Origin of the sequence: Hyphococcus aureus, from assembly GCF_042643165.1 — a bacterium.
Taxonomy (GTDB): domain Bacteria; phylum Pseudomonadota; class Alphaproteobacteria; order Caulobacterales; family Parvularculaceae; genus Hyphococcus; species Hyphococcus aureus.
In genome coordinates this window covers 225,708-683,713 of record NZ_JBHRSH010000001.1, presented here as the reverse complement: position 1 = coordinate 683,713, position 458,006 = coordinate 225,708, and the positions used below count along the sequence as shown (strand labels likewise).

Annotated in this window: 412 protein-coding genes, 5 tRNA genes, 3 pseudogenes and 1 riboswitch (2 of these 421 cut by a window edge); of the genes and pseudogenes, 269 read left to right on the top strand and 151 right to left on the bottom strand. The window is 57.0% G+C overall.

All coding sequences use genetic code 11. The annotated features are described in order from the left end of the window. Positions 1-520: the 5' portion of a hypothetical protein gene (locus tag ACFOOP_RS03150; RefSeq protein ID WP_379879409.1), read on the bottom strand. Its footprint begins 233 nt before the window's first position; the window shows 520 of its 753 coding nt (coding positions 1-520); its start codon is at positions 518-520; the stop codon falls past the left edge of the window. Between the two features lie 81 nt (positions 521-601). Next, entirely contained in the window at positions 602-1,627 is a 1,026-nt protein-coding gene (locus tag ACFOOP_RS03145; RefSeq protein WP_379879408.1) for an aspartate-semialdehyde dehydrogenase, read from the bottom strand. Between the two features lie 182 nt (positions 1,628-1,809). On the opposite strand from ACFOOP_RS03145, the gene ACFOOP_RS03140 reads away from it, so the two are divergent. Next, on the top strand, positions 1,810-3,078 hold the full coding sequence (locus tag ACFOOP_RS03140) for an MgtC/SapB family protein (protein ID WP_379879407.1): 1,269 nt from the start codon (positions 1,810-1,812) through the stop codon (positions 3,076-3,078). Here the strand turns inward: ACFOOP_RS03140 and ACFOOP_RS03135 are convergent. After that, positions 3,075-3,932 (bottom strand): LD-carboxypeptidase, encoded by an 858-nt coding sequence (locus tag ACFOOP_RS03135; RefSeq protein WP_379879406.1) that lies wholly within the window; start codon positions 3,930-3,932, stop codon positions 3,075-3,077. The two genes, ACFOOP_RS03140 and ACFOOP_RS03135, sit on opposite strands and share 4 nt — an antisense overlap. Positions 3,933-4,026: 94 nt before the next feature. Between ACFOOP_RS03135 and ACFOOP_RS03130 the strand changes: the two genes are divergently transcribed. Then, positions 4,027-5,418, top strand: a complete 1,392-nt coding sequence (locus tag ACFOOP_RS03130) for a UDP-N-acetylmuramate--L-alanine ligase (RefSeq protein WP_379881492.1) — start codon at positions 4,027-4,029, stop codon at positions 5,416-5,418. Here the strand turns inward: ACFOOP_RS03130 and ACFOOP_RS03125 are convergent. Together ACFOOP_RS03125 and ACFOOP_RS03120 are read right to left on the bottom strand one after the other, a co-directional pair. Continuing rightward, positions 5,415-5,714: a putative quinol monooxygenase gene (locus ACFOOP_RS03125; RefSeq protein ID WP_379879405.1), complete on the bottom strand. Its 300-nt coding sequence runs from the start codon at positions 5,712-5,714 to the stop codon at positions 5,415-5,417. The genes ACFOOP_RS03130 and ACFOOP_RS03125 overlap by 4 nt on opposite strands. 4 nt (positions 5,715-5,718) lie before the next feature. Beyond that, complete coding sequence (locus tag ACFOOP_RS03120) at positions 5,719-6,024, bottom strand: putative quinol monooxygenase (RefSeq protein ID WP_379879404.1); 306 nt, start codon at positions 6,022-6,024, stop codon at positions 5,719-5,721. A 171-nt stretch (positions 6,025-6,195) separates the two neighbouring features. Here ACFOOP_RS03120 and ACFOOP_RS03115 point away from each other — a divergent pair, with 171 nt between their 5' ends. The 7 genes from ACFOOP_RS03115 to ACFOOP_RS03085 all read left to right on the top strand — a co-directional run bounded on the left by ACFOOP_RS03115 (position 6,196) and on the right by ACFOOP_RS03085 (position 12,280). After that, positions 6,196-6,846: an OmpW/AlkL family protein gene (locus ACFOOP_RS03115; RefSeq protein ID WP_379879403.1), complete on the top strand. Its 651-nt coding sequence runs from the start codon at positions 6,196-6,198 to the stop codon at positions 6,844-6,846. Positions 6,847-6,961: 115 nt separating this feature from the next. Next, entirely contained in the window at positions 6,962-7,639 is a 678-nt protein-coding gene (locus ACFOOP_RS03110; protein WP_379879402.1) for a GNAT family N-acetyltransferase, read from the top strand. Positions 7,640-7,718: 79 nt separating this feature from the next. Next, positions 7,719-8,912, top strand: coding sequence for an ADP-forming succinate--CoA ligase subunit beta (gene sucC, locus ACFOOP_RS03105; protein WP_379879401.1), 1,194 nt, complete (start codon positions 7,719-7,721; stop codon positions 8,910-8,912). Between the two features lie 2 nt (positions 8,913-8,914). After that, positions 8,915-9,601 carry a Shedu anti-phage system protein SduA domain-containing protein gene (locus ACFOOP_RS03100; protein WP_379879400.1) on the top strand — a complete coding sequence of 229 codons (687 nt, stop codon included), beginning with the start codon at positions 8,915-8,917 and terminating at the stop codon, positions 9,599-9,601. 583 nt (positions 9,602-10,184) lie between these two features. Continuing rightward, positions 10,185-10,628, top strand: coding sequence for an acyl-CoA thioesterase (locus ACFOOP_RS03095; RefSeq protein WP_379879399.1), 444 nt, complete (start codon positions 10,185-10,187; stop codon positions 10,626-10,628). After that, positions 10,628-11,425 (top strand): class I SAM-dependent methyltransferase, encoded by a 798-nt coding sequence (locus ACFOOP_RS03090; protein WP_379879398.1) that lies wholly within the window; start codon positions 10,628-10,630, stop codon positions 11,423-11,425. The genes ACFOOP_RS03095 and ACFOOP_RS03090 overlap by 1 nt, the downstream gene beginning before the upstream one ends. Further along, positions 11,426-12,280, top strand: a complete 855-nt coding sequence (locus tag ACFOOP_RS03085; RefSeq protein ID WP_379879397.1) for a 23S rRNA (adenine(2030)-N(6))-methyltransferase RlmJ — start codon at positions 11,426-11,428, stop codon at positions 12,278-12,280. A 37-nt stretch (positions 12,281-12,317) separates the two neighbouring features. Here ACFOOP_RS03085 and ACFOOP_RS03080 read toward each other — a convergent pair whose 3' ends face one another. Beyond that, entirely contained in the window at positions 12,318-12,683 is a 366-nt protein-coding gene (locus ACFOOP_RS03080) for a PRC-barrel domain-containing protein (RefSeq protein ID WP_379879396.1), read from the bottom strand. A 102-nt stretch (positions 12,684-12,785) separates the two neighbouring features. Between ACFOOP_RS03080 and ACFOOP_RS03075 the strand changes: the two genes are divergently transcribed. After that, positions 12,786-13,151 (top strand): cupin domain-containing protein, encoded by a 366-nt coding sequence (locus tag ACFOOP_RS03075; protein ID WP_379879395.1) that lies wholly within the window; start codon positions 12,786-12,788, stop codon positions 13,149-13,151. Between the two features lie 149 nt (positions 13,152-13,300). Here ACFOOP_RS03075 and ACFOOP_RS03070 read toward each other — a convergent pair whose 3' ends face one another. Beyond that, positions 13,301-14,116, bottom strand: a complete 816-nt coding sequence (locus ACFOOP_RS03070) for a DUF1206 domain-containing protein (RefSeq protein WP_379879394.1) — start codon at positions 14,114-14,116, stop codon at positions 13,301-13,303. A gap of 142 nt (positions 14,117-14,258) precedes the next feature. Here ACFOOP_RS03070 and sucD point away from each other — a divergent pair, with 142 nt between their 5' ends. The 10 genes from sucD to ACFOOP_RS03020 all read left to right on the top strand — a co-directional run bounded on the left by sucD (position 14,259) and on the right by ACFOOP_RS03020 (position 25,986). Further along, entirely contained in the window at positions 14,259-15,158 is a 900-nt protein-coding gene (gene sucD, locus ACFOOP_RS03065; protein ID WP_379879393.1) for a succinate--CoA ligase subunit alpha, read from the top strand. A 104-nt stretch (positions 15,159-15,262) separates the two neighbouring features. Continuing rightward, the gene (locus ACFOOP_RS03060; RefSeq protein ID WP_379879392.1) at positions 15,263-18,229 is read left to right on the top strand and encodes a 2-oxoglutarate dehydrogenase E1 component; all 2,967 of its coding nucleotides are present in this window, start codon (positions 15,263-15,265) and stop codon (positions 18,227-18,229) included. A gap of 43 nt (positions 18,230-18,272) precedes the next feature. Then, positions 18,273-19,799, top strand: a complete 1,527-nt coding sequence (odhB, locus tag ACFOOP_RS03055) for a 2-oxoglutarate dehydrogenase complex dihydrolipoyllysine-residue succinyltransferase (protein WP_379879391.1) — start codon at positions 18,273-18,275, stop codon at positions 19,797-19,799. 2 nt (positions 19,800-19,801) lie between these two features. After that, entirely contained in the window at positions 19,802-20,401 is a 600-nt protein-coding gene (locus ACFOOP_RS03050; protein WP_379879390.1) for a hypothetical protein, read from the top strand. A gap of 4 nt (positions 20,402-20,405) precedes the next feature. Next, positions 20,406-21,812: a dihydrolipoyl dehydrogenase gene (gene lpdA, locus ACFOOP_RS03045; RefSeq protein WP_379879389.1), complete on the top strand. Its 1,407-nt coding sequence runs from the start codon at positions 20,406-20,408 to the stop codon at positions 21,810-21,812. Positions 21,813-21,854: 42 nt separating this feature from the next. Next, the gene (locus tag ACFOOP_RS03040) at positions 21,855-22,460 is read left to right on the top strand and encodes an exopolysaccharide biosynthesis protein (protein WP_379879388.1); all 606 of its coding nucleotides are present in this window, start codon (positions 21,855-21,857) and stop codon (positions 22,458-22,460) included. Positions 22,461-22,513: 53 nt separating this feature from the next. Beyond that, the gene (locus ACFOOP_RS03035) at positions 22,514-22,765 is read left to right on the top strand and encodes a CBU_0592 family membrane protein (protein ID WP_379879387.1); all 252 of its coding nucleotides are present in this window, start codon (positions 22,514-22,516) and stop codon (positions 22,763-22,765) included. A 49-nt stretch (positions 22,766-22,814) separates the two neighbouring features. Further along, complete coding sequence (locus ACFOOP_RS03030) at positions 22,815-23,300, top strand: GlcG/HbpS family heme-binding protein (RefSeq protein ID WP_379879386.1); 486 nt, start codon at positions 22,815-22,817, stop codon at positions 23,298-23,300. A 235-nt stretch (positions 23,301-23,535) separates the two neighbouring features. Beyond that, the gene (locus ACFOOP_RS03025) at positions 23,536-25,362 is read left to right on the top strand and encodes a peptide MFS transporter (protein WP_379879385.1); all 1,827 of its coding nucleotides are present in this window, start codon (positions 23,536-23,538) and stop codon (positions 25,360-25,362) included. Positions 25,363-25,440: 78 nt separating this feature from the next. After that, the gene (locus ACFOOP_RS03020; protein ID WP_379879384.1) at positions 25,441-25,986 is read left to right on the top strand and encodes a cob(I)yrinic acid a,c-diamide adenosyltransferase; all 546 of its coding nucleotides are present in this window, start codon (positions 25,441-25,443) and stop codon (positions 25,984-25,986) included. Here the strand turns inward: ACFOOP_RS03020 and ACFOOP_RS03015 are convergent. The 6 genes from ACFOOP_RS03015 to ACFOOP_RS02990 form a co-directional block, all read right to left on the bottom strand. Continuing rightward, a complete protein-coding gene (locus tag ACFOOP_RS03015) occupies positions 25,983-26,759 on the bottom strand; it encodes an ABC transporter ATP-binding protein (RefSeq protein WP_379879383.1) in 777 nt (258 codons plus the stop codon). The genes ACFOOP_RS03020 and ACFOOP_RS03015 overlap by 4 nt on opposite strands. Next, a complete protein-coding gene (locus tag ACFOOP_RS03010) occupies positions 26,756-27,757 on the bottom strand; it encodes a FecCD family ABC transporter permease (protein ID WP_379879382.1) in 1,002 nt (333 codons plus the stop codon). Before ACFOOP_RS03010 ends, ACFOOP_RS03015 begins: the two co-directional genes overlap by 4 nt. After that, on the bottom strand, positions 27,754-28,548 hold the full coding sequence (locus ACFOOP_RS03005) for an ABC transporter substrate-binding protein (RefSeq protein WP_379879381.1): 795 nt from the start codon (positions 28,546-28,548) through the stop codon (positions 27,754-27,756). The genes ACFOOP_RS03010 and ACFOOP_RS03005 overlap by 4 nt, the downstream gene beginning before the upstream one ends. Before the next feature lie 17 nt (positions 28,549-28,565). Next, entirely contained in the window at positions 28,566-30,425 is a 1,860-nt protein-coding gene (locus ACFOOP_RS03000; protein ID WP_379879380.1) for a TonB-dependent receptor plug domain-containing protein, read from the bottom strand. A 70-nt stretch (positions 30,426-30,495) separates the two neighbouring features. Then, positions 30,496-30,682, bottom strand: a riboswitch (cobalamin riboswitch). Between the two features lie 55 nt (positions 30,683-30,737). Beyond that, entirely contained in the window at positions 30,738-30,866 is a 129-nt protein-coding gene (locus tag ACFOOP_RS02995) for a hypothetical protein (RefSeq protein ID WP_379879379.1), read from the bottom strand. A gap of 188 nt (positions 30,867-31,054) precedes the next feature. Then, positions 31,055-32,416, bottom strand: coding sequence for a M28 family peptidase (locus ACFOOP_RS02990; protein ID WP_379879378.1), 1,362 nt, complete (start codon positions 32,414-32,416; stop codon positions 31,055-31,057). 254 nt (positions 32,417-32,670) lie between these two features. On the opposite strand from ACFOOP_RS02990, the gene ACFOOP_RS02985 reads away from it, so the two are divergent. After that, complete coding sequence (locus tag ACFOOP_RS02985; protein ID WP_379879377.1) at positions 32,671-33,825, top strand: OmpA family protein; 1,155 nt, start codon at positions 32,671-32,673, stop codon at positions 33,823-33,825. 87 nt (positions 33,826-33,912) lie between these two features. On the opposite strand, the gene ACFOOP_RS02980 is transcribed toward ACFOOP_RS02985, so the two are convergent. Beyond that, a complete protein-coding gene (locus tag ACFOOP_RS02980; RefSeq protein WP_379879376.1) occupies positions 33,913-34,536 on the bottom strand; it encodes a TetR/AcrR family transcriptional regulator in 624 nt (207 codons plus the stop codon). A gap of 183 nt (positions 34,537-34,719) precedes the next feature. Between ACFOOP_RS02980 and ACFOOP_RS02975 the strand changes: the two genes are divergently transcribed. Then, positions 34,720-36,663, top strand: coding sequence for a transglycosylase domain-containing protein (locus ACFOOP_RS02975; RefSeq protein WP_379879375.1), 1,944 nt, complete (start codon positions 34,720-34,722; stop codon positions 36,661-36,663). Here ACFOOP_RS02975 and ACFOOP_RS02970 read toward each other — a convergent pair. Further along, complete coding sequence (locus tag ACFOOP_RS02970) at positions 36,648-37,400, bottom strand: M48 family metallopeptidase (protein ID WP_379879374.1); 753 nt, start codon at positions 37,398-37,400, stop codon at positions 36,648-36,650. The two genes, ACFOOP_RS02975 and ACFOOP_RS02970, sit on opposite strands and share 16 nt — an antisense overlap. A gap of 118 nt (positions 37,401-37,518) precedes the next feature. Here ACFOOP_RS02970 and mutS point away from each other — a divergent pair, with 118 nt between their 5' ends. The 5 genes from mutS (at position 37,519) to trpS (ending at position 46,463) form a co-directional block, all read left to right on the top strand. Next, the gene (mutS, locus tag ACFOOP_RS02965; protein ID WP_379879373.1) at positions 37,519-40,188 is read left to right on the top strand and encodes a DNA mismatch repair protein MutS; all 2,670 of its coding nucleotides are present in this window, start codon (positions 37,519-37,521) and stop codon (positions 40,186-40,188) included. Between the two features lie 72 nt (positions 40,189-40,260). Continuing rightward, positions 40,261-40,935 (top strand): SEL1-like repeat protein, encoded by a 675-nt coding sequence (locus ACFOOP_RS02960; RefSeq protein ID WP_379879372.1) that lies wholly within the window; start codon positions 40,261-40,263, stop codon positions 40,933-40,935. A gap of 109 nt (positions 40,936-41,044) precedes the next feature. Further along, positions 41,045-43,765 (top strand): [protein-PII] uridylyltransferase, encoded by a 2,721-nt coding sequence (gene glnD / locus ACFOOP_RS02955; protein WP_379879371.1) that lies wholly within the window; start codon positions 41,045-41,047, stop codon positions 43,763-43,765. Positions 43,766-43,802: 37 nt separating this feature from the next. Continuing rightward, the gene (gene murJ, locus ACFOOP_RS02950; RefSeq protein WP_379879370.1) at positions 43,803-45,398 is read left to right on the top strand and encodes a murein biosynthesis integral membrane protein MurJ; all 1,596 of its coding nucleotides are present in this window, start codon (positions 43,803-43,805) and stop codon (positions 45,396-45,398) included. A gap of 36 nt (positions 45,399-45,434) precedes the next feature. Continuing rightward, the gene (gene trpS, locus ACFOOP_RS02945) at positions 45,435-46,463 is read left to right on the top strand and encodes a tryptophan--tRNA ligase (RefSeq protein ID WP_379879369.1); all 1,029 of its coding nucleotides are present in this window, start codon (positions 45,435-45,437) and stop codon (positions 46,461-46,463) included. On the opposite strand, the gene ACFOOP_RS02940 is transcribed toward trpS, so the two are convergent. Beyond that, the gene (locus ACFOOP_RS02940) at positions 46,460-47,728 is read right to left on the bottom strand and encodes a peptidase MATCAP family protein (protein ID WP_379879368.1); all 1,269 of its coding nucleotides are present in this window, start codon (positions 47,726-47,728) and stop codon (positions 46,460-46,462) included. The two genes, trpS and ACFOOP_RS02940, sit on opposite strands and share 4 nt — an antisense overlap. A 113-nt stretch (positions 47,729-47,841) precedes the next feature. Between ACFOOP_RS02940 and ACFOOP_RS02935 the strand changes: the two genes are divergently transcribed. The 3 genes from ACFOOP_RS02935 (at position 47,842) to ACFOOP_RS02925 (ending at position 50,061) form a co-directional block, all read left to right on the top strand. Continuing rightward, complete coding sequence (locus tag ACFOOP_RS02935; protein ID WP_379879367.1) at positions 47,842-48,420, top strand: RNA polymerase sigma factor; 579 nt, start codon at positions 47,842-47,844, stop codon at positions 48,418-48,420. Further along, the gene (locus tag ACFOOP_RS02930; RefSeq protein WP_379879366.1) at positions 48,413-48,787 is read left to right on the top strand and encodes a DUF6768 family protein; all 375 of its coding nucleotides are present in this window, start codon (positions 48,413-48,415) and stop codon (positions 48,785-48,787) included. Before ACFOOP_RS02935 ends, ACFOOP_RS02930 begins: the two co-directional genes overlap by 8 nt. Before the next feature lie 74 nt (positions 48,788-48,861). Next, the gene (locus tag ACFOOP_RS02925) at positions 48,862-50,061 is read left to right on the top strand and encodes an endonuclease/exonuclease/phosphatase family protein (protein WP_379881490.1); all 1,200 of its coding nucleotides are present in this window, start codon (positions 48,862-48,864) and stop codon (positions 50,059-50,061) included. 7 nt (positions 50,062-50,068) lie between these two features. On the opposite strand, the gene ACFOOP_RS02920 is transcribed toward ACFOOP_RS02925, so the two are convergent. Then, positions 50,069-50,965 (bottom strand): isoaspartyl peptidase/L-asparaginase family protein, encoded by an 897-nt coding sequence (locus ACFOOP_RS02920; protein ID WP_379879365.1) that lies wholly within the window; start codon positions 50,963-50,965, stop codon positions 50,069-50,071. Positions 50,966-51,069: 104 nt separating this feature from the next. Here ACFOOP_RS02920 and gpmA point away from each other — a divergent pair, with 104 nt between their 5' ends. Further along, the gene (gene gpmA / locus ACFOOP_RS02915; RefSeq protein WP_379879364.1) at positions 51,070-51,786 is read left to right on the top strand and encodes a 2,3-diphosphoglycerate-dependent phosphoglycerate mutase; all 717 of its coding nucleotides are present in this window, start codon (positions 51,070-51,072) and stop codon (positions 51,784-51,786) included. A 9-nt stretch (positions 51,787-51,795) separates the two neighbouring features. On the opposite strand, the gene ACFOOP_RS02910 is transcribed toward gpmA, so the two are convergent. Beyond that, complete coding sequence (locus ACFOOP_RS02910) at positions 51,796-52,122, bottom strand: cell division protein ZapA (protein ID WP_379879363.1); 327 nt, start codon at positions 52,120-52,122, stop codon at positions 51,796-51,798. Positions 52,123-52,143: 21 nt separating this feature from the next. After that, positions 52,144-52,377: a hypothetical protein gene (locus tag ACFOOP_RS02905; RefSeq protein WP_379879362.1), complete on the bottom strand. Its 234-nt coding sequence runs from the start codon at positions 52,375-52,377 to the stop codon at positions 52,144-52,146. Positions 52,378-52,539: 162 nt separating this feature from the next. On the opposite strand from ACFOOP_RS02905, the gene tkt reads away from it, so the two are divergent. From tkt to ACFOOP_RS02875, 6 genes are read left to right on the top strand one after another with little or no spacing between them, the layout of a single operon-like run. Beyond that, positions 52,540-54,525 carry a transketolase gene (tkt, locus tag ACFOOP_RS02900; protein WP_379879361.1) on the top strand — a complete coding sequence of 662 codons (1,986 nt, stop codon included), beginning with the start codon at positions 52,540-52,542 and terminating at the stop codon, positions 54,523-54,525. Between the two features lie 11 nt (positions 54,526-54,536). Next, positions 54,537-55,544 (top strand): type I glyceraldehyde-3-phosphate dehydrogenase, encoded by a 1,008-nt coding sequence (gene gap / locus ACFOOP_RS02895; RefSeq protein ID WP_379879360.1) that lies wholly within the window; start codon positions 54,537-54,539, stop codon positions 55,542-55,544. Positions 55,545-55,604: 60 nt separating this feature from the next. Continuing rightward, positions 55,605-56,057 carry a hypothetical protein gene (locus ACFOOP_RS02890; protein WP_379879359.1) on the top strand — a complete coding sequence of 151 codons (453 nt, stop codon included), beginning with the start codon at positions 55,605-55,607 and terminating at the stop codon, positions 56,055-56,057. An 8-nt stretch (positions 56,058-56,065) separates the two neighbouring features. Then, positions 56,066-57,259: a phosphoglycerate kinase gene (locus tag ACFOOP_RS02885; RefSeq protein ID WP_379879358.1), complete on the top strand. Its 1,194-nt coding sequence runs from the start codon at positions 56,066-56,068 to the stop codon at positions 57,257-57,259. Between the two features lie 10 nt (positions 57,260-57,269). After that, positions 57,270-57,743, top strand: a complete 474-nt coding sequence (locus ACFOOP_RS02880; RefSeq protein WP_379879357.1) for a hypothetical protein — start codon at positions 57,270-57,272, stop codon at positions 57,741-57,743. 30 nt (positions 57,744-57,773) lie between these two features. Continuing rightward, on the top strand, positions 57,774-58,667 hold the full coding sequence (locus tag ACFOOP_RS02875) for a fructose bisphosphate aldolase (protein ID WP_379879356.1): 894 nt from the start codon (positions 57,774-57,776) through the stop codon (positions 58,665-58,667). Between the two features lie 22 nt (positions 58,668-58,689). On the opposite strand, the gene ACFOOP_RS02870 is transcribed toward ACFOOP_RS02875, so the two are convergent. From ACFOOP_RS02870 to ACFOOP_RS02855, 4 genes are all read right to left on the bottom strand, one after another. After that, positions 58,690-59,922, bottom strand: coding sequence for a tetratricopeptide repeat protein (locus tag ACFOOP_RS02870; RefSeq protein ID WP_379879355.1), 1,233 nt, complete (start codon positions 59,920-59,922; stop codon positions 58,690-58,692). Between the two features lie 83 nt (positions 59,923-60,005). Beyond that, positions 60,006-60,869 (bottom strand): sulfurtransferase, encoded by an 864-nt coding sequence (locus ACFOOP_RS02865; RefSeq protein WP_379879354.1) that lies wholly within the window; start codon positions 60,867-60,869, stop codon positions 60,006-60,008. Positions 60,870-60,974: 105 nt separating this feature from the next. Continuing rightward, complete coding sequence (locus ACFOOP_RS02860; protein WP_379879353.1) at positions 60,975-61,703, bottom strand: Bax inhibitor-1/YccA family protein; 729 nt, start codon at positions 61,701-61,703, stop codon at positions 60,975-60,977. 176 nt (positions 61,704-61,879) lie between these two features. After that, a complete protein-coding gene (locus ACFOOP_RS02855; protein WP_379879352.1) occupies positions 61,880-63,364 on the bottom strand; it encodes an RsmB/NOP family class I SAM-dependent RNA methyltransferase in 1,485 nt (494 codons plus the stop codon). A 144-nt stretch (positions 63,365-63,508) separates the two neighbouring features. On the opposite strand from ACFOOP_RS02855, the gene ACFOOP_RS02850 reads away from it, so the two are divergent. The 3 genes from ACFOOP_RS02850 to ACFOOP_RS02840 all read left to right on the top strand — a co-directional run bounded on the left by ACFOOP_RS02850 (position 63,509) and on the right by ACFOOP_RS02840 (position 65,517). Continuing rightward, the gene (locus tag ACFOOP_RS02850) at positions 63,509-64,234 is read left to right on the top strand and encodes a YbjN domain-containing protein (protein ID WP_379879351.1); all 726 of its coding nucleotides are present in this window, start codon (positions 63,509-63,511) and stop codon (positions 64,232-64,234) included. 156 nt (positions 64,235-64,390) lie between these two features. Then, positions 64,391-64,939, top strand: coding sequence for a TadE/TadG family type IV pilus assembly protein (locus tag ACFOOP_RS02845; protein WP_379879350.1), 549 nt, complete (start codon positions 64,391-64,393; stop codon positions 64,937-64,939). Further along, positions 64,936-65,517 (top strand): TadE/TadG family type IV pilus assembly protein, encoded by a 582-nt coding sequence (locus ACFOOP_RS02840; RefSeq protein WP_379879349.1) that lies wholly within the window; start codon positions 64,936-64,938, stop codon positions 65,515-65,517. Before ACFOOP_RS02845 ends, ACFOOP_RS02840 begins: the two co-directional genes overlap by 4 nt. 20 nt (positions 65,518-65,537) lie before the next feature. Here ACFOOP_RS02840 and ACFOOP_RS02835 read toward each other — a convergent pair. Beyond that, a tRNA-Ala gene (locus ACFOOP_RS02835) sits at positions 65,538-65,613 on the bottom strand. Positions 65,614-65,833: 220 nt separating this feature from the next. Further along, on the bottom strand, positions 65,834-66,271 hold the full coding sequence (locus ACFOOP_RS02830; RefSeq protein ID WP_379879348.1) for a TIGR02300 family protein: 438 nt from the start codon (positions 66,269-66,271) through the stop codon (positions 65,834-65,836). Positions 66,272-66,385: 114 nt separating this feature from the next. On the opposite strand from ACFOOP_RS02830, the gene aroA reads away from it, so the two are divergent. The 4 genes from aroA to rpsA all read left to right on the top strand — a co-directional run bounded on the left by aroA (position 66,386) and on the right by rpsA (position 71,058). Next, entirely contained in the window at positions 66,386-67,759 is a 1,374-nt protein-coding gene (gene aroA / locus ACFOOP_RS02825) for a 3-phosphoshikimate 1-carboxyvinyltransferase (protein WP_379879347.1), read from the top strand. 47 nt (positions 67,760-67,806) lie between these two features. Next, a complete protein-coding gene (locus ACFOOP_RS02820; RefSeq protein ID WP_379879346.1) occupies positions 67,807-68,457 on the top strand; it encodes an immunity protein Imm33 domain-containing protein in 651 nt (216 codons plus the stop codon). Positions 68,458-68,535: 78 nt separating this feature from the next. Continuing rightward, positions 68,536-69,180 (top strand): (d)CMP kinase, encoded by a 645-nt coding sequence (cmk, locus tag ACFOOP_RS02815; protein ID WP_379881488.1) that lies wholly within the window; start codon positions 68,536-68,538, stop codon positions 69,178-69,180. 174 nt (positions 69,181-69,354) lie between these two features. Next, on the top strand, positions 69,355-71,058 hold the full coding sequence (gene rpsA, locus ACFOOP_RS02810) for a 30S ribosomal protein S1 (RefSeq protein ID WP_379879345.1): 1,704 nt from the start codon (positions 69,355-69,357) through the stop codon (positions 71,056-71,058). Positions 71,059-71,126: 68 nt separating this feature from the next. On the opposite strand, the gene ACFOOP_RS02805 is transcribed toward rpsA, so the two are convergent. Next, on the bottom strand, positions 71,127-72,374 hold the full coding sequence (locus ACFOOP_RS02805) for a hypothetical protein (protein WP_379879344.1): 1,248 nt from the start codon (positions 72,372-72,374) through the stop codon (positions 71,127-71,129). A gap of 193 nt (positions 72,375-72,567) precedes the next feature. On the opposite strand from ACFOOP_RS02805, the gene mutM reads away from it, so the two are divergent. The 6 genes from mutM to gyrB all read left to right on the top strand — a co-directional run bounded on the left by mutM (position 72,568) and on the right by gyrB (position 80,898). After that, positions 72,568-73,428, top strand: coding sequence for a bifunctional DNA-formamidopyrimidine glycosylase/DNA-(apurinic or apyrimidinic site) lyase (gene mutM / locus ACFOOP_RS02800; protein ID WP_379879343.1), 861 nt, complete (start codon positions 72,568-72,570; stop codon positions 73,426-73,428). Between the two features lie 128 nt (positions 73,429-73,556). Next, the gene (gene rpsT / locus ACFOOP_RS02795; RefSeq protein ID WP_379879342.1) at positions 73,557-73,823 is read left to right on the top strand and encodes a 30S ribosomal protein S20; all 267 of its coding nucleotides are present in this window, start codon (positions 73,557-73,559) and stop codon (positions 73,821-73,823) included. Positions 73,824-74,456: 633 nt separating this feature from the next. Further along, complete coding sequence (locus ACFOOP_RS02790) at positions 74,457-75,884, top strand: DnaA ATPase domain-containing protein (protein ID WP_379879341.1); 1,428 nt, start codon at positions 74,457-74,459, stop codon at positions 75,882-75,884. Positions 75,885-76,159: 275 nt separating this feature from the next. After that, a complete protein-coding gene (dnaN, locus tag ACFOOP_RS02785; protein ID WP_379879340.1) occupies positions 76,160-77,278 on the top strand; it encodes a DNA polymerase III subunit beta in 1,119 nt (372 codons plus the stop codon). Between the two features lie 2 nt (positions 77,279-77,280). Then, complete coding sequence (gene recF / locus ACFOOP_RS02780; RefSeq protein WP_379879339.1) at positions 77,281-78,468, top strand: DNA replication/repair protein RecF; 1,188 nt, start codon at positions 77,281-77,283, stop codon at positions 78,466-78,468. A gap of 18 nt (positions 78,469-78,486) precedes the next feature. After that, complete coding sequence (gene gyrB, locus ACFOOP_RS02775) at positions 78,487-80,898, top strand: DNA topoisomerase (ATP-hydrolyzing) subunit B (RefSeq protein ID WP_379879338.1); 2,412 nt, start codon at positions 78,487-78,489, stop codon at positions 80,896-80,898. Between the two features lie 9 nt (positions 80,899-80,907). Here the strand turns inward: gyrB and ACFOOP_RS02770 are convergent, their stop codons facing one another. Next, positions 80,908-81,927, bottom strand: coding sequence for a TraB/GumN family protein (locus tag ACFOOP_RS02770; protein WP_379879337.1), 1,020 nt, complete (start codon positions 81,925-81,927; stop codon positions 80,908-80,910). 451 nt (positions 81,928-82,378) lie between these two features. On the opposite strand from ACFOOP_RS02770, the gene ACFOOP_RS02765 reads away from it, so the two are divergent. Both ACFOOP_RS02765 and ACFOOP_RS02760 read left to right on the top strand, forming a co-directional pair. Next, positions 82,379-82,455: transfer RNA gene (locus ACFOOP_RS02765), tRNA-Arg, on the top strand. A gap of 32 nt (positions 82,456-82,487) precedes the next feature. Further along, positions 82,488-83,753 carry a Swt1 family HEPN domain-containing protein gene (locus tag ACFOOP_RS02760; RefSeq protein ID WP_379879336.1) on the top strand — a complete coding sequence of 422 codons (1,266 nt, stop codon included), beginning with the start codon at positions 82,488-82,490 and terminating at the stop codon, positions 83,751-83,753. A 17-nt stretch (positions 83,754-83,770) separates the two neighbouring features. Here the strand turns inward: ACFOOP_RS02760 and ACFOOP_RS02755 are convergent, their stop codons facing one another. The 3 genes from ACFOOP_RS02755 to ACFOOP_RS02745 all read right to left on the bottom strand — a co-directional run bounded on the left by ACFOOP_RS02755 (position 83,771) and on the right by ACFOOP_RS02745 (position 87,339). Further along, positions 83,771-84,862 carry a UvrD-helicase domain-containing protein gene (locus ACFOOP_RS02755; RefSeq protein ID WP_379879335.1) on the bottom strand — a complete coding sequence of 364 codons (1,092 nt, stop codon included), beginning with the start codon at positions 84,860-84,862 and terminating at the stop codon, positions 83,771-83,773. Next, positions 84,849-86,552: an ATP-dependent nuclease gene (locus ACFOOP_RS02750; RefSeq protein WP_379879334.1), complete on the bottom strand. Its 1,704-nt coding sequence runs from the start codon at positions 86,550-86,552 to the stop codon at positions 84,849-84,851. Before ACFOOP_RS02750 ends, ACFOOP_RS02755 begins: the two co-directional genes overlap by 14 nt. A gap of 70 nt (positions 86,553-86,622) precedes the next feature. Further along, positions 86,623-87,339 (bottom strand): hypothetical protein, encoded by a 717-nt coding sequence (locus ACFOOP_RS02745; protein WP_379879333.1) that lies wholly within the window; start codon positions 87,337-87,339, stop codon positions 86,623-86,625. Between the two features lie 224 nt (positions 87,340-87,563). On the opposite strand from ACFOOP_RS02745, the gene ACFOOP_RS02740 reads away from it, so the two are divergent. Genes ACFOOP_RS02740 through ACFOOP_RS02725 form a run of 4 tightly spaced genes read left to right on the top strand, consistent with a single transcriptional unit; the run spans position 87,564 to position 90,374 of the window. Beyond that, positions 87,564-88,427, top strand: coding sequence for a hypothetical protein (locus ACFOOP_RS02740; protein WP_379879332.1), 864 nt, complete (start codon positions 87,564-87,566; stop codon positions 88,425-88,427). A gap of 14 nt (positions 88,428-88,441) precedes the next feature. Beyond that, on the top strand, positions 88,442-89,194 hold the full coding sequence (locus tag ACFOOP_RS02735; protein ID WP_379879331.1) for a hypothetical protein: 753 nt from the start codon (positions 88,442-88,444) through the stop codon (positions 89,192-89,194). A 44-nt stretch (positions 89,195-89,238) separates the two neighbouring features. Continuing rightward, positions 89,239-89,805, top strand: coding sequence for a hypothetical protein (locus ACFOOP_RS02730; protein WP_379879330.1), 567 nt, complete (start codon positions 89,239-89,241; stop codon positions 89,803-89,805). A gap of 29 nt (positions 89,806-89,834) precedes the next feature. Next, entirely contained in the window at positions 89,835-90,374 is a 540-nt protein-coding gene (locus ACFOOP_RS02725; protein ID WP_379879329.1) for a protein-tyrosine phosphatase family protein, read from the top strand. 6 nt (positions 90,375-90,380) lie between these two features. On the opposite strand, the gene ACFOOP_RS02720 is transcribed toward ACFOOP_RS02725, so the two are convergent. After that, positions 90,381-91,634 (bottom strand): Shedu immune nuclease family protein, encoded by a 1,254-nt coding sequence (locus tag ACFOOP_RS02720; protein WP_379879328.1) that lies wholly within the window; start codon positions 91,632-91,634, stop codon positions 90,381-90,383. Positions 91,635-92,209: 575 nt separating this feature from the next. Between ACFOOP_RS02720 and ACFOOP_RS02715 the strand changes: the two genes are divergently transcribed. Beyond that, positions 92,210-93,934, top strand: coding sequence for an ATP-binding cassette domain-containing protein (locus ACFOOP_RS02715; protein WP_379879327.1), 1,725 nt, complete (start codon positions 92,210-92,212; stop codon positions 93,932-93,934). A gap of 257 nt (positions 93,935-94,191) precedes the next feature. On the opposite strand, the gene ACFOOP_RS02710 is transcribed toward ACFOOP_RS02715, so the two are convergent. Then, positions 94,192-95,070, bottom strand: coding sequence for a BrxR family helix-turn-helix transcriptional regulator (locus tag ACFOOP_RS02710; RefSeq protein WP_379879326.1), 879 nt, complete (start codon positions 95,068-95,070; stop codon positions 94,192-94,194). Positions 95,071-95,213: 143 nt separating this feature from the next. Here ACFOOP_RS02710 and ACFOOP_RS02705 point away from each other — a divergent pair, with 143 nt between their 5' ends. Genes ACFOOP_RS02705 through ACFOOP_RS02695 form a run of 3 tightly spaced genes read left to right on the top strand, consistent with a single transcriptional unit; the run spans position 95,214 to position 97,973 of the window. Then, the gene (locus ACFOOP_RS02705) at positions 95,214-96,470 is read left to right on the top strand and encodes a nucleotidyltransferase domain-containing protein (RefSeq protein WP_379879325.1); all 1,257 of its coding nucleotides are present in this window, start codon (positions 95,214-95,216) and stop codon (positions 96,468-96,470) included. Continuing rightward, positions 96,454-96,930 carry a type II CBASS E2 protein gene (locus ACFOOP_RS02700; protein ID WP_379879324.1) on the top strand — a complete coding sequence of 159 codons (477 nt, stop codon included), beginning with the start codon at positions 96,454-96,456 and terminating at the stop codon, positions 96,928-96,930. Before ACFOOP_RS02705 ends, ACFOOP_RS02700 begins: the two co-directional genes overlap by 17 nt. Then, positions 96,927-97,973, top strand: coding sequence for a CBASS cGAMP-activated phospholipase (locus tag ACFOOP_RS02695; RefSeq protein ID WP_379879323.1), 1,047 nt, complete (start codon positions 96,927-96,929; stop codon positions 97,971-97,973). The genes ACFOOP_RS02700 and ACFOOP_RS02695 overlap by 4 nt, the downstream gene beginning before the upstream one ends. A 105-nt stretch (positions 97,974-98,078) precedes the next feature. Here ACFOOP_RS02695 and ACFOOP_RS02690 read toward each other — a convergent pair whose 3' ends face one another. The 3 genes from ACFOOP_RS02690 to ACFOOP_RS02680 form a co-directional block, all read right to left on the bottom strand. Further along, positions 98,079-98,390, bottom strand: coding sequence for a helix-turn-helix domain-containing protein (locus ACFOOP_RS02690; protein WP_379879322.1), 312 nt, complete (start codon positions 98,388-98,390; stop codon positions 98,079-98,081). Next, entirely contained in the window at positions 98,371-98,574 is a 204-nt protein-coding gene (locus ACFOOP_RS02685) for a helix-turn-helix domain-containing protein (protein WP_379879321.1), read from the bottom strand. The genes ACFOOP_RS02690 and ACFOOP_RS02685 overlap by 20 nt, the downstream gene beginning before the upstream one ends. A gap of 93 nt (positions 98,575-98,667) precedes the next feature. Continuing rightward, positions 98,668-98,883, bottom strand: a complete 216-nt coding sequence (locus tag ACFOOP_RS02680) for a helix-turn-helix domain-containing protein (protein ID WP_379879320.1) — start codon at positions 98,881-98,883, stop codon at positions 98,668-98,670. Positions 98,884-98,974: 91 nt separating this feature from the next. Between ACFOOP_RS02680 and ACFOOP_RS02675 the strand changes: the two genes are divergently transcribed. The 5 genes from ACFOOP_RS02675 (at position 98,975) to ACFOOP_RS02655 (ending at position 106,099) form a co-directional block, all read left to right on the top strand. Beyond that, the gene (locus tag ACFOOP_RS02675) at positions 98,975-99,532 is read left to right on the top strand and encodes a helix-turn-helix transcriptional regulator (RefSeq protein ID WP_379879319.1); all 558 of its coding nucleotides are present in this window, start codon (positions 98,975-98,977) and stop codon (positions 99,530-99,532) included. A 27-nt stretch (positions 99,533-99,559) separates the two neighbouring features. Continuing rightward, the gene (locus ACFOOP_RS02670) at positions 99,560-100,162 is read left to right on the top strand and encodes an RNA polymerase sigma factor (protein WP_379879318.1); all 603 of its coding nucleotides are present in this window, start codon (positions 99,560-99,562) and stop codon (positions 100,160-100,162) included. Then, positions 100,137-101,150 (top strand): FecR family protein, encoded by a 1,014-nt coding sequence (locus tag ACFOOP_RS02665; RefSeq protein WP_379879317.1) that lies wholly within the window; start codon positions 100,137-100,139, stop codon positions 101,148-101,150. The genes ACFOOP_RS02670 and ACFOOP_RS02665 overlap by 26 nt, the downstream gene beginning before the upstream one ends. 173 nt (positions 101,151-101,323) lie before the next feature. Next, positions 101,324-103,981: a TonB-dependent receptor domain-containing protein gene (locus tag ACFOOP_RS02660; protein ID WP_379879316.1), complete on the top strand. Its 2,658-nt coding sequence runs from the start codon at positions 101,324-101,326 to the stop codon at positions 103,979-103,981. Between the two features lie 120 nt (positions 103,982-104,101). Then, positions 104,102-106,099, top strand: coding sequence for an Atxe2 family lasso peptide isopeptidase (locus tag ACFOOP_RS02655; protein WP_379879315.1), 1,998 nt, complete (start codon positions 104,102-104,104; stop codon positions 106,097-106,099). Here ACFOOP_RS02655 and ACFOOP_RS02650 read toward each other — a convergent pair. The 4 genes from ACFOOP_RS02650 to ACFOOP_RS02635 form a co-directional block, all read right to left on the bottom strand. Further along, positions 106,088-107,758 carry an asparagine synthase-related protein gene (locus tag ACFOOP_RS02650; RefSeq protein WP_379879314.1) on the bottom strand — a complete coding sequence of 557 codons (1,671 nt, stop codon included), beginning with the start codon at positions 107,756-107,758 and terminating at the stop codon, positions 106,088-106,090. The two genes, ACFOOP_RS02655 and ACFOOP_RS02650, sit on opposite strands and share 12 nt — an antisense overlap. A gap of 62 nt (positions 107,759-107,820) precedes the next feature. After that, on the bottom strand, positions 107,821-108,477 hold the full coding sequence (locus tag ACFOOP_RS02645; protein ID WP_379879313.1) for a lasso peptide biosynthesis B2 protein: 657 nt from the start codon (positions 108,475-108,477) through the stop codon (positions 107,821-107,823). A 62-nt stretch (positions 108,478-108,539) separates the two neighbouring features. Further along, a complete protein-coding gene (locus ACFOOP_RS02640) occupies positions 108,540-108,677 on the bottom strand; it encodes a benenodin family lasso peptide (RefSeq protein WP_379879312.1) in 138 nt (45 codons plus the stop codon). Positions 108,678-108,849: 172 nt separating this feature from the next. Further along, on the bottom strand, positions 108,850-109,482 hold the full coding sequence (locus tag ACFOOP_RS02635; RefSeq protein ID WP_379879311.1) for a GntR family transcriptional regulator: 633 nt from the start codon (positions 109,480-109,482) through the stop codon (positions 108,850-108,852). Positions 109,483-109,816: 334 nt separating this feature from the next. Between ACFOOP_RS02635 and ACFOOP_RS02630 the strand changes: the two genes are divergently transcribed. The 31 genes and pseudogenes from ACFOOP_RS02630 to ACFOOP_RS02480 all read left to right on the top strand — a co-directional run bounded on the left by ACFOOP_RS02630 (position 109,817) and on the right by ACFOOP_RS02480 (position 137,466). Then, positions 109,817-110,593 carry a helix-turn-helix transcriptional regulator gene (locus ACFOOP_RS02630; protein ID WP_379879310.1) on the top strand — a complete coding sequence of 259 codons (777 nt, stop codon included), beginning with the start codon at positions 109,817-109,819 and terminating at the stop codon, positions 110,591-110,593. Positions 110,594-110,672: 79 nt separating this feature from the next. Then, entirely contained in the window at positions 110,673-111,290 is a 618-nt protein-coding gene (locus ACFOOP_RS02625; RefSeq protein WP_379879309.1) for an acyl-homoserine-lactone synthase, read from the top strand. 18 nt (positions 111,291-111,308) lie between these two features. Next, on the top strand, positions 111,309-112,265 hold the full coding sequence (locus tag ACFOOP_RS02620; RefSeq protein ID WP_379879308.1) for a phytanoyl-CoA dioxygenase family protein: 957 nt from the start codon (positions 111,309-111,311) through the stop codon (positions 112,263-112,265). After that, positions 112,234-113,130, top strand: coding sequence for a helix-turn-helix domain-containing protein (locus ACFOOP_RS02615; protein WP_379879307.1), 897 nt, complete (start codon positions 112,234-112,236; stop codon positions 113,128-113,130). Before ACFOOP_RS02620 ends, ACFOOP_RS02615 begins: the two co-directional genes overlap by 32 nt. A gap of 47 nt (positions 113,131-113,177) precedes the next feature. Then, positions 113,178-113,666 carry an isochorismatase family protein gene (locus tag ACFOOP_RS02610; RefSeq protein WP_379879306.1) on the top strand — a complete coding sequence of 163 codons (489 nt, stop codon included), beginning with the start codon at positions 113,178-113,180 and terminating at the stop codon, positions 113,664-113,666. A gap of 350 nt (positions 113,667-114,016) precedes the next feature. Then, positions 114,017-114,580, top strand: coding sequence for an antirestriction protein ArdA (locus ACFOOP_RS02605; protein WP_379879305.1), 564 nt, complete (start codon positions 114,017-114,019; stop codon positions 114,578-114,580). 5 nt (positions 114,581-114,585) lie between these two features. Beyond that, positions 114,586-115,062, top strand: a complete 477-nt coding sequence (locus tag ACFOOP_RS02600; protein WP_379879304.1) for a hypothetical protein — start codon at positions 114,586-114,588, stop codon at positions 115,060-115,062. Positions 115,063-115,109: 47 nt separating this feature from the next. Then, entirely contained in the window at positions 115,110-116,864 is a 1,755-nt protein-coding gene (locus ACFOOP_RS02595) for a ParB/RepB/Spo0J family partition protein (protein WP_379879303.1), read from the top strand. A 486-nt stretch (positions 116,865-117,350) separates the two neighbouring features. Further along, positions 117,351-117,671, top strand: coding sequence for a DUF736 domain-containing protein (locus ACFOOP_RS02590; protein ID WP_379879302.1), 321 nt, complete (start codon positions 117,351-117,353; stop codon positions 117,669-117,671). Positions 117,672-117,868: 197 nt separating this feature from the next. Further along, positions 117,869-118,672 carry a DUF2285 domain-containing protein gene (locus ACFOOP_RS02585; protein WP_379879301.1) on the top strand — a complete coding sequence of 268 codons (804 nt, stop codon included), beginning with the start codon at positions 117,869-117,871 and terminating at the stop codon, positions 118,670-118,672. A gap of 96 nt (positions 118,673-118,768) precedes the next feature. Then, positions 118,769-119,008, top strand: coding sequence for a helix-turn-helix transcriptional regulator (locus ACFOOP_RS02580; RefSeq protein WP_379879300.1), 240 nt, complete (start codon positions 118,769-118,771; stop codon positions 119,006-119,008). Further along, entirely contained in the window at positions 119,005-119,502 is a 498-nt protein-coding gene (locus tag ACFOOP_RS02575) for a S26 family signal peptidase (protein ID WP_379879299.1), read from the top strand. The genes ACFOOP_RS02580 and ACFOOP_RS02575 overlap by 4 nt, the downstream gene beginning before the upstream one ends. A 224-nt stretch (positions 119,503-119,726) precedes the next feature. Continuing rightward, complete coding sequence (locus ACFOOP_RS02570; RefSeq protein ID WP_379879298.1) at positions 119,727-121,658, top strand: DUF3363 domain-containing protein; 1,932 nt, start codon at positions 119,727-119,729, stop codon at positions 121,656-121,658. Between the two features lie 84 nt (positions 121,659-121,742). Next, the gene (locus ACFOOP_RS02565; RefSeq protein WP_379879297.1) at positions 121,743-123,737 is read left to right on the top strand and encodes a conjugal transfer protein TraG; all 1,995 of its coding nucleotides are present in this window, start codon (positions 121,743-121,745) and stop codon (positions 123,735-123,737) included. 2 nt (positions 123,738-123,739) lie between these two features. Continuing rightward, positions 123,740-124,177 carry a ribbon-helix-helix domain-containing protein gene (locus tag ACFOOP_RS02560; protein ID WP_379879296.1) on the top strand — a complete coding sequence of 146 codons (438 nt, stop codon included), beginning with the start codon at positions 123,740-123,742 and terminating at the stop codon, positions 124,175-124,177. Positions 124,178-124,330: 153 nt separating this feature from the next. Then, positions 124,331-124,669, top strand: a complete 339-nt coding sequence (locus ACFOOP_RS02555) for a helix-turn-helix domain-containing protein (RefSeq protein ID WP_379879295.1) — start codon at positions 124,331-124,333, stop codon at positions 124,667-124,669. Beyond that, entirely contained in the window at positions 124,666-125,964 is a 1,299-nt protein-coding gene (locus tag ACFOOP_RS02550; protein WP_379879294.1) for a type II toxin-antitoxin system HipA family toxin, read from the top strand. The genes ACFOOP_RS02555 and ACFOOP_RS02550 overlap by 4 nt, the downstream gene beginning before the upstream one ends. 130 nt (positions 125,965-126,094) lie before the next feature. Next, positions 126,095-127,099, top strand: a complete 1,005-nt coding sequence (gene trbB, locus ACFOOP_RS02545) for a P-type conjugative transfer ATPase TrbB (RefSeq protein ID WP_379879293.1) — start codon at positions 126,095-126,097, stop codon at positions 127,097-127,099. Next, a pseudogene (locus tag ACFOOP_RS02540) lies at positions 127,086-127,367 on the top strand (TrbC/VirB2 family type IV secretion system protein); the annotation flags it as partial. The gene trbB and the pseudogene ACFOOP_RS02540, both read left to right, overlap by 14 nt. A 60-nt stretch (positions 127,368-127,427) precedes the next feature. Continuing rightward, positions 127,428-127,679 carry a VirB3 family type IV secretion system protein gene (locus ACFOOP_RS02535; protein WP_379879292.1) on the top strand — a complete coding sequence of 84 codons (252 nt, stop codon included), beginning with the start codon at positions 127,428-127,430 and terminating at the stop codon, positions 127,677-127,679. After that, positions 127,673-130,120, top strand: coding sequence for a conjugal transfer protein TrbE (gene trbE / locus ACFOOP_RS02530; RefSeq protein ID WP_379879291.1), 2,448 nt, complete (start codon positions 127,673-127,675; stop codon positions 130,118-130,120). Before ACFOOP_RS02535 ends, trbE begins: the two co-directional genes overlap by 7 nt. 10 nt (positions 130,121-130,130) lie before the next feature. After that, positions 130,131-130,865: a P-type conjugative transfer protein TrbJ gene (gene trbJ, locus ACFOOP_RS02525; protein ID WP_379879290.1), complete on the top strand. Its 735-nt coding sequence runs from the start codon at positions 130,131-130,133 to the stop codon at positions 130,863-130,865. Between the two features lie 2 nt (positions 130,866-130,867). After that, positions 130,868-132,196, top strand: a complete 1,329-nt coding sequence (gene trbL, locus ACFOOP_RS02520) for a P-type conjugative transfer protein TrbL (protein WP_379879289.1) — start codon at positions 130,868-130,870, stop codon at positions 132,194-132,196. Then, positions 132,196-132,894, top strand: a complete 699-nt coding sequence (gene trbF / locus ACFOOP_RS02515) for a conjugal transfer protein TrbF (RefSeq protein WP_379879288.1) — start codon at positions 132,196-132,198, stop codon at positions 132,892-132,894. The genes trbL and trbF overlap by 1 nt, the downstream gene beginning before the upstream one ends. Then, on the top strand, positions 132,891-133,868 hold the full coding sequence (gene trbG, locus ACFOOP_RS02510) for a P-type conjugative transfer protein TrbG (protein WP_379879287.1): 978 nt from the start codon (positions 132,891-132,893) through the stop codon (positions 133,866-133,868). The genes trbF and trbG overlap by 4 nt, the downstream gene beginning before the upstream one ends. Further along, the gene (locus tag ACFOOP_RS02505; RefSeq protein ID WP_379879286.1) at positions 133,861-135,108 is read left to right on the top strand and encodes a TraB/TrbI/VirB10 family type IV secretion system protein; all 1,248 of its coding nucleotides are present in this window, start codon (positions 133,861-133,863) and stop codon (positions 135,106-135,108) included. The genes trbG and ACFOOP_RS02505 overlap by 8 nt, the downstream gene beginning before the upstream one ends. After that, positions 135,108-135,341 carry a DUF2274 domain-containing protein gene (locus tag ACFOOP_RS02500; RefSeq protein ID WP_379879285.1) on the top strand — a complete coding sequence of 78 codons (234 nt, stop codon included), beginning with the start codon at positions 135,108-135,110 and terminating at the stop codon, positions 135,339-135,341. Before ACFOOP_RS02505 ends, ACFOOP_RS02500 begins: the two co-directional genes overlap by 1 nt. A gap of 3 nt (positions 135,342-135,344) precedes the next feature. Next, the gene (locus ACFOOP_RS02495; RefSeq protein WP_379879284.1) at positions 135,345-135,668 is read left to right on the top strand and encodes a DUF736 domain-containing protein; all 324 of its coding nucleotides are present in this window, start codon (positions 135,345-135,347) and stop codon (positions 135,666-135,668) included. Positions 135,669-135,756: 88 nt separating this feature from the next. Further along, a complete protein-coding gene (locus ACFOOP_RS02490; RefSeq protein WP_379879283.1) occupies positions 135,757-136,380 on the top strand; it encodes a type IV toxin-antitoxin system AbiEi family antitoxin domain-containing protein in 624 nt (207 codons plus the stop codon). Then, positions 136,373-137,236 (top strand): nucleotidyl transferase AbiEii/AbiGii toxin family protein, encoded by an 864-nt coding sequence (locus ACFOOP_RS02485; RefSeq protein ID WP_379879282.1) that lies wholly within the window; start codon positions 136,373-136,375, stop codon positions 137,234-137,236. Before ACFOOP_RS02490 ends, ACFOOP_RS02485 begins: the two co-directional genes overlap by 8 nt. 74 nt (positions 137,237-137,310) lie before the next feature. Next, positions 137,311-137,466, top strand: a complete 156-nt coding sequence (locus tag ACFOOP_RS02480; protein WP_379879281.1) for a hypothetical protein — start codon at positions 137,311-137,313, stop codon at positions 137,464-137,466. Positions 137,467-137,855: 389 nt separating this feature from the next. Here the strand turns inward: ACFOOP_RS02480 and ACFOOP_RS02475 are convergent, their stop codons facing one another. Together ACFOOP_RS02475 and ACFOOP_RS02470 are read right to left on the bottom strand one after the other, a co-directional pair. Beyond that, positions 137,856-138,482 (bottom strand): TetR/AcrR family transcriptional regulator, encoded by a 627-nt coding sequence (locus ACFOOP_RS02475; protein ID WP_379879280.1) that lies wholly within the window; start codon positions 138,480-138,482, stop codon positions 137,856-137,858. Positions 138,483-138,556: 74 nt separating this feature from the next. Next, positions 138,557-139,006 (bottom strand): annotated as a pseudogene (locus ACFOOP_RS02470) (integrase core domain-containing protein); the annotation flags it as partial. A gap of 355 nt (positions 139,007-139,361) precedes the next feature. Between ACFOOP_RS02470 and ACFOOP_RS02465 the strand changes: the two are divergent. From ACFOOP_RS02465 to ACFOOP_RS02450, 4 genes are all read left to right on the top strand, one after another. After that, positions 139,362-141,710, top strand: a complete 2,349-nt coding sequence (locus ACFOOP_RS02465; RefSeq protein ID WP_379879279.1) for a TonB-dependent receptor — start codon at positions 139,362-139,364, stop codon at positions 141,708-141,710. A gap of 116 nt (positions 141,711-141,826) precedes the next feature. Next, positions 141,827-142,744 (top strand): catechol 2,3-dioxygenase, encoded by a 918-nt coding sequence (locus tag ACFOOP_RS02460; protein ID WP_379879278.1) that lies wholly within the window; start codon positions 141,827-141,829, stop codon positions 142,742-142,744. 87 nt (positions 142,745-142,831) lie between these two features. After that, positions 142,832-143,194, top strand: coding sequence for a bifunctional 3-phenylpropionate/cinnamic acid dioxygenase ferredoxin subunit (locus ACFOOP_RS02455; RefSeq protein WP_379879277.1), 363 nt, complete (start codon positions 142,832-142,834; stop codon positions 143,192-143,194). A gap of 90 nt (positions 143,195-143,284) precedes the next feature. Then, entirely contained in the window at positions 143,285-143,596 is a 312-nt protein-coding gene (locus ACFOOP_RS02450) for a 2Fe-2S iron-sulfur cluster-binding protein (protein ID WP_379879276.1), read from the top strand. On the opposite strand, the gene ACFOOP_RS02445 is transcribed toward ACFOOP_RS02450, so the two are convergent. Continuing rightward, positions 143,593-145,242 carry an AMP-binding protein gene (locus ACFOOP_RS02445; protein WP_379879275.1) on the bottom strand — a complete coding sequence of 550 codons (1,650 nt, stop codon included), beginning with the start codon at positions 145,240-145,242 and terminating at the stop codon, positions 143,593-143,595. The two genes, ACFOOP_RS02450 and ACFOOP_RS02445, sit on opposite strands and share 4 nt — an antisense overlap. A gap of 287 nt (positions 145,243-145,529) precedes the next feature. Between ACFOOP_RS02445 and ACFOOP_RS02440 the strand changes: the two genes are divergently transcribed. From ACFOOP_RS02440 to ACFOOP_RS02365, 16 genes are all read left to right on the top strand, one after another. Beyond that, on the top strand, positions 145,530-146,717 hold the full coding sequence (locus ACFOOP_RS02440) for an aromatic ring-hydroxylating oxygenase subunit alpha (RefSeq protein ID WP_379879274.1): 1,188 nt from the start codon (positions 145,530-145,532) through the stop codon (positions 146,715-146,717). 52 nt (positions 146,718-146,769) lie between these two features. After that, positions 146,770-147,258 carry an aromatic-ring-hydroxylating dioxygenase subunit beta gene (locus tag ACFOOP_RS02435; protein WP_379879273.1) on the top strand — a complete coding sequence of 163 codons (489 nt, stop codon included), beginning with the start codon at positions 146,770-146,772 and terminating at the stop codon, positions 147,256-147,258. A gap of 313 nt (positions 147,259-147,571) precedes the next feature. After that, on the top strand, positions 147,572-148,471 hold the full coding sequence (locus ACFOOP_RS02430) for a thiolase family protein (RefSeq protein ID WP_379879272.1): 900 nt from the start codon (positions 147,572-147,574) through the stop codon (positions 148,469-148,471). Next, positions 148,362-148,868, top strand: coding sequence for a Zn-ribbon domain-containing OB-fold protein (locus ACFOOP_RS02425; protein ID WP_379879271.1), 507 nt, complete (start codon positions 148,362-148,364; stop codon positions 148,866-148,868). Before ACFOOP_RS02430 ends, ACFOOP_RS02425 begins: the two co-directional genes overlap by 110 nt. After that, positions 148,840-150,573: a class I adenylate-forming enzyme family protein gene (locus ACFOOP_RS02420; RefSeq protein WP_379879270.1), complete on the top strand. Its 1,734-nt coding sequence runs from the start codon at positions 148,840-148,842 to the stop codon at positions 150,571-150,573. Before ACFOOP_RS02425 ends, ACFOOP_RS02420 begins: the two co-directional genes overlap by 29 nt. Before the next feature lie 33 nt (positions 150,574-150,606). Beyond that, positions 150,607-151,056, top strand: coding sequence for a GlcG/HbpS family heme-binding protein (locus ACFOOP_RS02415; RefSeq protein WP_379879269.1), 450 nt, complete (start codon positions 150,607-150,609; stop codon positions 151,054-151,056). Positions 151,057-151,081: 25 nt separating this feature from the next. Next, complete coding sequence (locus tag ACFOOP_RS02410; protein WP_379879268.1) at positions 151,082-152,551, top strand: 2-hydroxymuconic semialdehyde dehydrogenase; 1,470 nt, start codon at positions 151,082-151,084, stop codon at positions 152,549-152,551. A gap of 13 nt (positions 152,552-152,564) precedes the next feature. Further along, positions 152,565-153,347, top strand: a complete 783-nt coding sequence (locus ACFOOP_RS02405) for a 2-keto-4-pentenoate hydratase (protein ID WP_379879267.1) — start codon at positions 152,565-152,567, stop codon at positions 153,345-153,347. Positions 153,348-153,364: 17 nt separating this feature from the next. Beyond that, complete coding sequence (locus ACFOOP_RS02400; protein ID WP_379879266.1) at positions 153,365-154,306, top strand: acetaldehyde dehydrogenase (acetylating); 942 nt, start codon at positions 153,365-153,367, stop codon at positions 154,304-154,306. A 5-nt stretch (positions 154,307-154,311) separates the two neighbouring features. Then, a complete protein-coding gene (dmpG, locus tag ACFOOP_RS02395) occupies positions 154,312-155,355 on the top strand; it encodes a 4-hydroxy-2-oxovalerate aldolase (RefSeq protein ID WP_379881486.1) in 1,044 nt (347 codons plus the stop codon). Further along, positions 155,356-156,126: a 2-keto-4-pentenoate hydratase gene (locus tag ACFOOP_RS02390; RefSeq protein ID WP_379879265.1), complete on the top strand. Its 771-nt coding sequence runs from the start codon at positions 155,356-155,358 to the stop codon at positions 156,124-156,126. A 5-nt stretch (positions 156,127-156,131) separates the two neighbouring features. Next, positions 156,132-156,350, top strand: coding sequence for a tautomerase family protein (locus tag ACFOOP_RS02385; protein WP_379879264.1), 219 nt, complete (start codon positions 156,132-156,134; stop codon positions 156,348-156,350). Between the two features lie 4 nt (positions 156,351-156,354). After that, positions 156,355-157,179 carry an alpha/beta fold hydrolase gene (locus tag ACFOOP_RS02380; protein ID WP_379879263.1) on the top strand — a complete coding sequence of 275 codons (825 nt, stop codon included), beginning with the start codon at positions 156,355-156,357 and terminating at the stop codon, positions 157,177-157,179. A 213-nt stretch (positions 157,180-157,392) separates the two neighbouring features. Then, a complete protein-coding gene (locus ACFOOP_RS02375; RefSeq protein ID WP_379879262.1) occupies positions 157,393-158,514 on the top strand; it encodes a bifunctional 2-methylcitrate synthase/citrate synthase in 1,122 nt (373 codons plus the stop codon). Between the two features lie 84 nt (positions 158,515-158,598). Beyond that, positions 158,599-159,843: an NAD(P)/FAD-dependent oxidoreductase gene (locus tag ACFOOP_RS02370; protein WP_379879261.1), complete on the top strand. Its 1,245-nt coding sequence runs from the start codon at positions 158,599-158,601 to the stop codon at positions 159,841-159,843. An 87-nt stretch (positions 159,844-159,930) separates the two neighbouring features. Next, positions 159,931-161,100, top strand: a complete 1,170-nt coding sequence (locus ACFOOP_RS02365; RefSeq protein WP_379879260.1) for a CaiB/BaiF CoA transferase family protein — start codon at positions 159,931-159,933, stop codon at positions 161,098-161,100. Positions 161,101-161,138: 38 nt separating this feature from the next. Here the strand turns inward: ACFOOP_RS02365 and ACFOOP_RS02360 are convergent, their stop codons facing one another. Then, positions 161,139-162,299, bottom strand: coding sequence for an acyl-CoA dehydrogenase family protein (locus ACFOOP_RS02360; protein WP_379879259.1), 1,161 nt, complete (start codon positions 162,297-162,299; stop codon positions 161,139-161,141). A 58-nt stretch (positions 162,300-162,357) separates the two neighbouring features. Beyond that, a complete protein-coding gene (locus tag ACFOOP_RS02355) occupies positions 162,358-163,992 on the bottom strand; it encodes a class I adenylate-forming enzyme family protein (RefSeq protein WP_379879258.1) in 1,635 nt (544 codons plus the stop codon). A gap of 273 nt (positions 163,993-164,265) precedes the next feature. Here ACFOOP_RS02355 and ACFOOP_RS02350 point away from each other — a divergent pair, with 273 nt between their 5' ends. The 6 genes from ACFOOP_RS02350 to ACFOOP_RS02325 all read left to right on the top strand — a co-directional run bounded on the left by ACFOOP_RS02350 (position 164,266) and on the right by ACFOOP_RS02325 (position 171,178). Next, positions 164,266-166,524, top strand: coding sequence for a TonB-dependent receptor (locus tag ACFOOP_RS02350; RefSeq protein ID WP_379879257.1), 2,259 nt, complete (start codon positions 164,266-164,268; stop codon positions 166,522-166,524). A gap of 81 nt (positions 166,525-166,605) precedes the next feature. Next, entirely contained in the window at positions 166,606-167,523 is a 918-nt protein-coding gene (locus ACFOOP_RS02345; protein WP_379879256.1) for an SDR family oxidoreductase, read from the top strand. 15 nt (positions 167,524-167,538) lie between these two features. Continuing rightward, positions 167,539-167,985: a MaoC family dehydratase N-terminal domain-containing protein gene (locus ACFOOP_RS02340; RefSeq protein ID WP_379879255.1), complete on the top strand. Its 447-nt coding sequence runs from the start codon at positions 167,539-167,541 to the stop codon at positions 167,983-167,985. 17 nt (positions 167,986-168,002) lie between these two features. Further along, the gene (locus ACFOOP_RS02335) at positions 168,003-168,440 is read left to right on the top strand and encodes a MaoC/PaaZ C-terminal domain-containing protein (RefSeq protein ID WP_379879254.1); all 438 of its coding nucleotides are present in this window, start codon (positions 168,003-168,005) and stop codon (positions 168,438-168,440) included. A 42-nt stretch (positions 168,441-168,482) separates the two neighbouring features. Further along, positions 168,483-169,976, top strand: coding sequence for a 3-oxoacyl-[acyl-carrier-protein] synthase III C-terminal domain-containing protein (locus tag ACFOOP_RS02330; protein WP_379879253.1), 1,494 nt, complete (start codon positions 168,483-168,485; stop codon positions 169,974-169,976). Beyond that, on the top strand, positions 169,973-171,178 hold the full coding sequence (locus ACFOOP_RS02325; protein WP_379879252.1) for an acetyl-CoA acetyltransferase: 1,206 nt from the start codon (positions 169,973-169,975) through the stop codon (positions 171,176-171,178). Before ACFOOP_RS02330 ends, ACFOOP_RS02325 begins: the two co-directional genes overlap by 4 nt. A 114-nt stretch (positions 171,179-171,292) precedes the next feature. Here the strand turns inward: ACFOOP_RS02325 and ACFOOP_RS02320 are convergent, their stop codons facing one another. From ACFOOP_RS02320 to ACFOOP_RS02300, 5 genes are all read right to left on the bottom strand, one after another. Beyond that, a complete protein-coding gene (locus ACFOOP_RS02320; RefSeq protein WP_379879251.1) occupies positions 171,293-172,207 on the bottom strand; it encodes an alpha/beta fold hydrolase in 915 nt (304 codons plus the stop codon). 132 nt (positions 172,208-172,339) lie between these two features. After that, positions 172,340-173,908: a class I adenylate-forming enzyme family protein gene (locus ACFOOP_RS02315; protein WP_379879250.1), complete on the bottom strand. Its 1,569-nt coding sequence runs from the start codon at positions 173,906-173,908 to the stop codon at positions 172,340-172,342. A 91-nt stretch (positions 173,909-173,999) separates the two neighbouring features. Then, positions 174,000-176,291, bottom strand: a complete 2,292-nt coding sequence (locus ACFOOP_RS02310; protein WP_379879249.1) for a TonB-dependent receptor — start codon at positions 176,289-176,291, stop codon at positions 174,000-174,002. A gap of 268 nt (positions 176,292-176,559) precedes the next feature. Then, a complete protein-coding gene (locus ACFOOP_RS02305; RefSeq protein ID WP_379879248.1) occupies positions 176,560-177,327 on the bottom strand; it encodes an SDR family NAD(P)-dependent oxidoreductase in 768 nt (255 codons plus the stop codon). Next, positions 177,328-178,365 carry a LysR family transcriptional regulator gene (locus ACFOOP_RS02300; protein ID WP_379879247.1) on the bottom strand — a complete coding sequence of 346 codons (1,038 nt, stop codon included), beginning with the start codon at positions 178,363-178,365 and terminating at the stop codon, positions 177,328-177,330. A gap of 216 nt (positions 178,366-178,581) precedes the next feature. On the opposite strand from ACFOOP_RS02300, the gene ACFOOP_RS02295 reads away from it, so the two are divergent. From ACFOOP_RS02295 to ACFOOP_RS02265, 7 genes are all read left to right on the top strand, one after another. Next, positions 178,582-179,844, top strand: coding sequence for an aromatic ring-hydroxylating oxygenase subunit alpha (locus ACFOOP_RS02295; RefSeq protein WP_379879246.1), 1,263 nt, complete (start codon positions 178,582-178,584; stop codon positions 179,842-179,844). Between the two features lie 58 nt (positions 179,845-179,902). Continuing rightward, a complete protein-coding gene (locus ACFOOP_RS02290; protein WP_379879245.1) occupies positions 179,903-180,391 on the top strand; it encodes an aromatic-ring-hydroxylating dioxygenase subunit beta in 489 nt (162 codons plus the stop codon). A gap of 56 nt (positions 180,392-180,447) precedes the next feature. After that, a complete protein-coding gene (locus ACFOOP_RS02285) occupies positions 180,448-181,635 on the top strand; it encodes a thiolase family protein (protein ID WP_379879244.1) in 1,188 nt (395 codons plus the stop codon). Next, a complete protein-coding gene (locus ACFOOP_RS02280) occupies positions 181,632-182,045 on the top strand; it encodes a Zn-ribbon domain-containing OB-fold protein (protein WP_379879243.1) in 414 nt (137 codons plus the stop codon). The genes ACFOOP_RS02285 and ACFOOP_RS02280 overlap by 4 nt, the downstream gene beginning before the upstream one ends. A 1-nt stretch (position 182,046) precedes the next feature. Further along, positions 182,047-182,967, top strand: coding sequence for a catechol 2,3-dioxygenase (locus tag ACFOOP_RS02275; RefSeq protein ID WP_379879242.1), 921 nt, complete (start codon positions 182,047-182,049; stop codon positions 182,965-182,967). Between the two features lie 15 nt (positions 182,968-182,982). Then, entirely contained in the window at positions 182,983-183,360 is a 378-nt protein-coding gene (locus ACFOOP_RS02270) for a 2Fe-2S iron-sulfur cluster-binding protein (RefSeq protein WP_379879241.1), read from the top strand. 106 nt (positions 183,361-183,466) lie between these two features. Continuing rightward, complete coding sequence (locus tag ACFOOP_RS02265) at positions 183,467-183,793, top strand: non-heme iron oxygenase ferredoxin subunit (protein WP_379879240.1); 327 nt, start codon at positions 183,467-183,469, stop codon at positions 183,791-183,793. A 166-nt stretch (positions 183,794-183,959) separates the two neighbouring features. Here ACFOOP_RS02265 and ACFOOP_RS02260 read toward each other — a convergent pair whose 3' ends face one another. From ACFOOP_RS02260 to ACFOOP_RS02245, 4 genes are all read right to left on the bottom strand, one after another. Continuing rightward, positions 183,960-184,577 (bottom strand): hypothetical protein, encoded by a 618-nt coding sequence (locus ACFOOP_RS02260; protein ID WP_379879239.1) that lies wholly within the window; start codon positions 184,575-184,577, stop codon positions 183,960-183,962. A 376-nt stretch (positions 184,578-184,953) separates the two neighbouring features. Beyond that, the gene (locus ACFOOP_RS02255) at positions 184,954-185,340 is read right to left on the bottom strand and encodes a PaaI family thioesterase (protein WP_379879238.1); all 387 of its coding nucleotides are present in this window, start codon (positions 185,338-185,340) and stop codon (positions 184,954-184,956) included. Further along, positions 185,337-185,846, bottom strand: coding sequence for a PaaI family thioesterase (locus tag ACFOOP_RS02250; protein WP_379879237.1), 510 nt, complete (start codon positions 185,844-185,846; stop codon positions 185,337-185,339). Before ACFOOP_RS02250 ends, ACFOOP_RS02255 begins: the two co-directional genes overlap by 4 nt. Next, positions 185,843-186,385: a MarR family winged helix-turn-helix transcriptional regulator gene (locus ACFOOP_RS02245; protein WP_379879236.1), complete on the bottom strand. Its 543-nt coding sequence runs from the start codon at positions 186,383-186,385 to the stop codon at positions 185,843-185,845. The genes ACFOOP_RS02250 and ACFOOP_RS02245 overlap by 4 nt, the downstream gene beginning before the upstream one ends. 87 nt (positions 186,386-186,472) lie before the next feature. Between ACFOOP_RS02245 and ACFOOP_RS02240 the strand changes: the two genes are divergently transcribed. The 5 genes from ACFOOP_RS02240 to ACFOOP_RS02220 are packed head-to-tail and all read left to right on the top strand — an operon-like array spanning position 186,473 to position 193,795. Then, positions 186,473-187,618: an efflux RND transporter periplasmic adaptor subunit gene (locus tag ACFOOP_RS02240; RefSeq protein ID WP_379879235.1), complete on the top strand. Its 1,146-nt coding sequence runs from the start codon at positions 186,473-186,475 to the stop codon at positions 187,616-187,618. Next, positions 187,618-190,731: an efflux RND transporter permease subunit gene (locus tag ACFOOP_RS02235; RefSeq protein ID WP_379879234.1), complete on the top strand. Its 3,114-nt coding sequence runs from the start codon at positions 187,618-187,620 to the stop codon at positions 190,729-190,731. Before ACFOOP_RS02240 ends, ACFOOP_RS02235 begins: the two co-directional genes overlap by 1 nt. Further along, positions 190,721-192,028, top strand: coding sequence for a hypothetical protein (locus ACFOOP_RS02230; RefSeq protein WP_379879233.1), 1,308 nt, complete (start codon positions 190,721-190,723; stop codon positions 192,026-192,028). The genes ACFOOP_RS02235 and ACFOOP_RS02230 overlap by 11 nt, the downstream gene beginning before the upstream one ends. Position 192,029: 1 nt before the next feature. Continuing rightward, complete coding sequence (locus ACFOOP_RS02225) at positions 192,030-193,379, top strand: TolC family outer membrane protein (protein ID WP_379879232.1); 1,350 nt, start codon at positions 192,030-192,032, stop codon at positions 193,377-193,379. A gap of 56 nt (positions 193,380-193,435) precedes the next feature. After that, the gene (locus tag ACFOOP_RS02220; protein WP_379879231.1) at positions 193,436-193,795 is read left to right on the top strand and encodes a lipid A-modifier LpxR family protein; all 360 of its coding nucleotides are present in this window, start codon (positions 193,436-193,438) and stop codon (positions 193,793-193,795) included. On the opposite strand, the pseudogene ACFOOP_RS02215 reads toward ACFOOP_RS02220, so the two are convergent. The 6 genes and pseudogenes from ACFOOP_RS02215 to ACFOOP_RS02190 form a co-directional block, all read right to left on the bottom strand. Next, positions 193,730-194,419: pseudogene (locus ACFOOP_RS02215) on the bottom strand (helix-turn-helix domain-containing protein); the annotation flags it as partial. The gene ACFOOP_RS02220 and the pseudogene ACFOOP_RS02215 sit on opposite strands and share 66 nt — an antisense overlap. Before the next feature lie 270 nt (positions 194,420-194,689). Beyond that, on the bottom strand, positions 194,690-195,940 hold the full coding sequence (locus tag ACFOOP_RS02210; protein ID WP_379879230.1) for a tyrosine-type recombinase/integrase: 1,251 nt from the start codon (positions 195,938-195,940) through the stop codon (positions 194,690-194,692). Positions 195,941-196,407: 467 nt separating this feature from the next. Next, positions 196,408-196,611 carry a cold-shock protein gene (locus ACFOOP_RS02205; RefSeq protein WP_379879229.1) on the bottom strand — a complete coding sequence of 68 codons (204 nt, stop codon included), beginning with the start codon at positions 196,609-196,611 and terminating at the stop codon, positions 196,408-196,410. 257 nt (positions 196,612-196,868) lie between these two features. Beyond that, a complete protein-coding gene (locus tag ACFOOP_RS02200) occupies positions 196,869-197,753 on the bottom strand; it encodes a right-handed parallel beta-helix repeat-containing protein (protein WP_379879228.1) in 885 nt (294 codons plus the stop codon). Between the two features lie 56 nt (positions 197,754-197,809). Further along, positions 197,810-198,472: a DsbA family oxidoreductase gene (locus ACFOOP_RS02195; RefSeq protein WP_379879227.1), complete on the bottom strand. Its 663-nt coding sequence runs from the start codon at positions 198,470-198,472 to the stop codon at positions 197,810-197,812. Then, on the bottom strand, positions 198,469-199,224 hold the full coding sequence (locus ACFOOP_RS02190; RefSeq protein WP_379879226.1) for an enoyl-CoA hydratase/isomerase family protein: 756 nt from the start codon (positions 199,222-199,224) through the stop codon (positions 198,469-198,471). Before ACFOOP_RS02190 ends, ACFOOP_RS02195 begins: the two co-directional genes overlap by 4 nt. Positions 199,225-199,311: 87 nt before the next feature. Here ACFOOP_RS02190 and ACFOOP_RS02185 point away from each other — a divergent pair, with 87 nt between their 5' ends. Both ACFOOP_RS02185 and ACFOOP_RS02180 read left to right on the top strand, forming a co-directional pair. Then, on the top strand, positions 199,312-199,848 hold the full coding sequence (locus tag ACFOOP_RS02185) for a DsrE family protein (protein WP_379879225.1): 537 nt from the start codon (positions 199,312-199,314) through the stop codon (positions 199,846-199,848). 9 nt (positions 199,849-199,857) lie between these two features. After that, positions 199,858-200,337 carry a hypothetical protein gene (locus tag ACFOOP_RS02180; RefSeq protein ID WP_379879224.1) on the top strand — a complete coding sequence of 160 codons (480 nt, stop codon included), beginning with the start codon at positions 199,858-199,860 and terminating at the stop codon, positions 200,335-200,337. Here the strand turns inward: ACFOOP_RS02180 and ACFOOP_RS02175 are convergent. From ACFOOP_RS02175 to pdxR, 5 genes are all read right to left on the bottom strand, one after another. After that, on the bottom strand, positions 200,334-201,416 hold the full coding sequence (locus ACFOOP_RS02175; protein ID WP_379879223.1) for a DUF2855 family protein: 1,083 nt from the start codon (positions 201,414-201,416) through the stop codon (positions 200,334-200,336). The genes ACFOOP_RS02180 and ACFOOP_RS02175 overlap by 4 nt on opposite strands. Positions 201,417-201,784: 368 nt before the next feature. Next, a complete protein-coding gene (locus tag ACFOOP_RS02170; RefSeq protein ID WP_379879222.1) occupies positions 201,785-202,336 on the bottom strand; it encodes a GNAT family N-acetyltransferase in 552 nt (183 codons plus the stop codon). 96 nt (positions 202,337-202,432) lie between these two features. Then, positions 202,433-202,699 (bottom strand): 50S ribosomal protein L27, encoded by a 267-nt coding sequence (gene rpmA, locus ACFOOP_RS02165; protein ID WP_379879221.1) that lies wholly within the window; start codon positions 202,697-202,699, stop codon positions 202,433-202,435. A gap of 9 nt (positions 202,700-202,708) precedes the next feature. Further along, positions 202,709-203,305 carry a 50S ribosomal protein L21 gene (rplU, locus tag ACFOOP_RS02160; protein WP_379879220.1) on the bottom strand — a complete coding sequence of 199 codons (597 nt, stop codon included), beginning with the start codon at positions 203,303-203,305 and terminating at the stop codon, positions 202,709-202,711. Positions 203,306-203,524: 219 nt separating this feature from the next. Beyond that, positions 203,525-205,021, bottom strand: coding sequence for a MocR-like pyridoxine biosynthesis transcription factor PdxR (gene pdxR / locus ACFOOP_RS02155; protein WP_379879219.1), 1,497 nt, complete (start codon positions 205,019-205,021; stop codon positions 203,525-203,527). A gap of 519 nt (positions 205,022-205,540) precedes the next feature. Here pdxR and ACFOOP_RS02150 point away from each other — a divergent pair. After that, positions 205,541-208,552 carry a TonB-dependent receptor domain-containing protein gene (locus ACFOOP_RS02150; protein WP_379879218.1) on the top strand — a complete coding sequence of 1,004 codons (3,012 nt, stop codon included), beginning with the start codon at positions 205,541-205,543 and terminating at the stop codon, positions 208,550-208,552. A 414-nt stretch (positions 208,553-208,966) separates the two neighbouring features. Then, positions 208,967-209,482, top strand: coding sequence for an RNA polymerase sigma factor (locus ACFOOP_RS02145; RefSeq protein ID WP_379879217.1), 516 nt, complete (start codon positions 208,967-208,969; stop codon positions 209,480-209,482). 239 nt (positions 209,483-209,721) lie between these two features. On the opposite strand, the gene ACFOOP_RS02140 is transcribed toward ACFOOP_RS02145, so the two are convergent. The 5 genes from ACFOOP_RS02140 to ACFOOP_RS02120 all read right to left on the bottom strand — a co-directional run bounded on the left by ACFOOP_RS02140 (position 209,722) and on the right by ACFOOP_RS02120 (position 212,488). Next, positions 209,722-209,811 (bottom strand) — tRNA-Ser (locus ACFOOP_RS02140). A 192-nt stretch (positions 209,812-210,003) separates the two neighbouring features. Then, a complete protein-coding gene (locus ACFOOP_RS02135; protein ID WP_379879216.1) occupies positions 210,004-210,582 on the bottom strand; it encodes a thymidine kinase in 579 nt (192 codons plus the stop codon). Between the two features lie 3 nt (positions 210,583-210,585). After that, positions 210,586-211,470, bottom strand: a complete 885-nt coding sequence (gene dapF / locus ACFOOP_RS02130; protein ID WP_379879215.1) for a diaminopimelate epimerase — start codon at positions 211,468-211,470, stop codon at positions 210,586-210,588. Further along, the gene (locus tag ACFOOP_RS02125; protein ID WP_491062254.1) at positions 211,388-212,188 is read right to left on the bottom strand and encodes a glycosyltransferase family 2 protein; all 801 of its coding nucleotides are present in this window, start codon (positions 212,186-212,188) and stop codon (positions 211,388-211,390) included. Before ACFOOP_RS02125 ends, dapF begins: the two co-directional genes overlap by 83 nt. Before the next feature lie 75 nt (positions 212,189-212,263). Continuing rightward, positions 212,264-212,488 (bottom strand): hypothetical protein, encoded by a 225-nt coding sequence (locus ACFOOP_RS02120; protein ID WP_379879214.1) that lies wholly within the window; start codon positions 212,486-212,488, stop codon positions 212,264-212,266. A 155-nt stretch (positions 212,489-212,643) separates the two neighbouring features. Here ACFOOP_RS02120 and ACFOOP_RS02115 point away from each other — a divergent pair, with 155 nt between their 5' ends. Further along, positions 212,644-213,627, top strand: coding sequence for a hypothetical protein (locus ACFOOP_RS02115; protein WP_379879213.1), 984 nt, complete (start codon positions 212,644-212,646; stop codon positions 213,625-213,627). A 190-nt stretch (positions 213,628-213,817) separates the two neighbouring features. Beyond that, positions 213,818-214,027, top strand: a complete 210-nt coding sequence (locus ACFOOP_RS02110) for a hypothetical protein (RefSeq protein ID WP_379879212.1) — start codon at positions 213,818-213,820, stop codon at positions 214,025-214,027. Here the strand turns inward: ACFOOP_RS02110 and ACFOOP_RS02105 are convergent. Continuing rightward, positions 214,002-214,253 carry a helix-turn-helix domain-containing protein gene (locus tag ACFOOP_RS02105; protein ID WP_379879211.1) on the bottom strand — a complete coding sequence of 84 codons (252 nt, stop codon included), beginning with the start codon at positions 214,251-214,253 and terminating at the stop codon, positions 214,002-214,004. The two genes, ACFOOP_RS02110 and ACFOOP_RS02105, sit on opposite strands and share 26 nt — an antisense overlap. 115 nt (positions 214,254-214,368) lie before the next feature. On the opposite strand from ACFOOP_RS02105, the gene ACFOOP_RS02100 reads away from it, so the two are divergent. Further along, positions 214,369-215,352: an IS1595 family transposase gene (locus ACFOOP_RS02100; RefSeq protein WP_379879210.1), complete on the top strand. Its 984-nt coding sequence runs from the start codon at positions 214,369-214,371 to the stop codon at positions 215,350-215,352. 157 nt (positions 215,353-215,509) lie between these two features. Here the strand turns inward: ACFOOP_RS02100 and ACFOOP_RS02095 are convergent, their stop codons facing one another. After that, on the bottom strand, positions 215,510-215,950 hold the full coding sequence (locus ACFOOP_RS02095) for a hypothetical protein (RefSeq protein WP_379879209.1): 441 nt from the start codon (positions 215,948-215,950) through the stop codon (positions 215,510-215,512). A 134-nt stretch (positions 215,951-216,084) separates the two neighbouring features. Between ACFOOP_RS02095 and ACFOOP_RS02090 the strand changes: the two genes are divergently transcribed. After that, a complete protein-coding gene (locus ACFOOP_RS02090) occupies positions 216,085-216,519 on the top strand; it encodes a hypothetical protein (protein ID WP_379879208.1) in 435 nt (144 codons plus the stop codon). Further along, positions 216,504-216,659, top strand: a complete 156-nt coding sequence (locus tag ACFOOP_RS02085; protein ID WP_379879207.1) for a hypothetical protein — start codon at positions 216,504-216,506, stop codon at positions 216,657-216,659. Before ACFOOP_RS02090 ends, ACFOOP_RS02085 begins: the two co-directional genes overlap by 16 nt. Before the next feature lie 372 nt (positions 216,660-217,031). On the opposite strand, the gene ACFOOP_RS02080 is transcribed toward ACFOOP_RS02085, so the two are convergent. Further along, a complete protein-coding gene (locus ACFOOP_RS02080) occupies positions 217,032-218,009 on the bottom strand; it encodes an IS1595 family transposase (RefSeq protein WP_379879206.1) in 978 nt (325 codons plus the stop codon). Positions 218,010-218,183: 174 nt separating this feature from the next. Between ACFOOP_RS02080 and ACFOOP_RS02075 the strand changes: the two genes are divergently transcribed. Together ACFOOP_RS02075 and ACFOOP_RS02070 are read left to right on the top strand one after the other, a co-directional pair. Further along, positions 218,184-218,354 (top strand): DUF6471 domain-containing protein, encoded by a 171-nt coding sequence (locus tag ACFOOP_RS02075; protein ID WP_379881482.1) that lies wholly within the window; start codon positions 218,184-218,186, stop codon positions 218,352-218,354. After that, on the top strand, positions 218,312-219,286 hold the full coding sequence (locus ACFOOP_RS02070) for a hypothetical protein (RefSeq protein WP_379879205.1): 975 nt from the start codon (positions 218,312-218,314) through the stop codon (positions 219,284-219,286). The genes ACFOOP_RS02075 and ACFOOP_RS02070 overlap by 43 nt, the downstream gene beginning before the upstream one ends. Before the next feature lie 25 nt (positions 219,287-219,311). Here the strand turns inward: ACFOOP_RS02070 and ACFOOP_RS02065 are convergent, their stop codons facing one another. The 3 genes from ACFOOP_RS02065 to acnA all read right to left on the bottom strand — a co-directional run bounded on the left by ACFOOP_RS02065 (position 219,312) and on the right by acnA (position 223,817). After that, positions 219,312-220,214 (bottom strand): glycosyltransferase, encoded by a 903-nt coding sequence (locus ACFOOP_RS02065; RefSeq protein ID WP_379879204.1) that lies wholly within the window; start codon positions 220,212-220,214, stop codon positions 219,312-219,314. Further along, the gene (locus ACFOOP_RS02060) at positions 220,211-221,014 is read right to left on the bottom strand and encodes a hypothetical protein (RefSeq protein ID WP_379879203.1); all 804 of its coding nucleotides are present in this window, start codon (positions 221,012-221,014) and stop codon (positions 220,211-220,213) included. Before ACFOOP_RS02060 ends, ACFOOP_RS02065 begins: the two co-directional genes overlap by 4 nt. Before the next feature lie 127 nt (positions 221,015-221,141). Beyond that, the gene (gene acnA / locus ACFOOP_RS02055; protein ID WP_379879202.1) at positions 221,142-223,817 is read right to left on the bottom strand and encodes an aconitate hydratase AcnA; all 2,676 of its coding nucleotides are present in this window, start codon (positions 223,815-223,817) and stop codon (positions 221,142-221,144) included. Between the two features lie 189 nt (positions 223,818-224,006). On the opposite strand from acnA, the gene ACFOOP_RS02050 reads away from it, so the two are divergent. Next, positions 224,007-224,528: an invasion associated locus B family protein gene (locus ACFOOP_RS02050; RefSeq protein WP_379879201.1), complete on the top strand. Its 522-nt coding sequence runs from the start codon at positions 224,007-224,009 to the stop codon at positions 224,526-224,528. Between the two features lie 19 nt (positions 224,529-224,547). Here the strand turns inward: ACFOOP_RS02050 and gor are convergent, their stop codons facing one another. The 4 genes from gor to glmU form a co-directional block, all read right to left on the bottom strand. After that, a complete protein-coding gene (gene gor, locus ACFOOP_RS02045) occupies positions 224,548-225,933 on the bottom strand; it encodes a glutathione-disulfide reductase (RefSeq protein ID WP_379879200.1) in 1,386 nt (461 codons plus the stop codon). Then, the gene (locus tag ACFOOP_RS02040) at positions 225,930-226,460 is read right to left on the bottom strand and encodes a hypothetical protein (RefSeq protein ID WP_379879199.1); all 531 of its coding nucleotides are present in this window, start codon (positions 226,458-226,460) and stop codon (positions 225,930-225,932) included. The genes gor and ACFOOP_RS02040 overlap by 4 nt, the downstream gene beginning before the upstream one ends. A gap of 93 nt (positions 226,461-226,553) precedes the next feature. Next, positions 226,554-227,252: a ribose-5-phosphate isomerase RpiA gene (gene rpiA / locus ACFOOP_RS02035; protein ID WP_379879198.1), complete on the bottom strand. Its 699-nt coding sequence runs from the start codon at positions 227,250-227,252 to the stop codon at positions 226,554-226,556. 6 nt (positions 227,253-227,258) lie between these two features. Further along, positions 227,259-228,608, bottom strand: coding sequence for a bifunctional UDP-N-acetylglucosamine diphosphorylase/glucosamine-1-phosphate N-acetyltransferase GlmU (glmU, locus tag ACFOOP_RS02030; protein WP_379879197.1), 1,350 nt, complete (start codon positions 228,606-228,608; stop codon positions 227,259-227,261). 102 nt (positions 228,609-228,710) lie between these two features. Here glmU and ACFOOP_RS02025 point away from each other — a divergent pair, with 102 nt between their 5' ends. After that, entirely contained in the window at positions 228,711-229,412 is a 702-nt protein-coding gene (locus ACFOOP_RS02025; protein WP_379879196.1) for an HAD-IA family hydrolase, read from the top strand. Here the strand turns inward: ACFOOP_RS02025 and ACFOOP_RS02020 are convergent. Beyond that, the gene (locus ACFOOP_RS02020) at positions 229,409-229,609 is read right to left on the bottom strand and encodes a hypothetical protein (RefSeq protein ID WP_379879195.1); all 201 of its coding nucleotides are present in this window, start codon (positions 229,607-229,609) and stop codon (positions 229,409-229,411) included. The genes ACFOOP_RS02025 and ACFOOP_RS02020 overlap by 4 nt on opposite strands. A 230-nt stretch (positions 229,610-229,839) precedes the next feature. On the opposite strand from ACFOOP_RS02020, the gene ACFOOP_RS02015 reads away from it, so the two are divergent. Beyond that, positions 229,840-230,508: a helix-turn-helix domain-containing protein gene (locus ACFOOP_RS02015; protein ID WP_379879194.1), complete on the top strand. Its 669-nt coding sequence runs from the start codon at positions 229,840-229,842 to the stop codon at positions 230,506-230,508. A 16-nt stretch (positions 230,509-230,524) separates the two neighbouring features. On the opposite strand, the gene ACFOOP_RS02010 is transcribed toward ACFOOP_RS02015, so the two are convergent. Continuing rightward, the gene (locus ACFOOP_RS02010; protein WP_379879193.1) at positions 230,525-233,302 is read right to left on the bottom strand and encodes a hybrid sensor histidine kinase/response regulator; all 2,778 of its coding nucleotides are present in this window, start codon (positions 233,300-233,302) and stop codon (positions 230,525-230,527) included. 158 nt (positions 233,303-233,460) lie between these two features. On the opposite strand from ACFOOP_RS02010, the gene ACFOOP_RS02005 reads away from it, so the two are divergent. From ACFOOP_RS02005 to ACFOOP_RS01995, 3 genes are all read left to right on the top strand, one after another. Beyond that, positions 233,461-234,651 carry an ATP-binding response regulator gene (locus ACFOOP_RS02005; RefSeq protein ID WP_379879192.1) on the top strand — a complete coding sequence of 397 codons (1,191 nt, stop codon included), beginning with the start codon at positions 233,461-233,463 and terminating at the stop codon, positions 234,649-234,651. Between the two features lie 64 nt (positions 234,652-234,715). After that, a tRNA-Val gene (locus ACFOOP_RS02000) sits at positions 234,716-234,790 on the top strand. 201 nt (positions 234,791-234,991) lie between these two features. After that, positions 234,992-235,237 carry a hypothetical protein gene (locus tag ACFOOP_RS01995; RefSeq protein ID WP_379879191.1) on the top strand — a complete coding sequence of 82 codons (246 nt, stop codon included), beginning with the start codon at positions 234,992-234,994 and terminating at the stop codon, positions 235,235-235,237. A 482-nt stretch (positions 235,238-235,719) separates the two neighbouring features. On the opposite strand, the gene ACFOOP_RS01990 is transcribed toward ACFOOP_RS01995, so the two are convergent. Then, complete coding sequence (locus ACFOOP_RS01990; protein WP_379879190.1) at positions 235,720-236,082, bottom strand: response regulator transcription factor; 363 nt, start codon at positions 236,080-236,082, stop codon at positions 235,720-235,722. A gap of 218 nt (positions 236,083-236,300) precedes the next feature. On the opposite strand from ACFOOP_RS01990, the gene ACFOOP_RS01985 reads away from it, so the two are divergent. Further along, complete coding sequence (locus ACFOOP_RS01985; RefSeq protein WP_379879189.1) at positions 236,301-237,221, top strand: TauD/TfdA dioxygenase family protein; 921 nt, start codon at positions 236,301-236,303, stop codon at positions 237,219-237,221. On the opposite strand, the gene ACFOOP_RS01980 is transcribed toward ACFOOP_RS01985, so the two are convergent. Continuing rightward, entirely contained in the window at positions 237,222-238,133 is a 912-nt protein-coding gene (locus tag ACFOOP_RS01980) for a ketopantoate reductase family protein (protein ID WP_379879188.1), read from the bottom strand. A gap of 160 nt (positions 238,134-238,293) precedes the next feature. Here ACFOOP_RS01980 and ACFOOP_RS01975 point away from each other — a divergent pair, with 160 nt between their 5' ends. The 3 genes from ACFOOP_RS01975 to ACFOOP_RS01965 are packed head-to-tail and all read left to right on the top strand — an operon-like array spanning position 238,294 to position 240,559. Further along, positions 238,294-239,688, top strand: coding sequence for a spinster family MFS transporter (locus ACFOOP_RS01975; protein ID WP_379879186.1), 1,395 nt, complete (start codon positions 238,294-238,296; stop codon positions 239,686-239,688). A 48-nt stretch (positions 239,689-239,736) separates the two neighbouring features. Beyond that, on the top strand, positions 239,737-240,147 hold the full coding sequence (locus tag ACFOOP_RS01970; RefSeq protein WP_379879185.1) for a nuclear transport factor 2 family protein: 411 nt from the start codon (positions 239,737-239,739) through the stop codon (positions 240,145-240,147). Between the two features lies 1 nt (position 240,148). Next, the gene (locus ACFOOP_RS01965) at positions 240,149-240,559 is read left to right on the top strand and encodes a nuclear transport factor 2 family protein (RefSeq protein ID WP_379879183.1); all 411 of its coding nucleotides are present in this window, start codon (positions 240,149-240,151) and stop codon (positions 240,557-240,559) included. 14 nt (positions 240,560-240,573) lie between these two features. On the opposite strand, the gene ACFOOP_RS01960 is transcribed toward ACFOOP_RS01965, so the two are convergent. The 4 genes from ACFOOP_RS01960 to ACFOOP_RS01945 form a co-directional block, all read right to left on the bottom strand. After that, the gene (locus ACFOOP_RS01960) at positions 240,574-241,431 is read right to left on the bottom strand and encodes an alpha/beta hydrolase (RefSeq protein ID WP_379879181.1); all 858 of its coding nucleotides are present in this window, start codon (positions 241,429-241,431) and stop codon (positions 240,574-240,576) included. Positions 241,432-241,472: 41 nt separating this feature from the next. Then, a complete protein-coding gene (locus ACFOOP_RS01955) occupies positions 241,473-241,994 on the bottom strand; it encodes a nuclear transport factor 2 family protein (protein ID WP_379879179.1) in 522 nt (173 codons plus the stop codon). Beyond that, entirely contained in the window at positions 241,991-243,436 is a 1,446-nt protein-coding gene (locus ACFOOP_RS01950) for a carotenoid oxygenase family protein (RefSeq protein ID WP_379879177.1), read from the bottom strand. Before ACFOOP_RS01950 ends, ACFOOP_RS01955 begins: the two co-directional genes overlap by 4 nt. A gap of 195 nt (positions 243,437-243,631) precedes the next feature. After that, positions 243,632-244,156, bottom strand: coding sequence for a MarR family winged helix-turn-helix transcriptional regulator (locus ACFOOP_RS01945; protein ID WP_379879175.1), 525 nt, complete (start codon positions 244,154-244,156; stop codon positions 243,632-243,634). Positions 244,157-244,332: 176 nt separating this feature from the next. Between ACFOOP_RS01945 and ACFOOP_RS01940 the strand changes: the two genes are divergently transcribed. The 6 genes from ACFOOP_RS01940 to ACFOOP_RS01915 all read left to right on the top strand — a co-directional run bounded on the left by ACFOOP_RS01940 (position 244,333) and on the right by ACFOOP_RS01915 (position 252,779). Then, positions 244,333-247,200 (top strand): TonB-dependent receptor plug domain-containing protein, encoded by a 2,868-nt coding sequence (locus ACFOOP_RS01940; RefSeq protein ID WP_379879174.1) that lies wholly within the window; start codon positions 244,333-244,335, stop codon positions 247,198-247,200. Positions 247,201-247,253: 53 nt separating this feature from the next. Then, positions 247,254-247,745: a DUF3237 family protein gene (locus tag ACFOOP_RS01935; protein WP_379879172.1), complete on the top strand. Its 492-nt coding sequence runs from the start codon at positions 247,254-247,256 to the stop codon at positions 247,743-247,745. Between the two features lie 2 nt (positions 247,746-247,747). Continuing rightward, complete coding sequence (locus tag ACFOOP_RS01930) at positions 247,748-249,421, top strand: CocE/NonD family hydrolase (protein WP_379879170.1); 1,674 nt, start codon at positions 247,748-247,750, stop codon at positions 249,419-249,421. Next, entirely contained in the window at positions 249,418-249,897 is a 480-nt protein-coding gene (locus ACFOOP_RS01925; RefSeq protein WP_379879168.1) for a DUF3237 domain-containing protein, read from the top strand. Before ACFOOP_RS01930 ends, ACFOOP_RS01925 begins: the two co-directional genes overlap by 4 nt. Positions 249,898-249,986: 89 nt before the next feature. After that, positions 249,987-251,546, top strand: a complete 1,560-nt coding sequence (mdlC, locus tag ACFOOP_RS01920) for a benzoylformate decarboxylase (protein WP_379879166.1) — start codon at positions 249,987-249,989, stop codon at positions 251,544-251,546. A gap of 87 nt (positions 251,547-251,633) precedes the next feature. Next, positions 251,634-252,779, top strand: a complete 1,146-nt coding sequence (locus ACFOOP_RS01915) for an alpha/beta hydrolase fold domain-containing protein (protein WP_379879164.1) — start codon at positions 251,634-251,636, stop codon at positions 252,777-252,779. A gap of 314 nt (positions 252,780-253,093) precedes the next feature. On the opposite strand, the gene ACFOOP_RS01910 is transcribed toward ACFOOP_RS01915, so the two are convergent. After that, positions 253,094-253,294 carry a hypothetical protein gene (locus tag ACFOOP_RS01910; protein ID WP_379879162.1) on the bottom strand — a complete coding sequence of 67 codons (201 nt, stop codon included), beginning with the start codon at positions 253,292-253,294 and terminating at the stop codon, positions 253,094-253,096. Between the two features lie 466 nt (positions 253,295-253,760). Beyond that, a complete protein-coding gene (locus tag ACFOOP_RS01905; protein WP_379879160.1) occupies positions 253,761-255,050 on the bottom strand; it encodes a spinster family MFS transporter in 1,290 nt (429 codons plus the stop codon). A gap of 87 nt (positions 255,051-255,137) precedes the next feature. Here ACFOOP_RS01905 and ACFOOP_RS01900 point away from each other — a divergent pair, with 87 nt between their 5' ends. The 3 genes from ACFOOP_RS01900 to ACFOOP_RS01890 all read left to right on the top strand — a co-directional run bounded on the left by ACFOOP_RS01900 (position 255,138) and on the right by ACFOOP_RS01890 (position 260,994). Next, positions 255,138-256,085 carry a LysR family transcriptional regulator gene (locus tag ACFOOP_RS01900; protein WP_379879158.1) on the top strand — a complete coding sequence of 316 codons (948 nt, stop codon included), beginning with the start codon at positions 255,138-255,140 and terminating at the stop codon, positions 256,083-256,085. Between the two features lie 121 nt (positions 256,086-256,206). Continuing rightward, positions 256,207-258,675, top strand: coding sequence for a pyruvate formate lyase family protein (locus ACFOOP_RS01895; RefSeq protein ID WP_379879156.1), 2,469 nt, complete (start codon positions 256,207-256,209; stop codon positions 258,673-258,675). 72 nt (positions 258,676-258,747) lie between these two features. Next, positions 258,748-260,994, top strand: coding sequence for a TonB-dependent receptor (locus tag ACFOOP_RS01890; RefSeq protein ID WP_379879154.1), 2,247 nt, complete (start codon positions 258,748-258,750; stop codon positions 260,992-260,994). 712 nt (positions 260,995-261,706) lie between these two features. On the opposite strand, the gene ACFOOP_RS01885 is transcribed toward ACFOOP_RS01890, so the two are convergent. From ACFOOP_RS01885 to ACFOOP_RS01860, 6 genes are all read right to left on the bottom strand, one after another. Then, positions 261,707-262,432 (bottom strand): CPBP family intramembrane glutamic endopeptidase, encoded by a 726-nt coding sequence (locus tag ACFOOP_RS01885; protein WP_379879153.1) that lies wholly within the window; start codon positions 262,430-262,432, stop codon positions 261,707-261,709. 81 nt (positions 262,433-262,513) lie between these two features. After that, complete coding sequence (locus ACFOOP_RS01880; RefSeq protein WP_379879151.1) at positions 262,514-263,359, bottom strand: CPBP family intramembrane glutamic endopeptidase; 846 nt, start codon at positions 263,357-263,359, stop codon at positions 262,514-262,516. Between the two features lies 1 nt (position 263,360). After that, complete coding sequence (locus tag ACFOOP_RS01875; RefSeq protein ID WP_379879149.1) at positions 263,361-263,840, bottom strand: MarR family winged helix-turn-helix transcriptional regulator; 480 nt, start codon at positions 263,838-263,840, stop codon at positions 263,361-263,363. A 602-nt stretch (positions 263,841-264,442) separates the two neighbouring features. After that, on the bottom strand, positions 264,443-266,056 hold the full coding sequence (locus ACFOOP_RS01870) for an FAD-binding oxidoreductase (protein ID WP_379879147.1): 1,614 nt from the start codon (positions 266,054-266,056) through the stop codon (positions 264,443-264,445). Positions 266,057-266,098: 42 nt separating this feature from the next. Further along, the gene (locus tag ACFOOP_RS01865) at positions 266,099-266,938 is read right to left on the bottom strand and encodes a hypothetical protein (RefSeq protein ID WP_379879146.1); all 840 of its coding nucleotides are present in this window, start codon (positions 266,936-266,938) and stop codon (positions 266,099-266,101) included. A 54-nt stretch (positions 266,939-266,992) separates the two neighbouring features. Further along, positions 266,993-267,688, bottom strand: a complete 696-nt coding sequence (locus ACFOOP_RS01860; RefSeq protein WP_379879144.1) for a hypothetical protein — start codon at positions 267,686-267,688, stop codon at positions 266,993-266,995. A 192-nt stretch (positions 267,689-267,880) separates the two neighbouring features. Here ACFOOP_RS01860 and ACFOOP_RS01855 point away from each other — a divergent pair, with 192 nt between their 5' ends. Next, on the top strand, positions 267,881-268,540 hold the full coding sequence (locus ACFOOP_RS01855) for a GntR family transcriptional regulator (RefSeq protein WP_379879143.1): 660 nt from the start codon (positions 267,881-267,883) through the stop codon (positions 268,538-268,540). Here ACFOOP_RS01855 and ACFOOP_RS01850 read toward each other — a convergent pair. From ACFOOP_RS01850 to ACFOOP_RS01835, 4 genes are all read right to left on the bottom strand, one after another. Next, positions 268,537-269,901 carry an ester cyclase gene (locus ACFOOP_RS01850; protein ID WP_379879141.1) on the bottom strand — a complete coding sequence of 455 codons (1,365 nt, stop codon included), beginning with the start codon at positions 269,899-269,901 and terminating at the stop codon, positions 268,537-268,539. The genes ACFOOP_RS01855 and ACFOOP_RS01850 overlap by 4 nt on opposite strands. Before the next feature lie 45 nt (positions 269,902-269,946). Then, positions 269,947-270,630 (bottom strand): GntR family transcriptional regulator, encoded by a 684-nt coding sequence (locus ACFOOP_RS01845; protein ID WP_379879139.1) that lies wholly within the window; start codon positions 270,628-270,630, stop codon positions 269,947-269,949. A gap of 168 nt (positions 270,631-270,798) precedes the next feature. Next, complete coding sequence (locus ACFOOP_RS01840) at positions 270,799-273,111, bottom strand: TonB-dependent receptor (protein WP_379879137.1); 2,313 nt, start codon at positions 273,109-273,111, stop codon at positions 270,799-270,801. 127 nt (positions 273,112-273,238) lie between these two features. Further along, entirely contained in the window at positions 273,239-274,147 is a 909-nt protein-coding gene (locus ACFOOP_RS01835; RefSeq protein ID WP_379879135.1) for an AraC family transcriptional regulator, read from the bottom strand. Positions 274,148-274,243: 96 nt separating this feature from the next. Here ACFOOP_RS01835 and ACFOOP_RS01830 point away from each other — a divergent pair, with 96 nt between their 5' ends. The 10 genes from ACFOOP_RS01830 (at position 274,244) to ACFOOP_RS01785 (ending at position 285,593) form a co-directional block, all read left to right on the top strand. Continuing rightward, a complete protein-coding gene (locus tag ACFOOP_RS01830; protein WP_379879133.1) occupies positions 274,244-274,663 on the top strand; it encodes a GlcG/HbpS family heme-binding protein in 420 nt (139 codons plus the stop codon). After that, positions 274,660-275,661, top strand: a complete 1,002-nt coding sequence (locus ACFOOP_RS01825) for a Rieske 2Fe-2S domain-containing protein (RefSeq protein ID WP_379879132.1) — start codon at positions 274,660-274,662, stop codon at positions 275,659-275,661. The genes ACFOOP_RS01830 and ACFOOP_RS01825 overlap by 4 nt, the downstream gene beginning before the upstream one ends. Positions 275,662-275,756: 95 nt before the next feature. Further along, the gene (locus ACFOOP_RS01820) at positions 275,757-277,208 is read left to right on the top strand and encodes a sulfatase family protein (RefSeq protein WP_379879130.1); all 1,452 of its coding nucleotides are present in this window, start codon (positions 275,757-275,759) and stop codon (positions 277,206-277,208) included. 33 nt (positions 277,209-277,241) lie between these two features. Then, the gene (locus ACFOOP_RS01815; RefSeq protein WP_379879128.1) at positions 277,242-278,453 is read left to right on the top strand and encodes a cytochrome P450; all 1,212 of its coding nucleotides are present in this window, start codon (positions 277,242-277,244) and stop codon (positions 278,451-278,453) included. 308 nt (positions 278,454-278,761) lie between these two features. Beyond that, entirely contained in the window at positions 278,762-279,427 is a 666-nt protein-coding gene (locus ACFOOP_RS01810; RefSeq protein ID WP_379879126.1) for a hypothetical protein, read from the top strand. A gap of 63 nt (positions 279,428-279,490) precedes the next feature. Beyond that, positions 279,491-281,185, top strand: a complete 1,695-nt coding sequence (locus tag ACFOOP_RS01805) for a LamG domain-containing protein (RefSeq protein WP_379879124.1) — start codon at positions 279,491-279,493, stop codon at positions 281,183-281,185. Positions 281,186-281,315: 130 nt separating this feature from the next. Continuing rightward, entirely contained in the window at positions 281,316-282,908 is a 1,593-nt protein-coding gene (locus tag ACFOOP_RS01800; protein WP_379879123.1) for a peptidoglycan-binding domain-containing protein, read from the top strand. 69 nt (positions 282,909-282,977) lie between these two features. Next, positions 282,978-283,634, top strand: a complete 657-nt coding sequence (locus tag ACFOOP_RS01795) for a DUF3558 domain-containing protein (RefSeq protein WP_379879121.1) — start codon at positions 282,978-282,980, stop codon at positions 283,632-283,634. A gap of 206 nt (positions 283,635-283,840) precedes the next feature. Then, positions 283,841-284,887 (top strand): hypothetical protein, encoded by a 1,047-nt coding sequence (locus ACFOOP_RS01790; protein WP_379879119.1) that lies wholly within the window; start codon positions 283,841-283,843, stop codon positions 284,885-284,887. A gap of 46 nt (positions 284,888-284,933) precedes the next feature. After that, positions 284,934-285,593, top strand: a complete 660-nt coding sequence (locus ACFOOP_RS01785; protein WP_379879117.1) for a hypothetical protein — start codon at positions 284,934-284,936, stop codon at positions 285,591-285,593. A 12-nt stretch (positions 285,594-285,605) separates the two neighbouring features. Here the strand turns inward: ACFOOP_RS01785 and ACFOOP_RS01780 are convergent, their stop codons facing one another. Further along, entirely contained in the window at positions 285,606-288,227 is a 2,622-nt protein-coding gene (locus ACFOOP_RS01780) for a helix-turn-helix transcriptional regulator (protein WP_379879115.1), read from the bottom strand. Positions 288,228-288,618: 391 nt separating this feature from the next. Next, entirely contained in the window at positions 288,619-289,764 is a 1,146-nt protein-coding gene (locus ACFOOP_RS01775; RefSeq protein ID WP_379879113.1) for a pyridoxal phosphate-dependent aminotransferase, read from the bottom strand. A gap of 1,043 nt (positions 289,765-290,807) precedes the next feature. Between ACFOOP_RS01775 and ACFOOP_RS01770 the strand changes: the two genes are divergently transcribed. The 5 genes from ACFOOP_RS01770 (at position 290,808) to ACFOOP_RS01750 (ending at position 299,681) form a co-directional block, all read left to right on the top strand. Further along, positions 290,808-291,812 (top strand): sulfite exporter TauE/SafE family protein, encoded by a 1,005-nt coding sequence (locus ACFOOP_RS01770; RefSeq protein WP_379879111.1) that lies wholly within the window; start codon positions 290,808-290,810, stop codon positions 291,810-291,812. A 43-nt stretch (positions 291,813-291,855) separates the two neighbouring features. After that, on the top strand, positions 291,856-293,031 hold the full coding sequence (locus tag ACFOOP_RS01765) for a pyridoxal phosphate-dependent aminotransferase (protein ID WP_379879110.1): 1,176 nt from the start codon (positions 291,856-291,858) through the stop codon (positions 293,029-293,031). A gap of 399 nt (positions 293,032-293,430) precedes the next feature. Next, the gene (locus tag ACFOOP_RS01760; protein WP_379879108.1) at positions 293,431-295,986 is read left to right on the top strand and encodes a TonB-dependent receptor plug domain-containing protein; all 2,556 of its coding nucleotides are present in this window, start codon (positions 293,431-293,433) and stop codon (positions 295,984-295,986) included. A 438-nt stretch (positions 295,987-296,424) separates the two neighbouring features. Further along, positions 296,425-299,112 (top strand): TonB-dependent receptor, encoded by a 2,688-nt coding sequence (locus ACFOOP_RS01755; RefSeq protein ID WP_379879106.1) that lies wholly within the window; start codon positions 296,425-296,427, stop codon positions 299,110-299,112. Between the two features lie 173 nt (positions 299,113-299,285). Further along, a complete protein-coding gene (locus ACFOOP_RS01750) occupies positions 299,286-299,681 on the top strand; it encodes a hypothetical protein (RefSeq protein ID WP_379879105.1) in 396 nt (131 codons plus the stop codon). A gap of 245 nt (positions 299,682-299,926) precedes the next feature. Here the strand turns inward: ACFOOP_RS01750 and ACFOOP_RS01745 are convergent, their stop codons facing one another. Continuing rightward, positions 299,927-300,283, bottom strand: coding sequence for a DUF423 domain-containing protein (locus tag ACFOOP_RS01745; RefSeq protein ID WP_379879104.1), 357 nt, complete (start codon positions 300,281-300,283; stop codon positions 299,927-299,929). Further along, entirely contained in the window at positions 300,280-300,870 is a 591-nt protein-coding gene (locus tag ACFOOP_RS01740) for a Tll0287-like domain-containing protein (RefSeq protein WP_379879103.1), read from the bottom strand. Before ACFOOP_RS01740 ends, ACFOOP_RS01745 begins: the two co-directional genes overlap by 4 nt. 373 nt (positions 300,871-301,243) lie before the next feature. On the opposite strand from ACFOOP_RS01740, the gene ACFOOP_RS01735 reads away from it, so the two are divergent. The 3 genes from ACFOOP_RS01735 (at position 301,244) to ACFOOP_RS01725 (ending at position 303,071) form a co-directional block, all read left to right on the top strand. Next, the gene (locus tag ACFOOP_RS01735; RefSeq protein ID WP_379879102.1) at positions 301,244-301,681 is read left to right on the top strand and encodes an FKBP-type peptidyl-prolyl cis-trans isomerase; all 438 of its coding nucleotides are present in this window, start codon (positions 301,244-301,246) and stop codon (positions 301,679-301,681) included. A gap of 612 nt (positions 301,682-302,293) precedes the next feature. Next, positions 302,294-302,581: a GIY-YIG nuclease family protein gene (locus ACFOOP_RS01730; RefSeq protein ID WP_379879101.1), complete on the top strand. Its 288-nt coding sequence runs from the start codon at positions 302,294-302,296 to the stop codon at positions 302,579-302,581. A gap of 403 nt (positions 302,582-302,984) precedes the next feature. Next, the gene (locus tag ACFOOP_RS01725) at positions 302,985-303,071 is read left to right on the top strand and encodes an SEC-C metal-binding domain-containing protein (RefSeq protein WP_379881481.1); all 87 of its coding nucleotides are present in this window, start codon (positions 302,985-302,987) and stop codon (positions 303,069-303,071) included. 253 nt (positions 303,072-303,324) lie between these two features. Here ACFOOP_RS01725 and ACFOOP_RS01720 read toward each other — a convergent pair whose 3' ends face one another. From ACFOOP_RS01720 to ACFOOP_RS01710, 3 genes are all read right to left on the bottom strand, one after another. Then, positions 303,325-304,320, bottom strand: coding sequence for a DUF2806 domain-containing protein (locus ACFOOP_RS01720; RefSeq protein WP_379879100.1), 996 nt, complete (start codon positions 304,318-304,320; stop codon positions 303,325-303,327). Positions 304,321-304,326: 6 nt separating this feature from the next. After that, the gene (locus ACFOOP_RS01715) at positions 304,327-306,300 is read right to left on the bottom strand and encodes a ribonucleoside-diphosphate reductase subunit alpha (protein ID WP_379879099.1); all 1,974 of its coding nucleotides are present in this window, start codon (positions 306,298-306,300) and stop codon (positions 304,327-304,329) included. Between the two features lie 241 nt (positions 306,301-306,541). Next, complete coding sequence (locus ACFOOP_RS01710; RefSeq protein ID WP_379879098.1) at positions 306,542-307,987, bottom strand: hypothetical protein; 1,446 nt, start codon at positions 307,985-307,987, stop codon at positions 306,542-306,544. A 166-nt stretch (positions 307,988-308,153) separates the two neighbouring features. Here ACFOOP_RS01710 and ACFOOP_RS01705 point away from each other — a divergent pair, with 166 nt between their 5' ends. Then, on the top strand, positions 308,154-308,942 hold the full coding sequence (locus ACFOOP_RS01705; protein ID WP_379879097.1) for an acyl-CoA thioesterase: 789 nt from the start codon (positions 308,154-308,156) through the stop codon (positions 308,940-308,942). Between the two features lie 15 nt (positions 308,943-308,957). Here ACFOOP_RS01705 and ACFOOP_RS01700 read toward each other — a convergent pair whose 3' ends face one another. Then, positions 308,958-309,140 carry a hypothetical protein gene (locus tag ACFOOP_RS01700; protein WP_379879096.1) on the bottom strand — a complete coding sequence of 61 codons (183 nt, stop codon included), beginning with the start codon at positions 309,138-309,140 and terminating at the stop codon, positions 308,958-308,960. Next, positions 309,137-310,948: an ABC-F family ATP-binding cassette domain-containing protein gene (locus tag ACFOOP_RS01695; RefSeq protein WP_379879094.1), complete on the bottom strand. Its 1,812-nt coding sequence runs from the start codon at positions 310,946-310,948 to the stop codon at positions 309,137-309,139. The genes ACFOOP_RS01700 and ACFOOP_RS01695 overlap by 4 nt, the downstream gene beginning before the upstream one ends. 144 nt (positions 310,949-311,092) lie before the next feature. Here ACFOOP_RS01695 and ACFOOP_RS01690 point away from each other — a divergent pair, with 144 nt between their 5' ends. The 3 genes from ACFOOP_RS01690 (at position 311,093) to ACFOOP_RS01680 (ending at position 312,603) form a co-directional block, all read left to right on the top strand. Further along, on the top strand, positions 311,093-311,653 hold the full coding sequence (locus ACFOOP_RS01690; protein ID WP_379879092.1) for a helix-turn-helix domain-containing protein: 561 nt from the start codon (positions 311,093-311,095) through the stop codon (positions 311,651-311,653). A gap of 222 nt (positions 311,654-311,875) precedes the next feature. Beyond that, positions 311,876-312,190 carry a hypothetical protein gene (locus ACFOOP_RS01685; protein WP_379879090.1) on the top strand — a complete coding sequence of 105 codons (315 nt, stop codon included), beginning with the start codon at positions 311,876-311,878 and terminating at the stop codon, positions 312,188-312,190. A 38-nt stretch (positions 312,191-312,228) separates the two neighbouring features. After that, positions 312,229-312,603, top strand: a complete 375-nt coding sequence (locus ACFOOP_RS01680) for a hypothetical protein (RefSeq protein ID WP_379879088.1) — start codon at positions 312,229-312,231, stop codon at positions 312,601-312,603. A 2-nt stretch (positions 312,604-312,605) separates the two neighbouring features. Here the strand turns inward: ACFOOP_RS01680 and ACFOOP_RS01675 are convergent, their stop codons facing one another. From ACFOOP_RS01675 to ACFOOP_RS01660, 4 genes are all read right to left on the bottom strand, one after another. Continuing rightward, the gene (locus tag ACFOOP_RS01675; protein WP_379879086.1) at positions 312,606-313,538 is read right to left on the bottom strand and encodes a fatty acid desaturase; all 933 of its coding nucleotides are present in this window, start codon (positions 313,536-313,538) and stop codon (positions 312,606-312,608) included. Between the two features lie 72 nt (positions 313,539-313,610). Continuing rightward, on the bottom strand, positions 313,611-314,549 hold the full coding sequence (locus ACFOOP_RS01670) for an alpha/beta hydrolase fold domain-containing protein (RefSeq protein WP_379879084.1): 939 nt from the start codon (positions 314,547-314,549) through the stop codon (positions 313,611-313,613). 180 nt (positions 314,550-314,729) lie between these two features. Further along, positions 314,730-315,788: a 1,9-bis(guanidino)-5-aza-nonane synthase gene (locus ACFOOP_RS01665; protein ID WP_379879082.1), complete on the bottom strand. Its 1,059-nt coding sequence runs from the start codon at positions 315,786-315,788 to the stop codon at positions 314,730-314,732. A 171-nt stretch (positions 315,789-315,959) separates the two neighbouring features. Next, on the bottom strand, positions 315,960-317,159 hold the full coding sequence (locus tag ACFOOP_RS01660; RefSeq protein WP_379879080.1) for a type III PLP-dependent enzyme: 1,200 nt from the start codon (positions 317,157-317,159) through the stop codon (positions 315,960-315,962). 293 nt (positions 317,160-317,452) lie between these two features. Between ACFOOP_RS01660 and ACFOOP_RS01655 the strand changes: the two genes are divergently transcribed. Continuing rightward, a complete protein-coding gene (locus ACFOOP_RS01655; RefSeq protein ID WP_379879078.1) occupies positions 317,453-317,722 on the top strand; it encodes an usg protein in 270 nt (89 codons plus the stop codon). Here ACFOOP_RS01655 and ACFOOP_RS01650 read toward each other — a convergent pair. Further along, positions 317,719-318,831, bottom strand: a complete 1,113-nt coding sequence (locus tag ACFOOP_RS01650; RefSeq protein ID WP_379879076.1) for a dipeptidase — start codon at positions 318,829-318,831, stop codon at positions 317,719-317,721. The genes ACFOOP_RS01655 and ACFOOP_RS01650 overlap by 4 nt on opposite strands. 80 nt (positions 318,832-318,911) lie before the next feature. Here ACFOOP_RS01650 and ACFOOP_RS01645 point away from each other — a divergent pair, with 80 nt between their 5' ends. Next, complete coding sequence (locus ACFOOP_RS01645; RefSeq protein ID WP_379879074.1) at positions 318,912-319,397, top strand: MarR family winged helix-turn-helix transcriptional regulator; 486 nt, start codon at positions 318,912-318,914, stop codon at positions 319,395-319,397. Positions 319,398-319,421: 24 nt separating this feature from the next. Here the strand turns inward: ACFOOP_RS01645 and ACFOOP_RS01640 are convergent, their stop codons facing one another. Continuing rightward, the gene (locus ACFOOP_RS01640; protein WP_379879072.1) at positions 319,422-320,198 is read right to left on the bottom strand and encodes an aminoglycoside 6-adenylyltransferase; all 777 of its coding nucleotides are present in this window, start codon (positions 320,196-320,198) and stop codon (positions 319,422-319,424) included. A 119-nt stretch (positions 320,199-320,317) separates the two neighbouring features. Here ACFOOP_RS01640 and ACFOOP_RS01635 point away from each other — a divergent pair, with 119 nt between their 5' ends. From ACFOOP_RS01635 to ACFOOP_RS01590, 10 genes are all read left to right on the top strand, one after another. Continuing rightward, complete coding sequence (locus ACFOOP_RS01635) at positions 320,318-320,932, top strand: CDP-alcohol phosphatidyltransferase family protein (RefSeq protein ID WP_379879070.1); 615 nt, start codon at positions 320,318-320,320, stop codon at positions 320,930-320,932. Next, positions 320,919-321,875, top strand: coding sequence for a phosphatidate cytidylyltransferase (locus ACFOOP_RS01630; RefSeq protein WP_379879068.1), 957 nt, complete (start codon positions 320,919-320,921; stop codon positions 321,873-321,875). The genes ACFOOP_RS01635 and ACFOOP_RS01630 overlap by 14 nt, the downstream gene beginning before the upstream one ends. A gap of 85 nt (positions 321,876-321,960) precedes the next feature. Then, entirely contained in the window at positions 321,961-322,494 is a 534-nt protein-coding gene (locus tag ACFOOP_RS01625; RefSeq protein WP_379879066.1) for a hypothetical protein, read from the top strand. 19 nt (positions 322,495-322,513) lie between these two features. Further along, positions 322,514-323,149 carry a lysophospholipid acyltransferase family protein gene (locus ACFOOP_RS01620; protein WP_379879064.1) on the top strand — a complete coding sequence of 212 codons (636 nt, stop codon included), beginning with the start codon at positions 322,514-322,516 and terminating at the stop codon, positions 323,147-323,149. Beyond that, a complete protein-coding gene (locus tag ACFOOP_RS01615; protein ID WP_379879062.1) occupies positions 323,140-323,703 on the top strand; it encodes a hypothetical protein in 564 nt (187 codons plus the stop codon). Before ACFOOP_RS01620 ends, ACFOOP_RS01615 begins: the two co-directional genes overlap by 10 nt. Positions 323,704-323,829: 126 nt before the next feature. Beyond that, positions 323,830-324,816, top strand: coding sequence for an FKBP-type peptidyl-prolyl cis-trans isomerase (locus ACFOOP_RS01610; protein WP_379879060.1), 987 nt, complete (start codon positions 323,830-323,832; stop codon positions 324,814-324,816). A 145-nt stretch (positions 324,817-324,961) separates the two neighbouring features. Beyond that, positions 324,962-325,399, top strand: a complete 438-nt coding sequence (locus ACFOOP_RS01605) for a hypothetical protein (RefSeq protein ID WP_379879058.1) — start codon at positions 324,962-324,964, stop codon at positions 325,397-325,399. A gap of 64 nt (positions 325,400-325,463) precedes the next feature. Next, positions 325,464-326,621, top strand: coding sequence for an acetylornithine deacetylase (gene argE, locus ACFOOP_RS01600; protein WP_379879056.1), 1,158 nt, complete (start codon positions 325,464-325,466; stop codon positions 326,619-326,621). A gap of 24 nt (positions 326,622-326,645) precedes the next feature. After that, entirely contained in the window at positions 326,646-327,035 is a 390-nt protein-coding gene (locus ACFOOP_RS01595; RefSeq protein WP_379879054.1) for an MAPEG family protein, read from the top strand. Positions 327,036-327,174: 139 nt separating this feature from the next. Further along, positions 327,175-328,527, top strand: coding sequence for a class I SAM-dependent methyltransferase (locus ACFOOP_RS01590; RefSeq protein ID WP_379879052.1), 1,353 nt, complete (start codon positions 327,175-327,177; stop codon positions 328,525-328,527). On the opposite strand, the gene ACFOOP_RS01585 is transcribed toward ACFOOP_RS01590, so the two are convergent. Continuing rightward, a complete protein-coding gene (locus ACFOOP_RS01585) occupies positions 328,524-329,285 on the bottom strand; it encodes a metallophosphoesterase family protein (RefSeq protein WP_379879050.1) in 762 nt (253 codons plus the stop codon). The genes ACFOOP_RS01590 and ACFOOP_RS01585 overlap by 4 nt on opposite strands. A gap of 160 nt (positions 329,286-329,445) precedes the next feature. Between ACFOOP_RS01585 and galE the strand changes: the two genes are divergently transcribed. From galE to kdsB, 3 genes are read left to right on the top strand one after another with little or no spacing between them, the layout of a single operon-like run. Beyond that, positions 329,446-330,456 carry a UDP-glucose 4-epimerase GalE gene (gene galE, locus ACFOOP_RS01580; RefSeq protein ID WP_379879048.1) on the top strand — a complete coding sequence of 337 codons (1,011 nt, stop codon included), beginning with the start codon at positions 329,446-329,448 and terminating at the stop codon, positions 330,454-330,456. Then, a complete protein-coding gene (locus ACFOOP_RS01575; RefSeq protein WP_379879046.1) occupies positions 330,453-330,869 on the top strand; it encodes a VanZ family protein in 417 nt (138 codons plus the stop codon). Before galE ends, ACFOOP_RS01575 begins: the two co-directional genes overlap by 4 nt. Then, entirely contained in the window at positions 330,866-331,639 is a 774-nt protein-coding gene (gene kdsB, locus ACFOOP_RS01570; protein WP_379879044.1) for a 3-deoxy-manno-octulosonate cytidylyltransferase, read from the top strand. Before ACFOOP_RS01575 ends, kdsB begins: the two co-directional genes overlap by 4 nt. A gap of 318 nt (positions 331,640-331,957) precedes the next feature. Here kdsB and ACFOOP_RS01565 read toward each other — a convergent pair whose 3' ends face one another. After that, positions 331,958-332,806, bottom strand: coding sequence for an Lnb N-terminal periplasmic domain-containing protein (locus tag ACFOOP_RS01565; RefSeq protein WP_379879042.1), 849 nt, complete (start codon positions 332,804-332,806; stop codon positions 331,958-331,960). A 131-nt stretch (positions 332,807-332,937) separates the two neighbouring features. Here ACFOOP_RS01565 and ACFOOP_RS01560 point away from each other — a divergent pair, with 131 nt between their 5' ends. After that, a complete protein-coding gene (locus ACFOOP_RS01560) occupies positions 332,938-333,741 on the top strand; it encodes a TerC family protein (protein ID WP_379879040.1) in 804 nt (267 codons plus the stop codon). A gap of 38 nt (positions 333,742-333,779) precedes the next feature. On the opposite strand, the gene ACFOOP_RS01555 is transcribed toward ACFOOP_RS01560, so the two are convergent. Next, positions 333,780-334,052, bottom strand: a complete 273-nt coding sequence (locus ACFOOP_RS01555; RefSeq protein WP_379879038.1) for a hypothetical protein — start codon at positions 334,050-334,052, stop codon at positions 333,780-333,782. A gap of 175 nt (positions 334,053-334,227) precedes the next feature. Here ACFOOP_RS01555 and ACFOOP_RS01550 point away from each other — a divergent pair. Continuing rightward, positions 334,228-334,317, top strand: a tRNA-Ser gene (locus tag ACFOOP_RS01550). Between the two features lie 185 nt (positions 334,318-334,502). On the opposite strand, the gene ACFOOP_RS01545 is transcribed toward ACFOOP_RS01550, so the two are convergent. The 8 genes from ACFOOP_RS01545 to ACFOOP_RS01510 form a co-directional block, all read right to left on the bottom strand. Further along, a complete protein-coding gene (locus ACFOOP_RS01545; protein ID WP_379879036.1) occupies positions 334,503-336,044 on the bottom strand; it encodes a recombinase family protein in 1,542 nt (513 codons plus the stop codon). After that, positions 336,041-336,478 (bottom strand): DUF2924 domain-containing protein, encoded by a 438-nt coding sequence (locus tag ACFOOP_RS01540; RefSeq protein WP_379879034.1) that lies wholly within the window; start codon positions 336,476-336,478, stop codon positions 336,041-336,043. Before ACFOOP_RS01540 ends, ACFOOP_RS01545 begins: the two co-directional genes overlap by 4 nt. Positions 336,479-336,664: 186 nt before the next feature. Next, positions 336,665-337,009: a DUF3489 domain-containing protein gene (locus tag ACFOOP_RS01535; RefSeq protein ID WP_379879032.1), complete on the bottom strand. Its 345-nt coding sequence runs from the start codon at positions 337,007-337,009 to the stop codon at positions 336,665-336,667. Positions 337,010-337,394: 385 nt separating this feature from the next. Further along, complete coding sequence (locus ACFOOP_RS01530; RefSeq protein WP_379879030.1) at positions 337,395-337,877, bottom strand: DUF5681 domain-containing protein; 483 nt, start codon at positions 337,875-337,877, stop codon at positions 337,395-337,397. 5 nt (positions 337,878-337,882) lie between these two features. After that, complete coding sequence (locus ACFOOP_RS01525; RefSeq protein ID WP_379879028.1) at positions 337,883-339,193, bottom strand: site-specific DNA-methyltransferase; 1,311 nt, start codon at positions 339,191-339,193, stop codon at positions 337,883-337,885. Continuing rightward, positions 339,184-339,474: a hypothetical protein gene (locus ACFOOP_RS01520; protein WP_379879026.1), complete on the bottom strand. Its 291-nt coding sequence runs from the start codon at positions 339,472-339,474 to the stop codon at positions 339,184-339,186. Before ACFOOP_RS01520 ends, ACFOOP_RS01525 begins: the two co-directional genes overlap by 10 nt. 73 nt (positions 339,475-339,547) lie before the next feature. Then, positions 339,548-340,000 (bottom strand): hypothetical protein, encoded by a 453-nt coding sequence (locus tag ACFOOP_RS01515; protein ID WP_379879024.1) that lies wholly within the window; start codon positions 339,998-340,000, stop codon positions 339,548-339,550. A 175-nt stretch (positions 340,001-340,175) separates the two neighbouring features. Continuing rightward, positions 340,176-340,421, bottom strand: coding sequence for a helix-turn-helix domain-containing protein (locus tag ACFOOP_RS01510; protein WP_379879022.1), 246 nt, complete (start codon positions 340,419-340,421; stop codon positions 340,176-340,178). A 93-nt stretch (positions 340,422-340,514) separates the two neighbouring features. On the opposite strand from ACFOOP_RS01510, the gene ACFOOP_RS01505 reads away from it, so the two are divergent. Further along, positions 340,515-340,979, top strand: coding sequence for a hypothetical protein (locus tag ACFOOP_RS01505; protein WP_379879020.1), 465 nt, complete (start codon positions 340,515-340,517; stop codon positions 340,977-340,979). A gap of 181 nt (positions 340,980-341,160) precedes the next feature. On the opposite strand, the gene ACFOOP_RS01500 is transcribed toward ACFOOP_RS01505, so the two are convergent. Further along, on the bottom strand, positions 341,161-341,964 hold the full coding sequence (locus ACFOOP_RS01500; RefSeq protein ID WP_379879018.1) for a BrxR family transcriptional regulator: 804 nt from the start codon (positions 341,962-341,964) through the stop codon (positions 341,161-341,163). A gap of 74 nt (positions 341,965-342,038) precedes the next feature. Between ACFOOP_RS01500 and ACFOOP_RS01495 the strand changes: the two genes are divergently transcribed. Together ACFOOP_RS01495 and ACFOOP_RS01490 are read left to right on the top strand one after the other, a co-directional pair. Further along, positions 342,039-343,181, top strand: a complete 1,143-nt coding sequence (locus tag ACFOOP_RS01495) for an exonuclease SbcCD subunit D (protein WP_379879016.1) — start codon at positions 342,039-342,041, stop codon at positions 343,179-343,181. Next, positions 343,076-346,249 (top strand): AAA family ATPase, encoded by a 3,174-nt coding sequence (locus tag ACFOOP_RS01490; protein ID WP_379879014.1) that lies wholly within the window; start codon positions 343,076-343,078, stop codon positions 346,247-346,249. Before ACFOOP_RS01495 ends, ACFOOP_RS01490 begins: the two co-directional genes overlap by 106 nt. 721 nt (positions 346,250-346,970) lie before the next feature. On the opposite strand, the gene ACFOOP_RS01485 is transcribed toward ACFOOP_RS01490, so the two are convergent. Next, on the bottom strand, positions 346,971-348,404 hold the full coding sequence (locus ACFOOP_RS01485; protein WP_379879012.1) for an IS1182 family transposase: 1,434 nt from the start codon (positions 348,402-348,404) through the stop codon (positions 346,971-346,973). Positions 348,405-348,725: 321 nt separating this feature from the next. Between ACFOOP_RS01485 and ACFOOP_RS01480 the strand changes: the two genes are divergently transcribed. Then, complete coding sequence (locus ACFOOP_RS01480) at positions 348,726-349,733, top strand: DUF7064 domain-containing protein (RefSeq protein WP_379879010.1); 1,008 nt, start codon at positions 348,726-348,728, stop codon at positions 349,731-349,733. A gap of 15 nt (positions 349,734-349,748) precedes the next feature. Beyond that, positions 349,749-351,056: a phosphotransferase family protein gene (locus tag ACFOOP_RS01475; protein ID WP_379879008.1), complete on the top strand. Its 1,308-nt coding sequence runs from the start codon at positions 349,749-349,751 to the stop codon at positions 351,054-351,056. 26 nt (positions 351,057-351,082) lie between these two features. On the opposite strand, the gene ACFOOP_RS01470 is transcribed toward ACFOOP_RS01475, so the two are convergent. Both ACFOOP_RS01470 and ACFOOP_RS01465 read right to left on the bottom strand, forming a co-directional pair. Then, positions 351,083-351,934 carry an HpcH/HpaI aldolase/citrate lyase family protein gene (locus ACFOOP_RS01470; protein WP_379879006.1) on the bottom strand — a complete coding sequence of 284 codons (852 nt, stop codon included), beginning with the start codon at positions 351,932-351,934 and terminating at the stop codon, positions 351,083-351,085. Between the two features lie 3 nt (positions 351,935-351,937). Next, positions 351,938-352,780, bottom strand: coding sequence for an HTD2 family dehydratase (locus ACFOOP_RS01465; RefSeq protein WP_379879004.1), 843 nt, complete (start codon positions 352,778-352,780; stop codon positions 351,938-351,940). Between the two features lie 181 nt (positions 352,781-352,961). Between ACFOOP_RS01465 and ACFOOP_RS01460 the strand changes: the two genes are divergently transcribed. The 8 genes from ACFOOP_RS01460 (at position 352,962) to ACFOOP_RS01425 (ending at position 361,226) form a co-directional block, all read left to right on the top strand. Then, positions 352,962-353,597: a TetR/AcrR family transcriptional regulator gene (locus tag ACFOOP_RS01460; protein ID WP_379879002.1), complete on the top strand. Its 636-nt coding sequence runs from the start codon at positions 352,962-352,964 to the stop codon at positions 353,595-353,597. Between the two features lie 123 nt (positions 353,598-353,720). Further along, positions 353,721-354,857: an acyl-CoA dehydrogenase family protein gene (locus ACFOOP_RS01455; protein WP_379879000.1), complete on the top strand. Its 1,137-nt coding sequence runs from the start codon at positions 353,721-353,723 to the stop codon at positions 354,855-354,857. Positions 354,858-354,986: 129 nt separating this feature from the next. Next, positions 354,987-355,469 (top strand): 2,4'-dihydroxyacetophenone dioxygenase family protein, encoded by a 483-nt coding sequence (locus ACFOOP_RS01450; RefSeq protein ID WP_379878998.1) that lies wholly within the window; start codon positions 354,987-354,989, stop codon positions 355,467-355,469. A 96-nt stretch (positions 355,470-355,565) separates the two neighbouring features. Then, positions 355,566-357,458, top strand: coding sequence for a thiamine pyrophosphate-binding protein (locus tag ACFOOP_RS01445; protein ID WP_379878996.1), 1,893 nt, complete (start codon positions 355,566-355,568; stop codon positions 357,456-357,458). A 2-nt stretch (positions 357,459-357,460) separates the two neighbouring features. After that, on the top strand, positions 357,461-358,675 hold the full coding sequence (locus ACFOOP_RS01440) for a CaiB/BaiF CoA transferase family protein (protein ID WP_379878994.1): 1,215 nt from the start codon (positions 357,461-357,463) through the stop codon (positions 358,673-358,675). A gap of 47 nt (positions 358,676-358,722) precedes the next feature. Further along, positions 358,723-359,508: a citryl-CoA lyase gene (locus ACFOOP_RS01435; RefSeq protein ID WP_379878992.1), complete on the top strand. Its 786-nt coding sequence runs from the start codon at positions 358,723-358,725 to the stop codon at positions 359,506-359,508. After that, positions 359,501-360,292 carry a 2-(1,2-epoxy-1,2-dihydrophenyl)acetyl-CoA isomerase PaaG gene (paaG, locus tag ACFOOP_RS01430; RefSeq protein WP_379878990.1) on the top strand — a complete coding sequence of 264 codons (792 nt, stop codon included), beginning with the start codon at positions 359,501-359,503 and terminating at the stop codon, positions 360,290-360,292. The genes ACFOOP_RS01435 and paaG overlap by 8 nt, the downstream gene beginning before the upstream one ends. 16 nt (positions 360,293-360,308) lie before the next feature. Further along, positions 360,309-361,226 (top strand): SDR family NAD(P)-dependent oxidoreductase, encoded by a 918-nt coding sequence (locus ACFOOP_RS01425; RefSeq protein ID WP_379878988.1) that lies wholly within the window; start codon positions 360,309-360,311, stop codon positions 361,224-361,226. A gap of 9 nt (positions 361,227-361,235) precedes the next feature. Here ACFOOP_RS01425 and ACFOOP_RS01420 read toward each other — a convergent pair whose 3' ends face one another. Beyond that, the gene (locus ACFOOP_RS01420) at positions 361,236-362,009 is read right to left on the bottom strand and encodes an SDR family NAD(P)-dependent oxidoreductase (protein ID WP_379878986.1); all 774 of its coding nucleotides are present in this window, start codon (positions 362,007-362,009) and stop codon (positions 361,236-361,238) included. Between the two features lie 259 nt (positions 362,010-362,268). Between ACFOOP_RS01420 and ACFOOP_RS01415 the strand changes: the two genes are divergently transcribed. The 13 genes from ACFOOP_RS01415 to ACFOOP_RS01355 all read left to right on the top strand — a co-directional run bounded on the left by ACFOOP_RS01415 (position 362,269) and on the right by ACFOOP_RS01355 (position 376,511). Beyond that, entirely contained in the window at positions 362,269-363,843 is a 1,575-nt protein-coding gene (locus ACFOOP_RS01415) for a phytoene desaturase family protein (RefSeq protein ID WP_379878984.1), read from the top strand. A gap of 9 nt (positions 363,844-363,852) precedes the next feature. After that, positions 363,853-364,110: a hypothetical protein gene (locus tag ACFOOP_RS01410; protein WP_379878982.1), complete on the top strand. Its 258-nt coding sequence runs from the start codon at positions 363,853-363,855 to the stop codon at positions 364,108-364,110. A 157-nt stretch (positions 364,111-364,267) separates the two neighbouring features. Next, on the top strand, positions 364,268-365,044 hold the full coding sequence (locus ACFOOP_RS01405) for an SDR family NAD(P)-dependent oxidoreductase (RefSeq protein ID WP_379878980.1): 777 nt from the start codon (positions 364,268-364,270) through the stop codon (positions 365,042-365,044). Between the two features lie 48 nt (positions 365,045-365,092). Continuing rightward, positions 365,093-366,466: an aromatic ring-hydroxylating oxygenase subunit alpha gene (locus ACFOOP_RS01400; protein WP_379878978.1), complete on the top strand. Its 1,374-nt coding sequence runs from the start codon at positions 365,093-365,095 to the stop codon at positions 366,464-366,466. A 24-nt stretch (positions 366,467-366,490) separates the two neighbouring features. Next, the gene (locus ACFOOP_RS01395; RefSeq protein ID WP_379878976.1) at positions 366,491-367,696 is read left to right on the top strand and encodes an acyl-CoA dehydrogenase family protein; all 1,206 of its coding nucleotides are present in this window, start codon (positions 366,491-366,493) and stop codon (positions 367,694-367,696) included. A gap of 148 nt (positions 367,697-367,844) precedes the next feature. Next, entirely contained in the window at positions 367,845-368,129 is a 285-nt protein-coding gene (locus ACFOOP_RS01390) for a Zn-ribbon domain-containing OB-fold protein (RefSeq protein ID WP_379878974.1), read from the top strand. After that, positions 368,126-369,277, top strand: coding sequence for a thiolase family protein (locus tag ACFOOP_RS01385; protein WP_379878972.1), 1,152 nt, complete (start codon positions 368,126-368,128; stop codon positions 369,275-369,277). Before ACFOOP_RS01390 ends, ACFOOP_RS01385 begins: the two co-directional genes overlap by 4 nt. Before the next feature lie 3 nt (positions 369,278-369,280). Further along, positions 369,281-370,828, top strand: coding sequence for an AMP-binding protein (locus ACFOOP_RS01380; RefSeq protein WP_379878970.1), 1,548 nt, complete (start codon positions 369,281-369,283; stop codon positions 370,826-370,828). A gap of 9 nt (positions 370,829-370,837) precedes the next feature. Next, entirely contained in the window at positions 370,838-371,695 is an 858-nt protein-coding gene (locus tag ACFOOP_RS01375; RefSeq protein WP_379878968.1) for a MaoC/PaaZ C-terminal domain-containing protein, read from the top strand. 48 nt (positions 371,696-371,743) lie between these two features. After that, positions 371,744-372,901 carry an acyl-CoA dehydrogenase family protein gene (locus tag ACFOOP_RS01370; RefSeq protein ID WP_379878966.1) on the top strand — a complete coding sequence of 386 codons (1,158 nt, stop codon included), beginning with the start codon at positions 371,744-371,746 and terminating at the stop codon, positions 372,899-372,901. A gap of 14 nt (positions 372,902-372,915) precedes the next feature. Next, positions 372,916-374,112, top strand: a complete 1,197-nt coding sequence (locus ACFOOP_RS01365) for an acetyl-CoA C-acetyltransferase (protein WP_379878964.1) — start codon at positions 372,916-372,918, stop codon at positions 374,110-374,112. Positions 374,113-374,267: 155 nt separating this feature from the next. Beyond that, on the top strand, positions 374,268-375,350 hold the full coding sequence (locus ACFOOP_RS01360; RefSeq protein WP_379878962.1) for an acetyl-CoA hydrolase/transferase family protein: 1,083 nt from the start codon (positions 374,268-374,270) through the stop codon (positions 375,348-375,350). Positions 375,351-375,374: 24 nt separating this feature from the next. Further along, complete coding sequence (locus tag ACFOOP_RS01355; RefSeq protein WP_379878960.1) at positions 375,375-376,511, top strand: acyl-CoA dehydrogenase family protein; 1,137 nt, start codon at positions 375,375-375,377, stop codon at positions 376,509-376,511. Here ACFOOP_RS01355 and ACFOOP_RS01350 read toward each other — a convergent pair. From ACFOOP_RS01350 to ACFOOP_RS01330, 5 genes are read right to left on the bottom strand one after another with little or no spacing between them, the layout of a single operon-like run. After that, entirely contained in the window at positions 376,493-376,774 is a 282-nt protein-coding gene (locus ACFOOP_RS01350; RefSeq protein WP_379878958.1) for a cytochrome C oxidase subunit IV family protein, read from the bottom strand. The genes ACFOOP_RS01355 and ACFOOP_RS01350 overlap by 19 nt on opposite strands. A gap of 4 nt (positions 376,775-376,778) precedes the next feature. After that, positions 376,779-377,354 carry a cytochrome c oxidase subunit 3 gene (locus ACFOOP_RS01345; protein WP_379878956.1) on the bottom strand — a complete coding sequence of 192 codons (576 nt, stop codon included), beginning with the start codon at positions 377,352-377,354 and terminating at the stop codon, positions 376,779-376,781. A gap of 9 nt (positions 377,355-377,363) precedes the next feature. After that, positions 377,364-378,101 (bottom strand): hypothetical protein, encoded by a 738-nt coding sequence (locus ACFOOP_RS01340; protein ID WP_379878954.1) that lies wholly within the window; start codon positions 378,099-378,101, stop codon positions 377,364-377,366. 34 nt (positions 378,102-378,135) lie between these two features. Next, positions 378,136-378,681 carry a nuclear transport factor 2 family protein gene (locus ACFOOP_RS01335; protein WP_379878952.1) on the bottom strand — a complete coding sequence of 182 codons (546 nt, stop codon included), beginning with the start codon at positions 378,679-378,681 and terminating at the stop codon, positions 378,136-378,138. A gap of 38 nt (positions 378,682-378,719) precedes the next feature. Further along, positions 378,720-379,868, bottom strand: a complete 1,149-nt coding sequence (locus ACFOOP_RS01330; RefSeq protein WP_379878950.1) for a sulfotransferase family protein — start codon at positions 379,866-379,868, stop codon at positions 378,720-378,722. Positions 379,869-379,996: 128 nt separating this feature from the next. Between ACFOOP_RS01330 and ACFOOP_RS01325 the strand changes: the two genes are divergently transcribed. Continuing rightward, positions 379,997-380,917 carry an SDR family NAD(P)-dependent oxidoreductase gene (locus ACFOOP_RS01325; protein WP_379878948.1) on the top strand — a complete coding sequence of 307 codons (921 nt, stop codon included), beginning with the start codon at positions 379,997-379,999 and terminating at the stop codon, positions 380,915-380,917. 96 nt (positions 380,918-381,013) lie between these two features. Here the strand turns inward: ACFOOP_RS01325 and ACFOOP_RS01320 are convergent, their stop codons facing one another. Next, positions 381,014-383,314 carry a TonB-dependent receptor gene (locus ACFOOP_RS01320; RefSeq protein WP_379878947.1) on the bottom strand — a complete coding sequence of 767 codons (2,301 nt, stop codon included), beginning with the start codon at positions 383,312-383,314 and terminating at the stop codon, positions 381,014-381,016. 262 nt (positions 383,315-383,576) lie between these two features. Between ACFOOP_RS01320 and ACFOOP_RS01315 the strand changes: the two genes are divergently transcribed. Next, positions 383,577-384,101 carry a nuclear transport factor 2 family protein gene (locus ACFOOP_RS01315; protein ID WP_379878945.1) on the top strand — a complete coding sequence of 175 codons (525 nt, stop codon included), beginning with the start codon at positions 383,577-383,579 and terminating at the stop codon, positions 384,099-384,101. Positions 384,102-384,202: 101 nt separating this feature from the next. Here ACFOOP_RS01315 and ACFOOP_RS01310 read toward each other — a convergent pair whose 3' ends face one another. Beyond that, positions 384,203-384,379: a hypothetical protein gene (locus ACFOOP_RS01310; RefSeq protein ID WP_379878943.1), complete on the bottom strand. Its 177-nt coding sequence runs from the start codon at positions 384,377-384,379 to the stop codon at positions 384,203-384,205. Here ACFOOP_RS01310 and ACFOOP_RS01305 point away from each other — a divergent pair. Continuing rightward, on the top strand, positions 384,378-385,556 hold the full coding sequence (locus ACFOOP_RS01305; protein ID WP_379878941.1) for a hypothetical protein: 1,179 nt from the start codon (positions 384,378-384,380) through the stop codon (positions 385,554-385,556). The genes ACFOOP_RS01310 and ACFOOP_RS01305 overlap by 2 nt on opposite strands. A gap of 24 nt (positions 385,557-385,580) precedes the next feature. Next, positions 385,581-387,716, top strand: a complete 2,136-nt coding sequence (locus ACFOOP_RS01300) for a molybdopterin-containing oxidoreductase family protein (RefSeq protein WP_379878939.1) — start codon at positions 385,581-385,583, stop codon at positions 387,714-387,716. An 8-nt stretch (positions 387,717-387,724) separates the two neighbouring features. Here ACFOOP_RS01300 and ACFOOP_RS01295 read toward each other — a convergent pair whose 3' ends face one another. Continuing rightward, on the bottom strand, positions 387,725-388,813 hold the full coding sequence (locus tag ACFOOP_RS01295; RefSeq protein WP_379878937.1) for a glycoside hydrolase family 172 protein: 1,089 nt from the start codon (positions 388,811-388,813) through the stop codon (positions 387,725-387,727). 169 nt (positions 388,814-388,982) lie between these two features. On the opposite strand from ACFOOP_RS01295, the gene ACFOOP_RS01290 reads away from it, so the two are divergent. From ACFOOP_RS01290 to ACFOOP_RS01265, 6 genes are all read left to right on the top strand, one after another. Continuing rightward, a complete protein-coding gene (locus ACFOOP_RS01290) occupies positions 388,983-390,035 on the top strand; it encodes a LacI family DNA-binding transcriptional regulator (protein WP_379878935.1) in 1,053 nt (350 codons plus the stop codon). A 94-nt stretch (positions 390,036-390,129) separates the two neighbouring features. After that, positions 390,130-391,650: a fucose isomerase gene (locus ACFOOP_RS01285; RefSeq protein ID WP_379878933.1), complete on the top strand. Its 1,521-nt coding sequence runs from the start codon at positions 390,130-390,132 to the stop codon at positions 391,648-391,650. A gap of 20 nt (positions 391,651-391,670) precedes the next feature. Then, complete coding sequence (locus ACFOOP_RS01280; protein WP_379878931.1) at positions 391,671-393,293, top strand: ribulokinase; 1,623 nt, start codon at positions 391,671-391,673, stop codon at positions 393,291-393,293. 123 nt (positions 393,294-393,416) lie between these two features. Beyond that, positions 393,417-396,137: a DUF2961 domain-containing protein gene (locus tag ACFOOP_RS01275; protein ID WP_379878929.1), complete on the top strand. Its 2,721-nt coding sequence runs from the start codon at positions 393,417-393,419 to the stop codon at positions 396,135-396,137. An 883-nt stretch (positions 396,138-397,020) separates the two neighbouring features. Continuing rightward, on the top strand, positions 397,021-397,152 hold the full coding sequence (locus ACFOOP_RS01270) for a hypothetical protein (RefSeq protein WP_379878927.1): 132 nt from the start codon (positions 397,021-397,023) through the stop codon (positions 397,150-397,152). Beyond that, a complete protein-coding gene (locus ACFOOP_RS01265; protein WP_379878925.1) occupies positions 397,149-398,045 on the top strand; it encodes a TauD/TfdA dioxygenase family protein in 897 nt (298 codons plus the stop codon). Before ACFOOP_RS01270 ends, ACFOOP_RS01265 begins: the two co-directional genes overlap by 4 nt. Here the strand turns inward: ACFOOP_RS01265 and ACFOOP_RS01260 are convergent. After that, entirely contained in the window at positions 398,042-398,254 is a 213-nt protein-coding gene (locus ACFOOP_RS01260; protein WP_379878923.1) for a hypothetical protein, read from the bottom strand. The genes ACFOOP_RS01265 and ACFOOP_RS01260 overlap by 4 nt on opposite strands. 270 nt (positions 398,255-398,524) lie before the next feature. Between ACFOOP_RS01260 and ACFOOP_RS01255 the strand changes: the two genes are divergently transcribed. Next, entirely contained in the window at positions 398,525-400,054 is a 1,530-nt protein-coding gene (locus ACFOOP_RS01255; protein ID WP_379878921.1) for an alpha/beta hydrolase domain-containing protein, read from the top strand. A 36-nt stretch (positions 400,055-400,090) separates the two neighbouring features. Here the strand turns inward: ACFOOP_RS01255 and ACFOOP_RS01250 are convergent, their stop codons facing one another. Further along, complete coding sequence (locus tag ACFOOP_RS01250; protein ID WP_379878919.1) at positions 400,091-400,969, bottom strand: LysR family transcriptional regulator; 879 nt, start codon at positions 400,967-400,969, stop codon at positions 400,091-400,093. 423 nt (positions 400,970-401,392) lie between these two features. Here ACFOOP_RS01250 and ACFOOP_RS01245 point away from each other — a divergent pair, with 423 nt between their 5' ends. The 13 genes from ACFOOP_RS01245 to ACFOOP_RS01185 all read left to right on the top strand — a co-directional run bounded on the left by ACFOOP_RS01245 (position 401,393) and on the right by ACFOOP_RS01185 (position 420,198). Continuing rightward, positions 401,393-403,729 (top strand): TonB-dependent receptor, encoded by a 2,337-nt coding sequence (locus ACFOOP_RS01245; RefSeq protein WP_379878917.1) that lies wholly within the window; start codon positions 401,393-401,395, stop codon positions 403,727-403,729. A gap of 202 nt (positions 403,730-403,931) precedes the next feature. Then, positions 403,932-404,630, top strand: coding sequence for a nuclear transport factor 2 family protein (locus tag ACFOOP_RS01240; RefSeq protein ID WP_379878915.1), 699 nt, complete (start codon positions 403,932-403,934; stop codon positions 404,628-404,630). 98 nt (positions 404,631-404,728) lie between these two features. Further along, positions 404,729-406,042: a spinster family MFS transporter gene (locus ACFOOP_RS01235; protein ID WP_379878913.1), complete on the top strand. Its 1,314-nt coding sequence runs from the start codon at positions 404,729-404,731 to the stop codon at positions 406,040-406,042. A gap of 64 nt (positions 406,043-406,106) precedes the next feature. After that, positions 406,107-406,733, top strand: coding sequence for a hypothetical protein (locus ACFOOP_RS01230; RefSeq protein ID WP_379878911.1), 627 nt, complete (start codon positions 406,107-406,109; stop codon positions 406,731-406,733). A gap of 30 nt (positions 406,734-406,763) precedes the next feature. Beyond that, complete coding sequence (locus ACFOOP_RS01225) at positions 406,764-408,413, top strand: FAD-binding oxidoreductase (RefSeq protein ID WP_379878909.1); 1,650 nt, start codon at positions 406,764-406,766, stop codon at positions 408,411-408,413. Continuing rightward, the gene (locus tag ACFOOP_RS01220; RefSeq protein WP_379878907.1) at positions 408,410-408,817 is read left to right on the top strand and encodes a c-type cytochrome; all 408 of its coding nucleotides are present in this window, start codon (positions 408,410-408,412) and stop codon (positions 408,815-408,817) included. Before ACFOOP_RS01225 ends, ACFOOP_RS01220 begins: the two co-directional genes overlap by 4 nt. Positions 408,818-408,864: 47 nt before the next feature. Further along, a complete protein-coding gene (locus ACFOOP_RS01215; RefSeq protein ID WP_379878905.1) occupies positions 408,865-409,305 on the top strand; it encodes a RidA family protein in 441 nt (146 codons plus the stop codon). 75 nt (positions 409,306-409,380) lie between these two features. After that, positions 409,381-410,733, top strand: coding sequence for an MFS transporter (locus ACFOOP_RS01210; protein WP_379878903.1), 1,353 nt, complete (start codon positions 409,381-409,383; stop codon positions 410,731-410,733). A 21-nt stretch (positions 410,734-410,754) separates the two neighbouring features. Continuing rightward, a complete protein-coding gene (locus tag ACFOOP_RS01205) occupies positions 410,755-412,230 on the top strand; it encodes a lignostilbene-alpha,beta-dioxygenase (RefSeq protein ID WP_379878901.1) in 1,476 nt (491 codons plus the stop codon). Positions 412,231-412,513: 283 nt separating this feature from the next. Beyond that, on the top strand, positions 412,514-413,113 hold the full coding sequence (locus ACFOOP_RS01200; RefSeq protein WP_379878899.1) for an RNA polymerase sigma factor: 600 nt from the start codon (positions 412,514-412,516) through the stop codon (positions 413,111-413,113). Continuing rightward, the gene (locus ACFOOP_RS01195) at positions 413,106-414,179 is read left to right on the top strand and encodes a FecR family protein (RefSeq protein ID WP_379878897.1); all 1,074 of its coding nucleotides are present in this window, start codon (positions 413,106-413,108) and stop codon (positions 414,177-414,179) included. The genes ACFOOP_RS01200 and ACFOOP_RS01195 overlap by 8 nt, the downstream gene beginning before the upstream one ends. Before the next feature lie 269 nt (positions 414,180-414,448). Further along, the gene (locus tag ACFOOP_RS01190) at positions 414,449-417,622 is read left to right on the top strand and encodes a TonB-dependent receptor (RefSeq protein ID WP_379878895.1); all 3,174 of its coding nucleotides are present in this window, start codon (positions 414,449-414,451) and stop codon (positions 417,620-417,622) included. A gap of 92 nt (positions 417,623-417,714) precedes the next feature. Continuing rightward, positions 417,715-420,198: a S9 family peptidase gene (locus tag ACFOOP_RS01185; protein ID WP_379878893.1), complete on the top strand. Its 2,484-nt coding sequence runs from the start codon at positions 417,715-417,717 to the stop codon at positions 420,196-420,198. Positions 420,199-420,287: 89 nt separating this feature from the next. Here ACFOOP_RS01185 and ACFOOP_RS01180 read toward each other — a convergent pair whose 3' ends face one another. Then, a complete protein-coding gene (locus ACFOOP_RS01180) occupies positions 420,288-421,031 on the bottom strand; it encodes a creatininase family protein (RefSeq protein ID WP_379878891.1) in 744 nt (247 codons plus the stop codon). 417 nt (positions 421,032-421,448) lie between these two features. Between ACFOOP_RS01180 and ACFOOP_RS01175 the strand changes: the two genes are divergently transcribed. Both ACFOOP_RS01175 and ACFOOP_RS01170 read left to right on the top strand, forming a co-directional pair. After that, positions 421,449-424,208: a M14 family metallopeptidase gene (locus tag ACFOOP_RS01175; protein ID WP_379878889.1), complete on the top strand. Its 2,760-nt coding sequence runs from the start codon at positions 421,449-421,451 to the stop codon at positions 424,206-424,208. 550 nt (positions 424,209-424,758) lie between these two features. Continuing rightward, the gene (locus tag ACFOOP_RS01170; RefSeq protein WP_379878887.1) at positions 424,759-425,244 is read left to right on the top strand and encodes a hypothetical protein; all 486 of its coding nucleotides are present in this window, start codon (positions 424,759-424,761) and stop codon (positions 425,242-425,244) included. Between the two features lie 267 nt (positions 425,245-425,511). Here the strand turns inward: ACFOOP_RS01170 and ACFOOP_RS01165 are convergent, their stop codons facing one another. From ACFOOP_RS01165 to ACFOOP_RS01155, 3 genes are all read right to left on the bottom strand, one after another. Then, entirely contained in the window at positions 425,512-427,128 is a 1,617-nt protein-coding gene (locus tag ACFOOP_RS01165) for a hypothetical protein (protein WP_379878885.1), read from the bottom strand. 40 nt (positions 427,129-427,168) lie between these two features. Continuing rightward, positions 427,169-428,515: a sensor histidine kinase gene (locus tag ACFOOP_RS01160; RefSeq protein ID WP_379878883.1), complete on the bottom strand. Its 1,347-nt coding sequence runs from the start codon at positions 428,513-428,515 to the stop codon at positions 427,169-427,171. Between the two features lie 64 nt (positions 428,516-428,579). Next, positions 428,580-429,323 carry a response regulator transcription factor gene (locus ACFOOP_RS01155; protein WP_379878881.1) on the bottom strand — a complete coding sequence of 248 codons (744 nt, stop codon included), beginning with the start codon at positions 429,321-429,323 and terminating at the stop codon, positions 428,580-428,582. A 112-nt stretch (positions 429,324-429,435) separates the two neighbouring features. Here ACFOOP_RS01155 and ACFOOP_RS01150 point away from each other — a divergent pair, with 112 nt between their 5' ends. From ACFOOP_RS01150 to ACFOOP_RS01140, 3 genes are all read left to right on the top strand, one after another. Continuing rightward, complete coding sequence (locus tag ACFOOP_RS01150; RefSeq protein WP_379878879.1) at positions 429,436-430,143, top strand: hypothetical protein; 708 nt, start codon at positions 429,436-429,438, stop codon at positions 430,141-430,143. A gap of 176 nt (positions 430,144-430,319) precedes the next feature. After that, on the top strand, positions 430,320-431,636 hold the full coding sequence (locus tag ACFOOP_RS01145) for a hypothetical protein (RefSeq protein WP_379878877.1): 1,317 nt from the start codon (positions 430,320-430,322) through the stop codon (positions 431,634-431,636). A gap of 136 nt (positions 431,637-431,772) precedes the next feature. Continuing rightward, complete coding sequence (locus ACFOOP_RS01140; RefSeq protein WP_379878875.1) at positions 431,773-433,779, top strand: hypothetical protein; 2,007 nt, start codon at positions 431,773-431,775, stop codon at positions 433,777-433,779. A gap of 97 nt (positions 433,780-433,876) precedes the next feature. Here the strand turns inward: ACFOOP_RS01140 and ACFOOP_RS01135 are convergent, their stop codons facing one another. Then, the gene (locus ACFOOP_RS01135; protein WP_379878873.1) at positions 433,877-435,736 is read right to left on the bottom strand and encodes a class II glutamine amidotransferase; all 1,860 of its coding nucleotides are present in this window, start codon (positions 435,734-435,736) and stop codon (positions 433,877-433,879) included. 120 nt (positions 435,737-435,856) lie between these two features. Here ACFOOP_RS01135 and ACFOOP_RS01130 point away from each other — a divergent pair, with 120 nt between their 5' ends. The 9 genes from ACFOOP_RS01130 to ACFOOP_RS01090 all read left to right on the top strand — a co-directional run bounded on the left by ACFOOP_RS01130 (position 435,857) and on the right by ACFOOP_RS01090 (position 450,328). After that, a complete protein-coding gene (locus ACFOOP_RS01130) occupies positions 435,857-439,126 on the top strand; it encodes a transglutaminase family protein (protein ID WP_379878871.1) in 3,270 nt (1,089 codons plus the stop codon). A gap of 197 nt (positions 439,127-439,323) precedes the next feature. Beyond that, a complete protein-coding gene (locus ACFOOP_RS01125) occupies positions 439,324-440,697 on the top strand; it encodes a KamA family radical SAM protein (protein WP_379878869.1) in 1,374 nt (457 codons plus the stop codon). Positions 440,698-440,707: 10 nt separating this feature from the next. Continuing rightward, on the top strand, positions 440,708-441,730 hold the full coding sequence (locus ACFOOP_RS01120; protein ID WP_379878867.1) for a D-alanine--D-alanine ligase family protein: 1,023 nt from the start codon (positions 440,708-440,710) through the stop codon (positions 441,728-441,730). Positions 441,731-441,736: 6 nt separating this feature from the next. Beyond that, positions 441,737-442,708: a D-alanine--D-alanine ligase family protein gene (locus ACFOOP_RS01115; RefSeq protein ID WP_379878865.1), complete on the top strand. Its 972-nt coding sequence runs from the start codon at positions 441,737-441,739 to the stop codon at positions 442,706-442,708. Further along, entirely contained in the window at positions 442,708-444,972 is a 2,265-nt protein-coding gene (locus tag ACFOOP_RS01110; RefSeq protein WP_379878864.1) for a GNAT family N-acetyltransferase, read from the top strand. Before ACFOOP_RS01115 ends, ACFOOP_RS01110 begins: the two co-directional genes overlap by 1 nt. Continuing rightward, positions 444,962-445,402 carry an SET domain-containing protein-lysine N-methyltransferase gene (locus tag ACFOOP_RS01105; RefSeq protein WP_379878862.1) on the top strand — a complete coding sequence of 147 codons (441 nt, stop codon included), beginning with the start codon at positions 444,962-444,964 and terminating at the stop codon, positions 445,400-445,402. Before ACFOOP_RS01110 ends, ACFOOP_RS01105 begins: the two co-directional genes overlap by 11 nt. A 350-nt stretch (positions 445,403-445,752) precedes the next feature. Continuing rightward, positions 445,753-447,036, top strand: a complete 1,284-nt coding sequence (locus ACFOOP_RS01100; RefSeq protein ID WP_379878860.1) for an efflux RND transporter periplasmic adaptor subunit — start codon at positions 445,753-445,755, stop codon at positions 447,034-447,036. Positions 447,037-447,049: 13 nt separating this feature from the next. Then, a complete protein-coding gene (locus tag ACFOOP_RS01095) occupies positions 447,050-448,981 on the top strand; it encodes a MacB family efflux pump subunit (RefSeq protein ID WP_379878858.1) in 1,932 nt (643 codons plus the stop codon). Positions 448,982-448,984: 3 nt separating this feature from the next. Next, on the top strand, positions 448,985-450,328 hold the full coding sequence (locus ACFOOP_RS01090; protein WP_379878857.1) for an efflux transporter outer membrane subunit: 1,344 nt from the start codon (positions 448,985-448,987) through the stop codon (positions 450,326-450,328). Positions 450,329-450,430: 102 nt separating this feature from the next. Here the strand turns inward: ACFOOP_RS01090 and ACFOOP_RS01085 are convergent, their stop codons facing one another. From ACFOOP_RS01085 to ACFOOP_RS01065, 5 genes are read right to left on the bottom strand one after another with little or no spacing between them, the layout of a single operon-like run. Beyond that, a complete protein-coding gene (locus ACFOOP_RS01085; RefSeq protein WP_379878855.1) occupies positions 450,431-451,705 on the bottom strand; it encodes an NAD(P)/FAD-dependent oxidoreductase in 1,275 nt (424 codons plus the stop codon). Between the two features lie 41 nt (positions 451,706-451,746). Further along, the gene (locus ACFOOP_RS01080) at positions 451,747-453,207 is read right to left on the bottom strand and encodes a DUF1302 domain-containing protein (protein ID WP_379878853.1); all 1,461 of its coding nucleotides are present in this window, start codon (positions 453,205-453,207) and stop codon (positions 451,747-451,749) included. 18 nt (positions 453,208-453,225) lie between these two features. Next, entirely contained in the window at positions 453,226-454,017 is a 792-nt protein-coding gene (locus ACFOOP_RS01075) for an outer membrane lipoprotein-sorting protein (protein ID WP_379878851.1), read from the bottom strand. Beyond that, positions 454,017-456,656, bottom strand: a complete 2,640-nt coding sequence (locus ACFOOP_RS01070) for an efflux RND transporter permease subunit (protein WP_379878849.1) — start codon at positions 456,654-456,656, stop codon at positions 454,017-454,019. The genes ACFOOP_RS01075 and ACFOOP_RS01070 overlap by 1 nt, the downstream gene beginning before the upstream one ends. A 55-nt stretch (positions 456,657-456,711) precedes the next feature. Beyond that, a complete protein-coding gene (locus tag ACFOOP_RS01065) occupies positions 456,712-456,915 on the bottom strand; it encodes a YgaP family membrane protein (protein WP_379878847.1) in 204 nt (67 codons plus the stop codon). 113 nt (positions 456,916-457,028) lie between these two features. On the opposite strand from ACFOOP_RS01065, the gene ACFOOP_RS01060 reads away from it, so the two are divergent. Then, on the top strand, positions 457,029-457,325 hold the full coding sequence (locus ACFOOP_RS01060; protein WP_379878845.1) for an ArsR/SmtB family transcription factor: 297 nt from the start codon (positions 457,029-457,031) through the stop codon (positions 457,323-457,325). A gap of 72 nt (positions 457,326-457,397) precedes the next feature. Here ACFOOP_RS01060 and ACFOOP_RS01055 read toward each other — a convergent pair whose 3' ends face one another. Then, a protein-coding gene (locus ACFOOP_RS01055; RefSeq protein WP_379878843.1) for a sensor histidine kinase crosses the window boundary here: on the bottom strand, positions 457,398-458,006 show its 3' end. Its footprint extends 1,392 nt past the window's final position; only the last 609 of its 2,001 coding nucleotides appear in the window; its start codon lies beyond the right edge, outside the window; the stop codon is at positions 457,398-457,400.

Here is a 458,006-nt window from a genome sequence, read left to right as displayed (position 1 = left end):
CAAGGGGGAGATATTTGGAAATCCCGGTCTGCTCTGAAAGCGTAAAGGCGCCGAGCCGCGCCTGAAGTTTTCCGTTCTCAACATAGGGGATGAGGGTGACGTCCACCGTGCCGGTTTCCTGCGCCATGCGCCCCGGCGTTCCTTTGCCGTTCCAGCCGCAGGACCAGTATTCGATCTCCAGATAAATGGCGAAGCGGATGGCGTTGTCCGGAAAGCTGATGCGCGGTTCGCCGGACTTCCAGCGCTCGCCGCAATCATTGCGCCTGTTGGCGATCCAGTTTTTCAGATCGTTCTCGGTTTCAACGACGAATTTGGTGACGTCGGTGACGAGCGCAAGCTGCGTCTTGCCGCTGGACGTTCTCTGGTGAAACTCGATATCCGCGACGACCGGCCGCCCGCCGAGATTGACCTGGGTGGGGGCGTCGTAAATTTTGTCATAGCCCGCCGGCGCCTGCGCGGAAGCGGGGGTGACGAGGGCGCTGAAGACCAGCAGCGTCAGAAAATGAAAAAGGCTTCGCATCAGCGAAGCCTAGATCATCGGGCGTTTAAACGAAAGCGCCCGCAAAATAGCTGGACGGGCGTTCGCTCGTCCACAAAGGAGTTAAGCCGCCTGTTTCAGGATGCCGCGATTGAGCACGAGCTCGGCGATCTGCACCGCATTGAGCGCCGCGCCTTTGCGCAGATTGTCCGATACGCACCAGAAGGCGAGACCATTGTCCACGGTTGGGTCGACGCGGATGCGCGACACGAAGGTGGCGAAGTCGCCGACGCATTCAACCGGCGTTACATATCCGCCGTCTTCGCGCTTGTCGACGACGAGGAGCCCCGGCGACTCGCGAAGAATTTCCCGCGCTTCGTCATCCGTGATCGGGCGTTCGAATTCAACATTCACCGATTCCGCGTGGCCGACAAAAACCGGCACCCGCACGCAGGTCGCCGTGAGCTTGATCTTCTTGTCGAGGATCTTTTTCGTTTCCGCGACCATCTTCCATTCCTCTTTGGTGAAGCCGTCTTCCATGAAGACGTCGATATGAGGAATGACGTTGAACGCAATCTGCTTGGTGAATTTCGACGGCGTCGGATTGTCGTTGACGAAAATGCCTTTCGTCTGATTGAACAGCTCGTCCATCGCTTCCCGGCCGGCGCCCGATGTCGACTGATAGGTCGACACGACGACGCGCTTGATCGTCGCTGCGTCATGAAGGGGCTTCAGCGCGACGACGAGTTGCGCTGTCGAACAGTTCGGGTTGGCGATGATGTTTTTCTTGCGCGCGCCTGCGACATCGTCGGCGTTCACCTCCGGCACGATCAGCGGCACATCCGGGTCCATGCGGAAATGGGACGAGTTGTCGATGACAATGGCGCCGGCTTTCGCGATTTTCGGCGCCCATTCTTTTGCAACGGAGCCGCCCGCCGCCATCAGCACGATATCAACCTTCGAGAAATCGAATGTTTCAAGGTCGCGGCATTTCAACGTTCGGTCGCCATAGGACACTTCGCGGCCAATCGACTTGCGCGAAGCGAGGGCGAAGACTTCCTTCGCCGGGAACAGGCGTTCTTCAAGGATGGCCAGCATTTCCTGGCCGACATTGCCGGTGGCGCCGACAACCGCGACGTTGACTTCCATTTTGGATACTCCAGTTAACGGGCCGCGACAAACGATGCTGAGCCGATAATGTCAACCCAGCCTTGCGGCCGGGCGCTTTTGCGCCGGAATGGGCGGGATTTCCAGAGAAAAAATGTCAATACAGGATCAGTCAGGCTATAAGACGTGTTCCTTGCCGACGGACTTCCTCTTCAGGAGTTTTCATGCCCGATTTCGCCAGCGATCCCATGGCCGCCGATCTGGTTCATCTGGCGGTGGCGCTGGCGATCGGTTTCCTCATCGGTTTTGAGCGGGAGCACACGCACCGGGCCGAGGCGCGCGAGCACAGTTTCGCCGGCGCGCGGACCTTCACCCTGACGGCGCTTGCCGGCGCCGTTTCGGGCCTGGCGGATCCCGGTCTTATTCTTCCCGTCGCCACGTTGCTTGCCGTCGCCGTTTTGACAGCCGTCGCTTATTGGGCGACGGCGCGCGATAAGCCGGGCGCCGGCGGCACCACGGAGATTGCGCTGTTCGTGACGTTCATTCTCGGGCTTGCGGCGGTCCGGGGGCATGTTCTGGCGGCGGCGGTCGGGGGCGTGTCCACGGCGATCATTCTCTCCATCAAGGAGAGCGTGCAGCGTTGGGCGTCGGCGCTAACGGAAAACGAGCTTTATGCGGCGCTGCGATTTCTCGCTATCTCCATCATTATCCTGCCGGTCCTGCCGAACGAGGCGTTCGGGCCATATGATGCGCTCAATCTGCGCGACATCTGGCTGATGGTTGTCTTTATCAGCGGGCTTTCCTTCCTCGGCTATTGGCTGATCAAACTCGCGGGCTCCGGGCGCGGCGTGTTGCTCACGGGGTTTGTGGGCGGGCTCGCCTCGTCCACGGCGACGACGCTGTCGCTATCGCGTTTTACGAAAAGCGGGGTTGAACCGCGCGAGCTTGCCGCCGGGATCGTCGCCGCCAATGTCATGATGCTGATCCGGATCGGCCTTCTCGTCGCCGCGCTCGCGCGGGAGGTTCTTGTGGCGCTGGCGCCGGGGCTTGCCGCGGCCGCGCTGGTTGGGGCGGGAGCCATGTTATGGTTGCGCAGGGGCGATAATCACGCCGGGGAACAGAAGAGCATGCTTGCGCTCGGCAACCCGATGGAAATCAAACCGGCGCTGGTGTTTGCGGCGCTGCTCGCCATTATTTCCGTCGCGGCGAGTTTTGGGGCTGAGCGGTTCGGCCAGTCGGGCCTGATGGTGGTGGCGTTGATCTCGGGACTCGCGGATGTGGATGCGATTACGCTGATTGCGGGCCGTCAGGCGGCATCCGGTTCTATCGCCATGAATGCGGCGGCGCTTGCCGTGATGATCGCAGCGGCGTCGAATATTGTTCTGAAAGCCGGCATGGCGTGGGTCATTGGCGGCGGGGCGCTTGGCCTGCGGGTGGCGGCTATCTTTGCAGCGATGATCGCCGCGGGCGCGTTCGCGCTCGTCGTATTCTAGGCGCTGACAAAGGCGCCGAACGGCACGATCTTGTTTTGCGCGTCATGGCCGATATCGGCGCGGCCGAGATAGGGAACGCCGGCGCGCTCGCACCAATATTGAACGATCTCTTCTTCGCTCGCGCCGAACGGCCTGTCATTTTCCGGCACGTCGCTGAGGCGTCCGAGCATGATCCCGGCGGCGTTCTGAATGCTTCGGTCGTCCATGATTGAGAACATCGCGCGGTCGGTGGCGTAGAGATATTCGCCCACATCCTCCAGCATCACGATATGTCCGGTGAGATCGGGCGCCCAGCTTGTGCCCGCGAGATGGGCGAATACGGTGATGTTGAACGCGACGCAGGGCTTGCCCGTTTTCACGGTCGGCTCCATGCCCGATGTGTCGCCATGGACGAGATAAGAAAGCGAGCGCGCGATCGCGTCTTGGCCGCCCTCGCGATTGAGGTCGGTCGGAATCGGGCCGTGAACCTGTCGCCCGATTTTTTTCTTGTAGAGGCGCGCCAGCAGGAACCCGTTATCGGAATAGCCGAAATAGGTTTTCCGCCGCGCATGATCGTTCAGCTTGCCGAACAACTCGTCATCAAGACGGCAGGCGCCGTAACCGCCGCGCCCGAACCAGACGGCGCTGTATTTCGGGTCGTTCGCGGCTTCCAGAAAGGCGGCGCTGCGCTCGGCGTCGGCTCCCGCGAAATGCCCGGCGGAAGCATAACATTGTTCATGAAAATGAAGATTTACCCCGTCGCCAAAGCGCGCCGCCGCGATGTCTGCGGTTTTCTCCGCAAGCTCGCGCGTGATCGGGCCGCCGGGGCACACGATGGCGATTTGACAGGGGTGTGTGTGTTTGGTCTCAGTCATTTCAGGGTGATAGCCTAGCAGGAGGGCGTAAATCAGGCCCTAACCATTTTAGTGACGCACTATAAACAGATTTCGCCTATAGCCTCTTCTCGTGATGACAGACAAAAAAGACTATTTCTTCTGCGGGATTGGCGGGTCAGGCATGCTGCCGCTCGCCATGATCGTCAATGCGCGCGGGGCCCATGTGGAGGGCTCGGACCGGGCCCTCGATCAGGGCCGGACCGGCGCGAAATTTGATTATTTGCGGAGCCTCGGGATTGCGCTTCATTCGCAGGATGGCTCCGGCGTCACCCGGCCTTCCCAGATTCTCGTCGCTTCGGCGGCGGTGGAGGACACGGTTCCCGATGTCGTCGCCGCGAAAGAAGCGGGCGCGGCGCGGCTGTCGCGGGCGCAATTGCTGGCGCAGCTTTTCAACGAGTCTGAGCGCCCCATCGGCGTCGCCGGCACCAGCGGCAAGTCTACGACGACGGGCATGATCGGCTGGATTTTGCATCACGCCGGCAAGTCTCCAACAGTGATGAACGGCGCCGTGATGAAAAATTTCGTCAAACCCGATGCGCTGTTCGCCAGCGCGCTGGTGGGCGAAGGCGAGGCGTTTGTTTCCGAGGTCGATGAGAGCGACGGTTCTATCGCCATGTTCCATCCGAAAGTCGCGGTGCTGAACAATATCTCCCTCGATCACAAGTCGATGGAAGAGTTGAGGTCGCTGTTCGGCGGGTTCATCGCAGATGCAGAGGTCGCTGTCCTCAATCTTGATAATGAAGAGACGGCGCGGCTTGCTGCGGCGCGTCCGGAAAAACGGCTAACCTATTCGTTGATCGATCCGCGCGCCAACCTTTTCGCGGAGCATATCAAACCTGAGCCTTTTGGCGTTTCCTTCGAGGTGGCGCGCAGCGATGGCGCGCGCGCGCCCGTCTCGCTGAAAATGCCGGGACGCCACAATGTGTCCAATGCGCTGGCGGCGATCGCGGCCTGCGGCGCCTGCGGCGTTTCTCTGGACGACGCCGCAACGGCGCTGGGTGGCTTCGAAGGGGTGCGGCGGCGTCTTGAATATGTTGGCGAGGCGGGCGGCGTCAGCGTCATTGATGATTTCGGTCACAACCCTGACAAGATCACCGCGAGCCTCAAAACTCTGCATGAATTTCCGGGGCGTTTGCTCGTTATGTTCCAGCCCCATGGCTTCGGACCGTTGCGGCTGATGAAGGACGAGTTCATTTCAACCTTCGCGGAGCAGTTGTCGGAGCAGGACATTTTGTTGATGCCGGAGCCGGTTTATTTCGGCGGCACGGTGGATCGCTCGGTTTCCAGCAAAGATATTGCGGCGGGAATTAACGCCGCCGGCCGCAAGGCGGAAGCGCTGGCGACCCGCGATGATTGCGGCGCCGCGCTGTTGAAGCTCGCGGAATCTGGCGACAGGATTGTCATCATGGGCGCGCGCGACGACACATTGTCGGTTTTTGCGGCGGATCTTTTGAAGCAGCTCTAAACGGCTTTCATCGTCTCCGCTTCGGCGGCGACGAGATTGCGCGAAACGAGACCCGCGCCGGTGAGCGCCGCACGCCAGGCTTTGAGATGCGGCGTTTCAAAATGAGCATCCAGCGCGGCCCAGCTTTCCCATTTTTCCAGCACCAGAAACGCATTCGGATCGCCGAGATCGGGCCCATAGGCATATTCAAGGCAGCCGCTTTCGTCGCGGCTGGCGGCGACCATTGTCTTCATGGCGGGAAGCAACCCGTTGAGCGCGCCGTCTTTCACAACAACCCGGCCCGTAACGACGATCATGACCTCAGCCCATCAAATTGCGTTCTTCGCCGGCTTCGATGAACCGAATCGATTGGCCAATGACGCCAACCTCGCCGAGCTTCGCCATCCAGGCGCCCATATGCGGCTGCGTGGTGTGCGCATGAAGCGCGTCCCAGCTTTCCCAGTATTCTAGAACGACAAGAGTGTCGGGCTCCGTCACGTCCGCGCCATAAGAGTAATCGATGCATCCCGCTTCTGCGCGGGTGGCGGCGATAACCGTCTCCATATCCTGTTGAACTTTCTGAAGCCCGCCGGATTTCAGTTTAGCCTTGCCGGAAACGATGATCATCCTTGTCCTCCATCTACGTAGTTTTGCGTATTATGCGGAGCTATCGCCGCCGGGTCGATAAGTATGAACACTTGGTTGCGACAATCTGTGCAGTCACTCCTGACGCAGATCAATTTTTTTTGGAATGCGAAGCGCAATGTCCCGACGAAGTTAATCAAGAGGGGCATTCAAATGCGCACTACTCTCCTTTCCGCCGCCGCTATTCTTTCCGTCATGACGGTTCCCGCCGCCGCTGAGCAGGGCGACTTACTCGTTCGCCTGCGCGGCATCATGGTCGCCCCCAATGAAGATTCGGGACCTGTCCTTCCGACCTTCCCGACCGCCACCGTTTCCGTTGACGACGCCATCGTGCCGGAACTCGATTTCACTTATTTCTTCACGGACAATATCGGCGCCGAGTTGATCCTTGCGACGAGCCCCCATGATGTTTCCGGCGAGGGCGCGCTGGCCGGTCTTGGCGAGATCGCTGACGCCATGGTGCTGCCGCCGACATTGACGCTGCAATATCATTTTATGCCGGACGCCGCCTTCCGTCCCTATGTGGGCGTCGGCGTCAACTGGACGATCTTCTATTCCGAAGACGCAAAAACATCGCTCACGGACGCGATCGGGCCGACAAGCGTTTCCATGGATGACAGTTTCGGTTGGGCGGCGCAGGTCGGGTTCGATATTCCGATCTCCGATCGTGTCTTCCTCAACGCCGACGTCAAATATATCGACATTGACACAACGGCGACGCTGACCACCGGCGCGCTGGTCAATACGGTCGATGTCGACATTGATCCGTTTGTGTTCGGCATTGGCGTCGGCATGCGTTTCTAACCTGAATTTTCGATCCCTCCACTCTCGGGCCGTTCCTTCATTGCGAGGGCGGCCCGTTTTTCTTGCTTGATTTTGCGCGGCCTTTGTTTTCAATCCCCACCAAGGGAGTTGAGCATTGAGCGATCTGTCCAACTGGAAAATGTGCGCGGCGCCGGATTTAAAAACGGTCCGGGGACGGTTTGTGTCGGTGGAGCCGGCGCAGTTTCCTGGTTGCGCAAAAGACCTTTTTTCCGTCATCGGCGGGTTGGCCAATGACGATTTGTGGACCTACATTCCCATTGGTCCGTTTGAAGATGCGGAACAGTTCAGCGCAGTGATGGCGTATGTCATAGCGCAGCAGAACTGGAGGACACATCTTTTCCGCGACGCCCGAACCGGCGCGCCTCTCGGCATGGCGAGCTATATGCGCATCCGGCCCGAAGCGGGCTCTGCGGAGGTCGGCAGCGTGGTTTTCTCAAAACAGCTTCAACGCACGCCCGCCGCGACCGAGGCCATGTATCTCATGGTGCGCCATCTCTTCGACGATCTCGGCTATCGCCGTTATGAATGGAAATGCAACAACGCCAATGAAGCCTCGAAACGCGCGGCGATCCGGCTCGGCTTTTCCTTTGAGGGCGTCTTCCGACAGGATCAGGTGGTCAAGGGCGCGAACCGCGACACCGCCTGGTATTCGATCATCGACGGGGAGTGGCCACGGGTGAAGGCGGCGTTCGAGGCCTGGCTTGCGCCGGAGAATTTCGATGAGGCCGGTCGCCAGCGCCGGTCTCTCTTGGAAATTCGGGACGCCCTCTAGGCTCCCTTGTTGTTTTGCGGAACGGCGCGGTTATAAAGCCCGTGACCTTGCAAACTGTCCCAACGGAGCCCGCGATCCCATGAACATCCACGAATATCAGGCGAAACAAGTCCTTAAGTCCTATGGCGCGCCGGTGTCCGAGGGCCGGGTCGTGACCGATGCGAGCCAGGCCGAAGCCGCCGCGAAGGAGCTCCCCGGGCCGCTTTACGTGGTGAAAGCCCAGATTCACGCCGGCGGGCGCGGCAAGGGCAAGTTCAAGGAAGCCTCCGCAGGTGAGGCTGGCGGCGTGCGTCTCGCCAAATCCCCGGCGGAAGCCGCGACCTTCACAAAGGAAATGCTCGGCGCGACGCTGGTGACGAAACAGACCGGCGAGGCGGGCAAGCAGGTCAACACGATCTATATCGAAAACGGCTCTGACATTGAAACCGAGCTTTATCTTTCCGCGCTGGTCGATCGCGGCACGGGCCGCATCGCCTTCATCGCCTCCACCGAAGGCGGCATGAATATCGAGGAAGTGGCCGAGGAAACGCCGGAGAAAATCGTCACGGTGCGGATCGATCCGGCGACCGGCTGCATGCCCCATCACGGGCGGCGCATCGCGCAGGCGCTGGGTCTTTCCGGCGCGGCGGCGAAACAATGCGGCAAGCTGATCCCGATCCTCTATAAAGCCTTCACCGAAAAAGACATGTCGATGCTGGAGATCAATCCGCTGATCGTCACCAAGGGCGGCGACCTTCTGGTGCTCGACGCCAAGATGGGCTTCGACCCCAACGCGCTGTTCCGTCATGAAGACATTCTGGCGCTTCGCGACGAGACCGAAGAAGACCCGATGGAATTGAAAGCATCGGAATTCGACCTTTCCTATGTGAAGCTCGACGGCAATATCGGCTGCATGGTCAACGGCGCCGGTCTCGCCATGTCGACCATGGACATCATCAAGCATTATGGCGCCGAGCCTGCGAACTTCCTCGATGTGGGCGGCGGCGCGACGAAAGAAAAAGTCACCGAAGCCTTCAAGATCATCACCACCGATCCCGGCGTCAAAGGCATTCTCGTCAATATTTTTGGCGGCATCATGAAATGCGACATCATCGCCGAAGGCATTGTCGCGGCGGTGAAGGAAGTCGGCCTGGAAGATCCGCTGGTCGTGCGCCTTGAAGGCACAAATGTGGAGAAGGGCAAAGAAATCCTCGCCAATTCCGGCCTGAAGATTACGCCTGCGGATGATCTGGAAGATGCAGCGAAAAAGGTGGTTGCGGCCGTTCAGGGGTAGGTATGATCATATCTGACCAGTTTTATGAAGAATGGGACGAATGTAATATTTGGGATCCTGGGGTTAATGATCCAACGCTAGATGATCTTTTAGACCTTTTAAAACTGGTAGACGAGGCACCTGACGAACGACCAATACAAAAGCTTTTGGAGGCTCGGCCTAGGTTGTGGTTAGGAACTCAACGGACCGGCCACGGGACTTGGGTATTTCCTCAGAAGCGATTAGGTAGCGAATTTATCCCGGACTTTCTCATTGCAAGCGGAAGTTCTGGGGGGCTCTTCTGGGAATTGGTTGAGATTGAAAGTCCAACCGCAACACCGTTTCTCAAAAATGGAGAGCAAAGCGCTAAACTGCGCACCGCGGTATCGCAAATAGAAGACTGGCGAAACTGGCTTACTAACAACATAACTTACGCCCGGAATCCGAAAAAGCTAGACGGCCTTGGCTTGGAGAGCATTCATCCTCGAAGCAGCGGAAAAATAATAATTGGTCGAAGAACAAACTTTCCTAACAAGTACAATACTGTTCGACAAAGTCTATGGCACGATAAGCACATAACTGTAATGAGTTATGATCGCTTTTTGGAGCAGATTGCATTTGGGATTTTCCGGGGCCAAACGCGAGATGAAATGACGGCAATCATCCATAACTTGCGTCAGAAAAAGTTTGACGAAAAATTTAGCCTGTAGCGAGTTTCAAGTTGTCAGGAATTTCCATCCTTACCCCATCCCGTCGATTGGGGCAGGGGCATCAATAGATGTCGAGAGCGGGAAATTTTTTGCGTAAACTTTTCTGCGACTCGCCACGGCTAGACCGTGGCGCCCAGAATAATTGCGCTGATTGGAGTGTGGACCCCCCACGCTTAAAGCGTGGGGAGGCGCCGTCACATTTGTGGCAAAAAACGCACCCCAACCACGCGAAAAACTCTCTCGACAGGCGAAAAAGGCCTGTTTTTTGAGGTTTGGTGCAAACTTATCCACGGGTTCGGGGGCGGGGGTATATTTCACATCGCATCGCAGTCCGCGTTCCCACGCGGAGATCGGTGAGGGCTGGCGCTTCGTTCATTAGCGCCACAGCGTCCGGATCGGGGCCGGGAACAGGCAAGCCGTGAACAAGTGAAATCTGGAGATCGAAGATGATGAGCAGGAAATGTCAAATGGCGCCAGACTCAGCTGCAGGCCAGAAAACATGCGGGGTAAAAATGGCGCAAGGGGGCGCCGCGCGGCGCACGCGCCGCTTTACAAAAGACGAGGCTGAGGCCAACAAAACATCATGAGCGAAAAAGCATCCTTCACCCTCCTTCATCCCCTTCGCGTGCGCTGGGCCGAATGCGACGCGCAAGGCATCGTCTTCAATGTGAATTATTTTCTCTATTTCGACGTGGCGATGACGGAGTGGCTGCGCGCCCTTGGGCTTCAGGGCGACAAGACGCTTGAATTCTACACCGTGCATGCAGAGGCGGATTACAAGGGTTCGGCCCGCTTCGACGAGATGATCGAGGTAGGCGTGCGCTGCGCGAAGATGGGGCGCACCTCCATGACATTGGAGGCGGCGATTTTTCGTGATGATGATCTGCTGACGCAGGGCAAGCTCATCTATGTGCATGCGGAGCCGAAGACGCAGGAGAAAACACCGTTGCCCGATGATTTCATTGCGCGGGTTCTGGCTTTTGAAAACACCGCGCCGGAGATGACCGCATCAGGGCGCGCGGGCTGATGTCGGCCCTGAAAAACGCCCTGCGCAACGCGCTATACCGCATGGGGCTGATCCAGCTTTATTTTCGCGCGGTTGAATGGCGGTTGTCGCGCGGGCGCGAGGCGCCGCCGGCGACGGATGACCATGGCGTTCCCATACCGCCCTTGAACCTGATGGCGCTCACGGTCGCTTACGCCGACTGGAAAGCCTTCCTGAAAACGGGGGAGGCGACCTCGAGGGCGCTTGAGAGCCATGCCGCTGCGGCGGGGCTTCCTTTGAGCGGCGCGAAACGCATTCTTGATTTCGGCTGCGGCGCCGGCCGCGTCATTCGTCATTTGCCGCGCATGACCGAGGCTGAACTGTTCGGTGTTGATTATAATGACTCCTTGTTGAGCTGGTGCGCCGCAAATTTGCCAGGGCGATATTTGCGCAACGGTCTGACGCCGCCGCTCGATTTTGCGGACGGGTCTTTCGACATTGTCTATGCGCTGTCGGTGTTCACTCATCTGCGCAAAGCGACGCAGCGCGACTGGCTCACCGAATATGCGCGGGTGATCCGTCCCGGCGGGCTGGCGCTGTTGAGTTTTCACGAGGAGACCCAGCCGGGATTCCCCGACACGGACATCGCACGCAAGGCGATCAGCGAACGCGGCTATTATGTTTTGAACGACATGGCCGAGGGGTCGAACCTGATTTCAACGTTCCAGACCCGCGCGCATCTGGAAGGGCTCGCCTCCGACGCTTTCGAGATTGCGCGGATTGTTCCCCGTTCGGAAAGCGGCGTCGGTCAGTCTCTGGCCGTCCTGCGCAGGCGATAGATGAATTACCGTCACGCTTATCACGCTGGCAATCACGCTGATGTTCTTAAGCACATAGTGCTGGCGCGCGTCATTGAGCATCTGAAACAAAAAGACGCGCCGTTCCGGTTTTACGACGCCCATGGCGGGATCGGTTCATATGATCTCGGCGGCGTTGAAGCGGAAAAGACTTTCGAGTGGCGCGACGGCGTGGGGCGTCTCTTTTCCATGGACGGCGCGCCTTTACCGTTCTCCGAAGAGGTTGAGAACCTGATTGCGCCCTGGCGCAACTGCGTCGCCGCCGTGAATGAAGCAGGCGCGTTGAAACGCTATCCCGGCTCGCCGGAGATCGTGCGGCTCCTGCTGCGCCCTGTCGATCGCTTGCGGTTGAATGAACTGCATCCCGTTGATTATGAAACTTTGCTGGCGGCCTATGCGCCAGACCGGCGAACGGCGGTGAGCCGGCTTGATGCGCTGATGTTTGTCAAAAGCCAGTTGCCCCCGCCAGAGCGGCGAGGGCTGATCCTCGTCGATCCGCCTTATGAAAAAACCAATGAGGGCGAGCACGCGCTGCGGATGCTCACCGAAGGGTTGAGACGATTTGCGACCGGCGTCTTTCTGTTGTGGTTTCCGGTGACAGGCGACGGGCTCGACCGCCGCATCCTAGATGCTGTCCGGGCCACGCCGACGAAACATCTCTGGGTCACTTTAAATGTTCGAAAGCCCCGGCCCGATGGCGGTCTCGCGGGATCAGGGGTCGTGGTGATCAATCCGCCCTGGAAGCTGGGGGATGATCTTGAAATCCTCATGCCGGCGCTCGCCGAAAGGCTGTCGCAGGGTGAGCCGCGCTTTGAAATAAAATTCGCAGCGCCCTGATCGGGCGCTGCGCAATTTTCGTGTCCGGCGTTTGGGGTCAGACCCAGTAACGCTCCGCCTTGTAATAATCATAAGCGGCGTCACGGAAACCGAGGTCGTCATTTTCGGTCAGCTCATGCAGGGAATCGCAAGGCGCCTGTTCAAGCTGTTCCTTGGTGTAAGGGACGATATAGCCGCCCTTTTGTTTTTGATAATCGAGGCTCGCCCAGGGGATCGGATGATATTTTTCACCGATGCCGAGAAAGCCGCCAAAGCCCACGACGCCGAACATGATGTTGTTCGTCGTCTTGTCGAGCATGACGTCTTCGATTTCACCGATCTGGTCGCCTGCCGTATTATAAACAGGCGTGCCGATGACGCGCGAGGCGCGAATGGCGGTTGTATGTCCTGCTGCTGTCGGCATAGTAATTCTCCTTTTTGTCGATGACGTTTAGGCAACAGGCGGCAGGCGAATTCGTTCCGCAGCGGCGCTATGCTTTCATGTCTCACTATGCCGGAGGTTCTCTTGCAGAAAATCAATATTCCCCGCGCGTTCGATCGCATTGACGAGCAATGGTCGCCGCATATCGCCGCCCGCGTGAACGGGCAGGAAGTGCGCCTCGCCAAGATCGAGGGCGCCTTTGAATGGCACCATCATGACGGTATTGACGAAGCCTTCTTCGTCGTGAAGGGCGCTTTCACCATGCGCTTTCGTGATCGCGATGTGGAAATGGCGGAGGGCGACTTCATCACGGTGCCGGCGGGTGTGGAGCATATGCCAGTCGCTGAAGAGGAATGCTGGATCATGCTGATTGAAAACGCCGGGACGGTGAATACGGGCGAGCACGTCTCCAAACGCACGAAAACGGACCTGCCGGACCTCGGCGCCTGAATGAAAAAAGCCGCGCGGGAAGGCCGCGCGGCTTAAGTCGGAGGGGCTTCAAAGCAAGTAAGCTTTCAGCGCGGCCTATCTGGCGACTAAATGTTGCGCGCGCGAGACTGTTCCATGACAATTTCGTGGCGATTGCTCCACACGCTTTTTTATGAGACCGGCTCGGGGAGGTCGGACCGGGTAATGGTGAGGGGTACGCGATAGACGGCGAGGACAAAGCAATAGAGGGCGAAGGCGACCATGCCGGCCCCGGCGAGCCCCAAGAGAGTGCGTCCGAAAGGCTGTGTTTCCAAAAGCGCCAGGGCTTCGCCCAGCCCGACGGCGCGGTCAGGATTGGTGGTCCAGCCCGCATAGGTCACCATCCCGCCAATGATCAAAAGCACCATCCCGTGGGCCGCGAGGCCGAACCTGACCAAAGGCGCAAGCCACCTGGTGACATCCGTCTCGCGCAAATCGTCGCGATATGTCCGCGCGCCGGATTTGAAGAAAAAATAGAGGCCGACGCCGATAGCGATCAGGCCCGCCAGCGCCACCGCCCATCGCCCGAACGGGGCGCCCATGACCGCCGCGCTCCAGTTGGCGGCTGAATTCTCTTCGGCCTTGAAGCCGCGGATCATGATGGTGACGGCTGTGGCGCCCAAAAAGAGATGCGCCGCGCCGGAGAAAACTTTTGTCATCCGCGAGCCGGCCCCGCGGGCGTGGTCGCCTTCATTTTCCAGATCAAGCGCTGCATCGGTGAAACGCCACAGGGCGAAAGCGAAAAACCCGAGCGCCACCCCGCCGACCAGGACGACGCCAAAGGGCTGTCTTGAGAGATAATTGAGCGCCCCGGTGGAGCCTTCCGCCTCACCGCCATTCACGGCGGCGAACACCGCCAGCATGCCGATTGTCAGATAAACGAAGCCACGGGCGCCATATCCCGCCCTCATGGCGCCTTCGAGCATCGCGTTCTTGTTTTCATGCATTGGGTTGTGCCTGCCCGGAATGTGCGGAAACGGGCTATCGAGCGCTAAAGTTCCGTAGAAAAGGCGGCGGCGGCCATTGCGGCGCAGCGGGGCCTTGGTTAGTAGAGGCTCACTTCCTTCCGCCTCAAGAGAATCTTCTCAAATGTCCATTTTAATCGACAAGAACACCAAGGTCATCTGTCAGGGCCTGACCGGAAAGACCGGCACGTTCCATACTGAACAGGCGATCGCCTACGGCACCAAGATGGTCGGCGGCGTCACGCCCGGCAAAGGCGGTTCGGTCTGGGAGGCGGGCGAGCCTGCGAAAGGCAAGACCCTGCCGGTGTTCGACACCGTCGCCGAGGCGCGTGAGAAAACCGGGGCGGACGCCACCGTGATCTATGTCCCGCCCCCCTTCGCAGCGGATTCGATCCTCGAGGCGATCGACGCCGAGATCCCGCTCGCCATTTGTATCACCGAGGGCATTCCGGTTCTCGATATGGTCAAGGTCAAGCGGGCGCTTGATGGTTCAAAGACCCGGCTCGTGGGACCGAATTGCCCCGGCGTCATTACGCCAGATGAATGCAAGATCGGGATCATGCCCGGCCATATTCACCGTAAGGGCCATGTTGGCGTCATTTCCCGCTCCGGCACACTCACCTATGAGGCGGTTCATCAGACCACCATGGCCGGCCTGGGGCAGTCGACCTGCGTCGGGATCGGCGGCGATCCGGTCAAAGGCACCGATTTCATCGAAATACTCGACATGTTCCTTCACGATGACGAGACCCATTCCATAATCATGATCGGCGAAATCGGCGGGTCGGCGGAAGCTGATGCGGCCAAGTTTCTGGCGTCCCACAAGACCAAAAAGCCCACGGTCGGCTTTATCGCCGGCGTCACGGCGCCGCCGGGACGGCGCATGGGACATGCCGGGGCGCTGGTTTCCGGCGCAGACGACACAGCGGCGGCCAAGATCGAGGCCATGAAATCGGCCGGCATCGCGGTTTCTCCGACCCCGGCGGCCATGGGGCGCACCCTTCTTGAAATTCTCAAAAAATAAAGAGTTTTATCGTTAAGAGATCGCTCCAATGGTGATTGAATCGCTCGAAAGTTGGCGTATCTAGGGGAGCTATCGTCAAGACGGCGTAATGACGGACTGAAGTAATGGCCAAAGACGGGGAAGCTCCCGCACGATCAGCTGAAAGCAAGCTGGACATCGAAACGGTTCTCTCGGGATCGAATGCGCAATATCTTGAAGCGCAATATGCCCGCTATGCGGCTGATCCGTCCTCTGTCAGTGAAGACTGGCGGGCGTTTTTCGAAAGAGAAACAGACGCTTCGCCGGCTTTTGAGGGCCCGAGCTGGTCGCGCAAGGACTGGCCGCCCAAGGTCAATGGCGAGCTGACGGCCGCACTCGACGGCGACTGGTCGGCGCTGGAGCCGAAGCTCAAAGCCAAAATCGAAAAAAGCGCGGGCGCCACGCCGGTCATCGAACAGGCTGGCGGCGTTCTGCAGGCGACCAAGGATTCCTTAAGGGCGCTGATGCTGATCCGCGCCTATCGCATTCGCGGACATCTGATTGCCGATCTTGATCCTCTCGGGCTGTCGACGCCGACCGTTCATCCCGAACTCGATCCCAAAAGCCTCGGATTCACCGAAGAGGACATGGACCGCCCGATCTTCATTGATCATGTGCTGGGCCTTGAAACGGCGAGCCTGCGGCAGATCCTCGACATTCTGCAGCGGACCTATTGCGGCACATTCGCTGTCGAGTTCATGCACATTACCGATCCGGATCAGAAAGCCTGGCTGCAACAGCGCATTGAAGGGCCGGACAAGGACATCAACTTCACCAAAGAAGGCAAGCGCGCCATCTATAACAAGCTGGTGGAGGCGGAAGGCTTCGAGAACTTCCTGAACACCAAATACACAGGGACTAAGCGTTTTGGTCTCGATGGCGGCGAGTCGATGGTTCCAGCGCTGGAGCAGATCATCAAGCGCGGCGGCGCCTTGGGCGTTCAGGAAATCGTCATCGGCATGCCCCATCGCGGGCGGTTGAATGTGCTCGCGGCGGTGATGGGCAAACCCTACCATCACATCTTCCACGAATTTCAGGGCGGCTCGGTGACGCCGGACGATGTCGGCGGGTCAGGGGACGTAAAATACCACCTCGGCGCCTCTTCGGATCGCGCCTTTGACGGCAACAAGGTGCACCTGTCACTCACGGCGAACCCGTCCCATCTTGAGGCGGTGAACCCGGTCGTTCTCGGCAAGGCGCGCTCGAAACAGGACCGTATCGAAGCGCCCGATCTCGACCAGCCCCGCACCCATGTTTTGCCGCTGCTTCTCCATGGCGATGCGGCCTTCGCCGGTCAGGGCATTATCGCGGAATGTTTCGGTTTTTCCGGTCTTCGCGGCTATCGCGCCGGCGGCACGATCCATTTCATTGTCAACAATCAGATCGGTTTTACGACCAGCCCTAAATTCTCGCGTTCTTCGCCATATCCGTCCGACGTGGCGAAGATGGTTGAGGCGCCGATTTTCCATGTCAACGGCGACGATCCGGAAGCCGTGACCTATGCGGCGAAAGTCGCGACGGAATTCCGCCAGAAATTCGGCTCTGACGTTGTCATCGACATGTTCTGTTATCGCCGCTTTGGTCACAATGAAGGCGACGAGCCGAGCTTCACCCAGCCGAAAATGTACAAAAAGATCCGTACACAAAAGACGACACAGGCAATCTATGCCGACCGTCTGGTCGCAGAGGGCGTGCTCAGCGCTGAGCAGACCGAGGCGGAGCAGGCGAAATTCCGCGAGTTCCTTGACGCAGAATTCGCGGCCGCTGAAGCGTTCAAGCCCAACAAGGCTGATTGGCTCGACGGACAGTGGTCGGGCTTTGTGCCGCCGGTCGATGACGATCGTCGCGGCGACACGGCGATTGGCGTTGATGAGCTGAAGCAGATCGGCGCCGCGCTGACGCATTATCCGAAAACCTTCAACATCCACAAAACCCTGGCGCGCATTCTCGATCAGAAAAAGAAAATGTTCGATACGGGTGAAGGGATCGACTGGGCGACGGCGGAAGCGCTCGCTTTCGGGTCGCTCCTGCGCGAAGGATTCGGCGTTCGGTTGTCGGGACAGGATTCCCGACGCGGCACGTTCTCCCAGCGCCACGCCGTCTTCATCGATCAGGAAACCGAAAAAACCTATACGCCGTTGCGTCATCTTAATGGCGGTGAGGCGACATTCGAGGTTCATGACTCAAACCTCTCCGAATTTGCGGTGATGGGTTTTGAATATGGCTACTCGCTCGCTAACCCGAAATTCCTTGTTCTGTGGGAAGGTCAATTCGGCGACTTCGCCAATGGCGCGCAGACAATTATCGACCAGTTCATTTCATCGGGTGAGCGCAAATGGCTGCGTATGTGCGGCCTCGTTCTGTTGTTGCCGCATGGCTATGAAGGCCAGGGCCCGGAACATTCTTCCGCGCGCCTCGAACGCTTCCTTCAGCTTTGCGCCCAGGATAATATGCAGGTCGCCAACTGCACGACGCCGGCGAACTATTTCCATATCCTGCGCCGCCAGATGCGCCGCAATTTCCGCAAGCCGCTCGTTCTGATGACGCCGAAGTCGCTGCTGCGTCACAAGAAATGCGTGTCCACGCTGGAAGAGATGGGCCCCGGCTCTTCTTTCCACCGGGTGCTGTGGGATGACGCTGAGTATCGTCCCGGCTCGACTGTGAAGCTTGTTTCCGACAGCAAAATCAAACGCGTCGTCATGTGTGCCGGCAAGGTCTATTATGATCTTCTCGAAGAGCGCGAAAAGCGCGGCGTCGACAATGTCTATCTGCTGCGTGTTGAGCAGTTCTATCCATTCCCGGCCATGTCGATCATCAATGAGTTGCAGCGTTTCCGGAACGCCGAGATGGTCTGGTGCCAGGAAGAGCCGAAAAATATGGGCTCCTGGTTCTTTATGGACCCCAATCTCGAATGGGCGCTGGGCCAGATTGACGCCAAGCACAAGCGCCCGCGTTATGTGGGCCGGGCCGCGGCGGCGTCGCCCGCGACCGGTCTGATGAGCCGGCACAAGCAGGAACTTGCAGAATTTCTGGACGAGGCCCTGACCGTTTAAGGCGCTGACCGTCTAAGCGGCCATCGTCATTGGAGAAAAATAAATGACTACCGAAATCCGCGTGCCCACCCTCGGCGAAAGCGTCACAGAGGCGACGATTGCAAGGTGGATGAAGAAAGAAGGCGAGGCGGTTGCTGTCGATGAGCCGCTTGTAGAGCTTGAGACCGATAAAGTGTCGGTAGAGGTTCCCGCGCCTGCTGCTGGCGTGTTGTCTTCGATCGCTGCGCAGGAAGGCGACACGGTGGAAGTTGATGCGCTTCTTGGCTCCATTGAAGCCGAGGGGAAGGCTTCAGCTCCGGCCAAGAAAGCGGAAACGAAAGCGCCTGCGCCGAAAAAGGCAGCAGCGGCTTCGGGCAAAGAGATTGAAGTCACTGTGCCGGCGTCGGGTGAGTCCGTCACCGAAGCCGATATTGGCGAATGGTTCAAAAAGGTCGGCGACACCGTTGAACTCGACGAGCCGCTGGTCAGTCTGGAGACGGACAAGGCGGCGATGGACGTGCCGTCGCCTGCTTCCGGTGTTCTGAAAGACATCCGCGCGCAGGAAGGCGATACGGTGGAAGTCGGCGCTGTGATCGCCGTCATCGCTGAAGGCGCGAGCGCAGGCAAATCCAATGGCGCCGCGACGAACGGCGTCAATGATCCCTCGCCGCGCGAAGTCGCTGCGTCCGGCGAAAGCGTTATGGAGGGCGCCCGCCCGCGTCCGTCGGCTGAATTGTCGCCAGCGCCGCGCCGCGTCGTAGCGGAACGCGGACTTGATCCGTCATCTATCGAGGGCACCGGCAAGGGCGGACGCATCACCAAGGGCGATGCGTTGAAAGCCGACGTAAAACCCGCGCAGGCAAAAGCGCCCAGCGCACCGAAAGATTTGGGCCCGCGCGAAGAGCGGGTGAAAATGTCCCGCCTGCGCCAGACCATCGCGCGGCGTCTGAAAGAGGCGCAGGACACAGCGGCGATGCTGACCACTTTCAACGACGTCGACATGACGGCGGTGATGGAGCTCAGAGGTCAGTACAAAGAGCTGTTCGAAAAGAAACATGGCATCAAGCTCGGTTTCATGTCGTTTTTCGCGAAAGCCTGCGTCCATGCGCTGAAGGAAGTGCCGGACGTCAACGCCGAGATCGACGGAACCGACATCATCTACAAAAACCATTACGATATTGGCATTGCGGTGGGCACGGATAAAGGTCTTGTCGTGCCCGTCATTCGCGATGCGGACATGAAGAGCATGGCGGAGATCGAGCTCGAAATCGCTGATTTCGGCCGTCGCGCCCGTTCCGGCGATCTGAAGATCGAAGAGATGCAGGGCGGCACTTTCACCATCACCAATGGCGGCATTTACGGCTCGCTTCTCTCGACGCCGATCCTGAACCAGCCGCAATCGGGTATCCTCGGGATGCACAGGATTGAGCAGCGTCCCATCGCGCGCAATGGCGAAGTCGTTATCCGCCCGATGATGTATCTAGCCATGTCCTATGATCACCGCATCGTCGACGGCAAAGGCGCCGTCACTTTCCTTGTGCGCGTGAAGGAAAATCTAGAAGACCCGCAGCGCCTGCTGCTTGATCTTTAGTCGTGGCTTTCAGGATTGAATCGGTTGTCAGCGGCTTGGCGCTGTTCTCTTGTTTCGGATGCGCCGAGCAGAGTGACGCTGGCTATCCCTTGCTGGACGGCGCCTGCGATGAATATGCCGACCTAGGCGTCCAAACCGTTTCGTTTTCTCAAGATATGACGCTTTTTGTTTTCCAGGATCAGCGTTATGTCTGGCTGTGCGCGTCGCTGCCGCCGGAAAGCTTTGGTGCTGTTGATCTTGTGGTCGACTCTCCCGGTCTTGAAGCACCCCGCAATCTCCATGTCTCGGCCCAACTGGGAGAATGGGCGGCGGAGGATGAAGATGGCGCGCCCGAGACCGCTGAAAGTGATCGTTGGTGGCAGATTACGGGCTGGTCCGCGAACGCCGTTCGCTTCAACGGTTATCAGGGCGAAGGCGATACGCACCGCGCCAAGTTTATCCCTTCCGAGGCGCGTGAGTTTCAACTGAGCAAGGCGCATTTCGGCCGCGGCCCCTGGGGTTTGAGATTCGAGTTCGGCCTGATCAAATCGCCGAATGGTGATTTTGAATCCGTGATTTTTCCGGAAGACGCAGCCTCCCCATTTATCATTGAAGCGGAATGAACTTATGACCGATCAATATGACGTCGTGATCATCGGCGCCGGCCCCGGCGGCTATAATGCGGCGATCCGCGCCGGACAGCTGGGCCTCAAGACCGCGATCATCGAAAAGCGCGACAATAAAAAGCTCGGCGGCACCTGCCTCAATGTCGGCTGTATCCCGTCAAAGGCGCTGCTTCACGCTTCGCAGCTTTACGAAATTGCCGAAAAGGATTTCGCGAGCCTCGGCATCGAAACCGGCGGGCTGAAGCTCGATCTGAAACAGATGCTGAAACAGAAAGACGATGCGGTCGAGGGGCTGACCAAAGGCGTCGAATTTCTGATGAAGAAAAACAAGGCCGACGTTTATTTTGGATCGGGTGAAATCCTGTCCGCGACCCGCGTTCTCGTCTCTGGCGCTGACGGCGACAAAAAGCTCGAAACCAAAAATATCATCATCGCAACGGGCTCGGAGGTGACCCCGCTGCCGGGTGTCGAAATTGACGAAAAACAGATTGTCTCGTCCACGGGCGCGCTTGATCTCGCCAAAGTGCCCGATCACCTCGTGGTAATTGGCGGCGGCGTTATCGGGCTGGAGCTCGGTTCGGTCTGGCGGCGTCTCGGCTCTAAGGTGACGGTTGTCGAGTTCCTCGACAAAATTCTGCCGCCGATGGACGATGAAGTCTCGAAACAGTTTCAGCGCATCCTTAAAAAACAAGGCATGGAGTTCAAGCTCGGCGCCAAAGTCACGGGCGCGAAGACGACGAAGTCCGGCGTTCAACTCACCGTCGAACCCGCTAAAGGCGGCGAAGCGGAAACCGTGGACTGCGATGCAGTGCTGGTCGCCATCGGCCGCCGCCCCTATACGCAAGGGCTTGGCCTTGAAACCGTTGGCGTCAAAACCGACAAGCGCGGTTTTATCGAAACCGATCATTTTAAAACCAATGTTCCCGGCATCTGGGCGCTTGGCGATGCGATCCATGGACCGATGCTCGCTCACAAGGCGGAAGAAGACGGAACCGCCTGCATCGAACTGATCGCCGGCAAGGCGGGGCATGTGAATTATGATCTCGTGCCGAATGTCGTTTACACCTATCCCGAGGTCGCCTCGGTCGGCAAAACCGAAGAGCAGCTGAAAGACGCGGGCGTCAACTACAAAACCGGCAAGTTCCCCTTCGCCGCCAATTCGCGCGCGAAAACCAATCACGAGACGGATGGTTTTGTGAAAGTGCTGGCGGATGCGCAAACCGATAAGGTGCTCGGCGTGCATATTGTCGGCGTCGAAGCGGGCGAGCTCATCGCTGAAGCTGTCGCCGTCATGGAGTTTGGCGGCGCGTCGGAAGACATCGCCCGCACCTGTCACGCTCACCCCACCCGGTCCGAGGCTGTTCGTCAGGCCGCCATGGGTGTCGAAGGCTGGACGATGCAAGCCTAGGCGCTTGCCGGAACGGCTCGGTTCCGCCAGTGTTGGCCTGTCATGTCTGTATCCCGGCAATCCAATTCTGTGGCGGATGGCGACGCACCGCTTGAATCAATCGTAGACGACGCCATCGCGCAGTCGGAAAATGGGCGCGTCAGTTTGCGCGCTCTTCTCAGGGCCTGGGACGACCGCAGCTATGGCCCGTTATTTATTGTGCTCGGTTTTGTCGGCGGTACGCCGTTGGCGGTGATTCCGGGCGCCGCGGCGGTGGTCGGCGTCGTCATCGCCATCCTCGCGCTGCAAATGGCGCTTGGGCTTAATCATCCATGGTTGCCTGACATCGCGTTGAAGCAATCCATCTCCGAGGAAAAGCTCCGTGAGGTGCGCCGTAAAATGGATAAGCCGCTGCGTTTTATCGATCATCTGATTACGGAGCGCTGGACCTGGGCCGCCGGTGAGGCGATGCGGCGCGCTGCAGCGATTTTCGTGACGGCGCTTGGGATATTGATGATCCCTTTCGATGCGGTTCCCTTTGCTGTGGCGGCGCCAGCCTGGACAATTGTCCTCTTTGGCGTTGCAATCACCGCCCGTGACGGCCTTGTGATGAGCCTCGCGCTTGCTGGTTGTCTCGCCGTCGGATTCATCGCTGTGCGCGCTTTTTGATGCGGCTCATAAACAACCTCGACATCCGGGCGGAATAATCTAAACAGTGCGGGATGCAATTGGCGCTTCCTGATTTTGTCGGCTTTGCCGGCGTCAGCCTTGTGGTGGGCACCTATTTCCTTTCGCAAGTGGGCCGTATGGATGTGCGCCAGCCTCTATATCCCGCGCTGAACGGCATTGGCGCTTTGCTTATTCTCTTTTCGCTCTCGCACACCTTCAACGCCGCATCTTTTGTAATTGAGATGTTTTGGCTCTTGATTTCCGGAGTCGGCCTTGCGCGCGCGTTGTTTTTCAAATCAAAATGAAGGCGGGAATTGTGCGCTCTGTTTGTTGCGTCAATGAGAGGGGACATTCATGAAAAGATTATTTCTGTCCGCAATGGCGGCGGCTGCGACGCTTACGGGAATTTCGGCGGCGCAGGAAACGCGCCCGGCGCTTACCTCCGCTTCCGCCAAGGCGATTGTCGCCGGCTGTGAAGCCTACGCCCTTGAAAAGGGATGGAAGCTGAACATCACCGTGCTCGATCAGGGCCGCAATCTCATGGCCTTTCTACGCATGGATGACGCTCTTCTGGGCACAATCGAGATTTCCCAGTGGAAAGCGAACGCCAGCGCCTCCTTTGCTGGGCCGACCAAAGGGTCCGCAGAGCGCGCCAAGGAATTTCCGGCTCTCGCGGCGGCGCCCAACATCGCTATCTTTGAGGGCGGCGAGGCGATCTTCAGCAAGGACGGCGTTCCTCTTGGCGGTGTCGGCGTCTCGGGCGCTGCGGGATCGGAAGATGCGGAATGCGCCCGCGCCGGAATCGCCAAAGCGGGTCTTCGCCACGACCGGCCGGAGTAAATCCGGCTCTCCCGCTAAGAACCTGTACGAAACGCGAACTCGGGACACAATCTTGTGACAGATTGCGCCAGCAACGCCCCTTGGGCTTCGCCATTCATGGCAAAATCTGTCTAAGCTCTGGATTTGACGGCGCTTTCCAGCCTACAGTGCGCGCCAATTGCGCGCCCGGAAGGCGCGTCCAAGGGGCGAATATCCAGCGGGCGGTTTAAAATGGCGGCCGCAAGAGGGAGCTAATATGAGCGAAGCGATAACGATTCCAGCGGGTGAAAAGACGATCTTTGGTCACCCCCGTGGTCTTTATATTTTGTTTTTCACGGAGATGTGGGAGCGCTTTTCCTATTACGGGATGCGTGGTCTTCTCATTCTTTATCTCACCCAGCATTTCCTGTTTTCAGATGAACGATCTGCGGTCATGTACGGCGCCTATACGGCGCTGGTTTATGTCATGACGATCATCGGCGGCTCGCTCGCCGACCGTTATTTGGGGCAGCGCAAGGCAGTGACCTATGGCGCTATCTTGCTAGTTATGGGGCACGGCCTCATGGCGTTTGAAGGGAGTGGCTCGAAAGAGATACTTACCTATCAAGGGCAAGACTACCAAATCACGCTTGAGGGGCGTGGCGGAGACGCCGATCAGATCATCATTGCGGAAACGGGTACATCAAAGATTTCCTTCAATGACGGCGCCACGGAGATGATTATTGACAATCCGGCGGCGGTTGGCCTTCCGGTAACGATTGCAAGGGCGGAGTACACGACGAGAGTTGAGCAGGAAGAGCTGTTCGTCAACATTCTCTATCTCGCGTTGGCTCTTATCATCGCCGGTGTTGGTTTTTTGAAAGCAAATATCTCTACCATCGTTGGCGCCCTTTATGGGTTAGGCGACACAAGACGAGATTCAGGCTTCACGATATTTTATATGGGCATCAATCTTGGCTCGTTGTTATCGTCACTCACTGTTGGCATTATTGGCATTCGTTACGGTTGGAACTGGGGTTTTGGCCTTGCAGGTGTCGGCATGCTTGCTGGTCTGCTCACCTTTCTCGTGTTCCAGCCTTGGCTTGAGGGTCGTGCGGATCCGCCAAGCGCTGAGAAATTAAAAGAGAAATTTATCGGTCCGATTAATGTCGAGTGGGCGTGTTACCTCGCTGGTGTTGGCATCATCGTTTTTGCGATGGGTACCGTTATGAATGCCCATTTGGTGCCGGAATGGTTTGTCGGCATTCTGGGGGTCTTGGTTTTTCTATTTCTTGTTGGTTACGCCATTACCAAATTGGCGGGCGAAGAACGCGATCGGATGCTGGCGGCGATTTACTTTATCCTTGCGCAAATTCCATTTTGGGCGTTGTTTGAGCAAGCTGGTTCGTCTCTGACTCTGTTTACCGCAAGATTTGTTGACCGGAACATATTTGGTTGGAATGTTGAAACGCCAGTTTTTCAGGCGCTAAATGCAGGTTTCATAGTGCTCTTCGCGCCGCTCTTTGCGTGGATGTGGGTCGCGCTATCCAAACGAAAATTGGAACCGTCTGCTCCGGTGAAATTCGCGTTTGGTGTTTTCTTGGCGGGGCTTGGTTTCTTGTCGCTAGTCGGCGGCATCTCAGCTTCAGGCGCTGGGGCAGGTTTAACCGCCGTGTATTTTATCTTCCTCATCTATTGGATACACACCATGGGTGAGTTGATGCTGTCGCCGGTTGGCTTGTCACAGGTAACTAAACTTGCCCCTGCACGCGCCGTGGGTATGAGCATGGGGGCCTGGTTTTTGTATTCGGGTCTATCGAATTATCTTGCCGGCGTGATCGCACGAACGACAGGAGCAGAAACCATTGGCGGTCAGCTGACAGATGTAGCTGCGGCGAAGGCGGGCTATGCTGAGGTTTACACAAATGTGGCTTATGTCGCGATGGGCGTTGGAGTTGTCATGTTGCTGATTTCTCCGATTATCAAGAAACTCATGCATCTCGATACCATGAAAGGCGACCCTGCCCATGCGCTTGCTGGCGAGTCGCAGCTTGGTCAGCCAGGAGCTGGCGGCACGCATCCACCTGAAAAAGTCGGGGCTTAGTGGCTCCAGAAAGCACATACTAAGTTGAAGCGCCCGGCGGTTTTCCCGCCGGGCGTTTTTTGTAGTAGGATTATTTTTATGTCTGATCGCCTAACGAAAATCGTCACACGCGGCGGCGACAAGGGGGAAACCTCTCTCGCCGACGGAACGCGGCTCGCCAAGGACGACGCGCGCATTGCGCTGATTGGCGATGTGGACGAACTCAATTCCTGGCTCGGCGTTGTCATCGCCCATGGCGCTGAGGGTGTGCTGAGCGAAACGCTCTCTCATGCGCAGCACGATTTATTCGATCTCGGCGGCGCGCTGTCGTTTCCGGGCGCGCCCATGCTTTCCGATGCGCATGTAGCGCGGCTCGATGCGGCGGCGACGCTGTTGAATGAAAACCTGCCGCCTTTGAAAGAGTTCATCCTGCCCGGCGGCGCCAAGGAGATCGCTTTTTGTCATGTGGCGCGCACAGTATGCCGCCGCGCAGAACGGGCGATGGCCGCCTTTCACCGATCAGCGCCGGAGGCGGCGCATGCGCTGCAATATCTTAACCGGCTTTCGGACATTCTTTTCATCGCGGCCCGCGTCGAGGCGCGCAGGCTCGGGGTTGATGAAGTCTATTGGCGCAAGGAGCGCTAACCGGACAGCGGATCGAGATGGATCCTTAAAGTCCCGTTCACGCTTCCGATTTTGGCGGTCACGGCGAACACATCACGCAGCGCCGCAGGGGTGATCACGTCCGCAGGCGCCCCGTCAGCGACAATGCGGCCTTTGTTCAGGATAACTATTCGGGTGCAGTACCGCGCCGCAAGCGGCACTTCATGTAACGCGGCGATGACGGCGCGGCCTTCATCGGCTTTGGCGCGCAGGAGCTTCATGACACTGAGCTGGTGTGCAGGATCAAGCGCGGCGACGGGTTCATCGGCGAGGATGACTGGCGTTTGCCCGGCCAGAAGGCGCGCCAGATGCACACGGGCAAGCTCTCCGCCGGATAATGTATGGGCCAGCCTGTCTGCAAAATCTGCGGCCACGGCTTCCTCCAGCGCTTGCGTCACTGCGGCGATATCCCCTGCATTGTCGCGTTGCGCGGCGCCCCAGGCGAAACGTCCAAGCGTCACAATCTCCCGCGCGGTCATCGCCCAGGCGATCTCGCGCGCTTGCGGCAGCCAGGCCAGGCGGCGCGCGCGTTCCGACTGAGAAAGCGTATTTGTAAGAACGCCATTGATGAAGTTGCTTCCGGCGGATGGTCTTTGAAGCCCGGCGGCGATGCGCAGCAGAGTCGACTTTCCGGCGCCATTGGGGCCGATGAGGCCGATGAATTCTCCGGCGCTGATGCGCAGCGATGTGTTCTCGAGAATGACGCGTTCGCCAACCCGGTAAGTGATGTTTTCAAGGGAGAGAAGCGCTGTCATGACGTCATTCTCCGGCTTGAGGCGGCGACCCAGATGAACGCAGGCGCGCCGACAAGCGCTGCGGCGACGCCAAGTTTTAACTCCTGATCGAAGGGCAAGACGCGAATGAAAATATCAGCGCTCGCCAGCATGATCCCGCCAAGCAAGGCGCTCGGGATCAGTATCCGCGCAGGGTTCTGTCCGGCGATGGCGCGGGCGAGATGCGGCGCGACAATTCCAACAAAGCCGATCGCGCCGGCGACGGACACGCTTGCGCCAACAAGCAGCGCCGCGCCAGTAATCACGAGTGCGCGGGCGCGGATGAGGTTCGCGCCGAGGCTGGCCGCGGTTTCCTCCCCCAATGTCAGCACCGCCAGTCCGGGCGCCGAGAAAAGAACAAGCGCAAAACCCAGACCGGCGAAAGGCGCCGCCAGCGCGAGGTCGTCAAAACTTCGATTGGCGACTGTGCCGAACAGCCAGTTGACGAGATCGGAGAGGGCGAAGGGGTTCGGCGCGAGATTCATCGCAAGAGATATAAGCGCGCCGCAAAAGGATGACAGGCCGACACCGATCAGAATGAGCCGCGCCGTGGAAACGCGTCCCGCGCCAAGCGCATAAAGAATCACTGTGGCGGCGAGGGCAAATAAAATGGCTGCGATCGGCGTCGCCCAGAAAGCAATCGCTGCGAGGTTGAAATAGATCGCCATAATGGCGCCAAGCGCCGCGGCGGCGGAAACGCCAAGAACGCCGGGGTCGGCGAGGGGATTTCTCAACAGACCCTGCAATCCCGCGCCGGCCGCACCCAGACAGGCGCCGGCGAGCCATGCGGCGAACGCTCGGGGCAATCGAATGTCGCGGATGATGACGGAGACCGCATCATCGCCGTCAAACAGGCCGCTGAAAATTTTCGCTGGGGGAATTGAGACGGGGCCAATGAATAGCGACAAAAGAATAATCATCGCGCTTAAAGCGACGAGACCGGCGATGATGCGCGAGATATGTTGCGGATGGCCAGTCATGGATGCGCCGCCCCTTCCGCAATGGCTTCGGCCGCGTCAACGGAGAACCATGCGGCGCAGCTGATGATGTCCGAGCCGAGGCTGACTGTCGGTGTTTTCTGAAAAAGCTTTCTAAGCGCGGGGTGGCGCGCCGCGGACCAGTGATTGATGCGTTCGTCGGCCGCGTTAAAAAATCCTGTAATCATCAGCTCGGGCGGGTCCAACAGCACCGCTTCAGCGGGGAGGGCCGGCCAGTAGGACTGACCGGCTTGCGCCGCGATATTGATGACGCCGGCGGCGTTCATCATGGCGTTGATCATGGTGTGGGCGCCAGCGGTGACGCCGCCCGGCGTAACATAAAGCGCCTTTGTCTTTGCGTGCGTCTCAGGCGGCTTTAGCGCATCGAGCCTGCGTTCCATTTCCGCAATCAGCGCCGCGCCTTTTTCGGGTTGGTCCAACGCCCCAGCGGCTATGCGAATGTTTTCCTTCACGCCGTCAAAATCTTCCGGATAGCTAAGACTCACAACGATGGCGCCGAAGCGGGAAAAGTTGCGCTCGGCCTCAACGCCGCCGCCCCATTGACGCAGAATAATGTCCGGTTCAAGCGGCGCTGCTTCTTCGAGAGAGGGCCGGATTTTTTTATAGGGCGCTGCCTCCTCCCGCATATAGGAATAATCCTTGTCGGCGCCGCGGGAGACGGCCGTGATTTGCGACGGATCGGCGAGTTTCAGGAGATATTGATCTGAGCAATAGTCCAGCGAAACGGCGCGTGGCTTTGCTATCGCTGCAAGGGGCGAAAGAAACAGTAACACTGCGAATACAAAAACCCTCACAGGTGGGCTCGCAATCCGGCGAAGGCCGAAAGGCCAGGCTCGCCATAACCGGAAACATCCTGATAGTCCGCATCCGACGCGTTCTCAATCCGGCCGTAAATTTCAAACTGGTCGTTGATGTCATAGGCGGCGCGCAGATCAACCCGCACAAAGCTGTCATTGGCCGACGGCGTATCGTTCTCGCGTCCGTTGACGTGAAGACTTGCCGAGAATTTCAATCGCTCAACGGGTGTTATATTCAGGGTCGCCGTTCCCTTATGCTTCGGTACGCGTAAAAGTTGCGCGCTTGTGTTTTTGTTGATGGCGTCGGTAAAGCTGTAGGTCAGATCAACCGTCAGAGTTGGCGTCAATGCATAGCCGCCTTCAAGCTCTGCGCCGCGGGCGCGGGTTGAGGCTATGTTGAAATAGCCATTGCCGGCAAAGTCGAAGTCGATCTGGTCTTTAACCTGCGTATGAAAGAGCGTGAGGCTGAAGCGTCCTTTTCCATCTCCGCCGAATTTAGAGTCAAACCCAGCGTCAAAACCGTTTGCGCGTTCTGGTCGCAGATCCGGATTGGGAAGAATGCCGAACTGGTCATAGGTGAGCTCAAAAAGGCTTGGCGCACGAAAGCCCTGACCCCAACTGGCGCGCAGGCGCATGTCATTGTCGAGACGCCAGACGGCGGAGAGCCGCGCGGTTGTCGCGCCGTCGAAATTGGAAAATTCATCGCGCCTGAGGCCGGCGGAAAAAGTAACGCTTTCCGTGGGTTTTATTTCGCTCACCAGAAATGCGGCGCCTGCGGTTGCGGTTTCGTCAACGCCATCTGTCCGCGCGGTTGTCTCCTCCCACTTTCCGCCGCCGATCAGGCGAAGACGATCGCTGAGTTTAACAACGCCGACATAGTCTGCGGTCAGGCGTTCTCCACTGGCGGAAAATGTTTCGACGTCCTGATCCTTATTCGTCCTGTCCGTGCGGGCGTAGGAAAGGCTGAACACGCCATCAAAACCCTGAAAGTCCTGTATGAGCTTTCCGGCAACAAGATGTGACTTTGTTGTTTCCGTATCGTTTGTGTCGGCAAAGGAAAACAGCGGCGGCGGGAAGCCGTCGATCTCGGTTTTGGCGCGCCCCACGCGAATGACGGCTTCGGTTCGCCAGTAATCTGACAAAACGGCGCCGCCGGAAAACGCTGCTTCGCCATTTTTGTAGCCATCGGTCTCAGCGCCGCCCGCGGCGCGCGATATCCCATCTGTGGTGACGCCGTCTACGGTCAGGCGGCCATAGGCCTTGTCAGTCGCGCCGCCCACGGCAACGCCTCCGCGTACGCTGCCGCGCGAGCCGCCCTCAATAAAAGCATCGACGCCATTCTCTTTTTTAGTTTCGATTGCGATAACGCCGCCAATAGCGTCCGCCCCATAGAGTAAGCTTTGGGGCCCGCGCAGAATTTCGATCCGGTCAATGCTGTCGGCGCCGAGATTGGCGAAGTTGAATCCGCCCTGGGGCGCGGCCGGATCATTTGCGATAACGCCGTCAATGATGACGAGGGTTTGGCCGCTGGCGGCGCCGCGCAGCCGTATTGTCGATGCGGCCCCCGCGCCGCCATTGCGCGCCAGGGAAACGCCCGCGGCGTCCTTCAACGCGTCTGCGACGAAGGCATATTGCTGTGTACGGATCATATCCGCCGTGATGACGGAAACGGCGGAGCCAGTGTCGGCGAGGGATGTGGGCGTGCGCAAGGCGGAGACAATGATTTCGTCATCACGTTCAGTCTGCGCCAGTGCGGCGCCCGGCGCGCTGGCGGCGATCACAGCTATTAGTGTGAGGCGAGGCAGTGAGATTTTGAATAAGGGCGGCTTGGCCGCCCATGGGCCTGTCGTCATGACGTTTCCTTTCGTTTCAAAAGGTCGTCATGACGGACAAAGCCGCTCGTTCCGGCTGGTCCCGGCCGGGCGAGAGACGACAGTGACGGCAGGTCTCCTGACTCACGGATCTCCAGCGCGTCGCCGCCTTCCCGAATGATTTATCCGGTGGCGTTTGGCGGGCGCCTCACCGCTTACAGTTGCGGGCACAGCCGCGGATTTTCACCGCGTTCCCTATTCTCTCCCGTTAAGGGAGCACCGTCATGTTGGGTAAATAGAACACGCCCTGAAGCAGCACAAGCCATGCCTTGTGAGCTTCAGGGCGTGCAAAGATTATTCTGTGATTGTTTCCTGCTTGGAAACTTCCACCATCGGCACGTCATAGAGATCGAAATAATCGACGATAGACGCAATGCCGACAGCCGCCAGCACCAGAAGAATAAGCCAGAGTAAAGCTTTCATGTTGGTCACCCCACGTTTGATTGGTTTCCCCGCAGCGGAGCCTAAACGAACGGTAACTATATTTCTACAGGAAAGATCATGTGTGATTTGCGCAGCGCGTGCGCTTTATGCATCATTCCCAAATAGGTTGTGCAATCTGTGCAGAACCCTTGTGCACGCTTGCGTTTGTGCGTGTGCGAAGAATCCCCTTATTCGCCGAAAGCGCCAGCCGGGCCGGGAAAGACCACAGGGCTTTCTGCGCCATCCGTCGCCACAGACGAGACGCCGAAAAAGTAATTGTCGATCACGATATTCTCAAGCGTGAACTCGGATACGTCTCCGACATCAATACTGTTGGTCCATTGCGGTGCGTCTGTCAGCCGCCAATGGATGCGATACCCAGCGAGATTGCGTGCAGCGCGTCCGGACGGTTTGCGCCATTTCAGCGTTGTCGAGGGTTGAACCGCGCCTTCAATTTCCACTCCGGCGGGGAAAGGCGGAGCCGACGCCATCGCCGCGAGCGCAATGACATTCAGCGACGTGAGCTTGCGGGCGTAATCGAAATTGACGCCTGACAGAACGTCGCCATAGGCGACGCCATTTTCACTGCGAAGGTCTTGATGCTGGCGCATGTAGTTTTCGTGCGTCTCCATGATTCTGACGCCCGGCATGCCGGCCTCGTTGAAGGGGCGGTGATGGCCGCCTCTTGAAAACCGGTCCAGGCGGTAGACCATCATGACGTCGAGATTCGGAACAAATTTATCCGCAAGCTGATCAATATAACGGGCGAGATTGCGGGAGGCGGAATCGACCTCGCCGCCGGTGAAACGCCTGATTCTGGCTTCTTCCGGGGTTTCTACGGCGCGCACGCCTTCGGAAAAAACCCGGGCGGTGGAATTGTCGATGACGCCGTCAACGCCCTCAATATTGCCGATCATGTCGTTGTTGAGAACCGCCTTGATGCGCCAGCCCTGCTCGCCGGCATATTTAGCGAGAATCTTGCCGCCGAAGAGCCCCTGCTCCTCACCGGAAAGACCGGCGTAGACAATCGTGCCGGCGAATTTCCGGTTCGATAGGACGCGCGCCGCCTCAAGAACGCCGGCCATGCCCGACGCATTGTCATTGGCGCCCGGGCTGTCCGATGTTCCGTCAAGCGGGTCGCTCACTCTGGAGTCGATATCCCCGCTCATCATGACAATCCTGTCTGGATCGAGCGCGCCGCGCTGGATGGCGATCACGTTCACCACTTCGGTGCGGTCGGGAATGCGCGGCTCGCCCTCAACAAAATCGCTCACATAGATGACCTCAAGGCAGCCGCCACAGGCCCTCGAAATGGCCTCGAACTCCGATTTTATCCATCGCCGGGCGGCGCCGATCCCGCGGGTTTCGGATTGTGTGTCCGATAGGGTGTGCCGGGTGCCGAAACCGGCGAGCCGGGTGATGTCGGCTTCAATTCGCGCGGCCGAGACGTCTTGCTGGACCTCGTGGAGGAGGGTGGCGTTTTTTCCTTCCGCAACAGCCAAGGGGCTGGAAATCAAGAATAAAAAAGCAGCGAGAAACGGGCGCGACATAATGGCCTTTCTTCGTTTTAAGGGCTGGAAAGCGACATCATGGTGCAACCTTTCCGGGCGCGAAGTGTCTGGAGGTTGCCCGGGGCGATGCGTTGATGCAACATCGTTAATGGGATATGAGGGGTTTGACGCAAATTCGATGACTCCAGACTATATTTCGTTGTGCAAAGGCGCTACGGAAAGTTGAAATTCACCGGAAGCCGCCCGTGTCCTTATGGTCTGGCGGCCTGTCTATGGTCCACCTGAGGAGGGGAATGATGAAACTCAAGACGACTTTGCTCGCGGCGGCGGCGGCTCTGGCAGTTGCGCCTGCTGCTCAGGCTTACGAAGGCCTTTACGGCGCGATCGGCGCTGGCCTGAATTACATGGGCGACCAGGATGTCACCAATGACCAGCCAGGCGGCGGCGGGGCGTATGCCTTCGATTCAAGCGCTGACTATGACAACGGCATTGGCGTTTACGCAGCGATCGGTAAGGCTTGGGGCGGCAACTACCGCACAGAGCTTGAATTTTCTTATCGCGACAATAGCATTGATGCGATCAATCCGGACGGCGCCGGTTTCTCTGGCTGGCCGGCTGGCACGATTTCCGGCTCCACCACCACGAAAGCGCTGATGGTGAATTTCCTCTATGACTTCAACACGGGTTCTTCCGTCGCGACGCCTTATGTCGGCTTCGGCGGCGGTATCGCTCATATCGACCATGACATTGTTGGCGCAAACGCCGCCGGTGTTCCGTTGCCGGGCGGCATCGCCTATGGCGCATCGAACTTCCAGCCGGCCTTCCAGGGTATTGCGGGTCTCGCATTCAACCTCGCTGAAGGTCTCGCGCTTGACTTCTCTTACCGCTACTTCCGCACCGGCAAGGGCGAGTATGACGGCACGCTGATCGGCGTTCCTGCAGAGTTCGAAACCTCAAACAAGGCGCATAGCCTGTTTGCTGGTCTGCGCTGGAACTTTGGCGCGGCTGCAGCGCCTGCGGTTGAGTACAAGGATTGCTGGGATGGTTCCAGCGTTCCGGTTTCAGCTTCCTGCCCGCCGCAAGTTGTGGAGAGCCAGGCCGCTGATCTCGACCCGATCAACTTCACGGTCTATTTCGACTACGACAAGTCGAACCTGACGCCGCAAGCCTCGACCCTCGTTCAGGAAGCCGCTGCGCGCGCTCTTGAAAACGACATCGAGACAGTCGTCGTTGCAGGCAACACCGATACTTCCGGTAGTTCCGCTTACAACCAGGCGCTTTCCGAACGTCGCGCTCGCGCGGTGCGTGATGGCCTGATCGCTAACGGCGTTCCGGCTGACAGCATTCGCCTCGAAGCGTTTGGTGAGACGAACCCTGCCAAGCCGACGCCTGATGGCGTGCGTGAGCCGCTCAACCGTCGTGCGGATGTTGTGATTTCGTTCGAGTAAGGACGAAATCACGACTGCATATTCGAAACCGGCGCAGCAAAGCTGCGCCGGTTTTGTTTTGTCTTGGTTTCAGGCGGCGGGTTGAACTCAGTCAGCGCCGTAAATTTTCGTGAAGGCGATGACGCCGCGTTCAATCTGCTGATCGATGGCGGTCTCAAGATCTTTCGGCGCCTCGCCAAGCAACACTCGCGTGTATAAGGGCTCGGTGAGCAAGGCGCCGAGTTGCCAGATCGCTTTTTCGGGATCGTCGATCTTGAAGGCTCCGCGGGCGGCGAGACGCGCAAGGATCGGCGCGCATCTCTTCACCATCCACTCCGCGCTATGTTCAAGGTAGGTTTTCCCGATGGCTGGATTCCGGCCCGCTTCGAAAGTGGCGATCCGGCGCAGGGAAAGCGTTTCCGGCCGCAAGACACCCTGAAGGAACTGGCGGCCCAGGGCGCGGATCAGCGCCGCAGGCGGCAAGCTGGCTTCGATGTCGTCCACATTGACAGGAAGAAGGTCCTTGCAGCTTTCCGCAATGGCGGCGCCGAACAGCTCTTCCTTGGAGCGAAACCGATTATAGACCGTACGTTTCGAAACGCCGGCCGTCAGCGCGATCTGGTCCATGCTCGCAGAATCGAAGCCGCGCGTCAGAAAAGTCTTTCTAGCAGCCTCCACAATCGCTTCAGTTTTTTCATCGAGCGTCGCGTCCGCCGTCGCCGCTTCTGACATGCTGATCCCTTTTCACCCCTGTTATCTCTTTTGCTGGGCGCTGAGAGCGGCGCCCGGCGGTCCTGTTTCCGCCGGACCGCGATAGGGCAGTATGGCGCAAATCAGGTGTAGACGGAACATCTGAGGGCGCATCCATAGGCGCGTTTACCTGTCGTTAACCACAAGATTCGATGGATGAGGCCTATGGCGGCCCGAAAGCGCAAGAAATCGACGAAACGCAAGCCCGCTGCAAAGCGGGGCGGGGGAGCCTATGCGCGGCGCCGGCGCACAGGCGCGTCCCGCCGCAAACGGAAACGCGCCGCCAACCGGTTTGAACCTTTCGCGCGCGCCGCAACAGAGCTTGGCGTTTTCGCCTTCACAGCGCTGATCGGGCTGGCTGCGCTTTTCGCCTATTTCGCCAGTGATCTTCCGGATACAGCGGGCCTGTGGCGCGAAGGCGGCGGGCCTCGGGTGACGCTCCTCGCTGCAGATGGGGCGCCCATCATGTTGCAGGGCGTCGCGCAGGGCGCGCCATTACGTCTATCGCAATTGCCCGATCATGTGCCGGAAGCCGTGATGGCGGTCGAAGACCGGAATTTTTATCACCACTTCGGCGCTAATCCGGTCTCAATTATTCGTGCCCTGATCGTTAATGCAAATGAAGGCGCGGTGCGGCAAGGTGGTTCAACGATAACCCAACAGCTTGCGAAGAATGTCTTTCTTTCAAGCGACCAGACGATGAAGCGTAAGATTCAGGAATTGATGCTGGCTTTCTGGCTGGAGCAGAAATTCACAAAAGACGAAATTCTCACGCTTTATCTCAATCGGGTTTATTTTGGCGCCGGCGCCTATGGCGTAGACGCAGCCAGTTACCGCTATTTTGGAAAATCCGCGCGTTATGTGTCGGTCGGCGAAGCTGCCGTGCTTGCCGGGCTCTTGAAAGCGCCATCACGCTATTCGCCCACATCCAATCCGGAAGACTCAGGAAAGCGCGGCCGTCTGGTGATTGAGCAAATGGTGTCCGCCAGGTTTCTTTCGCGGGCGGAAGCTGATGCGGCGATCGCGGCGCCAGTGCTCCTTGCCGCGCCGCGATTTGAGGCCGCGCCGTATTTTGTCGATCACGCCTTGAAGCAAGTGCGTGCGCTGACGGCGGATGTTGACGCTGATTTCATCGTTCGCACCACCTTCGATCCAAGAGTGCAGGCGGCGGCGGAAACCGGCCTGATCGCAGGGATGGCGATGGCGGGCGAAAATCTCGGTGGTGTTGAGGCTGCGGCGATCATTATCGACTCAGAAGGCGCAGTGCGCGGCATGATCGGCGGCCGCGATTACGCCAAAAGCCAGTATAACCGGGCGACCCAGGCGAAGCGTCAACCAGGCTCGGCGTTCAAGCCTTTTGTTTACCTTGCGGGGCTGATGCGCGGCGAAACGCCGGACTCGCAAGTGCTCGATGCGCCGATTGAGATCGGCGCCTATACGCCCGGCAATTACAAAGACAAATATTATGGCGAGGTTAGCTTGCGCGAAGCCTTGGCGCGCTCGTTGAACAGCGCCGCTTTGCGTGTGCAGGAGCGGACGGGGCGCGCTTTTGTGCGCGAAACCGCACGCCGTATGGGCTGGGCGGGCGCGCTTACATCCGGTCCATCGTTGGCGCTCGGTGTCGATGCGGTGTCGCCGCTGGAGCTTGCCGTCGCCTATGCGCCATTCGCCAATGGCGGCTTCAGAGTGGAGCCCCATGTTATTGAGCGCATCGAAACTGTAGATGGTGATCTGGTGTATCAGCGCAAAGGATCAATCGTCGAGGAAGCCGCGCCTGCGAGCGCCATTGCCGAAACGAACGACATGATGGCGAGCGTTGTGGCATGGGGGACGGGCCGGGCGGCCGGCATTCCCGGCTATCGCGTCGCCGGCAAAACCGGCACGTCGCAGGAGAGCCGAGACGCCTGGTTTGCGGGTCATGCCGGCGGCCTTGTCGGAGTCGTCTGGATTGGCCGCGACGACAATAAGCCCATGGATAATATTACTGGCGGTCACGCGCCTGCCGTCATCTGGCGAGAGATTTTTTCACGGGCGCTGCCGCCGCCGACTTATGCGCCGCAGCGGGACGATGTCGATCCGATTGCGGCGATCCTTCATGCGGGTGGGTGATCTGGAGCAGGCTGCGAGGCGACGCCATAAGCATAAAGCCCCGGGCCGTTGGCGTTGAGCCAGTCTGCGGCGCGGCGAGGGTCGGCGCCAAGACCGCGTACAACGCGCCAGAATGCGGGGGAATGATCCATATGGATCAAATGCGCGCATTCATGCGCAGCGACGTAATCAAGTATGTCCGCCGGCGTTAAAATCAGCCGCCAGCAAAATGATATGTCGCCGTCCGATGAGCATGATCCCCAGCGCGTTTTCGTGTCGCGTATACGCAAGGCGCGGCGCGTTTTACCCAGCTCGGCGCAATGCCGATCGACGCTTTCGGTCAGCTTCAGACGCGCCTGGCGTTTCAGCCAGTCACAGACGCGGCGGTTCAGGTGTTCGGGTCTGCCGCCAATACGGATCACCGGCATCACGTCATTGTCGATGCGCGGGCCGCCGCGTAATTTCTCGTCGTGAAGAATGATGTGGTCGATGCCTTCATACGGCACTTTCATGCCGTTTTTGAACGGCCTTGCGCGTAAGTTGTCGGTCAGCTGACTGGCGATCCAGTCGATTCGTTCATGTGCGAATCGAATCGCTTCCGGCACTGCGCGCTTGGACGGCGCCGTCACATGAATTTCCCCAGCCACCGGATCGACCTTCAAAATCAGCCGCTTGGCGCGGCGGTTGACGCGCGTGATCAACGGTGTCGCACGCGCGCCGATATTGATTTCGGTTCGGGTGATATGATTAATCGTCATAAGGGGGTACGCTCTCACAAACCTCTATCCTTGCCGGTTTCGCCGAAAGATCAATTCGTTTTGCGATGCGGGCGATATTTATTTTATTACGCGCCAGGAAACGGCGAAGACTGGACTCATGAACGCCCCGCAACCAACGCCCATGATGATGCAATATCTCGCTATCAAGGAACAGGCGGGTGATGCGCTTTTATTTTATCGAATGGGCGATTTTTACGAGCTTTTTTTTGACGACGCTGTTGCGGCGTCGGCGGCGCTTGATATTGCGCTGACGAAACGCGGGCAGCATGCCGGTGAAGGCATACCCATGTGCGGTGTGCCGTTTCACGCTTATGAAGGCTATCTCGCAAAGCTGATCCGCGCCGGTTTCAAGGTCGCCATTTGTGAACAAATGGAAAGTCCGGAAGATGCGAAAAAGCGCGGCTCAAAATCTGTCGTGAAACGCAAAATTGTCCGCACGGTCACGCCGGGTACGATTATCGAAGATTCCTTGCTTGATTCCCGGTCGAATAATTTTCTCGCCGCGCTGGCGTTGTTGCGCGACGGCGCCGAGGCGGCGATCGCCTGGGTTGATGTTTCCACCGGCGAGTTGTCCGTGCGTGAAACGAGCCTCGACAATCTGGCTGCAGACCTTGCTGCCGTGGCGCCAAAAGAGCTGGTGGCGCCCGATCTTGAAGAAGGTCATGCGTGGAGAGAGATTTTGTCCGCGCGCGAACGCGCCATGACAATTACACGGCAGGCGGCGCATCTGTTCGATTCCGCCAGCGGGCAAAGGCGTATCATGGAGACCTACAATGTGGGATCTCTCGATGGTTTTGGTGAGTTTTCACGGGCTGAATGCGGCGCCCTTGGCGCGCTTTTGAATTACGTGACGCTGACACAGGCGGGCCGGCTTCCCTCGCTCAATCCGCCGCGTCGGGCGGCCTTATCTGAAACCATGGTGATCGACGCGGCGACGCGTGTTTCGCTTGAGTTGTTGCAAACGCAGAACGGCGCGAGAAAAGGCTCTTTGTTGTGGGCGGTCGACCGGACAGTGACGGGCGCCGGCGCCCGTTTGCTGGCGTCACGCATTTCATCGCCGCTGACGGATATTGCTGCGATCGGCGCCAGGCATGATGCGGTCAGCTATTTCGATGCTGAGCGGGACGTGGCTGAGGATGTGCGCAAAAGGCTGAAAGAAACGCCGGATGCAGCGCGTGCGCTGTCACGGCTTTCCGCCGAACGCGGTGGTCCGCGTGACCTCGCCGCCTTGCGCGACGCACTGATACGCGCGCAGGACATTGCAGGCCTGCTACCGGTCGATAACGCCGCCTTGCCGGATGCGCTGCGTATCGCCGCCAGCACACTTGAAAACAGAAAAGGTGAGGGGTTCTCCGCGCTCATCACCATGTTGCGTGAGGCGCTGAGCGAAGACTTACCCATGCTCGCCCGTGACGGCGGCTTTATCGCCAAAGGCTATGACGCGGGTCTCGATTCAGTACGGCTGTTGCGCGATGAATCCCGCCGCGTGATCGCAGGTCTTGAATCGAAATATCGCGAGCTTGCGGGGCTCAAAACGCTCAAGATCAAACACAATAATGTCCTTGGGTATTTTGTGGAGACTCCGCCGTCGCAAGGCGACAAGCTGATGGCGGCACCCTTGAGCGAAACATTTATCCATCGCCAGACATTGGCGAGCGCTGTTCGGTTCACCACTGGCGAGCTTGCTGATCTCGACGCCAAGATTTCGCGTGCGCGCGACGAAGCGCTGGCGCGCGAATTGGATCTGTTTGAAAAGTTATGCGCGGCAGTTACGGCGCGGCGCCAGGATATCGCCGCCGCCGCAGCAGCGCTGGCTGAAATTGATGTCGCATCGGGCGGAGCCATCCTCGCGCTGGAGCAGCGTTATGTCCGCCCCAAAATGGACGATAGCCTCGCTTTCGACATTCTGGGTGGGCGCCATCCGGTGGTTGAGCGCGTCAGCGGCGACGCCTTCATCGCCAATGACTGCAAGCTGGGCGATCCTGAAGAGGCGCGGCTATGGCTTGTCACAGGCCCGAATATGGCGGGTAAGTCGACATTCCTGCGCCAGAATGCGTTGATCGCCATCCTTGCCCAGGCGGGGCTGTACGTTCCTGCAAGTGAAGCGCAAATCGGCGTTGTCGATCGCGTCTTCTCCCGCGTCGGCGCTTCCGACGATCTGGCGGGCGGGCGTTCAACTTTCATGGTTGAGATGGTTGAGACGGCGGCGATCCTTAATCAGGCGACGGATCGTTCTCTGGTCGTGCTGGATGAGATCGGGCGCGGCACTTCAACCTTTGACGGAATGTCCATCGCCTGGGCCGCGGTTGAACATTTGCATGACGTCAATCGCTGCCGCGGTCTTTTCGCAACCCACTATCATGAGCTGACGGCGCTCGCGGAAAAACTCACTCGCCTCCACAATGTTTCCATGAAGGTGCGCGAATGGAAAGGCGATGTCGTGTTTTTGCATGAGGTCGCATCAGGGCCAGCGGATCGGTCTTACGGCGTTGCGGTTGCGCGGCTCGCCGGACTGCCGCCAAAGGCGGTGAAGCGCGCTGAGGCGGTTTTGAAAATGCTCGAAGAGCGTGGTCAAAGCCGCGGCGCCATGTCGGAACTGCCGCTCTTTGCGGCTGCGCCGGTAGCGCCCCGGGATGATACACAGAGCGAAGCGTGTCATGAAACTGTCATTCAAAACGCACTCAATGCGCTTGATCCTGACGCCATGACGCCGCGCGAGGCGCTCGAATCGCTTTACCGGTTGAAATCCATTTTGGATGAGTTATAGGGCGCACAGATTACGCGCTCGTGACTGCCAGAGTTGGGTTTAGGCAAGGGCGAAAACGGCAAGGCCTGACACATGACATTCCGCTTCAAGCTCATCGTCGCGGCGTTCTGCTCGCTCCTCGCCGTGAGCGGCGCTGTGGCGCAATCATCCGTATCCACCGTAAATCAAGGCGTCGCCGCCTATCGCGCCGGCGATGCTTCATCTGCCTGGACATTTCTGGACGGAGCGGCGTCGCAAGGCGACATCAAGGCGAAGCGGTATCTCGCCTATATCATCTTCGACGGCGATGCGCCTGCTGAGGCGGGCCTCGGCCTTTACGATGCGGTTGCGCTTCTAAAAGAGGCGGCGATCGCTGGCGATTACACGTCGCTCATCCGTCTTGAAGATCTGCGCCGCCAGCAGCTTGCTCACAGCCCCAGCCTGGACGATATGGTGGAGGTTGAAATCTCGCGCGCCAAGGCGGGCGATCCGGTGGCGGCCTGGCGTCTGGCCGAACGGTTTGAAACTGGCGACGGGGTCGCGGCGTCGGCGTCCGATGAGGCGAAATGGCTGGAAGTGGCGGCGGGAGCGGAAGCCGCCCGTTTCCCCAAAGCCCCGGAGGCGGCCTACCGCCTTTGCATGCTGAATGCTCTGGATGGTGAGATGCAAAATCCAGAGGCGGCGCGGGGCTGGTGCGCCCGGGCGGCTGAAAACGGCCATGCCGGCGCGACCGTGGTCTTGAGACGGCTGGCGCAGCTACAGGACTGAACAGCTTCGTTTTTTCTGGCAGGCGGCAAAGGCGCACAGTTGAAATTGCCGGGACGGCGCGCGACAATGCGCGCGTAGCTACATCCCGCATCTCCTTGTTCGCAATCTTGTGACCAAACCTCCAACGCCATCAGGCGATACATCCTTTCTCTTCAGTGAAACGCTGGATGAGCAGATCGCTGCGGCAATGACCGCCGAGCGTGCGGGTCAGGCCCATGGGGCGACAGGCAAGGTCCTCAAGCACGCCTTTGTGGAGCTTCGGCGCCAGACTATGCGAGACGTTGTGCGCGGCGACAGAATCGCCTCGCGGCTTTCGCGCGGGGTCGACAACATCATCCGGACTCTGTTTCTGCAGTCGAAGGAAGGCATCGGCAAGGAGATCGCCGTTTGCGCTGTCGGCGGTTATGGCCGGTCTGAACTTGCGCCTTATTCGGATATTGACCTCTTGTTTTTACACCGCCCCCAGGCGGAGCAGACCCTGCGGGATACATTGAACCGCCTGCTCTATCCGCTTTGGGATTCTGGCGTAAAGCTCGGATATGCCGCGCACACACCCGCAAGCGCGCTGGATTTCGCCAAGAGCGACATGGTCGCCAGAACCGCTTATCTGGATGCGCGGTTCTTGTGCGGCGCCAAGGATGTCTATGACGAGTTTCATGAGTCGTTCGACAAGCTTCGCCGAAGGACCGTTCCGGAATTCGTCGCCGCCAAACTTGAAGAACAAAGCGAGCGGCAGGCGAAGTTTTTCGAGACGCGATATCTGGTCGAGCCTGATGTGAAGGAAGGCAAAGGCGGTTTGCGCGATTTGCAGACAATTCGTTGGATTTACCGATACGCCTATGGGGACATTCTGAACGACAATGCGACCGCGGAAAAAATTGTCGGCAAGGCGGAGCGCCAGGCAATTATCAAGGCGAAGCGGTTCTTGTGGTCTGTGCGCGCCCATTTGCACGAGCTTCGCGGGCGCGCAGATGAAAAGCTGACATTTGACGTGCAGCCTGAAATCGCCAGACGTCTAGGTTATGCGGACCGGTCCAATATGACGGCGGCCGAACGCTTGATGAGACATTATTTCGTCAATGCGGTGGAGGTGGGGCGCCTGACCCGGATTTTGTGCACCCGGCTTGAAGAAGAACGCACCATGCGCCTGCCGCGGCTTCCAAAGTTGCTGCCGAAAGCGTTGCAGACGGACGAGGCGCCGGGAAGACCGAATTTGCGCATCAAGAATGGCCGGCTTGATTTTGAAAGCCCGGCGAAGGCGCGCCGCCAGCCGCGCGATCTGTTTCGGCTCTTTCGCGCCTTTGGCAAACAACCGAGAATCGATTTCCACCCCGACGCCCTCGCCTTGGTCGCCAGTGAAGTGCCAAGCGTTACGCTCGAAGTGCGGCGCGACCCGACAATCGCGAAATTATTTGCAGGCATTTTGACCGAAAGTGAAGATCCGGCGCGGGTCTTGCGGATCATGACGGAGACAGGCCTTCTCGGAAAATACATACCGGCTTTCGGTTCGATTGTGGGGCGTATCGATTACGGGCTTTACCGGCGGTTTACCCTCGATGAGCATGTGTTGCGATGTGTCGGGTTGTTAACGCAGATTCATCGCGGCGAAGTGGAGGAAGACCATCCGATCGCAACGCATATTGTCCGCAATGCCGATAATCCGCTGCTTTATTATTACGGTGTTTTGCTGCACGAAGCGCGCTGGTCATTGAAAGAGCCGTCGGTGGATGCTTGCGAAAAGCTTGTCATCCGGGTCACCAGGCGTCTCGGTCTCTCGCCGGACGAGGCGGCGCTTGCCGGCTGGGCGGCGGCGCGTCACTTGATGCTTGTGCGCACGGCGGAGCGCCGCAACCTTACTGAAGCGCATGCGATTTCCGCCTTTGCGCAATCGGTAGGTTCGCGCGCGCGTCTCGATTTGATGCTGGTGCTGTCGGTCTGTCATTTGCGCGTAGTCGGCCTTCAGTCCTGGGATGAGATGACGCGCCGGCGCCTCTCCGAACTTTATGACGCAACGGCGCTCTGGTTCGAACATGGTGAGGCTGCGCTTGAGAAGAAGCTGGCTGATCGGGCGATCTTGGTTCGCCGGGAGGCGGAGGCGCGTCTGACGGGCTGGAGCGCAGCCGAGAAGGACGCATTTTTGAACCGTCTTGATGACTCGATGATGCGCTCTCTTGATCCCGATATCATTGTGCGGTTTGCGACGCTGGCGCGCGCTGCGGAAAAAGACGCCGCCAATAGCGCCGTTGTCGTGACGCCGCGTGACGGCGATCTTGAAGCGATCGCCTATACCGATGACCGCGCAGGCCTTCTTGCTGATCTGGCAGGCGCTGTCGCGTCGACAGGCATGAGCCTTCGCACCGTGCAGGCGCTCACGACGAGCGACGGCAAGGCGATCGACATTTTCATCATCCAGTCGCCAGATGGAATTCCCGTCGAAGATATGGAGCAGGCGCGGCGCCTCCATGAGGCGCTGTTGACCGCTGCCTCCGCACACCCCGAAAAGCCGCCAGAGCTTCGCCGGCGCATCGGCGATCGCCGCGCCATCTTTTCCGTACCGCCAAGCGTGCGGATTGAGGCCGAGGCTTCAGAAGAGGCGACGGTCGTTGAAGCTGAAGGGCTTGACCGGCCGGGGCTCCTTTTCGAATTGACGCAAGCGCTCGCCCGGGAAGGCGCGACCATCACTTCCGCCCATATTTCGACCTATGGCGAGCGCGCTGTAGACGCATTTTATCTCCAGAACCGGGAAGGCGGGAAGCTTAATGACCGGTCTGCGCTCGCCCGCATTAAAAAGAGCCTTGGCGCGGTGCTGGCGGCTGGTTCTGAGGCGTGAACCGGTCTACTGCGGCGGTTCATTTCGGCGATATTCCATGAGCGGCAATATTTTCAAATCCCTAGCGACGGTCAGCGGCATGACCATGGCGAGCCGCGTGCTCGGTTTTGTTCGCCAGATCTTCATGGCCGGCATCATCGGGGCGGGCGGCAATCCTGTGGCTGACGCCTTCTGGGCGGCGTTCCGCTTGCCCAACATGTTCCGGCGCCTTTTCGCGGAAGGCGCCTTTCATGCAGCCTTCATTCCGATGTTTCAGGGGCGGCGCACCGATGGCGGGGAAGAAGAAGCCAAACTCTTCGCAGAAGAAGTTCTTTCAGGACTGATTTTCATACTGACGATTTTAACAGCCCTGGTGGAAATCGCGGCGCCGGCGTTTGTATTTCTTCTTGCCTCAGGCTTTGAAGGTGATCCGGAAAAATTCACTCTGACGACATTTTATACGCGCATCATGTTTCCCTATCTGATGATGATGTCGCTGGTCGGGCTTTATAGCGGCATTCTGAACTCTCTCGGCCGTTTTGCAGCGGCTGCGGCGGCGCCGATTGCGCTCAATGTTTTCATGATTGGCGCATTGCTGCTCTATGCTGATGCGGACACCCATGTCTCGGGGGAGGCCGTGGCGTGGGGCGTTTCTTTGGGCGGCGTGGCGCAGTTGGCGTTGCTTATCTTTGGCGCATGGCGGCAAGGGTATCTTTTACGTCTTCGCGTGCCGCGCCTGACGCCGCGATTGAAACGACTTTTCGCGCTTGGCGCGCCCGGTTTTATCAGCGCCGGCGCCGTACAGATCAATCTGATCGTCGGCACCAATATCGCCAGTCAGGAGCCGGGCGCCGTTTCATGGCTGATGAACGCGGACCAGCTTTATCAGTTGCCGCTGGCGGTCATCGGCATCGCCCTTGGCGTTGTCCTGTTGCCCATGCTGTCCGCGCGGGTAAAGGCGGGCGATGAAAAAGGCGCCGCGCGTGCGCTCAATCGCTCCCTTGAGCTTGCCGCGCTGCTCGCGCTTCCCGCAGCGATAGCTTTCATCATTCTGGGCGAGGCAATTTGCGATGCGCTGTTCCGCGGGCTTGCCGGCGATGCGCTCTCTTTGTTCGGCGTCGCGCGATCCGCCTTTACGCCTGAAGATGTGCGGAAAACCGGGCTCGCGCTTGCAATCTTTGGGGCGGGCCTGCCGGCCTTTGTGTGGCTCAAGATTTTTACGCCCGCCTTTTTCGCCCGCGAAGACACCAAAACGCCGATGTATTACGCGCTATTGTCGATCGCTGTGAATACCGCCCTTTCCCTCGCCTTGTTTCCTTTCTTCGGCTTCCTCGCAGTCGCTTTCGCCACATCCTTCGCGGCATGGTTGCAGGTCGCGTTGCTGGCTTTGCGGCTCTATCGCCAGCATCTCTTCCGCCCGAGCGCGGAACTCATGGGCCGTTTCATGCGCATTCTTGTCGCTGTTGCGGGGCTCGGCGCTTTCCTCTGGCTTTGCCTGCCGCAGACCAGCGCGCTCTCCGCCTATCTGTGGGACCGCGAGTGGCTTGTCGTCATGGGACTTTCCGCCGCCGGGCTCGTTCTGTACGGGGTTCTCACCTATGCGCTTGGCGCCGTGCGCCTCGCCGACTACAAGACGGGCCCCAGCGGGAAATAATCCCGCATTTTTGTAAGAACTCCGAAAGAGCCTACGATGAGCGGTTATCAGGGTCCCATGCGCGTTTTGTCCGGCATTCAAACATCCGGCGAGATGCATCTCGGCAATTATCTCGGCGCGATCCGGAAATTCGTCGCGCTTCAGCACGAATATGATTGCTATTATTTTCTCGCCGATCTGCATGCGATCACCGTCTGGCAGGAGCCGGAACAGCTTCGCCGCCAGATCAGACATATCGCGGCGTCCTATTTGGCGGCAGGGATTGACCCGAAAATCGCGACCGTTTTTCCCCAATCAATGGTGCGCGCGCATGCTGAGCTCGCCTGGATTTTGAATTGCATCGCGCGGCTCGGCTGGCTCGACCGCATGACCCAGTTCAAGGATAAGGCAGGCAAAAACGCCGAGCGTTCCTCGGTGGGCCTTTACACTTATCCGGTTTTGCAGGCGGCGGATATTCTTGTTTACAAGGCGACGCATGTGCCTGTGGGCGAGGACCAGAAGCAGCATCTTGAATTGTCGCGCGACATCGCCGGGAAGTTCAATCACGACTTTAAACAGCCGGATTTTTTCCCGCTGCCTGAACCGCTGATCAAGGGTAAATTCGGAGACGCTGGCGCGCGCATCATGTCGCTGAAAGACGGCGCCAAGAAGATGTCAAAATCTGACCCATCGGAGAACGCCTGCATTTTTCTTCGAGACGATGCGGATGCGATTTCGAAAAAAATCAAGAAAGCGAAATCTGACGCAGATGTTTTGCCTTCCGAGCCGAAAGGTCTTGAGGGCCGTGCGGAAGCCGCAAATCTCGTGGGCATTTACGCAGCGCTTTCCGGCAAGACGTCAGCGGAGGTCCTGTCTGAATTCGCCGGACAGGGTTTCGGCGCCTTCAAGCCTGCGCTTGCTGACCTCGTCGTTGATAAGATCGCGCCTATTGGCGATGAGTTGCGCCGGCTCGAAAGCGATCCAGCACATCTTGACGCCATCTTGAGCGCCGGCGCCGAGAAGGCTGCGGTCATTGCTGATCAGACCGTCAGGGAAGTGAAAGAAATCTTCGGATTTCTTGTCTAGTTCTGAAAGAGCGTTTCGTAACGTGCGTTGACGCTTTTCAGGTCGATGCCGTTAAGGAAGGTCGAATAAGCGAGATAGGAGAGGAGCCAGCGCAGATCCGTCGCCCAGGGCGGCAAATAGCGTGGCTCTTCCAAAAGGCCTTCTTCGCGCAGAAATTTCATCGCGGCGAGATCGTCGAGATCGATCTTTCCTGAAAACAACAGCCGGATATAGCCCGCGTCGCCAGCCCGCACAGCGGTGCGCAGATAGTTGTGCACTTCCAGAAGCCCTTGAAGATAAATTGAGTCTTTTGTGAACGGACCGCCGCCATTGACGAGGCCGCCGCGCACGACCCGCCGCGCGCTTTCAAAGGCTTCAAAGGGCGCGTCCTTTTCACTGCGTTCCCGGAAGAATTGATAGAGCTGGATAAAGTCGGCGCCCTCGGCTGACATGTTGATGGCGATGACGCGGTCGGCGAGGCGTTTGAACCGGCGCGGGTCGAGGGCGCCGGAAATAAACTCCGCAAAAACGGCGAGTCCTTCCTGTGTGCGCGCATTGCCCGGATATGCTTCGCCAAGAATCGGAAAATGCGGCTGGGACGCGCCGTTAAGGCCGGTCGCGATATGGACCAGCGCTTCATGTTGTAAAAGCTGTTGTTCGTCGAGATCGGAAAATGAAGCGTCTTCGCGCAATTTAATGTAATCGCGTCCCGCCGCCGCTTTCGCTGAGACATTCCGCGTGATTTCAATGCGTGGCGCCGCGTCGCCGAAATAGTGCGGCAGCGCGTCGTCGAGTCTTTTCTTCAGCGCATGGGCTGACAATTGCGCCGGCGGCTCCATACGGTCTGCGGGCGCATCGAATTCGCTTAGCAGCGTATCGAGCCGCTGCGCCAGATCGAGCGCCGTCGTCTTGCCGTCTGCGACGGGGGATGTGGGGCCGCCATAGAGAGCGCGTGAATGGCCATGAAACATTGGCGTGCCGACGACGCTGAGAAGGAGAGCGGTTTCTTCAGTGATGTCGGCGAAGCGTGTCAGCCATTTATGGGCCTCGCTCGACCCGTCGATCATCGCGCGCGCGCGCAGTACGAGCTCTAGCGAGGGTGTCGGATCAACCGCGGGATATTCCGGTTTTGGCGGCTCTTTCTCACCGTTCTTGAAAAACGCATCGGCATGGGTGCGGTCCCAGTTCAGAGTGCGCAGGACCGGCAGGCGCTTTTCCGCTTCTTCCAGAAAAGCGGCCGCCTGTTTCAGCTTTTCAAGTTCGGTTGGGGAAAGCGCTGCAGCCATGAGATCCAGAAAAAATCAGCAATTCTGATATGTTAGGGGCTTTCGGCGGAGAATTGAACCAATTTGCGCTGAGGCGCGACTTGAAGTCCAAAGAACGAAAAAAGGCAGGGCCCATGTCCCGTCCGCCAACCTCCCGCCAAAAGGCGCGCATCTTTGATGAATATCTCGCCGCGGCGGCGCGCGCCGGCGACCGCGCCGCTTTCACGCGGCTGGCGGAGCGCTGGCAGCCGAAATTGCTGGCGCACGCCTTCCGCCTGCTCGGTGAAGGAGAGGCGGCGCGCGATATTGTCCAGGAGGCCTGGGCCGATATCGTGCGGGGGCTGTCGCGCCTTGACGATGCGCGCGCGTTCCCGGCTTGGGCCTATCGGATCGTAACGCGGCGCGCGGCGGACCAAATTCGCAAACGCCAGCGCGAGCGCAAGCTGAGCGCGGCCTATGCGTCAGAGGTGAAATCTATGCCGCAAGTTGAGCTGGCGGCGGAGATGAGCGCCGATACGGCGCCGTTGCGCGCCGCCATGGCGATCCTGCCAGCGGAGCAACGCGCGGCGATCGCGCTTTTTTATACGGAGGATTTCAGCGTCGCAGAAATTGCGGCGGCGTTGAATGTGCCGGCGGGCACAGTGAAAACCCGCCTGATGCATGCGCGGCGCAAATTGCGCGCGGCGATGGAAGGAGGCGAAAGCCATGGATGATCTGGATCGGAAAATTGAAGAAGCCCTGAATGCGGAAGATCTTGCGCTTCTGGGCGGTTTCGAAGAGCAGGGCCTGTTTGGTCAGGTCTTCGGGATTTACACCGGTAAGCTGGGCGGTCTTGCGCTTTTTGCAACCCTCATCACTTTCGTTCTGTTCATAGGAGCGGTGTATTGCGGTTGGAAGTTTTTCGGCGCGGCCGCAGCGATTGACGCCGCGCGCTGGGGCGCCGGGGCAGTCATGCTGATGGTGATGGTCGGATTTTTGAAAATCTGGTTCTGGATGCGGATGGAGACAAACCGCATCCTGCGCGAGGTGAAGCGGCTTGAATTGCAAATTGCGCGCGGGCAGGGCACACATTCAGCCTGACAACGACGTGATCGGAGGCGAGCGTGAGATTTTTGACAATGATCATGGCGCTCGCCTGGCTGTCGGGATGCGCAATGGATATTTCTCCCGAACCTCGCGTGACGGAAACAAGCGTGCGCTTTGCTGCGTTCAACGCCTATCTGAATCGGCCGCAAGAAGGCGCGCTGATTGCGGATTTGAAAAGCCCGGACACGATCCAGGGACAAAAAGTGGCGGAGATCATTCAGCGTATTGCGCCGGACATCCTCCTGCTCAGTGAGTTCGATTACGATGAAAACGGTGACGCGCTGAGATTGTTTCAGGAAAGCTATCTCGCTCATGGCCACAATGGCGCCGCGCCTGTGATTTATCCTTACACTTACATTGCGCCGTCCAATACGGGGCTTGCTTCGGGCCGCGACCTTGATCGCGACGGCGTCGCAACAATGGAGCCGGGCTCGCGGGCCTATGGCGGCGACGCTTATGGCTATGGCGAATTTCCCGGCCAATACGCCTTTGTGCTGCTGTCGAAATATCCCATCGATGCGACGGGCGCACGTACATTTCAGACCTTCTTATGGAAAGACATGCCCGGCGCATTGCTGCCTGATGATCCCGCGACCAATGAACCGGCAGACTGGTACGGCGCCGATGCGCTGAAGGCTTTCCGGCTCTCTTCCAAGAACCATTGGGATGTTCCCGTCATTATAAATGGCGAGCGCGTGCATGTTCTCGCCAGCCATCCAACGCCGCCGAGCTTCGATGGCGAGGAAGACCGCAACGGCAAACGCAATCATGACGAAATCCGTTTCTGGGCGGATTATATCGCCGGTGATCCGGACGGGTATATTTATGACGACAAGGGCGCACGCGGCGGCCTGCCGAAAGGCGAACGCTTTGTCATCATGGGTGACCTCAACGCCGATCCTCATGACGCGGGCGCGGTTCCGGGCGCTATCGGACAATTGCTGACGTCGCCTCTGGTGTCGGACGCGCCTTTTCCGACAAGCGCCGGCGGCGCGGCGCAGGCGAAGCTTCAGGGCGGCGCTAACGTCTCACATCAGGGCGACCCCGCCGAAGACACCGCCGACTTCGGCGACGATCCCGAAACCGGGGTCGGCAACCTTCATCTCGACTATGTGCTGTTTTCGAAAACGGGCCTGCGCGAAAACAATTCCGGCGTTTTCTGGCCGGCGCCGGATGAGCCTCATTATGACCTTGTGGGGTCGGGATTTCCGGTTGAAAGCTCCGACCACCGTCTCGTCTGGCGCGACCTCCAGATAGTGAGAGATTGAGCGCCGCCTAAAACGTTGCGGAAAAGAGCTCCTGACTTGGACCGAATCCGGCGCGCTTCATGCCGTCGGAATTCCAGGCGAAGGCGATGTCTCCTTCGCGCGAAACGGCGATGACGCCGCCATCTCCGCCAAGCCGCGCGACATCCTTGATGAGGCCCGCCGCCGCTGTCTGTAGATCGGAGCCCTGATAGCGCACGCGGCTCGCCACATCCTGCGCGCCGCCGGCGAGAATAAAATACTCACCAAGCCCTGTGCAGGACGCGCCTACAAATTCATCGGCCCAGGTGCCCGATCCGATCAGCGGCGTGTCCCCGACGCGGCCCTCAAGCTTTCCGAAAACGCCGCCGGTCGAGGTCGCCGCCGCGATGCGCCCCTCGGCGTCGAGGGCGACAGCGCCGACGGTGCCGTGGCCAAGCTCGGCCTGTGTCATCTCTTCCGGTTCGACGCCTACGGGCACGACGTAATAGCTTTCCGGGTTGTCGATGAATTCGAGATGGTGCTTGTAACAGAAATTTTCCGCGCCGCGGCCGACGAGCATGACATGGGGCGTTAAATCCATAACCGCGCGCGCCGCTTTCACAGGCGATTTCAAATGTTTCACCGCCGCCACTGAACCCGCCTTGCGCGCGAGGCTCCCGGACTCGCTCACCATGATGGAGGCGTCGAGTTCGGCGTAACCGGCGCGGTTCGGCGCCGCGCCTTTACCGGCGATATAAAGGCCGGACGTTTCCATTTCTACGACCAGCGCTTCGACCACGTCGACCGCGGCTGCGCCGTCGCTGAGCATGGCTTCGCCGCGCCGGGCGAGGTCCAGAAGGTGTGTCTCCGCCTTGGAATAATCGCGGCCCTTGCGCGCGCCAGCGCCGCCATGGAGGGCGAGGGCGATACTTGCTTTTTTTGACATTGGGGCTCTCCTTTTGGGCGCCATGCTACGCCCTCCCGTCAAGGCTAGCCAATAAGCCTTTGAGCTTTTAAGAGGGCGCGGCGCATAGTTTTGAGGAGAATGTGATGGCCCGCCTTGCCCTGATCCGCCACGGACAAAGTCAGTGGAACCTGGAAAACCGGTTCACCGGCTGGGTCGATGTGGATCTGACGGACCGCGGCCGCGCCGAAGCGAAGAAGGCCGGTGATCTGCTCAAGGCAAGCGGCGTTGAATTTTCCGCCTGTTTCACTTCGGTTCAAAAGCGCGCCATCCGCACGCTCTGGATCGCCCTTGATGACATGGACCGGATGTGGTTGCCGGTGACGCGCGCCTGGCAGTTGAACGAGCGCCACTATGGCGGACTTACCGGGCTCAACAAGGCGGAGACGGCGGAAAAACATGGCGAGGAGCAGGTCAAAATCTGGCGGCGCTCTTATGACATTCCGCCGCCGCCTCTGGAAAAGGGGAGCGAATTCGATCTCTCAAACGATCCGCGTTACAAGCTTTATGGCTGCAAGGTTCCGGCGACGGAGTCGCTGAAACTGACGCTTGATCGCGTTCAGCCCTATTTCGAAAAGGAAATCGCGCCGCGCCTCAAAGCCGGCGAATCGCTGATGATCGCCGCGCATGGCAACTCACTGCGCGCGCTCGTAAAAATTCTTTTCAATGTGTCAGATGATGAAATCGTTCATGTCGAAATCCCGACCGGCAATCCCTTGCTGCTCGATCTAGACGGTGGATTGAAGCCGACATCGGCGAAATATCTTGATGAAGAACGTGCAACCAAATTGCCCACGCTCTAATCAAAAAATTTAGCTGTTGAGCTTCGCCGTGATGTCGCTCACGCGTTTTGCGGCGGCCTCAATAGCGCGGCTGGCGCCGCCAAGCGTGTCGGCGTCGAGCGCGACGCCGGCGTCTTCCAGATCAAGGGCGCGTTCGCGCGCCTCGAACAGTTCGTCGCAAATGGTCAGCGCCGCCAGAAGCATCAGCCGGGTCTCGCTGATATCCGGCAGGTCAGCCGACATGGCCGAGACGCGCTTGTTGAGAAACGCGGCTGATTTTTGCAAACGGTCTTCCTGCCCTGTCTCGCAGGTGACCCGGTATTCCCGGCCATGGACCTTGATTTCAACCTGACTCATGAGTCGTCGTCCCTTTCTGGCCTATTCCGGCTTTTTTCTGTCGTCTTCGGCGAGGATCAGCTTGAGGTCGGTGATCGCGGCGGCGACCCCCTTGGAGGCGCTGTCGGTCTGTTTGCGGGCGGCCATGGCTTGGCGCCGGGCGGCCTCGACCGCCTCATCGTTCGCCGCCGCCTCGTCGAGCCGGGAATCCAGCCGCGATTCGAGGGCCTCAATCGCCTCGGCGAGGCTCTGGACCGCTTTTTCGAGCACCGTCATCTTTGAGATTCTTCCAATTTGTCCGCTGAGGGGAGGGGTCAATTTGGCCTTCGGCGCCGATTCTGTCCAGCCGCAACTGTGCGAGCCTTGACCCCCGCACGCGCGCGATGCAAGAAGCCCCGAAACAATCCGGATTTTCAGGACAAAATGGGGGCTTCCCGCATGACCGGCGTCGGCCCGAAACGGGCAAATTTTCCACAGATGGCGAACGCCATTCGCGTTCTTGCCATGGATGCGGTCGAGGCGGCGAAATCCGGCCATCCGGGCATGCCCATGGGCATGGCCGATGTTGCGACGACCCTTTTTGCGGAGCATCTGAAATTCGACGCTTCCGCGCCGGACTGGCCTGACCGGGACCGGTTCATCCTGTCCGCCGGCCATGGCTCCATGCTGATTTACGCGCTCGGCTATCTCCTCGGCTATGGCGGGATGAGCCTCGATCAGCTCAAGAATTTCCGCCAGATGGGGTCCAAGACCGCCGGGCACCCGGAATATGGTCATGCGCCCGCAGTAGAGACGACCACCGGCCCGCTGGGGCAGGGCCTCGCCAATGCGGTGGGCATGGCGATTGCGGAAGCGCATTTGAATGCGCGGTTCGGCGATGGCGCCGTCGATCACCGCACCTATGTGATCGCTGGCGATGGCTGCCTCATGGAAGGGATCAGCCAGGAGGCGATCTCTCTCGCCGGCCATTTGAAACTCCGCAAGCTGACGGTTTTGTGGGACGACAACAATATCTCCATCGACGGCCCGATTTCGCTTTCGGATTCAACCGATCAGCTGGCGCGCTTTGCGGCGAGCGGCTGGGCGACATGCCGTGTGGACGGTCACGATCCGGCGGCGATTTCCGCCGCGATTGAAAAAGCGAAATCCTCCGATCAGCCAACCCTGATCGCCTGCCGCACCACAATCGGCTATGGCGCGCCGACAAAGGCCGGAACCTCTGCGACTCATGGCGCGCCTTTAGGGGCGGAAGAAATCGCCGGAACGCGCAAGGCGCTCGACTGGCCTTATGCGCCGTTTGAAATTCCTAAAGACGTTCTTTCAAGCTGGCGTGACGCTGGTCTTCGCGGCGGTGACGCCCGGGCCGCATGGGAAAAACGCATCAGCGCCGACAAGAACTGCGATGCATTCAAAACCGCCATGGCGGGCGATTATGCGGGCGTTCTGACCAAAGCGATTGCAGAGTACAAAAAATCTCTCGTTGAGGCGCCGCAAAAACTTGCGACCCGCAAGGCGTCGGAGCTGGCGCTTGGCGTCATCAATGATGTCATCAAGGAAACCGTTGGTGGCTCGGCCGATCTGACGGGATCGAACAACACCAAAACAAAAAACCAGGACCCGCTATCCGCTGAAAATTACGCGGGCCGTTATGTCTATTATGGCATTCGCGAGCACGCTATGGCGGCGGCGATGAACGGCATGGCGCTGCATGGCGGCGTCGTTCCCTATAGCGGCACCTTTCTTGTCTTTACGGACTATTGCCGTCCTGCCATCCGCCTGTCAGCGCTGATGGGCTTGCGCGTTGTCTATGTGATGACGCACGATTCCATCGGCCTCGGCGAAGACGGCCCGACGCACCAGCCGGTCGAACATCTCGCGGCGCTGCGGGCGATCCCGAACTTGAATGTCTATCGTCCCTGTGATGGCGTTGAGACGGCTGAGTGCTGGGAGCTGTCGCTGAAAACCATTGCAACGCCTTCGGTGATTGCGTTGACCCGGCAAGGGCTGGCGCAGGCGCGCCTTAAACAATCCGACGAAAACCTTTGCGCCAAAGGCGCCTATGTCGTCGCCGGCAAGAACGCCGACGATGTAACGCTGATCGCATCAGGCTCAGAAGTTTCGCTGGCGCTTGAAGCGCGTGAAGCGCTGGCGAAGGACGGGATCAAGGCGCGGGTTGTGTCCGCCCCCTGTTTTGAGCTCTTCGCCTCGCAGTCGGAAACCTACCGTAAAGAGGTTTTGGGAAAGGGCCCTCGTATAGGCATTGAAGCGGCGGTTCGGCAGGGGTGGGATTTGTTCCTGCGCCGCAAGGACAGCTTTGTGGGCATGACAGGTTTCGGCGCATCGGCGCCGGCGGATGAATTGTTTGAACATTTCGGAATCACGCCTGCGGCGGTCGCGGCGGAAGCGAAACGGTTGATTGGTTAGGAGAAAAAATCATGGCGCTCAAAATTGCAATTAACGGCTTTGGACGGATCGGCCGCCTCGCGCTTCGCTCGATCGTCGAGACCGGGCGCAAGGGCGTGGATATTGTCGCGATCAACGATCTGGGTCCGGTGGAAACGAACGGGCATCTGGTTCAGTACGACTCAGTCCACGGTAAATTTCCCCATGAAGTGAAAGTTCGCAACGACACCATCGATGTGGGCCTTGGGCCGATCAAGGTGTTCGCTGAGCGCGATCCGTCGAAACTCCCTTGGGGCGAGCTCGGCGTCGATATCGTTTATGAGTGCACCGGCATTTTCACGGCGCGCGAAAAAGCTGCGCTGCATCTTGAAGCAGGTGCGAAACGCGTGCTCGTCTCCGCACCGGCGTCAGGCGCTGACAAAACCATCGTTTTCGGCGTCAATCACGGCACGTTGACCGGCCAGGACCATGTTGTCTCCAACGCGTCCTGCACCACCAACTGCCTCGCGCCGGTCGCGAAAGTGCTGAATGATGCGGTGGGCATCGAGCGCGGTTACATGACGACGATCCACTCCTATACGGGTGATCAGCCGACGCTCGATACGATGCACAAGGATCTTTATCGCGCCCGCGCGGCGGCGATGAACATGATCCCGACCTCGACGGGCGCAGCGAAGGCTGTTGGTCTTGTTCTCCCTGATCTCAACGGCAAGCTTGACGGATCTTCGATCCGCGTCCCGACGGCGAATGTCTCGGTTGTCGATCTCGTCTTCACGCCGAAAAAAGACACGACGGTGGAAGAGGTCAACAACGCCATCATCGAAGCGGCGAACGGCAAGCTGCGCGGCGTCCTTGGTTATACGGACAAGCCGCTCGTCTCGTCGGATTTCAACCATGATCCGCATTCCTCGACCTTCGCGCTCAACCAGACGCAGATTCTGGAAGGCAAGCTTGTGCGCATCCTCACCTGGTATGACAATGAGTGGGGCTTCTCCACGCGCATGACAGATACTGCGCTCGAAATGGCGCGTCATATTTAGGAAACGAAACTCATGCGGCGGTGTTACCTTTGGTCACGCCGCCGCTAGGTGCAAACACAAATGACGTCCGGATTTCGTCTCTTCATCCTTGTTCTGTGCAGCCTCTCGGCCGCCTGCAATCGTCAGGTTTCCGTTGAAGAGCCCGCGGTGCCGGAGCGTGTGAAGACAGAAACGGGCGAAATTCCAAATACCCTGCCGCCTCTCTTTATCGGCATCTGGGCCGCGGATCCTGCATGGTGCGATCATGGCGAGGGGGAGCCCGGCCCGATCGAGTTCACATCGGACCGCTTCCTTGGCTATGAAAACAGCTGTGACATCGCCTCGGCAGTAGAAGGCACCGATGGCGGCTGGCGTCTTAATCTGCGCTGCGCGGCTGAAGGGGAACTGGCCGAAGAAACAATGGATGTCGATATTGACGGTGACATATTGCGTATTGCCCGCAATGATGGCGACCTGATCGAGTTCACACGTTGCGAAGCGCAGGAACAAGTCGAAGACCAGGCGAAAGAATAGGGATTCAGATGGCGCGATACCGAACGATTGACGATCTGGATGTGGCTGGAAAGCGCGTTCTTGTGCGCGTTGATTTCAATGTGCCGATGAAAGACGGCGCCATTACGGACGCCACCCGGATCGAGCGCGCTTTGCCGACCATTCAGGAGCTTTCCAAAAAAGGAGCCAAGGTTCTCCTTCTCTCCCATTTCGGACGTCCCAAGGGTAAAGCTGATCCTGAAATGTCGTTGAAGCCGGTGGCGAAAGCGCTGGAGAAATTTCTCGGCGGTCCGGTTGAGTTCGCTGAGGACTGTATCGGCGATGCGGCAAAGAAAACCGTCAAACGAATGCTCGATGGCGATGTGGCGGTGTTTGAAAACACCCGCTTTCACGCCGGCGAGGAAAAGAACGATCCGGAATTTGCAAAAGCGCTCGCCGAAAATGGCGATGTTTATGTGAACGACGCCTTCTCGGCCGCGCACCGCGCCCACGCCTCCACCGAGGGGGTTGCGCATCTGCTGCCGTCTGCGGCGGGTCGCGCCATGGAGCGCGAACTTGACTATCTCAAAGCCGCCTTGTCGGCGCCTGTGCGGCCGATGATGGCGGTTGTCGGCGGCGCCAAGGTCTCAACCAAGATTGAGCTTCTGGTGAACCTCGTTGGAAAAGCGGACATCCTCGCTGTCGGCGGCGGCATGGCGAACACATTTTTGTTCGCGAAAGGAATTTCCGTCGGGAAATCGCTTTGCGAGCCAGACCTCGCCGACACGGCGCGTGAGATTATGACACAGGCGTCGGCGAAAGGGTGCGAAATCATCCTGCCCGTCGATGTGGTCGTCGCCAAGGAGTTCAAGGAAGGCGCCGATCGCGAGGTCAAGGCCGCCGACGCCGTCGGCGCTGACGATATGATCCTCGATCTCGGACCCGATACGGTGAACCTGATCGCTGAAAAAATTGAAGCCGCCAAGACGTTGGTCTGGAACGGGCCCCTTGGCGCTTTTGAGATAAAGCCGTTCGATACGGCGACTGTGGAGGCGGCGCGCTACGCCGCCAAGCGCGTGAAAGACGACGGCCTTGTCGCCGTCGCAGGCGGGGGGGATACGGTCGCAGCGCTCAGCGCGGCCGGCGTGGAAGATGATTTCACTTATGTTTCAACGGCGGGCGGCGCGTTCCTAGAATGGCTTGAGGGCAAAACGCTGCCGGGTGTGGCGGCGCTGGAAGGCTAAGGAATAGACAATGCCCGAGGGGAGACAGGCAGAGGGAGGACAAAATGGTTCGCCTCGGATTTTGTTTCCAAGCGTTCGTTCCTATGCATCGGCAAAATCAACCTCCCGACAAGGAAGTTATGCAGCCGCGTGGGGAGCATTATCAGCGGTTTTTACACTTGTGATGGTTCAGTTTTATGGCGAGCAAACTGTTATCGGAGAAAATTTTCGAAATCAGGATCTGGTGCTCTATCTAAAAGTATTTGAGGCGATACGTGCAGCTCTTTTCATGCTTCTTAGCTTTTTGATATGGCGCCGTGCTTCATTTGTGTCGGCACTGTTATCTTTCTTGCTGATCTTGGCTGAGGTTGTCGTTCGAATTGTTGATTTGGATATCAACGCATTTTCTTGGATTTGGGGTTGGGCACTGCTCGGGGCTTTCAATGGCGTCCGTGGTGCGAGGACTCTGCAGAAACCGGACCTGCTTTCGTCGAGCGCTGGTTGAAGATTTAGGAATTACGAAAAAGAGGATGTTATGACGCAAACGAAAATGGCCGATCAGGCCGCCAATAAAGACGGGTTTATCGCCGCCCTCGATCAGTCCGGCGGATCGACGCCGAAAGCGCTCAAGCTCTATGGGGTTGATGAGAGCGAATATTCCAATGACGAGGAAATGTTCGGCCTCATTCACCAGATGCGCGCGCGGATCATCAAGTCGCCGGCCTTCACAGGCGACAAGGTCATGGGCGCGATCCTGTTTGAACGCACCATGGATGGCGACATCGATGGCGTGCCGACCGCGCAATATCTCTGGGAGAAGCGCGGCGTTGTTCCGTTCCTGAAGGTTGATAAGGGCCTTGCTGATGAAAAAGACGGCGTGAAGCTGATGAAGCCGATGCCTGAACTTGATGCGCTATTGGAACGCGCCGTTAAAAAAGGCGTCTTCGGCACGAAGATGCGTTCGGTGATCGACGCGGCGAACCCGGCAGGCATTGCGGCGATCGTCGCCCAGCAATTCGAAATCGGAAACCAGATTCTTTCCCATGGCCTGGTGCCGATCATCGAGCCGGAAGTGACGATTTCGATTGCGGATAAAGCGGAGGCCGAAGACATCCTGCTCGCGGAGATCAAAAAGAATCTCGACATAGTTCCTTCGGGGAAACAGGTCATGCTGAAGCTGACGCTGCCCACCAAGGCCAACCTTTATAAGCCTCTTATTGACGATCCACGCGTCATGCGTGTCGTTGCGCTTTCAGGCGGATATTCGCGCGATGAAGCGAATGCGAAGCTGGCGCAAAACACCGGCATGATCGCCAGTTTTTCGCGGGCGCTGACCGAAGGCCTTTCCGCCAAGCAAAGTGATGCGGAATTTGACGCCAAGCTTGCTGAGGCGATCGACAGTATCTTCGAGGCTTCTCGCGCAGGCTAGCCTCGCGGTTCTCGAGCTCAATTTAAGCTTCAAAAGCCCCGGTCTCGCGCCGGGGTTTTTTCATGCAGGCTTCAAGCGTTTCGACAAAGACATGCCGCTGGGCGTGGCTGCCGCCGATGCGGTGGAGAGCGGGTATGGCGAGCGAAATTTTTTCAAGCGCCGTTTCATGATCATCGCGCAAATAGGCGACAAGGCCTTCTGCAACGGGTACGCAGATATCCCCCCAGACGCCGGTTATGTCGTCTTCCGCTTTCCTGCGCAGCGTGACGAGGAAGTCGTCTGCTTCATGGGGTTCGCCTGCGCGGGCGAGCGCATAAAGATAGTGCAGGTCATGGAAGGGAAAGAGATGATCGCCCGCGCGCTTGCGCGCTTCCGCCACAACCGGCGCCCAGCGTTCGCCAGTGTCGACGCCCCGAAGGTCGAGCCGCCACAGCATCGAGACGGCGCCGATCTGCTCTTGCGGAAATTCCGGCCATGCGCCCCAGAGGCGTCTGTCAAACAGGGCCAGCGCTTCGGTTTCCTGACCGAGAGCCAGGTGAAACAGCGCGCTATGCCAGTAATTATGGTCGCGGATGAAGACGCCCTTATGCTCCCATGTGTGGGCGCACCGATCGAGCCAGCGCGCGCCTTCGCGGGCGCGGTGCTGGGTTTCCATGACATGCGCAACCGCGTGATGCGCCCAAGCGTCATCAATAGCGATTTCGGACGCGCGCATGCCCTCGTCTTCGGCTTCGCCCAGGCGGTGATTTTGCTCCAGCGCAAAGGCTGTCATGCCATGAGCGTAAGGCGCGTTTTCATGGGCGATGCGCGCGCGCTCGCCGAAACGAAGCAAGGCGCCGGCGTCGCCGAGATTAAAGGCGTGATACTGGCCCCATTTTATGGCGCACAGATCGGCGGGCCAGCGCACAGTGAGCTCGTCAAATGCTTCGAGAGCGGCGGTGAAATTTTGCTGATGCCATGCAGAGACGGCGGCGCAGAAGAGTTTTTCGCGTTCGTTTGCGTCCGCCTGTTTTTGGTTCATGCGTGCGAGATAAGGCGCCGCCGCGACCCATCCATCGGCGGCTTCAAACGCCATATGCAGCGCAGCGGCGTGCGCGTTTAAAAGCGGGGCGTCGGGATTTTCATCCGCTGCTGCGAAAAGACAGCGCAGCTCCGGCCCATAGCTTAAAAACTCGCCCACATAGCGGTCATAAGTTTTTGCCGCTGCGGCGTCGGCGTTGGTGATGGCCAACTCGAAACAATCAAAACTCTGCATAACCACCTTTTACGGGCGCTGCCTTACGCCGGCAAATCGCGATCGATGACATTAAGCTCAGCCGGTCTCACTTTTGCGACAGTCTATCCCGTTTCCATGGGGGCGTCGGGGTCGGCGGTCCACTCTGCCAGCGATCCGTCATAAACGGCGACATCGTCAAACCCCAGCAGGGTTAGCGCCAGCGCGTTGGAACAGGCGGCGACGCCCCCGCCGCAATAGGTGATTGCGGGCCGATCAAGGCTGACGCCGGCTTTTTGGAAATGCGCCAGAAGCGCGTCCTTGTTCTTATAGGCGCCGTTTGCAGGATCGATCAGGGCGTTGGCCGGCGCATTGACGCTGTTCGCAATACGTCCGGGTCTTGGCATGACTTGCTTTTCGCCGGTGAATTCTTCCGGCGACAGGGAATGAATGAGTGTTTTGGCGTTACCACTTGTCGCCGTCAGCACATCCTCTTTTGCCACGATCCGTTGCGGCTGATGGTTGGGCGTGAAACACGCGGGTCTGATGGCGGGCGTGTCAGTCGAGACCGGGCGGTCTTCCGCTGTCCATTTCATCCAGCCGCCATCGAGGACAGCGGCCTTGTCAAAGCCATGGGTTTTCAGGCTCCACCAGACCCGCGCCGCCCAAGTGTGGTTGCCGCGATCATAGACAACGACGCTGGTGCCATCACCGACCCCAAGGGTTTCCATCGCCTCTTTGATCGCTTGCGATTTCGGCATCATCAGCGGCCGGGGATCGTCCTTGTCGGCGAGGGTTTCAAGGACGTTGCAAAACACCGCGCCCGGAATATGGCCCTTGGCGTAGGCCTCCTTGCCGGGAGCAAAGGCGTAGGACCCGTCGGCTGTCGCTTCCTGAACCGTCGTGCAGTCGAGAATGACGAGGTCCGGCGCGCCAAGATTGTCGGCGAGCCAGTCACTGGAAACGAGCGGCGTCGGCAAAGTTGTCATTCGGGCGTCTCCTGTTTTGTACGATCTTCCGGCTTTGGCGTGCGCCTGTAAAGAAAAAGCCCCGCCATTGGCGGGGCTTTGCTGTTTCCGGGATGTTTCCTCGGCCTAGTCGCGCATGATCCCGAGAATATTGAGGATGTGCACAAAGAGTGTGACGAAGGAGCCATAGAGCGCGAAGGCGCCGAAAATCGCCGTGCGTTCATTCATGGCGCTGCCTTCGCGGTAAAGCGATTTGATCATTTGTGTCTCGTAGGCCGTGACGCCTGAGAAGACGAGGACGACGAGACTGGAAGTGATCAGACTCATCATGCCGCTTTTGAAGATCAGGGCGTTGACGACGATCGCGATGACCAAGCCAATGCTCGCCATAAAAAAGAACTGGGCGAAACCGGAAAGGTCGCGTTTTGTCGTATAGCCATAGAGGCTCACTGCGCCAAAGACGGACGCTGTGATGAAGAAAGCCTTGTAAATCTCAACCGCGGCGCCTTGCTGTTGAAACATGAACAGCATGGGCGCAATCATCGCGCCCCAGAGCGCGGCGTATAGCCAGAACATGCCATGAGCGGCGACTTTGGATCCGCTCATCATCACTCGGGGCGCAAACCAGCCGATGCCGAGAATCCCGATAAAGCCGACCCATTTCAGGGGCGTGGTCATGATCTGGATCATAAGGGCAGGATTGGACGCCATGAGCATGGCGATGAGACCAGTGCCGGCGACGCCGAGCGCCATATAGTTGTAAACGCCGAGCATGTACTGGCGCAGGCCCTGATCGATGGCGACGCCTCCGGTATGCGGGACGGCGCTGCCGAATTGTCTGCGAGAGTCGTTCATGTGACGTTGATCCTTTCGTTTCATCGATTCCGTCGGGTTTTTCGCCCAGCGGAGTTCAGGGCGTAATATCGGGGGCCTTGGGGCCGCGATCAAGAGGCGCCAGGTCCGATTTCGGTCGATTTTGGCGCTTCTGCGCGGCGCTTAAATGTTTAATTTTTAACGATTTATCCGGCCGTTCAGCCATTCCAGCGGAACCGGGCGGCGAAGAAGCCGTCCATGCCGCCCTTTTCCCCGAGCATTGAGGGCAGGGTTCTGAGGTCGCCGTCGCGGGTGACAGCCTTCTCATAGCCGCCGATTTCGTCCGCCATGATCGCGATGCGCTCAAGATTTTCATGGCGCGCCAGCGCCGCTTTCGCCTGGGCCTCGCCTTCTTCGCGCTGGAGCGAGCACACGCAATAGACGAGAAGCCCGCCGGGCTTGAGGAGGTTTCTCAGCGCATGGTCGATCATCTTGCCTTGTAGCTCGGCAAGGGCGGTGAGGGCGGTTTCGCCTTTCGACCATGGAATGTCCGGATGGCGCCTGATGGTCCCGGTCGCCGTGCAGGGAGCGTCGAGCAGGATCATGTCGGCCTTTTCCTGCGGCTTGAAGCGCAGGGCGTCATCCTCGACAATATTGGCGGTGAGTTTCGTGCGCAGAAGATTTTCGCTGACGCGCTCCATGCGGGCGGGAGATTTATCGACAGCGGTCACCGTGGCTCCGGCCGCCGCGAGTTGCAGTGTCTTGCCGCCGGGAGCGGCGCAAAGGTCGAAAACACTCTTGCCTGCGACATCGCCCAGGAGCCGGACCGGCAGGCTCGCTGCGATATCCTGCACCCACCAGGCGCCGTCCTCAAATCCCGGCAGCGCCGTAACATCGCTCACTTTCGTAAGGCGCAGCGTCGCCGGAGAAAGGAGTGCTGCATCTTGTCCGGCTTCGGTCAGGCGTGCGGCCCAGTCCTCGAGATTCTCGGAAGGCTTGAAGGTGAGATCAAGCGGCGGCGTGCCGCGATGGGCTTCAACGATGGCCTTGGCTCCGTGGGGGCCATAGCTGCGCTCCCACGCGCGCCACATCCATGACGGCGTGTCGGTGCGTGCGGGTATTTTCTGAAAGGCTTCAACGCCTGCGGCTGAGATTTTGCGCGAGATGGCGTTGATGAGCGAGGCGTAGCCGGCGGTTTCTCCGCGCTCATTGGCGAGCTCAACCGAGGTGGCGACGGCTGCGTGCGCCGGAGTTTCGAGGATCAAGAGCTGCGCGGCGGCGATGCGCAGAATATCCATGACGCGCGCGGATTTTTTCGGCAGGGGCCGGTCTAACCAGGTTCCGAGCAAGTGATCGATAGCGCCGCGACGGCGCAATGTGACGGTGGCCAGAAGCCGGGCGAAGCCGCGGTCAGGGCCTTCGAGATGTTCAAAGGGCCGCGTCCTGGCGATAGCGTCGTCAAGCGTCGCGCCTTCATTGACGCGGTCTAGAATTTCCAGCACGGCGCGGCGCGCTTCGACCCCGGGCATGGTCGAAAGCGGGCGCGCTCGGGCGCCGGCCTCGCCTTTGTCCGGACGTCCGTCATCGGAGCGGTCATCATCATCGCGACGGCGTTTAGGACGCGCCTTGTCAAATGGCCTGTCGGGCTTGCCGCGACGGGCGTCGTCGCGTTTTTTCGGTCCTGAAAACGGTCTTTTTTCCATAAGAGCCCGCGTAAACCACGCCTAGGACGGAAAGTCACCCGAAATCAGTGGGAAAACACGCATCTGGCCGTCCGGGCTCTTTTCGCCTAAGGTTAAGGCTTGCCGGGGAGGGCCGGCGCGAGTTTTTACAGGGGAAGAGGGGTCATGAAAAAGATTACCGCTATTTTGGGCGCTGCGGCGATGGCGATGACGGTCGGCGTTTCCAGCGCGTCGGCGCAAAACGAGATGGGCGCTTCCGGGTCGGGTCTTTCCAATCCGGAAACGGTGGTTCGCAAATTCAGCGTTCAGACGGTCGGGCCGGTCCTTAATGAGCTCGGCATGCCGTGGCAGGTGCGCCAGCTCGACAATGGCGCTCAATATATTCATGCGGCCAGCGGCTCCATGCAGTTCATTCTGTTTTTCACGGTATGCAACGGCGCAGAATGCTCCGGTATGCAGGCGGTGACGTTTTTCTCGGACGCCAACGCCAACCCGCAGACGGTGCAGGCGTTCAATGTGCGCTATCCGTTCGGAACCGCAGGCATCGATCAAAACGGCGCCGCTTATGTGAGCCGTTACGATATCGCCGATTACGGCATTCCGCGGGGCAACATCGCGTCTTCGGTGATTAACTTCCTCGGGCTCGCCGAAATGTTCGTCGGAGAGCTTGCCAATGCGCACCAGACGGTGAGCCTTGAAGGCTATGCGGACGATCTTTCCTCGTCTTCGCTTAATCGTCAGGGGCTTAGCCATTTCACTGGCGTTGACACCGCCATGTCGATGCAGGCTGATGAGCATCGCGAGGGTTTCGAACAGGGCGCGGAAATGATCCGCCTGCTCCTCAAGGATGAAACTGCGCCGCGCAACAAAATCCAGAACAAGCTCGACTAACAGCATTTTTTGCTGTGTGAGAAAGCGCCCATCAGGGGCGCTTTTTCTTTTTGTTAAGCATGTTTCCTGATCCTTCTTTAACGGCGTCGCCTTATTCCTTAACGATAGATTGCGGGCGCTATCCGTGCGTCCGGCGTTATATGTTTCGGGCGGGAAATGCCTTTAAGAACGGCAAGAGCGTGGGTCGCAAACCGTAAGGGGTCGACGGCGGTGGAATTCGCCATCGTTGCGCCTATCTTGCTTGCGCTTATTTTCTCTATCTTCGAAGCGGGCTGGTATTTCTTTGTCACAACGTCGGTGCAGCAGGCGGGCGCCAACGCTGCGCGACTGATCCGAACGGGGCAGGCGCAAAGCGGCGATATGTCGGCGGACGCGTTTTTCGACGAGGTCTGCCGTGTTGTCAGTGCGTTTGGCGATTGTGAAGACAAGCTGACCATCGACATTTCGAAATTTTCCAACTTTGCAGCGCTCGCAGACGATCTGTCCGAGCCGGTATGCCGGGACAGGGATGATCCGACAATTGCCGGCGCTCAGTATTCAACCGGCGACTTTGGGCAACAGCGCGATATTATCCGTGTGCGCATCTGTTTTCTTTACGAGCCAATCAATCCCGGGCTTGGGCTCAATCTTGCGCAAACCGCGCATGGCGAGCGAAAAATCGTCTCTGTTTCTATCTTCCGTAACGAACCGTTTTCAGGATCATGATGTTGCGGTTGAAACATATCTTCGCGGGCTTCCTTCGGCGTTGGCGCGCCTGCCGTTCCGGCATTGCAGCGACGGAGTTCGCGTTTGTCGCGCCAGTCTTGATTCTGCTCTTTTTCGGCGTTGTCGAAAGCGCTGACGCGCTGGCGCGCAGCCGGCAAGTTGCGCTCGCCGTCAACACGCTCGCTGATCTGGCGTCACAGGAAAAAAACCTTTTGACCTCTGACGCTGACGATCTTTTCAACGGGGTCGCCCAGATCGTCGATGACAGCGGCGCGCCCATGGATATTCGCCTTGTCAGCGTCATCATTGACCCTGACGGCGATCCGATTGTGCATTGGAGCCGCGACAATAAAGGCGGCGAGCCCTATGTGGAGGGGGCCGCGTTCAGCGCGCTTCCGACAGCTACGCTGATTGATCCTGGCGCGTCCATTCTTGTTGCGGAAATCTCCTACACCTACAGTTCGGCGATTTCGAAGATGGTCATCCCGCCCATCAATTTCGAAAACTCAGCGTCACGCTGGCCGCGCCGCTCCATGCGCGTGCAGCTTTGCACGAGTTCTTCAAACTGCACATCTTGAGGGCGATGTTATCAAAGAGATGGTGGAGCTAGTCGGAATCGAACCGACGACCTCTTGCATGCCATGCAAGCGCTCTCCCAACTGAGCTATAGCCCCGATGCCATGTTGAGCGCGATTGGGGCGCGCTCCTCGGTGTTGCGCTCCCTTTTCCGGGCGCGCGGGCAGCGGAACCTAGCGACGCCGTTCCGCTGATGCAAGACGATTTTTCGACGTTTACTGACGCATTTTCAGGCGAAGCGGGGTCCGGTTCGCGTCAAGAATGCGCCAGTGCAAGAATTCAGAGCCGGTTGGCTTCGTACGCAAACCTCAAATGGCTCTAGTCGTTGTCGTCACCGGCTTTTTTGACCATGCCGGTCACATCGTCATCGTCATCGTCGTCGAGCAGGCTGTCATTGCTCTCTTCGTCGTCATCGTCGTCGAGATCGACGTCGATATCCGCGATGCCAGCCAGTTCATCATCATCATCGTCGTCCTCATCATCCTTGTCCTCATCGAGGGCCGGGCGGCGATTGGATTTGGGGGCGCGTTTTTCTTTCTCGGCGTTTTCGAGCGTGGTTTCTTTCTCGGTGGTCTTCGCGGCTTCGGTCGTCTTGTCCCCTTCATCCTCCTTGCGGGCGCGGCGCGGCTTTAACAGCGCTTCGGGGGTGAATTCATGGTCGCATTTGGGGCAATGCGCAGGATCTTTATTGAGGTCGTAAAAGCGTGCGCCGCATTCGGGGCAATCGCGCTTAATGCCGAGTTCTGGTTTCGTCATGGGGTGGGGCCGTCCGTAAGGAAATCTGTGATTAAAGCGGACCTGTTGCCACGGGCGGGAGCGGCTGTCAAAAGGATTGCGCCCGATCAGGGCCTTCAAGGAGAGCTGAGCTTCATGAATGCGACGAAGGCGCGGGCGCGGCGCGGCGCCTCTATCGGGCGGGCTGACGCCCGCCGATCAGGGCCGATGGTCGGCGTAGCGGCTGCGCCAGGCGACAAATCCATTTCCCACCGGGCCCTGATCCTTGGCGCTCTGGCGAAGGGAGAGACCCGTATTTCGGGTCTTCTAGAGGCTGATGACGTGTTGCGCAGTGCGGCGGCCATGCGGGAGCTTGGCGCTGAAATCGAGCGCGATCGAGGTCCGGACGGGACAGTCTGGCGGGTTGAAGGGGCGACCTGGACGGCGCCGGAAAGGCCGCTCTATCTTGGAAATTCAGGGACTGGCGTGCGGCTGATCATGGGCGCTGCTGCCGGGGCCCATGTGGCGGCGTCATTCGATGGCGATGTTTCCTTAAGGGCGCGGCCCATGGGACGCATACTCGAACCTCTGCGTATGATGGGCGTCGAGGCGGCGGATCGCGAGGGCCGCCTGCCTGTGACCATGGATGTGTGCGAGGACCTTAAGGCGATCAATGTGAAACTGGCGACACCCTCCGCGCAAGTGAAGTCGGCAATCCTGCTGGCGGCGCTGGGCGCGGACGGCGTCACGCGCGTTCATGAGCCGGAACTCTGCCGCGATCACACCGAGCGGATGCTGGCGGCGTTCGGGGCGTCGCTGTCCATGACGCCGGATGGCGAAGGCGGGCGTTTTATCGAAATCGCCGGCGGACAAGGGCTTCGCGCCTGCCATGTGGCGGTGCCGGGCGATCCATCGTCGGCGGCGTTTCCTCTGGCGGCGGCGCTGATCACAGAAGGCTCGGTCGTGACGTTGAAAGGCGTTCTCATCAACCCTCTTCGCATCGGGTTTTATGAGACGCTGAAAGAGATGGGCGCAGACATCACGTTTGAGAATGAGCGCGAAGAAAATGGCGAACCGGTGGCAGATATTCGCGCGCGCTATTCACTGCTTCATGGCGTCGAGGTTCCGGCGGCTCGTGCGCCTTCGATGATTGATGAATATCCGATCCTCGCCATTGTCGCAGCGCATGCTCATGGCGAAACCATGATGCGCGGGCTTGGCGAGTTGCGCGTCAAGGAAAGCGATCGCATTGCATGTGTTGAAGCCGGATTGGCGGCGATTGGCGGCGATGTTGCGAGCGGGCCAGACTGGCTGCGGGTGCGCGGCAAGGGTCCGGGAACGAAAGGCGGCTTGAAGGGTGGAGCGCTGATTAAGACCCATCATGATCACCGCATCGCCATGAGCTTTCTGGTGGCGGGGCTGGCAAGTGAGAAAACCGTGGAAATTGATGACGCCTCGATGATCGCGACGAGTTTTCCGGAATTTTTTGATCTCATGATGTCGCTTGGCGGGGATTTGGGTCCAGTTTAGGCCAAAGCCGATAGCTAGCCGATTTTTAAAGATGCCATACGAGGAACATGGAAAAAAGCGCGTTCACTCTCGACGATCCACGGCCGACGCAGGCAGCCGCGCCTTATACGTTCTTTCTTCCCGATACGCGGCGCGTGGAAGCAGTTGGTCCGGGTGATCATGTAAAACTTATTTTCATCCCTACAGCGGATGGAACGAAATACGGCGCTGAGCGGATGTGGGTAGAAGTTGTCTCTGTTGATGGGCCTGCATTTCGAGGGAAGCTGGACAATGCGCCAGATGATATTCCTGGCCTTTCCCTGGGCGATCCTGTCGAATTCAATTCGTGGCATATCATCGATGTGGAATTCGCCGATGAAGACAAAGACCGGCAGCTCATATTTCCGAGACGGACTTATTATGACCGGTGCCTGGTTGATCGCTGTGTCTTAAACGGCGAAGCCAAAGTCCATTATGTCTATCGCGAAGCTCCCGATCTCGCGAAAGATGACGACAAGCACCAAGATAGCGGTTGGCGGATACGCGGCGACTGGCGAGGCTTATCGGATGAAGAAGTCGACGCACGAGAATGCGATTATGTCGCTCTCGGCACCGTGCTCAATCAAGATGATAGCTGGGTACACTTGATCGATCAGACTGAAGGGTCCGCCTTCATTCGAGATAGGAATAAGGATCAGTTTGTTCCCGAGAGCAAATGAGCACGTTTCGGCCTTGCCATGGGCGGGGCCTTCAGCATAAGTGACCTCCCGATGACTGACGCATCCGGGACTTCCCCTATTGTGATCGCGCTCGACGGGCCCGCCGCTTCCGGCAAGGGGACGCTGGCGCGCCTGATTTCCGACCATTACAGTTTCGCCTATCTCGATACGGGCACGCTTTATCGCGGCGTCGCCTGGCTGGTTCTGAAGGAAGGCGGCGATCCGGCCGATCCGGCATTGGCGGCGGCGGCGGCGCAAGGCTACGCCATCGAGAAAATCGCCGGCGCCGATATCCGCACCAAGGAAGTGGGCGCCGCAGCGAGCGTTGTTGCGGCCAACACGGCGGTCAGGGCGGCGCTTCTCGACTTCCAGCGGCGCTTTTCTGAGAAGCCGCCAAAAGGGGCCAAGGGGGCTGTTCTTGACGGCCGCGACATCGGCACCGTGGTCTGTCCGGACGCGACGGTGAAATTCTTCGTTACGGCGAGCCCAGAAGTGCGCGCCCACCGGCGCTGGCTGGAGCTGGTTCCGGCCCGCCCGGGGCTCGAAGAAGCCGAGATATATCAGGACCTTCTGGAGCGTGACGCCCGGGACGCCGCCCGCGACGACGCGCCCATGGCGGCGGCGGACGACGCGGAGTTGCTAGACACGACTCATTTGTCTATAGACGCGGCCTTCGCGGCGGCGCGCCGCGTGATTGACGGCGTTTTCCGGCGCTGCGGCTGAGGTTCAGCCGTCCGCCGATCCAAATCTGAAAACGTGTTTTTGTGTCCGTCTATCCGGAATTTGCGCCGTCATAACTTTAACTCGGCTCATTTGTCCGGCGGGGCCAACCTTCCGGAAAGACCGCCGGATCAACCGGTAGGCACTTAAAGCTGAAACCTGGAGACTGTCACACTCGTGTCTGAAACCCTTAACCCGACCCGCGACGATTTCGCGGAAATGCTTGAAGCTTCCCTTGTTGGCCGTCAGGATTTTGAAGAAACGGTCGTACAAGGCAAAATCACCGCCATCGAAAAAGACGTTGCTGTCATTGATGTTGGTTTGAAAACCGAGGGCCGTGTCCCTCTCAAAGAATTCTCCCAGCCTGGAAAGCCCGCGGATCTAAATGTCGGTGACACCGTCGAAGTCTTCGTCGAGCGCGTTGAAAACGCCAATGGCGAAGCGGTGATCAGCCGCGAAAAAGCGCGCCGCGAGGAAGCCTGGTACCGTCTCGAAAAAACCTTCGAAAAGAACGAACGCGTCGACGGCGAAATTTTCAACCGCGTCAAAGGCGGCTTCACCGTCGATCTCGGCGGCGCAGTTGCGTTCCTTCCTGGTTCACAGGTCGATATCCGCCCCGTGCGCGACGCCGGCCCGCTGATGAACATGCCGCAGCCTTTCCGCATTTTGAAAATGGACAAGCGCCGCGGCAATATCGTTGTTTCGCGCCGCGCCATTCTTGAAGAAGATCGCGCCGAACAGCGTCAGGAAGTCGTCAAAGAACTGAACGAGGGCGATGAGCGCGAAGGCGTCGTGAAGAACATCACCGAATATGGCGCGTTCGTCGAACTCGCGCCGGGTGTCGATGGTCTTCTCCATGTCACAGACATGTCCTGGTCGCGCGTCAATCATCCGTCTGAAGTGCTCGGCGTCAACGACACCGTTCGCGTCAAGATCATCAAGATCAACCCGGAAACGCACCGTATTTCACTCGGCATCAAGCAGCTTTCGCCTGATCCGTGGGAAGGCGTGGCGGCGAAATATCCGGTGGGCGCCAAGTTCAGCGGCAAAGTCACCAACATCACTGATTACGGCGCATTTGTTGAACTGGAAGACGGCATCGAAGGCCTCGTCCACGTTTCTGAAATGAGCTGGGTGAAGAAGAACGTCCATCCGGGCAAAATTGTTTCCACTTCTCAGCAAGTGGAAGTAATGGTCCTCGAAGTCGACGAACAAAAACGCCGTATTTCGCTCGGCCTGAAACAGTGCGCCGACAATCCGTGGGAGCGCTTCGCAGAAGAGCACCCGATCGGCTCCATGATCGAAGGCGAGATCAAGAACATCACCGAGTTCGGTCTGTTCGTCGGTCTCAACGAAGAGATGGACGGCATGGTCCACCTCTCCGATCTCGACTGGAACCGTCAGGGCGAAGACGCGATCAAGGATTATGAAAAAGGCCAGGTCATTCAGGCCAAAGTTCTTGATGTCGATCCCGACAAGGAACGTATCTCTCTTGGCGTCAAACAGGTCGGCTCCGACCCGATGGACGCGATTGGCGATATTTCCCGCGGCTCTGACGTCACCTGCACGGTCACCGCGATCGAAAGCGGCGGCATCGAAGTTCAGATTGGCGCCGAAGAAGGCCCGAAAGCCTTTATCCGCAAATCGGATCTGTCGAAAGATCGCTCCGAACAGCGGCCTGAGCGCTTCGCCGTCGGCGACAAGATTGATGCGCGCGTAACGTCAATCGACTCCAAGACGCGCCGTATCAACGTGTCCATCAAGGCGCGTGAAGTGGCGGAAGAAAAAGATGCTGTGGAACAGTTCGGGTCCGCGGACTCTGGCGCTTCCCTCGGCGATATTCTCGGCGCCGCCCTGAAAGGCGCCAACAAAGACGACTAACGCAAGTTTATTCGCGTTTACGTCCAACGCCCTCGCGCAACCGCGAGGGCGTTTTTTTTATCCTGCTTTTACCAGCTTATCTCGTCGCAATTGGTTTCTTCATCCTCGACGGTTGTCCAGCCATGCACATATTCGATCGGCGTCAGCTCAGCGCCAGCGGAGCCGCCATTGATAACGGTGGCGCCGCTGGCGCCGCCGTCCTTGCCGAAATGCGCGCCTGCGCCCCAACCAGCTGCAAGCACCGTCGCCATCGCCTGGACGCCATTGCTCTTGCCATTGACCAGATCAAAGTCGCCATTCCATTCGCCGATCTCGACTGTTCCGCTGAAACCAGCGCTCAGCCCGCCGGTGGCGACATGGGTTTTGATGGCGCGGCATTCATATGCTGAGGCATTGGAGTTGAATGGCTGGCCGGGGCCGCCTCGCGCTTTCATGGCCCAACCGGAAGAATAGCCATAGCCGACGATGATCGATCCGGATCCGCCCGTCATTAGCGTGACCACCATCACGTCGTCATTTTCCAGATAGCGTTTCATCATGTCGCGGCGAGCCTGATCATCTGCGCCGATGAAGATTCCATCGAGCGTGTCTTGCACGGTGTTATCGCCAGACGACGGCAATTCGCCGGGTGGCGGGTTTTCGGACACCGTGGCAAGCGCTTGTGTAAGGCGCGTTTGCCGGCGGCCAATGTCTGCCTTGTTCTGCTCATAGCGTTGCAGGGTTTTTTCGCGTGCGCCCGGCTCTTCCGGTTGGCATTTCTGAGTCAGCAAGTTGATTTCAAGGCCATCCTTGCAAGCCGGCCCCTTGTCGATAATCCGGCAGATCCTTTGCCCCTTGCCCCCACAGGCGACGCAGCGGTCATCGACCTCACGCAGCCCCTGTTCACAAGGAGCGCCCTGTTCCATCTTCGGGCAGGCTTTCTGATTGTCTTTGCCGCAGGGTCTGCAGTAATCGCCGAATTTTCCAAGTCCCTTGCCGCAGCGGCGTCCCGGTTGCAGCCAGCTACAGGCGATCTGGTCTTTTCCACCGCAACGCACACATTTTCCGTTGTGTTTTTCGAGGCCTTTCTCGCATTGCGGGCCCTTTGTCATGGCCGGGCATGATCGCTGGCCCGCCCGGCCGCAGGGCGTACATTTGTCATTGATATCCCCGAGGCCCGGATTACAGACCGGTCCGCTGTGCCAGATGGGGCAGGGTTTTTGCCCTTTGCCGCCGCAGCTTTTTGCTTCCGCCGGGGCGCTACCGAGCGCCAGAAAAAAGACCGACATTAGAAGCGTTGCGACAAAAATTTGCAGATATGTGGTTGGCCTCGCCATTATTGATCGTCTCCCCGTTAATCGCCGGCTGCGCCGCTACTGTCCTGGGCGGCGAGAAAAGCCTTTTTCTGTCAGTGTGATCCGAAATCGCGGTAAGGGGGTTTGGTCTTGAAGTCATACTGTTTTTGGGAGTTTGCGGGGTAGAGCACTTTTCCATTGCCGATTTTTTCAGGATCGGCTTCAAACACCTGCAATGCCCGAGCTTCCCGAAGTTGAAACGGTTCGCCGCGGCCTCCAGCCGGTGATGGAGGGCGCTGTCTTTACGCGAGTGGAGACGCGTCGGCCGGATCTGCGGTTTCCCCTTCCTGAGAATTTCGCCGGCAGTCTCCAAGGCCACAAGGTCGAGAGCCTTGATCGCAGGGGCAAATATCTGATCGCGCACCTGTCGTCTGGCGAGAACCTGATCATGCATCTGGGCATGTCCGGGCGGTTCACTATTGAGGAAACGGGGAAGTCCCGTCCGGGCGGGTTTGCTCTCGCGCAAGAATGTGATCCCAAACACGATCATGTGGTTTTTGAGATGGCGGGGCGAACGACCGCCCGGATCACCTATAACGACCCGCGTCGTTTCGGGTTTATGGATATCGCCCCGCCGGACGGGCTGGAAACCAGCCGTCATTTCGCGGGGATGGGGCCGGAGCCGCTTGGCAACGGCTTTTCGGCTCAGGCGCTGAAAGAGGCGCTCACGGGCAAGACAGCCCCGATCAAGGCGGCTCTCCTCGATCAGCGGGTCGTGGCGGGGCTTGGCAATATCTATGTCTGCGAGGCGCTCTACAGGGCTGGCGTGTCCCCCAGGCGCAAGGCGGCGTCCGTCGCAGGAAAGCGCTCTGACCGGCTCTATGGCGAAATAATAGCTGTTTTGAGGGAGGCGATCGAGGCGGGCGGCTCCAGCCTGCGGGACTTTGCGTCTACGGATGGGGCGCTCGGCTATTTTCAGCACCGTTTTGATGTCTATGATCGGGAAGGCGAGAATTGTCGCCGTTGTGACAAACCTGTGAGCCGCATTGTTCAGGGCGGGCGGTCGACCTTTTTCTGCGCCGCCTGTCAGCGTTAATATTAGCGAAAAATAAGGCTCAATCCGCTGTTGACGCCCCTAGCCCCGGGGTCTATAGACCGCCGCTCGCGCCGCCATTGAGATGGTGAGGGCGCATAAAGTTTGACCTCCAGATTGAGTGACGGAACATGGCTAATACATCGTCCGCGAAGAAAATGGTTCGCAAGATTGAGCGGCGCACCGCAGTGAATAAAGCACGCCGTTCGCGTGTGCGCACCTTCCTGCGTAAAGTGGAGGAAGCGATTACCTCTGGCGATAAAGCTGCTGCGGAAACTGCGTTTAAAAATGCCCAACCCGAACTGCACCGCGCAGTGAGCAAAGGCATCTTTCATTCTAAGACAGTTGCACGCAAACTTTCGCGTCTCTCGTCGCGCATTAAATCGCTCGCTGCGTAACCGATTATCATCTTTTTCAATTTTGTTTTCGTAACGCGTTCGTAAAATCTTGCGAACGCGTTTTTGTTTTTTCTAATGTAAATTTTGCGGTTTCGCGCACGACTTGCGTCACGCATTGATTGCGCGTTCTCTTTTGATGTAGGGTTCTTGGCGTAACGATTTGTTTTTACTGTAAGCGTGATTTTTGTTGATGTTTTGCAATAAAGTTAGCGTAAAAAAAACGACATAAAAAACACCGTACGGGCGAATCAACGCTTGACGCTCATCCTTAAGATTAACTACACTAGGTTTAGTCAATTTATGACGCGTGCGGACGAATTTCCGCGCCACCAGTTACAGTTTGTTCGGTGTTTTTTGGTCGGCCGTTTTCTCTCTCTCAGCAACGGCCGCCGCGTAGGCACGCTTTTGACTTTAAAAGTCGGGGACATAAAAATGAAAAGCGGCGACTCTCTTCCATTCATATTCATTGACAATAAGATTATGGACGCCGCGGGTCTTCTCAGTTAACCCGACATAGCTGTCGGCCCTTTGGCCGGCTTTCTGACAACAATCGTTAAATCGAAAACTTTGCGCGGGGCGGGGGTGGCCTGTGCAATGGGGGAATTTGACCTTAAATTTCGGGCGGCTTCAAAAATGGACAACGAAAAAGAAATGACCGGGCGGGACAATCAGTCAGAGTTGTTTAAGCGTTATCACGCGGCTTTGCGCGTGCGTGTTGGCGATGCGAAATATGTATCCTGGTTCAAGGATCTTGGACTGGAAGACTACAGCGAAGATTGCGTTACCTTGTCTACCGGGTCCGAGGCGAAGCGCGACATGCTGGATCACCGGTTCTTTCCGGTGCTTGAAGAAACATGGCGTAAGGAGGTCGGCCCTTTTCAAAAGATGCGCCTGACGGTGCTTAAGAGCAAACTCAGCGAGCACGCTGCGCGCATCAATGCGCAGGAAGATCAGCGCGCTGCTGCGGTGGAGGCGACGCCGCTGGCGAAAGCGCGCCAGAAAGACGGAAAAGAGGCGCCGACTTTCGAAGGGCTTGCGACCGCGCTTGATCCTCGGCGCACATTCGAGGCATTTGCTGTTCACGCCTCAAATCGCATCGCTTGGGCGGCTGCACAGGAAGCGTTGTCAGAAGGGCGCGCGCGCGAGCTCATCTATTTTTACGGACCTTCCGGTGTCGGCAAAACGCACTTGCTTCAATCAATTGCGCATGCATGGTCGCAAGATCAAAGCCGTGGCGAAGCGGGCTACGTAACCTACAACAATCTTTCAAACGCCTGCGTTAGCGCGGTCTGGTCGAATTCGACCGCTGCGCTTCACAAGGCGCTGTTGTCTTTCGGTTTTCTCGGCTTTGACGACATTCATTTCTTGAACGGAAAAAATCGCACACAGGAGGAGTTACTTATCGTGATCGACGCAGCGCTCGACAGCGGCAAACAGGTAGTCATTGCAGGCGAGCTTCCGCCCGCGAAATTGGCGGAGGCGGGCCTTAATCAGCGTCTGGCTGACCGTCTCGCCGGCGGCATTTGCGCCCCGATCCACCCTGGCGACGAGACTTTGCGTCTCGCTGTTTTGCAAAAACGTGTCGAGCAAAGCCCGGCAGCATGCCGGATTTCCGATGAGGCGCTCGCTTATATCGCTCGCACCTTCACCCAGTCGACGCGGGAAACCATTGGCGCCCTTAATCAGCTCCTTTTGATGTATGGATCCGAAGAGATTGTGGTCGATCTCGATGAGGCGAAATCTGTCCTCAAATCGCGTCTGGATGACCGCCGCCGCGCCGCTACGATTGATGACGCGATCGCCGCCGGAGCTGAGGCTTTCGGCCTGAAGCTTGAGGATATGACAGGCCGGTCCCAGCCTCAGCGGATTGTTCGCGCCCGTCACGCCGTCGTCTGGTGCGCCCGTGAAGTGCTCAAGGAGTCCTTTCCCCGCATCGGCAAGGCCCTGAAACGCGATCACACAACGGTTATGTCATCCTATCGCCGCGCTCAGGCGCTGATCGAGCGCGACAAGGCGTTTCAGGACGGTGTGAAGCGGATTCGCGAGGCGCTTGAGGGTTGATTTCCGGGCTGGAATTCCGGCCTGAAAAAGCGCTTGAAAACAGTCCTTTGGAAAGACCGCGCCGGCGTGTGAAATGCACGCCGGCGCTAGCTTTTCAGGGGCTGTTTCGGCTATACTGATCAAGGGTTTTTCGCCTTTCGATTCGCTGTTTTGCGTCCTGTTCCGGTGACGCTGAAACGCCGGGGCGGAGGACCTTCCGAACGGCGTTCCCGGGTCTATTTCGCCGATGGGTATTTCCGGCCGTCTGGCAGCATTTTCGAGAGAGCATTCCGCATATGAAAGTTACGATTGAACGGTCGGCCCTGTCCAAGGCGCTGGGGCATGTGCAAAGCGTTGTGGAGCGGCGGAACACGATCCCGATCCTCTCCAATGTGCTTCTGCAGGCGCAGGGCGGCGCGCTCACGCTGACGGCGACGGATCTCGATATCGAAATTTCCGAAGAGGCGCCGGCGGATGTCGCCGGCAAGGGCGCGACCACAGTGTCGGCGCTGACGCTGTTTGAAATCGTCAAGCGCCTGCCGGACGGGGCGCAGGTGCGGCTTGAGCTCGCTTCCGATGAGGGCCGCCTTCAGGTGTCGTCGGGGCGTTCGCAATTTGCGCTGGCCGTTCTGCCGGAAGACGATTTCCCGAGCCTCTCGACGAACGATCTCGAAACGCGGTTCTCCATGCCGACGGCTGATCTGCGCCGCCTGCTCGGCAAGGCGCGTTTCGCCATGTCGCAGGAGGAAACCCGGTATTATCTCAACGGCGTTTACTTGCATGCGCATAATGATGGCGATGCGCCGGCTCTACGCGCAGCGGCGACGGACGGTCACCGTCTTGCGCGCATCGATGCGCCCTTGCCTGACGGCGCCGCGTCGATGCCCGGCGTCATCGTGCCGCGCAAGGCGATCGCCGAGCTTGGACGGCTTCTGGAAGACGCCGAAGAAAATGTTGAGATCGCTGTGTCGCCGGCGAAAATCCGGTTTGGTTTTGGCGCAGGCTATCTCACCTCAAAACTGATTGATGGATCGTTTCCTGATTACGAGCGTGTCATTCCAAAGGGCAACAACAATGTCATGCGGGTTGAGACCAAAGACTTTTCGCAGGCTGTCGATCGTGTTTCGACGGTTTCCGCGGATCGCACACGTTCTGTGAAGCTCGCGCTCGAAGCCGACCGGCTGCGCCTCACGGTTAACAATCCGGAAGCGGGTTCGGCCCTCGAGGAACTGTCTGTCGATTATGGCGGCGATCCGCTGGAGATTGGCTTTAATGCGCGCTACCTCCTTGATGTGGCGCAACAGGTCGATGGCGAAACGGCGACATTCAAGCTTGCCGATCCGTCCTCGCCGACGGTCATTCTCGATGAAGAGGACGAGCGCGCGCTTTACGTCCTGATGCCGCTAAGGGTCTGATCTTGAGCGAAGCGGTCGCCAGAAAATGGGATAGCGAAACGCAGGATGCTGCTGCGGTGAAACGCGCGCGCATCACGCGGCTGACGGTGACGAATTTCCGTTCCTACCCGCGCGCCGAAATTTCTTTTGACGGTCGGCCGGCTGCGATCTCTGGCGCGAATGGCGCCGGCAAGACCAACATTCTTGAGGCGATTTCGCTGATCGGGCCGGGCCGCGGCGTGCGTGGCGCGCGTCTCGACGAATTGCCGCGCATCGACGGCGATGGCGGCTGGGCGGTATCTGCGCGCGTTGATGACGGCGAAGACGAACGGCGTTTCGGCGTCGGCGCCGCCTCAGCCAATCCCGCGCGGCGCATCTGCCGTATTGATGACCGCGACGCCTCGGGACCGGGCGCCTTTGCAGAGCATTTGCGGTTCATGTGGCTGACGCCGGCGCAGGACCGGTTGTTCATGGAAGGCGCGGGCGACCGGCGTAAATTCCTTGACCGCATGACGCTCGCTCATGATCCGGCGCATGGCCGCCGTTCGACCGCTTATGAGCAGGCGATGCGCCAGCGTCAAAGACTGCTGGAGGATGGCGGCCGCGATGAGGACTGGCTCTCCGCCGTGGAAAGCCAGATGGCGGACGCGGGAACAGCGATCGCTGCGGCGCGCCGCGCCATGGTGTCACGGCTTGAGGCCGCCGAGGTGACGTCCGAGGACAACGTGTTCCCCGACGCCGATCTCGCCCTTGAAGGCGATCTTGAAAAAGCGCTGCAATCGGAAGGTCGCGACGCGGTGGAGCGCGACTTCGCAGAGACCTTGCGTGCGCGCAGGCGCCGCGACGCCGAGGCGGGGCGTGCGCTCACCGGTCCTCACCGCAGCGATTTGCTGGTCACTCATCGCGCCAAGGGACGGCCCGCGCGGCTTTGCTCCACAGGGGAGCAAAAAGCGCTTCTCATCGGCCTTGTTCTCGCCAATGCGCGCGCGCTGAGCCTTTCGGACCCGAGCGCGCCGCTGATACTTTTGCTCGATGAAATCGCCGCCCATCTCGATGAGGGAAGGCGCGCAGCGCTGTTTTCAATTCTCGACGACCTTGGCTTCCAGGCGTTTATGACGGGGACAGACCGGTCCCTGTTCGAAGCCTGGGGCTCGCGCGCCCAGCATTTCGATGTGTCGGATGGCGCGGTTCATGAAACCCAATTGACGTAAAAAAGAAAGAAAAGACCCATGGCGAACAACGCCGCGCCGAATGAAGAATACGGCGCCCAGTCCATCAAAGTGCTCAAAGGTCTCGACGCTGTGCGCAAGCGTCCGGGCATGTATATCGGCGACACTGATGACGGATCGGGCCTTCACCACATGGTCTATGAGGTGGTCGACAACGCGATCGATGAGGCGCTTGCGGGCTATTGCGATACGGTTGAGGTGATCCTCAATGAAAACGGGTCCGTCACCGTAACGGATAATGGTCGCGGCATACCAACCGACATCCACGAGGAAGAAGGCGTTTCCGCCGCGCAGGTCATCATGACCCAGCTTCATGCGGGCGGAAAGTTCGACCAGAATTCATACAAAGTGTCGGGCGGTCTGCACGGCGTTGGCGTGTCGGTGGTGAATGCGCTGTCGGAATATCTCGATCTGCGCATTCGCCGCAACGGCAAAGAACATTTCATGCGATTCAAGATGGGTGAACCCGAAGGCGATCTGGAAGTTGTCGGCGATGCGATCAAAACCGGCACCGAAGTCACCTTCATGCCGTCAGAGACCATTTTCACCGGCATCGAGTTCGATTTCGATACGCTTGAACATCGCCTTCGCGAATTGGCGTTTCTGAATTCCGGCGTTTCCATCAGGCTCATTGACAAGCGTCATGTGGAAACCCGCACCGAGGAGATGATGTATGAGGGCGGGCTTGAGGCTTTTGTGCGTTATCTCGACAACGCCAAATCGCCACTGATCTCAGCGCCGATTTCTTTCATTTCTGAAAAAGACGGGCTCGCCGTTGAAGTCGCAATGTGGTGGAACGACAGCTATCACGAAAAGGTTTTGTGCTTCACCAACAACATTCCGCAGCGCGATGGCGGCACGCATTTGGCGGGCTTTCGCGCAGCATTGACCCGCATCATCAACAACTATTCGCAAAGCTCCGGTATTGCGAAGCGGGAAAAAGTGACGGTCACGGGCGACGATGCGCGTGAAGGGCTGACATGTGTTCTCTCGGTGAAAGTGCCTGACCCGAAATTTTCCTCGCAGACGAAAGACAAGCTGGTGTCATCGGAAGTGCGCCCGGTTGTAGAGAGCGCGGTGAACGAAAAGCTCAGCGAGTGGTTTGAGGAAAATCCCGCTGAGGCGAAGCGCGTTGTCCAGAAAATCGCCGAAGCAGCCGCAGCGCGCGAGGCCGCCCGCAAGGCGCGCGAACTGACGCGCCGGAAATCAGCGCTTGATGTGGCCTCCCTGCCGGGCAAGCTCGCCGACTGTCAGGAGCGCGATCCGGCCAAGTCCGAACTTTTCATCGTCGAGGGCGATTCCGCTGGCGGCTCCGCCAAACAGGCTCGCAATCGCGAAAATCAGGCGGTGCTGCCCTTGCGCGGCAAGATTTTGAACGTCGAGCGTGCGCGCTTTGACAAGATGCTTGGCAGTCAGGAAATCGGAACGCTGATCACCGCGCTCGGCACGGGCATTGGCCGCGACGATTTCAATCCGGACAAGCTGCGCTACCACAAAATCGTCATCATGACCGACGCCGACGTCGACGGCGCGCATATCCGAACGCTTCTGCTCACCTTCTTCTTCCGGCAAATGCCGGAACTGATCCGGCGCGGGCATTTGTTCATCGCCCAGCCGCCGCTTTACAAGGTCGCACGCGGCAAGTCGGAGCAATATCTTCTCGACGACAAGTCGCTGAACGATCACCTCTTTGCAGAAGGCATCGTCGAAGCGTCGCTCGTGCTTGAAAATGGCGAAGCGATCGCCGGGCCGGATCTTGCGGAGCTGGTGGCGCGCGCGCGCAAAGTGCGCGAGGCAATCGACGAGTTTCCGCAGCGCTTCAATCGCGATCTCATCGTGCAGGCGGCGCTTGCGCGCGCCTTGTCAGAGGCGCCCGACGGGCCGGAAGCGCAGACGCTGGCGGACAAGATTGCGACGCGCCTCGACATGGTGGCGGACGAGTTTGAACGCGGCTGGAAAGGCGCCCCGGACGGCGAAGGCGGCTATGTGTTCGAACGCGAACTGCGCGGTGTCAAGGAGACCCACGTGCTTCCCCGCGATCTTCTTCTTTCCGCTGACGCCAAGAAAGTGCAGACCGGCATGGACGGACTTGCAGACGCCTTCGACAAGCCCGCGACATGGGCCCGCAAGGAACAGCGGCTGCGGGTGACGGGCCCCAACAGTCTCCTCCGCGCGGTGCGCGCCGCCGGTGAGGCAGGCGTCAAAATGCAGCGTTATAAGGGGCTGGGCGAAATGAACCCGGAACAGCTCTGGGAAACGACGCTGGATGAAAATGCGCGGGTCTTGTTGCAGGTGAAGGTGAAGGAGGCGGATGACGCCGACGACATTTTCTCGCGCCTGATGGGCGACATTGTCGAGCCGCGCCGGGAGTTCATTCAGGAGAACGCCCTCTCGGCGGCGCTTGACGTTTAAAAGCGCCGTCTATTCATCGGGTTCATTATCGTTTGCGGCGTCGGGTATGGTTTCGGCCGCCGTTTCGCTAACGCCATAACGCGATACTTCATAGCCTTTGGCCTCAAGGAGCGCAGGGACGGAAAATTCGCCGCCCACAAGATGCGCGGCGCCGACCGCGACCATCGCCTTGCCGCTATGTTCTCTCAGCTCAGCGTCGAGCGTTTCCGCCCAGGCGGCGTTTCGGTCGGCGATGAGAACATTAAACGCTGCAGGCACTTTCTCGCGCATTTCTTCGTTCAGGCTTGTGTCCACATAGGTGGTGTCTCCCGCCGCCCATGCTTCCACCAGATCGTTCATGCTGTCTCTTTCATCATCCCAATTGCGGATAGTGATGACGAGCATGTCGCGTTCGGTTTTGGGGTCGAGCTGCGTGAAAAAGCCGATTTGCTCTGACATGGTTTCGAAATAGCGGATGTCTTTTCCCATAATTTTCGCTTCGCTGACCAGCGCGCGATCAACGCCAGATCCGGGGTCAAAGCCCTGGCTGTTAAGCAGCTGCAGGGTCAGCGCCAGAAAAGCATTCCATGGACGGAGCGGATCAATCTGGGCAAAGCTCAACTGCAGTTCCTGGGAAATTTCCCTCAGCTTATTCGCGTCACTGATCCCCAGCATTGATGAGAGTTTGACACCGGGAGGGTTGGCGCCTTCCATTCTGATGAGGTTGCCAACTTCCGCGAGGTCGGTTGCATCATCCGGATTGGCCTCGAAATATATGATGTCGGCGCTTTCAAAAGCCGACGTGACAGCGGGATTTCGCCACTCAAGCGATGGCGGCAGGAAGTGGATGGTGCCGAGGAGAATAAACTCGGAATCCTCGTCGGCGACGCGCCACATGGCCGGGGTTGCGATTTTCGCTGCGCCTGCGTCAGGCGCCGCCTGTGCGGGCTCTGGCTCCGGCGGCAAGGGCTGGGGCTGAGCGAGGGCGTGAGCGCTGGAGAACACGATGAAGGCAGAGAGAGCAATCGCCGCCGTCTTGAAATGGTTCATAAAACTCGCCTTTTCGTTTCGCCAGCGCCGTTGTTGCGAGACGCCGACCCTATCTCGCATCTGGATCATAGCCTATCAAGGGGGCGAAATCAGGGCGCCGCCTTATGGTCCGGGCCGCTTGCCCAAGAAGCCCCAATCGCGTACATCCCGGGTCCTCAAAGCGGGTCCCTTAGCTCAGCTGGATAGAGCGCTGCCCTCCGAAGGATGCAACAACAGACTTTTTGAAGACGAAAAACAGAGTGAAATTAGCTAGTTAGAAAAAGCGATCTGAGAGTCGGCAGGCCCGTGTCAGCACCATCTCAGCACCGCCGAATAGTAAGGGATTTAAAGCGTTCGCAAAGCTTCGAATTCCATCAGCGCCACCGCTCCGTCTTGCTGTTGCAAAAGGGCTTGCAAATGCGGCGAAGTGTTGTGCAGAAGAAAGATCAAAACGGACCGATCGTTTCGTTCCGATCCCGTAGCTCAGGTGGATAGAGCGCCAGATTCCGAATCTGGAGGCCGCAGGTTCGAGTCCTGCCGGGATCGCCATTAGCGCAGAGCGTCCGATTCCGACGAGGATAATGATGTCGCGCGAAGACCCATTTGCTAGGGCGCAACGTCTGGCTGAACTGGCCAACGGCCCACTCGAAAAGCTGCGGAAACACCAGGAGCTGCTCGAGCGCATGGCGGGCTATCCCTCGCCCGCCGTCGAGCGATTGCTTGCAAATCATGAGCGGATGGAGCGACTTCTTAGTTCAGCGCAGCCGGGTGTCGAATTTCTCCGCCGCTGGCAAGAAAACGATCCGCAACAATTCATCCGGCGCGAGTTGGAGCTGGCAAACAGCGCCTCCGCCTTGATTAGAGCCGCCGAAACCGCATTGGCGAAACCATCGCCAATCGAGGAGGCAGGCCGTCTCGCGAAACAGCTTGAAATCGCTACTGGAGCATCTGCGGCAGCTCGCTTCTTTGAGCAGAATTCTCTTGCGCGGATGGCTGAAACCATTGCGCGTCAGGTTGATCCTTTCAAAAATGCTATCGAACGCCATCAGCTTTGGGCTGACCGGCTGGAAGTCCAGATGCGCGGTGTGACGACTCCTTGGGTCAGGCCGGAGATCGCCGCGCTCTCCATTGAAGGATTTGCGGTCGTATCCCGGCTGAACACAGCCGTTCGATATAAAACTCCGTTCGACGAGGAGGCATCGGAAGTAATCGATGATGACCTCGGCGATCCGATCGTAATCGACGATGCCGCCGAGCCGGAAGCTAGGGACGCCGCGCACATTGAAGCGGGCATGCATCCCGGAATGCTTGCTTTCGCTCCTCCCGCGGTCGGCGAAATTCTGATTCAAACAGGGTTTAGCCTAAAAGCCGAATACGCGCCCCTACCTGCCACCACGGACGGCAGCGACCCTGGACTTTTGTTCCATCCTGGACACAACGCGTTGATGACTTCTGTTGAGCAACATCTGAGGAAGCTCATTTCCGTGACGATGTCTAATCAATATGGAGAAGACTGGATTGAAAAACGGGTTGACACAAAAATGGTCGCTGATTGGAAACAGCGCCGCGAGGAAGCAGTCGCTAAAGGCGAACCCCCACTGGAATTGCTGCAATACTCTTATTTGATGGACCTGAAAGACATCATCATTCGCCGGGATCACTGGCGGGACGTATTTAAGGCGGTGTTTGACAGCAAAGAGCATTTTTCGGTTTCGATGGAGCGGTTGCACCCCATTCGCTTGCCGCTGTCGCATGGCCGCCCCATCGGGACTGGACAGCAGTTTCATCTGGTTTCGGAGGCAAGCCGCATTCTTGGAGCGATGGGAATCGATGTCTTCAAAAAGTAATGAACCGTTGACCTCGCCTAATTGCCATTGACATCAAAGACAGGAAGCAATGCAGGGGCAAGGCGGTCGGGAACAACATAGGCCGCGCTCTGTCTGGCGCGCGTGACGGCAACATAGAGTTTCGCAAGTTCCTTGCCTGCGTCTTTGAGGTCGCCTGTCGCAAGATATTTTAGCAACGGGCCATGCGGAAAAATCAGAGTCCGCTCAAATGTCATGCCCTTGACGGCGCCGTAATTCATCGCATTTGCGGGCGCGTTCTTGGTCCGCCGGTCGTATTGTAACGGCTGGGGACTAAACCTCTCGCAATAAGCATCGACGTCGCTTTGCCTCACCGCAAAAACGCCGTCATGGCCGGTGACACTCTTGTTGAGGGATTCCGTATTCTTGAAATCCGGGTGGAACTTGTCTGCGAAATCGCAAATTTCCTGAACGCAGCGATGTGAATGCGCTTGGTGTTCGATCTGAAGTAGGCCGGCTTTTTCCCATTCTTCAAACTTTTTAACAATATTGACGCCGACATACGCCTTGTTTTTCGGGCTGTCATTGGTCGTATATGTCGCCTGCCGACAATCGCCAATCATCGTTATTCTTAGCCCAGATTTCAGAAGCATCTCGACAAGTTCCAGATCATAGCCGGACAAGTCTTGTGCTTCGTCGATATAAAGATGGTCAATGATGGCCCGATACCGATCAATCGGTAGGCCCTTAGTCTTGTCGACAAGCTCGCAGGCAAAATCTGTAACTTTGTCGAGTCGAAGTCGGTCCTGTTTGTCACCTGAAAAGAAATACTGCCCGACATTGGTCTTCTTCACTCCCCACGCGGTTCGTCCCCTTTGAAAATTTATCGTCGAAACGCGTTTTGGATGAAGATGCGCTTGGTAAGGTCTCACGAAATGCTGCAAAACGAACGTGTACCAGGTGCTTATTCGCACATGGGGAGGAATCGATTTGAACAGGTAGTAGGCTTTATCGGAAAGTTCGGCGCGCCCGTTGAGCGTGTAAGTAATGAGTTCCGATCTGCAATCCTGCGCTTTGCATGCTTCATCAACGATCGATGTTGTCTTTCCGGACCCTGCGGACGCCAGGATGACCCGGTTATCTGATGGCATGTTGAATGTATTCCGGGATTTCAAGCGGGTCGGCGTGTTCAAACAGTTTGAGGGCGACATCCGTCTTATTTGCTGTCATGTGCTCCTCCAACGCACCAGCGTCCGGAAATTCTTCGCCCAACATTGTATTCAGCTTTTGCAGCCCATTTGCTTTGATTAGCTGAGGTTCCAGCGTTCGCGCGTCATTATCACCGTCAATGCAGACTACAATGTTGTCGTTTCCGACATAGTCCTCGAAAAGAGCAGTTTTCCCAGCAGCGTCTCCGTCATTGTCCCGCACAACGCAAACGTCGAGATTGAGGCGTAAGGCGATATCCAGAAATCTCTTAAAGGAAGTTCCAACCGAAATGACTTCTACTCCGGCTTGAAGCGGAAGCACGCCGTGTTTTTGTTGAAAACCCTTTTGTACGACGAGTTCATCCGAGGGGCCTTCTACCAGTATTGTCCGAACCGCGAGCATCATTCTCAAAGTGTCATGCCCCGGGAGGCGTTTGAAATATGATTTCGTATCAGCCGGTAAATCGTCAAGCGTCACGCCGGTGGCGCCGTCGAACATAATGACATTATCGACGCCCAGTTTGTTTAGAACGAAGCTGCTATGCGTGCTCACAATGAGCTGCTTTCCTTCGCAAGAGTCCGAAAGGTGTTTAACAAGCCGTCCTAGATTTCCGTGAGAGAGATGGTTTTCGGGTTCTTCCATTAGGAATATGTCGCATCCGCCTGCGGCGGCCATTGCGAGCTTGATCTTGATCGAGTTCTGCTCCCCTTTGCCCACAAGCGTTAGCGGAATATCGTCAAGATGGGGGAGAACTCCCGTTTCCCAACTCGCTCTAGTCGTCGTATCCATTGCGACAGATAGGGTTTTGTCGGTCACAACGCCGGTTTGAGCTGCAAGACTTTCGTTAATTGCCTGAATTCGATCATCGCTTTGAAATTCATCGCGCATCGAGCGATATGACAGGGCGAGATGCACCTGTTCCGGCTTGCTCAAGTAGTTTCTGAGAGTTTCTACGACATACTTGTTCGCCGCATAGGTGTTTGAGATCGCGCTGGGATCAATTAGCGTGGACTTCATCGGCACAGCTTGCGGCGTTAGCGTCGGCCCCCAGGCGAAACTTCGCCATTCGATTTTGTAATACTCGACCGGGATGTCATTAAGCGCGTCAGCGTCTTCGACATAGGAGGCGTATTCCTCGGCGAAATTCTCCTCATCCAGTTTGATTTGCAGCGCGAGACCGTGTGCCTGGTCGTCCTGCTGTGAATTGTTCACGCCCCTGAAGTCGGCCACGTTAGGGGAGGCCGCAAAATAAAGCTCGATTTCGATCATCGGGGGAGGCGTCGGCGCTCCAGCCTTATGGGAAGCGATAAATTCTGCGACCGCAGGGCGGTTAAATAGAAAAGGGTGAAGTTCATATGCGGCGGGCCTCCTATTTAACTGACACCGCAGTGCGAGATTCATCGCCTCCAATATTGTGGATTTACCTGACTCATTGTCGCCGACGATGATGTTTGTTCCAGGTTTAAACCTAACATCGGTGTTTCTGAGGGCCCGGTAATTCTTGATGATTACACGCTCTATCGCCATCTCGAACTCCGTTTTCTCTTGGGTATGGGCGCTATTAAAGGTGCAGCGAGACCAGTCCTCAAGTAAACCCAAAAATCGGGCAAAAACCAGCGTCAGGAGGCCCATACTGCGTGCGCCGACACGGCGAAACGGCAGGATCGCTTGCCTCGGGAATGGTCATCCTCACGACCGCGGATCATGCGGCGTGTTGATCTTCATGCATCAATATATTTCGAGCAGTAGGGCCATCCCTGAACGCCGCACGGCTTTTTGACGAAATATTGAGATAACCGCTCATCGAATCCCATGAAGTCGGACGAATATCAAATTCCTCATAGATTGCGGCTGCAATGAAAACGCCGTTGCATACATAATCGCCAAGTTCAGTCCGCAACAAATGCTTGCGAGAAACATTCTCCGCCGTATGTTTCAGGTTATATGTTGTAAAATTCCGATTGAGCGTCTTACGCCGTTCGGCGTGCTGCAAAAATAAGAGCGCCAGTTCGAATTGATCGCAGAATGCGTCGTCATAAAATTCGGCGCGTGCGCGTGAAAATTCACTTGTGTATTTTGGACCGGCGCCACCATACCTGTCCGGTAGATGGTAACCGTGCGTCGTCAGCCGATCATTTAAGTCGAGCACGGATTTAAGCATGACGCGCACTGTTGCGCGTGAAAATTGCCTGCGATCCGCCACATATCCATGAAGTTCCGAGTAGGCGATGAAGTCATCTTCGCTCAACGCGCATGTTTGCCTGGATGAACTGACTGCGCTTAGTAGCGTCGAATAGGATTTGAAACCAAGTCCTCGCGCCATCGCCTCCATGCGCACAGAAGCTTTCAGACCGGGAAAAGCAGCGCGCAAATAGCGCTTATAGTTCGGGAGATCGGAGTTACGGAGACGCACCTTCATAGCCTTGCTCCTTATTTGCGTAAGCTGCCGGTCGCCATTTAAGCCGCAGCAATGCAAAACAAAGCTGGCTAAGGTGTTGGATAGAAAAGCAGAATGAAGCCGTTTAACTTGGCGACAGGTTTGGTGCTTCAAGCCATGTCTGATTGATTCCTAGGATTTGGCGACTATGTCAAGGCGATTCGCGAGCGGGTTAAATGAGGTTCTGCGCAGACCGGCGAGTATTCATGTTTGAGTTTGAAGAAATGGACGCCGTAAGGTTTGAGCCGGAAACGCTGGCGCAACTCCATCGCGTGCTTAAAGCGCATCCTGATTTGGCGAACGCAGTAGGCGGTCTTCATACTTTTTCGTTTGTCATCGACGCCAATAAAGTCTTTCGCGATCTCTTGGCGCGATATCGCGCCTGGGGAGATCAGACGCTCACCGAGAGTCTCATAGCCGCTGGTGTAATTGAGGCGCATTTTCCCGCCTTCGGCGTTCAAGAAATTGAATCTGACGCACTCGATCGATTTGCTAGAAAGCATGCGCCGGCGAAAGCTCTCAGAGAACAATGGGAGTGTTATCGATCCAGCCTGATCATGGACGAACGGTTTTGTTCTCCCGTCGAAAACCACCCGACAATCCGCGATCCAAAAGATGCGCCATATTACGATCTTATGGTGGCTGTAAACGCTATCGGCGTCTTAACAGAGGATAAGGACTTTGATGTCATCGGCTTGCGTAAGTTGAGTGGTCAAGCCCTGACGCCGGCGAAACAGTACGCCAGCGCCATGCAGGATATCCTCAGCATCCGTATTGGCGTGGCAGGCGCCGGTGCGATCTCGATTGCTGGCCTGGTCGAAGGCGTCGCGTTGCTCGCACGCAGTTGGTCCGCAGCACCGGATACGGTCAAGCTATTGATTTTTGCCGCAATTGCTTTCGCTGCGGTCCATTCGCCCACCCGTCAAGGGATCGTCGCCCAAACCCGGAAACTGCTTGAAATTCTGGCGCCCTTATCGGCATTCGCCGCCGAACAAATCGAGAAGGATCAAGCGCTCAAAGCGAGTGCCGAAAACTTGCGACTTGCCCTTGAAAATCGGCGGGACGGATAGGGATTGAAACGCGTATGGCGATGACTGAGGCCATTCAAAATGACATTGAGAAAACTCACAGAGAAGGAGGCACGTCTCTTTTTCTCCGGCATCTCGTGTTTCAGATAGTGGATGAAGCGGCGCGGGCGTTCTACAAGGACGACTACGCAATGAAGTGTCAACAAACTGCAGGCGCTGTGAAGAGCCTTCTTGACAGGCTCGAGATAGAATCAACGCTAATCGTCGGTGCGACATGCTTCGCCAAAGTGGGCCTCGATGGTGAACTTAAAGGCTGGACCGGATTTTTCGGCGACGAATATCATGTCTGGTTGCAGACTGAGTTTCACGAAATTGTCGATCTTTCGATCTCACAACTCTATCGCCATCCGCGTACGCGGATTTCTGAAGTGCCGGTTCCCGCTATCTGGTGGGACCAGCGAACTGGTTGCCCGCCCCTTTTTTCCTACCTAATTGATCATGCAATCGATCGCGTCGAATTCGATGACCCTGTTGAACAAGAAAAATACGAGACTTTTGTGAAGGCAGTTGAGGAGCGCTTCGATAAGACGCTCGCATGCGCCAGTACAAATGATGTGGGCTTCTCTAAGCTGCTGACGTGTCTCGATCAACTAAACCGGTGGACCGAAGAAAACAGGCCTTGGCCGACGGGCGCGCTTAAAATCCTGGATCTTCCAGACCACCTTCCGGCTTGGATGAGAGATCGGCAAACGGAGATCGAACGGGCCCTAAATGCCGGCAAAGCCCCCAAGAGCCGCCTGTTAACGTGAACGAGATTGGGGAAATGACGAGGTTAGTTTCCCAGAATCGCCTCATGGCTTTGAATATGACAAACCAGCTCAATCTGAAGATCGGTCTCACTGAAGAAGAAGGCGCGGTGTTGGCGGAGGTCAAACTGGACCCGCGGGCGGTCAAACACGGGGAGCCTGCTCGTCAGAACGGCGCAAAAGTGGCGGACTTGGCCGAGATGCTTCTGGCGCGGGGCGCCATTCCGGAAATTCGATACGCAGTTTTCGCTGATGATGAGTGCGCCATCGGCCGCGGCCCCTCTCCGCTGACGATTTTTCGCCGTAAAAACTCGTCAAGGAGAGACGTGCTGGAGCACCCGCATTTTCTAAAATGGCTCCGATATTTCATATTTGGTCCCAATCTGCCGCCGACCTTTCTTGCTGCGTTTCACGCCAAAATCGAGGAGCTCGGAGACATTACGTCCGGTGATTATGAAACATTGCGGCACTTCATTCGCCCACTCGTAAAACGATTTGATCTGATAAAGTCTGAAACGGATGAAGTTTTCAAAGCGGCCCTTGAATTTGGTCTAGAACTTGACCTCGCGGACACGCTAAGGCGAGAGGCGCGAAAGGTCGCCAAAGACTATTAGGCCCAAACGGCTTTGATTTCGAGCGGACTATGATCGAAGTATATGAACGCATTTATGTGGCAGGCGACAACGCATGCCCAACTTCAGGAGCGGGTGGGGGCTTCGAGCCTCATGGCCGAGAATTACTAGCGCAACATCGCGATAATTGGGGCATCGTTCACGCCTGCAAATCGCCCTGTCACCAAGGCGCCGTCGGATACAAGGGGAATCTCGACAGTTCCCACCCGAGTTATCTTGTCCTTCAATCCGGGAACAATCTTTATCTCAATATGATCGATCCGCCGGTTCCGATGTTCAAGCCCGCGCTGTTTACTGAAGCCATGCGGTTCGCAATGGAAAATTGGAATACAGGAAGGGCCGTGCTCTTTCATTGCAACCAGGGTCTATCTCGGGCGCCGAGCCTTGCGCTCCTTTTTCTCGCGAAAGTGCGGCGCGTCATCAGCGATGAATCTTTTGACGCGGCAAGGCGGGATTTTGAAAGGCTTTATGAATTTTATGCGCCGGGGAAAGGGATTGCGACTTATCTCACGGAAAACTGGAATGATATCGGCGTTGGAGACAGCGATTAAGAAGGCCTATCCTATTTCCGCCTTTCTGTCGGTGAGCGAAGCTATCGTATTGTTCAGGCGGCGCAAGAGATCATCGTAAGTGAGGATGTCCATCATATTGGCGTATTTGCGCTTGATGACTTCCAGATCGAACATTTGATCCGGCGTCAAGGCCTCGCTGTGCTTTGTGGAGCGGTCCCGCCCCAGAATAATGATCGCTTTCGGATTAGTGATGCGAAGCTGCAATCCTTTTGGCAATTTTTTTGCTTGCCTTTTGGTCAGATGACGCTCGCCCTCGACGCCCCATTTCGACAAATGGAACAGGTATTTCTCCGCCTGCATGATGCTGCCGGATAATTCCCGGGTCGGCAAATTATTGTCGCGATAGCGTGTTTTCGCTAACACGGAATTGTCGAATGGTTTCTTTATCTCGATGACATCGATATTGCCGCCGGCGTCGACCAGGCAAAGATCGATAAACCGCTTTTTTATTTTGTCAGGCGATGAATAAAAATCCGATATCTGAACGTTCTGCAGCACAGCGACATATTTGGGAAGCAGCAACAGGATCACTTTCGTAATCATCTCTTGCCAATCCCGTTCGGAATAGGCTTCCGCCTTCTTTAGCCAGGCCGAAATTGTATCACGTAGATAGACATATTTGTCGATTTCCGCCTGCAAGAGCGATTCCTGCCGGAGCGGTTTCTTGCTGACCGACGATTTTCGCTTGCTGAGATAGGCTTCATACTTCTCCCGCGCATCACTCATCCCATCGAAGAATTCGCCGACGATCGCTTCTACGCGCGCGGCTGCATAACGATTGAGTTCGCCAGTATTAGGAAACCGGCCGAGCAATTCCCGGAAGGCGTCCAGCGGGATCGCGCCGTCGCGGTCGCCGCCAACGATGATATCGCCTCCATTTCGTTTTACCTTCGCGATGCGTTTGAAGATGCCGATATTGCGCTCGGCAACGAAAAGCTTGCGTTCGAGGGGTATTCCTTTGTCGGCGATCAGAACGTCAGCTTCCATATCCAGAATGCGTCCTGCGATACGGAAATATCCTTCTTTTCGTTTGGCGAAGCGAAACCGGAATACACCGCCTTCCAAGTCACCGAATTCGTCTTCCTTCGGCCTGGAAATGAGATCGCTGTCTCTAAAGGTGAAGGCGCGGCTTATCCTCACCTGATGATGTGTTTTCAGCTCCCGCAAAACCCACCACGCGTCGTTTTCGGGCGTATAGTCGAGGGCGACATCGGTTTGTTGTATGTCGAATTCAATCATCGCCCGTTCCAGTCATCCCCAATCTAAAAACCAAACAGCGTTACGTCCCATCCGACGCTGCTTTGGTCGGCGGCGCAATCAAAGTGATGTCATCAATATTCTACTTTTACGCTAGGGTTGCGAAGTTCCATAACGCTGTCTTCAATCCTGCACCTTTGTAATACATACTAAGACCTCGTTGAGGTAGGCTTCGATAATACTCAACTCTACCTCAAGGATCCGCAGGTCTGGCGGAATTTTATTCACAATCCGGAATGCCTTGTCCAAGGTCGCGTTGCGGGATGTCTTTCTTGATTTCGAAGAATTCTTATGAGGAGGTACGTTTTTCGCGCGCCGCATTGAGCTTTTATCTCCTGAATTCTTATCTGTTATAACCAACACCCATAGCTATCTCTCGATATTTGAATGGCGTCAGCAAAATGATGCCGCTACCAGTTAGGTAATCATGAGGCCGACCTCGACTGTGGTCTGGTCTCACTACCCCTGCGGACCACCGGTCGAATCTGGAAGCGTGCTGGGAAATGTTATTTGATACTTGACGCGCAGCAGCCCGGGGAGGCGGAAATAGCGATCGTGTGACGAGCTTTGGAGTGATCCGGCGTCTTGTCGCGATGATCGGCCGGCCGTCGCTAAGCGCGCGCCGGGATGCAGCCTCAGCGATCGCCATCGAACTCGCAAATGTTGCACTCGGCGTGTCGGCGCCCGTGCTCTTGAAGCTCGCGGTGGACGCGCTGACCGCCGGAACCGGGCCACTCGGCCTGATCGTGCTTTACGTCGCGGGATTCGTCATCGCCTGGACCGCAACCAATGCAATGACAGCGCTGAAATATACTTTCACCATAAGGATCATTGACAAGCTTGCGCGCCGCATCGCGCTCGATACTGTGCGGGCGCAGCTTCCGACCCTTGCCCGAAAGCGTGAGGGCGACAGCGCGCGCCTTCAGGGAGTTCTGGAGCGGCTGCCCTTCAGCCTTCAGATCGTGATCGACGGCCTCTTGTGGCGCATGGCGCCGCTCATCGCCCAAACCTTGATCAGCCTCGCCATCGTCGGCGCACTCGCGCCGCCCTCCTATGTTGCGATGATGGGCGCCGCGCTCGGCCTCTATATCATCGCAACGGGGCATGGCGCGGGCCGCTTTCAGGAGGCCGCGCGCACCGCCCATGAAGCGGCCGCCTGCCAGGCGCAAACGGTCGGCGACATTCTCAGAAACGCGCGGCGGGTCGTCTTCAACGGCAATCTCGCAGCAGAGCGCGATAGGATCGACGAGGCGCTCGTCGCGCGGCGCGCCGCAAACGAGGCCGTGTCGCAGCTCATCGCGGCGACAGCGACGTTCCAATCAGCCGTCCTCGCTGCGGGCTTGAGCGTGCTGCTCATTCTCGGCACCGCCGATGTTTCCGCCGGACGGCTCACCGTTGGCGATTTCGTCCTTCTCCAAGCTTATGCGTTTCGCCTGGCGTTGCCGCTCGGCGGTTTCGGTTACGTCATACGTCAGGCCGGCGTCTCCATCGCCAATATCAGCGAGGCGCTCGAACTCGGTGGCGGCATTCCCGACAAGCATCTACTCCCTGCGTCAGAGCGTGCAGGTCCTGCGGCGATAGAGCTCGACGACATCGGATTCCGGTACGGCGAAGAATGGGTGCTGCGCGATGCGTCCGCGTACATTGCGCCGGGCGCCTTCGTCGTAATGGTCGGGCCGAACGGCTCGGGCAAATCGACCCTCGCGCAGATCATCGCGGGGATTATCGCTCCGGAGGAGGGCGCCGTTTCGATCGATGGCCGGCCGTTGCGCGAAATTGAGCCGGATGAACGCCATTGGCTCGTGCTCTACGCACCGCAAAGCATCGGTCTCTTCAACCGCACCCTTCGCGAAAACGCGCTCTATCCGCCGACTCAGGTCGCCGAGGCCGAACTTGCCTCCTTGTTGGACGAGTGGCGCTTTTACGAATCCGGCCGGCCCATCGATCTTGACCTCGCCGTCGGCGAACAAGGGGCGCGTCTCTCTGGGGGCCAGATGCAGAAGCTGGAACTGGCAAGGCTTGCTGGCGTTTCGGCGCCCGTTGTTATTCTGGATGAAACAACCTCGGCGCTCGATCGGACAAGCGAAGCGCGTGCGATACGTACGTTAAAGGAGCGCTATCGAGACCGCACGACACTTATTCTCATTACGCACAGAGTTGCGCTGGCGCCGGAGGCGGACGTCGTGTTGTTTCTGGAAAATGGCGGGCTTGAAGCGGGGCGGCATGAGACGCTGCTGCGGGAGTGTCCGGGATATGAAAGGTTTTGCAGCTTGGGTGCTTGAGCGGTCCGACGGCGCGTTTTCGGCGTCGGAAGGTTCCCGCGTCTGGACCACCCTCAGCGCCAGAAATTAGACGTCCGCCTGTAACCGGGAGGGGCCGAGACGTGAACGTGAGAAGAGCGAATGCGGCTACGGCGACAAATTGTTAATATCGACGTGGGGCCGGATGGCGGCAATGCGCGCAAAAGCGGACGTTGCGAACGGCTCACTGAGCCCCGGCAAGCAAACGAACACGATTTCGAAGGCCGTTGGCAAGAAAGTCACGTCACGCTGCCGGAAAGCGCTGCGTCATAGTCTTTCCGGTTCTTGACGATCAGTGGCGTTTCTTTCGGGCGGTCGTGTTTTGCGCTGACATCGAGGCGCATGCGCTTATCGAAATAATAGAGCAGAGCTCTCCGGACTCGCACCGTGCAGCTTCCGTCCTTCATGCCGTAATCGATTTCGATAGTGCGTTGTTGCGCCACGCCAAGCGCGGGGTTGGGTGCCAAGATGACGTCGAAGAAACAGTTCCAATCGGCGTCCTCTCGATTGATCGGGTGCGAGTCGCCGACCTTACCGATGCGCAGGCAGCGCGAGATGATGAAGTCCTTAAATCGCTCTTCGAGGTGACAATAGGCCCGCGCATGCCATCTGAGCCCGTCCGACGCGATTGCATGCGGCGTGATCGTACGCCAGAGAGGTTCCGGGCGCGCATCGTTCATCGACTGGTACTCGACCATGATCGACTGCTGGGTCCGGATCGCCTGGAGGATCTTCCTGAGCTTGCTGGCGGAAACGGTCCGCGCCGGAATCGGCAGGACATCGCAATCAGGCAGGCTCCCGATCATCGTCTCCTCTTCGGAGATGACGTCTTCGGTGATGGCGCGGAGTTGAGCGAGGTAGCGGCCGGGGTTCGGCTTATGGAACAGCGGCTTGAAGCCCTTAGCCGCGTAATAGCGCTTGTCGCTGGCGTCGTAAAAGAGGTTGTCCGGCGCAAGATCCCGGTATTTGTTTATGTCGATCGACGCTTGCTGCAGCGATACGGAAAACTTTCTGCGGATGTCGATGCGCCGAATGGTTCCCTCCCAAAAGAGACGAAACTCAATAAATTCAAGGCGTTGCTCGATGCTCCAACGTCCTGCAGGTTTGGCTTCGGTCATGGCGCGCCTCTCATACATCAGGTTACTTGACGAATCAGCAAAGCTGATCATATAAGAAACTAGAGCGATTGCGCGGGTGGGGCAAGAAGGGCGCGCAGTCGGTGGGGCCCGATGGCGGGCCGCCCGCTTTCGGAGAAACGAAGATGCTGTTGACGCCCCCTAAAACCCCCTTAAGCCCGGAATCGCCGGTCGGCGAACTCCTGCTGGCCGAAACCGCGATCCGGATCGAACTGCCGCCCAGCCAACGGCGCAAGGCGATCGATCGCTACGGGTCCGCGCGCACCCATATCGAGCGGGAAGGCAGCCCGCTCCATGACCTCGTGGCCTGGTTTTATCCGCAAGGCTCGATGGCGATCCGCGCGACCATTCGGGCCCGCCGTCGGGACGACGGCTACGACATCGACATCGTCGCCGAGCTCAACCTGCCCGCCGACACATCGCCGGAAACGGCGCTTGATCTCCTTTTCGAGGCACTGAACGGTCCGCCGGGCTCGCGCTATCACGGGCAGGTGGAGCGCCAGACACGCTGCGTGACGATTCACTACGCCGACGGCATGCACCTCGACGTCACACCTTCGATCGTGATCGACCCCCAAGACGCGCGCAAGAGCGTCATTTTCCACGCAAAGCCCGGCGCTCCGGCGGCGGAGCATTTCACGAAAATCATGAACAGCTGGGCGTTCTGCGAGCACGTCCTCGCCAATACGCCCGCCGACCTCGCGTTCCGAGAGGCCTACGGAAAGCGCGTGCGCATTCACGATCGCGAACTCTTGGCCGAAGACGCCGCCTATAAGGACGTCCCCGACGCCGAACTCGGCAAGTCGGCCTTGGTCGTCGCGCATCAGCTGATGAAACGCAACCGGAACAGCCGCTACCAAAGCCGGAAAGGGCTGCGCATGCCGCCCTCCGTCATGATGGCGGCCGTCATGGTCGACGCCGTTATCGAAGGCGCCAGCATTTCGCAGGCGCTCTTCGCCATCACCGGCGACCTTCTTGAAAGACTGGAGTCCGCTGAGCGCGAGGGACGTCTCGTCGATATTCGCAACCCGAAATGCCGGGATGATGCGTTCACGGATCGCTGGCCGGAACACCGCGAGTCGCAGCGCCTTTACATCGGCGATCTCAAACTGTTTCGCGTTCAGCTGAAAGACTTGATTTCGGGCGAACGCGACCTCGAGGAACAAAGGGCCTTGCTCACGGAGATGTTCGGCGAGGGCCCGGCGGTCTCGGTGATCGAGGACTATGCGTCGCGCCTGTCGGAAGCCGTGCGGACGGGTGCGCGGCACCATCTCGTGACGGGCCGCGTGGCGCCCGCCATTATTGGGGCGACGTCGGCGGTGCCGGCCGCGGCGCGGCCGCACACCTTCTACGGCGGGCTTCTCGATGATGAAGACCATTGATCAGCAAATCACCTTGATGTCGCTCCATTGGCGCCGTCTCGCGGTCGACGCCCGTAGCCAAACGGGTGCGGTCTGGCGCGGTCCGCTCGCTGGAATCGAAAAGACCTATGAAGTCGAGATAGCCTACAGCCTGCCGCCGCAAGGGCCCTGGATCGGCGCGCCAGTCTTTCCGGTCGTGCGTGTCTTATGGCCGGCGCTGAAGCCGAACTTCGAGGCGGCCGAAGAAGCCCCACTTCCGCATGTCTATGAGCGTCGGGACTATCTCCCGCTGTCGCCGCTCTGCCTGTTCGATCCCGCCGAAGACGAATGGACCCCGGACGATTATCTCGCTTTCACCACCGTGCCTTGGACTGCTGACTGGCTAGCTTGCTACGAATCCTGGAGGGTCACCGGCCGGTGGGAGGGCGGCGGCCGGCACGGGCACCGTCCGCCGCTTGCATGCTTGAGGAGATGCGCATGACATATGAACCGCCGCGCCGATCCTCCGGCGCGATCGAGCATCAGCGCGTTAAATTGCCGTGGCCGAAAAACCGGCCGTTCCGCATCCTTGCGATCGACGGCGGCGGAATCTGTGGAATCCTTCCCGCGGCTTATCTTCGAGAGCTCGAAGCGCGGTTTTTAGGCGGCACGTCCGTCGGGCGATATTTCGACATGATCGCCGGAACTTCGACGGGCGGCGTCATCGCGCTCGGCCTTGCCTGCGCCATAAAGGCGGACGACATTCTCAAGCTCTACACGGAGCGCGGCGAAGCGATCTTCCCGCCAGGAAACGTCGCGACGAGGGCTTTGCGCAAGTGCCGCCACGTGGTTCGCTATATCTATGATGAAAAATCCCTTGAGACCGAATTGCGCAAGATTTTTCGTGACCGCGTCATCGGGGAAGCAACGACGCGCCTCGTCATTCCCGCTTTCGAAGGCCGCTATGGCGAGCCTTGGATATACAAGACGCCGCATCATCCCGACTATTCGAAGGATCAGCACGAACAGATGGCGCGCGTCGCCATGGCGACAGCCGCCGCGCCGACTTATTTCAAGGCGTTCGAGAACAACCATTACATGTTCGTCGACGGCGGCGTCTGGGCGAACAATCCCGTCATGAACGCCGTCGTCGACGCGCTCGCCTGCTTCGATCTCGACCGCCGGCAGATCGAGGTGTTAAGCCTCGGTTGCGGCGAGACGGTGCAGCGTGTGGACGCGAAACTGTCTGTCGCTGGACTGTGGGGTTGGCGCGGGATCATAAAGGCGGCGATCAGGGCGCAGTCACGCAACGCCCTCGGCCAGGCGTATCTGTTGCTCGGCAAGGACCGTGTCCTCCGCGTCGATGCGCCAGAAAGCGACAAACCCATCGAGCTCGATAACGTGCGCCGCGCGCGAAAAGAGCTACCGGCCTTGGCGCGCGCGCTCGCGGACGCCAATGGACAGGATGTGAAGAGGCGCTTTCTCGCCTATCCCGCGGCTCCTTATTCGCCGGTTTCCGTTTCGACGCTCGCGTCTATTTCATAAGACGCGTATCGGAAGAGGGTCATAATCGCGGAGGTCCGCTTCGAGGATTTAGCCGGCGTATATTAGTTGTCACTCCACCTGCGACCGACATAGCATCAGATGCGGCTATTTCGCCGCTAATTTCGCGATTGCTTTTTTCGGGTCAAACCCAATTGCGTTCGCTAGGTCGAGAAATTCGATCACATCAACCCGCCGTTCGCCGCTTTCCACTCTGGCGACAAACGACTGATATTGCCCAAGCGCTCGTGCGAGTTCGGTCTGATTCATTTTCGCGGCTTTTCGCTCTTTAATCAGCAAAGCGATAAACGCCTTATGGCGTTTCGATCCTAACGTCTTTGCCGACAAGAGTATCCGTCCGTGGTGACTTGCGAATTCCGGAATTGACGCTGCTTGCAAATCAACTGTCCAGCAAATCACCGGCGGCGCACTTCAGCCTATCGCAAATAAGCTGCAACGTATCAATCGTGATGTTTTGCTCGCCAAGTTCAATCCGGTTTACCGACGCCTGGTCAATTCCGAGTTTTCTGGCAAACTCCTTTTGAGTCAGTTTACCTCGGCGTGCACGAATATTGTGCGCGAGAATTTTGCGAAAGTTTGGCACGGCCTTGGCGTGCCACGGCGTGCAATGCACATGTGCATAAAATGCACTTGCGCATTTAGCTCGCCTGTACGCCGCTGACGTGTCTCCAAATGCTCACTTGCCTTTCGGGTCGTCGAGAAGGTCACTTGCCGGGCATCGGAGTCGATTACAGAGTGTCTGCAACGTATCGATCGTAACATTCTGGGTTCCTTGTTCGATACGATAAATCGTTGACTGATGAACGCCGACGCGCTGACCGAACGCAGCTTGCGTTTTCTTCCCGCGCCTCGCGCGAAGATTTCTAGCCAAATTCTCTCTCAGGTTCGCCACGTCCGAGGAGTGCCATTGACCGCTATGCACATATGCATAAAATGCACATGTGCATTTCTTGTGGCCTTGGAGCTGGGCAAATGGCAGAGCGATGAGTCGGCGACAGGATCAAAGTAGGGACGATGGCCCCCCAAACAATCGGCCCAAGGCGCCGGCGACGAGGCCGGGCAAGCCCATTCGGCCCCGCATAAGACGGGCTCCGGAAGATACGGCCAAACTGATCGAAGCAGGACTTGGTACAACCCTCAAGCAATTGCGGTTGTCTCAAGGGCTGAACCAGACCGAGCTCGGCCGTCGGCTCGGTGTGAGTCTTCAGCAGATTCAGAAATACGAAAGCGGTAGGGACCGCATGGCGGCTTCGACCGCCTATCGCGCCGCGGAAATCTTGGGCGTCGAAGTCGGCGCGCTTTACGCGGGGCTGCGCGGCAGGCCGGGGCGTTCGCGCGGAGCGGCGAAGACAAAAAAGAACCCGATCCTTGTTGTGCCGCTGACCGTCAGTCCGCGAGCGGCGCCGGCGCGCGAGGGTGAACTTATCGACCTGATCAGGAGCTATCAGGCGATCGCGAACGCGCCCGATCGCACGCTCGTCCGCAAACTCCTCAAACGGCTGTCCGCGGCTTCCACGCGAACAAAGGCGGCCGCGCGATGACGAACGCGCGCAAAAAGGGGCGATCCGATGGCGCCTGACGACGGCTTCTCCACGGCGGCAGCGGGCGCCCTCGATCTTGAAGACGCCTATCGCGCCTATCATGAACCTCTGGTGTCGTTCCTGGCGAACCGGCTGCCCGAGCGGGCGATTGCCGCGGACATTGCGCATACGGTTTTTGCGTCGCTCGCGGCGAGAACCGCGATTTATTCGGTGCGCGACGTTCGCCAGTATCTGTTTCGCGCCGCGCGCAATCAGCTTGCGGATTACTATCGCCGGGAAGAAGCGCGGATCGCTGGCGCAGCGCGTTACGCGGCCGATCCGGGCGCGGCGAGCGGCGAGGAGGCCCCTTCGCCGGAAGCCGAAGCGATCCGGCGGGACAAACTGAACCGGCTTCGCGCGATTGTCGGCGCCATGCCGCAGAAGCGCCGAACAGTGTTCATTCTGGCGCGATTTCACGAATTGACCGAAACCGAGATTGCGGCCCGGCTCAGCATGAAGCCCGAAGCCGTTCGCCAGCATGTTTCAAGAGCGATGCGCGATTGCCAGGCGGAGATGACGCGGATATTTGAAGAACGGGCTGAAGAAAGACCCGCGGAGAAGCTCAATGGGCGAGCCGCGACGAGGCGTTGATGACGCCGTGATCGACGAAGCGACGAAATGGTTTGCGCTGTTGCGGAGCGACGCCGCGACTTATGAAGACCGCCGCGCATTTGAAACTTGGCGCAGCGCCGATCCGCGGCACGCCGCGGCTTACGAACACACGCTTTCAATCTGGGAGGATGTTGGCGAGCTCGGCGACCTCAAGGAACTCGTGGCGGCGCCAGAATTGGCGCGCGGGCGCCCGCTATCGCGCCGCGCGTTCGTTTACGGGGCGCTGGCCGCCGCGGTCGGGCTTGCGGTCACCGTTCCGGCGATCATCTACGCGCAGCCCGCCTGGCTCCTTCCCAATGTCCATGCGACGTCTACGGCCGAAACGGCGCAGATCGCGCTGCCAGACGGGAGCGTCGCCGACCTTGCGCCGAAAAGCAAAGTCAGCGTCGCATACTCAGACGGCGAGCGGCGGATTTATCTGCAAAGCGGCGAGGCGTTTTTCGACGTACGCAAAGGAGACGCGCGCGCTTTCATCGTCGCGTCTGGCGAAACCGAAGTCCGCGTGACCGGCACGAAGTTCAACGTCCGCCAGGGACCGGCGGGCGTCACCGTTTCTGTCGCGGAAGGCGAAGTGGAGGTGCGGCGGCGTGCGCCGCGCAGCGGCGCAGATGCATTGATCGCTGCAAAGGAACGTCTTTCCGCCGGCGAGCAGGTCGCGGCGCCCGTGAGCGGCGATGGTCTGACGAATGTCATCGAGGCGCCGCCCGCGACGATCGGTTCATGGCGAGTTGGCCGCCTTGCGTATAAGGGCGCGCCCTTGCGCGAATTCATCGCCGACGCCAACCGGTATTCGCGCATTCCGATCGTCGTCGACGAGAACCTCCTTGAATTGCCGCTCGTGGCGTCGCTTCGCACGGATCAGATCGATGCGACCATCGACGGCCTCCCCGATATTCTCCCGCTGGAAGTCGACCGGTCGCGGCGGGACCGTATTGTCTTAAGGTCCGCCGCCGAAGGCGCGCCCTGATCGCTGGTCCGATCATCCGGTTTCGGTCGGCGGGCGCCGCTCCTCCAAAAAAAACCTTTCCTGAATCCTGTCACGTTTTCGTCGCAGCGAACGACAGCGGGGCTGGAAACGACTTGTCGCGCCCGGGCGGTACAGCTCGCGCGCGACAAGTCGAATATCGGGAGGGGAAACGAATGAAAAAGAATATGCGAAATGCAATTGCCGCATCCGTATCGGCGATGGCGCTGATTTGCGTTGCTGAAGCCGCCAGCAGCGATGCGGGATTTGAAAGAGCTGACAACAGCGTCGCGCTCGAATGGAACATTCCGGCGCAGTCTTTGACGGACGCGCTCATCGCATGGTCCGAACAATCGAATTTCGTCGTCCTGATTGAGGACGATTTGACGGCCGGCATTCGTAGCCGCGAATTGATCGGCGCTTTCACCAGTTTCGAAGCGTTGGAACGCCTGCTCGCCGCCAGCGGGCTTACCTATAAAATCCGGGACGAACAGACATTGATTGTCTCGCCGCGGCTACAAACGGCATCCATGACAGTCCCTGCCGACGTGAATAATGCCGCTGGCATGCGCGATTCTCAAAGGGTCGAGATTGGCCGCGAGCGCGATGATCCGGAACAAAGCGGTCGGCGTTCCGACAGCGAACGTTCATCAGCCGATCGCGATCAGATCGTCGTCACCGGCACGCGCATTCGCGGTGCGTCGCCCGCCGCGCCAATCCAGACCATAACGCGTCAGGAAATCGAGCGATCCGGACAGTCGCAGACGGGAGAGTTGCTACGCACGCTCCCGCAGACATTCAGGGGCGGCATCAATCCGACCGTCCAGCCGACAACGGTCAATACGAATTCCGGTCTCGGCGGCGATTCTACCGTCAATTTGCGTGGCATGGGTCCGGACGCAACGCTCATTCTCGTCAACGGGCGCCGGCTGGCGCCGATCGGCGGCGGCGAGACTACGGACGTCTCGGCGATCCCGCTCGCAGCGCTCGATCGCGTCGATGTTTTACTCGACGGTTCGTCAGCGCTCTATGGCGCCGACGCGGTCGCCGGCGTCGTCAATTTCATCGTCGCCGACGATTATGACGGCGCGGAGCTTCGCGCCCGCGTCGGCGGTGCAACGCAAGGCGGCGGCTTCGAGCAGACCTACAGCGCGGCCGCGGGCGAGCGCTGGAAAGGCGGCTCGTTTCTTGTCGGCGCCGACTATCTGAAACAGAATCCGATCTTCGCGGGCGAACGGGATTTTTCCGAAACGGCCGGCCCCTTGAATTCGCTTTTGCCGGCGAACCGCCAATGGTCGGGCTTCATGTCCGGCAACCAAGAACTGTCGAGTTTCGTAGAGCTCGACGTCATCGGGCTTTACACGAACCGCCGTGCGAGCCGCACGACCGAATACGGCGCCGGCGGATTCGCAGACTCGAAAACCGTCGACACCGAATCCTTTCTCATCGCGCCGCGCGCGACGGTTGAGCTGCCCGCGGGTTGGACCGCGCAGATCGAAGGTTCGGCGGCGCGTAGCACACGAGATATCGAGACCACAGACAATTTCGGCGGCGATTTCGACGCCGTCTCGACGAACACCGCATGGACCATCGGCGCAGCGACGGAAGGGAAAATCGCGCGGCTGCCCTCCGGCGACCTTCGCGCGGCGATCGGCGGCGGCTATCGGGAGGAGGCGCTCGACGCCGATCTTGGCGGAACGTTGCGCAACGGAACACGGAATATCGCGTTCTTCTTCGGCGAGGCGTCGGCGCCGCTCGTGTCGCCGTCCGAGGACCGGTTGGGGCTTGCCCGGCTCGAACTCAATGTCGCCGTCCGGGTCGAGGATCATAGCGGGTTCGGCGCGGCGACGACGCCGAAGGCTGGCGTCCGCTACGCGCCCATTCCCGATATCGTTTTTCGGGGCACCTGGGGCAAATCCTTCCGGGCGCCGCGTTTCGATCATTTGCTTGCCGATCATGTGGTGACGCTTTGGAACGCGCCGAATCTCGGCTCCGCTGATCCTGGCCTTGCTTTTCTCAATTTCAGCGGGAATCCAGATCTTGAGCCGGAGCGCGCGACCTCCTGGACCGCTGGCTTCGACTGGACGCCGCAATTCATTCCAGCGTTCGACTTGTCTGTTACCTATTTCGACATCGACTTCCGGGATCGGATCGTCAGCCCGATCGTCAATCTCGGATCGGCGTTGTCCGATCCGGCGCATGAACCCTTTGTCGACCGAGACCCGTCAGCTTCGGCGCAATCCGCCATCATCGACGCCGCCGACCAGTTCTTCAACATCTCGGGACTTCCCTATGACCCGAATGCGGTCCTCGCAATCGTCAATTCGGGCTTCGTGAACGCCAGCTCGCAACAAGTGCGCGGAACGGATGTCTCGTTTCGTTTCGCGCCCGGCGACGTCGCGTTCTTCGGCGATTTTAGTTGGCTGAGGATCGACACGCAGACCATTCCGACGTTCGCCGTTTCGCGGCAGTCCGGATTGATCTTTCAGCCAGCGGAATTCCGAGGGCGCGGCGGCGCCAGCTGGGAGATAGACGACAGCTTCACCGCGACGGCGATCGTTAATTATGTCTCAGGGTCGAAAGACAATGTCGCAATGCCGGCGGCCGAGGTGTCCTCTTGGACCACGCTCGATCTGACGCTGCAGTACCGGCTCGGTTCGCTCACGAATGCGCTAGACGGTTTCGAGGCGTCGCTCTCTGTCACCAACGCATTTGACGAAGACCCGCCTTTCGCCGCGGGCGGCGGCGTCGCGTTTCCAGGAATGCTTTTCGACAGCGCGAATGCATCTCCTGTCGGGCGTTTCATCGCCGCGACCCTTCGATACTCACTCTGAGCGGGGCTGTTTGTGTTGCGTTCAAAGTTCAGAACATGCGGCGCGGTCGCCGCGGCATTTCTCTCTTCGGCCTTCCTTGCGTCAGCTACCGCGGCCGACGCTGAAGCCGAGTCGCTTAGAATGCTCGTCGAAATCACCGATTTCACGGGGCTGTCGACTTCACCAGATGGCGACTATGCAGCCTACCGCGCCGAGCACGCATCGGTTGAGGAGAACGCCTATCGTTCCGAATGGATTGTCTTCCGTCTTGACGGCGATGAGGCGCCGCGACGCATTGCAGACGGCGGCGCGCCCATATTCACGGGCGGCTGGGCGATGGGCGAAGCGCCGCGTTGGTCGCCGGATTCGAAATGGTTCTATTTCCGCGCGCTTCAGGACGGCGAGGTGCAGATCTGGCGCGTGTCGATGACAGGCACGGCCGAGCGCCTCACGGACGATGCTGCGGACATCAAATCCTTCGAACTCCTCGCCGGCGACAAACTCGCCTATGAAGTCGGCGCCTCTCGTGAGGAGATCGAACAGGCCGAACTCGACGAATACCATTCGGGCATCCTGATCGACGGAACCGTCCCCATCGGGCAGGGACTGTTCCGGTCCGGGTTGCATCACGGCCGCCGCGTGACGCAGCGCTATCTCGGCGAGTGGATGCAGGTGACGACGCTCCTCGGCGATCGTTCGACACAGGTCAAGATAATGGAGCTCGAAAGCGGCCGCGTGCGTTCGGCGAGCCAGCAAGAAGAAAAAGCCTTTCGCCGAATCGCCGGCGGCCCGTCGCTGGACGACGCGCCCGGGAGATCGGAACACACGCATGTCACCGCCGACGGAAGAGCCGCCCATGCGATCAAGGAAGAAGGCAAACGTTTTTTGCGCGCGCGCATCGGAGAAGGAGAATTCGTCTGCGCGGCGCCTCAATGTTCGCGGTCCATCGCCTGGCTGTCCTGGCGCGGCGCGGCCCAAGAGGTCGTGTTTGCGACAAGAGACCGCGAACGCGGCGACGCCATGAGCATCTTTGCGTGGGATGTCGAAAATGATGGAGTTCGTCTGGTGCGCGAGGCGCAGGGGCTCCTGCACAGCGGCCGCGTGATCGGCCTCGGCGCCGGCTGCGCCGTCGGCGCGCATTACGCCCTTTGCATCGCGGCGGACGCGAACACGCCGCCTCAGATCGAGCGCATCGACCTCGACAGCGGCGAGACCCGCGTCATCGCTGCGCCGAATCGCGCGCTCGCGCGCAACCTCGACGCCCACGCCGAATTGCTGAGCTGGCGCGACGGCGAGGGGCGCGTCTTTACCGGCTACTTCTATCCCGCGGCGCGAGACAGCCAAGGCGAAACGGCCTCACCGATGTTTCTGACCTATTACAACTGTCAGGGATTTATTCGGGGCGGGTTCGGCGACGAGTGGCCGCTTGTCTCTCTCGCCTCCGCAGGCATCGCTAGTCTCTGCATCAATATGTATCCGATGGACGGCGCCGCGGTTTCGGCGATTGAAGAATACGAAATTGCGCTCGCGGGGATCAACAGCGCTATCGATCTCGTCGAAAGGAGAGGCGTCGATCGCGAAAGGATTGGCGTGGGCGGTTTCAGTTTCGGCGCGTCCGTCGCCATGTGGACGGCCTATCACAGCGATCTCATCGCCGCCGCGTCCCTGGCGACGCCGACCATGACCGCGAGCTATTATTGGCAACGGGCCCTCAAGGGAGATGCGTTCAAAGAGAATCTGAAACGGGTCTGGGGGCTTGGCGCGCCCGACGAGACGCCCGTGCAATGGCGGCGCATCTCCCCGAGCCGCAATTTAAACCGCTTGCGCTTCCCGCTGTTGATGCAACTGGCCGAGCAGGAATATTTGGTGGCGCCGGAATATTTTGTCCCTCTTATGGAATCCGGCGCGCCTGTTGAGGTCCACGTCTTTCCCGATGCGCCCCATTACAAAATTCAGCCGCGCCGCCGTCTCGCCATCTATCAGCGCAATCTGGACTGGTTCCGGTTCTGGCTTCTGGGCGAGGAAGCAGGGGGCGCCCGCGCCGCGCAGTTCGAGCGCTGGCGGAAACTGAAAGAGGGGGCGCAGTCGAGCGGCATTCGCAGCGAAGGCGATGCGAATGGTCAAACGTCAAAGGATTGATTGAATCCATCCTTCGACGGCGGCGAGCGTCACGAGCTGAGCGAAATTCGCATCGCGCGACAGACCGGCTTCGCCCATTCGGTTCGCTACGGCATCCCGGTCCACAATGCCCTCGCGCGCAAGCCGGCCCTCCATTAGCAACATTTCAATCTCAGATTTGTTCGCGCGATAGATGGCCGCGATCAGGCCGGTCAGGTCTCCCTTGGTCCGCCGCGATAGAGTTTCGCTGGGAAGCAAATCTTCGAATGCATCGCGCGCCACGGCCCGGTTGCGGCTGCTCTTCACCCACATCCATGTGGGAATCGTTAGGCACGTCTCGATGACGGGCAGCGAGAGCAAGGGATAACACAGCGCGGCTGGCAGGCGCCGGTCGCCGCCGTCGCTGATGGCGACGGCGCTCGCGATCGACGCCGTCTGTTCGAGCTTGCCCGGGAGCGCTTCATGCGGCGCGTCGAACCACGGATGGGCTGGCGGCGCGATAGATGCAGCGTCACGCGTCAGAAATGCGTCGTTGCAGGGCCACAATTTCGGTCTCGCCCAATACGCCTTTCGAACCGCATATCGGGACGCGCGCCAGACGCTGGCCCGATGCAGCCTTGCGACGTCCCTCGCGGCTGCGAAGAACCGAAATCCTGGACCGAACGCACGCAAGGCGTCCGCTGCGGGCGCGGCGGTCGTCAGGTAACAAAACACATTGTCCCCCCCGCCGCCCGAAAAGAGCCGGTCTGCGCCCGTATCGTCGATGACGCCAGAAAGAGCGGCGTCGATCACCGCTCGCCAGGGCGCGCCGCTTGGGATCGGCGTCCGGGGCAGCCCTTGTGGTACAAGGGGCGAGTCGCTCGCGTCGAGATGGAGCTCGCGCAATGGAACGTCCAAATGCCTTGCCACAAGTCGCGCATGGCGCCGTTCGTCGCCGGAAGCATCGCTTGTCGCGAATGTGACGCACGAATACGCGGCGCGCTTTTGGCTGAGACATGCGGCGATGATCGAGGAATCGAGGCCGCCGGAAAGCTGGAGCAAAACCGGCTGCGACTGCGCCGCCCATGCGCCGACGCATTCGAGGGTGACGTTGCGAAGTTCTCGTACGGCGTCTGCATAATCGCTTATTCGACGCGCCTTGCCGGCATGCGACCATGGACTCCACGCGCTCTCCAGGGAAGGCGGCTGGCCGAGGGTCAAACGCAGCCGCATGCCCGGAAGCAGCCGGTCGACCCCAGCGAGACATGTCCGCCTCGCAGGAAGATGAGGAAAAGCGAGATAGTGCGCAACCCCGGTCCAGTCGATCGCCGGCATGTCGAGACCGGCTTCTATGGCGATCTCAAGATCCGAAAAGACCCAAGTCGAATCATGGCGCCGCGCTGTGAAACAGGGAGCCATGCCGGAAGGATCGCGCGTAATGTCGACCGTACTTGCCTCTTCATCCACGCGAAACTCGATGAAGCCGCCCCACGGGCCTGCTTCGGCGCAGCCACTATTATGGAAAACTTCCAGCGAGCCCCGTCCGGACGTCCCGGGGCGCCATGGCGGGAACGCGGCGCCGATCATAACGCCCAAGCCGTCGTCCGTTCGGGCTGATGCGGCGTCTTGATGCGCCAGGACGCAAAGCCGCCCATGCTGCAACACGACGCGGAACCCAAGGCGTCGCTTAGCCTCGGTCATCGCCGCGAATCCGGCTGCCGGGGGAACGCGATCTGAAACGATCGCAAGAAACTGGTTATGGGTCATGCCGTGAGGATCGGCGTGAACGAACCGGCGTAGTCGACCGCTTCGTTCAGCAACGCTTCGCGCGTTTGAACCCAACAATGGGCGCCAGAGGGAGCCATGCGAACGCCGATCACCAGATCGGCCACTACGCCTTGGTTGTAGAGATAATCTAGCAACGCCAAAGAATCGGGCAGGCAATTTGGCGGCGCCGGGAACAGGCAGCGCGCCGCCTGAAATTCCGCAGCTCGCGCTTCGATGAATGAATGGCGCGCGTCGCCTGTATGGCGCTTCCTTGCGCGAAGCTCGTCGATGATTCGCGCAAAGCCGTCGCGCTGCAATCGTCTCCGGCTGCGGACCAGACAGATCGCGGTTTTCACTGTTGCGGCGAGTCCCGCTCGGCGATCGGCGAACCATCCTTCAATAACGCTTCGGCCGGGTGAGACGATCCGGGGCGGCGAAGGGATATTAGGCCCTCCGCCTTCCGGTTCGAGAATGCCGGCGCTCAAGAGACGGTCAATGGAGTCGCGAGACAGATCGCGGCCAGCAACAAGTTCCTTGAATGCTGCTTCCAGCGACCCTTGAATCGTGAAGTAGCGATCGCGAGTGACGTCTAGAAAAACCGGTCTTTCGTTAACAAAGCAGAATGCGAGACCGGCGCGAAGAGGATGAGCCATGATTTCACACCGACCTATTCGGAATTCCGGGCGCCCGCGCGCTGCGCCCGGTACGCGAACACTCAGTCGGCGGAAAGCTCGTCCGCCGGCGGACGCGACTGGAAGTCCTCGACCGACACGAGATGAGGAATGCCTTTCGTTTCCTCGCTCGCGACGCCGAGATCGATGATGTCGTCGTCATGCGTTTCGATTTTCTTCATGACTTTGCTCCTATCGGTTGCGCCATGGGGATCATGGCGGAGTGGAGTCTAGAAGCGGGGCGCTGCTATCCCTAAGCAATTGTGAGAAAATCATCAGAATATTGTGATTGGAATTCAGCAAGATGACGCTCATCTAAAAAATTATCCGGAAATATTCTCCGTACAGGGTGTTTTATGCACGCTCGCCTGCCGGTCGAGCGGCAGCAGCAGGGCGAGGATCGCCCTGCTGCATCTTCGCAAGCAATTCGGATGCAAGGCGGATGCGGCGGCGATGATATGCGCCGATGAGCCGGTCGAGTTCTGTTAAATCGAACGCCTCATAGACCCGTAGAATTCTACGCAACTCGGCCGCTCCATTAACTATCACTCCGCTTTCGTGAACGCGAACCGGCCTCAGCCGAAGCGCGATGTCGTCCAGCGCAGCGCAAAGCTGAGTATTGGCGCAGAGCTGCATAATGTCTCGAAACGCCGCCTCGGTGCGCTGCTCAATCGCTCCGTCAGCGCGGGCGCGACTGATGGGAGCGGACTTTGGCGGCGGCCGCACATTGGCCGCCCTGGCGATGGCGAACCCGAGAAGTGCAGCGCTGGAATCATAAAGTTCGCGCACATACTGCTCGGAAAGGATCGGCGCAAAAAAGCCTTCGTTGGAGTGCGATACGAGAAGTCCTGCGCCGACCAGCCGATTAAGCGCATTGCGCACGGGGGTCGGACTGACGCCATCGGCAGCAGCGATCTCATTTACGTCGATCCGCGCGCCGGGTGAAAACGCACCGGCGAGCACACGTTCCATCAACGTGCGGTACATGCTTTCCGTTATCGAGACTCGCCCGGCCATCGGCTTCGTTGTGATTCGTTCGCCTGCAATCAAGCGCAGCAGCGTTAATCGAAAGCGGCGTTGCTCGTTTGCACATTTGCGCGCACACGGGAACGGCTACGCGTGCGCGGGTCCTGTGTATGCTTCAATGTTAGAGTTAACCAGAAATATGTAATTGCGCTTCCAGATTCTACCTGAGATTGTTACTCTCTGAGATTAATAGACTCCGTCGAAATACTTTTCGTCAATTTTAGAATTAGCTCGATTACGCTTATCCATTGGTTCGATAGCCGTTCAGAGCGAGTCGGGAAGGAGAGGGCAATCGATGACCGGCCTGAACGCCGTCCAGGCGTTTGTCGACAAATCTCGGACCCTCGGCAGCCCATCGGAGCTACGCGGACTTTTGGCTGACATCACGACCGAAATGGGATTCGACTATTTCGCGCTCATTCACCATGTCGACCTCAGCGGCTATAGCGAAGCCTTGACGCATATGGAGGAAGGCGAACTCGTCGCGCTCGGCACCTATCCCGAAAGCTGGATCGAACGCTATATCGCCGACAATATCGTCGCCAACGATCCGGTCCTGTTGGCGAGCCAGCGCACCAATGTCGGGTTCTGCTGGTCGGAAATACCAACGCTCATTCCGGTGACCGAGGCGCATCGCGAAATTCGCGAGCGCACCGTCAAGGCAGGAATCGATGATGGATACACGGTTCCCGCTCATGTGCCGGGCGAAGCGAACGGAAGCTGCAACTTTGCAATGGCTGCCGGACGCGCCTTGCCGCATGACAATCTCAAAATGGCGCAGCTCATCGGCGGATTCGCATTTCAGGCGGCGCGTGCAATGGTGTTCAACGCCTTTCCCGAAGCAAAGCGTCCCATTAAAGGGCCATTGACGCAACGCCAGCTCGAATGCGTGCTATTCGCCGCGCGGGGCAAGTCGAATTGGGAAATCGGCAAGATATTGGGCATATCGGAAGGCACAGTGAAACGGCATATCGAAGACGCGCGCGCCCATTACGAGGTCGGCAGCCGCATGCAGGTCGTCATGCGCGCGCTCTTCGAAGGACAGATCGGACTCGTCGACGCGCTTCGATAGTCCGGTCAATGTGCCGAAAGGCACAATGACTTGAAGGCGAGATCGGGGAACCCTCCACGCAGCAAAACGTGGAGGGCTCATGCTTCGCCTCATCGACCGGCGCAATATCGAAGAGTTTCCAGATCTCGTGCGATCGATGCATCGCGACCGCAAGCGGCTCTTCGTCGACATCTTCCGTTGGGACCTCTCGCATAAGAATGGCGAGGAGCGCGACGCCTTCGACGACGATGACGCTTTATACCTGGTCCTTTCCGACGATACGGACCGGCATGTCGCTTCAATACGATTCCTGCGCACGGACCGGCCGCATCTCCTCGACTCTGTGTTCCCCGAACTCTGCGACGCCGCCATTCCGCGAGGCCCCGATATTCGAGAGATCACGCGGCTCTGCCTGCCGCTGCGCAAGAGGGACCGCATCGCAGCGCGCAATATCCTGGCGCGCGGCATTATCGATTATGCGGCAATTGCGGGCGTCACAAGCTACACCGCTGTCTGCCATATGGCCTTCCTGTCGGAGCTTCTCTCCGCGGGCTGGCGCTGCACGCCGCTTGGGCAGCCGGAGTCAATCAATGGCGCGCCAGCCGGCGCCGTTCAGATCCACATGGACGACGACACGGCGGGCCTGCTCGCCGAGAACTGGCGGTGTCCGAAAGCGGCGCCGCGCCTTTCAAATCACCAATCGGAACTTGCCGCCTAAACAATCGGAGACATTCTCATGCAGACTATCACCAACAGACAAACGTTCGATTCGACGGATATCGATGGCGACGCGCTCGCAAGCCGGCTCCTCGCGGACGGTTACGTCATTGCGCCGGCGCTCCTCGATCCGGCGTCGATCGACCGGCTTTGCGGCGAACTCGATCCGCATTTCGAGGCGGCTTCCTTCGGCCGGGGCATGTTCTACGGCGCCGAGACGAAACGCTTCGGCGCCGTGCTGAGGCGTTCGCGCGAGGCGCAAGAAATCGTCATGCATCCGTCAGTCTTGCACGTCGTAGAAAGTGTCATCGGCGCATGGTGCCAGTGCCTTCAGCTCAACCTGACCCAGGCGATCGAGATTCACCCGGGCGCGCCCGTACAAGCCCCGCATCGCGACCAGGACATGTGGGCCGGTCCCAAGGGCGCCATGCAATACATGGTCAACGTGATGTGGGCGCTCGATGATTTCACAAACGAGAACGGCGCGACAAGGCTTTGGCCGAAGAGCCATCTCGCTAACCCGGAAGAAATGCTCCCTGATGAAGACGCCGTTTCTGCGGTGATGCCGAGAGGCTCGGCGCTGTTCTTTCTCGGCTCGACCCTGCATTCCGGCGGCGCCAACCGGAGCGCAAAGCCGCGCCGCGGACTCATCATGTCCTACTGTCTCGGCTGGCTGAAGCCCTGGGAAAACCAGTGGCTCGCCTATCCGCCGCACATCGCGCGGTCGTTTCCGCCAGATGTCGCGGCGCTCGCCGGCTACCGCCAGCACCTGCCGAGCCTCGGCAATTATGAAGGCCAGTGCCCGAGCGTTCTTCTCACAGGCGATCGGGCGCCGGAACATCTCCCGTTCACCGATGCGCTGAAAGACGAGCATTACGAGTTGATGCGCCAGTATTACGATGGCCTCGCCGCCCGCGAACACGAAGCCGCAAACGGAGGCCGCGATGACAGCGGCGTATCGCTGGCGGCGAAATGAACTCATCGACTTCGCGGGCGCGAAGCCGTCGCCGGGCTTCATGCTTTGCAGTCGCTTGAGCGCCGGCGGCGTCACTGTCAGCCGCGGCCGTCTTGCGGCGAATGACGGCGTCGAAATCGGATCCGCTCAGCTCGTCGTCGCCGTGATCGAAAGCGACGCTTTCGAGCTAGAATGGCGTCCGAATGGAGACGATCAATCACGCCGCCACTGGCTGCTGCCGAACTCGGCGCAGATCGTTCCGGCCGGCATGCCTTGTCATTCGCAGTGGAACGCCAGACCGACGCTGTTCACTGTCGCATTCGAGCCTGCGCTCATCGAAACGCTGCTGCGCGAAACCGGTATTCGCGAAGAGGACGCCATTCGTGCGCGGTTCGGCATGCGCGATCCCGATATCGACTCGCTCATTGCAAAGCTGCGCCTCGAACTCCAGTTCGGCGGCTGGTCGGGGCCACCTTATCTTGAATCGTTGGGCGTCGTTCTCGCGGTGCACATTCTCCGCAACTACGCCGGCGCAAGGTCCAGCCGCACAACTGACGGCGGTCTTGATATCCGGCGCCTGCGCCGGGTCGTCGAATTCATCGAAGCTCATCTCGGCGAAGAATTGACTCAAACCGAACTCGCGCGCGTCGCAGAATTGAGCCCCCATCATTTCGCGAGCGCGTTCCGAACATCGGCGGGCGTTGCGCCGCATCGCTATCTCACCGAGCGCCGCATCGCCCGCGCCTGCGAACTCCTCGCCAGGTCAGAAGCCACGGTCACGACGGTCGCCCATGCGCTTGGTTTTTCAAGCCACGGTCATTTCTCGGAAAGTTTTCGCCGCTTCGTCGGCGTCACGCCGTCCGCGTACAAAGCAAAGAGCCGTTAGCGAATGGCAAGAGCGACGTCGCGCAAGGCGAATAAAGGAGCGTTCGAATGGCCGGGGAACCCATGATTGCAGCGCGAAACTGCGCAATTGTTCTCGTCGAAGAGCCGCTGGCGATAAGCGGCGGAGCAAACAGCGAAGTGTTGCAATGGTCCTTGGCCGCAGATCTCGCCGAGGCGATCGGGGCGCCGCTTCTCGACTTGCGGGGAGGCGCCGACTTTGTCGTCGACAGCGCCTTCATCGCCAAATTTGGCGAGTTGAAACGTCGTTCGCTCATTCTATTCGGCGCGCTCCTTGAAGGCGCAGTCACGCAAATTGCGCTGTCCATGCTGCTCGAAGGTTACGACGTCTATGTTTGCGCCGATCAGGTGAGAACGGCTGACGCGATGCGCGAAGACATATTTCTTGAACGCATCCGATATTGCGCCGGCCACGTCGTCACATTGCCGCAGATCCTGCTCGAACTTCTCTCCCGGGAAGAAAGCGACAAAAAGCGCCAGCCTTTGCTGGCCCTTTTGAATGCGGGCGTCCGCCGCTGAGGCGGCGCCGGGCCGGCGGGCTTCGCCCCAAGCCGAATAAAGCATTCGTCTCGATCCTGTCGGACGCTCATCCCTGACGCGGCCGGACCTTTGGTCCGGACAAGGACGGCGCGCCATGCGCGCCGGCTTTTTGATTCATTTCCCCAGGCAGTCGGGGTGGGCGGGCGGCGTGTCTGCCCGAGGGCGCCGGCCGCGCAAGGGGCCGGGGATTTTCTCGTCTTGAGGTGGAGAGGCTTCCTACCTGGTGCCCCTTGCGCGCCCGGCTCTGACCCTCGGGCTGACCCTTCTTTCCGCCGCCCACCCCGCCTGCCGGGGAAATTGCGCGGGGCGGAGAGCAAAGGAGGCGAGCTATGTGCGAACAGCAACAGACGAATGAGCAAGACGCGGGCGCGGCGCCGGCGGATCGGGACGCGCCGCGCATCTATGTGGCGTGTCTCGCCAGCTACAATGCCGGAATTCTGCACGGGCGCTGGATCGATGTGACGGACCCGGACGAAATCCGGGAGCGGGTTGCGGCGATGCTTGCCGCAAGCCCGGAACCCGGCGCCGAGGAATGGGCGATCCACGATTACGAGGGATTTAACGGCGCCGAGATTTCCGAATATGCAGGCTTCGAGTCCGTCTGCGACTTGGCGGCGTTCATCGAGGAGCATGGCGAGCTCGCCGGAAAGCTTGTCGCGCATTTCTGCGGCGACTTGGACGAGGCGCGCGCCGCCATGGAGGACTATGCGGGCGAATATAAGAGCCTCGAAGATTTCGCCTATGAGTTCACCGAACAAACGGGCGTGAAAATTCCCGAGAGCCTTGAGCATTATATCGACTATGAAGCCATGGGCCGTGACATCGAACTCAATGGCGAAATCTTCACCGTTGAGACGGGCTTTGAAGAAGTCCACATCTTCTGGTCGCGGTGATCGCCATGACCTTCACCGAAAAATTCGACAGCTTTGTCTGCGAGGGCGACAGCATCGCTTGCGAAGCGGACGGCTTCGAGATCGCCGCGCGCGTCGTCCGCGACGACTGCCCAGACGCGCCCGATAAGCGCCAGGACGGCTTCTGGCCCTCGGAATATATCGGCGATCCCGGATTCATCGGCCCCGGCCCCAACTGGCGCCAGCGTCTCGCCGAGTCGCGAGCCGAAGCCGAAGCAATTATGGCCGCATGGCGCAATGACGAATGGTTCTATTGCGGCGTCGTTCTTTCCGTTTCGCGCGAAGGCGTAACCCTCGCTGGCCACGCCGCGAGCCTGTGGGGCGTCGAGGCGAATTATCCGGGTTCCGATAATTCCTATCTCACGGAAGTCGCGAACGAACTTTTGCCCGAAGCCCTTGACGCAGCCCGCGCCGCGCTCGCGCGGCTTTGCGCCGGACATCCGCTGACAGAAGCGCGCGGCTGACGCCGCGCGCCTTCTCGACTTCACCAACCAAGCCAAGGAGGCAACCCATGAGCCGCTACCCGTTGAAATATCTTCCCATCGACGAGATGCACGTCTCGAAACTCAATATGCGCCACGGGCGAAAGCCGCCCAACACGGACGACATCTACCCTTCCGTTTTGAAATCCGGCGTCCTGAAACCCTTGGCTGTCCGCCGCGAAGGCGAGGGGTGGGGCGTCGTCGCCGGACGGCGGCGCCTCTTCGCGCTTCGCCGCAAGGAGAAAGAGACGGGAAAGCGCCAAGAGGCGCCATGCGTCATCATGGCGCCGGGCGATGACGCCGCCGCCGTCGAGGCCTCGATCATCGAGAATGTCGGCGTCGAGCCTCCGACCGAAATGCAGCAATATGAAGCCTTCGCGCGCCTCGCCAAAAAGGGGCGATCCGTTCCCGAGATCGCCGATTATTTCGGCGTCGATGAGCGCGACGTGAAGCGCATCTTGGCGCTCGCGAATTTGAGCGAGGGCGTTCGCAAGCTCTATGCGGCGGAGGAGATCGATGCATCGACGATACGTGCATTGACCCTCGCGACGAAGGCTCGCCAAGAAGAATGGTTGCGCCTTTACCGCGACGATGAAACCCAAGCCCCCATGGGCCGCCAGTGCCGGGCATGGGTGGCGGGCGGCGCCGCGATCACCACCGACAAGGCGCTGTTCGATCTGGCCGCTTATGAAGGCGAGATCGCCAACGACCTGTTCGGCGATTTCGGGGTCTTCGCGTCGGCGGACAAGTTCTGGGAAGCGCAATCCCGCGCGATTTCGGAACGGATTGACGCCTTTCGCGATAAAGGCTGGCGTGACGTGACCGTCTTGGAGCGCGGCGCGTTCTTCCATTCATGGGATTACGAAAAGCGCTCCCGCGCGAAGGGCGGGCGCGTCTTCGTCGAAATCCGCCATGACGGGACCGTGACCTTTCACGAGGGCTATGTGACGAGCGCCGAGGCGCGGAAACTCAAAAATGGGAAAGCGGGCGAAGCGGAAGCCGATGCGCCACAGGCCGTTCGCCCGGAAATGTCCAGTCCCATAGCGGATTACGTCGCGCTGTACCGCCACGCAGCGGCGCGCGCCGAACTTGTCGCCAAGCCCGGCGTCGCGATGCGCTTGATGATCGCCCACGCCGTCGCCGGATCGGCGCTTTGGCAGGTGCGCGCGCACCAGCCCCGCGCAAGGGAAACGACCCGTGAAAGCGTCGAAGCGAGCGCGGCGGCGGCGCGCTTCGAAGAGCGCCGCGTCGCGGTCGCGGAATTGTTCTCCGCCGATGGCGTCAGTTTTGAAGGCGTCGATCAGAACGGCGACGATTGGCGGCTTTGTGAAGTGCTCGCGGCGCTGTTGAAGATGACTGACGGCCAAGTCATGGGCGTCGCCGCCTTTGTCATGGGCGAAACGCTGGAAGCCGGTTCCGCGACCGTGGAAGCGGCGCTCCATGTGACCGGCGCAAAGCTCGGGGCGTGGTGGACGCCGGACGAAGCCTTTTTCGAGCTCTTGCGCGACAAGCGCGCGATCAACGCCATGGTCGCGAGCCTAGCAGGCGCCACAACCGCGAAATCCGTGCTCACCGACACGGCGAAAGCGCAAAAAGCCGTGATCCGGGACCGGCTCAATCTCGGCGGCGAAGACGCCCGTGAGCGTTGGCTTCCCGCGTGGATGGCGACGCCGCCCCGCCGCCTTGTGGACGGCGCAGCCTGTCCGCCCGCCGATCAATGGGCCCGGATCGCGGGCCTGTTCGAGGCGAGCGAAGCGCCCGCGCCCGCCATCGAGGCCGCCTGATCAGAACCAGCGCCGCCGGACGTTTCGCCTCCGGCCAGCGGCGTTGTGGCCGCCCGGCAATTCGACTGCCGGGCGGTTTTTTCGGTCGCAAATTCACGGGGACGCGCCGACTTCCCACGAGCTTCATCATGCGCGCGCCTTGGCGCCTTTCGCCCGTTCACGGGAGCATCCGAACGCGTCCGGTCATTCATCTCCTGTTCGCTTCGGTTTTGCTCCGGCGCCCATGCCCCGCCCGCGCCTTTCACGGACCTGGACGAGGCGCGCCGCCGCTGAAACCGGCGCCCGCAAAAAAATTTCCCCGGCGTCTTCGCCGCCTTCCTCGCGACGCAAATTTTTTGGGGGCGCCGGTGCTCCGCTGTCGCTTCGCCCCGCTTGAGTCTTTCATTGATTTACCGATTGGGTTCAGCAGCGGCGCGCATCCCGTCCTTCGGTCCGGCGTCGGCGGGGCATGGGGCCCCGGAGACGAAACCAAATGGAGATGAAGAGATGGCCAACGCACTTGGATATGTGAACGAAACCGAAGCGGGCTTTGAAGGCACGCTCGCGATGATGAACCTCTCGGCGCCGATCCGCATCGTGAAGAATGCGGAGAAGGAAACCGACGCGCAGCCCGACTACCGGGTCTACGCCGGACGCCGGGGCGCCGATATCGGCGGCGGCTGGATCAGGACCGCGAAGTCTTCGGGGCGCGACTATGTCTCGCTCACTCTCGCGGACCCGGCTTTCGGCCGCAAAATCTACGCGAATCTCGCGCCCGTCAAAGACGGCGAGGGCCGCCATGTCATTCTCTGGAACGCCAGAGACTGACACTTCCGGCGGACAGTTAATTCAGCCGCTGACGAGATCGCCCGGATCCAACGATCCGGGCGATTTTTTGCGCCTTCGGGCGTCCGGTTGGCCCGGATTTTGAAACCCATTTGATCGTTTTCGGGCGATGTCGGCGGATCGCCGGCATCGCGAACCGCTGTCCTCTGGTCTGTCTTCAAGGGAGGGAGAGGCAAGCCATGCGGGGGTCCTGGCGCGTCAATATCGAGGCGTATGATCGCCTCCTGTCACTGCCGGGTCCGGGGTGGGCCTGGGAGTTCCAGCGCCGCGATCCGGCCCTTAAAGCCGCGCGGCGGCGCACGGGCGCCGTCCGTCCGGCGGTGGTGAAACGCGCGGACGGATCGACCATCTGTCGGCTAAATCAACGCTGCCATGTAGCGGAGGGGTTCGGGCTGCACTTTATTCCGGACCCGGCGCTTTCTGCATTCGAAGCGGCGCTATTCTGGCTGCCGGATGTCATGCGAGCGAGCTTCGATGCAGTGGCGGAGCCATGGGCCGCCGCACCGAAACGCGGACCGTATCTCAGCTGGACCGAACTCCCGGGAGAAAAATTCTTCCTGATCTCGCCCGGGCGGCGCGACAAGCTCGTCATCCGCGCTCCCTATTATGTCGCGCAACTCGCGCTCGATGCAGACGGCGCGCCGGTCCCGCAGTCGGCGTGTTTTTCGTTAATGTTGCGTGCAAATCATCTCGCGGCGGAAAACTTGCGCCATCTGGAGGAATTCGGGCGGATTTGCGGAGGTTTGCCCGCACGCCAAAAACCGCCGCGCGGGGCCGCTCCCGACAGGCTGCGTGACGCGCTGATCGCGCTCGACGGCGAGCTTGCAGGCGTCCCGCGAAGACGCATCGCCGAAGCGATTTTCGGCGCGGAGCAGGTTTGCGGGGGCTGGGACGACGGCGATGAAAGCTACAAGAAACGCGCCAAACGCCTCGTCGAAAAGGGCCTTGAATTGATGCGCGGCGGCTACAGGCGCCTGCTTTAGAAAGGACGTTTTCTGACAATTCAGATCGTCCCTGCCGCGATCGCCGCTTTGCCTGCAAGAATTTCAGCATCGATATGCGCTGAAGCAAGGAGAGCGATGATGACGCAGGAAGACGGCAAGGACGATGAAGTCGATAAAGCACGGTGCAAATTTTTGAGCGTCGCCGAAGCGGCGGATTATCTCGGGCTTAAACGTTCGACCCTCGATCACTATCGCTGGGTCGGCGGCGGGCCGCGCTATCGCAAACATGGCGGAAGGGTCAAATATCTGGAGAGCGACCTCGATGCCTGGTCCGAAAGCCGTCAGTTTCAGGACACCGCGACGAGGGTGCGGTGAAGGGGGCGGCCCTTGCAATCGCGATCGCCGCCGCCGCCGGGATGGCGGCGGTTGCGGCCTTCCCCCCAGGCGCGACTGTGATCTGGAATCGCACCGAAAGCGCGCCGAAAGGCCTCTATCTCATTACGAAATCCGAAATAAAAACCGGAGATTGGGCCGCGCTTTCGGGAGAGTCAGAGACCGTGAAATGGATCGCCGAGAACGGCTATCTCGAGGAAGGCTGGCCGATCATCAAACGCGTCGCCGCGTCGGAAGGCGATGAAATCTGCCGCACCGAAGAGAAAGTGTTCATCAACGAAACCCTATCTGCGATTGCGCTTGACGCTGACAGCGCAGGCGGAAAACTTCCGCGGTGGGAGGAGTGCATTACGCTTCAGGCGGATCAGGTTTTTCTTATTAACAATCATCCGCGCTCGCTGGACGGACGTTACTTCGGCGCGGAAAACCGGAAAAATTTGTTAGGCCGCGCGCGCCTCCTCTTCCGCGTGGATTGAAGCTCTGCATAGAGAGCGTTCCAAATGAATTGAAAGCGTTGCAAAGGGATCGATAAGCGCCCCCGGAGGGCAAGATGAAAGCACCGGCGCCAAGAGGCGCCTAAGTGATTGTCTGCACATCTGGAATTCGGCGCCATGCTGATAACCTTGTGGCGCTGCGACTCGAAGAAGCGGTTGATTCCGGGAGAGAATTGATGGCGTCATCATTTCCTGCAATGTTTTAGATGAACGACGAGTTCAAGCCCCGGCTCGGCCGGCCCGGCGATCGCGGCAGGTCCGCCGCGAAACGCTACGGCGCCCGCATAAAACGCGCCGCCAAGCGTCTCGCCAAACCGAAACGAAAGACCCGGTTTTCCGGCGAACGCATCGGGCGCGGAAGCGCCGCCGCGCGCATGGCGCAGATGCGCGGCACCCCTTTCGCGAAATTCCGGATGCGGCGCGTCATCGTCAAGACGCATATCGCGCGGGCAGGGAAAGGCATCGGCCGTGCGGCCTTCCGCGCCCATGTCAAATACATCCAGCGCGACGGCGTAGAACGCAATGGTGACGGCGGCGAACTCTATAACCGCGACCGGGAAAAGTTTGACGAAAATGACTTCCTCGCGCGGTCGGAACATGACCCGCACCAGTTCCGCATCATCCTCTCGCCCGAAGACGGCGAGAAGTTCGGCGACCTCAAGGTCTATACGCGCGAGGTGATGGCTGGGGCCGAGAAGGATCTCGGAACAAGGCTCGATTGGGTCGCGGTCGATCACTGGAACACCGGCCATCCCCATACCCATGTCGTCATCCGCGGCAGGGACGCGCACGGTCGTGATCTTGTTATCGCGCGGGACTATCTGACCCGCGGTCTTCGAGCGCGGGCGCAGGAGATCGCGCTCGAACGGCTCGGGCCTCGCCGCGATCTTGAAATCGCGAGCGCCCGGGCGCGCGAGGTTGAGGCGGAACGCTTTACGAGCATCGACCGGGAGCTTGCATCGCTCGCGCGCGGCGGCGTGCTCGATATCGCGCCTGCCTCCGGCGCCGCCGGACAGTTCGAGCGAACCCTGCGCCTGCGGCGCCTGAAAATGCTCGAAAGCCTTGGACTTGCGGTGATGGAAGGCGCTGCGAAATGGCGCCTCGTCAGTGGCTGGGAAGAACGTTTGCGCAAAAAGGCGATGGAACGCGATATCATCCGCTCCATAGCAGCGGCGGCCGGCAAAGAGGTCGCGGCGCGCGATGTCGCGATATACGGTGACGGCGCGCCGGCGAAACTCGTCGCCCGCGTCGCCGCAAGCGCGCCCGACGATGAAATGCGCGACACGAGATTTCTGATTGTGGAGGCAGGCGAAGGAAAATTCTGGCGCGTTTCCGCCGGAGCGCTTCCGCCCGGCGCGCTGCCCCCGAAAGGCGCCATTGTCGAATTGCGAAAGCGCGAAGCGAAACCGCTTGCATCCGACCGGACTATCGCGCGCATCGCGGCGCTCAATCGCGGAATTTACTCAAGCGCGCTGCACGAAGCGGACGATCCGTCCGCCAGCAGTGTTTTCATCGAAGCGCACAAACGGCGGCTCGAAGCGCTCCGCCGCGCCGAACTTGTCATGCGCGAAGCGGACGGGTCATGGCGCATCGGCGAAGATTATCTGCGAGACGCGGCGCGCCATGAAGCCGTCCGCAGCGGCGGCGCGTATGTGGTCGTCAAATCCTGGATCGATATTGACGCCCAGATCACTGCCCGCGCGCCGGTCTGGCTCGACGACGCCGACGAGAAGGAGTTCGGTGAAGCCGGATTGGGCGCCGACATCGTCGCCGCGCGCGCAAGACGCGCGGCGTTTTTGAAATGGGAAGGCCTGTGGTCCGAGGAAGCCGGCGGGATCACGCCAGAAGTAAGAGAAAAGCTCGCGGCTGAAGAGCTAGAGAGCGCCGCGGCGAGAGAAGCGCGACGGACCGGCAAGGCTTATCGCGCCGTGACGGCGAGTGTTCCGTTCGAGGGCGTCTATGAGAGGCCGGTCGATCTCAGTCAGGGACGTTTCGCGCTTGTCGCCCGGGCGAAGGAGTTCACGCTTGTTCCCTGGCGGCCGGAGTTGGAGCGCGTTCGGGGACAGGCGATAGTCTTGCATCGGACGCGGAGCGGAATTGGCTGGCGGATCGGCGCTGGGCGAGGGATTAGCCGGTAACTGCGAGCGTCGCGGAGAGGGTTTTGCGAGATGTTGCAAGTTTCCTGACTAGGATGCCGTCGATCGTTATCCGATCATGGCGCCATGACGCCAACGAAATTACTGATCGGACAGTTCCTCATCGTCGCGATAATTATCGCAGGCGCGCTCTGGGCCGCGACCCAATGGACCGCTTACGAATTGGGGTTTCAGCCACGCCTCGGCGCGCCATGGTTCACACTGTTCGATACGCCAGTCTATAAACCATGGCGGCTATTCCAATGGTGGTATGCCTACGAGGCTTACGCGCCGGAAGTCTTCAACCGCGCAGGTATCATGACGGCCGGCGGCGGCTTTCTTGGCGCAGCGGCTGCGATCGCGGGATCGCTCTGGCGAGCACGCGCACAGAAATTCGTAACGACCTACGGCTCTGCGCGCTGGGCGAAAACGCGTGATGTCGAGGAAGCGGGCCTTTTGAAACCGGACGGCGTATTTCTTGGGCGCTGGAAATCCGACTATCTGCGACATGACGGGCCAGAACATGTCATGGCCTTTGCGCCGACGCGCTCCGGCAAGGGCGTCGGACTCGTGGTGCCGACCTTGCTGTCCTGGACTGAAAGCGCCGTTATTCACGATATCAAGGGCGAGAACTGGACGCTGACTGCGGGTTGGCGCTCGCGATTTTCTCATTGTCTTTTGTTCGATCCGACGAATCCATCGTCAGCGCGGTATAATCCCTTGCTGGAAGTGCGCCGCGGCGAAAACGAAGTGCGCGACGTTCAGAATATCGCAGATGTACTTGTCGATCCCGAAGGCTCGCTCGAACGCCGGAACCATTGGGAGAAGACCGGCCACGCGCTGCTTGTGGGCGTCATTCTCCATGTCCTCTATGCGGGATCAGAGAAGACGCTCGCCGGATGCGCAGTGTTTCTCTCCGATCCGCACCGCAGTTTCGAGACGACCCTGAAATTGATGATGTCGACAAACCATATCGGGACCGATGCGGCGCCGCGCGCGCATCCCGTGGTCGCGCAAGCGGCGCGCGAATTGCTGAACAAATCGGAGAATGAACGCTCGGGCGTTCTCTCGACGGCGATGAGCTTTCTCGGGCTTTATCGCGATCCCGTTGTCGCACACGTTACGGCTGCGAGTGACTGGCGCATCGCGGATCTCATCGAAAGCGACCGACCTGCCTCGCTCTTTCTTGTCGTGCCGCCATCCGATATCTCCCGGACGAAGCCGCTGGTGCGGCTCATCCTCAATCAGATCGGCCGGCGCCTCACGGAGACCCTTCCCGGCGAAAAGGGGAGGCGGCGCGTCCTGATGATGCTCGACGAGTTCCCGGCGCTCGGCCGGCTCGATTTCTTCGAGTCGGCGCTCGCCTTCATGGCGGGCTACGGCGTGCGCGCTTTTTTGATCGCGCAATCTCTAAATCAGATCGAGAAATCTTACGGACTGAACAATTCGATCCTCGACAATTGCCATGTGCGCGTTGCGTTCGCCACCAATGACGAGCGGACAGCGAAGCGTATTTCGGATGCGCTCGGGACTGCGACGGAGCAACGCGCGCAACGCAACTATGCGGGTCATCGTCTCGCGCCGTGGTTGTCGCATGTCATGGTGTCGAGTCAGGAGACGCAGCGCGCCCTCATCACGCCCGGCGAAGTCATGCAATTGCCGCCCGATGACGCCGTAGTCATGATCTCCGGCGCGCCGCCTATCAAGGCGAAGAAGCTTCGCTATTACGAGGATGCGAATTTCACCGAACGAACCGGCGCGCCGCCGTCGGCGCCAATGCTGCCGGCTTCGCGTCCTGACGATTGGGCGTCAGATTGCCGGAGAACAGGCCGGCGTCTTGCGAATGACGATGCGGCGCTTCCGTCAGGCAGCGATGAGGGCGGCCGGGAGCCGCAGCTCACGCCCGGCCTGGAGGACGCCGAAAGGAAAATTGACGGCGAAGATGAAAAGTCTGACCGGGAATTGTCGGAAGAAGATTTTGCCGATAGCGCTGGCGATCACGCCCGCAAGGAATCCGCGGAGCGCGTAAGACGCGCCGCCGCCCTTGATCGCGTGGACAAAAATTTGTTGCCGGACTTTTGAGCATGGTGAAGCGCCGCGTTCATGTAAGGTTAAGCGATCGCGTCTGGGCGGACCTAGACAATGCCGCGCAAGCCCCTCGCGTCACGCAATCCGCCATCGTCGAGGAGGCGCTGCGCTGCTATTTCGATCCCGACGCAAAAGCCGGGCGTGAAGCGGCCATCTTGGAGCGGCTCGACGCTATCGATCTGAGGCAAGGCGCTGTCGAGCGCGACACGGCGATCATCCTCGAAACGCTCGGACAATATGTGTTTTACTGGCTGACGCGCACCGACCCGCTGCCGGAAGGCGAGCGCGATATCGCCCATAATCTCGGCCGAAAGCGGTTCGACTATTTCATCGAGCAGGTCGCCGGCAAAATTATCGGCGATGACCTGCTTTCCGCCCGGATGCGCCCGGATGGGACTTCCCACGGTGAAGCGTGGCCAAAGGGCGAATCGTAATATCAATTGTGATGGCATTTATGGCGATAGTGCCATTATCATATCATAATTGATATTCTTTTTGAGTGTTTTACTTTGCCTTAAGCCCTTCCTTCGATATATCAATTGTGATATGAAATAGGCCAATATTCCTATTTTTCGATCAAAGGTGATATGATGAGAATCAATGCGCTGACCCCGGAACCGGCGATCCTGAAAGAGCTAGGCGAGCGTCTGGCGCGCATCCGTAAACAGCAGGGCCTTGCCCAGACCGGCCTCGCTGAAGAGGCCGGCATCGGCGTCGCCACGTTACGGCGGATTGAAGGGGGGCAGGACAGCCAGCTGGAATCCTGGCTGAAGATCCTGAAAGCCCTCAACATGACATCCGCCGTCGAGGCGCTGCTGCCGGAGAATTTCAATTCACCGATGGCTGAAGCGCGAGGCGCATCGCGCAAGCGGTCAAAGCTGTCCGAAGGATCGGCGGGAATCGTATGGGGGGATGAAACCTTGTGACGACGGCCACCGTCAAACTCTGGGGGACGGCGATCGGTTATGTCTCCATGGATGAGGGCGAGCAATTTGCGCGTTTCGAATATGATCCGGACTTTGCGCCATTCGGCATTGAACCGGCGCCGCTGCACATGCCCGTGCGTGCAGGACGTATTTATCAGTTCCGCGATCTCCATCCACGCTCCTTCCACGGCCTGCCCGGATTGCTCGCGGACAGTCTGCCCGACAAATATGGCAATCGTCTCATTGATATCTGGCTTGCCAAAACCGGGCGGCGCGCTGACCAGTTCAACGCGGTCGACCGGCTATGCTATACCGGGCGCCGGGGCATGGGCGCGCTCGAATATGAACCCAGTCTCGGCGCCGACACCGCGAAAGACAAACTCGTTGAGATCCAAGATTTGATCGAGCTCGCCTCCATGGCGTTTGCGGACAGGCAAACGCTCGATACGAAATTCGCAGCCGGCAAGGAAGAAAAAGCGCTGCTCGACATCCTGAGCGTCGGCACGTCAGCTGGCGGAGCCCGCGCGAAAGCTGTTATCGCCTTCGATCCTAATACAAAACAAGTCCGTTCAGGCCAGCTCGATCTTGCGCCCGGCTTCGAGCATTGGCTCATCAAATTCGACGGGGTCGCCTTCAGCGGCGATTGGGGCGTCGCCGATCCGGCCGGATATGGCTTGCTCGAATACAGCTATTACCTGATGGCGAAGGAATGCGGCATTGACATGACCGAGTGCCGGCTCTTCTCCGAGAACGGGCGCAACCACTTTATGACCCGCCGCTACGATCGCGATGAGAAGGGCGGCAAGAAATTCGTCCAGTCTTTCGCCGCGCTGGCGCATTTCGACTATTATGAGAGCGGCCAATACTCATACGAACAATTATTCATGACCATGCGCCAGCTCGACATCGCCAAAGCCGATGTCGAGGAGCAGTTCAGGCGCGTCATCTTCAATCTGGTCGGCTGCAATCAGGACGATCACGTCAAAAACTTCGCTTTCATCATGGATCGTAAAGGCGATTGGACCCTGACGCCCGCTTTCGATATGTGCCACGCCGAAGGCAGCGACTTCACGCGCTTTCATCAGCTCAGCATCAATGGAAAAACATCCGGCTTTACGAAAGCCGACCTCAAACATCTGGCGAAATACGCCGGCCTGCCGAACAACCGCGAGAAACTTATCCTAGAACAAACCGTCGGGGCGTTCGCTGGCTGGCGGGCGAAAGCGGAAGAATTAGGCGTCCCCAAACAAATCCAGGAACATGTCCTCCGCACGCTGCGTCTCGACTGGGCCTGAGGCCCCAAACCCATAAGACCTTCGATCAAGCCTGATTTCGGCCCGCGTAATTGCGGCTTTCCAGCCTATCGAATGCGGCGCATGACGCCGATGCTCGCTCTCGACTTGAAACCGTCGAGAACCCGAGCCCATGTCGCAATACGCCTCTCATTCAGAGACATCATGCCGCCGCCAGACCATGCTGCGCTCGGCCTTTCGCGGTGCCGTCGCGGCGGCGCTCGACGCCGATGATGTCATCGAAGTGCTCGCCAATCCCGACGGGTCGATCTGGATCGAGCGGGCAGGCTTAGGTCTTGCGCGCGAAGCTGAAACCCTCGACGCCGATGCGAGAGAACGCATTATCAGGCTTGTCGCGAATAGCGTCGGCGAGACTTGCGACCGCGCGAATCCCGTCATCTCGGCTGAACTCCCCGGCTCCGGCGAACGCTTCGAAGGGCTCCTGCCGCCGGTTTCCGAAGCGCCGTGTTTCGCAATCCGTAAACCGGCCGCCGCGCCCTATACGCTTGACGACTATGTGATGAGCGGCGCGCTGGCGCCGGCCGTCGCGGACGCGCTTCGGTCCTCACTCGGGAGCCGCGCCAATATCGTCATCGCCGGCGGCACGTCGTCGGGCAAGACCACGTTCACCAATGCGCTGCTCGCGGAAGCCGCCTTCGCCGAAGAGCGCATAGTCATTCTCGAAGACACGCGCGAACTCAAATGCGCAGCGAAGAATGCGGTTGCGCTGAGAACCCATGGAGAGGGTGCAAGCCTGTCGCGTCTCGTCCGGTCGACCATGCGCCTTCGCCCCGACCGCATCATAGTTGGCGAGGTGAGGGGGCCGGAAGCGCTCGATCTCTTAAAGGCGTGGAACACTGGTCATCCCGGCGGCGTCACGACGCTGCACGCAAATTCCGCGGAAGGCGCGCTATCGCGGCTTGAGCAGCTCGCCGCCGAAGCGACGGGCGCCTCGCCGCAACGTCTTATCGCCGAAGCGGTCGACGTCGTCGTCTTCATGTCGCGCCGCGACGGCGTGCGGCGCGTCGAGGACGCGCTGCGCGTCGCCGGTATCGACGGCGATTCTTACGCATTTGCCCCGCTCTGCGAACCCAGACTCGTTCCCGAACTCAAAGGAGAAACTCATGAAAGCCGTTAAGACGAACACTTTGATGCGCAAGGCGCTCGCCACTGGCGCTGCGCTCGCATTCCTTGCTGGTACGGCGCACGCCGCCGGGTCCGGGATGCCCTGGGAAGGGCCGCTCGACCAGATCCTGCAATCGATCGAAGGTCCCGTCGCGCGCATCGCCGCCGTCATTGTCATTATCATGACGGGCCTTGCGCTCGCTTTTGGCGAGTCGTCGGGCGGCATGCGCAAACTCATTCAGATCGTCTTCGGGCTTTCCATCGCCTTCGCCGCGACGAGTTTCTTCCTTGCCTTCTTTTCCTTTGGCGGCGGCGCCGTTCTTTACTGAGAGAGTTCTTCCGTGGACGGTTTCGAAATCCCCCTGCGCCGGTCACTCACGGAGCCGATCCTCCTTGGCGGCGCGCCTCGGTCTGCCGCGATCCTGATCGGCACCGTCGCTGCGGCGCTGGCGCTGGGGCTTCGCCTCTGGTTGCCCGGACTTCTCGTCTGGCTCGCCGGCCATACCGGCGCCGTTATGGCGGCGAAAGCCGATCCGGATTTTATGAGCGTTGCGATCCGCAGCCTCCGGCACAAGGCCCATTTGTCATGCTGAACCTACGCGAATATCGCGAAAAGCCGCGGCTCTTGTCGGACTATCTCCCCTGGGCGTGTAGTCCGGCGCCGGGGATCATCCTCAACAAGGACGGCTCGTTCCAAAAGACCTTCCGCTATCGTGGACCGGACTTAGAGAGCGCGACCGAGGCCGAGCTCCTCGCGAGACACGCGCGCGTCAACAATGTGCTGCGCCGTTTCGGATCGGGCTGGGCGCTTTTCTTCGAGGCGGTGCGCGTTGAGGCTCACGACTATCCGCATTCGGACTTTGGCGACGCCGCCTCCTGGCTTGTCGACGAAGAACGGCGGCTGCGTTTCGAAGGCGGGCTCGACGGCGAGAGCGGCGACCAGTTTGAAAGCCATTATTATCTGACGCTGCTCTGGCTGCCGCCAGCGGATGCGAAAGGCCGCGCCGAACGCGCGCTCATCACCCGGTCTGAAAAACATGGAAACGACGACTGGCGCCGGCGGCTTGAGACCTTCGTTGAGACTAGCGTGCGGGCCTATGATCTTCTGTCGGCGGCGCTCGTTGATATCGAGCCTTTGAACGACAGCGAAACGCTGTCCTATCTCCATTCCTGCGTGTCGGCGAAACGTCATCGGGTCGCGGCGCCGGAAATCCCCGTCTTTCTCGACGCCATCTTGGCGGATGAACCGTTCACCGGCGGTCTCGAACCGATGATCGGCGACCATCATCTGCGGACGCTGACCATCCTCGGTTTTCCGGCGTCGACCATGCCGGGCATCCTCGACGATTTGAACCGCCAGGGCTTTCCCTATCGCTGGGCGACGCGCTTCATCGCCATGGACAAGCACGAGGCTGAAAAGGTTCTCGCAAAACAGCGTCGGCACTGGTTCGCCAAGCGTAAGTCCATGGGCGCGGTCATACGCGAAGTGATGTTCAACGAACAGGCGGCGCTCCTCGACAATGATGCCGACAACAAGGCTGCCGACGCCGACGCCGCCTTGCAGGAACTCGGCAACGATCTCGTCTCTTTCGGTTACGTCACCACCACAGTGACGGTGATGAGCGACGAGATCGGCGAAGTCGAAGACCGCTTGCGCGCTGCCGAGCAGATCATCAATGGCCGCGGCTTTACCGCGATCCGAGAGACCTTGAACGCTGTCGAAGCCTGGCTCGGCTCGCTGCCGGGCCATGTCTACGCCAATGTGCGCCAGCCGATCCTCCACACCTTGAATCTCGCGCATATGACGCCGCTCTCTTCCGTTTGGGCGGGTGCGGCGAGCAATAACCACCTTGGCGCGCCCGCGCTCATTCAGGCGCACACCAATGGCGCGACGCCGTTTCGGGTCAATCTCCATGTCGGTGATGTCGGCCATACGCTCGTGGTCGGCCCCACCGGCGCCGGCAAGTCGGCGCTTTTATCGCTGATCGCCATGCAATGGCGGCGCTATGAGGACGCGCAAATCTTCATCTTCGACAAGGGCCGCTCGGCGCGCGCCACAACGCTCGCGGTTGGGGGCGCCCATATCGATCTTGGGACCGACGGCGCGCCTTCGCTGCAACCCCTGAAAGATATCGATGACGAGCGCGGCGCCGCCTTCGCCGCCGACTGGATCGCCGGGCTCGCGGCGCGTGAAGGCGTTTCGATGACGCCCGATAAAAAGGAAGCCCTGTGGTCGGCAATCAAATCCTTGAGCACGGCCGAACGACCTGAGCGCACCATCACCGGGCTCGTCATGCTGTTGCAGCATGAAGAACTTAAATCCGCGCTTCACCCCTTCACCCTGGAAGGGCCATACGGGCGGCTCATCGACGCCGACCATGAGACTCTGGAGATTTCCGACACGGTCTGCTTCGAGATGGAATCCTTGATGGCGTCGCCCGCTGCGGTCGCGCCGGTGGTCACCTATCTTTTCCATCGCCTTGAGGCGCGTCTCGACGGGCGCCCGACGCTCATCATCCTTGACGAGGCCTGGCTGTTCCTCGACAGCCCGCTCTTCGCCGCGCGCATCCGCGAATGGCTGAAGACGCTTCGCAAGAAAAATGTCGCCGTCGTCTTTGCGACGCAATCGCTCGCCGACATTGCGGGCGCCTCGATTGCCCCGGCCATCGTCGAGAGCTGCCCGACGCGCATCTTTCTTCCGAATGAACGCGCCCTCGAACCGCAGCAGCGCGAAACCTATGAACGCTTCGGGCTCAATCCGCGACAGGTCGAAATCATCGCCGGCGCAACGCCAAAGCGAGACTATTATTTCCAGTCGCCCTTAGGCGCACGCATTTTCGAACTTGGGCTCGGCCCCGTTGCGCTCGCCTTTTGCGGCTCGTCAAGTCCCGCAGACCAGAAACTCATGGACGAGATCGTCAAAGGCGGCGCGCCGTTCGCCGAACAATTCCTCGCACGGAAAAATCTAAAATGGGCCGTTGATATCTTGCGACAGTGGCCGGGCGCCGCGTCATCCCTGATGGCGGCTGAATAGGAGGATAAGGATGAAGAAGTCGATCATCAGCATCATCATGTTGGGCGCCATGCCGGTCATGAGCATCGCTGGAACGGCGCATGCGCAATTCGGGTTCGGCGGCATCGTTTATGACCCGACCAATCACGCCCAGAACCTGCTGACGGCGGCGCGCTCGCTGACGCAGATCGAAAACCAGATCAAGCAGCTCGCCCATGAGGTCACGATGCTTGAGAACCAGGCGAAGGATTTGGCCAATCTGCCCACGTCGGTCGCCGACGATTTGAAAGCAAAACTTCTCACCATCGATGCGCTGATCAGCGTCGCGGACGGAATCGCCTACAAGGTCTCCGAGATCGAGACCGACTACGAGACCATCTATCGCGAGACTTACGGCGCGTCGCCGCCAGCTGCGCCGGTGATTGTCGCCGAAGCGCGCGACGCCTGGAAGCAATCGCGCGCCGGCTACAAGCACTCGCTTCAGGTGCAGGCCCAGGTCGTCACGAACATCCGCGACGATATCGACGAACTCCACGGGCTCGTCGGCGAGAGCCAGGGCGCCGGCGGAAACTTGCAGGTCCTGCAGGCGGGCAATCAAATCGCCGCACTCTCCGCCGAACAGATGATGCAGATTCAAACTCTGCTCGCCGCGCAATATCGCGCCGAGGCGCTCGAAGCCTCGCGCGCGCTCGCCGAACGTGAACGGGGAAAGGCGCGTCTCATCCGTTTTCTTGGCGACGATGACGCCTACACGCCGGGAGGTTGAAGGTGGACGATCTCTCGGTCATCGATTCCTTTCTGGAGACCTTCTCGACCTATATCGACTCCGGATTCGGACTGTTGTCGCCAGACGTCGCTTTTCTGACGACCATCCTTATCGCCATCGACATCACGCTCGCCGGTCTCTTCTGGGCGATGGCCGAGAACACGAATGTCGTCGCGCAGCTTATCAAGAAAGTGCTCTATGTCGGTTTCTTCGCCTTCATCATCGGCAATTTCGCGTTTCTGAGCGGCGTCATCTTCGACAGCTTTGCCGAACTCGGGCTTCGCGCCGGCGGATCGACCATGACTTCGGCGGATCTGATGCGCCCCGGTTTCGTAGCCAATGCTGGCTTTGACGCGGGCAAGCCGCTTCTCGAAGAGATCGGCGATCTCACCGGTCCCATCGCGTTTTTCGAAAACTTCGTCACCATCGCGATCCTCTTTTTCGCCTGGGCGGTGGTGCTGTTGTCGTTCTTTATCCTCGCCGTGCAGCTCTTCATCACCGTGCTCGAATTCAAGCTGACGACGCTCGCCGGGTTCATCCTCGTTCCCTTCGCCCTCTGGAACAAGACGACGTTCCTCGCCGAACGCGTCCTCGGCAATGTCATTACGTCCGGAATCAAACTGATGGTGCTCGCCATCATCCTCGGCATCGGTTCGACGATGTTCGCCTCGCTCGCCAGCGCTTTTTCGAGCGGCGATGTCACCATGGAACAGGCGCTGTCGGTGACGCTCGCGGCGGTGTCGATTTTCGGTCTCGGCATTTTCGGACCCGGCATCGCCGCCGGTCTCATCACCGGCGCGCCGCAACTCGGCGCCGGCGCCGCCGTCGGAACCGTCGGCGGTCTCGCCGCCGGGGCTTATATGGGCGGGGCAGGCGCCATGGCGGCCGGGCGCGCGTCGGCCGGTGGGGCATCGAACGCGGTCAAGGCCGGCGCATCGCTCTCGGGCGGCGCGTCGGCGAGCTACCAACTCGGCAAGATCGCCTCCGGAAAGTCAGGCGTTTCCGGCGCCGCCGCCGGCCTGGGCGGCATGGCGCGCGCTGGCGCTGACAGCGTCAGGACATTTGCAGCCAAACCCTTCGAAGGCTTGCGCGCCGCTTATGACAAGGGCGGCGCCGCCGCATTCTCCGCGACCGGCGGCAAATCTTCCGGCGGAACGATTGCGAGTCTTTCCGCGTCCGGCGCCGCGCCCAAAAACGACAATTGGGCGGGCCGCTTCGAGGCGCGCCAGAATGTTCGCGACGCCGGCGGTCTCGCCGCCCACACGATCCGCAGCGGAGACGCATCCTCCGGCGGCGCGGCGCCCACTCTCAAAGAACGCGAGGACTCCTAATGCTTTTCAAACGCGCATCGGCTTCCTATGGCGAAACGCCAGAGCCGGAAACGCCTTTTCAGAAGGCCGGACAAATCTGGGACGCGCGCATCGGCGCGGCGCGCGTGCAAGCCGCGAATTGGCGCTTCATGGCGTTCGGGTGTCTTGCGCTCGCCGCTGCGTCATCAGCCGGCCTTATATGGCGTTCCCTGCAATCGACCGTCACGCCTTATGTGATCGAAGTCGACGAACTTGGCGCCGTTCAGGCGGTCGGTCCGGCGGCGCTGCGTTACAATCCTACCGACGCGCAGATCGCGCATCATTTGGCGCGGTTCCTTGAAAATGTGCGCGGCCTTTCCGTCGATCCTATCGTCGTGCGTCAGAACTGGCTTTCGGGCTACGACTTTACGACCGACAAGGGCGCGGCGGTGCTCAACGATTACGCCCGCGACAATGACCCCTTCGAGAGCGTCGGACGGCGCTCTCGCACGGTCGATGTCGTGAGCGTCGTCCGCGTTTCGGACGACACCTTCCAGGCGCGCTGGATCGAACGCACATTTGAAAACTCCGCTTTCACCAAGACCGAACGCTTCACCGCGCTGATCACCATCGTCATCGACCCGCCGCGCGACGCGGCGACCTTACGCAAAAACCCCCTCGGCATATTCATCCACGGCCTCAACTGGAGCGAGGATCTCGACACCGGAGAAAAAAAATGAACAAGATCATGATATCCGCCAGTCTTGCAGTGTTGTTGACGGCCTGCGAAACCTATCCGTCGCCCTCGCAGGAAACTTACGTTCCCGCCGTCGCCGCCTTCGACGATGAAACGACGCTTCCCGTGGAGATCGTCGAGACGCCGCAAGCGCTGCCATTGCCGGGACAGCTCAAAGCAATCCCGTCGCCAAGCCAGAAATCAAAGGAGCCACCTGCAACACCGGAAGACGCAATCGCCGAAGGCGCCAAGAAAGCGCGCATCGAACCTTCTCTTAACGGCTATATCAACGCCGTTCAGGTCTATCCCTATACGGAGGGCGCCCTTTACCGGCTTTATGCGGCGCCGGGACAGGTCTCGGATATCGCCTTGCAGCCGGGCGAGACGCTGATCTCCGTTTCCGCCGGCGACACGGTGCGCTGGGTCGTCGGCGACACATTGTCGGGCGGCCCCGATGGAGAGCGCGCGCATATTCTGGTGAAACCGATTGCGCCAGAGCTTTCAACCAATCTGATGATCGCGACGGACCGACGCGTCTATCATCTGGAGCTCACCAGCACTGACGGCGCCTATATGGCGGCGCTGTCTTGGGCGTACCCGCAGGACGAGCTGGACGGTTTGCGCGCCCGAAACCGAAACGCCCTGGCGCGCGACGAGCGCACGATTGCGAAGGGGCTGGCGCTAGGGGATTTGAATTTCGGCTACCGCATCGAAGGCGACAAGCCCGACTGGCGCCCGGTTCGGGTCTTCGACGACGGCCGCCAAGTTTACATTCAGATGCCGGCGGCGATTGCTACTACCGACGCCCCGCCGCTTTTCGTCGTCGGCCGCAAGGGCGGCGCTGAACTCGTCAATTACCGGGTGAAGGACAATTACTACATTGTCGATCGCCTCTTCTCGCGCGCCGAGCTGCGTCATGGCGAGAAAAACCAGACCGTCGTCAGGATCGTGAAGACCGGCGAGGACCGCAATGGCTGAACCCATCCCCTTCGAGGAACAAGCCGAGGCGCTGAAACTGCGCGCAAAGCCGAAGCCGGTGACGCAGATCAACCGCAAGGTGGTGATCGCCGGCGCCGGTGTTGGGGCGGTTTTATTGTTTCTCGCGGCCTCCGTTGCGCTTGATCCGCCAAAGGTTTCGGGGGACGACGAGCCGCGCGAGCTTTACAACACCCGCAACAAGCCGAAGGCGGACGCGCTCAGCATCCTGCCGGCAAGTTACGATCAATTGCCTGCGCCAAAACCGGCCATCGAGCTAGGACCGCCGATCCCCGGCGATCTCGGCGGCGCCATGCTGGCGGCGGAACGCGATCTCGGGATCGAGCCCGATGTTTATCAGACGGCCTATGATGATTTTCGCCCCGATCCGGTGAGCGAGGCCGAACGCGCCGAACGCATCAGGCAGGCGAAACTTGCGCAGGAGAGTCTCGCATCGCCCGTCTTCTTTAAGGTGAACGGCAAAGCGCTCGGAAAGGCGTCGGACATATCGCCGGCTCCCGATCCGGCCGATCCTTTCGCCGCCATTCGCGAAGTGAGCGCAGCGTTTGGAGGCGGCGGCGACAGCGATCCGAACAAGCAGGATTCTAAAATCGCTTTCGTCGGCCATGCGGCGACGGACGATATTTTGAATCCCCATGGGCTCACCGATCCCGTCTCGCCCTATCAGGTGATGGCCGGGACGATTATTCCCGCGAGTTTGATAACGGGGCTTAATTCCGATCTGCCGGGAACGATCATCGCACAGGTGACGCAGCCCGTTTACGACACGGTTTCCGGCGCGCATCTTCTCATCCCACAAGGCGCGCGATTGATCGGCCGCTATGACAGCCAGGTCTCCTTCGGGCAGGACCGCGCGCTCATCGTTTGGGACCGGGTCTTGTTTCCTGACGGCGCTTCGCTTCGGATAGACGCCATGCCGGCCGCCGACGCCGCCGGTTATGCTGGCTTGTCCGACAAGGTTGACAATCACTGGGGCCGCGTCTTCGTCGCCGCCGGATTGGGGTCGCTGCTGGGCGTCGGGACGGAACTTGCGATCGACGATGATGACGGCCTGACACGCGCCATTCGCGATTCCTATCAGGACACGGCGAACCAGGCCGGTCAGCGCATCGTTGATCGCAATCTCAATATTCAGCCGACCTTGAAAGTGCGGCCCGGCTGGCCGCTCCGCGTCATCGTCACGCGCGATCTCGTATTGCGCCCCTTTAAGGATCATTTGTGATGGCGTTGAAACTTGCACAACTTCCGGATCGCGCGCCGGTGAAGCTCACGATCCAGTTGACGCCGGACCAGATTGCAACGCTCACAGATTATGCAGAAATCTATGAGGCGATTTACGGCAAGCGCGCGTCCATCGAACAGCTCGCGCCTGAGATGCTCGAAACATTTTTGAACGGCGACGCCGGCTTCAAGCGGGCGCGCAAAGACCTTCATCAGCAGCGAAAGGAGAAATAGACCATGCCCATGATCGGAACTTTTTCAAAGACGGATGACAGCTTTGTCGGAACGATCCGCACCATGACCATTAACGTCAAGGCGAAGATAGTGCCCAACAAGGAGAAGGCTAATGACGGCGCCCCTGATTATCGCGTCTATGCCGGCGGGGCCGAACTCGGCGCCGGCTGGCGGGAAAAATCGAAAGACGAAGGGAAAGAGTACTTGGCATTGAAACTCGACGATCCGAGTTTCGCGGTGCCCATCCGCGCCGCCTTTTTCGCAAATGACGAGGAGGGAACGGGCGTCATGATGTGGAGCCGGGGCTCCTCAGCCCCGGGAGTATAGGCCGGAAGGAGGTTTTTGCTTGGAATTCCGGGCTTGGTGTGTTACAAAACCTCGGACAAAATTAATTATTGTCCGAGGATTTGTAACAGTGTCTAAAGCGCCCGCACAGAGCCAAAGAAAAAAGCTCCTGACCTATATGGCCCGCCGGCCCCTCGTTCGATCACGCGATCTCCGCGAGATCGGGGTCAGCGCGACCGCCATAACCCGCGCCGTAAACGATGGCGATATTATCAGGATCGGACGAGGCGTTTATCAGCTGGCGGGAGCCGATATCGAGTTCAACGCCAGCCTCGCCGAAGTCGGAAAGCGGGCGCCGAAAGCAGTCATCTGTCTGACCTCGGCGCTGGCCTTTCATGGGCTCACCGATCAGCTTCCAAGAAAAGTCTGGATCGCGATCGGCGCCAAAGATTGGGAGCCGGCCATTTCCTATCCGCAAACGAGAACCGTGCGCTTCAGGGAGCCTTATTATTCCAACGGCGTCGAGATATATGAAATCGGCGGCGTTCCCGTCAAGATTTACACAGTCCCGAAATCGATTGCGGACGCTTTCCGAAATCCGAAACTGGTCGATCGGTCGGTGGCGATCGAAAGCCTGAAGTCTGCCCTCGATACGCGCAAAGCATCGCCATCGGAGCTCGCCAGCGCCGCCGAAGCTTACGGCGCCGGCAAACGAATGCGCCCCTATCTGGAAGCGCTGACCTCCAATGGCTAAAGGCCCGTCCAACATCGCCGCGTCCGTTCGCCAGCGCCTCCTCAATTTGGCGCGGAAAGAACAGCGCGTCTTTGACGTTGTTCTTGTCGCGTTCGGATTGGAGCGATTGATCTATCGCCTTTCCGTCTCCGGCCATCGCGACCGGTTCGTCCTGAAGGGCGGCATGCTGGTCACGCTGTGGACGACCGATCCGGGACGTTTCACCCGCGACGTCGATTTTCTGGGCTTTGGCGACGATGATGAGGAGCAATTGAAGGCGGCGTTTGCAGAAATACTCGCCATTGACGCTGGCGACGGCCTGGTTTTCGATACCGCTGAAATTTCAGCAACAGAAATCAGAGAAGATCAGGTCTATGGCGGAAAGCGATTGAAGACGACAGCCTATCTTGGAAAAACACGAATCCCCATCACAATTGACCTGGGTTTTGGCGACGCGCTCGGCGATCCAACGTTCGAGATTGAATACGCATCCCTTCTTGATTTTGAGCCGGCGACAATCAGGGCTTATTCGCCGGCGACCGTAATGGCGGAGAAGTTTCAGGCGGTGGTTGATCTCGGCCTGGTGAATGGACGCATGAAAGATGTTTACGATCTCTGGGCGGTTCCGCGAGCGGTCGAAATCGACACCGAAGAGCTAGCGAGTACGCTGCGATCGACCTTCGAAAGGCGGAAAACCGAAATACCAAAGGAGCGGCCGCCCGGCCTGACGCCCGAATTTGCGACCGATCCGGCGAAAGCGACCCAATGGGCGGCCTATGCAGAATCAACCGACCTCGAAGGCGTCGCCCTGATCGATGTTGTCGAAGAAATCTGGCGACGCATGCAGCCGGTTTGCGCGACCGCCGTAGCGAGGTGATATTCGGTAGCTTCGACAAGTGCCGGCGCGATGTGCTGGCAGGCTATGCTCGCCAACCCGAAATTGTGCTCGTTATGGATGAACTCACATGGATCGCCGATCGCGGCGAACAGGTTCTCGGGGTGGTTTTCGGCGATCGCATCGACGATGATTTCGGCCGGGTTGCTTTGTGTCAGGCTCCGAAGGCTGAGTTTCGTGTTGTCCTACAGACAATAAAGCCATCAAACTAATTTGAAATACACAGTTTTATCAATCAATTATGTGGCACATTGCGTAACTCACCCTTGGCTGACACTAGCTCAAACGACACACTCCAAAAAGTTCGAAGGTAAAAATGGGGTCGCATTTTTTTGCGCGTTGGCTAATTGATTGCGAAAAATAATTGGCTCCCCTTTGTGAACACGTATCGAACTTTGTTTCAGGCGCCAAAGCCCGAATTCCGGGCGTTATTGCAGGAGGTCGGCTCTACAAACGCGGGTTTTAGTGCTACCCATCAGCTTTAGAAATATTGGCTGAATTCACCTTCGAATTGCTCAGCTTTCCGCAAGCGGTCGAGAGCTGCTGTGAGCGTCGACTATCGACCAGCGTGATCCAGAGTCGGCAGTTGCAGAGAGGACGCTTATTCATTCTTTCTCTGCTCGATGAAGTCGGTGGCGCTCATATTTAAGGCGAACGCGCAAAATTGATCCGACACTTTCATTAATTGTTGTTTGGAAAACTGCTTATGCCAAGCTGGCGTCCAGTTTAGTGCAGCGATCATGCCGCGTCGGCAATATTCTGGATCGCTTTTTAGAAGCCGGTGTTTCTTCAGACTAGTTAATTCGCGTACCCATATAATGCGATATTGCTCATTTAACGCACGCAATCGTTTGCGCGCTTCTTTTGGTAAGGAAGCCCATTCACGAAAGGATACTTCATGCGCATCACCTGGGGGGCCGGTGAGTGCAATCAAGTGCGACAAGACCAACCCATGAAAACGGGAAAGAGGCCCGATTAAATTCGATAAATGATCTTCGACAATGGATAGGCCGCTGGTCATTCCATGTTCGATAACCGCTTCAAGGAGCTGTTCCTTGCTATCGAAATGATAAAAAATGCTGCCGGAGGTAATACCGATTTCGTCGGCGATATCTCGAACCGTCGTTCGCTGAAAGCCCAGCCTATTGAACAATTTTGCTGACGCCGTGATCAGCGTTTCTCTGCGCGAGACCGCATTGGCAGTTTCTATTTTCTTTGGCCGAGCCATCTCGCAATCCTTTACAGTTCATATGATCCGTTCTCCAACTTGCTCTCGCCGGAAGGTAGATTTATTCGGCTTTGTCAGAATGGCGGACTAATTGCGCCATCGTGATTGGCAAACGCCATCGGCGGCTTGATGCCGATCGCGCCATGCGGTCTTAGCTCATTGTAGTATCTACGCCAATCCTCCAGCTTATTCTTTGCGTCATCGAGCGAAAGGAACCAATGCTTATTCAGGCATTCTGCACGGAGTCGACCGTTAAGCGACTCGATAAATGCGTTGTCGGTCGGCTTTCCAGGCCGCGAGAAGTCGAGCATCACCTTGTTCTGATACGCCCAAAGGTCGAGATCACGAGAGATGAACTCCGAGCCCTAATCGACGTGGATCGTTTCCGGCAAGCCACCCTCCTTGCGGATACGTTCCAGCGTTCCGACGACTTTCTCGCCGCGATAGCTGAACCGCGGATCGATCACCGGCGAGAACCGCGAAAAGATATCAACTACCGTCAGGATGCGCCGCTTGCGGCCCAGCGGCAGCGGCTCGATCCGGCTCATGGGTTCGCCTCTGTCGCGACCGGCTTCGGGATGCTGATCAGATTGTAGGCGGCGGCCGCGAAGGCGAAGTCCGTTCTGACGCGTCCGATTAAGCGGGTCTTGGCTCGTCCGCCGACCGTCTTCAATACAGACGAAGGCTTCCGGCTATTCGCGACCCGTTTTCCTGTTTGCGCAGAACAGCGAGCCCTCGCGCCGTTAGACATGCGAATCGTTGTTGACAGAACGTCACAGTCGCCTTAATCAAGCGCTTGGTAAATTCCTGATCAAGTGCTTGCTTGAATCGGGGCAGGTTTATTTGCTCAGCGGAAAACCGCGAGCCGGGAGGATGAAAATGAGTTCGGAAAAAACTAGATTTTTCAATGCGATTCGTGTGCTGCTGATAGGGGCAAGCTCTCAGGCGATTCTCGCTCCGGTGACCGCGTTCGCGCAGGAGACTGATGACGCGGCGCCTGAAGCGGCGGGCGAACGCCGGTCTCTCGACACCATAGTCGTCACCGCGCAAAAGCGGGAAGAAACGGCCCAGTCTGTTCCGATCTCCATTTCTGCATTTTCCGGTGAAACGCTGGAGCAGGGGCAACTGACCACGCTGACAGACCTTGCCCAAGTGACGCCAGGTCTTGCTTTCAATACTTTCCAGCCAGGTCAGCCGGAAATCTCCATTCGCGGCGTTGGAACGAAAGAGGATGGCGCTGGGGCTTCCGATTCAACGTTGGTTATGGTTGACGGCGTCTATATTGCCGCTCGGTCCGCTTCAAACGTCGATATATTCGATCTCGAGCGCGTTGAGGTATTGCGCGGGCCGCAAGGCACGCTGTTCGGCAAGAACTCGATCGGCGGCGTCATCAACTATATTACCCGAAAGCCCGATGATGAGTTCCGCGTGCGAGTGCGTCAAACGGTCGGAAAGTATGACCAGTTCGATACTGCGGCCATGGTCAATGTGCCGTTGACTGACAATTTGTTCACAAAACTGTCGTTCAGCCGCCGTGCATTTGAAGGTTATGACCGCTGGATTGGCCCGGGCCAGGGCGATGAAATTGGTGGTAACAATCTTTTTGCCTGGCGCGCGCAGGCGCTGTGGGAAGCCGCCGATGATTTGAGCGTTCTCGTGTCCATTGACGGCGCCGACGAAGAACTTGGCAATATTAATCGGCAACCGGTCGGCTCAGCCGGCCCGCTTCACGATTGCGGTTGCGCGTCGGATCCCATTGCCGTCGACATTGCGCTTGGTGGTGCAGACTCGGTGCGCACCTATCTCGGCGAAGAGGATAATGGCGGCGAACGCAATGTTTTCGGCGCAATGGTTGAAATCAATAAGGATTTCTCATTTGCGACGCTGACCGCAATGGGCGCGTATCGGGAGTCCGAATATTATTTCTCCCACGACGACACGGGTTTGCCGCCGTCGCCGGTGGTTGATTTAACTGGATCTAATGGCAATCCGAACGATTTGCTGTTGGGCGATCCGGGCATCGGATTCACCTTCGACAACAGCGATATTGTCTGGGAGGATTCACAGCAATTCACAGGAGAGATTCGTCTTTCTTCTAACTCGGGAGGCCCGCTAGAATGGGTGGTCGGCGCGTTCGGAAGCATAGAGGAAATCGACAGAACAGAAGGTATTTTTTTTACAGCGCTTGCGGATGCGTCGCTTGATCCGAACTATGCGGCGGCGACGATGTTATTTCAAGGGCGTGCTGTTGCTGCGTTTGCGCAAGCGACATATGACCTGACGGATCGACTGAGCCTGACAGCGGGCGGACGCTTCTCTTACGAAGAAAAAGAGATTGTCGCTTTCAACGAAATTCCGGCATCGCCGAGCTTACAGCTTGTGCTTTCCGCATTTCCACCATCAATGGGTGATGATGACTGGGATAATTTTTCATGGAAAGCAGCGATTGATTACGAGATTGTCGACGATGTGCTGATCTATGGCACGGTCTCGACCGGCTTCAAGAGTGGCGGCTTTACCGGAGCGGCGACGACTGCTGCTGGCGCGACAACGCCGTTTATGCCGGAAGAGGCGACGAACTACGAAATCGGGATGAAGGGGGACTTCCTCGACAGTCGGCTTCGCGTCAATCTTTCCGGCTTTTACGTTGATTACAAGGACCTTCAGGTTACACGCTTCTTCCAGCCGCCGACGTCAGGCGCGGGTGAGTTTATCACCGAAAACGCCGCTGACGCCGAAATTATGGGTTTCGAGGGGGAGTTCACTGCGCTGCTGACCGATAATATTGAGGTTGGCGGATTCTATTCCTATCTTGACGCGACGTTCGAGAATTTCTTCGGCACGCCGGACATTTCCGGGGGCGGCGACTTTACTGGCAACCTCTTGCGACAGGCGCCAAAACATTCCGGTGGCGGTCATGTTCAGTATATTCACGAGCTTGGCTCCGGCCACGGCAGCCTGACGGCGAATGTCAACGTGAAATATCAGAGCTTATCGTACACGAATGTGGACAACAACCCGCTTGACGTCATTCCCGAGCACACGGTTGGCGACGCGTGGCTCGCTTGGAACTCGGATAATGACAAGTGGATGGTTCAGGCCTGGGTCAGAAACTTCACCGATGAAGTCTACCGCACTCACGTCTTCACGCAGCGAGGTAACCGGATCGCATTTGGCACCTATGCGCCGCCGCGCACCTATGGTTTGACGTTGCAGTACAACTACTAGGCCAGTTTTAGAGGCGGCGCATCTGAATGTGGGCCGCCTCATTCATCATGGCGCAGGAGTTCTTCGAGTGAGTGAGCCGACGTTGGAGAACGCGTGTCGAACACGGAGGGTATGAAATGATTTCACCAGTCTTGAGGCCCGGTTTTATACAGCTCCGCGTGCTCGATATTGAAGAAGCGATTATTCACTACCGTGATCATATGGGGCTCGATCTCGTGTCCCGCGATGACGGGCGGGTTTTTCTGAAGGCTTTTGATGAATTCGATCGCCACAGCGTAGTGCTTCGCGAGGCTGACAACGTAGGGCTCGACGTGGTGGCGTTTAAGATGGCGTCACAGGACGCTGTTGAGGAGTTCAGCCGTAAACTCGATGAACGAGGCGTCAAGCATGAGAAGATCGAGCCGGAGGAGCAACCCGGCGTCGGCGAGCGGTTGCGCGTGCATATGCCGACCGGGCACAAGCTTGATTTTTATGACGCCATGGCGCTCTCCGATAACGGGCCAATGACTGAAAATCCGGAACTGTGGAGGGAAGAGCCCAAGGGCATGCGCATTGTAAGATTTGATCATTGTGCGTTGCTTGGCGACGAAATCGACGCCGCCGCTGAAATTTTGGTCGAATGTCTCGGCTTTAGCGTTGCCGAACGCGTTGTCGATCCGAATGACGAGAATATAGCCATATTTCTTTCCTGCTCCAATAAAGCTCATGACATTGCTTTTTTGAAGGCGCCGGTGAAGAGCAAGCTCCACCACGCGTCGTTTCTGTTGGAGTCCTGGGCTGATATCGGGCACGCGGCCGACTTGATGGCGCGGCGCAATATCAAGATCGATATCGGTCCGACTCGGCACGGTATTACGAGGGGGCAAACGATTTATTTTTTTGACCCTTCGGGCAACCGCAACGAAACGTTTTCGGGCGGGTATCATTTTTATCCGGACAATCCTACGCGCGTTTGGACGACGGATAAATTCGGCAAAGGACTTTTTTACTACGAGCAGGAAGTCATTGAAAGTTTTGTCGGTGTTTATACATAAAGCAGCATTGCGCTTCGTCAGGCGTTTGGCTGAAGCGCGTCGGCGGCATCTACACGACATACATGCTTCCAAGAGATGGTGGGATTTATGGTGTTTGTAAGAGTTTGTAGTAGTGCGGATATTTCCGAAGGCGAAGTCAGTCGGTTCGCGCCCGACGGCGCGGAAGAAGCGATTGTGGTCTGTCACTCCGATGGAGAGTTTTTTGCGATCGCCGACAAGTGTTCGCACGGCAATTGGAGTTTGTCGGAAGGGTTTCTCGAAAACTGCCAACTTGAATGCGTTCTGCATGGATCGGCGTTTGACCTGAAGACCGGATGGCCGGACAAGCTTCCCGCCACAAAGCCCGTAAAAATATACGATGTTAAAGTTGAAGATGGCGATGTGTTTGTCGATGTGTCTTCCGGCAGAATAACGCAACCAGACGAAGATAATTTTGCAGCAAGTCAGTAGCACATTACGGAAGCGTCTAATCGAGGCGGTGCAGAAGGGCAGGCGCGAACGGTGCGCCGGCCCGCGCCTGCGGTCAGACTAGTGATAAGCGTGGCGGCTTTTCGCATATCAATTCCGGAGGCAGGATGTGTTTCGGCTAGCAAAGCAGATGAAAGCGTTCTCGCTGCAATGGGGCGTCAGGGACTAAAGAAGATCCCATCAGGATGTCATGGCGGCGGTTGCGGCGTTTGCAAGATTAGAATTCTGTTCGGCCGTTATCGCGTCGGCAAGATGAATCGCGACGTTATCTCGCCCGACGAAGTCAAGGCCGGGTTTGCCTTGGCGTGCAAAACGTTTGCCGAGGAAGATCTGGAAATCGCGGTCGTCGGACGGATGAGAAAATATTATCGTGAGCGGCTTTAGGAACGGCCCGGATTTTCAGCAAAGTCCGCTTTCGCGAGGGCGCGCAATTCAAACTTCTGTATTTTCCCTGTCGCCGTTTTCGGTAACACTTGAATACTCACGCGAGTTGGGCATTTGAAATGGGCGAGGCGCTCACGACAGAACGCGATGATTTCTTCAGCGTTAGCGTCTTTGCCCGGGACCGTTTCGATAAAAGCATGTGGCGTCTCGCCCCATTTTTCATGCGGCGCGGCAACAACGGCGGCCCCCGAAACGGCAGGATGTTTATACAGCACGCCTTCGACCTCGATGCTCGAGATATTCTCGCCGCCGGAAATAATAATATCTTTGGACCGGTCTCGGATTTCGAGATAGCCGTCGGGATGGCAGACCGCGAGGTCGCCGCTGTGAAAATATCCGCCGGCCAGCGCCTTATCGGTGGCTTCAGGATTTTTGAAGTATTCCGACATGACCAGGTTTCCGCGGAACATCACTTCGCCGAGCGTTTCGCCGTCCTGCGGCGCCGGCTGCATGGTTTCAGGATTCATCACAACCATTTCTTCGACCATCGGATAGCCGACTCCCTGACGGGCCTTTAGTTCCGCTTGCCGTTCGACCGACAAGGCGTTCCATTCCGGCCGCCAGGCATTAACGGCGCAGGGGCCATAAACCTCCGTAAGCCCGTAGGTGTGGGTGATGTCGAATCCGGTTTCCTGCGCCACTTGAAGCAAGGCGGCAGGCGGTGCCGCACCGGCCGTCATCACCGCGACGCGAAGCTTCTCGCTTGATTTCTCGGTTGCAGCTGCGGCATCGACAAGCATTCTGACGACGATAGGAGCGCCGCACAAATGCGTAACCTGATGCTCATTGATCAAGCAAAGAAGCATCTCCGCTTCCACGCCGCGCACGCACACATTGACGCCGCCCTGCAGTGCGATCGTCCAGGGGAAACACCAGCCATTGCAGTGAAAAAGGGGCAATGACCACAGGTAAACCGGAAAATGAGGCATCTGCCAGGACAGCGCGTTGCCTATCGCATTCAAGTATGCGCCGCGATGATGCAAAACGACGCCCTTTGGATCGCCGGTCGTGCCCGAAGTATAGTTGAGCGCAATCGGATCGCCTTCATCCAGTTCCGACGGTGAGATCGTGTCACCGGAGCCTGATTTCAGGAAGTCCTCATAGGTCTGAGTGGCGGAAGATGGCAACTCGTCAAATGTCGGATCCTCAATGTCAATGACCAACATTTCCCGCCCGGCATTTTTGATCGCTTCGTCGGCCAAGTCGCTGTAACGCCTATCCACAAGGAATATTTTCGTTTCGGCGTGATCGAGAATGAAAGCAACGGCTTCGGCGTCGAGGCGGGTGTTAATGGCGTTAATGACGCCGCCCGCCATCGGAATGCCGAAACATGCTTCAATCGACGCAGGGATATTGTCGGCGATGATTGACACTGTTTCCTTGCGGTTCAAGCCGGCGCCGCGCAACGCGCTCGCCAGGCGATGGCATCGGGCGGCGGTCTCAGCCCATGTTCGCTGCTCGGCGCCGTAAATCACGGCTGGCAGATCGGCGTAGACAGCCGCCGTACGCGTCAGAAAGCTGATCGGGGATAGAGCGGCGAAATTGGCGGCGGCCGGGGATTCGGTCGCTTTATCTCGATCGATCATGTTCGGGGTTTCCTGCGTTAAGGTTCTCAAGGGCCCTGCTGAAAGAAGGGGGCAAGCAGCAAAAGCTTATTGACAATAGTCTGTCATCTATCTTAAATTAATCAAGCGCTCAGTTAATAATGTAGCGTTGACAGAATGGGTCAGCCGGTTTTCCGACCGTGAATCAGGAAGAAAAAAGCACGATGAAACAAACCGATACGCCAAAATCCCTTCGGTATGATAAGCTGATAACCGACGCACGGGTTCACTCATCACTTTATACCGATAAAAGAGTCTTTGAAGACGAATTGAACAAAATTTTTCGGATGGGTTGGGTTTTCATCTGTCATGATTCAGAGATTCCGAATGCCGGGGATTTTGTCAGACGAAATGTCGGCCGGGAGCCGGTGTTCGCCATCCGATCGCGTGATGGCGAAATTTCTGTCATTGTGAATCGTTGCGCGCATCGCGGTAACATTATCTGTCAGGAAGACAAAGGTAACAGGAAAGCGCTCGTATGCCAGTATCACGGTTGGGCGTATGACACCAAAGGCGCTCTCGTCGACGTTCCTTATCCTGGTGGATTCACAGGAGATTTCTCTTGTCACGGGCTCGAACGGCTTCCGCTGGTTGATAGTTACCAAGGGTTTGTTTTCGCCTCATTCAATGAGAATGCGCCGCCCCTGCTAGATCATCTGGGGCGCGCGACGGAACTGATTGATCGGGCCGTTGAAATGTCGCCCGTTGGACGAATTCGACTCTCGGGCGGATGGGTTCAGCACCGGTTTAACTGCAATTGGAAAATGCTGCCGGAGAACGACACCGACGGCTATCATGTCAACTTTGTGCACCCTTCATTTGCGCAGGCGATTCGCTCTAATTATGACGAAGCGGTGCTTGACGACGAGGAAGGCCTGAAGTCGCTGGCGAAAGACTGGGGTAATGGTCACACGGAATTGTTTTTCTCGCCGTCCTATACGAGACCGCTGGAATGGTTCGGTTGCGCGGAAGGCCGCCACCCATCATACACAAAGGCGTTGCTGGCTGCATATGGCGAGGAAAAGGGCGGCCGGATACTAAAGGATGGACCGCCTCACGCCGTTATTTTTCCAAATCTGTTTCTTGGCGAAATGAATATAGTTCGTTTCGAACCGGTGGCGCCGGGCATTTGTCTTCATGTTCATACCCCGATGTATCTCGAAGGGGTTGAAGACGATGTCAACAAACGAATTTTGCGACAATCCGAGGGTGCGCTTGGGCCGACCGCCTTTCTGCTCGCCGATGACTGCGTAATTGCCGAGCGTGCTCAGCGCGCTCTTCAAGGCAAGGGACGCTGGCTTGACCTCAGTCGCGGCGCCGAGCGGGAGGTCGTGGCTGGTGACGGCGTGATTTCCAGCCATCTCACCGACGAGACTCCAAACCGCGGTTTCTGGCGTCACTACAGAAACGTGATGCACCCCGGCGCTCCGACATCCGGCGCAATCGCCGTCGCATAGTGTAAAAATGACCAGAAATCGGATTTGAAATTATCAAAAGCGTGGCGTGGACATGATTTCCGTTGAAGACCGACTTCAAGTTGAGGCTTTTCTTTACAAGGAGGCGCGGCTGGCCGATGAGTCGCGCTACTCGGAATGGGAAGCGCTTGTCGATGACGATATGCACTATTGGATCCCATTGCAGGAATTTCAGGAACCGGATTCCGATCAGGTATCGATATTGAACGACAATCGTACGCGGCTGGCTACACGCATTCGACAACTGAACACCGGCGTGCGCCATGCGCAATTGCCCCCGTCCCGCATGCGTCGCTTGATTTCAAATATCGAGATCGAGAAGGCTGAAAATGGCGAGTTTTTCGTCGGTTCGAATGTCGTACTTTATGAATTTCGCCGGCAGGCGACTAAGGAGCTTGAAGTCTGGCCTGCTCGAGTTGAGCACAAGCTCAGATGGAAAGACGGAGGGTTGAAAATGTTCAGTAAGCATATCTTTTTGCTGAACTCCGAAGGCTCCGTACGCGGCCTTTCATTTATTATTTGATCTCGCGTGAAAGGTTTCGCCACTTGGCATGTATGTAAATAAAACCCGTTCTGCGAAAGCGGCTGTCATTGGGCTCGGTGAAAGTACGTTTTCGCGCAAACCCGACCAATCAGCGCGAGGGCTTGCTGTCGACGCGTGCCTCGCCGCGGTCGCCGATGCCGGATTGAAAAGGTCCCAAATTGACGGCTTGCTCCTGAACAGGAGCCCAATTGAACCCAGCAGCGTTCTTCCGCTGCATCTCAAACGGGATCTCTGCCTTGGCGACCTCTCGTTGTTGGCGTCGATAGAAGCGGAAGGCAGTTCGGCTATACAGATGATCCAATATGCAGCGCTGGCTATTGAAGCCGGTATCGCTGCAAACGTCCTTTGCGTTTTCTCTGACGCGCCGGTGGGCGTGGCGGGCGCTGGCGCCGCCTACTCGATCTCAATGAATTTGACGGGACTCGAAGGTTGGGATGAACGCCATGGGCTGATTGGCGCAACGGGCGCCTTCGCACTCGCGACGCAGCGTTACTTTCACTTGTACGGCGCCGACAGCAATGCGCTTTATGAGGCTGCTGCGTCGGATCGAGAATGGGCGGCGCGAAACCCCAAGGCGTTTCTCCGCAAACCGCTTGTAAAAGAGGAATACTTTGCTTCACGATGGATTGTGGAGCCATTACGGTTGTTCGATTGCGCGTATCCAGTAAATGGCGCTGTGTCCGTTATTGTATCGTCTGCAGACAATGCCAAAGATCGTCCGAAACCGCCTGTTTTTCTACACGGCTTCGGGCAGGGCCATTCCGGCGCGCGTAATTTCGCCAGTGAAGAGCCCGAAATCCATACGGGAGCGGAAATTGCGGCGCACAATTTGCTGGCCGGGCTTGGTGCGACCCCGGATGTGTTTGATTTTTGCGAGTTTTATAATGCTTTTAGCATCGCGACAATCCTTGCGCTTGAAGGGTATGGTTTCTGCGCGGCGGGAGAAGGCGCGGAATTCATCGCCAGCGGCGCCACAAGGCCCGGCGGCGCGTTACCGACCAATACGGGCGGCGGGCACCTATCATCTTATTACCTGCAAGGCATGACGCCGGTGCATGAGGCCGTGATCCAGATCCGCGGTTATGGCGGCGAGCGCCAGGTGTCTAAGACAACTCTTGGTCTTGTTACCGGATTCGGCGGGCGAATGGAGTATCATGCAGCAATGGCCGTCAGTCCGCACAGGGAGATTTGACGCAATGGGAAGCCGGCTCAGTGCAAACCGTATTGAAAACGTCGATATGGACGTAAGCGAAATCCTCGAACGGGCGGCGACCGGCAAATTGTGCTGCCTTTCCTGCCGGAGCGGCTGCGGCGTAACCGATTATGCGGCTCGGGTATGTCCAAAATGCTCCGGTCCGCTTGAATTAAGGGCTGCCTCCGGCAAGGGGCGTATTCATTCTTTCGCCGTTTTTCATACTCAGTATACGTCTGAATTGGCGGCGCCCTATACGGTCCTTTTTGTCGAGCTTGAGGAAGGGTGCAGGCTGGCGGCGCTTCTGGATTCCCCGAAGGGTCCGCCCCCTAAGGTTGGCGATCCGGTAGTGTTCGCTCGGACAGGGAGTGGGGCTGTTCATTTCTCATTGCAATAAAATAAAGAGCAAAAGCGGAAATCGGGAGGGAGAAAAAATGAAACGGGATGTAATCAATAATCTGCTGTACTCAAACATAAAAGTCGATATCGACGGCCAGCCTCTGGGCAGATTGGAAATCCTGCCGCGCGATCTAGTTAAGCGTACAGGCGTTAATAACCCGAACAAAACAGCTTATATCTGTGGTGATCGGCGTGCGAGTTGGGGTGATATGCATGCTCGCTCTGATCGGATCGCTGCAGCGCTTCAGGCAAAAGGGTCTGCCGCCGGGGACGTCGTCGGAATTATGGCGCCGGAATGTATCGAAGTATACGAACATTTCTTTGCCTGCATGAAAATCGGAGCCATTCGCGTTGGCGTAAATCGGCGATATGCGGAGGCTGAACTGCGGCATGTATTCGTTGATTCTGGAATGAAATTTCTTTTTGTGCATGCATCATGTCGCGATATCCTTTCGAATGTCCGGGATGATTTACGAACTTTGAGTATTCTGACTATCGGCTTTGGCGGCGAACATGATTTCGATGCAGATCTCGCAGCTATGATTGGCGACGCCTGCGCCGCGCCCGACCTGCCCCCGCTAGCCGCCGCAGATGCTCTGATGTACAGTTATACGTCCGGCACGACGGGGACGCCCAAGGGGGCGGTGTTAACCCACGGTGCGATTGCCGCGACAATTCTCCATGCGTTGGCGGAGTTCGGTTTTGTACGCGATGACCGTTTTCTCCTACCGACGGGAAATGCGTGGGTCGCAGTTGTGCTCGCGTTTCTTGGTCTTGGTAACGGCATGACCCATGTCATTGCCGATGGCGACTACGACCGCGCGACATTTTTCGATATTGTGAGGGAACAGGGCGTGACGGCGTTCCTGCTCGCGCCGACCATGTTGAACTGGGCGCTTGAGGACAACAGAAGAACGCCTTTCGATCTCAGTTCAGTGCGTCTCATCATTTATGGGTCGTCGCCGGCATCGCCAGCCTTGATCAAGCGCGTGCATGAGACATTCGGCAAGGATATGATCAATGTTTACGCGCTGACAGAGACATCTTGGGGCGGTGTTGCCTTTCTATCGCCGGGAGATCATCGCCGCGCCTTGTCAAAAAAGCCAGAGCTGTTGTCCTCGGTCGGTCGGATCGCTTCCCATTTCGAGATTTCCATCCGAAATGAGGATGGCGCGCCGGTCCGGGCAGGTGAACCCGGCGAAATCTGGTTGCGGGGTCCGACCATCATGACGAATTATCTGAACCTTCCAGAACAGACCGATGCAGTGCTGCGCGACGGATGGCTGCGTACGAACGATATCGGCCGCCTTGACGAGGACGGATATCTTTACCTTCTGGACCGACAAAAATTCATGATCATCTCGGGCGGTGTAAATGTTTATCCTGCAGCTGTCGAGGCGATCCTCGCCAAACATCCGGGAGTCGCCGATATCTGCGTTGTCGGCGTCCCCCATCCGGAATGGGGCGAGGCCGTGGTCGCCGTTGTGCGCCGCCACGACGGGCACGCCAAACTTACCGGCAGCGAGCTGATTGACTTTTGCCGTGACAAGCTGAACCGGCCATCAACACCAAAGCACATCCTTTTTACAGAAGATGATTTCCCTCGTACGACAAATTTTAAAGTTCGCAAACATGAAGTTCGCGAACTCGTTATGACCGCACCCGGTAGCTTACCGTGGGATGGCAAAGGCGACCGCGATTAGGACCTTTATGGAAAATACACTGGAGACCGCGTGATGAATGGCGACAACATATGCGTGATACGCCGCGATGTTAGTACCAAGGCGGCGCATGTTGGTGTTGAGGCTGCCGTGGTGCATGGGCTGAAGCTCAGTGCGCCGGTTGCGGCGGCGGTGGTTGATAGATCTGGGCGGTTGACGGCGTTTCTTCGCTCGGCGGACGCGTTTCTTCGGTCAACCGATATCGCAATCGACAAGGCGTCGACAGCGGCTGGGTTCCGGATGGAATCGGGCGCGCTTTACGCGATGGTGAAAGACAACGATGCGGTTCTTGAGGGGTTGCGGTCGCTTTCAGGCGTGGCGCTATTCGGAGGCGGCGTTCCGATTATTTTTGAAGATGAGATCATAGGCGGGATCGGAGTGTCGGGCGGTTCCGAAGAGCAGGACATCGATTGCGCGAAAGCCGGCATTGCGGCGATACAAGTCCTTGCGGCGGATGAAGCGTAAGAACTGGGAATTAAGGGCGTTGTAGATGACTGAGCTTCGGGAATTTTTGCATTTTATTGACGGTGCCTATCGTCCGAGCGCTTCGGGGAAGACGTTTCCGGTGGTCGCGCCGGCGACCGGCGAGACTTATGCCGTCGCTCATGAAGCAGGTGAAACGGAGGTGGATGCGGCGGTATCAGCAGCGAGATCGGCGCTGAACGGCCGGTGGGGCGTATTGAGCGTTGCGGACAGGATCGATCTTGTGATTTCGGTGGCGGACGAAATCACTGCGCGATTTGACGATTTTCTTGAGGCGGAAATAACCGATACGGGAAAGCCGCGATCGCTTGCCTCCCATATTGATATTCCGCGCGGCGCCGCGAATTTTAGGATGTTCGCCGACACGATTCGGACGATTTCAGGAGAGTCTTTCGAGACGGCGACGCCGGACGGCGCGGGCGCCATCAATTATTCCCTTCGCAAGCCGCGCGGCGTGATTGCGGTCATTTGTCCGTGGAATTTTCCGCTTTTGTTAATGACGTGGAAGGTCGGACCGGCGTTGGCCTGTGGAAATACGGTGGTGGTGAAACCATCTGAAGAAACGCCGGCGACCGCGACGTTGCTCGGCGAAGTGATGAACAAGGCGGGCGTGCCGAAGGGCGTATATAATGTTGTTCACGGATTTGGACCGGGATCGGCCGGCGAGTTCCTGACGTCTCACCCCGGTGTCGACGGCATAACCTTCACCGGGGAGACGCGCACCGGTGAGGCGATCATGAAAGCGGCTGGGACGGGCGTGCGTCCTGTATCGCTGGAGCTTGGCGGCAAGAACCCCGCCATCGTGTTTGCGGACGCCGATCTGGACAAGGCGGTTGAGGGGACTATGCGCTCAGTCTTCGCCAATTGCGGGCAAGTTTGTCTTGGCACGGAGCGTGTTTACGTTGAGCGCCCTGTTTTCGACGAATTTGCGGCGCGCCTGAAGGCTGGTGTGGAAAAGCTGAAACTCGGCGGGCCGTCTGCCAAGGGCGTGAGCCTCGGACCGCTGATCAGCGCTGAACACCGGGAAAAAGTGCTGTCCTATTACAAGCTGGCGGCGGAGGAGGGCGCGACAGTCGTCACCGGCGGCGGCATGCCGGCGATGAGCGGTGCGGAGAAGAACGGATTTTTTATCGAACCGACGATCTGGACAGGGCTTGCCGATGATTCTCGTGTCGTCGTGGAGGAGATATTCGGCCCCTGTTGTGCGCTCCTGCCTTTTGACGAAGAGGACGAAGTTATCGCGCGGGCCAATAACACTTATTACGGCCTTGCCGCTTCTTTGTGGACTGATAATCTTTCCCGGGCTCACCGTGTTGCGCGACAACTTGATGTAGGTATCTGCTGGGTGAACAGCTGGTTCCTGCGGGATTTGCGCACGCCCTTTGGCGGCGCCAAGGCGTCCGGCGTCGGCCGAGAGGGCGGCGTGCATTCGCTCGAGTTCTACACCGAGCTTGAGAATATCTGTGTGAAGTTCTGAACGGGCGTTGGCGATGAAAGATAAAATACAAAAAGCGGCTGACCGATTGTGGGATGCTTCGCGTTCGGGCGAGCCTTGTGCGGCGGTGCGTGATCTGATCGGGGAGCTTGGGATTGACGCGGCGTACCGCGTTCAGGAGGTCAACACAGAGCGCCGGCTTGGCCAGGGGCGCCGGCTTGTCGGGCGCAAGACGGGGCTGACGGCCAAAGCAGTGCAGGCCCAGCTGGGCGTCGATCAGCCCGATTACGGAATGTTGTTTGACGATATGGACATGCCGCTCGGGTCGGAGATTTCCGTGACAGCGGTGATGCAGCCGAAGGTGGAAGCGGAGATTGCGTTCATCATGGGCGATGATCTCAATGCGGAAACGCTGACATCGGCGGATATTGTGGCGTCGGTGGACTATGCGGTTGCGGCGATTGAGATTGTCGGCAGCCGTGTAAAGGGCTGGGACATTCGCATTCACGACACCATTGCAGACAACGCCTCGAGCGGGGTGTTTGTGCTGGGCGACGCGCCGCGGCGTCTGTCGGAGATTGATTTGCGACTGTGCGGGATGATGATGGAGCGGCGCGGCGAGCCGATTTCAGTCGGGGCTGGCGTGGCGTGTCTGGGCAGTCCGGTGACGGCGTGTTTGTGGCTGGCGAAGGTCATGGCGAAGGAAGGCCGCCCTCTTGGCAAGGGCGATATTGTGCTGACGGGTGCGCTCGGTCCCATGGCGGGCGTTGAAGCGGGCGATGCGGTGACGGCGCGGGTCAACGGGCTCGGTTCCGTGACGGCGTTTTTTACGGAATGACGGGAAAGGTGAGTTGAATGGCGGGCAAGGTGAAATGCGCGATTGTCGGGTCGGGCAATATCGGCGCCGATTTGATGATCAAGGTGATGCGGACGTCGGATGTCTTGGAGATGGGCGTCATGGTGGGCATCGATCCGGATTCGGACGGGTTAGCGCGCGCCAGGAAACTGGGCGTTGAAACGACCCATGAGGGCATGGACGGTCTCGTCAAGATGCCTGTATGGAAAGATATCGAAGTGGTGTTCGATGCGACCTCGGCGAAAGCGCACGAATATCATAACGAGCTTTGCAAGCGCGACGGCAAGCGGATGGTGGACCTGACGCCGGCGGCGATCGGTCCGTATTGCATCCCGGTAGTGAATGCCGAGGAACATCTCGACAAGCAAAACGTTAATATGGTGACCTGCGGCGGTCAGGCGACGATCCCGATCGTCCATGCGGTGCGGCGGGTGTCGGAGCGTGTTCCCTATGCGGAGATTGTGGCGTCGGTCTCGTCGAAGTCAGCGGGGCCGGGCACGCGGGCGAATATTGACGAGTTCACCGAGACGACGGCGAAGGGCGTTGAAGTGCTGGGCGGCGCCGAGCATGGCAAGGCGATCATTATCCTCAATCCGGCCGAGCCGCCGCTGATCATGCGCGACACGGTTTATGCATTCTCCATGGGCGGCAAGGAAGAAGAGATCGAGAAATCGGTCAAGGACATGGTGGCGGCGGTCCAGGACTATGTCCCCGGCTACCGTCTGAAACAGAAAGTGCAGTTTGAGCGTTTTGGCGGCAATCGAAAACTGAAGATTCCAGAGCTTGGAGAATTTGAAGGCGTCAAGGTGACGGTGTTCCTGGAAGTGGAGGGGGCGGCGCATTACCTGCCGGCCTATGCGGGCAATCTCGATATCATGACTTCGGCGGCTCTGACCATTGGCGAACGCATGATGAAGCATCTGGCGGAGGCGGCGGCGTGAGCGGGCTGATCAAGGATCCGACAAAGGAAAAAATCTATGTGCAGGATGTGACCCTGCGCGACGGCATGCATGCGATCCGCCACCTCTATGGCGTCGATCATGTGGCGAAGATCGCGAAGGCGCTGGACGAGGCCGGGGTCGATGCGATCGAGATCGCCCATGGTGACGGCATTCGCGGGTCTAGTTTCAATTACGGGTTCGGCGCTCATACGGACTGGGAATGGATCGAGGCTGTCGCCGAGGCGGTCGACCGGGCCGTGGTGACGACGCTGATCTTGCCTGGCATCTGCACGATCACCGATCTGAAGCGCGCTTATGATCTCGGCGTGCGCTCGGTGCGGGTGGCGACCCATTGCACAGAAGCCGATGTCGCGAAACAGCATATAGGTGCGGCGCGCGATCTCGGCATGGATACGGTTGGCTTTTTGATGATGAGCCATATGGTCGAGCCGGAGAAGCTCGCTGAACAGGCTGTGCTCATGGAGAGTTACGGCGCGCAATGCGTTTATGTGACCGATTCCGGCGGCGCCCTCGATATGGACGGTTATGGGGCGCGTTTCGACGCCTACAATAAGGTGCTGAAGGACGAAACCGAGCGCGGCGTGCACGCCCATCACAATCTCTCGCTCGGCGTCGCCAATTCGATTGTGGCGGTTCAGAAGGGCGCCCGGCGGGTGGATGCTTCGCTGGCCGGCATGGGCGCGGGGGCGGGCAACGCGCCGCTGGAAGTCTTTGTCGCGGCGGCCGAGCGCAAGGGCTGGCACACCGGTTGCGATGTGTTCAAACTGATGGATGCGGCGGAAGACCTTGTGCGCCCGCTTCAGGACCGCCCGGTGCGGGTCGACCGGGAAACCTTGATGCTCGGTTATGCCGGCGTCTATTCGAGCTTCCTCCGGCATGCGGAGAAAGCGGCGGAAGAATATGGCGTCGATGTGCGCGACATCCTGGTCGAGCTGGGGCGTCGCGGCATGGTCGGCGGCCAGGAGGACATGATCGTCGATGTCGCGCTCGATATTTTGAACGAGCGCGAGCAGGCGGGAGCGGCGTAGATGGCGGGTCTTGAAGAACTGGCCGTCGTTGTCGACGAGGCGCAGCGCGAAGCGCGTGCGATCCCGCAGTTGACGAAAGACCATCCTGATTTATCGGTTTCGGATGCTTATGCGATCCAGGACCTGTCCGTAGCGCGGCGGATCGCCCGGGGCGAAAAACGCATCGGCGTCAAGATGGGGCTGACCAGCCGGGCCAAGATGGTTCAGGTCGGCGTAAACGAGGCGGCCTGGGGCCGGCTTACCGACGCCATGCTGCTGGTGGAAGGCGGGATCCTGAAGAAGTCGGCTTTTGTGCATCCGCGTCTTGAGCCGGAAATCGTGTTCCTTTTGAAGAAACGGCTGTCGGGAAAGGTTTCCGCGCTGGAGGCGATGTCCGCGGTTGAGGCGATCGCGCCGGCGATGGAGGTGATCGACAGCCGTTATGAGAACTTCAAGTTCGCGCTGCCGGACGTGATCGCCGACAATACCTCGTCTTCGGGCCTCGTTATTGGCGCGTGGCGGTCTGCGCAGATCGACTGTTCCAATCTCGGCATGGTGCTGTCCGTGAACGGACGGCCGAAAGAGATCGGTTCGTCCGCGGCGATCCTCGGCCATCCTGTGCGCTCGCTCGTTGCCGCCGCACGCATGACGGCCGAATGGGGCGAGGCGCTGGAGCCCGGTCATATCGTCATGGCCGGCGGAGCGACGGCGGCGCATCCCGCCAGCGTCGGGGAAACGATCAGCCTCGAGGTGCAAAATCTCGGCGGTGTCTCGATCAATGTGGAGGCGTAAGGTCTGTGCCGATTATTGACGTCACCATGCTGGAAGGGCGCACGGCGGAAGAAAAATCGGAATTGATCCGTGAACTGACCGATGCGGCGGTGCGTGCGGTCCATGCGCCAATACAGTCTGTGCGCGTGATCATCCGCGAGGTGCCGCCTGAACATTTCGCCGCCGCAGGCGTGTCGAAAGCCGAAGAACGAGCAAAATTAGCAAGCGGCGACGCAAAAGGATAAAAAAATGAGTGACAATCCCGAGATCGGCAAGTCCATCGACGCCGGCGGCGTTAAGACCAATTATCACGATCTGGGCGAAGGGCGCCCGGTGATCCTGATTCATGGTTCGGGGCCCGGCGTGACGGCCTGGGCGAACTGGCGGCTCAATCTGCCGGTGCTGTCGGAGTGCGTGCGCGCAATTGCGCCGGACATGCTGGGCTTTGGCTACACAGAGCGGCCGGCGGACGGCGTTTACAATATGCAGCGCTGGCGCGGGCATCTGATGGATCTTGCCGACGCCCTCGGGCTTCAGGAATTTGATATTATCGGCAACTCTTTCGGCGGCGCGCTCGCGCTCTCCATGGCGGTTCATCATCCGGACCGGGTCCGACGCATGGTGTTGATGGGAGCGGCCGGCCTTGAATTCGAACTGACCGAAGCGCTCGACAAGGTGTGGGGTTATGAACCGTCGGTCGCGGCGATGCGTGCAATGCTTGACATCTTCGCCTATGACAACTCGCTCGTCTCAGACGAGCTTGCTGAAATGCGCTACCGGGCGAGCATCCAGCGGGGCTTTCACGAGGCCTTCAGCGCCATGTTCCCGGCGCCGCGCCAACAACACATCACGGCGCTTTCTACGCCGGAAGAGGAGATTGCGCAAATCGCCTGTCCAACGCTGATCCTGCATGGGCGGGAAGACCGTGTCCTGCCGATGAGCAACAGCCTGCGGCTGTTCGATCTCATCAAGACGTCCGAAGTTCACCTGTTCGGCAAATGCGGCCACTGGACACAGATCGAGCACAAGGACCGGTTCAATCTGCTGGTCGCTGACTTTCTCGCGCGCGAATGAGGGCAGGTGACTGATTTCACCCACGCTCTTGACGTCCATAAACAAAACGAGATGGGGTTTGTTAAATTTCTTCGAAGCACCTGCATTCGGTTATATTGAGCTCTCCGACGACGGCGCGATTCGCGCCAATTAATTCACACTTCGCCACATCAATTCAGGCAGTTGGTGTAATGGCAAACAGGCACTCCAAATATCCCGGCGGAAATGAATAACATGGGTAATGTCAAATACGGTCTTGCGGGCGTTCTGGCGGACGACACGGCAATCTCGAAAGTGATGCCGGAGATCAACTCGCTCACCTATCGCGGCTACATGGTGCAGGATCTTGCGGCGCAATGCCGGTTCGAGGAAGTCGCCTATCTCATCTGGAACGCCGAACTGCCGACGCAGGCCCAGCTTGATGAATTCAATGCGGCCGAGAAAAAAGAACGCGGTCTCTCCGCTGACCTCTACAAGGTCATGGCGCTGTTCAACCCGAGCGCGCATCCGATGGATACGCTCCGCACCGCGATTTCGTTTCTCGGACAGGAGGACGAGACTACGGATGATTCCTCGCCCGAGGGGCTGATGCGGAAGTCGATCCGCATGTATGCGACGATTCCGGAAATCGTCGCGGCGACGTTCCGGTTGCGCAACGGCAAGGGGCCTATCCCGGCGACGAAGGACCTCGCCTTCTCGGAAAATTTCTTTCACATGTGTTTCGGCAAAGTTCCGGCGCCCGAGGTCGTCAAATGTTTCGACATTTCGATGACGCTTTATGCCGAACACTCCTTCAACGCTTCGACCTTCACAGCGCGGACGATCGCGTCCTCCATGTCGGACATCTATTCCTCCGTGACCGGCGCCGTCGGCTCGCTGAAGGGCCCGCTACATGGCGGCGCCAACGAGGCGGTGATGCACATGCTGAAAGAGATGGGCTCGCCCGAGGCGGCGAAGGAATGGATGCTCGACGCACTTGCAACCAAGAAGAAAATCATGGGCTTCGGCCACCGTGTTTACCGGTCCGGCGACAGCCGCGTGCCGGCCATGACCGGGGCCTACAAAAAGATGGTCGATGTGATCGGAACTGACGAAGCTAAAAAATACTGGGAGATGTGCCGCATTCTCGATGAGACCATGGTGGCCGAGAAAGGGATTTATCCGAATCTCGATTTCCCCGCCGGTCCGGCCTATTATCTGATGGGGTTTGAAATCCCGATGTTCACGCCGATCTTCGTGGTGAGCCGGATCACGGGCTGGACTGCGCATGTGATGGAGCAGCTCGCCGACAACAAACTCATTAGGCCCTTGTCAAATTACGTTGGCGTCGCGCCACGCCATATCAACAGGGTATGATGCACCATCGCTAGGTTGGTGCGTGGACTCGATGAGAAAGTGCGTTTCCGCTTATTAGATTATGTAAAGGACCGTGCGACTAGAATGGAAAAGACAACGACCAATGTGCTAATCGCCGGCGCCGGGCATGCCGGGGCGCAGGCGGCGTTGATGCTGCGCAAGCTTGGATTTGCCGGCGCGGTTGCGCTGGCGGGGGCGGAGGCTGATCCTCCCTATGAGCGTCCGCCCCTATCCAAGGCTTATCTCGCCGGCGAGGAGCCGTTCGAGCGCATGCTGATGCGCCCGAAAGAGGCCTGGGCCGAGCTGAATATCGATCTACTTCGGGGGCGAAGGATCGTCGCAGTCAATCCTGCGGCTCATGAAGCGCGCTGCGAGAATGGCGAAAGGATTACTTACGGCAAGATGATCTGGGCGGCGGGCGGAACGCCGCGGAGGCTGCCGGCGCCGGGCGGCGATCTTGCCGGCATACATGTCATCCGTATGCGTGCGGATGTGGATGCGATCCGCGCCGAGCTTGGCGGCGCAAACAACATCGTCATCATAGGCGGCGGGTATATCGGTCTCGAAGCGGCGTCGGTACTGGTTGGCATGGGCAAACGCGTCTGCGTGCTTGAAGCCCAGGACCGGCTGCTGGCGCGGGTGGCGGGGCCGGCGCTGTCGGACTTTTATGAGGGCGAGCATCGCAGCCGGGGCGTCGACATCCGGCTCGGCGCAAAGGTTGATGCGATCATCGAGCAGGGCGGCCGCCCTGCGGGGGTGCGTCTCGCCGGCGGCGCCGACCTGCCGGCGGACCTCGTGATCGTCGGGATTGGCATTGCGCCGGAGGTCGAACCGCTGATTGCGGCCGGCGCCGAGGGCGCGCTCGGCGGCGTGAAGGTCGATGAATTTTGCAGGACCAGCCTGCCGGACATCTATGCCGCCGGTGATTGCGCCGCTCATGCTAACCGACATGCCGGAGGCGCAGTCATCCGCCTTGAATCGGTGCAGAATGCTCATGATCAGGCGGCAGCCGCCGCCGCGGCGATTGCGGGGTCTCCTAAACCCTACGACGCGGTTCCCTGGTTCTGGTCCGATCAGTATGACCTCAAACTGCAGACCGCAGGTCTTTCAACCGGCCATGACCAAGCACTGGTTCGCGGCGATCCCGACAGCCGCTCCTTCTCCGTGGTCTATCTGAAGAACAGCCGCGTCATCGCTCTCGACTGCGTCAACGCCACTCGCGATTACGCGCAAGGCCGGCGTCTCGTCTCCACCGGCGGCGTGTGCGATCTAAATCTGCTCACAGACCCTGACGTCCCCCTCTACAAACCACCCGTCAGAAAGGGTTAGAAAATTGAGCGTCTTCAAACAGCGTGAATAAACTCTGGTGTCAGTATTCATTGCGAATTGCATAAAGTGCATAAATAGGAGCTGCAAGTGGCTGTAGAAGATGGCGTATCCGGGCCTTTGAAGGGCATCCGAATTATCGAGATTGCAAGTCTTGCTCCGGGGCCTTTCTGCGCCATGATGCTGGCTGATATGGGAGCCGAAGTGATCCGGATCGATCGCACACAGGCCAGTGATGAATCCCCTCCTCTTGATTATGACAAGAACATATTGAATCGCAATCGACGTTCCGTCGCACTTGATCTTAAAAATCCAGCTGCGGTCGATGTCATTCTCGATTTGTGCAAGGACGCGGACGGACTAATTGAAGGGTTCCGGCCTGGCGTTATGGAACGGCTCGGACTTGGACCGTCGCAATGTATGGCGGCGAATGAAGCGCTCGTCTATGGCCGGATTACGGGTTGGGGTCAGGACGGGCCGCTCGCTCAGACAGCTGGGCACGATATAAATTACATTGCGCTGACGGGCGCATTGCATGCTACGGGCACTGCGGAACGTCCGATTCCGCCGTTAAATCTGGTTGGTGATTTCGCTGGCGGAGGCATGTTGCTCGCCTTCGGCCTTGTCTGTGCACTGTTTGAAGCAAAACGGTCAGGCAAAGGGCAGATTGTCGATGCGGCCATGATCGACGGTGCAGCGATGACCATGGCGCTCACTTATTCAATGTTCAACGCCGGTCTATGGCGCGACCGGCGCGAGGCGAACCTCGTCGACGGAGGCGCGCCATTTTATCGCGTATACAAAACAAGCGACAACAAATTCGTGTGCGTCGGTGCAATTGAACCGAAATTTTATTTTAACTTTATCGACGTGCTAGGGCTGTCTGACGATGCGCTGTTCGCATCGCCTTATAATCCAGGCAAATGGCCGGAGATGATTGATCGTCTGGATGCGATATTCGCAACTCGAACGCGCACGCAATGGGAGCAAGCGTTCGCAGGCGCCGAGGCCTGTTTCACGCCTGTCCATACGCTCGCCGAAGCGCCCGGCGCGTTACACAATACACGCCGTGGGACATTCACGCACACGAATGATGTTGTTCAGCCGTCGCCGGCGCCGCGATTTTCGCGCACGCCGGGCGCTATCAATTTCGGGCCGCGCGTCCTCGGCGCAGACACTCGGGCCGTCCTTTCAGCGTGGGGCGTTTCTGACGAGCAAATCAATGGGCTGATAGAAAGCGGCGCGGCCGTCCAGTCGTAACGGGTCACGCCTTTATCGAGCATGCCGTCGCGGCGATTTCAGGAGAGAAACGGTTGATAGTTCTCCGAAAAAATATCGCGCCCAATAATCAGTTTCATGATTTCAGAACTGCCTGCAAGAATTCTGTTGATGCGGGCGTCTGTAAACCGCCGGCAAATTTCAAATTCTCGCATGTAGCCGGCGCCGCCGTGTAGCTGAACCCCATCGTCGACGACCCGCCACTCGAGTTCACTGGTCACCAGCTTTAGCGCTGCAGCTTCCGGCGGCGATAATTCGCCGGCATTGTGCTTCGCAACGCAATTGTCGAGATAGCATTGAACCGCCTGAAGCTGGGCATGCAATTCGGCGAGCTTGAATTGCGTATTTTGCATGTCAGCGATGCGTTTTCCGAACGCCTTTCGATCCATCACATAATTTCTTGTCAGATCGAAAGCCCGGTGCGCATTGCACATATAGCTGACGGATCCAATCAGGCGCTCCTCCACGAGGCCTTGCATCAGATAGTGAAACCCTTTTGTCGGATCGCCAAGTACGTTTTCTTTCGGCACCTTCACGTTGTCGAAAAACAGTTCGGCGGTGTCCTGCGCGACAAGGCCCATCTTGTCGAGGTTCCGACCGCGGCGAAATCCCTCCATGCCGCGCTCCACACAGAGCAGCGCCATGGAATGAGGATTTTCAGCGCCGCCTGATTTCGCCGCCACGATAACGAGATCGGCATTGATCCCGTTTGAAATATAAATTTTGGACCCATTAAGCACAAAATGGTCGCCTGCGTCCTCGACGATGCTTTTCATGCCTGACAAATCGCTTCCGGCGTCTGGTTCGGTCATGGCGACGGCCAAAATGGATTCGCCGGTCACGCATTTTGGCAGGAATCGCGCTTGCTGTTCCGGCGAACCGAACCGTTTCAGATAGGGCGCGACCATCCGGCTGTGCAGCGTCGGAAACCACTCCCCGCAGTCCGCACGCGCCATTTCCTCCATAATGATCTGCTCATAGCGAAAGTCGGAATCGCCGACGCCGCCTAAGTCTTCATCGGCCCAAATCAAAAGAAATCCGTTCTCGCCCGCCTTGCGGTAAATTTCGCGATCGACGATGCCCTCGTCTCGATAGGTTTTCATATTCGGCGCCACTTCGCGCTCGAGAAAGCGCCGAAACGAAGTGCGGAAAGAGGTTTGTTCGTCGGTGAAATTACGCATGTTTCAAGCCTTGAGTTTAAATTATTTGAAGGGATGGCACGCCTTTCGGCGTCTGATGCTATTTACCGTAATCGTTGTCCGGCCCGATGGGCTTCAACAGTTCGCGTAATTTCGGTTTAACGATCTTGTCGAGGGTCGCCCGCGGAAATTCTTCAACGAAAATGACTTCCTTAACGACTTTGAAGTCCGCGAGATCGCGTTTGCATGCGGCAATAATGCCATCGCGAATTTCATCCTTATCGCCGGGTTTTGGGATTACAAAAACAACCGGCACTTCATCGAGCATATAATGCTTGCGGCCGACAACCGCACATTCTTCAATGAGACCTGTTTTCATTATAACAGTTTCGATTTCCGACGATGCAACGTTCTCCGCGCCGACTTTCAGCATATCCTTGTCGCGCCCGAGGAAGTAGAGATATCCGTCCGGGTCGATGGAAATCGTGTCGCCGGTCTTCAGCCAGCCTTCATCATCAACAGCGTCGCGGGTTGCTTCGGGATCGTTAAAATATTCCTTGAACAAAGAAACCCCGGGCACGCCTCGCACAAAAAGCGTTCCCTGTTCGCCGGGTCCGACCGGTTTACCTTCTTTGTCGCGCACTTCGATATCGTAGCAGGGCGCCGACCTGCCGATGGATCCTTCGGGCGGGGGCTGATGAAAGTTTGAAATAATCCCCTGTGTGATTGTTTCCGTCATGCCCCATGCGCAAACCACGTCGACGCCAAATTTCTGGCAAAGCGGCGTTGAATAACCACCGATCATCCAGAAACGGTAGTCATGGTTTTCCGGCACATCGCGTTGCATCAGAGGATATACAAGGAATGGGATCACAAATGTCCAAGTGCATTTGTTCCGGATCGATACGTCCCAAAAACGCGAAACCGAAAGGCGCGGTTGCAAGACGATTGTGCCGCCTACCCACAAAGTTGTCATCGTGGAATAGGAAACGGCGTTGATGTGGAATAGGGGAGAGAAGACAAGGGCGATGTCGTCAGTTGAAACTAGAAAGTTCCGTGCATTCATTTGCGCGCCCCATATAAAATTACCGTGGGTGAGAAGCACTGGTTTCGGCCGAGAGGTTGTACCGGACGTGAATTGAATGAGAAAATCCGTGCTAGCGTCCGGCGCACGTTTTGGTGGCGCCGGACGCGGTGAAAGGCAGGTGTCGAACGAGATGTAATCAGACATATCAAATTCGGGCGCCGCGGCGCCGGAATCATCCTCGGTGACGATTATGAAATTCAGGCTGGGCGCTGCATCAGCGATCAGCGATGCAAATGCAGGTTGAGTGATCGCGGCTGTAATGCCGGCTTCGTCGACATAATATGCAATATCGCGCGCAACGGATCTGGTGTTTGTTGTAACCGCGATGGCGCCAATGCGGGCGCAGGCGAAAACTGCTATCAGAAATTCCGGACAGTTTTCCATATGCACCAGCAATCGGTCGCCGGCGGCAATGCCGCGCTCCAGTAGCGCCGCTGCGAAACGATCAGCACTCTCCTGCATTTCGGCATAGGTCCAGCGTTTCGGATCGCCTTCGAACGGCTCCCAAACCAGAAAAATCTTCTCCGGCGTTCGCTCCGCCCAACGGTCCAGCATCCAGGCGACATCCTGGCCGCGAACCATCAGCCGTTGTGATTCAGCAATTGTGTCGAGTGTTCTTTTTGGGCTGGTCGACGGGCGGTTTAGCATCTTATGGATTCTCCCAAGACAATTTATCGTTGTCTTTTTGTGCGCGGTTTCTTTGATCGAATTAGTAATTGCTCGCTGATAAATTGGATATACGAAAACCTGATATCATCTATTGATGTTGGCGTGTTGCCGCAGGCTGTAAATGCGCGTGATTATCAACTGAAGTCGCCTGAGAAGTGTCATTATTGTGCGACGCAGCAAGGCTCGATTTTGCACAATGAATTCTTGGCGCGGCGTTCAGAACTTTAAAAAAGACAATCGGGAGGGATAGTCATGCTTTGGCACAAAAGGGCAGCGCCGTTTCTGGCGTCGGTATCGATTTCGACAATCGCCTTTGTGGCGACTGCGCATGCGCAGCGCGCTTCAGATGCGTTGAAGGATCAAATTATCGTAACGGCCACCAAACAGGTCGGCGGCGTCGCCGCACAGGACGCGCCTATCGCTATCACTGCTTATGGCGCAGAACAGCTTGAAGCGCTGCGGGTGCGTGATCTGGAATCCCTGAGCTATAGTCAACCAAACGTGTCGCTCGAGGATGTCGGGTCAATTCAAGGAACTGCAAATTTTTCTATCCGCGGATTAGGCATAAACAGTTCAATTCCTTCCATTGACCCGACGGTCGGCGTGTTTGTCGATGGCGTGTATCTTGGCATGACGGCCGGACTGCTTTTCGATACGTTTGACCTCGAAGCCATTGAAATTCTGCGTGGCCCGCAAGGGGTTCTCTTTGGTCGAAATGTGACGGGCGGTGCGGTGTTGATCCGGACGAGACGCCCGACGGATGAGTTCGAGGCAAGCGCGCAGGGCGCGTGGGAAACTGGCTTGAATCAGGTGTACCAGGCATCTGTTTCGGGGCCGATCGTTCCTGGGGTTCTGAAAGCGAAAATTGCCGCCTATTACAATAATGATGAAGGCTTTTGGGCAAACGAGCTTGATGGATCCAAGCTGGGCGAAGTGGAAACAATTGTTGTACGTCCGGTTATCGAATTCACACCCAGCGAGAATGCTGAATTTATCGTGCGCTATGAACATGGAGAATCCGAAGGTCACGGAACAATTGCGCAAAACAGGGCCTTGTTCGAACGGGGCACCGACGACGTAACGACGGACGAGCCTGGGTTCATGGACCACGAATGGGACCAGGTGAGCGCGGAGGCCAATATTGATGTCCCGTTCGGGGACGGCGTCATCACCAATATCTTTGGCTGGCGTCAATATAGCTCAGCATCGCAAAGTGATTTTGACGCCACGACCTTGAACTTGTTGCTTTTCGGGGAAATCACCGAGCAGGAGCAGTTTAGCAACGAACTTCGATACTCAGGCCGGTTCTTCGATCGTGTCAATTTCACCCTTGGGGGGTTCTGGTTCGATCAGGAACTGAAGTATCAGGAAACGCGCTTTTTGTTCCAGGATCCCAGCCTCGCTCCAGCGCAGGCGGTAGGGGCCGTGCCCGGACCTTTTTCCTTCTACGGCGGCGGCATCCAGAACCATCAAGTCCTCGGCGTTTTTGGACAGGCGGCTATTGAACTTTCGTCCGCGCTCACGCTCGACCTTGGTTTGCGCTGGAGCCGCGAAGAAAAGGATGTACAATTGGCTACGATCGTGCCGGGGCCTGCTTCGCCGGATTTGCGGAGCATCCCAATGGGGGCCTGTAATATCCACGCGGACGATTGTTTCTTCAATTTAAACGCTGATCCCACATTCGACCCCGAGGAAGATTGGAGCAATTTATCTCCGAAGATCGGCTTGAGGTATTCGCTTGCAGATAATGCACGGCTTTATGGTCATTGGAGCCGCGGCTTCCGATCCGGTGGATATAATCTGCGAAACACTGTGCCGACGGCGTCGCCCGGTCCGTTCGATGAGGAGCAAGTCGACAGTTTCGAGGTCGGATTCAAATCGGAGCCCTTGCCCGGGGCGATATTCAATGCTGCGATATTTCACACTAGCATTTCGGATATGCAACGTGAGGTCCTGTTGTCAGACCCGATTCTGGGGACGATCCAGATCATCACCAATACTGCGGACGCGGAGATATTCGGATTCGAGTTTGAAACGCAGTATTCACCTGTGGAGGGGCTGGTTCTTAATGCTTCAGTCGGCCACCTTAACGCAGAGTATACCGACATTCTCTTTGATATCAGCGGCGACGGGGTGGTGAATGAGACGGACCTGGCGCTGGCGCTGCCGCGCGTTCCAAAGCTGACTTACAATATAGGATTCGTTTATGACCATGATATCGGCAATGCGGGATTTTTGACAGCGCGCGCTAATTTCAGTCATCGCGACAGCCAGGCGTTTACGGATAATAATCGCGGAATCCTGAGTGGCGGTGATATGTTGGATGCGTCCTTGTCTTTCACGACAAACGCTGGCGGGCTCCGTTTCTCCATATATGGCGACAATCTGCTCGACGAGATTACGGAGGGTTCGGATTCGCAAACACCATTCCCCCCCGGGTCCACAAATGGTAGCCATTCGCCTTTAAATAAGGGGCGCGTATTGGGAGCGTCCGTGAAGGTAGCACTATAAGCTTCGAAGCTGAGGCGGATATCCAAAAAGTTAGAATTGGCGTCGCGAGCCTGTTTCGCGACGCCAATCAAAAGCATGCACATGAGGAGATTCAGTTTGGTGTCGTTTGATGGAAAGGTTGCACTGATCACGGGTGCGGGTAATGGTCTTGGAAAGTCGCACGCGTTGATGTTCGCTAAGCTTGGGGCACGAGTCGTTGTCAATGACTACGGCACGACCGCCAAGGGCGAAGGCGCCGACAAGTCGCCCGCCGATGCAGTGGTTGATGAGATAAAGACTGCAGGCGGAGAGTCGGTTGCAAATGCCGATTCAGTTGAACATGGCGCCCGCCTCGTCGAGACGGCAATGGATGCGTTCGGGCGATTAGACATCGTGGTGAACAACGCCGGATTTCTGCGCGACACGTCATTTCACAAAATGAGCCAAGATGACTGGTTCGATATCGTTAACGTGCATTTGAACGGCGCCTTCAAAGTCAATCGGGCGGCATGGCCACATATGCGCGAACAAAACTTCGGGCGGATCGTTAATACTGCGTCAGCAGCCGGCATTTACGGGAATTTCGGGCAGGTCAATTACAGCTCGGCGAAGTTGGCGCTTCATGGCATGACGCAAGCCCTCGCGATCGAAGGGCAAAAACGCAATATTCTTGTAAACACGGTTGCGCCGGCCGCCGCCTCGCGGCTTACTGACACCGTCATCAGCCGAGAACAAACTGCTGCATTGCGCCCGGAATATGTCAGTCCGCTGGTAGGATATCTTTGCAGTGAAGTCAGCACACAGACCGGAGGTCTTTTCGAAGCCGGCGCCGGCTGGTTCGGCAAGCTGCGATGGGAGCGAAGCCGCGGCATCGCTCTCAAAGGAGTAATAGCGCCTGACGATATCGCCAAAAATATTGATGCGATTGCAGAGTTTTCCGATGCGACCCATCCACGGAACATCGCCGAGGCGTTCGCGCCATTCGGGGAAGCCATGGGCGCCGCCGTCGCTGCCCGATAACGATAGCGCAAGAGTATGATCGACCGTTCCTTTATCGGCTTCGAAATGGAGCCATTCGACACCACCCTAGAGAAAGGACAGATGGAGCTGTTCGCCAAGGCGCTGGGCGAGAAACATTCAATTTACAGCGACGAGGCCGTCGCGCGTGCTGAGGGATACCCGTCCATTGTCGCCTTGCCGACATATTTGATTCGTCTTGGGACGCGAGACGACCTGACATATGGCCTTTTCAATGAACTCAGTATTGATCTCGCCAAACTTCTGCATGGCGAGCAGGAGTTCATTCTGGAACGTCCCCTCTGCGCCGGTGAAACCTTGCGGGGTGTGAAGAAAATCGTCGACATTTTCGATAAGAAGGACGGCGCGCTTGAGTTTGTCGTTACCGAAATTCTGTATCATGATGAAAATGACCGGTTTGCGGGCAGCGACCGGTGCACTTTCGTCATCCGGAACCGCGGATAATAGGGGAGGCGCAAATAATGAGTGATCAGACGGAACATCTCGGATCGCTACAGGTTGGCGATGCGCTTCCGACCGTTCAAACGGGTCCGATTTCGCGTCACACTATCGCTCTTTATGCAGCAGGTTCGTCGGACCTCAATCCAATTCATACCGATATTGACTTCGCCCGAAACAAGGCGGGGTTGCCCGACGTTATCGTTCACGGCATGTTCGTCATGGGTTATCTTGCGAAAATCGGAACTGAGTATGCGCCGGCAGGCGCTATTCGCCGGATTAAAACCCAGTTCCGGGCCATGACCAATGTGGGTGACAATCTTGTTTGCACCGGCAAGGTTACGGATAGGCAAGCGTCGGATGGCGCAATGATCTTGACTTGTGCGCTTGCCGCGACGCGCCAGGATGATGACGTGGTGGTGGCGACTGGTGAAATTGATATTGCTTTTTGCGTCGCATAGCAGGCGTTGAGTGCAAGACGCATCGGAGTATGGACTACAATTATGGCTAAAGGTGACGAAATAACGGGAATCACCGCCTTTGGGATCTACATTCCGTCAATGCGCTTGCAGCGAAAAGCGATGGCGAATGAAGTCGGGTGGATTAATCCGGCCCTGAACGGATACCGGCGCGGCGTTCGCGCGATATGCGATTTTGATGAGGATGTGATTACGATTGGCGTTGAGGCCGTGCGTGATTGCGGCGCCATCGCCGGGCTTGAGAAAGTCGCTGCGATCGTTACCGCTTCGACAACGTTCCCGTTTGCGGACCGGTTAAATGCTTCAGTGATTGCTTCTGCGGCCGGTCTTTGCGATTCGATTCAGGCCGTGGATATCGCCAATACACAACGCGCCGGCGTATCTGCATTTCGTGTTGCGGAACGTATGTGCGTGGCTGACGGAGCATCGAATGATGTTTTATGCGTCGCCGCCGAGCGTCGGCGCGGACGGCCTGGCAGCGTTGTGGAAATGACGAGCGGAGACGCAGCAGCGGCTTTTGTATTGGGTAGTGAAAACGTCATCGCACGCGTGGTGGCGCACCGGGTTTCAACCATCGATTTTGTCGATCACTTTCGCCGCGCTGATGCGGCATATGAATACGGCTGGGAGGAGCGGTGGATTCGGGATGAGGGATACCGAAAAATTGCACTGCCGGTACTTATAGGCGCGTTGGAGGCCGCTGGTGTCGCTGCAGGTGACATAGACCATTTCATATTTCCCTCAGCAATCCGCGGAGCTGCCGCCGGTCTGGCGAAAGCGATAGATATTCGGGATGACGCGGTATGTGACGACTTACAGGACGTAATCGGCGAAGCGGGCGCAGCCCACCCTCTTCTTATGCTAGCCGATACGCTTTGCACGGCGCGGGCGGGCGAGAAAATTCTTTTGGCTGGTTTCGGTCAGGGCTGTGAGGTCATCGTATTGGAAACTATGCCGGCGATCGAGTCGATTGGCGATCGGCCAGGGGTTCGCGCCATCGCGGAGAACGGCCAGCAGGTAGATATGCCGTTCATACGGTATTTGACTTTTAACGGGCAATTGGAAGCGGATTTCGGACCACGCGCGGAAACCGACCGGAAAACAGCGCTTAGCGCCGCTTATCGTCATGCCAAGGAGGTTGCCCGGCTGATAGCCGGAAAGTGTGAAAAATGCGAAACGGTGCAATTTCCGAAAGCGAAGATCTGTGTCAATCCGAATTGCCGCCATGAGGGTGAGCAGGCGGACCATGCGCTGGCGAACGAGCCGGCGGTTGTAAAGACCGTGACGACAGACTGGCTAGGATTTTCGCGCAACCCGCCGAACCGATACGGCATGGTGGAATTCGCCAGCGGCGCGCGCATGATCATGAACTTTACGAGCGCGCCGGATGAACTGCCAGTAGGTAGTGAAGTAAGTATGGTCTACCGCATTCAGGATTTCGATCAATATCGGAAGTTTCATCGCTATAGCTGGAAAGCAAAGGCCGCCGATGCGCCGCGTAATGGAGATAAAAAGTGACAAGCGGAATTCGCGACAAGGTCGCCATCATCGGCATGGGTTGCAGCAAGTTTGGCGAGCGCTTTGATTGCGACGCGCAAGACCTCATGCTTGAAGCTTTCAACGAGGCCAGAGCGGACGCCGGCATTGAAACCAGCGAGATTGACGCGGCCTGGCTGGGCCATGCAATGCCTGATCTTGGCATGGGTCCGACGGCGACGCCGGCATCAGTCGCGTTGCGGTTGCAGAATATTCCGGTGACAAGGGTGGAGAATGCCTGCGCCACTGGAACGGAGGCGCTACGCGGCGCTGTTTATGCCGTAGCGTCGGGAGCCGCGCGCATTGCGCTCGCGATTGGCGTTGAAAAACTGAAGGATACCGGATTTGGCGGTTTGCCTGAATTCGATTTTGGACCGCGCGCGAGCCTGTTTGCGCCGTCCATGAGCGCGCCCGGCGGTTTTGCGCAGCTTGCCGCCGCCTATGGCGCCAAGCACGACGTCAACGCTTCTGACCTGAAACGCGCTATGGCTCATGTGTCATGGAAAAGCCACGAGAATGGGGCCGTCAATCCGAAAGCGCATCTGCGTCGGCGCGTGGATATGGATACGATTATGAAGGCGCCGATGATCGCAGCGCCGCTTGGGCTATTTGATTGCTGCGGCGTCAGCGATGGCGCGGCTTGTGCGATTGTCACCACGCCGGATGTGGCGGCTGGTCTTGGAAAAAAACAGGAATCCGTGATGGTCAAGGCGTTGCAGCTGGCCGTGTCGAATGGTCTTGAGGCCTCACATTCCTCCTGGGATGGGGCCAGCATAATTACAACGCGCATCGCCGCCAAACGCGCTTATGCCGAAGCGGGCGTTGAAAATCCGCGCGAAGCGCTCAGTCTCATCGAGGTGCACGATTGTTTTTCAATTACAGAGCTTGTGACCATGGAAGACCTGTTCCTTTCCGACGAGGCGGCGGCGGTCGCTGATGTGCTTGACGGCTTTTACGACCGTGAAGGAGGGGTTCCCTGTCAGGTTGACGGCGGACTTAAGTGTTTCGGTCATCCGATCGGCGCGTCGGGGCTGCGGATGGCGTATGAAGTTTATATGCAATTGCTCGGCAGGGCCGGCGAGAGGCAATTAAACAGTCCGACGCTCGGATTGACCCATAATCTCGGCGGCTTTCCGCATGAAAACGTAAGCGGTATTGGAATTTTCGGTCTGCCCGGCGCTTGAAGCGCGGGCCAGCTAGGGCAAAGTGCGAATAACCGGAATCGATTAATTGCTATGAATTATTAAATTGTCGCGTGACTTTGCAAATAACCGGCTCCTACTTTTTTGCATCACGCACTATTTTCCCGCGGGGGTGCGGCGTAGTTCGGGGCGTGCGAGATATTCAAGCGCCGCATTGACGAAAATGTCGTTCTGATCACCGGTAACCATGTGCTGAGCGCCCTTTATCTCCGTAAAATAGATATGGGGTGCAATATCGCGGAAATGCGCCGCAGCCTCTTGGGTGACAAGTTCACTGTTTCCGGCGCGCATGAAATGAACAGGAATAATCAGATTCTTTGCCGCTTCAGTCAGTTCGCGCTCAAATTCCTCGGGCTCCAGGTAAAGCGTTTCGACAAAAGCCGGATCCCAATGCCATCTCCACCTCCCGTCTTCGCCCTGACGCAAATTCTTCTGCAAACCGCTGGATCCGCCCGACGACCGATTTTCGGCGTTAGGTCGTGGAAAGTGTTTTGAAAGGAAAGCGGCTGCCTCGCTTACATTTTCAAATCCGTTTTTTGCGGTGTCGAGCATGAAATTTCGAATCAAGCCGAACCCGTGTTCGCTGATCTTTGGGGCGACATCAACAAGCGTGAGAGAGGCAAATCCGTCTTGACGGATTTTGCCCGCTGCCATGAGTGCGGCGACGCCGCCGAGCGACGCGCCGATGAAATGTGGCTTGACCCCGGTTTGGCTTTCCACCCAGTCGCTGAGAACGAGCGCATCCTGCGCGTAATCGTGATAAGAATAGGCCCCGTCCGGCGCGCGGTCGCTGTCTCCGTGTCCGCGCAAATCGGCGCAGAGAACAAAATGACCCTCTCGTGCGAAGGCGATTGCGGCGCCAGACCATGCGTGGCGTGTCTGGCCGCCGCCCGGCGAAAGAATGATCGCGCCTTTATCCATGCGGCCAAACAGATTGGCCACAAGCGTACACCCGTCAAATGAGGTCACGGCTATCGTTTTCGGTTCGCTGCCGTCCAGAGAAGGCGTCATCGGGGGCGGCCCCGCCAAGCCAGGGAGGCGAGCGCAAGGAGCAACCTATTCATCACACGACAGTGCGAATAGTGTTGAATGTCATTGCACTTAACATAAAGAAATAAAACCCTGCACAATTTAGAAACAGTATTATTGATCCCATGGAAGCGCGACATTGTCGGAAATATATGTTTTGAGATCGCGTTTTTGCAATTTTCCAGTGATGGTGCGCGGCAATTCATCCATGAAGATAAAATGCTTCGGGCATTCCTGCTTGCTAAGATTTTCGAAGCAATGAGCGTTTAGCGCAGTGATACAGTCCGTCTCGTTCAACTGAATCCCCTTTCGCAAAACAACAGCGGCGACAACGGCTTCGTCCCAGCGCGGATGGGGAACGCCAACGACGGACGATTCAGCAACAATTTCGATTTCGGCAAGCACCGCCTCAACCTGCGCGGGAAAGACATTTACGCCGCCGGTATTGATGAGAAAGTTACGGCGGTCAAGAAGATATACATACCCGTTCTCGTCAACGCGGCCGATGTCGTTTGTTTTCAACCAGCCATCGGCGCTCAACACGTCCGCCGTTTCTTCCGGCTGGTTGAGGTAGCCGCTCATAATCGTATCGCCTTTGAGGTAGATAACGCCCGCCTCGTCCATGGGAAGCGCCTCGCCATCGTCGTTGCAGATTTTGTAGTCGACGAACGCCGCAAACCGGCCAGACGAACGCAAAATGTGTTCCTCGCCGGCGAGGGCCCGTTTGTGGTCGTCCGGTTGGAGAAAGCAGGCCCAGGCAACGCACTCGGTCATCCCGTAAAGTTGAACGAGATTAACGCCCAGGGTATCGACAGTGCGCCGTATCAACGCCGGCGTCGCCGGGGCAGATCCATAAGCAATCGTTCGCAGAGAAGGGAGTGCGAGGTCGTTATCCTGAAGATAATCGAGTACCGTCGGTATCATTGCTGGAACGAACAGCGCGACCGTTGCTTTGTGCCTGTTGATGTCGTCAACACAACTCGCAACGTCGAATACGTCCGTCGGAATAATTGTTCCCGAACCGGCCGCAAGGCCAAATATGCCGCCGGCAACGGCGACCCACGCCGATTGCGCAGGCATATAGTACCGGTCGTTCGCGGATATGCCGTAATAGTGGGGCGCGTAGGTGATTTCAGTAAGGATCGCTTTGTGGGACAGGATAACGGCTTTGGGATGCGCCGTGGCGCCCGACGTATATGTGTGCAGAAGAGGCGCCTCTTCGGCGAATTCAGTCGTGATGAAATCCGGAGCATTCTTGATAAGGAACTCGTAATCCACGTCGTAGCCATGATCACCGCCGAGCCCGATGACATCGAGGGACAATGCTTTCAACTCGTCGCTGCGGGGCTCGATTAACGGTCGGCACGCGTCTTGAATAACGCAGACTGTGACGCTGCTGTTCTTCAGGACATGGAGCATTTCGCGCGCGCTGTACCGCCAGTTTACGCCTACGCGGACTGCGCCGACGATCATACAGGCGAAAAAGTGCTCATATATCTCTATGCATTCTTTGGACAGAATGGCAACGCGATCGCCTGGCTGGACACCGCGCGCCTGAAGGGCGCCGGCGAGGGCGAGGGACCGGCGATATATCTCCGACCACGTAATGGTGCGTTCGCCCTGATAAAAGGCAATCTTATCCGGGTAATGCGCTGCGCAGCGGCGTAAATTGTCTCGTAGCATTCACATTTCCGTTGTTTGGCGCTGTCGCCGTCCCATATCGCGTGCTGGGCGGCGGCATATAAATAAGCTAAGGAAGCAGCCGAAGCGCCCCCTAGAAAGTAACCATGAGCTCGCCGCCGATCACGCGACCCTTGTTTAAACCCGCATAGGTGCCTTGTTGACCCGGCGGAAACCCAAGCGGATTCTCAGAACCTTCCGTCACGTCATTAAGCAGGTTCTTCCCGTATACGGAGAAGCGGACATTTTCATTATTCGGAGAGAAGCTGATGGATGCGTTCAAAATATCTCCCGGGCTCAGCACGCCAATGTTGTTGTCGGAATAAAATGACGTATCGCGATGACTAAAGTTCACTCGCGCTGTCGCATTGCCAATGTCGCTTACCGGAAGGTCCAGGATAGCGCCTACACCGAACGTCCACTTCGGTGCGCGAGGCAGTTCCAGATTAAGATCAACGTCATCAACTGACCCGTCCTGGGTGATATCAAACAACACCTCGGTGTATTCGGCGTCTGTGTGACCGGCAAATCCGGTAAGGACGAAATTATCAGTAACGAAGAACTGCCCATCGACTTCGAATCCACGAACGCGAGCATCTGCGGTGTTTGCAATGATCTGGATCAGACCGCTGACAGGATCGGGAAAAATAACTTCCCGTTGCATATCCTTGATGGTGTTCCAATAGACGGCGGCATTCAAGGTGGCGCGGCCCGAGAGGGTTTGCGTTTTCATGCCCAGTTCGAATGCATCAATCGTTTCCTGATCGAACGGACCCGGCAGCGCCACGGGCGACGTATTTCGCAGGTTGTAACCGCCCGACCGGTTGCCGCGCGACCAGTGAAAATAGGTTTGCGCGTTTTCATGAAAGTTCCACTGGAAACCGATCTTCGGGCTCAGCGCCGAGAAATCCTCTTCGGGATCGAAGGCGGGGTCGGCATTGACGTTGAATACGCAATCGCCAGCTGGGAGGTTGCACGCGCCCGGTGGGATGTCGAAGTCATTCGGAGACGGTGGCCCCGGTAAGATTGTTGCGATGTTGACGCTCTTTTCTTCATAAGAATATCGCAGGCCCAAAAGAAGAGACAAGGTTGGGGTCAAAGCAACATCAACATGGCCGAATACGCCATAGGTCTTATGATCCTGAATGCCGCCGCCGTAAAACGAAAGCGGTCCCGGGATCGTTCCCATGGCTTGTCCTGGCGCAAGTATCGGGTCCTGAAAAAGAAATCGGACCTCCTCGTAAAGAACATCCTGACTGAAATAGTAAAGCCCAAGTGTCAGTTCCACGACGTCGCTAAACGTCCCAGCATATCGCAGTTCGTTACTGATCTGGTCTTGCTCAGTGTATTCGCCGAACTTAAAATAATCGACGGCGGTGCTGTCGGGGTCGAAAATCGAACGGGAGTTAAATCGGCGCCATCCGAATATATTGGTAATCGTGCCGTCGCCAAAGGCGACATCCAGATTTGCTTCCGCAGTCACCATGTCCCATTCTTGGCTTAAGAAGCCCGGGTTGCCGATTTCAAGATCGAATGTCTCGCGATCATAGAGCGCACGGTTTTGTCCAACGCCATGGCCGTCTTCCGTTTCGCCATGTTCATAGCGGACGTAAAGGTCAAAGGAATCGCCGAGCGTCAGCTCTACTGAAGGCCGGATTGAAAATGACTGGCCCGGGTTAAACTTTTCTCCAGTGGCGAGATTGGTGAACCAGCCCTGGTCGTCGTTGAACATGCCAGAAATTTTCGCATTCAGTACCCCTGGTATCACCGGACCGGAAACGGCTGCCTGGTAGACTTGATTCAAACCTGTTTCCCATTGACCTTTTGCTTTGAATTCAAATTCATCTGAGGGGCGCTTCGTATTGATCAGCACCGCACCGCCAGTCACGTTGCGGCCAAACAATACACCCTGAGGCCCGCGGAGGATTTCTATGCCCTCGAGGTCGAAAGTATCGAATGTGGCGCCTGTCGTGATACCGAGATAAACGCCATCGACAAATACGCCGACTGCAGGGTCGATTGAGGGAATCGAACTATTTACGCCCAGACCACGAATAGAAAAGTTTAAGGCGCCGCCGACAGAGTTAATGTTCTCAAGTGTTACATTCGGTTGGCTAAAGCTGATATCAGATATATCTTTGACGAAATAGGCGTCTAGCTGGGCTTCGCCATAAGCAGTCACCGCAAGCGGCACACTTTGCACATCTTCGGCCTCAGATTTCTTGGTTGCGGTAACAACAATAGAATCACGAAGCGCGTCCGTGGCTTGTGCTTGCGCTGGCGTGAGACCGGATCCCAAATTATAAACCAACACAGAGCCGGCAATATAAAGCCCCAAGCGCCGACGACGTAATTTAATAACAGACCCCATTTGCGGCTTTTCCACCTTTATCCTCCCAAAGCGTAGCTGACCAAAGCGTAGCTAAGGCGCGTTTTGTTTTGTTGTAATTGCGCCGTTAATAATATTGGTACGGATTAAAAATAAATCACAAGAGGTGAGTTCACATAACTGATATCTGGAAGGCGAATATCGATCTCGAGTATTCCGCTGGACTGAGTTTCGGCGCCTGCGCGCAAGGAATATATTCCCGTGGGTTGGAAATCTTTGCCGCAGTGCAGCAATGCATTAATGGCTAAGATCACAAACGGAGCTGCTAGACCGATGCTCCGCCGTCAATAATAATATTTTGGCCAGTTAAAAAAGAGGAGCCCGGGCCGGCCAGAAATACCGCCATCGGCGCTATGTCCTCGGGCAAACCAAGGCGTCCGATAAAGGTTTCACGTTCAAAAGCGGTCTTCAGTTTCGGGTTGGCGATCGTTGATTTTGAAAAATCGGTTTCGATCACGCCGGGCGAAATTGCATTGACTCTGATATTGCTCGGGCCCAGTTCACGAGCGTAATTGCGCGCCAGTTGGAGCATCGCCGCCTTCGAAGCGGAATAAGCGCCGATATGATCATAGGCGCGGAGTCCGCCAATTGAAGCGATATAGATGATCGAGCCGCCGCCGATACGCTCCATATGTGGGGCCGAAAAACGGGTAAGCCAGTGCGCAGAGAGAATGTTATTTTTTAGCAGCGCGTCGAAGTCCTTATCGGGAGCGTCGCGCAGCGGACCAAAATAGGGCGAGGAAGCGGCATTGCAGACGACACAGTCAAGTCGTCCGAAAGTAGCGGCGGCGGCCTCTACTAGATCTTGCAACGCCTGTTTATCAGCAATGTCGGCGTCGAATGGAATGGCGACAACGCGGCCTTGCTCCTTATTGATCTGATTAGCGGCGGCTTCGCAGGCGGCGGCGCGCCTAGAAGAAATCACGACATTATAGCCGGCGTTCGCCAATTCAGTCGCAATCGCATTGCCGATCCCGCGCGACGATCCCGTAACAATTGCCGCCCGACCTGTTTTTTCAATTAGAGCCGCCATTCAGGTTCTTTTCTCCTTCTCGCCACTAGCCTTTTTTACCACGGCGGGTCGTTTCTGGTTTTTCTTGGCGCCGCCCATAAATTTCTCGACGCTGTCGTCCCAGCGGATGTTCTGAACGACCGAAAAAATCTGTTCTCGCAGCCACCGATGAGCCGGGTCCTTGTGAAACCGTTCATGCCACAGCATTTTTACGTCGATCGAAGGCAATCTTATGGGATGTTCGTGACCGCGCAAATTTGGCGGCCCGTCTTTCAGGGCGAGGCCGAATGCTCGCGGCACGGTGGCTAACAACTCCGTGCCTGAAACGATATTAGGGATCGACATAAAATTCGGAACCCGCACCTTTATCCTGCGGTCGATGCCGAGCGCGTCGAAATTCTGTTCGAGCAGGTAAAAGTGCCCGGTGCCGCGCGCTTCCGCGACAACGTGACCTGCGGCCTTGAACGCCGCCATCGAAACGCCTTTCGCCACCTCTGGATGGCCGTTCCGCGCCAGACAGATGTAATCGGTCGAAAAAAGTTTGCGCTGAAAAAATCCGATATCGAGATAGGGCATGTATGCGATTGCGAGTTCGGCAAGTCCGCTCTTAAGGGCATCCGGCGTTTCATGAGTCGGGAGATTGATCGCCCGAAAAGATATCGACGGACTGAAGCGTGAAAAAGCGCGTATGATCGACGGAAGTATTGTCGTCTCCCCAATATCCGTCATGATAATTGTGAATGTGCGATTGTCGGCTTGAGGGTCAAACTGCCGGACGTCTTTGAGGCCTCGCCCGATCGTATCAAGCGCGTCGCGGACATAGGGATAAAGGTTTTCTGAAAACGGCGTTGGCGCCACGCCGTGACTTTCACGTACAAAGAGCGGGTCACTCAGGGCTTCGCGGAGCTTGGCGAGCTGCCCACTAGTTGACGGTTGCGTCATGCCGAGTTCTTCTGCGGCTCGCGAGACGCTACCCAAGCGTATCACAGCGTCGAATACTCGCAATAAATTCAGGTCCAAACCCCTGATATTTGTTTCGTCAATATCATTTATCCGCATCAGACTTGTTTACTTTCATCGGCTTGGGAATAGATTCTGTAAATGCCGCATGTAGTCGTTGGTTAGGTGATTGCAAATGGCTAAATTAAAAGGAACTCTCGGTGCTCAAATTAAAGACAGATAGGAAAACAAAGCAAGAATATTGTGTATGCATATTAAATTGAGAACTATGGCATTCCATCAAAATGACACCGTAAGGACAGAAGGGGCGTCGCAATGAGGATTCAGAACGCTATTGACTATTCGACAATTGTTAACAACGGAATCGTAAACAGCCGCGTTTACAAGGATGAAAGAATTTTCGAAGATGAGATCAAGAAAATTTTTCATGACGGTTGGAGTTTCGTTGCGCACGAATCGGAAGTGCCGCAGCCCGGAGATTATGTGCGCCGTAGTATCGGTAGAGAGCCATATCTCATAATCCGAAACCGCGATGGCGAAGTCAACGTCATTTCTAACAAGTGCACCCACCGCGGTACGCTTCTGTGCCAGGAAGAGAAAGGCAATGTGCGCGGCGCAATAACTTGCTGGTATCACGGTTGGGTGTTCGGGCTCGATGGCGATCTGAAGTCAGTTCCCTATGGCACCGGGTCGGCAAGCCTTGAACATAAATGCCTGCCGAAGGCGACAGTCGGTAACTACAAGGGTTTTATCTTCGCAACGCTCAATCCGAATCCAGTCGATTTTATGGATTATCTGGGTGAGGGCGCGAGTCTGATAGATCGCGCGGTAGAGTGTTCTCCAGTCGGCAGCATCCGATTAGATGCAGGCTGGGCGAAATTTTTATACAAGACCAACTGGAAACTTCAGTGTGAAAATAACATTGACGGTTATCATGTGAACTATGTTCACGCCTCGCTCGCGCGCTCTATCGAGTCCCGGTATAATGAGGCGGTTTTAGCCGGTGAGGATGAGTTAAAGACAACGGCGGTCGATTGGGGCAATGGACACTCGGAGCTGTTTCTCGCTGCAGGATTTTCGAGCGACCTTGAATGGATTGGATACAGCGATAAAAAGCCCATGAAGCCATTCGCGAAAGAGTATTGCGAACAGCTTCGTGAGGCCTATGGGGATAATCGAGCCTCGCGGATTATTCATGACGGTCCGCCGCATGCTTTAATTTTCCCCAACCTGTTTCTCGCAGAAACCAATGTCGTTTACTACGAAATCGATCAGGTTGGCGAAACAGTGCAGCGGCACACGCCGATGCTTCTTGATGGCGTTTCCGACGAAATGAACACGCGCATTATTCGGCTGTGCGAGGCGGCGCTTGGCCCGTCGTCTTTCTTCCTTCCGGATGACGGCGTAATTACCGAGCGTCAGGACGCGGCGTTCAGTGGACTGCCCATGGAAATTGACCTTCGACGGGGTATGGGTCGGGAAAATAAGAACGGCATGGGCGTAATGGAGTCACATGTGACTGACGAGGTGACCAATCGCGCATTCTGGAACCGCTACAAAGAGGTGATGACCGCTTAAGCCGTTGGCATGGCCAAAACACAATTTGAATACGACGATCTGAATACAGGGATGGATTATGGTTTCCGATGAGGAATATCGAAATGTTTGCGATCTGTTATACCGGGAGGCGCGATTCGCTGACAATGCTCAGTATGATGAATGGGAGAGCTTGCTGACGGATGATATGAAGTATTGGGTTCCGATTAATCGTAAGGATCCTGACCCGGAGACGCAGCTCTCGCTCCTTTATGACAACCGTTCGCGCGTTTCAACGCGAATTCGAATGTTAAAGACAGGCGTTCGGCATGCTCAGGTGCCGCCGTCGCCCATGACGCGGTTAATATCCAATATAGAAATAGAACCTTTGAAAGATAATGAGTTTAAAGTTTGTTCTGCGTTCATGCTCGGCGAATTGCAGATTCAATCGACGAAAGACTTGCATTGGTGGATAGGAAGGACCGAGCACATTTTGCGGCGCGTCGACGGAAATCTTAAAATCGCACGCAAGCGCGTTGATCTTATTAATTCTCAGGAAGCTGTGCCTTCTCTGGCTTTCCTGATCTGAACGGCAATGTTCGTGATCCCTACGCCCTGGCGCGGAGCTGAACAAACTGTAGCGATATGAAATTAAAGCGAGTCGGTAAGCCAATCGCAAAAATCCGCGGCCTAGGATTCGGCGAGCTTTCGCGTGAATATTTAAGATCGCAGAAGGAGCTGGCGTGCGAGGCGATCGTTGCGGCCGTTGCGGACGCGGGTCTGCAAAAAGGCGATATAGATGGCGTACTCGTCAACCGGAGTGATACGAACCCATCCGATGATTTGCCTCTGCGGCTTTTTGATGATCTTGGATTTCGAGGTCTGACGTTTGGCAATGTTCTCGCATCGCAAGCAGCGTGTGGTGTGCAGATCATTCAATACGCTGCGATGGCGGTTGCCCATGGTATGGCTGACAACATCGTATGTGTCTTTGCTGATACGCCTATCCTGCCGAAGCGGAGAGGCGGTGACGCTTACGCGATCGATCTAGCGCTGACGAATGTTTCTGGTTGGGAGCGCCAATATGGTCTTTACGGCGCTGTTGGCGCCTACGGCCTTGCGATGAGGCGATATATGGAACTCTTCAGCGCGGGGGCCGAAACATTCGGAGAAGTGGCGTTGGCGGCTCGTCAATGGGCGCAGCGCAGCCCGTTCGCCTTTTTGACCAAACCGATGTCGATGGACGATTACATAAATTCAAAGCTGATCGCTGATCCACTGCGCATGTTTGATTGTGCATTTCCGGTGAACGGAGCCGGCGCCGTCATTGTTTCCGCCCCGGATAGCGAAGGGGATGAGCAAAACGGCGCCGCTTATATCTGGGGTATGGGCCAGGGGCACCGCGGCTATCTCGCCTATTCTGATTACGAGAACGAGACCGAAACCCCAGCTTCGGTCGCTGGAAAAAAGGCCTATGAAATGGCTGGAATTTCCGCGCGTGATATTGATCATGCCCAAATCTATGATGCATTTACGGTAACCACGTTGCTTGGCCTTGAGAGCTATGGGTTCTGCGGGCGCGGGGAGGGCAAGGATTTTGTTGCGGATGGCGCCTTGGCGCCAGGTGGGCGTTTGCCGGTTAATACCGGCGGCGGTCAACTTTCCGGATATTATCTCCAGGGTATGACGCAGGTCTCAGAAGGTTATCTCCAGGCCGCCGGTCGCGCCGGTGATCGGCAAGTTGAAAACAATGGATGGTCGCTCGTCACGGCGCAGGGCGGGCGCATGGATTATCATGCATGCCTAATTCTTAGTCCGGAGAAGGTCCGTTGAACAAAGAAGATGGTTTTCGCGATGATAAGGATATTTCCTTCTGGGATGGAATCGCCCGGAGCGAGCTGTGGCTTAAGAAATGTAACGCATGCGACGTTGTTCTTTCCCCAGGCGCACTGTTCTGCTCGGAGTGCTGGTCCAACGCGTTAACGGTCATAAAAGCCTCGGGACGTGGTAGGGTTCACAGCTTTGTGGTGTACCACCGAGCGTTCAGCGAGAACGAAGCGCCGCCTTACAATGCTGCGATAATTGCACTTGAGGAAGGGCCTCGGATCGTTTCCGTGGTGGACGGTAGCGATAGACTGAAGGTCGGCAATACCGTTGAAGCCGTTTGGTCGAGCACGCCAGCGCAAGGGCCGGCGCTTAGGTTTGCCGTGGTCAATGATACAGGCCGGAAAAGGGAGGATTGAAATGGCCGTCACAGGAGTTTTAAGACCTGGTTTCGTCCAGATTCGAGTAATGGACTTAAAAGAAGCAATTGTTCACTACCGTGACAATCTGGGATTGGAAATGGTGAGCAAGGATGGCGAGTTTGCCTTTTTGCGCGCTTATGATGAATTCGACCGGCATTCTGTCGTGCTCAGACAAGCGGAAGAGCCAGGGCTTGATGTGCTTGGGTTCAAGGTCATTAGTGATGCCGCGCTGGCCGATTTCGTAAAACGCTTGAATGAAATGGGGGTCAAAACAGACGATATTGCCGCTGGCGATCATCCCGGCGCTGGGCGACGCGTTCGTTTTTCGGTCCCTACCGGTCAAGTGATTGATCTTTATACGGAGATGGAACTATCTGATAACGGACCAATGACGAAAAATCCGGACGTCTGGCGTGAGGAGCCGCGTGGAATGCGTATTACACGTTTTGACCATTGTGCAGTCCTTGGCGTCAATATCGCGGCTTCTGCAGAAATTTTCGAAAAAGCGCTAGATTTTGTCGTCACTGAGCGTGCAATTGATCCTGACGGAAACCCTGTCGCAATATTTCTGACCTGCTCAAACAAGGCGCATGATATCGCGTTTCTTGCAGGGCCTGCCGACGCGAAACTCCATCACGCATCGTTTCTGGTGGAATCATGGAATGATGTCGGGCATGCATGCGATTTGATCGCTCAGCGTAATATTTCACTTGATATTGGGCCGACCCGTCATGGAATTACACGTGGTCAAACGGTCTATTTTTTTGACCCGTCAGGGAACCGCAATGAATGTTTTGCTGGAGGCTATCAACACTATCCGGACAATCCGATTCGGGAATGGACGGTGGATCAGATGGGGAAAGCCATTTTCTATTACGAAAAAGAAGTTCATGATCGGTTCACGTCAGTGATGACGTGAATTCGGTGAAATTGCATGCCCGGCGTTCCGTGCGAAGAGTGCTGCAATCCGAATTCATTTTTCCAGATGACAGGTAATCATGTTGTGGAACCGAAGAGCAGCGCGACGTTTCAGATTCGAGTGGTGGGCGCAGAGCCTGTCGGCTGTTCGGTCGGCGCTGATGTGCTTTCGGCTCTGGAGTATGCCGGCGTAACGCACATTCCCGTCGGTTGCCGAAGGGGCGGGTGCGGTGTCTGTCGGATCAGAATTCTCAATGGTGAGGTCGTGCGAAAAAAGATGAGTCGGGCGAAAGTGTCCGTCGCCGACGAAGAGAAAAACTATGCGCTCGCCTGCTGCATATTCCCGCGCTCCGATCTGACAATCACTCCGGCGCCGATCGACAAGAAAGTCTGAAGAAATCAAAAGCCAAGAGCACGAGCGACAGAAGCGCCGAAACCGACTTCGACCGCGAAAAATATGAAAGGGTCTTCGGTAACGCGGCTTGAGTGAAAGGAAAAGGATGAAAAATGTGTTGCGTCTATGCGCGGAGTCGGAAGTCACCGAGGGGGCGCCTTTCTCCGTTGAGATCGAAGGCATTCCGCCTCTCGCGGTCTATCGCATTGATGACGAAATATATGTCACTAACCGCACTTGTACGCACGGGGATGCGGATCTCACTGAAGGGTTTCAGGAGGGCGGTGAAATAGAATGCCCTTTCCATGGCGGTTCATTTTCTATTAAAACTGGAGAGCCGGTAAATTTGCCCTGTTCCAAACCTTTGACAACGTATCCTGTCAAAGTTATCGATGGAATTGTGTACATTGAAAAGCCTACGCGACAGGGATAATGCGGGAGTGGTTTAGCTGCTTTTATGGAATTGTCTCTTCGCCAACGGCCTCGCAATCCTGCGCCAGCTCTTCGCTCGCAATATCGCCGAGCATGCAAAAAGCACTTCCTCGGTCAGCTCACCTCACCCAATATCGCCATCACGCCGTTGACCAGAATTGGCCTTTTTAGGGAGAGTCGAATGGCGTGGAATCGTATACAATGACTTTTCCCGGATCTTTTATCGTCGCGGCCAGTATATTTATTCCATCGGTAACTTGTTTTATTCCCTCAACGTAGTTTTCAGGAGTTCGTTTTTCCAATCTAAAATCATTGAGCGCGTTGAGTAGTTGCTGATAACAAAGTGCAACGATGTTTTCGCGACCGCGCAGTTTTCGAATATTGCTGTCTTCGCTCACAAAATTTTTCATAAATCCTTGTGTAAAGGTAAAATCTGCTAAGTCGAATGCAAATGAGGCGTTTTTGGGAGAAACTTCATCAATGACAATTGGAATTGAAATCACAGGCCTGTCTTTTGCGTATTGTGCGATCTGCGAGTGCAAACTAACACCCTTACCGTGTGCTTTTTCATACACCTCTTCCGAAGCGGCTGCTCGATAATTTACTTCTCGCAATATACTGCTGATTGTGTTCTTCGGTTCTGAGTTTTCGTACGGGCTAATTGCTGCGCCAAATGCTGCGAACCTTATTAACTCAGATAGCGGCGAGATAAACGACTCCGATAGGGACTGAACTTTGAAAAATTTCTGGTCCGAAGAAAAATGCTTTAGGATTTCTGGGTTCATATTTCTCGCACGATATTCACTAAGAGTTTCTTAAAGGCCGTGGACATTGAGGAATATCGCACCAATTGCTAATATTGCAAAACGACTGAATTGAAATGGCTTTCGCCTTGATGACCTGCTGACCTGCCCGTGAAGTTTCATCCGGCGCCGGGGCCGATGTGCGCTAGGCTCTGGGGGGGCCGTCTTTTCCCGGATGATCGGCGTGACCGTCTTCGGTCTCATCTTTGCGACCCCCTTTTTACGTAATGACGCGGATACTCTTGCATCGCCGTAGTCAGTTTGACACCTCAGCACCAATACAAATCTTCATATAAAAAGGCCTCCCGGCCGACGCCGGGAGGCAAGTGAAGCGCCAAAACCAGGGAGGCTTTTTGCGCTATCTTGAAAGTGTAAAGCTGCATGCGGCTTTTGCCGCCGGCGAGTTCTCATCGTCCTGCCATGCGGCGCAGTCGACAAAGACCAATCGACGCCCGGCTTTTGCAATGCGCGCTCTGGCGAACAGCGGGGCCAGTTTGACCGATTTCAGGTAGTCGACATTGATGTTGATTGCGCTGCCGTTTGTCTCGGAGCCAAGTGCGCGCTTTAGTTCATGCAGTGCGGCGAGTTCCAGAAATGTCGAAACAACCCCTCCATGGAGCGCCTTGATCATTGGATTTCCGATATGGGCGTCACTCGGCATCATCGAATAACGGCGCCCATCTCCGGTTTCGATGGCTTCAAAGGAGAGCCAATGGCGCAGCGGCGAGTCGATGAATCGCGTCATGAATGAGGCCTTTCCGCGACTCGGTTAAAGTCTGGCCCGCCACTGCCAATCATGAAAGAGCCAGTCGCGCTGGCAAGCGGTCTTCCATCGTAATCGACGATTTCTCCGCGCGTCCTGGCAACATTGCCGTTAATGGAAAAACACTCGGCGCTGCATATGACTTTCGAGCCAATTTCAATCGGGCGGAGATAATCCGTTTTCAGATTGATGGTCGCGATCGCTTTCGGCTTTTGTATTTTGGCGAAGACCGCAAAGCCGAACACCGTATCGAGGATGATCGTGTAAGCGCCGGGATGCGCGCAATCACCGATACTCTCGTACGAGAAAAAAGTTGGTATCGTCGCGAAGATGCAAACCTCGTCGGCAGCGATTTTGCTCGGTTCCATATCCAGAGTCGAGAATAAATGGTGGCCCTTCGAGAAGAACGACTTCACTAATTCCGCCCAAGGCGGCGTATCGCCAGAATTGCTCGGCGAAATGTGAGGCTGCTGGATGTTCATCGTCATCCTTTGTTCTTGGCGATTTTGCGCTGGACGCGATGCAAGGGTTCGACGCCGCCGAACGAATCCCCGACCAGCGCCGCGCCGATTTCAACAAGGTTGGACTTTGCAATGGTCAGCGCCTCGATGAATTCCTCAACACGCTTGGCGGAAAGACCCTTGAAAGCGTCCTTGTACAGATTGTCGGCCGCCGCTCGCATATCCTCAACCAAGGGGAGAATCTTATCTGTAAGGTGAATCAGATTGGCGCGGCGGTCAGCGGGCGCGGGCGCTCTGCGAACCCAGCCGTTTTCTTCGAGGCGGTCAATCAGCCGTCCAAGCGGCGCCGGCTCCATATCGAGCTCGTCGGCGAGCGCCCGCTGGGTTCGCCCGTCATTTCTGTAAAGATGCGCAAGCACGAACCACTGCGCGCGGGTCAGGCCTATGTGTTTGACTCTGCGGTCAAATTCGCGCCGGAGCAGGCGCGCCACATCGTTGACCAGGTAACCTGGATTACGGTCTATCCGATTGTCTCGCCCGTTCATCTCCCGTGATCCTTTACGCATCTGTTTTGCTTGCCACGTTTAATATATACTAAGTTATTAAACCTTAGTATAACAAAATTAGCAGTGGTGAAAGCGTCAGGTCAGGCGATGCGTTCGTATTTTCGGTTCAAGCGTGGTTGGAAGATGAACGCAGCGGCGCTTTTCGCCGCATCCATCGCCATAGCAGGCTGTGGTTCAGGTGACGGCGAGGTATTCGCGGCGGCGGCGACGCAAAGCCTCTCCGATGAAGGGGCTGCGCCTGTAATGTCGGTCAAAATCGTTAAACCGAAGCCGGCAACGGTCAGGAAAACGGTCGTCGCAACGGGTTCGATCGGCTCAAAACAAACCAGCAATATCGGCCCCCTCGTCGAAGGCGTTGTGGAAACGATTTTTGTGAATGTGGGCGATCGCGTTGGGAAAGGCGATCCGCTATTTCAAACGCGCCCCGTTATATACGAACGCCGCGTCGAGGAGGCGAAAGCGGCGCTGGAACTTGCTGTCGCCCGGCGTAAGAACGCCGAACGGGCCCTTGAACGCACGGAAAAATTGCGCGCCGAAGGCTTTGCGGCGGAGGCGCGTCTCGACGACGCCAGGACCACCTACGATGTTGCAAAGGCCGAAGTTGCACGAGCGGCCGCGGCGTTAAAAACCGCAGAGCGTCAGCGCGAGGATACGATGGTTGGCGCCCCTTATGACGGCGTCATCACCAAAAGATTTAATGATGAGGGAATCTACCTTTCCAATGTGTTTCGCGGCGGGGTGGAAAGCACGGTTCTGCAAATTCAGGAAAACCACATTGTCGTCGCGGTCGTGCATGCGCCGGAGCAGCACCTCAATGCCCTGAGACTGAACCAGAAGGCGCTTGTCTACGTCGAGTCGCAACCCGAACCGCGAGAATCCTACGTTCTCGTTCTCAATGACATGCTTGATGTCGGCTCGCGGACAGTAGAGCTGCGTCTGCCGATCGACAATTCGGATTATTCTTTGAAATCAGGCCAGTTCGCCCGCGCTGAAATTTTCACGGATGAAAGACGGGTGTTTTCGGTCCCGGCGGAAGCCGTCCTTCAGGATCAGACAGGGACTTATGTCCTCACCTTGAAGAATGGCCGCGCCGAAAAAAGGAGTGTCGTTATTGAGGAGCTGCCCGACGGAACGGCGGCGGTGCACCAAGGTCTCGATGCCGGCGACGACGTCATCGTCCCCAATGGCGAGCCGATCGCTGTTGGCGACTCAGTCGCGACCGAGGCCGCCTGATGTGGCTCGTCGATCTTTCGATCAAGCGCCCGGTCTTCGCCGTGATGATCATCGGCGCCCTGGTCGTGCTCGGCTGGATCTCGATGGGCCGGCTTGGCGTCGATCTTTTTCCTGATGTCGAGTTTCCCTATGTCGCTGTAACAACGACACTTGAAGGCGCAAGCCCCGACACGATGGAGACGGAAGTCTCCGACGTCATTGAAGAAAGCGTCAACACGATCTCCGGCATCAAGCAGCTGCGTTCGACGAGCGCAGACGGGCTCTCTCAAGTCTTCATCGAATTTGAGCTTGAAGAAAATGTCGACGTGAAGGCGCAGGACGTTCGAGACAAGGTCAATATCGCCCGCCGCGACCTTCCCGAAGACATCGATCCGCCGGTGATTGAAAAAGTCGATCCGGACGCCGCGCCGATCATGTCGATCATGATCGCCGCCAATGCGCCGATCGGCGACATCACCACTTATGCCGACGAAGTCGTCAAGGAAGCGGTCCAGCGCCTGCCGGGCGTCGGGTCGGTGACGATCGTCGGCGGCCGCCTTCGCGAAATCCGCATCTGGCTCAACGCCGACAAGATGCGGGCGTTCGGCGTGACTGCCGATGACGTTGTCCGCGCGGTCAGGTCGGAACACGCAGAGGTGCCTGGCGGACGCCTTGAAACCGGGGGCGGTGCGCGTGAGTTCGGCGCCAAAACGGTTTCAGAAGCGCAGACGCCGCGCGAGTTCGCGGATCTTGTGGTGGCGTTTCGCGATAGTGGTGCGCCAACGCTGATCGGCGATGTGGCGCGCATCGAGGACGGCCTTGAGGACGAACGAAGCTATGCTGAGTTCAACGGGCGACCGGGCGTCTCGCTCGAGGTTCGCCGGCAGTCCGGACGCAACACGCTCGAAGTCGCTGAAGCCGTTTACGCAGAGATCGAGCGGCTTAAAGCAGCCGCGCCCGATGGCTATGAGCTCGTCGTCGCACGCGACGTGAGCCGGTTTATTGAATCGTCCGTTGAGGACGTGACGCACGAGCTTGAGATCGCGATCGTTCTTGTTGTTATCGTTACATTTTTCTTTCTCTTGAGCTGGCGCGCCACGTTGATGGTCGCCATCGCCATTCCAACATCTCTGATTTCGGCTTTCTTCGCCTTCGAGGTCTTCGACTTCACCATCAACATGCTGACATTGCTGGCGCTCACCGTGACCATTGGATTGTTGGTTGACGACGCCATTGTCGTCGTTGAGAGCGTGCAGCGCGACATCACTGCCGGCGTCGAGCCTGAAATAGCGGCGCGACAGGGCACCGAACGCGTCGCGCTCGCCGTGCTTGCCGGCACCTTCGCAACGCTCGCCGTCTTTGTGCCGATCGCCTTCATGGAAGGGGTCGTCGGGCGATTTTTTCTTCAATATGGCCTTGCAATCGTCTTCGCTGTCTCAGTTTCATTGCTCGTGGCGCTTACCTTGACGCCGATGCTGGCGTCGCGCTTCCTGAAGCCGGAAAGCCATCCGCCGTTCCTGCGCCCGATCGAAAATTTTCATCGCGGTCTCGATCGATTTTACGGTCGTGTCGTCGGCGCAGTCGTTCGTTGGCGGTATGTCGCGCTCGCCGCAGCGATCGGTTCGCTGTTTGTCGGCGGATTCTTCGCGTCGAAAGTGCCAAGCAGTTTTACCTCAAAGGCGGATCGAAGCGAATTTCTGGGAGCCATTGAGTTGTCGCTCGGGTCAGGCATCGCCGAATCAAAAAAGGCGATTGCGTTGGCTAACGAAGCGCTGAGCGGCGTAGAGCATGTCGGGAATATCTTTTTAACTGCCGGCGCCGGGAGCCGGGGAGAAACCAATGTCATCGATCTTTATGCGTCCATTACGCCCAAGCAGGAGCGGCGGATCGGCCAGTTTGAAGTCATGGATGTCGCGCGCCACGCATTAAACGAGGCAATTCCCGAGGCGAAGGAAATCACCGTCGCTGAAGTCCCGTGGATCTCCGGCGGCGGCGTTTCCACCGGCGACGTTGAACTCGCCGTACGTGGCGACGCTATCCCGGAAATCGACGCTTATGTCACGGCGGTCATGGCGCAGATGCGCGAGACGAACCTTTACTCCGACTTGCGCTCCAGTTTTGAGGAGGGGCGCCCCGAGTTGTTGATTGACTTCAATCGAACCCGCGCGGGCGATCTCGGCGTTTCTGCGCGCACCTTGGCGACAACGGCGCGAACGGTCATCGGCGGCGTCGATGCCGGCACCTATGAGGAAGGCGGCAGACGTTTCGATGTGCGCGTGCGGCTTGAGGAGTCTCAGCGTCAGAACCGGGACCAGCTGGCGCTTATCCAGGTTCGAAACGGATCGGGGCAATTGATCGATCTCGCTAGTGTGGCGACGCTGCGTTTCGCGACCGGCCCATCGCAAATCGACCGGCAGGACCGGGCGCGTAAAATCTCCATTCTCGCCAATACTGCGTCTGGCGTTGCGCTGGGGACGGCGACCGAAGCGCTTGAGGCGATCATCGCCGAAAATCCGCCGCCTGCGAATATGCAGATCAGTTACGAAGGCTCTGTCCGGCGGATGAACGAATCGATTTCGGCCATCATTTTCGCTTTCGGGCTCGCCATGATCGCGCTCTATATCGTGCTCGCGAGCCAGTTCAACTCATTCGTTCAGCCGATCCTCATCATGCTGACGGCGCCGCTGTCGTTCTCCGGCGCATTCGCAATGCTCTATTTCGGCGGTCAGGAAATGTCGCTATTCGCCCAGATCGGCCTCATCGCGCTGATGGGCATCGTCATGAAAAACGGAATTCTGCTTGTAGACCGGGCGAACCAGCTTCGTGAAGAAGGCGCGTCGGCTCGCGAAGCGATCCTTAAAGCCTGCCCGGAGCGATTGCGGCCGGTGCTGATGACGGCGTTCGCCGCCATCTTCGGCATGATCCCGGTGGCGCTTTCAAATTCCGACGGCGCGGAATGGAGGAACGCGCTTGGCTATCTGATCATTGGCGGGCTTTCGTCATCAACGATCCTTACCCTGCTCGTGGTGCCGGCCGCGTACATGGTTCCGGGCGATGTAAAAAAATTGGCCGCCGGAATTTTTAGCGGGTTAAAAATCAGGCGCACTGCAAAGAAGGCTGCGAATGTTTTGTAAGAATATAACTGTAGGCGCCCTCCGAACAGCGCTGCTCGGGGTGATGGGCTTTCTGGTTCCGGCATGCGCGAGCGATCAATATTATTGGGCGCTCCCGATTGATGCGGCCGGCGCTCAAGACTGGGAAAGCGTCAGCTGCATCGATAACGATGCGGTCAATGCATTTCGCCGCAGCCAGGCGGCCGTGGAGCGAAGCGATGACAATGCTCTTAACGAAAACGAACAGCTATTTGCAGAAATGACAATCACAGCCTTAATTGGAGAAATCGCTTATTGCGATGCGGTGCAAGGTGAGGAGGAAAAGAAGATCCGAACTGCGATGCGCGACTACCGCGCTCTTTCCTATAACGCCGCTTATATTCGCCCGCAGCTTTCGCCGCTCACTACCTTTCCGAGCGTATATCTTCTGTCGAAGCCGCAGTCGCATCGCATCATCGTGTATTTTCCGGGGCTCGACGCCGCCGCCAGCCCGGCGGATCTCCTTCAAAGCCTGAAGGCTGGAGCAGCCGAAGATCAGCCCTTTCCAGGACGGCTCTACATTCCCCGCGGGCATGAGGGCTTTCGCGAAGGCGTCCTGAATTTGGCCGATGACGGATTTTTTTTACAGGCCAAATCGTTTGAAGAGCTCGAACAAGAATGTGGGCCCGCCGCAGAGGGGAGCGAATCATCAAACCGGAAGATTGTTTCGCTCGCCAGTTTTATCTGCGCGTATGATGTCATCGATCCTTCCCGTTCAGATCCCATCGAGCTTGTCGTCGGCGGACACAGTCTTGGCGCCGGCGTTGCGCAAAGCGCGCTAGGCGCCTTCAGCGGCCTGACATGGCGGCAGGAAAATACCGGCAGCTGGACAGTAGCACCGCCGGAGCGCAATTGGCCGTTTCGCGTCAGCGCCGCCTATCTTTACTCGCCGCCCCTTGCGCTTTATCCGCGTGACGAAAGTTGTCGCCCAATTGCGCGCGAGGACGTCAATCCGAAAAACGTATACGCCGCAAACGGATTAATTGATCGAACGTATTCTATTATAAAAGATGGCGACCCGATCCCGGATCTCTGGCGTCCGGGCGGCCCGTCCATCAATTGCGTCGAGGGTGAGCACATCGGCAAAAAGGTCGCGATACCTAGGGGCGAGGACCCGGACGTCGCGGCCAAACAACCAGTTGCGTTCGACTGGCATAACCCCTTTCCGCATCGCCTGCAATCTTATCGTAGGGCGCTTGAAAACGCCGTTCGCCAAACGCAACAAAAGCGGCCGAAGTCGACCGATGAAACGGCGCCGGCGCAAAGAGCGGAATACTGATATGAACCACGCTTATTGGTTGTCCAGTTTCGCCGGCTTGATTGTTTCCCTTCCAGTGTTGTGCGCAGACGCCGCCGCCCAGACCCTCGAAGAGGCGCTGTCGCTCGCCTACGCCACCAACCCGGAAATCGCCGCGGAGCGCGCGCAACTTGACGCGACCGAGGAAGGCGTGGCCCAAGCGCGCGCACGCGGCCTGCCGCAGATTACGGCCGGCGCCGGCTATCAAAAAGTCGATAACACCCAATCAATCAATAGCGATGTTTTCGGCGTCGGCGCGGGCGCGCGCGATTTCAAGCTGGATACGGCGACGGCGCAGGTCAGCGGCGAGCAGCAAATTTTTGCGGGTCTGCGAAACGTTAATGCGATCCGTCAGGCGAAAGCGCGCACGCGGGCCGGCAGCGCTCAATTATCCCTCGTCGAGCAAGACGTGCTTGCGCGCGCAGCTACAGCCTATTTTGACGTGGTGCGCGATACGCTCGTGTTGAAAGCGACGGAAAACAACGCACAGGTCCTTAGAAAACAATTCGAGGAAGTCGCCTTCCGCTTCGAGATTGGCGAAGTTACCAAGACTGATGTGGCGCAAAGCGAAGCGCGCCTTGCGCTGGCGCGCGCGCGGATGACCAACGCTCAGGCGCAGCTGGCGATTAGCCGAGCGGCGTTCGCGGAACTCATCGGTCAAATGCCCGGGTCTCTTGAAGAGACGCCCGCTTTGCCCGACGCGCCGGCTACGCTTGATGATGCAATCGCGATTGCGCGCGAGCTTTCGCCTGTAATCCTCCAGGCGCAAATGCGAGAGCAGGCCTCTCGCCGCGGCGTCGCGATTGCAAAGGGCGAGTTTTCGCCGACCGTATCGTTGACCGCGGGTTATCAATATGCCGAGGAGCCTTCGTCTTTCATTGCGGAAGATGAACAGTTCGCTTATGGCGTGCGAATGACAGCGCCGATCTTTCTTGGCGGGCTTAATCTCTCACGTGTACGCGAAGCGCGCGCTGACAACAGGGCGGACCGCCGTCGCATCACTGTCGCCGAACGGCAGATTGAAGCGCGCGTTACAGCTGGCTGGCAGCGACTTTCCGCGGCACGCGCAAACATTGTATCATCGCAAACACAAGTGCGCGCCAACGCACTGGCGCTCGACGGCGTACGACGAGAAGCAGAAATTGGCGTGCGCACTACGCTAGACGTTCTCGATGCGGAACAAGAATATCTGGATGCGCAAGTGGCGCTAGCCAACGCAGAGCGTGATGCTCGCGCGGCGACATTTCAACTCCTGGCCGCCGTCGGTATATTGACGGCGAGGGCCGATAATATTTTAACGGCACAGCGGCAAATTGAAGGGCAACGTGATTGAACGTTCGGCGGCAATCGGTCTGCTTTTTCTCAACGACTGGCAATGGATGAAAGGTCATGATCAAGAAATTTTCACTGGTTGTCGTTCTCGCTTCAGCGCTGTGGGCTTCCCGCGCCGTCGCGGAAGAGAAAGCGACCTGGAGCACGCTGCTTGAGAATGATTATTTTGGCTCGACGGATAGCAAATACACAAATGGAGTGCGGTCTGGTTATTTGTCAGCAAAAGGACGCGGCGAAGATTTTGCTCGACATTTTTTGCGGGCTTCTCCGGACGACGTAACGCGTATCGGCTTCGCGCTTGGTCAAAGCATCTTTACACCGCAGGATAACGAGGCGTTCGAACCGCTGCCCGATCAGCATCCATACGCCGGTTTCCGAGAGAAAGTAGGATCGCTCATCAGTGTATGTCACTGCTAATCCACGCGGAGATAACTCTGGCCGACACAACGCCATGTCGAGCACATCATCGCGCACTTTGTCAGGAATGCGGTTCCAAGCCCGAGTTGGGCCGACGCGCTTGTCTTCAAGGCCTTCTTCGCCAAACCTTTGATACAAATCACACCAACGATAAAACGTCGATCTCGATACGCCAATCTTATCGAGCGTGCGTCGCACCGACAGACGCGAGTGTTCAAACAGACGAATGATCTCCAGCTTTTCAGATGCAGGGTATTTCATTCTTGGCCGCCCCATCCCCGATCATGCTTGTTTTGAGCAGGCGGTTCTCAAGGGTGAGTTCGGCGACAATTTCTTTCAGATCGCTGGCTTCACGGCGCAAACATTCACCTCCGGCGACGTCGCTTGACGCGCCGTATCGCCAGCCAACCGCTTCTTGCCCGCCTCCAGAAACTCTTTCGACAGCTATAATAGAGGCTCTGCGCTATGTTCTCGCGACGGCACAACTCGGCGATTAATATTCTCTGCGCAAACCCTCCAGTACAAGCGGATCTTTTCTTCCGTCGCATGGCGCCTGCGCGTCGCACGCCGAATGTCTTTGACGGTCTTTTCGGCCGATCCTTCAGCCCCGGGTTTATGTCTCATTTTCGCTCCTCCTCAGAGCTACGATGAACCAAAATTCTCCGTTAGAGAATTACCTCAAAACGTCTCATGATCGCTGACGGGATAAATGCGGAGCTCGATTCGCGACCGGTTAGGTATAATAAATCGAGCACCTTTTCGTGTAACAAGTCCCGATGACCGCACCAATAGGCCATTTAATTATTGGCTCAAGTAGAAATACTAGAGCCCTTCACCCGTCCTAAAGCATAAAGATGTGCGGCCGGGATGGTTTTTATTCTGTATGTATAAAACTCATGATAGTTTTAAAGCCGATTCAACTACTCCGCCGACGCTGACCGCAGCCTGGCGCGCCTGCGAATCGGCGAGATGGGCGTAGCGTTGAGTCGTCTCCGGCCGGAGGTGACCGAGAAGAGCGCCGATGATTGGCAATGAAAGTCCGCTCGAAATTCCGAAACTTGCAAAGCTGTGACGCAGATCATGTTTGCGTACATCCGGCACGCCAGCCTCGACTCGAATATCCCGCCAGACAGACTGAGTGCCGCGATAGGGACCGGAGCGTTTTTTGTTCGGGAATACCCACTTTTCATGTTGCTTCGGCGTCGCACGGAGAATCGCCAGCGCCTGCGGACAGACGGGGCGTATTGATTTGCCAGACTTTGTGTTGTTGAAGCGGAAGAACGATTGATCGAAGTCGATCTCACGCCACTGCAATTCCTCAATCTCGGCCGTGCGGGCGCCGGTCAAGAGCAGAAGCTTGATGATGCGGACGCCGCTCATGCGCCGTTCCGCGGCTTCCCATTTCGCCAGCACGGCGCCGACGCGGCCGGCCTCTTCCTCGGAAAGAAATCGCTCGCATTTATTGTCAGGCGCGAGCCTTACGCCAACCGCCACGTTTTCGACGATGTATCCGCGGTCTACCGCGAAAGACAAGACACTCTTGAACGTACTAATCGTGCGCTTCGCGGTTCCTTCGCCGCCCTTGACCTGCCGCAAGCCGAATTTCCGGGTTTTCACTACGCACGCGGTCTTCCCTTTGGTGATGTCGTCGCGAAGCTTCTCGATATCGCCCTTTGAGAGCGCCCCGACCGGACGCTGCCCGATCAGTGGTTTCACATGGGCGTTGAGGCGGTTGATGTCATTCAGAACGCCCGCCTTTTGGCGCGTCTTTCCCGTTCTGCGATTTATGGGGGCGGCTTCCTCCGCCCACAGATCGATGATCCGCGACACGGACATGTTCTCGTTTTCCGCGCGCCGGATCGCGTCATACCGGTCCTCACCGGCGCGCGCCGCGCCGATAAATTTATGCGCCTCACGACGTGCCGCCTCGCAGGTGATGGCCGTCGATTTGCCGATCGTGACCTGACGTTGCTTCGCACCCCTACCGATACCGATCCGGTAAAAGGCAATGTAAGACTTGACTCCCGTCGGCTGGACGCGGAGGCCAAACCCGGCGAGGTTGCGATCCCATAAAGTGTAAGCGTGCTCCTTCGGGAAGGCGCCATCGACGACGCGTTTGGTCAGCTTGACATTAGCAGACGGCATTTGCGACACCGTCCAATAGGTCGTCCGGCCCGCATCCTAGCACCGTTTTAGCACCAGTGATTTTGACCGCTGCCTTGGAAAGGCAGAAACGAAAACGCGATTTCATGTCAGCACCATCTCAGCACCGTGAACCAAATTGGGATGCAAGCCGTTCGAACGCTTCGCAACGTTCTGGGGCTGAGGATCACTTTAGATGATTGAATTCGTTGATGGATTTAGTGAAATCCACAAGAGTATCGAGCGCCTTGGAAATCCTCGGAAACAGTGTAGGGTCCAGCTCCGAAGGCAGAGGCCAGAGGTTCGAATCCTCTAGGGACCGCCATTTCATACTTGCTCTCAAACGCGCCGACACTTGTCGCCTATGAGCGTCGTCACTCGGTCTCGCGCCGGGATAAGTCGACCGACGCCCAAAAGAAAACCGCCGCCGCGCGGATGCGCAGCGGCGGAGCCTGGTCTGTATCGCTTTTTTAAGCCGGTTTCAGATTGCCGGCAGATGTTTTCCCGCGTTGATCGATCAGATCATAGGACACTTTTTGTCCTTCCTGCAGATCGGGCATACCCGCATCTTTGACTGCGGAAATGTGTACGAATACGTCATTGCCGCCATCATCAGGGGCGATAAATCCGTATCCTTTAGTGGCGTTGAACCATTTAACAGCGCCTGTAGCCATTGTTCGATCTCCTATTCATGGCGTCGTCCTCAGTCCGCGATTGTGTGGAAGAGGGTCTTTTGTAGGCAACCATGTCTTGGGATCTAAACTCGGCCATTGAGCCCGGTAAGGGGCGGGGTCGTAAAGCTCGGGCAAAACAAAGTCGCAATATGAAATTTAGAATACAGCATAGGCAGGCCGTCAAGACTGCTCACAGTGCGCTTTGTCGCAAATTGGGATGTTATATCAACGTGATAAAATTCAATTGCGCGTATCGATCAGTTTAGGTCAAGCCGCCCGCCGGCTTCATTTGTGATCTCATTACCGTCAATGACGGGCGTCAGTTCCGTACCATTACGGAGTAGGTGGCCATTGCGATTGCGGTTGATGATTTTGTTGCCGGTGATCACGAGAGAGTCCGCGTCGCCTCCACGAGTCTGATCGTAATTGATGATCGTGGAGTTGTCGCCGTCAGCGGCCTGGATAAAACTATTGCCTGTTATCGTGACTGCGCCGCCACGCGAGGCGTCGATCGAATAGCTGGTTTTTCCATCTGCATCGTCAAAACTCGATCCCGTGACCTTGGTGACGGCGGCGAGCGATTTCACATGATGGCCGATGCGCGTCCCCGTAAAGCGGCTGGCGCTGATCGTCAGGGTGTGCCCGCCGGCCATGTAGATGCCGTGGGAATAGCCGTCGCCATAGCCGTTATTAATGAAAATTGAACCGGAAATGGTGACGACGCCTTCATCCTGTCCGGTCGCGAGAATGCCGTCTTCATTGGAATCGAATACGCAATTCACAATGGTGAGATTCATGCCGTCATGGCGAATCCCGGCGCCATTGAGATCCGGCGCCCTGGCGCCTTCAAAGCTGATATTCTCTACACGGAGCGATGTGTCCCAGAGCGGGTTCAAGATGCCCTTTTCAGTCGGGCGCGTCGTGTAGAAGATTACGCCATCCTCCCCCTTCAGGGTCATGTCCCGGGGGATTTTCAGATCGGTCAGGTCATAGCGGCCGGGGGTGATGAGGATCGTCTCTCCCTTGCGGGCTTTCGTCACCGCTTTCTCCAGCGCAGCGGCGTCGGAGACGGTGATTTCCGCAAAAGCAGAGGAGGCCAGGGCGGCGCAACAGGTGATAGCGGCGACAAATAAATGTTTCATGGGCGCATCATATGCGAAACCGGCGCCGCGCATATAGCAAAAAAACCGGGGTCCTCTTATTGCACCCGGGTGACGTTTGCAGCCTCGCGCAAGGTCTCCGCAAGCCGCGCTGGCGGCAGGGCCCCGGCGAAACCGGTGCGCTCGTTAACGATAAAGGTAGGGACGCCGGTGACGCCCGCCTGGCGGAACCCTTCCGCTTCGGTTTTTATTTCCGCAATGCTCTTCGGGTTTTTCAGATCCTGCCGCGCGTTCTCAATATCAAGGCCAGCCGCCTGCGCCAGATCCGCCAGGGTTTCCTCATCGCCGATATCCGCGCCGTCGTCCCAATAGGCGGCGTAAAGCGCCAGGGCGAGGCGCTCCTGCGCCCCGTCAAAATGGGCGAGGCGGATGATCTGGTGCGCTTTCAGCGTATTGGGTAGATGCGCCGGTTTTGACGGATCAAAAGCGAAGCCTGCGCCCAGCGCGGCGGCCTTCAATTGATGGATCATTTGCGTCCGCTGGGCCTCGTCAGGGAATTTTCTGGCGTAATAGGCCTGACGATCGACGCCTTCTGCGGGCGTGTCAGGATTGAGCTGGTAGGCGCGGAAGCGCGGCAACACGATAAACTCGCTCTTCAAGCGTTCTTTCGCCGCAATGAAGGATTTGAGGCCCACATAACACCATGGGCACACCGGGTCCGAGACGATATCGACGAGAAGGCGGGGGCGATCCTCGGTCATCGTGCAAAACCTTTCAGACGATCCATTGTATCCGTGATCTGCGCATAGTCGCGGCGCTGCTCTTCGGCGAGCGCGTCTTCCAGCGGCGGGTTCTCCTCGGCGTAGCGATAAAGATCCTTATACGCCGCAATGGCGCCCGGGCTCGCCCCGGCGATGGCGGCGGCGCGTTTCGCGGTTTCAACGTCGAGCGCCTCCTTGTCCTCAAAGGATGCGTTGGCGAGGCCCCAGCGCTCAGCCTCGGCGCCGGTGAAGGTGGCGGCGGTGAAAGACAGCTCCCGCGCTTTTCGGACACCAACGGCGCGAGCGAGATTCTGGCTCATGCCCCAGCTCGGCCGCAGGCCCCATTTGGCGTGAGTGTCACCGAATTTCGTATTCTCCGTTGTCAGGATAAAATCTGCGTGCAGCGCCAGCTCAAGCGCGCCGGTGAAACAAAATCCGTGGACCTTGGCGATGACCGGAACCGCGCAATGGCGAATAGCGTCGGTGGCTTTAACGGAGATATTGTCAAAGACGTTGTCGACCTTACCTTTTTCGAATGTCGCGTCCTGTAGCATTTTCAGGTCGACGCCTGCAGAAAACGCGCGGCCGGTGCCGGACAGGATGATCACGCGAGCCTGCTTTTCGGCTTCTTTCACTGCGCCGATCAATGCTTTCAGGATATCCGGGGTAAAGGCGTTCAGCGCATCCGGCCTGTTGAGCATGATTTCGGCGATGCCGTTTTCAACGCGGGATTTGACGAGCGGTTCTGACATAAGGTTATACTCCGGCTGTCATGTCTTATAGGACGGCAAGGGCGTTTCGGGCCACCTTTAGGCGCAGTTTTGAACAGGAAAACATTGATGAAAATCTGGATCGGCATTCTCGCTCTGCAAGTCGTTATGTCATCTGCTTTTGCTCAGGATGATGCGTTTACGCCGGGTCCTGTTTTTGAGGAATATGGTCCCGTCGCAGATGTGGATGCGGACTTCGAAATCCCCAAGGGGATGTCATTCAAGGTCAGTTATGATGTGCGCGAAGGCGGCGAGTCAGGCGCGCGAAACCGGCGGCTGGAGACGGCGGCGCGCTTCATCAACATGCATGCGCGCGCCGGCGTTCCAGAAAAGAACATGAAGCTCGCACTCGTCATCCACGGAAAGGCTGTGCACGATGTATCCGGAGCGGCGCATTACGCCGAGGCCGTGGGTGGTGAGAACGCCAACGCGCCAATGCTGGCGGCGTTGATGGAGCATGGTGTGCGCGTGATCGTCTGCGGCCAGAGCGCCACACATTACTATGTCACGAACGAAGATTTATTGCCCGGCGTTGAAATGGCGATCTCAGCGATGACCGCTCATGCCGTGTTGCAGCAGGAAGGCTATACGTTGAACCCGTTTTAGGATTTAAGTATGCGCTACCCGCGTGAGCCAGCTACTAAAAGCATGTTTCTTGCGTGGCTGTTCGGCGGGCCATTGAATTTAGTCGTTATTGGCGTGGCGGTGTTGCTGCGCAGCGATCCCAGCACTTTCTCAGATGTCGACGTGAACTGGGTGAAGACCATATTAGCGCTGTCATGCTCTTCGGGAATGGCGTTCGCCATCTATCAGTTACGCGCCGCTGCTGCGACTTCTTCGAAAATACTTTTGACTGTTTTAACAGCAGCGCTTTTGACAGCAGCAATGACTGTTGTTTTGGTATTTGGGAGCGCAGAATTTACGGCGATGAGACAGCCGTCATCTTACCCATATGATTTAAGAGAGCACCTTGAAAACTTACTCCCGGTGCTTCCTTTCATTTTCTTGCTCAGCCTTTTCTTTGCGCTTCCCGCTGCAATATATGGCGCCGCTGTTCTTTCGCTGGTCGGGTATAAATCCCGTCCGAGCGGCTAAAATCCCACCACCCAGGCGGCATCCGCCGGCGTTTTGCCTTCATAAACATCGGCCCAGGCGCGCTTGACGGCCTCGGGCCCGTCTTCGCGGCGAATGATCAGCCAGTCGCGCGATTTCAACGCCGCGTCCTTCCAGAATCCGAAGGCCTGTTTTTCAAAAGCGCCGGGGCCCCATTCCTGCGTTCTTTTCTGGATGTGCCCGGGGGCGAAGAACATTTCACTCCGTTCCCGGATGAAATCAGCGCCCATGGCGTTCGCGTCATAGTGGGTGACGCCGACATTGGAGGTGTATTTCATATTGTCGCCGAGATGTTTGTGAAGGCGGCCGAGAAGATCGCCATTTCCCGACATGTCGATAATGACGGAGGGAACGGAGGCGTCGACCTTTTCAATCTCATCATAGGTCAGAACGTCTGCGTAGAGTTTGAGCCTCGCAACCGCCGCCTTGTTGCGCGCGGAGGTAAGGCCGACAAGCTTTGGCGCGGCGCTGTCGGCGGCGAATGCATAGGCGCAGCCAATGGCGGTTTTTGACGACGCGCTCGGGATAATGATTTGCCTGGCGCCGAACCAGACCTTATCTTTCATGAAGTCATAAAGGCAGTAGGATGTGGCGTAGAGCGGATAAAGCACCATGCGATCATCATCCATCGCCTTGTCATAGCCGGGTTCGGCTTTGACGCGGGCATAGGAATTATAAACAGGGGGCAGGCCTGCGCGATGGGCGGCGCCGTCGAAAAGACGTCTGTCCGTCACTTTCGATGGGGCCATGACAAGATGGCTCGCCATGGGAAAATAACCATAGAGGCGTTCACCCGTCTCGATGGCGGGGTGTTTCGATTCAATAATATCAGCAAAGCCCCAAACCGGAATGATGCCATCACCATCCTCCGCAACCGGAAAGAATTTCCAATAACCGATGCGTTCGCCCACCACGCCATAGGTGACGTTGTTAGCGGTAATGGCGAAACGGTCGACCTTCGCCAGAACCTCACCGTCCTTTAACGTCGGTGCCTCGCGCGTTTCGACCCGGCCTTCGCCAAGATTGTCCTTGCGGACGATGAATTCGCTGATGCTAGTCATGGCTGCCTCTTTTCCTTTCCCGGACGCTAACATCCCGGCACGCAAAGGTTGAGTGTGAAACGCAGAAAATCTCCGGTGGCGCGAAAAGCGGGGGCTAAGTCCTTGTTTGGTGAATAGTTATCCACGGGCGCCGGCGCGGCCTTATCCTGCAATCCTGCGGCGGTTGCGCCAGCAGGCGCCAGCAGGCGTGAAGGCGCCTTGCGCACATATCATCAAGAGCAGGAAGCTGCGTGGAACAATTTTGTACATACCGGATCAGCAATGACGCCAAGTTCAGCGTTTACGTCATATCTTCACGCCCGACAGAGAAGACAGAGGCGTTTTCGCAATTGTTTCACGCTTGCGCGTTTTTCCGCGAGGCGCAACTTTCAGGCGAATTTGACACTCTCCGGCGCATTGAACGCTTCGCGGTCCAGTTTCATCCGCAAGGACTGTGCTTCTCCGCCTCGCCCAAGCGAGAACTGAAGCCGCGTATCGCCCGTGTGATGGAAGCCGATTTTTTCAAGCACGCGACCCGATGCGGGATTATCTGCGAAGTGTCCCGCGAGAAGCGTTTCGGCGTGAAGCGCGGTGAAAGCGAAATGCGTGACGGCGGACGCGGCCTCTGTTGCAACGCCTCGGCCGCGCGCCGGCATGGCGACCCAATAGCCAAGTTCGAACAAAATGTTGGTAATGCGCATCACGCCGCAACAAGCGATGATCGTGTCCTGCTCGCAAACGGCGAAGGCATGCTCCTTGCCATTTCTGAAGGCAGCCGCCGCCGTCTTGGTGAAAATTTCGGCGTCCTCGAGCGTATAGGGATAAGGGATGCGCGCGGTGTTGCGGGCAATCAGCTTGTCATTGCAGAGCCGTGCGAAAACGGGCGCATCCGATTGTTCAATGGGGCGCAGGAGAAAGCGGTGTGTCTGAAGGAGAGTCATGGATCACCTTGTCCAAAAAGAAAGAAGGCGCCTTTTGGGGCGCCTTCTTTGGAAACTCTCGATCAGCGGCGCCCGAGGCGCCGTGAGACGGCGCGATCAACTGTCGTTACCACCGCCGATAATGGAGACGTAATTGCGTCCGTCGCGTTTTTCAGCAAACGCGACGCGGCCTTCGACCAACGCGAACAGCGTGTGGTCTTTGCCGATGCCGACATTGGCGCCCGGATGAAACTTGGTGCCGCGCTGGCGCACAAGAATGTTGCCAGGGATGACGTTTTCACCGCCAAATTTTTTGACGCCGAGCCGGCGGCCAGCCGAGTCGCGTCCGTTGCGGGAGGAACCGCCTGCCTTTTTATGTGCCATCTCTTGCTCCTATTCGCCTTTAGCGAGTTTCTTCGCCTGCTCAACCCAGCCTTCGCGCTCAATGCGGCCTTTGAAGGAGAGCTTTTCATCAAACTCTTCGATGTCTTTCGGGCCCCACGCAGCGATCTGCGCGAAGGAAGTCACGCCCGCTTCATGGAGTTTCGTCTCCAGCACCGGACCCACGCCGGAAAGGAGTTTCAGATCGTCAGCGCCTGCAGCGGCGGCGGGAGTTTCTTTTTTCTTCGGCTCTTCTTTTTTGGTCGCTTTCTTCGCCGCCGGTTTCGGCTTGGCGCCGTCAGTCAGGATGTCCGTCACTTTGAGGACAGTGAGGTGCTGACGGTGGCCGGCTTTGCGGCGGTAGTTCTGGCGGCGGCGTTTTTTGAAGACGATGATCTTCTTGTCGCGCTTTTGCTCCAGAATTTCGGCTGCAACCGAGGCGCCGTCCACTTTGGGCGCGCCAAGGGTGACGTCCGCGCCGTCGCCCAGCATCAGGACGTCTTCGAGCGTGATAACGTCGCCAGCCTCGCCGGGCAGGCGCTCAACCTTCAAAATATCATCTTTGGAAACGCGGTATTGTTTACCGCCAGTCTTAACGACTGCGTACATATTCGACTCCGAGAGGCGCTCTTTTGGGCCTCAGTGTCCTTTTTCGCCCCGGTTTCTGTCGCCCGGTTGTTTAAAAGAAGCGGGTCTGTAGCCTGCAAAAACCCTTCCGTCAAGCGGGGGCGGGCAGATCCTCAAGAAGCGTCTTGCGCGGAGGGCGTTAAAAATTATTCAATTAATACAATATTTTAAGGGCTGAACATTTGTGGTGGGCAGGGCCTCTTAGCAAAGCTGATGACGGGCCATTTCTTCGGCGATCAGTCCGACGCTCTCGGCGGCGTCCGTCTTGTCTATCTGGGTGCAGCCGAAAATGAGCATGTTGCACGCCTCTTTTTCGAAGAAATAATCTCTCGGGTCATGCAACGAGACGGACCGCGACAAGAGAGCGTTCGTCAGCGGGACTATGCGATCAGAGATCGGTTCCGGAAAGAGAACGCTGACATGGAGGCCCGCTGCGCCATCGACAATTTTCAAATTCCGCCCAGACTGCTTTAGCGATGTGATGAGCGCGTTCCGGCATTGCGCATATGCTTTTCGGGTTGCGGCCAGATTTTGCGCAAACCCTCCCGTATGAATGAAAATGGCGGCCGCTTTTTGAAGTAGCGCTGAAGTTCCAAGATCGGACACGGTCTTTGCATTTAGGAGATGAGTTCGAAAACGTTCCGGCGCAATGATGTATCCAAGCCGCAGAGAAGGAAAAATGGTTTTCGAAAAAGTTCCGATATAGATCACATTGTCATGTTCATCCATCGACTTGAGCGATGGGATATATCGCGAGCCAAAGCGGAACTCTCCGTCATAATCATCTTCCATGATGACGGTTTCATTTCTAGCCGCCCATGCAAGCAACATCTGACGCCGGTCCAGAGACAGAACGGAACCCAAAGGCATTTGATGAGATGGGGTTACGCAGGCCAGGCGAATATTCGGGTTTGAAAGGTCAAGCAGGCGTTCAATCTGCATACCGCTTTCATCTACTGGCACAGGTATGATTTTGTATCCGTTCGCATGGAAAGTGCGTCGTGCGTTAAAATAGCCCGGATCTTCGAAAGCGACGCTGGCCTGATCTGTGTAAAGGCATCGGGAAACCAGATCAAAAGCTTGTTGCGCACCATTGCAAATGATTATGTCTTCGGGGTTGCAGCCAATTCCGCGCGATTTGCATATATATCTCGCGATCTCCGTGCGAAGAGAAATTTCACCTGCCGCTTCCGCGTATTTCTCGCCGTCAAGTCTTGCGGCAAGAGTCATCGCTTTGGACCATTTCGTTCGGAGAGCGGCGCTGGCGACAGGGGTTCCGTATTCCAGATTATATTGCGGTTTTGGGTCGCGGAGGCGCTGAAGAAAAATGAGATGCGGATTCTCATCTTCCATCGCTTTTGAAAAATTGGAAATCGCAGGCGCTGGTTTGCCCGCAACCGAAGCATCTTGCTCGGGGGCGTTTTTTTTCAGCGGCTGTTTCTTTGTTTGCAGGTTATAGGTGACAAATATGCCGCTTCCATGAACGGAATGAATGAGCTCATCCGCTGTCAGGCATTCGAGCGCGGCCTGAACGACGGACTTTGAAACGCCAAAGTCCGCGGAGAGGGTTCTTATGGATGGTAATTTCTCACCATGGCCAAGATGTCCTGAGAGTATGTCGCCTTTGATCGCCCGGTAGATTTGTTGATACAGGCGGCCTTGGCCGTCCAGCTTGGCTTGAATGCTCGCTCCCACCATCTCCGGGTCTCAAAAGTTATTCTGCGCTCAAAAAAGTCCCTACAAGAAAGCATCTTTTTCAGCAGGCGTTTCCGGATTCCACAATGACGCGCTTTGAGGCTCTGCCGCAGCGCAAGAATTGCTTATTTACGGGTAGAAAACTTTTTTTTGAGGTCTGCTCGGTGCGCGGTGTCTAATTGAATGTACGCCTGCGCTACTCCTCCGAGGGTGTGGGCGAACCCGAGAACGCCAGAGGACGGCTCCGCCGCCCTCTGGCTGTTCGCGCTGTTTTTAAAAACAAGCGCTTCTTAACTATAGCAAACTTTTGAGCGTTGTCTGTTCACTAATGCTCATTGTTGTACGAAGCGGTCTAATTCTCGCCATCCACAAAAAAACTGTTGCAAAAATGCAGCACCCGGCTTGCCGCGCCTGAGGTCAGCCGGGCGAGCGGTTTCTTATGTCAGGGCATTAGCTGAGGGCGGGCGTTTTTCTGACGACTTGGAGGCAGCGAGTGCCGAGTAGACAACAGAGGGAAATTCGATGCGAATTCAAAAGAAAAACTATCTCCGCACCACAATGCTTTCCGGTGTCGCTGCTGCTGCAGCTATGCCGGCCGTCGCCCAAGATGGCGACACCATCATCGTCACCGGTTCGCGTATTGCGCGCGAAGATCTGGCTGCTCCCAGCCCGATCGCCCGTGTCGACGCCGAACAGCTTACGCTGACCAACACGGTCAACTCGGAGCAGTTCCTCAACACGCTGCCGCAAGTTGTGCCGGCTTTCGACTCCACGTCGAACAACCCAGGCAACGGCACCGCGACAGTCTCTCTGCGCGGCCTTGGCACAAACCGGACGCTCGTCCTCGTTGACGGCTCGCGTTATGTGGCTTCAGGCCCGGGCGCTGTTGTCGACATCAACGCGATCCCGACCGCGCTCGTTGAGCAGGTTGATATCGTCACCGGCGGTGCATCGGCCATTTACGGTTCCGACGCCATCGCTGGCGTTGTGAACTTCATCCTGAAAGACGACTTCGAAGGCGTCCAGCTCGACGTTTCCAACGAAATGTCTGCTTCTGGCTGGGATGCGAACATCTTCAACGCAGCGCTGACCATGGGCGGCAACTTCGCCGACGGTCGTGGCAACGCGATCATGTCGCTGTCCTACACCAACCGCGAAGCGCTTTTCCAGGGCGACCGTGACTTCTCGGCTGATTCTTACCTTGATCCGGGTGTGGGCGGCACGCAATTCCTGCTTGGCGGTTCAGGCTCCGCGCTTGGCGGCCAGTGGACGTCACTTGCAAACACCAATAACGAGACGCTTGGCGCGGATCCAAACGACAATACGGAGCCATTCGACCTTGACGACGAACTCCCGGGTTTCCTCGACGCCCCGGACGGCATGCCGTTCTATCCCTGTACCCCACCGTCGGGCACATGCTCCAACAATGTGACGTTCAACGGCGCGCCGCAGGGCCGCCGCTTCGTGAATCCGCAGGACCAGTACAACTACGCGCCGGTCAACTATCTCCAGCTTCCGCAGGAACGTTACTCGGTCTATGCGGGCGGTTCTTTCGAGATCAACGAGCATGTTGAAGTCTATGCCCGGGGCATCTTCGCCCAGTCCGTGGTCGCTACGCAGCTCGCGGCGACGCCGGTCGGCGGCACCTTCGTGCTTCCGCTCGACAATCCGAACATTCCGGCTGACTTCCTCACGACCCTGATCGCAACCTATGACTACGTTGACCCTGATCCGAGCATGGACAATGCGGGCAACCCCGAGCTTGACGGCGACGGCAACCCGATCATGGTCAACCGTTCGGACGTTCAGGACCGGGACGGCGACGGCGAAGTTGATGACATCCTTATCAGCGTCTCCCGCCGTTACAACGACTCGGCGCTCGGCCCGCGGAACAGCCTCCGCGACACGTCGTCGTTCCAGCTTCTGGGCGGCTTGCGCGGCGACATCTCGCCGAACTGGTCCTACGACACGTTCTTCCAGTTCGGTCGTTCGTCCGCGACACAAACGCTGACAGGCAATATCTCGGCCAGCGCTCTGTCCGCTGGCGTCACCAACGGTTCGTGCAACATCTTCGGCATCGATACGATCAGCGAGGCTTGCGGTCAGGCGATCGCCCGCACCGGCATCATCACTAACATTGTTGAACAGACCCAATTTGTCGGCGTGGTGAACGGCAGTCTCGAAGGCTTCAAGTCTCCGGGCGCTGAAGATGCGGTTGCTGTGGCGCTCGGTGTCGAGTACCGCGAAGAATTCGCCAACTTCCAGCCTGACTCCGTGCTGGGTCCGGACGTTCGCGGCTTCAATTCATCGCTGCCGGTTACCGGCCGCTATGACGTTTACGAAATCTTCGGCGAAGCCGACATCCCGATCATTTCGGGCGTCCGCGGCATCGAAGATCTCTCGATCAACGGCGCGTATCGCTACTCCGATTACTCCTCGGTCGGCGGCGTCAGCACCTACTCCGTCGGCGCCGAGTGGGTGCCGGTGGAAGGTCTTCGCTTCCGCGCCCAGTTCCAGCATGCGGCCCGCGCGCCGAACATCTCGGAACTGTTCTCACCTTTCACCAACGGCTTCCCGGGCGCGCAGGACCCGTGCTCTGCTGGCGGCTCAGGTAATTTCGGGTCCGGGAATGGCCAGCCCGCCATCTGTGCAGCTTATGGCGTGCCTGCCCCGCTGACAAACTTTCAGCAGTCTGGTCAGATCCAGGTCCTGACCGGCGGCAACCCGAACCTGACGGCGGAAACCGCCGACACGCTGACGGTTGGCGCTGTGTGGCAGCCTGCGGCTCTCGACGGTCTGGTGCTTCAGGTCGATTACTATGACATTCAAATCGACGAAGCCATCACCGCGCCGCCGCTCCAGTACCTCATGGATCAGTGCTATGTCGTGGGGGATATCCCGACCTGCGAACAGTACTTCGGCAACGGTGTTCGTGATCCGCTGACTGGCATCTTCCAGCCGCCATATCTTTCATCCATTCCCGTCGACAACATCGCCGGCTTTGGCGCCAAGGGGATCGACATTCAGGCGAACTACGCGTTCGACTTGTCGGATATCGGCAGGGTGTCCATGGTCTATTACGGCAACTACACGATCGACTCGACCTTCCAAACGACGCCGACTGCGCCGACGATCGAGTGTGCGGGCTATTTCGCAGGCAACTGCGGCATCGTCGCAAACGAGCCGACGCCAAAGTACAAGCACACGATGCAGACGTCGTTGCTGACCGGTCCGTTGACCACGTCGGTTCGCTGGCGTCTGGTCGGCGGTACGGAAATCGATCCTTCCGCATTTCCGGCCGGCCAGACCACGATTGGCGATCTGTCGGACGACATCGGCATGTTCAACTATGTCGATGTCACGCTGCAATATGCCGTCAATGAAAACCTCGACCTGACGGTCGGCGTTCAAAACATCACTGGAAAAGACGCTCCGCTCCTTGGCTCCACGGTCAACGAGCAGGCGAACACTTTCCCGGCGACTTACGAAACGCTCGGCCGCCAGCTGTTCGTTGGCGCATCGGTCCGCTTCTAAGCAATCCGCACACGACGAAAATGGAAATGGCGGGCTTCGGCCCGCCGTTTTCTTTTCAAAGAGCCATAGTCATTCTGGCAATCGTCAAAACTGACCGTGACTACAAAAAAGTGACAGGAAAAGTGTGCCGAAAAACCGTTTTCATCTGTCCTAAGTGTACTTTTTTTTGTGCCTCTTCTGTGCCTTGAGGGCGTGCGCATTAGCATCCACAGTCCCGCTCAATAACTAGCAAAACCTTGAACGTCGTAGAACGTCTTCGTTTGAAGATACGCGCCACTCTGTATGCAGGATGGCGGCGGACTCTTTTTGCCTGTGAATGCCGCTAGGCAAAGCGGGCCTTTGTGAAGGCCGCCGAACGCTCGCTACCGACCTCAATGGTTCGAATGAACATCTGGTGGGTGAAGAGTGTTGAATATGGGTGATCGATCCAAGATCGTAGAGTCATTTGCTAGCAATGAAAAAATTCTTTTCAAATGGCTCATCAAAATTCTGGGCGACGCGGACTCTGCTAGCGATGTCACACAGTCGACCTTTCTGAATCTTTGGAACTATGGGGACACAGCATCCATTGACAGCGCCAAGGCGCTGATCTTCAGGACGGCCTCCAATTTAGCGTATAACGAATTGAGGCGTCGCGGCCGGTATCAGAAAAAATACCTTTGCCGTGACGACCAGATGAACGAAAACTGGATTTCGGATCTGGAATCTCCGGAGGCCAGCCCAGAAGAGCAACTCTGCTCCAGGGAAGAGGCTGCGCGCGTGATCGAGGCAATTGACCGGCTGCCGGTGAAGTACCGGAGGGCTTTTAAACTGCATCGCTTTGAAGAGTGTAGCTACCGAGACATTGCCCAAAGGATGGGCGTTTCTGAAAGCAGCGTCGAAAAATATATGATCGAGGCGCTAAAACGGCTGAGAGAAGTCATCGATTGAAGTCTCGTTTTGTCTGCGTTGGCGGACACAAAGCCTGAATATGAAGCATCGTGAACTACAAGCGGCATTAAAAGTTGTCGCTTCAATGAAAGCGCATGTGTATCGATCTGCCCGTGATTGGCGTCTGGCGGCGTTGTAAGGTTGCGATATTGTCCTCTTGAACCAGCGCTACAAGCGCAGAAATGGTTGAACCTCTGATAATGCAGAGGCAAGCGGGCATCTGATGATCATGTTCAAACTGGCGGAGAGAGAGGGATTCGAACCCTCGGAACACTTGCGTGCTCAACGGTTTTCGAGACCGCCCCGTTCAACCACTCCGGCACCTCTCCACATGGCTGCTGGTTGGTATCAGCCATAATCCCCGTTTTCCAATGGCGAGAGTGGTTGAACAATCAGGTTCAGCCGACTCTGCCGGCGGGCAATCGCTCCAGCGCCGCTGCCCGGGGAGGAAGGCGGTTAGCATCCCGAATGCGTCAAGGCAAGATGCACAAAGCGCACTTTATACGCTTTTTATTGAGTCCTTATCCTTTAAAGGCCTCATAGAAATGTTTGCGGCAGAGCGGGATATAGCGGTCATTGCCGCCGATCTCGATTTTTTCTCCGCTGGTGACGGCGGTGCCATCTGCATCGATGCGCAGATTCATGGTCGCCTTGCGGCCGCATTTGCAGATGGTCTTGAGCTCGCGAATTTCATCGGCGACGGCGAGAAGCCGCGCGCTTCCCTCAAAAAGCTCGCCCATGAAGTCTGTGCGCAGGCCGTAGCAGATCACAGGGATATTGAGTTCATCAACAGCCTGGGCGAGTTGCATCACCTGATCGCCCTTCAGAAATTGCGCCTCATCGAGAAAGACGCAGACCGCTGTCATGCCCGCGCTCTCCCGTTTAATGATGTCGAATAGATCGGTTATGTCGTCGAAGACATGGGCCTCCTTGCTAAGCCCGATGCGCGACGCAATGACGCCCTTCTCCACACGATCGTCGATTTTCGCCGTGAACTCGATCGTGTCCATGCCGCGTTCGCGATAGTTGAAACTCGCCTGAAGCAGGGTCGTCGACTTGCCGGCGTTCATGGCGGCGTAATTGAAATAAAGCTTGGCCATGGTTCAGTAATCGTCTGCGAAGCGCCCTTCGCCCTCAAGGGTGATGGGGCCGGTCATGATGATGTGGTTGTCTTCTTCGCGCCATTCGATGGTGAGATCGCCGCCGTCAAGCGTAACAGTCGCCTTGCGCGCGGTCAGGCGGCGGCGGTGGGCGGCGACGGCCGCGGCGCAGGCGGCGGTCCCGCACGCTTCAGTGATGCCGACGCCACGCTCCCAAACGCGAAGGCGGATTGCGTGTTTGCTCAACACTTGCGCTACGGAAACATTCGCCTGCTCCGGAAACAATGGGTGATGCTCGATCATCGGGCCGAATTTTTCGAGCGGCTGGGCTTCGGCGTCTTCGACAAAAAAGATGCAATGGGGGTTGCCGACATTGACCGCGGACGGCCCCCACAGCACCGGCTTGTCGATGGGGCCAAGTTTGATGTCAACAAAACGGGTGTCATCCATCTGCTCCGACAACGGAATGTCACGCCAGCCAAATTTCGGCTCGCCCATATCAACGGCAATCCGCTTCTCGCCAATGCGCGACGCATGGAGCGGTTCGGAGAGTGTTGCAAAGTCGATCTCGCTGGCGCCGGTTTCCTCCATCAAGAGCCAAGCGACACAGCGGGCCGCGTTGCCGCACGCGCCGACTTCGGAACCGTCGGCGTTGTAAACGCCCATGAAGACGCCGTCATAGCCCTTGCGATGTTCGAGCGTGATGAACTGATCGCAGCCGGGACCGGTTTTCGGATTAGACGCCTTGCGGATCGACTCTTCGTCGAGAGTCACGGGATCGTCGCGCAGGTCAAGAATGACGAATTTATTGCCGAGCCCGTTCATTTTTAGATAGGGCCGGCCGGCAAGGACCGAAGGTGTTGTCGATGTCGTTGCGGCGTCGGTCATAGGGCGGTTGATCATCAAAAAATTCGGCAAGGGCGACTTCGCGTCTCTTCCGTGCGGCCTCACTGATGACGTGGTCAGTTTTTTCCCAATAGTGTGGCCGACGAAAGACTTGCCATAAAGCTTTATAGGCGGCGAGAGAGCTTAGCAACCAGTAGGCGGGTGCGGTGAGGCTGTAGGGCGCGAGGTTCAGCCAGCCGCGTTTTAACGGCCCGATCATCATGGTCAGGATGAAGAGGAGATTGCCTGCGAGCAGTGCGAACAGATTGAGCCAGACGAGCGGGGCGGGAAGCAGGCCGTGGAGCCCTGTCGGGCGCCAAAGCGCCCAGAAGAGAAAGGCGCTCCACATGATCGGGTTGATGATGGCGCTGAAAACATTGCCAGCGACAAAAAGCTGAACCGCGAGAAAGCCCCGCCATCCGGTCGTTGCGATGATCCGCTGCGGGCGGCGCATATGGACGATCCAGGTTTGCAGATAGCCTTTCAGCCAGCGCGAGCGTTGACGCATCCAGTTGCCGAGCCTGCAATTGGCCTCTTCGAAGGTGGTGGAGCCGATGACTTCCACGCGATAGCCGAGCCGGGCGAGCCGCAAGCCCAGATCTGCGTCTTCTGTAACATTGTAAGGGTCCCACCCGCCCGCTGAGATCAGTGTGCCGGTTCTGAAAAAATTCGACGTGCCGCCGAGCGGGATTGGTGCGCCCATTTTCTGGAGCGCTGGCAAGAGCCAGTCAAACCAGAGAGAATATTCAAGGGTGAAAAGTCGGGTGAGCAGTATTATGGCGCAAATGACGGAACGTTATTTCTGCTCTTTCGTCGTCCGCTGGATCAATTTTTTCAGTGACAAAACGCGGCTGAGTATTTGATCTATTCTTTCGTGCGTAAGCGCCGCTCTTTTTTGATACCACTCCTTTAGACCCGCTTCGGCGTGGTTGGTCGTGGCCATCTCAATCACCTTCTCATGCTGGGCGACGGCAGAATCGAGTTGTTTTTCGGCTTTCGCCAGCTCTTCTTCATAGTCCATTCAAGTCTCTCCCTTTTCCCGGTTAGCTGGTCGCTTGTAACGGAAACGCACTGCGCCCCGAATTTCAAGACGTTAGCTTTAATATGAAAATTGAGGCCCTCAGTTAACAAAAAGAGCCTTGCATTAATCGTGGGACTCGCAGATTATCGCGCACCATGAGCGATACGATTCATTCTCGGCTAAAACAGCAGCGGATTGACGACTTGCGCGCCAAAATCGACGCCAGAAAGCGCGAGCGGGATCGTATCCGTGCGGATTTGACCGCCATCCAGCTCGAAATGACCGCCCAGATTACCGATGCGGATGACGATATTATCGCTTGGGACAAGAAGCTTGCGGCTCTGGAAGACCGGGCTCCGGAAGAGGTTCCTGCCGCACGGGCGCCTTTCGCCAGCCGGGTGCCGTCGGATGCGCCGCAAGGACCATATTCCAACGGCTACAGCCAGCCGCAAGCGCTTGAGGCGGAATTAAAGGCGAGCCCGCCACGCGAGCCGTTGCACTATAAAGAGCTGTGGCGCCGGATTGCCGCTAAGGGTTTCAGAACCGAAGCGGAAAAGCCCGAGGACATCGTAAGGCAGAACCTCAGAAAGCGGGCAATGGCGCCTTGGAGTCCCGTCTTCGAAGAGCGGAAGGGCTATTTTGCCCTCATCGACTGGTATTCCGACGAAGAATTGAAACGCTACGGGATCAACAAAGATGTCAAAGAAGACAATGGGATGACTAGGCGGATGACGCGCACCGCTGAGGGCATTCAGGCCGTTCGGGAGCGGGGTGCAAGATGGGGCGGAGTGCCCGCATTCACTGCGGAGTCGTGGGAATGGGCGAGCCGATACTGGCGCGATCATCCCGAGCTTTCCGATCATAAAATGGCTGAGGTAATGGCCGAGCAGTATAAAGGCGCCGGAAAGAAAAAGCTTTCATGGGGCACATTTCGCAAATGGAAACAACAACTTATGGCCGGCGAACCGTATCACTGGCCGCAATGGGCAGAGGATCATCCCGACGTTGTGATGTACCCCCCGATCCGAGAAGAAGCTGAGGCTCCAAAAGAGGACATGCTTTCGGATCACGCGCCGAAAAGACCGACGCTGGTCTATGATCATGAGGAGGGTGTCGTGCGCGACATTAGGAAAGCATAGGCACCTGCTGAGCGCGCTAGGCCCCGAGCCCTAAAAAGGCGAACGGGCCACGGTGTTAGCGCACCGGGCCCGCTCAGGATTCGACATAGCCCCCTGTTGTGGACCAGTCATCTTCCCCTTGGATTCTACATGAATTTGAGCGCTTGTCCACGGCAGGGTTCCCCTTTCGCTCGCAGCGACGGAGAACCTCATGTCTGCGACCTTTAACAAAATCTCCCGAGAAAACGCCGCTTGGATTAAGTGGCTTGCCTTGAATACTGAATTAAAACAACAGGATATTGCTCTCATGGTTGGCATCCATCCTGGCACGGTGAACCATGTGATCCGGCGCAAGAGAATGCGGGACGTGCGGCCCGTCGAGCCGCCGGATTGGATCATGAACCAGCTTTTGGCGGCTTAGTCGGGCCCGTGACGCCCGCTATTTCGCCGCTGGTGTCCATTATGAACTGGATGCCCGCCGCTTCTAAGGCCCGCTGGATCGCCTCAAGATTGTTGCGTATTGGCGTCCGGCGGCCTTTTTCGAAGTCGCGAACGGTACTTAGACCAACAGAAGCGTTTTCGGCCAGATCGGCTTGGGACCAATCAAGCCAACACCTCGCAGCGCGGCAATGCTCAGAGCGGATCATGCTCCGTATATAGCGAGGTCAGATTATTTATGCAATGCCAACGATAACCGTTGACATGGGCTAAATTGGTTATTATCTACTAGGTCAACGATAAGCGTTGACCAAGAGAAACCAAATGGCCCAGCATTTCCTCCTCTCCCGCGAAGCGAAAACGCTCTCCCTCGTCGCCGTTATGCGGATGTCTGACGCCGAGGCCGAACAGCGCTTCCGGGGCCTGCGCTGGGCTGACACGAACGGCGAGCCGGTTTGCCCAGAATGCGGCTGCGTCGAGGCTTATGAAATGCGTCGCCCGTCTGGCCTTCTCCGCTTCGAGTGCAAGGCTTGCAAGAAAGGCTACACGCTGACGAGCGGGACGCTGTTCGCCTCTCATAAACTGCCGCTTCGCATGTATCTCGCGGCCATTGCGGTCTTCTGCAATGAGGTCAAAGGCAAGTCGATGCTGGCGCTCTCGCGCGATCTCGGCGTCTCTTACAAGTGCGCCTTTGTCTTAGCTCATAAACTCCGCGAGGCAATGGCCGAAGAAATGCGCGGTCGCAGGCTCGGCGGCGAAGGCAAAATTGCTGAAATCGATGGCGCCTATTTCGGGGGATACGTCAAACCGGCTAATTACAAAGACGAGCGCATTGATCGCCGCCTGCGCAAAAACCAGAGCGGCAAGCGCCAGTGCGTCGTTATCGTTCGCGAGCGCGGCGGCAATTCAGTACCGGGCGTTTTCAAATCCGAAGGCGCGGCCCTTTCGTGGATCAAGAACCGCATCGAAAAGGAAACCATCGTTCATGCTGACGACTCTAAGGCATGGAACGAATTGCACACCCGCTTTGAAATGAAGCGCGTCAATCATGAAGTCGCCTATAGCGACAATGGCGCTTGCACAAATCAGGCGGAGTCATTTTTCTCGCGTCTACGTCGCGGCGAACAAGGTCACCATCATCATATCGCTGGCCAGTACCTTCTCCGCTACGCTCAAGAAGCCGCTTGGAGAGAAGATAATCGCCGCGTCTCGAACGGCGAGCAGGTTTTCCGCGTCGCTCACCTCGCACTCACGCGCGGCCCGTCAGTTGATTTCGGCGGCTATTGGCAAAGACATAAAGCGGCTTAGTGGAGCCAAAAACTAACGACCGCCGCCATAATCAGAACAAGGAGGATAAGAAAACGCGCTGCTGGCTGATCCTCTTTAGCGGGACTCGCTCCAACACCGATACCAACAGCAAGCGAAATTAGCATCGCTCCGAATGTAATCCAGTCATGCAACAAGACTATTCCCCATCGCTGAGCCGCCACCGAGTATCGCGACCTATGCCGGTTTTCTCAACAGTACCGCGACCAAGCTGATATGCGAGATTTCCCCTAACACGAGGGCCAAAAGCAGATCGGGCTTCACTTTCATACCCTTGCGCCTCCATAACGGCAGTCACAACATCAGCCGTTAACATAGGCTCGCCTGACCGGCGCAGGGCGTCAAAAATGAGGCGACCTAGCTCCCCCTGCTTGAACAATTTTACCCGCTTGCGAGGCCGTTTTAGCGGCAAGCTATCAACGTCGAAGCCCGGCTCGAAAATTGCGATTGTTGCGTCGACGTGCGCCAGTTGATCCTCGCGCCATTTTATCTGCTTTTTCATGTCGGCGATCTCTCCCGAGAGAGTCGCGCGCTTATCCTTCAAAGCCGCGAGGGCGTATTTATTGCCGTTCTCGTTCATGTGGTGAAATTAGCGAGTTCACCGCAACGCCCAACTTTCTTTTTCCGTCATTTGCGCCATAATACTGCGGGTGAGCGGTATTATGGCGCAAACGCCATTAGAAATGAATCCCTGTACGCCCTAAATCTGTCCCCATGCAGACAGACACAGGCAACCGCTACGCCGTAAAGGCGCTGAAAGACAAACGGGCCGCGCTCGCTGGCGAGGTAATCCGGCTCAAGAAAAAGATCGATTGGGCCGAGAGTCAGTTACGCCACGTAGACGCCACATTATCGCTTTTCGATCCGAAGATTGACGCCGCCGCCATTCCGCCCTCGTGCCCCAAGAAGCGCGTGAAGCTGTTCAAGCAGGGCGAGCTTAACCGGCTGATCTTTGACGCCCTCAGAGTCTCAGGCGAGCCCACGCGCACCTTTGACGTGATTACGTCCGTTATTCTAGCGCTGGGGCATGAGGAGTCGGCACGGCCGGCGCTGGGGCCTAGGGTCCGGTCCAATCTGCAATACCTCATGCGGCGGGGCGAGGTCGCCAAGATCGGGAGCGGGCGGGATGCTAGGTGGACGCTTGCCTAGTCTTCATCGCCAAACTCCGCTGCATCCCTAATTTTAATGTGATTTGCGGCTATTGCATTGCGGACGCCAGTCTCGATGAAGGTCCGAACGACGGCGGGCTCATCTTTTCCATAGAGCTTTGTTTTTATTATGTCATCTAGGTAAGCTCTCATGAGCGGTGTAATCCGAACCTGAACCTTGGGGTTAGCTGCCATACCGAAACTGTATCCATGGGGATGCCATATGGATACATTTTTCTTGCACGATAGGTGCAAATACTCCTACAGCGGTGGTAGTGAAGAAAACGGGCACGCTCCGTTAGGAACGCGCCCGCCTAAGCACCGCTTGCTATAGTGGATTTACTCACGGTTGGCCCGCGTAGCGGGGTCGCCACTCCTACCACCCGGACTAGCCGGGCCGATTGCCCTAGGAAGCAGAATCGGTCCACAGGTTCGGAGAACCTATCGCATAAGCCTATTCGCACTTTTTGCGAAAGGGTAATTGTGTTTGATTTCACTGAAACTCCCCATCTTTTATGCGCTCCGCTGCCAATAGCCGGTGAAATCAACACTTTGCTTTGCGGCAAGCGCATTCCCGGTCACCCGGTTCACCTGCCAGCCGTTTGAACGCTTGCGGTGATCTTCACGCCAGCTAGCTTCCTGCGCATAGCGGAGAAGGTACGGGCCGCTAATCCAATGGTGGTGGCCTTGTTCGGCGCGGCGCAGGCGGGAGAAGAAAGACTCCGCTTGGTTCGTGCAGGCGCCGTCGAGGCTGTAGGCGACTTCATGGTTGATGCGCAGCACTTCAAACTTACCATGCAGGCTGTTCCATGACGGCGATTCGTCAGCATGAAGAACAGTTGCGGGGTCAACCCGGCGCTTGATCCAATGCGTTGCTTCGGCTTCGGTCTTGAACACCTGAGTCGTTGTGCTGCCTTCACGCTCGCGGACAACGACAACGCAGCGGCGCTTGCCGGACTGATTGACCTTGAAACGGCGGTCTTTGCGATCTTCGCGAAGGTTCGCAGGCTTCACATATCCACCAAAATATGCGCCATCAATTTCAGCTTCGACACCTTCGCCGCCCATTGTGCGGCCCTTCATTTCCTGAGACATGGCCTCGCGAAGTTTGTGGCAAAGGACGAAAGCGGTTTTGTAGGACAGGCCAAGCTCGCGCGACATGGCGAGCATCGACTTGCCTTTCACTTCGTTGCAGAACAGCAGGATCGCCAGCAGGTAGGTGCGCAGCGGCATTTTATGCGAGGCGAACAGTGTTCCGCTCGTGATCGAAAAATCCTTGCCGCAATCTTTGCAACGGTAGCGCGGTGCGCCGGACGGACGGCGGCAATCCCAAACGCTCAGGGAGCCGCAATGAACGCAGGCGGCTTCGCCTTGGGTCTCAGGCCAGCGAAGCTGGGCGAACAGCTTCTCAACCTCAGCGTCGGCCATTTTGAAGACATCCATCAGGCTCAGTGTTTTCGCCGCTTTGGAAAGGAGAAAATGTTGAGCCATGGTGATTATTCCTCATATCTGGTGCCTACGCATCAGATTTAGGGGTTGATAATCACCAAATCAAGGGTTATTTCCTCATTATCGACAAAAAAGCATCAAATATGAGGAATATTCGTGTCGGATGACCTAGACAAGCAATACCAGGCGAAGGCCAAAGGGCTCCTTCGGGCCGAAATGGCGCGCCGCAACTTGAGTTATGAGGATTTAGCGCAGAAACTCCAAAGTATAGGGATAGAAGAGAGCCCCAAGAACCTTTCAAACAAGATCGGCAGGGGCTCCTTTACGGCGGGGTTCATGTTGCAATGCCTAGAGGCTTTGGGCTGTACCTCTTTGCGGTTGGATTAGTAGCGTTCTGTCTTTCGGCAGCGAGCGCTGGAGAGCGCGTTACCTATAATCAGACTGTTTTAGATTGCGTGCCGGAGGGATGCTTTGTCATAAAATATGTTCCGGCTCCTAGATTAAAGCCTGAACAGCCAAACAATGACGAAACTTCCCAACAGCATGAAGGCGGGACCGGAGAAAAAAACAACGGCCAAATAACTATTGGGAACCTTTCCATAGAGCCAGTGGACGGAAATACTGATCGCGACCGCAACCATAGCGACAAATCCGAAAGCAACGTGGACCCATGGGGATGGTCTCTTGAAAATGTTCTCTTGCTTTTGGGGCCCCTTGCCGGGTGGGCTGCCGCATGGCTTGTTTGGCTCACTTACGGACAAACTAGGGAAGCGCTTAATCTCACTAGGGTTGAGCTTGAATCGACTCGAAAAACTCAAGAGGCACAGGTTAGGGCGTATCTCACAGCGAGTGGTGGCGAAGTTAGCTCTTATGAAACTTTTGGCGAGGCCGTTGTGTCGGTAGAGTTTACTAACACAGGCAACTCTCCCGCTCGCGATATAGTTTTTTACGCCCAAATAATTGTTCAGCGGTTCGACACGCTTGAGACACACCTTATTAGAAGCAAACTGGCCGATCCATTGAAAATAAACGAACTTTCGGCGAGAGAAACCCGTAGCCGGGATGCAATGTTCTTCATCCACAACTTTGACATTGCCACAAAGTTCCGCGAAGGAATGGCTTCCGTCAAGGTCGGAGGAAATCTGTATTTTACAGATGATTTCGGGAAACGAAGAAAAGTCAAAACTGCTGTCGCGGGCTTTGTCAAAGGCGATCCTGACGAGATCGGTGTAATCAGCGGGAATATGGAGCCCGTTAACGCCGATCTCTGGAGTAAAAAACACTTGGAAGAAATAGAAAGGCGCCGCCGCCAACGATAAGAGATTCACCTAACCGGCCCTCCGGCTAGATGTGGGCGCGGACTCCCCCGACGCAAAGCGCCGCAACGGGATTCCGCCGTGGCGTTTGCGCCATAATACCGCGGGTGAGCCAGTTATCATCGCGATTGTAATAATTGAGTCTCGCCTGAACGCAGGCGAGTTTTTCATCGGCGTCATGAAAAGCGGCGGCGGCTTTTTTAAGCTGGCACGGCTCTGGCTGATCTTCCGCGTCATAAATAACGATTAGGTCGCCATCCGCCAGTTGCAGGCCGATATTACAGGCCTTCGGCTTTGTGCGTGGTTCGCAATTCGGAACAACAATGATGTGGTATCGCCGGCCAAGACCGAGCCTTTTGGCTTCCTTGATTGTGGCGTGATCGTCTTCTTCCAGAAGCAGCTTCACGTCTTTCTTACGCTCAGGGTAGTCGAGTGCGTCTACATGTTGCGCCAGTATGGGCAACGCCGCTGCATCACGATAAAGCGGCAATAAAATCGTAATGACTGGCAGGTCTTCATCCTTGGGGGTGTATCGTGGAGCTGATCTGATTTTTTCACTCCATCCCACGATGAGCAGCCAGAAACGGAACACGATGGCCGCCGTAAAATAAAGTGCGGTCACGGCGTTGAAGGCAATAAAGGCAGGGAGAGGCCATCGTAATATTAGCGCCGCTGTCATGCATAAAATTGCGCAGGCTAATATTCCCTGGCGGCGGGTGAGCAGTTGCTTTGCAGATTCTTCGGGCCGCGCATAGGCGAGGCTGTTAACCGCATGGTTGAGCATTGCGGGCGGCGGGGTAAATATCTCTGCAAAGGGAGCGTTTGGCGCAGCGAGCGATACGACATTGTCGGATGATCGGGCCGGGCCGGGCTTGCGAGAGCCATCGTTGTCAGCGGTTTTTAGAGACCGGTCTGTCCGGGGCGGCGTCAAAACGCGCTCCATAGTCCGATAAAATATGTCCGGCCGCGCGCAAGATTTCTGTCCACAACCTCTTCGGTGACGCCGGCTTGAACAGCCCAACGACGGTTAAACCGGTAAACGACTGACGGCTTGATTTTGACAATGTCGTAATCAGCCCCGCCATCACTTTCATTTCTCATGGAAACCGCCGCAAAGGTTTCCAGGAGCAGCACCCAGTGTTTTCCGGGCTCGACGCCGATGGTCACCTGGGTTCTTAGCAGGTCGGCGTTCTCGCCGAAGCGTTTTCGAAAACCGGCCTCGCCCGCAACGAATATTTTGACAGGCTCAAACATCACATTGCGTCCATAGAGCCCCGCCAGTTCCAGATCGGCGCCGCCGGACTCGAGATCGCTGCGGGCGCCCGATTGAAACGCCGCCGGCTTTCCCGCAGAGAGCTTTACGGAAGCGGCGTGTTTGATGGTGCGCAGAAACTGATATTGCGCATAGCCTTCAATTTCCGAAAAGCCGCTGTCGCTGAAGGCGCCGGCGCTATTGGTGAGCCACGAGGTTCCGTAAACCGCCTTGCCGCCAATGGTGATGTCTTCGGTCAGGCCGAATTCGAGATAGGTGTCATTTTCGAGACTTTCAAAAAATCCGCCCTTGGGATCCTGTGAAGAAATATCTGAGCGGAAATAATTTATGCCGCTGATGACGAGAATTTCGCCGTCAAGGCGCGCCCAGGGCGACGCCAAAGCTGGGCTGCCGGAAAACGCCAACAGCAAGAACGCAATCGCGCCGCCTGAAAGTTTGATTGCGGCCCCGCTCCGCATATCCCCGCCCTTCTGGCTGTCTTGTCTGGAACTATTCCAGAAACAGGGAGGCGAGGCTAGTGTTGAGCAAATAAAAAGGCCTGACCGTAAATTAGGTCAGGCCGTTTTGCTTTTGATTTTGTTTGTTTTACGCCGCCAGATTGCGGATAACGTAATGCAAAATGCCGCCATGACGGAAATAGTCGAGCTCATCCGCTGTATCGATGCGCACAAGAACGTCAACATCCTTGGTTTCGCCATTAGCGAATTTGACCGAGACGGTGAGATTGGTTCTGGGCTCGATCTTGTCGACATTATGGATCGTGACTTCTTCATCGCCGGTAAGGCCAAGCGATTCCCAGCTGTCGCCTTCTTTGAATTGCAGCGGCAAGACGCCCATGCCGATGAGGTTTGAGCGGTGGATGCGTTCAAAGCTCTGGGCGATGACAGCGCGTACGCCGAGAAGGATGGTGCCCTTCGCCGCCCAGTCGCGCGAGGAGCCGGTGCCGTATTCTTTGCCCGCAAAAACCACGCTCGGCGTATTCGCAGCTTTGTATTTCATGGCTGCATCATAGATCGGCATGGTTTCGCCGGTGCCTACATATTTCGTCACGCCGCCCTCGGTGCCCGGAACCATCTGGTTCTTGATGCGGATATTGGCGAAGGTGCCGCGCATCATGACTTCGTGGTTGCCGCGGCGCGAGCCATAGGAGTTGAATTCCTGAACCGGAACCTGATGGGATTTCAGATACGCGCCGGCCGGACTATCTTCCTTGATGGCGCCGGCGGGTGAAATGTGGTCGGTCGTGATCGAGTCGCCAAAGAGCGCGAGCACGCGGGCGCTGTTGATCGGTTCGACCGGTTTCGGCTCTTTGGTCATGCCTTCGAAATAGGGCGGGTTCGCGACATAGGTCGAAGCGGGCCAGCGATAGGTCTGGCCGTCGCCGGCGTCGATCGCCTGCCATTTCTCATCGCCCTTGAAGACGTCGGCGTAGCGTTCGGCGAACATTTTCGCCGTGACATTTTCGCGAACGACTTCTGCGATTTCCTTGTTGGATGGCCAGATGTCTTTCAGGAAGACGTCCTTGCCGTCCTTGTCCTGGCCGAGCGGATCGGTCGTCAGGTTCACGTTCATGGTGCCTGCAATCGCATAGGCGACGACGAGCGGCGGCGAAGCGAGGAAGTTGGCGCGCACATCCTGTGAGATGCGGCCTTCAAAATTCCGGTTGCCTGAAAGCACGGAGGCGACGGCAAGATCGTTTTCATTGATGGTTTGCGAAATGGCCTCGGGAAGAGGGCCAGAGTTGCCGATGCAGGTCGTGCAGCCATAGCCGACGAGATTGAAGCCGAGCGCGTCAAGATCGTCGGTGAGGTTCGCTGCATCGAGATAATCAGTCACCACCTGACTGCCGGGCGCAAGCGATGTCTTCACCCAGGGCTTCACCGTGAGCCCGCGCGCATGAGCGTTGCGCGCGACGAGGCCGGCGGCGATCAGGACGGACGGGTTCGAGGTGTTGGTGCAGGATGTGATGGCGGCGACAGCGACATCGCCATGGCCGAGATCGAATTTTTCTCCGGCCACTGGAAAGCGCTTTTTGGCTTCGTCCGCCTTGCCATATTCCTTGTCGAGAGCGGCGGCGAACCCTTGCGGGGCTTTAGCGAGATCGATTCGGTCCTGCGGGCGTTTCGGCCCGGCGATGGAGGGGATGACGGATGTCAGGTCAAGTTCAAGCGTATCGGTGAAGACCGGGTCCGGCGTGTCTTTTGAGCGCCACATGCCCTGTTCTTTTGCATAGGCTTCGACCAGCGCAACGCGCTCGTCGGAACGGCCCGTCGCTTTGAGGTAACGCAGGGTTTCCTCATCAACCGGGAAGAAGCCGCAGGTGGCGCCATATTCCGGCGCCATATTGGCGATGGTCGCCTGGTCTTCGAGGGCGAGATGGTCGAGGCCCGGTCCGTAAAACTCCACGAACTTGCCGACGACGCCTTTCTTGCGCAGCATTTCGACGATGACGAGAACGAGGTCGGTCGCCGTCGCGCCTTCGGGCAGTTTGCCGGTGAGTTTGAAGCCGATCACTTCAGGGATAAGCATGGAGACGGGCTGGCCGAGCATCGCCGCTTCGGCTTCGATGCCGCCGACACCCCAGCCGAGAACGGAAAGACCGTTGACCATGGTGGTGTGGCTGTCAGTGCCCACAAGCGTATCGGGATAGGCGTAGGTCTCGCCTTTATAGTCGGCGGTCCAGACGGTCTGCGCCAGATATTCAAGATTGACCTGGTGACAGATACCGGTCCCCGGCGGCACGACGCGGAAATTGTCGAACGCGCCCTGGCCCCATTTCAGAAACTGGTAGCGTTCGGCGTTTCGTTCATATTCGCGATCGACGTTTTTCTTGAACGCGCCCGGCCCGCCGAAATAATCCACCATCACCGAGTGGTCGATGACGAGATCCACCGGCGCCAGCGGATTGATTTTTTCCGGGTCTTCACCGAGCGCTTTCATGGCGTCGCGCATGGCCGCGAGATCGACCACAGCGGGAACGCCGGTGAAATCCTGCATCAGCACGCGCGCCGGGCGGTAAGCGATTTCGCGGGTCGACTTGCCGGTTTTCAGCCAGTCTGCGAAGGCCTTGATGTCGTCTGTGGTGACGGAGCGGTCATCCTCAAATCTGAGGAGGTTTTCCAGCAGGACTTTCAGGGAGAAAGGCAGGCGGGAAATATCGCCGATCTGCTTCGACGCTTCGGCAAGGCTGTAATAAGCATAGGTCGCGCCGCCGGCGGAAAGCGTTTTCTTTGTCTTCAAGGAATCGCGTCCGGGTATCATCAAGTCTCTCCAGTAGGGTAAAAAGTCGTGAAATTCCGCGCCGTTATGGCGCAAGGCCTTGTGGCTTGCAATGCCGGGCAAAAAACTCCGGCCGGTCACTGTCGCGACAAATTTCGAACTATGTTATCAGCATGGAAAAGGTGGGATTTTCCGCCATGTGTCTATCTGCCTGAAGGGAGCCTCGCGTCCATGCCTCGTCTGTCCTTAGCCCTTGTTCTCGCCATGCTTTCCAGCCTTGCCGCGGTGTTTTCCACAAGCGCCGCTGTCGCCCAGCAGCCGGAAGCCAAAGCGACCTTTCGGGACTGGAGCGTCTTCGTGCGTGAAACTGACGGCGAAAAAATCTGTTTCGCGGCGACCGAGGCCACAGACAAGTCGCCGAAATCGGTCAATCACGGCGACGTGTTTTTTCTGATCGCCACCTGGAAATCGGGCGCCGCGAAAGAGCAACCCAGCCTGATGACCGGCTACGCCCTCAACACCAAGCCGGAACCGACGCTTCGAATTGGCTCCGACAAATGGGAAATGTATTCCTCCGAGAATGAGGCCTTCATAGAGGCGGCGAGCGAGGAGCAGCGTCTCATCCGCGCCATGCGTCAGGGAGCAGACATGCGCATCAGTGCGGTCTCTTCGCGCGGCACGGCGACGAGTTACGTGATTTCCCTGCGCGGGGTTTCGGCGGCGCTGGACCGCGCAAAGGCTGAGTGCCGTTAACGCGCAAAGACTAGCCCGCTTACGGCGTGTCCGAGGATGACGGTAAGAATTTCGTCTTTAACGTCACCAGTTCTTCGGCGATGGTCGGGTGCAGCGCCACCGTGTCGTCAAAGTCTTTTTTCTTCAGGCCCGCTTTCACAGCGATAGCGATGCACTGGATCATCTCCGCTGAATATTCGCCGACAATGTGACAGCCGAGAACGCGGTCGGTGTCGCCGTCGACAACGATTTTCATCAACACGCGCTCGCCCGATTCCGTCAGGATGTGTTTCATGGACCGGAACTCGGTCTTGTAGATGTCTACATTCTTGAACTCATGGCGCGCTTCATGTTCAGCGTAGCCCACCGAACCGACCGGCGGTTGTGAGAACACGGCTTTGGGAATGAAGCGGTAATCGGTTTCGGTGGGGTTGTTGTTGTAAAATGTTTCTGCGAAGGCGGCGCCCTCGCGGATCGCCACCGGCGTCAGGTTGACGCGATCGGTCACGTCGCCCACGGCGAAAATGCTGGGTACGGAGGATTGCGACTGGTCATTGACCTTGATGGCGCCGTTCTTGTCCGTTTCAACGCCGGCGTTTTCGAGGCCCAGTCCTTGGGTCACGGGTTTGCGGCCCACGGCCCAGAAAACGCAGTCCGTGTCGATGTGAACGCCGGTGGAGAGATGAAGGCGTTTCTGATCGCCATCCAGTTTTTCGATCTTGTCGAACACCGCCTGCGTGATGACGCGGATGCCCTGACGCTGCATTTCCTTGTGAACCTGTGTCGACACATCGGCGTCGAAATAGCGCAAAATATCTTCGCCGCGATAAACGAGGCAGACATCGGCGCCGAGCCCTTTGAAGATGCAGGCGAATTCAATCGCGATATAGCCGCCGCCCGCGACGACGACATGTTTGGGCAGTTCTTCCAGGTGAAACGCCTCGTTTGAGGTGATGCCAAGCTCGTGGCCCGGCACGGTTTCATCGACCCAGGGCGCGCCCCCGACGGCGACAAGGATGCGCTCGGCGGTGACGTCGCGGTTTTCCGCTTCGAGATGAACCGTATGCGCATCTTTTATCGTGGCGCGGGACTGGAAAATATCAGCGCCAGCGTTTTTCAAGTTACGGATATAGATCCCGTTGAGGCGGTCGATCTCCGCATCCTTGTTGGCGATCAGCTTCGACCAGTCAAAAGAGACATTATCCGCACTCCAGCCATACCCTTTTGCGTCCTGAAAGCCGTGGCCATATTCGCTGGCGTAAACGAGATATTTTTTTGGCACGCAGCCGCGAATGACACAGGTGCCGCCCACCCGGAATTCCTCCGCAACGCCGACTTTCGCTCCGTAGCTGGACGCAAGACGGGACGCGCGCACACCGCCGGAGCCGGCGCCGATGGTGAAGAGGTCGTAATCATACTTGGTCATGAGGAGCCTTGTTTTTCTTTTTCCGGTACGAACCCGATGCGGGTCTCGAAACGTTTGTCATTGAACTCGAGCACTTCAAGCTGGAAGGTGTTCAAGAATTCGCGATAGATCGCCTCGAAGACCGGCTCAAGCTTGTCGCTGTAATCAAGCGGGATGTGAATGATCGGCTGTTGCGCCACAAAAACATCAAAGCTGTCGCCGGTGACTTCAACGGAAAGCGCGGTTCGCAGCCAGAGCGCGCCTGAATCTTCCATATTCTTCATCGTGAGCGCGAGGCCGAACTGAACCGGCTCCAGCACGATCACTTCCCGGTGACGATAGCTGAACGCATCCTCTCCGTAATCCTTGCTCGGATCGAATGGGCCTTCAGGCGGAACGGCGGTCACGCAGTCGGAGGAGCAGCCGAGAAATTCGGGCAATCCGTTGACGACGGCCTCGCCAAAACCCTTGCAGCGCAACAGGTTTTCGAAGGCGGCGGCGCCGTAATCCTTGATCGCGTCCTGCAGTTTTTCAATGCGGGTGGTCATGAGGTCCAGTCCTGATACGAGGCCAACCTAACGCGGAGGCCGCGCAGGCGCAAAGACGAAACGGGAAGTCAAAAGATAAAGTCTAAGAGGCGTTCACGCGCTTGCGATGCTGATTCCGTCTTCATCGCCATAGATGACCATATCCGTCATGGCGCAGAAGAGACCGCATTCGAGAACGCCGGGAATGGCGGCGAGGGCTTTTTCGAGCGCTGCGGGATCGTCGATGCGGCCAAGTCTGGCGTCGATGATGAGATTGCCGCCATCTGTTTTCACCGGCGCGCCGTCATGCGCGCGCAGCTCCAGGGGCGCGCCGTCAAAACCGTTCTCAGAGAGCGTGCGCCGGAGCGCTGCAACGGTCAGCGCCCAGCTGTAAGGTGAAATTTCTATGGGCAGGGGAAAGGCGCCGAGCGCCGCCACGCGCTTTGACTTGTCGGCTATGACAATGAATTTCTTGGCTGCATGCGCGATGATCTTCTCGCGCAACAGCGCGGCGCCGCCGCCCTTGATTAGATTGAGCGACGGGTCGGCTTCATCGGCGCCGTCAACCGCGAGGTCGATGATCGTTGTTTCATTGGGTTCGATAATGCTGACGCCGAGCCTTTCGGCATGGGCGCGCGTAGCTTCCGATGTGGGCACACCGCGCAAATCCCAGCCATCAGCGACAAGAGCGCCGACAATATCGACAAAATGCGCCGCGGTGGAGCCGGTGCCGAGGCCAAGCGTCATGCCGCGTTCAATATGTTTGGCGGCTTCTTCGGCGGCGCGTTTCTTGCCTGCGTCCTTGTCCATCATCTCTTCCTATTTCTTTTTGTCTTTGTTGTTTTCATGAAAGCGCGCGGCCCAGCCCTTGATCGCCGTTTGCCGTCCGCGCGCGACCGCAAGGTCTCCGGGCGCGACGTCTTTCGTGACGACTGACCCTGATCCCACATAGGCGCCGTCGCCTATGGTCACGGGCGCGACAAGCGATGAGTTCGATCCGATGAACGCGCCTTTGCCGATTTTCGTTTTGTGCTTGTTATAGCCATCGTAATTACAGGTGATGGTTCCCGCGCCGATATTGGCCTCCGCACCCACTTCCGCGTCGCCGAGATAGGTGAGGTGGGAAACTTTCGCGCCGTCGCCGATAATCGCTTTCTTGATTTCAACGAAATTGCCGACTTTTGCGCCGGATTTCAGATCCGCGCCAGGGCGCAGGCGCGCGAATGGTCCGGCGCTCGCTCTGGCGGCGACGCTCGCGCCTTCGAGATGGGAGAAGGGTTTAATCTCGGCGCCGTCGCTGATGGTGACGCCGGGTCCAAACACGACATTTTGCCCGATGACAACATCCTTGCCGGTTTTTGTATCCCATGAGAAATAGACCGTTGACGGATCGGCGAGGGTGGTGCCGTTTTCCATGGCGGCCTTGCGCATGCGGTCTTGAAAGACGGCTTCCGCTTCAGCGAGTTCAACGCGCGAATTGACGCCAAGAACTTCTTCTGCACTCGCTTCGATAACGGCGCAGCTTTTGCGGTCCTTGCGGGCAAGCGCCACAATATCGGTGAGGTAATATTCTTTCTTGGCGTTCTTGTTGCCGATGTCTTTCAGGCGCTTTTGCAGGAAGGCGGCGTCGATCGCCATCACGCCGGAATTGCACAGGGTGATTTCAAGTTCTTCTTCATTGGCGTCTTTCGCTTCGACGATGGCGGAGAGGGCGCCCTTGTCGTCAAGTTTCAATCGCCCATAGGCGCCGGGATCGTCCGGCCGGAAACCGAGCACGGCGACGGCGGCGCCTTTTTCTATTTGGCGGGCGAGGGCGCGAAGGGTCGCCGGCGTCACCAGAGGTGTGTCGGCATAAAGAATGATCGCCGCTCCGGAGAAGCCTTCGAGCGACGGCAGGGCCTGCAGCACGGCGTGGCCCGTCCCTTGTGGCGGAGACTGAACCGCGACAGTCGCGTCTTTCTGGATGGACTGCGCAAACGCGCCGACCTCCGGCGCGTGATCACCAATGACGACCGCCATGCGATCCGGGCTGAGGGCCGCCGCCGCATCCATGACATGGGCGATCATCGCCCGCCCGCCTATTTCGTGCATGACTTTCGGCAGGGCTGACTTCATTCGCGTGCCATGGCCTGCGGCGAGAATTATTGCGGCTGTCTTCTGGGCTTTCATCGTCGCGCTTTCATGTCTTTCTGGCGGTCTCGTCTATCATAAGGGCGACGAAACGGCCTATGGGGTCAGCCGGAATTGGCGCGATTCGGCGCCGGAAAAAGCGTGGAAGCGAAAACAGGCAAGGCTATGGCGGAAGATCTCAAGGGCGCGGCGCTACTTTTCGACTTGGACGGCACGCTGGTGGATACGGTTGAGGATCTCGCCGCCGCCATGAATCACGCCCTCGTCGAAGCGGGGCACGCCAGCGTCCCGACCAGTGAGGTTCGCCACCTTGTGGGGCATGGAGCCAGGCGCATGCTGATGCGCGGCTATGTGGTGAGCGCCGGCCGCGAGGCCGAGGCGGAGGAGCTCGACCTCGCCATGACCCGCTTTCTTGACCACTATCAGGCGAATATCGCCGTTCATTCACGCCCCTTCGACTATGCCATTGAAATGATCGAGGGTTTTCTGGCGCGGGGCGCGCGCGCCGCCATCTGCACCAACAAGCGCGAAGCCATGGCGCGGCTGCTGATCGAAACGCTCGGCGTTTCACATCTGTTTGACGCGATTGTGGGCGCCGATACGACGGCGGCGGCGAAGCCCGATCCGGCGCCCGTGCGCTTGTGTCTTGAAAAAACAAACGCCCGGCGGGCGGTCTTTATCGGCGACAGTGATACGGATATCCGCGCCGCGAAGGCCGCGGACCTACCCTGTTTCATTGCGGATTTCGGATATGGCCCGATAACCCTGGCCGCTGAGACGGCGGGGCTCTTTTCTCACTACCGGGAAGCATCCCGATTGATCGGCGCAGCGCTGCGGCCTTAACCGGCTTCAGCGCCCCCGAATTTGGTCGGCATGCCATTGATCATATTTGAGCGCAGGTCGGTGCGGGCTGATCGCATGGTCGAGACAAAGCCTTCGTCTTTCGTCTCCACCACCACGTCAAAGCCGCGTTTGCGCCAGAAATCCTGTATTTTTGCTGCGAGACGGTTCGCGCCGTCTTTGTCGCACAGGTCAGTCATTCCACTACCCCGATCTATGCATTGAACGTTTCCACGAAGCGAAGAATATAAGGCAAACTGATTTTTTCAAGCCTTATCCAAATATTTTTTATACCAGTCAGTTTCCGGAAAAAATCGTTATATTCTTACAGTTTGAGGCGTAAGGGGTGCGCCTTTTCCAGCCGCTGCGAAATTTTATAGCGCACCGAGACCAAATAATATAAGATATACTTATAAACGTGGAGAACCACATGGCGCTACCCCAGACCGCCCCCGCCGCCCGCTCCATCGGCGAGCGCATTCGCCAGGCCCGCAAGGCTCGCGGCATGAGCCAGTCAGACCTCGCCCTCAAGGTCGGGGTCAGCCAGCCCGCGATCGCCAATTGGGAAAGCGGCGTGCACGACCCGCGCCGCCTGACGCTGGCGAAACTCGCCGACGCCCTGGACTCGTCCCTCGATTGGCTTGCCGCCGGGGACCGGTCCTCTGCGGAAAGCGACAAGCACGCCGCCGCGGCTTATATCCGCCGTCCGGTTCGTCATGTCCCGGTCATCTCTTTGCGGGCCGCCTCCCTGCTGGCGCAGGATGCAAACGCCGATCCTCATGTGATGGCCGAGGATTATATCCCCGTCACGCTTGGGCCTTCGAAGCTTTTCGCCGTTTTTGTAAATGATCCTGCGGTTGATCTCGCATTCCTGCCGGATACGGTGGTGGTGATCGACTATGAAGACCGCACTCCCGATGATGGCGACTTCTGTCTGGCGCATGTGAACGAGACGCCGGTGCTTCGGCGGTGGCGCGGCGGCCGCGACGGCGCGGCGCGGCTTGAGCCCTGTTCGCGCGAAGACGGTCACCCGGTTATCGCCGTGACGCGCGCCGTGTCAGTCATCGGATGCGTTCGCGTTTCTATCCGTGTTCACTGATGACTGCGCAGCAGTGCTACGCGGCGATTTTTTGATACAGATTGATCGCCGCAGGAAGATCGCGCAGGGCCTCGCGATATATGTTCGCCGTGGTCTTGCATAGCGCGACAAGTTCCTTTGAAGAGGCGCCTTCTCGGGCTGCATGTTCGACTGCTGCGCAGGCTTCACCCAGCGCCCGTGCGCCGACATTGACGCTCATGGATTTGAGGGCATGGGCGGCTCGGGCGATTTGCTCTTTGTCTCCGGTTTTCAGATAGGCCCCCAGCGTGCGTAAACCGTCCCGGGAATGTTCTTCGAACAAGCGCAAGGCTCTGACAGGGAGATTGACGCCGGATGTCTGCATGGCGGCGATCTGATCGAGGACGGTGCGATCGAAGGCGAGCTCAGACTGGACAGCAATGGCCGCGGCGGCGTCTGCGTTATGCGTGCTCTCCGCCATATTGATGGGAGCCGTCACCTCTTCCTTGTCGGCGCCGCGCTCCAGATAGTTCGCGATGACAGCGCTCAGGGAATCGAGGGTGAAGGGTTTCGTCAGATAGTCATCCATACCGGCTCCGCGCCAGTCATCTTCCTTACCGGCGACGTGAGCGGTGAGTGCTATAACAGGCGTGCGCATCCGGCCTTTGTGTTTTTCAAAAGCGCGGAGCGCCATGGTGGCTTCAAACCCGTCCATCTCGGGCATGGAGCAATCCATCAGCACCAGGTCGAATTCCTGTTGTTGCGCAAGCGCAAGCGCTTCCTTGCCGTTCCCGGCGAGCGTGACCTGGAGGTTGAGGCGTGACAGCGCTTCTTGAACGACCTCGCGGTTGACGGCGCTGTCATCGGCGGCGAGCACATGCTGGCCCTTGAACACAAGATGACCGGCGCCGGCGCTTTCGGTGTTCACAAGCGCTGCTTTGCCGCGAAGCGTATCATCGAAGATGCGCCCGATCTGGGCCATGACTTCCTTGCGGGAAAGCGGCGCCAGGAGAATATCCTCGACAACGCCATTTTCGACGAGTTCATCCGGCGCCGTATCGCCTAGCTCGCAAACGCATATGCGTGCAGGAATCCACTGCGCTTTTCCTTCGCTGATCGTCTGCTGATACACATGATAAAACGCCGGTGATGCGAAGATCATGTCGGCGCAGGCGATATGCGCGCCGAAGTCCGCGCCTTTTTCGACGATATGCGGGATCACGCCGCTTTCGCGCAAGTAAAGCGCCAGCATTTTCGGGGTTGCGTCGCCGTCGATGGCGACGACGGCGCGTTTTTCGCCCTCAGCCTTGCGGATAAATGGCGGCGGAGAGAGCAGCTTTGTCTTCATACTGAAGAAAAAGCGTGAGCCTTTGCCGGGTTTGCTGGTGAGGCCGATGTCGCCCTGCATAGCTTCCACCAGTTTGCGGCAGATCGCGAGACCAAGACCGGTGCCGCCATAGCGGCGGGTCGTTGTTTGATCGGCTTGCGCAAAGGCTTCGAAAATCGCGGACTGTTTTTCCTTGGCAATGCCGACGCCCGTATCGGAAACTGAAAATTCGAGCACGCCTTCACCGCTGGCGGCTTCATCATGGCCGGCTTTCAATGACACGGAGACAACGACGTGGCCTTCTTCTGTGAATTTCAAGGCGTTATTGACCAGATTAGAAAGGACCTGGCTGATCCGCACAGGATCGCCCTCCACCACTTCCGGCGTATTCGCCGCAACATAAGCGGCGAGGTCAATATTGCTTGAGGCGGCGCGCTCCCAGAAAAGGCTGACCACATCGTCAAGAATATCAGCGGGGCGCACAGCTATCGTCTCGAGATCAAGACGCCCGGCCTCGATCTTGGAAAAATCAAGGATGTCGTTGATGATGGCGAGAAGGCTCTGCCCGGATTTTGCGATCACTTCTGCGTAGCGTTTGTGCCGCGGCGCCAGTTTCGCCTTGCTGAGCAGATCCGCCATGGCCAGCATGCCATTCATCGGCGTACGGATTTCGTGGCTCATTGTCGCGAGGAAGTCTGATTTCGCCATGTTTGCTGCTTCCGCCGACTCTTTCGCCTTACGCATTTCCTGCGTCCTGACGTCAACAGTTTTCTCCAGCGTGCGCTGATGGGTCAGCAGCTTGCTGTCGCGCTCTTGGATATGGTCGAGCATTGTGTTGAATGTGTCGACAAGTTGCGAAATTTCTTCATCTTCGACTTGTTTGGCCCGCATGGAAAAATCGCCGGATTCACGCACGCGACTCATGACTTTGGACAGGCTTAAAATAGGCTGCGTGATGGTGCGCTGCATTTTCAACGCGATCAATATGCCAATGCCGCCAGCGAAGGCGGCGGCGACGAAAGCGTCATATAACAACTGGCCAATACGTTCAGAAAGCGAATTGGTGTTTGCGTGCAGTGTCAGATATGCGATGGTTTCTCCACCACGAATGATCGGCACAGTTGCGGTGGCGGACCGTGATGTCAGCATTCCAAGGGCGGTGTTCTCCTCAAATAATTTAAGCCCGTCATTGTGAATTGTCGTGGCGCTGCCGAGTTCCACGAAGGTAACTTCGTCAGAAAGATTGACGCGGACATATTCAATGCTCGGAATGTAAGAAATGGCGCGCAGGGCGTTCAGGGTCGCCATCTTGTCTTGGGTGTAAACCGTTTCAGATATGGCGGTCGCGAAAATACTGGCCGATGCATATAGTTCCGCGCGCTTGCCGGCGCCGAACTGGTTCATTTCACGCAGCACCGAAGAGGCAGTCGCAATCGCAACGGCGCCAAAAATGGCGACGATGACAAGCGTGGTTAATCGACTGCGCAGGGTCTGCTTGCGCTTCGGCATGCTCAAAAGCCTCTTGCCCGCGGGGTTGCGAGACGTAAATCTAGACAGCAAATGCTTGAAATTTACTTTCTCACCAATCAATGAGAGCTGTTGGAAATCGCTTGTTAAGATAATTTTGCGTTAATCGGCTGTCGGACGTGCGGCTTTGTGCGTTGGATGTGGGAGATCTGCCAGTCGTGGATGCTGAGCGCAAAATCATACTTGCCGATGACGACGCGATCATGCGCGAGCTTGCCAGCGCAAAATTGCTGGAGGCCGGCTATCAGGTCGTGACCGCCTGTAACGGCGCCGAAGCGCTTAGCCTTCTCAAGAAGGAAGGCGCCGATATGGTCATTTCCGATCTGGACATGCCGGTGATGAATGGTTTCGAGCTGACGGAAGCCATCCGTAGCGACGCTGAGGTCGGGGAGACGCCAGTCATGGTCATCACGGCGAGCGACCGCGGCGACGCGGTCGATCGCGCATTTGCCGCCGGAGCAACATCGTTTCTGGCCAAGCCGATGAACTGGTCCTTGTTTCACCACGCTGTGAAGTTTGTGTTGCGCGCCAATGATGATCGCAAGGCGTTAAGGGCCGCGCGCGATCAGGCGGAGGCTGGCGCCAAGTTCAAGGACAGTCTGATGTCCGTGATGAGCCATGAGCTAAGAACGCCGCTTAATGCGATTATTGGGTTTGGCCAGATCATCGCCGACCAGTTTTCAAAACAGAATGACAATCTGCATAAAGAATATGCGGACTATATCGTCGATGGCGGGCGCCGGTTGTTGAACTCGGTATCGGATATGCTGCTTGCTTCGGATGCGCGTTCCGGCCCGATTGTGCTCAATGAAACCGATGTAAGCCTTGGCGTGCTGGTGGACGATGCGCTGGCCGGTGTGGAGAAGACCGTGCGTCTCGCCGAGGCGTCGGTTTCCCTGAAGTTGTGCTCGCGTGAGGTGGAGGTCTGTTGTGACCGGGCGCTTCTCTCCCGGGCGATCCGCAAGCTGGTGGATAATTCCGTTAAGTTCGGGCCCCGCGGCGTCGAGATCATTCTGGGGGCCGCACTCACCCGCCAGGGCGGTCTCGCTATTATGGTCAAGGATAATGGCCCTGGGATCAAAGCCGAGCGGATGGGAGAATTGACGGCGCCCTTCGCGCAACTTGACATGTCGCTGCGTCGTTCCCGGGAGGGGCTTGGCCTTGGATTGCCATTGGTCAAAGTTATCGCGGACGCCCATGGCGGGTCGTTCCGTATTGATTCCCGCCTGGACGAGGGCGCTCGGGCGATCATCATGATCCCTAAGGCCCGCGTCATGGCGATGTCGGCGACAAAAAACGCCGATTGTGAAGGCAGACAACAGGTCGCTTGACCCTCTTCGCCAAATGAGTATGAACAGCGTTTCTCCGGGATGCGAGTGATCGTCGTTCCGGAGAGGGCGCGTAGCTCAGCGGGAGAGCACTACGTTCACACCGTAGGGGTCACTGGTTCAATCCCAGTCGCGCCCACCATTTTTCTCTTTTATTTTTAAGAGTTTGTGGCCGTTGGCCAAGTGTGGAGATTTGGCAGTTGAAGACGGTTTGCCGACTCGGCGCCAAACCGTCCAAGGCTAAAGCGCGCTGCTTTTTTGAAAGGCAAAGTGATCACCGCAGTGTGTTCACCTCGTCTGACACATGGACTTAGAATTACCGCGTGCCGCGTGATACGTACGCGTGACCCATCCGGCCCTGCAGGGCGCTTTCGGTGGTTTCCAGTTCGGCCTGCCGGGTCGCTGCGCGGAAGCCATCATTTCCTTTGATAGCCTGTCGCGGCTGACGTCGCTGTCCCACGATCTCCCCGGACGACGCACGACCACGACCTGGAACTACGCCTATAAAGCTGCATGCCAGATCGTGAAGGTAAGCCCAGGTAACGGTCTGTTCGACTGGGTTCCGGGGGCGGACTTCACCAACGCTTAGGCCGACAAAGGACTTAATCAGTACACGTTGGCGGCGGGCGCGGCGGGACGAATATATCGCGCGGCAACACGACTGACATTTCGGCGGAGGAGTACGATTACAATTCCCGCAACCAGATGATGGCGTTGACGAGCGGCCGTGATGCGCTGAGTTACGATTCCGCGGGATTGGTTTTGGTTTGGGCGCTAAAGCAGTAAATGAAGTTTATTGCCAAATATTGCCAAGCCGATCCCCAACCCCACCGCGATCCAACCACAAGCGTAAGACAAAGCGGTTGATACGAAGGAGCTAAGTGGTTGAAATTTAAGAGTTTGAGGTGTTGGCTGCGAAAGCAGCTTTTGTATTCACACATTAGGAGTGCTGTGCAGTTTCATTTCTATATGTTTGCTTTTGATGGGGTTTGCGGGCAGCAGGTCAATGGCTGTTAGATTCGTGCAAGCTAATCCATGCAAAAAATCGTCGAATACGTAAAACGACATTGTCTATAAGGTTATTTCACTACTGATAAGCGCTCGCGCGACGGCCTGTTCGCGTGTTTTAGCTCCAAGTTTATTCTTGGCGTTGTTAATATAAAGATTGACTGCGGAGTTGCTGATAGAAAGCTTTTCTGCAATTGCAACGACGCGAAGGCCGGCGCATAGCCAAGTCAGGCACTCGCGCTCCCTATTGCTTAAAAGCTTGGGATGAACTTTCTCCTCGAAGGGCATCGCCGCAAGGCGTTCATATGCTAAAACGCTGGCAAGATGAATGTCTTTTCCGTGGCGCCCTATAAGATCATCAAGGCGATACTCGGACTCATTGAACCTGACAGGTTGTGGGTTTGCCGTCGCAATCAGGTTTTTCATCGTGGCCTTTCCTAAATAAGGCAGAAACGTCCTATGGCGGCGCCATCCGTTGCGATTTGCGGGCCTTGCTACCTTTGCGCCGCCTGATCCATCGCATAGGAGGCGCGGAAAGCGTTCCGGGGGTTTATTCCCTTATAATTATGTTGATATATCAACAACAATTGGGGTAGGCTTCTTCCTGATAAGAAGACTCTGTCAAAGTTCAGGCGAGGAAGTCGATGACCATTTCGTTCGGGCGTGAATACAACTGCGCCAAGCCTTACAAGCATATCGAAGCGGCGCCTCATTGCGCGGCGATGGGCGCCGAGATCAAGGGCGTTGACGTCGGCGATCTTTCGGACGACGCCTTCAAGGAAGTCGAAGACGCCTTGTTCCGGCACAAGATGATTTACCTGCGTAACCAGAATATTGACGCAAGCATATTGGAATCGTTTAGCGCGCGCTTCGGCGAGTTCGCCGATGACGCCTATACAGACGGCATCGACGGGCATCGAAACGTCCAGCCTATCATCAAAGAAGCTGATACGAGAACCGGCTGGGTGTTTGGTTCTGGCTGGCACACTGACTCACCCTTCCTGATACGCCCGCCCGCAATTAGCATTCTTTACGGTGTTGATATCCCTCCCTATGGAGGCGATACGGTTTGGGCGAACTCCGCCCTTGCCTACAGTCTGCTCAGTCCCGCAATGAAGAAGATGCTCGACGGATTGAAGGTTCACATGTCCATCCGCGACGTGCTTGTAAATGCGCAAACCAAGGGTGCTGCGGGTGACGATCCTATCGGCAAACTTGTGAAGATGCGTACAGCAACCGACCTCCCGGATGACATGAAAGAGAAGATCAAGGGCGCGTTCCATCCGCTTGTCCGCACGCACCCGGTCTCGGGTGAGCAGTGCCTATATGTGGACGGATCCTACGCCATCAACTTTGAAGGGTTCGAAGAAGAAGAGGCGTTCCCGATCATAAACTATCTGGTCGGTCACATCACGCAGCCTGCCTTTGTCTGCCGTCTGCGCTGGCAGAAAAACACGCTGGTGCTTTGGGACAACCGCCTGTGCATTCATCAAGCTTTGAATGACTATGACGGTTTCCGCCGCGAGATGCATCGCACGACGATCGCGGGCGAAGCGCCGCGATAGCTAAAGTCGTTCACGCACGCGCATAAGGCGCCAGAGTGTTTCATGCATGGGCGCGCTTACTCCATGAGCTCGCGCCTCCCTGACGATTGCCCCGTTGATGTCGTCAACTTCGGTGAGCCGCCCCCCACGCAGATCTTGAAGCATGGAAGGAATGTGGTCACGGTGCTGCGTCATGGACATTTTCGCCATGGCGTGAATGCCAGCCGCATCGATTGGGCAACCGCTCGCCCGGGCGACCATCGCGCCTTCTTCGATGAGCGTCTTAGCAAGCGCGACGCCGTCCTCTTGACCGCCTAGCGGACCGGGCGTGGTGTCAAGCAGGGCGCAAGTGGCGTTCATCGTCGCGTTGAAGATGACTTTCGTCCAAATCGCCGCCTTGATTTCGGGATCGGTCGCAGCTTTTATGCCGGCGCTTTCCATCGCCGATGAAATTACTTTTGTGATGGGCGGCATTTCTTTCGCAACTGGATAAAATTGCACGGCGCCTATTCCATGAGAGGAAACGACCCCGGGCGAAACAAGTTCAGCAGGAACAGTGGTGACACCTTCCAGGATGTGATCTTTCGCGACACAGGCGGCGAGTTTTGCCGCATTGCCGAGGCCGTTCTGCAGTGTCAGCACATAAGTTCTATCGCCGATGAGATGCTTCATGCTCTCAATCGCGTCGCTTGTATGAAGAGACTTCGTAAAAACAATAATCAGGTCAGCCTTTTCTTTCGCATCTGCGGCATAGCTGGCCGGTAAGCGATAGTTCCGCTCGCCTGAGTCAGTGCGCAGCTGGAGGCCGGCTTCGTTAATGGCGGCGATTTGCTTCGCATTCACGTCAATCAGATGGACGCGCCAGCCAACAGCGGACAATTTCGCGCCAAAGACGCATCCCATCGCGCCTGCTCCAAGTATGTAAACGAACATTTGCTGTCCTCTCTTATGATTGCTGGCGTGTGATAAATGTCGTCTATTCGCCTCAACATCATATATTGAGTGGACTGATTGCGCGTGTTGACGGGCATGGCCGCTTCACATTGCGCCGACGACAGGTTAGGTGTTGAATAATCAACATAGGGAGGCCTGCGTGTCAATTAAATCCGAGAATGGGGATATCCTGGCGCCAAACAGTCAGAGAGTATTCGTCTTCTTGATGTTTTTCGTGTGCCTGTTTGACTTCGCTGACCGCGCAGTCTTTGCCGTTCTGGCGCAAACCATCAAGACGGAACTTCTCCTAACGGATCTACAGCTCGGATTGTTGCAGGGTTTAGCCTTTGCATTTTTGTACTCCATGTTGGGGCTTCCCCTAGCGCGAGTGGCCGAACGGAAATCGCGGGTTACCATCATGGCAGTGTGTACAGCGGTATGGTCGGCGGCGACGCTGTTCTGCGGATTTGCAACCTCGTTCTCGCATCTTGCGATTGGCCGTATCGGCGTCGGGGTGGGTGAAGCCGGTTTTATCCCCACTGTGAACTCCATGGTAGGCGACAGGTTTAAGAGAAACCAGCGCGCTTCCGTTATGGGCCTAATCATGCTTGGCACGCCGGCGGGCATATTGACCGGCTCGCTGGTGGGGGGATATTTCGCCGAGGCATTTGACTGGCGCTATGCTTTTTACATTCTGGGCGCCGCCGGATTGATCGTGGCGCTGGTAGTCTACATTGTTATCCGCGAACCAAGCCGAGGCCTTGCGGACGGATCCCCGCCAAGCCTTTCGCCGCCGCCGGATTTTCCGGCTTTTCTGAAAGCGCTCCGTTCAAAACCATCTTTGATGCTTATTATCGCAGGCGGTTCAACGGCAGGCTTTGGCATGACCTCGATTTCGCAGTTTCTCGCGGTTTTCCTGGCGCGAACATACGACATGCCGGTGCGTGAAGCGGCGGTCTTTTACGGATTCACCTCCGCAGCATTTCTCACCATAGGTCTGATGATCGGATCGTTCGGCACCGACTTCCTCGCCAAACGCGATGAGCGCTGGCCGGCATGGGGGGCGGCTATTGGTCTGACCATTGCGCCTTTTTTCTATTTCGCGGCTTTCAATGTGCACAATATTTTCCTGGCGACCATATTGCTGATCATTGCCGGCTCGATGTTGCTTATTTTTTATGCCCCGACCTCGGGCATGATCCAGAATCTGCTGCAGCCTCGCATGCGGGCGACCGGGGCGGCGATGTTTGCCATGCTGTACACGATGATTGGTTCCGGTCTCGGGCCAACCTTTATCGGCGGGGTGAGTGATCTCATGGCCACGGTGGCTTTCGACGGAGATTTTCACGCGTCCTGCCCGGGCGGCGTCGCTCTGGCCGGTGCAAATGCGTCAGCGGCGGCGGCTTGTCTTGAGGCAAGCGCGCTCGGCATTCAGCGGGCGTTGAATGTGGCCGTTTGCATCTTCTTTGCTGCAGCGCTGCTTTATTTTCTGGCTTCGAGAAAGATTCGCGATGATTTCTACACAGAAGGGAAAAGCGAAACTGTCGCAGTCTAGAGCGGCTCGTTTCTTCTGCTTTCTCGAGACATTTAAAAACAGGCAATCATGATGACTAAGAGCGAAATTGGAACTAGAGAATGGATCGAGCATTATCTCGGTGCGTTCAACAACCATGATTTTGAAGGGTTCAGCGCCTTTTATGCGCCGGACGTTGAATTTTACGGTCAAGCGGCAAACCTAAAAGGGGCGGCGCAGATTGTGGAATTCTACACGATGGTGATGGACTGCCTAGACGAACATATCGAGCTGAAAACATTCGTCGGATCGAAGAAACACGTCGCTATTGAAATCATTACAACACTGGATTTCAAAAAGGACTGGCCTGATTTTGCGCCGGGCCCTATGAAAGCCGGTGACCGGCGTCAGACTGTCAATTTTATTTTCTACGATATTAATGAGAACGGACTGTTTTCGCGTATCCGCTCGTCCCGCTATGCAGTTATTCGGGAGCGCTGATATGAGCCCTGAAACGCGTTTCGCCGATTACATCGACACCTTCAATAATCGCGATTACGAAAGGCTCGTGACGTTCTATTCGCCGGATATACGGTTAATGAACGGAACCGGTCGCGAGCTTGTTGGCCGCGATGCGATCGTCAATTTTTATAAAAAGGTCAACGCCGTCGCGTCGCGCAAGATAGCTATATGCGCCAGCCTGTCCGATGGAGAAACACTCGCGGCGGAATTGAAATCGACGTTTACGGCGACGGCGGATGCGCCGGACTTTCCGTCTGGGCCGTTGGCGAAAGGCGATCAGCTCTATATCAACTCTTTCGTGTTTTATGACATCGCTGAAGGGGTTTACGTCAGGATTCGTGCGGCGATCTTTGAGCGGCGCTGGATGCGCCTCGCGGAGAAAACAGAATAGCCGCCGCACAGTTTTCAGAGATTAATAAAATCGATCAGGGTCGGTCCGAGTTCGTCATGCGGGCTGCCAATTTGCAGCACCGGCGTGATGTGATTGTGCCCTTTAGCGATCACGAAGTCGCACTGTCCGCCGTGGCTTTTCGACCAGACATCGCGCACCCAGCCCGCCTGGCGTTGAAAGTCCGCAGGATCGTGTTCGGCCATGGTGAACATGCAGGGGATTGAAACCTCAGCGAAGCCTTCAAGAGAAGAGCATGCGGCATAAGCGGATTCATCGTCTCCATAATAGGCGGCTTGAAGCGGGCTTCTGTCTGCGCGCGTAACATCGTAAAGACCTGAGAGCATGATGGCGCCCGCAACGTGCTTTCCCGCTTCCGCACGCCATTTCGCGTGTGCGACATAGGCGGCGACATGAGCTGCGCCAGCCGATTGTCCCATAAGATAAATCCGATCCGGATCGCCGCCATGTTCGGCGATATGCGTGTGCAGCCAACATATCGCAGACGCCATATCTTCCGCCCCGGCAGGCCAGGGATAGTCAGGGGCAAGACGGTACGTCATAGTAACGCCGAGCATGCCGTTCACCGTCGCCCAAGCGCCAATGTTGTTATAGAAAGGCGCGCCGGGTGCACCCTTATCTCCGCCTATAAACCCACCGCCATGAACGAATACGATAACCGGGCGCTTCACCTCGCCGGCTTTCGGCAAGAAGATATCTAGTCGGTGACGCGCATGCGAACCGTAAGCTTGATCGCGCAAGACGGCTGTCTCGTCGGGGGCGAGCGCAGTCGGCGCGAACAACGCAATGGATTTTTGAATAAGCGCAGGCGAAAACTCAAAACCGAATTCTGCAATCTGGTCGCGTATTGTCATTATGTTTGCTCTGCAGACATTTGTATGAAGTTCGGAGGCGTTTACGAGTTGGTGACTGGCTTTGGCTTATTTGGCCCCTTGGCCGGCGGACGTTCGCCTTTCCATGGTATCTCGTCTGCGCTTGTCCACGCGTTGACGTAAAGGCTGATAAATACCCAGCGCCCGCCGCGTTTCACCAACTTGTCCTGTCGCGTCCCAACCCCGAAGACGAAATTATTCTTATAGTCCGGGTTGTACTGAAGAATCTGGAAGAAGCAGCGCACATCGGCGCCGTCTTCGGTCGGGGTCATGATGTGATGATTAAAAACATGCTGCCGGCCGAACCACCAGTTGAAGCGCTCACCCCACAGCTCATGCATATTTTTCAGGATCGCGTCGTGACCTTGAACCCGGCCTTGCCATAAATGGTCGAACCAGGCGTCTTCGGCGAACGCCGAAAGCAGCATTTCTTTATCAGCCAGGTCCAGTCCCCAAGCGTAACGTGCGTAAAGCTCCATTATGTCCGCGCGGTCCTGCGCGGGCATGGTTTTGGGAACGCCGTCGGGCCAGCAGAGCATGGTCATAACATCCTCCTCATCGCATGATGGCCGGTCGCTATGGTTTCAGCGGGAACCCAGGTTCCGTGAAAGGTCGAGCGCACGCGCATCGGCAAACTAAACAGCGCCACAGGACCCGCTTCGATGTCATTTGCGTCCACAATAGCTAGGTCGCTGTGATTTTCATCGAGCCGGTTGACGATAACCAGCAACCATCCGTCGCCTTCCGGCGAATCCGGCGCGCGCGGCACGAATTGCGGCTCATGAATTGAAGAGCGCGGACCCGGCGACCAGACTTTCATCTCGCCAGTTGACATGTCTACCTTGCCGAGCGCGCTCGTGCCGTCCTGACCGCGATAGGCGATCACAAAGCCATGACTGATTGGATAACCCTGATACCTGTCGTCCGTGCGCGGCATTTCGCAAGGAACGGGCATGATGGGCCGGCGGGCGAATTCGTCGCCATGTTGCTTCATATTGAAGGTGAGGCGCGACAGAATCGGCGGGCAGAAAGCTGTTGGTTCGCCTTTATCTGTCTTGAGGAACGTGAAGCAGCTGCCTTCATAGAGGCAAAGATCGAGATTGACGCAATCGTCTTTCTCGAATGCGTTCAGCATGTGCCCTGCTGACCATGCGGGGCCTTTGAACCATTTTACGTCTTTAGCGGTCCCTCTGCGCGGGACGATCGCGACATGCATGTTTTCATCAGGATAATAGGCGTAAAAATCGCCGCCCTGTTTGATCCGCTCAAGATCGGTAATCATCGGGAAAATTGGGAAGATTGCGTAATGGGGCGTGACAGAGAAGTCGTGGACCATGCCAGGGAAGGGCATTTCGAACCAGATCTCGTTATCGAGTGCGCCGTCACCATTGAATTCGTAATAGACGATATCATTGGTGGCGTCGCCTTTAGCCTGATAGGCATAGGTCAGAAGTTTGTCTTCGACGGTGTCGATTTTCGGGTGCGCGCTCATGCACACCGATTTGACGACGCCTTTATGATCGTATCTTCCTAGCGTTTCCAGCGTGTCTGGATCGAGCTCGTAAGGAAGATCATCTTCTTTCAGAGCAAAGAGCTTCCCGTCGTGAAATATGGCGTTGGTGTTTGCGGCGCCCATGCTGATATGGGCGACGGAAGGATCGCTTGTGTATCGGTTTCTGTATTTTCCGAAGAGGGCGCGCCCTGCTTTTTCCTGGGCCTGGAAGCGGGCGGTGCGCACCCACCGGCTGCGATAGGAAACGCCGCCGTTTTCGAATTTAAAGCGATGCACCATACCCTCGCCATCGATGAAGATGTCGTCGTCACGCCCGCTTGGATATTGCCAGTCCGGGCCGGCGCGGAACCAGCACCCGCTGAGTGTGTCGGGAAGCTCGCCAGAAACAAGTTCGAGGCCAATGATATTGCTTTCGAGACGAAGCGGACGGCCCCAGTTCTCGAAAAGCGGGTTGTCTGAAAATACGATGCCCATCTCGATTTTTCTGTCTTTAATAGAGAAGCGCTGCGCATGATTTGCCGTGCGCGCTTGTGTTGATTGTTCAACACATAAACTAGGCTGTCAATGCGGTGAGACCAGTTCGGGCCAGGCGGATAGATTAGCGACTCATAGAAAATCATTACCAAAGGAAGGCGCGGAAGTGTCTGCCGTAATGAGAAGGCGCAATATTTATTTGATAAAGTCGTCGAGTCTCGCCTGCGTATGTTCAAGGCGGGTGGTTCGCTTTGCAATGCGCAAAAGAAATTCATCGAGCTGAGCCAATTCCTTTTTGCTCAAGTCTTGCGTCACATACCCGAAAAAACCGAGTCGGTGTTTTTGAACATCAACGTAAACTTTTGTACCTTTGGCGGTAAGGGAAAGCAGCTGGCTCTTTTTGTTGCGCGGATTTGGCGAGCGTTTCAAAAGCCCCCGTTCCGCGAGCCGCGACACGGACCGGCTGACTTCTGCTCGGTCCATCATGGCTGCCGAGCAAATATCGCTGGCGCTCTTTTTGCCCATGACGCCCAGATGCGCCAGCACGCGCCATTCGGCCAGGGTCAGATCCGCGAGCGATTTGACCTGAGACGTGGTTAACCGGTCCAGCATTTTACCGAGGAAAAGGACGCGGTAAGGAGTGTGAGTGGGTCCGAATAGATTCCAGACTTCCAGCTCGTCTTCATTTTGATCGTTTTGATCTTTCTTGCGCTGCATCATTATCAGTGTTTCACGTTTCGCGGGTGTCCGTGTTGCAAAAGAAGCTCAATCATTATCGGTTTTTGCCAAAAAAACATAGAAAAGAGCTTGCGCCTCTTGCCACGTTCAATGATGTTGAGATATCAACATCCTGCAAACTAGAAAAAAAGAAAATGTTTGCGCCTAGGGAGGATAACATGAAATTGAGAAAGTCGAACTTTGCCAAGATTTTGACCATGACCGCGAGCCCGGTCGTGATAGCGGCGTCTGTGCTCTTTTCCGCCGCATATGCGCAAACCGAGGATGACGCTGCAGCGAGCGACGACAAAATCGTCGTCACCGGCACCCGTCTTTCGAAAAGCGGTTTCACTGCGCCGACGCCGACAACGGTCATCGACGCTGATTCGCTTCAGAAGTCGGCGGTCAGCAACGTCGCAGACGCGCTAAATGATCTTCCCGCCTTCCGCGCGCAGGGGACGCCTGCAGCGACCGGCGTTTTCCTTGGAGAGGTTGGCGCACAGACGCTCGACCTCCGCGGCCTTGGCGGTTCGCGTACGCTCGTCTTGATTGACGGGCGCCGTGTCGTGGCCAGTACGGCCCGAGGTAGCCTGGGCAAGACCGCCGGTGGTGTAGATTTCAACACCATTCCGACTTCGCTTGTGAGTCGGGTCGAGGTTGTGACAGGCGGCGCGTCAGCGGCGTACGGCTCCGACGCGGTTGCGGGCGTTGTCAACGTCCTCTTGCGAGACGATCTCGACGGATTCGATATCAAGGTTCAATACGGCATGAGCGACGAAGGAGATGCCGAGGAGGTTCTCCTGTCAGCGGCTTTTGGGAGTGAATTTGCCAACGGCAGGGGGAGTTTCCTGATTGGCGGTGAGTATGTCGACAATAAAGGGATTGGCGATTGCTATGAGCGCGACTGGTGCGGCGTCGATGGCTTCGGGCCCGTTTCGAACCCGATTCCGCAAATTAACGGGCTCGCTCGTCAAGTGATTTTACCGGATGTGCGGCCTTCGGTTGCGAGTTGGGGCGGCCTTATCGCCGCCGGTCCGCTCGCGGGAACGGAAATCGCGTCTGACGGCTCAATCTTTCAGCATGACTACGGCACGTATTACGGCGCCCCGATCTTTCAGTCCGGCGGCAGTGCAGATCCCGAACACGCTTTCTACCAATTTTTCCCACTCTACGCTCCGGTAGAGCGTTATTCGACGATGGCGCGCGCCGAGTATGAACTGACCGACGCCGTCAAGGTGTTCACAGAAGCTTCGTACGCGGATGTCAGTGCGTATTCCACGTCCGCGCAAGGCCGGTTGTTCTTCGGCACGGCGCCGACGATCAATCGGGATAATCCCTATCTTTCCGACGAACTTGCTGACGCTATGGATGCTGCTAGCGTTACGTCGTTTTCTCTCGGACGCATCACCAATGATTTTGGTCCTTCTTATGGGACTGTGGATCGGAACACTTTCCGGACCGTCACAGGTTTTGAGGCAGGGCTTGGCGGCTCGTGGTCATTGGACGGCTACTATCAGTTCGGCAAAACGAATTATGAGCAATATGGTTATAATACGCTCATAACCGAAAATTTTAAGCGCGCTGCAGATGCGGTGGATGAGGGCGAATTCAACACTGGCACGCCTAATGGCAACATTGTCTGCCGCTCAACGCTTACCGATCCGACAAATCCATTGGTCGACGGATGTCTGCCCTTGAATATCCTCGGCGAATATAATTTCGATCCCGCCAATGTCGGGTATTCCTTCGGCACTGCAAGACAGAAGAACAAGCTCACCCAGCATGTCGCCGCCCTGACATTGAAGGGAGATCTGTTCGAACTTTGGGCCGGCCCGGTTTCTGTCGCGACCGGTTTTGAGTATCGGGTGGAGGATGTCACTGGCGAGTCGGACCCAATTTCAACGGATTTGCGTTTTTACACCAACAATGCGGCACCGATTTCTGGCCCTGCTGTAAAAGTCAAAGAGGGCTTCTTTGAGGCTGGCATTCCACTGGCCGCTTCGGACAGCGCAATCGGGCAACTGGATTTGAACGGCGCGATTCGCCTCACCGACTATTCTACGAGCGGCACTGTGACGAGCTGGAAAGCCGGCGGAGTCTGGCAGCCGACCGATTTTCTGACCCTTCGCGTTACGCGCTCAAGAGACATTCGGGCGCCCAACTTCTTCGAGCTCTACAATCCGACAACCGCTAGTTTCAGCTTCCTCACCGACCCGGAGAATGGCGGCGTTTCTTCTCTGACGCAGATTTATGGCGGCGGCAACGCCGGCCTTGATCCAGAAAACGCCAAAACCTTTACGGCGGGCGCAGTCATTAGCGTCGGCGCCGTTCGGTTCTCGGCGGATTATTTCGACATTGACGTCGACGGCGCCATCGCCAGCGTTGGCGCGCAGGTCATTGTCGACCGCTGTTTCGGCGGTGCGGACGATTTCTGCGATTTGATCACGCGCACATCTGGCGGCGCGCTCCAATCTGTGAGTTCGGTGGGGCTCAATCTGAACAGCATTAAAACGCGCGGCATCGACCTGGAGATTGGTTACTCCGCACCGGCGTTCGGCGGCGAAGTGGCGGTTAACGCGTATGGCACCTATCTATTCGATCTGATCACGGTCGATTCGAACGGCGCGGTCGATTATGCCGGGCAGGTCGGGTATCCTGTCTCCCAGCAATCCGGTCTGCCGGAGTTTCAGGCTACGACAAGCCTTAGATGGTCAAATGACGTCTTCGGCGTTGGAACCAAGGTGCGGTTCATCTCCTCTGGTCTTTATGACGTGACCAAGATTGGACCAAGTCAGGATGGCTACGATCCGACGCTTTCGAACAGCATCAGCGATAACTCTGTTCCGGCTTTCGCCTATCTGGACCTGAACGCTTATTACGATGTAACGGTCGGCGGGAATTCGACGGTTAGATTGTACGGGGCCATCAACAATGTTCTGGACAAAGATCCCCCGAACAACCTGCCCTCCAGTTTCGGCGTGACGAACCCGGCTCTTTACGATGTGATCGGCCGCGTGTTTAAAGTCGGGGCGAGGGTTTCTTTCTAAGGAAAGATATCCTTCCGCCCCAAACTGGAAAACGTGAGTGATCGAAAGTCGTTATGCATTACAGTCCTCCGTCGGATCAATTTTTTCCTAAGTTCGAGTACGCCTTTACAATCTCGATTGATCTAGCGGGGCTGCAATGGGTAACGCCGACCTCAATTGGCGCGACGCGGGCCGCAATTTATGCGGCCCGCGGCGAGGTCAGCGGACCAAGACTCAACGGGAAAGTGATACCGATGTCTGGCGGCGATTTCCCGTTGCAACGCCCCAACGGCGTTATCGACTTTGACGCGCGCTACATGCTCGAAGCCGATGACGGTGCTGTCATCTATATGCAAAATCGCGGCTATCGCTGGGCGCGCACGCCGGAAATCGCCGAGCTTATGTCAAGCAATCAAGATGTCGATCCTTCAGACTATTATATGCGCGTCACGCCGCGCTTCGAGCCGCCAGAAGGGCCACATGAGTGGCTCGGAAAACATGTCTTTGTCGGCGTGGCGGAGAAGATCCCGAACGCTAATCGCATTCATTACTTCGTGATGCTTTAGCAATGGCCAAAGAAGGTTCTCCACCCCTGGTGATGCGGCCCGGCGTCGATCCGACGACGGCGCCCAACAAACCGCCCTTGCCCCCCGCCGATTATCGATGCTTTGAAGAGCATGGGATTTTGACCGAGCGAAATGCGGTTATCCGCCTGAGCGACGGCGTGCACATCTATGCAGATATTCACCGGCCGAACCGGACAGCAACTGATTTGCCGGCGCTGCTTGCCTGGGGTCCATATGGAAAGCACGGACGCACTGATCATGTCTTCTGGCCGCCGTCCGGCGTAAATCCGGAATGGTTGTCGCCGCTGACGCCCTTTGAGGCGCCGGACCCGGTCTTCTGGTGTTCGCGCGGTTATGCGGTCGCGGCTGTCGACCCGCGCGGCGCCTGGTTGAGCGAAGGCGACTTCCATCACAATGGCGATCAGGAAAGCCGGGACTGCGCGGAAACGATCGAATGGCTAGCCAGCCAGCCGTGGTCGAACGGCAAAGTTGGGATGACCGGCGTTTCCTATCTGGCCGCCATCCAGTATTACGTAGCCGCTTTGTGTCCGCCGGCGCTCGCCGCGATTAATCCGTGGGAGGCGTTTTCGGACTGGTATCGCGAATTCGCCTATCATGGCGGCATTCCTGAGACAGGGTTTCTTCCTCGGGCGTCCGACAATATCCGATTTTCTACGGGTCGCACGGAAGACACTTGGGCCAATGTGCAGGCCCATCCGTTGATGGATGAATTCTGGCAGTCAAAAGACATCGAACTGGAAAACATCTCTGCGCCTGCCTTTGTCGTAGCCAGCTGGTCCGACCATGGGCTGCATTCGCGCGGCACGCTTGAAGCTTATAAACGCATCGGCTCTGCTGAGAAATGGCTTGAGGTCCATGGCCGCAAGAAATGGGCGCATTATTACGCGCCCGAAAACCGGCAGAAGCGCCAGGCGTTTTTCGATCATTTCTTGAAAGCGAAAAGCACGCTGGTACCGGCCTGGCCTAAAGTGCGACTCGAGATACGTAACAACGCGCATGACTATGCAGAGCGCGCGGAAAACGAATGGCCGCTCGCGCGCGCATCCTATCGCAAGCTCTGGCTCGATCCTGCGAAGCAGGCGCTACAGATAAAGCAGCCCGCAGCGTCCTCATCGCGCTATGACTCCAAGGAAGGTCGTGCGGGCTTCGATATTGTTTTCGACAAGAAAACTGAAATCACCGGCCACATGAAGCTGAAATTGTGGGTTGAGGCCGACGGCGCCGACGACATGGATATTTTCGTCGCCGTGCAAAAGCTCGATGCAGCGAAAAGCCATGTCGGGTACATGTTCTACGCTTTCTACGATACAGGGCCGGCGGCTCTTGGCTGGCTGCGGGCGAGCCATAGGGCGCTGGATGAGAAGCGCTCGACGCCGGAGCAGCCGTTTCACAGGCACGATCGCGAAGAGCCGCTTGTTCGCGGTGAGCCGACGCCGGTAGAGATAGAGATCTGGCCATCTTCGACTGTGTTTATGCCCGGGGAGACGTTGCGCATCGTTGTTCAGGGCAGCGATATTTACAAGGACAGCCTGCCGAACCTTCCGTTTGCCCGGCATGAAAATTTAAAGAATGAAGGCGACCATGTGATCTATGGAGGCGGGGAGTACGACTCCCATCTTCTGGTTCCGGTCATTCCTGAAAGGGCGGACGGATGAGCAAAGGCCCCGCAGATGTTACGCTGGAGCATGCGTTCGACATCACCGTATATTTCGGCGCCGACCGGATGATCTTTCCGCCATCGCCGGGCGGCGCAGCGCAAGGCTATACGCCGCCCATCGGCGGCGAGATTTCCGGCCCGCTCCTGAACGGGACGGTGGTACCGAATTCAGGAGCCGATTATGCATTGGTGCGTCCCGATGGCGTCGTCGAGCTCAATGCGCATTATCTTTTGAAAGCGGATGACGGAACGCCGATTTACATCATGAATAAAGGGTATCTCGTGCCGGCGAAAAAACCGGAAGCGAGCATCGGCCCGCAACAACAGCCACAGCCTTCGTATTTCCGACTAACGCCGTATTTTCGCGTTCCCGAAGGGCCGCATGAGTGGTTGATGCGCACATGTATCGTGGGTGGCGGAGAACGTTTATCAGACCCTGATCGTTCACTCTTTCGCTACTACAAAGTCGTTTGACATATTGGCCGCGCAAACTTTGGCAAGAAGGCGTCTTAACGAAATGGGATGTTGCCCGGCCCTGTTGTGAATAGGAAAGCTAACCGTTCATGCCAACTGTAAGAGACGTTGTGCACGCTTTCATGCGCGAGAGGGGGCTGACGACAGTGTTCGGCAATCCCGGCTCGACTGAGTTGCCATACTTCAAGAACTGGCCCGCCGATTTTGATTATGTTCTCGGGCTTCAGGAATCCGCGGCGCTTTCAATGGCCGACGGTTATGCGCAGGTCGCGAACAAGCCTGCCATTGTGAATCTTCATTCCGCTGCCGGCCTTGGCCATGCGATGGGATCGCTGGTGACGGCGTATAAAAACAATACGCCGCTGATCGTTGTTGCGGGACAACAGGCGCGCAGCATTTTGCCATTTGAACCATTTCTTGGCGCGACGGATCCGGTTTTGCATGTAAAGCCCTATGTAAAATGGGCATGCGAGCCAGCGCGCGCGAAGGATGTTCCGCGCGCTTTTGCGCGCGCCTGCGCCATTGCCATGTCGGAGCCGCGAGGGCCGGTTTTCATTTCAGTCCCGGTTGACGATTGGGAGGAGCCGGCGGACCCAATAGAGCTTCTCTCCACTTTCGCCGCGCCTGCGCCGCAGAAAGAGGCGATGGTTCGGGCCGCGCAGCTCATATCAAATGCCCGTTCGCCTGTCATTGTCAGCGGTCCGGAAGTTGATCGCGCAGATGGTCTTGAGGCGTTAACAGACCTAGCGGAAAAGCTCGCCTGTCCCGTCTGGACCAGTCCGATGGCCAGTCGCATATGTTTTCCGGAAACGCATACACAGTTTGCGGGTTTCCTTCCCGCCCGCGAGGACGAGATCGCTGCTCGACTATCGAAGCACGATCTCGTCCTGGTTTTTGGTGCCCCGGTTTTTCAGTATCATTTCCATGCTCCATCTGCAGGAAACGTCGTAAGGAATATTGTTCAGTTTACAGACGACATGAATACCGCATCCTATACGCCTCGCGGCGTCAGCATTGTAGGTAATGTCCGCCAAGCGTTACTCGCGTTGAACGAGGTGGCGGTTCAGCGGCCACCTGTGGAAGCGGCTCTTCGCGAGGCGCCGGTTCTTGCCTGGGACGATAATGCGGGCCTGACGGTTCCTGCAGCCATCGATATGATCGCGCGCTTGCGCCCGGATAGCGCGCGGATATTTGAGGAAGCCCCCAGCGCCCGATCGGTCATTCAACAGCGCTTGCGGATGGAGCACCCGTCTTCATTTTACGCAACAGCGTCAGGCGGGCTGGGTTTTGCGATTTCCGCGGCCGTCGGCGGCTCACTGGCAGACCCATCGCGGAAGGCTATTGCGCTCGTCGGCGACGGGTCTTCGCTTTATACTATTCAGGCGCTATGGACCGCCGCGCAGCGCAATCTCGATATCGTTTTTATAATTTTGAATAATCAAAGTTACGAAGCACTGAAGCATATTTCAGCGATGATGCAGGCACCGGCCGTCGGCGCGGACCTGCCTGGCGTAGACTTCAAGGCGCTTGCGCAGGGCTTCGGCGTCAGCGCGTCATCCGCAGAGACCATACCGGCGGCGCGCGCCGAACTTGAAAAGATATTCAGCCGTCCTGGTCCGTCTCTGCTGGAGCTGCAAATTCGACTATGACTTTATGGAGTTCCGGAAAGCAAAAATGCAAACCTATGCAAAATAACGGATGGTCGGTGCGTGCAGGCTTAAAAGGAGGGAAGCTTCATGCTCAGTATTGCGGATATCGGCCAAAAAGCGCGGTTGGCGCTGACGCTCGGCGTTTTACTGGGCGCTTTCGCGCTTGTCGCGTCGTGTCAGGAAGAAGCGCGCGCGCCAGCGGATGCAACAGAGGCGCCTTCTGAAGTTGTGGTCGAGAGCGACGGGACTGTGCATGTCCCGGCGATGGTTGTGCCGGTGTCAGAGTTCTTAAGTCCGGAAGGCAAAGCCTATCTGGCGGAGCGTTTATACGCAATTCATCGGCCGGAGCTGGCGGAAGTCGTGAACGGCGTGCCGGCTTCTTTGCGCGGTTACATGGCCCGTCAGAAAGAACTGTTTCCCGTCGATAAGAAAGACACCTCCATCGCGGGCGTGCATGTCTACGACTACGTTCCCCAAGAGGGGGTGGCGTCCGGCAATGAGCGACGTGTCATGATCAATCTGCATGGGGGAGCGTTCTTAACTTGCTGGCCGGCCTGCGCGGAATTGGAATCGGCGCCGATAGCGTCCCTTGCAAAAATTCGCGTCGTGTCCGTCGATTACAGGCAGGGGCCGGATCACCGTTTTCCCGCCGCGAGCGAGGACGTGGCGGCGGTTTACGGGGAGCTCCTCAAAACCTATCCGCCGGAAAATATCGGCATTTACGGATGCTCGGCGGGCGGCATGCTGACCGGCATGGCTGTAGCCTGGTTTCAAAAGCATGATTTGCCCGCACCTGGCGCGATCGGTATTTACTGCGCCGGGTCTGCGCCGCCAGTGATGGGGTTCGGCGGCGACGCGAACTATACGACCGCTGCGATCGGTGAAGCGCGGCCTCCGTTTCCGGCGCCGGAGAAGCCGGAGGAAGGCGAGCCGGAATATTCCGGGATGCTGTATCTTTCCGAAGTCGATGCGCGCGACCCGCTTGTCGCGCCGACGACTTCCGATGAAGTGCTTTCGAAGTTTCCGCCGACGCAGATCATCACGGCGACGCGCGGTTTCGAGCTCAGCTCCGCCGTGTATACGCATTCGCGCCTCGTCAGGCTCGGCGTCGAAGCGGAACTGCATGTGTGGGAAGGCATGTTTCATGGCTTCTATTACAATCCCGATCCGCCTGAATCGCGCGATGCTTACAAAGTAATGGTAAAATTTTTTGACGAGCATCTCGGAAAATAAAAATGCGTACAGATTTGGAAACGTCAAAGGTCCGCAGCAGGCGCGAACAAGCTGCGACTGGATGATCTACAATCTCTTGGTTGTGGTGAGGTAGGTTCCTGTGATCGCTTACTGGGCGCTCACACCTATGTTGCGCTTCTCTTTGGCGCCACGCTGATGGGAGCGAAAGCGTTCGCAGTCGGAGCATGAATGTGTACGGAGAGTATAGTCCGTCCCGCTCACTAAGCACCACTAAATCCGCACAGACCGTGTTGTATTGGTGCTCAAACATCTTTCAGACCGGCCCAACCTGAACCGCCATTATTATGGCTTGTTCAGAAATGGTTCAGGTCGTTGGCGATAGCGACCGGACCGTCGAAGACGGACTTGATCGCAGCTGCGTAAGGATCGGCGCCCGCCGCGCCGGTGCTTCCCGTCACGAAATGGGTGACGACGACTTTCTCGACGCCTGCTCGGCTCGCCATTTCTTCGACCTGCTGAGGCGTGAGGTGATGGTCGGATAAATGTCGCGCCATATTGGCCAGCGCTTTTTCAGCATGTTCGGGTTCGCGACTGCGCGCGACCGTGTCTTAATGATGCCGTCAGTTACGATATGAGTATTTTTTATCCAGACGGCTTCAGTCAAACCTCCAAGAATGAGCTAACAAAACTAGCACATCTAAATTTGAGAAATTCTAATATCTTGAAACTATTATAAAAACCAGAAGTACATCTACGTTCATACCGTAGGGGTCACTGGTTCAATCCCAGTCGCGCCCACCACTTAAACAGCTGATATTGATAATTTGATTTTCGATTTTCTTTGTGGCCGACAGAGAAAATGGGGCGCTATATGTGAGCGCAGCGTAGCGACTGAATCCGGGCGTTTACGGTACGCGGTCAGGTCTCAGCTCAATGTTCAGGTCCAAGGCTGACATGTTGCGCGGTCCGCTTGCGGGAAGCCAGACCGATTTTCAGCGCAGCCCATTCCGGTCATGTGGGCTATTCGGCCTGCGTCTTTTTTAAATCCTCAGTCAGCGGTCCGGCGGCGCGGAAGAAGCAGAAGACAGCGATGACGTCGAGCGACAGGACTGCGAGAATAGCGAACTGCAGACCGTCTTTGCCTTGAGTCGCATGATAGAGATCGCTGAAGACGCCCACGAGCAATGGCCCTAGACCATACCCGACGAGATTGGCGATCAGAAAGATAATCGAGCCGGTGACGCCGCGCATGCGGGCCCGCACGAGGCTCTGCGACAGCGCGAAGCCCGGCGCAGTCCATAGCGTGGCGCAAGTCGCAAGTCCCGCCGTACACAAAATGGCGGCCGTCAGGCTAGAGGTGGTAAAGACAATGGCGCCGAATGAAATCGCGCCGATGGTCGTCAGCGCCATCACCCAGCAGCGCCAGGCCTCGTTTTTCTGGCCGAGATAATCGGCGACACGCCCCGTCAGATAGGTGCCGATTAGGCCTGCAGTGCTGATGGCCACGCCGAAATACGGTCCGATTTCGTGTAGCGTGACGTCGAAGTTGCGCACGATGTAAGAGAAGTTCCAGGAACTGACGCCGGCGAGAACGATATAGGAAATCGCTGCGCCGCTAAGCAGCCAGACCAGCGAGCGCTGGCTCAGGATAAAGGTCAGCGTTTCTTTCAGGGACGGGGCTTCCTCCGCCACGCCCTGTGTCCTCGTATTAAGACGCTCCGGCTCTGAGGTGAACAGCCGGATCGATAGTGCGAGAAGGAGGCCTGGAATAGCTGCAGCGATAAGCGCGCCGCGCCAGCCGAAATAGTGCGCAATCTGCGTGTTGAGCGTCAGGTTGATAAGCGCCGCCGTGGGAGAGCCGAGTGAGAAAATCGCCATCGCCGTTGCGCGGTGTTTGTGCTCATAAAGATCGGAGATGATCGAGAGAGAGCTTGGACCGCCACCGGCTTCGCCGAGCCCGACGCCGAGCCGCGCGAGAAGGAAAACAAGATAATTCGGCGCCATGGCGCACAGCGCTGTCATGCCCGACCATACCGCAAGGCACGCGGACGCAAGATTGCGGCGGTTGGTACGGTCTACAGCAATGCCGAAAGGAATGCTGGCGATGCCGAGACATAGCGCATAGGCGGCTCCCGTCAGTAGCCCGAGTTGAGAATCGTTCAGGCTGAATTCCGCTTTGATGGGCTCAAGCAGTACGGACAGAATGATCTTGTCCAGCACCAGAAGCGTGTTCAAAAAATAAAGCAGAAGAAGAATGAGCGCGCGCTGACTGACGGCAGGGCGTGGATATTCCCGCTCTTGATTAACCATCCTGACGCGCGGCTCCCTAAATAAAACTTTCTTTTTTTTGAGGATAATTTAGACAACGCCGCTTATCGACGCTATGGTTTAATCACTATGACGGCTATCCAAGATGTGCATATCCGGAAACTCGATATTGGTATGCTCTGGGCGCTTTACATGCTCCTGGAAAAGAAAAGTATCAGTGGCGTCGCGCGAGAGATTGGTCTTTCTCAACCTGCGCTCAGTCATTCTCTCGGAAAAATGCGGGAGATATTTAACGATCCTCTGCTGATCCGTGAGGGCAACCAGCTTGTCCTGACGCCTTGCGCCATCTCCTTGCGTAACAAGCTAGAAGACCTGATGCCGTCGGTGCAGAACCTTTTCGACCCATTGGAGTTCGATCCCTCTACCAGCAAGCAAACGCTCAAAATCGCCATCACGGACCACGCCGGCCAGGTGCTGTTGCCGGAAGTGTTGCGCAGGCTTGCGGAACTGGCGCCCGAGATGGAGACGACGATCTCCATTATTCCGAACCGGCAGACCGATCTCGCCGACCTCGACGAAGGACGGTTCGACACGCGGGTGGGATGGCTCAAGACGCTGCCGGCCAACTGGCGTAAGCGGAAATTATGCGACGAGCGCATCGTGCTTGTCTGCGACCCGGACAATGAACAGCTCGCGAAGAAAAAGGGAAAGCTTTCGCCGAAGGAGTTTGTGCATCTGCGGCATGTGGCGCTCGACAGTGACCGCCCTATCTATCCGAACATCGTCGACAGCCTGCTGGCGAAGCAGGGGCTAAAGCGCAAGGTCGTCGCGCGCGTTTCGCATTTCGCAATTGTGCCTTACATCATCGCGAAATCTAATTTGTGCGCGATCTTCCCCGAGCGCCTCGCGAAGACCTATGCCGATCAGGGGCTTGTGAAGGTCGTCGAACTGGCGATGGAGTTTCCCGACAGCGAGATATCCATGGCGTGGCATCCGCGGGTTCATTATGACCCGGCGCATATGTGGCTTCGCAAGATCATTGTCGACACGACCAAGGATATGCTTACGGCGCTCTAGCCTATTCACCGTAAGAATAAACTGAATGCGAAGCATGAATTTCCTGCACAGGCTGTAGCCGCCTACCATGCTTGAAAAGTTAAAAGCGGAAGAACCATTCCGTTGCGTCAAGAGGTAGGAAATGAGTGCAAACGCCCAAACTGTGGAGCGTCAATCCGGTAATCGTCTACGTTCGGAACGGATGACGCGTCAGTTTTCGGGCCTCGAAAAGATGCGGAGCAGCGAATACCGCGTCTGCATCGAAAAAGCGAAAATCGTTACCGAATCTTTCCGCCAGACGGAAGGCGAGTCGCAGGTCATTCGGGTGGCGCGCGCGCTTGAGGCAGTTCTCACCAATATTCCCGTCTTCATCGAACTGGACGATCTCCTCGCCGGCAATCTTTCGAGCAAGCCCGGCGGCGTCGAGCTGAGCTGCCTCTGGGCTCCGTGGGATACGGAGGAAATCCTGGCGCTGCGCAAGGGCGGATTTATCGTCGACGACGCCGACGTATCGCAGATAGAGGCGATGAACGAATACTGGGCGACGCGGTCGCTCACCTCGCGTATGACGTCGCTTTACAATGACGAGCGCATCTGGCCCTACGCCCAGCTCGGCGTGGTGCTGCCGCCCTTCCGCAAGAAAGAAGAGGGCTGGGGCCCCGGCGGCATGATCGGCTGCGGCTGGGGCGTGCATCACGAGATCAGCCAGATCATCTACATTCCTAATTATGACTCCGTTCTGACGCGCGGGCTGAACGGCCTTATTGAGGAAGCCGCGCAGAAGTTGCAAGACAACCGTCTTGATAGCGCCGAAGCTATCAATCGCGCGGAGCTTTTGACGTCGATCATCATTTCGCTGAAGGCGATCATCGCTTACGCGGGCCGCCTTGCGGATGAAGCGGCCAAGGCGTCGGCGCAAACCTCCGATCCGGCGCGTAAAAAGGAACTCCTTGCACTGGAGCGCGCTTGTCGACATGCGCCGGCGAACCCGGCGCGCAATTTTGTCGAAGCGTTCCAGTCGCTTTGGATCATCTGGTCCGTGCTCCTGCCGTCTGGCGTGCTTTCCTATGGGAGGCTCGACCAGCTTCTTGGCGGGTATTACGAACGCGATCTTGAAGCGGGAGAGATCACGCCTGAAGAGGCGCTTGAGTTCTTCCAGTGGCTACGCGTCAAAGACTCGCACATCGTCATCACGTCGGGGCAGACCCATCGCGATAAATATGGCGGCCTGTCGAAATGGCATAATTGCGTTATTGGCGGGCAAAATGAGAACGGGGACGACGTCACCAATGACGTTACGCATCTCATCCTCGAAGCCGCCCATTCCTGTCCGGCGCCGCATCCGAGCCTGACCATGCGGGTGCATGAGAAGACACCGCACGATCTGATGGAGCGCGCGCTGTCGCTGGTCGCGACCGGCGTCGGCCTGCCGGCGATGCTGGCGGATAAATCCTGCATAGACTTCCTGACGCGCGAAGGCGTCGCTATCGAAACCGCGCGCAATTACGCCGTCGCCGGCTGTCTCGGCGTCAACATCATCGGTGAGTCGCGCATGGTGGCGAGTCCGATGTTCGTCGCCACGCTGGTTCTGAAATTCGCGTTATATGGCGGCGTCGATCCGCGCAGCGGCGAACAGGTCGGACCGAAAACCCCGAACCTCGAAGAGACGGAGGATTTCGACAGCTTCTATGTCGCCGTTAAAAGCCAGCTCGCTCATTTCCTGAGTCTTCAGAGCGAGTTCAACAACATCACGATCGATTCCTACGGCAAAGTGTTCCCGCAGCCTGTGGAATCGGCGCTTTCCGTGGGCGGCATCGGCGCAGACAATAATATTCTCGGCCGCACCATGCCGTTCGAAAACGGATCGGCGTTGAATCCCATCGGACTCATCAATGTCGCGGACTCGTTGGCGGCGATCAAAAAGCTCGTTTTCGAGGAACAGAAAATCTCCGCCAAGGACATGCTGCGGCACTTGCAAGAGGACTGGGGCGGGGAGGGCGGTGAAGAAGCGCGCCGGCTGGCGCTCGCCGCGCCAAAATACGGCAATGACGACGATTATGTCGATTGGATTGCGGCGGACCTTTACGATTTCTGCGCGAAGCATATTTCCAGCCTGACGACGAGCTATGGCGGTCGGCAGAAGCCGAGCGCGCTCACCATCGGCACGTGCGTCGTGCCCGCGGGACAGCAGACCGGGGCCACGCCGGACGGACGGATGGCTGATGACAGCATCGCCGACGAATCCCTATCGCCTATGCGCCAGTGCGACGTGAAGGGCGCCGAAGCATCGTTCAGGAGCGCCCTGAAAATTGATCAGGGCGCCTGGCAGTCAATGGCCTTGGATCTCAGGGTCAATCCTCAAGGCCTGAGAAACGAGAAGGGGCGCCGCCGGATCGAACACCTCATCCGGTACTATTTCGCCGAAGGCGGCAAGCACATTCAGTTCAACGCCTTCGATGAAGACACCTTGCGACGCGCACAGAAAGATCCTGCCAGTCATCGCGACCTGGTCGTCCGAATAGGCGGGTGCAGCGTCTTCTTCGTGCAATTGTCGAAGAAGGTGCAGGACGAAATTATAAATCGAACGGAAATCAATCCGCTCGAAAGCTGAAAAAAAAGAGAACCAAGCCGGGAGGAACAAGTGAAAATTTATCGGCAAACTAACAGAACAATGAAAGCGAACGTGGCGTTTCTTTCTTCTTTATCCGTCAGCGCGCTCGTTATTGGTGGACTCGCTGCCCCGGCGGCGGCGCAGGGTGGCGATGCTGCAAGCGATACGATCATCGTGACCGCGCAGCGCCGCGAAGAAAGCCTGCAGGACGTGCCCATTTCAATCTCCGCGCTCAGCGGCGACAATCTTTACGATCGTGGTGTTACGAACCTTAAGGGTATTTCGAATTTCGCCCCGAACGTCGAATTCACCAACACCAACCGCCCGACCGCCGGCGGCGCAGCCTATGGAGGCTGGATTCGCGGTGTCGGTACGGGCGACTACGCCTATCCGACCGATCCGGGCATCGGCCTTTATGTGGACGGCGTTTATATGGCGCGCACGCTGGGTGGTCTCCTCAGCATCGCCGACATCGAACGCGTGGAGATCCTGCGCGGTCCGCAAGGCACGCTCTACGGCCGCAACACCATTGGCGGCGCGATCAATGTGGTGACAACGGAAGCGAAAACCTCCGGCGAGGCCGAAGGGATGATGCTCGGCCGTCTCGGCAATTATAAGCGGGCCGATGTGGTGACGCAGATCAACACGCCGCTGATCGAAGACCGTCTCGGCTTCAAGGGGTCGGTTGGGTATTTCAGCAGCGACGGTTTTGGCGAGAGCCTCTATAACGGACAGCAGCTCAATGATGAGGAGCGGTTCATCATGCGTGCGGGGTTTCTGCTCCAGGCGACGCCCGATCTCACTTTCGATCTGCGCGGCGATTACAGCCGCCAGAACAATCACGGCTCTGTCGCGCAATATAAGGTCGACAGTGGCGGCTCCGGCTTCACCGACCGGTTCAACGACATTGCCGCGCCGGTTCAAAATGCGGAATATGGTCTTGCGCCAGGCACGGTATACGGCCCGGCCTTCGCGCTGCCCGGAACCTACAAGACATGGGCGGCTAGCCCACTGCGCGATGATTTCATCGTCGCCGGCGGTTCTTTGACGGCGACCTATTCGCCATCGGATGCGTTCACACTAAAGTCCATCACCGGCTATCGCGATCTCAGCACACGGGTGCAGGTCGACGGCGACAACAGCCCGTACCGCATTTCCTCGACGGACGAACGCATCTCCGACCAGCAATTCAGCCAGGAGCTGCAGGCGTCAGGCGAGTTCTCCGGCGGGCGCGTCAACTATGTGGCCGGCCTCTATTATTTCAACGAGATCGGCGAAAGCAAAAAGCTCAGCGAATTCCTGAACGGTGTTTATGAAGTCACCGGCCTTGCGAGCGATGCGCGAGATAGCTTTACCTATCAGGACTACAAGGCGACGTCCTATGCTGCTTTTACGCAGTTCGACGTCGGCATCTCTGATGCATTGACCCTCGTTCTTGGCGCGCGCGTCAATCACGACAAGAAGGACTTCACCGTTGAGGTGACCCTGCCACAGCTTGATTCCGTTGTACGGACGCCGCGCCAAACCCAGAGTTCTTCATGGACGTCGTTCACGCCGCGGGTCGGCCTTAACTGGAAAGTCTCGCCGGATACCCTCCTCTATACGAGTTATGCGACGGGCTTCAAAAGCGGGGGCTTCGGCAATCCGACGGCGACCATGGCGGCGCCGATCTACGATCCGGAAAAGCTGCGCACCTTCGAAGCAGGCCTGAAGACGCAAGCGATGGACGGGCTTGTCACGGCGAACCTTGCCGCCTTCCTGAGCAAGTGGGACGACATTCAGCTGAACGTTATTGTGCCGGGACCGACCGGTGGCTTTGTCAATCTGACCGACAACGCTGGCACGGCGCGCCTTTTTGGCTTCGAGTTCGACGGCGTCATCCGCCCCGCCGAAGGATTGCGGCTCAATCTCGCCGTTGGCTACACCCATAATGAGTTCACCGATCTGGATGCCGGGGTTGTGGGCGTCACGCTCGACACCAAACTGCCGCACGTTCCGAAATGGTCGGTGACGCCTGGCTTTGAGTATTCCTGGGAGACGGGGGTCGGTCAGTTCATGCTGCGCAGCGATCTCAGCTATCGTAGCGATCAGTTCCTTACTATCGCCGATACAGGATCGCTGCAGGACGGCTACGCGTTGGTCAGCGCCCGGGCGAGTTTCATTCCCGCATCGTTGCCTAATCTCGAAATCGGGATCGAAGGAACGAACCTCACCGACGAATATTATCTCACCTACGAACAGAGGGTTGGCCTCGGCATGCGCCTCAGTCAGCCCGGCGATCCGCGCACCATCGCGGCGACGGCGCGCGTGCGGTTCTAGAGTTCAGGCGGCACATGAAACGCCATCCCGCAAAGGAAGCCAAAGGCCTCTCTTAAACAGGAGGCCTGCGGCGGGGAGAGGCGAAGATGCTCTGAGCGAAAGGGCTCATAAATATCCCGTGAGAACTGCGCCGGAAATAAGAGCCCATCAGGTGCTTGTGTATGCTCGCATAAGCGAAAATGTCCGGAAGGTCGCCCGGCGCCGCACGTCGCAGGATATTGAGGGCGCGAGGGCGCCTTTGTCGCCACGTCAAACACCAACCATTGCCAAACGTCCTTCGCCGAAGGTGATCTTGCGCAACAGACAAATTATGTCTTCGGAAGGTCGATTCCTCGCTATCACACCTTTTCTTTCCCATATAACTACCAATGTCGTGGCCCAATTATAAATGGACAAGACAATTTGGTCATTTCTCCTGAAACTGATCCGGAAGGGGACATGAATTGTCGGGCTGCCAAGAAATGGAGGTAGGGTTGAGGTCCGCGAGAATAAGCTAACGAAACTAGCGCATTTCACGCTTCGATTCAGCAGTATCTTGAAAATCAAGAAGAAATTATGATTACATCTACATTCACACCATAGGGGAGGTTTGAGAGTAAGCTGGTAGTTTGGTTATGCTAGAAGTCTGCCTGACAGTCTCAAAATACCTGATGAAGAGCTGTGACCCTGGCAGAAAAGCTCATGCCGTTCTACCAGAACAACCATAACTTCACTATGTGATTGCGCCGTCGCTGAAATAGTAGGCGGTCAGTCCAACTGTATTAATGACGCCATGGGCAATGATTACCGGAAAGAGCCGTCGCCCTCCCACAAGATAGTAAAGCCCAATGATGAAACCAATAATCCCGGTTCCAATCATACCGGCAAAGCCCTGATAAACATGCATGGAACCAAATATGATGGCGTGTATGATGAGCGCCATTGTCCAACCCAATGGGTTGTGACCAAAGAAATCTCCAAGACGGTTCAGCAGGTAACCCCGCAAAAAGAGCTCCTCGCCAAGCGCCGCGCCGCCCCAGACCACAACGACAATGAAGCCCAGAAACACCAAAGGTTTTCCGAGGAAGAACTTGAAGGGATCAGAGGCGGTGGGTGCCTCTTCAAGTCCGAGGAACGATGTCAGCGGCTCTATCACGAGGAACATGGAGGCAAACACGGTGACAATCACAGCAGCAGTCAAGGCAATTGATATGCTCCATTGTTTCGCTCCTTTGGGCAGAGAAAAGCCGTAGTCTGACCATTTGGCTCCACGCCTCTTCATGAGAAGAGTCGCCAGTATGATTCCGCCCCAGAGCGCGATAGAGCCCGCTCCAATCAGATCTGCTGACTTGGCAGCCCAAGTAAAGCCGAGCATTGCCAGAAAAACCACAAGGGTTTCAACTATGATAGCAGTGCGGGTTTCGCCTGATCGGATGGCTGAGGCGCCAGTGCTTGTCATGAGTTCTCCTAAATCTAATGTGTTTATCGGGAGGCGACCTCTGTCAGTAGCAAGGCACACCTTCTCTAAGCGTCCTGCGGTCTACATCCCCTCCGCTTTCGCGCGCCGCCAGTAGCAAATGGCCATGATCGTGACGATGACAGGTACGATCAATCCGTACTCATCGATCCAGAAACGCGTTTGATCATTACGCGTTGTAAGGGGGGTGTATATTTTCTGGACATAGATGTTATGCGCACCATGAAACATGACGGCGGGCCACAACGAGTTCGACCTGAAAGTGTAATACGCCATGATGACCGACATGCTTGTGATCATCAGCGTGAAGCAGGCTATCTGGAAAACCGGATCGCCAAACCCGTATTTGATGACGATCGGATAATGCCAGACTGACCAGACAATCCCGCTGAACAGAGCCACACCGCCGAAAGGCAGGACTTTTCTCAGCTCCCAGATGAAGAAGCCGCGCCATCCGATCTCCTCGCCTGCAATCGTGCCCAGCGACTTGGCGAATTGAATGGTGGCTAGCAATGCAACCATAAGCACAGCCCCCTGAATGGGTGTATCAGAAAGGCCAAGTTCTGCTGACCATTCCGAAATCGTGTCGCTGTCGAAGGCGCCGCCAAAGCCAAGCGACCAGGCGATCACATAGCTCATCGAGACATAGGCGACCGGGACCAGATAGGACTGGATATTATCGCGCCAGTTGCCGCCGCCCCATGGAAGCGATGCGATTTTTCGCCCTGTTATCTTGAGCGAAAGAAAACCCGCGACCGCCGGGCACCACATCAAGGCGCCGACATAAATGCTGACCGGGGCCAATTCGACAATGGCGAAATGCCCAACGGCGCTGATGGCCGTCAAAATGATCAGGAATATTACAATGGTTGCCCAAGCAGTAAGTTTGCCAGATCCAGTGACAGTCATTTTACGTAGCTTTCTTTTTCCGGCTTGGTTGACGGACGCTCAGTGCGCCTTTGCGAATGCGTTCCAGCAAAGGATTACGGTGTAGCGCATCAATCGCGCTTTCCAGGATCGCCGGTAAGTCGTGATTTATCTCTGCATACAGATCTGTGAACGCCCGTTCGATCTCTTCCAGGCGAACAAGCAAAAGCCGGTATTGAATTTTGCCTTTTTTTGTCAGTGACAGGACTTTACGGCGACCATCATTTGGATCATTCCTGCGCTCTAACAAGCCAAGCTGGATAAGACTTTCAACACGTTGAGCCGATAGCTGATGAGGTTCGTCGAGAGCTTCAGCGATATCTGCTAAAGACACCTGACCCTTGTCTCCGATAAACAATGTACATGCGACCGCCCGTGAAGGAATCGTGATCTGCGCATCACGCAACAGTTCGTCACCTTGGAGCGCGATAAGGTCCACCAGCCTTAGGAGCTTGTTGGACACAAACGCCCCTTTCAATGCATGCTCATCTCTAAAATTTTTCACCACTATGCCCATCACCATATTGGTAATAAATTGCGCAATTCATTGCGAATACGGTTTCGTCAGGTGAATGTCAACCGCGGGGTTTGGTTCATCTCAACGAACTGGGCGGCGCAGATCCACATGCGTGTGATGCTGGACCGCGAACAGGTTACCGTCTTCTCAAGATTGCCACGCCAACATTGACCCGACCCCTTCGAACGCAGCCGCTTAAAGATAGTAAAATGACGGCTAGGGAACCGCGCGCGGCTCGCTTGGGTGAGCTAAAAAACTAGCGAAATTGAAATAAGAATTTTGTAATATATTGATATAACTACAAGAATTACAATCATATCTACTTTCACACTGTAGGGGTCACTGGCTCAATCCCAGTCGCGCCCACCACTTAAACAGCTGATATTGATAATTTGATTTTCGATTTTCTTTGTGGCCGACAGAGAAAATGACGCCAGTTTGTTGAGGCCGTCACCGCAGGTGAACTGAACAACCATCCTCACGCTTGAAAACGCAGAACGGCAGTACGCTGTATATGCATATGGCTGCCGCATGCGGCGCCAACGCGGCTACCCTAAGCCAAGCCCGCCGGGATTTAGCAATCCTGAAGGATCCAGCGTGTCTTTGAATTTAACCAATGCCCGCCACGCCGCATCTGACTGCAACGCCGAATGATAGTCGTAATATTTTCCGATCTGGAAGTGATAGGGATGCAGCGTGTCCACGCGTTCGACGAGCCTGCGCCGCAAATCAAGCGCAAAGTCACGGCTGCTTTTATTTTCGGGCTTGGCCTCAAACTCGGCGCGCCGTTCTGATGAAAGTTGCGCCATGCGCAGCGCGCTCGGGCGGTCGTTCCAATAGAGAATAGGTTCCATGCCAAATCCGCCCTTACTGGTGAGGAAAAGCCGCGTCCATGTCACATCATGGGCCTTCATGTCAGCTTCGTTTTCAGCGAAGAAATTTTCCACGGCGTTGAGAAGGGCTTCGCTTTGCGATAACGCAACACCGCAATTTGTGGGAATGGTGCACTCGCCATCAACCCCTATCATCAAACGCTCAATGGGCATGTAGGGCTGGGCGCGAAACGCAACGCCGAGAGAAGAGGGCAGTTTGACGCCGCCATGCCGGCGCATGACGGCGCCAGCGGCGCGCGCCATTTTGTCCGCGGTGGCCTGATCGTAGGCGTCAATCACGCCGAAAGTGGAAAACGGCCATTTCAGGAGATAGTTAAACCCGCCAGGCCGGGCGAGGGAAAATAGCGATGAGAGACCGCGCAATTTTGACGGCGCCATCTCCATAACCGAACGCGCGACGGCTTTCGCCTCATCCGGGGATGGCTTCATCGTTGCGAATAATCGGTGATGATAATTGCTGAAGGCCATGTTGCTGGCCATGACGCCAAGCCTTTCCACCTCGCAAAGCGCGCGCACAAGGTCACTGGCGTCAGCGAAGCCGTAACAGACGAAGGCGACGCCTTCGGGTTTTGGGTGGAGGCGAAAAACGGCTCTGGTCTTGACGCCGAAGACGCCGGCGTCGTGTGTGAAGAGCCCGGTGAGATCCGGACCGTAGCTGCGCAAGACAGGACGTTCGGGATTAGTAGAGAGCGCCCCGGTGAGGATGACGCTGCCGTCTCCCAGCACGGCTTCAAGACCCATCAGATCGTCGGTGATGTCGCCGCGTCCATGTCCTGTCGCATTATTGCCCAGCCCGCCGCCGACGGTCGCGGCGATGCCTGACATCGTCCCCATACACCCGATGCGAAGTCCCGTAGAGCGCAAGGCCTCGTGAACCTGCGCCCAGGTGGCGCCGGGCTCGATCTCAATCAGACGGTCCTCCGCATGAATGCGAATCGCATTCATTGAGGTCATATCGAGAACCGCAGTGTTCTCATCGCGGGGGACATAGCCGAGGGTGTATGACATGCCGCCGCCGCGCGCGGTAATGGCGACGCCGGTTTCTGCGGCCACGCAGATGATTTCAGAAATTTCCTGCGTGTTTCGAGGGCGGATCACGGCGATCGCTGTCTGCATCTCGATTTCGCTAAAGTCCGTGGAGTAAAGGCGCCGCGTGTCGAGGTCCGTCAGCAGGCGTTGTTTCCCTACAATATTTTCAACGCGCGCAAGAAATGATCCCGCGTCCCGATGCGGATTGCCGCGGGACGGGACATCGCCTTCATTTTCCATCTTAAACCCCTGTTCTGGTCAGCGTGCGCTTTATCTTTCAGGTCAGTCGTCGAAGGCGGGAAGACCAACAATGAACAATTCAGTTTCAGATTCGGCCGCCAGCCGAGTCTCTTCTCCGCGCATGACGCGCAACGCCGACAAGGGGCCGTAGAGTTCACCGTTGGCGCTGCCTTCTCCGCGCATGACAGCGACAACCAGGGGGCGCTCTGGCGTTTTCAGCAGATGTTCGGCGCCGGGATTTAGTCTGATCATACGGATTTCGGCGCCGCGTTCATTGAAGCGGCCTAGCGTTTTTTCAGCGACGCCGTCATGGCCGCGCATGGGGACATAGTTGAAATTTTCCGGATCCATAATGATCGGCGAGAGATAGCGGGGTTTGCAGTATCCGACCTGTTTGCCGTTCACATATTCCCAGACAGCTTCATAGCCATCCTGTTTGCGCCGTCCTTCATGGTCCTCGCCCCAGACAAAAACGCCGTCATGAAAGGATCCTTTAGATTGCAGCTCCTTGGCGCCGGCGCGAAGCTGACGCTGGCTCATATAGCCCTGACCGCTTGGCCCGGCGAATTGTAGTAGAAGCGTTTCCGATCCATCGCTGCCCTTTTGTTGATAGTGTATGCCTTCGCAAAAATAGGCGACGGTGCCTTCCTTTTGAATCTGGTCGGGGCCGTACTGCATCTCTCCTTTCAAAACGTAGCGTATTTGTTCGAAGTTATGGCGGTGGCGGGGCGTTTTATATTCGTCTTCTGTGGTGACGATGGTCAGGATAAAATTGTCTTTCGTTCCTTCCTCTCCGACAAGAAGATGCTCGAAGGCGATGCCTTCATTGCGATGCGCGGAAGCGCCCTCGCGTTGTGCGTTGCTGCGATGAGCAATTGCCAATGTAGCCTCCTGATTTCGTCGTCGGCCGACAATGCGGCCGGCCGCCTAGTGTGATTAGAATGTCGGCAAAAGGATGTAGATGAGGTGCGTCGGGGAGGCGGCGCAGATGACAGCGTCTTCATCGCCGTCCATGGCCGCTGCGGCGCCGGCGCGATAGTCTTTCCGACCAATCACACCTTCCCCGGACAGAAAGTAGTAAAGGGCGTTTGGCGCACAGGCATGCACCGCTTTTTGATCGAGCTTCAAAAAGCCGAATTCAATCGCGCGTTCCGTAAAGGCGCCAATATGGCGCGTTTTTACACCGCTATCGCAAGCGTCGATCCAGTCATAGTGATCAACGTCAGCGACAATGGGCGTCCGATAGCGGGGCTTGGGATACGCCAGATCCCTGCCGCGCATGCGTTCCCAGATCGCTTCATACGCGTCTTTGTTGTGTTTGCCGCCAGCATCGTCCAGCCAGGTGAAGACGCCATTGGAAAAGACGCCTTCCTCACCAAGCGCCTTATAGCCAGCCTCGAGCTGACTGTAGCTCAAAAACCCTGCGCCGCTTGGCCCGCCGCCCTGAAAAAGCAGCGTCACGGAGCGCCCTATGGCCTTTTGTTCATAATAAACGCCCTCAGGAAAATACCCAACCGTGCCTTGCTGCTGAATCTCATCCTTGCTTCGGCCATATCCGAATTCTCCTTCGAGCATGTAGCGAAGCTGATCGAAATTGTGCCGGTGGCGCGGCGTTGTGTAGTCGCCGTCCATGAGCACGAGGCTCAATTCAAAATTGTCAGGCTGGTCCGGGCGCCCGTTTAGCAGCCTTTTGTTGATTGCAGAACCAGGGCGATGCTGTGAAAATGGCTGCCAATCAACCGCTTGTGAGTCTACCAGTCGCATTCGGGCCCCCGAGTAAATTGTCAGACAATATTTGCTGAACGGAAAGTAACAAGGTCGAATATGGGTGTCAATTCGGTTCAAGAAGCCGCGCATTTTCTTCGCGAAGGCATTCGAGAGGGAAAATTCGCCCCCGGACAGCGCCTCATGGCGCGGGAAGTGGCCGATCTCGCCGGGGGCGGCGTCGGCTCCTTCCGTGAGGCGCTTGTCAGGCTTGCCGGAGAGGGGCTGGTCACGCTGCACCCCAATCGCGGCGCTGCGGTTCGAAAGCTGGACCGGAGTGAAGTTCGCGAAATCTATCTGGTGCTGGAGGCGATCGATCCGTTGGCGGCCCGGTTATGCGCGCAACGCGCCGGAGGATTCGAGATCGATGCGGACGCCTTGCAAAGCGCCGCAGCAGCGCTTGGTCATGCATGCAGGCAGGGCCGCGTTTCAGTCTATCACGCAGCCCGTCACTCCCTGATTGAGTTGCTGCGCAGGGAGAGCGGCGTCGCGCGCATATGCGAGCTTGTGAACGCGCCAAGCCTGCAAATTTCCAAACGGGAAAACGAAAGTCAGCTCACAAAAGACGCCATTGCAGAATCGAATGACGAGATGCAAATCATCGTTTCTCATGTCCTGGCGGGAGAGGGGAGAAAAGCCGAGCGAACTATGCGCGCGCATATCAAGAGAATTGGCAAGCTTGTTCTTGAAAGCATGCCGATTGACGCGCGAATCCGTTAGTCGATCTCTATGCGAAGGAGTTTCGGCATTATTTCAACGCCAGGAATTGGCGCGTATAAGCCTCCGTCTGTCACAACATAAAGCACCGGTCCATTCGGCGTTTCAACGAAAGCTGCGCTTGTCGGACCGATAACGCCGTCTTCGACGTCAGCCACAACTTCCTCAACGCCCTTCTTCGTCACCTTGAGCACTGAGTTGAAGGGGTGAGTGGTCACATAGGCTGCGCCGTCTCCATCAATAGTGAAATCATCCCCTGGCGCGCCAGCGGCAATGAGTTCGGCGTCTCCTGCGCTGCCGTCTTTACGAATCGGAATGCGCACATAGAAGGCGGTGTCCGATACGGTGACATAAACAAAATTCTTTTTTACTTTCAGTCCATTCGGGCCAGGCAGATTGCCAATGAAGGGGCGTCGCCGGACCAGTTCGCCGCTTGCCCAGACGGCAGCCTCCGATGCGCCGGGAAGCCATTGCCAGATTGCGCCGCTGGAGTCAGCGATATAGACCCGGCCTTTATCATCAACGTCCAGTCCGTTTGGAATGGCGCCTTGGGGCAGAACAGCGACAGCCCGGGCGGCGCCGTTTGCATCAAGGCGCCAAAGGCCGTGGCTCTCGGGAGTTTTCGATTGCACGGTGATGTAAATCGCCCCGTCTTTGTCTTTGGCGATGCACATCGTTCCTTGCTGGGTCGCCGGGTCCGATGCAAAGGGAAGATGCGCAAAAATGTCGAGGCGCCCATCGGGGCTCACTGAAAGTATCTTGTTGTCAAACAGCATGGTCATCAACAGGCCGCCGTCGCCGTCAGCAATCAGTCCTTCCGGAAATTCTCCGGGATTGAACTGTGCGACTTCGTGAACGCGCGCATCCGATGCGGGCGCATTTGCGGGAAACGGCATCGTCAATTGTCGCAGTATCCCGATTCTATCGATCAGGCCGCGCCGGGACGCGATAAGGCCGTCTTCAATTGTGAAGAAGTCCATAGCCTCAATACGCAGCGGCATGGGCGGGGGGGTATGGCCCATAAGGTCGGTTTCGGCCACGCCATGGATCGTTCTGTTGATGGCGATAACGCCGTCATTTTCTTTCGATACGCTGATCTCGACCTGCGCGTCCGGCATTGCGGCGTTGAATTCATTCAGCTGCCGCAATAACCCGCCGTCGCCGAGAAAGTCTTCAGACTGATCAACAAAATCCGGCGCGAGAAGCGCAGAGAGCCCCGCGGCGTCATTATCAGCGAGCGCCGCGCCGATCCGGTCGGCGATGCTGTCGCCGCCTAGCGCCGCCGCTGGACTCGCCGCGCTGAGGATTAGAGCTGCGGTGATGAAGAGCGCGATTGCGGGGTGGAAATATTGTCTGACAATCATGAGGCGAGGCTAGCCTCACTGAGCCTCGGCCGTCAATACAAATGATTACTGAAAGAAGCTGTCGTCGTAGCTTTCAATCTGTTGTTGCGAACGGCCGATATGGGCCCGCATCAACAACTCGGCGTCATAAGCGTCGCCGCTCAGAACGGCGTTCAGGATCGCGCGGTGGTCGGCGTGAGAGATCGCGATATTGTCGAGATCGAAAACCTGTTTGAACTGGAGGCGTAGAATGCGCGTGTTCAACCGGGCCGCAATCTCCGAGATGAAGGGGTTTCCGCTCGCCTCGACGAAAAAATCGTGAAGGTCGCCGTTGAGTTCGATATAGCGCTTTATGTCGCCTTTGGTTTTCGCCGCGCTCAACTCTTCGCTCAGCTTTTGCAGGGTCGCCTTTCCATCGTCGGTGAGTTGATGGGTCGTGAGGCGGACGGCCAGCCCCTCGATCACCTGACGCACCTGATAGATGGAAGAAACGTCGCTTCGCGTGAATCTGCGAACGCGCGCGCCATAATGGTGGCGCGTCTCAATAAGGCCTTCAGCAGTAAGCCGGCGAATCGCCTCTCTTATGGTGCTGCGCCCTACACTGATTGTTTCTGTAAGCTCGGCCTCAATCAGCCGTTGCCCGGGGGTGAAATCGCCATCATAGATTTTATCACGCAGCCAGGCGGCGGCGCGTTCCACCGAAGACGTTTGTTCAGTGGGGCTGATCCCCAATTCATCAGCTTTCGGCAAGCGCCCTCCGCAAAATCATCGCGCATTTTTATCTCCGCCGAGAGTTACCATGGGCTTGCGGAATGGCGCAACGGCGCTCGAAGAGACATAATTACACGTTCAAGGACGATAGACAGCAAAAAGGCGGGCTTTTGGCCCGCCTCCTTACGTTCTGGTTGTAAAAGCAGGTTAGAAACGCACTGTCATCTGGGCGCCGATTTCCCTGGGTTCATTCGGAATGGCGATGACAAGGCCTGTCGCTGCTGAAACATCAAACCCATTCGCGACGAAGGCTTCATCCGTGAGGTTCTTGCCGTAAATGGCGAATCCGAACTGGCCGCTTTCGGAGGTCCAGCCAAGGCGCGCATTCAATAGGCTGTGCGCGCGCTGGCGAAGCGACTGCGTGTTCCGAACGTCGGCGAAGCTTTCATCGACCCATGAATAATCGATGCGCGCCAGGAATTCGCCGATCTCGGTGGGAAGAATGTATTCAGCCGAAGCTGTTGTTGACCATTCCGGAGTTTTCGGCAGTTTGGTGTCAAGGGTGATGCCGGTAATCGCTTGCTGTGTTTCCTTGTATTCGGCGTTGAGATATCCGACAGAACCGTAGAGTCGGAAGTTTTCGGTTACGATCGCGGTGGCGTCGATCTCGAAGCCCCAGATTTCAGCGCTGCCGACATTGTCGATGACCTGAACTGTCTGTGCGCCGACAACATCATTGGCCTGAAGCTGCATGTCGGAATAATCATAGAAAAATGCAGCCGTATTCAGGCGGAGCCGTCCATCAGCAAGGTCCGCCTTCGATCCGATTTCATAGGACCATATCTTTTCAGGATCGAACGGCCGCTGGGCGACGACCGGATTGACGGGCCGTGCATTGAAGCCGCCGGCTTTGTATCCGCTTGATACGGTGCCGTAGAACAATACGGAGTCGGTCGCCCGATAGCTCAGCGTGAAACGTGGCGAGATGTCCGTCCAGTCCGTTTCAATGGTGGTTTCCGGCACGGTCGGAAAGCCAGTGAAAAGCGCAGTCTGACTGTAGGCGTAATCTTTTTTGTCATATGTCAGGCGCCCGCCGGCGACCAAGGTGAGTTTGTCCGTCAAGTCCAATTCAAGCTCGGCGAAAGCCGCATATGAACTAGCGTCGACGCGCGGATTAAGAACGCCCGCGATATCAAAACCGAAATTGATCGGGTTCCCTGCGCCGCCAGCGCAGATATCCATGGGCCCCATGGGCGGACATGTGCTTATGGGCGTCGCCGGAATAAAAGGCCCAGGCAGCATTTCCAAAGCCTGATAAAGACCGGGCGCCAGATCGACGGTCCAAAGACTGTCGGCTTCTTCATGGAAGAAATACAGACCTGCGGTATAACGCAGTTTTTCAGAGAAGAGATTGCCAAAGATATTGAGTTCCTGGCTAACCTGCCATTGCTCGTCCCGATAATCGAGCTGTCCAAAATCGACGGGAGAGCTGTCATTGTCCCGCTGGTTGCGCGACGAAAATTGCCGATAGGCCGAAATGGACCGGATCTGCGTTGCGCCGAGATCATGGTCTATCTTCAGGGAGGCGCCGCCGCCCTTGTAATTTACAGCATATGAGCCTGTTCCGAAACTAAGGCGCAGGTCCTGTGTTTCAAAAGCGCCGCTGAGTGGCGTCATATTGGGAATGCCGACCAAATTGTTCCACAAAAGCGCGAGATTCGCCGGCTGGTTAAAGACCGGGACGCCGGTGTTGGCGTCGGCGTCAATGTTTGTGTAGTCGAGGGCCAGCAGGATGTCCGTCGCATCAGAGGGGGTGTAAAGGAATGTGCCCCGCGCGACGATCGTTCCTTCGTCGCCGATTTTTTCGTCTCCGGCGTATGGCAAGCGCACGAAGCCTTCCTGATTACGTGTGGAGATTGAAAACCGGCTGAGAAAGTTCTCGCTGAGAGGGATGTTGACGCTGCCGTCAAAGTTAATGCGTTCGTCTTCACCAACGGTGAGGGTTCCAAAGCCGCCAAATTCTGCATCAGGACGCTTTGTCGTGACATTTATCGCGCCCCCCATCGTGTTCTTGCCAAACAGCGTTCCTTGCGGCCCTTTCAGGACTTCCACCCTGTCGATGTCGGCAAGCTCCATGACGGCGCCCTGAACGCGTCCGAAGAAAACGCCGTCGACATAAAGGCCGACGCCGGGATCGGTCGTCGGCGCGTAATCGAGTTGTCCGACGCCGCGGAGAAAGAAGGTGGCGTTGGCGGCGCCGCCGACATCCGTAGTGCCCGCCTCGAATTTTGCGTTGGGAATGAAATCCCCAAGATCAACCATGTCGAACATGTTGCGCCGTTCAAGCTCGGCGCCGCCGATCGCGGTGATCGCGACGGGAACATTTTGCAGGCTTTCTTCTTTCTTGCGCGCGGTTACCACGATTTCGTCGAGACCGCCGGTCTGGACCGCGATCGCCGGGGACGCCGCTGTGAATCCTGCAACCATGGCGAGCGCAGTCGCCGTTTTTGTACGCATCATTTCCAGATCCCTCCCAGAAAAACTCTTGATTTTGAGCTAGTTAGACCTAGCCTCTAAATAATGTCAGACAATATTTCTGCATTTTTGGCGATTTGGCAAGTGACAAATTCGATTTAGGGGGAGGGCGTCACGCTTTCGCTTGACGCCAAACATGTGGCGTTTCGCCAAAGTTCGCCTTGAAGGCCTGGCAGAATGAAGGGAGCGACGCATATCCCGCATGCTCCGCCGCGTCAGCGATGCTGACATGCGAATGGCGCAACAGATCTGCGGCGCGCTGTAATCGAAGTTGTTTGATGTAGGCGCCAGGGGGGCAACCAGTTTCCTGTGCAAATTTTCTGGAAAAAACCGACCGCGAAAGTCCAACCCGCTGCGCCAGTAAGGAGCCCGTCCAGTCGGATAACGCAGAGTTATGAATAAGCAATAGAGCCCGCGTAATCTTTCCGGAAGCGGACTGGCTTTCAACACTGGATGCTATTTTGGGGGTCGATAAAACAGCGGACAATATTTCCGTCAGCATAAGGTTGAACAGTCCGTTGACCACATGTCCGGATTGCGGTCTTGGCGAAACGCCTTCTTTTACAACCATTTTATTTATCCCTGCGATATGCGCTGTCCGATGAACTTCATCCTTACGCAGAATAAGCGCTTCGGGAAGAAAACGCGCGACTGTAGTCTTTGCTGCTGCATCCCAGATTGAACCGCCTGCAATGAACTGAATAGGCGCATCCTCACTACCATGGTTGAAAATATAGTTTCCCGGCTTGCGGCGGAGCAACTCCATGAGCGGATCCATTGCGACGACGCCCGGACCGGAAGCAAGCCGATGTCGATTGCCATGGGGCAGAAACACAACATCGCCGGCATTCAGGGTGTCTGAAAGTCCGCCCCCTTCAAACCAGATCGGTCCGCTTATGACGCTGTAGATGACGGCGTAGTCGATATCGGGCGCTTCAACGCCCCAAGGCGCTCCCGCATTGACGACGCCGAAGGAGGTCGCGCGAAACCGCGCCATGGTTAAAAGCCGTTCGAGTTCCATTCTGAGGCGATACACTTGGATAATAAAATGAGCAATTCCAATATGTGCTCCGGCCGGGTTTTCGCCCCAGATTGTCTGACAGGAGGAACGAACCTTATGACAATAACACTGGAACGGGCTCAATCGGCGCTTACCCGCGCCTTATCGGCGGCGACCAGCCAGAATGTGCCGGTGGCCGCCGTCGTTGTGGACGCCGCCGGCCGCATGGTCGCGTCGGCGCGCATGGATGGCGTCGGCTTCATGAATATCGGCGTTGCGTTTCGGAAAGCCGGAACATCGGCGAATTTCGGATATCCGACACAAGCGATGGCCGATCTGGCGTCGAAGGATCCTTTGATCCTCGCCGCCTTTACAGGCGATTCCGAGGTGATGGCGCTTGCTGGCGGCGTCCCGATCAAGGATGGCGATGCGACCATCGGCGCGATCGGCGTCGCGGGCGGACATTACGCGCAAGATCATGCAATCGCCGTTTTTGCGGTGGGCCAGGAAAGCGAAAAAGGGGGGACGGCGTCATGAGCCAGGAACAACTCAACAAAGACGCGTTTACGCGCGGCAAGCCGATGCCGAGGCAGGGTGAAGCCGGCGGTTATGATCAAAACTGGTATCCGATCGCTCTCTCTCGCGATGTGCGTGAAGGTGAAGTTTTTGGAACCGAATTTTTGAACGGGCGCGTGATTGTCATTCGCGACGCTGACGGAAAAGCGCAAGTCCTGAGCGCCTATTGCCGTCATCTCGGCGCGGATCTGTCAGATGCAGATGTTGTCGGCGGGAAGGTTGTCTGCCCGTTCCACAAATGGGGATATGATGCGTCCGGCCAGTGCGTCGAAACCATGACCGGCGACAAGCCGCCGGAACAGGCGAGACTTTTCAAATTTCCAACCGAGGAAAGCTGGGGTGTCGTCTGGGCCTTCAACGGGCTGGAGCCGTTCTATGAAGCGCCGCATCCCGATATGATGGAAGAAGATGCGGATTTCGAAGTCGAGTTCAACCACATGACGAATGTGGATCACTTCATCCCGTATTCGAACTCCTCAGACATTCAGCATCTCCGGGCGGTTCACAAAATTGAGTTGGAGGTTGACCCTCAAAATGTCGAACGCTGGCCCGGCCGCATGCGCTACACGCAAGAAATGACCATGCCGGGCATGCCGCCAATGACGCAGACGGTGAACATTTTCGGCACGAACTGTCTGGTGTTCGAAGGCAACATGATGGGGCGGCATCTTTATAATATGTCGGCAGGCAAACCGCTGCCGGGGAACCGCACATTGCACACGATGATGGCGGCGACGGCAAAAAGCACAGGCGCGCCGGGCGAGGATGAAATGGTGAAAGCCATCATCCAGCAAGGTCTCGCCTTCGGCCGCCAGCTTTTCGAAGAAGATGACATGGTAATGCGCAGTATACGCTTCCGGCAGGATACGTTGACGGAAACAGACCGGATGCTGATGACGTTTCTGCGTTACGTTCGCGAATTCCCCCGCACGGATATCGCGTGCGACATGATTTCGTGAGGATTTCAGGCCGGTTGCGTTCGAGTGGCGCGCCGGCCTGATGCATTCGGGCTTTCTGATCCGACATGACCCCTGAACTTCGAAAGAAAATCGATATGTGTTCTTCTCGCATTTCGGCGAAAACGCAGCTTTCCCGACGCGCTGTCCTCGCCGCAGGCGCAGGGGTGGCGGGCGCATGCGCAGGGAGTGCGGCCGTGGAGGCGCGCCCGAATATCGTTTTCATTATGGCGGACGATCTTGGTTATGCGGACCTCTCCTGCTACGGGCGACGGGAATATGAAACGCCCAATATCGACTCTCTTGCTCGTGACGGGATGCGGCATTTGCAAGCTTATGCAAATTCCGCTGTCTGTTCCGCCACCCGCACGGCGCTAATCACAGGACGCTACCAGTATCGCCTGCCTGTAGGCCTAGAAGAACCCATCGCATTGCGTGATGTGGGGTTGCCGCCATCGCATCCAACCTTGCCTTCACTCTTGCGGGATCACGGATATCACACAGCGCTTGTAGGCAAGTGGCATCTTGGCGCGCTGCCGACATTTGGTCCGCTCAAGAGCGGCTATGATCACTTCTGGGGTTATCGCAGCGGCGCTATCGACTATTTCACTCATATGGGCGTCATGGCGCCCGATCTGTGGGACGGTGAAACGCGTATAGAAGAAGACGGATATCTGACCGATCTTCTTGGTCAACGCGCCGCAGAGATGATTTCGGGTTTTGCGAAATCTGATCGCCCATTTTTTCTGAGTCTGCATTTCAGCGCGCCGCACTGGCCTTGGACTGGTCCCGACGATGAAGCTGAATCCCGGCGCCTGGCGGAAACCGGCAATCCGGCGGCGCTGCTCCATTGGGACGGCGGCGACCTTGAAACCTATGGCGCCATCGTCAAGAGAATGGACTTTCAGGTTGGGCGGGTCCTGAAAGCGTTGAGCGACGCCGGCCTGGAAGACAAAACCATTGTGGTTTTCACGAGCGACAATGGCGGCGAGCGATTTTCCGACACATGGCCATTTTCCGGCAAAAAAACGCACCTTCTTGAAGGCGGCGTCAGGGTGCCTTCCATTGTCAGATGGCCGCAAAGACTGAAAGCTGGCGCCGTCAGCAATGACATGGTCATCTCAATGGACTGGGCGCCGACGCTTCTGCATGCATGCGGCGCACAAATGCATCCTGATTATCCAGCGGACGGCCTCGACATCTTCGCGCTTGCCGGCGAGCAGCGCTTGCAGGAACGAACTCTGTTTTGGCGCTACAAGAATCTCAGTCAGGAAGCATGCCGCTCCGGGCGCTGGAAATATCTGAAAATTCTTGACAACAGGTTTTTGTTCAACGTCGTTGACGACCCCCTGGAACGGGCGAATCTGAAGGAGCGCAATCCGGACATATTCGAACGCCTTACGCGTGAATATGATGCTTGGAATGCGACGATGCTTCCTGTTGATGCGCTTTCCTATTCTCATGGTTTTGTTGGAAGCGAGATGGCCGATCACTTCGGACTGAAACGAAATCCGGAGGATATGCCGCGACCGCCCGCGAAGCCGGAATGATGGAATTAAAATTTTTCCATCGAGGAGCGTTCCATGATGAATATTGAAACAACGCGCGGGAGCGCGCCTCAGGTCGACATTGATCCCTTCGCGAGGGAGTTTCTTCTCGATCCCTACAGCCATCATGAAGGACTGCGCGATCCGGGGCCGGTTGTCTGGCTCACGCAATATGAAATCTACGCAATGGCGAGGTTTGAGGAAGTCAGGTCGGCTCTTCTTGACCACGAAACTTTCCTCTCCGGCCGCGGCGTCGGCCTTGCCGACTTCGCCAAGGAGAAACCCTGGCGTCCGCCGTCTTTACTGCTGGAGGCCGACCCTCCGCTGCACGAGCGGACGCGGGCGATCATGCAATCGGTTGTCTCTCCTGCGTCTTTGAAAACGCTCGAACCTGTTTGGCGATCGCGAGCGGAAAGCCTTGCCGACGAACTCGTCAAGCAGGGCGAATTCAATGCGGTCTCGGACCTTTCCGAAGTCTTTCCGATGTTGGTTTTTCCTGACGCGGTTGGCCTGATGGAGGAGGGCAGGGACAACCTGCTTGTTTATGCGGCGACGGTATTCAACGCATTCGGCCCGCAAAACGAAATTCTGGAGGAGAGCCTCGCCGCGGCGCGCGATGCCGCCGCATGGGTCGCCAATGCCTGCAAGCGCGAAAATTTGAGCATGGGCGGCTGGGGCATGGCGGTCTATGAAGCCGCAGATAAGGGGGCATGTTCGCAAGAAGAGGCCGAACGGCTTGTTCGATCTCTTCTCTCCGCCGGCGTCGATACAACCGTGAACGGGATTGCAACGACCATCTATGCGCTGACCCAGTTTCCGGAGCAATGGAAGCGACTGCGCGACAACCCTCGTCTTGTGCGCAGGGCGGTTGAGGAAAGCCTGAGGTGGGATTCGACGGTCCAGACGTTTTTCCGCACGACATCGCGCGACGTGACGATCGGCGGCGCGCTTATCCCGGAACAATCAAAGGTTCTTTTATTTCTGGGAGCCGCGAACCGTGATCCCCGGAAATGGGATCGCCCTGACATATTCGATATTTCCCGGCCCACCAGCGGGCATGTCGGTTTTGGCGCCGGGATCCATCAATGTCTGGGGCAAATGATTGCGCGGCTTGAGAGCCAGCTGATCCTGACGGCGCTCGTCGACAGATGCGAGACAATCACCGCTGCAGGCCCGGTTCGTCGCCGAGCCAACAATACGTTACATGCGATCGAATCGCTTCCAGTGACGGTTTCGCCGTCGTCTTAACGGCGCCAACGATTGAACGACGCCGCGTTGAGATAGTGAGTTGGCTGCACCAGTTTGCCGCAAGCGATAGGATGAGCAGGGGATGAAGGCCTGGTAAGCGAACGGCCGAAAAACCTTGAGATGAAGAACGCCTCGATGTCGTTCTCAGTAAGACGCTGCTTTTGCTTATGGTTTGAGGTTTGTGGTTGGCATGGATTACGGCCTTGCAAGGCTGAAACTCCAAAAATAGGTGAGTGCACGGATATGCCTGCAGGTTAGACCGACCGTAATCTGGGCAACTACACTGGCAAGTGTTGGGGGGCTGCGACGTGTGTAGATTTTTTGCCGATTGTTCAAACAAAATGAACTGGAGGGCGCGCCATTCTTTCTGGGCCAGTGTAGTCGCTTTCGCGTTGCTTAACGCAGGTTGCGGCAATGGCGAGGTGGATACGGTATCGCCTTCGAAGTCCGAAGTTTCAAAAGACATCGGGTCAAGCGTTGTTGATGGCGTTGCCGTTGATGGCGAACTCTATGCGGCGGTCAATGGAGAAAGGCGCAAATGGTACGTCACACATATCGTGCGTGACGGCGACAGGCAGAGTGGCAGTTTCTGGCGGCCGATGTCATTGAAAGACACGGTGCAAGTGACGCTGTTCGGGCTACCGGAAAAGAAGGCGCGGCCGACCGGCAAAGGCGATGTGATGATCGCGCTGATCATAAAATACGAAAACGACGCTCCGCGCGTTATTAGCAATGAATTCACCTACTTTGCAGATGGATATACAAAGACATGGACCTCCGAACATGGCGGCGAGGGGGCTGTAATGCTTAATCGTTATATCCCTGATGGCGAGTATCTAGACCTTGGCGGGGGTTTCTCCGCCGTTGTCGAGCTGCCGGATCTAGGCAACGCGGCGACCGAAACGGAAATGCCGCGGCGGTTTGAAATAAGCGACGGGTCTTTCGCTGTACGAATTCGTCAATTCCAAAAATAAGCCGTCCGGAGGTGGTCCCCTCTCACGGCTTCCCATCAGCTATTGTCATGAGAAGTGAAGCGCATGAACAAACTTGGATTATACACCGCAGCGGCTCTGGTTTTCACATATGCGCCTGCTGTGGCGCAATCGCCATTGGTTCACCTGCAGTTTGACGGCTCGACGGCAAATAGCGGCAGCGCCGGCGCGGCGGAGCTGATTGTCCCATCCGGCGCGGATCAGCCGAAATATATAGATGGCAAAGCTGGCCAGGCGCTTTCCTTCGGCAAGGGCGGCGCTGTCGCGATCCCATATTATTTCAATCAGGGAGAGCGACCGCAGGCCACTGTTACCATGTGGATTAAGCTTGACCAGGACAGCCCCTATGAGCGGGAACTGCTCTCGCTCGGACCGGGCAACGGCCTCCTCTTTCGCGTGACCGGCCAGCGCAAGGTCAATATGCGCAGTTTCAAGGAAGCCACGCATGATAAATCATTTTCTGTTGGCGAATGGGTTTTCATCGCCGGCGCGGTTGACAATATGGCGGGAACTATTCGCCTTTATCAGAATAATGAGGCTTTTGAGGCGACAGGGCTCGACATCCGAAAGCCTAATTCTCTGGCTGTAAAAGCGCCGGGAGAAGATGAAGCGAAACATCGCATCTTTATTGCAGCCGATGACTTCAACAGCGCTGGAAGAGAGGTGAAGCACATCGCGCTTGACGATGTTCGGCTTTATGATAGCGCGCTCAGCGCTGCGCAGATCGCCGCCATCCGCAATGCGGGGCCGTCCGCAGTGGCGCAAGCGCCGGAAGCGGAAATCGGCGAGACAGAGAAAAACTCGCCAACTGTTGTCGCCGAGATTCCTCAGGATGTGACAAGGCCGTTGCCTGATGCGACGCTGCCGGAAACATTGCCGGAAAATGAAGGCGATGAAAGTGTTGAAACGACGCGCCCGGCTTATCCTGAAATCGCCAAGCTTCCAGATGACGGGCCGGCGATTTCGACAGAGCTCCCCCCAGCAGAGGAGAGCGACGGGGGTGACGCTGCTGGCGGCTTTGCTGGCGTTAGCGACATGACTGGCGCTGAGACGAGCGGCATTAAAGGCGGGCCGATAGACCTCTCAAAACAGCCGCAGGATGAGAAAACGGAAAGCGCGTCCACGGCAGAAGCCGAAGCTGAACAATCAAATCAGCCCAAAGACGGTTATTTTGTTCCCGTCGGCACGTTGCACTGGTCAGGCAGGAGCGGAAAAACCGGCGACATAGAAAAAACCATCGATCTGGTCGGACAGGGCGTCTTTATCAATAAGATTAGATGGGATGAAAATTCCAACCGCCCCTGCAAGATAGAAATTTCCGGCAGCAAAATCTCTACTATGTATGTATCCATTCCATCTGACGCCGTTAAGGCGGTTGCTGATTTTGGATGTTCCGGAGCCGGCCCCGGCGTCTTTTCGAATTCGTCAAGAACGGTTTCCGTGAATGCCGCTAACCCTCTGATGAGTGTGCGGGTCTGCAACAACAACTCCGGCAATGGCCGCATGAAAGGCCTGTCCATAAGAGGCCTTCACATCAACCCTGCTGATAGTGACGCTCTGTCCGCGCCGATCCGCGACACCGAAGAACTGGCGAATTGCGCTGACTGGGATGATACGAAAAGCTGTCCCGCTGGAATGCGCGCTTCAGGCCTGACCGTGATCGCCAGGGATGTCGTCGGGGAAAATCGCGCTGCAATTACAGGACTAAAGCTTATTTGTCGCGAAGTCGGCATCCGATAAGCGCAGGAATGTTTCCATCAACGAAAATTGAGACGTCCGCTTTGAACATCTGGGCGTTAGCATGCGGCATGCGCGCGACGATTGACGGCTTGGTTCTGCTTCAAGCGTCCCGTTTCAAGGAGAATATGACGTGAAGATAAAAGACATCACAGCAATGCTGACGGGCGCCGCTCTTCTAGGGCTGACGTCAGGCGCATTCGCTGAAGACTGGAATGATAAGGTTGTAGAAGACGCTTTAGCCAAATCCGGAGAAGCTGATAAACCTTTCTCCGGCGATAGCGTCGCCGCTCGCCTTTATCAGGAAATGCTGGTTGAATCGGAGCGCACCCAGCGCAGTGGCGTGCGGATCATGGAGCAGACAAAGCTCTTCAAGCATCTTGGACAGCTTCCTCAGGGCGCGTCCCCGAAAGTATATCTTGCGGCTGTTGATCTCCAGACGCCTGACGGCAAAACCTATACTGAAATGGTGCCGCTTTCGCCTGAAGAGGTGGAGAGACTGAAAATGGAAGCGGCGGGAACGGCGCCTGACGAGGTCGCCGCCGCCCTTGACGGGATGTCGAAAGGCATGGTCCTGCTCGGCGAAAGTTTGCGCGCCAGCATAGCGGATTCCAAATATAGCGGCAGTCTGTCTAAGAAAAGCAGCTTCGCCTGGTTTGGAACCGGTTATGGCGGAGGGTTCGATCAAAAATGCGCCGCCTATCTCGATGCTGTTGACCAGGCGCGGGTCAACGAGAAAGCGCGAGGGCAAGGCGACAAATTCAACGATCGCATCACGCAGCAGTCGGTCGGGATCGTGCCTGAAGTAAACGAGGAAACCGGCGTAGCGACATACAAGATCGATCCGTCGGCGATGATGTTGTCGCCGTCATGCGTGCTCGCCGTCGCCGCCGCCGGCATGCGCGAGCCGGGTGATTCTTATAAAGACGTCCGGAACCGGGCCATCGAACAGTTCAACAAAGATGTGAAAGTGCTGGGGCGCGAAACCATCGAGGGGTATCAGACCGACCGTATTTCTATCGATGGCTTGTCTTTCAAGCAGACCGCTGATGACGGATCGGAAGTCATGATCGAACGCCTCGATGTCTGGCTTGATCCCAAATTTCACAAGCGCCGTAAAATGCGCATGGAGGGGGTGATAAAGCAGGATGGCGAGATCCGCGAAATCTTTATAGAGCGTGAGAACCGGGATTATCGCCGGGTTGGGTCGTCTGTCATGTATGAGCCTTACATGGAAATCGTCAAAGTCGGCGGCGTCATGGATGAAAAACAGAAAAAGGAGCTCGCCAAGGCGCAAAAGCAACTTGAAGAACTGGACAAAAAACTCGCGAGCATGCCTGCGAGCCAGCGCGCGATGATGGAGAATATGGTAGGTCCGCAAATCGAACAGCTGCGCAATATGACGGAATCGGGCGCTGTCACGATGGAGATCGTCACCAGCAAGATCGAGATCAATCCTGATCTTGGCGATGACGGCGCGTTTTATGCATTCTTCGGGGGCGGCGCTGGCAAGCTCCCGACGGGAGAAAACAACACCGCCGTCATTCAGGCGATTCAGTTGAATCTTGCAAAGCTCGGCTATGCGCCCGGTTCGGCGACGGGGCAAATGACCGATGCGACCCGAACGGCGATCTCAACATATCAGGCTGATAGGGGTTTGGCGGTTATCGGCGAACCATCACCAGAATTGGCGCAAGCGCTTCAGGCGGATGTAAACGCACAATAAGTGCGAGTGACAAATAAACCTGGCTGGCAAAGCCGCAGAATTAGCCCTTGAACTCGACTGGATATATGTATGACTGATGTGAAATTTATTGTCGCAATAGGCCTGTCGTTAATAGTTAGCGCCTGCGGCGGCAAAGGTGAAACTGCCGCAGAGACTGCTTCAGAAACGGTAACGCCTTCCGTTGTTGCAGAAGCCTATAAGGATAACGGCAAGGGGTTTTTAACCGATGCGCCTGATCCCTGTAATGTTCTTACACGCGCACGGGCGACCGAGGTTCTTGGCCTGCCTTTACACCCTAAGGTCAAGCTGCACCGTGCAGAGGGTCTCGCGGGGGGCGTGTGTTCATGGGATGCAATGACTGGCGGCGCTTCGGTTGATCTGCATCTCAATTTCTATCCCAGAATGAGCTTCGATGCGCAGACGATGTCGGCGGAAGATCTTCGCGAGCGGGCTTCGAAATATCAGGGATTTCCATTGGAAGCGATTGAGATCGTGGACGGGCCGGGCAAGGTCAACTTGATGGTTAGGCAAGACGGTATGTCGATGATGTTGATTTATACCGGATATGGAGAGCGCGCGATGGGCGGCGTGACGCGCATGAGCGAGGCCGGCGTCATGGCGACGATCAATGAGCACAAGCCAGATTCAAAGTATCGCGACGAACAGGTGCAAGCGCTTGCGGCCGACCTTTACACTTCGCTCGAAGGTTTTCTTGAAACCCGGTAGAGCCAGGTTTGCGCTTCGACGGGCCAGTCCCTGGCGCAGAGCGGCGCGCTCGGCCTTCGCCCCAACCCAATGGATGTGGGTTAACTTGAGCGGCATTTTCTGAAAAATGGGGGAGGGCATCGCGTAAATTAAGTGCGCCCTCCCATGTCCCGCGCCCTGCGCGCGCCTACCTTGCCGCCGGTTTGGTTTGTATGGGGAAGGGCTCAATGTCCCATAAGTTGCGTTTTTTCAAGTTTCTCGCTGCGCCTTGCGCGATGGCGGCTTCACAATGCGTTTTGGGCGTGGCGGCGACCGCCCATGCGGCGGCGCTGACTATCGGCGCATCGGTTTCATTGGACGCAAATGTGCGGATTAATAATGGCGCCGTTCGTGACGACATCACTATCCCTATTGGCGTTACAACGGCGCTCTCCGGCTCAGCAGTTAGCGCGGTTGACGATGTGGCCGCTACACACAGCGATGGCTCTTACGTTCAGGTAGGAAACCAATTCACCGATCCGCCGACGCCATTCATCGCCACGGAAGTTGATGAGACCACACAGCCGGATGGAGATAACGCGCGCGGCCTTTACTATGTTGAAGCGACGGTAACGCCTGACAATGATGGCAGACCAGTGTTGTTGGAGCGAACACTGACAGGCACGGCGACACTCGATTTTATCGATATTGCGACCGCAGCAAGCGCGTCAAGCGATTTTGAAATTGGCAGAGATCTGGTGTTGACGAATACGAGCGATACAACAGCTTATGCTTTTGAGATCGCTACCGGCTTTGACATGAGCCTTGCTGCATCAGCGGACGATTTTGGCTCTCAGTCACTCGCCGAAGCTGTGTTTAGCCTTTCTTTTATCACAAGCGGATATGTGGCCATCGACTATCTGGGATCGTCTGGTGACTCTCCCACTCTTGACGACGCTGATGCTGGCGTTTCCGTTGCGAACAATTGCATCGTGGGCGACGCCAACTACAACGCGCTATTTGAAGGCGTCAATTGCCAGGCGAGCGTCTCTGCAACAGGGACCGGGGCGCCGACAGAAGCCTCGCTTGAGACTGTCAGGCAGTTTTTATTCGGTGTGATACTGGCTCCCGGATCGTCCCTGCGACTGAGTTTTTTCCAGTCGCAGCAAACGATGACAAGCTACATCGACCCTTCGGTTTCGGAGGTTCCAATCCCGGCTTCCGCCTTGTTGTTTCTGGGCGGCCTTGGTTTCCTTGCCCGCAGTCAGCGCAAGGCGAAGCCTTTATTCCCGTGAGTTGCTCTCAACTCATGATTTGGATTTTCAAATAAGCAGGGGGCTTATGACACCGCACAGCATTTTTTCAAAAGCGTTCTCCATTGTTGTCGCAATTGGCGTTGCAACCTCGCAGGCGAACGCAGACATACATCGTGGCTGTTCAGGAGGCATCTATTCAGCCTCCGTCGCCTGGGTCAACAAGAAAGGCGACCACATAAAATTTGGCAACGCATCGGCGCCGCCTGCCGAACTGGTGGTCCAACTTGAAGGGCGTGGCTTTTGTGAAGGGCGCGCGCAAGCCGATGAGTGCAGAAAAGACGCCAAGAATGCGATCGTGGCGTGTGGCCGCTGGATTTGGGAGCATCGTTGGAGCTCGACGATGGCGGAGCGTATTGGGGGATGCGTCACCGCATTCAGCGGCTCACGCGCGCAAAGTAAGATCAACGAATGGGCGCGTTCCGACCAGCCTGACGTCAATCTCTATGGCGACATTAAACGCTCTATCGAATATAATTCCTGCTGTGTGCAGCGGCCTCATGCGCAAGATGTATGGAGCAGTGTCAGGCTCAATGTCACTTCGACGAACTCTTCGTCCTGGAACCCGCAAATTAGCTGTGCATATTCAACGGAGTTTTCTACGGATTATCACTCCGACTGCACGGCGCTTCGCGCAGAAGGGCTGTGCGGGGCTGCAAAAACTCCGTCACGGCGAACCAACGGCTAACGCTCAAGGCGCTTACCGTCCTAAGATCCATGGTTCATTCTGAACGCGCAGAAGGACATCAATCCGGTTTGATGCATTGAGCTTGGAAAAGATGGACGAGATATGATGTTCGATGGTTCGCTTTGAGCGCGAGAGCTGATCGGCGATTTCCTGATTATTGGCGCCGTCTACGATCATTGCGAGGATTTCTTGCTCTTTTTTCGTGAGTCCGAGTGGGTGGGAACGGGCAGCGTTATATGGGCCGCGTTGGGTCTTGAAGTGTTTTGCGTCGAAACCGGCGTTAAGCGCGGCGGTCCGGGTCTTCATCATCAGAGGTGCGGCTTGTATTTTTTTTGATAGCGCAAATCCGTCTATCAGGCTTTCTTCCGTCTTTCCCTCACTCAACATGGCGGCGGCGAGATATGGGGCTCCTAAATCGAGGAACATCGTCGAAGCCTCGGGCGCATTGCCCTCAAAGTAAGTTGCATAAGGAGCCGGCAATGTTTGTTCTGATGCTCGTGGGATGGCGCATCCACACTTTGAACTCCAAAACAGGAACTCACCGTATAACCATTCGCTTACCGTCGCCGCAAAGTCTGGCGCCATTGCATCAATATGTGCCGCAGCGTCGTCGTAGCGGTTATTCAGCCAGGCCTGTTCGATGTAAGCGATGCGGAGCGGCGCTATATATTGGATTTCATCGGTTTGAAGTGCGCGTTCAAACGCTTCATCAAGCGAGTGTTGTGCATTGTCGTCTCCGATACGAAGTTGCGCTTTTGCAAGAACGATTTGCGCAGGCAAACGCATCAGCAGCGTTTGATCTTTTCGGGAAAGAACGCTTTCGGCGATCGACACTGCCTCCTCAAAGCGCCCCTCTTCCAGGCGTAGCTGAGCGAGGCGCCCTACAAGATAGAATGTCCATGAGTCTAAATCGTGTTTTGTGTCAAAAGCGATACCTTCATTCAAGACGCGCTCAGCCAGCTCGAACTCCATGAACTCGACTGCGTATTCTGCGAGATTTGTGTATACGCGGGCAGCGTCTTCGTGGAGGTCATGGGCTTTGGCGAGAGAAAGGCTTCTCTCAAGATCATCAAGACCTCTTCGGTCGCCCAGGAATATTTTTGCGGTTCCGATATTGTTAAGAGCGTGGGCTTGTATATCAGGGCCATCGATATTGCTGGCGGCTTCCAGCGCCTTCTGTCCCCATAAAATAGCATCATTCATTCGGCCGTTGAGCATATGTATCTGTGAACGCAAGCTTAGCGCCAGCGCCTTTTCACGAGACGGCGATCCGTCTTCCAGAATGCGTACGGCTTCGTCAGCATAGCGGTTCGCTTGTACGGCTTCTCCCTGATACCACAGCAGCCGGGAAAGCCAGCGCAGATTGTCGCCCACTTTCTCCGTGCGGCCTAGTGCGCGCCAAAGTGTAATTGCATGACGGCGCGCTTCAATGACATCTTCATCAATACGAAGAGAAAGACCCGCCTCGTAAGCCCATTTTTCATATAGAAAGGCGGCTTGCTCTGGCTCCGCGTCATCAACAAATTTCAGTGCAGTCGCCAGGTGTGCCGCCGCCTCGCGATGGGATCCCGCTGTGGCCGCCTGATCCGCCGCCGCTGGTGCGTATTTCAGTACAGCCTTTGCGTCCCCTGCGCCTTCAGCGTGATGCACAATTTGTGAAGCAAATTTTTTCTCAGGCTCTTTTACAAGTTGGCTTAACAATGCTTCATGAAGCCTGCGCAACTTGCCGGAGGAAAGGCGAGAAAGGGTGGCAAGCCTTGCAAGTTCATGGCGAAATCGCAATGCGCCATCTGCATCAAGCTTTAAAATATTTTTGCTGAGACACGCCATCGCCAGATTTCCTGCATCCGGCATGCAATGTTCGACTATTTCCAAGTCTACTGTCCCTGGAATGATGCTAACGAATTCAACAAATTCGCGCTCCGCTTCCTTTAGGCGATTTAGTCGAGCATTTACAGTTTCCTTGATGGAAATAGGAACGCTGCGCATGTCCTCTGACGGAAACGCCAATAATTCTGAAAGAAAAAACGGGTTTCCGCCTGTAACTTTCATCAAATGGTTGATGTCATAGACGGCCGATGTGTTTAGCGTTTCAACTGCCGACTGCGAAAGCGGCGAGATTTTGATACGGGTAATATGACGTGACTGAAGATCACCGAATACGGTTTGAACAGGGTGGGTATGGTCGACCTCATCATCCCGAAAAGATGCGATCAAGACCGTGTTCAACACTGGTATGCGTCGGGCGATATATTTGACAAAATCCAATGTGGCGTAATCCGCCCAGTGAATATCCTCAATGACGAGAATTTGTGGGACTGGCTTACTGAGTTCTGAAAGCAGTGCTGGGAAAAGCGCCGCTGAATTCGCCCCGCTTTCGGCTAGTGCGCGGGTTTTTTCACAAAGGGCAATAGCAATATCATAGATTGGGCCTAGTGTTTGGGGGGTGTACAAGGCGTCACACATTCCCCAACAAATTCTGGCTTCTCCATGTTTGTCGGCGAACTCTCGCAAGAGGGATGTTTTACCCACGCCTGCTTCGCCGGACACCAAAACTACAGACCCGCGTCCGTTTTTCGCTTTGTCAAGGCAATGTTGTAAGGTGGTTAGCTCATTGTCGCGTTCGAGCAGCATGATTGGGCACCTTAACTTGGTCAAGATAAGCGTATTTAGGCGCGGAGCCTAACAATGTGTATCCACGAAGCAAGGTTTTGGGAGGACGGCGTTTGTGAGTGAAAAAAAAACGGGAGTGATTACCGCTAAATCCGGGTGTGCGCCTTCAGTGCACTTTATCTGGCTTGGCGCTGGTATAACATAGCTCAAGCATCTCAAATATCAATTGTACAGTGCTTTGGAATATAAGTACTGGAAATAATGATTTCAATTTTCATACCGTAGAGCCAGCGGTTCGATTTCAACCGCGCCTACTGTTAAGTCGATTGATGCTGCATTTTGCCTGCATCAGGCGAGGGCGTCTCGCCATCACCTGATGCTATGTTCTTCTGCTCTTGTTAAAACCAAAGGCTTAGACTCCAGCGGCCTCCGGCAGGAAGTTGCAGAAGCGTTCCACATCTTCCAGTTTGCCCATGGAAACGCGGGTCCAGTCCGTGTAATCCATATACTGCCCACGGACGATGATTTTTTCATTCTCCATAACTTTCTGCACTTCGTTCGCCGGCTTTCCGGATTTGAAGTAAACAAAGTTGGTTTGTGATGGCAGCGTTTCCATGCCGAGTGAGGCTGTTTTATCCATTATCGTTTGCCGGGCTTCGATAATTTTCGATTTTGAAAAGTCCAGAAATGCGTGGTCATTATAAGCGCCGATGGCGGCGGCGAGGCCGGTGCCGGCGATCCAGGACATCGCCGTCCCCCGGATTTTTTCGGCGGTTTCTTCCGAAGAAATCGTATAGCCGACGCGCAGGCCCGCCATGCCATAAATCTTGGAGAAAGTGCGGGAGACGATCACATCGTCGCCCTTTTTGATTAGATCGATACAGGTGTTGCCGTCCGGATCGTCGGCGAGCTCCATATAGGCTTCGTCAACCAGCACGGTGGTTTTCGCAGCCATGCGCTTGACCGCGGCTTTGAAGGTTTTCGAATCAGAGACAAGGCCGGTGGGATTGTTCGGATTGCAAAGCTGGACCAGTCCCGTGCCTCCAGTGACCGCCGCTTCGATGCCGGCGAGATCCACCCCCATATCCTCGGTAAGCGGAACGCGCTGGATTTCTGCCATGCCGAGGCGGGCGGCGTAAAGCGCGGTCGTGTCCCAGAAGAGACGCGGTGCCACGATCGGACCTTTCGGTCCGTAAAGCACGGCGATGGCGGAAAGCGCCTCGCCTGAGCCGGTCGTGATGACGATTTGTTTGGGATCGACGCCATGGCGTTCGGCGATCATCTCCGCAAGGGTGATGTTGGCTTGTCCGGGATAATACGCACCTTTCTTGCCGGCATATTCCACCATGCGAAGCGCAGACTCTGAGGGACCATAAGGGTTTTCGTTGCGGGCCAGCAGCGCAATGCCGTCATCTGGTCCAAGCAGCGCATGGTCAAGATGCAGCGCCTCGGGTGGAAATGCTTCTTCCTTTTTCGCCGCGACCGCACGGGTGGCGCCCGCCAGCGTCGCGCCGGCGGCGCCGGTTAGAATAAGGCGTCTTGAAAGTTCTATCGACATGAATGGAAACTCCTTTGATCTTGGAAGATGGGTGACTTGGCTGTGTGAACGCGCCGCATACGATAGACGGAAAGGGCAATTCTGTTGGGAGGCTGGCGCCTGTCGCCATAAACCGCCGACATGGGCTGGTTTGCGGTTTCACCATTTGGCTGTGATGGGGCCGGGCTGTGATAGCTTACAAAAGAGGGGCGATGTGATGCGCAGAAGGCGGGCCCATTTCCGAATGTAGGCGTCAAATTGCGTCCCCTGTATTGATGCAGGGTTTGCACCCTGGCAAGCGCCTGCGCCCCGCAACCGGCAAACGCCTGCAAGTTTGTGTTTCCTGCCCTGTTTTTTTGATTTCCTTAAATCTTATCGCAACTCCGCAAAAAATGCATCTTCTTTATGAAAATTTTTGGAGTCGGAAATTCTCCTTCGGAAGGCGCTCCGTATAAAGAGGGTATGTTGCGGGGTTTAGAGCCGCGCTGGATTCGTTCAGGCGATAAATGTCGAAGTCGTGAGCCAAGACTGCCTCGTCTTTAGATGATCCCGCTAATTATTTATCCGGTAGGGGCGTGCGGCGCCCGGGCATGTTCACGAATCGATTTGCGCCGGTGCCTGATCTTGGCGCTGATGCGGCGCGGCCTGATTCTGAAGCGCTGGACTCGCGGGGGCGTAATATCATCAGGAGTTGCATGATAAGTGCGCGGGTTTGGAGTATATAATTTAATCCGCACCCTGAAAGCAGTTGTCGCGACAGATCGCCGTCGTAGATTCGAACAAACTTGAAACTTATAAATTCCTGCGCTACGACTTTGTAAGCGGTCTTCCTTTTTAAAAAATAAGCACCGCAATCTCTGGGATGGAAATGTCTTCAAGCTGGCGCGCGATTGTGTGGCGCTGGGCTGCGTTCTTTTGGCTCATCGCAACAACAGGCTGGTTGTTTCGGCGCCAGTGTTGCGGCCGCACATTGCTGGGAGGTCAGGGAAGCGGAGTTCTCTTTGGCTGTGATGCCGGTGAAGATGATGGCTCGATTGCGAAGCAGGTGAGTGGAAGGAAAAATAATGGCCGGGCTCGATTGGGCTGAATTTTTACCGACCCTTCTGGCGATGTTGGCGGCAGGTCTGTTTGCGGGTTTTGCGGCCGGCATTTTTGGAATTGGCGGCGGGTTTGTTGTCGTTCCGGCTCTTTATGCGATCTTCACCTTGATGGGCGGCGATCCGTCTGTGACGACCCATGTGGCGATTGGCACCTCGCTCGGGACAATTATCGTCACCTCCTTGCGGTCGGTCCAGGCTCATGCGCGACGCGGCGCTGTCGATTTTGAGGTTTTAAAGACCTGGGCCCCGTGGATTGTTCTTGGCGTTCTTCTGGGGCTCGTCTTGGCGAAATCCATTGATGGCCAATCGCTGACCCTGGTCTTTGCAATCGGCGTCTTCATCATGGGTCTTTATATGATGTTCGGCCGTGCAGGCGCGCTGAAAGTCGCCGACACGATGCCGACTGGCTGGCTGCGGGCAGTGCTGGCGACTTTTGTCGGATCTTTCGCCTCACTGATGGGCATCGGCGGCGGCACGTTCGCCATTCTCGTAATGACGCTTTTTGGCAAGCCGATTCACAGTGCGATTGCGACTGCGGCCGGGTTCGGCTTTATCATCGCCGTGCCGGGAGCGATCGGTTTCGCCATTATCGGTCAAGGCGTCGAGGGGCTGCCGCCCGGTTCGATTGGTTACATCAATGTGATTGGCCTGCTGACCATAACGGCGATGACCGCGTTGACCGCGCCGGCGGGGGCCTATGTGGCGCACAAGATGAATCCCGCCCTCTTAAAACGCGTCTTCGCCACCTATCTTTTGTTTACAACGGGCGTGATGTTTTTTGACGCCTATCAAGCGCGGATCGAGCCGGAGCCGGGGACGCCGTATTTCGCGGAGGCGGCGACGCTGGAGCATTTCGATAGCGCGGTTTCAGAACGAGAATATCAGGCTCTCTCGGGCGCGCCGCCCGAGGAAGGGTTGTCTTATTACGAAGCGACACGCGGTTCTGATGGCGGGGGCGCATCAGAATAGGGCTGGCCGATATGGTGAGAAGAAAACAATGAGGGGCTGAAGAATGGGGCTGGCTAAGCAAGGCGCCGCGACGCCTACACGACGGAATTTCGTGCGAGCGACTGCGCTGGCGGCTTTGTCGCCTGCTCTTGCTCCCGCGATGGCGCAAGGGGCGCCGGCGCCGAAATCGACCCCGGCCAAGGCGGCTCACGCTCTAGGGCCCGGTTTTGGTCCCGCGCCTGGGGTGGCGCTCCTTTCCCGAAATGAAAACCCATACGGCCCGAGCGAAAAAGCGATCGCAGCAGGCTGTGCGGCGACCGAACAGGGCGCTTATTACGCGGACAGATCACTCTTATATCTTGTGGATATGATTGCGGAACGAAATCGCATTCCGCGTGAGTTTATCAGCGTCAGCGCAGGCTCCGGTGAGGGGTTATGCGCGGCAGCGCAATCATGGACGCGCGATGGCGGCAAAATCGCAGCGCCGGCTCTGTTCTGGGATACAACTGTCAGATATGCCGAGCGGCAGGGCGCGAAAATCGTCACGGCGCCGATGAAAGATGATCTAGGCGTTGATCTTGATGCTCTGGAGTCGATTGTCGATGACGACATCAGTCTGGTGCACATCACCAACCCCAACAATCCCACAGGCATGCTTCTTGACCCGGCCGAACTGCGCGCCTTTATATTACGCGTTGAGAAACGTGCGACGGTGTTGGTCGATGAAGCATATAATGAATTGACGGATATTCCCGAAGCGGCGTCCATGATCAATCTGGTGCGCGACGGGAAGAACGTGATCGTCTCGCGCACTTTTTCCAAAATCTACGGCATGGCGGGATTGCGTGTCGGTTATTTGATGGCGCGCGCTGATATTACGGCGCGCATCCGCAGCAACATCATGTCCTGGATTAGCGGGCCGGGCCTCGCCGCAGCTATCGCCAGCTATGACGATGACGAATTTCTGGCCGAATCGAGAGCGAGAATTATCGAAGGGCGGGACATGGTCGTCGTCGCCGCGCAGTCTCATGGCCTTGATTGCCTTCCCTCGCAAACAAATTTTGCTTTCATCAATGTCAAAGGCGACGCTGATGTGTTTCGGGACAGAATGGCGCGTGAGCGCATTTTTATTCGCGGCGCCTATCAGGGCTTGCCGAACTGGTCGCGCGTTTCGATGGGGCGAATAGAAGATTTATCGCGGTATGTGTCAGCACTGCCAAAGGCTATAGCTGTTAAATAGATCAGATTGCGGCGCTTGCCGCATCATGCATGTGTTTGGCATTTTCGCCTAATATATGGGTGATATAAAGCGCGTCAACGCTGAATGCTCTTTATACAGATATTGCTGTGCATTTTCTTGTTGCAGATGAATTACCTTACTGTGGCGATAAAATCTCACGAAGCGGCAATTTTAAAAAACGGTCAAAAAACTGTTGCAAAGAATATTGATTTGCTTTCACCTGAAAATACAGACGTGTGCTGATTAAAAAATTGGCGCCCGGCGAAATATTCTCTTCACATGCCTGGGTCTCCGGGTGTTCGCGGTGAATAGAAAAAGTTTCGGCTGAAGCGCAATCATAAGCGCTTGGTCGGTGGGAGGCGACGTCCGCGGTTTAACATCAACTCTGCGGGGGTTCGCATGAAAAAAACTCATAAACTCAATAAAACCCAGATTTTTGCGTCTGTATGCATGGCCGCGCTTTTCTGTGTTCAACCATCTTCAGCGCAAGGAGGAGACACGGATGATGAAGTCGTGGTCACCGGCGTGCGCGGCCTGCCAAGGTCGGTTCAGGATTCGGCGGTGCCGATCGATGTTTTCAGTGAGGGGGATCTTGAAGGAGTTTCCTACACCGACGTCAACGATGTATTATTGACGCTGGTGCCGTCTTACACCTTGAGCCGCCAGCCTATCAGCGATGGTTCATCCTTTATTCGCCCAGCCTCACTGCGTGGGCTTCCAACAGATAAGACGCTTGTGCTCGTCAACTCGAAACGCCGACATCGCGCGGCGCTGGTGTCAATCGGCGGCTCCGGCACCCAAGGGCCTGATGTAGCGACGATCCCGGCTATTGCGCTGAAAAGCGTTGAAGTCTTACGGGATGGCGCCGCCGCCCAATATGGCTCTGACGCAATCGCCGGGGTCATCAATTTCATCCTGAAAGATTCAGCAGACAGCATTACATTCACGGCGCAAACCGGCCAGTTTTATGAGGGCGACGGGTTTGAATATATTTTTGCCGGCAATGCGGGCTTCGGCCTCGGCGAAGACGGGTTCGTCAATATCTCGCTTGAGTATTCTCATTCCGATTCGACTGTGCGCGCGGAGCAATATTGTGAAAGCTGGTTCTGCGTTCCGACTGTTGCGGCGATGGATCCGACCTTTGCGGCCGGCGTCGAAGCGGCGTCTTTAGCGGACGGCGATATTGTGCAGCCCTGGGGGCGCCCGAATTCGGAAGCGTTCCGGTCTTTCGTCAATATGGGCTACACCTTCTCCGATGCTGTCGAGTTTTACGCCTTCGGTAATTTTTCCGACAGCACAGCCGACGGCAATTTCTTCTATCGCTATCCGGGCAACGGCACGATTGAAGACATTCGCCTTGAAGATGGATCGGTTTACAATTTTCTCGAAATTTTCCCGGGTGGCTTCACGCCGCAATTTCATGGCGACGTGACCGACTATTCTGGCGCGGGCGGTTTCCGCGGCGATCTCGGCGGCGGCTTCTCCTACGATGTTTCCGGCCGTGTGGGCGTCAACAAGATCGAATATTTCCTTGAGAATACGGTCAACCCGTCGCTTGGCCCCGACACGCCGACGGAATTTTATCCGGGCGATCTCATCAACAAAGAAGCGCAGTTCCAGGCGGATCTCGCGCAAGTGGTCGATCTTGATGCGCTTGCAGGGCCGCTGACGATTGGCTTCGGCGCAAGCTATATGAAGGAAAGCTATGAACTCATAGAGGGTGATCCGGCTTCTTATGCTAGCGGTCCGTTTGCATTGCCTGATCCGTTCGACTTTTGCGACGGTATGACAGGCCCGACAGCCGCGGGCATGAGTGTTGCTGGCCTTGACTGCACCGACCCCGATGATCCGGTGTTCACCGTTATTGGTGTCGGCTCCAATGGCTTCCCGGGTTACTCCCCGGAATTTTCCGGCAAGTATACGCGGAACAGTAAAGCGTTTTACCTCGATGTCAGCGCCGACATAACGGAGAGCTGGTTTCTGCAAGGCGCTGTACGCTATGAGAACTATTCCGACTTCGACAGCCAGTTAATCTATAAATTCGCCACGCGTTACGAGCTGGTGGATGGGTTGGCTGTTCGTGGTTCCTATGGCACAGGGTTCCGTGCGCCAACGCCGGGACAGCAAGGGACCACGAACGTTTCCACACGTCTGCCGAATGGTTTCCCTGTGGCGACGGGCCTTTTCCCGGCGTCTAGCCCGGTTGCGCAGGCGCTTGGCGCTTCCCCGCTTGAACCTGAAACATCGAAAAACATCGCCGCTGGGGTCACGGCGAGTTTCGCCGGGATCAATCTTTCGGTCGACTTTTACCGCATTGCTCTTGAGGACCGGGTGAACGCCATCTCGACACAGGACGTTTCGTCGGACCCGATGGCGGGTGCAGCCTATGACAACTATCTGGCTCTTGTAGGCGCGGGTGTTGCCGGCGCCGAATCGATCGGCGGCGTATTCTACTTCGCTAACGCGTTCGACACGGTGACCAAGGGCGTCGACTTTGTCGCCACTACTGATTTCGATCTTGGCGGCGCAGGAACGACCTCCCTGTCTCTTGCCGCAAACTATAATGAAACTGAGTTCGATGGGGACGTCGACGCTTTGTTTAATGCCGAAGACCAGTTTGATTTCGTCAATAGCGAGCCAAACTGGCGCGGCATCTTCACCGCAATCCATAATATTGGCGGGCTCACTGCACTGGGCCGGGTCAGCTATTATGGTCCGTATGAAAACGATAATGGTCCAATTCAGGAATTCGACGGGGAATTTCTGTTGGACCTTGAGCTAAGTTACACCTTCATGGACCACTACAAGCTGTCTGTCGGCGCTAGGAACATTCTGGATAACTATCCCGACCCGGGCATGATTGGCGAAACCTGCTGCGGCCGGATCTACCGTTCCGACTCGATCGTCGACTGGCAGGGCGGCTATTACTACGGCCGGGTTGAGGTCTCGTTCTAAGGCTATAAATCTGCTGACTTTAAGGAGGCGAAGCGGTAAAACCGCTTCGCCTTTTCTTTTGTGAAATATTCTCAAGCAAGAGAAGGAAAAATCCTGTGACCCTTCTATCCTGAGCTGTGCAGCCTTCGCCCTTGATGAGCGCCGATGATTTCTTGTCATGAATAACCCTAGGACGCCCAAGCGGCTTTAGGGTTAATTCTTTCTTGACCAATGCGGTTGCATTCTATGTGGCGTTAAAATTTTGTTGCGTTGCAGCAAGGCTATGCGCCCTTCGCACTTGTTGTAATTTTGTAACGCTTTCCTGCGGAGCGCAGTTGTCCTGCATAGTGTCGCTGGACGGCGCGTCGGTGGTGAGAGAAAAGGATTCAACGCCCGGGCATCATAAAAAGTACCGGGAAAAATGCCCCAACAGGGAGGGGCCAGATTAGGGGTTACAGGATGAAAATGAATTCCAATTTGAATGCATTTGCCGCGCGCCTGCTGACAGGCGTTGCGCTCGGCGCAGTCGCAGTAAGCGGCGCGGCGGCCCAGTCCGACGAGATCGTCGTTACGGCCACCAAGCGTCCGCAGACGCTGCAGGAAGTGCCGATCGCGGTTAGTGTCGTCGGTGCGGAGACAATTCAAAAAGCGCAGATCAACGATCTTATCGATTTGCAGACGGTCGTTCCGTCGCTGCGCGTCACCCAGCTTCAGAACTCGTCGCAGACCAACTTCACGATCCGTGGTTTTGGCAACGGCGCCAACAACCCCGGCATCGAAAGCTCGGTCGGCGTCTTTATCGACGGCGTTTACCGGTCGCGTTCCGCTGCTGCAATCCTTGACCTGCCCACCATGGAGCGCGTCGAAGTTCTGCGCGGCCCGCAGTCGACCCTGTTTGGTAAAAACGTGTCAGCAGGCGCCATTTCGATCACCACAAAACTGCCGACCTTCGACTGGAGCGGCAATGTTGAAGCGAGCTATGGCAATTACGACCAGATGCTTTTCAAAGGCACGCTGTCAGGACCGATTTCCGACAATGTCGCTTTCCGGGTTTCCGGCAGCGCCAACAAGCGTGACGGCTACTACACCAATATCGTAGACGGCACTGACCAGAATGAACGCAATCGCTGGGCGCTTCGCGGTCAGCTTCTGTGGGAAGCAAGCGACGCGCTCACCTTCCGCGTGATTGGCGACTACAACAAGATTGACGAGAACTGCTGCGGCGCCGTGACGATCTTGAACGGTCCCGCGACGCAAGTGCTCGCAGCGCCGCCGCCATTCGGGCTTGGCGAGGAAATCTCCGACGGCACCGATCCGTTCTCGCGCAACGTCGCTGTCGATACCGCAACCAACAACAAACTCACGGGTAAGGGTATTTCGCTGCAAGCCGATTGGGAACTTGGAGACGGCTTCGCTCAGCTGACTTCGATCACGGCCTATCGCGAACAGTCCGACAACGCCAATACAGACGTCGACTTCAGCGGCGCCGATCTCGCCCAGAACCCGCAGGATCGTAAATACGAAACCTTCACTCAGGAAATTCGTCTTTCGTCCGTCGGCGACAACCGCTTCGACTGGATGGTTGGCGCATTCTACTTCAATGAAGATGTGTTCCTTCAGCGTGACGTTATTTTTGGCGCACAAGAGCGCGCCAACATTGACTTCCTGATCTCTGGCGCCGGCGTGAGCCTGACCCAGGTTGAAGGCGTTTCGCAGTTGGCCCAGGCATTGACGACGGGTCCGGGCGCCTTGTTCCCGGAATTCCTGCCCATGGGCAGCGCTGGCGTTGACGCTTTAGCGTTTGGTTCGTCCTTTGCGCCAGGCACCGGCGTTGAAGGCACCTACAATATGGACAACGAGTCCTATTCTATCTTTGGTCAGGTCGATTTTGAACTGACCGACCGCCTGACGATTTCCGGTGGCATCGCCTATATTGACGACAGCAAAACCGCGACCGGCGTCAGCAATCTGACAGACGTATTCTCCAATTTCGATCTGACGAGTTTTGCGTCCACGGGCGGCTCCTTCGTCGCGGCGACGATCCTAGGTGGCGCGATCCCGGGCGCCTATGGCGGTCCTGTAGCCTTCGACCCTGCAAACCCGATTCCGTTTTTCACGGCGGCTGGCACATATGCAGCGTTCGATCCCATGGGCTTTGCAGCAGATCGGGCGACAGCGGTGGCGACGGCTCAAGGCGGCATCGCGCTTGATCCTACGCTGAACCCGCTGATTGGTCTGACAGGGTTATCGGCGGTTCAATTCTTTGCACCGCAGACCAACTTCCCGGATCCGACAAACCCGTTCGATACCGGCCGGCTCGATAGCAATGACATCGCCTGGACGGCGCGTATCGCTTATGACCTCACGGACAGCCTGAATGCGTATTTCACTTATGCAACAGGCTATAAGGCCGGCGCTTTCAACCTGTCTTCCGACTCACGCCCGCCTGTCGACGCTTCCGGGCTCGGACGTGTTGCATCCCCGGAAGATGTGCGTCTTCTGGAGCTTGGCCTGAAGGCCAATTTCGACGGCGGTTACGTCAACATCGCGCTTTTCGATCAGAAGATCGAAGGCTTCCAGTCTAACGTCTTTAATGGCGTCGGTTTTGACCTCGCAAATGCGGGTGAGCAGACATCGAGAGGGTTCGAAATTGAATCGCTTTACTCTCCCTGGAATCCGCTGACGCTGACTTTTGCGCTGACCTATCTTGACCCGGAATACAAGTCGTTCACAATGGCCGGTTGCACACCGTTTGATACGGTCAATTGCAGCATGGGCGAACGCTTCCGCGACCTGTCCGGCACTCGCGTGCCCGGTGTTCACGAAGTTAGCCTGTCGACTTCGGCGACTTATAACTTCAACGTGAACGACAATTGGGGCGGATATGCGCGCATCGAATATCTCTATGAGTCTGACGTTGCCCTCATTGAGAATATTCCGGCTAGCATTACTCGTGAAGTCAATGTGCTGAATGCCAGTATCGGCTTTGAAACCCAGGACGGTTTCGAGGTGATGGTCTGGGGCCGCAACCTTACCGATGACGAGTACTTCCTCCAGGGCTTCCCGACCGTCGCCCAGACAGGCAGTGTCTCCGGTTACACCAACGCGCCGCGTACATATGGCGTGACAGTGCGTAAGAGCTTCTAAAAGCCGGATGCGCCAGAGGGGCTGAAAAGAGGGGACTAGGAAAAGGGCGGCGGTTGCCGCCCTTTTTCTTTGCGGGTGTTTACGATGGAGCGCTCTATAAAATTACTCCTATTCCTTTGACGCGGTTTCAATCTCTTGTTCGCCAAAGTGATCGTCTGTCAGGGGAGAGACCCATGGCCTTTGCGAAAAAGCAGGAGGCGCCGCGCATCAGCGCCGACCGCCTTGCCAATATTGCCGGCGGGGGCGTTGCTATAGCGGCCCCGGCCGCGGCGCCGGAAAGCGCGCCGCGCATGCGTGTGGAGCTTCAGCCCGACCTGTCTCGGATGCGTCCGCGCGGCGCGGCGATGGAGACGCCGGAACAACGCAAAAAGCGTCTCGCCGCCAAGACGATCAATTTCACCGCCACTTTTATTGCGCGGATCGCGATCATCGGCGCCGTGGGCTATCTGATGTATGACATTTATCAGGGCTCCGGCGCGATCCATCGCGGTTACGCCATGGGCATGTTCGCGATGATCGCCGATTTCGGCCGGGTGCTTTTGAAAGCGATGGAGCCGGGCACCAAATAGGCGCCCGCCATAAACAATTCGCCGCCCAAAAAACGCCTCTCGCCGCACGCACGCAGGCGTGATCGTTAAAGGCCCTTGTAAGGCCGCCGGGCCGCCCCATTTCGACCGCAATTGGAAACCCCAATAGACAGACATCGATTTGTCTGGGGAGAGAGAGCGATGGGTATTCTGGAAATCCTGTTGATCGGGTTTATCGCCGTCATGTCCTTTATTGGCGCGACGAGCCTGTTCATACGTGCGCGTCACTAGCGCTTGCGCAAGCCCGTAATGATCACGAGCGCCCAGCCGGCGAGCAACGACAGCCCGCCGAGGGGCGTGATCATGCCGAACCAGCGCGGCGCGCCGAGCGCCATCGCATAGAGCGATCCGCCAAAAATGACGGTGCCCAGAACAAACGCCCAGCCGGCGCGGCGCAGCGGCGGAAGGTCGTTGAGCGATAATGCGAGCGCGGCGACGGCGTGGGTCAGGGCGTAAAATGTCGCTGTCTCCCACCAGCCATGGGCCTCGGCCGATAATCGGCCATCGAGCCCGTGCGCGCCGAAGGCCCCGAGCGCCACGGCGAAAAATCCAACCAGTCCGGCGAAAAGAGCGAGCGGGTTCATTTCTCAAGATCCTTTGTAATCGTGAAGGCGCCGCGAAAGTCGCCCGGCGCAAATCCCGTAGCCTGATCATCTGGATAGCGTTCAAGGATCGCGGCCTTCACCTCATTGGAAATATCCGTTCCGTGGCACAGGACGCATGGTCCACCGGTCATGATCGGCTTCATGTACCGCAGTTGGCGCCCTTGGGCGCCCGTGACAATTTCCGCAAGCTCCAGCGCCGCGGGGTCTGCGCCCGCGTCGATTTCGGCGAGAAAAGTCTCCATCGCCGTGCGTTCATAATCATCCGGCGCATTCGCCGGGTTGCGCCAGCGCAGGGCGGTGCGCCCGACGCGCAGACCGGTTTCGCCCGACAAACCGGCGGCGATCTCCGGCGCCTCCAGTTTGCAGACGTCGATCGCCGCGACGGGCCCGCCGGTCTCGATGGCGCTGAGAAGGCGGGCCTTCAGTTGCGCGCCGAGGGCGTCCGCCGCTGCGCGCGCGGCGGTGATGTCTTCCGGGGCGGGCGCTGGCGGCGGCGTTTCTTCATGTGTGCAGGCCGTGAGAACGAAAACGGCGGCAAGGCTCAAAACGGCCAACTGGCGGGGCATGGGCGGCTCCATCGCTGATTTCACGTTTAGTCTACTGCGCGGCCAGGCTTTGAGCATGGGTTCACATGGACGCATCAGGGGCACGCATCGCCAGAACCGGGCCACGCATGCACTGAATGCGCCTCTTGCGGCTTGACCCGCAAGGCCCCATTTGCGAGGTCTGACCCTGACTTCAGGCTGGCCCGGCGCCGCAATCGCGCCTTCATATCTGGCCGGCTTTTCTTCTCGCGTCCGTTGAGGGGCGTTGAGCGAGATGGCGCATCTCCGCGCCCCGCGCCAGCAAGGGACATGCGCGCCGACCGGCCGCGCGTCTTTGGCTAGATCGTTTTCGCGATCGGGTGCGACACGAACCAAAAGACGAAAGGCAATTGCCATGACCACAGCCAAGAAAGGCGACATCGTCGCCATTGAATATGTCGTGCGCACGGGCGACGGACGCGTCGTCGGCGGCACCGAAAAGGAAGGGCCGCAAACCCTCACTCTCGGTCAGGCGGAAATCTTCCCCGAGATTGAAACCGCTCTCGACGGCATGGCGGTCGGCGATGAAAAATCGGTCACCGTGCCCTCCGACAACGCCTTTGGCCCGCGCCGCGAGGAAATGGTGGTCCAGATCCCGCGTGCGCAACTCCCCGCCGATCAGCCCCCGCAACCGGGGCTTCAGCTTTCGGCGAAGATGCAGGACGGCTCCACCGTCAATCTCACCATCACTGATGTCAGTGAGGAGGCGGTCGTCGCCGACGGCAATCACCCGCTCGCCGGCCAGGATCTGCATTTCGGCCTGACGCTGGTTGAGATCAAACAGGCGGCGTAACAGCGCCTGCCTATACGCCCTTTCCGCATCGTCCATAGACAATCGTCACCGCCTTTCCTGCGAAAGCGAGTGGATAAGGTGGAGAGGGTGCGCGAGACGTAAAACATCCTCGTCGCTTAAGTAAGCACATGGACGTTTTGCGTCCCGCGCCAGCAGCGTTTTATCGAACCGGCTGACCCGGCCGTAATCATGACCGCCGGACGGTTTTACCCGCCAGACGTTAAGCCATGAGAAAGCCCGGGCTCTGCGGCCGGCAAGCATGGGCGTCCCTCCGTATCGCGGGTCGCCCACCCTTGCGCGCTGCAATTCGGATCGTTGAAGAACGGTCGCGACAACGCCTCTCCATACCCGGATCGCCAAGCACTATAAGGCCTCGCGAACACCCGTGAAAACTTATCCACGGGTTCCGGTTTGGGTGTATGCTGGGCCGGCCCCCATCACCCCTTCGTCATCCCGTGTGCCGCGCAGCACGAAGTGATGCGCTGCTAACACGGGATCGCTCGATGTAAGAGCGCGCGACCCCGACAGCGATCCCGTGTCTGCACAGCAGCGCTTGCGCGCTGCAGTGCGCACGGGATGACGGCGCCGTTTCATTGACCTAACCTCCGGCGAATGTCCGGCTATGTGTATTTCATCGGTGAGAAACCAGACGGCCCGCTTTATACCGGCGTGACGGCCAATCTCGGCGAGCGCGTTTATCAGCACCGGCAGGCAATCGGGTCATCCTTCTGCCGCCGCTACGGCCTTAAAAAGCTCGTCTATTACGAATTCTTTGACCGCATCGAAGACGCCATCGCTCATGAAAAACGCGTCAAGAAATGGCGCCGCGCGTGGAAGAACCAGCTTGTCGACAAGATGAACCCGGACTGGCGCGACCTCTACGAGACTCTCAATCAGTAGCCGCTCCCGTCATCCCGTGTGCTGCGCAGCACGAAGTGACGCCACAAACTCCGTCATCCCGTGCGCACTGCGGCGCGAAGCGCTGCTGTGCAGACACGGGACCGGCCGCCATGAAGCGCGAGCACCGACAACGATCCCGTGTCTGCGCCACGTCATTTCATGTCGCGCCGCGCACGGGATGACGGCGGGGGAGATGTTCTTGGGCAGGGCGGGCCTTGACCCGCCATTGGGCAGCCAATAGGTAGCGGCCCTTCGCAGCCAATGGAGGGCGTCATGAAAAACAAACGCGACATCGAACACCTCCCCTGCTTTCGGGCGTTCGTCTAAACGCCGAAAGGGGTTCCCCTCGGAAACAAGCGTCAAGCGCGGGCTTCGCACGATAAAAGGCGGAGAGGTTGAGCTTATGGAAAAGCTCGGCCGTAACGATCTATGCCCGTGCGGATCAGGGCGCAGATTTCAAGAAATGCTGCCTGAAATCGGGCCGCTATGATGGCTCGAACCGTGGAGAGTATTTTTAGATAGCAGCGCTTGTGTGCTGCACGCCGTTTCAACAAGAGCGACTCCCCACGGCTTGACCGTGGGGGCCATCTCCTGCGCCGCCCGCTTGCGCACCGCCGCAATGAATCGAAAGCACGGGCGCTGGACCCCACGCTTAAAGCGTGGGGAGGCGGCGTTGAGATCGTTTGCCGAGATTTAGAGTGCGGGCTTTAGCTCGCGCTACTATGCTAATTTGCTATTGCCGGTTAAATTGAAACTTCAATTAGCTGAAACATTCCATCAGGACGGTCCAATGCAAATCCTGACCTTACCCGGAAATTTTTTCCCTTAATAAAGTCTATGACTTTCCGAACATGTTCGCGGTCTGTTTTGTAGTCACAAAGAGACATGATTTCTGTCATCACAGATGAGAATTTTATGATGGGAATGGCTAAATCATTTGCGTCAGGCTTTTTGTAAAAGACAACTGCTATGTCGCCGAATCTGATTGAGTGATATTCGTTTTCCTGCCCTTTCATATCGTAACTTTTTGCGATTCCCCCAAATGCGGAAAGGCTGCCCGAGATCAAGCCAAGTTCTTCAAGCGTCAAAAATTCAGTAAACTTTTCTTTGCAGAGTTCTTCCGGCAACATTATTTCACCACCGCTAGTGGCGAATGGGAAAACGCTTGAAATTAATGTTGCTTCCTGTCGGGATAATTTGGAAATGAAATCCATAGTTCGGAAGTTGAAGCGTCCGGGGGTTTTTATTTCTCCAGCTAATATTTTTGACCAAAGCCGTTGCATTTGTTCGGAGGACACTTTTTCCGCATGACGCGAAAATTGCTCCAACCAGTCGTCATCGATGGAATCTGCAGCGTCTTTTGTGGGCGGGTTTTCTCCGATTTCTTCTGCGGCTGCCTTACAGATTTTCTCTCTGTTAAGTTGCTGCCTAAGAGTCCTCTGAGCCTGATAAGATGCGGCCCGGGAGATGATGTCATCGTCTGTTAAGTTTTTATCATTGGCTGCGTTATTGATTGAGCGAATACTTACTACGCGCGCATCCTTGCGGGTTTTCAGTTTTTCAGTTTCATTGTCTATCAATGTGGCGCAAAGCTCGCCTGACGCACCAATAACGCGTCCGAGAGCTTTATCTACGTTTTCTCTTATGTTCGGAAACATGGCATCGGAAAGCGTCTTTCCGAATTTTTCTAGAAAGCTACCGTTTTTATCTGTTTCTGTAGGAAGGTTTCCGTCGGCCATCTCACCTCACTGACAAGCCAGACACTCATCGTAATCCGTTTTCGCGGCGGCGAGCATCATTTCCGCGAGGTTCTCCGCTTCGCCGCCATCGGGCATCGCGGCGCGCGCTTGCGCGAGGTCGCTCGCGGCCTGCGCGTCATTGGCGGCTTTGGTGCCGCCGGCGAAGCCCGCGCGCTGGATTGATTTCGAGCGGCAATAGTAAAGCGACTTGCAGCCCTTCTCCCACGCCGTCCAGTGCAGCATGTGCAGGTCCCATTTGTCGATGTCGCCCGGCAGGAACACATTCACCGACTGGCCCTGACAGATATAGGGCGTGCGGTCCGCGGCAAGCTCGATCACCCAGCGCTGGTCAAGTTCGAAGGCGGTTTTGAAGACGTCTTTTTCTTCCTGCGTCAGGCATTCCAGATGCTGCACCGATCCCTCATGCTCAAGGATCGAGGTCCAGACGTCGTCTGTGTCCTGACCTTTTTCTTCGAGCAGGGCTTTGAGCGCCACATTCTTCACCGTGAAGGAGCCGGAGAGAGTTTTGTGGGTGAAGACGTTGGCCGGGATCGGCTCGATGCAGGGCGAGCAGCCGCCGCAGATGATCGAGATCGACGCCGTCGGGGCGATCGCCATTTTGTGGGAGAAGCGTTGCTTGACGCCGCGCTCTTCCGCGTCGGGGCAGGCGCCGCGTTCTTCGGCGAGGGCCACCGAGGCCGCGTCCGCGCCCATGCGGATGTGTTTGAACAGGCGCGTGTTCCATGACTTCGCCATGGCGCTCTCGAACGGAATGTTCATGGATTGCAGGAAGGAGTGGAAGCCCATCAGGCCGAGGCCCACCGAGCGCTCGCGCATGGCGGAGTATTTCGCCTTGGCCATGGCTTCGGGCGCGCGGTCGATGAAATCCTGCAGGACATTGTCGAGGAAGCGCATGACGTCCTCGATGAATTGCGGCTCGTCTTTCCACTCCTGATATTTCTCGGCGTTGATCGAGGAGAGGCAGCAAACGGCTGTGCGCTCTTCGCCAAGGTGATCCTTGCCGGTGTGGAGCATGATCTCCGAGCAGAGATTGGAGGTCGAAACCTTGAGGCCGAGATCGCGCTGGTGCTTGGCCATCTGCTTGTTCACCGTGTCGGAGAACAGGAGATAAGGCTCGCCCGTCGCGAGGCGCACATCGAGAATTTTCTGCCACAACTTGCGCGCGGAAACGGTGCGCAAGACTTCGCCCGTCTTCGGCGAGCGCAGGCCGAACTCTTCGTCATTCTGAACGGCGATCATGAACGCGTCGGTGATGTTGACGCCGTGATGCAGGTTCAGGGACTTGCGGTTGAAATCGCCCGACGGTTTGCGGATTTCGAGGAACTCCTCGATTTCCGGGTGGTGGACGTCGAGATAGCAGGCGGCCGAGCCGCGGCGCAGGGAGCCTTGAGAGATCGCGAGCGTCAGTGAATCCATCACGCGGATGAACGGGATGATGCCTGACGTCGCGCCGGCGTGTTTCACCTTCTCGCCGATGGAGCGGACATTGCCCCAATAGGTGCCGATGCCGCCGCCATTAGAGGCCAGCGCCACATTCTCATTCCAGGTCGAAACGATGTCGCCCAGCGAATCGCCGACGCCGTTCAGGAAGCAGGAAATGGGCAGGCCGCGATTCGCGCCGCCATTGGACAGGATCGGCGTCGCGGGCATGAACCAGAGCTTGGAAATGTAGTCATAAACGCGCTGGGCGTGGTCGGCGTCGTCGCCATAGGTGCGCGCCACCCGGGCGAACATATCCTGGAAAGACTCGCCGGGGAGGAGATAGCGATCCTCCATGGTGGTCTTGCCGAACTCGGTGAGGAGCGCGTCGCGGGAACGGTCGACAACGATGTCGCGCACCACCTTAAGGGCCGGTTTCTTGGCCTCTTTCTGGGTCTCCGGCTTAGCGTCGGCCTGGCCTTGCGGCGCTGCGCCTGCTGCGGTGGTTTCCATCTCTTTGGCGGCTTCTGAGAACGACATTCGTGCCCCGTCCCTTTATACTTTCGCCTTCGAAAAGGCGCGCAAAAACCCTCAGCCCGGATTGCCCAAATGGGGCCGCATCCGGCGCGGCTTTCCGTTTCTGTTGTGAATCGCCAACGCCCCGCGTCGACACAACATATAGTGATAGAGCCTCAGCCTAACGTCAACATGAAGTTGGTCCGTGGGCAAAAGTTTTTGGTTAAGGAGGTCTTAACAGGGCGTACTGTTTGCGCCTTAAGAGTTAATCACGGCCGCGCTTTTTCGCGCCTTCGCCGCCTCGTTTCGCCTCCGAGCCACGCATTGAGTGCGCCTCAAATTTTTTGGCGAAAGCGTCCGTGCGCCAGCTTTCCGGCGCCGGGGAAAAGCCGGCGTCGATGAATTTCACCGAAGAATCGCGGCGGCGCCATTCGGGTTCGTCGGTTTCAGCCGAATTGGCGGTATAATCCGCGCCGGCGTGATTCGTGCGGCGCGCGCCCTGACCGGTCAGGCGCCCGCGCAGAACATCGACTGCGTTGTCCACTTTTTCGGTGATGTTGGCGGAGGTGGGCCCGCCAGCCTTGAGATAGGCGCTGCGCACGGCGTCGAGCGCTTGGGCCCGGGCGCGCGAAAGCTCGCCAGCGCTGATCAGACCGAAAAGCAGTGACACAAGGAGCCCGGTCAGGGCGTAGACGGTCAGGGCGACGAAGAGAGGCTGCCATGCCCAATCATAATCAACGACGGCGGCGATGGACGGTAGGCCGCCTTCGGCCAGCTGCGGCAGCACATAGTAAGTGGTGCCGGCGCCCGCGACATAAGCGATGGTCACCCAAAGCATGAAACTGGTAAGCGAAACCCCGCCCGCGCCGCCGCCGCCCAACGCCAGGAAGCGTGAAAAATGCGAATCGGTGTCGCCAAACCGATTGGCTTCCGCGGTTTCGCTTTCGGTCAGGAAAGAGATGCGGCGGAAATAGAGTTTGGCGGCGAGCGCTGAAAGATGCGCCTGGGAGACAACGGGGAGAATATCCACCGCAGATTTGTTCGGGTCGGTAATAATGTTGCGATATTGTTCCAGTTCTTCCGAGAACGCCCGTGACGAGGCGGCGAGTTTGGCGCCGGCTTCCCGGCCCGCACGGCGCAGTTTGCCGTTCGTGGCGTTGCCGAGCGAGAAGATCAGAATAAGCATGCAAAGCGCAGCGGCGGCGAGCAGCAGGCCGATCCCGCCGAAAACATTGGCTATCGTGATGTAATGGTCGATTGGCGCATCTCGCACCACGGCCGCGCCGCCGTCTGACGCAAGGGCCGCTTTATATTGCATGCGGAACCACATGAACATGAGAAAACAGCCGATGAATAAGCGTACGGTCCAGACATAGACCGCTTTTTCGCCTTCGCTGCGGCTGTCGCTGACGGCGCTCAAGTCCGCGGCGATGTCAAAGAGCGCGCGGTCGCGCTGGGAGACGCCGTCAGCGCTCTGGCGCAGGCGTTCGGCGAGTGACAGGGATGCGGCGGGCGCCTTTGGTTCTTCGCTGTCCCCCGGAAAGAGCGCCACCGTAGGGTCCATCGCCGCGAAGGCGCTGTTTGCGGATGGCGCCGTCGGCGTTGGAGCCTTTGCGGAAAAGCGTGACGAAAAAGGCAACCAGGCGAGTATTTTCCCCGCGCCGTTTCGCAGGCCCTGGAAAGCCGGCCCGTTCTTCTCCTTCGCGCCCATGCCCATCACCCCCTATGCAACCCTGCGAAAATACAGGGTTTTTCATCCACCCGCGCCAGTCTACCGGAAAAGGGCGGGAGGGTTAATCCCCGGCGGTGGAGGGTGATGAAGCTGGCGCTGCATCCCGGTGTTGCCGAGACAGGTTCTCGCACCGCATAGAGCGCCCATGACCCAATCCTTTTCACAATTGATGACCGGCGCCGCATTTGACGGCGGCGCCCTTTCGCTAACGATCCCGCCGAACTGGATGCAGGGCCGCACCACCTATGGCGGGCTTTCCGCCGCGATCGGGCTTGAAGCGGCGCGGCGCACGTTTCCCGATGCGCCGCCTCTGCGCTCGGCGATGGTGTCGTTCATTGGCCCCGCGGGCGGGGTAGTTGAGGCGAAGGCGACAGCGCTGCGTCAGGGCAAGTCGGTTACCTTTGTGGAGGCCGATGTCAGCAGTGAGAAGGGTCTTGCCACGCGCTGCGCCTTTGCTTTTGGCGGTGCGCGTCCTTCACAATGGAACCGCAATTTCACGCCGTCACCTGAAATGCCTGCGCCGGATGATTGCGAGGCTTTTGCGCCGCCGTCTGGTGCGCCGCATTTCACCAGCCATTTCGACAGCCGGCTCGCCAAGGGTGGGCGTCCTGTCAGCGGCTCAAAAGAGCACGATCATTACATCTGGGTGCGCCACACCGATAAAAACGCTAACGGCATCGTCGCGCTTCTGGCGCTCGCCGACATGCCGCCGCCTGCGCTCATGCCGATGTTCACAGAATTTGCGCCGATCAGCTCCATGACCTGGATGGTGAATGTGCTTTGCGATGAACCGAAAACCCGCGATGGCTGGTGGCTGCTTCAATCGCGCGCGGAGCATGCGGGCGACGGTTACTCCAGTCAGGATATGCTGGTCTGGAACCGCGATGGAGAGCTCGTTACTGCAGGCCGGCAGAGCGTGGCGATTTTTTGTTGAACCTGGCGGCGCGGATCAGGCGTCTTTGATGAAGACTTTCAGCGTTTTGCCGTCATCTTGAATAGAGAAATCAACATCGCACATCGCGTCGGATAACGGCACGATGACATGACGGTTTTTGTCGCCGGCGGCCTTGCGGTGGTCGATGACTTCAACGCGGTTGACCGTTACGCTCGCATTTGAAAGATCGCTTGTCACCCTTCCAATTCCTCCCGTTTCATCTCCAGCATCAGCCATTCCTCTTCTTTGGCGGCGAGGCTTGCTTCGGCGGCGGCGAGGGTTTTCGCCGTCTTGTCGAACAGCGCCGCATCACGCGCAAACAGGTTCGGATCGTCGAGTTTGGTTTTCAGCGTCGCGATCTCCGCTTGCAGCTTATCGATTTCACCCGGCAGTTTTTCAAGGGCGTATTGCTCCTTGTAGGAGAGTTTTGTTTTCGCCGCCGGTTTGGGCTTTGCAACGGGGGCTGACGATTTCTGTTTTTGTTTCGGCGCGGCGCCTTCCAATCCCGGCGCGCTTCCCCGCTGCGCGACCATGTCGTCATAACCGCCGGCGTAACGCAGCCATCGGCCCGGCTTGTCAGGGTCTGTGGCGATGACGCTCGTCACGAGATTGTCGAGAAACGCCCGGTCGTGAGAGATAAGGAGCAGGGTTCCGTCATAGGCCGAAAGTTGCTCCTCCAGCATCTCCAGCGTTTCAAGATCGAGATCGTTGGTGGGCTCGTCGAGAACGAGAAGGTTTGACGGCTTTGCGAGCGCTGCGGCCAGCGCCAGCCGTCCGCGCTCGCCGCCTGAAAGCGCTTCCACGGGCTGGCGCCATTGTTCCGGACCGAAAAGAAAGTCTTTGAGATAGGTCGCCACATGGCGCTTTTCGCCATTGATCATGACCCAGTCTCCGGTTCCGTCATTAACGGCGTCGGCGACGCGCATATCGGGGCGCAGCCGCGCCCGGCGCTGGTCCAACGAGACGATTTCAAGATTGGTTCCCAGTTTGATCGAGCCTTCATCGGGTTCCAGCGCCCCGATGAGAAGATTGATCAGCGTTGTCTTGCCGGCGCCGTTGGGCCCGACAAGGCCGATACGGTCGCCGCGGGCGATCTCAACGGAAAAATCGTCGACAATCTTTCGTCCCCCGAAAGATTTCGAAACATGGTCGGCGACAATGGCGCGCTTGCCCGAGGCGCCGCCTGTCTGCACCGAAAAAGCGGGTCCGCCCTGAACTCTTTTCGCTTCACGCAAGTTCGTACGCATGGACTGAAGCTCACCGACCCGGCGCATATTGCGTTTGCGGCGCGCCGTGACGCCGTAGCGCATCCAGTGTTCTTCGGCGGCGATTTTGCGCCCGAGCTTGTGCAGCGCGACCTCTTCTTCTTCGAGGAATTTATCGCGCCATGCTTCGAATTCTCGAAAGCCGCATCCGGCGCGCCGGGTCTCGCCGCGGTCGATCCAGACCGTGTCATTGGTGACGGTCTCGAGAAACCGCCGGTCGTGGCTGATAATGACCATGGCGCATGGGAGGCTGCGTAATTTCTCTTCCAGCCAGGCGATGGCCGGCAGGTCGAGATGGTTGGTCGGTTCATCGAGAAAAAGCACGTCCGGTTCGGCGGCGAGCGCCTGGACGATCGCGGCGCGGCGCAGCTCGCCGCCCGACAGTTTTTCCGGCGCGGCGGCGGGGTTCAGTCCCAGCTCTTGGAGCAGCGTCTCCGCCTCGTGCCCCTTGCCGGTTTCATCAAGCCCGGCGCGCGCATAATCGCCTATTGTTGCATATCCTGATGCGTCCGGCTCCTGCGGAAGGTAGCGCAAGGTGACGCCCGGATGGACAAAGCGGTCGCCCGTGTCCGGCTCGATCAGCCCCGCAGCGATCTTCATCAGCGTTGATTTGCCCGACCCGTTGCGTCCGACCAGCGCGATGCGCGCACGTTCGCCTACGTTAAGCGACGCGTTTTCAAAAAGGGCGGTTGCGCCAATCTGAAGGCGAACGCCGTTCAAGGTCAAAAGAAGCGCGCTCATGGCGGTTATGATGCTTTCTGTACGGCGCCACACGGCCGGGTTCGCCGGTCATAGAGGGTCTTTCGCGGCGCAGCAATTCTTTACCTAATGTTGCGAGTCTCGTGACAGATTTTTCCCGCGCAAAAGTCGCGTAGGGGTATGATCATGCATCCGTTGAAGCAATATCTCCGCGAGGTGGAGGAGGGGTTTCAGGATTTCGCCGCGCGGGTGGGCGTGTCGCGTCAGACGCTCTACCGGATCGTTTCGCGCGTGCAGGCGCCAAGGCCGATGCTTGCGCGCCGGATTGTCGAGGCGACAGGCGGCGCAGTGACGCTCGATATGCTTTACAGCGACGACGCTCCGGAAGGAGCGGCTGGCGGTGCAGAAGTCGTAAACATCAACGCGGCGGCTAATGAACCGCAACTGGATCAGGACCGCTTGCGCCTGGCGCTGGCGGTTGTGATTAACCATCTGCGTGCGGAAGAAAATACGCCGGTTTCGCCTGACATGCTGGCGGTGGCGTCAGAGGCCGCTGTCAATACTTATGCGGCGTTGAGCCGTCTGACGACCCGTCAGGGCCCGGCTCGTCTCGCGCAAGCTCTTCGGCCAGTTCTCGAAGAAATTCTGAAAGAGACAGGGGGCGTTCCAGCGCCCTCTGCTCTTGATCGCGGCGCCGAGCTGGCGGCGGAGCTGTATGTTCAGCGCCGCTCGCTTCTGCGCCGCTAAGGGCCGCCTGATCCGGCGCCAGCCCATAGAGTTTGATCTCTTCGGCCCGCCTTTTCGCCACCCGCCACATCATCAGCCCGATCCGCGCGGCGTAATTGTCTTCATCTATACTCAAGTTAACTTTCTCTCTTAGGTTGTATTTTTATCTAGATTTCACCTGTATTCGCGTTATGGTTGTATTTGTGTAATGCGTACCACATTTTTTACTTATGAGGATAAGAGATGACAGATCTCCGAAAAGAACAGTTAGTGTTGCTGCGATTTGAGAAGCAAATTGCGGGCCTGGCCGCGACGCTCGCCGCTGGCGCCGTCGCCGCCAAGGGCCTTGATGGCAAGCTTCATGCATCAGAAGGGGCAGAAGCTTTTGCATCTATTCAGACCGCGCTGGTTAATCTCGCGGAGGTCACCACAAATGCGCATGACGCCATGAACGCAAAAGCGATGGAAGCCGGCGCTGACCTGTTTCAGGCGGCTGGCGGCGGACTTCCAAAGTTTGAACCGTTGGGGGCTGTTCGATCAATTCTTGGGCTTGGATAACTATTAGCCTCTACGCCGCGGCCATCGGCGTGATGCTGATGGCCGCCCTTCATTCCCGTTCGGAACACATCACCGCCGCCGCGCGGATTATTTTCATCAACTGGGTCGCTGCTCTGCAAATGTGGCTGGTGCTCGACGGCGCCGCGCTGACAGTGAGCTATATCGTCATCGACGCGATCACGGCGGCGTTGTTTTTCCGCATGTCGCGCGGGCGCTGGTTTCCGGCGCCGCTATGTTTCATGCATGGGGTGCTGGTGATTTATCACCTCGCGACGCTGTTAAATACAGGCGGCTTATTCTGGGAGAAGTTCGTCCTGAACAGGTTCTTTGATGTTGAAATTGTTTATGTCATCGCCTGCACGCTTTACCGCATCATCGCTCTGAAAAGCGCCGGCAAGCCCCGGGGCGCCTGAGTTCAGGACACGTCAATTATGTTGACGCCCTGGGCGCGCAGAAAATCCTCGCTGCGCTCAAACACCCGGTCATAACGGTAAAACGGCGTGCGCGGATTGATGTGGTGGATCAGATGGTAATTCTGCCCCAGCAACGCAGCCTTAAGGGCGTAACGCTTCCAGCCTTTGCGCGCCGCGAAGACGCGTGTGCCGCCGAGCAGGGATTTGTCCTTATGCGGGTGATGCACGATCCAGTCGAAACAAACGCCGAGAATACCTACGGCAATGACGAGCGATCCGAACCAGGCGATCAGCGCGACTTGCCACAGTCCCAACGAGATGAGCACAGCAACGCCAATCAATGTTGGTGCGCCTTGCAATAATATCTTGGCGAGAAATTTTACGCCTCCCGGTTCTTTCAACTTGTTGCCGATAGTGAAGTTCCAGTAGCGCCAGGGCAGGGTTGCGGCTCTGGCGAAGACAGCCATGAAACTGTCGCCGTGCATCCAGGCGTCGGGGTCTTTTTTAAGGTCGTTGGTGTTCGCGTGGTGCGTGAGATGAATGTAATCATGCATGGAGTAAGGGTAGAACATGATCCACCCGATCATCAGGCCAAAGACGTGATTGATCCAGCGCATGGATTTGTTCCGGCCGTGATAATTGCGGTGGGAGGTCTCATGAAGCCCGGTATAAAGCACAAAATAAACCGGCAGGTTCAAGATGGCCGCGATCCAGACCGGCAAAACGCCGGCGATGGTCAGGCTGATGATCAACGCGAAGGCCGCAATGCCCGAAGTCGAAAGCGCGATGGTTGGCCAGGCAAGGCCGCCGATTTGCGCTTCGGCGCAGCGCTGCACTGATTTCAGGTTGCGAATGTCATCCAGGCCGACAACAGCTGAGGGCGCGCGCAAGACGGCGCCTTGCATTTGCGTCTCGGCTGGTTCGCTCACAGACATGATTAATACGCTTTCGCCAGGTTATCCTGGGCGGAGCATATCATCCGGGTGGATTGTGGAAAAGTGCGAGGGTCACACGCTGCGGATGAATTCCGCAATATCCTCATGGGCTGTTTTGGCTTCAGATAGCGACCAGTGCATGTGAAACAGATGGAACATCCCGTCAAAGACCCGGAGGGTGCTGTTGATTCCGGCGCGGCGGGCGGCTTCGGCGAGACGCGCGGCGTCGCCGAGAAGGACTTCTCGCGAACCCACATGGATCAGCATGGGCGGCAGGCCGGAGAAATATCCATAGATTGGCGAGATCAGCGGATTATGCAGATCTTCGCCCGGCGCGTAATATTGAAATAATTTCTGGACGCTGCGGCCCTGATGTGTCCTCAGATGCGGGTCGTGCCCGTCAATGGTGCGGTGGGTGTCGCTGGCGCCGACGCCGTCCACGGCAGGAGACGCAAGCACTACGCGATCAGGCAGTTGGACGCCTTCGTCACGCCAGCGCATGAGGCTCGCCAGCAGGATGCCGCCGCCAATGGAGTCGCCAAACGCGACGATGCGTTTGCCTTGATGTTCCTTCAGCGCCGCCTTGTAGACGCGATCAACTTCTTCAAGAGGCGTCGGAAAACGCCCGTCGGGCAATAAGGAGTAGGAAGCGCCAAGGCACTGGGCGCCGGTGTTGCGCACGGCCGGCAGGATCATGGAGGCGTTGACGCGCGGTGAGCCGCTGACAAAAGCGCCGCCGTGAACGTAAAAGAGAAACAGATCGTCGCGCCGGTCACCGGCGGTTTCATATGTGACGCAGGGCCGCCCGGCGATTTCGACGTCATTCATGCGGTATTCAAAGTCGATTTCGGAAAGACACTTTTCCCATTCATGATTGGCGAGCCGTCTCGCAAGTCCGCGCGTGACAGGATTCATCCATGTCTCAATGGTGGGATAAGCCTTCAGCTCTGTGATGCGCTTGCGCGTATTCTTGCTGAGTGCCGTGCTGATGCGACGCGCCGCCAGTGACATAAAATTTCCGCCCTCAAGAATGCGGCTTGTTCGCCCCATCTGGGGCGCATTTTCACCGCTCGCGGAAAACATCTGGTTAACCGGCTCGTTGCAATTTTTCCCAGAAAGCAAGGCGCCGCCGCATTTTTCAGGTGCGGCGGCGCAATATTGGTAAGGTGGATGAAAAAAGGCTGAAGACGTTTATGCGTTTTCGAAAAGCTTCGCCCAGCGGCGGGGTTCGCGCTTTTTCCAGCCCCCGCGGTGATAGGCGTCGGAAACGATCAGCGGCGCGACGGAAGTCGCTTCGGCGAACACCATTTGTTCATGTACGGTCGAGACTTTGCCCCAGCTCGCCGCCTCTTGCAGCGTTGAGGATGAGCAAGCGCCGTCGCGAACATCGGCGACGGTGATCTGCACGGCGTATTTGTGCACTTCCACATCGTCATGGCCGAGAATTTCAGCGCAGACGACAGTGTCCTGCGCAAAGTTTTTCGGCACGCCGCCGCCGACCATGAACAGGCCGGTGGTGCCTGCCGCAAGTTTGATCTCGGTCAGTTCGCGGAAGTCGCCGGCGCTATCGATCGTCAGGAAAGGCTTGCCCGCCTTGCGGCGTTCGACCTGGTGCTTGACGATGCCAAAGCCTGCGGAACAGTCTGAAAAAGCCGGCACGAAGATCGGCACGTCTTTCTCAAAGGCGCGCTGGATCAGCGAATCTTTTTTCTTGGCGTTGCCGGCGGCGAGCCATTTGCCGATTTCATAAATGAATTCGCGCGACGTGTAGGGCCGGGGCTCAAGCTGTTCACAGATGGCGTAGATCGTGTGATCGACGTTTTGCAGCTCTTCCTCGTCAATATAGGTGTCGTAGATGCGGTCGATATAAAGCGAGCGCAGCGTGTTGTCGTCAGGGACTTCATTCGCCTGATAATGTTTGAAGCCGAGCGCTTCGAGGAAATCCATGTCGATGATGCAGGCGCCCGTGGCGACCACGGCGTCGATCATGTTGTATTCGACCATGTCGCGCCAGACATGCAGGCACCCGCCGGCGCCGGTAGAGCCCGCCATGATGAGCCAGGGCGAACAATTTTCATCTTCGATCGCCATGTTGAGGATTTGCGCGGCGCGGGCGGCGTCGCGGCTGGTGAAGCTCATCTTGCCCCAGGCGTCGATAATCGGGCGTGCATCGAATTCGGTAATGTCGATATGCTCAACGGGTGTTGCGAGCAATTCGGCTTTGCGATTGTCTTGCGGTTGGGTGGTCATGAAAGTCGGTCCTTTCGGTTGTCCGGCCTTGAATGGATTCCATGGGCCGGGTGGGAAACCGGATCCGGGCCGCATTTGTTCGTGAGAACGTCATGCGCGGAGGGCCGTAAAAAATGCGACGGCGCTGATCTAAGCGATCAGCGCCGCCATTTCCAGCTTTTGGCTGAAACTTTAGAACTCGCCGATTGCGATCACTTTCGCAGAGCGGCGCTTCGGTTTTTCGGTTTCAAAGACGCTCATCATCGGCGCGTCTTTGACATGGGCTTCGATATATTCGCCAAAGCCGTTGAATTTGGTGGCGAGCGCCGAGCCATAGGCGCCGGTCATGCCGAATTCGATATAATCGCCTTCGCTGACATCAGCCGGCAGCATGAACGGGCCTTCCATGGCGTCGATGGAATCGCAGGTCGGTCCGTACAGCTTGAAGGGACGCAACGGGCGGCGCGGCGAGTTTTTTTCGCGGAGCATCTTCACCGGATAGACAAGGCCGCCATGGGCCGCGTCAAACAAAGCGCCATACGCGCCGTCATTGAGATACAGGCAATCGCCTTTGCGAAGCTCAACGCGCACCACATGGCTGCCGGCTTCTGCGCAGAGCGCGCGGCCGGGCTCGCACCACAAATCAGCGTTTTCAAGAACCGGCATGTCTTCGAAACAGGCCTCGATCTCGCGCATGTAGTCTTCCAGCGGCGGCGGTGTCAGGCCCGGATAAGCGACCGGAAAACCGCCGCCCACATCGACGATATCGACGGTGACGCCCGCTTCGCGAATAACGTCGCTCACATGGCCCATGGCGACGCGCCAGGCTTCCGGGCGCATGCATTGCGAGCCTACATGGAAAGAAACGCCCAGCTCGTCTGCGGCCGCGCGGGTCTCGCGCAGGAGCGATACGGCTTCTGTGCCGGTCGCACCGAACTTGCCGCCGAGCTTGTGCGCGGCGTAGTCGGAAGAGACGGCGAGACGCACGACAAGGTGCAGGTCTTTCGCGCCGCCGGTTTCCTCGACGATTTTCGCAAGCTCTTCGCGGCTGTCGAGCACGAAGATTCGGACGCCATAATCGAAATAGGCGCGGCGGATCGCCGAACGGGCTTTCACCGGATGCATGAAGGCGAGCGTCGCGTCCTCGAACCGGTTCGCGACAAGCTCGATCTCGGGCAGGGAGGCGACATCGAACCAGCGGACGCCCGCTGCGTAAACCGCATCGAGAATGGCCGGGTGGGGGTTCGCCTTCACCGCATAGAGCACGTCGCCTGGAAAACGGCGTACGAACCAGTCCGCCGCTTTTTTGGCGGCGTGAGGACGGATGCAATGAACGGGTAAGTCCGGACGGTCAGCTACGACCAGCGCAAGCGCAGATGTGTGTTTGTCCATCTCATGGAACCTCGCAAAGGCAGCTACAACCAAAGCGCCATTCTTGCGAGTGGTCCCATGGGAATGACGAACTCGCCAAATAGGAATGATGCGCCCCCCTGTAAAGAGAAAAAATGCGGGGGAGGGCGATTTTTCGCCCGAGGCTGTCAGCAGTCTGCGCGAATGGCTGCTAACATATTGAAAAATAATGAAGAATTTTGATTTAATCGGTCCTGTCAAGCTTGCCGGTTGATGAGGTTTTGCGGCGATAATTCGTGATCGCATTTCCCGTTGCGTTTTGGAAGGAGACAGCTATGCGTGCGGACCATTCTTTCAAGAGACAGCTTGAGGGCTATCGCCTCGCCACGGCGGAGATTCTTTACCACCTTCCCGACCATCCGGGTCTTCTTCAGTCCTATCTCTGGCAGGATTACGACATCGCCCCGAAATATCCGGTGCTGTCGCGCTTTCTTGATTTCTGGACTCGCGAACTCGAAGGCCCGATCCACTCGGTGCGCCTCGCCGGCAAGAAGCTGATCGGGGCGGCTGAATTACGGAACGTGAGCGAGTACGGGTTGAATTAGGACTGCCACGCGTCGCGGAACACGCGTTTGAAGTTCAGCCCCAAGACCTTGTCGACGGCGCTTTCAGCATAGCCGAGTTTTTTCAGTTCATCGGCGATGACATACATACGCTGCGGTCCGTTGAGCCCGACCACAAAGGGCATGGGCCCCTCGCCGGGCGCGGCGATCCCGGCTTCCTTTCGCGCGGCGTTGACCGCATCCCATTGCGCAATGCTTTCCGGGCTGACGTCAAAGGCCGGCAGCACCGCGTCGCTGCCGATCCCCACATGATCCTCGCCACAGATTTTCAGCGCATGGCTGAGATGCGCGACATAGGCGCTCAGCGGCGTTGGTTCGTTGTCAGGCGTCAAATAGCTCAACTCATATATGCCAACGACGCCGCCCGTATCCGCGACGCTTTTCAATGCTTCATCCGACTTGTTGCGCTGATGTTGATAAACGCCTGCGCAACCTGAATGAGTGACGGCGACCGGCCGCGTTGAGGCCTTGATGGCGTCGAACATGGTTTGCTCATGGGCGTGACTGAGATCTAGCAGCACACCGTTTTCCTGCATCACCGAAACCGCTTCACGGCCAAGGTCACTCAGGCCGAGCGGTCCATCGACCGACATGACGCCCGCGCCGAATGGGCTGGTGGTGTTGTAGCCGAGCTGCATGACCCTGACGCCCTGGGCGGCGAATTCTGCGATGCGCGCCGGTTGCCCGTCATGCATGGTGGCGGCTTCGAAGGATTTGATGATCCCAAGCCGCCGTGATGTGTGGGCTTCATCAATGTCGGCGACCGAGGCGATAGATTGAAAGATATCTGCATTGTCCGCGATCGCCGCATCATAGGCGGCGAGTTCTTCAAGCGTTTCAGCATAGCTCCCGCCGCTGCCGCCCATGGAGATTTTGATCGCGCAGAGGCCCGATTCCCGGATTTTATTTTTAAGACCCTCGCTCATGCTTCCTTCGCCATCGAAGGCGATGACCATATTGCCATTGATCATGAGCCGCCTTGCGGAGGCGACCACATCGGCGCTGCGGTTGCTTGGCGAGCAGGCCGCGATGGCGCCGGAAAACAGCAATCCCCCGGCAGATTGAAGAAGGGTTCGTCTGGTCTGGCGCATGGCGGTTTCCCTTATGATGGTTTTGCTTGCAAAAAATTACGTAGGCGCCTACGTAATTTGCAGAAAGGAGTCAATTAGAAATGGCTGAAACGAGAGGATTTAGCGATAAAACGGCGATCGGTAAGCGGCTGCGGCGCTTGTCGGAGCTGATCGATCGAGACGCGAAGAGCCTTTACAAAGAACAGGGCGTGCAGTTCGAGCAGCGCTGGTTTGGCGTCCTTAATGAGCTTGTCGTTAACGGGCCGATGACGGTGAAAGAGCTGGCCCAGGCCTTGAGGATCACGCACGCCTCGGTCAGCGAAACGCGCCGCTCGCTTGAGGCGGCGAACATCATCGTTGCGACAGCCGATAAGTCCGACGGCCGTCAGCGCATTTTGCATCTGACGGCGAAAGGAAAAAGGCTCGTCGACACTTTATCTCCCCTCTGGCAAGCGCTCGAAGATGCGTCGATCGAATTGAACCATGAGGCGCGAAATGTTGTCGCCGCGCTGGACCGGCTTGACGCCGCGCTTGAACGTCAATCGCTATATGAGCGGGTTGCGAGGAAACTATGGGGAGACGTTTAAGCGAGTAGGGAGTGACTACAGCCGCTAAACGTTTTGCACATATGTCCGCACCTGTTTGCGCAGAGCCGTGTCGGGCGGAAGCTGATCCGCCGTCAGTTCTTCGTATAACGTCATCGCTGATTGAAGCGCATCCTTGACGCTATTTCGGTCATGGGCGGCGAGCGTTGCTTTCAGGCGTAATGCATCACTCGGGAATTTCTGTTCGATCCGGCGTATGCCGCGCTGGGGCTGGTTTTCGCGCATGTAACACAAGGGTCCCAGGACCTGATCGCGAATGAAGGCGAGCATGCCTATGGCTTCGAAGAGCTCGCCGCGGCCAAGTTTCGTCGCTCCATAGTGAACCCAGATCCAGAAGCGTTCCTCGAACCAGTCGATATTCTGGTCTGGCCAGCGCACTGAAGCCTTGCCGAGCAGCGCCTCCACCGATCCGTCGCGATCGAAAAGAACGAGCGGATGTTCGATCAGTTGAGACAGCGCGCCCGGGACGATAAATTTCAGATCCACATGGATAGTGTCGGGTCCATAAAGACAGATCAGCAGCCGCGGCTCCCCCACATGTTCGCCGGTGAAAGCCGCAAGCAGATCGCCGAACTGCTCGGCAATGTCGAGCCGTTGCGCCATGAGGGCGTCATAGGCGGCGTCAGCGACGACAAGGACGAGATCGAGATCGGAAAATTCGTCGACCCCGCCATGAATAAGTGAGCCGCCGGCGAGGAGGCCGAGGAACCGGTCATCCGCTCTGATCTTCGCTTGAATGTTGTCGAGAATGTTTTGATGGGAAGGCGTCAATGTGCTGGTCATACGATCCTCCAAGCCAGCACCTTAGAATTTCAACATTCGTCTTAACGGTCAATACGGACCCGCTCGCGCATGCTGGGCAAATCTGCCTATGCTGTCATCGATAGATCGGGAGAGATCTCTTGCCCACCATCTACGACCTTAAACCTAAATTTCAGGCTCTGCTCAGACCGTTCTGCATGCGGCTGGCCGATGCGGGCGTCACCGCCAATCAGGTGACACTGATCGCCAGCGGACTTTCGCTGGCCCATGGCGCGGCGCATATAATGAATCCCGGCGCGAAGTGGGTGCTCATTCTCCTGCCCATCATTCTCTTCATTCGTATGGCGCTGAACGCGATTGACGGCATGCTGGCGCGCGAGTTCGGGCAGGCGTCGAAACTCGGCGCGATCCTCAATGAACTGACGGACGTCATTTCCGATGCGGCGCTTTATTTGCCTTTCGCCTTCATCCCCGGCTTGCCGGCGCCGCTGGTTGTCGTCGCGGTGTTGTTGGGCGTCATTGCGGAAATGACCGGCGTCATCGGCGTCCAGATCGGCGCGTCGCGGCGCTATGACGGCCCGTTTGGCAAGTCGGATCGCGCCTTCTTTTTTGGCGCGCTTGCGATTCTGCTCATCATTTTCGATCCGGGCCGCTGGTCGACGGTGCTGATTGCATTCGCCTGCGCTTTGAGCGCCGCCACGATTGTGAATCGCTCAAGACTGGCGTTGAAAGAGGTTCAAAATGCGAATTCCTGACGCCCTTCCGGATAATGTTTTCTACGCCATTGCGGTCATCTATGGCCTGCTGGTGATCGCCAGTATCGCTGTTGCGGTGATGAAGCGGACGCGGCCGGGCGAAGGAACGGCCGAGCTTTCCCGCCGGGTGACGTCGTGGTGGTTCATGATCACCATTTTCGCCATCGCCATCGTCACCAACCGGATCGTCTCGACGGTTTTCCTCGCCTTCGTGACGTTTCTGGCGTTCAAGGAATATCTTTCGCTGATCCCCACGCGGCGGGTCGATCGGCTCATTCTTCTGTTCGCCTATTGGACGATTCCGTTTCAATTCTATTTCGCGCACCGGAATGAATATGGTCACTTTCTGACCTTCATCCCGGTCTGGACGTTCCTGTTCATCCCCATGGCGATGACGCTCGCCGGAAAAACGGAAGGATTTCTGCGCGCCGTCGGGACCATCTCGTGGGGGCTCATGATCACTGTCTTTGCGCTGAGCCACACGGCGATGCTGCTCTCAACCGACAAGGCGCTTGCAGGTCCTGCGGGCGGGGCGGGGTTGCTCCTCTTCCTCGTGGCGCTGACGCAATTCAATGACGTGGCGCAGTTCACCTGGGGCAAGCTTTTTGGCAAACACAAGATCGTCCCGAAGGTGAGCCCCAAGAAAACCTGGGAAGGTTTTATCGGCGGGCTGTCCTCGACCATCATCGCCGCCGCTGTTGCGGGACCGTTCCTGACGTCCATGCCGTTTTATTACGCCGCGGTCGCCGGCGGCATCATCGCCATTGCAGGCTTCCTCGGCGACATCACCATTTCAGCGTTCAAGCGTGACCTTGGCGTGAAGGATTCCGGCGGGCTCATTCCGGGTCATGGCGGGATTTTGGATCGCGTCGACAGCCTCACCTACGCCGCGCCGGTATTTTACCACGCTATGCACTTTTTCGTCTTCAGCGGGCGGGTGTGATGAGGAGTTTTTGTCGGCGACCGTGGTGCAATCTATCGATAAAGTCAGCTATTCGCGTTCAGGCAATCCAGGGGAACATTAGGGTATGACGGTAAACTGGGAAGCAATTTCGACCATTGCCGACATCGTAGGGATCGTGATCATCGTTGCGTCTCTCTTCTATGTCGCCCGTCAGGTCCGGCAAAACACGGACGCGATATTGACCAGCTCGCGGCAAGGCCTGCTCGAATCAGATCTCGGATTATTCTCCGACTTTATGACCTTCTCTGTGGACCCTCATCTCGTTCGGGACGATGTCAAGCTGACGTTGGAAGAAGAACGCCGGTTCGTATGGCTGCTCGTTAAGGCGATCAGAATAAGAGAGTTCGCTTGGCATCAGTACAAGTCGGGGAATTTAGACGAGAAATCATGGCAGTCATATATGGCGCCAGTGCCGGAGATGTTTTCCACCAATCGCGCCAAGGCCGTTCTGAAGTTTTATACCGGGTCTCCCGAATTCGCGGCGGTGCTCGCCGATTGGCTGCCTGCCGGCGAAGAGGACTCTGAGGGACAACCCCGTCAGGCGACTTCGGATTTGATACAGGGCCTTTATTCACGGCAAAGCGCGAAGAACGATTAGGCCGTGTGGAAATGACGGCATGAAAAATTTTCTCCAGTTTCTTTTCTTCGTCATCGTCGTGCGGCCGGTGTTGCTCGTCATTCTTGGTATGAATGTGCGCGGGAGAGAGCACCTGCCTAAGAAAGGACCGGCGATTGTTGTCGCCAATCACAACTCTCATCTCGATACGCTGACCTTGATGGCGTTGTTTCCGCTCAAAGATCTGCATCTGTTGCGGCCCGCAGCGGCGGCGGATTATTTTCTGGCCAATAAATGGCTCAACTGGTTCGCGTCGACCATCATCAACATCATCCCGCTCGCTCGGGGGGCGGTGAGGAAAAACCCGCTCGCCGATCTCGAAGACGCGCTCGATCGCAATGAAATTCTCATCCTCTTTCCCGAAGGCTCGCGCGGCGAGCCTGAGCAGCGTGCGGATTTCAAACGCGGCGTCGCCTATCTGGCGAAGGCGCGTCCCGATGTTCCCGTCTATCCTGTTTTCATGCATGGCCTCGGCAAGGCGCTTCCAAAGGGCAGCCTTATTCTTGTTCCCTTTACCTGCGATGTGATCGCCGGCGCGGCGATTTCATGGACCGGCGACGCCCAGAGCTTCATGGGCGTGTTGGAGACGCGTATGGGCGAACTCGCCAGTGAGGGACATTTTCAGCCATGGGAATAAAGGACCAGAAATTGTGGTTCGCGGGCGCCGCGCTATGGGGTTTTGCGGAAGCGACCTTCTTTTTCATCGTACCTGATGTTCTTTTAACGGCGGCGGTGCTGGTTTTCGGTTTTTCCCGCGCTTTCCGCTTCGCGACGATCGCGGCTTGCGGCGCGGCGGTGGGCGCGCTGCCCATGGTGATATGGGGCGCCGCCGATCCGGAGGCCGCGCGCGCCTTTCTTCTCTCGGTGCCGCTGATCGGTGAGGATTTGCTGCTCCGCGTTTTGGGAGAGCTAGAAGGGTTCTGGCCTATCGACCTTACTGTCGGCGCCGTGACAGGCGCGCCCTTCAAGATCTACGCGGTGGAGGCAGGCGCTGACGGCGTCAATCCATTCCTTTTCGCCATGGTGGGCTATGTGGCGCGCCTTGCGCGTTTCACGCTCGCTCTCGGGTTGACGGCGCTGGGATTGCGGCTTGCGGCGCGTTTCGGGCTGCAACGCTTTGCGCCCTATGGTCTCGCATTCGCCTGGGCCGCTATTTACGCCCTTTACGTCATGCAGCGCCTCAGCGCCTGAGCAGAATTACATGAAAGTAACCAGCGGGGACGATTTCCGCCTTCGTGGCGGTTTTCTCCCGCCCGCGCCATAGGCTAGGGTCCCGCGCAAGCTGCAATCAACGCCTGTTAATAAAGGAGTCTCCCCTTGCGTAAGATTTTCCTGCTGGCCGGGGCCGCGGCGCTGGCGCTCGCCGCCTGCGGCAAAAAAGAAGAAAGTGAAGCTGTCGAGGCGGCTGATTCCGAATCGGAAGCTGAGATCGCGGCCGCTGACCTCCCCGATGAAGCGAAGACCGACACTGAGCTGCGCGCTGATTTTGAAAAGCTCGCAGCCGAAAATCTCGCTGCATCGGCCGCCTTCCTGGAAGAGAACAAGGCGCGAGAAGGCGTGAACGTCACCGACAGTGGTCTTCAATATATGGTGCTTGAGAAAGGACCAGCCGATGGTCTCTCCCCGGTTTCCACTGATCTCGTCGTTGTTCATTATGTGGGCACACTCATGGACGGGATGGAGTTCGATTCTTCTCGCGCTCGCGGTGCCGCGGCGCAATTTCCATTGAACGGCGTTATTCCCGGCTGGATCGAAGGCCTGCAATTGATGAGTGAGGGCGATAGATTCCGCTTCTTCATTCCATCCGAGCTTGCCTATGGCGCCCGCGGCGGACCCGGCGGCGGCATCGGCCCTAATGAGGCGCTGATCTTCGATGTCGAGCTGATCAAGGTGCAGAACGCGGCGCGCAATCTCGAAGCGGCGAACGCCTTTTTCGCTGAAAACGCCAAGAAGGCAGGCGTTAAAACAACGCCGTCAGGCCTGCAATATGAGATCCTCACCGAAGGCGCTGATGACGGCGAAAGCCCCGGGGAAGACAGTACGGTTCAGATTCATTTCGAAAGTAAACTGGTCAGCGGCACGGCGCTGGGCTCTTCCTATGAGAGCAACCAGCCGGCGGAGTTTCCATTGAGCGCCGTCATGGAGCCCTGGGTTGGCGAAGCGCTGCCGCTGATGAGTGAAGGCGACAAGTTCCGTTTCTTCATTCCGCCATCGCTTGCTTATGGCGAAGCGGGCACTCCCGGCGGACCGATCGGGCCCAATGAAGCATTGATCTTCGAGGTTGAACTTCTCGATGTGAAGTAAGCAGAGTCGACTTTCGAGACTCAACTTGAACCCCCGTTCGATCGTCGAACGGGGGTTTTCGATTCCTGATACGGACGTTCCGTAGCGAGATCAGAGTCAAGAGCGCCTGAAATTTTTTTATTGTTCGTTTACCCGTATCAAGATAATGGGGATTCTTGCTGACAGTTGGTCAGTGTTTCAGGGGATGCTTTCTGATGAGAAAAGCTGTGAAAAGAAAAGCTGCGAAACCTGCAGCGAAGAAAAAGGCCGTGACGGCCAAGAAGAAAACGACCGCCAAGAAAGCGGCGAAGAAAACCACCGCCAAGAAAAAGACTGTGAAAAAAGCAGCCAAGAAAACGACTGCAAAGCGCAAAGCTCCTGCCAAGCGCAAGACGGCGAAAAAAGTAAAGCTGACGGTGAAGAAAAAGCCGGCTGCGAAAAAAGCGGCGAAGAAAACGACCGCCAAGCGCAAAACAGTGCGCCGCCGGAAGGCCGCCTAAGGCGTCCTCGACTTCTGTTGATGCCCCGGCCCTGCGCCGGGGCATCCACGGGACAGCCTCCGGCAAAGGAGGCGAAATGTCAGATTTCCCTTCAATATCAGTAAGAAAGTGATGCAGCAGCGCTAATCGCGCTTGCCATTCGGGGCTGTCTTCGCGCAATTTGCGCAAATGACAGACATCACCCCCCAACGTGAATGGATCGACCGGCTGGTCGCTTTTGACACCACTTCCTCTAAATCCAATCTCGCGCTCATTGAAGATGTGGAGGCCTATCTTCACGGCTTCGGCGTCGACACTTTTCGCGTCTATGACGACGAAGGGACCAAAGCCAATCTCTACGCCCTGGTCGGGCCGAAGGTCGAAGGCGGCGTCGTTCTTTCCGGCCATACCGATGTGGTTCCCGTGGAAGGGCAGGACTGGTCCACCGATCCTTTCCAGGTGACGGAGAAAGACGGAAAGCTTTACGGCCGCGGCGTCGCTGACATGAAGAGCTTCTCGGCGATCGCCCTGTCGCTGGTCCCCGACATGCTCGCCGCCGGGATGAAGCGCCCGGTTATTTTCGCCCTGTCCTATGATGAGGAGATTGGCCTGCTCGGGGCCCCGCGCATGATCGCCGAGATTGCCGAGCGCATGCCCAAGCCCTCATCGGTGATTGTCGGCGAACCGACCAATATGAAGGTGATCGACGGCCATAAAGGGATCGCCTCCTTCACAGTCAGGGTGACAGGCTACACCACCCATTCAAGCCAGACCGACCGGGGCGTGTCCGCGGTGGAGGCGGCGGCGAAGCTCATCACCAAGATTTCGGGTATGCGCGAACGCCGCGAAGCCGCTGCTGATCCGTCCTCGCCCTTTGATCCGCCTTATTCCACCATGACCGTCAATGTGGTGCGCGGCGGCACGCAGCTTAACATCATGGCGGGCGAGGCCATGTTTCAGTGGGATATGCGGGTTGTGCCCGGCGACAGCCGCGAGGACATCATCGCCGAGTTCACCGATTACGCCCGCGGGATCGAGGCGGAAATGCGCGCCAAGGCGCCTGGCTGCCGGATTGAGATCGAACAGATCAGCAATGCGCCGTCGCTGGCGCCTCATGCGGACAATCCCGCCGCCGATCTCGCCAAGGCGATCACCGGTCTCAATTCGACCGATGTCGTTTCCTATGCGGCGGAGGCGGGCCAGTTTCAGGAAGCGGGTTTTTCGGTCGTCATTTGCGGGCCGGGCTCTATCGATCAGGCGCACCAGCCCGATGAATTCATTACGCTCGACCAGGTAAAAGAAGGGACGATGTTCATTCGCCGCCTTATCGAACGTCTAAGCGCATAACAACAAAACCAAAAGGGGAACGTCATGACATCTTTAGAAGCCGCCGCCCTGTGGGTCGGTCTCAACGCGCTGTTGCTGATTTTTCTGAGCGCAAGGGTTGGCTCCGTTCGCATGAAGCACAAGATTAATCTCGGCGACGGCGGCAATGACGCCATGACCAAAGCGATCCGGACGCAAGGCAATTATATTGAATACGCCCCGGCGGCGATTGGCGGTCTGGTCCTGCTTGCGCTGTTGAATGCGCCTGTTGTCGGCATTCATCTTCTGGGCGGGGTCTTTTTCTTTGCGCGTGTGTCGCATCTGTTGGGGCTAGGCATGGGGGTGTGGCCCATGGGCCGCATGATCGGCACTGTGCTCACCATGCTGACACTGCTTGTGACCGGGCTCTGGCTGATCTGGACCGCGCTGGTTTAGACTTTGTTAAACTGTGTAAGCGGGGTGTGTCTAAGCCCCCGCTTTACAATGACTTTTTTCCTACTTTTACATTTTATTAGCGCAGTCCTGCGAGCTTTTCCGGAAACGAAGTCTCCGTTTTTCGAAAGGCGCCGACCCTGTGAAACATTTGACGCATTGCCGCGCATGCGGATCGAAGGCGCTGACGCCGGCTTTTTCCATGCCGTCCGGTTCGCGCATTGGACTTGGCCGCAAAGCGGACCCGTCCGCCGACTATGTTCTTTGCGACCCATCTCGCGATGCGCGCGCTTGCGGATTGTTGCAGTCGGCCAATGTGGAAGATGACTTCACCTATACGCCATCGGGCCATCATGCCTCGACCCGGGATCATCTGCGCGCGGTTGCGACCGAAGCGCTCGAAATGATTTCAGGGCGGGACTGCGCCGCGCTTGATATCGGTTGCAGCGACGGCACATTGTTGTCTTTCTACCCGCGCTGGGTCGACCGTTATGGCGTTGATCCGTCGGAACATCTGGACGAGATTGGCGACTGGGCCTGGACCGGAAAATCTCCCTTCCCATCAAAGGATCTCGATGCGGCTTTTGGCGACAAGAAATTCGATATCGTTACGGCGGTTTCCGTCATCGAGCATATCGCCGAGCCGCGTGTTTTTCTGAAGCGCGTGAAAGAACTGTTGGCGCCGGACGGCGTTTTTGCGCTCGAAACCCTTTATGCGCCGATCGTCCTGACGCGCACCTGCGTTGAAACGCTTCAGGCAGGCGTCTCCGCCGTTTACTCCCTGTCCGTGCTCGAATGGCTCCTGCGCGAAGCGGGACTGAAAGTTTTCAAAGGCTCCCTGACAGCGAAGGAAGGCGGGTCCATCCGCCTTTTCATTACCCATGCCGAGTTTGAAGAATATGACTTCGATCCCTGGTATGAGCGTCTGGCGCGGCTCTGGGACGAGGAAAACGCCCTCGCCATGCGTGCGCTGCAACCTTATCAATCCTTCGAACAGCGCGCTGCGGAAGTGCGGCGCGACTTTATAGAAATTCTCGAAGACATCGCTGGACGCGGCGAGTGCGCGCATATCCTTGGCGCTGACGCACAAACAGAAGCGCTGCTGCGCTGGGCCGGCCCGGCCGGAAAAGCGATCACCGCTGCGGTCGACACATCCGTAGCGCGGGAAAAAGAACGTCTCGGCGAAAAAGGCCCGCGCATTATTTCCGAAGCCGAATGCCGTTCCGTGGAGCCGGATTTCCTGATCGCGTCCTCCCGCTACAAGCGTGAAATTCTTGAGCGCTGGCGTGAGGCGGTCATGCTTGGCGCCCAGATCATTTTTGTGACGCCGACCCCCCACATTGTCACGTCTCTCAATTTCGCAAGCGAATATGGCAAGGCGATCAACAGCGGCGATGGCCCGGCTGGCGCGCACACATTGCGGGCGATTCTTGCGGCGGCGGGCGGCCCGCGCCTGATCGCTGACAACCCCGATGCAAAAACCGCGAACGGCTAATCAGCCACGCTGAGAAAACGTCTGGTTGTTCCTTCGAGGACGACAGCCGTCAGCAGCCCTCCATAAACGGCGCCAGTGTCGACACCGATGCGCCATCCCGCATCCACAGGCTTGTTGGTGGGCGTATGCCCATGGACGACCACATAATCCGGGCGCTCATCGGCGGATGCGTTGTGGAAGCGCTTCCGGATCCACAACATATCCGCATCGGTTTGATCTTCGAGCGGCGCGCCTGGGCGCAGCCCCGCATGGACGAACAGAAAGTCGCCTTCGACATGGCGAATCTTGAGCGCGTTCAGAAACTCAAAATGGCTTTTCGGGGCGAGGGCGAACCATTGCTCCGCGAGGGTTGGCTTGGGCTGCCCCACCGTGCTGATGCCATAGCTTTCGAGCGTTTCTTCGCCGCCCCAATCGAGCCAGTGGCCGAGATCTTCCGGTTCCTCAAGGAAATCGAGCAAAAGCTCCTCGTGATTGCCTTTCAGAAAGACAGCGTCTTCGTGTTCCGTCTGGAGTTTGATCAGCCGCTCAATCACGCCGCGACTGTCATCGCCCCGGTCCACGTAATCGCCGAGAAAGATAAGCTGAGCAGCGTCGAGAGAGCCGGCGTCTTTTTCAATGTCGTAGAGCAGTTCGTCCAGCATGTCGGCGCGGCCATGAATATCGCCGATAGCGTAAATCCGCTTGCCGTCAGGGACGGCTGCGGTTTCCGGCCAGTTTGAGCCGGATTTCCTCAATAGTCGGTCGATCATGCGCGCCATTATCAGGGATTTCCATGCTAGCCGGTACACTCCAGCATGCGAAAAGGCTATAAAAAATCTGATAAAGAATCGTGCGCAACCTTAAAATTCAAGGATGCGCGGGCCCTTAAACGCAGCCAGAGTGGGCGGAACAGGTCAGGCGGAAGCTGAGCGGCAGACAATGAGCGTACTGGTCACAGGCGGCGCGGGGTATATCGGCGCGCATATGCTGTTGGCGTTGGAAGACGCCGGAGAGCCCGCAGTTGCGCTCGACAATCTTTCAACCGGCGCGCGCTGGCTGGCGCCGGAAAGCGCGAAATTTGTCGAGGGCGATGTCGGCGACGAAGCTGTGCTCGCCCGCATTTTCGCCGAACAGGGCGTTGAGGAGGTGATCCATTTCGCCGGGTCCATCCTGGTGCCGGAGTCGATCCGTCACCCGCTCGACTATTACACCAACAACACGGCGAACACGCTTCGCCTGATCAACGCCTGCGTCACGGCGGGCGTCAAACGGTTCATCTTTTCTTCGACAGCATCCGTTTATGGAACGCCGGAAAGAACGCCGATCTCCGAAGATGCGCCGATCCGCTCCATCACGCCTTACGGCGCCTCAATGGCCATGAGTGAACGCATCCTTGAAGACGCCGCCGCAGCCCATGGTATTTCCTTCGTCACCCTGCGCTATTTCAATGTGGCGGGCGCCGATCCGCAAGGGCGCGCCGGTGAAATCGGCAAACCGACGCATCTGATCAAGGCTGCGGCACAGATCGCGGTCGGCGTCCGAAAGGAAAAGCTCCAGATCTATGGCGGCGATTACCCGACGCCCGATGGCAGCGCCATTCGCGATTTCGTTCATGTCAGCGATTTGGCGCAGGCGCATATGGCGGCGCTCGCCCGCGTGCGCGGAAAGGGCGGGGCCATTACGCTCAATTGCGGCTATGGGCGTGGTTATTCCGTTTACGAAGTGGTCGAGGCGTTCCGGCGCGTCACCGGAACCGATCTGCCTTATGATGTGGGGCCGCGCCGCGCCGGCGATCCGCCGCAACTGATTGCCGACAATGCCGCCATCCGCACGGCGCTCGACTGGCGCCCGCGTTATGACGATATCGACTTCATCGTCGAAACGGCTATCGACTGGGAGCGCCGTCTTGCCGAACGCGATGCGCCGCAACGACGCAAGAGCGGTGCATGAAACGAATCTCCTATTTATGGCCGCGAATTCTCTTTGGGCTGTTGTTTGCGCTCGTCACCTATCTGACGCTGACGCCCAATCCAGATGACGTTAAAGCTGGTTTCGCTTTCACGCGGTGGATTTCGACGACGCTTTTTGGTGATCCGAAACTCGCGGACAAGGTGGCGCATTTTCTTGCGTACTCAGCGCTTGGCGCCGCCGCCGTCTGGGCGCATCTGACAGTCTTTTCAAAGCGCCGCGGATCGGCGCTGGCGCTTGCCGCCTATGGGGTTTTCCTTGAATGGCTGCAGGGGGTTGGCGGTGTGCGCTCTCCCGAGCTTGCGGATGCGATCGCTAACGGGCTCGGCGCCCTGTCAGGCGCGACCGGCGCTGTCATCCTCGCCAATCTGATGCGAAGGTTCCGCAAACCGTGAAGGCCGCCATCATCATCCCTGCGCGCTACGCCTCGACCCGGCTGCCGGGCAAGCCCTTGCTCACACGAACCGGCAAACCGTTGATCCAGCATGTATATGAAAATGCCTTGCAGGTGAAAAAGGCGGCGTCGGTCATTGTCGCCACCGACGACAACCGGATTTTTGATGCGGTAACGGGCTTTGGCGGCAAGGCGGTCATGACCAGCACGGCCCATGAAACCGGCAGTGCGCGTATCGCCGAAGCCGCGAGCGCGATCAATGCGGACATCATCGTCAACATCCAGGGCGACGAGCCTGAGATTGAGCCGCACCATATTGAACGCCTTATAGCCTTGCAGCAGACCGCAGGCGCTTTCGCATCAACGCTTGCCTGTCCGTTTCCCGCGGATGCGACCGCCGGGCCGGGCTCGCCCGAAGATCCTTCAGCGGTGAAAGCCATCCTCGGCGCCGTCATAAGTGATGATGCGTATTGGGCGCGCTATTTCACGCGTCATCAGGCCGTCTGGCCGCGCGACGCCATGGGCCGGATTGAGCGCCCGCAGGATTATTATCTCCATATCGGCGTTTACGCCTTTTCAAAGGCGAGCCTGATGGACTTCGCTGCTGCGCCTCAGGGCGCGCTGGAAAAGATCGAAAGACTTGAACAGCTGCGCATTCTGGAACGTGGCGGGAAAATCGCTATTGGTCTGATACCTCACGCCGCGCCGGGGATCGACACACCGGAGGACTATGAGGCTTTCGTTCGTAGAGTAGGTAAAGGCGCCGCCTGACAGCTGGGTGGGGGTGGGGTGTCGCCGGCGGCGCCTTCTTTGGGTTGCTGCAATGTGTGGCGCTTATGCGAGGGACGCATAAGCATAAAGCGCCGGATAAGCCGCAGCAGCCAGAACGGTGCAAATCGTCAGTAAGGTAATTACGCGGGTCATGGGTCTCTCCTCGTTTCTTGTTATGACGGGGAGATAGGCTCGGATATTTCCGGTTGAAAGATGCGCGCGGCGCATCTCGGCGCTCAAAAAAAACGGTTCATCGAAATGACGAAACGGCAATGCGTTTCGCCGCTCCCTGCCGTCGCTTCGCCGTGAAAAGCCCTGTTAACGCTTTCCGGACGCCATCAATTTTCGCCATGCGCCGGGAAAATCATCATCATTTTCGTCTTGGGCGGCGGCAATTGCGGGTGAGGCGAGGGCGGGCTCCTTTACCTCTTCAAACGGCGTTTTCTCATCGCCCAGAAATCCCAGATGATGGAGCCGCTGCGCCGAATAGCCGGTCAGCACATGGGAGTAATGCCAGGGCAGGGCGCCGGGAAACGCGCCATTGATCGACTTCACCAGCTCATTGGTGCAGTTCGAGGTCAAGGTGTTGTAAAAGCGCGGGCGGTCTTTCAGCGCATTGGTGCGTTCAATAAAATGCGCGAGAATTTCACGTCCCTGATCCGGCGTAACATTCAATTTGTAGGCGTAAAGATCGTGGTCGAGACCGACGGCGATCCGCGTCAGCACATCCTTTTCTGTCGACCATGAGTAGATCAGTTCGAATTTATTGAACATGCCGTTGAAGCCGGAATAGACCTCGCCTTCTTCCTTGCGCGCCTCGACGGAAATGGAAATCGTCTGGTTTGTGTCGCCGCCGAAGACAAAGCTGACCAGCGTGTGCGCCGCGCCCTTGAAGGCCGGGAAGGGCTCAATAAAAAACCAGACTTCTTCTAGGTCCGCGGGGTCGAGCGTGGCGCTGCGCCAATCTTCCTTTGCGACGCCCGCCGGCGAAAACTCGTAGGCGCGCAAATTATCAAGCCGCCAGCTTGCATCCTTCCCGGGCTCGAATTCTGGCGCGCGCGCCAGGCCCGCCTCCCAGTCGCGATCTGCGCGCGGGGTCTTTAAGAAAACCGACAGCAAGAACCCCAGCGCCAGCGCGGCTGCAAGGGCGATCGCGATTTTAATCATCGCAAAACTCCTTCACCCCGCGATGATGCCGCTTTTCGGCAGGCGAGGCCAGCGTCCGCCGCCAATGCTTGATCCCGACCCGCAAAGCATGGCCCACTAGCGGGAAAGGCCATGCAAGCGGAGGGCGCGAAATGGAATCCTTATTGTCGCTGGAAAATCTTTTCACCCTGCTGATGCTTATCCTGCTGCAGGCGGTGCTGGGGTTCGACAATCTTCTTTATATCTCGATTGAATCGAGCCGTGTTGTCGAAAACCGCCAGAGAATGGTGCGATTGTGGGGCATTGGTCTGGCGATCGGGCTGCGTCTGATTTTAATGGTGGTGGTGCTTGGCCTCATCAACTCGCTCACCCAACCGCTCTTTGGCGCGCATCTCAGCGGCGTTTTTGAGGCGTCCTTCACTTTCCACTCCATCGTTTCTATCTTCGGCGGCGGGTTCATCATGTGGACAGCGACTAAGGAGATCATGCATCTCCTCGCTGTTGATCATGTTGAAAATCTTCAGAAAGAACACACGAAATCGGTGCCGGTCGCGATCGCCACGATCGTCTTCATGAATTTGATTTTTTCCTTCGACTCTCTGCTATCGGCGATTGCGCTCACCCATGTGGTTTGGGTGATCGCCGCCGCGATCATCATCAGCGGCGTCATGATGATTGTGCTCGCCGATCGTGTGTCGGCGTTCCTCAAACAAAACAGGATGTTTGAGGTTATTGGCCTTTTCATTCTGTTTATTGTGGGGGTGCTTTTGATCACCGAGGGCGGGCATCTCGCCCATATGCATCTGTTCGGGTTTGAGGTCGTCGCCATGTCCAAGGCGAGCTTCTACTTCGTGATCTTCGTTATGGTTATCGTATCAACGGTGCAGACCCGTTACCGCAACAAGCTTGAAAAGCTCCGCGCCAAGGAACACGCCGAGGCCGCGCCGACGATATAGGATAGGCGATGGCCGGGCGTTGAAAAGCGCCGGACAGTTTAATCGATTGGGCGGAAGATCAGGGTCATGACGACGCCGACAATGCCGATGACACCCCAGAGCGGCAGGCTCATGATGGTGCCAATGGCCTGAGAAACGCCGCCCGGCGAGTTCTCGGCGAGCGCCGCGCCGTCAATGCCGATCAGGCTGAGGACAAATTCCGTGGAGCGCATCACGGGCTCGCCGGTTTCAAGGGACGACACCCCATCGGCCCCCAGCAATGCGATCGCGACAGCGACCAAAACCCACGCAAGAATACGAAACGCCGCCATTTTGCTGGCCCCCTCAAATGGTTAACGCAACCTTAACTGGGGACAGAATAGCCCGGCGGGGGCTCTACTGCAAACCCGTCTCAGCCCTTTGGCATTGTCCCCAAAAAGCCAGCAAAAATGCGGGCGCCTAGCCTTGCGCCCCGGGAAAGCTTGACTATAGTCCGGCGCTCTGAACGGACAGGTGGCCGAGTGGTCGATGGCGCACGCTTGGAAAGCGTGTGGGCGTTTACGCGTCCCGTGGGTTCGAATCCCACTCTGTCCGCCAGTAATTCCGATCGAATTTCCCGTTCCGTTTTCGCGCGCGCTGAAGCCGCCGAACTTCAAAGGCTTGCGCGAGATCTGGCGCCGATATCGGGAACGGGAGACGCGGCAACTGCGCCGATTTCGTGCGCAGGGAACCGGAAGTCTCTGGCGTCTTTTCAGCGGTTCAGGAAACCGGGCGGAGACCCTTCAGGCGCGGGGCTCAAAGCCGAGCGTGCGGCGCTGCGAACCCCAGTCTCCGTCGAGCGGCAGGTCGTTCAGTTTGCGCAGGGTGAGATGCGCCGGCTGGCGTCCGTCGAGGATGGCCTCAACGATGTCAGGAGCAAGGAAGGCAAGCCGCAGCGTTTTCCAGACATAGCGTTCGGAATAGCCCTCGGACTTTGCAAGCGCGATGACGGACTCGTGCTCGCCGTTCTCCAGCTTCGAGCGCCAGCTTGCCCCAAGCGCGACAGCTTTGATCAGCGGCTCGTTGCGTCGGTTCGCGCTATCGGTCTGGATCAGGCGATCAGCGGATTTTCCCGAGGTGAGGTCGGCGGGAACGCGCAGCAGCAATGGGCCGCCAGCGCTGCCCTTCAACTGGATTTCAAGCTCGTCACGGTGAACCGTGATCTTTTTGACGTGCTGCATGAGCGTTGTCGCGTCGGTGTCGGAAGACGACAGCTTCGCCTGTTCTAGGGCGGCGATCACGGCGCCGTCCACTCTTGAGGCGTTGATGCGGCTTACCGCGCCGACCGGTTTTTTCGAGCCGCGCACCAGCGGCGTGCTGACATAATAGCGATAGACAGTCTTGCCGCGTCGTGAATGACTTGGAACCATACGGTTGCCGGCGTCGTCATGGAGCAGGCCGGAGAGGAGGGCGTTCGACTTGCCGTTGGTCTTGGATCGTTTCAGCTGCCGCGCATCGTCAAGCATGTGCTGAACGGAGGTCCAAAGCGCCTCGTCGACGATCGCCTCGTGCTCGCCGTCATAAAGTGAGCCGCCCTGCCGGACTTTTCCGAGATAGACCGGGCTGCGCAGCAGCCGGTTTAGCGTCGTCCGGGTGAGCGCGCCGCCGCCCATCATTTTGCCGGTCTGCGTCTTCCACTTTTTAGCTGAGAGACCTTCCTTGCGAAGCCGGTCGACCAGCCGGGCCAAAGACTTCTCTTCCAGCGCCATTTTGAAGACGGTTCTGACGTTTGCCGCCTCAGTCTCATTTGCAGCCAGCCGGCGGTTCATGATGTCGTAGCCCAGCGGCGGGTGGCCGCCCATCCACATGCCCCGGCGCTTTGAGGCCGCGACTTTGTCACGGATGCGCTCGCCCGTCACTTCGCGTTCAAACTGAGCGAATGACAGCAGGACGTTCAGGGTGAGCCGTCCCATGGAGGTGGTCGTATTGAACTGCTGCGTTACCGACACAAATGACGCACCATGTTCATCCAGCACTTCCACCAGTCGGGCAAAGTCGGCCAGGGACCGTGTCAGCCGGTCGATCTTGTAGACGACGATCACCTTTATCCGCCCGGCCTTAATCTGTCTGATGAGATCCTTAAGCGACGGACGGTCCATATTGCCGCCTGAGAAGCCGCCATCATCAAAGCGGTCTTTGACGATGGTCCACCCTTGAGACGCCTGGCTCCTGATATAAGCCTCGCAGGACTCTCGCTGCGCGTCGAGCGAATTGAACTCCTGGTCGAGGCCTTCGTCAGTCGATTTGCGCGTGTAGATCGCACATGGGATGAGCTTACCGGTCATGGTGATTTTCGCCGGTTCTTAAGGCCGAAGAAACGCGGACCTGACCAGTGCGCGCCGGTGATGGTACGGGCAATCTCGGACAGGCTTCCATAAACCGATCCTCGATAGGCAAAGCCTTCATTCAGCACTTCGACCACATGGCGTTTGCCGCGCCATTCGCGGATGAGGCGCGTTCCGGGCGCCAAGGGCGCCGAGTCCAGAACCGGAGCGCTCTTGTCGCCGTCAAGCCGTGATGCGATCCGTTCGAGCTTGCGGCGGGCTGTTGCAGAAAGGCCCCCATATCGCGCTGCCTGAACATCGAACATCAATGCGCCGCGAATGAGTTTGGCTGAAAAGCCCGGCGGCGGATCTTTTTGATGTATGCGACGCCAATGCTCTCTAAGCATTTCCTTTGGCATGCGCTCGATACGCGCCAGCTCATCGTCGAGCGACATGGCGCAATCTCAGTCGGTGCGGTTGGCGGATTGTTTCGTAGGCGACAGCCGTGATGAGCATCGCCCGGTTCATCTGCGGCGGCGCCTCATCAGTGAGCAGCCGGTAGCGCGCCTCAAGCTTCGGTCGGCTCAAATAGTTAAGCGCGGCGATATCGCGCTCGCTTGCCCTGGATACGGCCGCGCCCCTCATGACCGCTCCCGCAGAAAGTAACGGCGTTCCCCGCCTTCGGGCCTATCGCTGTCGAGCGGCAGGCTGAGCTTCTTTTTAACAGTGCCCGAGAGGAAGCCGCGAACCGAGTGTTTCTGCCAGCCGGTCGCTGCGGCGAGTTCCGCGACGCTCGCGCCGTCTTTCCGGCGAAGCAGGTCGAGGATGATATCCTTCTTCGATCCGGCGTCGTCTTTCCCGGGCTTCTGTTTTTTCGCGACGGATTTCGCCGATGCGGGTTTTATCGACTTTACCGTCCTGACCTTTTTTGCAGGGCTATCCGGTTGCTTCTTTCGGGCGATCTTGACTGATGTCTTACGCGCCATATGCGCCTCCTTCGTTGTTGCACGGCAACAAGCCCGGCGTCTGATAACGGTCGGGCGGAGGCGGGCGGTTCCAGCGCCGCAGGCACAGCAACGCTCTTCCCAGGCGCGAAGTCCAGTCAATTGTTCTCGATACGGAGTAGTTATTAGTTGATTTGTGGTCTGAATGGAGCGGTTTTCGGCAATGTGCTAAGGAAGAGACATTGCCTTGTGTCGGTGTCTTGCAATAAATCCGTCGCCGAGCTTGATTTCGAGCGGCAGGCGCTAATCTCAAAACCAGATTGCGACCCTCCCGATGGTGCGGCGGTGCAGGCGCTGATGCGACGCGTTGAGAACATTGACCTCGCCGTGATGGCGAAAAACTTTCGATCGACAGAGAGACTATTCGTTACTCGTCATCGATGCCGGTGGCGCGCCAGCGCGCGTTCAGCTCGGCTTCCTCTCTCGTTTCCTTTTCTAGGACCGCACGCTCCTCTTCTTCCTCGCGCTTAAACCGTTCCACCAGCATTTCTTCGTTCGAATCAACGAAGTTCACTACTATTTTTGTCGGCGGAGCGTTTTCAGGTTCGAGCGCCGCTGGAACATAGTCGTGGAGCGCTTTCATCAACGCGATCTGTTCGCGCACATTACCCCTGAGGGCGGCAGCGCCGAGCTGATGCGCCCAGGCCTCCCGTAAAGGAACAAGCTTTTTCCGACCGTTTATTTTGATCATGACCTTCTGCGCCATCACTTCGGCGAGAATGCTCGTCATGTTCCTGGAACCCTTCGGCCGTCCCTTTTTGTTTCCGGACTGTCCTTTCTTGAATCGCGTATGCTTAGGTGGTCTTTTATAACCGACGTCATAGTCCTCCGGCTTTTCCTTATCCGACATGATGTTTACTCCTTATACAGTGAACGATCGAAGGCGCGGTTTTCTGCAACCTCATGAAAGGAATGGCCGTATCGGGCGTGGATTGCGCTCTGGCCTGTCGCCTTTTCGTAGCGGCGAATCGCGACATCGACATATTTCGGATCGAGCTCGATCAGCGCCGCGCGGCGACCGGTTTTTTCAGCTGCCAGCAGGGTTGATCCTGATCCGCCAAACGGATCGAGAATGAGATCGCCGCGGCGCGTCACATCCAGGATCGCATCCGCGACCATGGCCACAGGTTTAACGGTGGGGTGATCGGCGAGGTCTTCCATGCGCCCCGCGCCAAAACTGTTGACCCCGGCATAATCCCAGACATTGGTGCGATAGCGCCCGTGACGGCCGAGATCGACGTTGTTGATATGCGGCTCGGTTCCGTTCTTGTAGACGAACACAAGTTCGTGCTTTGATCGGTAAAGCGATCCCATGCCGCCATTGGTTTTGTTCCAGACGCAGATGTTTTTGAGTTCCGCATAAGCTCCGCGCGCTGCGCTCATCAGTTCAAAGCCGTGACGCCAGTCCATGCAGATGAAGTGTATGGAGCCGTCAGCGCTGAAGCGGTTCAGATAGCCGAATACCGCTGACAAAAAGCTGGTGAATTCGCATTCCGACATTTCGCCGGACGCCATGGCGAACTCGTCATGGCGGATGCGGCCGTTGCCGCAAACATGGCCGTCAATGCGCACGTTGTAAGGCGGATCGGTAAAGACTGCGGCGGCCTTTTCACCGTTCAGAACCGCTTCATAAGATGACGCTTCAAGGGCATCACCGCAGAACAGGCGATGGTCGCCAAGCAGCCACAGGTCGCCAGCCTCTGAGACGGCGGGGCCGGGTTCGGGCGCCGGAACGTCTTCGTCTTCCGGAGCAGTCGTATCACTTTCTCCGAGGAGAAGATCGATTTCCGGAGTCTCGAACCCGGTCACTTCGACCGAAAAGTCGAGATCCATGTCGAGAAGACCCTGCAGTTCGATGCGCAGAAGGTCTTCATCCCAGCCGGCGTTTTCAGCGAGCTTATTGTCAGCGAGGATGTAGGCGCGTTTCTGCGCTGCCGTCATTGTCGACAGGCGGATCACGGGAACAGCACCCATTCCGAGAAGCTTTGCGGCTTCGAGGCGGCCGTGACCGGCGATGACACCGCCTTCATCGTCGATCAAAATCGGATTGGTCCAGCCGAAAGTCTTTATGCTTTCGGCGATCTGCCGGACCTGTTTCTTCGAATGGGTGCGCGGATTGTTGGCGTAAGGCTTCAGTGCTTCAACGGAGCGGTGTTCTATCTGCATTGTAACGCCTCCGCCAAGACGAGTCGACGGCTCTCCGCGAACTCAGGCGCCGCTTTCAGGTAAGGAAGCTGATTTTCAGCATTAACAGCTGGCACGATAGCGCCGTCCGCCGTTTTAATTGCGTAAACGCTCAACCGCACAACGCCTTTGCGCAGTTTCAATCGAAGACTCACCGCATCTACGACTCTGCCGCCTTCAAGTTGCTTCCTGGTCAAACCAGGAAAGCCGAATGTACAGTAAGGGTTATGTCCAATGACGAACTTGACGATGTTCCTTCGCATGATTTGGATTCCTTTCTTCATATTGCGAAGCAGGAACCTGGAACGAGACACAGATCCGCGCATTCCGAAGAAATCAGCGTATTTCTTCGGAAGAGGCGTAGGTCTGGACTGTTCTGTATTTCGTCGGACAACCGAGGAAATGGCTCGCGACCATCATCGCCGCAAGTTCCGACGGCGAGCGTCCTTCGTAAAACGCTTCGCCAGGAACAGGGTCGGGCGGCAGATTGTCCGGTGGGCCGTAGCGCCGGACATATCGCTTACACACCTTGTATGCATATCGCAGCAGATTTGCCCGTCTGCGCTTTTCCAGTTCAGTTAACTTTGGTCTTCCTTTAGCTGCCGGGGCCTGTCGGACGAGGTTTGCAACGTACTCGCGCAGCGCTGGCGGAAGACTACCCTCATATGAAGCGACGGCGTCGGCGAGTTCCCAATGACCAATCCGCTCACGGCGAATGACCCGCTCGTTCAGACTTTCCAGGGACGAAATCCTGAGATGGCCGAACCGGCCTGAAGAATGCTGCGTCATGACTGCCTCCTTAAAAACGAAAGAGGCTCCCTATTGAGAGCATATTTTGCCGCTTGTAACCTATTATTTCGTGCGCTGTTAACCAGTTAACCCATTGGTTTTCCGAGAGTGGGTCAAGGAGACACGACGGCGTTCCGGCGGGAATCCAAAAAATCCGGGCTGAAATTGTTGACAGCTATTTCGTACGGCGCGCTTTGGCGCCAGCTTTTTTCGGCGGCGCCTCGAGCAGGGCTCCCATCGGGGCCTCCAGCGCGACCGCAAGCCGGTCCACAACTGTGATGGTCGGGTTCTTTTTGCACCGCTCAATGCCGCTGATATAAGTCCGGTGCAGGCCGCTTTCCTCAGCGAGATCCTCCTGCGACCAGCCCTTTTCGCGGCGCAGGCGCTGTAAATTGAGGGAAAGGCGGCGGCGGACGTCCATTGATCCAGATGGCCCCGTGTGCAGCCGATTGATCTACAGACGATGAGTCACATTCCGCTTGACTTGGAGGGCGCGGGAAGCATTGCTGGCATCATGACCGATGATGGCGGAATCAGGGAATTCGCGTTTACGACCACCCAGCGCGGGGCGGTCGCCGAAAGCCTCGTCGCCGTCGAACTGATGATTGGCTCCGGGGGTCGGCTTGCGCCCTTCAAACCCCTCGCCGATGACGACGGGCTCGATCTCCTCGTTTACGATAAAGCGACCGGCCGGGCGACGCCGCTCCAGATCAAGGCCCGGTTCGGCGTCGACGCCGGCGGGACTGTTGAGTTCAATGTAAGATCCACAACCTGGCGTGCGGACCCGTCAGCGAAGCTGCTCTGTGTGCTTATGGACGACCGGGCGATCGCGGCCGCCTGGATCATTCCGATGGACGAACTCGAAAACATCGCCAACCTTAAGCGCGGGAAATACGTGCTCACACCGTCCCCGAAGGAAGCTAGCCGGGATAAGTATGCGAAATATCGTGTGCCGAACGTGGCGGCGGCCTTTGCGTGACCTCTTATCCAATTCGGAGCGCGGCAGGTGACGGGGACTCGAGTTTAAATCTCCTTCCCGATCTAAAAAGTGGCTTAGCTGCCGAAAATTGGGACGTCTGCTCTGCGCGCAAAACCAGACATGCTTCTGTTCATCACAAATTGGTAGTCGCGTATCCAAAAGCGTACAAACGATACACGGATTAGTCTTTGGCGATCGGTACACGATCGGTTTTTGCGCGCTCCAAGCGACCTTCGGGTTCATTCAATCCCCATCGGCGATCGAAATAGAACTCCAGCGCCTGACGCACTTCGATCTTCAGCATATCATCACTAAATCCGAACTCTCTTCGTACAACAGCCGCCTGCGCAGCGCTGAGCTTCGCGCTTGGTCGCAGCCAGATAATGCTCAGCGTATTCCATTCCTTATCGAAAGGGAGAGGTTCTTCGATCTCAACCGATTCATATTTTCCCTCCGGTTCGATCCGGGCTGGGTGAAAATTCCGGTACTCCCCTCGCTTGAAGCTGTAAGCTCTAAAATGGATGCTTTCTCCATCAAAGGTAAAGCGCGTCGGCGCAATCCATTGAGGGGCCGTTTCACCTGACGTCATTGACGTGTAGCGAATCTTGATTTTCCGCTCATTCGAGACTGCGTCGTAGATCGCTGTTGCGACGCGCGGGTCCAGCCATCGTTTTGCCTTCGGCAGTTCTGCAGGCGGTTGCATTCTATCGTTCGTATCTAAAACGCCGAACACATTTTGCATTGTTGAAGTCGTGATCACTTCGTGGTCTATCGACGCTACGTAGGCCTTGAGACGAGCGTCATACCTCGGTGCATTCTGCCCGATCAGCTTCAAATAGGTCCGAAAATCATTAGCGGCTTGCGCTGTCGAAATTCCAAACCGGTCAGTGAGATCACGTCGCCTGGCAACGCCCCGCCAAGTGAAGCACCGGTCGAGAAACAAAAGGCGTTGTCGCTGGGCATGCTTCAGGTCGTCGAGCGTCATCCGATTTCCTATCTTGACTCTTGTTGGCTTATATATCTAAAAAGTATACGTGTAAAAACTATATGGGGCAAGCCATGAAGCTGTTGCACACCTCGGACCTGCATCTCGGTCGTCAGTTCAACGGGATTTCCCTTGAGGAGGATCACGCAGCGGTGCTCGACCAGATTGTCGAGGCGGTTAAGGCGAACGGCGTCGACGCGCTCATCATCGCCGGCGATGTCTTCGACAGAGCGTCGCCTCCGCAAAGCTCAGTGAGGCAGTTCAACGGGTTTCTTCAGCGAGTGAAAACAGAGACAAACGCCGCGGTTGCTTTGATCGCGGGCAATCATGACTCAGGGGACCGCATAGACCTGTCAGCCATTGCGGCAGATCGCTCACGATGGCTCATTCGCGGTGCGATCAGTTCGGAGGAAACACCGCTTCTGCTCTCGGACCAGCATGGCCTGGTTGCGATCTCGGCGCTGCCCTTCGCTTACGAGTATGCGGCGCGCGAGTGCTTTGAGAACGAGGCCATTGATACGCCCGAAGATGTGCTGGTAGCGCAAGTCGCAGCCGCGAGCGCCAAGATTCCTGAGGGCGCACGGTGGATCATCGTCGCGCACGCCTTCGTTACGGGTGGTTCTGTGAGCGAAAGCGAGCGTTCTCTGACGCGGGTTGGCGGCATAGAGACTGTGAGAACCTCAGCTTTTGACAGGGCGCACTATGTGGCGCTCGGACACCTGCACCGGCCCCAGTCGGTCGGTGCTGACCATATTCGTTATTCCGGCTCGCCTCTCGCTTTCGGTTTCGACGAAGCCGACTCGGAGAAATCGATGAGCCTGATCGAGATGGATGCAGCGGGTGAGGTTACAATCGAAACCCTTCCGATCACGCCTGTCAGGCGCGCCCGCGTTCTACGCGGCAGGCATGCTGAGCTGCTGCACTCTGATCCATCGGGCGATTTCATAAAGGCCGAGCTGACAGATGACGCACCGGTCATCGACGGCATGAAGCGCCTACGGGAAGTTTTCCCGAACGCCTGCGAGCTGGTCTATGTTCGCAATGAGCGCCCGCTAGAGGTCAAGTCCGCAGACGGACAGGCTATCACCGCTGCCGAGCCAGCGGACGTGGTTTGGAATTTCCTCAGCGAAGTCGGCCTCGAAGGCATCACGGAGGTAGAACAGGACTTAGTGGCATCCTCTCTCGCGCGCTTGCGGCAGAAGGAGGATGCGGAATGAGACCCGTCCGACTCACGCTCCAGGCTTTCGGTCCCTATGCGAACCGGGAGGTCATCGATTTCCGCAGCGCCGTTGATGCGGGTCTGTTCGGCATCTACGGACAAACCGGCTCGGGCAAGTCGACCATCTTCAGTGGGATGACTTTCGCGCTTTTCGGCGAGGCGTCAAAGTCCGAACAAGATCGCACCTCTCTTCGCTCCGATCATGCAGCCGCTGAACTCGCGACCGAGGTTGAGTTCGTTTTTGATGTAGGCGACCGGCGTTTCGTTGTTGTTCGCCAGCCGGATCAGATGCGCCCGAAACAGCGCGGCGAAGGTGAAACCAAGAGCTCGCATGAAGCTCATCTGTTTGAGGCGACGGGCCTCTCCCTCGATGAGATCACTGGTGAGAAGCGCGGCAAGATCATAGCGGAGAAAAAAGTCCGCGATGTTGATGCTGCCGTTTCGGAGCTTCTTGGCTATGGCGCTGAACAGTTCCGGCAAATCGTTCTCCTGCCGCAAGGCCGCTTTGAGAAATTCCTGTCCGCCAAGACCAATGAACGTGTGACGATCCTGCGGGATCTGTTTGACGTCTCGCTCTATCAGGCCTTGATGGCTGACCTGAAAGAGAAGGCCGCTGAGGCGGAGCGGGAAGTACGCGAAGAACGGGCGGTCTGCGCCGGGCGCCTCAAAGCCGAAGGGTTCGAGAGCACGGACGCTTTGTTCGAGGGCATAAAGGACGCCGAAGCGACCGTTTTGGAACGGTCAGTAGTCGAGGCTGAAGCAAAGAAACAAGTGCAGGTAGCCGAGGTTGAATTTCGGTCTGCCGAAGCGATCGAGGTCAAGTTCGTTGCATCGGAACAGGCGCAGGCGAAGCTCACCACTCTGACAAGCCGTAAGGCGGAAATCGCCGCCATGGCAACCCAAATGAAGCAGGCGGAGCACGCCCGGCTTATTGTGGATGTTGAAGCCCAGCTCACCGCAGCGCGGAAAGACGTGCAGGAAGCGGATAGAAAACTTGCTGACGCCACAGAGGCGGAGAGCCAAGCCCGACAAAAAGTCAAAGACGCGACTGAGGCCCTCACAAAAGAACAAGAAAGAGCGCCTGAAGTAGAGGCTGCGCGGAAACACAAGGATGATCTCGAGCGATATGCTGCGGTTCTTCAAGCTGCATCGGCCAGCGCCGAGGCTGTGGAAGCGGCGCTTCAGGCTCAGCGAACGTCTTATGTGGCATTCGAGAAAAGCAAAGAACAACTCCAAAATCTCCGCAAGTCTCGTGACGATCAAGCCACTGCGCTCAAGACCGCCCGCAACACCGAAGGCAAGCGCGGTGACCTGACGAGAATACACACGGATCTCCTGGCCCAGAAGAAAGCCGCTGAGGACTACGGGAAAGCTGAGTCTGCGGTCGCATCGGCGAAAGCGGCGCTTGAAAAGGAAAGCGAAGCGTCAGCGGAGGCGCTACAGCATGAAGCCAAGGCACGCGCCGCCTATGTGACGGCGGAACAAGCCCTTGCCGCGGCTCAAGCGCTGCATCTGGCAACCAAGCTGGAAGACGACCAGCCCTGTCCTGTATGCGGATCGATCGACCATCCGAGCCCTGCGACGGGTGATATCGAGAATGCCGGCCGCGATCAGGCCTTCCGTGAAGCCCGCGAGTGGCTTGAAAAGGCTGAACGGGCTGCCCGTCAAGTCCGTGAAAAACTCGCCGGGCAGAAAGCCACGCTTGAGGCTCGTGAGGAAAGCCTCTCGCCGCTGGAACAGCCAACAGATACGCCTGTGGCGATTCTCGAGAAAGTTCGCCAAACCGAAGCTGACATCAATGCGCTTGGCCCCTCCGTGAATCTTGAGGAAGCCGAGGCGGCCATCGAGGCACTCGACAAGCAGATTACCGATCTGGAGTCAGAAACCGAGCGTCTCCGCACTAAAGCGGAGAAATGCCGTAACGCCGCGACCGAAGCCAAAGCCATCCGCGATGGAAAACTAGAGGCAGTCCCAGAGTCACTCCGAACACAGAACGCACTCGCATCAGCCCTGGAAGAGACCTCCCGCACGCTCAACGCGCTGGTCGAAGCGAAAGATAAAACGGATACACTGGTGAGGGAGGCGCGTGAAGCCGCCCTCTCCGCTGTTGCCACATTCAAGGGGGCTGAGGAGTCAACTGCAGCCTGCAAAGCCCGCTTCGACAAGGCCGAGTCGGCGTTCCGCACGCGTCTTTCTGAGCAAGGGTTAACGGAAGAACTTTATCAAACTCTCAAACCCGCCATCGCGACGATTGATTCAGACCGTGAGTTGGTCAGGACTTTCGAGACCCAGCTGAACGAGGCGCAGGGTGCAGCAAAAGCTGCAGCCTCAGCGATAGGCGATCTGACGCGTCCGAATCTTCCCGTTTTGCAGGAAGCGCAAGCAGCCGCCGCAGCCGCCCTGAACAAAGTGACGGAAGCGCGGGTTACTGCCAGCAATCGCGTTGAACAGCTGGAGAAGCTGAGTAAAAGCCTCGAAGAGACGATGCACAAACTGAATGAAGCAGAAGCTGAGTCCGGCCCCCTCCGCAAAATCGCGGCTCTTGCGAATGGTGACAATCCGCTTAACCTCAAACTGGAGACCTATGCGATTGGCGCCATGTTCGATCGCGTGCTCGAAGCGGCTAATCTCCGGCTCGGTCCGATGACCTCCTCCCGATATCAATTGGAGCGTGACATTGAAGGCGGTCGTGGCAGTCGCGGCCTCGGCATCCAGGTCTCTGACGCACATACTGGCAAGTCGAGAGGAACGGACACGCTGTCTGGCGGTGAGACCTTCATCGCGGCGCTAGCGCTCGCCCTGGGGCTCGCAGATGTTGTTGAATCGGCCAGCGGGAAAGTTCGCCTCGATACGATCTTCATCGATGAAGGTTTCGGAAGCCTCGACACCGAGAACGGTTCAGGCACCCTCGATCAGGTCCTTCACGTCCTAAACAGCCTCGTCAAACAATCCCGGGCCGTCGGCCTGATTTCACACGTCCCACTGGTCCAGGAAGCTATTCCAAACGGGTTCTATGTTCGCAAAGGTTTGGCCGGTAGTTCCGTTGAAGAAAGAGGCTTGATTTGATGGCGGCTCGACTTAGCAAAAGGCGGTCACACACTCGGCGCTTGAGCAATGGTAAAACTACGGTTGTTCGAGAATGTTGGGTTCTAATGGACGGTAACATCAGTACTAACAGGAACTGCTATCGACATGCTTGTCCAAGTTGTGGATCGGAAATCATCAGTGTTCATATGCCAAACGGCGGTTGGGCGCATTTCGAGGGTATGCCCGGTCTCACAAGAATTAAACATCCGTGTATGCATATTGGTGAATCGATACGTCGGATTTCGTGTGAGTTGACGCTAGATTTATTCGATAAGGAGTATGACAATGCCGATATATAAAGATGTCGACGGCGACTCTGGAATTCTGAGCTACGAATACGGCGCAGACTTGATATTGATCGAGTTCGAAAGAGGCGCCCAGAGGCATTATAAATACACATACGCTAGTGCTGGTGCTCACAATGTTGATTGCATGAAAAAGCTGGCAGATCAGGGCGAGGGCTTGAGTTATTACATAAATAAGAATGTCCCGAAGCTATATGAGCAAAAGTGGTAACGATGAGTGCCGAAAAATTCTCGCTAACAATTGTTGCAGTTGCCCACTCTGAGCGTCTTAACTGAATTGCTTATCTGCAGAAATCTTCGAGCATATATGCTTATGTCCGCAAAGAGGAGAGGCCGTGTAAAAACGGTTCCGTCGAGATCGTCGAATTTTTTATGTTGAGTTGGGCGTGACGATTTTATGCCGCCTTGATGGCGGCTATCAGCGGTTTGACGCCCATGATCGCAATCATTCGCTTTAGATTGTAGGTGAGGACGCAGAGGCTCATCTCGGTTTGGACGTTTTTGAGGCCCTTCATCAGGAAGTGTGTAGCGCCCATCCAGGCTTTTATCGTGCCGAATGGGTGTTCTACTGTCCGTCTTCGGATGGTCATCGCATCACTTTTGTTCAGCTGATCAAGCATGGCGTCGATTACGCCTTCATGTTCCCAGCGCTTGATGCGGCGCATGTCGCCAGTCGTGCAGCGCGGCTTGAGATGACAGGATTCGCACTTGGTCGTCCAATAAGAGTGAAGTGTCTGGCCACGTTCTACATTCTCAAAACGATAAGTAAGTTTTTCGCCCGCCGGGCATTGATAGACATTTTCTGAAGGGTGATAGACAAATTCATCCTTGCCAAACCGGCCGGCAGCTCGTGAGCCGGATGTAAGCGGCTTGGGCGCATAGACCGTGACGCCGTTGGCTTTGCAGGCCACGATCTCAGCGCCGCTAAAATATCCTCGATCAGCATAGACATCGAGCTTTTGCCGGCCCATGGCGGTCTTTGCTTTTGCCGCCTGTGTTGAGAGTTGCACTTTGTCCGAGACGATGTTCGTCACTTCGTGGCTAACGATCAAATGATTTTCGGTATCAACGGCAGACTGCACATTATACCCAACCATGCCGATATCGTGGCTTGTCGCCATGGACCTAGCATCCGGATCAGTCTGAGATATTTGTTGCTGCGGAGAGGCAAGAACTTCCGCCTCCCTCTGTTTGAGCTCCACGAGTTTCGCTTTCATCGCCGCCAGTTTTTCCTGCATTGAGGCGACTTTGTCGTCGGCAACGATCATTTCCTGACGATCCGCGTTATCAAGAGCGTTGAGATAATGCTCGATGCTCGCCTCAACCTGACCGATCCGGCGTTTCAGTTTGCCTTTGGTGAAGTTCTTCACCCGCGCGTTGACGGCCTTGAATCTTGCGCCGTCGATTGCGGCGACAGCGCGAACGAAAAGACCAAGCTCCCGGCACAAATCGACGAACTGCGCGCAAACAGCCTGTATCGCAGGGCCGTTGTCTTTTCTGAAGTCGGCGATTGTCTTGAAGTCTGGCGCCAGACGCCCCGTCAGCCACATCAGTTCGACATTGCGGCCTGCTTCACGCTCCAGTCGCCGGCTCGATTGAATGGCGTTGAGATAGCCGTAAAGGTAGATCTTCAACAGCGTTGAGGGATGATAGGCAGGGCGGCCTGTTGCTTTTGGCTGCACGCGATCAAATCCCAACGATGCAAGATCGACATGATCAATGAAGGCGTCAATCACACGAACAGTATTTTCTTCGTCGATGTAATCTTCAAGGCTGGCCGGTAACAAAGCTTGCTGGCAACGATCTTCTCCTTCAACAAATCGGCGCATTTTGACCTCCCAAAGAGACGTCAAAACGCTAATCTGATTTGCCCGTTTTCACACAGCCTCAGGATTATCCGGACTTCCCGCAATTCGTGAAACACCCATAAACCGCGGTTGTGAGTATCACTGCTAATATTGCTCTTGGTGTCTAGCTATAGAAGTGAGTTGGGTCAGTGCAGGCTGTTAACCGCTCAATTTTCGGTTTCCATAGATTCCGACCACGGACTCCTATCTGATCTAGCCGAGAGGGCTTCGATTGACGAATTATACTGTTTAGTATAACTTCCTGGCGCACAAAAATTATAAGAGTTGTGGGTAGGGAATATAATGGCGGCGAGAATGGAGCACGATTTTTCCGAAGCTGATGAAGGCCAGCATCCCATCGGTCCCGAGCCGAACTGGCAGGAAAGCGTCGTGCTGGTCTGGTGGGACGACAACGAAGGCGTCGGTGGGTTTCTGCGCTTTGGCCATGAGCCGAAAGCCAACTATGGCGAAGGCGTTTCCTGCGCCTGGGCGTCTGTGCAGACCCGCGCCGGAGACCGCTATTCACAATATCTTTTAAAGCCGTTTGAAGAAACTGATCGCGCTGATCCAAAAGCCTTCCGCATAGGCAAAGAGTATTGCGCCGCATTTGACGGTGAGCATTCCGTCTGGACCATCAATGAGCCGGAATGCGAAGCTCGCCTTGAAACGGATATATTCACGCCGCGGTTTGATCTCTTCGGCCGAGGACAGGCGGTTACCAATGACTATGCGCCGGGCCATCTCGAGGCGGCGGGAAATATCTGGGGCGAGCTGCGCCTTGGCGACCGCCGCTGCGAGGTGAAAGGCTTCTGCTACCGCGATCATAGCTGGGGCAACCGCGAATGGGGTAGTTTCCTCAGCCATCGCTGGGTGGCCGGCACTTGCGGCCCTGAACTGACCTTTAATGTTACGACTTGGCATGCCAAAGATGGTTCGCTCGGCGCATATGGGCTTGTTATCCGCAACGGCGTTGTAAAGCGCGCGAAAAATGTTGATGTCGTTACCTTTATTGAGCGGGATGCACTGACTCATCGCGGCGGCGTCGCCAGTCTTTATTTCGATGATGAGGATCCGTTGATCGTGCAGTTAACCGCTATTGACGCGTTCATCACCACGCATAACGGCATAGTATGGACCGAGCAGGTGTCAGTATTTGACTATCAAGGCATGCGCGGCATGGCCAACTTCTCAACGTCAAACAATGCCCGCGCCGGAACCGGACCGATTCTCGGCGTTCACAATGGTACGCTGGAAAGAGGGGTCTCGCGCCGTGAACGCCCCATTGAAAAACTTGTTCTGGCTTCGGCCTAGATAATCGAGGTTCGCGTGGCCGAGAAGACTCATATCACCTCTATCGATGAGAACACTGCTTATTGGTACCTCATCAATATGGCGGATACGCTCCACCATGAAGTCACCCCCGAGCTCAAAGGCGCGGCGAAAGAAAGAGCTGAACAATTGTCGCTAATGATGACACGGCTTGCGACGCGACTGGTTTTTCCGTCTGAAGACTCAGGGCCGCATCTTGATGCGTTAGAGGGCGGCCTCGACAAAGAGTCTATCAATCATGACGGCGCGATACTCGATGCGGAGCAAGCCGTTGTCGATGAGCTGATGGCGTCGATCGCAGGCAAGGCCGGGCCGCAGGCGCGTGAAGCCGATCCGGCCCGTATCGAGGTCTATCTTAAATCCATTGAGGCAGGCGGGCCGGCCACGAAAGTGACCGCCGCTAAACTGCTCGCCGGCGGACGCTCAAAAGCGACGTTCAAGGTCAGCCAGTCTGGCGCGCGCGATCTGCCTGACGATCTTATCATCCGGCAGGACTGGGCGGGTTCCGTCACGGGCGCGACTGTCGTCTCAGAGTATGAGATGTTGAGGAAGCTTCACGCCCATGGCGTGAAGGCGCCGCAGCCATTTGCACTCGAAACAGGCTCCGATGCGCTCGGTGCGCCATTTATGATTGTCGCTGCAGTTCGTGGGGCTTGCATCGGGGGGATTTTCGATCCGCCGCGCGACGAAGCGCTTGCCCTGCAGGCGGCGGAGCAAATGGCGGCGTTCCACCGGATTTCCTGTGCGGAGTTTGAGGCCTGCGAAGGCCTTATCGAACGGTCCTACACGGCGGAACAGCTTTCCGCCGAGCTTGACGCCATCGAAGGCATCGTCAAGTCGCTCGAAGGGGAGAATGTCACGCTTCACGCAGCATTTGACTGGTTATGGCGGCATATTGCCGACGTGAAAGGTCCGCGTGTTCTCGTCCATGGCGATCTGGGTTTCCATAACTTCCTTGTTGAGGGCGGAACGCTTTCCGCTGTTCTTGACTGGGAGTTTGCGCATCTTGGAAATCCTGCCGAGGATTTAGGGTATGTGCGCAGCTGGGCAGAGCAGATGACGGATTGGGAGACTTTTCTGCGCGCCTATCGGGAGGCGGGCGGACTTAAAACCGACAAGACGTCGGTCGATTTTTTCACATTGTGGAGCGGCTTGCGCATCTACCACTTCTTGATGCAGGCGCGCGCCGGGATCACCAGCGGTAAAGTGCGTGATCCCGAGTTGACGCATATTTCTCTGGAGCTTGCGCCCATGCTCGCGCATCGCATTTCCCGTGAACTTCGGCGCATTGTAAGCGACGAATAGCGCGTCTCCCTAGTTGAAAGCAGCGTTCAGCGTGCTCGGCTCAGCAGCCTCCGGGCCTGTTCAACAACGGGAAGGTCAATCATCCGGCCTTTATGCTGAATGACAGCGGCGCCTTTTGCGGTGGCGACTTCCCAGGCGCTGACAATCTCTTTCGCCTGCGCGAGTTCCATTTCGCCGGGTGCGAACACGTCGTTGACGATCTCCACTTGCGCGGGGTGGATGCTCAAGGCGCCGGTCACGCCATAGGCTCGGGCTTCCTGTGCGGCGCGTTTGTATGCGGCGAGATCACTGAATTCGCCGATCGAAATAGGAAGCCCATATGCGGCGACGTCTGCTGACGCGGCCGCAAGTGCGATCATTCTGCAAGGGAGGTCGAGCGCTTCGCGTGAAGGCGTGACGCCAAGGGCGAGCGAGAAGTCTTCACTGCCTAAAGCCAACCCGGCAAGTCGCGGCGCCGAGGCGATGTCCTGAAGATTAAACAGCGCGCGAGGTGATTCCAACAAGGCGATAATTCCGATCTCGCCGGGCGGCAGCCCGGCTTTTTTTTCCGCGCCAGAAAGGATTGGAAGAATGGAATCAATCTGTTTTCGGGATTCGACTTTCGGAATGACAATGGCGCGCAATGGCGCACAGACAACTGCCTCAAGGTCGGCGGCGGCGGCGTCAATCTCTGCATTAATGCGCGCCATCACGGGCGCGCCAAGAGCGTCAAGGCGTCTTGCCTCTTCCGGAAAGAGCTGTCGCGCGGCATCCTTTGCGGCGGGCGAGACGGCGTCTTCGAGATCGAGAATGAGGGCGTCCGCCCCTCTTTCATGGGCTTTTGCAAGACGGCGTTTGTCATCAGCCGGCGTGAAAAGCAAGGAACGGAATAGCGTCATCGTTCAGTCCGCCTGAATGGACGCCGACATAGTCTCAACGCCTTTGTCATTGCAAATCCATAAACTGTAATTGGGGCCCGACCCGTCAATGTGAAGATCGAAAGGCTGGTCAGAAAAAAGCGGGCTTTTGGCGCGAAACCCAAAACTTTTGATGCAGCGCCCAGGGAAATTCTGCAGAAAGAAATCCATCAGCAGGGTCGCAGAATACGGCCCGTGCACGACCAGCCCCGGATAATGCTCAACACCCTGCGCATAGGCCTGATCATAATGAATGCGATGGCTGTTGAAGGTCAGCGCCGAAAACCGGAAAAGCTCAACTGTGCTCGCCACATGCCGCCGTTTGTGTATGAAGGACTTGGTTTCGGCCGACGACGCTTCACGCTCAGGTTTTTCGCTTTGCGGCGCCGGGTTAAGGTAGATCAGATTCTGAACCTCACGAATGACCGGCGTCTCTCCGGCAAAAACGTCATGAGCGACCTTGACGATCAGCATCTCGCCTTGGGAGCCGTTCTTGACGCTCACATCCTGTATCATGGATTTTCGTACAATATTCACGCCGACGGTTAGAGGGGCGACAAACTCAACCTGCCCGCCAGCCCACATGCGTCGTGAGTGCGGGGAGGGCGGCAGAAATCCGCCCCGGCGAGGATGGCCGTCTGCATCGAGGTCTGACAGGCGCTCGTCAGGTAGAAAATAAAGCCAATGAGCCAGAGGCGGAACCTCGCCTTGCGGCCATGGCGGCGCTTCATGATCGAGGAGAGCCGCAAGCCGCTTCAAAGGGCCGGACGCGGTGATGTCGGCGCGCGACTGGCTTTTTCCGATCCAGTTATGCGGCTTTTCGGTCAAATACGCCTCCACTTTATGGGGTGCCACCGCCAGTCGGACGCCCGAATGGCGCTTCGGGCGGCTTCTTTTGCAGCATCATAGGGTGTGGCGAATGATTTCATACCGCCTTGTTGTTCTTACTACTCGAAAGGTATAAAAACCGGTTTAGAATCAATAGTTTCTTTTACGGGCGCGGGGGGTCATGAAGGCCAAAGCGAAACAGGGCTCTATCAAGGAGCAAGTCAGCGATCTGAAATGGAAAGCGGTGATCGATACCGCAATCGAGCTGTTTCACAAAAACGGATATCGCGGCACGTCCATCGATATGATTGCCGATGAACTGGGCGTGACCAAGCCGTTCATTTATTACCGGTTCAAAAGCAAGGCTGATCTTCTGACAGGTGTTTTCGCCCATGCGGAAGAGGTTGTTGCAAAAGACGCCCAAAAGATATTGCAAGGCCCGGAAACGCCGGATGTGAAATATTACAATATCGTCCGCCAGTTCGTTGAAACGGCTTGCGAGCATTGGAAGCTGCTTTCCGTATTCTACAACGAAGAACATAATCTTCCCGAACGAAAATTGGGCGAAGTGCGCCGCATCCGTCGTGAATGGATAAAGAGTATCGCGAGCCTTCTCGAAGAAGGCCGGAATCAAGGGTATTTTAAGTTCGGCGATGTTGAGATCACGGTGAACGCGCTGATGGGCATGGTGATCTGGATTTACCAATGGATGCCGAACTACAAACAGAAAGATCATGATTTTATCGCCAAGGAACTGACCGGTTGCGCCATGGCGCTGGTCGGGTCGCAATCGCCTGCCCGCCCGGGGAAACGTTAAGGCCTGGGCTATTTTACGGGCATTGTACCAAATAGAATAATTATGTACAGTACGGTATAATCGGCGGCGGCTTCTTGCTGGCGCTGGTTTTGTCACGCCCGCAGATCATGGAGCCCGGAGCCGGTGCAATCGTCAATTTTCAGCGAGGAGCACGAGCTTTTCCGGGAAACGGTGCGCCGTTTTTTCCGGGAGGCGGTGGAGCCTTTCAGCGCAGAATGGGAGCGCAAAGAACAGGTTCCGCGCGAGCTATGGCTGCAGGCGGGAGAGCTTGGGCTGCTGTGTCCCAGCATACCGGAGACCTATGGCGGGGCCGGGGGAGATTTTCTCTACAATGTCATTGTGGCGGAAGAGATCGGCTACGCGATCGGCGGCGGCAGCGTCGCATTCTCCGCTCATTCCGACATCGTCGCTTACTATTTGCTAGGGCATGCTGCAGAGGAATTGAAGCAGGAATGGTTGCCGAAAATGGTGACCGGGGAATGCCTGACCTCCATCGCCATGACCGAGCCGGGGGCGGGCAGCGATCTGAAAGCCATCAAAACGCGCGCTGTCCGGGACGGCGATCATTACGTCCTTAACGGCGCCAAGACCTTTATCACAAACGGGCTCGACGCCGATCTTGTCGTTGTCGCCTGCAAGACCAACCCCGAAGCCGGCGCGAAAGGCATTAGCCTGATTGCGGTCGATACGCGGCTTCCAGGCTTTCGGCGAGGAAAGACGCTGGAGAAAATCGGCCAGCGCGCTTCGGGTACAGTTGAGCTTTTTTTCGATGATCTCCGCGTGCCGCAGCAATGTCTGCTCGGCGAAGAAGGCGCCGGGTTTGCGATCATGATGGAAGAACTGCCGCGAGAACGGCTTAATATCGCCATCAGGGCTCATACATCCGCCCTTCGCGCATATGAAGAAACCGTCAGCTACGTGAAGCAACGAAGCGTTTTCGATCAGGCTGTTTTTGATTTTCAGACATGCAAACATGCGCTCGCCGAAATCAACACCGATCTTGCGGTGGGGCGGGCGTTTCTTGATCAGTGCCTGTCGCAGATGCTCCGGAACACGCTCACCCCGGAAGCGGCGGCCATGGCGAAGCTATGGCTTGCCGAAATGGAGTGGCGCAGCCTCGACAGATGCCTGCAGCTTCATGGCGGCTATGGCTACATGATGGAGTATCCCATTGCCCGTCTTTTCGTGGACGCGCGAAGCCGCCGGATTTACGGCGGTTCCTCTGAAATCATGCGGGAATTCGTTGCTCGCAAGATCTAGCGGCGAGCCTATGGGCTATTTTCGGGTCTTTGGCCTAAATCAGTTGCAATTATTCTATTCTGTCGAATAATATACTAAACGGTATAATCACGACGGCGCGCCGATAAGGCCTGCCGCAGGGAGAACACGATGCTGAAACTCGACCCGGCGGAAGCAATTTGCCTGAATGACGAAGACACGCCCTGGATTCCATTTGATCTCGATGGTTCCGTTGCGCTGAAATATTTTCATATCAACCCGGTTAAGGGCGAGATTGTTCTCCTCGCCAAAAACAAGGCGGGCGTAAAATTGCCCCGGCATTATCACACCGGGCAGGTGATTGTTTACACCGTCGCCGGCTATTGGAAATACGCCGAGCATGACTGGACGGCCGGACCGGGCAGCGTCGTTTACGAAGTCGCCGGTTCGGAGCATCAGCCGATCATCCTTCCGGACCACGATGTTCTCGCTGTGAACATCGTGCAGGGGGAGTCTTTTTTCTATGACGAAAACGGGACGCAACTCGGCGCGATGAATTGCGACTTCGCAATGACGACATATCTCAAACATTGCGAAGAAAACGGCATCAAGCCGAAAGATCTGACAACTTTTAATCCAGATCGTTTCTCGTAACCAGAGGATTATTCTTGCAACGCCTTTTTGGTGTTGGGTTTGTCTTGCCATCAGTATTGCAAAGGCTGCGGGATGCAGCCGTTCGGGAGCTAGGGCGTGAGCAAGGAAAGTAAAAAGCCGGCGGAAAGCAATGAAACTTTCGGTGGCGAGGTTATCGGGCGAACGCTGAAAGAGGCCGGCGTCGAAGCGACTTTCGGTATTTACGGCTCGATCGGGCTCGCTATTGAAGCGGCCTCGCAGCGCGGCGTGAAAATGTATCATTTTCGCCATGAACAATCGGCGGGATTTGCAGCCGACGCATATGCAAGATGCTTGAAGAAGCCGGGGATTTGCTTCAGCTCTTCGGCGCCGGGATTCACTAACCTCGTTTCCCCTATAGCGCAGGCGCAGAGCGCGCTTAGTCCTGTCGTGCTGTTGAATGGACAGCATGGAACGACGGGCGACGGCGTGAATACGATCCAGGAAGGGTATGCAGCAGATGTGCTGAAGCCGTTTTCAAAATGGACGCATCGCTGCCTTGACTGGAACATGCACGCATACTGGACGAAAAAGGCGCTGACGGAATCCGTTCAGTATCCGCCGGGGCCGGTGGTGCTCGAATTTCCGCGCAACGCGCTCAACGCCAAAGGACCTGACCGTCAGTTGAAATATGAGCCCGCCGCGAAGACGCCGTCGCCAAGCCTTCCATTCGGCGATCCGCAGGAAATTGAACGTGTTGTCGCGATGCTCCGTGATGCGAAACGCCCGCTGTTGATTGCCGGCGATGGCGTTTACTGGTCCGACGGCATGAAAGCCTTAAAGGATGTTGCCGAGCAGCTCGCAATTCCCGTCCACACACGGCGCACGGCGCGTGGCGCCGTTGCAGAAAATCATTCGCTTGCCTTTACCGGTGGCTATCGTGGTGCGCTGTTCCGCAATGCGGACGTGATCTGTCTCATCGGCATGCGCGCCTCTTATCTGGAAGAATGGTTCGAACCGCCTGAATGGCGCCGCGACGTGCGCTATATTCAAATCGCCGAATGCGCCAATGAAGTCTGGCCGGGACTACCTACAGAGATCGCTGTTGTCGGCGCCGCCGGCCCGGTATTGAGTCAGATGTTGACTGTGGCGAAAGCCTTGTCGCCGACCCCGCCTGCCCGGGAGGAATGGCTCAATACGCTCGGCGCCGCGCGGGAGAAGTTTAAATTGCGGCAGGGGGAAGCTGTCGATAGTTGGCGGGCGCGGAAAGGTGAGCTTATTCACCCCCATGTGCTCGGCGCAAGCATCGCCGATGTGCTTGACGATCAGTCGACGGTGATTTTCGATTCTTTCACGGCGACCAGTTTTCTGACCGACAAGCTAGAATCGAAATATGCAAGTCAGATCCTCGATGCGGGCCTGCATCAGCCAGTCGGGCACGGCATCGGCATGGCCGTCGGCGCGCAGATCGCGCGTCCGGGCCGGCAAGTCCTTGCCCTGATGGGCGATGGCGGCTTTGGCATCAGCGCCATGGATATGGAAACGCTGCTCCGCTACAATCTTCCGGCAGTCATTGTCCTTATGAACAATAACTCATGGTCGACAGTCGCCGCCGGTCATGACGAGTTTTATCCCGAAATGGGGTCATGGGATAATACGCATGACATCCGTTATGATCGGATGTTCAAGGAACTCGGTTGCCATACGGAACATTGCGTCGAACCGGACGAAATCACACCGGCTCTTGATCGCGCCTTTGCGTCAGGCAAGCCATCGCTCGTTCATGTGGTGGCGGACACACGCGATATTCATCCCTTGCGGCTGCGCATTTGCTGGGGCGACGCCTGGTCGCGCGGCGACCTCGATCGCCTGCCGCCGGCGGCGAAAGAAGTGTTGAAACGTAACGCATCAGCCCGAACCCTGCGCCGCGTACAGAAATACTGGGTCGATAACGGGATCGATATTCCCCTCGAAGATCTGGCGCGCATGGCGGACTTTCCGCTCGATAAACTTGACGACGACAAGGCCTGATCATGGCGGCTGACGTTTCATCACCTGCCTTTGCCGGGCCGCTTCAGGGCGTGCGTGTTCTCGACCTGTCGCGTTTCATGGCGGGGCCTTATGCTGGTCAATTGCTTGGTTACCTCGGCGCCGATGTGATCAAAGTTGAGGAGCCGGGCAAGGGCGACCCCATGCGCGGACTTTCAAAATACGGCGCAGACGGCATGTCGGCGCATTATCTTGGCGGCAACGCATGTAAGAAAAGCCTGACGCTGGACTTGCGTGCAAAAAAAGGGCGCGAAGTCTTTCTCGATCTAGTACGCAAGTCCGACGTCGTACTTGAAAACATGCGTCCCGGCGTCATGTCGCGGCTTGGTCTCGATTATGAAACGTTGCGTGACGCCAATTCCAAAATCATTCTCGCGTCTGTAACAGGCTTCGGCCAGAACGGCCCGTGGAAAGATTGGGCGGCTTATGACCTCATTGCCCAGGCTGTTGGCGGCTGTATGAGCCTGACCGGTTGGCCGGGAGAAAAGCCGGTCAAGATGGGCGTGCCCATCGGTGATCTTGGCGGCGGTGTTTTTGCGGCGCTGGCCATTTCTGCGGCGCTCTTCCGGCGCGCACAGACAGGCGAAGGCGAAGCCATCGATATTTCCATGATGGATGTGCAGATGAGTTTCGTGAATTACCACGCACATTTTTTCTGGCTTTCGGGTGAGGAGCCGCAGCCGGAGGGCGACGCGCATCCCAACGTCGCGCCCTATCAGGCGTTCCCAACCGCAACGGGCCCCCTCGTCGTAGCCGTTTATGGCGATCCTTTCTGGCCAGGGTTCTGCGCGGCGATTGAAAAGCCTGAGCTCATAGACGATCCGCGTTTCGCGCTTAATCGTGACCGCGTGAAAAACCGGGACGCGCTTGTTGCGTTGATAGAAATGCAGTTGGCGATGCAACCGCGCGATTACTGGATGGCGCGCCTCGTTAAAGAAAAGGTGCCCGCGGCGCCGCTCAATTCCGTCGGCGAAGCGGTCTCATCACCGCAGGCGGTTGCGCGCGAGATGGCTTTTCCCGTGAAGGCGCAGGATGGCGAGACTATGATGTTGCTTGGCAATCCGCTGAAGTTTCGCAGCGGCGCCGTGCGGCCAGTGATGCCGCCACTGCTGGGCCAGCACACGAAAGACCTGTTAGGCGAGCTTCTGGACATGGCGCCATCCGAGATTGAGCAGCTACGCAAAGACGGTGTCATTTGACACTTGCCACCAAGTGACTCGCGTTGCGAAGTACAGAAAGCATAAACATGGCACAGGAAAAAGAACGCCCCAAAAGCCGGATTGCGACTCACTCGGAAACTGCGATCTATGTGCGTGACGCGAACCTTGTGGACGACCTTATCGGGAAGGTGTCTTTTACGCAGATGCTCTACTTTCAGATTTTCGGACGCCATCCGACTGAAGGTGAAGTGAAAATCCTCGATGCTGTGCTGGTGACGCTGATGGAGCATGGATTCACCCCAAGCGTCATCGTCGCGAGACTCATTGCGATGTCTTCGCCCGAAGCAACCCAAGCGGCGATCGCAGCAGGCCTTCTTGGCGTTGGCGGCAAGTTTGTCGGAACGACCGAAGCTGCGGCGCATTTATTGCGGCGGATCGTTGAGGCGCCGGAAGGCGTAGAAGCGGCCGCACGCGCCGAAGCCGAGCGTCACCGCAAGGAGAAGCTGCTGTTGCCTGGCTTCGGCCATCCATTTCATAAACCTGATGATCCGCGACCGGCGCGTTTGTTTGAAGTGGCGGCGGAGGCCGGCCATTCCGGCAAATACATTGCCGCGCTCAAACAGTTTTCAAAGGAAGTTGACGAGGTTTACGGCAGGCATCTGACCATCAATGCGACGTCTGCGATTGCGGCTTTGCTGTGCGAAATTGACGTCCCTGTACACATCATGCGCGGCTTTTCCGTCCTAAGCCGGTGTGCGGGACTGATAGGTCATCTCAACGAAGAACATGAACTTCCGGTCGCGCGCACGTTGTGGGAAAACGCCGAAGCGTCTGTTGACTATCTCGGCGTTGTTCAGGTTCGCCATGAGTGATTATAGGACCATAATTCTCACCAAAGATTGCGACATCGCGCGACTGACATTCAACCGTCCGGATCGGCTGAACGCATTCACTGCAGTAATGTTTGGCGAAGTGACGGCTGCGTTGGATGAGGTGGCGGCCTCGAATGCGCGCGTGTTGGTGGTTACAGGTGCAGGCCGCGGGTTTTGCGCGGGGCAGGATCTTTCCGAACGCAAGCGCGCGCCTGGCGATCCGCCGCCGGATCTGTCTGAGTCTTTGGAAAAGCGCTGCAATCCGCTGATACGCCGCCTTGTGACGATGCCTGTGCCGGTGCTCTGCGCCGTCAATGGCGTGGCGGCGGGGCTCGGTGCAACGTTGCCGCTGGCTTGCGATTATGTCGTTGCAAAAAAATCTGCAAAGTTCGCCTATTCTTTCGGCAAGATCGGGCTTGTGCCTGATGGCGGCGCGACGCTCACGCTGCCCCGGACGATCGGCATGTCGCGCGCAATGGGTCTCGCTATGCTCGGTGAAAGCATTTCAGCGGAGACGGCGGAAGCATGGGGCATGATCTGGCGCGCCGTTGATGATGGCGCCTTTGAAGCCGCCATCGATGACCTGGCTGCGCGTCTTGCGGCGGCGCCGACATTGGGTCTCATTTCTACGCGTGAAGCGATGCGCGAAAGCGTCACCCGCAGTCTTGACGAGCAGCTAGATTGTGAGCGCGATTATCAGGGAAGACTTGGCCGAAGCGCGGACTATCAGGAAGGCGTGACGGCTTTTACGGAAAAGCGCGCGCCGAAATTTTCAGGCCGGTAAAGTTCGGGAGACTCTCATGGGCGTATTGGATGGCAAGGTGGTTCTCGTTACCGGCGGCGGGCGCGGGATCGGACGAGAATGCGCACTCCTCGCGGCGCGCGAAGGCGCAAAGGTTGTGGTCAACGATCTTGGCGCCTCACTGACGGGCGCGGATGCAGGCGGCGAGCATCCGGCGGAAGAAGTTGCCGCGGAAATTTGCAAGGCCGGCGGGGAGGGGATCGCCAATCTCCAGTCCATAAGTGACATGGCGTCCGTTAAGCAGATGGTGGAGCAAGCGCTCGACGTCTTTGGCGGGCTTCATGCGGTCATCAATCCGGCAGGCATTTTGCGCGACGGTATGTTTCACAAAATGTCCGAAGACGACTGGGACGCCGTAATCGAGGTGCATCTTCGCGGTGCTTTCAATGTCTGCCGCGCCACGGTAGAGCATTTTCGAAATCAGCAGGACGGCGCTTATGTGCTCTTTACGTCGACCACTGGTCTTATCGGTAATATCGGTCAGGCGAATTACGGCGCGGCGAAACTCGGTGTCGCGGGACTGTCGCGCATCATCGCCATGGAAGGACAATCGAAAAACGTGCGCTCAAATATTATTGCGCCTTTCGCCTGGACGCGGATGGTCGCGAGTATTCCGGTAAAGGACGAAGCTTCGGCGCAACGTGTGGAGCGGTTTCGCACGGGCATGCGCGCCGATCAGGTGGCGCAACTGACCGTAGCGTTGGCGGCCCCCGGCGCGGCGCAGATTACCGGGCAGATTTTTGCCGCGCGCGGCAATGAGGTTGTCCTCTTCAGTCAGCCGAGGCCGGTTCAGTCGGTCGCTGCGGCGGAAGGCTGGACTCCTTCTTCCCTCATCGACCAAGCGTTTCCCAAGATTGCGTCCTTTACAACTGACCTTGGCTCGTCGGCCAGCGTCTTTAATTATGATCCGTTCTGATGGCGGCTCTTACATATTTGCCGAGGACATGGCGCCGCCATCGATGACAATTTCAGCGCCGGTGACAAATTCGGATTGCTCTGTCGTCAGATAGTGGATCAGGTTGGCGATATTTGCGGGGGTCGCCATATAGCCGACGGGCTGCAAAGCTGAGAGGGCTTTTTCTGTCGCGGCGGGATCGGGCGAAGTTGCGATAAATTGCGCCATCATCTCGGTTTTGATGGCGCCCGGGGAAATAACATTGCAGCGAATGCCTAGCCGCTTCAGTCCGCAATAAGTCGCAACGGACTTGGTGAGCGAGATGAGCCCGCCTTTTGACGCCGAATAAGGCGCATCCGTCGCCAGCGTCATGTGAGCGCCGATGGAAGCGACATTGACAATGGCGCAGGGCAGGTCGACGCTATGCGCGCGCATCATTCGCACGCCGAACTGGCTTCCAAGGAAGGCGCCGGTCAGATTGACGCTTAAAGTCTGATTCCATTTTTCGAGTGGAATGTCAGCGAAATCAAAACGGCCTTCGATCGCAGCATTATTGACAAGGGATTGAAGCGGGGCGTGTTTGTCTCTCATCTGCTTTTCCAACGCAGCCCAGTCCGCGGCGCTGGAGACGTTATGTTTGTAGAATGTTCCGCCGACTTCTTCAGCGACGGCTACGCCAGCGTCATCAATATCAAGAAGAATGACGTCGTGACCGGCGTCAGAAAAACGGCGGGCGGCTGCCGCGCCGACGCCGCGCGCCGCGCCTGTGATGACGGCGGCGGATCTTTCCTTCCCTGACGACATGTCTATGTCCCCTTTGTTTGGCCGGCGCTCTAGCGCCGGGCGAAAAACCGCAACGCTTTCTCCGGTTTAGAGAGCATGAAGCTTGTTTTCCTATAAAACATACTTGATAGTATTGAGAAATACCAAAAAGAATGATAGGCAACAAGCAATAAAAACAAGATTTGGGGGCGGGCGATTGCCCCTATCATGGTTGACAATTGCGCCCGACAATGACGCCGCCGGGGGCGCTGGCGAATGGCGTTTGGGAGGCGCGCGACTTATGTCGAAAACTTACGATGTGATCGTTCTTGGTGGCGGGCATAACGGCTTGCTTGCGGGCGCCTATATGGCGAAAGCGGGCATGAGCGTTTGCGTATTAGAGCGCCAGCCCTTTGTCGGCGGCGGCGCCGTTACGCGCGAGCTGACGGTCCCCGGTTTCCGGCATGACGTTTGTTCCATCGGCCACATGCTGATCCAGCCTAATCCGCTCATCGCCAATGACGAGTTGAACCTTATCTCAAAATACGGGTTGAAATATCTCTATCCCGAAACAGCGACGACCGTACTCTTTCCCGATGACAGCTATATCGCATTCTATCGCGATCTTGACCGGACCTGCGAAGGCATCGCTCAATATTCGGAGCATGATGCGGAGTCGTTCCGGAAGTTCTGCGATTTTGTCGACAGCGCATTCGATTTCATGTCCATGGGCATGTTTGCGCCGCCGCCTTCGTCCGGTCACATGGCGATGCTGCTTGAAGAAAGCGAATTCGGACAAGAGGTTCTCCGCGCATTCAGCGTCAGCCAGCTTGACATCGCCTGTGACTGGTTCGAATCCGAAGAAATGCGAATTGCATCGTCTCGCGTTACCTCGGAAGGCATGATCTCGCCTCATACGAAGGGGTCGGGAATTGCCATGTTCTGGTATTTTGCGCTGGTGCGGAAATACGGGCTTTGCCTGCCTGAAGGCGGCTCGGGCGCGATCAGCGAGGCAATCCGCGCCTGTCTCGAAGACCTTGGGGGCGAAGTTCGCACTTCTGCGACTGTAAAACGCCTCAGCATTTCCGGCGGCGATTGCGATGGCGTAGTTCTCGATGACGGCGAGACGCTGACGGCGCGCAAGGCGGTCATTTCAGCGCTCAACATAAAACAGATGCCTGAATTGATCGGCGATGAGGCGGCGCCTGAGATTTATCGGCGGCGTGTGGAACGCGCTGAACATTCGGAATATTTTCCGTTTCATATCGAACTCGCCATGAATGAGGCACCAAAATACAAGGCTGATATCGACGATACGGCGGCGGCCTTTGTCGAGTTCTCTCCCAAAAAGATGGACGACTATCTGAAGGTCTTCGATGACTTGCGGCGGGGCGCGCCGACAGCGGATATTCCCCTATTGATCGTGCCCACTGTATTCGATCAGACGCGCGCCCCAGACGGCAAACACATCCTCTATAACTACAATTACGCGCCCTATAATGTGCGCGGCAAAGGTCCCGCCGAATGGGACAACATCAAGGAAGACTATATTCAGGATAGCTTGAAGGCGATCCGCCGCCAGACCACGAATATGGGCGATGACAACATTATCGCGAGCTGGGCGAAGAGTCCCTATGAACTGGAGCAATATAACTGGGCGATGCCAAAAGGCGACCTGATGCATATTGGCAGCTTTATCCACCAGTCCCTCGGCAACCGGCCAATCGCCGGTTGGGGCTATAAAACCCCGGTCAACAAGCTCTATATGTGCGGCGCCAGCACGCATCCCGGTCCCGGCGTCAACGGTGCGGCGCGCGCGGCCATGCCAGTCATTATGGAAGAGTTGGGTCTCGATTTTGAAAAAGTCGTCGGGTAGCAGGAAGTCATGAAGCTCTATTCAAAAGATGGCGTTGAAGTCATGTCTGTTACGTCGATTGAGCACGCAGACGGCAAAGTCATGGTCCGCGGCAAGATGATGAAGACAATGGCCATGACGATCATGGTGAAACCGGAAGATATGGCTGAAGGTTTTCGGTTGCTGTCTCTGAAAACTCTGCTCGCCATGCCGGGCATGTTGATCAAAGGCTGGCTTCGTAATCGACGCGCGCGGGCGGGCTCTGCTGAAAGCGCAAAAAACGCCTGAATTCCCGCCATTTCGTCGCAGTCTTTGCCTGCCGCAGCGGCCTTGACGGCGACATACCATCAGTTAAGATAATATACTAATAAGTATAATTTTACAAACTCCTGCATCAAATGGCCGGGAGGGCGGCAGGCGTCAATGTCGTGCAGGGAGTGAACCCATGGACTTGCAGCTTAAAAACCGTCGTGTGCTGATAGTCGGCGGCAGCCGTGGTATTGGTCTGGCTGCGGCGCGAGCTTTTGCGGAAGAAGGCGCGCAGATTGCCATTTGCGGCAGATCGGCAGGAGATCTGGAAAAAGTTCAGCGTGAATTGTCGCCCGTGGATGTGCTGACATTTACGGCTGATGCCGCAAAACCTGAAGAAATGAGCCATGCGTTCGATGCAATCGAGCGTGACTGGGGCGGCGTCGATATCGTGGTCTCGACAGTCAGCGCCATGTCGATGATGCCGGGTGATGAAGCTTGGGCTGCGAGCTTTGAAGCTGACGTGATGAGTTCTGTCCGGCTTGTCCGGCAGTGCCTTCCCTGGCTGCAAAAGTCGGATGCAGCATCTGTGGTTTTGATCGGCAGCACAGCCTCGAGCGAAGCATCGCCATTGGCAATTGCAGCATTTGGCGGCGAGCAGCCTTATGGCGCCGTGAAGGCGGCGCTCGTGAATTACACCAAGACCATGGCCCTGCAACTCGCCCATGACGGCGTACGTATCAATATGGTTTCGCCGGGTAATGTTTATGAGCCGGGAGGCGCATGGGACGGCCTTAAAGCCGCAATGCCCGAGCTTTATGAAAACATGCTTGCAGAAAATCCGATGGGACGCATGGCGACGACCGAGGAAGTCGCCAATTGCATTCTGTTTTTAGCAAGTCCGCGAGCCCAGTTTGTCACGGGTCAGAATCTGATCGTCGATGGCGGTCTTACCCGGCGCGTGAATGGATAACGGAATATGGCGCGAAGCGCGCCGCACAGAGGCAAAGAGAGGCGGGAAATGGTTGAACTGTTAAAAGCGTCGCATGAGGTCAAGCGCGAGGTGATCGGCAATGGCGCGCCGGAAGAAAACAGCTCCGTCATGCTGGATGTCGAGCGCTACATTTCGCCGTCTTTTGCCGACAAGGAATGGCAGGCCGTCTTTGCAAAGACGTGGCAATTCGCTTGCCGGGTCGACCATGTGGCGAACCCGGGTGATTTTTACATATTGGAACTTGGGCGCGAGTCGATCATTGTTTCTCACGGTGCCGATGGTGCAATTCGCGCCTTCTTCAATGTGTGCCGCCATCGCAACAACATGCTTGTTCGCAACAAACGTTCTGGTAATGCGGCTTCTTTCTCATGCAGCTATCATATGTGGGAATGGAAGAATACGGGCGACCTTAAGAAGATTCCCGATCGCGAAACCTTTCCGGGCCTCCCCGACGATTGCGCGCTCAAGCTCAATGAACTGAAATGCGACAGCTGGGGCGGATTTGTGTTTGTGTGCATGGACCCGAAAGCGCCGCCGCTGCTAGAGTTTCTTCATCCGCTTCCCGCAATGCTCGACAGATATGAACCGGAGCGAATGACCGTCATGCAGGACATGACCGTCGAATGGGATTGCAACTGGAAAGTAGGCGTCGACGCATTCAACGAAACCTATCATGTAGCGGCGACGCACCCGCAATTGTTATCTGTAATCGATGACTACAATGTAAGAATCGAGTGTTACGAGCGTCACAGCTTTTTCGCCGTGCCTTACGGCGTCCCGAGCCCGCGCCTCGGTGATCGCAACCGCATCCCCAAATTGCTGGCGCAATATATGGACCCGCGCGAGGCGGTTCTTGACGGAACAGGCAAGGCGGCAGGCTCTGATGACGAGCTGCTCTCGGCTTGTGCTGTCGATCCGAGTGAGTTCAAAGGTACGGCAGATGATGTTCGCAAAGCTGTGCAGCTCAAGAAACGCGAACAACAGGACCAGTTTCCATTCTTGCCATACCGTAATCTTAGCGATGCGGAGTTGACTGACGACCTTCACGTCATGTGTTTTCCGAACACTCAGTTCAATGTGTTTGCTGAAAACTTCTTGATTTTCCGCCACCGGCCGCATCCGGATGATGTGAACAAGAGTTTTTATGACGTGATCTATTTGTCTCACGTTCCGGAAGGTAAAAAGCCGCCATTGCCGGAATACACATTCTCGAAAGCGAGCGAAACTGATCTCGGACTTGCGCTCAATCAGGATGCTTCGAATGTATGGTCGGTGCAGCGCGGCATGCAATCGCAGTCTACGGATGGGGTCTATCTGAGCGAGTTGGAGGCGCGCATCCGTCATTTCCATAAAGTGCTCGACCGGCATATGGCGGAAGCTTTGCATTCCGGCGGAAAATAACGCGCCCCGTGGATGAGCGTTGAGATGGATTTGACCCTTTCCAGCGAAGACGAAGCCTTCAGGCGAAAGGTCAGATCCTTTCTGGAGGCTGAATTCACGCTTGACCTGCTTGAGCAAGCGGCGCGCCAAGCCGGCGTTTTCGCGGAAGCTGGTCTTGCAAGGGAATGGCATCAAAGGCTTTTTCGGAAAGGGTGGGTGGCGCCTGCATGGCCGTCCGAATATGGCGGGCCGGGCTGGACGCTGGTGCAGCGTTATATTTATGAGTCCGAATGCGCCGTTGCAGGCGCGCCTGTGCTGCCGGCGATGGGCCTGCAAATGTGCGGGCCGGTCATCATCGGATATGGATCGCAACAGCAGAAAGAATTTTTCCTGCCGCGTATTCTCTCGGGCGAGCATTACTGGTGTCAGGGCTATTCCGAGCCGCAAGCAGGATCGGACCTTGCGGCGTTGCAATGTAAAGCTGTCCGGGACGGTGATCATTATGTGCTTAATGGCACAAAAATCTGGACGACCCATGCGCAATGGGCAAACTGGATTTTTCTCCTTGTACGCACGTCCAGCGAAGGCAAGCCACAGGCGGGAATCACGTTCTTGCTTGCGCCGCTTGATAGTCCCGGCATAACGGTGCGTCCGATCATCAGCATGTCAGGGGAGCATGAAGTCAATCAGGTCTTCTTTGATGATGTGAGAGTGCCGGTCGAAAATCGTGTTGGCGAAGAAAATGACGGGTGGCGCGTTGCAAAATATCTGCTTGAATTCGAGCGCGGCGGCGGCTTTTCAGCGGCGCGCATATTGGGAAATCTGGCGAAGATAAAAGAGTGCGCGAAGCTTGAACCTTGTGGCGACGGAACCGTCTGGGACGATGAAGCTTTCCGCCTGCGCTTTGCCAAGGTTGAGATAGAGGCGACGACGCTCGAGTTTTCGCAGCGGCGAGTTTTATCGGCGTTGTCGACAGGACAGTCGGTCGGCGGGTTTGCTGCATCCATGTTGAAACTGCGCGCATCCGAGCTGAAACAAAAAGCGGCGCAGCTTGCTCTTGAAATGCTCGGTCCCTATGCGCTTGCCGATCAGAATGCGGCGTTACAGCCGGGTTCCAACGCGCCGGGCATTGGGCCGGACTATGGCGTGACCGTAACTGCCAAATATCTGAATGCGCGCGCCGCGACAATCTTTGGCGGCTCCAGTGAAATTCAACGTAACTTACTTGCGCGTATTGCGCTGGGCGGGTGAGGGCGCAATGACTGAAAGAGCTGTTGCAGAAAATTTATTTCGGGCCGGATCTGACGGTCTTCGTCTTGTTGCGGGATGGCGTAAAAGCGATAGAAAAATCCTTTTTCCTTTTCCAACTGCCGAGAGAGAAGACGTCAAAGAAGTCCTTTTGGGAAATGAGGGCACGCTCTGGTCCTATACGGTTCAGCGCTTCCGACCGAAATCGCCGTTCAACGGCGATGGCGACGAGACCGATTTCAAGCCTTATGCAGTCGGTTATGTGGAGCTTCCCGGCGAGGCGATCATTGAATCGCGTATCGTGGCTGCTGATGTTTCCCAGCTTTATATCGGGATGCCCATGCGGCTTGTCGCTGACGTCTATCGCACAGATTCAGATGGAAAGGCAGTGACGACATTTGCGTTCGCTCCCATTGATGGGGAGCGGCACACGTGACCGAGGTTCATCTCATTGGCGGCGGCATTCATCCTTTTGGCCGAACCGACGGCGCCTCCGGTTTTGATCAAGGCGTCTTCGCCATTCGCCAGGCGCTGGCGGACGCCGGCCTTGCATGGAAGGACATGGAGTTCGCTTTTGGCGGTTCGGTTGCGTCGGGCAAGGCGGATGCGGTGTTGCCAAGGCTGGGGCTTACCGGCGCGCCGTTCGTAAATGTCGCTAATGGTTGTGCGACCGGCGGTTCTGCGCTTCTCGCCGCCTATTGGGCCGTTAAATCCGGAGACTATGATCTCGGCGTTGTCGTTGGTTTCGACAAGCATCCACGCGGTGCCTTCAATGCAGACCCTGAATCCGCCGGCCTGCCACTCTGGTATGGCGAAACGGGAATGATGCTGACGACACAGTTCTTCGCTATGAAGATTCAGCGTTACATGTATGAGTATGGCGTTTTGCAGGAAAGCCTGGGGCTTGTCGCCGAAAAAGCTTTCATTAATGGCGCGTTAGCGCCGCACAGTTGGCGAAAAGAACCGGTTTCTCTCGATGCAATCCTCAATGGGCCGATGGTCTCCGATCCACTGACCAAGTTCATGTTCTGCGCGCCCGGCGAAGGCGCTGCGGCGATGATTGTTGCTTCGGACAAAAAAATGCGCGCGCTTGGCGCCAAGGGGCCCAAACTTCGCGCGGCGACGATCCGCACCCGACTTGAAGGTTCGTTCGAGGTTTTCAGCCCATCGCTTGCGCTTAAGCGTGATCCGGCGCCGACAGTGCTTGCTTCTAAGGCTGCATACGAAATGGCGGGCGTTGGACCGGAGGATATCGATGTCGCGCAATTGCAGGACACAGATTCGGGGGCCGAGATCATGCATATGGCGGAGAACGGCTTTTGCGCCGACGGAGAGCAGGATGAATGGCTTGCAGAGCGGGCGACTCATATTGGCGGCAAGCTTCCTGTCAACACGGATGGCGGCTGCATAGCGTGCGGGGAGCCTGTGGGCGCCTCCGGCTTGCGGCAGATTTACGAGAATCTTGAACAACTGCGGCGCCGCGCAGGAGCGCGCCAGGTCGAAAAAGCGCGCTTGGCTTACAGCCAGGTTTATGGCGCCCCGGGGCTGTCCGCAGTCGTCATTCTCGAAGCTGCGGGGAGCTGATCCATGTCGCTGGCGGCAACGGGAAAAACGCAAGAGGAGCTTGGTGCGCTCGCGCTTGCAGATGAGCGCGTGACATATCTTTGGTGCGAACTCGACATCATTTTGAACCGCGCGACGAACGCGATTATGGCGGCCGGGCGCAGACCGGAAAAACGGGTGGCGGTCTATGCGGCCAACAGCGTCGAAACGGCGATCGCTTATGTTGCTTGTCTTGCCGCCGGCGTTTCCAGCGTCCCGGTTAATTATCATCTGACGCCTGAAGAAGCCGCCTACATTCTAGATGATGCGGATGTGGATTTATTGTTTGTCGGACCTGAAACAGCGGAAAAAGGCGCCGAAGCCGCGAGGCTCGCCGGCGCGTCTACAGTTGTTGGCTGGAGATTGCCGGAAAGGGAAGGCGTTCTCAGCTGGGAGGACTGGCTGGCCGAAAGCAGCGCCGACGAACCGCCGGCACATATGCAGCCTCAACCTCACCTGCATTACACATCCGGCACGACCGGAAAGCCAAAAGCCGCCGAAACGCCGCCCAACATGTTTCCGTTAAGGGAGACTGTTGAGGCGCTGTTTGACGCCTTGCGCAAGGAGGTCGCGGCGGGTCCCGGCGGGGCGAGTCTCGCTGTCGGCCCACTTTATCACACAGGTCCGTTGCGCCTAACGCGTATTCTTGCTGGGGGCGGCGCGCTGGTCAGCATGGACAGATTTGACGCTGAAAAAACGCTTGAAAATATTGAGAGGTTTAGTGTCACACGCACCGTCATGGTGCCGACTCATTTTCAGCGTCTGCTGGCGCTGCCGGAAGCTGTACGGTTAAAATACGACCACTCCAGCTTGCGCCTGGTTGCGCATACAGGCGCGGCCTGTCCGCGTGACGTCAAGCACCGTATGATCGAATGGTGGGGGCCGGTGCTGTTTGAATCTTACGGCGGAACAGAATCCGGACCGACCAACATGATCAATTCGGAGGAATGGTTGAAAAAACCGGGTTCAGTCGGCCGCACGCTGCCGCCTTTCGAGCCGGTAGTGATCTCCGATGAAGGAAAAATTCTTGGCGCCAACGAAGAGGGCCAGCTTTATTTCCGCGACACCACCGGTCGTGGGATCGTCTATTACAACGATGCGAAAAAAACGGCGGCGGCGCATAGAGAGCCTGGTCTGTTCACGCTTGGCGAGGTTGGATATGTGGACGACGAAGGCTACGTCTTCATCACCGACCGCGTTTCGGACATGATTGTGAGCGGCGGGGTCAATATCTATCCGGCGGAAATCGAGCAGGTGCTCATCACCCGGCCGGACATTCTTGATGTTGCGGTTATCGGCGCGCCCAACGCGGATATGGGCGAGGAAGTGATGGCGCTCATCGTTCCGTCAAACCCGCTTTCCCCTCCCGACCAAGAAGAGCTTGACATCTTTTGCCGAGAAAAGCTCGCTGGCTATAAAGCGCCACGCGCCTACAGGTTCACAGATGATCTTGGCCGTACGCCGCTCGGTAAGCTGAACAAGCGCGAACTGCGCCAGCGTTACTGGCCCACAGGCCGCACAATCGGCGGGTAGGGGGCGAAGATGATTCCATATGAACAGATGATGGCGCTGGAACCGCGTGAGACAGTTCAAACTTACGATGCCTGCGACACGATTCTTTACGCGCTCGGCGTCGGCGCCGGGCTGCGGCCAATCCATGAATCGCTGCCGTTTGTCTATGAAGAGGGTCTTCAGGCCTTGCCGACAATGGCTGCGGCGCTCGCATGGCCTGGCTTCTGGCTGAAAGAACCGCAATATGATGTTGATTGGAAGCGCGTTCTACACGGCGAACATTCCATTGAGATCATAGAACCGTTACCATCCGCCGGTGAGGTTGTCGGGCGGCTTGCAATTGAAGAAGTGTATGACAAGGGGCCGGGAAAAGGCGCGCTGCTGCATTCACGGCGAGACATTGTCGATCGTGCTAGCGGGCGGCTTTTGGCGATCGAGCGGCGGACGTCTTTTTTACGCGGGGATGGCGGGTGTGGCGGTTCTGTCCGAAAACCGCCTTCGCCTCATCTCCTTCCTGAAGAAAGGCCCTGCGACACTAGCGATGATATGACGACAGCGATCGATCAGGCGCTGATTTACCGGTTGTCGGGCGATTTTAATCCACTGCACGCCGACCCTATCGTTGCAGAATCTGCCGGCTTTGAGCGCCCTATCCTGCACGGCCTTAGCACTTATGGTGCCGCTGGCTTGTCGCTTTTGTTGAAATTGTGCGGGGGCGATGCGTCGCGGTTCAAGCGTTTGGATGTGCGTTTCACAGCGCCTGTCTATCCCGGTGAGACGATCCATACGGAGATATGGAAGGAAGGCGATGGCAAAGCGTCGTTCCGTTCAAAAGCCAAAGAGCGTGATGCGGTAGTGCTGAATAACGGCTATTTTGAATACCGCTGAAGAGCGGGCACGTAATACTGTTTTTTAAAAAAGGCGCCGGAAAAGATCATGTCGAACGAAACTGATTTTCCAGAAATTCGCGAGTCGGTTCGCCGCCTCTGCGCAGATTTTCCGGGGGCTTACTGGCAGGCGTTAGATCGCGAGCGCGCATATCCCATGGATTTTGTAAAAACGCTGACGGAAGCAGGTTTTCTCTCCGTGCTGATCCCCGAAGAGTTTGGCGGTTCCGGCATGGGGTTGCGCGCCGCCGCGGCGATCCTCGAAGAAATTCACCGCAGCGGCTGCAATGGCGGCGCATGCCATGCGCAGATGTATACGATGGGCACGCTCTTGCGACATGGCTCAGTGCAACAGAAAGAACGTTATCTGCCGGGGATCGCGAGCGGCGAGTTACGGCTTCAGGCGTTCGGCGTAACCGAGCCTACAAGCGGCACAGACACAACACGTATTCGCACTTTCGCCAAACGTAAAGGCGATAAATATGTCGTCAACGGGCAGAAGATCTGGATTTCCCGCGCAGAACATAGCGACCTCATGATTCTCCTTGCGCGCACAACGCGGCGCGAAGAAGCGTCGAAGCCCACGGACGGCATGAGCGTGCTTCTTATCGATTTGCGCGAGGCGGTTGGAAAAGGACTGACTATTCGGCCGATCCGCACCATGCTCAATCATGCGACGACCGAACTTTTCTTCGATGACCTTGAAGTTCCGGCCGATAATCTTGTCGGCGAACAGGATAGGGGTTTTCGCTACATCATCGACGGTATGAATGCCGAGCGCATTTTGATCGCCAGCGAATGTATCGGGGATGGGCGATTTTTTATTGATCGCGCAACTGCTTATGCGAAGGACCGTTCTGTATTTGGCCGCGCCATCGGTGAAAATCAGGCGGTCCAGTTTCCCATCGCGCGCGCCTATGTGCAGCTTACGGCGGCAGCGGAAATGGTGGCGAAGGCCGCTGCGCTTTTTGACAATGGCGAGCCCTGCGGCGCCGAAGCGAATATGGCGAAAATGCTTGCGTCAGAAGCATCATGGGCGGCGGCCGACATGTGCGTGCAGACCCATGGCGGTTTCGGTTTCGCCGAGGAGTACGACATCGAGCGTAAATTCCGCGAGACGCGGCTATATCAGGTCGCGCCCATCAGCACAAACCTCATCCTGAGCCATGTGGCCACCCATGTGCTTGGTTTGCCGAAATCGTTTTAGAAAGGGAGAACGTCATGCGTCGCGCCGCTATCGTCTCTCCGCTTCGAACGCCGGTTGGAAAATTTCTCGGCGGGCTTGCTCCTTTGAAAGCCGAAGATCTCGCCGCAAAAATCATTGAAGCCGTCATTGTTAAAAGCGGGATCGATCCGGTGCGGATCGAGGATATCGTTTTCGCCCAAAGCTATGCGAATAGCGAGGCGCCTTGCATTGGCCGTTGGGCGGCGCTGGCCGCCGGGCTGCCGCTGGAGGTTGCAGGTTGTCAGGTGGACCGCCGATGCGGCGGCGGGCTGCAGGCGATCGCCAACGCGGCAATGATGGTTGAGACGGGCGCCGCTGATGTTGTTCTTGCCGGCGGCGTCGAGAGTATGAGCAATATAGAATATTATTCAACGGACATGCGCGCCGGCGCGCGCGCCGGTACAGTAAAGCTCTATGACCGGCTCGATCGTGGCCGCGAACGATCGCAACCCGAGGCGCGTTTCGGCGTGATTTCAGGCATGATCGAAACCGCTGAAAACCTAGCGAGAGAATATGACATTTCCCGCGCAGCAGCCGACGCATTCGCTGTGCAAAGCCACCATCGCGCAGCGGCGGCGTGGAATGCGGGAAAGTTTGACGCAGAGATCGTTCCCGTCGAAGTTCCGCAGCGCAAAGGCGAGCCGGTTATCGTTGCGCGCGACGAAGGCGTCCGCGCCGATGCGTCAATCGAGAGCCTTTCCGCTCTAAGATCGTTATCGCCGGGCGGAACAGTGACGGCTGGTAATGCAAGCCAGCAAAATGACGCCGCAGCAGCTTGCCTTGTCATCGCTCAAGACAAGCTCGCAGAGCTTGACCTTGAACCCCTGGCTTATTTCAGAGGCTGGGCAGCGGCGGGGTGTCATCCGGCGACCATGGGAATTGGCCCGGTTCCGGCGGTTGCACGGCTTTTTGCAAAAACCGGTCTGGGCTGGGGCGACATCGACCTCATCGAAATCAATGAAGCTTTCGCGGTTCAGGTTCTGGCGGTGATGAAAGGCTGGAGCGTTGAGGGCACGGAGCGGCTAAACGTCAACGGGTCTGGCATATCCCTCGGCCATCCGATTGGCGCCACTGGGGTACGCATTATGACAACCATGCTCCATGAAATGCAGCGCCGCGATGCACGCATTGGCCTTGAGTCCATGTGCATCGGCGGCGGTCAGGGGATCGCGGCTGTGTTTGAACGGCCATGACGGATGCCTTCCAACCTTTGTTGAGGGCGCTGCGGCCTGGAGCGCTTATTTATGTTCAGGGCGCCAGCGGGGAATCGCAGTCTTTATGTGCAGCCCTTGCGGAGAACCGTAATCGTTGCCGGGGCGTGCATTTTGTCAGCTGCCTGCTTCCCGGCATGAATGACTTTGATTATACCGCGCTTCATGAGGAAGCCCAGCTGACGACATTCCTGCTGCCGTCGGGGCTCCGCGACTCCTTCGCGAAGGGGACTGTTCACGCTCTGCCGCTGTCCTATACGGGAATAGCCGACTATTTTGCGTCGCTCGACTTCGATATTGCGATTTTTCACGTATCTGCGGTGAATGCCGAGGGCAATGTGTCCTTCGGTATTGCGGCTGACTTCGGGCCGGTTATCTGGCCGCGGGCTAAAAAGCGCATTCTTCTCGCAAACCGCTCTATGCCGTTTTTGACGGGCGCGCCGCAGGTCAGTGCAGATAAGGCGGACATCATTGTTGAAACAGAAGACCCGCTGCTCGACTTCACTGACAGTAAAACGCCGGCGGCGATTGCAGATATTACAGGCCACATTTCTGCGCTCGTTCCCAATGGCGCGACGATACAGACCGGCATCGGCGGCGTCCCGGGCGCCATGTTATCGGCGCTAACCGAGAAGCGCGATCTCAAAGTCCATTCCGGCGTCATCAATGACGGTTTCATGGCGCTTGCCAAAAGCGGCGCGCTCGCGCGGGATCATATCCACAAAACAGGAATCGCCTTTGGATCACGCCGTTTCTATGAATTCCTGTACGATTATGATGCGCTTTCTTTCGCACCAGTAACCGACACGCATAATGCGAAGTCTTTAGCCGGAATTGAAAAATTCACAGCTATCAACTCCGCTTTGGAAGTTGATCTTTTCGGGCAAGCGAATCTTGAGTGGAAAGGTTCACGGCTGGTCAGCGGCGTTGGCGGCGCGCCGGACTTCATTCGTGGTGCGCTCTCCTCTTGCGGCGGAAGAAGCATCATTGCCTTGCCTGCCGCAACCGGAGCGGGCGTGACGCGCATCGTGCCAAAGTTGTCGGCGCCGACGATATCCCTGTCGCGCGATCTTGCAGATATCGTTGTCACACAAAACGGAGCGGCGAAGCTTCGGAATCGTTCACCTGATGAGCGGGCAGAGGCCCTGATCGCAATTGCGCCGCCTGAACACAGGGCGATGTTGGACGGCGCATGGCGCGAAATGAGAAAAAGCTTTTGATGCAGGCGTAAGGGGGGTTCCTCAATGGATCTCAGTTATAATGAAACCCAGCTCATGTTCAGGGATTCCCTGCGCCGGTTCTTCTCTGACTGTTATGATTTCGAGAAACGCCAGAAAATTCTGCTATCGGGCGAAGGCTGGTCCCGTGAAGTATGGCGCGCGCTTGCCGATGATCTCGGTGTTCTTGGTGCATGCTTCGAAGAAGGTCAGGGTGGTCTCGGGTTCGGCGCTGTCGAAACGGCGATCATTATGGAAGAGATTGGCCGTGTGCTTGCGCTCGAGCCTTATCTGCCAACGGTTGTGCTGTGTGGCGGCATTCTGCGGCGGGTTGGCGGCCCCGTTGCTGATAAAGCAATTGAAGCGCTCATTGCGGGTAACTCGATATGCGCCTTCGCCCATGCGGAACGTCAGGCGCGTTATGACATCGCAAATGTGGCGGTCACTGCGTCGCGTGAAGGCGGCGGATACGTTCTCAACGGTCAGAAAGTTCTCACCCTCGCAGCGCCGATTGCAGATCGCCTGATCGTTTCCGCGCATACAAACGGCGCTCAGACAAGCCAAGGTGGAATTTCGTTGTTCATGCTTGATCCCTGCGGCGACGGCATCGATATGCGCTCTTATAAAACTGTAGATGGCGGTCGCGCGGCCGATATTAGTTTCGAGAACGTCACCGTTGATGAGGATGCGCGCCTTGGAGAAGAGGGGGCGGCGCTCGAAACTATCGAGGCTGCGATCGACGAGGCTGTAGCTGGCCTTTGTGCTGAAGCCGCTGGTGCGATGCGCGTCATGTATGAGTCTAGTGTAGAGTTTGTGAAAGAGCGGCGCCAATTCGGCAGGTCTATTTCGGATTTTCAGGCGATACAGCACCGGATTGCTGATATGTTGATCGAGGTCGAGCAGGCGGACGCAGCTGCGCTTCAGGCTGTGTTACAGCTTTCAGCGCCGCCACAAGAGCGCAAACGCGCGGTTTCTTCGGCAAAGGCGCTTATTAATGAGGCGGCGAGATTTGTCGCCCATAACGCAATTCAACTACACGGCGCAATCGGCACAACGGACGAATTGGCGCTCGGCCACTATTTCAAACGGTTGACCGCAATAGAAACATTGTTTGGCTCCACCGATCATCATCTTCGTCGGTATGATCAAAATACGGTCCAGTAATATGCACCGATCATGCCTGCGGCGACAGCAATCATCCAAAGTTCAAATGCGGCTCTCAATAGAAACGGCGCAATTTGAAGCTCCATAAAATATAGCGCGACGAGCCTCGCCTTGAAGATTGCGATAAGGAGAATGAAGCCGCCGGCGAACGAAGGCTGTGGGCGCCCTGTTGGGCTGTTGTCCGGTCCGAACAGGGCCATGAAAAGGGTCATGGCCGTCAGGATGATCCAGGCTATCGTCGCTTCAGAATAAGGTCTCATCATCTTGCTATTTCATGACATAAAAAAGCGCAAACAATATCAGCCAAAGCAAATCCACCATATGCCAGTAGATCGCTCCTGATTCTGTGTGTTGCAACGTTTCAGGCGTGTGTCCTGAAATTTTTACAAGGCGACGCAGCCAAAGGAGAATTCCCATACCGACGGCGACATGAATTAGGTGAATGCCGGTGAATATATAATAGAACGCGAAGAAGTCGTGTGTTGTGACAGATATATGTTGTTGTGCTTTTCCAGCATATTCGAACAACTTTATGACGCAAAAAGCGCCCCCCAGACTTATGGCTGCGGTTAGGTTTGCAAGGGCTGATCGGCATGCGTTACTTCGTAGCACATTTACAGCAGTTGCGGCGCGCCAGGAACTGGTTACTAGAAGAAGCGTGTTGCATACGCCAGGCAAGAGGTTGAGTTGTTGGCTTGCATTAGCGTAACCCGACGGGTCCGAGTGCCGATACCAGAGAAACGCAACGAAAAAACAAGCGAACATGGTCATGTCCGCTAATACGAAACTCCAGACCCCGGCTTCGCCCGGCATGCGCAGAATGCGTTTTGAGCTTCCGGTCATGTATTTGAATCAGCCAGCTGGTGAATGGACGCTATCTTCTCTTTGATCCGATTTTTGCGATGCGGCTGCGGATACAAGATAAGACATTACGAACACCCAGGCGGTGAAAACGGCCAATGGGACATAAAAAACAAACACTCCATCCCAGGCGAAGGGGCCATGATTAAAGAAAGTCGCCAGCATTCCGGGCCCAAAGGTCAGCGAGACCCACAGATTCATATACCCTGACCAGCGCGGGAATATGGGAGATTTTTCCGCGTCCACGAGGATGGCTACGCCAATAGCGGCTGCCTGAATCATTGCGGAAGACACCGGCATAACAAGAGCTAGCCATGCGAAGTCGTTCAATAACAGAATCTCGCTCGCTGGCCTTTCCGACCGGAAAACGATTGTCGTCCATAGGATGGTCGGTAGAGTAAATACTGAATAAGCAACCGCTCCGGCGATGAACTGCAAATAGGAAAGAGTTTGCGCCAGCTGGCTTTTTGTTCGTTTGAGTTGAACGAAAATAGCGGCGGTCCAAAACAGTCCTAGCATGCAAAATTGCATGGTCATCATGGCGCCGAGTTTTATTTCGTCAGCATTTTTACGGAAAAACGCGGCGATTTCATCCGCTGAGGATTGAGGAGAGGGAGGGGGAAGGAAGCCCATGTTTAGCCAGGCGGGAATGAGGATAAGGATGAAAGCCGGTCCCATCCATGCGCATAGTCCTTCACCTGTAATCCTGGGAAATGGCATTGGTTTCATCGGATGCTCCCGGGCTAATTTCGACTTGCGGCAATTAGCAGAGCATATTGCTCGGAAGCAGCTCGTATGAAGCATCCTCCCTCGAGGGCAGGCCGCGCGGCCCGCCGGCGGCAAAGGATTGGGCCCAGCTGTCGGTGGTTTTGAAGGTCTCCACCCAATCGAAAATCACCCGGCGATGGAGAATTTTCCAGATCCCGCCGCGTCTTTCATACTGGTCAAGATAGCGTCCCCCAATAAGCTGAACCATGCCGTCGGCCGAGCCTTTGAGTTCGTTGTAGGAAGACAGGTAAATTTCACCAACAGCTTCATCGCCATCAACAACAAACAGAAGATTTGACATTTCATGCACGGTCGCGCCGGCTTGCTGTTGTTTGACCGTCATGATGAAATCGGCAAATTCATGGGCATTGCCGGTGAAAACGCCGTTATGGTCATGAATGGCATCCGCATGATAACAGGATTTCAGAACTGGGCCGTCCGCGCGATCTATTGCGCGCGCGTATTTATAGGAAAGCTCGGCAAGCTCCTGCTTGCTTGCTAGCTGGTCAAGGCGGTCTTCAGGCGGCAATCCTTGGGTCATTAAAAGCTGCTCCCATGTTCACGGCTGTGCGCTACGCCTTATTGAATGTAAGCGGCGATGTATTCAGCGAAGGCCGTCCGCACGCCTGCCTCATCAAGGCCGTATTGCTCAAGGCTGTAGCGATGGCGGCCATGCTTGTCTTTCTGATTTGCAGATTCCCATGCGAGCATAGCGGTCAGCGCCTTGTCGCTTAATGTCCAGCCTGCAAATTCATGAAGCTCGCGAATAACGCTTTCGCCCTCTTTCACTGTTCGCTGATAAGACAGATCGAGTATGCGTCTCTCGGGATTTTGGCGGCGCCATTCGACGCCGGGAAGGATCATGTCCGCCAGCACTTGCTGTTGCTCTGCGCCAAGCTTTTTTGCATCGATATCTTCGGAAAACAGGCCCCTGATCTGTGCAATCAGACTGCACCATGACGGCACGGCCTCAACCGGATCGCGATGACACCATACAAGCGAGGCATCGGGAAAGGTGCGGGTCAGCATGGTGAGATTTTCTGTGTGGATGACAGCCTTCAGGACCCATGGCTTGCCGGTTTTGTTATCCTGCCATTGCAGTATCTGCAGGCAATCCCGCAGAAAATCGTATGCAGGCGTGATATCCGCCGTGTTTAACCAACTGACAAAGTCCGGCGCATGAATGTAATAACTCCATGTGCGGGTGAGGCATGTGTGCTGCAGAAGCGCGCTTTCTTCTTCCGCTTCTTCCGGCTCGAACACATGAACAGTTTTTAAATCAGCGGCGGCGGAGTTCATTTGATCGGCGGCGATGGCCGCCGCTTCGAAGCGCTGATCGTCGTGAACTGTTTTGTCACCGGAAAACGGAACAGGAAAGAGGCATTGCCATGTGGGCAGGAAATTCAAGTCCGGAGAAGCAGCGACCATGCGTTGCAGTTTCGTCGTGCCGCTGCGCGGCAGACCAAGAATGAAGACGGGTTTTTCAACCGGCTGTTCAAACGCCTGAGGGAATAATTTCCGGTAGTTGACGGCTAACAAAAATGCAGCCGCGCCTGCCGTCAATTGTTGTTGAACGCCGTATTCGCCGTTTTCAGACAAAGCGCCGTCTTTATTGGCGCTTTTGATGAAAACATCCATCGCCTGCAGAAAGGGGTCCCATGGACCGAAATCGGAAAGCCCAGTTTGCGTACGCGCCGCCGCGATGATGGCGTCGAGTTGCAATGACACGTTGTTTCCTCCCGGCGTTTACGCCGCTGTTTCGCATTGCAGAGCATGAGATATACTATACAGATGAAAAAAATACCAGAAAGAATAATCGCCTGGCGCGATTCAAATATCAAACGGAGGATGTCTCAATGGCGAATATTTCACTCGAAAATCAGGTTGCGATTGTAACAGGCGCAGGCAAAGGGCTTGGCCGGGTATACGCGCTGGCGCTGGCGGTGAGAGGCGCAAAAATTGTTGTGAATAACCGCCGCCATAGTGATGAAGACAAGTCGAGCGCCGACGCAACGGTTGACGCCATTCGTGCAGCAGGCGGAGAAGCTGTCGCGAATTACGACTCTGTTGAAGACAGCAAGGCTGGCGACAATCTTGTCGCGCAGGCGATGGATCAGTTCGGCCGGATCGACATCGTCATCCCGAATGCCGGCGTCGCCCGTTATGGCGCGCTGCACGATGTTGGTGAGGACATTTTTCGAGAGTGCATGGAAATAAACTATTTCGGCGCTTTGCGGCTTGCTGGCGCTGCATTGCCTCATATGCGTGCGTCAAAGTATGGACGTATCGTAATGTGTATTTCAACAGGAGGCCTTTTCCCATGCGCTTCCGTTGGCGCTTATGGCGCCTCGAAAGCGGCGGTAGTTTCCTTCATGAAGGCGTTGGCGCAGGAAGAGGCGCCGAATGGCATTGGTGTCAACGGCATCGCGCCTTATGCCTCGACAGCTATGCTCGGAACATTGCCTTTGTTGACAGCAGAACAAGGGAATCTGATTAAGCCCGAGGCTGTCGCGCCGGTGCTTGTATGGCTTGCGAGCCCAGCCTGTAAAAAAGCAGGTGAAATCATTATAACAGGCGGTGGCGCGTTCAAGGCTGCGGCTGGACCGACGCAAGGAAAGACAAAATTTGTCGGGGCCCCGGGCGAAGCGCCGACTGTTGAAGAGGTTGACGCTGTCGCCGACGATCTCCTCCGCATGGAAGAACCAGAACCCGGCGGTGATGTTCTCAAAGCGCTTGTGGATTTTGTCCGTGACATTGAAAAAAAAAGGGCCTGCTAGAACGCGGCCCTCTTGGATAACAGTTCATAAAATTCGGCCGGGCGTACAGGGAGGAAGAAAACGCCCGGCCGACGGAAAGTCGATTTCTTAGGTAACTTAGAAACTAATCTCCGTCTGGATCGCCAGCGTGCGCGGGCGTTCGATATACCCGTAATAGCCGCCTGCGAATGCAGGGTGGTCATTTTGGAAGAGCAGCGTCTGCTCGTTCGTCAGGTTGCGGCCGACAAACGCGATGTTCCAGCGATCATTTCCGTCATAGAGCCCGACGCGAGCGTTAATGCGCGTGGCGTCATCTTCCACGTTGCCCGGGTCGAGGTCGCTCGTTCTGAAATAGTCGCTTGAGTAGGACAGCTCAAAACGGGCCGCTGCGTAGAGTCCGGCTGTAATGTCGTGACGCAAGTCGAGACCAATATTGGCGGCGATGTCGGGCGCATATTGCACTGGGCGGCCAGAGATATCCTGAACCCCGCCGACGCAGCCGTCAGCCAATGTTTGACCGGAATAACAGGCCGTATTCATGAACTCGTCATACTCAGCATCGAGGAATGTGGCGGCGCCGGAAATTCGCACGCCTTCAGCAAGCGTGAACGCGGCGTCCACTTCAACGCCCTGGGAAATCACTTTCGCAGCGTTGCCGACGATGAAGTCGATGGCTAGTCCGCCGCCGCCCGGGAAAATACTGACCTGGAGGTCGTCAAACTTGCTGCGGAACAAGGCGAGGTTGAACGAACCACGGCCCTCGGCGAAGACGGTTTTCAGACCAGCTTCATACGAGGTGACGCTTTCATCGTCGAAGCCGAAATTCGCAGGTGTGAGGCGCGCGCCAAAAGCGTCAAAGCCGCCGCTTTTGAAGCCAGTTGAGTAGCGGAAATAACCCATCACGCCGTCGGTAATGTCGTAATCAATGCCAACCATGGGGGTTAATTTATTGACAGTGCGTGAATCCGAGAGGGTATGGCTGGCGCCAAGCGGCCCGAGGTCCGTCAACATCGGAATCTCCGCCCGTGTGCCGGCGCCGGCAAAGAACTGATTCTTCATCGCGGATTTTTTCTCGTGCGTGTAACGCAGACCGCCCGTGAGGGTCAGGGCATCGGTGACATGTAGATCCGCCTGCGCAAACAGAGCGATCATGTCGGTTTCCTGATCAAAAAGCCCAACGCGTGTGACCGCCAGCGGTACAGATGGGTCATAGACATGGAGATCCTGACCGTTGACGAAATGCTGCGCCTGGTAATAGGCGCCAACGATGTAATCGACGGTTTCGTTGTCAGTGGATGTCAGGCGAATCTCCTGCGTCCATTGCTCGAGTTGTTCTTCAACTTCGAAATGCAGGGCTGACAACGCCGTGACGTCGGCGTCGTTGGCGTCATCATAGTCCATATCAGTATAGGTTGTAATCGCTGTTACCGTATGGCCCGGGATAGTCCAATCCAGTTGGAAACGGCCAAGATGGGCTGTGATGTCCTTAAAGTTTTTCGTGAAAACACCGCCGAATAGAGCTGGGTCCCCATAAGAACTCTTATGGGTGTCCGGCGTACAGTCATCTACTGGCAGCATCAGGAATCCAAGAACGAACTGGTCAAACGCACTGCACTGTGTCGTCTGGTTTCGGTTGCCGTCTTCTTTCAACACTTCAAATTGATAGGAAGCGGAAGCAACGAGGTTGTCAGAAACATCAGCCTCCAGCGAAACGCGACCGGAAACGTCTTCCCGCTGTGGTTCTTTTTCGCCTGTGGCGTCATTCGTCAGGAAGCCGTCCATGCTGCCGTAACGCAGAGCTACACGACCGCGCACCCTGTCGCTGATGGGGCCGGAGACGGCGCCGGTGAGGAGAAGCTCTCCATGATTAAACTCATAAAGGCCATTCAAATAGCCTTCGAACTCATCAGTGGGTTTCTTGCTGGTGATGTTGATCGCGCCGGCGACCGTATTCTTGCCGAACAAGGTTCCCTGCGGACCTTTCAGCACTTCAACCCGATCGATATCAAGGAAGATCAATTCGTTCAGACGGCTCCTGCTGAGATAAATGTCGTCAAGAAAGAAGCCGACAGATTGTTCGAAGCCGAGATTGCCTTCGGTGCCGACGCCACGAATGAGCGCGACGTTAATTGTGCCGCTGTCAAAGACTGACACGCCGGGCATGTTGATGCTGAGATCAAGAATAGAGAAAATGCCCTGGTCCTTGATGTCACCGCCGTCAACGACGGAGATCGAGATCGGCACTTCCTGAAGGGTTTGTTCGCGTTTTTGCGCCGTAACGACAATCTCGTCCGATTGCGCATAGGCGCCGCCGCCCAGAGCAAGCGCCATCGCCGATCCGGCGCTGATGAGGCGGGCTCGTATAGTGCGAGCGCGACGTGTCTCAATAAAGTTCGGGTGCTGTGATTCTAAGGTCATGGAACGCCCCTCCCGGCGATTACAGGTTGTCTTTGCGCCTGTACGGCCTTGCCTGCCGTGACGCGGCCCATTTTCGGGCTTCTATTTCAAAAATCGTATCAGTAGGATAATATACTGTAAAGTAGCTTTTTGCCTGACAAGCATTTTTCGGCGGGCGGGTGCTTTTCGGCAACGCCGACGATTGCGGCGTCGCAGCATAGTCGCTGAAGAGTATGACAGATGTGCTCAGCTCAGCGCCAGGACCGGAAGAAAGTACGGTTATATGAGCCTTGGGATTCGGGAACTCTCCGCCAGAGCAGCCATACAGGATACGATTGCCCGCTATTGTCGCGCGATTGATCGGCGTGATTTTTCGCTGTTGCGAAATGTTTACCATAAGGATGCGATCGACGAGCACGCAGGCATGTTCTCCGGTACTGTCGATGAATTCATCCCCTTCGTGACGGAGGCAATAAAAGCATTCGAGCGGACGACCCACATGCTTGGGCAGACGCTTATCTCGATCAGCGATGAAGAAGCTTTTAGCGAGGCATATTTCAAAGCGTCACATGTCATAAAAAACAACGCAGACGGACAATCCCTCGTCGTCGTGTCTGGACGTTATGTAGACCGTCACGAAATGCGCAATGGCGAATGGCGCATAGCGCACCGTGTCACCATAATTGATTGGACAGCTCCGCCTGTTCCAATGAGCGAACAGGCCAATGCCGGGCAAGGACTTGAAACTCTGGAGGTTGCGGGCGGAGACGCTGACCTACTGCCAAAACGAACGCCTTTCTTCGCCTGATCTCGCCAGAACCCGCTAGCTTGGGGAGATTCACCACGGCGGGGCGCAAGACTTCATTCGTTGTTCTTGAAAGTTTAAAAATATACCAGTAAGAATAATCCTCAAAACATGCGCGACCGACGCATGAGGTAATGAAATGAGGAGACGCTTGTGAAGTCCGACACCGCTTCGCGTCGTTCGGCGCTGATTTTTTTATACGCCGCATCGTTGGCGTTCTGCTTTTTTCTATCTTCCTGCAGCAAATCCGAACCGCCGGCGGCGGTGAAAGGAGCCGACATGGCGGTGAATTCAGAATGGACGGCGTTTCTTGAAAAGCTCAAGGAAGGTGAACAGGTAACGACATTTCTGACCGATCCCGACGATCCAAAACTGAAAATGGAAGCTTATCGCTTCCTGATGATGTCAGTCACGCAAGGCTATATCGTGCGCATGCTGCATGATAATGACTTCCCTCATTTCAACGCCATGTATCATTGGCCTTATACGGCAATCGGTGCCAACCCCGACACGACTTATTACCATACATCGCTTGACCCAAACGGCGTTTACCGCGTGTGGGGGAAGAGAAACAACATGTATATGGTGAATTTCCAGCTTGCCGGCGAGTTCTATCGTGTCGATGGGGGCACCTATGCGGCGCTGGCGAATTACGATTTCCAAGATCTGACGATTGATGAGGATGGCAATTTCGAATTCTTTTTAAGCGCAGAAAAACCCGCTGACTGGGATGGCGACTGGTTTCCCATGACGCCGGACACGCGCTACGCCGCAATTCGTCAGGTCGCGTATGACTGGCTGACCGAGCGCGAAGCGGAAGTTCGGATCGAACGCGTTGACAGGAAAGTCGCTTATCCGCCGCCCCATACTGGAAAGCAGCTCGAAAAGGAGCTTGAGGAGGCGGCGAACGCATCGGTTGGCGTGGCGCTCACCTGGGGCGAACATGTTGCTCGGTTCCGGCGCAAGGACGTCATCAATAAACTTATTCCTGAAGGCTTTGTGGATGAAGGCGGTTGGGCGGCGCAATCCTATTATCACGGCGCCTTCGACATTACTTCCGATGAGGCGCTGGTGCTGGAAGCTGAGGTGCCGGAAAAATGCCGGTACTGGAATGTGGAGCTGACCAACGAACTTTATGTGCCGGTCGACTACGTAAACCGCCATAGCCATATCAATGGGTACAGAGCCTATGTTGGTCCGGATAACATGTTTCGCGCCGTGCTGGCTCATAAAGATCCAGGCATAGAGAACTGGCTTGATGTCGGAGGTTACAAAGTCGGCAGCATTCTCGGCCGCTGGAATGAATGCAGCGCGCAGCCGCTGCCTACATTGACGAAAATACCGTTTGCTGAGCTCGACTCATACCTTCCAACAGATACGCCGCGCGTGACGCCAGAGGAGCGTGCAAAGACTGTCGATGCGTTGCGCAACGCCTATCTGATGCGCGTTCATCGTTGACACACTTGCTTTCCGGAGCTGGCTATGCCTGAGACGAACTCGTCGTCCCCGCCGAAGACTGGCGACCTGGAAGAAAAAATCACTTACTGCAGCATCTGCGAACAGGTGTGCGGGCTGAAGGTTACGACGAAAGGCGATCAGATCGTTCGCATCGAGCCTGACAAGGAAAATCCCTATAGCTGGGAGGATTTCTGCATCAAAGCGGCGACCTCTGACGAGCTTCGCACTCATCCGGCGCGCCTTTTATCTCCCATGAAGCGTGTCGGCGACCGCTATGTGGCGGTGTCCTATGAAGATGCGATTGGTGAGATTGCCGATGCGTTTCGCCGGATTATGGATGAAGATGGGCCGGACGCCATCGGCTCCTATACCGGGAATCCGAATGGCTTCTGCTTTACCAATTCAGTGTTTCACAACGCCTTTATGGACGCACTCGGCTCGCACAACCGGTTCTGGGTGGGCTCAGTCGATCAGAACGCTGTCCATTATGTCGGCGAGGAAATGTATGGGTCGGCGTGGACGGCGCTTATTCCCGATGTCGACGACTGCAAATGTTTCTTGTTGATCGGCTCTAATCCAGCGATTAGCGCCATGAACTGGGTCGGCGCCGTGCCGCGCGGCTGGAAACGCATGCTTGAGGCGATGAGCAACGGAGCCGAGCTGATCGTGATCGATCCGCGCAAGACGGAAACGGCGCAGAAGGCGGACCTGCATCTTTCGCCCTTGCCGGAAATGGATTGGGCGTTCTTGCTCGGCGTCTTGCGCGTCATTTTTGATCGCGGCTGGGTGAATGAAAAGGATTGCGCCGAAGCCGTCGGTGTTGATGAGATCAAGCGCATCGCCCAGGCAGTTAATCTGGAAGACCTCTCGGCGCGGTGCGACATCCCGGTTCGCGATATGGAAGTGGTGGCGGAAAAATTCGCACGAGCGGAAACCGCAACCTGTTTAGCACGTACTGGCAGCGCCATGGGACGCAACGGCGTTCTTACGGAATGGCTCACACATGTATTGAACCTTGTCACGGGCCGCACAGACAGGCCGGGCGGACGCATTCTCTCTCAGGGCGTCGCCAATGTGATGGATCTCGGCGCCAATGTTTTCGTGCAGTCGAGAACGCCGAGCCGTGTCCGCGGCTATGCGCCGGTCGCCGGGGCGCATGCGGTTGCTGAAATTCCCGATGAAATTGAAACGCCGGGCAAGGGGAGGCTAAGAGGGTTCATCATTAACGGCGGAAATCCTGTGGTCGGCGGGCCCGATGGCGACCGGCTAGATGCGGCGCTGTCAAAGCTCGAATGTCTTGTTGCCGTAGACCTGATGCAGCGCGAAAGTCATCGCCACGCGCATTGGCTGATCCCCGGCGTTCATTTCCTTGAACGCGAAGAAATACATGTCCTGATCGGCTGCATGCATGATGTCCCCTTTGTACAAGGCGCCAGCGCAGTGGTCTCTAAACCTTCAGGCGTGCGGCATGAGTGGGAATTTTACAAAAGGCTTGCTGAAGCTCTTGGCGTAACGCTTTTTAGCGGCGTGTTTGCGCCTGATCCAACGGCGGTTGAAGAGGCGCTTCTCGGTATGGGCGGGCGGATGACCCGTGAAAAGATCAAGGCGCATCCCCATGGCGTGATCTTTGGCGAGCGGCAAATCGGCAATCTCAGAAAAAGTCTTTATACGCCAGATAAGAAGATTCATGCCTGTCCGCCCGATTTGGCGGCATTGCTGAAATCGCGTCTCGCCGAACCAGCGTCGCGTTCTGACATAGCTCAATTCCCGTATCAGCTTATTACGCGCCGCCGCCTCCAAATGATGAATTCATGGCTTACGGAATCGAGCGGGACACGCATCCGCAAGGATGTTGGTTCGGCCATTGAAATCAACACAGGCGATGCGACGCGGGAGAACCTTCAAAATGGCGATCTTGTATCGGTGCAGTCGAGCATCCGCGCCATTGAGGCGGTCGTTCACGTCTCATCGGATGTAAGGCCAGGCGTCGCCGTTATGGAACATGGTTGGGGCTCGCGGACATTCGATCCCGTCACCGGCGCCGTGCTGTCGGAGCGTGGAAAGAACCGCAACAGGCTCGTCTCGGGCGAGGATCTCGACCCCCTGACGCGGGTGCCGCGGTTCAACGGCGTGCCGGTTAGAATAGAGCGCCGGCCATGATCTGAAGATCAGTCGATCGTCACCGTTTTCATCGCCTCGGGCAGGTCCGTGATGCGGGTGGCGAGGTCGGGATAGGCGGGAAGCGGCGCGCTTGGCGATGGCTCGTACCAGAATGTTGCGCAAGAGACGTCGTCTTCGCGCTCAAAGATAGCCTCCTGAAGATACACTTCAGGCGATGTCGGTGGCACTTTGCAGCATCCAATTTGCTGGAGGGTGATCCTGACGTCCTTGTGCCAATAGACCGGATCGGCGAGGTGCCAGCGGTAAAGCGAGACACGGCCTGTTTCCGAATCATGGGCGTTTTCACGCCAGCTTGCGCCGTTATAGGGCGCGGTGGTGTTCTGAATGCCGAACGAATGGCCGACATAGTCTTCCGTGCCACTGCCGGCGATTGTCGGGAAATGCTTGTCGCCGTCGAGAAAGATTTTGACTTCGCCTTCGCCCCACCAGCGCCCAGCCAATGGGCGGATGCCTAACACGGCGCCGATATAAACACCGCGGCTTTTGCGCAGAGGCAGGATTTCAAAATCCTGTGCTTGCGCCGTCGGGTTTTGACGCTGAAATAGGACATGAAGACGGCCAAAGTCGTTGGGAAAAGAATCTCCTATCGTGTAATCGATCTGAAAAAAGGTGTAGGCGGGGCGGTCAGTTTCATTGGTGAGCGTAACGCGGGCGTGTTTCGCAAAAGGCATGGGGAGCCAGATGTTCATGCCCGCGGCGTCGGCGAGGGAATGCGCCGCGCTTGCATAATTCGTCGGCATCCCGTGAGCGAAGCCAAAAAAATCTCCAATCGGCGCTTCAATGCTCGGGTGCTGTTGTTTCTCCCAGTAAACCCGGATCGTGACGCCGCGCAGCAAAACCGGATCCGGCATGGTCGTCACCCAGATATGGCGGAAACAGCCAGGCCCTTTCACATTGGCAAGTTCGATTTCCTCCCCTGGCATCAACACATGCAAAGGAGCGCCTTTCCTGCCGACGCCTAGGCCGCTCGCCGCTTTGCCGCCTTTGCCCTTTTCGCCTGTCGGATTTTCAAATGTGATCGAGCGGCTCTCAACGCCTTTAGGAATAAGAAAGGGGGATGAAGCCGGATCGAACATGTTGATACTCCTTGCTAAATTTCAGCGGCTCAGTTTTGTGGCAATGGTGGAGAAAAAGCAAGCTAAAAGGATTTAGTAAAGGCTTTCTGCGCCCTAAGGAAGCCTCACTTCTTGTCTTGTGCAACGCCGTAAAACTGATCAAAGAGGGGAGGCGCGTTATAGCCACTCCATGAAGGATGACATGGGAAAGTCCACACGATCACATTCTCAAACCAGGCGAGGCGCCCCCGAAAGCATATCTATTGAAGCCGTCGCCCGGAAAGCCAAGGTCTCTACGGCTACGGTCAGCATCGTGCTTAATGGAAAAGGCGAGCGATACAGGATCAGTAAGGCGACGCAGGAGCGTATCAAAGACGTTGCGAAGAAACTGAACTACGAGCCAAATCCAGTTGCGCGCAGTCTCCGCCTGGGACGCACACAGACGATCGGTTTCGTTATCGCCGATCTGGCGAACCCGTTCTTTGCAGAACTTGCCACAACCCTTGAGCGCTTGTGTCACGAACATGGCTATCTATTGCAGATTTCCGCCTCAGGCGATGATGTCGCCATGGAAGAAGAGATCATCCGTAACTTTGTCGCTAAATCGGTGGATGGGTTGATCATCGCGACGTCTCATGAAGAGTCTGATTTTCTCTCAGACATAGCAAGCCGCACTCCGACGGTGTTTGTCGACCGCAAAATCAAGGGATCCAATTGTTGCTGGGTTACAAGCGACAATTATGAAAGCGCTAAAGAAGCCATCCGTCGCTTGATTGACAAAAGAGAGTTCAGAGAAGTCGCCTATATCGGCGGTGCGCCGAGCCTTTCCTCAAATATTGAGCGATTGCAGGCTTATGAGAACGTGCTGGAGGAGGCCGGTGTGCCGGTGGCGCGACGTATTGTGAAAGAGGGCGCATTCACATGTGATGCTGGAAAAGCAGCGATGAGCGACATCATAGAAGAGATCGGGCGTCCTCCAGATGCGGTTTTTACGGCTTCATATACATTGCTCGAAGGCGCTCTGGCTGAACTGAAGCGCAGATATGGAGCTGCACAACCCGACATAGCCATTGCGACCTATGATGATCATCCGTTGCTGGACTATGTTGCGCCGCCTATTCTCTCGGTTCGTCAGGACTGCCCGTTATTGGCGGAAAGCGCCTTTTCTATTTTGACATCCATGATGTCAGGATCCTCTGGCTTGCAGCGCATTATAGCGCCGGCCCGGATCATACAGCGCTGAAAGCATTTGTTTTCCAATCTCCTTAGGGCCGTTTTGCGCTTTACCTTGCTAAAACGATTTAGTAAGCTGTAAATAAAAACTCCTGGGAGGAATAATGTCCAATCGCGTCGCAATTTTCTGGCCGGGGGACTACCGCGCCAAACCGAATGAACTTGCTGAGCCTCTCGTGCGGTCCAAGACGGAGCAGATGGTTCGCGCCCTGAAGAAGCTGGACAAGACGCCTTACGTTATCGACCGCTTCCTGACACGGCCAAGCGAAGCGATTGAACATATGGGCCAAGTTAACGACCCGGCTGTCGGGCTCTTTTGTCACTGGGTTTATGGTCCGCACACGGTGGACGGTGTTGTCGGCAAAACGTCGCCGCTACTATTGGCTTCAAATTTTGACGGCGGGTTTCCGGGGCTGGTCGGGTTGTTGAACACGGCGGCCTGTCTCGAACTCATGGAACGTAAATCATCGCGTCTTTGGGGCAATGCTGATGATTGGACGCAGGATGATGCGTTCATGTCGCGCCTTGAAGAATGGTGCCGCACTGGTGAGATCAAATATCAAACGGACGAGCTTCATGACAGCGTGGAAGTGTCGGCGAAGGCGCAGGCTTTCGCCAAAGCTATCGCCGAGGAAATCAGCCTACGGAGAATTCTCATCCTGATGCTCGGCGATACGTCGATGGGAATGACCAACGGCTATTTCGGGCCGCGGGTGCTGGCGCGCCATGGATTCGCCGAACATAAAGTGGATCAGGCCTGGTTGCCGAAACGCATGGAAGGCATTGATTTGGCGCGCGTCGAAAAAGCCTTTGCCTTCTTGCAGGACAAAGGCGTGACATTCCACTGGCGCGAGAAGGATGCGGAAGACTTCACGGAAGACTCAACCCGCGAGCAATTGCGTATGTATCTCGCCGTTGTCGATCTTATCAAGGAATTCGGCGCTGACTGCCTCGGCTGGCAATATCAACTCGGGCTCGTGCCGGTGACGGCGCCGAGCGATCTTTGCGAGGGTCTTTTTAATTCCAAATGCCGGCCGGAATCGGATGGCGAGGTTTTTATTACGGCCACGGAAGCCGACCAGGGCAATGTCATCCCGATGGAAATGATGAAGCGCCTTCAGAAGAAAAAGGGGCTTCACGAGGCGGTCATGTTTCATGATATCCGCTGGGGCGGCGAAGAGGAGGGGCGCTTTCTCTGGGTCCTACTCAACTCCGGAAGCTGCGGCGCTTATGCGTTCAATCATAATCCAGACAGTCTTGAGGGCGCGCACAGTTTCCGCCAGCCGGCGATGTATTTTCCGAATGCAGGCGGCACATTCGCCGGCGTAAGCAAGCCCGGGAAAGTGACATGGGCGCGGGCCTATTTGCGCGGTGATGAATCCTGGATGGACATTGGCAGAGGCGAAGTCGTGGATCTCCCGACTGAGCGCGTTCAGCATTACTGGCAAAGCACGACGCCGCAATGGCCGATCATGATGGCCGATCTAGGCTGCTCGAGAGACGCGCTGATGGCGCATTTCATGAGCAATCATATCGCTGTTTCTTACGGAGATATTTTCGAGGAAATGGTCGCCCTGAGCCGGATGTTGGGTTTCCGTGTCCGGGTCATGTCTTCCACCCTTTAGCGCCGGGAACCATACGGATCATGGCGGATTCTGACCTTTTTATAGGTGTTGATTTCGGTACGGAGTCGGTTCGCGCCGCGCTGTTTGACGACGCCGGCGCCTGTCACGGCGAAGCGGTCGTCGCGTATCCGCGTTTTGGCTATGGCGCTTACACGGACCCAGCCAATCATTGTTATCGCCAGCATCCTTTGGACTATGTCGAAAGTTTCGATGCGGCGATCATCAATCTCCTGAAACCGCACAGCGAGAAAGTCCGACAATCGATCAAGGCGATCGGCGTTGCGACGACCGGATCCACGCCGGGCCCGGTGGATGCGGCCGGATTGCCGCTGGCGCTGCATGACCGGTTTGCAGAAGATCCCGACGCCATGTTTGCCCTCTGGAAAGATCACGCCGCGATTGGCGAGGCGGAGGAGATTACAGCGGCGGCGCGGAACTGGCCGCAAGGCGATTACACGCGCTACTGCGGTGGGGCTTATTCGGCCGAATGGTTCTGGGCGAAGCTGCTGCGGGTAGTGCGCCGGAAACCCGAAATCGCCGCCGCTGCGTCCTGGGTTGAGCATTGCGACTGGATCGTTGGTTATCTTACAGGCGTTTCCAACAGCCGGGATTTTCCGAGAAGCCGCTGCGCCGCCGGTCATAAGGCCATGTGGCGGGAGGAATGGGGCGGCCTTCCGGATAAACCGTTCTGGATGTCGATCGATTCAAAGCTCGAAGGCGTTTGTTCGCGGTTATATGACGGCACGGGCACGGCCGATCAGGCTGCCGGCAAGCTTGCGCCTGCGCTTGCAGAGAAATACGGGCTTTCCGCAGAGGTGGTGATCGCCGGCGGCGCGCTTGACGCTCATATGAGCGCCGTCGGCGCGGGCATTCAGCCGGGCGCTCTTGTGAAGGTCGTCGGCACATCGACTTGCGACATGGCCGTATGCGATCCGGAGTTTCTGCGCAGCGCGGGCGGCGAGGAAAAAGTCGTCTCCGGCATATGCGGGCAGGCGGACAGCAGCATTCTTCCGGGCTTTGTGGGGCTGGAGGCGGGCCAGTCAGCATTCGGCGACATTTTCGACTGGTTTGGGCGGCTGATCGGATGGAGGGGCGCCGGCAAGAATAATGACGCCATACTATCCGCCTTGAGCGCGGCAGCGGAAGCGTTGCCGCCAGTAGTGGACGGTCCGGTTGCGCTGGACTGGTTTAACGGCCGCAGGTCTCCGGACGTTGATCTCACCCGCGAGGCGGCCGTCGCCGGGCTTTCACTTGGCGTCGATGCGCCACGCTTTTATCGAACGCTGGTCGAATCTGCGGCGTTTGGATCGCGAGCAATCCTTGAACGCTTCACAAGAGAAGGTGTTCCTATAGAGGAAGTAATTGCTGTGGGCGGCATAGCAAACAAATCCCCCTTAGTGATGCAGGTGATGAGTGATGTTCTTGGGCGGCCGATCCATGTCGCCGCGGCGCCGCAGGCTTGTGCGTTGGGCTGCGCCATGGCGGCGGCAGTCGCGTCCGGGCGTTTTCCTGATCTTGGCGGCGCACAGGAAGCGATGGGCGGCGGCTTCAGGAAATCCTTCGAGCCCCATAAGAATGGAAGAGCCGCGTATGACGTTTTATATGCTCGCTATGCGCAGCTTGCCGCGCAAGTTTCAGGTTGATGCCCGGCTCGCTGTCGGTGATATGCCGGTCGCGGGCCTCTTACGGTTTTGCTGGAGGCGGCCATGAAGCTCCAAGGCCCTGTTTCATCCGTTGTTTTTAGCGTATGCGCGGTGTCGGCAGTCATGGCCGCTTCAGCATCTTATGGCACAGATGACCGCAACGCGGCCTATCCACCGGAAATTCCGTTCGGGCAGGACTCATACCGGATGCTGGAAAAATGGCCGCTCCAGCGGCTCGGCGTTCGCGCTTATATGCGATCGACCTATGACCGCACCGGCGGCAATATCGATGCGTCGAACTTTCTCTACCAACAGGCGGAGGATTTCAACGTCACACTGGATGTCGAAGGGCAGGGCGCGCTTTATTTCGTCAGAACCAATCATTGGCATGGAAGCCCTTGGCATTACGAAATCGACGGCGTCGATCACATCGTTGAAGAAACGACGACAGCGGACCCGACCCGTAAGCTTGATAGATCCACATTCCTTCCGGAGCATCTATTCCCATACCCCCTAGCGCTAACTTACGAACAGACAAAAGGCGCGGACCTGAACTGGGTACCCATGCCTTTTGAAAAGCAGTTGCGGCTGGCTTATTCACGCACCTTTTACGGTACAGGCTATTACATCTATCACTTGCTGGCACCCGGCGTCCGGACGACAACGCCTGTCGAAGCGTGGGACGGCGCTGTGTCGCCGGACCCTGCGGTCCTGAAGGTGCTGGAGCGCGCAGGAGAGAATCCTTACCCAGACGCGGAAGCAACCAGCGCTCATTATGCGGGGAATGCCAGCATCGGAAGCGGCGATGCGGTCACCATTTTCTCTGCAGAAGATGGACCGTCCGTCATGCGCGCGTTGAGCTTCGATCTGCCAAAAGAACAAGCGGAGCGATTTGGAGATGTCAAACTGCGGATCACCTGGGATGGTCGCAAAGAACCATCCGTTGATGCGCCGGTCAGCCTGTTTTTCGGCGCTGGAACATTGCATAACAATGATGGCAGGGAGTGGCTTGTCCGCTCGCTGCCTGTATCGATCCGCTTCAAGGACGATCGTGTTTATCTCAACAGTTATTTTCCCATGCCGTTCTTTCGCTCGGCCAAAGTGGAGCTTGTCGGATTTAATGACAGCGATGGCTTTGCCGACATCAACTGGCAACTATCAACGGTTCCTTTTGTGGGCCCGCCAAATCATTCAGGCTATTTCCATGCGACCTACAAAGACCATGGCAAACCGGCGCTGGGACAAGATCTTGTTTTCCTGGATACGAAAGGCGCCGAAGGCGCCGAGATGTGGTCAGGCAGTTTTATCGGGACGTCATTCAGCTTTACCGACCGCGCTGTGTTGACAACCTTGGAAGGCGATCCGCGGTTCTTTTTTGACAACAGCCGTACCCCGCAAGCGCAAGGAACGGGTACAGAAGAATGGGGCGGTGGAGGCGATTACTGGGGTGGTCGAACCATGACGCAGCCGCTGGTTGGCCACCCAACTGGCGTCATCAGTCCGAAATTCGCCAAGTCTCCTGAAGATCTAGTCCATTCGGCTTACCGGTTTCTCCTCGCAGACCTGATGCCGTTCGGCCAGCGCGCAGTGATCAGGTTCGGTCACGGCGGTGAAAACGAAAGTTCCGAGCGCTACAGGACAGTCGCCTATTGGTATGGGCTCCCAAGCCCAAATCTGGTGCTCACCGACGCTGTTGATGTGGGCGATCCGAAGAGTGAAGCAGCGCATGATTATGTTTCGCCGGACAGTGAGCTTCATGAAGTTACATCGCGTTTCGAATGGGGGCCGGACCATGTGCCGCTGGCCCTGGGAGAGCCGGTGGCCGATCCGCAACAAAAGATTACGTTTGCATTCGACGCGCCGGCTGGACGATACAACATCTGGGTAGAGACCAGGCTTACCGACGAAATTTTTGACGCGCATTCACTCTGGCTCGAATTCAATGACGACATCGGCAGTGGTGAGCGAAATCCGGCTTATATGGGGGCGTGGGGATTTATGAATGTGGGTGCGCAGAACAATGCATTCCGCTTTGTAAACGGTTCACTGTTTTCCGGTTGCTCCGGCAATCCTTACGCTCTTCTCCTGCCGGCGTCGCAAATCGAGTTTGAGAGCGGCGGCGAACAGATTTTGCAAATTCAGCCGAGAAACGGGCGCATGGAGGTCGGACGCATACTATTGAGCCCGCACCGGACTTGCCGGCCGGATCCGGAATTCACTCTTGAAAATGGTGAAATTCTTCTTGCGCCAAGTGACGCTGGAGAAGTGCGAGGATTCAAGCCTGAAACCGCCCCTGAAAAACCTTCCATGACAGCGCTTGTCCCCGCAACAGCGCCTGCCGAGATGGAAATTTATCAAGCCGAGAGACTTGACGGCAGGATAACAACGGGAGCGTCTGAATTTTCGGTGCGCATTCGGCGGGATAATGTTGGCGTCATGCTGCGCAGGACGCTCGACTATGGATACGCCAATCAGCGCGCGAGGGTTTGGGTTAAAACAAACTCTGGCTGGGCAGATGCGGGAATATGGAATACCGCAGGTTCGACGTCTTATTATCATTCTTGGCCAGCTGTTGCTTCCGGAAATGAAGATGAGCTTCCGTTCCTGTCGCGCGCCGGCGAGACCGCCCCGTCGCAACCGGAGCTTGTCACGTCAGATCGGCGTCTTAGAGATGAAGAATTTCTCTTGCCGGTTCACCTGACAAGGGGAAAGTCAAAACTGACTATCCGAATGGAGTTTGAGCCGCGCAATCCGCCGCTGCTTCCGGGAATGGCGCCATTGGGGACGGTGTGGACGGAGCTTGAATATCAGGTCTACAGTTACGTGATGCCGTGGGTTGAATAAGCGGGAGGGATAGTAGGTCTGGCGGCGCAAATACTGGCGGCTGTCGAGCACCCATGAGAAGAGTGTAGGACCCAGATCGCCTGTTACGATTAATTTTTTCCCTGTTTCCGCGTAAAGTTTCCCTGTAACCCAAACAGGGGATTCGTCGCTAAGGTGCTGAAACTTCAAAAGTATTTTGTCCATAGATTGCCAGATCGCCAAAAAACACAAGAAATTCGCTGTAAACTCCCTGAAAACAGGGAACATGGCCCGAGACGCGTTCGATCGGTATCACATCCACCGCCAGTATTCTCGCTCCAGATTTCATATCTGTTTCGCCATTTCAGGGGGCGTCAGCTTTTGCTGCCTTCGAGGGCCGAGCCAGGCTTTTTTTGACCGTTAGCGCCGACGCGCTTCAACCGAAAAGCGCCGACGATTTGTTGCTCCCGTTAACTCGAAATTGCGCGCACCGATCCTTCGACCCGGAGGGGAAGGACCGTTTCTTTCTTCGGTTTTGACGGCCATAGAATTTCGGCGCCGCTGCTTATTTCAAACTGAGCGCTTCATTCCTTTTCGTAACCGGCGCTGTTCGGTAATCTGCGTTGGCGCTGCTTTGGCTTCTGCAACTATGCAGAAAATGCGCACATTAATCAGCAAAATATATATTTCTGTCTCGTTCAGAGAACGCTGCATGCGCAACATGCGTGATGATCTCATGTCGCCAAGGGAATATTGTCCTCCAACACTGTAGCCCGCCGCCTTTGGTTGGAGGGGGAGGGAAAGAGATGGCTGGGGCGTCCGCTTAGAATCAAAACGGTCACATTCACTGCAGTGCGCCAGCGTGCGTTTTGCCGCCCGGCAGGCTCTCAACGTCAAAAACAAAGAAACATTAGGGAGAGTGGAAATGAAAAAGTCGCTTGGTTGTCGAGCTGAACAGCAGTCTGTCGCCTGCCTTGCGGCGCGCGCTGTCCTGCTGGCGCTTTTTACGAGCGACAACGCGCATGGCGATGAAGTTGCAGCAGGAGAAACGGCGTGAACGTGAACATCCGCCCTCTCCATCCAATTTTTGCCGCTGAGCTTACCGGCGCAAACCTCGCTGTCCCGCCTACTCCTGAGTTTGTTGAGACCGTAGAGCGGGTGATGGCGAAATATGCGCTAACCGTGATCCGCGACGCCAACATCTCCGACGAGGAGCATATTCGCTTCAGCCGCGCTTTCGGCCCGCTTGAATTGCCGCCAGGGCTTGACCGCTTCGACAGCAACGGCGCTCCCAAAAAGCGCATCGCGGCTGAACTTTATGACATTTCCAATCTGGACGAGAATAACGAAATCATCCCTCGAAACAGCGAGCGGCGCAGGCTGGCGAAGGCGACGGAGCGGTTTCATACTGACAGTTCCTTCCATCTGATGCCAACCAAATGGTCGCTGCTGCGCGGACACATTATCCCGCCGGTTGGAGGCGATACGCATTTTATCGATACGCGCGCGGTCTATGACGAGCTTCCACAGAAGATGAAGGATCATATTGAGGATCTCGTTGTCGTCCATGATTTCTGGCGCGGGCGCGAACTTCTTGGGGCGACGGGCATCACTGAAGAAATGCGTCGCACCATGCCGGCCGTAAACCATCCGCTGGTGCGAACCCTGCCCTATGGCCGCAGGGCGCTTTACATCGGTGGGCATGCGTCGGGAATCGTTGGCTGGCCTGAGGATGAAGCGCTCGGTCTCCTCGATGAACTTTATGACTTCGCCACGCAGGAGAGGTTCATCTACGCCCATAAATGGCGCCAGGGCGATATGGTGATCTGGGACAATCGCTGCACATTGCACCGCGCCACGCCTTTAGAAACGGATGACTACAAGCGTGATGTTCGTCGCGCCACTGTCAACGAGTATGGTCCGGAGAGGTCGGCGGAGGTCGTCGCCTAAGCCTTGCCGGGGCCGCAATCGGGATGTGGTGAGGCGCAGTTGATATGAAGATCGAAATAACCCGTGTCGAACAGGCGTTTGAAGGGGCGCCCTTCGGCGCCGTTGGCGCATACGAAAAGATTGTCGGACGGGCTACAGGTGATGTTGACCCGGCGCATCCGCTCAACGCCGGCATTGTGAATATCGACAAGGCGCCGACAAACGCCCAAGGCCGCGTCGAATATGCGTGCGATTTTTACCTGTTAAAACCCGCCGACATGCGACGGGGCAATCGCCGTATTTTCTACGATGTATTGAACCGCGGTCTCAAGCCTTGTCTGCATACGATCAATGATGCGCCGCGCGACATCAATAACCCGATGATGATCGCTCGCAATGATCCCTCGCTGGCCGCACATGCCGGCAATGGCTTTCTGATGCGCCAGGGATACACAATTCTCTGGTCCGGCTGGCAAGATGGAGCCGGCGGAGAAGATTCCATGTGGGCGAGATTGCCCGTTGCGACAAATGATGGCGCGCCAATCGTTGCCCCCAACCTCGACGAATTTGTTTTCGAGAATTTACAAAGCCCGGTCGTGGCCACACTCAGCTATCCGGCTAACACATTCGATCAGACGCCGTGTGTGTTGACCGTACGGCAGCGTCCACAAGATCAGAGAATTACAATCTCACACGGTGATTGGCGCTTTCTTTCAAATACACAGATTGAGATAATGCGGCCTGCGGGCTTCGATGCAAGCGCCATATATGAGTTCATCTACCCGGCGCGGGACCCAACTGTGATGGGATTGGGATTCGCCGCCGTGCGCGATGTGGTCTCGTTCATGCGATACGAAAACGCTGACGCCGCCGATGCGCCCAATCCTTTGAATCTTGAGGGGCGGCCCGGCATCGACTACGTCCTGGCTTATGGATTGTCGCAATCGGGCCGTTTCCTGCGCGACTTCTTGTATCAGGGTTTTAATGAAGATCTTCACGGCGGAAAAGTTTTCGACGGCGTGATGGCGTGCATGGCCGGATCGCGAAAATCTTTTATCAATTATTCCTTCGCCCAGCCCGGACGCAATGTGCGTCAGCACGAGGACCGGGTGTTCCCGCACGATCAGTTTCCGTTCTCTTATGCGACAACGACCGATCCCATTAGCGGCGTGACTGATGGCATATTGGCGCGATGCGAGACGTCGAAAAACTGTCCAAAAATTATGCAGACCGAAAGCAGCACGGACTTCTTCCACGGACGCGGAAGCTTGTTAGTGACGGACGGGCAGGGCGATGAAATTCCCATACCTGAAAATGTGCGGCTTTATTATTTTGCGGGAGTACAGCATGGCGGTGGTGGAGATCCTGCAGTGGATTATGCGTTATTTGCGCCCGCCAGCAAATACAAACCCAATCCCGCTGACTTTTCGAGTATGCATCGCGCCCTAGTGGACGCTCTTGATCAATGGGTGAGTGAAGATGCGCCTCCACCCCCAAGCCAGTTTCCAAATATGCGTGACGGCTCGCTGGTTTCGGCTTCGGCCGAGAGTTACGGATTTCCTGATATTCCGAATGTGACATATCCGGGCGTGATGAGCGAGCTTAGCCAGATGAATTTTAATGTCATGCCGCCGCAGCCGGTTCCGGGACGAAGTTATGTTGTTATGGCGTCGGCCATTGACGCAGACGGCAATGAGACTGCTGGCGTTCGCGTGCCGGATATTGCCGTTCCGCTCGGGACGCACACTGGGTGGAATGCCCGCCGCGATGGCTATGCTGAAGGGGGAATTTGCGCACTCGGAGCTTATTTTCCTTTTGCGAGGAATAAGAAAGAACGAGTTTTATCGGGCGATCCGCGTCTTTCGATTGAAGAACGATATAAGGATGAAGAAGACTATATTCGTAAAGTTGCGGGCGCTGTGAGACGGCTTTGCGAGCAATGGCTGTTGCTTCCAGAAGATGTTGATCCGCTTATTGAGGAGGCGCGCGGCAAATATCGGCGCGCGATGGGCCACAGTGAGTCAACTTAGCATGCGCGATGGACTGAATGTCAGCGCTGGTATTCTTTATTTGTAAGCCGCTTCCAGAAATTTGAGGAACGTTTTGACCTTGGCTGATATATATGGCCGGTGCGGATGCAGGGCGTAAAGCTTCATTGGGGAGGCGGTTTCTTCCGGAAGCACGAACTCCAAGCGTCCTTCTTTTACATCTTTTTCGATCAACGCTGACGGCATGAAAGCGGGGCCGACGCCGGCAAGCACAGCTATATACAGCAGGGAGGTGCTGGAGCTTCTCATGACGGGTTTAAAGGTGACGCGTTCTCCACTGTGAAACACGACAGCGCCGTTGCTTGGATATGCGGAATAATGAAGCAATGGCCAGCCATCGACGTCTGCCGGTTCGTTCGGGCGCTTCTGACGGTCCAGAAATGCGGGCGTGGCCACCAGCCGGAAGGTGAACGTTGTCAGATGTTTCGCGACCAGGCCTTCCTCGGGCGTATTGGTGACGCGCAGGGCGATATCCAGGTCTTCATATTCTGAAGATGCGCCACGTTCGATTACATCAAAGTCTATTTCAAGATTCACATCCGGGTAAGCGGCGCGGTAATCTGCAATCAAGGAGACGAAGTGCGTGTTGGCGAACCAGGGAGGCGCGCTTATTTTCAGATTGCCCGAAGGCTTGACCGCAGTATTGCGCGCCTGAGCTTCCATTTCATCGACAAGCTCAAGAACGTGGCGCGCTTGCTGTAAATAGATTGAGCCAGCTTCAGTTAGGCTGACATGACGGCTTGTCCGGTTAAGCAACCTTGCTGACAATCGCTGTTCCAGCGTGGCCACATGTTTGCTTACAGCAGAATGTGCAATGTTGAATTTATTCGCCGCAGCCGAGAAGCTGCAGAGCTCAGCAACCGTACAGAAAATGCGCATGCTCAGCAGCGTATCCATGGTTATCGGTCTCATTTCGAGAAAGCTGCGTGCGCAACATATGCGATGATCTCACATCGTCAAGAGCATATTATCTCCCAAAACAAAAATGCAGGCCTGAATGCTGGGCCGCGAACGGGAGGGATGAATGGGGCGGCCGCCACATGGGTCGGGCTGCGAGCGCGCTATACTTTGCGGCGTTTCGCGGTTCGCGTCGATAAGCTTCACTGACGCTTCACTACAAGCGGATCGCCCCTTCCGCCGCGCATTCTTGCGCGATCATAACGCAATCCTCAGCTCAAAAAGAAAACCACTGACCGTCGGTCGGGTCCGCCCTGTTTTTAGGCCCGTTAACCCCTGCGGAGAAGTTTCATGCGCGCCGCGCAAGCGTCTGGCGTGATCAACGAAGCCGATAACGATCGAATATCTTAGGGAGTGTAAAAAATGAAAACGTCGCTTGATCGCCGAATTCCACGCCGGTTTCTCACCGGCGCCTCGTTGACCGCACTGGCTTGCGCCGCTGCATTTGTTACACCGTCAACTGCGCAAGCCGCAGATGAAATTGTCGTGACGGCGCAGTTCCGCAGCCAGAACCTGCAAGATACGCCGATTGCAATCACTGCGCTTACCGGTGAGATGCTTGACGTGCGCGGTCAAACAAACCTGACTGATCTCAGGGCGCCTAACCTCACAGCGGAGCCTGCGCCGGGTATTTTCGGACCTGCGGCGCAGATTTACATCCGCGGCGTCGGCCAGTTTGATTCGAACTTTGCCTTCGAGCCGGGCGTCGGCGTCTATATCGACGATGTCTACTACTCAACCGTCTTCGGCAATTCGTTCGACCTGCTGGATCTTGAACGAGTGGAAGTGCTGCGTGGGCCGCAGGGCACGCTGGCCGGCAAAAACTCCATCGGCGGCGCCGTCAAGCTTTACTCCAGGAAGCCGGACGGAGAAACGTCGGGCTTCATCGAAGCGCAAACCGGCAGCTATGATCTTGCAAGCGTTCGAGCGGCTGGCAATCTGACCATTGTGCCGGACAGGGTTTTCCTTCGGCTTTCCGGCAAGGGAAAGCACGTCAATGGCTATATCGACCGTATCGATTACGCCTGCGCGAATCCGGGCTCGCCGCTGCCTAGCCTGGTCACAGACGATACGGGCGATTGCCGCCTCGGCCGTCTCGGCGGCGGCAACGAAGTTGGCCTTCGCGCGCAGCTTCGCATGCTGCCGGCGGATAATCTTGAGATCAATCTTTCGGCCGATTATTTCGACAGTTCAGGCGATCCCGGCGCGAGCATCCTGATCGAAGCGCGCGCCGCGGCAAACGAACTCAACGGCGTTATGTACGGGCCGCAATTCGAGTCCCCCAACCCCTACACCAGCTACGCCACCTATCGCGGCACCGCCACGTCGAGTTATGATGCGATTGCAAAGAGTGAGCTTACCTCATGGGGGCTCGCCGGAACGATTGATTTCGATCTTACCGAAAATCTGCAATTTACGTCGATCACGTCATATCGGGAAGCCGAATCCTATTTCGTGGTCGATAATGACGAAAGCCCGATCCCGAAGAGTGAATCGATCGGCAAGCCGACACAAAATCAATTTACGCAGGAAGTCCGGCTGAACGCTACTCTTGGAGAGCTGATTGATCTGACTGTTGGCGGATATTACTATGAGGGCAACGCCGTACAAGGCGGGCGAAACCTGATCGGCTCGATCGGCGCAGACTTCGTTACGGCGGATGATGTCGATTCAGAGAGCAAATCCGTCTTTGCGCACGCAATCGTTCATGTCACAGAAGACCTCAATGTGACGGGCGGTGTTCGATACACCGACGACACCAAGACGTTCACTCATACGCGTTCTCTGGTTGACGGTGGATTTAGTCCGGCGGTGAATCCGATTGACGGGAGAAGCGCGACTTTCGCGAAGGATATCGTGGATTACCGGGCTGTCATCGATTACCGGTGGTCTCCGTCCTTCTTCACTTATGCTCAATTCTCAACCGGGTTTAAAGGCGGCGGCGTCAATCCTCGCGTGTTCTTCCCGAACCAGGTGGTGCCGTTCGAAGAAGAGAAGGTGAAAGCCTATGAAATCGGCTTCAAGAGCAATTTCCTTGACAACACCGTCCGGTTGAATGTTGCAGGCTTCCTGAATGACTACACGAATATTCAAATTCAGACGAGCACGCCATTTTTCAACGTCAATCTTCCCGTAAATGACGATATCACGTCGCCGGATTATAACCCGGCTGCGGGCTCGTTCCCGGCCTCTGTGTTCCTGAACGCCGGCGACGTTCGTCAAAAGGGCGGAGAAGCGGAATTAAGTTATGCGCCCAACGACCGACTGCTGATTGAAGCGAGCGTCAGCTATCTGAAAGGCAAGTACACCGAGCTTTTGCCGCAAGCGACGGCTTCCAGTTTGACATTGGATATGGAGCTACCATTTGCGCCGCACTGGCAGACGGATTTAGGCATTCAATATGAGTTTCCGGTTGGCAGCGGTTCGTTGACGCCGCGCCTCGATTATCACTACCAGTCAGGTAGTTTCGGCGGCGCAGTCAACGATCCTCGCAACCGGCTTGAATCCCGCAACATTCTCGATGCGCGGTTGACTTATCGCACTGCTGACGAGGATTGGGAGGCGTCAATCGGGGTCAGCAATCTGACGGATGACTTCTTCTACTACTCGAAGTTCGATATTTTTGCGGCTGCAGGTTACGTAACAGGGACGCCGTCAAGGCCGCGTGAATGGTTCTTGACCGTCAAGCGGAACTTCTAACGAAGCGCCGAGGGGAGAGAAGGATCGCCCATGCGCGCGGGACGCGCATGGGCGTTGCAGCGCAGGAAGGTTCGGCGTTTTCGGCGCTCCGGCAGTCAAGCTTCCGATGCAGAGCGGATTTCCGCATAGGCGCCGCTCATAGTTGGCCCGATTTGACGGATCGCCATCAGTAAACGCAACGTATAAACTAAGGAGACGCCAGGTGGATAAAATTGACCTTCTTCTCAAGAAAAACGAAGAGCTCGAGGATAGGCTCGACAAGCTTGAAGATGTCAACGCCATCAAACGGATTCATTTTTCTTACGGCTACTATATCGACTATTGCCACTATGATGATGTCGTAAATCTCTTCGCCGAAGATGGAGAAGTCGTATTCCTTTCCGGCGTCTACAAAGGGCACGCCGGTGTGCGCAGACTTTATTGCGAGTGGATCCAGCAACTCTTCAATCAAGGGCGTGAAGGCCCCGATGATGGGTTTCTGTTCGATCACATTCAGATGCAAGACGTCATCACCGTCGCCGACGATCGCAAGACCGCCAAGGGCCGTTTCCGCGGCATCCTGCTCGGCGGTTCGCACGACATCCGCAAATACAAGCCGGAAGGCGTGCCGCAGCAATTCATGGAATCGGGCATTTACGAAAACGATTATGTCCGTGAAGACGGAGTCTGGAAGATCAAACGGCTCGACTATGTGCTTCAGTGGCAGGCGGATTATGAGACAGGCTGGGCCCATACGGACTCCCATCTCCACCCGGCGCAGGTGCTTTATCCGGAAGATCCGCTGGGCCCAGATTATTTCACGGGCGAAAAGCGCGAAACCTGGCCTTATCGTCAGGATATGCCGGTGCATTATGCGCATCCGGTGATCGCAAAGGCGTTGTCGAAGCAAGACAAGTCCTGACAGCATGCATGGCCGGACGGAAAAGATCGGATGTGAGGGCTGGCTGCTGTCGGCGCGCAAGTCTCCGTATAATCGAAGCTGGCGGCTCAGGTGCTTGCATGACAGTTGATGCAAGGTCGGATCTCCAGAATGATTGGCGCCCCAAAACTATTTATGCTTTGGGCTTTCTCACGCTGATCGCGACGTTTAATTATCTTGATCGCTCGCTCCTTGGTCTCGCGCTTCCTGAAATCAAGGCGGAGATGCACGTCTCCGACACCGTGCTTGGCCTTGTCAGCGGGTTGGCCTTCGTCCTTTTTTATTCGATCCTTGGCGTGCCAATCGCCTGGGCGGCCGACCGGTATAACCGGCGTAATATCATCGCTATTGGGTTTGGCTTCTGGAGTCTGATGACAATGTTGTCGGGCTTTGTCGCCAATATCTGGCAACTGGCGATCGCCCGCTTTCTCATGGGCGCGGGCGAGGCGGCGGGGCTGTCGCCCTCTGCGTCGGTTATTTCTGATCTGTTTCGTGCCGAACGCCGTGCGCTGGCGCTGGCGATCTTCGGCACATCAAGCGCGATCTCGGGTATCGTCTTCTTTCCCATCGTCGGCTGGATCGGCGATATTCATGGGTGGCGCGCGATGTTCATCGCTGCAGGCATTCCAGGGGTTTTGCTCGCGCTGTTGTTTGTCCTGACGGTGCGCGAGCCTGTGCGCGGTGGGAAGGAAGCCGTCGCAACTGCGTTTCAGACCAGCACCGTATTAGAGACGGCGCGCTTCCTGATGCGTTCGCGCACCTATCTTTTGCTTGTCGCCGGTTCGACATTTATGGGCGCTAACCTTTACGCCGCCGCCGCATGGGCGCCGACATTTCTGTCACGCGTGCATGGCATGAATTTGACGGAGATCGCCTCGGTGATCGGTATTGTTCGCGGCGGCGTGGCCGTGCTCGGCATCATCGCCGGTGGGCTGCTGATCGACCGGCTTGGCCGTAACCGTCCAAAAATGCGCGCGCGCATCCCGGCGATAGCCTGCTTCATCGCCGGCCCTGCGGAGGCGGTGTTTCTGTTAAGCGACCCGGCTTTTCTGTGGATGCCCGCTTTCATCGTTTCGAGTTTTTTCGTGCTTGTCTATCAGGGGCCTGTATTCGCGCTGGGGGTGAGTGTTGTTCGGCTTCAGATGCGGGCGATTGCGACCTCGATCATGGTCTTCTCTACGGGACTGCTGGGGCAGATTTTTGGACCGCTTATTGTTGGCATGCTGAATGATGCGCTGACGCCTGAGCTTGGCGCGACCGCGATACGCTATTCGCTGCTTTTGGGGGCGGTGACGCCGGTGCTGGCCGGCGTGATGTTCTGGCTCGCCGGTGAAAAGCTGGAAGCGGATGGCGCGCTTGTTGAATTAAAGGCTGAGCCTGAACCGGCCCGTTAGGCTGGTTATTTTTGTGTTGTGAAGATGCGCCGCCGCCAAGGCGCTGAAGCAAAAAAGGTAGGAAATGGTGCTGCGGCGAGACGTTCTTGTGGGAGGCGGAATAGGCATTGCAACCTTCGGCTCCGCCATGGTTTCCGGCAGGGCCTTCGGCGCTGAACAAATGCCCGTATCTCATGACGTGAGTTTGTTCCTGATCGATTCGTCAATCGACGGCGCGGCGGACGCGGCATCGGTGGCGGCAAGGGGCAGCGTCTCTATTCTTCGGTACACAGGCGACATTGGCGCGCCATGGATCGATCATCTCGAACCGTCCTGGCGCAATGCTCCGCGACCTGTCATCGGGGTTACTTTTGCCGGCGCGTTCTTTTGTCTGGAACAACTTGCGCGGTCTTATGGGCTGGTCTGCACGTTCCGGTCATCGCTTCCCATGACCGGGCAGACTGGTTCCTTAAGTCCTTTCGCCTCTGTCAACCGCAACATCTTCGCGATGTCGGCCGGTGAGAACATGGCGATTGGAGCGCTCTTTTCTTCGGCGCTGCACTTGGCGGCGCTTCCCGTCATACGCGGGCGCAAAGCAATAGCCGTCAATCAAAGCGAAGCTGGCGACACGCCGCTCCTTTGGTTGTTGCAGCCGCTGGGCGCCCGCGACACCCCCGGATCGAAGCGCGCAATTGCAATGGCGAAATCGTGAATTCTCGTAACGGCGTTTCAAGGGCAGACGATGCTTTTACCTCCTGACGTCAGCCAGTCGCAGTTTGATGAGGCGATCAATTCGTTCAAACGGGCGATCGGGTCCGAGTGGGTGTTTACGTCTGAAAAAGATGTCGGCCTTTATCGCGACGCTTATTCTCCTTTCTGGGGTGAGCCGGAAGAACGGCGGGCGTCGGCAGCCATTGCGCCGGCCAGCGTTGAAGAAGTTCAGGCCGTCATGCGCATCGCCAACGAAAATTCGGTGCCGGTCTATCCGATCTCCACAGGAAAGAATCTTGGCTATGGCGGCTCGGCGCCAGCTCTATCGGGCAGCGTGGTTCTCGATCTCAAGCGGATGAATCGCGTGCTTGATATTGATGAAGAGAACGCCTCTGTGCTTGTGGAGCCCGGCGTCAGCTATTTCGATCTTTATCGTGAAATCCGCGCCAGCAAGGCCAAGCTCTGGATCGATTGTCCGGACCCTGGCTGGGGCAGCCCGATCGGCAATGCGCTGGATCGCGGCGGCGGCTATACGCGCGCGCAGTTCCGTAATCATTTCGACGCCCATTGCGGAATGGAGGTTGTCCTGCCGAATGGTGAGTTGTTGCGCACCGGCATGGGCGCGCTTCCAAACGCAAAGACATGGCAACAATACAAGCCGGGCTTTGGGCCATGGATTGACGGGATGTTTTCCCAGTCAAATTTCGGGGTCGTCACTAAGATGGGTTTCTGGATGATGCCGGAGCCCGAAGCTTGCCTCATCGGACGGTTCTACGCCGACAGGTATGAGGATCTGTCCGATCTCGTCCGCATTGTCACCCATCTGGAGAACACCGGAATCGTCAATGGCATGCCGGGTTTTGGCAGCCCCCTATTGCAGCGGCGGGTTCCGGCGGATCCGCAAGGCGCCGACCCGAATGATGCAAGGACCGTCGATCGGGCGTTGCATGATGCGTTTTATAGCGGCGACGAGACCGCCCGCACCCTGATCGCGGAGCGGGTAAAATCAACCGGCAAAAGCTGCTGGAGTGCGCTGGTCAAATTCTACGGGCCGGAACGCATGGTCCGCCTGCAATGGGAGCTAGCCAAGGAGAAATTTTCGGAAATCAAACATATCAAAATTGGTGAGCCGGAGATTTACGGGTTCCCCCTGTCGGACGCCGATCTGGAAAAAGTGCACAAGCCGACTTTCGGCATCCCGAGCCTGTCAGTCTTCAATTATGGCATCCGCACCGAGGGCAGGCCGGAACCGCTCGACGGACATCAGGCGTTTTCGCCCGTCATCCCGCGCACAGGCGAGGCGATTTTCGAAGCGAACAAAGTGTTTGCGGAAATCTTCAAAGAAGAAGGGCTGCCGGTTCCTCCCTTTGGTCTTCCCGGCTGCGTCTGGGAGCGGACATTGATGATGATCTTCGTGTTTCCAACATCGAAGGACCCAGCGGTAAATCAAAAATACCGCCGCGCCTTTCATAAGCTTATCCCGCGCGCCGCCGAGCGGGGCTGGGGGGAATACCGCACGCCGGTCGCCTATTACGACGCAGTCATGGACACCTATTCCTTTAGCGATCACGCGCTGCGCAGATTTCATGAAACGATAAAGGACAGTCTTGATCCGAATGGAATTGTCTCGCCTGGCCGCTACGGCATCTGGCCGCGACGCAACCGAGGGGATGCGCGGTGAACAAGACTGTGATGATCGCGCTGGCGGCAAGCGCCGTCATTATTGTTGGCCTCGGTGTAAAATATTTTGCTGCGCCTGAAGTCAATGGCGCCATCGTCATTCAGGCGGAGGAGGCCGCAATCGCTTCGCCTGACACCACCGACATTAAAAACGGCGAAGATGTCTATGATCACTGGTGCGCGGCTTGCCACGATCCGGGGCCCGGCCACCCTGGCACGCAATCGCTCGCTATTAAATATGGCGGCGAACGCCCGGCTGCGCTGGAAGAACGAACCGATCTTTCGCCGGAAATCACAGCCTATTTTGTCCGCAACGGCTACGCTTTGATGCCGTTCTTTCGCAAGACCGAGATCAGCGATGCGGACCTGCGGGACCTGTCCGCTTATCTGGCGCGAGGGGAATAGGTTTGCGGTTGAAACTCACAAGGAGACTTGGCGCGATGGTTGTATGTATGACGAGCTTACTGGCCACGCCAGCCAGCGCAGAGAAAGTGAAACATTTCCCGCCGGTCGGACCCAAGCCCGCCGGCGTGCCCGCTGACGCGAAACCGCCTTTCAGTTCCGCCGTTCTCGCTGGCGACACGCTTTATATCGCCGGCGTCTTGGATGTGGACCCGGCGACAGGAAAGCCCGGCGCCACAAGGCGTGAACAGATCAGACTGGTCCTCGATGCGCTTAAAAACTCTGTCGAGGCTGCGGGGTTCGAGATGGATGATCTCGTCTGGGTGCAGGTTTTTACAACCGATCTCGACTCGTTCAACGAATTCAGCGCGATCTATGACGAATATTTCAGCGGGCCTTTGCCCGCGCGAACCTTTGTCGGTGTGGCCGGGCTGATGGGCGGCGCAAATTTCGAATTGAACGGCGTCGCTGTCCGCAATTCAGACAATTAAAACGCAGCAGCCATAATTGGGGCGCGTTATCCGATGGCGGACAGTCGATAAGATGGACACAGAAAGAACGCGTCGATGACAGAGGCGACATTACGAGGTCAACCGAAAATCCTCGACCTGTCCGACTTTCTTGCAAACAGAAAGTTCAACCGGTTTCATACCACGCTGATTATCCTGTCCTGCCTAGTGACCTTTTTTGACGGCGTCGATTTTGGCTTGATCGCCTATGTCGCGCCCTACATCCGTGATGAGCTGCATCTTACATCGGATGAAATCGGGCTGGTTTTTTCATCGAGTATTGTAGGGCAGATCGTCGGTGCGTTGATCTGCACCTATATCGCTGATCGTATTGGCCGCAGGCCGGTGATTATCGTCTGCACTGTGCTCGCGTCCCTTCTCACCATCGCTATGGGCTTGTCGACCAGCTTTGAGCAGCTTTTGATCGTCCGGTTGCTTGGCGGAATGACGATCGGAGGGCTGCTGCCTGTCGCATGGGCGCTCAATATCGAAGCGATGCCTTCGGCCCGGCGCGCGACTGCGGTGGCGCTGGTTATGTTCGGGTTTACGCTGGGCGGAAGTTTCGCAGGCCCCCTGACGAACCTGATTGCGCCGGCTTATGGCTGGGAAATGGCGTTTATCGCCGCCGGCGCCATGACATTGTTGATGGCCATTATCCTTGTAAGGACTTTGCCGGAATCGGCCCGGTTTCTGGCCAGCCGCAGCGCTTCTTTTGAAAAAATCGCGCCGATCCTGCAAAGGGTCGATCCCGCTTTCAATCCCTCGCAATATGAAGGCTATGTGTTGACCGATGAGAAGCGGGCGGAGAAAAATTTTAACCCTGTCGACCTGTTTCGCGGACCGCTTCTTTTCATAACGCCATTTATCTGGGGCAGTTATTTTTTCAGCTCCATCGCCGCGTATCTCGGGGCGCTTTGGGGGCCGATCTTTTTTGAGCAACTGGGAATGGCGCGCGACCATGCTGCTCTTCTTGGCGCCTCCAGCGGTTTGGCGGGGGCGGTGTTAAGCGTCGTTCTGCTTCGCTTTACGGAAATTCGGGGGCCCGCCTGGGTGGCTCTGTTCCCGCTTCTCGCGACGCCGTTTTTCCTCCTCATTGGCGTTGGGGTCTTGGGGCCGGCGATGCTGGCGCCGGTTATCTTCACCGGGATGGTCCTCAAATATGGAGGTCACGGTTGTGTCGTCTCGATCATCGGGCTGTTCTATCCGTCCGCTATCCGTTCGAACGCAGGCGGATGGGCGAATGCGGTCGGAAAAGCAGGCGGCGTTCTAGGTCCCATAATCGGCGCCTATTTCGTATCGAGCGCAGACGATGTCCTCGGCGCCTATTTTGTGCTGGCGGGGTGCACGCTGCTCGTAGCGGTTTGTGTCTTTGGTTTGTCCAAGGTTGTCGCTCGAAACATACAGAGCTAAAATTTCAAGAAAGGATTACAGATGGCGCATTTTCCAAACAATCCGGGCTTTACAGGCGCGATGCGCCCTCTCCGGCTGCAAGGCGATATTCTCGATCTGGAGTTGGAAGGGGAAATGCCTTCGGAAATTGACGGCGCCTTTCATCGTGTGCATCCGGATACACAATTCACGCCCAGGGAAGAAAACGACCAGTTTTTCAATGGCGATGGCATGGTCAGCATGTTCCGGGTGCGCAATGGAAAAGTGGATTTCAAGCAACGCTATGCGCAGACCGATAAATGGAAGCTGGAAAACGCGGCCGGAAAATCCTTGTTTGGGGCGTATCGAAATCATTTAACTGATGATCCGTCAGTCAAGGGACAAATACGCGGCACGGCGAATACAAATGTCATGGTGCATGCCGGGAAACTCTTCGCCATGAAAGAAGACAGCCCCGCTTTGTTGATGGATCCCAATACGCTCGAAACATTCGGCTACACGGATTTTGACGGGAAGCTCGAAAGCAAGACGTTTTGCGCTCACCCTAAAATCGATCCGGCGACGGGCAATATGTGTGCGTTTTCATATATGTCCAAAGGTCCGCTGACGCTGGACATGTCCTATATGGAAATCGATTCTGATGGGAAATTGCTGTTTGAAATACCGTTCAGGAATAAATATTTGTGTATGATGCATGATTTTGGCGTCACCGAGGATTACGCCGTCTTCAACGTCATGCCGTGCATCACAAACATGGAACGGCTTGAACGCAATATGCCGTATTTCGGCTTCGATCATTCCATGCCGGTCTGGCTCGGTGTTCTGCCTCGTAAGGAAGGCGCCACTGAAGCAGACATGCGGTGGTTCCAGGCGCCTGGAAACTGTTTCACAGGACACGCCATGAACGCCTTTAACAATGGGACCAAGATACATTACGACCTCGCGATCGCAGCCAAGAACAGTTTTCCATTTTTTCCGGATGTGACCGGCGCGCCGTTCGATCCTGTCGGCGGCATGAGTTATCTCACACGCTGGACCGTTGATCTTTCATCGAACGCTGACGGCTTTGAAAGCGTAGAAAAGCTGACTGAGCAGGCGGATGAATTTCCCCGCATTGACGACCGCTATGCGACGCGCGCTTATCGCCATGGCTGGATGCTCGTCTTCGATGTGTCGAAGCCATATGACGGGCCGGGCGGCGCCTTCATGGCGATTACCAACAGTCTTTGTCACAAGGATCACGCCACCGGCGCGGAAAAGACATGGTGGGCCGGGTCGCAATGTGCGCTTCAGGAGCCGTGCTTTATTCCCAGACATGCGGATGCGCCCGAAGGTGACGGGTATATTGTGGCTCTGATCGACAATCATGTGACGAACTATACGGATTTGGCGTTCTTTGACGCGCAACGCGTTCATGAAGGGCCGATCGCTCGCGCCAAGCTGCCAATCCGCATCAGACAGGGGCTGCATGGAAACTGGTCAACCGGCGATCAGCTTTCCAAGACAAAGGACCATTAACGCCCGGCGCATTCGCCAGCGCAAGGATAGCTTATACGGGCCAGAAAATGACGACCTCGGGCCAAAGAGCCAGCGGCAATGCAGCGAGCGCGTGGCTGCAGCAATAAAAATGCACGCCCTTTGTTTAGACGTTTCAGAATCGCAAATGGCCGAGCGTTTTAAAAACAATTTTTAAAAAATTCGAAGGTGGCTGGATAATGCAGAAATTTTACCGCCTAATATGACGTTAAGACCGGGTTATGAGCGTAGATTTTGGCATATGTCTAAGATATTTGGGGCGTTTTTGAACAATGAGACCGCAATCCGGCGGATTTTTGCGCGATACTTCCGCCGCGAGGAGGATGTCGAAGATCTCACCCAGGAGGTGTTCATCAAATGTTTCGCTGCTGAGATGAAGACGGAGATTCTTGAGCCTAAAGCGTTTCTGCTCAGGTCCGCCAAAAACCTGGCTTTCAGCGAATTGAAAAAAAAAGTCCGGACAACCACCGATTCTATCGAAGATTCGGGGGGGTCAGACGTCTATATGGACGAAGCAGGGATCTCAGCGGAAACCCAGCTCGACACCCGGAGGAAACTAGCGGCCCTGTCGCAGGCTATCGCCAGCTTGCCGCCTAACTACCGCAGGGCCTTTTGGATGCGGAAAATTGAGGATTTGAAGCTCGCGCAGATTGCAGCGAGGCTTGACGTGTCGGTAAGTACCGCGAAGAAGCATGTGGCTGAGGCCCTGTTGATGTGTGAGGCTCATCTGCGCAAGCAGGGGTATGAGCCAGGAGAATTCGGCGCGATTCCTGCTGTAAAAAGCGGGCGTCCAAGCGGTGATGGCGCGGTATACGCAATCGCCGGTTGTGTTGGCGGCGCCAGTGAAAGCGATAGTGATGCGTAAGTCTGAAACACTTTCAACGATGCCGGATCAAAAGAGCATCGACGCCGAGGCGGCCGATTGGTTGGTTCGCCTCGAGGAGGATAATGTCTCCGCCGCCGATCGCGTTGCCTTTCTGGCGTGGCGCGGCGCCAGCGCCCGGAATCGGGAGGCCTTTGAACGGCTCTTGAAGTTGTGGGGCGCGTTTGATGAAGCCAAGGTGCTGGCGGATTACGCTGTTTCTGACGAAAATACGGAGTTGCTCGCCAAGGACGCCGCGCGGGCGCGATTGGGAGTCTTTGGGCGACGGTCCGTTCTCACCGGTATCGCGGCGTCGGTGGCGGTGCTTGGCGCTGTAGGTCTGTCGATTGTTATTAAAAGCAATCTTTCCAATCCTCACCGCAATTCATTTGAAACTGCGATCGGCGAACAGCAGACAATTGATTTACCCGATGGGTCTGTCATTGAGCTCAACACCAATAGTCATGTCGAATACGTTTATCTTAAAGACACCCGTGATATTCGGTTGTTGCGCGGAGAGGCGTATTTCGAAGTCGCTTCCGACAAGGATCGGCCTTTTACGGTGCAAACGCCCGGAGGGCGTGTTGTGGCCGTGGGCACCGCCTTCACGGTTCGCCTCAATAATGACAGTGAAATGGATGTGCTTGTCTCGGAAGGCAAGGTTGTCTTTCTTCCGGAAAAAACGCCGGCGCTGCAGCAGGAAATTACGGTTACGCCGCAGTCTGCCACTGCGGTTAGCGCTGGGCAGACGGCCATAATCAAAAACGATGTTGAGAGTGTCGATATAATTGAGCCGGAGGCGCTTGCCCGCAAGCTATCTTGGCGGCAAGGGGTTCTGGCGTTTTCCGGTGACCCCCTGGCGGATGTGATCGCCGATGTGGGGCGTTACACCGATATTGTTATTGAGATTGACGATCAAACGCTTCGGGACCTGCCGGTGTCCGGCTATTTTAAAATTGGCGAAGTCGATGAAATGTTCGAGGCGCTTGAGATCATGGCCGGCCTTCAGGCGGAACGGGTCAGCGCCAAAAAAGTGCGTCTTGTGAGAATGGCTGAGGCGGGTGAATAAAGAGCTTCGCCAGTTTTTTGTCATTGCGTCATGCGGAAACAACATGTGGATGGCAAGCGATGAAAAGCCGGACGAAGCTGATAAAAAAATAAAAACGACTGAGGGAAGAAACGCAGCCAGGACCGAAGTAATAAAAATTACATAAAAATCGGAAGGATGGTCGGCTGTTTTGGTTTTTGAAAAGTCTTATCCAGCGAGGCCGGATTGAATATCTCCAGCGTGTGCTGTTGGCAGGGCCAATAGGCGGGGATTGGCTGGGTTTGGGGCAAATGAACGTACTCTGCCGAGTGTTGGCGGTGACTGTCTTGTTTGCGTCAAGCGCGTTCGCTCAGGATTCTAATGATCGATATGAGTTCCATATCGAGCGCTGTACTCTTGGCGTTGCGCTTGATCAGTTTGTTGAGTTAACTGGCGCCAGACTCATCTATCCTGAAGAGCTTGCAAACGAAGGCGGGGTAAATCCCGTCATCGGTCAGTACACGGTTGAAGAAGCACTCGTAGCGTTGCTCGACGACACGGAGTTTTCCGGCGGCCTTACACAGGGCGGGGTGATAGTCATCTCGCTCCGGAAAAGCGCAAAGCTGGAAAGACGAGGGGCAACTGTGTCAAAACAGAATGTAAAACGATCATTGTTGGGTGGCGTTGCGGCGCTATTCAGCGCCGGAGGCGTGTTTGCGCAAGATCCGGCAACGGAACAGGCGGATACGGTGGTCGTCACCGGTTCGCGCGTCGCCCGGACCGGATTTGATACGCCGACGCCGACAACGGTGATTTCAAGCGACCAGATCATGCAAACCGGGCTTATCGACACCGGTTCGATCATTATGCAGAACCCGCAGATCAGCGTTGGTCTCGGGTCTTCAAACGATACGTTTAACCGCGATATCGGCTCGAGCTTCATCAATCTCAGGGGTCTCGGCGAGAACCGTACGCTGGTCCTTATTGACGGCCGCCGCCGGGTTTCCGGCTCTCGCGAAGGCTCGCAGGTCGATCTTTCCTCAATCCCCCCCGGCATGATCGAAAGCATTGAGATCATCACCGGCGGCGCCTCGGCTGTTTACGGCGCTGACGCGGTTTCGGGCGTTGTCAACGTCAAGTTGAAGAAGGATTTTGAAGGTCTTGAAGCCACAGTTCGCGCAGGAATCTCCCAGGAAGGCGACGCTGAAACCTATGCCGCTTATTTGAATGGCGGCGGCGAATTCGCTGGCGGCAAGGGTTATGCAAGTTTCGGCCTTTCCGCACAGGAATCAAAAGTACTCAAATATACGGATCGCGATTACGCTTCCGGCGACGGCGCGTTCACTTTCGTCAACAACCCGGCCAATACCGGCCCGGATGACGGCATTCCTGATCGCCTGATCATTTCCGATCCTCATTCGGTCTCGATTTCTTATGAGCCGACTTTTGTTATTGGCGATCAGCGCTATTTCTATGACGGCGGCGTTGTGGCTTTGAGCAACCCCAATTGCTACGGCAATAGCTGCTCGGGCGGTCCATATGGCTATAATAACAAGGAACGCAATCTGCGCACGCCGCGGACTGTTTTCTCGGCGATCTCCAATATCAGCTATGAAGTTGCGCCTTCCGTACGGTTTGTCGCCGGTGTTGATTTCTCCTTCGCGGAAACAAAGACGAACGGTCAAAGCTTTTTCGATTCCGGGATTGTTCTCGACCGCAACAACCCGACAATACCGGACGAAATCACTGCGTTGATGGATGCAAATGGATTGACCTCGCTTACGGTCGGCACCGAGCAGGAAGATCGTCTTGGCAACAAGCAGTATGACAACTCGCGCTACACCTTCACCACCGATGTCGGGTTTGAAGGTGAAATCGCTGACCGGTTCAACTGGGAAGTCTTCTATCAGTATGGCCGTCGCACCCAGAACTACTCGATTGCGAATACCCGTATCGAGGCGCGTTACTTCCAGGCGGTCGATGCGATTTCGGATGGTATGGGCGGCGCCATGTGCGCTGATGCTTCGGCTGTGGCCGCTGGTTGTGTGCCGCTCAATCTCTTTACGGGCGGGATGATTTCAGAAGAAGACAAGGCGTATTATTCTTATACGCTGTCACGCAAGGTCGAAAACGAACAGGCGGTCGCCGGTTTCCAGATCACCGGTCCGTTGATTGAGCTTCCTGCTGGTCCACTTAGCGTCGCTCTTGGCGCCGAATATCGCAAAGACAAGCTGGCGGCGCAGGATGACGGTCTCGCCGCCCGCGGCGAGCTCTATCGCACCGACAACGGCGCGCAGCCCGTTGAAGCCAGCACTTCGGTAAAAGAAGCGTTCATCGAAGCGGTGGCGCCGATTTTTGCAGACCAGTTCCTGGCGAAGTCGCTGGAAATCGAAGGCGCAATGCGGTTTTCCGACTACAGCAGCATTGGCTCCACGCTCGCCTGGAAACTTGGCGGCAGCTGGGCGCCGAGTGAGGATATCCGCTTCCGCGTCACTCGTTCGAAGAGTGTTCGGGCGCCGAACATTGTTGAGCTGTATGGTCCGCAAAGCCGGGGCACGTTGAACATCGCCAACGATCCTTGCGACGCCAGCCAGATCAATCTCGGCTCGCCGAGCCGTGTCGCGAACTGCCGTTCCTATGGCGTGCCAGTGGGCTGGACTGATCCGGCGTCGACGCTTGCTCTGTTGACCGTCATCGGCGGCAATGAAAATCTGACTGAAGAAACTTCGAATTCCTGGACATTCGGCGGGGTCATCACGCCCAGCTTTGTGCCGGGCCTTCGTATTTCTGCTGACTACTGGACCATCGACATTGATGACGCCATCCAGACCCTGGACGGCAACAAGATCGTCGACAACTGCGTCGACTCACCCAGCCTCGACAATGTCTTCTGTCCGCTCGTGACGCGCGGCAACTTCCCGGGTCTTGCCGATCCGTATGTTGTCTCGCGGATTGACCTTCGTCAGGTCAATATCGGGAAGCTCTCCGCCAAAGGCATCGACTTCTCCGCGGCTTACGGGTTCGATCTTGAAGATGTTTCCGGTTCGCTTTCCGGCGGGCTCGGCTTCAATCTTTCGCTCGTGTATCTCATGGAGCTGGAAGAGCTTGTTGATGCAACCGATCCATCCTCCCTGCAAATCGAGGACGGTGAATATGACGATCCGACCTGGCGCGGCCGTTTCTCGGCGAGTTATAACCTCGACGATCTGACGGTCGTGTGGAATATGCGTTATGTCGGTTCGGCTGAACTCGATGTTCAACGTACGGATGAGTACAATGTCAGCGGCGTTCCTTCGCGGCTCTACCATGACCTGTTTGTTGGTTATGAGCTGCCGGATCAGGGCGTCACCCTGCAAGTTGGCATCAACAATCTGCTGAACACACATCCGCCGCGCCTGCCGAGCGTCTATGCCGGTACGTTCGACGGCTCTCTCTATGAAAATGTAGGCCGGAACTTCTTCGTCGGTGTGACGAAGTCCTTCTAGCCCTGCATGACGAGTTGGCCGGCGCCGCTACGCGGCGCCGGCCTTCGTTGCCGACATTCCAACAAATCACACAAGCTTTTGAGAGAAACGCCATGATCATCAGATCCAGAATAACGACTGTTGGGCTCGCCATCACCGTTAGCCTTTGCTCGGCGGCGGCTTTTGGCCAGGAAGGCTACCGCTCACCGCCGCAAGCGGCGATCGACGTACTTGATATTCCACCGCCGCCGGCGGCCAGCGTCAGTCCCGATGGCCGCTGGATGGTGGTGACGCCGTTGAAGGCGATGCCGTCAATCGAAGACCGCGCGGCGCCGATGGCCAAACTTGGCGGCCTACGCGTCAATGTAACAACGAACGGTCCGTACAACACGCCGCGTTATGACCTTAACTCCTCTTACACCGGCACCGGCACGTCCTATCAGCTTCTTGACCTGAGCGATGGCGGCGAAACTTCGGTCACCGCCCCAAATCAGAAACTGGGTCCGCCGCTCTGGTCCCCCGACAGCAGCCGCTTCGCATTCCTGCATACCGCCGCCACTGGAATTGAACTCTGGGTTGTAGAGGCGTCGTCAGGCGAGGCCAGGGCGCTTTCAGGCCTTTCCATCAACGCGGCGCGCAGCATCGACAGCGAGTCTGACGCGCCTTGCGCCTGGATGGATGATAATGCGCATCTTCTTTGTCATTTCGTGCCTAAAGATCGCGGCGCTGCGCCGAAAATGGGTGTGCCGGCAGGCCCTGCGATTCAGCAGACTGACGGTGTCGAGGCGCCCGTATGGACCTTCACCAACCTCCTGACCAATACATATGACGAAACGCTCTATAAATATTACATGACCTCCCAGCCGATGGTGGTTGATGTCGCGACAGGCGATGCGACCGCATTTGGCAAACCGGGAATTTATGAAAAACTTTCGCAGTCGGATGACGGCAAATACTTTTTGTCGATACGCATCGCCGAGCCTTACTCCTATCTTGTGCCGGCGAGCCGTTTCCCGAAAGAAGTGGAAATCCTCGACAGCAAGGGAAAGGTGATCAAGAAGGTTGCTTCCCTGCCGATGAACAATGCCGGCCCGGAATCGATGGGCTGGGCGCCTACAGGCGCGCGTGGCTTCCAATGGCGTCCAGGCTCGTCCGCCGGACTGGTTTATGTAGAGCCGCTAGACGGCGGCGATCCCAAGAACGAGGCCGAGTTTCGCGACAGTGTTAAAATTCTGGACGCTCCATTCAAAGGCAAACCCAGAGAGCTGATGCAAACCACCAGCCGTCTGGTCAGCCCCGACAGCGACTGGCGTTCTCATGCGTTGTTCAAGTTCACCGAAGACGGCAGCGCCGCGATGGCCAAGCAATTCGCCTGGGCGACCCGCGCCAGCACTATGTGGCTTATTAAATTTGACAAAGGCGCCGAGCCGTCAATCCTGTGGGAGCACAATGACGACGACTGGTATGGCGATCCGGGTTCGCCGGTTGCGAAAGCGGGCGGCGACGTTCTCCTTCAGAATGGCGATTGGATCTATCTCGCCGGTGAAGGCGGTTCTGCGGATGGCGATCATCCGTTTCTGGACCGCTACAACCTTGTAAGCGGCGAGACCGAACGTCTCCTCGCGACAGAAGGGGAAAATTATGAAGAGATCGTTGCGGTTCTTGACGATGACGCCTCGAAAGTCGTTACGAGCTTTGAAACCAGCGTAGATTATCCCAACTATTTTCTGCGTGATCTTCAAAGCGGCGAACGGACTGCGCTAACTGATTTCAGCCAGCCAAAGTCGGCGCTGACAAAAGCGATCAAGCAACAGATCAATTATGTTCGCGATGATGGCATTCCGTTGAGCGGTACGCTTTACCTGCCGGAAGGCTACAAAAAAGGTACGCGCCTTCCGACCGTTGTCTGGGCGTATCCGCGCGAGTTCGCAAACAAGGACGGGGCAGGCCAGGTCCGCGGTTCGTCCTATAAATATTCCGGCATGTCGGAGTCGACTGCGACCGATTATATGTTGTTCATCACGCAGGGATACGCTGTGCTGGCGAACGCAGCGATGCCGATCGTGGGCGGCCTTGAAGCCAACGACACCTATGTGCCTCAGCTTGTGGCCAATGCCGACGCCGCCATCAACAAACTTGTTGAAATGGGTGTTTCAGATCGCGATCATATCGGCGCCGCCGGCCTTAGTTACGGCGCTTTCATGACCATGAACCTGCTGACGCATAGCGACTTGTTCGCCTCGGGCATCGCCATGAACGGCGCCTATAACCGGACTCTGACGCCCTTCGGCTTCCAGCGCGAGCGGCGGACCTTCTGGGAAGCCGAGGACGTTTACATGACCATGTCGCCCTTCATGCATGCGCCGGACGTTAATGAACCGGTCCTCATGTTCCATGGCGAAATCGACAGCAACACCGGCACCTATCCGATCCAGTCCCAGCGCATGTTTCATGCGTTGAAAGGTCTGGGCGGCAATGCCCGTCTGGTGATGATGCCCTATGAAGATCACATCTATGCGGCTCGCGAGAGCAGGTTGCATGTGCTCGCGGAGGAATTTGACTGGTTCGATAAATATGTGAAGAAAGCCAAGAAATAGGCGTTTTCATTTCGCCGTAAAAAAAGGGGCCGGCGATTTTTCGCCGGCTCTTTTTTTGTTCGTATGTAGGGTTGAAGTAAGGGGCCTGATCAGGCTTCAAGTCCTTGCATTTCCTCGACGAGGCTTCTGGCGGCAGTTTCCACAATCAATGCGCCGTCTTCGGCGCGCGCGAGGCTGGGGTCCGACCCGATCCGTCCGTCTGGATATTTCTCGCGATAATCGGCGGCGTCCGAAAACGGCGCGCGCACAGGCGCAATCTTCGGGGTCAGCGGATCGTTTCTTTGCCGCTCTGGATATTGCGAATAAGTGACGGCGACTTCTGAAGCGGTCGCATGCTGTCCATGGCCTTCAGGATAGAGCTTCGCGCAAAGTTCTGCGATACCTTGCAAGTCCCACCAGTTGCGCAGGGTGCATCGGACACGTTCGCCATTATTCGCGGGCGCATAATTGCGCAGATGATAAAATTCTGAGAACGCCGCGTTGATCGTGGCGATATTGCCGCCATGACCATTAAACCAGACCAGTTTGGTGAATCCGTGATGAGCGAGAGCGTTCGCCCAGTCATTCATTGCAGCGATCATGGTGCTTGGGCGCAGGCAAAGGGAGCCGGAAAATGACATATGGTGCTGCGCCACGCCGACGCTGAAGGTTGGGCCGACCATCACGCCTGATATGTCCCCTGCCTTGTGGGCGATCACCTCGGGGCAAATTGCGTCAGTTCCGATCAATCCTGTCGGGCCATGCTGCTCCATAGAGCCGATTGGGATGACGATCAGCTTTGAACGCTTCAGATACTCTTCGACTTCCGGCCAGGTCGATAGCTGGAGCTCCATTGTGGTTTCCTTTGTTCTGACTTTCGCCGTTGCGAAACGTAGCGGTAGCTGCGCGATTATAGCCGTACTTATGTGGTTATTCTGCGGTGCGGCAATCTACGCTGGGAAAATTTCGCATCAGTCACTGTACTAAATGCGCCAGAGCCGGATCGGCCATTTTGGCAAGTCAGGAGTCTAAGATAGAAGACGACATGCAGCGCCGCGGGGTGTTCTTCACGCTGCGTTGCAACGACGGGGGGCTTACCCTTGATGGATGACACGCGTGTATCGCTTTCGTGCGATTGAGGCGGAGAGCGGCTGACGCTGCGCTCGCGACAATCGCCAGCAAGACTACAGGCGTCAACTGGCCGGATGAGGGGGGATTCCAATCAACATCGACCGGCTTTCAAGACAACGATAACAATCCGGAGTAATTTCATGAAATCCCATTCCTTAGTATTGTCGGCTGTGCTGCTCGCACAGGCCTTGTTCTTTCCGCAGCAAGGCCTGGCCGCGCCAACGTCGCCGGAAGCTTTCTTTAAGCAACCGCCGGGAACGGATTATTACCTCGCTAATTACAGCGAGTATGAGGGGTATCTGAAACGCCTTGCGGAAGAATCCGACCGGATGGAGCTGGTCGATATCGGCGACACCGCGGAGGGACGCACGCAGTGGATGGCGATCGTCTCCAGTCCCGAAAATCTCGCAAATCTTGAGCATTACCGTATGATTTCGGAAAAGCTTGCGCGGGCCAAAGACCTTGACGAAGAGGAAGCCCGCAACCTCGCCTCAGAGGGAAAGGCGGTCATCTGGATAGACGCAGGCCTGCATGCAACCGAGGTGGTGACCTCGCAGGGCCAGATCCAGGTCTTGTACAAGATGCTGAGTCAGACAGACGCAGAAACGATGCGCATGCTCGACGATGTCATCATTCTGTTCGCTCATGACAATCCGGATGGCATGGAACTGGTCAGCGACTGGTATATGCGCAAATCCAAAAAGGAGGATCGCGAATTCGAACATTTGCCGCGCCTCTATCAGAAATATATCGGCCACGATAATAACCGCGACAGTTTCATGGTGCAGATGCCTGAGACAGAGAACATCAATCGTGTGCTGTTTCGTCAGTGGTACCCGCAAATTGTTTACAACCAGCACCAGACCGGCCCGGAAGGCATGGTGGTGTTTGTGCCGCCTTTCCGCGATCCCTTTAATTTCAACTATGATCCTATCGTGATGGCGCAGCTTGACGAGGTCGGGTCGGCCATGCATTCGCGGTTGCTCTCCGAGGGTAAGGCCGGTTCGGGAAAACGCGGCGCGGCGCCTTATTCCACTTGGCACAATGGCATGGTGCGGTCGGTTTCCTATTTCCATAACGCCGTCGGGTTGCTGACGGAAATCATCGGCGGTCCGACGCCGACAAAGATCCCGCTTGCGCCTTCCACCCAATTGCCGAGCGGCGATGAAATCATGCCCATTTCGCCGCGCGACTGGCATTTGCAGGATACGCTGGACTATCAGTGGACGCTCAATCGCGCTGTTATTGATTACGCTTCGCGCAACCGGGAGCGTTTGCTGTTCAACATCTATCGCATGGGCGCCAACAGTATTGAAAAAGGAAGCCGCGATCACTGGACCGTTACGCCGAGCAAGGTAACTACGCTCGCCAACGCTGCGCCTTATGTTGCGGAAGGTGATGAAGATAAATTTCGCCGTCCCAATGCGCCGAAACTCATCGACCCTGCGCTTTATCAGGAAGTGCTGGAAGCGCCGGAAGACCGCGATCCGCGCGCTTATATTATTTCGCCGGAACAACTGGATTATCCGACGGCCATCGCTTTTCTTAATGCGCTCATCAAGAACGGCGTCGACGTGGAAAAGGCAGAAAGCGCCTTCAGCGCCGGCGGCAAGACCTATCCGGCCGGTGTTTACATTGTGCGTACGGCTCAAGCTTATCGCCCGCATATCATCGACATGTTCGAACCGCAGGATCACCCGCATGATGCGGAGTATCCCGGCGGTCCGCCCAAAGCGCCTTATGACATCACAGGCTATACGCTTGCGTACCAGATGGGCGTCAAGTTCGACCGAATTCTTGACGGGGTCGAGGGTGATTTCTCGCTGGTTCCTGACTTGATCGCGACACCAGCCGGGAAGATTTTAGGATCTGGCGGAGCCGGATGGCTAGTCAGTCATGACGCGAATAATAGCTTCATCCTGACCAATCGATTGCTGAAGGCCGGCCTTGATCCCGCCTGGCTGACGGCGCCGACAAATGTGAGCGGTACGGATATGCAGCCGGGTGCCATTTGGGTTCCAGCTTCGGATGAGGCGCGTCTGATCATTGCTGCCAGTGTTACAGAACTGGGACTTAATGCGGTGGCGGTTGACGCCAAGCCCTCGGTCGAGATGATCGACCTCAAACCGGTTCGGATCGGCCTTGTTGATCGCTATGGCGGCGTTATCCCTGTGGGCTGGACCCGCTGGCTTCTCGAGCAATTCGAGTTCCCTTACGAGACTGTCTATGTGCAGCGTCTCGACAAGGGAGGCCTCGCCAAGGACTTCGACGTCCTGCTCTTTGCTGACGGCGCCTTGTCGTCAAGTGGTGCGTGGGGAATGAGCAGACCCGAAACCCAGCCCGAGCGGAAAGACATTCCGAGCGAATATCGCGGCATGCTTGGCGAGTTTACTGAAGAAAAAACACTGTCGGCGATCGCCGAATTTGTACGTGGCGGCGGTTCTGTGGTCGCGCTTGGAAGTGCGGGCCGTTTCTCGCAGCTTCTGGAAACGCCATTAGAGCCGGCGCTCGCCCAGACTGTTGACGGCGCCATGGCGCCGCTCGACAGCAAGACGTTCTTCATTCCGGGCTCTATCTTGCGTGCGCAAGTGGATAACAGCCAACCGCTAGGCTATGGCCTGCCAGATGAAGTGGACATGTTCTTCAACCGTTCGCAGACCTTTGTATTGGCGAAGGGGGAAAGCGATGTGAGCGCCGTATCCTGGTTTGAAGGCCGGGACTTATTGCGCAGTGGTTGGGCTATTGGTGAGGAGAAACTTGCGGGAACGATCGCTATCGCCGACGTTCCTGTCGGCGATGGCAAGCTGCTCATATTGGGCACTGAAGTGGCGCAGCGCGCCCAGCCCTATGGCACATTCAAATTCCTGTTTAACGCGCTTCTCTATGGCGGGGCGGAGTAGCGCGCAACTTGTGGAATAAAGCTGTTTTTATGAACTAAGCTTACGCTCCAATCTATTTTGGAGCGTAAGCCGCCGCCTCCAAACAGCGAGCTCTGTCCCGCATTAGTCTTTCGCGTATTCGCTTCTCCTGATAGCCGGGGACAAAGGGTATGATCAGTCTGTGAAGGTTATCTTCACTGTCGCCGGCGATGCCGAGATCGCTGACAATGAAACAACATTCCGAGCTTGCGAGTTTGGTTGCTTCTTCACTGGTCATTTGCGCCTTGGAGCAGAGCTGTTCAGGCGCGGCCTGTGCCAGAGGAGGCGTGGAAGCGCAACCTGGGAGGCTCGTGAGCATAAACAACAAAACTTTGATCCGCGCTGTCTTCATCACTAAGGCGTTCTCCCCATGCTGCAGCCCTGAACATAAACACTGGCGGCGGCGGGTCATCTAACCAATGCGGTTATTGGTGATTTAAAAATGGCCAGGAATGGCGGCTTAGCGTATCTGCCAAGACGCGCTTACCCAAAAGTTGACGGTCCAGCGCTGACTTCAATGGCGTGCGCGACTATGCTGGGCGAGATGGAAGAGCTCGATCTAAATATCCAAAATGCCTTGCGCTCATTTTACGATGATCCGGCGTTTTTAGAGAAGCTTGGCGCCATGGCGGTTTCAATCGCAGAAGATGATCAGCGTTATGTTCCCGAACAATTGCTACGCTTGCTTGACCGTAATGATCAGGATGTTGAATTGAAGCGCCGAATTGTCGAGTTCTTTAATGGCGGTTCTACACTTGATGATACAGCCAAGTTTATTTTGGCGAATAAAGAGGTGCGACCTGTTGCGTTGGAGCAATGCGCGCCGGTGTTGCAGGACTTTTTTCTTAAGCTATCCGAGCGTGCGAAAGAGCAAAGCAGTCTGTGCAAGGCGGTCATGTTTTATGGCGTCGCTATGGCGCTGTATGAATGGAAAGATCGCCGGAGAGGCGGCGTCCCTTATGACGACGAGCTGCACGGCCCGATAATTTTTTCGACGCCTTCGCGTAAAAAACTCTAATTGGCGCCGGCGGGGGCCCGCCGGAAAGATAACACTTCTCCCGCCAGAAAAGCCGCCAGCTTATGATGCGAGACTGATGATCAGGTGAGAATCATTAAGGAGAGCGTCGCCGCGATTATATTGATGGACGTTTCATCGTTTTAGACGCCGCCGACAGACCTGTCTTGATTTCTTTTGCTGGCAAAACGAGCGCAGGCGGAGAGATCGACAGGCTTTGTCTTGCGGGCTGGGCGTCTTGGAATTGAAGGAATCGTTACAGATAATTTTTCATTCTGGTTTCTTGCCGAGTTTTGCTTGCGCTTCAGTCAGAAGGCCAAGCGTGCGCTCAGTGTTTTTCACAGCTTGCTTCAGCTTGCCATGGGCGTTCTCCGGCCACATGTGGAGCGGCCAATTCAATAATGCTTTTGCGGATTGATCATGAGACGTTGTCCCGTAATTTAATCCTGCAAGGATCAGTGGTCCGCCAAGACCCGGGTAGTCGCCTGCGACATCGATAAGCGCATGCAATGTTTCATTATAGCCCGAAGCGCCGGCGATAGGGCTATAGCCGCTTTCAGATATATGAAAGCGGGTGATCGCCCAATCAATGGCTCTGGATGCCTGCTCTTCATTGACTATTTGCTGCGCCAGAAGATTCAGGTGGCGTGGACGCGAGGCATTCTCCGTCGCCGCAAAAATGACGTCAAATAGAGCGACGTCCCGGGTGTGCGCAACGATTTCGAATGCTTGAAAGAAATTGTTGCTATCAGTGGCGCTCAGCGCTGCGTCCAATTTGTTCTTGTTGGGCGGATAGTCAAAAACATCCAGAACCTTTTGGGCGGCTTCGCAATCCTCGCTTCTGCTTCTAAGCCAGTCACTCTCATCAGTCTCGGTCGACATTTCCGATAGCATGGCGCCTTCCGTCCAGGAAAAAACCTGGTTGTATATGTCTGCTAAGTGCTCCAGTTCAGAAAAGGAAAGCTCCCTTTCGCGAAGGTGATCGATAAGCCGAAAAAGGATTTCGATTGCGTTGCTGTAATCATCGCCGAGCATGTCCGTCGGGTTGCGCTCAAAATCCCGGACGACATGAGTATAAATTTCCAGTGTTCCCCTGATGATAAAATCTTCAGGGTTATCTTCTTTGACAGCAGAGAGAAGGTCTCCTTTCTCCATATAGGTGATGATGTAATCAATATAGTCCTCGATGACATAGCCGTGCGGCCATGGAGTAGCGAAGAGTTTTTTCAATATGAAATCTTTGATGTCGCGATCGCTGGACGGCGTCGTGTTCTCTAGAAGAATGGCTGTTACAATGTCTGTTCCAGCGCTGGATAAGGAGAAAATCAGTCGCTCTTTTTCCTTACTCTTCGGCAGCGCCTTATCAATCAGCCGACAAGCCTGATCGGCAAGGCAATAATTTGTATTGAGGCCGAGTTTGACGACCTGATCTGTTTCAATTTGTGTTTGCACCTTTGGCAAAAAGATCATTGCGTTATGCACCGCGATGATGCTGGGTGCGAAATTTAGAATAAATTGGAGGTAAGACGCGATGATGTCGTTGGCGTCTGAGGTGCGCCATCGATCCATGACCGGATTGATCTTGTCTCCTGCGTTCAAGGTCATGTAAGGGCTAAGATAGCCAGCGCTCAGTGCCTTATAGGCATGTTGGGCGGCGGCTGGAGTCGGTTGTTGACCGAGGGCTTCCAGTACGGCGACGCACTCGGATTTCCAAATATCGCTCTGCTGGATTTGTTCCTGCGCATAAGGAGACTGAGCATAGCCGGCAAGATTGTCTTCATGACCTTGATGCTGCAATTGACCAAGCTCAATTTGCTCCCGCAGGCTGGCGGCGTTTGCGGGCCAAAGTTCAGCCTTGCGCCATAAATCATTCAGGTCTTTGGTCATGCTCATTTTCTTGTCATCAATTTGCGTTGGAGGCCCGGGCTCATATCACCGGAAAGGCGATCGCGACGGAAAGGCCTGGATGGTTGTGCTTAATCGTCAAGCGGGCGCCATGGCGGATGGCGACGGCCTGGACAAAGCGTAATCCGAACCCATAGCCGCCGACCGGTCCGCGGGCGCCGCGACGGATGAGCTCTCCAATGTCATCGGTGTCTGTCCCGTTTCCCGTGTCAATGACACTCAAGACGACTTGATTGGTTCTCCTTTCAACACAAAGCGTAACCTGACCGTGCTCAGGCGTATGTTTTAGCGCATTGTCGAGCAAGTTGGCGATCATGCTGGTGATCAAGGTTGCACGCCCAAGCACGGCCGCTTCGGGCGCCGTCAGTTCTACTTTCAGGGTAACGCCTTTTGCTTCAAACGCTTCGCGATAAAGATCTGCGGCCTCCTGCGCCGATTCCGCCAACGCAATGCGCCTCATGGAAAAGCCCGGCGTTGAATTGATGCGAGCGAGCTCGAGTATTTCGCGAAGCAGTGAAAGCAAAGCATCCGCTCCGGCTGTCAGCTCTTCTTCTCCAGCCTCATATGCGAGCTTTCGCAGCCGGGCTGCTTCCTTGTTCAGTTCATGAGCGGCCGTTTGGCTGACCGCATCGAGCCCTGTCATCAGTCGCGCGATTTCATCAAGAGCGGTGTTGATTTCACTTCCTAATGCAGCCAGTTCATCGCCTTCCTGAAGCATGGAGGCGGCGATGCGGGTATCGACAGACCCGCTGCGAACATCGCGGAAGACTGAATTGAAAGCCGATACGCGGGTGCGAAAGCGGCGCGCAATGCGATCCGTCAGGAAGAAGGAGGCGAAGGCCAAGGCCAGCGTAAGACCAATCATGACGGGTAGAAATGATTTATACAGCGCGTCATAGGCGGCTAAACGCCGTCCGACAATCAAGGTGAAGCGCTGATTATGAACGGTTTTCACTTTCGCGATGATTGCGCCCGGCGCCGCGCCGGCGTCTGCGCCGTCAAAACGCGTCCACCCGGTTTCGTCTGATACGCTGTCGGGCCATTTCGCCAGATTTCCGACAACGGGAGACATGTCGCTCCGCGCGAGAAGATAGACCGATAGCGACGGTGTTGCCGCAAGCTCTGGCCTGACATTTAGGTCGAGATTTTTTGCGTCCTCTTCTGGCAAGATACGAAAATCAATGGCGTTGGCGTAACCGAAGCCTTGCTGTAATTCGCCATGCTGATCGAGAATGCGGATTTCCGCTTCAATATCGGCGCGGGCTGATGCTTCGACTGCCTTGCCCACGGCGAAAAAAGCCACCGCAACCGCAGCGCCAGCCAGGCCAAAAGTCAGGACAAGATTGAGAAAAAGAACGCGCCTGAACAAGGGGCGTTGTCGATCGCCGGGTGCCTGCGGTGCCGGAGAATTGGTGTTTTGCTGCATGCTTGGTTCAGTCTTCAATGACCAGACGATACCCTAAATTCTCGCTGACGATTTTTGGGCCATTTTCAAGACCATTCAGGCTTCCGCGCAGCCGGCTGATTTCGTTATTAATCACCGTGTTTTGTGGCGGCAGATTCTTGTATTTGTCCCATACCGCTCGCCATAGCGCTTCGCGACTAACATAGTCTCCTTTATGCAGGGCGAGAAAACTGAAGGCCGCGAAGGATTGCGGCCGCATTGATATGGGATCGCCTTTCCAGAGTGCGATTTTATTTAATGTCCGGATCTCCAAGTCACCCCAGATCTGCACGGATTCCGGTGAGCGAGCTGCGGCGGCCCTGCGCATCAGGGCTTTCAATCGCGCGGCCAGTTCACGAGGATCGAATGGTTTGTTGATATAATCGTCAGCGCCAAGTTCAAGTCCGAGAATGTGGTCGTCGCTTGTGGACAGACGGCTAGCGACGAGCACGCCGGGAGCGGGCGCTTCCAGCTCTCGAAACCAGGTAAGCAGAGCCAATCCGTCTTCACCATCTGCAAGCATGCGATCAAGGACGATCAGGTCGATTGTGTTTTCTACAATGAACGCTCGCGCGCTCTGTACGCAATCCGCATGGAGGCCGCGTCCGCCAAGCGCGCTGACCTCGTCAAGAAGAAGATGCGCATCCTCCAGATCGTCCTCAACCACGAGCACTGTGGCGCCGGAGAGCGCGTCTTGCTGGGCTGTTTTGCCGGATGTGGAATGTGACGTCATGAATCAACTCTGTCGTGACTGGTGAGAAAGCCTACTCTATATTGCATTGCAGTGAAGCTAACATATACGGTTATCCTGACTTTAACCGCCTGACATCCTGCGGGGGCGTTTTGTGAGAATTACTAAACTTGGAGTGGTGTTGCTCTGCGCTGGAGCGCTCATCGGATGCGCGCATGATTTGCCAGACGCTGAAGCAGGCAAGTCAAGCGCTTCGGTCGGCGCCGGTTCACTGGCCGATGAGCTCTATCTGTCTTCGCAGGCGTTTCAAAAAGCACGGGAGAACGGCGATGCTGTTGGCATGGCTAAAGCCGTGGCGCGCAGGCCGGTTGTCATTGAGGATTCGCTGGAACTGTCAGAAGAGTTTCTTCTTTGGCGGGATATGACTGAGCGCATGAAAATACAAGCTCTCGATCTGGCGAAAGACGATGCGTCAACGCTAGCGATTGTTGAAGATATTCTGAGCCGAGAGCCGCCGAAAGAAAGCGAATTGGGTGCTTTCGGAAAGAATATATCGGGTATCATTGGCTCAGCGGAAAAGACCGCCGCCAAACAGGCGCTACGCATAGAGGCTGGCGATACGGTGGAAATTCTCCATCGGGTCAGAAAATCGCGCGGCTCGATAGTTTATGTTGAAAGTGTTGAGGGCAGCGGTTTGGTGCTGGTCATTCGGGATGAGAAGCAACATGAAATCTGCCGGGACGATAGCATCCATGGTGTTTTGATCTGCCGATGGCGCCCGAAAGAGAATGGACGAGCCAAAATCATCATTCAGAATGCTGGGCCGGCGCCAACGCGCGCATTATTGATCTCGGCGGAGTAGTTAGCATACAAATTTTCCGCCACCCGCACAGTAACCGCAATAGTTAGTTTTCATACATCGTCGATGCGGTCTATTTCTTGTTATGTGAAATGCGAGAATGAGATAGTCTAGGGGTATACATGTTATCCAAAATGAATCTTAAAGTTGTGAGTAGAGCAGCGTCGCGCAGTCCAGGTATGCGTATTGTCTTGGTTCTATTTCTGACGTCTTTTCTCGCATCATGTTTTGTGACGACAGACAGGCTCGCCGTTTATGAACGCGATACGCTGTCCTCAAAGGAAATAGAAGCGCTTGCCGGTGACTATCACCGCACCGAAGAGAATGGGGCGCTCTCGAGTCTGTCCTTCACCGTTAGAGATAAGCCCTGGCTATATCGGAAAGTGAATAAGGGGTTCGGCGGAACGCCCCCATTTTTTCCGGCTAAAGCCATATCTTTGGCTGCAGCCGAAATGACTTTGAAAACTGAAGGCGGGCCGGAAGGCGGGTCGGGAATGGTTGAAGGTGTCGCGGTATTTTCAAAAATTCCCGGCAGCGACCTTATCCTGATCGGCGTTCCCGGCGAGACATCCAAGGTCACAATTGACGGGGAGACCACAGATTATGCGACGTTGGGCGTCGTAAACGCGGCTCAATCGAAAAATCTTTTCTTTGTGCTTGAGCCTAGCGATGAAGGGTTCGGGCTTAATATGTTCTTTGAAGACGACGAGGCTTTGAAAAAAGCGTTCGCAAGTCTGTCGAAGCCATTGTCCACGGAAAGATTGCTGACTTACCTGAAAGACAACCCCGACGAAGTCTCCCATAGGAGCAACACGCTTCAGTTTTCTAAATCTTTGCTGGCGCAGCGCGCTATATTCACGCAAAAAATAGAGTCCGCCTTAAAACGTGACGCGGAAAACAAATTGCGCGCGGCGGCGCCCAAGCCTGAGCCGCAAGCTACATCCAAAACGACAACGCCGCCGGCTCCGAAGGCGTCATCGGATAAAATACAATCAATCGACAGTTTTTTTCAGGTTTCTAAGGACAGTATATCTGAGTTCAAAGTGCAACGTGTGACCGCCGATGGCTCCTATGAGTATATTGCGTTACTTCGGGCGCGCGTTTTCCGACGAAGAGCGTTCCGGCCTAACGAGATTGTCGAGCGGGGCGTGTGGCACCCGGATACCCAGCAGTTTCATTATCAGGCGCGCCTGAAAACAACGAATGGAAAATGCGTCTCTTGGAATGAAGCGAACTGGTCGCATCCTTTCGTGACTACAAAATTATATCATGTGAATGGACGAACGATGGACGCCTGGGCTTCAAGTGCGATTGCCCCCCGTCCTGCAAACCGTGATAAAAAGAAGATCTGTATAGAGCAAGAGCTGAACGCAGATGATTGCTCAGTGGTGCGATGCCGTAAGAGAGCAAACTACACGTCAACAGACATTACATATCTGGTTCAGTCGCAAGCGGATGCTTTTTGGCTTTATCATCATCATTTCGGAAATCCATAAGTCGTGATTTTTCTACCGCCAGGCATGTAACTGGCTGCTTGGGAGGTGTGGTGACGTCATGTCTTTGGAATTAAGCAATGGCCGGCGGTTGGTCTGGAACTGGAGTAACTTTCTCAGCGAGGATACGCGACCGCGCGTGATCGACGCCGCTACAGGCGCGGTCATTTGCGAACTTATCGGGCATACGGATTATATTCGACATGGCATAGAGCTGCGCGACGGCCGCCTGCTGACATGGTCCAATGATCAGACCATGCGGGTGTGGCGACTTGCTGATGGCGTTTGTGAGCTGACATTTGCCGGGCATGAGGATTATGTGAGCTATGCCTGTGAATTTGACGGCGAGCGGATAATTTCTTCGTCAGGGGATAAAACAATCCGGGTATGGTCGCTCAAGAATGGCGCCCAACTGCATTGCATAACGCATGCTGATTCGCGGGACCCACTTGAAATTTGTCTAGCCCTTCAGGGGCGGCTGGCGGCAAGCTCTGGAGGCGCCGTTTATCTTTACGATATCGATGACGGTCGACTGATCGCGACAATAGATACCGAAGAATTCTATTGCGACGTGCTCCTGTTCGACGATGAGCATTTTCTGTGCGTCACAAACGATTTTGCGGGCATCTATGCCTATAGCGATGGATCTGAGATTTCGCATGTGCCGCTTAAAGGTTATCTTTCCGGTGTGGCTGCCCTTTCCGATGGACTGTTGCTTACGTGGCATTGGGATCTGCATGGCGCAAAGAGGCTGTTTTTTGAGTTGTGGGCGCCGCTTCACGGAAAGTGTCTGGGGTCGCATGAATGCCGCGGAGAAAAGGTTGCCGCGATCAAGGACCTGGGCAACGGACAAATAGCTGTTTCCTGCAATGACTATCGCTTGTTGATCTTTCGGAAGGAGCCTTTTCATCTTAGCAGTGTCGCCAAGTTGCATGCTGAGCGTGACGGGAGTTTCTGCATTTATGACCCGACCGATCTGACGGGCTTGACGGCCGAGGCTGTGGCGCCCTCCGGGCCTGACGCAAACCAAGGGGAGTTGGAAGGACGGTTTGGATTGCGTTCGCGTCTATTGAATTTCAGCGACGCCAATTCGACGCCTCTCAAGGGACAGTCCTGGGAGTATTATGGCTCAGAGGCGGTTTTTTCGGACGGTCGTGTTGCGTTAGCAGCTGATGACGGTTGGTTTCAATTGTGGGACTTTCCGTTGAAAGCTTCCGAGAGCTTGTCACCGGCTGCAATGAAGGTCACGCATCCTGAATATTTTGACATAGTGAGACGGACGGCGCGCCACAAAGGCAACCGTGTATCAATCGTCGACTGGTTTGCTGCGCTTCACGGCATATCGGAAGCGGCGGTTAGTGAGAGCATCGCGGCGCTGGATGGCGAAGGCCGTAATGAAGCGGTCACGTGCCGGCCCACAGAAAGCGGAGAAATTTTGATTTGGAGACCCGCGACATCGGAGATTTGGCTGTTGTCTCCGAATATTGCGGAACGCTCTTTCGTGAAAGCGCTCTTGAATGGTGTGGATGGCAAGCTGTTTTTGGTCAATGGCGCGCCGGTGATTGCGCCAGATGGCCTTGTCTACCTGTGGAATGGAAATGGGTTTGAGCAACTAATCGCTGGTGGCGCGCCAATCCGCATACCTCCAGCTGTCCGGGAGCATATACAATCCGTTCGGTGGTGTTCAAATGATCGTATCGTGATCCGGCATGGAGGCGGCGTTAATATAAGAAATGCAAAATCAGGTGAACTGATGAAGTATCTTGATGGCGGTCATGGTGATGGCAATTGGGGCTTTGTCGAGCTTCGAGACGGCAAACTGGTGACGTGGACGCGTACATCCTTGCGAAGCTGGTCGGCGGAAAGCTACGAGCCTCTTGTTGAGTTGCGCGATCCTGTCGATTGGGGCCCGGGACGGGAGTTCGTTTGCGCCTTGAAATCAGGAGGGCTTGCTTTCGCGGTCGGGCCCTATAGCGGCGACAGCCGCGTCATGATCTGGGACGGCGCCCATGAAATCGTGGTTTACAACGGACATCGCGGTGAAATAGGCCGACTTATTGAGTTGTCGGACGGCGCATTTTTGACATATGAAGACTCAAGTGATGGCGACCTGATTTATTGGCGCAATCCTGCTGCTTTTAATTGATGGTGATGAAAATGCTCGCCCTTGCCCACGCGCAGCGCAAAGAGCGATTAAGCAAAATGTCTTTAAACCGCGAGCAGCCTCAGCATCATCGATACGATCATTCGCTGATCTCACGCATCTTGACTTCAACGCGCAGAGTTTCGGTGCCGCCGCCTTTGTAAATTGTTCCGGAGGTTGGGGTCGCGTCGATGTAATTGCGACCGCAGGCGACGCGAATGTGATCCTGGGTGACCATGCATCCATTTGTCGGGTCGAAGCCGCGCCAGCCGATATATGGCAAGTAAACTTCGGCCCAGGCGTGAGAGGCGTCCGACTGAATTTTGTTTTCGTAATTGGCGCCTGTGTAGATGTAGCCCATCCTGTAGCGCGCCGGGATGCTGAGCAGCCGCGTCAGGCAGATAAACAGATTTGCAAAGTCCTGGCACACGCCTTGTCGTGTGGAATAAACATCGAAAGGTGTTGTGTGCAATTGCGTGCTGCCTGGCACATATTGGTAATCCCGGTAAATACTGAGATTGATGTCATTAATAGTCTTGATGAGATGGTAATCGTTGCGCTCAACAAAGCTCATTGCATATTCGGTCAGCTCGCGCAGTTGCGGCTCAGGGAGTTCCGACGGGAGCAAGTAAGGCATCATCATTTGCCGCTGCCATGGCATCCATATCAATGGAATAGAGGTTTGACGGCGCGAAAGGCTGTGATCGTCTGGCGGCGCCGCAAAAATTTTAACACGGCTTTTTGCGATGACCGAGAGGCTCGAATAGGGTGTGTCGATAGTGCAGTGAATCGACTGATTGCCGAAAACGTCCTCAAACTGAATTTCTTCAGCGGGCGACGTAATCGTCAATTCTGAATGAACGACTTCCTGCAGGGGATCGTCGGTCGGCTGAAGCCGGAACACATGCGTGCTGTGTTCAACCTGTTCAGAATATTCATAATGCGTGGCATGAGTGAGCTCATACAAACGATATGAAAGATTCTGGCCTTCCGGCGTCAATGTAATTGACCGCGGGTTCGTGACCAGCACATGCGGCGATGGTTGTGACTGCGCCTGTTCGGCCTGAACCGGGTAGAGCGGTCGCTCTGTCTGCTGGAGCTGCGGCGGAAGCGATGGCGGTGCGGCTTGTGCGGGCTGGGCGAGGCCGGGCGCGCTATCCCAGACAATCGCGCCATGATTTACGATAATGAGCTGCCCTGGTTGCATTACAGTCCATTCGCCGCTTGAGAAGGGCGACGAGCTGACGATAAAGGCTGTGCGAAACGTATCGCGCGGGTCGTCAAGGACGAGATGGGCGGCTTCGCTGTGATAGCTTCCCTGATTATTTGGCGGCAATAGGCGCGCATAAGAAAGCTGTTTTGGCGATTGGGCGCCCTGAAAACAGGCAAGGCTTTGTCCGTCAGTGATATACATGTCGGCGCTGCCGAGGTTGTCGAAGCGCTGGAACCACGAATGCAGCAAGACAGGGTCGACATCTGCAAGCTGGCGGGCGCCGCTTAGCTGCATCTGGGAGAGCAGATTGCAGAACGCCAGTTCAGAGTCGGTGCCGGCGAGCGGCTCCAGCAATCTGATCTGCCTTCCGTGCAAACCCTTCAGCGCCTCTTTATCGAGGTCGCCATTGTGCATGTAGAGCCAGTCCCTGCCGGCGAAGCTTCTCGAAAAAGGTTGGGTTTCAGCCTGGCTGTAGCCGCTATCGGCGCCGCGAACCTTGCTGAAAAAAATGTTGGAGCGGAAATTCGACCAGTCAGCGATCGCGTCCGTCAAGACTTCGGCGCCGCGGGCTGCGGGATCTTTCACCACCATGGCCGATTGCTGATTGCCGGGATACCAGCCGAAGCCCCAGCCAAAGGAATGGCTGCTGCTGAATTTCTTGGACAAGTTGATATTGATCGTCGGAGAGCTGGGCGCATCGAAATTGACGGCCAGAATATCGCTTGTCAGTGGTGGAATCTGGAACAACGGGTTTTCCTGCTACTAGTGCTTTAGGCGCTTACCCCCGCTATCATACACCAAAAGCGGGCGGGCCATCAAAATTCTTGGTCGACCGAATCAAATAATATCACCCTAAGGAATCCGTTAATGAGCATTGTCGCGGCCCTTCATCACGTCACCCATTACCGCTACAGTCGGCCGACCGCGCTGGGGATGCAGACGATCAGGTTGCGGCCGGCGCCCCATGTCCGCTCTCACATACAGTCCTACTCCCTGAAAGTTTCTCCAAAAGAGCATTTTATAAACTGGCAGCAGGACCCGTTCGGTAATTTTCTGGCGCGGGTGGTGTTTCCAGAAAAGGTCAGCGAGTTTAAAATCGAAGTCGACCTGCTGACCGAAATCCGCGTCTTCAACCCGTTTGATTTCTTCCTTGAAGATTACGCCAAGGATTTTCCTTTCGCTTATGAGGCGGGGCTCAAAGACGAGCTTGCGCCGTATCTGGAGATCAAGGAGCGCGGACCGGGCTTGATGGCCTGGCTTGAAAAGACGGGCCGTTCGCAGCAGGGCATCATCGATTTTCTGGTTGGCGTAAACCAGCAGTTGAACCAGACCCTGTCATATACCGTGCGGATGGAGCCGGGGGTTCAGTCATGCGAGGAAACCTTGACGCTGGGCAGCGGCTCTTGCCGCGATATGGCGTGGTTCCTTTGTCAGGCGCTGCGCCATCTCGGGCTCGCGACCCGATTCGCTTCCGGCTATCTGATCCAGCTGGCGCAGGATGTGAAGTCGCTCGACGGTCCGTCGGGAACCGAAGTGGACTTCACCGATCTTCACGCCTGGACGGAAGTCTATCTTCCTGGCGCCGGCTGGGTCGGGCTTGATCCGACCTCGGGCCTGTTCGCAGGCGAAGGACACATTCCCCTCTGTTGTACGCCGAACCCGTCAAGCGCTGCGCCGATCACCGGCACATTGGAAAGCGATGCGACGGCGACGCTGCATCACGAAATGTCGGTTAAACGCATCCATGAAGCGCCGCGCGTCACCAAACCTTACAGCGAGGCGCAATGGCGCGCGATCGACAGGCTCGGCGGCGCTGTCGATGCTGACCTTAAATCCAGCGACGTGCGGCTCACCATGGGCGGCGAGCCGACCTTTGTCTCGATCGACGACCGCGAGGGCGATGAATGGCATTATGCGGCGCTTGGCGGGGACAAGAAGAAGCTTGGCAAGGAAATGCTTTACCGTCTGCGCGAGCGGTTCGCGCCAGGCGGCATGCATATGTTTACGCAAGGCAAATGGTATCCGGGGGAAATCTTGCCGCGCTGGGCGATGCCGTGCTTCTGGCGGCGCGACGGTGAACCGCTTTGGCGCGATGAAAAATGGCTTGCCGACCCTGATAAACCTTTGTCGCATACGCTGGCGACTGCGGAGCGCTTTCTCGGGGCGCTCGGGGAGGCGCTTGGCGTGCCGAAATCCTATGTGCTCCCGGCGCGAGAGGATACGCCTTATTATTTGTGGAAAGAACGCCGGCTGCCTTTGCAGGACGAGATGATGGAGGCGGATGTTTTTGAGCGCACCGAGCGCGAACGCCTCCAGGCCCTGATGGACAAGGATCTCAATGAACCCGTCGGCTATGTCTTGCCGCTGCACTATTCGCTGCGGCGCGGGCGCTGGATCAGCAACGCCTGGAAATTCAAAGGTGGCAAGATGGTGCTGCTGGCGGGAGATTCTCCAGTGGGATTGCGCTTGCCCCTCGCCAGTATTCCATGGCCCGAAGACTCTGAAGAGGAAATTGTTCCCGAACGCAGCGGATTTGAAAAGGCGCAGCCCTTGCTCGCGCATTCGGATATTGAGAAGGCAATGTCGCATAGCGCTAAACCGGATGATGCGGCGTTTCGTGACGACCCGAACGGACTAATTAAAACCGCGCTGTGTGCGGAGGTGCGCGGCGGCGTCCTGCATCTCTTCCTGCCCCCGATCGCCTGGGCCGAGCATTTCCTGGAATTGGTGGCGGCGATTGAGAAGGTTGCGGCGGAGCTTAAAACGCCGGTGGTGCTGGAAGGCTATACGCCGCCCGGCGATGCACGCCTGAATCATTTCAGCGTCACGCCTGACCCGGGCGTCATCGAGATCAATGTGCAGCCCGCCAGCAGTTGGGATGAACTCAAAACCATTTCCAATACCGTCTATGAAGAGGCCCGGCTGGCGCGGTTATCGGCGGAAAAATTCATGATCGACGGGCGCCGCGCCGGCACCGGCGGTGGCAACCATCTTGTGATGGGAGCCGCAAAGCCTGAAGACAGTCCATTCCTGCGGCGCCCGGACCTTTTACGATCGCTTGTCAGCTTCTGGCAGAACCATCCGTCTTTGTCCTACCTTTTTGCCGGCATGTATATCGGCCCGACGAGCCAGTCGCCGCGCATTGATGAGGCGCGCCACGACGCACTCTATGAGTTGGAAATCGCTTTTCAGCAGATTCCCGAAGAGGGGGACGTTCCACCCTGGATCGTTGATCGGCTGTTCCGCAATTTGCTGGTGGATCTCACCGGCAACACCCATCGCGCGGAATTTTGCATCGACAAACTCTATAGTCCCGACAGCGAGCGGGGGCGGCTGGGTCTGTTGGAAATGCGCGGCTTCGAAATGCCGCCGCATCCACAAATGAACATGGTCCAGACATTATTGCTGCGCGCCTGTATCGCCATGTTCTGGAACGCACCCTACACCGGGCGTCTGGTGCGCTGGGGCACGCGGCTGCACGATCAGTTCATGTTGCCGCATTATGTGCGGGAAGATTTTCAGGACGTCCTGCGTTTTCTGAAGTCCGGCGGCTACGACCTTTCTCCTGAATGGTTCGAGCCCTTTTTCGCCTTCCGGTTTCCCGAATGCGGCACGGCGCAAATTGGCGATGTCACGCTGACGCTGCGCACGGCGCTGGAGCCATGGCCTGTCATGGGCGAAGAGCCGGCCGGCGGCGGCGTCAGCCGCTCGGTCGACGCAACGGTGGAGCGGGTGCAAATATCGGCGACGGGGCTGACCCCGGGCCGCCACATCTTGACTTGCAATGGCCGCCGCACTCCCCTTTCGCCGACGCGCGAGAACGGCTTGTTCGTTGCCGGTGTGCGCTTCAAGGCCTGGTCGCAGCCTTCCAGTCTGCACCCGCGGCTCGCCGTTCAGGCGCCGCTGGTCTTTGACGTCATCGACGTGGCGCATGAAAAGTCTCTGGGCGGCTGCACCTATCATGTGGCGCATCCGGGCGGGCGCAGTTTCGAAACTTTCCCAGTCAATGAGAACGAGGCGGAGGGCCGCAAGCTTGCCCGCTTTGAGGCGATGGGCCATAGCGCAGGCGAAATTCTCATCCCCGAAGATGAGGCGAACCCCGATTTTCCGCATACGCTGGATTTGCGTTACAGATAAGCATTGTCCGAAGGCTGGCGGGTGGACTGCGGGCGGGTTCTTTCTTCGCGGCGGTGGCCATCTCTTTGGAAATCTTCCGGTCTGACGGAGGCGTTGGCCTCAGCGCTTAAGGCTTCGTTTACGATGTCCATGAAGTTGGCGGCTTCTTTTTTTGAGGGTCAAAAAAATCTCTTGTAGGGGAAGAAAAGAAGTATTATTTGCAACTCGTCTGGAATTGTGACGACAGAATCGACGATGGTCGCGCGACGGTCCGTTCCGGCATGGAGATCCACCCTAAGGTGACCATCCTGTTTACGGGAGCAGCGGCCAAGGAGGCCGCTAAGCCTCCCAGTCGTCGCTCCAAAATCCGAGCTGGCGCGAAAACGCAGCCCTTCCTTATTGCGACTAGTGACGACCGCCCTGATGTGGCGGCGTTTCCGTTTTCGGACCGCTCGCGCGAGTTTCGCGACCGTTTCTTTCCGGAGGCGTCGGACGCCGACTGGCTCGACTGGCGCTGGCAGGTTCGCAACCGGATCAAGTCGCTGGCCGAGCTGGAGCGGATCTTTGTCCTGACCGAGGACGAACGTGACGCCGTGACCCGCCGTTCCGGCTCGCTGCCCATGGGGCTGACGCCTTGCTATGCGAGTCTGATGACGCTGGACGGTCCCTCGGCCGGTTTGCGCCGGACGCATATTCCGGTCGGCCAGGAATTCATCCAGATGCCGGGCGAGGCGGACGATCCCCTTGGCGAGGACCATGACGCGGCGGTGCCCGGTCTTGTCCATCGCTATCCGGACCGGGTTCTTTTCCTGGCGACGGGCTTTTGCTCGACCTATTGCCGCTATTGCACGCGCTCGCGCATGGTCGGCGAGACGGGCGGCGAGTATGAGTTCTCCAAATCCCAATGGGAGGCGGCGCTGCAATATATCGCCGCGCATCCGGAAATCCGCGACGTGCTGATTTCAGGCGGCGACCCGCTGACCCTGTCGGACGACCGGCTGGATTACCTTCTTGGCCGCTTGCGCGCCATTGAGCATGTTGAGTTCATCCGTATCGGCACCAAAGCGCCGGTGGTTCTCCCCATGCGGGTGACGCCTGCTCTTACGGCGATGCTGAGGAAACACCATCCGATCTGGATGAGCATTCACTTCACCCATCCCGATGAGCTGACGCCGGAAGTCACGGAGTCGACCGCGCGTCTCGCTGACGCCGGCATTCCGCTGGGCAGCCAGACCGTGCTTCTCAAAGGCATCAATGACGACATCAATGTCATGAAGCCGCTGATGCACGGCCTCTTAAAACGCCGGGTGAAACCCTATTACCTCTATCAGTGCGACCCGATTACCGGCTCGGCGCATTTTCGCACGCCAGTGTCCAAAGGCCTTGAGATCATCGAAGGGCTGCGCGGGCACACAACGGGTTATGCGGTGCCGCAATATGTCATCGACGCCCCTGGCGGCGGCGGCAAGATCCCGCTTCTGCCTGACTATGTCGTCGGCCGTGAGGGCGACGATCTCATTCTCCGCAATTTTGAAGGCAACCAATACCATTATACCGACCCGTTGTCTGATGACGGCGCGGTCGCCTTTTAAGGGGGCCCACATGAAACAGGATATGAAAGTCGGTCTGGTATATGACCTGCGTGACGATTATCTCGCGCTCGGTTTTTCAGAGGAAGAAACCGCAGAGTTCGATTCGATCGGAACGATCGACGCACTCGACAACGCCCTGTCGCGGCTTGGCTGGCGCGTGGAGCGTATCGGCCGCGGTCAGGAGCTTGCAAAACGCCTCGTTGCGGGCGAGCGATTCGACATGGTGTTCTCGATCGCAGAAGGCCTGAAAGGCCGGTCACGTGAAGCGCAGGTTCCGGCGCTTTGCGAATTGTTCGATCAGCCCTATGCGTTCTCCGATCCGCTGACCATGGCTGCGACCCTCGACAAGGCCGTGGCCAAACGCATTGTCCGCGATCAGGGAGTGGCCACGGCGCCTTTCGCGGTGATTGAAAATGCGAACGGACCCATGCCGGAAATGATTTACCCGGTGTTCGTCAAACCGATCGCGGAAGGCACCGGGAAGGGCTGCGCCAACGCCTCGCGCGTCAACACCCCTGAAGACCTTCAGCGAGAAGCATCGCGGCTGATCACTGCGTTTCATCAGCCGGTGCTGGTCGAAAGCTATCTCGCAGGCCGTGAATTCACCGTCGGCATTACCGGCAACGGCGCTGCCGCCAAAATCATTGCGGTGATGGAAATCGCTGTGAAGCCCGACGCCGATGGCGGCGTCTATTCCTACGAGATCAAGGAAGACTGGGAGCCCTATGTCAATTTGGTGTTGTCCAAAGACATGGAGGCCCGCCGGGCGGGGCAGACAGCGTTAGCGGCTTACCGCGCCCTCGGTTGTCGCGACGGCGCCCGTGTCGACATTCGTTCAGACGGCAATGACAAACCGCACTTCCTGGAAGTGAACCCGATCGCCGGCCTCAACCCGACTCATTCCGACCTACCGATCCTTACAACAAAAGCAGGAAAGTCTTATGACTGGCTGATTGGCGAGATCATGCGTTCGGCCTGCGCCCGTCAGGGCGTTTCCATACCGAGAGTGCGGATACGCGCTCAGGCGGCGTAACCCACCATGGGCGGCTACATTCCGGTGATACATGGCTCGCCCGCCGACCGGCCGGACGAGGATGACACGCTTCGCAATGCCGGAATCATCTCCCGCGCGCTTTGCGCGCGCGGCTATGACAGCGATATTCTGGAAATCGACTTTGACTTGACCGTTATTGAAAAGCTTGCGCAGAAAAAACCCCTTGCGGCTTTCAATCTGGTTGAAGCGATCCGCGGCAATGGCGCTCACGGTCATATTGTCTGCGCCGCCATGGATCACTTCGGCCTTGCTTATACAGGCGCGGGGGCGACAGCCTATTTTCAAAGCTGCTCCAAAATCCTCAGCAAGCAAGTGCTGCAGGCGGCCGGTCTTCTTGCGCCCCATTGCTGGATGGGTCAGGCGCCGCCGGCTGGCGCGGGCAAGGTCATCATCAAGTCTGTGAGCGAACACGCGTCTTTCGGCATGGACCAGCAATCGGTTATCGATGCGTCACAGGCGGCGGACGAAATCGCTCGTCGGGAACAAAAATTCGGCGGACGGTTCTTCGCCGAGGAATATGTGCACGGGCGTGAGTTTAACATTGCGGTTCTCGAGACCGCAGACGGCCTGCGCGTGCTCCCCATGGCCGAGATGACTTTCGACGCGTTGCCGGAAGGCGTTCTGCCGATTGTCGATTATGCGGCGAAATGGGATGAGAACAGCCCGTCTTATCATCTGACCCGGCGCCGTTTCGGAGTTGAACAGGACGAGCCAGCGCTCGCGAGGCGGCTCCAGATGATGACGCTTGATTGCTGGCGCGCAGCCGATCTTGCAGGATATGCGCGGGTTGATTTTCGCGTCGATGACAAAGGCGCGCCTTTCATTCTTGAATTCAACACCAATCCCTGTTTGGCGCCGGAAGCCGGGTTTGCCGCGGCGCTGTGTGAGGCCGGGCTTTCCTTCGAGGATGGCGTTGAAGCGATTGTTCTTGCGGCCTTGCGCCGTCGGGGCTGCTGATGTTCCGCATCCGTCATTTGAGCGATGCAGCCGCGCCTGCGAACCGGCGCGCCATCGCTGAAATCCAGGGCATCATTCGGGACCGCTTTGCGCTGATGCCGGCGCGGGATATTGAAAAGATCCCCGACCAGATCGCGGACCCGGTCCGTTACGAATTTGTGTCTGATGTTTTCGTCATGGAGGATGGCCGCGGGCATATCCGCGCCTTTGCGATCCTGCTTGCAGACCCGGCTCTTTCTTTTGGTTTTCTCGAACTGATTGCAACGGCAAAAGGTCAGACTCGCGGCGGGATCGGCGCGGCGCTCTACGCCCATGTGCGTGAACATGCGCTGGCGCGAGGATTGAAAGGGGTTTATTTCGAATGTTTGCCTGACGATCCTGCGCTTAGCCCCGATCCGGCAATCCGCAAGGAAAATGAGGCGCGGCTGAAATTCTATGAACGCTTCGGCGCCTTTCCGATCATGGGCACGGCTTATGAAACACCGGTAAAGGATGGCGACACCGACAGCCCCTATCTCGTCTTTGACGGGCCTGGCGATTTTCACTTGCCGAAAGCCGCGCAGGTGAAAAAAATCGTCAGTGCAATTTTGACGCGCAAATATGCGCATTTATGTCCGCCTGCATATATTGAAAAGGTCGTCGGTTCTATCGACGACAAGACGATGCACCTTCGCGAAGCGCGTTATGGCGGTCCTAAAGCAGAAGCCTTGCTGGCGCCGAAGACGTTTAACCTACCTGTCATCGTCAATGATAAACACGATATCCACCATATTCGCGAACGCGGTTATGTGGAGGCGCCTGTCCGCGTCAAGTCAATCCTTTCCGAACTGACCAAATGTGCGTTTTTCGCTCAGGCGCCGGCGAAAGATTTTCCGGACCGATGGATCAAGGCGGTGCATGACCCAAAGCTCGTCGACTATATCGAGCGCGCATGCAAGGAAGCGCCTGAAGGGAAATCCGTTTATCCTTATGTCTTTCCAATCCGCAATGCGGGCCGGATGCCGAAAGACAGGTCAGTGCTGGCGGGATACTGGTGCATAGATACCTTCACGCCGCTCAACGCCAACGCCTATCCGGCGGCGCGCGAAGCGATCGATTGTACGCTGACCGCAGCGGAAATGGTGCTGGATGGCGCTCCGGCGGCTTATGCGCTCGTCCGCCCTCCAGGCCACCATGCGGAGCGCAAGGCGTTCGGCGGCTTTTGCTATTTTAACAATGCGGCCGTGGCGGCGAACTACCTTTCCGACTATGGAAGGGTCGCTATTCTCGATGTGGATTATCATCATGGCAATGGCACGCAGGATATATTCTACGAACGCGCCGATGTCCTCACGATCTCGATCCATGGCGATCCAAGTTTCGCGTATCCTTATTTTACCGGGTTCAAGGATGAGACGGGACGCGGCGAAGGGGCGGGTGCCAATCTCAACATTCCCTTGGCCGAAACGATCACACCGGAAGATCACCGCAAAGCCTTGAAGCGTGCGCTCTCGCGCGTTGCCGAGCATGATCCGGCCTTTCTTGTTGTGGCGCTCGGCCTCGATGCCGCCAAGGGCGACCCCACGGGCACATGGCCGTATATTGCTGCGGACTTTGCAAGGATGGGCGAAATCATCGCGGCAGCGGGCCTTCCGACGGTCTTCGTTCAGGAGGGCGGTTATCGCGTGCAAAATCTCGGGGTCAACGCCCGCCGTTTTTTCGAAGGCTTCGCCTCAAAAGCGGGCGCTATTGGGTCTTATCGCAAGCCAGAGAAGAAGAAAGATGTGGCGGAAAAACCCCTCTCCTGGCGGGCGGCGGTGCGCCTGAGCGATGTGGCAGAGATCCGCCGCATCGTCACTGCGACGGCTGCGTTCAGCGCGGAAGAAGTCGGGATCGCCGGCGAGCTTGCAGAAGAACGGATCGCAAAGGGCAGGACCAGCGGATACGACTTCATCTTTGCCGGCTATGGCGAGCGCCTCGCAGGGTACTCCTGCTACGGACGAACGCCGGGGACAGAAAAAGCCTATGACCTTTACTGGATAGCGGTCGATCCCGATTCTGGCCGCAAGGGTCTTGGCGCCGACATACTCGCGCGTACGGAAAAAGCCGTCGCCCAGCTTGGCGGCGCCTTTCTTGTCGCCGAGACCTCGTCAACGGCGCCCTACGAAAAAGCGCGAGCTTTTTATAAGAAGCATGGCTTTAAAAAACTTGTTCAGATCGCCGATTTCTATCGTCCCGGCGATGACAAGATCATATTCAGGAAAGACATCTCTAATGAGCATTGAAATCCAGCCGGACGCCATTCATGATATCAAATATAATGACTTCTGGCGCCGCCGTCCGAACCTTGCCGCTCCCGGAAAGAGCCGTTTTGGCGGGCGCGGTCTCATCGCATTGCGCGAGATTAAGCAGAGTTCGCTTATCGATATGGCCTGTACAGTTGAGATTACTGAAGAACAGTGTCTGCAGTTGGATGAAATCCACCCCATAGGGGATTTTTACTTCGCTCACCCTGAAAATCCAAAGGCCGGGCTAATGGCGTATGGCATAATGAGTTTCTGTAATCATGCAGAACATGCAAATGCCGATATTCGGTGGGAGCGGCATGACTCATTAGGCTGGTTAGCGATTCTGGTTGCGCTGAATACAATTTCTCAAGGCGAAGAAATCACATACCGCTATAAATGCCCGTTGTGGTTTTCGGCCGGTGCATAATCCTGGCGTTTCAGCGTAGCCGCTGCCGATTTTCTGTCTTGGCGGTCAGCCGCCAGCGCTTAGCAGACAGAATCAACAATTCCTGTGGCATCGCAGAATGGTCGGTCTCCGCCCCTATCTCTCATGAGCTCCCACTAGCATGAAGGCTGCGGCCAGCGGGCGGCTGGAGGTTGCGTCCATATTCGGCCACAAAATGACCTGAAAATTGACGCTGCTTGTTCCAACGGAATCTCCCGTTTCATGCGTTAAGTCATCATACAGGCCTGTCGCGCCATGGGGCGGGTTGGCGGGACAAGGAATTTGGTGCTGCGATGAGGTCAAAAAGAACAAGCGCTTTCAGGGTGCTGGCTATGGCTTTGCTTGTGTCAGCAATCGCTGTGGGCGGCTATGTTTTCATGCGTGGCCGAAACGCGGCGCCCGATTATCAGACGGCTGAGATTGTGACGGGCGATATAGAGATCGCCATTTCCGCCGCCGGAAAAATTCAGCCAAAGAACTATGTGGATGTCGGGGCGCAGGTTTCAGGCCAGCTCGAAGAGTTTTTTTTCGAGGTTGGCGACCGGGTCGAAAAAGGCGACCTTCTGGCCCAGATTGATGAAACGCTTGCAGCGACGAAGGTTGAGGCGGACCGCGCGCAACTGAAAGAGCTTGATGCTTCTTTTGCGCAACAACAGGCGTCGCTGGAACTCTCGAAAGCAAACGCGGCGCGCGCCGACATGCTTTACAAGGCTGACGCCATATCACAGGCTGAATATCAGGCCGCCATTGCAGACAGGAAGATTGCAGCTGCAAGACTGACCCAGCTTGAAGCCCAGATTGAGCGCCAGAATTCCACGCTTGAGGCCGATGAAGCGACCCTCGAATTCACCAAAATATATGCGCCCATGTCAGGCACGATTGTTTCCCAGTCTGCGGTTGTCGGGCAAACCTTGAACGCCAACCAGACAACGCCGACAATTCTACGCATCGCTGACCTTACCATCATGACGGTGGAAGCGGATGTTTCGGAAGCTGATGTCTTGCGTGTCAAAAAAGGTCAGGACGCCTATTTCACCACGCTTGGCGGCGGAAACGGGAAATGGCGCACCACGGTGCGTCAGGTTTTGCCGCAGCCGGAAATCCTGAATGATGTTGTGCTGTATAAGGTGTTGCTCGATATTTCGAATGATGACGAATTGCTGAAACCGGAAATGACGGCTCAGGTTTTCTTCGTTTCCGGCTCTGCGAAAGATGCTGTGCTGGCGCCCGTCGCCGCCTTGCGCGATTCTCGCCGCTCCCAAAGTGCACAAAGAGGCGAGGGCGAACGTCGTCGCGACAAAGAAGAGCGTCGGGGGCTGATGGCAGCCCAGGCGAGCGGACTGGGTGAGGAACAAAATCCACGTCGCGCGGCCATGCGAGAGACCATGGCGGCCAATCCTGACGCTGAACGCAAGATGGTGACAGTGCTGGAGAACGGCGAGTTGCGCCCGCAACCCGTGCTGGTGGGCCTCACAAACCGCACCCAGGCGGAAATCCTTTTCGGTCTGTCGCCAGGTGAGATTGTCGTCACCGGTCAGGCGTTTACAGCGCCAACAGCGCAAAGCGGTGATCGCACGCGCCGCCCGCCCGGCATGGGCCGGCGCGGACCGCGCTAAGGGAGGCGAACGCATGTCTCCACTCATCGATATTCAAAATGTCAGTCGTGTGTATGGCAAAGGTGAAGCGGAAGTGCGGGCGCTTGATGGCGTAAGCCTGACCATCAAGGCTGGCGAATTCGTCGCCATTGTTGGCCAGTCCGGCTCCGGCAAATCGACCCTGATGAATATTCTGGGATGTCTCGACCGGCCCACAAGCGGCGTTTACTCGGTGCGCGAAAAGAATGTCTCAACATTAACGCCTGACGAATTGGCGGCGCTTCGGCGCGATACTTTTGGCTTTGTGTTCCAGCGCTATAATCTGCTGACGACGGTGTCTGCGGCGGAAAATGTCGAAATGCCGGCGATCTATGCCGGCGGCAAGCTTGAAGAACGTCGCAGCCGCGCTCAGGCGTTGCTGGAAAAGCTTGGGCTCGGCGATCGCGGCCAGCATCGGCCAAATGAGCTTTCCGGCGGCCAGCAACAACGAGTGGCCGTCGCCCGCGCGCTGATGAATGACGCCGAGGTCATTCTCGCTGACGAGCCCACCGGCGCGCTCGACTCCAGCTCCGGATCTGAGTTGCTGGCGCTGCTGGAGGAGTTGCACGCCTCGGGGCGTACGATCATTTTGATCACGCACGATCATAATGTCGCCGCGCGCGCCCACAGGATCATCGAACTTGCTGACGGCAAGGTTATTTCCGACACCGGCGAAACAGAAGATTTGAAGACGGTTAAGCCATTTGAAAAAACGGTGGATGCGCCGACCTGGCTTCTGCAAGCCAGCGAAGCCGTGAAAATGGCCTTCCGGTCGCTTCGCGCCAATCTGTTCCGCACCTCGCTGACGCTTTTGGGCGTTGTCATCGGCGTCGCCGCCGTGGTCGCGATGTTGGCGATTGGCGAAGGCAGTTCGAAACAGGTAGTGGCGAGTATCGAAACCATGGGATCAAACCTGTTATTCGTGCGGCCCGGTGCCCCCGGCACGCGCATGCGCGGTTCGGCGATTGCGAGTTTGACGATGGAAGACGCTGCAAGGCTCGCCGAAATCGACAACATCATCGCCGCTATTCCGACGCGCTCCGGTCGCGAGACATTGCGCGTCGATAGTGCTGATTATCAGACTTCAATCGACGGAGTCTCCTACGATTGGCCGCTAGCCCAGAACTGGGAGATGGCCTATGGGACCTTTTTTACCGAAGACGATCAGACCCGTCGCGCCGCCGTTGTTGTGCTTGGCTATACCGTCGCTGACAATCTGTTTGACAATGTCGCCTCAGCCGTAGGTGAATATGTTTTTATCGGCGGTGCGCCGTTTGAAGTCGCCGGCGTTCTTGCGCCGAAAGGCGCAACCGCCTGGGGACAGGATATGGACGATGTCGCGCTGGCGCCCATCACCACGGGAATGATGCGTTTGTTTGGTCAGAACTATCTGTCGTCAATCACTATCGCCGTCGATGACACCAAGCGCATATCGGAGACTGAAGCTGCGGCGCAGGCGCTTTTGCTGTCTCGCCATGGCGTCGAGGATTTTCAGTTGCGCAACACGGCCTCCATTCTGGAATCTGTTGAGGAAACGCAAAAAGCTTTCTCGGTTTTGCTCGGCTCAGTGGCGGCGATCTCTCTCGTCGTCGGGGGTATCGGCGTCATGAATATCATGCTGGTTAGTGTCACTGAGCGTACGCGTGAAATCGGCGTGCGCATGGCGACCGGCGCGCGGCGATCGGACATCATGATGCAGTTTAACACCGAGGCGCTGGTGGTCGGGGCGCTTGGCGGGTTTATTGGCGTTCTGATCGGCCTCGGCGTATCGCTGGCGCTTGGCGCAACCGGCATGTCCATCGCCATCACACCCGCGCCATCCATGCTCGCTTTCGGATCGGCGCTCGCTATTGGTCTCCTCTTTGGTTTTATGCCCGCGCGCAAAGCATCGCGGCTGGACCCTGTCATTGCTTTGGCGTCGGAGTAGAACATGAAAAAAATATTCTTATCCGCCACTGCGCTTTCTCTCGCCGCCTGCGCTACGGCCTCGCCGCCGGTCAGCGAGCTTACGAGGATGCCGGCGAGTTACGATTATGCTGGCGAGCTCACCGAAGTTGAGAAGGCTGATGCGCTGTGGTGGACGAGTTTTCGCGACGCGGAACTGAATGGACTGATCGACACCGCGCTTGACGCCAATCAGGACATCGCTGGGGGCGTCGCCGCCCTCAAATCGGCCCGCGCATCGGTCAGAGTTGCGAATGCATCCTTGTTTCCGCAATTGAGCGCTGGCGCTTCAGCCTCCTCCAATACCGAAGGCGGCGGGCTTGACGATATTTCCGCATCGGCGCGGGGCTCGGCTTCCTATCAGCTCGATCTCTTCGGCCAGAACCGCGCCAGCCGCGCCGCCGCCCGCGCCGGATATGACGCACAAGTCTTCGATCAACGCGCGCTTGAACTCACGGTCGCCTCGGATGTGGCCTTTACCTATTTCTCGGTGCTCGTCGCGCGTGAACGCCTTGATGTCGCGCGCTCTAATCTCGAGATTTCCGAGCGCATCTTCGACATCATCCAGACCCGCTATGACGCCGGCGACGTTTCACGGTTCGATGTTGAGAGCCAGAAGGCTTCTCTCGCGAATGCGCGCGCACGCGTTCCCCAAATTGAACAACAAGTGGTGAGCCTCGAGACCGCTCTGTCTGTGCTGCTGGGCCGCACGCCGCAGGGCTATGAAGCGCCAGCAGGGGATATTCTGGCGATGACCCCGCCTGCGATTAACCCCGGCATGCCATCCGAGTTATTGTTGCGGCGCCCGGACTTACTCAGCGCCGAGGCGCAATTGCGCGCGGCTGATGCGAATGTCGCCGCCGCGCAGCGGGCTTTCTTTCCCTCCATCGATCTATCAGCCGGGGCGAATGCCGGGCTGACGGGCGGGACCAGCCTTATTGGTTCTCTGGCTGCATCGCTCGCGGCGCCGATTTTCACAGGCGGGCGCCTGGAAGGCCAGCTTGATTCAGCAGAAGCGCGCGTCGAGCAGCAAATTGCGCGCTACCGCCAGGCGACGCTCAACGCGCTGCGCGATGTGGATGTCAGCCTCAGCGCGCTCGCCACGGCAGAACAGCGGGAAGAACAGCTTGTCATCGCCCGGGACGCCGCAGAGCAATCGCTGTCCCTTGCAGAAATCAGATATCGCTCAGGCGCGGACAATCTGACCAGCCTTTTGAATGCGCAGTCCACGGCTTTCAGCGCATCAGACAGTCTGGTGCAGGGCAGGCTTGATCGATTATCGGCGGCGATTGATCTTTATGGCGCCATCGGCGGCGGCTGGAACGGGTAATGTCGGATGGATAGAACCCGTGAGTGTTGCTGATTGAGGTTCCTCAATCCATTGGCGTTTCCCTTACGCGCCAGAAACATCAAGCGAAGATGAGAGCGACGATCAGGTCTTGAGCTTTTCAAGCCCAAGAAGCTTTAAGACGGCTTTTTCATAGTATGGTTCGGTCTTACCGCTTTTGACTTTTCCCAGGAAATATTTTTCAAACGCGACTTTGGCGAGATGCACCCATCTACCTTCCGCCGCCCAGTTGACGTTGCGCGGTGGAATTTGCGGCATGGCGACGAACGCGACGCCGCCATCGCCGAAATCAGCGAGGCACATGGCGTTCCAGGTTGCTTCGTGGGTCGGCTCCGCGCCGTTCAGGATCTCGCCAATATTCCCTGCTGTCGCTGCGGTCATAGACTCAATCATGAAGCCGGTTTTGGGCACGCCGACCGGAACGGGCGTTGGCCCTATGGGCGGAATAGCGACGCAAACGCCTACCGAAAAGATGTTCTTGAAAGTGGGATTCCGCTGGTTCTTGTCGACAATGATAAAACCGCGCGGATTGACGAGGCCTTCGATGTCCCGCACGGCTGGAATGCCGCGAAACGCCGGCAGGAGCATGGAATAAGAGGCGGCGACCTCATGTTCTTTTTTCAAGCTCCCGTTTTCGTCGAGCTCTTCAACATGCATTTTGTCGGCGCTGACATTCTTGATTTTGGCGTTGGTGATCCATTTGATGTGATGATCGCGTAATTGCGACTCGAGCAATGACTTTGTATCGCCGACGCCGTCGAGGCCCAAATGGCCGATGTAAGGCTCGGAAGTGATAAAGGTCATGGGAACCTTGTCACGGATTTTCCGTTTGCGCAGTTCTGCGTCGAGGATGAAGGCGAACTCATAGGCTGGCCCAAAACATGACGCGCCTTGAACGGCGCCGACAACGATGGGTCCCGGATTTTTGACGAAGGCTTCAAAAGCGGCATGAGCCGATTTTGCGTGTGGCGTTGTGCAGATGGAGTGTGTGTGACCGCCATGAGGCCCAAGCCCCTCGATCTCGTCAAAGGCGAGTTCAGGGCCGGTTGCGATGATCAGATAGTCGTAATTGACGGTGCGCCCGTCAGCCAGTTCAATAGCGTTCGTCTCCGGGCGAAGCTTCGTCGCAGCGACTGGAATGAAGTCGATGTTCTTTTTGGCCAGCGGCTTTTCTAGCTCTACGCTGATTTGCTCCGGGGTGCGCCAGCCGACGGCGACCCAAGGGTTCGAGGGCGTAAAATCAAAGCTCGGTTTATCGGAAATGACCGTAACCTTGTCTTCTTTACGGGCTGTTGCGCGGACCTCATAAGCCATCACGACGCCGCCAAGGCCTCCGCCCAGCACTACGATATGAGCCATGGTTTCCTCTCCTTCATTATCGCGTCAGGCATGCTGCGCGTTTAAAAATTCCGTCTTACGCCGACAAACAGATTGGTGTTGTCCTGAAGCTGGCCAAAGAAAGTGTCTTCCTGAGAGCCGTAAAAAATATTGCCGCCAGCTTCGGTGAGCCATGCGTCGTTGAGTTTGTATGAGGCGCGGAAACGGAAATATCCGTCCTTTTCATTCGGACTCCAGAAGTTAAAACCGGAAAGAGTGAGATTCTGGTTGAGCATGAGTTTGGTCAATCGCAGCGTCACAACATGGCGCATCCGGTCAGGCGTCGCGGCTCCAAGGGGGAGAGAGTTAGATAGCGCGGCATAGTCGGAGAGAATTTCTCCGACATACTGAACGGAGGCCGTGAGTTCGCTGGCGATTTCCCGCTCATACCCAACCAGAAAGCGGGTTTCGCTGTTGCGGATGAAAGGATCGGCGCCGGAAAGGTCGTCGCGGCTGAAATAGTGTCCGGCTTCAGCGGTCAGGATCCCGCCGCGTACGGGCCCGCGCAGACTGCCGCCGATGACGGCGAGGCGAGGGTGGAAGGGTTCTCCTGAGAGGGTTTGGCCCTCCGGTGTTTTCCAATAGCCTGCATAGCCGTAAAGCGCGGTTTCGAACCCGGCTATATTGCGGTAGGCGCGGGCGGCGAATTCATCTTCGGAAAACCAGCTGTCGCGCGCTTCAGGGGCGATAATCGCATCCCGTCCTGCAATCCGGCCTAAGGTTGGATTATAGTAAGAGATGCGGTCGCCCGTGATAAAGCGGTCTGCATCGAAACGCGGTGTGTAAACGACTTCAATATTGGCGATGTTGCTGAACGCTGAAACGCGGATCGCATCAGAGGGGGCCTTCAGATACTCGTCGTCGCGGCCGATGAAGAAAGACCGGAAATCTTTCGGGAAGAGATCATTGATAAAGACGAGATCGCCGACACCCCAGGTCAGGATCTGACGGCCCGCTTTGATGTCGAGAAAGTCGAGCGGACGGACAAGAACATTCGCTTCCCGCAGATCGAAAAAGCCCCGGCCGGTTTCGAGATTGACGTCACTGACATCTTCCACTTGGTCGTAGAAAAAGTCGCCGACAAAACGGAAGGTCGCGTTGCGGGTTTCAATGTCACGTCCGAGCTGGGCTCTCACTTCGCCGATTGAAAGCGCTTTTTGCGTGGGGTCGCTGACGACCCGTACGCCCGCGCGGGCTTCGACAAAACCGGTGAGGCCGAACGGCGCCGTAAAGGGTTTATCAGATCCGGAAAAACTGGTTTCCGCAGTTTTGGTCTCATCTGCGGCGAGGCCGGGCGGCAGGGCGGGGCCTGTTTCTTCGCCGAGACCGGATGGCAGCGCCGGTGCGGTGGGAGAAGTTTCTTTTTGTTTGGTTTCCTCTTGAGCGTCACCGCTCGAGAGCCCGGTCGGAAGCGGCGGCGCGTCCTGCGCGATTGCCGGCGTTGCGCCGAGCATTGCTGCAGTCAAGATGGCTTTCAGTTTCATCGCGCGCCGCCTTTTTCTCTAGCGCAGTTCGCGCCGCGGCGGATTGCGCAGGTAACGCTCGGAGAAAATATCCTCCGGCAGGCCGGTGTCATAGGCGACTTCAGAATACTGCATTTCCGTAACGCCGCCGATGCGCGTGTCCGCCATGGATGATTTCACGACGGTTGGCTTGCCGTCGATCGTCTCAACGCCGAGCGCCGTGTAGGTGCGATAGGTTTCGCCGTTTTCGTCGTAATATTCCGTTTTCACTGGAATCAATGTCGCTTTATGGATCCAGTTCTTGTAACTGGCGAATTCAACGCCAGAGGTGTCTTTTGGCGTGGAGCTTACGACGTAATAATCGTCTGTTTCTTCCACGAGAACATGGCTGTCTTCCTCCGGGCCGCGGCCGGACACGTCCTCATAGAAGAAGTGCGAGCCGACAAAGCTGGTGCGCTCGTCAGACGGGGCGATACGTTTGACGAGGTCGAGCGCGGGCAAATACAGCCAGCGATCATCGTCAGCGGCGGGATGTTTCCAGACAAGGAAAGACGTTTTATTCACGTCTGCTGGGCGCTCAAAGAAAACATAAAAGCGCTGTTCGCCATTATCGACATTGCCGATATCCTTGCGGAGAATGACAAAGTCGCGCGTTCGTTCGCGCCCTTGTGCGTCCTTGATGGACATGTGCACTTTTGCGCGGCCATCCTCGCCCTGGTAATAGGCGGCGGCGCTCGCCTTGTTGACAATCTCCTGCACGTCCTGCGCAAACGCTGTTGAGATCGAAAGCGCGGTGACGGCGGCTGTCGTGATGAGTTTTTTGACAAACATTATGCTCTCCTTTCAGGGAACAGTCTTTTCTTGAATATGGTGATGAGGGCGGGCAGCCCCAAGAGGGTTGCGACACCGGCGAGGAAGAGTATCGCCGAGATGAAAACGCCCACCGTCTGATAGGGAACCAGCGGTGCGAGGAGCAGCGGCAGAAAGCCGACGCCGATCACGATCACATTGCGGAAGATCGCACGCGCCGGTTCGCCGAAGGCCTGTTTCGCCGTGAGAACCCAGTCGCCAATGCCTTCGTAGAGCTGCCGCGCGCGGGCGTTGAAGTGAATGGCGTAGTCAATGGCGAGACCGAGGCTGAGCGAAGACAGGACAGCCACGGGCATGTCGTAATCTTTGCCGATGAGGCCGATCACGCCGTAGATCACGCCGATGGTCACCGTCAGCGGCGCCATGGAGAGAAGGCCCCAGGCGAAAGAGCGGAAGAGGATGGTCATCAGGATCAGCACCATGATAAAGCTGCCAAGAAACGCTTTCGCCATGCCAGACACCATTTTCTGCTGCCACGCCACATTGATATAGGTCAGGCCGAACCAGTCATGGCTCACGGCCATTGGCGGCGGGTTCTGGGCCATAAACTCGTCTACGGATTTTATGACGGCGCTCATGTCGATATTGTCGCCGCTCTTCAATTGGAGCCACAGCACCGTTTTTTTGAAGTCGGGGGTGACGAGCTTGAAGAGATCCTGCGGGCGGTGGCTGTTTTGATAGGTGATCAGGGTTTGCGCCACAGCTTCCGGCGTATCGGGAATGCGATAGGCTTCCGCTTCCCCAAGAAACAGGTCGCGGTGAACTGTTTTGACAATATCGGTTACCGCATTCGACTTACCCACGAGTCCGGTCGAGGCGAGATGCGCCTGAAGCTTTTCAATATAGGCGAGCATTTCAGGCTGTTTGAAGACTTCTTCAGCCTGTGAGGCGGCGTCGATGGCGAGGATAGCGTCATCCCAGGCATACCAGTCGTCGTCGGATTGTGTCGCATCACGGGCGGCTTCAGCTTTGCCGCGCAAGACGGAAAGGAATGTGTCAACGCTTTCAGCAGAGCCGCGAAGCGCCTGCGCATCTTTTGCGAGGCCTTGCGCTTGCGGCGTACCGAGCGCGTTGAGGCGGTTTTCCGCATCGCTGGCCACGCTCGCCAGCGCATCGCCGCCTTCGGCGGAAAGTGTGAGATACGCCATATAAGTGCCGCCGAAACGCTCATTGAGGGCGCGGTCGGCAACGCGGATTTCATGGTCCGCGTGGAACCATTTAACCGGATTGTCATTGATGCGAATCTGCGTGACGCCATAGGCGGCGATGGCGAGGGCCAGCAGAAAACCTGCGACGATAAGTTTCGACTGACCGACAGCGAAATCACCGACGCCGTGCAGGAACTTTGCGAGCGGCGTCGTTTCATGGTCGGATTCTTTTCCGCCGGAGCCCATGCCGAAACCAGAGAAGGCTTTTTCCGGCATCACCATGATATAGGCCGGGATCAAGGTGACAGTGAAAAACCAGGCGAAGAAAACGCCGATGGCGACAAAGATGCCGAACACCTGAACCGGCGGAATCGGAGTGAAGGCGAGGGATGCAAAGCCGGCGCAAGTCGTCAAGGTCGTGAACAGCATCGGCTTCCACAACTCGGACATGACATGTTCCAGCGTTTTCCGGCGGTCTTTCATCGCGGGATAACGGTCGTAAAAATCGGATAGGATGTGCACCGCATCGAGCACGGCGATCGGCATCACGAAAATCGGGATCATCGAACTCATGATGTGAACGGTGTTGCCGGTGACGACGAGAAGCCCCATGGCGCCGATCACGGAGACCATGGCGACGAGCATGGGCGACACGATCAGGCTGAGGCGGCGGAAGAAGAACCACATCAGCGCGAAGATCAGCGCCATAGCCATCGGCGCCGAAATCGCCATCTGTTTGAACATCTCCACGCCAAACTGATCCTGGGCGATGGGCAGGCCGGTAATGTGAAAAACTGCGTCGCCGTCGAATCTGGCGATCTTTTCGCGTAGTTGGTTCGCGACGCGGAAGCTCACATCCTTTGAGGTGATCGGAATATAGATCGCCAGCGCCTTGCCATCGCCCGAAACGAGCGTGTCATTAAGCGTCGGAATGCGTTGCGCGCGGTCGCGTACGGCGAGCGCCTGCTCCTGCGTCTGCGGGGCGGCGGGCATCAGCCAGTCAAAGCTGACGGAGCCAAGTCCCGCCTGCTCAATGGAATCGACCGTCGACGGCGCGATTATGTCGACCGCGATAACGCCTTTGCGCGCCAGACCTCCATCTTCACCGTCGCTCCAGCGGATGTTTTCTGCAAATTTTGTCAGCTCATAAATGTCGGAAAGCGTATCTGTATTAAAGACGCCATTCTCATTCTTTTCATTGACGACACCGACAACGACTAGGTCGTAAAGTGTGAACTCCTGTTTCATCTGGTTGTGAAAAATACGAACCGGCTCGTCCTCGGAAAGCATGTTTTCCGGGTCGGTGTCGATTTTCAGTGGTTCCAGAAATGGGAAGCTTTGAGGAGCGAGCGTCGGCGCCGCGACGAGCAAGATCAAGATCAGGCTGAACAGTGCGGACGCCCAAAGATACAGTCCCGGCTTGTTCGAAGCGCTCAACGGCAAGGGATTCATAGGTTGCTCTCCCGCAATATTTCTTGTGTTGTTTTTTTGAACGCTTGAACTGGGATCAGGCGAAAGCTGTTCCCGGCTTGAGCCCCAGCCGCTTCAGGATCATGGCGAGCGGGCAAAAACCAGTGAAGGCGGCCTGGAACATATTAAGGCCGACAAACGCGTTTAAGGCGAACCAGTAGGGGTGCACGAGAAGTCCTAGCGCCAACCCTATCAGCGTTACAAATCCGGCAAAAGCAAAGACGGCGCGGTCGATATTCATGGATCATCTCCCTTTTCGGGCGCTCTCGGTATCTTTCCAGAAGCTTCTGGACTTGCGGCCCGAGGCTCGTCTAAGATATATACATTCGAATATACGAATGTAAAGAGTTAAAAATGGCCAAATTCGCAGAAATGGAAGAAAACGCAGGGGAGGCGACCAACCTCCTGAAGGCGATGGCGTCTCCGCATCGGCTGATGCTGTTGTGCCTGATGGCCGACGGGGAACGGTCCGTGAGTGAGTTGACTGATGAGCTCGGCCTGCGTCAGGCGACGGTCTCCCAACATCTTGCCCGGCTGCGGCAGGAAGGGCTCGTCAAAACCAGGCGTGAAGCACAGACAATATACTATAGTATCGGAAATGAAGCCGCGGCGGCGGTTATTCGTATTCTATACGACACCTATTGCGCATGATGACGCACGGGCGGCAGTTCTTGAAATGTGAAAACCCGCGGCCGGGATTTTCCATCAGCCATCATCGCTTTTCTAGTGATCAGTCATGCCGGTCTTTGGGGTCAGGCGGAAACATGACCCCTTTCCTGGGTGGCTTGTGATGGTCAGCAGCAGGTTATTTTCTTCCGCAAGCCTGGCGACAATATCAAGTCCCAGACCTTTGCCGTCCTGATGTGCGTCGGAATATGCGCCGCGCGCCTTACGGTCGAGTATATGATCGACTTCCATTGACGACATGCCGGGCCCTGTATCGTAGACTTCAATGCCGGGCTGGCCATTGCGCAGCCGGCACCCAATGAGCACAGCGCCGGACGTTGTGTATTTTATCGCGTTTGATGTCAGGTTGGCGACGATGCGCAGCAACGTCATGGCGCTGACAGGCATCGTCCGGCGGCTGGTGACTGTGCGCAATTGCAGATTCTTTGAAAGAGCCTCCTCTGCAAACATCTCGTTCATGGAAGATATAATCATGGAGAGCGACGTATTCGGCTCTTCCTCCGGTAAGGGATGCGACTTGTTTTCGGTGCCGGTGAGCGCCGATTCCATATACTCATCCACCAGTCCTTCCAGATAGGTGAAGCTGGCGTCAATATCTTTGAGGCGCGCCGCCGAGATCGTATTTTTGTTTATGCTCTCTTGAAT

What these genes read in the sequence shown, in the direction of transcription:
- ACFOOP_RS03115 (WP_379879403.1), top strand. Translation starts at nt 6,196, where the DNA reads ATGCGCACTACTCTCCTTTCCGCCGCCGCTATTCTTTCCGTCATGACG.
- ACFOOP_RS02860 (WP_379879353.1), bottom strand. Translation starts at nt 61,703, where the DNA reads ATGAACGACTCTCGCAGACAATTCGGCAGCGCCGTCCCGCATACCGGA.
- ACFOOP_RS02600 (WP_379879304.1), top strand. Translation starts at nt 114,586, where the DNA reads ATGACCTTCACCGAAAAATTCGACAGCTTTGTCTGCGAGGGCGACAGC.
- ACFOOP_RS02910 (WP_379879363.1), bottom strand. Translation starts at nt 52,122, where the DNA reads ATGAGTCAGGTTGAAATCAAGGTCCATGGCCGGGAATACCGGGTCACC.
- ACFOOP_RS01960 (WP_379879181.1), bottom strand. Translation starts at nt 241,431, where the DNA reads ATGACAATACGCGACCAGATTGCAGAATTCGGTTTTGAGTTTTCGCCT.
- ACFOOP_RS02275 (WP_379879242.1), top strand. Translation starts at nt 182,047, where the DNA reads ATGGCCGTCACAGGAGTTTTAAGACCTGGTTTCGTCCAGATTCGAGTA.
- ACFOOP_RS01935 (WP_379879172.1), top strand. Translation starts at nt 247,254, where the DNA reads ATGCATTACAGTCCTCCGTCGGATCAATTTTTTCCTAAGTTCGAGTAC.
- ACFOOP_RS01760 (WP_379879108.1), top strand. Translation starts at nt 293,431, where the DNA reads ATGAAAAAAACTCATAAACTCAATAAAACCCAGATTTTTGCGTCTGTA.
- ACFOOP_RS01270 (WP_379878927.1), top strand. Translation starts at nt 397,021, where the DNA reads ATGAAAAAGTCGCTTGGTTGTCGAGCTGAACAGCAGTCTGTCGCCTGC.
- ACFOOP_RS02405 (WP_379879267.1), top strand. Translation starts at nt 152,565, where the DNA reads ATGAAAGATAAAATACAAAAAGCGGCTGACCGATTGTGGGATGCTTCG.
- paaG (WP_379878990.1), top strand. Translation starts at nt 359,501, where the DNA reads ATGAGTGATTATAGGACCATAATTCTCACCAAAGATTGCGACATCGCG.
- ACFOOP_RS03020 (WP_379879384.1), top strand. Translation starts at nt 25,441, where the DNA reads ATGTCTGATCGCCTAACGAAAATCGTCACACGCGGCGGCGACAAGGGG.
- ACFOOP_RS02675 (WP_379879319.1), top strand. Translation starts at nt 98,975, where the DNA reads ATGAGTCGGCGACAGGATCAAAGTAGGGACGATGGCCCCCCAAACAAT.
- ACFOOP_RS03095 (WP_379879399.1), top strand. Translation starts at nt 10,185, where the DNA reads ATGAGCGAAAAAGCATCCTTCACCCTCCTTCATCCCCTTCGCGTGCGC.
- ACFOOP_RS01545 (WP_379879036.1), bottom strand. Translation starts at nt 336,044, where the DNA reads ATGACCGGTAAGCTCATCCCATGTGCGATCTACACGCGCAAATCGACT.
- ACFOOP_RS01670 (WP_379879084.1), bottom strand. Translation starts at nt 314,549, where the DNA reads ATGTCACTGGCGGCGCGTCGCATCAGCACGGCACTCAGCAAGAATACG.
- ACFOOP_RS01555 (WP_379879038.1), bottom strand. Translation starts at nt 334,052, where the DNA reads ATGGCGGCGTTTCGTATTCTTGCGTGGGTTTTGGTCGCTGTCGCGATC.
- ACFOOP_RS01170 (WP_379878887.1), top strand. Translation starts at nt 424,759, where the DNA reads ATGCTGGGCGAGATGGAAGAGCTCGATCTAAATATCCAAAATGCCTTG.
- ACFOOP_RS01540 (WP_379879034.1), bottom strand. Translation starts at nt 336,478, where the DNA reads ATGTCGCTCGACGATGAGCTGGCGCGTATCGAGCGCATGCCAAAGGAA.
- ACFOOP_RS02505 (WP_379879286.1), top strand. Translation starts at nt 133,861, where the DNA reads ATGGCTGAACCCATCCCCTTCGAGGAACAAGCCGAGGCGCTGAAACTG.
- ACFOOP_RS01410 (WP_379878982.1), top strand. Translation starts at nt 363,853, where the DNA reads ATGAAGCTCTATTCAAAAGATGGCGTTGAAGTCATGTCTGTTACGTCG.
- ACFOOP_RS02940 (WP_379879368.1), bottom strand. Translation starts at nt 47,728, where the DNA reads ATGGCTGCAGCGCTTTCCCCAACCGAACTTGAAAAGCTGAAACAGGCG.
- ACFOOP_RS01355 (WP_379878960.1), top strand. Translation starts at nt 375,375, where the DNA reads ATGGATCTCAGTTATAATGAAACCCAGCTCATGTTCAGGGATTCCCTG.
- ACFOOP_RS02445 (WP_379879275.1), bottom strand. Translation starts at nt 145,242, where the DNA reads ATGATCGATCGAGATAAAGCGACCGAATCCCCGGCCGCCGCCAATTTC.
- ACFOOP_RS01235 (WP_379878913.1), top strand. Translation starts at nt 404,729, where the DNA reads ATGACAGTTGATGCAAGGTCGGATCTCCAGAATGATTGGCGCCCCAAA.
- ACFOOP_RS01320 (WP_379878947.1), bottom strand. Translation starts at nt 383,314, where the DNA reads ATGACCTTAGAATCACAGCACCCGAACTTTATTGAGACACGTCGCGCT.
- ACFOOP_RS01945 (WP_379879175.1), bottom strand. Translation starts at nt 244,156, where the DNA reads ATGATGCAGCGCAAGAAAGATCAAAACGATCAAAATGAAGACGAGCTG.
- ACFOOP_RS02670 (WP_379879318.1), top strand. Translation starts at nt 99,560, where the DNA reads ATGGCGCCTGACGACGGCTTCTCCACGGCGGCAGCGGGCGCCCTCGAT.
- ACFOOP_RS02845 (WP_379879350.1), top strand. Translation starts at nt 64,391, where the DNA reads ATGCCTTTAAGAACGGCAAGAGCGTGGGTCGCAAACCGTAAGGGGTCG.
- ACFOOP_RS01775 (WP_379879113.1), bottom strand. Translation starts at nt 289,764, where the DNA reads ATGTCGATAGAACTTTCAAGACGCCTTATTCTAACCGGCGCCGCCGGC.
- ACFOOP_RS02990 (WP_379879378.1), bottom strand. Translation starts at nt 32,416, where the DNA reads ATGTCGCGCCCGTTTCTCGCTGCTTTTTTATTCTTGATTTCCAGCCCC.
- ACFOOP_RS03120 (WP_379879404.1), bottom strand. Translation starts at nt 6,024, where the DNA reads ATGATCATCGTTTCCGGCAAGGCTAAACTGAAATCCGGCGGGCTTCAG.
- ACFOOP_RS02290 (WP_379879245.1), top strand. Translation starts at nt 179,903, where the DNA reads ATGGTTTCCGATGAGGAATATCGAAATGTTTGCGATCTGTTATACCGG.
- ACFOOP_RS01230 (WP_379878911.1), top strand. Translation starts at nt 406,107, where the DNA reads ATGGTGCTGCGGCGAGACGTTCTTGTGGGAGGCGGAATAGGCATTGCA.
- ACFOOP_RS01290 (WP_379878935.1), top strand. Translation starts at nt 388,983, where the DNA reads ATGAAGGATGACATGGGAAAGTCCACACGATCACATTCTCAAACCAGG.
- ACFOOP_RS02220 (WP_379879231.1), top strand. Translation starts at nt 193,436, where the DNA reads ATGATCAAGAAATTTTCACTGGTTGTCGTTCTCGCTTCAGCGCTGTGG.
- ACFOOP_RS01895 (WP_379879156.1), top strand. Translation starts at nt 256,207, where the DNA reads ATGAGTGCAAACGCCCAAACTGTGGAGCGTCAATCCGGTAATCGTCTA.
- trpS (WP_379879369.1), top strand. Translation starts at nt 45,435, where the DNA reads ATGAGCGGTTATCAGGGTCCCATGCGCGTTTTGTCCGGCATTCAAACA.
- ACFOOP_RS01335 (WP_379878952.1), bottom strand. Translation starts at nt 378,681, where the DNA reads ATGACCCAAGGATTGCCGCCTGAAGACCGCCTTGACCAGCTAGCAAGC.
- galE (WP_379879048.1), top strand. Translation starts at nt 329,446, where the DNA reads ATGAGCGTACTGGTCACAGGCGGCGCGGGGTATATCGGCGCGCATATG.
- ACFOOP_RS01205 (WP_379878901.1), top strand. Translation starts at nt 410,755, where the DNA reads ATGGCGCATTTTCCAAACAATCCGGGCTTTACAGGCGCGATGCGCCCT.
- ACFOOP_RS01095 (WP_379878858.1), top strand. Translation starts at nt 447,050, where the DNA reads ATGTCTCCACTCATCGATATTCAAAATGTCAGTCGTGTGTATGGCAAA.
- murJ (WP_379879370.1), top strand. Translation starts at nt 43,803, where the DNA reads ATGAGCGGCAATATTTTCAAATCCCTAGCGACGGTCAGCGGCATGACC.
- ACFOOP_RS02320 (WP_379879251.1), bottom strand. Translation starts at nt 172,207, where the DNA reads ATGACGCCTTCTCTGGACGGCAGCGAACCGAAAACGATAGCCGTGACC.
- sucC (WP_379879401.1), top strand. Translation starts at nt 7,719, where the DNA reads ATGAACATCCACGAATATCAGGCGAAACAAGTCCTTAAGTCCTATGGC.
- ACFOOP_RS01280 (WP_379878931.1), top strand. Translation starts at nt 391,671, where the DNA reads ATGGCGGATTCTGACCTTTTTATAGGTGTTGATTTCGGTACGGAGTCG.
- ACFOOP_RS01185 (WP_379878893.1), top strand. Translation starts at nt 417,715, where the DNA reads ATGATCATCAGATCCAGAATAACGACTGTTGGGCTCGCCATCACCGTT.
- ACFOOP_RS02295 (WP_379879246.1), top strand. Translation starts at nt 178,582, where the DNA reads ATGAGGATTCAGAACGCTATTGACTATTCGACAATTGTTAACAACGGA.
- ACFOOP_RS02335 (WP_379879254.1), top strand. Translation starts at nt 168,003, where the DNA reads ATGAGTGATCAGACGGAACATCTCGGATCGCTACAGGTTGGCGATGCG.
- ACFOOP_RS02060 (WP_379879203.1), bottom strand. Translation starts at nt 221,014, where the DNA reads ATGCGGAGCGGGGCCGCAATCAAACTTTCAGGCGGCGCGATTGCGTTC.
- ACFOOP_RS02985 (WP_379879377.1), top strand. Translation starts at nt 32,671, where the DNA reads ATGATGAAACTCAAGACGACTTTGCTCGCGGCGGCGGCGGCTCTGGCA.
- ACFOOP_RS02465 (WP_379879279.1), top strand. Translation starts at nt 139,362, where the DNA reads ATGAGTTCGGAAAAAACTAGATTTTTCAATGCGATTCGTGTGCTGCTG.
- ACFOOP_RS01970 (WP_379879185.1), top strand. Translation starts at nt 239,737, where the DNA reads ATGATGACTAAGAGCGAAATTGGAACTAGAGAATGGATCGAGCATTAT.
- ACFOOP_RS01955 (WP_379879179.1), bottom strand. Translation starts at nt 241,994, where the DNA reads ATGACCATGCTCTGCTGGCCCGACGGCGTTCCCAAAACCATGCCCGCG.
- ACFOOP_RS01620 (WP_379879064.1), top strand. Translation starts at nt 322,514, where the DNA reads ATGAAAAATTTTCTCCAGTTTCTTTTCTTCGTCATCGTCGTGCGGCCG.
- ACFOOP_RS02135 (WP_379879216.1), bottom strand. Translation starts at nt 210,582, where the DNA reads ATGGCCAAGCTTTATTTCAATTACGCCGCCATGAACGCCGGCAAGTCG.
- ACFOOP_RS01785 (WP_379879117.1), top strand. Translation starts at nt 284,934, where the DNA reads ATGACACCGCACAGCATTTTTTCAAAAGCGTTCTCCATTGTTGTCGCA.
- ACFOOP_RS01460 (WP_379879002.1), top strand. Translation starts at nt 352,962, where the DNA reads ATGAAGGCCAAAGCGAAACAGGGCTCTATCAAGGAGCAAGTCAGCGAT.
- ACFOOP_RS02285 (WP_379879244.1), top strand. Translation starts at nt 180,448, where the DNA reads ATGAAATTAAAGCGAGTCGGTAAGCCAATCGCAAAAATCCGCGGCCTA.
- gap (WP_379879360.1), top strand. Translation starts at nt 54,537, where the DNA reads ATGGCGCTCAAAATTGCAATTAACGGCTTTGGACGGATCGGCCGCCTC.
- ACFOOP_RS01565 (WP_379879042.1), bottom strand. Translation starts at nt 332,806, where the DNA reads ATGATTAAAATCGCGATCGCCCTTGCAGCCGCGCTGGCGCTGGGGTTC.
- ACFOOP_RS01505 (WP_379879020.1), top strand. Translation starts at nt 340,515, where the DNA reads ATGACCGATGATGGCGGAATCAGGGAATTCGCGTTTACGACCACCCAG.
- ACFOOP_RS02730 (WP_379879330.1), top strand. Translation starts at nt 89,239, where the DNA reads ATGGCTTTGAATATGACAAACCAGCTCAATCTGAAGATCGGTCTCACT.
- ACFOOP_RS03140 (WP_379879407.1), top strand. Translation starts at nt 1,810, where the DNA reads ATGCCCGATTTCGCCAGCGATCCCATGGCCGCCGATCTGGTTCATCTG.
- ACFOOP_RS02265 (WP_379879240.1), top strand. Translation starts at nt 183,467, where the DNA reads ATGAAAAATGTGTTGCGTCTATGCGCGGAGTCGGAAGTCACCGAGGGG.
- ACFOOP_RS02175 (WP_379879223.1), bottom strand. Translation starts at nt 201,416, where the DNA reads ATGACTAGCATCAGCGAATTCATCGTCCGCAAGGACAATCTTGGCGAA.
- ACFOOP_RS01360 (WP_379878962.1), top strand. Translation starts at nt 374,268, where the DNA reads ATGAATGACTTTGATTATACCGCGCTTCATGAGGAAGCCCAGCTGACG.
- ACFOOP_RS01225 (WP_379878909.1), top strand. Translation starts at nt 406,764, where the DNA reads ATGCTTTTACCTCCTGACGTCAGCCAGTCGCAGTTTGATGAGGCGATC.
- ACFOOP_RS01420 (WP_379878986.1), bottom strand. Translation starts at nt 362,009, where the DNA reads ATGTCGTCAGGGAAGGAAAGATCCGCCGCCGTCATCACAGGCGCGGCG.
- ACFOOP_RS03125 (WP_379879405.1), bottom strand. Translation starts at nt 5,714, where the DNA reads ATGATCGTCGTTACGGGCCGGGTTGTTGTGAAAGACGGCGCGCTCAAC.
- ACFOOP_RS01440 (WP_379878994.1), top strand. Translation starts at nt 357,461, where the DNA reads ATGGCGGCTGACGTTTCATCACCTGCCTTTGCCGGGCCGCTTCAGGGC.
- ACFOOP_RS02495 (WP_379879284.1), top strand. Translation starts at nt 135,345, where the DNA reads ATGCCCATGATCGGAACTTTTTCAAAGACGGATGACAGCTTTGTCGGA.
- ACFOOP_RS02605 (WP_379879305.1), top strand. Translation starts at nt 114,017, where the DNA reads ATGTGCGAACAGCAACAGACGAATGAGCAAGACGCGGGCGCGGCGCCG.
- ACFOOP_RS01680 (WP_379879088.1), top strand. Translation starts at nt 312,229, where the DNA reads ATGGCCGCCCTTCATTCCCGTTCGGAACACATCACCGCCGCCGCGCGG.
- mutM (WP_379879343.1), top strand. Translation starts at nt 72,568, where the DNA reads ATGCCCGAGCTTCCCGAAGTTGAAACGGTTCGCCGCGGCCTCCAGCCG.
- ACFOOP_RS01210 (WP_379878903.1), top strand. Translation starts at nt 409,381, where the DNA reads ATGACAGAGGCGACATTACGAGGTCAACCGAAAATCCTCGACCTGTCC.
- ACFOOP_RS02695 (WP_379879323.1), top strand. Translation starts at nt 96,927, where the DNA reads ATGACATATGAACCGCCGCGCCGATCCTCCGGCGCGATCGAGCATCAG.
- ACFOOP_RS01090 (WP_379878857.1), top strand. Translation starts at nt 448,985, where the DNA reads ATGAAAAAAATATTCTTATCCGCCACTGCGCTTTCTCTCGCCGCCTGC.
- aroA (WP_379879347.1), top strand. Translation starts at nt 66,386, where the DNA reads ATGAATGCGACGAAGGCGCGGGCGCGGCGCGGCGCCTCTATCGGGCGG.
- ACFOOP_RS02590 (WP_379879302.1), top strand. Translation starts at nt 117,351, where the DNA reads ATGGCCAACGCACTTGGATATGTGAACGAAACCGAAGCGGGCTTTGAA.
- ACFOOP_RS01310 (WP_379878943.1), bottom strand. Translation starts at nt 384,379, where the DNA reads ATGTCGGCTCCTTTCACCGCCGCCGGCGGTTCGGATTTGCTGCAGGAA.
- ACFOOP_RS02185 (WP_379879225.1), top strand. Translation starts at nt 199,312, where the DNA reads ATGAAAATCTGGATCGGCATTCTCGCTCTGCAAGTCGTTATGTCATCT.
- ACFOOP_RS02180 (WP_379879224.1), top strand. Translation starts at nt 199,858, where the DNA reads ATGCGCTACCCGCGTGAGCCAGCTACTAAAAGCATGTTTCTTGCGTGG.
- ACFOOP_RS01295 (WP_379878937.1), bottom strand. Translation starts at nt 388,813, where the DNA reads ATGTTCGATCCGGCTTCATCCCCCTTTCTTATTCCTAAAGGCGTTGAG.
- ACFOOP_RS01705 (WP_379879097.1), top strand. Translation starts at nt 308,154, where the DNA reads ATGACCCAATCCTTTTCACAATTGATGACCGGCGCCGCATTTGACGGC.
- ACFOOP_RS01365 (WP_379878964.1), top strand. Translation starts at nt 372,916, where the DNA reads ATGCGTCGCGCCGCTATCGTCTCTCCGCTTCGAACGCCGGTTGGAAAA.
- ACFOOP_RS02885 (WP_379879358.1), top strand. Translation starts at nt 56,066, where the DNA reads ATGGCGCGATACCGAACGATTGACGATCTGGATGTGGCTGGAAAGCGC.
- ACFOOP_RS02400 (WP_379879266.1), top strand. Translation starts at nt 153,365, where the DNA reads ATGGCGGGCAAGGTGAAATGCGCGATTGTCGGGTCGGGCAATATCGGC.
- ACFOOP_RS02660 (WP_379879316.1), top strand. Translation starts at nt 101,324, where the DNA reads ATGAAAAAGAATATGCGAAATGCAATTGCCGCATCCGTATCGGCGATG.
- ACFOOP_RS01885 (WP_379879153.1), bottom strand. Translation starts at nt 262,432, where the DNA reads ATGACAAGCACTGGCGCCTCAGCCATCCGATCAGGCGAAACCCGCACT.
- ACFOOP_RS02070 (WP_379879205.1), top strand. Translation starts at nt 218,312, where the DNA reads ATGCCTAGAGGCTTTGGGCTGTACCTCTTTGCGGTTGGATTAGTAGCG.
- ACFOOP_RS01115 (WP_379878865.1), top strand. Translation starts at nt 441,737, where the DNA reads ATGGGCGGCTACATTCCGGTGATACATGGCTCGCCCGCCGACCGGCCG.
- ACFOOP_RS02475 (WP_379879280.1), bottom strand. Translation starts at nt 138,482, where the DNA reads ATGGCTCGGCCAAAGAAAATAGAAACTGCCAATGCGGTCTCGCGCAGA.
- ACFOOP_RS01840 (WP_379879137.1), bottom strand. Translation starts at nt 273,111, where the DNA reads ATGATGCGTACAAAAACGGCGACTGCGCTCGCCATGGTTGCAGGATTC.
- ACFOOP_RS01880 (WP_379879151.1), bottom strand. Translation starts at nt 263,359, where the DNA reads ATGACTGTCACTGGATCTGGCAAACTTACTGCTTGGGCAACCATTGTA.
- ACFOOP_RS02650 (WP_379879314.1), bottom strand. Translation starts at nt 107,758, where the DNA reads ATGACCGAGGCTAAGCGACGCCTTGGGTTCCGCGTCGTGTTGCAGCAT.
- ACFOOP_RS02665 (WP_379879317.1), top strand. Translation starts at nt 100,137, where the DNA reads ATGGGCGAGCCGCGACGAGGCGTTGATGACGCCGTGATCGACGAAGCG.
- ACFOOP_RS02020 (WP_379879195.1), bottom strand. Translation starts at nt 229,609, where the DNA reads ATGACTGACCTGTGCGACAAAGACGGCGCGAACCGTCTCGCAGCAAAA.
- ACFOOP_RS01085 (WP_379878855.1), bottom strand. Translation starts at nt 451,705, where the DNA reads ATGGCTCATATCGTAGTGCTGGGCGGAGGCCTTGGCGGCGTCGTGATG.
- ACFOOP_RS01725 (WP_379881481.1), top strand. Translation starts at nt 302,985, where the DNA reads ATGGAAAAGCTCGGCCGTAACGATCTATGCCCGTGCGGATCAGGGCGC.
- rpmA (WP_379879221.1), bottom strand. Translation starts at nt 202,699, where the DNA reads ATGGCACATAAAAAGGCAGGCGGTTCCTCCCGCAACGGACGCGACTCG.
- ACFOOP_RS02095 (WP_379879209.1), bottom strand. Translation starts at nt 215,950, where the DNA reads ATGAACGAGAACGGCAATAAATACGCCCTCGCGGCTTTGAAGGATAAG.
- gor (WP_379879200.1), bottom strand. Translation starts at nt 225,933, where the DNA reads ATGACCAAGTATGATTACGACCTCTTCACCATCGGCGCCGGCTCCGGC.
- ACFOOP_RS02380 (WP_379879263.1), top strand. Translation starts at nt 156,355, where the DNA reads ATGAGTGACAATCCCGAGATCGGCAAGTCCATCGACGCCGGCGGCGTT.
- ACFOOP_RS01425 (WP_379878988.1), top strand. Translation starts at nt 360,309, where the DNA reads ATGGGCGTATTGGATGGCAAGGTGGTTCTCGTTACCGGCGGCGGGCGC.
- ACFOOP_RS01155 (WP_379878881.1), bottom strand. Translation starts at nt 429,323, where the DNA reads ATGACGTCACATTCCACATCCGGCAAAACAGCCCAGCAAGACGCGCTC.
- ACFOOP_RS02820 (WP_379879346.1), top strand. Translation starts at nt 67,807, where the DNA reads ATGGAAAAAAGCGCGTTCACTCTCGACGATCCACGGCCGACGCAGGCA.
- ACFOOP_RS02170 (WP_379879222.1), bottom strand. Translation starts at nt 202,336, where the DNA reads ATGACTCTCCTTCAGACACACCGCTTTCTCCTGCGCCCCATTGAACAA.
- ACFOOP_RS01770 (WP_379879111.1), top strand. Translation starts at nt 290,808, where the DNA reads ATGGCCGGGCTCGATTGGGCTGAATTTTTACCGACCCTTCTGGCGATG.
- ACFOOP_RS03010 (WP_379879382.1), bottom strand. Translation starts at nt 27,757, where the DNA reads ATGACTGGCCATCCGCAACATATCTCGCGCATCATCGCCGGTCTCGTC.
- ACFOOP_RS02625 (WP_379879309.1), top strand. Translation starts at nt 110,673, where the DNA reads ATGCTTCGCCTCATCGACCGGCGCAATATCGAAGAGTTTCCAGATCTC.
- mdlC (WP_379879166.1), top strand. Translation starts at nt 249,987, where the DNA reads ATGCCAACTGTAAGAGACGTTGTGCACGCTTTCATGCGCGAGAGGGGG.
- ACFOOP_RS02225 (WP_379879232.1), top strand. Translation starts at nt 192,030, where the DNA reads ATGAACCACGCTTATTGGTTGTCCAGTTTCGCCGGCTTGATTGTTTCC.
- ACFOOP_RS01075 (WP_379878851.1), bottom strand. Translation starts at nt 454,017, where the DNA reads ATGTTTGTCAAAAAACTCATCACGACAGCCGCCGTCACCGCGCTTTCG.
- ACFOOP_RS01070 (WP_379878849.1), bottom strand. Translation starts at nt 456,656, where the DNA reads ATGAATCCCTTGCCGTTGAGCGCTTCGAACAAGCCGGGACTGTATCTT.
- ACFOOP_RS02330 (WP_379879253.1), top strand. Translation starts at nt 168,483, where the DNA reads ATGGCTAAAGGTGACGAAATAACGGGAATCACCGCCTTTGGGATCTAC.
- ACFOOP_RS02720 (WP_379879328.1), bottom strand. Translation starts at nt 91,634, where the DNA reads ATGATTGAATTCGACATACAACAAACCGATGTCGCCCTCGACTATACG.
- ACFOOP_RS02880 (WP_379879357.1), top strand. Translation starts at nt 57,270, where the DNA reads ATGCCCGAGGGGAGACAGGCAGAGGGAGGACAAAATGGTTCGCCTCGG.
- ACFOOP_RS02210 (WP_379879230.1), bottom strand. Translation starts at nt 195,940, where the DNA reads ATGCCGTCTGCTAATGTCAAGCTGACCAAACGCGTCGTCGATGGCGCC.
- ACFOOP_RS02040 (WP_379879199.1), bottom strand. Translation starts at nt 226,460, where the DNA reads ATGACCACCCGCATTGAAAAACTGCAGGACGCGATCAAGGATTACGGC.
- ACFOOP_RS02875 (WP_379879356.1), top strand. Translation starts at nt 57,774, where the DNA reads ATGACGCAAACGAAAATGGCCGATCAGGCCGCCAATAAAGACGGGTTT.
- ACFOOP_RS03070 (WP_379879394.1), bottom strand. Translation starts at nt 14,116, where the DNA reads ATGCATGAAAACAAGAACGCGATGCTCGAAGGCGCCATGAGGGCGGGA.
- ACFOOP_RS01195 (WP_379878897.1), top strand. Translation starts at nt 413,106, where the DNA reads ATGCGTAAGTCTGAAACACTTTCAACGATGCCGGATCAAAAGAGCATC.
- ACFOOP_RS02480 (WP_379879281.1), top strand. Translation starts at nt 137,311, where the DNA reads ATGGATGAACTCACATGGATCGCCGATCGCGGCGAACAGGTTCTCGGG.
- trbF (WP_379879288.1), top strand. Translation starts at nt 132,196, where the DNA reads ATGCTTTTCAAACGCGCATCGGCTTCCTATGGCGAAACGCCAGAGCCG.
- ACFOOP_RS02790 (WP_379879341.1), top strand. Translation starts at nt 74,457, where the DNA reads ATGGACAACGAAAAAGAAATGACCGGGCGGGACAATCAGTCAGAGTTG.
- rpsT (WP_379879342.1), top strand. Translation starts at nt 73,557, where the DNA reads ATGGCTAATACATCGTCCGCGAAGAAAATGGTTCGCAAGATTGAGCGG.
- ACFOOP_RS02560 (WP_379879296.1), top strand. Translation starts at nt 123,740, where the DNA reads ATGGTGAAGCGCCGCGTTCATGTAAGGTTAAGCGATCGCGTCTGGGCG.
- ACFOOP_RS01595 (WP_379879054.1), top strand. Translation starts at nt 326,646, where the DNA reads ATGACATCTTTAGAAGCCGCCGCCCTGTGGGTCGGTCTCAACGCGCTG.
- ACFOOP_RS03100 (WP_379879400.1), top strand. Translation starts at nt 8,915, where the DNA reads ATGATCATATCTGACCAGTTTTATGAAGAATGGGACGAATGTAATATT.
- ACFOOP_RS02620 (WP_379879308.1), top strand. Translation starts at nt 111,309, where the DNA reads ATGCAGACTATCACCAACAGACAAACGTTCGATTCGACGGATATCGAT.
- ACFOOP_RS02555 (WP_379879295.1), top strand. Translation starts at nt 124,331, where the DNA reads ATGATGAGAATCAATGCGCTGACCCCGGAACCGGCGATCCTGAAAGAG.
- ACFOOP_RS02090 (WP_379879208.1), top strand. Translation starts at nt 216,085, where the DNA reads ATGCAGACAGACACAGGCAACCGCTACGCCGTAAAGGCGCTGAAAGAC.
- ACFOOP_RS02920 (WP_379879365.1), bottom strand. Translation starts at nt 50,965, where the DNA reads ATGTCAAAAAAAGCAAGTATCGCCCTCGCCCTCCATGGCGGCGCTGGC.
- ACFOOP_RS01605 (WP_379879058.1), top strand. Translation starts at nt 324,962, where the DNA reads ATGGGGATTCTTGCTGACAGTTGGTCAGTGTTTCAGGGGATGCTTTCT.
- ACFOOP_RS01470 (WP_379879006.1), bottom strand. Translation starts at nt 351,934, where the DNA reads ATGACGCTATTCCGTTCCTTGCTTTTCACGCCGGCTGATGACAAACGC.
- ACFOOP_RS01870 (WP_379879147.1), bottom strand. Translation starts at nt 266,056, where the DNA reads ATGGAAAATGAAGGCGATGTCCCGTCCCGCGGCAATCCGCATCGGGAC.
- ACFOOP_RS02870 (WP_379879355.1), bottom strand. Translation starts at nt 59,922, where the DNA reads ATGCAGAGTTTTGATTGTTTCGAGTTGGCCATCACCAACGCCGACGCC.
- ACFOOP_RS02075 (WP_379881482.1), top strand. Translation starts at nt 218,184, where the DNA reads ATGGCGCGCCGCAACTTGAGTTATGAGGATTTAGCGCAGAAACTCCAA.
- ACFOOP_RS01925 (WP_379879168.1), top strand. Translation starts at nt 249,418, where the DNA reads ATGAGCAAAGGCCCCGCAGATGTTACGCTGGAGCATGCGTTCGACATC.
- ACFOOP_RS01530 (WP_379879030.1), bottom strand. Translation starts at nt 337,877, where the DNA reads ATGTCGGATAAGGAAAAGCCGGAGGACTATGACGTCGGTTATAAAAGA.
- ACFOOP_RS02655 (WP_379879315.1), top strand. Translation starts at nt 104,102, where the DNA reads ATGCTCGTCGAAATCACCGATTTCACGGGGCTGTCGACTTCACCAGAT.
- ACFOOP_RS03000 (WP_379879380.1), bottom strand. Translation starts at nt 30,425, where the DNA reads ATGACGACAGGCCCATGGGCGGCCAAGCCGCCCTTATTCAAAATCTCA.
- ACFOOP_RS02235 (WP_379879234.1), top strand. Translation starts at nt 187,618, where the DNA reads ATGTGGCTCGTCGATCTTTCGATCAAGCGCCCGGTCTTCGCCGTGATG.
- ACFOOP_RS03145 (WP_379879408.1), bottom strand. Translation starts at nt 1,627, where the DNA reads ATGGAAGTCAACGTCGCGGTTGTCGGCGCCACCGGCAATGTCGGCCAG.
- trbE (WP_379879291.1), top strand. Translation starts at nt 127,673, where the DNA reads ATGCTGAACCTACGCGAATATCGCGAAAAGCCGCGGCTCTTGTCGGAC.
- ACFOOP_RS02455 (WP_379879277.1), top strand. Translation starts at nt 142,832, where the DNA reads ATGGTGTTTGTAAGAGTTTGTAGTAGTGCGGATATTTCCGAAGGCGAA.
- ACFOOP_RS01105 (WP_379878862.1), top strand. Translation starts at nt 444,962, where the DNA reads ATGAGCATTGAAATCCAGCCGGACGCCATTCATGATATCAAATATAAT.
- ACFOOP_RS02305 (WP_379879248.1), bottom strand. Translation starts at nt 177,327, where the DNA reads ATGGCGGCTCTAATTGAAAAAACAGGTCGGGCGGCAATTGTTACGGGA.
- ACFOOP_RS01250 (WP_379878919.1), bottom strand. Translation starts at nt 400,969, where the DNA reads ATGGATACGCTGCTGAGCATGCGCATTTTCTGTACGGTTGCTGAGCTC.
- ACFOOP_RS01305 (WP_379878941.1), top strand. Translation starts at nt 384,378, where the DNA reads ATGGCGGTGAATTCAGAATGGACGGCGTTTCTTGAAAAGCTCAAGGAA.
- ACFOOP_RS02105 (WP_379879211.1), bottom strand. Translation starts at nt 214,253, where the DNA reads ATGATCCGCTCTGAGCATTGCCGCGCTGCGAGGTGTTGGCTTGATTGG.
- trbJ (WP_379879290.1), top strand. Translation starts at nt 130,131, where the DNA reads ATGAAGAAGTCGATCATCAGCATCATCATGTTGGGCGCCATGCCGGTC.
- ACFOOP_RS01780 (WP_379879115.1), bottom strand. Translation starts at nt 288,227, where the DNA reads ATGCTGCTCGAACGCGACAATGAGCTAACCACCTTACAACATTGCCTT.
- ACFOOP_RS01990 (WP_379879190.1), bottom strand. Translation starts at nt 236,082, where the DNA reads ATGAAAAACCTGATTGCGACGGCAAACCCACAACCTGTCAGGTTCAAT.
- ACFOOP_RS01915 (WP_379879164.1), top strand. Translation starts at nt 251,634, where the DNA reads ATGCTCAGTATTGCGGATATCGGCCAAAAAGCGCGGTTGGCGCTGACG.
- ACFOOP_RS01435 (WP_379878992.1), top strand. Translation starts at nt 358,723, where the DNA reads ATGGCACAGGAAAAAGAACGCCCCAAAAGCCGGATTGCGACTCACTCG.
- ACFOOP_RS02145 (WP_379879217.1), top strand. Translation starts at nt 208,967, where the DNA reads ATGGGTGATCGATCCAAGATCGTAGAGTCATTTGCTAGCAATGAAAAA.
- ACFOOP_RS01175 (WP_379878889.1), top strand. Translation starts at nt 421,449, where the DNA reads ATGAAATCCCATTCCTTAGTATTGTCGGCTGTGCTGCTCGCACAGGCC.
- ACFOOP_RS01740 (WP_379879103.1), bottom strand. Translation starts at nt 300,870, where the DNA reads ATGCCCCGCCAGTTGGCCGTTTTGAGCCTTGCCGCCGTTTTCGTTCTC.
- ACFOOP_RS02615 (WP_379879307.1), top strand. Translation starts at nt 112,234, where the DNA reads ATGACAGCGGCGTATCGCTGGCGGCGAAATGAACTCATCGACTTCGCG.
- ACFOOP_RS02460 (WP_379879278.1), top strand. Translation starts at nt 141,827, where the DNA reads ATGATTTCACCAGTCTTGAGGCCCGGTTTTATACAGCTCCGCGTGCTC.
- ACFOOP_RS02120 (WP_379879214.1), bottom strand. Translation starts at nt 212,488, where the DNA reads ATGGACTATGAAGAAGAGCTGGCGAAAGCCGAAAAACAACTCGATTCT.
- ACFOOP_RS02570 (WP_379879298.1), top strand. Translation starts at nt 119,727, where the DNA reads ATGAACGACGAGTTCAAGCCCCGGCTCGGCCGGCCCGGCGATCGCGGC.
- ACFOOP_RS01860 (WP_379879144.1), bottom strand. Translation starts at nt 267,688, where the DNA reads ATGGACGGCGACTACACAACGCCGCGCCACCGGCACAATTTCGATCAG.
- ACFOOP_RS01965 (WP_379879183.1), top strand. Translation starts at nt 240,149, where the DNA reads ATGAGCCCTGAAACGCGTTTCGCCGATTACATCGACACCTTCAATAAT.
- ACFOOP_RS02190 (WP_379879226.1), bottom strand. Translation starts at nt 199,224, where the DNA reads ATGTCAGAACCGCTCGTCAAATCCCGCGTTGAAAACGGCATCGCCGAA.
- ACFOOP_RS01910 (WP_379879162.1), bottom strand. Translation starts at nt 253,294, where the DNA reads ATGGCGCGACATTTATCCGACCATCACCTCACGCCTCAGCAGGTCGAA.
- gyrB (WP_379879338.1), top strand. Translation starts at nt 78,487, where the DNA reads ATGGCGAACAACGCCGCGCCGAATGAAGAATACGGCGCCCAGTCCATC.
- ACFOOP_RS01370 (WP_379878966.1), top strand. Translation starts at nt 371,744, where the DNA reads ATGTCGAACGAAACTGATTTTCCAGAAATTCGCGAGTCGGTTCGCCGC.
- ACFOOP_RS02300 (WP_379879247.1), bottom strand. Translation starts at nt 178,365, where the DNA reads ATGCGGATAAATGATATTGACGAAACAAATATCAGGGGTTTGGACCTG.
- ACFOOP_RS02700 (WP_379879324.1), top strand. Translation starts at nt 96,454, where the DNA reads ATGATGAAGACCATTGATCAGCAAATCACCTTGATGTCGCTCCATTGG.
- rpiA (WP_379879198.1), bottom strand. Translation starts at nt 227,252, where the DNA reads ATGATGGACAAGGACGCAGGCAAGAAACGCGCCGCCGAAGAAGCCGCC.
- ACFOOP_RS02360 (WP_379879259.1), bottom strand. Translation starts at nt 162,299, where the DNA reads ATGCGTAATTTCACCGACGAACAAACCTCTTTCCGCACTTCGTTTCGG.
- ACFOOP_RS01825 (WP_379879132.1), top strand. Translation starts at nt 274,660, where the DNA reads ATGAGCCAGGAACAACTCAACAAAGACGCGTTTACGCGCGGCAAGCCG.
- ACFOOP_RS02080 (WP_379879206.1), bottom strand. Translation starts at nt 218,009, where the DNA reads ATGGCTCAACATTTTCTCCTTTCCAAAGCGGCGAAAACACTGAGCCTG.
- ACFOOP_RS02260 (WP_379879239.1), bottom strand. Translation starts at nt 184,577, where the DNA reads ATGAACCCAGAAATCCTAAAGCATTTTTCTTCGGACCAGAAATTTTTC.
- ACFOOP_RS02610 (WP_379879306.1), top strand. Translation starts at nt 113,178, where the DNA reads ATGGCCGGGGAACCCATGATTGCAGCGCGAAACTGCGCAATTGTTCTC.
- ACFOOP_RS02745 (WP_379879333.1), bottom strand. Translation starts at nt 87,339, where the DNA reads ATGAAGGTGCGTCTCCGTAACTCCGATCTCCCGAACTATAAGCGCTAT.
- ACFOOP_RS02390 (WP_379879265.1), top strand. Translation starts at nt 155,356, where the DNA reads ATGGCGGGTCTTGAAGAACTGGCCGTCGTTGTCGACGAGGCGCAGCGC.
- lpdA (WP_379879389.1), top strand. Translation starts at nt 20,406, where the DNA reads ATGACCGATCAATATGACGTCGTGATCATCGGCGCCGGCCCCGGCGGC.
- ACFOOP_RS02740 (WP_379879332.1), top strand. Translation starts at nt 87,564, where the DNA reads ATGTTTGAGTTTGAAGAAATGGACGCCGTAAGGTTTGAGCCGGAAACG.
- ACFOOP_RS01340 (WP_379878954.1), bottom strand. Translation starts at nt 378,101, where the DNA reads ATGAAACCAATGCCATTTCCCAGGATTACAGGTGAAGGACTATGCGCA.
- ACFOOP_RS01275 (WP_379878929.1), top strand. Translation starts at nt 393,417, where the DNA reads ATGGCCGCTTCAGCATCTTATGGCACAGATGACCGCAACGCGGCCTAT.
- ACFOOP_RS02350 (WP_379879257.1), top strand. Translation starts at nt 164,266, where the DNA reads ATGCTTTGGCACAAAAGGGCAGCGCCGTTTCTGGCGTCGGTATCGATT.
- ACFOOP_RS01985 (WP_379879189.1), top strand. Translation starts at nt 236,301, where the DNA reads ATGACCATTTCGTTCGGGCGTGAATACAACTGCGCCAAGCCTTACAAG.
- ACFOOP_RS03035 (WP_379879387.1), top strand. Translation starts at nt 22,514, where the DNA reads ATGCAATTGGCGCTTCCTGATTTTGTCGGCTTTGCCGGCGTCAGCCTT.
- ACFOOP_RS01665 (WP_379879082.1), bottom strand. Translation starts at nt 315,788, where the DNA reads ATGACCACCCAACCGCAAGACAATCGCAAAGCCGAATTGCTCGCAACA.
- ACFOOP_RS01520 (WP_379879026.1), bottom strand. Translation starts at nt 339,474, where the DNA reads ATGCGAAGGAACATCGTCAAGTTCGTCATTGGACATAACCCTTACTGT.
- ACFOOP_RS02580 (WP_379879300.1), top strand. Translation starts at nt 118,769, where the DNA reads ATGATGACGCAGGAAGACGGCAAGGACGATGAAGTCGATAAAGCACGG.
- ACFOOP_RS02935 (WP_379879367.1), top strand. Translation starts at nt 47,842, where the DNA reads ATGTCCCGTCCGCCAACCTCCCGCCAAAAGGCGCGCATCTTTGATGAA.
- ACFOOP_RS02410 (WP_379879268.1), top strand. Translation starts at nt 151,082, where the DNA reads ATGACTGAGCTTCGGGAATTTTTGCATTTTATTGACGGTGCCTATCGT.
- ACFOOP_RS02010 (WP_379879193.1), bottom strand. Translation starts at nt 233,302, where the DNA reads ATGCCGAAGCGCAAGCAGACCCTGCGCAGTCGATTAACCACGCTTGTC.
- ACFOOP_RS02630 (WP_379879310.1), top strand. Translation starts at nt 109,817, where the DNA reads ATGACCGGCCTGAACGCCGTCCAGGCGTTTGTCGACAAATCTCGGACC.
- ACFOOP_RS02205 (WP_379879229.1), bottom strand. Translation starts at nt 196,611, where the DNA reads ATGGCTACAGGCGCTGTTAAATGGTTCAACGCCACTAAAGGATACGGA.
- ACFOOP_RS01900 (WP_379879158.1), top strand. Translation starts at nt 255,138, where the DNA reads ATGACGGCTATCCAAGATGTGCATATCCGGAAACTCGATATTGGTATG.
- ACFOOP_RS02375 (WP_379879262.1), top strand. Translation starts at nt 157,393, where the DNA reads ATGGGTAATGTCAAATACGGTCTTGCGGGCGTTCTGGCGGACGACACG.
- ACFOOP_RS02805 (WP_379879344.1), bottom strand. Translation starts at nt 72,374, where the DNA reads ATGGCGAGGCCAACCACATATCTGCAAATTTTTGTCGCAACGCTTCTA.
- trbB (WP_379879293.1), top strand. Translation starts at nt 126,095, where the DNA reads ATGTCGCAATACGCCTCTCATTCAGAGACATCATGCCGCCGCCAGACC.
- ACFOOP_RS02585 (WP_379879301.1), top strand. Translation starts at nt 117,869, where the DNA reads ATGCGGGGGTCCTGGCGCGTCAATATCGAGGCGTATGATCGCCTCCTG.
- ACFOOP_RS01940 (WP_379879174.1), top strand. Translation starts at nt 244,333, where the DNA reads ATGAAATTGAGAAAGTCGAACTTTGCCAAGATTTTGACCATGACCGCG.
- ACFOOP_RS01130 (WP_379878871.1), top strand. Translation starts at nt 435,857, where the DNA reads ATGAGCATTGTCGCGGCCCTTCATCACGTCACCCATTACCGCTACAGT.
- ACFOOP_RS02905 (WP_379879362.1), bottom strand. Translation starts at nt 52,377, where the DNA reads ATGACGGTGCTCGAAAAAGCGGTCCAGAGCCTCGCCGAGGCGATTGAG.
- ACFOOP_RS01255 (WP_379878921.1), top strand. Translation starts at nt 398,525, where the DNA reads ATGTGGGCGAGATTGCCCGTTGCGACAAATGATGGCGCGCCAATCGTT.
- ACFOOP_RS01495 (WP_379879016.1), top strand. Translation starts at nt 342,039, where the DNA reads ATGAAGCTGTTGCACACCTCGGACCTGCATCTCGGTCGTCAGTTCAAC.
- ACFOOP_RS02435 (WP_379879273.1), top strand. Translation starts at nt 146,770, where the DNA reads ATGATTTCCGTTGAAGACCGACTTCAAGTTGAGGCTTTTCTTTACAAG.
- ACFOOP_RS01395 (WP_379878976.1), top strand. Translation starts at nt 366,491, where the DNA reads ATGGATTTGACCCTTTCCAGCGAAGACGAAGCCTTCAGGCGAAAGGTC.
- ACFOOP_RS01790 (WP_379879119.1), top strand. Translation starts at nt 283,841, where the DNA reads ATGTCCCATAAGTTGCGTTTTTTCAAGTTTCTCGCTGCGCCTTGCGCG.
- ACFOOP_RS01685 (WP_379879090.1), top strand. Translation starts at nt 311,876, where the DNA reads ATGACAGATCTCCGAAAAGAACAGTTAGTGTTGCTGCGATTTGAGAAG.
- ACFOOP_RS01560 (WP_379879040.1), top strand. Translation starts at nt 332,938, where the DNA reads ATGGAATCCTTATTGTCGCTGGAAAATCTTTTCACCCTGCTGATGCTT.
- ACFOOP_RS03060 (WP_379879392.1), top strand. Translation starts at nt 15,263, where the DNA reads ATGGCCAAAGACGGGGAAGCTCCCGCACGATCAGCTGAAAGCAAGCTG.
- ACFOOP_RS01325 (WP_379878948.1), top strand. Translation starts at nt 379,997, where the DNA reads ATGGCGAATATTTCACTCGAAAATCAGGTTGCGATTGTAACAGGCGCA.
- ACFOOP_RS01735 (WP_379879102.1), top strand. Translation starts at nt 301,244, where the DNA reads ATGACCACAGCCAAGAAAGGCGACATCGTCGCCATTGAATATGTCGTG.
- ACFOOP_RS01625 (WP_379879066.1), top strand. Translation starts at nt 321,961, where the DNA reads ATGACGGTAAACTGGGAAGCAATTTCGACCATTGCCGACATCGTAGGG.
- tkt (WP_379879361.1), top strand. Translation starts at nt 52,540, where the DNA reads ATGACCGGCGTCGGCCCGAAACGGGCAAATTTTCCACAGATGGCGAAC.
- ACFOOP_RS01350 (WP_379878958.1), bottom strand. Translation starts at nt 376,774, where the DNA reads ATGATGAGACCTTATTCTGAAGCGACGATAGCCTGGATCATCCTGACG.
- ACFOOP_RS01245 (WP_379878917.1), top strand. Translation starts at nt 401,393, where the DNA reads ATGAAAACGTCGCTTGATCGCCGAATTCCACGCCGGTTTCTCACCGGC.
- ACFOOP_RS01585 (WP_379879050.1), bottom strand. Translation starts at nt 329,285, where the DNA reads ATGGCGCGCATGATCGACCGACTATTGAGGAAATCCGGCTCAAACTGG.
- dnaN (WP_379879340.1), top strand. Translation starts at nt 76,160, where the DNA reads ATGAAAGTTACGATTGAACGGTCGGCCCTGTCCAAGGCGCTGGGGCAT.
- ACFOOP_RS01615 (WP_379879062.1), top strand. Translation starts at nt 323,140, where the DNA reads ATGGGAATAAAGGACCAGAAATTGTGGTTCGCGGGCGCCGCGCTATGG.
- ACFOOP_RS01655 (WP_379879078.1), top strand. Translation starts at nt 317,453, where the DNA reads ATGCGTGCGGACCATTCTTTCAAGAGACAGCTTGAGGGCTATCGCCTC.
- glmU (WP_379879197.1), bottom strand. Translation starts at nt 228,608, where the DNA reads ATGAAAGCCCAGAAGACAGCCGCAATAATTCTCGCCGCAGGCCATGGC.
- ACFOOP_RS01285 (WP_379878933.1), top strand. Translation starts at nt 390,130, where the DNA reads ATGTCCAATCGCGTCGCAATTTTCTGGCCGGGGGACTACCGCGCCAAA.
- ACFOOP_RS02565 (WP_379879297.1), top strand. Translation starts at nt 121,743, where the DNA reads ATGACGCCAACGAAATTACTGATCGGACAGTTCCTCATCGTCGCGATA.
- ACFOOP_RS02430 (WP_379879272.1), top strand. Translation starts at nt 147,572, where the DNA reads ATGATCCAATATGCAGCGCTGGCTATTGAAGCCGGTATCGCTGCAAAC.
- ACFOOP_RS01100 (WP_379878860.1), top strand. Translation starts at nt 445,753, where the DNA reads ATGGCTTTGCTTGTGTCAGCAATCGCTGTGGGCGGCTATGTTTTCATG.
- ACFOOP_RS02710 (WP_379879326.1), bottom strand. Translation starts at nt 95,070, where the DNA reads ATGACCGAAGCCAAACCTGCAGGACGTTGGAGCATCGAGCAACGCCTT.
- ACFOOP_RS01315 (WP_379878945.1), top strand. Translation starts at nt 383,577, where the DNA reads ATGAGCCTTGGGATTCGGGAACTCTCCGCCAGAGCAGCCATACAGGAT.
- ACFOOP_RS01830 (WP_379879133.1), top strand. Translation starts at nt 274,244, where the DNA reads ATGACAATAACACTGGAACGGGCTCAATCGGCGCTTACCCGCGCCTTA.
- ACFOOP_RS02850 (WP_379879351.1), top strand. Translation starts at nt 63,509, where the DNA reads ATGAAAAAGATTACCGCTATTTTGGGCGCTGCGGCGATGGCGATGACG.
- gpmA (WP_379879364.1), top strand. Translation starts at nt 51,070, where the DNA reads ATGGCCCGCCTTGCCCTGATCCGCCACGGACAAAGTCAGTGGAACCTG.
- ACFOOP_RS01345 (WP_379878956.1), bottom strand. Translation starts at nt 377,354, where the DNA reads ATGACCGGAAGCTCAAAACGCATTCTGCGCATGCCGGGCGAAGCCGGG.
- ACFOOP_RS02355 (WP_379879258.1), bottom strand. Translation starts at nt 163,992, where the DNA reads ATGCTAAACCGCCCGTCGACCAGCCCAAAAAGAACACTCGACACAATT.
- ACFOOP_RS02635 (WP_379879311.1), bottom strand. Translation starts at nt 109,482, where the DNA reads ATGTACCGCACGTTGATGGAACGTGTGCTCGCCGGTGCGTTTTCACCC.
- argE (WP_379879056.1), top strand. Translation starts at nt 325,464, where the DNA reads ATGACAGACATCACCCCCCAACGTGAATGGATCGACCGGCTGGTCGCT.
- ACFOOP_RS02315 (WP_379879250.1), bottom strand. Translation starts at nt 173,908, where the DNA reads ATGCTACGAGACAATTTACGCCGCTGCGCAGCGCATTACCCGGATAAG.
- ACFOOP_RS02750 (WP_379879334.1), bottom strand. Translation starts at nt 86,552, where the DNA reads ATGGGCCTCCTGACGCTGGTTTTTGCCCGATTTTTGGGTTTACTTGAG.
- ACFOOP_RS01375 (WP_379878968.1), top strand. Translation starts at nt 370,838, where the DNA reads ATGATTCCATATGAACAGATGATGGCGCTGGAACCGCGTGAGACAGTT.
- ACFOOP_RS02890 (WP_379879359.1), top strand. Translation starts at nt 55,605, where the DNA reads ATGACGTCCGGATTTCGTCTCTTCATCCTTGTTCTGTGCAGCCTCTCG.
- ACFOOP_RS01835 (WP_379879135.1), bottom strand. Translation starts at nt 274,147, where the DNA reads ATGGAACTCGAACGGCTTTTAACCATGGCGCGGTTTCGCGCGACCTCC.
- ACFOOP_RS02015 (WP_379879194.1), top strand. Translation starts at nt 229,840, where the DNA reads ATGGCGCTACCCCAGACCGCCCCCGCCGCCCGCTCCATCGGCGAGCGC.
- ACFOOP_RS01215 (WP_379878905.1), top strand. Translation starts at nt 408,865, where the DNA reads ATGACGAGCTTACTGGCCACGCCAGCCAGCGCAGAGAAAGTGAAACAT.
- ACFOOP_RS03090 (WP_379879398.1), top strand. Translation starts at nt 10,628, where the DNA reads ATGTCGGCCCTGAAAAACGCCCTGCGCAACGCGCTATACCGCATGGGG.
- ACFOOP_RS02645 (WP_379879313.1), bottom strand. Translation starts at nt 108,477, where the DNA reads ATGGCTCATCCTCTTCGCGCCGGTCTCGCATTCTGCTTTGTTAACGAA.
- ACFOOP_RS01750 (WP_379879105.1), top strand. Translation starts at nt 299,286, where the DNA reads ATGGCCTTTGCGAAAAAGCAGGAGGCGCCGCGCATCAGCGCCGACCGC.
- ACFOOP_RS01730 (WP_379879101.1), top strand. Translation starts at nt 302,294, where the DNA reads ATGTCCGGCTATGTGTATTTCATCGGTGAGAAACCAGACGGCCCGCTT.
- acnA (WP_379879202.1), bottom strand. Translation starts at nt 223,817, where the DNA reads ATGATACCCGGACGCGATTCCTTGAAGACAAAGAAAACGCTTTCCGCC.
- ACFOOP_RS01450 (WP_379878998.1), top strand. Translation starts at nt 354,987, where the DNA reads ATGCTGAAACTCGACCCGGCGGAAGCAATTTGCCTGAATGACGAAGAC.
- ACFOOP_RS01720 (WP_379879100.1), bottom strand. Translation starts at nt 304,320, where the DNA reads ATGGCCGACGGAAACCTTCCTACAGAAACAGATAAAAACGGTAGCTTT.
- ACFOOP_RS01400 (WP_379878978.1), top strand. Translation starts at nt 365,093, where the DNA reads ATGGTTGAACTGTTAAAAGCGTCGCATGAGGTCAAGCGCGAGGTGATC.
- ACFOOP_RS01905 (WP_379879160.1), bottom strand. Translation starts at nt 255,050, where the DNA reads ATGGTTAATCAAGAGCGGGAATATCCACGCCCTGCCGTCAGTCAGCGC.
- ACFOOP_RS01510 (WP_379879022.1), bottom strand. Translation starts at nt 340,421, where the DNA reads ATGGACGTCCGCCGCCGCCTTTCCCTCAATTTACAGCGCCTGCGCCGC.
- ACFOOP_RS02925 (WP_379881490.1), top strand. Translation starts at nt 48,862, where the DNA reads ATGGATATTTCTCCCGAACCTCGCGTGACGGAAACAAGCGTGCGCTTT.
- ACFOOP_RS01710 (WP_379879098.1), bottom strand. Translation starts at nt 307,987, where the DNA reads ATGGGCGCGAAGGAGAAGAACGGGCCGGCTTTCCAGGGCCTGCGAAAC.
- ACFOOP_RS02970 (WP_379879374.1), bottom strand. Translation starts at nt 37,400, where the DNA reads ATGACGATTAATCATATCACCCGAACCGAAATCAATATCGGCGCGCGT.
- ACFOOP_RS02855 (WP_379879352.1), bottom strand. Translation starts at nt 63,364, where the DNA reads ATGGAAAAAAGACCGTTTTCAGGACCGAAAAAACGCGACGACGCCCGT.
- ACFOOP_RS01850 (WP_379879141.1), bottom strand. Translation starts at nt 269,901, where the DNA reads ATGATTGTCAGACAATATTTCCACCCCGCAATCGCGCTCTTCATCACC.
- ACFOOP_RS01405 (WP_379878980.1), top strand. Translation starts at nt 364,268, where the DNA reads ATGGACTTGCAGCTTAAAAACCGTCGTGTGCTGATAGTCGGCGGCAGC.
- ACFOOP_RS02595 (WP_379879303.1), top strand. Translation starts at nt 115,110, where the DNA reads ATGAGCCGCTACCCGTTGAAATATCTTCCCATCGACGAGATGCACGTC.
- ACFOOP_RS01525 (WP_379879028.1), bottom strand. Translation starts at nt 339,193, where the DNA reads ATGCAGATAGAACACCGCTCCGTTGAAGCACTGAAGCCTTACGCCAAC.
- ACFOOP_RS02735 (WP_379879331.1), top strand. Translation starts at nt 88,442, where the DNA reads ATGGCGATGACTGAGGCCATTCAAAATGACATTGAGAAAACTCACAGA.
- ACFOOP_RS02345 (WP_379879256.1), top strand. Translation starts at nt 166,606, where the DNA reads ATGAGGAGATTCAGTTTGGTGTCGTTTGATGGAAAGGTTGCACTGATC.
- ACFOOP_RS01480 (WP_379879010.1), top strand. Translation starts at nt 348,726, where the DNA reads ATGGCGGCGAGAATGGAGCACGATTTTTCCGAAGCTGATGAAGGCCAG.
- ACFOOP_RS02245 (WP_379879236.1), bottom strand. Translation starts at nt 186,385, where the DNA reads ATGCGTAAAGGATCACGGGAGATGAACGGGCGAGACAATCGGATAGAC.
- ACFOOP_RS01065 (WP_379878847.1), bottom strand. Translation starts at nt 456,915, where the DNA reads ATGAATATCGACCGCGCCGTCTTTGCTTTTGCCGGATTTGTAACGCTG.
- ACFOOP_RS02115 (WP_379879213.1), top strand. Translation starts at nt 212,644, where the DNA reads ATGAGCGATACGATTCATTCTCGGCTAAAACAGCAGCGGATTGACGAC.
- mutS (WP_379879373.1), top strand. Translation starts at nt 37,519, where the DNA reads ATGAACGCCCCGCAACCAACGCCCATGATGATGCAATATCTCGCTATC.
- ACFOOP_RS01535 (WP_379879032.1), bottom strand. Translation starts at nt 337,009, where the DNA reads ATGGCGCGTAAGACATCAGTCAAGATCGCCCGAAAGAAGCAACCGGAT.
- pdxR (WP_379879219.1), bottom strand. Translation starts at nt 205,021, where the DNA reads ATGGTGGGAGCGAGCATTCAAGCCAAGCTGGACGGCCAAGGCCGCCTG.
- ACFOOP_RS01645 (WP_379879074.1), top strand. Translation starts at nt 318,912, where the DNA reads ATGGCTGAAACGAGAGGATTTAGCGATAAAACGGCGATCGGTAAGCGG.
- ACFOOP_RS01930 (WP_379879170.1), top strand. Translation starts at nt 247,748, where the DNA reads ATGGCCAAAGAAGGTTCTCCACCCCTGGTGATGCGGCCCGGCGTCGAT.
- rplU (WP_379879220.1), bottom strand. Translation starts at nt 203,305, where the DNA reads ATGTACGCAGTCGTTAAGACTGGCGGTAAACAATACCGCGTTTCCAAA.
- ACFOOP_RS02415 (WP_379879269.1), top strand. Translation starts at nt 150,607, where the DNA reads ATGAATGGCGACAACATATGCGTGATACGCCGCGATGTTAGTACCAAG.
- ACFOOP_RS01180 (WP_379878891.1), bottom strand. Translation starts at nt 421,031, where the DNA reads ATGGAGCTCCAGCTATCGACCTGGCCGGAAGTCGAAGAGTATCTGAAG.
- ACFOOP_RS02770 (WP_379879337.1), bottom strand. Translation starts at nt 81,927, where the DNA reads ATGAACCATTTCAAGACGGCGGCGATTGCTCTCTCTGCCTTCATCGTG.
- ACFOOP_RS01110 (WP_379878864.1), top strand. Translation starts at nt 442,708, where the DNA reads ATGTTCCGCATCCGTCATTTGAGCGATGCAGCCGCGCCTGCGAACCGG.
- ACFOOP_RS02370 (WP_379879261.1), top strand. Translation starts at nt 158,599, where the DNA reads ATGGAAAAGACAACGACCAATGTGCTAATCGCCGGCGCCGGGCATGCC.
- sucD (WP_379879393.1), top strand. Translation starts at nt 14,259, where the DNA reads ATGTCCATTTTAATCGACAAGAACACCAAGGTCATCTGTCAGGGCCTG.
- ACFOOP_RS01660 (WP_379879080.1), bottom strand. Translation starts at nt 317,159, where the DNA reads ATGGACAAACACACATCTGCGCTTGCGCTGGTCGTAGCTGACCGTCCG.
- ACFOOP_RS01650 (WP_379879076.1), bottom strand. Translation starts at nt 318,831, where the DNA reads ATGCGCCAGACCAGACGAACCCTTCTTCAATCTGCCGGGGGATTGCTG.
- ACFOOP_RS02755 (WP_379879335.1), bottom strand. Translation starts at nt 84,862, where the DNA reads ATGCCATCAGATAACCGGGTCATCCTGGCGTCCGCAGGGTCCGGAAAG.
- ACFOOP_RS02340 (WP_379879255.1), top strand. Translation starts at nt 167,539, where the DNA reads ATGATCGACCGTTCCTTTATCGGCTTCGAAATGGAGCCATTCGACACC.
- ACFOOP_RS01190 (WP_379878895.1), top strand. Translation starts at nt 414,449, where the DNA reads ATGAACGTACTCTGCCGAGTGTTGGCGGTGACTGTCTTGTTTGCGTCA.
- ACFOOP_RS01630 (WP_379879068.1), top strand. Translation starts at nt 320,919, where the DNA reads ATGCGAATTCCTGACGCCCTTCCGGATAATGTTTTCTACGCCATTGCG.
- ACFOOP_RS03130 (WP_379881492.1), top strand. Translation starts at nt 4,027, where the DNA reads ATGACAGACAAAAAAGACTATTTCTTCTGCGGGATTGGCGGGTCAGGC.
- ACFOOP_RS02425 (WP_379879271.1), top strand. Translation starts at nt 148,362, where the DNA reads ATGGCGGCGAGCGCCAGGTGTCTAAGACAACTCTTGGTCTTGTTACCG.
- ACFOOP_RS01500 (WP_379879018.1), bottom strand. Translation starts at nt 341,964, where the DNA reads ATGACGCTCGACGACCTGAAGCATGCCCAGCGACAACGCCTTTTGTTT.
- ACFOOP_RS02240 (WP_379879235.1), top strand. Translation starts at nt 186,473, where the DNA reads ATGCGTTCGTATTTTCGGTTCAAGCGTGGTTGGAAGATGAACGCAGCG.
- ACFOOP_RS02100 (WP_379879210.1), top strand. Translation starts at nt 214,369, where the DNA reads ATGGCCCAGCATTTCCTCCTCTCCCGCGAAGCGAAAACGCTCTCCCTC.
- ACFOOP_RS01855 (WP_379879143.1), top strand. Translation starts at nt 267,881, where the DNA reads ATGGGTGTCAATTCGGTTCAAGAAGCCGCGCATTTTCTTCGCGAAGGC.
- ACFOOP_RS02830 (WP_379879348.1), bottom strand. Translation starts at nt 66,271, where the DNA reads ATGACGAAACCAGAACTCGGCATTAAGCGCGATTGCCCCGAATGCGGC.
- ACFOOP_RS01380 (WP_379878970.1), top strand. Translation starts at nt 369,281, where the DNA reads ATGTCGCTGGCGGCAACGGGAAAAACGCAAGAGGAGCTTGGTGCGCTC.
- ACFOOP_RS01415 (WP_379878984.1), top strand. Translation starts at nt 362,269, where the DNA reads ATGTCGAAAACTTACGATGTGATCGTTCTTGGTGGCGGGCATAACGGC.
- ACFOOP_RS02230 (WP_379879233.1), top strand. Translation starts at nt 190,721, where the DNA reads ATGTTTTGTAAGAATATAACTGTAGGCGCCCTCCGAACAGCGCTGCTC.
- ACFOOP_RS02050 (WP_379879201.1), top strand. Translation starts at nt 224,007, where the DNA reads ATGCCTCGTCTGTCCTTAGCCCTTGTTCTCGCCATGCTTTCCAGCCTT.
- ACFOOP_RS03015 (WP_379879383.1), bottom strand. Translation starts at nt 26,759, where the DNA reads ATGACAGCGCTTCTCTCCCTTGAAAACATCACTTACCGGGTTGGCGAA.
- ACFOOP_RS02150 (WP_379879218.1), top strand. Translation starts at nt 205,541, where the DNA reads ATGCGAATTCAAAAGAAAAACTATCTCCGCACCACAATGCTTTCCGGT.
- ACFOOP_RS01715 (WP_379879099.1), bottom strand. Translation starts at nt 306,300, where the DNA reads ATGTCGTTCTCAGAAGCCGCCAAAGAGATGGAAACCACCGCAGCAGGC.
- ACFOOP_RS01120 (WP_379878867.1), top strand. Translation starts at nt 440,708, where the DNA reads ATGAAACAGGATATGAAAGTCGGTCTGGTATATGACCTGCGTGACGAT.
- odhB (WP_379879391.1), top strand. Translation starts at nt 18,273, where the DNA reads ATGACTACCGAAATCCGCGTGCCCACCCTCGGCGAAAGCGTCACAGAG.
- ACFOOP_RS01300 (WP_379878939.1), top strand. Translation starts at nt 385,581, where the DNA reads ATGCCTGAGACGAACTCGTCGTCCCCGCCGAAGACTGGCGACCTGGAA.
- ACFOOP_RS01060 (WP_379878845.1), top strand. Translation starts at nt 457,029, where the DNA reads ATGGCCAAATTCGCAGAAATGGAAGAAAACGCAGGGGAGGCGACCAAC.
- ACFOOP_RS02760 (WP_379879336.1), top strand. Translation starts at nt 82,488, where the DNA reads ATGATGTCGCGCGAAGACCCATTTGCTAGGGCGCAACGTCTGGCTGAA.
- ACFOOP_RS02270 (WP_379879241.1), top strand. Translation starts at nt 182,983, where the DNA reads ATGCCCGGCGTTCCGTGCGAAGAGTGCTGCAATCCGAATTCATTTTTC.
- ACFOOP_RS03040 (WP_379879388.1), top strand. Translation starts at nt 21,855, where the DNA reads ATGTCTGTATCCCGGCAATCCAATTCTGTGGCGGATGGCGACGCACCG.
- ACFOOP_RS01485 (WP_379879012.1), bottom strand. Translation starts at nt 348,404, where the DNA reads ATGCGCCGATTTGTTGAAGGAGAAGATCGTTGCCAGCAAGCTTTGTTA.
- ACFOOP_RS03135 (WP_379879406.1), bottom strand. Translation starts at nt 3,932, where the DNA reads ATGACTGAGACCAAACACACACACCCCTGTCAAATCGCCATCGTGTGC.
- ACFOOP_RS02930 (WP_379879366.1), top strand. Translation starts at nt 48,413, where the DNA reads ATGGATGATCTGGATCGGAAAATTGAAGAAGCCCTGAATGCGGAAGAT.
- ACFOOP_RS02200 (WP_379879228.1), bottom strand. Translation starts at nt 197,753, where the DNA reads ATGAAACATTTATTTGTCGCCGCTATCACCTGTTGCGCCGCCCTGGCC.
- ACFOOP_RS01815 (WP_379879128.1), top strand. Translation starts at nt 277,242, where the DNA reads ATGATGAATATTGAAACAACGCGCGGGAGCGCGCCTCAGGTCGACATT.
- ACFOOP_RS01765 (WP_379879110.1), top strand. Translation starts at nt 291,856, where the DNA reads ATGGGGCTGGCTAAGCAAGGCGCCGCGACGCCTACACGACGGAATTTC.
- ACFOOP_RS03025 (WP_379879385.1), top strand. Translation starts at nt 23,536, where the DNA reads ATGAGCGAAGCGATAACGATTCCAGCGGGTGAAAAGACGATCTTTGGT.
- ACFOOP_RS02865 (WP_379879354.1), bottom strand. Translation starts at nt 60,869, where the DNA reads ATGACAACTTTGCCGACGCCGCTCGTTTCCAGTGACTGGCTCGCCGAC.
- ACFOOP_RS01805 (WP_379879124.1), top strand. Translation starts at nt 279,491, where the DNA reads ATGAACAAACTTGGATTATACACCGCAGCGGCTCTGGTTTTCACATAT.
- ACFOOP_RS01690 (WP_379879092.1), top strand. Translation starts at nt 311,093, where the DNA reads ATGCATCCGTTGAAGCAATATCTCCGCGAGGTGGAGGAGGGGTTTCAG.
- ACFOOP_RS01820 (WP_379879130.1), top strand. Translation starts at nt 275,757, where the DNA reads ATGTGTTCTTCTCGCATTTCGGCGAAAACGCAGCTTTCCCGACGCGCT.
- ACFOOP_RS02255 (WP_379879238.1), bottom strand. Translation starts at nt 185,340, where the DNA reads ATGACGCGATTCATCGACTCGCCGCTGCGCCATTGGCTCTCCTTTGAA.
- ACFOOP_RS01695 (WP_379879094.1), bottom strand. Translation starts at nt 310,948, where the DNA reads ATGAGCGCGCTTCTTTTGACCTTGAACGGCGTTCGCCTTCAGATTGGC.
- ACFOOP_RS02960 (WP_379879372.1), top strand. Translation starts at nt 40,261, where the DNA reads ATGACATTCCGCTTCAAGCTCATCGTCGCGGCGTTCTGCTCGCTCCTC.
- ACFOOP_RS02485 (WP_379879282.1), top strand. Translation starts at nt 136,373, where the DNA reads ATGGCTAAAGGCCCGTCCAACATCGCCGCGTCCGTTCGCCAGCGCCTC.
- ACFOOP_RS01640 (WP_379879072.1), bottom strand. Translation starts at nt 320,198, where the DNA reads ATGACCAGCACATTGACGCCTTCCCATCAAAACATTCTCGACAACATT.
- ACFOOP_RS03030 (WP_379879386.1), top strand. Translation starts at nt 22,815, where the DNA reads ATGAAAAGATTATTTCTGTCCGCAATGGCGGCGGCTGCGACGCTTACG.
- ACFOOP_RS03080 (WP_379879396.1), bottom strand. Translation starts at nt 12,683, where the DNA reads ATGCCGACAGCAGCAGGACATACAACCGCCATTCGCGCCTCGCGCGTC.
- ACFOOP_RS02110 (WP_379879212.1), top strand. Translation starts at nt 213,818, where the DNA reads ATGTCTGCGACCTTTAACAAAATCTCCCGAGAAAACGCCGCTTGGATT.
- dapF (WP_379879215.1), bottom strand. Translation starts at nt 211,470, where the DNA reads ATGACCGACGCCGCAACGACATCGACAACACCTTCGGTCCTTGCCGGC.
- ACFOOP_RS03085 (WP_379879397.1), top strand. Translation starts at nt 11,426, where the DNA reads ATGAATTACCGTCACGCTTATCACGCTGGCAATCACGCTGATGTTCTT.
- ACFOOP_RS01575 (WP_379879046.1), top strand. Translation starts at nt 330,453, where the DNA reads ATGAAACGAATCTCCTATTTATGGCCGCGAATTCTCTTTGGGCTGTTG.
- ACFOOP_RS02705 (WP_379879325.1), top strand. Translation starts at nt 95,214, where the DNA reads ATGCTGTTGACGCCCCCTAAAACCCCCTTAAGCCCGGAATCGCCGGTC.
- ACFOOP_RS01980 (WP_379879188.1), bottom strand. Translation starts at nt 238,133, where the DNA reads ATGTTCGTTTACATACTTGGAGCAGGCGCGATGGGATGCGTCTTTGGC.
- ACFOOP_RS01950 (WP_379879177.1), bottom strand. Translation starts at nt 243,436, where the DNA reads ATGGGCATCGTATTTTCAGACAACCCGCTTTTCGAGAACTGGGGCCGT.
- ACFOOP_RS02840 (WP_379879349.1), top strand. Translation starts at nt 64,936, where the DNA reads ATGATGTTGCGGTTGAAACATATCTTCGCGGGCTTCCTTCGGCGTTGG.
- ACFOOP_RS02640 (WP_379879312.1), bottom strand. Translation starts at nt 108,677, where the DNA reads ATGAAGAAAATCGAAACGCATGACGACGACATCATCGATCTCGGCGTC.
- ACFOOP_RS02500 (WP_379879285.1), top strand. Translation starts at nt 135,108, where the DNA reads ATGGCGTTGAAACTTGCACAACTTCCGGATCGCGCGCCGGTGAAGCTC.
- ACFOOP_RS01755 (WP_379879106.1), top strand. Translation starts at nt 296,425, where the DNA reads ATGAAAATGAATTCCAATTTGAATGCATTTGCCGCGCGCCTGCTGACA.
- ACFOOP_RS02975 (WP_379879375.1), top strand. Translation starts at nt 34,720, where the DNA reads ATGGCGGCCCGAAAGCGCAAGAAATCGACGAAACGCAAGCCCGCTGCA.
- ACFOOP_RS01515 (WP_379879024.1), bottom strand. Translation starts at nt 340,000, where the DNA reads ATGACGCAGCATTCTTCAGGCCGGTTCGGCCATCTCAGGATTTCGTCC.
- ACFOOP_RS02195 (WP_379879227.1), bottom strand. Translation starts at nt 198,472, where the DNA reads ATGACCGAGGATCGCCCCCGCCTTCTCGTCGATATCGTCTCGGACCCG.
- ACFOOP_RS01145 (WP_379878877.1), top strand. Translation starts at nt 430,320, where the DNA reads ATGCGTATTGTCTTGGTTCTATTTCTGACGTCTTTTCTCGCATCATGT.
- ACFOOP_RS02995 (WP_379879379.1), bottom strand. Translation starts at nt 30,866, where the DNA reads ATGAAAGCTTTACTCTGGCTTATTCTTCTGGTGCTGGCGGCTGTCGGC.
- ACFOOP_RS01080 (WP_379878853.1), bottom strand. Translation starts at nt 453,207, where the DNA reads ATGAAACTGAAAGCCATCTTGACTGCAGCAATGCTCGGCGCAACGCCG.
- ACFOOP_RS02980 (WP_379879376.1), bottom strand. Translation starts at nt 34,536, where the DNA reads ATGTCAGAAGCGGCGACGGCGGACGCGACGCTCGATGAAAAAACTGAA.
- ACFOOP_RS01675 (WP_379879086.1), bottom strand. Translation starts at nt 313,538, where the DNA reads ATGTCTGTGAGCGAACCAGCCGAGACGCAAATGCAAGGCGCCGTCTTG.
- ACFOOP_RS01165 (WP_379878885.1), bottom strand. Translation starts at nt 427,128, where the DNA reads ATGACCAAAGACCTGAATGATTTATGGCGCAAGGCTGAACTTTGGCCC.
- ACFOOP_RS02250 (WP_379879237.1), bottom strand. Translation starts at nt 185,846, where the DNA reads ATGACGATGAACATCCAGCAGCCTCACATTTCGCCGAGCAATTCTGGC.
- ACFOOP_RS01745 (WP_379879104.1), bottom strand. Translation starts at nt 300,283, where the DNA reads ATGAACCCGCTCGCTCTTTTCGCCGGACTGGTTGGATTTTTCGCCGTG.
- ACFOOP_RS02725 (WP_379879329.1), top strand. Translation starts at nt 89,835, where the DNA reads ATGATCGAAGTATATGAACGCATTTATGTGGCAGGCGACAACGCATGC.
- trbG (WP_379879287.1), top strand. Translation starts at nt 132,891, where the DNA reads ATGAACAAGATCATGATATCCGCCAGTCTTGCAGTGTTGTTGACGGCC.
- ACFOOP_RS01795 (WP_379879121.1), top strand. Translation starts at nt 282,978, where the DNA reads ATGACTGATGTGAAATTTATTGTCGCAATAGGCCTGTCGTTAATAGTT.